Source organism: Roseixanthobacter finlandensis, assembly GCF_043195105.2.
Lineage (GTDB): Bacteria > Pseudomonadota > Alphaproteobacteria > Rhizobiales > Xanthobacteraceae > NCEH01.
Map to the genome: position 1 here is coordinate 3520675 of NZ_CM195536.1, position 456514 is coordinate 3977188.

Annotated in this window: 406 protein-coding genes, 3 tRNA genes, 9 pseudogenes and 1 riboswitch (1 of these 419 cut by a window edge); of the genes and pseudogenes, 213 read left to right on the forward strand and 205 right to left on the reverse strand. The window is 66.5% G+C overall.

The window, feature by feature from the left end; all coding sequences use genetic code 11:
* The first annotated feature begins 117 nt into the window (after window positions 1-117).
* The 3 genes from V5G24_RS16675 to V5G24_RS16685 all read left to right on the forward strand — a co-directional run bounded on the left by V5G24_RS16675 (window position 118) and on the right by V5G24_RS16685 (window position 1226).
* Window positions 118-312 carry a CsbD family protein gene (locus V5G24_RS16675; RefSeq protein ID WP_394080980.1) on the forward strand — a complete coding sequence of 65 codons (195 nt, stop codon included), beginning with the start codon at window positions 118-120 and terminating at the stop codon, window positions 310-312.
* A 303-nt stretch (window positions 313-615) separates the two neighbouring features.
* The gene (locus tag V5G24_RS16680) at window positions 616-906 is read left to right on the forward strand and encodes a YggT family protein (protein ID WP_394080978.1); all 291 of its coding nucleotides are present in this window, start codon (window positions 616-618) and stop codon (window positions 904-906) included.
* A 5-nt stretch (window positions 907-911) separates the two neighbouring features.
* On the forward strand, window positions 912-1226 hold the full coding sequence (locus V5G24_RS16685; RefSeq protein ID WP_394080976.1) for a DUF167 family protein: 315 nt from the start codon (window positions 912-914) through the stop codon (window positions 1224-1226).
* Window positions 1227-1235: 9 nt separating this feature from the next.
* Here the strand turns inward: V5G24_RS16685 and V5G24_RS16690 are convergent, their stop codons facing one another.
* The 10 genes from V5G24_RS16690 to V5G24_RS16735 all read right to left on the reverse strand — a co-directional run bounded on the left by V5G24_RS16690 (window position 1236) and on the right by V5G24_RS16735 (window position 15750).
* Window positions 1236-2444 (reverse strand): polysaccharide pyruvyl transferase family protein, encoded by a 1209-nt coding sequence (locus V5G24_RS16690; RefSeq protein WP_394080974.1) that lies wholly within the window; start codon window positions 2442-2444, stop codon window positions 1236-1238.
* A 34-nt stretch (window positions 2445-2478) separates the two neighbouring features.
* Window positions 2479-3825, reverse strand: a complete 1347-nt coding sequence (locus V5G24_RS16695) for a glycosyltransferase family 4 protein (protein WP_394080972.1) — start codon at window positions 3823-3825, stop codon at window positions 2479-2481.
* Between the two features lie 16 nt (window positions 3826-3841).
* Window positions 3842-6061: a hypothetical protein gene (locus tag V5G24_RS16700; protein ID WP_394080970.1), complete on the reverse strand. Its 2220-nt coding sequence runs from the start codon at window positions 6059-6061 to the stop codon at window positions 3842-3844.
* Between the two features lie 11 nt (window positions 6062-6072).
* The gene (locus V5G24_RS16705; protein ID WP_394080968.1) at window positions 6073-6996 is read right to left on the reverse strand and encodes a hypothetical protein; all 924 of its coding nucleotides are present in this window, start codon (window positions 6994-6996) and stop codon (window positions 6073-6075) included.
* A gap of 9 nt (window positions 6997-7005) precedes the next feature.
* Window positions 7006-8277, reverse strand: coding sequence for a glycosyltransferase family 4 protein (locus tag V5G24_RS16710; RefSeq protein WP_394080966.1), 1272 nt, complete (start codon window positions 8275-8277; stop codon window positions 7006-7008).
* On the reverse strand, window positions 8274-9140 hold the full coding sequence (locus V5G24_RS16715; protein WP_394080964.1) for a class I SAM-dependent methyltransferase: 867 nt from the start codon (window positions 9138-9140) through the stop codon (window positions 8274-8276). The genes V5G24_RS16710 and V5G24_RS16715 overlap by 4 nt, the downstream gene beginning before the upstream one ends.
* Window positions 9137-11386 carry a glycosyltransferase gene (locus tag V5G24_RS16720; protein WP_394080962.1) on the reverse strand — a complete coding sequence of 750 codons (2250 nt, stop codon included), beginning with the start codon at window positions 11384-11386 and terminating at the stop codon, window positions 9137-9139. The genes V5G24_RS16715 and V5G24_RS16720 overlap by 4 nt, the downstream gene beginning before the upstream one ends.
* A gap of 166 nt (window positions 11387-11552) precedes the next feature.
* Window positions 11553-12212 (reverse strand): calcium-binding protein, encoded by a 660-nt coding sequence (locus V5G24_RS16725; RefSeq protein ID WP_394080960.1) that lies wholly within the window; start codon window positions 12210-12212, stop codon window positions 11553-11555.
* A 296-nt stretch (window positions 12213-12508) separates the two neighbouring features.
* A complete protein-coding gene (locus tag V5G24_RS16730; protein ID WP_394080958.1) occupies window positions 12509-14014 on the reverse strand; it encodes an HlyD family type I secretion periplasmic adaptor subunit in 1506 nt (501 codons plus the stop codon).
* Window positions 14011-15750 carry a type I secretion system permease/ATPase gene (locus V5G24_RS16735; RefSeq protein ID WP_394080956.1) on the reverse strand — a complete coding sequence of 580 codons (1740 nt, stop codon included), beginning with the start codon at window positions 15748-15750 and terminating at the stop codon, window positions 14011-14013. The genes V5G24_RS16730 and V5G24_RS16735 overlap by 4 nt, the downstream gene beginning before the upstream one ends.
* 277 nt (window positions 15751-16027) lie before the next feature.
* Between V5G24_RS16735 and V5G24_RS16740 the strand changes: the two genes are divergently transcribed.
* From V5G24_RS16740 to V5G24_RS16755, 4 genes are all read left to right on the forward strand, one after another.
* Window positions 16028-16642 (forward strand): MarR family transcriptional regulator, encoded by a 615-nt coding sequence (locus V5G24_RS16740; RefSeq protein ID WP_394080954.1) that lies wholly within the window; start codon window positions 16028-16030, stop codon window positions 16640-16642.
* Between the two features lie 77 nt (window positions 16643-16719).
* Window positions 16720-17961 carry a glycosyltransferase family 4 protein gene (locus tag V5G24_RS16745; protein ID WP_394080952.1) on the forward strand — a complete coding sequence of 414 codons (1242 nt, stop codon included), beginning with the start codon at window positions 16720-16722 and terminating at the stop codon, window positions 17959-17961.
* 188 nt (window positions 17962-18149) lie between these two features.
* The gene (locus V5G24_RS16750; RefSeq protein ID WP_394080950.1) at window positions 18150-19358 is read left to right on the forward strand and encodes a polysaccharide pyruvyl transferase family protein; all 1209 of its coding nucleotides are present in this window, start codon (window positions 18150-18152) and stop codon (window positions 19356-19358) included.
* Window positions 19359-19446: 88 nt separating this feature from the next.
* A complete protein-coding gene (locus tag V5G24_RS16755) occupies window positions 19447-20568 on the forward strand; it encodes a hypothetical protein (protein WP_394080948.1) in 1122 nt (373 codons plus the stop codon).
* A 12-nt stretch (window positions 20569-20580) separates the two neighbouring features.
* Here the strand turns inward: V5G24_RS16755 and V5G24_RS16760 are convergent, their stop codons facing one another.
* Window positions 20581-20931, reverse strand: coding sequence for a cupin domain-containing protein (locus tag V5G24_RS16760; RefSeq protein ID WP_394080946.1), 351 nt, complete (start codon window positions 20929-20931; stop codon window positions 20581-20583).
* 442 nt (window positions 20932-21373) lie between these two features.
* Between V5G24_RS16760 and V5G24_RS16765 the strand changes: the two genes are divergently transcribed.
* Window positions 21374-22165, forward strand: coding sequence for a GntR family transcriptional regulator (locus V5G24_RS16765; RefSeq protein ID WP_394080944.1), 792 nt, complete (start codon window positions 21374-21376; stop codon window positions 22163-22165).
* Between the two features lie 99 nt (window positions 22166-22264).
* Entirely contained in the window at window positions 22265-23059 is a 795-nt protein-coding gene (locus tag V5G24_RS16770) for an SDR family NAD(P)-dependent oxidoreductase (protein WP_394080942.1), read from the forward strand.
* Between the two features lie 23 nt (window positions 23060-23082).
* On the opposite strand, the gene fni is transcribed toward V5G24_RS16770, so the two are convergent.
* Window positions 23083-24117, reverse strand: coding sequence for a type 2 isopentenyl-diphosphate Delta-isomerase (gene fni / locus V5G24_RS16775; protein ID WP_394080940.1), 1035 nt, complete (start codon window positions 24115-24117; stop codon window positions 23083-23085).
* A gap of 139 nt (window positions 24118-24256) precedes the next feature.
* On the opposite strand from fni, the gene V5G24_RS16780 reads away from it, so the two are divergent.
* From V5G24_RS16780 to V5G24_RS16800, 5 genes are all read left to right on the forward strand, one after another.
* Complete coding sequence (locus tag V5G24_RS16780; RefSeq protein WP_394080938.1) at window positions 24257-25225, forward strand: polyprenyl synthetase family protein; 969 nt, start codon at window positions 24257-24259, stop codon at window positions 25223-25225.
* The gene (locus tag V5G24_RS16785) at window positions 25222-26208 is read left to right on the forward strand and encodes an ABC transporter ATP-binding protein (RefSeq protein WP_394080936.1); all 987 of its coding nucleotides are present in this window, start codon (window positions 25222-25224) and stop codon (window positions 26206-26208) included. Before V5G24_RS16780 ends, V5G24_RS16785 begins: the two co-directional genes overlap by 4 nt.
* The gene (locus V5G24_RS16790; protein ID WP_394080934.1) at window positions 26205-27410 is read left to right on the forward strand and encodes an ABC transporter permease; all 1206 of its coding nucleotides are present in this window, start codon (window positions 26205-26207) and stop codon (window positions 27408-27410) included. Before V5G24_RS16785 ends, V5G24_RS16790 begins: the two co-directional genes overlap by 4 nt.
* A 202-nt stretch (window positions 27411-27612) precedes the next feature.
* Window positions 27613-28110 carry a sterol desaturase family protein gene (locus V5G24_RS16795; protein WP_394041373.1) on the forward strand — a complete coding sequence of 166 codons (498 nt, stop codon included), beginning with the start codon at window positions 27613-27615 and terminating at the stop codon, window positions 28108-28110.
* Window positions 28107-28919: a fatty acid desaturase gene (locus tag V5G24_RS16800; RefSeq protein WP_394080932.1), complete on the forward strand. Its 813-nt coding sequence runs from the start codon at window positions 28107-28109 to the stop codon at window positions 28917-28919. The genes V5G24_RS16795 and V5G24_RS16800 overlap by 4 nt, the downstream gene beginning before the upstream one ends.
* A 21-nt stretch (window positions 28920-28940) precedes the next feature.
* Here the strand turns inward: V5G24_RS16800 and V5G24_RS16805 are convergent, their stop codons facing one another.
* From V5G24_RS16805 to crtY, 4 genes are all read right to left on the reverse strand, one after another.
* Entirely contained in the window at window positions 28941-30194 is a 1254-nt protein-coding gene (locus V5G24_RS16805) for a glycosyltransferase (RefSeq protein ID WP_394080930.1), read from the reverse strand.
* A complete protein-coding gene (locus V5G24_RS16810; RefSeq protein ID WP_394080928.1) occupies window positions 30191-31114 on the reverse strand; it encodes a phytoene/squalene synthase family protein in 924 nt (307 codons plus the stop codon). The genes V5G24_RS16805 and V5G24_RS16810 overlap by 4 nt, the downstream gene beginning before the upstream one ends.
* Window positions 31111-32664: a phytoene desaturase gene (locus V5G24_RS16815; protein ID WP_394080926.1), complete on the reverse strand. Its 1554-nt coding sequence runs from the start codon at window positions 32662-32664 to the stop codon at window positions 31111-31113. Before V5G24_RS16815 ends, V5G24_RS16810 begins: the two co-directional genes overlap by 4 nt.
* A 157-nt stretch (window positions 32665-32821) precedes the next feature.
* Window positions 32822-33961, reverse strand: coding sequence for a lycopene beta-cyclase CrtY (gene crtY / locus V5G24_RS16820; protein ID WP_394080924.1), 1140 nt, complete (start codon window positions 33959-33961; stop codon window positions 32822-32824).
* Window positions 33962-34137: 176 nt separating this feature from the next.
* On the opposite strand from crtY, the gene V5G24_RS16825 reads away from it, so the two are divergent.
* On the forward strand, window positions 34138-34599 hold the full coding sequence (locus V5G24_RS16825; protein WP_394080922.1) for a VOC family protein: 462 nt from the start codon (window positions 34138-34140) through the stop codon (window positions 34597-34599).
* A 43-nt stretch (window positions 34600-34642) separates the two neighbouring features.
* Here V5G24_RS16825 and V5G24_RS16830 read toward each other — a convergent pair whose 3' ends face one another.
* The 10 genes from V5G24_RS16830 to V5G24_RS16875 form a co-directional block, all read right to left on the reverse strand.
* A complete protein-coding gene (locus tag V5G24_RS16830) occupies window positions 34643-35482 on the reverse strand; it encodes an ABC transporter permease (protein ID WP_394080920.1) in 840 nt (279 codons plus the stop codon).
* Between the two features lie 254 nt (window positions 35483-35736).
* Window positions 35737-36927, reverse strand: coding sequence for an ABC transporter substrate-binding protein (locus tag V5G24_RS16835; protein ID WP_394080918.1), 1191 nt, complete (start codon window positions 36925-36927; stop codon window positions 35737-35739).
* On the reverse strand, window positions 36914-37714 hold the full coding sequence (locus tag V5G24_RS16840; RefSeq protein WP_394080916.1) for an ABC transporter ATP-binding protein: 801 nt from the start codon (window positions 37712-37714) through the stop codon (window positions 36914-36916). Before V5G24_RS16840 ends, V5G24_RS16835 begins: the two co-directional genes overlap by 14 nt.
* The gene (locus V5G24_RS16845; RefSeq protein WP_394080914.1) at window positions 37711-38820 is read right to left on the reverse strand and encodes an acyl-CoA dehydrogenase family protein; all 1110 of its coding nucleotides are present in this window, start codon (window positions 38818-38820) and stop codon (window positions 37711-37713) included. The genes V5G24_RS16840 and V5G24_RS16845 overlap by 4 nt, the downstream gene beginning before the upstream one ends.
* A gap of 283 nt (window positions 38821-39103) precedes the next feature.
* The gene (locus tag V5G24_RS16850) at window positions 39104-39382 is read right to left on the reverse strand and encodes a con-10 family general stress protein (protein ID WP_394080912.1); all 279 of its coding nucleotides are present in this window, start codon (window positions 39380-39382) and stop codon (window positions 39104-39106) included.
* A gap of 129 nt (window positions 39383-39511) precedes the next feature.
* Entirely contained in the window at window positions 39512-40759 is a 1248-nt protein-coding gene (locus tag V5G24_RS16855; protein ID WP_394080910.1) for an ABC transporter permease, read from the reverse strand.
* Complete coding sequence (locus V5G24_RS16860; protein ID WP_394080908.1) at window positions 40756-41466, reverse strand: ABC transporter ATP-binding protein; 711 nt, start codon at window positions 41464-41466, stop codon at window positions 40756-40758. The genes V5G24_RS16855 and V5G24_RS16860 overlap by 4 nt, the downstream gene beginning before the upstream one ends.
* A gap of 2 nt (window positions 41467-41468) precedes the next feature.
* The gene (locus V5G24_RS16865) at window positions 41469-41960 is read right to left on the reverse strand and encodes a hypothetical protein (protein WP_394080906.1); all 492 of its coding nucleotides are present in this window, start codon (window positions 41958-41960) and stop codon (window positions 41469-41471) included.
* Window positions 41961-42073: 113 nt separating this feature from the next.
* Complete coding sequence (locus V5G24_RS16870) at window positions 42074-43900, reverse strand: alkaline phosphatase (RefSeq protein ID WP_394080904.1); 1827 nt, start codon at window positions 43898-43900, stop codon at window positions 42074-42076.
* Window positions 43901-44080: 180 nt separating this feature from the next.
* Window positions 44081-45070 (reverse strand): AraC family transcriptional regulator, encoded by a 990-nt coding sequence (locus V5G24_RS16875; protein WP_394082071.1) that lies wholly within the window; start codon window positions 45068-45070, stop codon window positions 44081-44083.
* 176 nt (window positions 45071-45246) lie between these two features.
* Here V5G24_RS16875 and V5G24_RS16880 point away from each other — a divergent pair, with 176 nt between their 5' ends.
* The gene (locus V5G24_RS16880; protein ID WP_394080902.1) at window positions 45247-46014 is read left to right on the forward strand and encodes a 3-hydroxyacyl-CoA dehydrogenase; all 768 of its coding nucleotides are present in this window, start codon (window positions 45247-45249) and stop codon (window positions 46012-46014) included.
* Window positions 46015-46028: 14 nt separating this feature from the next.
* Entirely contained in the window at window positions 46029-47219 is a 1191-nt protein-coding gene (locus V5G24_RS16885; protein ID WP_394080900.1) for an acetyl-CoA C-acetyltransferase, read from the forward strand.
* Between the two features lie 335 nt (window positions 47220-47554).
* Here the strand turns inward: V5G24_RS16885 and V5G24_RS16890 are convergent, their stop codons facing one another.
* From V5G24_RS16890 to V5G24_RS16905, 4 genes are all read right to left on the reverse strand, one after another.
* Complete coding sequence (locus tag V5G24_RS16890) at window positions 47555-48343, reverse strand: DUF1217 domain-containing protein (RefSeq protein WP_394080898.1); 789 nt, start codon at window positions 48341-48343, stop codon at window positions 47555-47557.
* Between the two features lie 66 nt (window positions 48344-48409).
* Window positions 48410-48700 (reverse strand): hypothetical protein, encoded by a 291-nt coding sequence (locus tag V5G24_RS16895; RefSeq protein ID WP_394080896.1) that lies wholly within the window; start codon window positions 48698-48700, stop codon window positions 48410-48412.
* Window positions 48701-48859: 159 nt separating this feature from the next.
* Window positions 48860-50152: an ATP-dependent DNA helicase gene (locus tag V5G24_RS16900; protein WP_394080894.1), complete on the reverse strand. Its 1293-nt coding sequence runs from the start codon at window positions 50150-50152 to the stop codon at window positions 48860-48862.
* Window positions 50149-51150: an adenosine kinase gene (locus V5G24_RS16905; RefSeq protein ID WP_394080892.1), complete on the reverse strand. Its 1002-nt coding sequence runs from the start codon at window positions 51148-51150 to the stop codon at window positions 50149-50151. The genes V5G24_RS16900 and V5G24_RS16905 overlap by 4 nt, the downstream gene beginning before the upstream one ends.
* Before the next feature lie 320 nt (window positions 51151-51470).
* Between V5G24_RS16905 and glmM the strand changes: the two genes are divergently transcribed.
* A complete protein-coding gene (gene glmM, locus V5G24_RS16910) occupies window positions 51471-52814 on the forward strand; it encodes a phosphoglucosamine mutase (RefSeq protein ID WP_394080890.1) in 1344 nt (447 codons plus the stop codon).
* A 135-nt stretch (window positions 52815-52949) separates the two neighbouring features.
* Entirely contained in the window at window positions 52950-53663 is a 714-nt protein-coding gene (locus tag V5G24_RS16915) for an outer membrane protein (protein ID WP_394080888.1), read from the forward strand.
* A gap of 96 nt (window positions 53664-53759) precedes the next feature.
* Here the strand turns inward: V5G24_RS16915 and V5G24_RS16920 are convergent, their stop codons facing one another.
* The 3 genes from V5G24_RS16920 to V5G24_RS16930 form a co-directional block, all read right to left on the reverse strand.
* Window positions 53760-54170, reverse strand: coding sequence for a response regulator (locus V5G24_RS16920; RefSeq protein ID WP_394080886.1), 411 nt, complete (start codon window positions 54168-54170; stop codon window positions 53760-53762).
* An 8-nt stretch (window positions 54171-54178) separates the two neighbouring features.
* The gene (locus V5G24_RS16925) at window positions 54179-54568 is read right to left on the reverse strand and encodes a response regulator (RefSeq protein ID WP_394082069.1); all 390 of its coding nucleotides are present in this window, start codon (window positions 54566-54568) and stop codon (window positions 54179-54181) included.
* 104 nt (window positions 54569-54672) lie between these two features.
* Entirely contained in the window at window positions 54673-55035 is a 363-nt protein-coding gene (locus V5G24_RS16930; RefSeq protein WP_394080884.1) for a hypothetical protein, read from the reverse strand.
* A gap of 227 nt (window positions 55036-55262) precedes the next feature.
* Between V5G24_RS16930 and V5G24_RS16935 the strand changes: the two genes are divergently transcribed.
* The gene (locus tag V5G24_RS16935; RefSeq protein ID WP_394080883.1) at window positions 55263-55481 is read left to right on the forward strand and encodes a hypothetical protein; all 219 of its coding nucleotides are present in this window, start codon (window positions 55263-55265) and stop codon (window positions 55479-55481) included.
* 17 nt (window positions 55482-55498) lie between these two features.
* On the opposite strand, the gene V5G24_RS16940 is transcribed toward V5G24_RS16935, so the two are convergent.
* Window positions 55499-56323 (reverse strand): IclR family transcriptional regulator, encoded by an 825-nt coding sequence (locus V5G24_RS16940; RefSeq protein WP_394080881.1) that lies wholly within the window; start codon window positions 56321-56323, stop codon window positions 55499-55501.
* A 215-nt stretch (window positions 56324-56538) separates the two neighbouring features.
* Here V5G24_RS16940 and V5G24_RS16945 point away from each other — a divergent pair, with 215 nt between their 5' ends.
* The 4 genes from V5G24_RS16945 to pta all read left to right on the forward strand — a co-directional run bounded on the left by V5G24_RS16945 (window position 56539) and on the right by pta (window position 62898).
* On the forward strand, window positions 56539-58245 hold the full coding sequence (locus V5G24_RS16945) for a GMC family oxidoreductase (protein WP_394080880.1): 1707 nt from the start codon (window positions 56539-56541) through the stop codon (window positions 58243-58245).
* The gene (locus V5G24_RS16950; protein ID WP_394080879.1) at window positions 58209-59537 is read left to right on the forward strand and encodes an MFS transporter; all 1329 of its coding nucleotides are present in this window, start codon (window positions 58209-58211) and stop codon (window positions 59535-59537) included. Before V5G24_RS16945 ends, V5G24_RS16950 begins: the two co-directional genes overlap by 37 nt.
* Window positions 59538-59632: 95 nt before the next feature.
* Window positions 59633-61408 carry a sulfoacetaldehyde acetyltransferase gene (gene xsc / locus V5G24_RS16955; protein ID WP_394080877.1) on the forward strand — a complete coding sequence of 592 codons (1776 nt, stop codon included), beginning with the start codon at window positions 59633-59635 and terminating at the stop codon, window positions 61406-61408.
* Between the two features lie 419 nt (window positions 61409-61827).
* On the forward strand, window positions 61828-62898 hold the full coding sequence (pta, locus tag V5G24_RS16960; protein WP_394080875.1) for a phosphate acetyltransferase: 1071 nt from the start codon (window positions 61828-61830) through the stop codon (window positions 62896-62898).
* 215 nt (window positions 62899-63113) lie between these two features.
* Here pta and V5G24_RS16965 read toward each other — a convergent pair.
* A tRNA-Gln gene (locus tag V5G24_RS16965) sits at window positions 63114-63187 on the reverse strand.
* 249 nt (window positions 63188-63436) lie between these two features.
* Here V5G24_RS16965 and V5G24_RS16970 point away from each other — a divergent pair.
* Complete coding sequence (locus V5G24_RS16970) at window positions 63437-63643, forward strand: DUF1127 domain-containing protein (protein WP_394080873.1); 207 nt, start codon at window positions 63437-63439, stop codon at window positions 63641-63643.
* A 62-nt stretch (window positions 63644-63705) separates the two neighbouring features.
* Here the strand turns inward: V5G24_RS16970 and V5G24_RS16975 are convergent, their stop codons facing one another.
* Window positions 63706-64311 (reverse strand): glycosyltransferase, encoded by a 606-nt coding sequence (locus tag V5G24_RS16975; RefSeq protein WP_394080871.1) that lies wholly within the window; start codon window positions 64309-64311, stop codon window positions 63706-63708.
* Window positions 64312-64570: 259 nt separating this feature from the next.
* Here V5G24_RS16975 and V5G24_RS16980 point away from each other — a divergent pair, with 259 nt between their 5' ends.
* Window positions 64571-64816, forward strand: coding sequence for a hypothetical protein (locus V5G24_RS16980; protein ID WP_394080869.1), 246 nt, complete (start codon window positions 64571-64573; stop codon window positions 64814-64816).
* Between the two features lie 34 nt (window positions 64817-64850).
* The gene (locus tag V5G24_RS16985) at window positions 64851-65321 is read left to right on the forward strand and encodes a UCP034077 family protein (protein WP_394080867.1); all 471 of its coding nucleotides are present in this window, start codon (window positions 64851-64853) and stop codon (window positions 65319-65321) included.
* Window positions 65322-65327: 6 nt separating this feature from the next.
* Here V5G24_RS16985 and V5G24_RS16990 read toward each other — a convergent pair whose 3' ends face one another.
* A complete protein-coding gene (locus V5G24_RS16990; protein WP_394080865.1) occupies window positions 65328-65594 on the reverse strand; it encodes a hypothetical protein in 267 nt (88 codons plus the stop codon).
* Window positions 65595-65843: 249 nt separating this feature from the next.
* On the opposite strand from V5G24_RS16990, the gene V5G24_RS16995 reads away from it, so the two are divergent.
* The 3 genes from V5G24_RS16995 (at window position 65844) to V5G24_RS17005 (ending at window position 68023) form a co-directional block, all read left to right on the forward strand.
* Window positions 65844-67004 carry a glycosyltransferase family protein gene (locus tag V5G24_RS16995; RefSeq protein ID WP_394080863.1) on the forward strand — a complete coding sequence of 387 codons (1161 nt, stop codon included), beginning with the start codon at window positions 65844-65846 and terminating at the stop codon, window positions 67002-67004.
* Window positions 67005-67107: 103 nt separating this feature from the next.
* Window positions 67108-67800 (forward strand): AAA family ATPase, encoded by a 693-nt coding sequence (locus V5G24_RS17000; protein WP_394080861.1) that lies wholly within the window; start codon window positions 67108-67110, stop codon window positions 67798-67800.
* Between the two features lie 147 nt (window positions 67801-67947).
* Window positions 67948-68023, forward strand: a tRNA-Ala gene (locus V5G24_RS17005).
* Between the two features lie 200 nt (window positions 68024-68223).
* Here V5G24_RS17005 and V5G24_RS17010 read toward each other — a convergent pair.
* Window positions 68224-69378, reverse strand: a complete 1155-nt coding sequence (locus V5G24_RS17010) for a fumarylacetoacetate hydrolase family protein (RefSeq protein WP_394080859.1) — start codon at window positions 69376-69378, stop codon at window positions 68224-68226.
* A gap of 159 nt (window positions 69379-69537) precedes the next feature.
* On the opposite strand from V5G24_RS17010, the gene V5G24_RS17015 reads away from it, so the two are divergent.
* Complete coding sequence (locus tag V5G24_RS17015; RefSeq protein WP_394080857.1) at window positions 69538-70314, forward strand: FadR/GntR family transcriptional regulator; 777 nt, start codon at window positions 69538-69540, stop codon at window positions 70312-70314.
* 132 nt (window positions 70315-70446) lie between these two features.
* Here V5G24_RS17015 and V5G24_RS17020 read toward each other — a convergent pair whose 3' ends face one another.
* Window positions 70447-71214 carry an SDR family NAD(P)-dependent oxidoreductase gene (locus V5G24_RS17020; RefSeq protein WP_394080855.1) on the reverse strand — a complete coding sequence of 256 codons (768 nt, stop codon included), beginning with the start codon at window positions 71212-71214 and terminating at the stop codon, window positions 70447-70449.
* Between the two features lie 62 nt (window positions 71215-71276).
* Window positions 71277-72470 (reverse strand): mannonate dehydratase, encoded by a 1194-nt coding sequence (gene uxuA, locus V5G24_RS17025; protein ID WP_394082067.1) that lies wholly within the window; start codon window positions 72468-72470, stop codon window positions 71277-71279.
* Between the two features lie 214 nt (window positions 72471-72684).
* On the opposite strand from uxuA, the gene V5G24_RS17030 reads away from it, so the two are divergent.
* From V5G24_RS17030 to V5G24_RS17080, 11 genes and pseudogenes are all read left to right on the forward strand, one after another.
* Window positions 72685-73656 (forward strand): DUF6282 family protein, encoded by a 972-nt coding sequence (locus V5G24_RS17030; protein WP_509292251.1) that lies wholly within the window; start codon window positions 72685-72687, stop codon window positions 73654-73656.
* 82 nt (window positions 73657-73738) lie between these two features.
* A complete protein-coding gene (locus tag V5G24_RS17035; RefSeq protein ID WP_509292252.1) occupies window positions 73739-74653 on the forward strand; it encodes an ABC transporter permease subunit in 915 nt (304 codons plus the stop codon).
* Window positions 74650-75477, forward strand: a complete 828-nt coding sequence (locus V5G24_RS17040; RefSeq protein WP_394080849.1) for a carbohydrate ABC transporter permease — start codon at window positions 74650-74652, stop codon at window positions 75475-75477. The genes V5G24_RS17035 and V5G24_RS17040 overlap by 4 nt, the downstream gene beginning before the upstream one ends.
* 23 nt (window positions 75478-75500) lie before the next feature.
* Window positions 75501-76802, forward strand: coding sequence for an ABC transporter substrate-binding protein (locus tag V5G24_RS17045; RefSeq protein WP_394080847.1), 1302 nt, complete (start codon window positions 75501-75503; stop codon window positions 76800-76802).
* Window positions 76803-76896: 94 nt separating this feature from the next.
* Window positions 76897-77733 carry an amidohydrolase family protein gene (locus V5G24_RS17050; RefSeq protein WP_394080845.1) on the forward strand — a complete coding sequence of 279 codons (837 nt, stop codon included), beginning with the start codon at window positions 76897-76899 and terminating at the stop codon, window positions 77731-77733.
* A 35-nt stretch (window positions 77734-77768) separates the two neighbouring features.
* Window positions 77769-78857, forward strand: a complete 1089-nt coding sequence (locus tag V5G24_RS17055) for a mandelate racemase/muconate lactonizing enzyme family protein (RefSeq protein ID WP_394080843.1) — start codon at window positions 77769-77771, stop codon at window positions 78855-78857.
* A complete protein-coding gene (locus V5G24_RS17060) occupies window positions 78850-79284 on the forward strand; it encodes a hypothetical protein (protein WP_394080841.1) in 435 nt (144 codons plus the stop codon). The genes V5G24_RS17055 and V5G24_RS17060 overlap by 8 nt, the downstream gene beginning before the upstream one ends.
* Entirely contained in the window at window positions 79277-80083 is an 807-nt protein-coding gene (locus tag V5G24_RS17065; protein ID WP_394080839.1) for an alpha/beta fold hydrolase, read from the forward strand. Before V5G24_RS17060 ends, V5G24_RS17065 begins: the two co-directional genes overlap by 8 nt.
* Before the next feature lie 50 nt (window positions 80084-80133).
* A pseudogene (locus tag V5G24_RS17070) lies at window positions 80134-80918 on the forward strand (ABC transporter ATP-binding protein); the annotation flags it as partial.
* A gap of 18 nt (window positions 80919-80936) precedes the next feature.
* Window positions 80937-81194, forward strand: a complete 258-nt coding sequence (locus tag V5G24_RS17075) for a TOBE domain-containing protein (protein WP_509292326.1) — start codon at window positions 80937-80939, stop codon at window positions 81192-81194.
* Window positions 81139-82023 (forward strand): GntR family transcriptional regulator, encoded by an 885-nt coding sequence (locus V5G24_RS17080; protein WP_394080837.1) that lies wholly within the window; start codon window positions 81139-81141, stop codon window positions 82021-82023. Before V5G24_RS17075 ends, V5G24_RS17080 begins: the two co-directional genes overlap by 56 nt.
* 194 nt (window positions 82024-82217) lie before the next feature.
* Here the strand turns inward: V5G24_RS17080 and cuyB are convergent, their stop codons facing one another.
* The 7 genes from cuyB to V5G24_RS17115 all read right to left on the reverse strand — a co-directional run bounded on the left by cuyB (window position 82218) and on the right by V5G24_RS17115 (window position 88792).
* Window positions 82218-82925 carry a cysteate racemase gene (gene cuyB / locus V5G24_RS17085; RefSeq protein ID WP_394080835.1) on the reverse strand — a complete coding sequence of 236 codons (708 nt, stop codon included), beginning with the start codon at window positions 82923-82925 and terminating at the stop codon, window positions 82218-82220.
* Window positions 82913-83950, reverse strand: coding sequence for a D-cysteate sulfo-lyase (cuyA, locus tag V5G24_RS17090; protein WP_394080833.1), 1038 nt, complete (start codon window positions 83948-83950; stop codon window positions 82913-82915). Before cuyA ends, cuyB begins: the two co-directional genes overlap by 13 nt.
* Before the next feature lie 88 nt (window positions 83951-84038).
* Window positions 84039-84812, reverse strand: coding sequence for an alpha/beta fold hydrolase (locus tag V5G24_RS17095; protein WP_394080831.1), 774 nt, complete (start codon window positions 84810-84812; stop codon window positions 84039-84041).
* Between the two features lie 32 nt (window positions 84813-84844).
* On the reverse strand, window positions 84845-85921 hold the full coding sequence (locus tag V5G24_RS17100; protein ID WP_394080829.1) for an ABC transporter substrate-binding protein: 1077 nt from the start codon (window positions 85919-85921) through the stop codon (window positions 84845-84847).
* A gap of 20 nt (window positions 85922-85941) precedes the next feature.
* Entirely contained in the window at window positions 85942-86769 is an 828-nt protein-coding gene (locus V5G24_RS17105; RefSeq protein ID WP_394080827.1) for an ABC transporter permease, read from the reverse strand.
* Between the two features lie 23 nt (window positions 86770-86792).
* Window positions 86793-87578 carry an ABC transporter ATP-binding protein gene (locus tag V5G24_RS17110; RefSeq protein ID WP_394080825.1) on the reverse strand — a complete coding sequence of 262 codons (786 nt, stop codon included), beginning with the start codon at window positions 87576-87578 and terminating at the stop codon, window positions 86793-86795.
* A 23-nt stretch (window positions 87579-87601) separates the two neighbouring features.
* On the reverse strand, window positions 87602-88792 hold the full coding sequence (locus V5G24_RS17115; RefSeq protein ID WP_394080823.1) for a mandelate racemase/muconate lactonizing enzyme family protein: 1191 nt from the start codon (window positions 88790-88792) through the stop codon (window positions 87602-87604).
* Between the two features lie 154 nt (window positions 88793-88946).
* Between V5G24_RS17115 and V5G24_RS17120 the strand changes: the two genes are divergently transcribed.
* The 3 genes from V5G24_RS17120 (at window position 88947) to V5G24_RS17130 (ending at window position 91981) form a co-directional block, all read left to right on the forward strand.
* A complete protein-coding gene (locus V5G24_RS17120; RefSeq protein WP_394080821.1) occupies window positions 88947-89663 on the forward strand; it encodes a GntR family transcriptional regulator in 717 nt (238 codons plus the stop codon).
* Window positions 89664-89735: 72 nt separating this feature from the next.
* A complete protein-coding gene (locus V5G24_RS17125) occupies window positions 89736-90572 on the forward strand; it encodes an enoyl-CoA hydratase/isomerase family protein (RefSeq protein ID WP_394080819.1) in 837 nt (278 codons plus the stop codon).
* On the forward strand, window positions 90569-91981 hold the full coding sequence (locus V5G24_RS17130) for a class I adenylate-forming enzyme family protein (RefSeq protein ID WP_394080817.1): 1413 nt from the start codon (window positions 90569-90571) through the stop codon (window positions 91979-91981). Before V5G24_RS17125 ends, V5G24_RS17130 begins: the two co-directional genes overlap by 4 nt.
* Here the strand turns inward: V5G24_RS17130 and ydiK are convergent.
* From ydiK to V5G24_RS17145, 3 genes are all read right to left on the reverse strand, one after another.
* A complete protein-coding gene (ydiK, locus tag V5G24_RS17135) occupies window positions 91925-93088 on the reverse strand; it encodes an AI-2E family transporter YdiK (protein ID WP_394080815.1) in 1164 nt (387 codons plus the stop codon). The two genes, V5G24_RS17130 and ydiK, sit on opposite strands and share 57 nt — an antisense overlap.
* Window positions 93089-93243: 155 nt before the next feature.
* Window positions 93244-94257 carry a GntR family transcriptional regulator gene (locus V5G24_RS17140; RefSeq protein ID WP_394080812.1) on the reverse strand — a complete coding sequence of 338 codons (1014 nt, stop codon included), beginning with the start codon at window positions 94255-94257 and terminating at the stop codon, window positions 93244-93246.
* Entirely contained in the window at window positions 94233-95777 is a 1545-nt protein-coding gene (locus V5G24_RS17145) for a D-arabinonate dehydratase (RefSeq protein WP_394080810.1), read from the reverse strand. The genes V5G24_RS17140 and V5G24_RS17145 overlap by 25 nt, the downstream gene beginning before the upstream one ends.
* Window positions 95778-96014: 237 nt before the next feature.
* Between V5G24_RS17145 and V5G24_RS17150 the strand changes: the two genes are divergently transcribed.
* The 12 genes from V5G24_RS17150 to V5G24_RS17205 all read left to right on the forward strand — a co-directional run bounded on the left by V5G24_RS17150 (window position 96015) and on the right by V5G24_RS17205 (window position 107712).
* Window positions 96015-96698, forward strand: a complete 684-nt coding sequence (locus V5G24_RS17150; protein ID WP_394080808.1) for an amino acid ABC transporter permease — start codon at window positions 96015-96017, stop codon at window positions 96696-96698.
* Between the two features lie 7 nt (window positions 96699-96705).
* Window positions 96706-97350, forward strand: coding sequence for an amino acid ABC transporter permease (locus tag V5G24_RS17155; protein WP_394080806.1), 645 nt, complete (start codon window positions 96706-96708; stop codon window positions 97348-97350).
* Window positions 97351-97416: 66 nt separating this feature from the next.
* Window positions 97417-98157 carry an amino acid ABC transporter ATP-binding protein gene (locus V5G24_RS17160; protein WP_394080804.1) on the forward strand — a complete coding sequence of 247 codons (741 nt, stop codon included), beginning with the start codon at window positions 97417-97419 and terminating at the stop codon, window positions 98155-98157.
* 50 nt (window positions 98158-98207) lie between these two features.
* Complete coding sequence (locus V5G24_RS17165; protein WP_394080802.1) at window positions 98208-99011, forward strand: transporter substrate-binding domain-containing protein; 804 nt, start codon at window positions 98208-98210, stop codon at window positions 99009-99011.
* A 69-nt stretch (window positions 99012-99080) separates the two neighbouring features.
* Window positions 99081-100007 (forward strand): dihydrodipicolinate synthase family protein, encoded by a 927-nt coding sequence (locus V5G24_RS17170; RefSeq protein ID WP_394080800.1) that lies wholly within the window; start codon window positions 99081-99083, stop codon window positions 100005-100007.
* An 80-nt stretch (window positions 100008-100087) separates the two neighbouring features.
* Window positions 100088-101662 (forward strand): aldehyde dehydrogenase (NADP(+)), encoded by a 1575-nt coding sequence (locus V5G24_RS17175; RefSeq protein ID WP_394080798.1) that lies wholly within the window; start codon window positions 100088-100090, stop codon window positions 101660-101662.
* Window positions 101659-102465, forward strand: a complete 807-nt coding sequence (locus tag V5G24_RS17180) for a shikimate dehydrogenase family protein (RefSeq protein ID WP_394080796.1) — start codon at window positions 101659-101661, stop codon at window positions 102463-102465. Before V5G24_RS17175 ends, V5G24_RS17180 begins: the two co-directional genes overlap by 4 nt.
* A gap of 208 nt (window positions 102466-102673) precedes the next feature.
* On the forward strand, window positions 102674-103456 hold the full coding sequence (locus V5G24_RS17185) for a DeoR/GlpR family DNA-binding transcription regulator (protein WP_394080794.1): 783 nt from the start codon (window positions 102674-102676) through the stop codon (window positions 103454-103456).
* Entirely contained in the window at window positions 103453-104574 is a 1122-nt protein-coding gene (locus V5G24_RS17190) for an ABC transporter ATP-binding protein (RefSeq protein ID WP_394080792.1), read from the forward strand. The genes V5G24_RS17185 and V5G24_RS17190 overlap by 4 nt, the downstream gene beginning before the upstream one ends.
* Window positions 104575-104626: 52 nt before the next feature.
* Window positions 104627-105895: an ABC transporter substrate-binding protein gene (locus V5G24_RS17195; protein WP_394080790.1), complete on the forward strand. Its 1269-nt coding sequence runs from the start codon at window positions 104627-104629 to the stop codon at window positions 105893-105895.
* Window positions 105896-105958: 63 nt separating this feature from the next.
* Window positions 105959-106882 carry a carbohydrate ABC transporter permease gene (locus V5G24_RS17200; protein WP_394080788.1) on the forward strand — a complete coding sequence of 308 codons (924 nt, stop codon included), beginning with the start codon at window positions 105959-105961 and terminating at the stop codon, window positions 106880-106882.
* Window positions 106879-107712, forward strand: coding sequence for a carbohydrate ABC transporter permease (locus V5G24_RS17205; RefSeq protein WP_394080786.1), 834 nt, complete (start codon window positions 106879-106881; stop codon window positions 107710-107712). Before V5G24_RS17200 ends, V5G24_RS17205 begins: the two co-directional genes overlap by 4 nt.
* A gap of 132 nt (window positions 107713-107844) precedes the next feature.
* On the opposite strand, the gene V5G24_RS17210 is transcribed toward V5G24_RS17205, so the two are convergent.
* The gene (locus V5G24_RS17210) at window positions 107845-108738 is read right to left on the reverse strand and encodes an amidohydrolase family protein (protein WP_394080784.1); all 894 of its coding nucleotides are present in this window, start codon (window positions 108736-108738) and stop codon (window positions 107845-107847) included.
* A complete protein-coding gene (locus V5G24_RS17215) occupies window positions 108731-110023 on the reverse strand; it encodes an MFS transporter (protein WP_394080782.1) in 1293 nt (430 codons plus the stop codon). Before V5G24_RS17215 ends, V5G24_RS17210 begins: the two co-directional genes overlap by 8 nt.
* A 258-nt stretch (window positions 110024-110281) precedes the next feature.
* On the opposite strand from V5G24_RS17215, the gene V5G24_RS17220 reads away from it, so the two are divergent.
* Both V5G24_RS17220 and V5G24_RS17225 read left to right on the forward strand, forming a co-directional pair.
* Window positions 110282-111004 (forward strand): GntR family transcriptional regulator, encoded by a 723-nt coding sequence (locus tag V5G24_RS17220; RefSeq protein WP_394080780.1) that lies wholly within the window; start codon window positions 110282-110284, stop codon window positions 111002-111004.
* A gap of 17 nt (window positions 111005-111021) precedes the next feature.
* Complete coding sequence (locus V5G24_RS17225) at window positions 111022-112737, forward strand: dihydroxy-acid dehydratase (RefSeq protein ID WP_394082065.1); 1716 nt, start codon at window positions 111022-111024, stop codon at window positions 112735-112737.
* Window positions 112738-112846: 109 nt separating this feature from the next.
* Here the strand turns inward: V5G24_RS17225 and V5G24_RS17230 are convergent, their stop codons facing one another.
* Entirely contained in the window at window positions 112847-113068 is a 222-nt protein-coding gene (locus tag V5G24_RS17230) for a type 2 periplasmic-binding domain-containing protein (RefSeq protein WP_394080778.1), read from the reverse strand.
* A 34-nt stretch (window positions 113069-113102) separates the two neighbouring features.
* On the opposite strand from V5G24_RS17230, the gene V5G24_RS17235 reads away from it, so the two are divergent.
* Window positions 113103-113426 carry an SDR family oxidoreductase gene (locus V5G24_RS17235; protein WP_394080776.1) on the forward strand — a complete coding sequence of 108 codons (324 nt, stop codon included), beginning with the start codon at window positions 113103-113105 and terminating at the stop codon, window positions 113424-113426.
* Window positions 113427-113809: 383 nt separating this feature from the next.
* Here V5G24_RS17235 and V5G24_RS17240 read toward each other — a convergent pair whose 3' ends face one another.
* Window positions 113810-114736 (reverse strand): hydrogen peroxide-inducible genes activator, encoded by a 927-nt coding sequence (locus tag V5G24_RS17240; RefSeq protein WP_394080774.1) that lies wholly within the window; start codon window positions 114734-114736, stop codon window positions 113810-113812.
* A gap of 130 nt (window positions 114737-114866) precedes the next feature.
* Between V5G24_RS17240 and katG the strand changes: the two genes are divergently transcribed.
* The 4 genes from katG (at window position 114867) to V5G24_RS17260 (ending at window position 122618) form a co-directional block, all read left to right on the forward strand.
* Complete coding sequence (gene katG, locus V5G24_RS17245; RefSeq protein ID WP_394080772.1) at window positions 114867-117038, forward strand: catalase/peroxidase HPI; 2172 nt, start codon at window positions 114867-114869, stop codon at window positions 117036-117038.
* A 178-nt stretch (window positions 117039-117216) separates the two neighbouring features.
* Window positions 117217-118641 carry a sigma-54-dependent transcriptional regulator gene (locus tag V5G24_RS17250; protein WP_394080770.1) on the forward strand — a complete coding sequence of 475 codons (1425 nt, stop codon included), beginning with the start codon at window positions 117217-117219 and terminating at the stop codon, window positions 118639-118641.
* Window positions 118642-118643: 2 nt separating this feature from the next.
* Window positions 118644-120668, forward strand: coding sequence for a sensor histidine kinase (locus tag V5G24_RS17255; protein ID WP_394080768.1), 2025 nt, complete (start codon window positions 118644-118646; stop codon window positions 120666-120668).
* A 297-nt stretch (window positions 120669-120965) separates the two neighbouring features.
* The gene (locus V5G24_RS17260; protein WP_394080765.1) at window positions 120966-122618 is read left to right on the forward strand and encodes an OFA family MFS transporter; all 1653 of its coding nucleotides are present in this window, start codon (window positions 120966-120968) and stop codon (window positions 122616-122618) included.
* A gap of 125 nt (window positions 122619-122743) precedes the next feature.
* Here the strand turns inward: V5G24_RS17260 and V5G24_RS17265 are convergent, their stop codons facing one another.
* The 8 genes from V5G24_RS17265 to kce all read right to left on the reverse strand — a co-directional run bounded on the left by V5G24_RS17265 (window position 122744) and on the right by kce (window position 131181).
* Entirely contained in the window at window positions 122744-123322 is a 579-nt protein-coding gene (locus V5G24_RS17265) for a DUF302 domain-containing protein (RefSeq protein ID WP_394080763.1), read from the reverse strand.
* A 34-nt stretch (window positions 123323-123356) separates the two neighbouring features.
* Window positions 123357-124091: an ABC transporter ATP-binding protein gene (locus tag V5G24_RS17270; RefSeq protein WP_394080761.1), complete on the reverse strand. Its 735-nt coding sequence runs from the start codon at window positions 124089-124091 to the stop codon at window positions 123357-123359.
* Window positions 124088-125875, reverse strand: coding sequence for a branched-chain amino acid ABC transporter ATP-binding protein/permease (locus V5G24_RS17275; RefSeq protein WP_394080759.1), 1788 nt, complete (start codon window positions 125873-125875; stop codon window positions 124088-124090). The genes V5G24_RS17270 and V5G24_RS17275 overlap by 4 nt, the downstream gene beginning before the upstream one ends.
* Complete coding sequence (locus tag V5G24_RS17280) at window positions 125875-126912, reverse strand: branched-chain amino acid ABC transporter permease (RefSeq protein WP_394080757.1); 1038 nt, start codon at window positions 126910-126912, stop codon at window positions 125875-125877. Before V5G24_RS17280 ends, V5G24_RS17275 begins: the two co-directional genes overlap by 1 nt.
* A 68-nt stretch (window positions 126913-126980) precedes the next feature.
* Entirely contained in the window at window positions 126981-128162 is a 1182-nt protein-coding gene (locus V5G24_RS17285; RefSeq protein WP_394080755.1) for an ABC transporter substrate-binding protein, read from the reverse strand.
* A gap of 69 nt (window positions 128163-128231) precedes the next feature.
* Complete coding sequence (locus V5G24_RS17290) at window positions 128232-129455, reverse strand: CaiB/BaiF CoA transferase family protein (protein ID WP_394080753.1); 1224 nt, start codon at window positions 129453-129455, stop codon at window positions 128232-128234.
* Between the two features lie 11 nt (window positions 129456-129466).
* Window positions 129467-130201 carry an enoyl-CoA hydratase/isomerase family protein gene (locus V5G24_RS17295; protein ID WP_394080751.1) on the reverse strand — a complete coding sequence of 245 codons (735 nt, stop codon included), beginning with the start codon at window positions 130199-130201 and terminating at the stop codon, window positions 129467-129469.
* 107 nt (window positions 130202-130308) lie between these two features.
* Complete coding sequence (gene kce / locus V5G24_RS17300) at window positions 130309-131181, reverse strand: 3,5-dioxohexanoate:acetyl-CoA acetone transferase (protein ID WP_509292327.1); 873 nt, start codon at window positions 131179-131181, stop codon at window positions 130309-130311.
* Between the two features lie 679 nt (window positions 131182-131860).
* Between kce and V5G24_RS17305 the strand changes: the two genes are divergently transcribed.
* The gene (locus tag V5G24_RS17305) at window positions 131861-132613 is read left to right on the forward strand and encodes a GntR family transcriptional regulator (RefSeq protein ID WP_394080747.1); all 753 of its coding nucleotides are present in this window, start codon (window positions 131861-131863) and stop codon (window positions 132611-132613) included.
* Window positions 132614-132825: 212 nt separating this feature from the next.
* Here the strand turns inward: V5G24_RS17305 and V5G24_RS17310 are convergent, their stop codons facing one another.
* A complete protein-coding gene (locus V5G24_RS17310) occupies window positions 132826-134190 on the reverse strand; it encodes a dicarboxylate/amino acid:cation symporter (protein WP_394080746.1) in 1365 nt (454 codons plus the stop codon).
* 271 nt (window positions 134191-134461) lie between these two features.
* Between V5G24_RS17310 and V5G24_RS17315 the strand changes: the two genes are divergently transcribed.
* The 4 genes from V5G24_RS17315 to V5G24_RS17330 all read left to right on the forward strand — a co-directional run bounded on the left by V5G24_RS17315 (window position 134462) and on the right by V5G24_RS17330 (window position 139080).
* Window positions 134462-136303: a sensor histidine kinase gene (locus V5G24_RS17315; protein ID WP_394080744.1), complete on the forward strand. Its 1842-nt coding sequence runs from the start codon at window positions 134462-134464 to the stop codon at window positions 136301-136303.
* The gene (locus V5G24_RS17320) at window positions 136303-137646 is read left to right on the forward strand and encodes a sigma-54-dependent transcriptional regulator (protein ID WP_394080742.1); all 1344 of its coding nucleotides are present in this window, start codon (window positions 136303-136305) and stop codon (window positions 137644-137646) included. The genes V5G24_RS17315 and V5G24_RS17320 overlap by 1 nt, the downstream gene beginning before the upstream one ends.
* Before the next feature lie 95 nt (window positions 137647-137741).
* Window positions 137742-138206 carry a carboxymuconolactone decarboxylase family protein gene (locus tag V5G24_RS17325; RefSeq protein WP_394080740.1) on the forward strand — a complete coding sequence of 155 codons (465 nt, stop codon included), beginning with the start codon at window positions 137742-137744 and terminating at the stop codon, window positions 138204-138206.
* Entirely contained in the window at window positions 138193-139080 is an 888-nt protein-coding gene (locus tag V5G24_RS17330; protein WP_394080738.1) for a sigma-70 family RNA polymerase sigma factor, read from the forward strand. Before V5G24_RS17325 ends, V5G24_RS17330 begins: the two co-directional genes overlap by 14 nt.
* Before the next feature lie 7 nt (window positions 139081-139087).
* On the opposite strand, the gene V5G24_RS17335 is transcribed toward V5G24_RS17330, so the two are convergent.
* From V5G24_RS17335 to thiO, 4 genes are all read right to left on the reverse strand, one after another.
* Window positions 139088-139723 (reverse strand): thiamine phosphate synthase, encoded by a 636-nt coding sequence (locus V5G24_RS17335; RefSeq protein WP_394080736.1) that lies wholly within the window; start codon window positions 139721-139723, stop codon window positions 139088-139090.
* A gap of 22 nt (window positions 139724-139745) precedes the next feature.
* Window positions 139746-140549 (reverse strand): thiazole synthase, encoded by an 804-nt coding sequence (locus V5G24_RS17340; RefSeq protein WP_394080734.1) that lies wholly within the window; start codon window positions 140547-140549, stop codon window positions 139746-139748.
* 94 nt (window positions 140550-140643) lie between these two features.
* A complete protein-coding gene (thiS, locus tag V5G24_RS17345; protein ID WP_394080732.1) occupies window positions 140644-140868 on the reverse strand; it encodes a sulfur carrier protein ThiS in 225 nt (74 codons plus the stop codon).
* A gap of 2 nt (window positions 140869-140870) precedes the next feature.
* Window positions 140871-142082, reverse strand: a complete 1212-nt coding sequence (gene thiO, locus V5G24_RS17350; protein ID WP_394080730.1) for a glycine oxidase ThiO — start codon at window positions 142080-142082, stop codon at window positions 140871-140873.
* Window positions 142071-142170: riboswitch (TPP riboswitch) on the reverse strand. It overlaps the preceding gene by 12 nt.
* Before the next feature lie 237 nt (window positions 142171-142407).
* Here thiO and V5G24_RS17355 point away from each other — a divergent pair.
* From V5G24_RS17355 to V5G24_RS17380, 6 genes are all read left to right on the forward strand, one after another.
* On the forward strand, window positions 142408-143013 hold the full coding sequence (locus tag V5G24_RS17355) for a glutathione S-transferase family protein (RefSeq protein ID WP_394082063.1): 606 nt from the start codon (window positions 142408-142410) through the stop codon (window positions 143011-143013).
* Between the two features lie 74 nt (window positions 143014-143087).
* Window positions 143088-143531: an NUDIX domain-containing protein gene (locus tag V5G24_RS17360; RefSeq protein ID WP_394080728.1), complete on the forward strand. Its 444-nt coding sequence runs from the start codon at window positions 143088-143090 to the stop codon at window positions 143529-143531.
* 141 nt (window positions 143532-143672) lie between these two features.
* A complete protein-coding gene (gene amaB / locus V5G24_RS17365) occupies window positions 143673-145199 on the forward strand; it encodes an L-piperidine-6-carboxylate dehydrogenase (RefSeq protein ID WP_394080726.1) in 1527 nt (508 codons plus the stop codon).
* Between the two features lie 91 nt (window positions 145200-145290).
* A complete protein-coding gene (locus V5G24_RS17370; protein WP_394080724.1) occupies window positions 145291-146679 on the forward strand; it encodes an ethanolamine ammonia-lyase subunit EutB in 1389 nt (462 codons plus the stop codon).
* Window positions 146676-147461: an ethanolamine ammonia-lyase subunit EutC gene (gene eutC, locus V5G24_RS17375; protein WP_394080722.1), complete on the forward strand. Its 786-nt coding sequence runs from the start codon at window positions 146676-146678 to the stop codon at window positions 147459-147461. Before V5G24_RS17370 ends, eutC begins: the two co-directional genes overlap by 4 nt.
* A gap of 81 nt (window positions 147462-147542) precedes the next feature.
* Window positions 147543-149045 carry an amino acid permease gene (locus tag V5G24_RS17380; RefSeq protein WP_394080720.1) on the forward strand — a complete coding sequence of 501 codons (1503 nt, stop codon included), beginning with the start codon at window positions 147543-147545 and terminating at the stop codon, window positions 149043-149045.
* Window positions 149046-149130: 85 nt separating this feature from the next.
* On the opposite strand, the gene V5G24_RS17385 is transcribed toward V5G24_RS17380, so the two are convergent.
* Window positions 149131-149511: a hypothetical protein gene (locus V5G24_RS17385; RefSeq protein WP_394080715.1), complete on the reverse strand. Its 381-nt coding sequence runs from the start codon at window positions 149509-149511 to the stop codon at window positions 149131-149133.
* A 197-nt stretch (window positions 149512-149708) separates the two neighbouring features.
* On the opposite strand from V5G24_RS17385, the gene V5G24_RS17390 reads away from it, so the two are divergent.
* Window positions 149709-150077 (forward strand): hypothetical protein, encoded by a 369-nt coding sequence (locus tag V5G24_RS17390; RefSeq protein WP_394080713.1) that lies wholly within the window; start codon window positions 149709-149711, stop codon window positions 150075-150077.
* Between the two features lie 103 nt (window positions 150078-150180).
* Here V5G24_RS17390 and V5G24_RS17395 read toward each other — a convergent pair whose 3' ends face one another.
* On the reverse strand, window positions 150181-151206 hold the full coding sequence (locus V5G24_RS17395) for a zinc-binding alcohol dehydrogenase family protein (protein ID WP_394080711.1): 1026 nt from the start codon (window positions 151204-151206) through the stop codon (window positions 150181-150183).
* A 100-nt stretch (window positions 151207-151306) separates the two neighbouring features.
* On the opposite strand from V5G24_RS17395, the gene V5G24_RS17400 reads away from it, so the two are divergent.
* Window positions 151307-151684 carry a winged helix-turn-helix transcriptional regulator gene (locus V5G24_RS17400; RefSeq protein WP_394080709.1) on the forward strand — a complete coding sequence of 126 codons (378 nt, stop codon included), beginning with the start codon at window positions 151307-151309 and terminating at the stop codon, window positions 151682-151684.
* Window positions 151685-151713: 29 nt separating this feature from the next.
* On the opposite strand, the gene V5G24_RS17405 is transcribed toward V5G24_RS17400, so the two are convergent.
* The 6 genes from V5G24_RS17405 to V5G24_RS17430 are packed head-to-tail and all read right to left on the reverse strand — an operon-like array spanning window position 151714 to window position 157595.
* Window positions 151714-152085 carry a Na+/H+ antiporter subunit G gene (locus V5G24_RS17405; protein ID WP_394080707.1) on the reverse strand — a complete coding sequence of 124 codons (372 nt, stop codon included), beginning with the start codon at window positions 152083-152085 and terminating at the stop codon, window positions 151714-151716.
* 9 nt (window positions 152086-152094) lie between these two features.
* Entirely contained in the window at window positions 152095-152364 is a 270-nt protein-coding gene (locus V5G24_RS17410) for a K+/H+ antiporter subunit F (RefSeq protein WP_394080705.1), read from the reverse strand.
* Window positions 152361-152852: a Na+/H+ antiporter subunit E gene (locus tag V5G24_RS17415; protein ID WP_394080703.1), complete on the reverse strand. Its 492-nt coding sequence runs from the start codon at window positions 152850-152852 to the stop codon at window positions 152361-152363. Before V5G24_RS17415 ends, V5G24_RS17410 begins: the two co-directional genes overlap by 4 nt.
* Before the next feature lies 1 nt (window position 152853).
* Window positions 152854-154386, reverse strand: a complete 1533-nt coding sequence (locus V5G24_RS17420; RefSeq protein ID WP_394080701.1) for a monovalent cation/H+ antiporter subunit D — start codon at window positions 154384-154386, stop codon at window positions 152854-152856.
* Entirely contained in the window at window positions 154383-154736 is a 354-nt protein-coding gene (locus tag V5G24_RS17425) for a Na+/H+ antiporter subunit C (protein WP_394080699.1), read from the reverse strand. The genes V5G24_RS17420 and V5G24_RS17425 overlap by 4 nt, the downstream gene beginning before the upstream one ends.
* Window positions 154737-154739: 3 nt before the next feature.
* Window positions 154740-157595 carry a monovalent cation/H+ antiporter subunit A gene (locus V5G24_RS17430; RefSeq protein ID WP_394080697.1) on the reverse strand — a complete coding sequence of 952 codons (2856 nt, stop codon included), beginning with the start codon at window positions 157593-157595 and terminating at the stop codon, window positions 154740-154742.
* Window positions 157596-158155: 560 nt separating this feature from the next.
* On the opposite strand from V5G24_RS17430, the gene V5G24_RS17435 reads away from it, so the two are divergent.
* The 13 genes and pseudogenes from V5G24_RS17435 to V5G24_RS17495 all read left to right on the forward strand — a co-directional run bounded on the left by V5G24_RS17435 (window position 158156) and on the right by V5G24_RS17495 (window position 171739).
* A complete protein-coding gene (locus V5G24_RS17435) occupies window positions 158156-159481 on the forward strand; it encodes a DUF2254 domain-containing protein (protein ID WP_394080695.1) in 1326 nt (441 codons plus the stop codon).
* A gap of 325 nt (window positions 159482-159806) precedes the next feature.
* Entirely contained in the window at window positions 159807-160475 is a 669-nt protein-coding gene (locus tag V5G24_RS17440; RefSeq protein ID WP_394080693.1) for a cytochrome c3 family protein, read from the forward strand.
* A 3-nt stretch (window positions 160476-160478) separates the two neighbouring features.
* Entirely contained in the window at window positions 160479-163448 is a 2970-nt protein-coding gene (locus tag V5G24_RS17445; RefSeq protein WP_394080691.1) for a TAT-variant-translocated molybdopterin oxidoreductase, read from the forward strand.
* Window positions 163445-164815 (forward strand): NrfD/PsrC family molybdoenzyme membrane anchor subunit, encoded by a 1371-nt coding sequence (nrfD, locus tag V5G24_RS17450; RefSeq protein ID WP_394080689.1) that lies wholly within the window; start codon window positions 163445-163447, stop codon window positions 164813-164815. The genes V5G24_RS17445 and nrfD overlap by 4 nt, the downstream gene beginning before the upstream one ends.
* Complete coding sequence (locus V5G24_RS17455; RefSeq protein WP_394080688.1) at window positions 164808-165368, forward strand: DUF3341 domain-containing protein; 561 nt, start codon at window positions 164808-164810, stop codon at window positions 165366-165368. Before nrfD ends, V5G24_RS17455 begins: the two co-directional genes overlap by 8 nt.
* Window positions 165365-165913, forward strand: coding sequence for a c-type cytochrome (locus tag V5G24_RS17460; RefSeq protein ID WP_394080687.1), 549 nt, complete (start codon window positions 165365-165367; stop codon window positions 165911-165913). The genes V5G24_RS17455 and V5G24_RS17460 overlap by 4 nt, the downstream gene beginning before the upstream one ends.
* A complete protein-coding gene (locus V5G24_RS17465; protein ID WP_394080686.1) occupies window positions 165910-166971 on the forward strand; it encodes a hypothetical protein in 1062 nt (353 codons plus the stop codon). Before V5G24_RS17460 ends, V5G24_RS17465 begins: the two co-directional genes overlap by 4 nt.
* A complete protein-coding gene (locus tag V5G24_RS17470) occupies window positions 166968-167414 on the forward strand; it encodes a hypothetical protein (protein ID WP_394080684.1) in 447 nt (148 codons plus the stop codon). Before V5G24_RS17465 ends, V5G24_RS17470 begins: the two co-directional genes overlap by 4 nt.
* A complete protein-coding gene (locus tag V5G24_RS17475; RefSeq protein ID WP_394080682.1) occupies window positions 167411-168205 on the forward strand; it encodes an SCO family protein in 795 nt (264 codons plus the stop codon). Before V5G24_RS17470 ends, V5G24_RS17475 begins: the two co-directional genes overlap by 4 nt.
* On the forward strand, window positions 168202-169155 hold the full coding sequence (gene coxB / locus V5G24_RS17480; RefSeq protein ID WP_394080680.1) for a cytochrome c oxidase subunit II: 954 nt from the start codon (window positions 168202-168204) through the stop codon (window positions 169153-169155). The genes V5G24_RS17475 and coxB overlap by 4 nt, the downstream gene beginning before the upstream one ends.
* A 38-nt stretch (window positions 169156-169193) precedes the next feature.
* Window positions 169194-170804: pseudogene (locus V5G24_RS17485) on the forward strand (cytochrome c oxidase subunit I); the annotation flags it as partial.
* A 114-nt stretch (window positions 170805-170918) separates the two neighbouring features.
* Window positions 170919-171455, forward strand: coding sequence for a cytochrome c oxidase subunit 3 (locus V5G24_RS17490; RefSeq protein ID WP_509292328.1), 537 nt, complete (start codon window positions 170919-170921; stop codon window positions 171453-171455).
* Between the two features lie 5 nt (window positions 171456-171460).
* The gene (locus V5G24_RS17495; protein WP_394080678.1) at window positions 171461-171739 is read left to right on the forward strand and encodes a cytochrome C oxidase subunit IV family protein; all 279 of its coding nucleotides are present in this window, start codon (window positions 171461-171463) and stop codon (window positions 171737-171739) included.
* Between the two features lie 68 nt (window positions 171740-171807).
* Here V5G24_RS17495 and V5G24_RS17500 read toward each other — a convergent pair whose 3' ends face one another.
* Together V5G24_RS17500 and V5G24_RS17505 are read right to left on the reverse strand one after the other, a co-directional pair.
* The gene (locus V5G24_RS17500; RefSeq protein WP_394080676.1) at window positions 171808-172842 is read right to left on the reverse strand and encodes an SDR family oxidoreductase; all 1035 of its coding nucleotides are present in this window, start codon (window positions 172840-172842) and stop codon (window positions 171808-171810) included.
* A gap of 3 nt (window positions 172843-172845) precedes the next feature.
* A complete protein-coding gene (locus V5G24_RS17505) occupies window positions 172846-173289 on the reverse strand; it encodes a PPC domain-containing DNA-binding protein (protein ID WP_394080674.1) in 444 nt (147 codons plus the stop codon).
* A 256-nt stretch (window positions 173290-173545) separates the two neighbouring features.
* Here V5G24_RS17505 and V5G24_RS17510 point away from each other — a divergent pair, with 256 nt between their 5' ends.
* Entirely contained in the window at window positions 173546-175303 is a 1758-nt protein-coding gene (locus V5G24_RS17510) for a thiamine pyrophosphate-dependent enzyme (RefSeq protein ID WP_394080672.1), read from the forward strand.
* Between the two features lie 138 nt (window positions 175304-175441).
* On the opposite strand, the gene V5G24_RS17515 is transcribed toward V5G24_RS17510, so the two are convergent.
* From V5G24_RS17515 to V5G24_RS17540, 6 genes are all read right to left on the reverse strand, one after another.
* A complete protein-coding gene (locus V5G24_RS17515; protein WP_394080670.1) occupies window positions 175442-175771 on the reverse strand; it encodes a hypothetical protein in 330 nt (109 codons plus the stop codon).
* Window positions 175771-178305, reverse strand: a complete 2535-nt coding sequence (gene ctaD, locus V5G24_RS17520; protein WP_394080668.1) for a cytochrome c oxidase subunit I — start codon at window positions 178303-178305, stop codon at window positions 175771-175773. The genes V5G24_RS17515 and ctaD overlap by 1 nt, the downstream gene beginning before the upstream one ends.
* The gene (locus V5G24_RS17525; protein WP_394080666.1) at window positions 178302-179267 is read right to left on the reverse strand and encodes a cytochrome c oxidase subunit II; all 966 of its coding nucleotides are present in this window, start codon (window positions 179265-179267) and stop codon (window positions 178302-178304) included. The genes ctaD and V5G24_RS17525 overlap by 4 nt, the downstream gene beginning before the upstream one ends.
* Complete coding sequence (locus V5G24_RS17530) at window positions 179264-180388, reverse strand: c-type cytochrome (RefSeq protein WP_394080664.1); 1125 nt, start codon at window positions 180386-180388, stop codon at window positions 179264-179266. The genes V5G24_RS17525 and V5G24_RS17530 overlap by 4 nt, the downstream gene beginning before the upstream one ends.
* Window position 180389: 1 nt before the next feature.
* Complete coding sequence (locus tag V5G24_RS17535) at window positions 180390-181055, reverse strand: cytochrome c oxidase assembly protein (protein WP_394080662.1); 666 nt, start codon at window positions 181053-181055, stop codon at window positions 180390-180392.
* A gap of 88 nt (window positions 181056-181143) precedes the next feature.
* Complete coding sequence (locus tag V5G24_RS17540; protein WP_394080660.1) at window positions 181144-182160, reverse strand: YihY/virulence factor BrkB family protein; 1017 nt, start codon at window positions 182158-182160, stop codon at window positions 181144-181146.
* A 528-nt stretch (window positions 182161-182688) separates the two neighbouring features.
* On the opposite strand from V5G24_RS17540, the gene V5G24_RS17545 reads away from it, so the two are divergent.
* The 4 genes from V5G24_RS17545 to V5G24_RS17560 all read left to right on the forward strand — a co-directional run bounded on the left by V5G24_RS17545 (window position 182689) and on the right by V5G24_RS17560 (window position 186814).
* On the forward strand, window positions 182689-183138 hold the full coding sequence (locus V5G24_RS17545; protein WP_394080658.1) for a DUF2231 domain-containing protein: 450 nt from the start codon (window positions 182689-182691) through the stop codon (window positions 183136-183138).
* The gene (locus tag V5G24_RS17550; protein ID WP_394080656.1) at window positions 183135-184487 is read left to right on the forward strand and encodes a PQQ-dependent sugar dehydrogenase; all 1353 of its coding nucleotides are present in this window, start codon (window positions 183135-183137) and stop codon (window positions 184485-184487) included. Before V5G24_RS17545 ends, V5G24_RS17550 begins: the two co-directional genes overlap by 4 nt.
* A gap of 141 nt (window positions 184488-184628) precedes the next feature.
* Window positions 184629-185909: a cation:proton antiporter gene (locus tag V5G24_RS17555; RefSeq protein ID WP_394080654.1), complete on the forward strand. Its 1281-nt coding sequence runs from the start codon at window positions 184629-184631 to the stop codon at window positions 185907-185909.
* Window positions 185910-186091: 182 nt separating this feature from the next.
* Window positions 186092-186814, forward strand: a complete 723-nt coding sequence (locus V5G24_RS17560) for a DUF4396 domain-containing protein (RefSeq protein ID WP_394080652.1) — start codon at window positions 186092-186094, stop codon at window positions 186812-186814.
* Between the two features lie 20 nt (window positions 186815-186834).
* Here the strand turns inward: V5G24_RS17560 and pqqE are convergent, their stop codons facing one another.
* The 16 genes and pseudogenes from pqqE to V5G24_RS17640 all read right to left on the reverse strand — a co-directional run bounded on the left by pqqE (window position 186835) and on the right by V5G24_RS17640 (window position 200592).
* The gene (gene pqqE / locus V5G24_RS17565) at window positions 186835-187914 is read right to left on the reverse strand and encodes a pyrroloquinoline quinone biosynthesis protein PqqE (RefSeq protein WP_394080650.1); all 1080 of its coding nucleotides are present in this window, start codon (window positions 187912-187914) and stop codon (window positions 186835-186837) included.
* Window positions 187911-188189 (reverse strand): pyrroloquinoline quinone biosynthesis peptide chaperone PqqD, encoded by a 279-nt coding sequence (gene pqqD, locus V5G24_RS17570; RefSeq protein WP_394080648.1) that lies wholly within the window; start codon window positions 188187-188189, stop codon window positions 187911-187913. Before pqqD ends, pqqE begins: the two co-directional genes overlap by 4 nt.
* Window positions 188186-188896: a pyrroloquinoline-quinone synthase PqqC gene (pqqC, locus tag V5G24_RS17575; RefSeq protein ID WP_394080646.1), complete on the reverse strand. Its 711-nt coding sequence runs from the start codon at window positions 188894-188896 to the stop codon at window positions 188186-188188. The genes pqqD and pqqC overlap by 4 nt, the downstream gene beginning before the upstream one ends.
* Window positions 188893-189777: a pyrroloquinoline quinone biosynthesis protein PqqB gene (gene pqqB, locus V5G24_RS17580; protein ID WP_394080644.1), complete on the reverse strand. Its 885-nt coding sequence runs from the start codon at window positions 189775-189777 to the stop codon at window positions 188893-188895. The genes pqqC and pqqB overlap by 4 nt, the downstream gene beginning before the upstream one ends.
* A gap of 10 nt (window positions 189778-189787) precedes the next feature.
* A complete protein-coding gene (gene pqqA / locus V5G24_RS17585) occupies window positions 189788-189892 on the reverse strand; it encodes a pyrroloquinoline quinone precursor peptide PqqA (protein WP_394080642.1) in 105 nt (34 codons plus the stop codon).
* Window positions 189893-190192: 300 nt separating this feature from the next.
* On the reverse strand, window positions 190193-191476 hold the full coding sequence (locus V5G24_RS17590; RefSeq protein ID WP_394080640.1) for a TRAP transporter large permease: 1284 nt from the start codon (window positions 191474-191476) through the stop codon (window positions 190193-190195).
* On the reverse strand, window positions 191473-192042 hold the full coding sequence (locus V5G24_RS17595) for a TRAP transporter small permease (protein ID WP_394080638.1): 570 nt from the start codon (window positions 192040-192042) through the stop codon (window positions 191473-191475). The genes V5G24_RS17590 and V5G24_RS17595 overlap by 4 nt, the downstream gene beginning before the upstream one ends.
* A gap of 11 nt (window positions 192043-192053) precedes the next feature.
* On the reverse strand, window positions 192054-193070 hold the full coding sequence (gene dctP, locus V5G24_RS17600) for a TRAP transporter substrate-binding protein DctP (RefSeq protein ID WP_394080636.1): 1017 nt from the start codon (window positions 193068-193070) through the stop codon (window positions 192054-192056).
* Window positions 193071-193109: 39 nt separating this feature from the next.
* Entirely contained in the window at window positions 193110-194030 is a 921-nt protein-coding gene (locus tag V5G24_RS17605; RefSeq protein ID WP_394080634.1) for an ArgK/MeaB family GTPase, read from the reverse strand.
* Complete coding sequence (locus V5G24_RS17610) at window positions 194027-195154, reverse strand: CaiB/BaiF CoA transferase family protein (RefSeq protein WP_394080632.1); 1128 nt, start codon at window positions 195152-195154, stop codon at window positions 194027-194029. The genes V5G24_RS17605 and V5G24_RS17610 overlap by 4 nt, the downstream gene beginning before the upstream one ends.
* On the reverse strand, window positions 195151-195594 hold the full coding sequence (locus V5G24_RS17615) for a cobalamin B12-binding domain-containing protein (RefSeq protein WP_394080630.1): 444 nt from the start codon (window positions 195592-195594) through the stop codon (window positions 195151-195153). The genes V5G24_RS17610 and V5G24_RS17615 overlap by 4 nt, the downstream gene beginning before the upstream one ends.
* The gene (locus V5G24_RS17620) at window positions 195591-197219 is read right to left on the reverse strand and encodes an acyl-CoA mutase large subunit family protein (RefSeq protein WP_394080628.1); all 1629 of its coding nucleotides are present in this window, start codon (window positions 197217-197219) and stop codon (window positions 195591-195593) included. Before V5G24_RS17620 ends, V5G24_RS17615 begins: the two co-directional genes overlap by 4 nt.
* Window positions 197220-197226: 7 nt before the next feature.
* A complete protein-coding gene (locus V5G24_RS17625) occupies window positions 197227-198054 on the reverse strand; it encodes an enoyl-CoA hydratase/isomerase family protein (RefSeq protein ID WP_394080626.1) in 828 nt (275 codons plus the stop codon).
* On the reverse strand, window positions 198051-198722 hold the full coding sequence (locus tag V5G24_RS17630; RefSeq protein ID WP_509292253.1) for an IclR family transcriptional regulator domain-containing protein: 672 nt from the start codon (window positions 198720-198722) through the stop codon (window positions 198051-198053). Before V5G24_RS17630 ends, V5G24_RS17625 begins: the two co-directional genes overlap by 4 nt.
* Before the next feature lie 353 nt (window positions 198723-199075).
* Window positions 199076-199648 (reverse strand): annotated as a pseudogene (locus V5G24_RS17635) (UdgX family uracil-DNA binding protein); the annotation flags it as partial.
* Between the two features lie 38 nt (window positions 199649-199686).
* On the reverse strand, window positions 199687-200592 hold the full coding sequence (locus V5G24_RS17640; protein WP_394080622.1) for a DUF72 domain-containing protein: 906 nt from the start codon (window positions 200590-200592) through the stop codon (window positions 199687-199689).
* A 323-nt stretch (window positions 200593-200915) separates the two neighbouring features.
* On the opposite strand from V5G24_RS17640, the gene V5G24_RS17645 reads away from it, so the two are divergent.
* From V5G24_RS17645 to V5G24_RS17655, 3 genes are all read left to right on the forward strand, one after another.
* Complete coding sequence (locus V5G24_RS17645) at window positions 200916-201422, forward strand: YciE/YciF ferroxidase family protein (RefSeq protein WP_394080620.1); 507 nt, start codon at window positions 200916-200918, stop codon at window positions 201420-201422.
* A gap of 62 nt (window positions 201423-201484) precedes the next feature.
* Window positions 201485-203602, forward strand: a complete 2118-nt coding sequence (gene katE, locus V5G24_RS17650) for a catalase (protein WP_394080618.1) — start codon at window positions 201485-201487, stop codon at window positions 203600-203602.
* 423 nt (window positions 203603-204025) lie between these two features.
* On the forward strand, window positions 204026-204556 hold the full coding sequence (locus V5G24_RS17655; RefSeq protein ID WP_394082060.1) for a flavin reductase family protein: 531 nt from the start codon (window positions 204026-204028) through the stop codon (window positions 204554-204556).
* Window positions 204557-204583: 27 nt separating this feature from the next.
* Here V5G24_RS17655 and V5G24_RS17660 read toward each other — a convergent pair whose 3' ends face one another.
* From V5G24_RS17660 to V5G24_RS17680, 5 genes are all read right to left on the reverse strand, one after another.
* Complete coding sequence (locus V5G24_RS17660; RefSeq protein WP_394080616.1) at window positions 204584-206236, reverse strand: MBL fold metallo-hydrolase; 1653 nt, start codon at window positions 206234-206236, stop codon at window positions 204584-204586.
* A 2-nt stretch (window positions 206237-206238) separates the two neighbouring features.
* Window positions 206239-208197 carry a gluzincin family metallopeptidase gene (locus tag V5G24_RS17665; RefSeq protein ID WP_394080614.1) on the reverse strand — a complete coding sequence of 653 codons (1959 nt, stop codon included), beginning with the start codon at window positions 208195-208197 and terminating at the stop codon, window positions 206239-206241.
* 156 nt (window positions 208198-208353) lie between these two features.
* On the reverse strand, window positions 208354-209475 hold the full coding sequence (locus V5G24_RS17670; RefSeq protein ID WP_394080612.1) for a patatin-like phospholipase family protein: 1122 nt from the start codon (window positions 209473-209475) through the stop codon (window positions 208354-208356).
* Window positions 209476-209510: 35 nt separating this feature from the next.
* Complete coding sequence (locus V5G24_RS17675; RefSeq protein WP_394080610.1) at window positions 209511-210293, reverse strand: hypothetical protein; 783 nt, start codon at window positions 210291-210293, stop codon at window positions 209511-209513.
* 64 nt (window positions 210294-210357) lie between these two features.
* Window positions 210358-212091 (reverse strand): peptidoglycan-binding domain-containing protein, encoded by a 1734-nt coding sequence (locus tag V5G24_RS17680; RefSeq protein ID WP_394080608.1) that lies wholly within the window; start codon window positions 212089-212091, stop codon window positions 210358-210360.
* A 398-nt stretch (window positions 212092-212489) separates the two neighbouring features.
* On the opposite strand from V5G24_RS17680, the gene V5G24_RS17685 reads away from it, so the two are divergent.
* Window positions 212490-212612: a hypothetical protein gene (locus V5G24_RS17685; RefSeq protein ID WP_394080606.1), complete on the forward strand. Its 123-nt coding sequence runs from the start codon at window positions 212490-212492 to the stop codon at window positions 212610-212612.
* A gap of 33 nt (window positions 212613-212645) precedes the next feature.
* Here the strand turns inward: V5G24_RS17685 and V5G24_RS17690 are convergent, their stop codons facing one another.
* Window positions 212646-213515, reverse strand: a complete 870-nt coding sequence (locus V5G24_RS17690; protein WP_394080604.1) for a LysR family transcriptional regulator — start codon at window positions 213513-213515, stop codon at window positions 212646-212648.
* A 154-nt stretch (window positions 213516-213669) separates the two neighbouring features.
* On the opposite strand from V5G24_RS17690, the gene V5G24_RS17695 reads away from it, so the two are divergent.
* On the forward strand, window positions 213670-214746 hold the full coding sequence (locus V5G24_RS17695) for an NAD(P)H-dependent flavin oxidoreductase (RefSeq protein WP_394080602.1): 1077 nt from the start codon (window positions 213670-213672) through the stop codon (window positions 214744-214746).
* A gap of 77 nt (window positions 214747-214823) precedes the next feature.
* Here V5G24_RS17695 and V5G24_RS17700 read toward each other — a convergent pair whose 3' ends face one another.
* Window positions 214824-215837: an alpha/beta fold hydrolase gene (locus V5G24_RS17700; RefSeq protein WP_394080600.1), complete on the reverse strand. Its 1014-nt coding sequence runs from the start codon at window positions 215835-215837 to the stop codon at window positions 214824-214826.
* Window positions 215838-216020: 183 nt separating this feature from the next.
* A complete protein-coding gene (locus tag V5G24_RS17705) occupies window positions 216021-216554 on the reverse strand; it encodes a GlcG/HbpS family heme-binding protein (RefSeq protein ID WP_394080598.1) in 534 nt (177 codons plus the stop codon).
* Window positions 216555-216732: 178 nt separating this feature from the next.
* Here V5G24_RS17705 and V5G24_RS17710 point away from each other — a divergent pair, with 178 nt between their 5' ends.
* Entirely contained in the window at window positions 216733-217299 is a 567-nt protein-coding gene (locus V5G24_RS17710; protein ID WP_394080596.1) for a CGNR zinc finger domain-containing protein, read from the forward strand.
* A gap of 13 nt (window positions 217300-217312) precedes the next feature.
* Here V5G24_RS17710 and V5G24_RS17715 read toward each other — a convergent pair whose 3' ends face one another.
* The 5 genes from V5G24_RS17715 to V5G24_RS17735 form a co-directional block, all read right to left on the reverse strand.
* Window positions 217313-218020, reverse strand: coding sequence for a DUF1223 domain-containing protein (locus tag V5G24_RS17715; RefSeq protein WP_394082058.1), 708 nt, complete (start codon window positions 218018-218020; stop codon window positions 217313-217315).
* A gap of 213 nt (window positions 218021-218233) precedes the next feature.
* Window positions 218234-218941: a glutathione S-transferase family protein gene (locus tag V5G24_RS17720; protein ID WP_394080594.1), complete on the reverse strand. Its 708-nt coding sequence runs from the start codon at window positions 218939-218941 to the stop codon at window positions 218234-218236.
* Window positions 218942-218985: 44 nt separating this feature from the next.
* Entirely contained in the window at window positions 218986-219795 is an 810-nt protein-coding gene (locus V5G24_RS17725) for an SDR family NAD(P)-dependent oxidoreductase (RefSeq protein WP_394080592.1), read from the reverse strand.
* Window positions 219785-220525: a glutathione S-transferase N-terminal domain-containing protein gene (locus tag V5G24_RS17730; RefSeq protein ID WP_394080590.1), complete on the reverse strand. Its 741-nt coding sequence runs from the start codon at window positions 220523-220525 to the stop codon at window positions 219785-219787. The genes V5G24_RS17725 and V5G24_RS17730 overlap by 11 nt, the downstream gene beginning before the upstream one ends.
* On the reverse strand, window positions 220522-221220 hold the full coding sequence (locus V5G24_RS17735) for a peroxiredoxin-like family protein (RefSeq protein WP_394080588.1): 699 nt from the start codon (window positions 221218-221220) through the stop codon (window positions 220522-220524). The genes V5G24_RS17730 and V5G24_RS17735 overlap by 4 nt, the downstream gene beginning before the upstream one ends.
* 213 nt (window positions 221221-221433) lie before the next feature.
* Here V5G24_RS17735 and V5G24_RS17740 point away from each other — a divergent pair, with 213 nt between their 5' ends.
* From V5G24_RS17740 to V5G24_RS17755, 4 genes are all read left to right on the forward strand, one after another.
* A complete protein-coding gene (locus tag V5G24_RS17740) occupies window positions 221434-222339 on the forward strand; it encodes a LysR family transcriptional regulator (protein WP_394080586.1) in 906 nt (301 codons plus the stop codon).
* Window positions 222340-222469: 130 nt separating this feature from the next.
* Window positions 222470-223036 (forward strand): carboxymuconolactone decarboxylase family protein, encoded by a 567-nt coding sequence (locus V5G24_RS17745; protein ID WP_394080584.1) that lies wholly within the window; start codon window positions 222470-222472, stop codon window positions 223034-223036.
* Window positions 223037-223111: 75 nt separating this feature from the next.
* On the forward strand, window positions 223112-223750 hold the full coding sequence (locus V5G24_RS17750) for a pyridoxamine 5'-phosphate oxidase family protein (protein ID WP_394080582.1): 639 nt from the start codon (window positions 223112-223114) through the stop codon (window positions 223748-223750).
* A 289-nt stretch (window positions 223751-224039) separates the two neighbouring features.
* Window positions 224040-225047 (forward strand): ABC transporter substrate-binding protein, encoded by a 1008-nt coding sequence (locus tag V5G24_RS17755; RefSeq protein ID WP_394080580.1) that lies wholly within the window; start codon window positions 224040-224042, stop codon window positions 225045-225047.
* 61 nt (window positions 225048-225108) lie between these two features.
* Here V5G24_RS17755 and V5G24_RS17760 read toward each other — a convergent pair whose 3' ends face one another.
* Window positions 225109-225939, reverse strand: a complete 831-nt coding sequence (locus V5G24_RS17760; protein ID WP_394080578.1) for an IclR family transcriptional regulator — start codon at window positions 225937-225939, stop codon at window positions 225109-225111.
* Window positions 225940-226105: 166 nt separating this feature from the next.
* Here V5G24_RS17760 and V5G24_RS17765 point away from each other — a divergent pair, with 166 nt between their 5' ends.
* From V5G24_RS17765 to V5G24_RS17815, 11 genes are all read left to right on the forward strand, one after another.
* Complete coding sequence (locus V5G24_RS17765) at window positions 226106-227257, forward strand: acyl-CoA dehydrogenase family protein (RefSeq protein ID WP_394080576.1); 1152 nt, start codon at window positions 226106-226108, stop codon at window positions 227255-227257.
* Between the two features lie 8 nt (window positions 227258-227265).
* Window positions 227266-228384 carry an acyl-CoA dehydrogenase family protein gene (locus V5G24_RS17770; protein ID WP_394080574.1) on the forward strand — a complete coding sequence of 373 codons (1119 nt, stop codon included), beginning with the start codon at window positions 227266-227268 and terminating at the stop codon, window positions 228382-228384.
* A gap of 14 nt (window positions 228385-228398) precedes the next feature.
* Window positions 228399-229622 carry a CaiB/BaiF CoA transferase family protein gene (locus V5G24_RS17775; RefSeq protein WP_394080572.1) on the forward strand — a complete coding sequence of 408 codons (1224 nt, stop codon included), beginning with the start codon at window positions 228399-228401 and terminating at the stop codon, window positions 229620-229622.
* Window positions 229619-230395, forward strand: a complete 777-nt coding sequence (locus V5G24_RS17780) for an enoyl-CoA hydratase/isomerase family protein (RefSeq protein WP_394080570.1) — start codon at window positions 229619-229621, stop codon at window positions 230393-230395. The genes V5G24_RS17775 and V5G24_RS17780 overlap by 4 nt, the downstream gene beginning before the upstream one ends.
* A 73-nt stretch (window positions 230396-230468) precedes the next feature.
* Window positions 230469-231275, forward strand: coding sequence for an ABC transporter ATP-binding protein (locus V5G24_RS17785; protein ID WP_394080568.1), 807 nt, complete (start codon window positions 230469-230471; stop codon window positions 231273-231275).
* Between the two features lie 37 nt (window positions 231276-231312).
* Window positions 231313-232197 carry an ABC transporter permease gene (locus V5G24_RS17790; protein WP_394080566.1) on the forward strand — a complete coding sequence of 295 codons (885 nt, stop codon included), beginning with the start codon at window positions 231313-231315 and terminating at the stop codon, window positions 232195-232197.
* Between the two features lie 29 nt (window positions 232198-232226).
* On the forward strand, window positions 232227-232991 hold the full coding sequence (locus V5G24_RS17795; RefSeq protein WP_394080564.1) for an SDR family NAD(P)-dependent oxidoreductase: 765 nt from the start codon (window positions 232227-232229) through the stop codon (window positions 232989-232991).
* Window positions 232992-233008: 17 nt separating this feature from the next.
* Window positions 233009-234220 (forward strand): acyl-CoA dehydrogenase family protein, encoded by a 1212-nt coding sequence (locus tag V5G24_RS17800; protein WP_394080562.1) that lies wholly within the window; start codon window positions 233009-233011, stop codon window positions 234218-234220.
* Window positions 234210-235262, forward strand: a complete 1053-nt coding sequence (locus V5G24_RS17805) for a phosphotransferase family protein (protein WP_394080560.1) — start codon at window positions 234210-234212, stop codon at window positions 235260-235262. Before V5G24_RS17800 ends, V5G24_RS17805 begins: the two co-directional genes overlap by 11 nt.
* Window positions 235259-235681, forward strand: a complete 423-nt coding sequence (locus V5G24_RS17810; protein ID WP_394080558.1) for a DUF6285 domain-containing protein — start codon at window positions 235259-235261, stop codon at window positions 235679-235681. The genes V5G24_RS17805 and V5G24_RS17810 overlap by 4 nt, the downstream gene beginning before the upstream one ends.
* The gene (locus V5G24_RS17815; protein WP_394080556.1) at window positions 235678-236784 is read left to right on the forward strand and encodes a 3-hydroxyacyl-CoA dehydrogenase family protein; all 1107 of its coding nucleotides are present in this window, start codon (window positions 235678-235680) and stop codon (window positions 236782-236784) included. Before V5G24_RS17810 ends, V5G24_RS17815 begins: the two co-directional genes overlap by 4 nt.
* 198 nt (window positions 236785-236982) lie before the next feature.
* Here the strand turns inward: V5G24_RS17815 and bktB are convergent, their stop codons facing one another.
* Together bktB and V5G24_RS17825 are read right to left on the reverse strand one after the other, a co-directional pair.
* The gene (gene bktB, locus V5G24_RS17820; RefSeq protein WP_394080554.1) at window positions 236983-238161 is read right to left on the reverse strand and encodes a beta-ketothiolase BktB; all 1179 of its coding nucleotides are present in this window, start codon (window positions 238159-238161) and stop codon (window positions 236983-236985) included.
* Window positions 238162-238366: 205 nt separating this feature from the next.
* Window positions 238367-239824, reverse strand: a complete 1458-nt coding sequence (locus V5G24_RS17825; protein WP_394080552.1) for an MFS transporter — start codon at window positions 239822-239824, stop codon at window positions 238367-238369.
* 242 nt (window positions 239825-240066) lie between these two features.
* Between V5G24_RS17825 and V5G24_RS17830 the strand changes: the two genes are divergently transcribed.
* Together V5G24_RS17830 and V5G24_RS17835 are read left to right on the forward strand one after the other, a co-directional pair.
* Window positions 240067-240609, forward strand: a complete 543-nt coding sequence (locus V5G24_RS17830) for a hypothetical protein (protein WP_394080550.1) — start codon at window positions 240067-240069, stop codon at window positions 240607-240609.
* Window positions 240610-240723: 114 nt separating this feature from the next.
* Window positions 240724-240972 carry a hypothetical protein gene (locus tag V5G24_RS17835; protein ID WP_394041742.1) on the forward strand — a complete coding sequence of 83 codons (249 nt, stop codon included), beginning with the start codon at window positions 240724-240726 and terminating at the stop codon, window positions 240970-240972.
* A 49-nt stretch (window positions 240973-241021) separates the two neighbouring features.
* Here V5G24_RS17835 and V5G24_RS17840 read toward each other — a convergent pair whose 3' ends face one another.
* The gene (locus V5G24_RS17840; RefSeq protein ID WP_394080548.1) at window positions 241022-241954 is read right to left on the reverse strand and encodes a response regulator; all 933 of its coding nucleotides are present in this window, start codon (window positions 241952-241954) and stop codon (window positions 241022-241024) included.
* On the reverse strand, window positions 241944-245315 hold the full coding sequence (locus V5G24_RS17845; protein WP_394080546.1) for a hybrid sensor histidine kinase/response regulator: 3372 nt from the start codon (window positions 245313-245315) through the stop codon (window positions 241944-241946). Before V5G24_RS17845 ends, V5G24_RS17840 begins: the two co-directional genes overlap by 11 nt.
* A 544-nt stretch (window positions 245316-245859) precedes the next feature.
* On the opposite strand from V5G24_RS17845, the gene urtA reads away from it, so the two are divergent.
* From urtA to V5G24_RS17880, 7 genes are all read left to right on the forward strand, one after another.
* The gene (gene urtA / locus V5G24_RS17850; protein ID WP_394080544.1) at window positions 245860-247110 is read left to right on the forward strand and encodes an urea ABC transporter substrate-binding protein; all 1251 of its coding nucleotides are present in this window, start codon (window positions 245860-245862) and stop codon (window positions 247108-247110) included.
* 148 nt (window positions 247111-247258) lie between these two features.
* Window positions 247259-248182 carry an urea ABC transporter permease subunit UrtB gene (gene urtB, locus V5G24_RS17855; protein ID WP_394080542.1) on the forward strand — a complete coding sequence of 308 codons (924 nt, stop codon included), beginning with the start codon at window positions 247259-247261 and terminating at the stop codon, window positions 248180-248182.
* Between the two features lie 11 nt (window positions 248183-248193).
* Entirely contained in the window at window positions 248194-249333 is a 1140-nt protein-coding gene (urtC, locus tag V5G24_RS17860) for an urea ABC transporter permease subunit UrtC (RefSeq protein ID WP_394080540.1), read from the forward strand.
* 12 nt (window positions 249334-249345) lie between these two features.
* Window positions 249346-250113 (forward strand): urea ABC transporter ATP-binding protein UrtD, encoded by a 768-nt coding sequence (urtD, locus tag V5G24_RS17865; protein WP_394080538.1) that lies wholly within the window; start codon window positions 249346-249348, stop codon window positions 250111-250113.
* 11 nt (window positions 250114-250124) lie between these two features.
* The gene (gene urtE, locus V5G24_RS17870; protein WP_394080536.1) at window positions 250125-250814 is read left to right on the forward strand and encodes an urea ABC transporter ATP-binding subunit UrtE; all 690 of its coding nucleotides are present in this window, start codon (window positions 250125-250127) and stop codon (window positions 250812-250814) included.
* 78 nt (window positions 250815-250892) lie between these two features.
* Window positions 250893-252122: a formamidase gene (gene fmdA / locus V5G24_RS17875; protein WP_394080534.1), complete on the forward strand. Its 1230-nt coding sequence runs from the start codon at window positions 250893-250895 to the stop codon at window positions 252120-252122.
* A 53-nt stretch (window positions 252123-252175) separates the two neighbouring features.
* Window positions 252176-252529 (forward strand): FmdB family zinc ribbon protein, encoded by a 354-nt coding sequence (locus V5G24_RS17880; RefSeq protein WP_394080532.1) that lies wholly within the window; start codon window positions 252176-252178, stop codon window positions 252527-252529.
* A 21-nt stretch (window positions 252530-252550) separates the two neighbouring features.
* Here V5G24_RS17880 and V5G24_RS17885 read toward each other — a convergent pair whose 3' ends face one another.
* The 4 genes from V5G24_RS17885 to V5G24_RS17900 all read right to left on the reverse strand — a co-directional run bounded on the left by V5G24_RS17885 (window position 252551) and on the right by V5G24_RS17900 (window position 256774).
* Complete coding sequence (locus V5G24_RS17885; protein ID WP_394080530.1) at window positions 252551-253294, reverse strand: RlmE family RNA methyltransferase; 744 nt, start codon at window positions 253292-253294, stop codon at window positions 252551-252553.
* A 9-nt stretch (window positions 253295-253303) separates the two neighbouring features.
* Window positions 253304-254515 carry a Ppx/GppA phosphatase family protein gene (locus V5G24_RS17890; protein WP_394080528.1) on the reverse strand — a complete coding sequence of 404 codons (1212 nt, stop codon included), beginning with the start codon at window positions 254513-254515 and terminating at the stop codon, window positions 253304-253306.
* Between the two features lie 405 nt (window positions 254516-254920).
* Window positions 254921-255670, reverse strand: a complete 750-nt coding sequence (locus tag V5G24_RS17895; protein WP_394080526.1) for a transaldolase family protein — start codon at window positions 255668-255670, stop codon at window positions 254921-254923.
* A 303-nt stretch (window positions 255671-255973) separates the two neighbouring features.
* A complete protein-coding gene (locus tag V5G24_RS17900) occupies window positions 255974-256774 on the reverse strand; it encodes a chorismate mutase (protein ID WP_394080524.1) in 801 nt (266 codons plus the stop codon).
* Window positions 256775-256960: 186 nt separating this feature from the next.
* Between V5G24_RS17900 and V5G24_RS17905 the strand changes: the two genes are divergently transcribed.
* The gene (locus V5G24_RS17905; RefSeq protein ID WP_394080522.1) at window positions 256961-257320 is read left to right on the forward strand and encodes a hypothetical protein; all 360 of its coding nucleotides are present in this window, start codon (window positions 256961-256963) and stop codon (window positions 257318-257320) included.
* Between the two features lie 254 nt (window positions 257321-257574).
* Here V5G24_RS17905 and V5G24_RS17910 read toward each other — a convergent pair whose 3' ends face one another.
* The 3 genes from V5G24_RS17910 to pncB all read right to left on the reverse strand — a co-directional run bounded on the left by V5G24_RS17910 (window position 257575) and on the right by pncB (window position 260717).
* The gene (locus V5G24_RS17910) at window positions 257575-257835 is read right to left on the reverse strand and encodes a hypothetical protein (protein WP_394080520.1); all 261 of its coding nucleotides are present in this window, start codon (window positions 257833-257835) and stop codon (window positions 257575-257577) included.
* 318 nt (window positions 257836-258153) lie between these two features.
* Entirely contained in the window at window positions 258154-259245 is a 1092-nt protein-coding gene (locus tag V5G24_RS17915; protein WP_394080518.1) for a BON domain-containing protein, read from the reverse strand.
* Between the two features lie 179 nt (window positions 259246-259424).
* A complete protein-coding gene (pncB, locus tag V5G24_RS17920) occupies window positions 259425-260717 on the reverse strand; it encodes a nicotinate phosphoribosyltransferase (RefSeq protein ID WP_394080516.1) in 1293 nt (430 codons plus the stop codon).
* Between the two features lie 328 nt (window positions 260718-261045).
* On the opposite strand from pncB, the gene V5G24_RS17925 reads away from it, so the two are divergent.
* On the forward strand, window positions 261046-262455 hold the full coding sequence (locus V5G24_RS17925) for a sensor domain-containing diguanylate cyclase (protein WP_394080514.1): 1410 nt from the start codon (window positions 261046-261048) through the stop codon (window positions 262453-262455).
* Window positions 262456-262523: 68 nt separating this feature from the next.
* Here V5G24_RS17925 and V5G24_RS17930 read toward each other — a convergent pair whose 3' ends face one another.
* The 9 genes from V5G24_RS17930 to V5G24_RS17970 all read right to left on the reverse strand — a co-directional run bounded on the left by V5G24_RS17930 (window position 262524) and on the right by V5G24_RS17970 (window position 272878).
* Window positions 262524-263366 (reverse strand): HTD2 family dehydratase, encoded by an 843-nt coding sequence (locus V5G24_RS17930; protein ID WP_394080512.1) that lies wholly within the window; start codon window positions 263364-263366, stop codon window positions 262524-262526.
* Window positions 263367-263373: 7 nt separating this feature from the next.
* On the reverse strand, window positions 263374-264537 hold the full coding sequence (locus tag V5G24_RS17935; protein WP_394066549.1) for an acyl-CoA dehydrogenase family protein: 1164 nt from the start codon (window positions 264535-264537) through the stop codon (window positions 263374-263376).
* Window positions 264538-264629: 92 nt separating this feature from the next.
* Window positions 264630-266147, reverse strand: coding sequence for a fumarate hydratase (locus tag V5G24_RS17940; RefSeq protein WP_394080510.1), 1518 nt, complete (start codon window positions 266145-266147; stop codon window positions 264630-264632).
* A gap of 9 nt (window positions 266148-266156) precedes the next feature.
* Complete coding sequence (locus tag V5G24_RS17945; RefSeq protein WP_394080508.1) at window positions 266157-267479, reverse strand: TRAP transporter large permease; 1323 nt, start codon at window positions 267477-267479, stop codon at window positions 266157-266159.
* On the reverse strand, window positions 267476-268093 hold the full coding sequence (locus tag V5G24_RS17950) for a TRAP transporter small permease (RefSeq protein WP_394082056.1): 618 nt from the start codon (window positions 268091-268093) through the stop codon (window positions 267476-267478). Before V5G24_RS17950 ends, V5G24_RS17945 begins: the two co-directional genes overlap by 4 nt.
* Before the next feature lie 350 nt (window positions 268094-268443).
* Window positions 268444-269436 carry a TRAP transporter substrate-binding protein gene (locus V5G24_RS17955; RefSeq protein WP_394080506.1) on the reverse strand — a complete coding sequence of 331 codons (993 nt, stop codon included), beginning with the start codon at window positions 269434-269436 and terminating at the stop codon, window positions 268444-268446.
* A gap of 567 nt (window positions 269437-270003) precedes the next feature.
* Window positions 270004-270960: a LysR family transcriptional regulator gene (locus V5G24_RS17960; RefSeq protein WP_394080504.1), complete on the reverse strand. Its 957-nt coding sequence runs from the start codon at window positions 270958-270960 to the stop codon at window positions 270004-270006.
* 65 nt (window positions 270961-271025) lie between these two features.
* Window positions 271026-271712, reverse strand: coding sequence for a class I SAM-dependent methyltransferase (locus tag V5G24_RS17965; protein ID WP_394080502.1), 687 nt, complete (start codon window positions 271710-271712; stop codon window positions 271026-271028).
* A gap of 26 nt (window positions 271713-271738) precedes the next feature.
* Window positions 271739-272878, reverse strand: coding sequence for a CaiB/BaiF CoA transferase family protein (locus tag V5G24_RS17970; protein WP_394080500.1), 1140 nt, complete (start codon window positions 272876-272878; stop codon window positions 271739-271741).
* A gap of 538 nt (window positions 272879-273416) precedes the next feature.
* Here V5G24_RS17970 and V5G24_RS17975 point away from each other — a divergent pair.
* The 7 genes from V5G24_RS17975 (at window position 273417) to V5G24_RS18005 (ending at window position 282144) form a co-directional block, all read left to right on the forward strand.
* Window positions 273417-274247 (forward strand): HpcH/HpaI aldolase/citrate lyase family protein, encoded by an 831-nt coding sequence (locus tag V5G24_RS17975; protein ID WP_394080498.1) that lies wholly within the window; start codon window positions 273417-273419, stop codon window positions 274245-274247.
* Entirely contained in the window at window positions 274244-275614 is a 1371-nt protein-coding gene (locus V5G24_RS17980) for an MmgE/PrpD family protein (protein WP_394080496.1), read from the forward strand. Before V5G24_RS17975 ends, V5G24_RS17980 begins: the two co-directional genes overlap by 4 nt.
* Before the next feature lie 317 nt (window positions 275615-275931).
* A complete protein-coding gene (gene gcl, locus V5G24_RS17985) occupies window positions 275932-277707 on the forward strand; it encodes a glyoxylate carboligase (RefSeq protein ID WP_394080494.1) in 1776 nt (591 codons plus the stop codon).
* A 302-nt stretch (window positions 277708-278009) separates the two neighbouring features.
* The gene (gene hyi / locus V5G24_RS17990) at window positions 278010-278786 is read left to right on the forward strand and encodes a hydroxypyruvate isomerase (RefSeq protein WP_394080492.1); all 777 of its coding nucleotides are present in this window, start codon (window positions 278010-278012) and stop codon (window positions 278784-278786) included.
* Window positions 278787-278879: 93 nt separating this feature from the next.
* Window positions 278880-279758, forward strand: a complete 879-nt coding sequence (gene glxR, locus V5G24_RS17995) for a 2-hydroxy-3-oxopropionate reductase (RefSeq protein ID WP_394080490.1) — start codon at window positions 278880-278882, stop codon at window positions 279756-279758.
* 204 nt (window positions 279759-279962) lie between these two features.
* Window positions 279963-281432, forward strand: a complete 1470-nt coding sequence (pyk, locus tag V5G24_RS18000) for a pyruvate kinase (protein ID WP_394080488.1) — start codon at window positions 279963-279965, stop codon at window positions 281430-281432.
* Between the two features lie 229 nt (window positions 281433-281661).
* Complete coding sequence (locus tag V5G24_RS18005) at window positions 281662-282144, forward strand: CYTH domain-containing protein (protein ID WP_394080486.1); 483 nt, start codon at window positions 281662-281664, stop codon at window positions 282142-282144.
* A gap of 52 nt (window positions 282145-282196) precedes the next feature.
* Here the strand turns inward: V5G24_RS18005 and V5G24_RS18010 are convergent, their stop codons facing one another.
* Window positions 282197-283198: a uracil-DNA glycosylase gene (locus tag V5G24_RS18010; protein ID WP_394080484.1), complete on the reverse strand. Its 1002-nt coding sequence runs from the start codon at window positions 283196-283198 to the stop codon at window positions 282197-282199.
* A gap of 217 nt (window positions 283199-283415) precedes the next feature.
* Here V5G24_RS18010 and V5G24_RS18015 point away from each other — a divergent pair, with 217 nt between their 5' ends.
* Window positions 283416-285089, forward strand: a complete 1674-nt coding sequence (locus V5G24_RS18015) for an electron transfer flavoprotein-ubiquinone oxidoreductase (protein ID WP_394080482.1) — start codon at window positions 283416-283418, stop codon at window positions 285087-285089.
* 87 nt (window positions 285090-285176) lie between these two features.
* On the opposite strand, the gene V5G24_RS18020 is transcribed toward V5G24_RS18015, so the two are convergent.
* Together V5G24_RS18020 and V5G24_RS18025 are read right to left on the reverse strand one after the other, a co-directional pair.
* Window positions 285177-285980 (reverse strand): bestrophin-like domain, encoded by an 804-nt coding sequence (locus V5G24_RS18020; protein WP_394080480.1) that lies wholly within the window; start codon window positions 285978-285980, stop codon window positions 285177-285179.
* 41 nt (window positions 285981-286021) lie between these two features.
* On the reverse strand, window positions 286022-286708 hold the full coding sequence (locus V5G24_RS18025; RefSeq protein WP_394082054.1) for a TetR/AcrR family transcriptional regulator: 687 nt from the start codon (window positions 286706-286708) through the stop codon (window positions 286022-286024).
* Window positions 286709-286994: 286 nt separating this feature from the next.
* Between V5G24_RS18025 and V5G24_RS18030 the strand changes: the two genes are divergently transcribed.
* From V5G24_RS18030 to V5G24_RS18070, 9 genes are all read left to right on the forward strand, one after another.
* Entirely contained in the window at window positions 286995-287855 is an 861-nt protein-coding gene (locus tag V5G24_RS18030; RefSeq protein WP_394080478.1) for an FAD binding domain-containing protein, read from the forward strand.
* Window positions 287852-288340 (forward strand): (2Fe-2S)-binding protein, encoded by a 489-nt coding sequence (locus tag V5G24_RS18035; RefSeq protein WP_394080476.1) that lies wholly within the window; start codon window positions 287852-287854, stop codon window positions 288338-288340. The genes V5G24_RS18030 and V5G24_RS18035 overlap by 4 nt, the downstream gene beginning before the upstream one ends.
* Window positions 288337-290709, forward strand: a complete 2373-nt coding sequence (locus tag V5G24_RS18040; protein ID WP_394080474.1) for a xanthine dehydrogenase family protein molybdopterin-binding subunit — start codon at window positions 288337-288339, stop codon at window positions 290707-290709. The genes V5G24_RS18035 and V5G24_RS18040 overlap by 4 nt, the downstream gene beginning before the upstream one ends.
* Window positions 290710-290740: 31 nt before the next feature.
* Window positions 290741-291988, forward strand: a complete 1248-nt coding sequence (locus tag V5G24_RS18045) for an ABC transporter substrate-binding protein (protein ID WP_394080472.1) — start codon at window positions 290741-290743, stop codon at window positions 291986-291988.
* Window positions 291989-292478: 490 nt separating this feature from the next.
* Entirely contained in the window at window positions 292479-293351 is an 873-nt protein-coding gene (locus V5G24_RS18050; RefSeq protein WP_394080470.1) for a branched-chain amino acid ABC transporter permease, read from the forward strand.
* Window positions 293352-293365: 14 nt separating this feature from the next.
* Entirely contained in the window at window positions 293366-294373 is a 1008-nt protein-coding gene (locus V5G24_RS18055; RefSeq protein WP_394080468.1) for a branched-chain amino acid ABC transporter permease, read from the forward strand.
* The gene (locus V5G24_RS18060; protein WP_394080466.1) at window positions 294370-295125 is read left to right on the forward strand and encodes an ABC transporter ATP-binding protein; all 756 of its coding nucleotides are present in this window, start codon (window positions 294370-294372) and stop codon (window positions 295123-295125) included. The genes V5G24_RS18055 and V5G24_RS18060 overlap by 4 nt, the downstream gene beginning before the upstream one ends.
* Complete coding sequence (locus tag V5G24_RS18065) at window positions 295118-295822, forward strand: ABC transporter ATP-binding protein (protein WP_394082052.1); 705 nt, start codon at window positions 295118-295120, stop codon at window positions 295820-295822. The genes V5G24_RS18060 and V5G24_RS18065 overlap by 8 nt, the downstream gene beginning before the upstream one ends.
* 21 nt (window positions 295823-295843) lie before the next feature.
* On the forward strand, window positions 295844-296311 hold the full coding sequence (locus V5G24_RS18070) for an SRPBCC family protein (RefSeq protein ID WP_394080464.1): 468 nt from the start codon (window positions 295844-295846) through the stop codon (window positions 296309-296311).
* 35 nt (window positions 296312-296346) lie between these two features.
* Here the strand turns inward: V5G24_RS18070 and V5G24_RS18075 are convergent, their stop codons facing one another.
* The gene (locus tag V5G24_RS18075) at window positions 296347-297084 is read right to left on the reverse strand and encodes an ArsR/SmtB family transcription factor (RefSeq protein ID WP_394080462.1); all 738 of its coding nucleotides are present in this window, start codon (window positions 297082-297084) and stop codon (window positions 296347-296349) included.
* A 132-nt stretch (window positions 297085-297216) separates the two neighbouring features.
* Between V5G24_RS18075 and V5G24_RS18080 the strand changes: the two genes are divergently transcribed.
* Window positions 297217-298122 (forward strand): DMT family transporter, encoded by a 906-nt coding sequence (locus V5G24_RS18080; RefSeq protein WP_394080460.1) that lies wholly within the window; start codon window positions 297217-297219, stop codon window positions 298120-298122.
* Window positions 298123-298142: 20 nt separating this feature from the next.
* Here V5G24_RS18080 and V5G24_RS18085 read toward each other — a convergent pair whose 3' ends face one another.
* Window positions 298143-299030 carry a LysR family transcriptional regulator gene (locus V5G24_RS18085; protein ID WP_394080458.1) on the reverse strand — a complete coding sequence of 296 codons (888 nt, stop codon included), beginning with the start codon at window positions 299028-299030 and terminating at the stop codon, window positions 298143-298145.
* A 117-nt stretch (window positions 299031-299147) separates the two neighbouring features.
* On the opposite strand from V5G24_RS18085, the gene V5G24_RS18090 reads away from it, so the two are divergent.
* The 3 genes from V5G24_RS18090 to V5G24_RS18100 all read left to right on the forward strand — a co-directional run bounded on the left by V5G24_RS18090 (window position 299148) and on the right by V5G24_RS18100 (window position 303650).
* Window positions 299148-300638: a CoA-acylating methylmalonate-semialdehyde dehydrogenase gene (locus V5G24_RS18090; RefSeq protein WP_394080456.1), complete on the forward strand. Its 1491-nt coding sequence runs from the start codon at window positions 299148-299150 to the stop codon at window positions 300636-300638.
* Window positions 300639-300909: 271 nt separating this feature from the next.
* Window positions 300910-302139 (forward strand): hypothetical protein, encoded by a 1230-nt coding sequence (locus tag V5G24_RS18095; RefSeq protein ID WP_394080454.1) that lies wholly within the window; start codon window positions 300910-300912, stop codon window positions 302137-302139.
* A 275-nt stretch (window positions 302140-302414) separates the two neighbouring features.
* A complete protein-coding gene (locus V5G24_RS18100) occupies window positions 302415-303650 on the forward strand; it encodes an MFS transporter (RefSeq protein WP_394080452.1) in 1236 nt (411 codons plus the stop codon).
* 19 nt (window positions 303651-303669) lie between these two features.
* On the opposite strand, the gene V5G24_RS18105 is transcribed toward V5G24_RS18100, so the two are convergent.
* A complete protein-coding gene (locus V5G24_RS18105) occupies window positions 303670-304242 on the reverse strand; it encodes an adenine phosphoribosyltransferase (protein ID WP_394080450.1) in 573 nt (190 codons plus the stop codon).
* A 143-nt stretch (window positions 304243-304385) separates the two neighbouring features.
* Entirely contained in the window at window positions 304386-305108 is a 723-nt protein-coding gene (locus tag V5G24_RS18110) for a hypothetical protein (RefSeq protein WP_394080448.1), read from the reverse strand.
* A gap of 235 nt (window positions 305109-305343) precedes the next feature.
* On the opposite strand from V5G24_RS18110, the gene V5G24_RS18115 reads away from it, so the two are divergent.
* On the forward strand, window positions 305344-305601 hold the full coding sequence (locus V5G24_RS18115) for a hypothetical protein (RefSeq protein ID WP_394080446.1): 258 nt from the start codon (window positions 305344-305346) through the stop codon (window positions 305599-305601).
* A 34-nt stretch (window positions 305602-305635) separates the two neighbouring features.
* On the opposite strand, the gene ftsY is transcribed toward V5G24_RS18115, so the two are convergent.
* Genes ftsY through dapF form a run of 3 tightly spaced genes read right to left on the reverse strand, consistent with a single transcriptional unit; the run spans window position 305636 to window position 309214 of the window.
* Complete coding sequence (ftsY, locus tag V5G24_RS18120) at window positions 305636-307069, reverse strand: signal recognition particle-docking protein FtsY (protein WP_394080444.1); 1434 nt, start codon at window positions 307067-307069, stop codon at window positions 305636-305638.
* 4 nt (window positions 307070-307073) lie between these two features.
* The gene (gene mtaB / locus V5G24_RS18125; protein WP_394082050.1) at window positions 307074-308324 is read right to left on the reverse strand and encodes a tRNA (N(6)-L-threonylcarbamoyladenosine(37)-C(2))-methylthiotransferase MtaB; all 1251 of its coding nucleotides are present in this window, start codon (window positions 308322-308324) and stop codon (window positions 307074-307076) included.
* A gap of 32 nt (window positions 308325-308356) precedes the next feature.
* Complete coding sequence (gene dapF / locus V5G24_RS18130) at window positions 308357-309214, reverse strand: diaminopimelate epimerase (protein WP_394080442.1); 858 nt, start codon at window positions 309212-309214, stop codon at window positions 308357-308359.
* A gap of 363 nt (window positions 309215-309577) precedes the next feature.
* Here dapF and V5G24_RS18135 point away from each other — a divergent pair, with 363 nt between their 5' ends.
* From V5G24_RS18135 to V5G24_RS18145, 3 genes are all read left to right on the forward strand, one after another.
* The gene (locus tag V5G24_RS18135; protein ID WP_394080440.1) at window positions 309578-310330 is read left to right on the forward strand and encodes a GyrI-like domain-containing protein; all 753 of its coding nucleotides are present in this window, start codon (window positions 309578-309580) and stop codon (window positions 310328-310330) included.
* Between the two features lie 110 nt (window positions 310331-310440).
* Window positions 310441-311025, forward strand: coding sequence for an RNA 2',3'-cyclic phosphodiesterase (thpR, locus tag V5G24_RS18140; protein WP_394080438.1), 585 nt, complete (start codon window positions 310441-310443; stop codon window positions 311023-311025).
* Window positions 311022-311474 carry a YkvA family protein gene (locus V5G24_RS18145; protein WP_394080436.1) on the forward strand — a complete coding sequence of 151 codons (453 nt, stop codon included), beginning with the start codon at window positions 311022-311024 and terminating at the stop codon, window positions 311472-311474. The genes thpR and V5G24_RS18145 overlap by 4 nt, the downstream gene beginning before the upstream one ends.
* 154 nt (window positions 311475-311628) lie before the next feature.
* Here the strand turns inward: V5G24_RS18145 and V5G24_RS18150 are convergent, their stop codons facing one another.
* From V5G24_RS18150 to V5G24_RS18170, 5 genes are all read right to left on the reverse strand, one after another.
* Window positions 311629-315597, reverse strand: a complete 3969-nt coding sequence (locus V5G24_RS18150) for a serine hydrolase (protein ID WP_394080434.1) — start codon at window positions 315595-315597, stop codon at window positions 311629-311631.
* 97 nt (window positions 315598-315694) lie between these two features.
* Window positions 315695-317341, reverse strand: coding sequence for a cyclic peptide export ABC transporter (locus tag V5G24_RS18155; RefSeq protein ID WP_394080432.1), 1647 nt, complete (start codon window positions 317339-317341; stop codon window positions 315695-315697).
* A gap of 62 nt (window positions 317342-317403) precedes the next feature.
* Complete coding sequence (locus V5G24_RS18160; protein ID WP_394080430.1) at window positions 317404-324792, reverse strand: non-ribosomal peptide synthetase; 7389 nt, start codon at window positions 324790-324792, stop codon at window positions 317404-317406.
* Window positions 324793-324805: 13 nt separating this feature from the next.
* On the reverse strand, window positions 324806-326674 hold the full coding sequence (gene asnB / locus V5G24_RS18165) for an asparagine synthase (glutamine-hydrolyzing) (protein WP_394080428.1): 1869 nt from the start codon (window positions 326672-326674) through the stop codon (window positions 324806-324808).
* A 3-nt stretch (window positions 326675-326677) separates the two neighbouring features.
* A complete protein-coding gene (locus V5G24_RS18170; RefSeq protein ID WP_394080426.1) occupies window positions 326678-341410 on the reverse strand; it encodes a non-ribosomal peptide synthetase in 14733 nt (4910 codons plus the stop codon).
* 151 nt (window positions 341411-341561) lie between these two features.
* Between V5G24_RS18170 and V5G24_RS18175 the strand changes: the two genes are divergently transcribed.
* A complete protein-coding gene (locus V5G24_RS18175) occupies window positions 341562-342680 on the forward strand; it encodes a DmpA family aminopeptidase (protein WP_394080424.1) in 1119 nt (372 codons plus the stop codon).
* A 27-nt stretch (window positions 342681-342707) separates the two neighbouring features.
* Here V5G24_RS18175 and V5G24_RS18180 read toward each other — a convergent pair whose 3' ends face one another.
* A complete protein-coding gene (locus V5G24_RS18180) occupies window positions 342708-343265 on the reverse strand; it encodes a TY-Chap domain-containing protein (RefSeq protein WP_394080422.1) in 558 nt (185 codons plus the stop codon).
* 114 nt (window positions 343266-343379) lie between these two features.
* Window positions 343380-344996 (reverse strand): serine hydrolase domain-containing protein, encoded by a 1617-nt coding sequence (locus V5G24_RS18185; RefSeq protein WP_394080420.1) that lies wholly within the window; start codon window positions 344994-344996, stop codon window positions 343380-343382.
* 83 nt (window positions 344997-345079) lie between these two features.
* On the opposite strand from V5G24_RS18185, the gene V5G24_RS18190 reads away from it, so the two are divergent.
* Window positions 345080-345859, forward strand: coding sequence for a 4'-phosphopantetheinyl transferase family protein (locus V5G24_RS18190; protein WP_394080418.1), 780 nt, complete (start codon window positions 345080-345082; stop codon window positions 345857-345859).
* On the opposite strand, the gene V5G24_RS18195 is transcribed toward V5G24_RS18190, so the two are convergent.
* The 5 genes from V5G24_RS18195 to V5G24_RS18215 form a co-directional block, all read right to left on the reverse strand.
* Window positions 345745-349752, reverse strand: coding sequence for a non-ribosomal peptide synthetase (locus tag V5G24_RS18195; protein WP_394080416.1), 4008 nt, complete (start codon window positions 349750-349752; stop codon window positions 345745-345747). The genes V5G24_RS18190 and V5G24_RS18195 overlap by 115 nt on opposite strands.
* Window positions 349753-349772: 20 nt before the next feature.
* Window positions 349773-351053: an outer membrane beta-barrel protein gene (locus V5G24_RS18200; RefSeq protein WP_394080414.1), complete on the reverse strand. Its 1281-nt coding sequence runs from the start codon at window positions 351051-351053 to the stop codon at window positions 349773-349775.
* A 35-nt stretch (window positions 351054-351088) separates the two neighbouring features.
* The gene (locus V5G24_RS18205) at window positions 351089-352654 is read right to left on the reverse strand and encodes a prohibitin family protein (RefSeq protein ID WP_394080412.1); all 1566 of its coding nucleotides are present in this window, start codon (window positions 352652-352654) and stop codon (window positions 351089-351091) included.
* A 102-nt stretch (window positions 352655-352756) separates the two neighbouring features.
* A complete protein-coding gene (locus V5G24_RS18210; RefSeq protein WP_394041549.1) occupies window positions 352757-352942 on the reverse strand; it encodes a hypothetical protein in 186 nt (61 codons plus the stop codon).
* A gap of 201 nt (window positions 352943-353143) precedes the next feature.
* Window positions 353144-353776 (reverse strand): YcjF family protein, encoded by a 633-nt coding sequence (locus V5G24_RS18215; protein WP_394080410.1) that lies wholly within the window; start codon window positions 353774-353776, stop codon window positions 353144-353146.
* Window positions 353777-354558: 782 nt separating this feature from the next.
* On the opposite strand from V5G24_RS18215, the gene V5G24_RS18220 reads away from it, so the two are divergent.
* Entirely contained in the window at window positions 354559-355428 is an 870-nt protein-coding gene (locus tag V5G24_RS18220; protein WP_394080408.1) for a thioesterase II family protein, read from the forward strand.
* Window positions 355429-355487: 59 nt separating this feature from the next.
* On the opposite strand, the gene V5G24_RS18225 is transcribed toward V5G24_RS18220, so the two are convergent.
* Together V5G24_RS18225 and V5G24_RS18230 are read right to left on the reverse strand one after the other, a co-directional pair.
* Window positions 355488-356447 (reverse strand): alpha/beta fold hydrolase, encoded by a 960-nt coding sequence (locus V5G24_RS18225; RefSeq protein ID WP_394080406.1) that lies wholly within the window; start codon window positions 356445-356447, stop codon window positions 355488-355490.
* Between the two features lie 262 nt (window positions 356448-356709).
* Window positions 356710-357696, reverse strand: a complete 987-nt coding sequence (locus tag V5G24_RS18230) for an NADPH:quinone oxidoreductase family protein (protein ID WP_394080404.1) — start codon at window positions 357694-357696, stop codon at window positions 356710-356712.
* Window positions 357697-357966: 270 nt separating this feature from the next.
* Between V5G24_RS18230 and V5G24_RS18235 the strand changes: the two genes are divergently transcribed.
* The 3 genes from V5G24_RS18235 to V5G24_RS18245 all read left to right on the forward strand — a co-directional run bounded on the left by V5G24_RS18235 (window position 357967) and on the right by V5G24_RS18245 (window position 360412).
* Window positions 357967-358488: an invasion associated locus B family protein gene (locus V5G24_RS18235; protein WP_394080402.1), complete on the forward strand. Its 522-nt coding sequence runs from the start codon at window positions 357967-357969 to the stop codon at window positions 358486-358488.
* A gap of 148 nt (window positions 358489-358636) precedes the next feature.
* Window positions 358637-359863: a dual-specificity RNA methyltransferase RlmN gene (gene rlmN, locus V5G24_RS18240; RefSeq protein WP_509292254.1), complete on the forward strand. Its 1227-nt coding sequence runs from the start codon at window positions 358637-358639 to the stop codon at window positions 359861-359863.
* A 33-nt stretch (window positions 359864-359896) separates the two neighbouring features.
* Entirely contained in the window at window positions 359897-360412 is a 516-nt protein-coding gene (locus V5G24_RS18245) for a hypothetical protein (RefSeq protein ID WP_394080398.1), read from the forward strand.
* A gap of 12 nt (window positions 360413-360424) precedes the next feature.
* Here the strand turns inward: V5G24_RS18245 and V5G24_RS18250 are convergent, their stop codons facing one another.
* Window positions 360425-361054 (reverse strand): 2-hydroxychromene-2-carboxylate isomerase, encoded by a 630-nt coding sequence (locus V5G24_RS18250; RefSeq protein WP_394080396.1) that lies wholly within the window; start codon window positions 361052-361054, stop codon window positions 360425-360427.
* Window positions 361055-361199: 145 nt separating this feature from the next.
* Here V5G24_RS18250 and V5G24_RS18255 point away from each other — a divergent pair, with 145 nt between their 5' ends.
* The 3 genes from V5G24_RS18255 to V5G24_RS18265 all read left to right on the forward strand — a co-directional run bounded on the left by V5G24_RS18255 (window position 361200) and on the right by V5G24_RS18265 (window position 363990).
* Window positions 361200-362021: a phosphatase PAP2 family protein gene (locus V5G24_RS18255; protein WP_394082048.1), complete on the forward strand. Its 822-nt coding sequence runs from the start codon at window positions 361200-361202 to the stop codon at window positions 362019-362021.
* 39 nt (window positions 362022-362060) lie between these two features.
* Window positions 362061-363287 (forward strand): argininosuccinate synthase, encoded by a 1227-nt coding sequence (locus V5G24_RS18260; RefSeq protein WP_394080394.1) that lies wholly within the window; start codon window positions 362061-362063, stop codon window positions 363285-363287.
* A 64-nt stretch (window positions 363288-363351) separates the two neighbouring features.
* Entirely contained in the window at window positions 363352-363990 is a 639-nt protein-coding gene (locus V5G24_RS18265; protein ID WP_394080392.1) for an MBL fold metallo-hydrolase, read from the forward strand.
* A gap of 22 nt (window positions 363991-364012) precedes the next feature.
* Here the strand turns inward: V5G24_RS18265 and V5G24_RS18270 are convergent, their stop codons facing one another.
* Window positions 364013-365722: a sensor domain-containing diguanylate cyclase gene (locus V5G24_RS18270; protein ID WP_394080390.1), complete on the reverse strand. Its 1710-nt coding sequence runs from the start codon at window positions 365720-365722 to the stop codon at window positions 364013-364015.
* Between the two features lie 195 nt (window positions 365723-365917).
* Between V5G24_RS18270 and V5G24_RS18275 the strand changes: the two genes are divergently transcribed.
* Window positions 365918-366364 carry a MarR family winged helix-turn-helix transcriptional regulator gene (locus V5G24_RS18275; protein ID WP_394080388.1) on the forward strand — a complete coding sequence of 149 codons (447 nt, stop codon included), beginning with the start codon at window positions 365918-365920 and terminating at the stop codon, window positions 366362-366364.
* Window positions 366361-367671, forward strand: coding sequence for a multidrug effflux MFS transporter (locus tag V5G24_RS18280; RefSeq protein ID WP_394080386.1), 1311 nt, complete (start codon window positions 366361-366363; stop codon window positions 367669-367671). Before V5G24_RS18275 ends, V5G24_RS18280 begins: the two co-directional genes overlap by 4 nt.
* Before the next feature lie 28 nt (window positions 367672-367699).
* Here V5G24_RS18280 and V5G24_RS18285 read toward each other — a convergent pair whose 3' ends face one another.
* Entirely contained in the window at window positions 367700-369034 is a 1335-nt protein-coding gene (locus V5G24_RS18285) for a DUF3422 family protein (protein ID WP_394080384.1), read from the reverse strand.
* Between the two features lie 173 nt (window positions 369035-369207).
* Window positions 369208-369831, reverse strand: coding sequence for a histidine phosphatase family protein (locus tag V5G24_RS18290; RefSeq protein WP_394080382.1), 624 nt, complete (start codon window positions 369829-369831; stop codon window positions 369208-369210).
* Window positions 369832-370081: 250 nt separating this feature from the next.
* On the opposite strand from V5G24_RS18290, the gene V5G24_RS18295 reads away from it, so the two are divergent.
* Window positions 370082-370441, forward strand: a complete 360-nt coding sequence (locus tag V5G24_RS18295; RefSeq protein ID WP_394080380.1) for an RcnB family protein — start codon at window positions 370082-370084, stop codon at window positions 370439-370441.
* A gap of 212 nt (window positions 370442-370653) precedes the next feature.
* Here V5G24_RS18295 and V5G24_RS18300 read toward each other — a convergent pair whose 3' ends face one another.
* From V5G24_RS18300 to V5G24_RS18310, 3 genes and pseudogenes are all read right to left on the reverse strand, one after another.
* Entirely contained in the window at window positions 370654-371199 is a 546-nt protein-coding gene (locus V5G24_RS18300) for a hypothetical protein (RefSeq protein ID WP_394080378.1), read from the reverse strand.
* A 329-nt stretch (window positions 371200-371528) separates the two neighbouring features.
* Entirely contained in the window at window positions 371529-371834 is a 306-nt protein-coding gene (locus tag V5G24_RS18305; RefSeq protein WP_509292255.1) for a DUF2019 domain-containing protein, read from the reverse strand.
* 23 nt (window positions 371835-371857) lie between these two features.
* Window positions 371858-372639: pseudogene (locus V5G24_RS18310) on the reverse strand (IS5 family transposase).
* A 135-nt stretch (window positions 372640-372774) separates the two neighbouring features.
* Here V5G24_RS18310 and V5G24_RS18315 point away from each other — a divergent pair.
* Window positions 372775-372987, forward strand: coding sequence for an Imm27 family immunity protein (locus tag V5G24_RS18315; protein ID WP_394086234.1), 213 nt, complete (start codon window positions 372775-372777; stop codon window positions 372985-372987).
* Window positions 372988-373045: 58 nt separating this feature from the next.
* Here the strand turns inward: V5G24_RS18315 and V5G24_RS18320 are convergent, their stop codons facing one another.
* The 7 genes from V5G24_RS18320 to V5G24_RS18350 all read right to left on the reverse strand — a co-directional run bounded on the left by V5G24_RS18320 (window position 373046) and on the right by V5G24_RS18350 (window position 378783).
* Window positions 373046-373300 carry a hypothetical protein gene (locus tag V5G24_RS18320; RefSeq protein ID WP_394085724.1) on the reverse strand — a complete coding sequence of 85 codons (255 nt, stop codon included), beginning with the start codon at window positions 373298-373300 and terminating at the stop codon, window positions 373046-373048.
* Window positions 373301-373309: 9 nt separating this feature from the next.
* Entirely contained in the window at window positions 373310-373612 is a 303-nt protein-coding gene (locus V5G24_RS18325; protein WP_509292256.1) for a DUF2019 domain-containing protein, read from the reverse strand.
* Between the two features lie 323 nt (window positions 373613-373935).
* Window positions 373936-374187, reverse strand: a complete 252-nt coding sequence (locus V5G24_RS18330; protein WP_509292257.1) for a DUF2019 domain-containing protein — start codon at window positions 374185-374187, stop codon at window positions 373936-373938.
* Window positions 374135-374284, reverse strand: coding sequence for a hypothetical protein (locus tag V5G24_RS18335; RefSeq protein WP_394085722.1), 150 nt, complete (start codon window positions 374282-374284; stop codon window positions 374135-374137). The genes V5G24_RS18330 and V5G24_RS18335 overlap by 53 nt, the downstream gene beginning before the upstream one ends.
* Before the next feature lie 20 nt (window positions 374285-374304).
* On the reverse strand, window positions 374305-374748 hold the full coding sequence (locus V5G24_RS18340) for a hypothetical protein (protein WP_394085721.1): 444 nt from the start codon (window positions 374746-374748) through the stop codon (window positions 374305-374307).
* A gap of 763 nt (window positions 374749-375511) precedes the next feature.
* Entirely contained in the window at window positions 375512-378073 is a 2562-nt protein-coding gene (locus V5G24_RS18345) for an ABC transporter permease (protein WP_394085720.1), read from the reverse strand.
* Window positions 378070-378783: an ABC transporter ATP-binding protein gene (locus tag V5G24_RS18350; RefSeq protein WP_394085719.1), complete on the reverse strand. Its 714-nt coding sequence runs from the start codon at window positions 378781-378783 to the stop codon at window positions 378070-378072. Before V5G24_RS18350 ends, V5G24_RS18345 begins: the two co-directional genes overlap by 4 nt.
* 148 nt (window positions 378784-378931) lie before the next feature.
* Here V5G24_RS18350 and V5G24_RS18355 point away from each other — a divergent pair, with 148 nt between their 5' ends.
* The gene (locus V5G24_RS18355; RefSeq protein WP_394085717.1) at window positions 378932-379579 is read left to right on the forward strand and encodes an arylesterase; all 648 of its coding nucleotides are present in this window, start codon (window positions 378932-378934) and stop codon (window positions 379577-379579) included.
* Here V5G24_RS18355 and V5G24_RS18360 read toward each other — a convergent pair.
* Complete coding sequence (locus V5G24_RS18360; RefSeq protein ID WP_394085716.1) at window positions 379573-380400, reverse strand: hypothetical protein; 828 nt, start codon at window positions 380398-380400, stop codon at window positions 379573-379575. The two genes, V5G24_RS18355 and V5G24_RS18360, sit on opposite strands and share 7 nt — an antisense overlap.
* A 224-nt stretch (window positions 380401-380624) precedes the next feature.
* Between V5G24_RS18360 and V5G24_RS18365 the strand changes: the two genes are divergently transcribed.
* Complete coding sequence (locus V5G24_RS18365; protein WP_394085715.1) at window positions 380625-381413, forward strand: Bax inhibitor-1/YccA family protein; 789 nt, start codon at window positions 380625-380627, stop codon at window positions 381411-381413.
* A gap of 136 nt (window positions 381414-381549) precedes the next feature.
* Window positions 381550-382074: a GNAT family N-acetyltransferase gene (locus V5G24_RS18370; protein WP_394085714.1), complete on the forward strand. Its 525-nt coding sequence runs from the start codon at window positions 381550-381552 to the stop codon at window positions 382072-382074.
* A gap of 282 nt (window positions 382075-382356) precedes the next feature.
* On the opposite strand, the gene V5G24_RS18375 is transcribed toward V5G24_RS18370, so the two are convergent.
* The 3 genes from V5G24_RS18375 to V5G24_RS18385 are packed head-to-tail and all read right to left on the reverse strand — an operon-like array spanning window position 382357 to window position 383871.
* Window positions 382357-382761, reverse strand: a complete 405-nt coding sequence (locus V5G24_RS18375; protein ID WP_394085712.1) for a lysozyme inhibitor LprI family protein — start codon at window positions 382759-382761, stop codon at window positions 382357-382359.
* 13 nt (window positions 382762-382774) lie between these two features.
* A complete protein-coding gene (queC, locus tag V5G24_RS18380) occupies window positions 382775-383497 on the reverse strand; it encodes a 7-cyano-7-deazaguanine synthase QueC (RefSeq protein WP_394085728.1) in 723 nt (240 codons plus the stop codon).
* 35 nt (window positions 383498-383532) lie between these two features.
* Entirely contained in the window at window positions 383533-383871 is a 339-nt protein-coding gene (locus tag V5G24_RS18385) for a BolA family protein (protein WP_394085711.1), read from the reverse strand.
* A gap of 232 nt (window positions 383872-384103) precedes the next feature.
* Here V5G24_RS18385 and V5G24_RS18390 point away from each other — a divergent pair, with 232 nt between their 5' ends.
* From V5G24_RS18390 to V5G24_RS18405, 4 genes are all read left to right on the forward strand, one after another.
* Window positions 384104-384697 carry a J domain-containing protein gene (locus V5G24_RS18390; RefSeq protein WP_394085710.1) on the forward strand — a complete coding sequence of 198 codons (594 nt, stop codon included), beginning with the start codon at window positions 384104-384106 and terminating at the stop codon, window positions 384695-384697.
* 133 nt (window positions 384698-384830) lie between these two features.
* Window positions 384831-385814, forward strand: a complete 984-nt coding sequence (gene cobS, locus V5G24_RS18395; protein ID WP_348847127.1) for a cobaltochelatase subunit CobS — start codon at window positions 384831-384833, stop codon at window positions 385812-385814.
* Between the two features lie 159 nt (window positions 385815-385973).
* Complete coding sequence (gene cobT / locus V5G24_RS18400; RefSeq protein ID WP_394085709.1) at window positions 385974-387872, forward strand: cobaltochelatase subunit CobT; 1899 nt, start codon at window positions 385974-385976, stop codon at window positions 387870-387872.
* A 29-nt stretch (window positions 387873-387901) separates the two neighbouring features.
* A complete protein-coding gene (locus V5G24_RS18405; protein WP_394085708.1) occupies window positions 387902-389035 on the forward strand; it encodes an esterase-like activity of phytase family protein in 1134 nt (377 codons plus the stop codon).
* Between the two features lie 443 nt (window positions 389036-389478).
* Here V5G24_RS18405 and V5G24_RS18410 read toward each other — a convergent pair whose 3' ends face one another.
* Together V5G24_RS18410 and V5G24_RS18415 are read right to left on the reverse strand one after the other, a co-directional pair.
* Window positions 389479-390372 carry a methylated-DNA--[protein]-cysteine S-methyltransferase gene (locus tag V5G24_RS18410; RefSeq protein ID WP_394085727.1) on the reverse strand — a complete coding sequence of 298 codons (894 nt, stop codon included), beginning with the start codon at window positions 390370-390372 and terminating at the stop codon, window positions 389479-389481.
* 104 nt (window positions 390373-390476) lie between these two features.
* Window positions 390477-390950: a DUF2244 domain-containing protein gene (locus tag V5G24_RS18415; RefSeq protein WP_394085707.1), complete on the reverse strand. Its 474-nt coding sequence runs from the start codon at window positions 390948-390950 to the stop codon at window positions 390477-390479.
* Between the two features lie 201 nt (window positions 390951-391151).
* Between V5G24_RS18415 and nth the strand changes: the two genes are divergently transcribed.
* Window positions 391152-391976, forward strand: a complete 825-nt coding sequence (gene nth / locus V5G24_RS18420) for an endonuclease III (protein ID WP_394085706.1) — start codon at window positions 391152-391154, stop codon at window positions 391974-391976.
* Window positions 391977-391980: 4 nt separating this feature from the next.
* Here the strand turns inward: nth and V5G24_RS18425 are convergent, their stop codons facing one another.
* Together V5G24_RS18425 and V5G24_RS18430 are read right to left on the reverse strand one after the other, a co-directional pair.
* Window positions 391981-392664, reverse strand: a complete 684-nt coding sequence (locus V5G24_RS18425; protein WP_394085705.1) for a sulfate transporter family protein — start codon at window positions 392662-392664, stop codon at window positions 391981-391983.
* Window positions 392665-392884: 220 nt separating this feature from the next.
* Window positions 392885-393595 carry a DUF3574 domain-containing protein gene (locus V5G24_RS18430; RefSeq protein ID WP_394085704.1) on the reverse strand — a complete coding sequence of 237 codons (711 nt, stop codon included), beginning with the start codon at window positions 393593-393595 and terminating at the stop codon, window positions 392885-392887.
* A 429-nt stretch (window positions 393596-394024) separates the two neighbouring features.
* On the opposite strand from V5G24_RS18430, the gene V5G24_RS18435 reads away from it, so the two are divergent.
* From V5G24_RS18435 to V5G24_RS18445, 3 genes are all read left to right on the forward strand, one after another.
* The gene (locus V5G24_RS18435) at window positions 394025-394651 is read left to right on the forward strand and encodes a TetR/AcrR family transcriptional regulator (RefSeq protein ID WP_394085703.1); all 627 of its coding nucleotides are present in this window, start codon (window positions 394025-394027) and stop codon (window positions 394649-394651) included.
* Between the two features lie 98 nt (window positions 394652-394749).
* Window positions 394750-395991, forward strand: a complete 1242-nt coding sequence (locus V5G24_RS18440; RefSeq protein WP_394085701.1) for an efflux RND transporter periplasmic adaptor subunit — start codon at window positions 394750-394752, stop codon at window positions 395989-395991.
* 5 nt (window positions 395992-395996) lie between these two features.
* Window positions 395997-399179, forward strand: a complete 3183-nt coding sequence (locus tag V5G24_RS18445) for an efflux RND transporter permease subunit (RefSeq protein ID WP_394085700.1) — start codon at window positions 395997-395999, stop codon at window positions 399177-399179.
* A gap of 63 nt (window positions 399180-399242) precedes the next feature.
* Here the strand turns inward: V5G24_RS18445 and V5G24_RS18450 are convergent, their stop codons facing one another.
* Window positions 399243-399992: a glucose 1-dehydrogenase gene (locus V5G24_RS18450; protein ID WP_394085699.1), complete on the reverse strand. Its 750-nt coding sequence runs from the start codon at window positions 399990-399992 to the stop codon at window positions 399243-399245.
* 167 nt (window positions 399993-400159) lie between these two features.
* Window positions 400160-400453 (reverse strand): ArsR/SmtB family transcription factor, encoded by a 294-nt coding sequence (locus V5G24_RS18455; protein WP_394085698.1) that lies wholly within the window; start codon window positions 400451-400453, stop codon window positions 400160-400162.
* 476 nt (window positions 400454-400929) lie between these two features.
* On the opposite strand from V5G24_RS18455, the gene V5G24_RS18460 reads away from it, so the two are divergent.
* From V5G24_RS18460 to V5G24_RS18470, 3 genes are read left to right on the forward strand one after another with little or no spacing between them, the layout of a single operon-like run.
* Entirely contained in the window at window positions 400930-402009 is a 1080-nt protein-coding gene (locus V5G24_RS18460; RefSeq protein WP_394085697.1) for a methionine ABC transporter ATP-binding protein, read from the forward strand.
* Window positions 401999-402679 carry a methionine ABC transporter permease gene (locus V5G24_RS18465; protein ID WP_394085696.1) on the forward strand — a complete coding sequence of 227 codons (681 nt, stop codon included), beginning with the start codon at window positions 401999-402001 and terminating at the stop codon, window positions 402677-402679. Before V5G24_RS18460 ends, V5G24_RS18465 begins: the two co-directional genes overlap by 11 nt.
* Before the next feature lie 26 nt (window positions 402680-402705).
* Entirely contained in the window at window positions 402706-403497 is a 792-nt protein-coding gene (locus V5G24_RS18470; RefSeq protein ID WP_394085695.1) for a MetQ/NlpA family ABC transporter substrate-binding protein, read from the forward strand.
* Window positions 403498-403812: 315 nt separating this feature from the next.
* On the opposite strand, the gene V5G24_RS18475 is transcribed toward V5G24_RS18470, so the two are convergent.
* From V5G24_RS18475 to ettA, 4 genes are all read right to left on the reverse strand, one after another.
* A complete protein-coding gene (locus tag V5G24_RS18475) occupies window positions 403813-404130 on the reverse strand; it encodes a hypothetical protein (RefSeq protein WP_394085694.1) in 318 nt (105 codons plus the stop codon).
* 68 nt (window positions 404131-404198) lie between these two features.
* Window positions 404199-404972, reverse strand: coding sequence for a trans-aconitate 2-methyltransferase (tam, locus tag V5G24_RS18480; protein WP_394085693.1), 774 nt, complete (start codon window positions 404970-404972; stop codon window positions 404199-404201).
* Between the two features lie 46 nt (window positions 404973-405018).
* Window positions 405019-405240, reverse strand: coding sequence for a hypothetical protein (locus tag V5G24_RS18485; RefSeq protein ID WP_394085692.1), 222 nt, complete (start codon window positions 405238-405240; stop codon window positions 405019-405021).
* A gap of 178 nt (window positions 405241-405418) precedes the next feature.
* Window positions 405419-407074 (reverse strand): energy-dependent translational throttle protein EttA, encoded by a 1656-nt coding sequence (gene ettA, locus V5G24_RS18490; RefSeq protein WP_394085691.1) that lies wholly within the window; start codon window positions 407072-407074, stop codon window positions 405419-405421.
* 102 nt (window positions 407075-407176) lie between these two features.
* Here ettA and V5G24_RS18495 point away from each other — a divergent pair, with 102 nt between their 5' ends.
* The 3 genes from V5G24_RS18495 (at window position 407177) to V5G24_RS18505 (ending at window position 409871) form a co-directional block, all read left to right on the forward strand.
* Window positions 407177-407713, forward strand: coding sequence for a cupin domain-containing protein (locus V5G24_RS18495; protein WP_394085690.1), 537 nt, complete (start codon window positions 407177-407179; stop codon window positions 407711-407713).
* A gap of 176 nt (window positions 407714-407889) precedes the next feature.
* A tRNA-Gly gene (locus V5G24_RS18500) sits at window positions 407890-407964 on the forward strand.
* 554 nt (window positions 407965-408518) lie between these two features.
* Window positions 408519-409871 carry a ferredoxin reductase family protein gene (locus V5G24_RS18505; protein WP_394085689.1) on the forward strand — a complete coding sequence of 451 codons (1353 nt, stop codon included), beginning with the start codon at window positions 408519-408521 and terminating at the stop codon, window positions 409869-409871.
* 312 nt (window positions 409872-410183) lie between these two features.
* On the opposite strand, the gene V5G24_RS18510 is transcribed toward V5G24_RS18505, so the two are convergent.
* Entirely contained in the window at window positions 410184-410750 is a 567-nt protein-coding gene (locus V5G24_RS18510; RefSeq protein ID WP_394085688.1) for a Spy/CpxP family protein refolding chaperone, read from the reverse strand.
* A gap of 286 nt (window positions 410751-411036) precedes the next feature.
* Between V5G24_RS18510 and V5G24_RS18515 the strand changes: the two genes are divergently transcribed.
* From V5G24_RS18515 to V5G24_RS18580, 14 genes and pseudogenes are all read left to right on the forward strand, one after another.
* Window positions 411037-411336 carry an ArsR/SmtB family transcription factor gene (locus V5G24_RS18515; protein WP_394085687.1) on the forward strand — a complete coding sequence of 100 codons (300 nt, stop codon included), beginning with the start codon at window positions 411037-411039 and terminating at the stop codon, window positions 411334-411336.
* Window positions 411333-412397, forward strand: a complete 1065-nt coding sequence (locus V5G24_RS18520; RefSeq protein WP_394085686.1) for a permease — start codon at window positions 411333-411335, stop codon at window positions 412395-412397. The genes V5G24_RS18515 and V5G24_RS18520 overlap by 4 nt, the downstream gene beginning before the upstream one ends.
* A gap of 19 nt (window positions 412398-412416) precedes the next feature.
* Complete coding sequence (locus V5G24_RS18525; protein WP_394085685.1) at window positions 412417-412653, forward strand: thioredoxin family protein; 237 nt, start codon at window positions 412417-412419, stop codon at window positions 412651-412653.
* An 8-nt stretch (window positions 412654-412661) separates the two neighbouring features.
* Entirely contained in the window at window positions 412662-413066 is a 405-nt protein-coding gene (locus V5G24_RS18530; protein WP_394085726.1) for an OsmC family protein, read from the forward strand.
* A 423-nt stretch (window positions 413067-413489) separates the two neighbouring features.
* Window positions 413490-413666: pseudogene (locus tag V5G24_RS18535) on the forward strand (DUF932 domain-containing protein); the annotation flags it as partial.
* Window positions 413588-414177, forward strand: a pseudogene (locus tag V5G24_RS18540) (DUF7146 domain-containing protein); the annotation flags it as partial. The pseudogenes V5G24_RS18535 and V5G24_RS18540, both read left to right, overlap by 79 nt.
* Before the next feature lie 347 nt (window positions 414178-414524).
* Window positions 414525-414827, forward strand: coding sequence for a DUF736 domain-containing protein (locus V5G24_RS18545; RefSeq protein ID WP_394085684.1), 303 nt, complete (start codon window positions 414525-414527; stop codon window positions 414825-414827).
* Window positions 414828-415056: 229 nt separating this feature from the next.
* The gene (locus tag V5G24_RS18550; RefSeq protein ID WP_509292258.1) at window positions 415057-415782 is read left to right on the forward strand and encodes a response regulator; all 726 of its coding nucleotides are present in this window, start codon (window positions 415057-415059) and stop codon (window positions 415780-415782) included.
* Window positions 415779-417101 (forward strand): ATP-binding protein, encoded by a 1323-nt coding sequence (locus V5G24_RS18555; RefSeq protein WP_394085682.1) that lies wholly within the window; start codon window positions 415779-415781, stop codon window positions 417099-417101. Before V5G24_RS18550 ends, V5G24_RS18555 begins: the two co-directional genes overlap by 4 nt.
* 78 nt (window positions 417102-417179) lie before the next feature.
* Window positions 417180-418820: an efflux RND transporter periplasmic adaptor subunit gene (locus V5G24_RS18560; protein WP_394085681.1), complete on the forward strand. Its 1641-nt coding sequence runs from the start codon at window positions 417180-417182 to the stop codon at window positions 418818-418820.
* An 8-nt stretch (window positions 418821-418828) separates the two neighbouring features.
* Complete coding sequence (locus V5G24_RS18565; RefSeq protein WP_394085680.1) at window positions 418829-421960, forward strand: efflux RND transporter permease subunit; 3132 nt, start codon at window positions 418829-418831, stop codon at window positions 421958-421960.
* 12 nt (window positions 421961-421972) lie between these two features.
* Window positions 421973-422347, forward strand: coding sequence for a hypothetical protein (locus V5G24_RS18570; RefSeq protein WP_394085679.1), 375 nt, complete (start codon window positions 421973-421975; stop codon window positions 422345-422347).
* Window positions 422348-422399: 52 nt separating this feature from the next.
* The gene (locus tag V5G24_RS18575) at window positions 422400-423941 is read left to right on the forward strand and encodes a multicopper oxidase family protein (RefSeq protein WP_394085678.1); all 1542 of its coding nucleotides are present in this window, start codon (window positions 422400-422402) and stop codon (window positions 423939-423941) included.
* 175 nt (window positions 423942-424116) lie between these two features.
* Window positions 424117-425169 (forward strand): DMT family transporter, encoded by a 1053-nt coding sequence (locus V5G24_RS18580; RefSeq protein WP_394085677.1) that lies wholly within the window; start codon window positions 424117-424119, stop codon window positions 425167-425169.
* Between the two features lie 119 nt (window positions 425170-425288).
* Here the strand turns inward: V5G24_RS18580 and V5G24_RS18585 are convergent, their stop codons facing one another.
* Window positions 425289-425507, reverse strand: coding sequence for a helix-turn-helix domain-containing protein (locus V5G24_RS18585; protein ID WP_394085676.1), 219 nt, complete (start codon window positions 425505-425507; stop codon window positions 425289-425291).
* Between the two features lie 182 nt (window positions 425508-425689).
* On the opposite strand from V5G24_RS18585, the gene V5G24_RS18590 reads away from it, so the two are divergent.
* Together V5G24_RS18590 and V5G24_RS18595 are read left to right on the forward strand one after the other, a co-directional pair.
* Window positions 425690-425959, forward strand: a complete 270-nt coding sequence (locus tag V5G24_RS18590; RefSeq protein ID WP_394085675.1) for a DUF2285 domain-containing protein — start codon at window positions 425690-425692, stop codon at window positions 425957-425959.
* Window positions 425916-426344: a hypothetical protein gene (locus tag V5G24_RS18595; RefSeq protein ID WP_394085674.1), complete on the forward strand. Its 429-nt coding sequence runs from the start codon at window positions 425916-425918 to the stop codon at window positions 426342-426344. Before V5G24_RS18590 ends, V5G24_RS18595 begins: the two co-directional genes overlap by 44 nt.
* 390 nt (window positions 426345-426734) lie before the next feature.
* Here V5G24_RS18595 and V5G24_RS18600 read toward each other — a convergent pair whose 3' ends face one another.
* Window positions 426735-427016, reverse strand: a complete 282-nt coding sequence (locus V5G24_RS18600) for a PepSY domain-containing protein (RefSeq protein WP_394085673.1) — start codon at window positions 427014-427016, stop codon at window positions 426735-426737.
* Window positions 427017-427149: 133 nt separating this feature from the next.
* Between V5G24_RS18600 and V5G24_RS18605 the strand changes: the two genes are divergently transcribed.
* The 6 genes from V5G24_RS18605 to V5G24_RS18630 all read left to right on the forward strand — a co-directional run bounded on the left by V5G24_RS18605 (window position 427150) and on the right by V5G24_RS18630 (window position 433327).
* Window positions 427150-427821, forward strand: a complete 672-nt coding sequence (locus tag V5G24_RS18605; protein WP_394085672.1) for a response regulator — start codon at window positions 427150-427152, stop codon at window positions 427819-427821.
* Complete coding sequence (locus V5G24_RS18610; protein WP_394085671.1) at window positions 427818-429158, forward strand: sensor histidine kinase; 1341 nt, start codon at window positions 427818-427820, stop codon at window positions 429156-429158. The genes V5G24_RS18605 and V5G24_RS18610 overlap by 4 nt, the downstream gene beginning before the upstream one ends.
* Window positions 429159-429261: 103 nt before the next feature.
* Window positions 429262-429618, forward strand: a complete 357-nt coding sequence (locus V5G24_RS18615; RefSeq protein WP_394085670.1) for a hypothetical protein — start codon at window positions 429262-429264, stop codon at window positions 429616-429618.
* A gap of 40 nt (window positions 429619-429658) precedes the next feature.
* Complete coding sequence (locus V5G24_RS18620; protein WP_394085669.1) at window positions 429659-430129, forward strand: DUF2271 domain-containing protein; 471 nt, start codon at window positions 429659-429661, stop codon at window positions 430127-430129.
* 17 nt (window positions 430130-430146) lie between these two features.
* Window positions 430147-432339: a PepSY domain-containing protein gene (locus V5G24_RS18625; protein ID WP_394085668.1), complete on the forward strand. Its 2193-nt coding sequence runs from the start codon at window positions 430147-430149 to the stop codon at window positions 432337-432339.
* On the forward strand, window positions 432320-433327 hold the full coding sequence (locus V5G24_RS18630; protein ID WP_394085667.1) for an FAD:protein FMN transferase: 1008 nt from the start codon (window positions 432320-432322) through the stop codon (window positions 433325-433327). The genes V5G24_RS18625 and V5G24_RS18630 overlap by 20 nt, the downstream gene beginning before the upstream one ends.
* Here V5G24_RS18630 and V5G24_RS18635 read toward each other — a convergent pair.
* Window positions 433318-433471, reverse strand: a pseudogene (locus V5G24_RS18635) (VIT1/CCC1 transporter family protein); the annotation flags it as partial. The gene V5G24_RS18630 and the pseudogene V5G24_RS18635 overlap by 10 nt on opposite strands.
* Here V5G24_RS18635 and V5G24_RS18640 point away from each other — a divergent pair.
* A pseudogene (locus V5G24_RS18640) lies at window positions 433468-433753 on the forward strand (integrase core domain-containing protein); the annotation flags it as partial. The pseudogenes V5G24_RS18635 and V5G24_RS18640 sit on opposite strands and share 4 nt — an antisense overlap.
* Before the next feature lie 56 nt (window positions 433754-433809).
* Window positions 433810-434908: pseudogene (locus tag V5G24_RS18645) on the forward strand (ABC transporter substrate-binding protein).
* Between the two features lie 178 nt (window positions 434909-435086).
* Here V5G24_RS18645 and V5G24_RS18650 read toward each other — a convergent pair.
* From V5G24_RS18650 to V5G24_RS18680, 7 genes are all read right to left on the reverse strand, one after another.
* Window positions 435087-435800: a GntR family transcriptional regulator gene (locus V5G24_RS18650; RefSeq protein WP_394085666.1), complete on the reverse strand. Its 714-nt coding sequence runs from the start codon at window positions 435798-435800 to the stop codon at window positions 435087-435089.
* 37 nt (window positions 435801-435837) lie between these two features.
* Window positions 435838-436776, reverse strand: coding sequence for an ABC transporter substrate-binding protein (locus tag V5G24_RS18655; protein ID WP_394085665.1), 939 nt, complete (start codon window positions 436774-436776; stop codon window positions 435838-435840).
* A gap of 12 nt (window positions 436777-436788) precedes the next feature.
* Complete coding sequence (locus tag V5G24_RS18660) at window positions 436789-437640, reverse strand: ABC transporter permease (RefSeq protein ID WP_394085664.1); 852 nt, start codon at window positions 437638-437640, stop codon at window positions 436789-436791.
* A complete protein-coding gene (locus V5G24_RS18665) occupies window positions 437624-438427 on the reverse strand; it encodes an ABC transporter ATP-binding protein (protein ID WP_394085663.1) in 804 nt (267 codons plus the stop codon). The genes V5G24_RS18660 and V5G24_RS18665 overlap by 17 nt, the downstream gene beginning before the upstream one ends.
* 61 nt (window positions 438428-438488) lie before the next feature.
* A complete protein-coding gene (locus V5G24_RS18670; RefSeq protein WP_394085662.1) occupies window positions 438489-438866 on the reverse strand; it encodes a RidA family protein in 378 nt (125 codons plus the stop codon).
* Between the two features lie 11 nt (window positions 438867-438877).
* Window positions 438878-440032 carry an alanine racemase gene (locus V5G24_RS18675; protein WP_394085661.1) on the reverse strand — a complete coding sequence of 385 codons (1155 nt, stop codon included), beginning with the start codon at window positions 440030-440032 and terminating at the stop codon, window positions 438878-438880.
* Window position 440033: 1 nt separating this feature from the next.
* Window positions 440034-440675 carry an HAD family hydrolase gene (locus V5G24_RS18680; protein WP_394085660.1) on the reverse strand — a complete coding sequence of 214 codons (642 nt, stop codon included), beginning with the start codon at window positions 440673-440675 and terminating at the stop codon, window positions 440034-440036.
* A 430-nt stretch (window positions 440676-441105) separates the two neighbouring features.
* On the opposite strand from V5G24_RS18680, the gene ilvA reads away from it, so the two are divergent.
* Window positions 441106-442737, forward strand: a complete 1632-nt coding sequence (ilvA, locus tag V5G24_RS18685) for a threonine ammonia-lyase, biosynthetic (protein ID WP_394085659.1) — start codon at window positions 441106-441108, stop codon at window positions 442735-442737.
* Window positions 442738-443009: 272 nt separating this feature from the next.
* Here ilvA and V5G24_RS18690 read toward each other — a convergent pair whose 3' ends face one another.
* On the reverse strand, window positions 443010-443720 hold the full coding sequence (locus V5G24_RS18690; protein ID WP_394085658.1) for a L,D-transpeptidase: 711 nt from the start codon (window positions 443718-443720) through the stop codon (window positions 443010-443012).
* A gap of 298 nt (window positions 443721-444018) precedes the next feature.
* On the reverse strand, window positions 444019-445614 hold the full coding sequence (locus V5G24_RS18695) for a gamma-glutamyltransferase family protein (RefSeq protein WP_394085657.1): 1596 nt from the start codon (window positions 445612-445614) through the stop codon (window positions 444019-444021).
* Window positions 445615-445824: 210 nt separating this feature from the next.
* Between V5G24_RS18695 and V5G24_RS18700 the strand changes: the two genes are divergently transcribed.
* Entirely contained in the window at window positions 445825-446064 is a 240-nt protein-coding gene (locus V5G24_RS18700) for a hypothetical protein (RefSeq protein WP_394085656.1), read from the forward strand.
* 79 nt (window positions 446065-446143) lie between these two features.
* Here V5G24_RS18700 and V5G24_RS18705 read toward each other — a convergent pair whose 3' ends face one another.
* Complete coding sequence (locus V5G24_RS18705) at window positions 446144-447004, reverse strand: DUF2189 domain-containing protein (protein WP_394085655.1); 861 nt, start codon at window positions 447002-447004, stop codon at window positions 446144-446146.
* A gap of 231 nt (window positions 447005-447235) precedes the next feature.
* On the opposite strand from V5G24_RS18705, the gene V5G24_RS18710 reads away from it, so the two are divergent.
* A complete protein-coding gene (locus V5G24_RS18710; protein ID WP_394085654.1) occupies window positions 447236-447436 on the forward strand; it encodes a hypothetical protein in 201 nt (66 codons plus the stop codon).
* An 88-nt stretch (window positions 447437-447524) separates the two neighbouring features.
* Here the strand turns inward: V5G24_RS18710 and V5G24_RS18715 are convergent, their stop codons facing one another.
* Window positions 447525-447794: a DUF2934 domain-containing protein gene (locus V5G24_RS18715; RefSeq protein ID WP_394085653.1), complete on the reverse strand. Its 270-nt coding sequence runs from the start codon at window positions 447792-447794 to the stop codon at window positions 447525-447527.
* A gap of 250 nt (window positions 447795-448044) precedes the next feature.
* Here V5G24_RS18715 and V5G24_RS18720 point away from each other — a divergent pair, with 250 nt between their 5' ends.
* Window positions 448045-448551 carry a YciE/YciF ferroxidase family protein gene (locus V5G24_RS18720; RefSeq protein ID WP_394085652.1) on the forward strand — a complete coding sequence of 169 codons (507 nt, stop codon included), beginning with the start codon at window positions 448045-448047 and terminating at the stop codon, window positions 448549-448551.
* Window positions 448552-448650: 99 nt separating this feature from the next.
* The gene (locus V5G24_RS18725) at window positions 448651-449643 is read left to right on the forward strand and encodes an SDR family oxidoreductase (protein ID WP_394085651.1); all 993 of its coding nucleotides are present in this window, start codon (window positions 448651-448653) and stop codon (window positions 449641-449643) included.
* Between the two features lie 8 nt (window positions 449644-449651).
* Here V5G24_RS18725 and V5G24_RS18730 read toward each other — a convergent pair whose 3' ends face one another.
* From V5G24_RS18730 to V5G24_RS18750, 5 genes are all read right to left on the reverse strand, one after another.
* Window positions 449652-450572, reverse strand: coding sequence for an alpha/beta fold hydrolase (locus V5G24_RS18730; RefSeq protein WP_394085650.1), 921 nt, complete (start codon window positions 450570-450572; stop codon window positions 449652-449654).
* The gene (gene leuD, locus V5G24_RS18735; protein ID WP_394085649.1) at window positions 450560-451168 is read right to left on the reverse strand and encodes a 3-isopropylmalate dehydratase small subunit; all 609 of its coding nucleotides are present in this window, start codon (window positions 451166-451168) and stop codon (window positions 450560-450562) included. The genes V5G24_RS18730 and leuD overlap by 13 nt, the downstream gene beginning before the upstream one ends.
* Window positions 451165-452622, reverse strand: coding sequence for a 3-isopropylmalate dehydratase large subunit (gene leuC / locus V5G24_RS18740; protein WP_394085648.1), 1458 nt, complete (start codon window positions 452620-452622; stop codon window positions 451165-451167). The genes leuD and leuC overlap by 4 nt, the downstream gene beginning before the upstream one ends.
* Before the next feature lie 100 nt (window positions 452623-452722).
* Entirely contained in the window at window positions 452723-453499 is a 777-nt protein-coding gene (locus V5G24_RS18745; protein WP_394085647.1) for an SDR family oxidoreductase, read from the reverse strand.
* Window positions 453500-453553: 54 nt separating this feature from the next.
* Window positions 453554-454291: a GntR family transcriptional regulator gene (locus V5G24_RS18750; RefSeq protein ID WP_394085646.1), complete on the reverse strand. Its 738-nt coding sequence runs from the start codon at window positions 454289-454291 to the stop codon at window positions 453554-453556.
* 146 nt (window positions 454292-454437) lie between these two features.
* On the opposite strand from V5G24_RS18750, the gene V5G24_RS18755 reads away from it, so the two are divergent.
* Both V5G24_RS18755 and V5G24_RS18760 read left to right on the forward strand, forming a co-directional pair.
* Window positions 454438-455715, forward strand: a complete 1278-nt coding sequence (locus tag V5G24_RS18755) for an ABC transporter substrate-binding protein (protein WP_394085645.1) — start codon at window positions 454438-454440, stop codon at window positions 455713-455715.
* A gap of 262 nt (window positions 455716-455977) precedes the next feature.
* Window positions 455978-456514, forward strand: the 5' portion of a protein-coding gene (locus tag V5G24_RS18760; RefSeq protein WP_394085644.1) for a branched-chain amino acid ABC transporter permease. It continues 345 nt past the right edge of the window; only the first 537 of its 882 coding nucleotides appear in the window; the start codon lies at window positions 455978-455980; the stop codon falls past the right edge of the window.

Genomic DNA, 456514 nt, shown 5'->3' on the forward strand with positions numbered 1-456514 from the left:
CTGCCCACTCGGCCATGCGTTCAGGGCATCGGTGCCGCTTAATTCGCCTGGGCGGGGGAACGCTTGCCGCCGCCAGGGGTTGTTTATGCAAGTTCACCAAGTCGAAAGGAATACCCCATGGGCAGCACCAGCGACAAGATCAAGGGCACCACCAACGAAGCCGTCGGCAATGCCAAGCAGGGCATCGGCAAGGCGGTCGGCAACGATCGCCTCCAGGCCGAAGGCAAGGTGCAGGAAATCAAGGGCGAAGGCCAGCAGGCCATGGGCAAGGCCAAGGATGCGGTGAAGGACACCGTCAACCGCAACCTGTGATTCTCCCCGATTGGTGACGTGCGGCCGGGCGATTCCGTATCGCCCGGCCGCACGCCGTTTGGGCCATCCGGGTCGTTGGAGCCGTTGCGCCGCCAGGGCTTTTGCAGCATTTCCTTTTTTCAATATTTGTCGAAGAGCGCCCGTCCCGGCGTCAGGATGAAATCTTGTCTCCCCTCTGGTGCCACCGCGCGATGCGCCACAAACGCGCTATTGACCGTTCGGCACACGGAACGCCCTGTTCAAGTGGCGCCGGCTTGGCTATTTCTCCCCCTGAACCCTGCCGCCGCGAGGAATTGTCCCAAGATGCGCGCCCTTCTCGACGTGATCCTGATTGTCCTGCAACTCTACACCTGGGTGCTCATCATCGCCGCGGTGCTGTCCTGGCTGCTCGCCTTCAATGTGGTGAACGCCTACAACCCCGTGGTCCGCACCATCGGCGAGTTTATCTTCCGCATCACCGAGCCGGTGCTGGCGCCGCTGCGCAGCATCCTGCCGTCGCTGGGCGGGCTCGACCTTTCGCCCATGGTGCTCATCCTCATCATCTTCTTCATCGAGCGGGTGATCGGGCTCTATATCTATCCCTACGTCTTCTGACGGCCGTGGCCTTCTTCCAGGCCCATGCCGGCGGGCTGGACGTAAGTGTGCGCGCGACGCCAAAGGGCGGCCGCGATGCGCTGGATGGGATCGTGACCCTGTCCGACGGGCGCGAGGTGCTGAAAATCCGCGTGCGCGCCGCTCCCGAGGATGGGGCAGCGACCGAAGCCGTGGCGCGGGTGCTGGCGAAGGCGGCTGGAGTCTCCGCCTCGCGGGTCGCGCTGGTGTCGGGCGCCACGGCGCGGCTCAAGGTGTTTCGCATCACCGGCGATGCGGAACTCCTTCAGGCCGTGCTGGAACGCGCCATCGCGAAGACCTGATGGGCCGGATCAGGCCACCTTGCGGGCGGCTGCGGCAGCCCGCGCAGGCACCGGCACCGGCTTGTGGCCGACATCGGCCATCTTGTTGGCCACGCCATTCTCGTCCAGGAAGGCTTTCATCTCGCGATAGGTCATGAACCAGGCGCGATTGAACTTGTCGAACAGGCCCTGGTCCCAATACTTCTCCAGCTTGAACGGCTTGGTGGAGAATACGTCGTAGCTGGGGATCTGGTAGGTCTCGGCGAACTCCACCGTGCGGCTGTCATAGGTGAAATAGATCGACGGCACGCCGTTGGAGAGCGCCATCAGATTGCCGTGCAAGCGATAGCCGAGCACCAAGTCCTTCTGCTGCACCAGCGCCTCATAGTCCGCCACAACGTCGGAATAGAACAGGCGTTCGCGATACAGCCTCTCGATCTCGTCATCGAGGAACCAGTCGCCGACCCATTTGTTGGCCTTGAGCGCCGTGATGGCCTCTTCGCGCTGTTCGGCGGTGCCGAACACGATCTTCTTCTCCTCCACCTCGCCCTGCGCCATCAGCACCACGTCGAAGCGGCGGGCGCATTCCTTCACGAGGTCGCGGTGGAAGGTGAGGTAGCGCTTGATGTCCTGCGCATAGGCAGGCGACACCTCGCGCCGGCAGGTGATGCCCACATGGTGGACGTCCTCGAGCTTGGGTAAGGTGATGGCGAGGTTGGGATCGTTCTTCCGGAAAGCCGTGGGGCAGCCGACGATGCGGATGTTGCGGATGCCGATGTCCCAGAGCACCTGGGCGGAATAGGCGCCCCGCACGCCGATGGAGGCGGAACTGTCCGCCATCATGTGGAGGACGGTCTTGGTCTCCTCGGAGAGTTCGAGCCGGCCCTTCACCGGGGCCTGCGCGCCGATGCCGAGCGCGATCACCGGCAGCTTCAGCCGCTTGAGCACCTCGATGGTGTGCTGCCATTTCATGGAATTGTGGACATAGTTCGAGCCGCGCAGGAACACGTAGTCGTAGTCCTCCCGCAGCCGGTCGATGTCCTCCATCTTCGGATTGGCGATGGGCAGCACGCCGAGCTTGTCGAACTCCATCAGCTTGAGCGAGGAATCGAAGACGAAGGCGTCGCCAATATTGTGGTAATGGTCGATGCTGCGCTGGACATCCTTGTAATTATACCAGCGCACGCAATCGTGGTCGTAGACCTCTCCCGAGGGGATCATCACCAGGACACGGGCCATTTTTCTCTCCCTCTGATATTTCGGGTGGTCGCCCTCAGGCGGTGCAGGCCACGGCCGGCACGGCCGGGACATCGGGATCGGCGCGGCGCCGGCCGTGCAGGCGTCGGTAGAGTTCGAGCTGGGTGCGGGCAAAGCCGAGATGGCTGTCCGGTGCCTCGATATTGGCGCGCAGGCGCCCCCACAGATCGGGTTCGGTCAGCGCCTCGATCAGCCGGTCGGCGAGATCCTCCGCACTGCCCACGCGGAAATGCAGGCCGTCCACGCCGTCGCGGATCTTCTCGGCCATGCCGCCGATGTTGCTGGCGATGATCGGGCGGCCGTGGAAGAACGCCTCCTGGATCACCACCGGTGAATTCTCCCACCACACCGAAGGCATGATCATCCAGTCCACCGAGCGCATCAGGCGCGGCATCTCGGCATTCTGGTAGGAGCCGTAGAAACGCACCCGGTCGCCGGCTTTTTCCACCAGCGCCGCGATCTTTTTCTGGAAGGCTTCCGGCTGGCGCTCCAGATTGCCGCCGAAGATCATCATGCGGGCGTCCTCCCCCCACACGCTCTCCGGCACGCGGCCCACCGCATCCAGCAGCACGTCGGCGCCCTTGTAGGGGGTCATCTGGCCGAAATAGGCGAAGCTGCCACGCCGCTTGCTGGGTCCGGTGAGGCCGCGCGGCGGTGCCGCCTCAGCGATGTCCACGCCGTTGCCGATCACCGAGATGCGTGCGCCGTCGAGGCCCCAGTCCACGAAGCGCTCGGCCAGGAAACGGCTCGGCGAGACGTAATGATCGGCGATCTCCAGCATCGACTGGATGAAGCGCTCGCGCTGCAGGAACCGGGCCGGGGAAATCTCGGGAAAGCAGGAATGGCATTCCACCGGGGAGGCCCGCTGGCACAGCTTCATGCCGCCGGTCTTCACCATCTGCCCGTGATGGTGGCAGATGGAAAGGAACTCGTGGAAGGTGACGACGATCACCGCGTCGGGCAGCGTGTCGCGCACCGCGAACAGGGTTTCGAGCCCAAGGCCGAGGATATGGTGGAAATGCACCACGTCCGGCCGATATTCGCGCAGAAATCGCACGAAATCGCGCCGAAGATCCTCGGTATTGCGGTTCGATAGCAGGAAATGGTCGTATTCGTCCGCGTGATAAAGGATCTCGTCGTCCTTCTGGCGCAGGCTCATGAGGGCGGAAGCAGCATGGCGCGGCACCGGGCTCGAGACGCGCGCCAGATAGCGCGAAGTCGCCCCGCCAATGGCTTTCAGTCCCTTATGAAGATTATGGGCGGCAAGCTCCGCCCCGCCGAGCGAATAACTCGGATGGGCATGCGCGACCACCAGAACCCGCATGCCGGGCTCGGACGGGCGAATGTCTGCGGGCGTTTTCATGAGTGCGTCCATGGTGTTAGCTCCGCATATTCGCCACGGCGAGCGACCATCGTCGGTCGAAAGCCCACCGATCCACCCGCCGCACCAAGGAGTGCCAGGCTTGCGCGGCGGCGCCCCCCCCGCCAATGGTCTCGTCGGCGCACACCATCTCAACCTCCGGCACCCATACGGAGGGCGTGCCGGCAAGCCGCAATTTCAAAGCGAAGTCGAGCCGCTTCTCGGCAATGCCGAGATAGCCCCGGCTGAAACCTTCCACCGCAATAAAGGCGGCGCGCGGCAGGATGCAGCACTCGGTGGTGCCAGCCGTCACCTCGACCGGCTCGGCGCCGATCGCGGCCGCGCGCGGATAGCCAACGAGGCGATCGGTAAGGCCACGTGCGGCCCCCTCCCCCTCCAGGGTCGTGCCGGCCCAGCGGATGGAATCATCCTCGAACAGCAAGGTGGGCGACACGAGGCATTTGCTGCCCCGCGTCCGATAGGCCCGCTCCAGGCGTGGCAACCAGCCGGCCGTTCGCGGCAGGATATGGGAGCAGAGCAGAATAATATGCTCTGCCGCGCTGGCGCGAATGCCCACTTCCAACGCGTCGCAGACATCCTCCGCCCCTTCCGCCCGCACGAGGCGCAGATGCAGGCGATAGAAATCCGCAAGTCGGCGCACCTGTGCCGCCACGGCGTCGAAGCCGTGCTCCGGCACCGCCATGACGATGGGCAGCGCGCGCGTGGCCGGGTCGAGAGCGAGCAGCGACAGCAATACGCCCGCCTGCTCCGCCCCTTCATTCACCCCGAGCACCAGGGCGAGCGGCGCTGCATCGTCGAAGCCGCCCACTTCGCTGACCACCCGCCCGGCCGCGGCACGGCGTTCCAGCTGCTGCACCATGGGGCCGAGGTGACGTTCCACCAAATGCTCCGCCGCCGTCGCGCGCGGCTCCACGGCCGAGGCGAGGCGCGCCAGCACCTGCCGGGGCGCAGCGCGCGCCAGGGGCAGCGGGCGATAGGCCGAGGCGTCGTCGAGCGACAGTTCGAGATGGGCGAGGTCGCGCGAGCCGGCGGCGAGCCGCGGCACGAAGGCCAGGAAGCCGTGGGAATGGCGCTCGGCATCAAGCGCCATGAACAGTGGATCGGCCAGGAAAGCATTGGTCACATCCGGCCGTGGCTGGCGGGTCCAATTCTCGTCGATGCGCACGCCCTCGCGCCCGACCTTCAGCGACACCGCCCGCACATGCTGCTCGCAATCCAGCAGCCAGCCGGAAACGAGGATGCCTCCGCCCTCCATCGCCAGGGCGAAATCGATGCCCAGCCGCACCGGCAACTTCAGTTCGCTCACGGTGTCGCGCCCGTCGAAGCGGTTGCCGGCCGCCTTCACCTTGGCGAGCACGTCGGTGGGCGCGGTGAGGCGCGGCAGAACGGCGCGCACATGGGCGGGCACGTCGCGCGGGTCCAGATGCACCCGCCGCTCGTAGACCGAGATGGCCCGCCAACCGTCGCGGGCGCGGAATAGGATCTTCTGCAGGCGACCGACGTCGCAGGTCTCGGGCGCGGCCATGAGCCCGGCGAAGCCGCGGCTGCGGCCGGCGAGATCCTCGCGGGGGAAGGAGGCGCTATCAAGTTCCGCCAGCGCCACGTCGGCGCCGATGGCGATCACCCGCGCGCGGCCGGGCACAAGATCGGCGGTCCAGCCCTGGAGAAAGATGACACCGTCTTCGCCAGGCCCCATCACTTCCACGAAGCCGTCCGCCCGTGCGACAGCCTGCGCCATCGCCGCCACGGCCAGAAGCCGCCGCGTGGTGGGCTTGCCGGCCAGGAGCGCTTCCACGATGCCGTCCACCACCCCCGCCGCAGAGGGACCCGCATCCTCGGCGACCGCCTGGAGCACCGCTTCCAGCGGCAGCGGCCGGCGCGCCAAGGCATAGCGGGCGGGTTGCCCCGGCCGGCGGAACAGGATCGAGCTGAGCCGCCCGCGCCCGAGCGCCGCCAACGGTACCAGAGCGACGAATCCACTGCGGACGTCCCCCGGCGCATCGGGCCTGCGCCAACCAACGGTCGCCGCTTGGGTGGAGGTGCTCGGGTCGCCGTTTAGCAAGGCCTGGACGCTGGCCGGCAATTCGCCCGTGCCGGCGATGAGCGCAAGGCCCTCGTCCACGGCTGCAACCAGCGCGGTCTCGCCGTCCAGCGGTACCTTGGGGGCTTCGGCGGGACGCTCGTTCGCGGGGTGGTCGGGAGGAGCTTGGTCACGCATCGAATGCCCTTTCAGATCTTCAGGCCCAGAGCGAGGGCCAGCCCGAGCCCCATGCCGATCAGCACCGCGAGCGCGAAGAATTGCGGCCGGATTTCGCTGCGCGAGGATTCGGCGAAGGCTTCGATGCGCGCGTCGAAGCCGGCGAGCGACGTGTCGAACCGGGTGAGGAAGATTTCCATCTGGTCGAGCCGCACGGCGAGCTCGCCCTGCCCGGAGCCCACGCTTTCCAGCGCCTCCTGCAGCCGCGCCTCGCTGTCCGACATGGCATCGAGCCGCTGGGTCGTCTCGCTCAGGGCACGCCCGGTGTCGCGCTGGCCGAGCTGGAGCGCACGCTGCGCCTGCACCAGCAGGTCAAGACGGTCCATCACCCGCGTCAGCGGCGCGGCTATGGCCGCCTCGACCGCCCGCTCATCGGCCGACGGCCGGCGCAAAGTGAGCTCACAACTTGTTTCCTCGCAATGCGCGATCACCGTCAGCCGTTCGGGGGCAGCGAGCGCAGCCGGCGGCAAATCGAGCGAAAAAGCGTGGGCGCCGTCGCCGATGCCGTTGCGGCGCAGATCCACGCGCGGCTTGTCCGCGAGGCCCTTGGCGACCTCCGCGCCATCCAGAACGATACGCACGAGGAGGCGGGCGGCCGGGTGGTCGCGATCCCAGACCCAGCCGAACAGACGACCATTGTCGATGGCGTCCACGCGGCCATCGAGCGCGGCAGAGCCATCCCCATTGCCGACCGCGTCCACGCTCGGCGCATCGCCCGCTGGTGCCGATGTGTCCTTTTTCTGCGCGGATCTTGCTGTGGCGGGCTTGTCCGCTGCGGGGCGGACGGGCTCCTGCGGCTTTGGTGCCGCATCGTTGGCGGCGACCTTGCGCGGGCCGGCGGCGACCGCCGTGTCCTCCGGAACAAGCGCGCGATGTGTGACTTCCGCGACGGGCATGAGTCCTCCTCAGGCTGCGGCGGTGGAAGGGGTCGCGGGCGTCGCCGACAAGCCCGAAAGGCGCAGGTAACGCGCGGCGACGTCGTCGATGGAGGGCGGCGGCGCGGTGCCCGCGCTCAGGCGGCGCCAGAGGCCCGGATCCTCGGCGCAGCGCTGCATGGTGCCAGCAAGGTCCGCCGCATCGCCCGGCAGAACGTGAAGGCCGTCCACGCCGTCGCGCACCGCCTCCGCCATGCCGCCAATGCCGCTCGTGATGACGGGGCGGCGATGCATATGCGCCTCCTGGATCACCAGCGGCGCGTTCTCCCACCAAACCGAGGGCATCACCACCCAGTCCACCTCCGCCATCAGCGCGCCGATGTCGCCCCGGTCGTAGGAACCGAGGCGCAGAACGTGGGAATCGGTCTCGGCGAACAGGCGCTCGATCTCGGCGGCGAACTGATCGCTCTGATAGAGCGCGGCGCCATGGACCCGCAGCTCGAACGCGACGCCGACGCCGATCAGCCGACGGGCGGCATCCAACAGCACCTTCAGTCCCTTCCAGGGATTGATGTTGCCGAAATAGCCGAACGAGATTCGCCGCCCGTCGCGGGCCGAACGGAAGGGAGCCGAGGCTGTCAACGGCCGGCCGTTGGCCACCACCTCGATCCGCCCGGCATCAAGCCCCCATTGGACATAACGCTCCTTGAGGAACGCGCTCGGCGACACGAACTGGTCCACATAGGTGAAATGGGTCTTGAGATGCTGCGCGCGCAGCAGGAAGCGATCAGGCGCGATCTCAGGAAAGCAGCGGTGGCAGGCATCATTGCCACCGGAGAGGCAGCGCTGGCCATCGTGCACGCGCACCATCAGCCCATCGTGCGCGCAGATCGAATAATAATCGTGCAGCGTCATGATGATGCGCGCGCGCGGCAGGATGCGCCGGACCAAAGCGGGGAATTCCGCGCCCACCAGCAGCAGATGATGCAAATGGACGATATCGGGGCGAAAATCCTCCAGCAGCGCCACGAGATCCGGCACGACCCCATAGAGGTCGATCTGGCTCATGTTGAAGCGGTCGAAATGCCCGGCCCAAAACAGGAGCTCGTCGTTCGCCGTTCCCACGGTCTGGAACGAGGTGCCGGGCCTGGCGTCGCGGTGCAACTGGTTGGTGGCGCCGAGGAACAACGCTTCCACGCCGGAGCGCTGGTAGGCCTTGAACAGATCGTGGGCGAAGATCTCGGTTCCGCCGGGATGCAGATCGGGATGATTGTGCGCGACGACGAGGATGCGCGGGCTCATGGGCGGTCCCCCCTCTTCATGGCGACAAATATGTCCTGATAATGGGGGGCCGGGCGGCCGCGCCAATGGCCGAGACTCTTCAACGCGATGTCGAAGCCGGCCTCGCGCAGCAGGGCATCAATGAACCCGTCATCGAAGGCGACAGCCGCAAGCGGCGCCTCAGCATTGGCGAACCAGGAAGGCCCGTCCGCCTCGCGCACGAAGCCGAGGCGGGCATCGCGCCCCTCAGTCTCCACGGCTCCGCTATCCACTATGAAAGCCGTGAGGAACAGCTTGCCTCCGGGCGCCAGCACCCGCGCGATCTCGCGGAGATAAATGGCGAGTTCGTCCGGCGGCAGATGGGTGGCGACCGACACCATCAGCGCGAAGTCGAAGCTCCTGTTCGCAAAGGGCAAGACGAGTTCGGCGCCGGAGACGACCCCTTGCGGATTATAGAGCGCGTGCGCCACATCCAGCCGCTGGAAACGGAAGCGTGGATAGGCGGGCGTGATCGTGGTGGTGCACCACATCACCCCTTCGAGCACCGGATCGAACCCTTCGTAGCTGCCGCGCTCGGGATGCAGGAACTGGGTGAGTGGAACCGCCATGCGGCCGATGCCGCAGCCCACGTCCAGCACCCGATGGCTACGGCGCAGGCCGCCCAACGTCACGAAATGGCGCAGGAATTCCGCGCCGATCGCAAGGAAGTCGCCGTCGCCCACATAGATGCTGCCGGCGGGCGGCTGGGGAAGGAAGCGATTGTGCGCCACATGCTCCAGCAGCCATTCGGTCTCGGCGGGCAATGCCGCTGTGAGTGTTTCGCGAGCGGGGGTCTCGGAAGCGGGAATTTTGGGAGCGGGAATTTTGGGAGCATGCACGTTCATGCCGCGCACTCCGCTTCGAGCTGACCGGATGCGGACAGCGCCGCATCCGGCGTCATCAACGCGGCCATGACATCGCCCCAGCGCTGGGCATGCAGCCAGGCATTGTAGGCGGAGGCTGCACCACGCGCATGGTCCGCGTTCACCGACATGGAGCGCCGCTCCAGGTGATAGAGTTCCGCCTGCGGGACGTAGCCCACCTCGAAGCCCTTTGCCCGCACCTTCAGGCACAGGTCGCTGTCTTCATAATCGCCGATGACGTAATCCTCGGTGAAGCCGCCCACCTCCTCAAAAAGGGTGCGGCGCATGAGCAGGCAGGCGCCGGTGACGGCCGGCACGTTGCGTGCCACCGTGGCCGGCGGATAATGGCGCGGCATGCCCTTGTGAAAATGGTGGTTCAGCCATTGCCCGCGCGGCCCCGGCGCGAAATACATGCCGGCGTGCTGGAGCGAGCCGTCGTCGAACAGCAGTTTTGGCCCGACCGCCCCGAATTCCTCACCCTCAAGCGCCGCCAGAAGGGGGGAAAGCCAGCCCGCCGCAGTGGGGATAACGTCGGAATTCACCTGCGCCACGACGTCGCCGCGCGCCTCCCGCGCGCCGGCATTGCTGGCCGCCGCGAACCCAGCGTTGCGCGCCATCACCACCAAGACAAGCGGCAAATCGTACAGCAGATGTAGGCCGCGCAGCAGATGCTCGAGCCCGTCCGCCTGCTCCGGGGAATCGAGCACATAGATGATCTCGCACGCCTCGCGCACGAACCCGTCGGCGGCGAAGGCGCCGACCTGTACCCGCAGGAAATCCAGCACCCGGTAAAGCGGCACGACGATTGAAACGCGCGGCGCCTTTAGCCGCGTTCCCAAGGTGACGACGCGGGGGGCGCCCTGGGTCGCCATCAGTTCGCCATGTATCGCCGCGAGCGCCGGGGCAAGGCAGCGCGCGATGGCGTCGCCAGTGAGGAATTGCGGCGGGATCGCCTTCAGCGCCCGCGAGCGCCGCTCCGCCACGTCCACGGGCTGGGGCGGAGGAACGAGAACATGCCGCTCGCCCGATTTGAGCGCCACGCCGAAGCGCGGCTGGAGCATCGGCACGGCGACATCCGCCGCCACCAGCGCGCAGAAGCCCGTCACCGCCGTCGCATCATCGCCCTTTCCCACGATGCCGGAGAACGTGTGCTGCACAGCCCCGAGCGGCAAGGCGGCGTCGCCCGCCAGGAGATCAATGCCGGTCACCATGCCGAGCGGATCCCGCAGCCAGCCCCCCACCAGCATCCCGCGATCAGTCGCGAGGGCGAGGTCGATATCGGCCGAAGGCAAGTGGGGCCCGCCCGAAAGAGCCCGCGGCGGCAGCGGGCACTGCAACTGCATCTCGACCGCCGCGGCCTGGGCGGCCGGCGCACCGGAGCTCGCCAGCGCCACCGCGTGCTCGCGCAGCACGGGATCGGGCTTGCCAAGGCTGCGCCACCAGCGCGTGAGTGACGCAAGATCTCCCGGCATCTCGATGCGCCGCACGGCGAACCAATTGGGACCCGTCAACACAATGAACGTATCGGCGCCGATGCCGGCGGTCTCCAACGCAAGATAAAAACGCCGCAGGCCGCGCGCGCCGGGGGCGCCATAGCGCGGCGCGCCGGAAATCCGCCGCATCCCATCAGGCGACACGCAATAGAGCGTGCCGATGTCGTCGCATCCCATGGGCAGGCCGCCTTCGATCAGCGCCGTCGCCGCATCGAGCCGAGCGACGGCGCGCACCAAAGGCGGCTCGACCGGCGCCGATGCGCGGACCAGGCGGTGAAGGAGCGCCACGAACCTGCGGCTCGTGCGCATGCGAAAGATGGAGGGCCAGGTTTCCAGGAAGGTGGTCATCAGCGACACCTGCGCTGCCGGCGTAAGGCCGGCGAGCAGGCGTTCGGGTTCGGTAGGTGAAAAATCGTCCACCGGATCGAGCGCGACCTCGACGCTCTGGCCGACGCGGCCGGCGAAGAGCGACAAGGTCTGCATCTGGGCCGGCCTGCGGAAAGCAAACAGGAGGCGGGTTCCGCCATCCTCGCGCTGGAGGCGCAATGCGGCGAGCGGGGCCAGGGCGGGCCCGCAGGCGGGTTCGAGGCGGCCCGCGCTCCACACCCGCGTATCCACGTCGAACATAAGCAGCATGACGGAGCCGGCCAGCAACGATATCTGCGGGCCCGCCTCGGGGCTGGCGACCCGCTCGATGGGCAGGGACACAAGGGTCTGCGGGACAGATTGGAGCATGGGCCGCCACCTGCTTCTGGATGGCCCGCAAAGCAGGGCCAGTCGGAGGGTGCCGCTGACGCCCGCGACGCAAATCGCGGGCGCAGGACGGCGTCGCCCGGGCCTGTCCGGCCAGGGCTGAACCGAAAAGCAATCGCCGAGGACGCGCGGCATCCTCGGGTTGCGATCAGTGGACCAGGAAGTAATTGCTCGGATGATCCTGGATATCGTCCACGCTCACATTGTGGAGCGTGACCGTATCGCCATTGCCGAGATCGATGATCGTGTGGCCGCCAACCTCGGTCGCGCGCGCCGCCACATCCTCGGCGGTGGAGATATCGGTGCCGTTGATGCCTTTGCTGATTTCCAGCAGGTCGCTGCCCGCCTTGAAATCCAGCACCACGTCATTGCCACCGCCGCCGGTGAAGACGAACGTATCGCTTCCGCTGCCGCCGATGAGCACATCGTTGCCCGCGCCGCCGGCGAGGAAATCATCCCCCGAGCCAGCGGAGAGGAAATCGTCTCCACCGCCGCCGAGGAGGGCATCCTCGCCAGCACCGCCGAAGACATGGTCGGCGCCCGCGCCGCCGTCGAGATAATCGCTTCCGGCCTGACCGAACAGGAAATCACTGCCGGCATTGCCGAAGAGCTGATCTTCCCCGGCGCCGCCGAAGAGGGTATCGCCGCCGCCTTCGCCAAACAGGGTGTCACCCCCACCTTGGCCGAAAACCAGATCCTGCCCCTCGCCGGCGAATACGGTGTCATCGCCGCCGTGGGCAAGGATCGCATCGTGGAACCGGCTGCCGAGAAGCGCATCGTCGTAAGCGCTGCCTTCAATGGTCGCCATGGGTTTCTCCGTCGTTCGTTGCATGCGGGCAAGTCTCTTGCGACACCCGCCGAGAGCGCAACTGCGATATGGAACATCGCAGCTTCGACGCACTGCATCATACGCAGCGTAATCAGAATCCGAAAGAATAAAAATAAGGTAATTTATTGTCAGATCAAATATTTGAAAATGGATGAAAGTAATTTTGCATGTTTTTCACGATCTGAATCGAGATAAAATACTTCAGTTCTCGAACTAAATTCTCGCATTTGCGAACGAATTTGGGAGGTGGACGGGCGACGGCCCGGCGCGCGGTATCAGTTCTCGCGGAACGCGCGGTTGAAGCTCTCGGTCACTGGCTCCAGCAGATAGTCGATCGCCCGGCGCGGGCGCTTCAGCACCATCACTTCCGCGGGCATGCCAGGATAGAGGCCGACGCTCGGGTGATGCTTCAGCGCCTCCGGCGCGATTTCCGCACGCACGACAAAATAGGCGTTCTGGGTCGCCGGGTCGATGGTCTGGTCCGCCGCCACATAGGTGAGCTTGCCTTCCAAGGGCGCCAGGGTGCGATGGTCGTAAGCGGTCAGGCGCACCTGCACCTTCGAGCCGGTGTGCACGGAAACAATATCACGCGTGCCGAGCTTGGCCTCCACCACCATCGGCTCCTTCTCTGGCACGATGTCGAGGATCGGCTGGCCCGCCGGCAAGGCGCTGCCGGGGGTGCGCATCTGGATATTCACCACCGCCCCTTCCTGTGGCGCACGAACCGTGAGGCGGCCCAGCGTGTCCTTGAAGGTGGTGATCTGGTTCTCCACCTCGTTGAGCTGCAACTGGGCGTCCTGAAGCTGGTTCGCCACGTCGCTCTGCCAATCATAATCGATACCGGCCAGAGCCACTTCGGCACCCGCCTTGGCCTGCTCGGACTTGGCCTTCTGCGCCGTGTAATCGCCGAGTCGGCCGGCGAAATCCGAGATGCGAGCCTCCTGCTCCAGCAATTGCGCCTTGGCGACGAAACCCTTTGCCGCCAACTCCCGAAGGCCCGTGATGCGCTCGTTGATGAGGTCGCGCTGACGCTTCACGGAATCTATCAAGGCCGACAGGGACTGCGCCTCCGCCACCCGCTGCTCGATTTCCTTGCGCTGGACCTCAATCTTGCCGACATAGGATTCATGTCGGCGCGCGAACAGGCGGCGCTCGGCGTTCAGCACGTCGACGGCGATGGGATTGCCGGGGTCCAGCACCGGTTCGGGAAAGGTGACCTCCTGCGCCCCGCTCTGCTCGGCCCGCAGCCGCGCGAGCTTCGCCAGCAGCCCGATGCGACGCCCCTGCGCCTGTTCCAGATCCGCCCGCGCCCGCGTATCGTCCATCTGCAGCAGGGGTTGGCCGACGCGCACCAGATCCCCCTCATGCACCAGGAGGCGTTTCAAGGTGCCGCCTTCGAAATGGCTCACTGTCTTGCGCTTGGAATCGACGATCACCGTGCCGCTGGCAACCGCCGCCGCATCCAGATTGGCCGACATGGCCCAGCCGAAGAACCCGCCGAAGCCAAGAAAGATGGCGGCAAGTCCTGCGATCACCGGTCCGCGCAGACCCGATCCCGCCTCCTTTGGCTCTTCGGATGCCAGAACTTGATACCAGGTCTGCCCGCCCGCCCCTGGCGGCAGTACATCCGCGGACCGCAAGGCCGGCTCCTTGGTCTGCGCCCGCAGCCGCGCCGAGACCTGCCCCGCCTGCCGGCCCACGGGCACCTTGCGGATTGTCGCCGCGCCGCTGCTCGCGGTCTTGGCGGGCCCGGCCGGGCCGGTGGGTTCGGTCTCGCTCATGCTGCATCCCCCGCCTTGGCGAGCGCCGCCTTGCGCACTGCGCCCTGCCCGCGCGCGGGCGTGATGGCCGCAACCACCGAGGTGCGCTCGCCGAACTGCGCGATCCGCCCTTCCTGCAAAACCAGGAGCTTGTCGGCACATTCCATGATGGCGGGGCGGTGGGCGATCAGGATGACAATGGCACCGTCATCGCGCGCCGCGCGCATGGCCGCCATCAATGCGGCTTCGCCTTCCGCATCCAGATTGGCGTTCGGCTCGTCGAGCACCAGCAGCCGCGGCCGGCCATAGAGCGCACGCGCCAGGGCGATACGCTGTTTTTGCCCGCCCGAAAGGGTGAACCGCCCATCACCCACCGGCGTGTCGTAGCCGAGCGGCAGACGACCAATCATCTCATGCACGCCGGCTTGGCGGGCCGCCTCGATGACGCGGCGCGGGTCCGGCTCGCGCATGCGGGCGATATTATCGCGAATCGTGCCATCGAGCAGAGAGACCGCCTGCGGCAGGTAGCCCACGATGTCGCCGAAGGAACCGCGTTCCCAGAGATAGACATTGTGCCCGTCGAGATAGATCCCGCCGGCGGTAGGCCGCGCCGCGCCGACCATGAGCCGCGCCAATGTGGATTTACCCGCGGCGGACGGCCCCACAACGCCGAGGATCTGGCCCGGCTCAACCCTGAAGCCGATGCCCTTGAGCACCGGCAGGTCCTGCCCTTGCGGCATGAAGATCAAATTGTCCACCTCCAGATCCCCCTGGCAATGGGGGGTGGGCACGCTGTCGCGGGCGGAACGGTGGTTCTCGAGCAATTCGCGGATACGCTGCCAGCCAGACATGGCAGTGATCCAGGAGCGCCAATGGTCGGTAAGGCTGTCGAACGGCGCCAGCAGCCGATTCATGATGATGGTCGCGCCGATCATCGAGCCCGGCGAGGCGCTGCCCTCGATCACCAGCGAGGCGCCGAGCGAAAGGGCCCCGATCTGCATGGTCAGGCGCAGTACACGCGTCACCGCATGAACGCCACGCCCGCGCCTGTTGCTGAGGTTGGAGAGTTCCGCGGCATGGATCTGCGCGGTGCGCCAGCGGCGGGCCAGCGCCGGCAGCATCCCCATGGCCTCGATCGCCTCGGAATGGCGCAACGCGCTGGCGATTCGCGCGTGGTTCTCAAGATGCGCCTGATTGGCCTCCCGGGTCACTTGGCGGGTGAAGAGGTCGGAAACCAAGCCGAGTGCCACCAGGATTCCGGCGGACACGATGGCCAACAGCCCATAATAAGGGTGCAAGGCAAACAGCACGACGAGGAAGATCGGGCACCACATACCCTCCAGCGGCGCGAACGCCGCGCTGGAGGTGATGAAGGTCCGCAAATCGCTCAGATCGCGTAACGCCTGCGAGGCCTTCGTGGTTCCGCTCTCCACCGAGGCGGCGAGGGTTGCCTCCAGCGTCGGCAGGTTGAGGCGCCTGACCAGGGAACTTGCCATAGCCTGAAAGGTTAAGGCACGTATATACTCCAAAATCCCGTATAGGAGGAGGCAGCCGACGGCGATGATCACGAGCATCATCAACGTGTCGTAGCTGCGGGAGTTCACGACGCGATCGTGCACTTGGATCATGAATAGCGGCACCGTGAGCTGCAGCATGGTTATGAAGGCGCTGATCGCCGCCGCATAAACGAGGCCGGCCACGAAGGTGCGCCGGCCCGTCTTGATGAGTGCTTGCGTATCGAATGGCTTCGCGGGCATCAGAGAGCACCTTGTTACCGACTTTCATTCAAAAAGTAACCAGAAAGTCGAAATATCTTTAAAATCGCAGAAGATTTCCCTATCATCGCCTCATTATATAGGAGGATACTTCCCTCGTATTGCCTCTTCGTGGCGAGATTTTGAAAGTCATTCCACAAAGTATGAAGCACGATATAGTCTCAGAAGGCGTAACAAAAAAGTCGGCAGAATCGCTGATACATATGGCTGAGGAGGAATAGTTCGAAATTCGAGATAAAGTCGAACGAAAGGTGAGTTCATGACTCAGAAGCTTGACCGGACCGCGCTTCCGGAATCCGATGATGAGACCCCCTCGCGCTGGAGCGATCTGGTACCTGGCAGCATCCCCTACACTTCCGTCGCCTCTCGAGGAGTGGATTTCACCGACGGACTTTCGGACATGTCATCCCTGCCACCTGAAGGCATCACCCATCTCGAACTGGTCCGTGTCATCGAGCGAATCCACAGGCGCTATTGCGACCTGCTGCGCGTGGAATTGCTGCGCCTCGGCATCGACGACATCAGCCCGCCCCAGGTCATGCTGCTGTTCACGATTGGCGAGGACGAACTCTCGGTTCGCGATCTTCTGGAGCGCGGGCACTATATTGGCTCCAATGCTTCCTACAACCTTAGGCAATTGGTAGATGCGGGCTACATCCACCGCACAGCTTCCGCCCGCGACAAGCGCTCGGCCAGAATCAGGCTGGACGTCAAAGGGCGGCATCTGTGCGAGCAGATCCGCGGCCTGGACGAGGTCTATCACCGGCTCGTCGCCCGCGACGCGGAGGAGGAACGCCAGATGAGCGTCGCCTACGGCACCTTGCGTCGCATGGAACTCGCATGGACCAATGCCATGCGTTACGGCGACGCCTGAACCTGCCCTCTGCCCGCCCCGCTCGGGGGCGGGTGGCCGTGCGCGGCCTTGCCCCTCCCTGCAAACGAAGGAGCAACATGCGGATCGTCTTTGTCCATCGCCGGGGTCCCGGCCAGTTCCTGCACCTTGCGCCCTACCTCGCCGGCGAGGGCTGGGAGGTAACCTTGGTCTGCGAGACCTCCGATCGCGCTCTGGCGGGTGTGCGCACCGTCCGCCATCGGGCTGAGGCAGCGCCCCACGGCCGCATGGATGCCACGCCCCATCTTGCAACCCCCGAGCAACACGTGCGGATCGGCTATCGGGTGGCCGAAACACTGGCGGCCCTGGCGCGCATCGATGGTCCACCCGACCTGATCTTCGGCCACATGGGATGGGGCGGCCTGATCTTCGCGAAGGACGTCCTGCCCCACACACCCCTGCTGGGCTATTGCGAATATTTCCACCGCCCGGCTGGAGGTGATGCCGGCTTCGACCCGGATGATCCGGTCACCAACGACGACCGCCAGCGGCTGCGGCTGCGCAACAGTGCCCAATTGCTGACGTTGGAAGCGATGGATGGAGGCATCAGCCCGACCCGCTGGCAGAAGGCGCGTTATCCCGCGCCCTTCCTGGGCCGGATCGCGCAATGCCATGACGGCATCGATACGCAGGTTTTCCGGCCCGATTCGCAGGCCCGGCTGCGTTTGCCCGACGGGCGGGAACTGGCCCCTGGCGACCCAGTCGTGACCTATGCCGCGCGGGATCTCGAACCCTACCGCGGCTTTCCCCAATTCATCCGCGCCGCCGCACGCGTCGCCCGTGCCCGGCCCGATGCGCTGTTCGTCGTGGCGGGAGGTGATGGTGTCAGCTATGGCCGCCCGCCTGCGGATGGGCGAAACTGGCGCGAGACCGCGATGGAGCAAAGCGGGCTCGATCCCGCTCGCGTCGTTTTTCTCGGCAGCGTCCCGCACGCCACGTTGCGACGGCTGTTCCAGATTTCGGCGGCCCATGTCTATCTCACCTACCCGTTCGTGCTGTCCTGGTCGGTGCTGGAAGCTATGGCTTGCGGCGCGCTGGTGATCGGCTCAGCCACTGCCCCAGTGGAGGAGGTGATTGCGGACCGCATCAACGGACTTCTCGTACCCTTTTTCGATGAGGAGGCGCTTGCAGCCCGCATCGGCGAAGCGCTGGACGAGGCGGCGCGATATGCTCCCCTGCGGGCGCAGGCGCGCCGCACTGTGCTGGAACGCTACGACCTCGAGCGCTGCCTGGCTCGCCAGACCGCACTGATCACGAGCCTGCTGCAAAGACGACCGGCACCGGCGCGCCGCTTCGCCTGACGAAGGTCCATCCGATTAAATATTAGAAGTAAAATTGAAGTATATTTTAACTGTTGCGCAATGTACCTAATGCGAACATCATGCATCAAGGCACTTTATTCAGGCCCTCAGGTCCGCCGCGCCGCGCGGGTCGGACCGCCCCCGGGCGGGCCCGCCCCTCCAAGCCTCCTGTACAGAGGAACCCGAGAATGAATGCACCTCTCGCCAACGGCGCCACGCCCCGTCGCCCGCGCATCGGCGTCCTGATGCCTGCCGGCCGGGTGGTCGAGCACGACCGCGTGCGCACCCACACGCATGGCAATCCGCAGAAGGCGACGACCCTGTTCACCAATATAGGCGATTGCTTTGTCTTCGAATCCTCGCTGCGGATTCTGGATTACGTTGAAGTCCAGCCCATCTATGCCAGCGAGACGACGGTACCGAGCGAGGCCTATATTGAGAAGCTGAACGAGCTCGACTTCATTTTTCTGCGCGGCTCAAACTACATCAACACCAATGGCAAATGGGATGCCATCACCGCCTTGCTGGAGCGCACCAAGGTTCCGGTGATGGCCTTCGGTATCGGTGTCCAGACCCCGGACAATTCGGAAGACTATGTGAATGAATCCACCAAGCGCTTCCTGCAACTGGTGGCGGACCGCTCACGCTCCATCGCCATCCGCGGCACGCTCTCGCAGAAGGCGCTGAAGTCGATCGGCATCGGCAAAGTGCGGATCATCGGCTGTCCCACGGCTTTCCGCCACCGCAAGCCGACCATCGCCGTCGGTCGCGTTTCGAGCGGCGAGATTGCCGATCTCGGCTTCACCCTGCGCCGCAAGACCCACGGCAGCACGACGATCCAGCGCTACATGCTGCGCACCCTCGCCGAGCAATATCGCACCCGCATCTTCTGCGCGGGGGAATTGGAGGAGAAGCAGATCTTTTATGCGCAGCGTGGCGCACTTGAGAATTCGCCCCTCGCCCTGGCCGGCGCCATCGATACGCTGATCGCGGAGGACTGGTTCCATGGCCCCGCCGACCCGCTGATCGACCTCTACAAATCGTCCCTGGCGGTGTTCGAGGCGGTGGAGGATTTCGAAACCGGCCTCCGGCAGATGGATGCGGTCACAGGGTTCCGCCTGCACGGCAACCTGCTGGCACTGGCAAACTCCGTCCCCGCGCTCTACGTAACCTACGATACGCGCACACGGGAATTCGTGCAGACGCTCGGCATTCCAAGCATCGACGTTCGGCAGATGGATCGCTTCTCGTTCCGCAAGGCATGGGACAACGCCGACTTTTCCACCTTCGAGCGCGCCTATGCCGCTCGCTTCCAGGATCTCAAGGCATTCCTGGAGGAGAACAACATGGCCCACCGGCTGGAAGCCGAAGCGCCTGCGCTGGTCGCGGCGGAGTAAGGCACTGCGGTCCTCCCTGCTCCGGCTATTTCCGGACTCCGCGTCGGCGGTTCGCGCGGCATGGCGGACGGCGGTTCTCGCCTTGTGCATGCCGACGTTTGCGCCGGCAGCCCTGGCGCTCGATCTCGTTGTGGCGGGGCCGGAGCGGCTCATCTTCGACCAGCGCACGCAGGCGTGCGATGCATCCGACCTGCCGGACGCGCCGGCACGGGCATTTCGCGATGCGCAGGGCCAGATGGTTCTGTTCGCACCCAATTTCCGCAATCGCGCGTTCGTGGGACCGGACATCGACCACCTCGCGCGCGACTGCGCCGTGCGCTTCGCGGCGAAGGGGAAGGCCAATCCGCAATTGCTGGATGATCGCACCTGGCTGCATGCCTTCCACACGCGCGACGGCGTCAATGTCTTCGCCCTCGCCAGCGCCAGTTTCATCCCCTATCGCCACGGCACGGTCTGCGCCGCCGGACCGGCGCGCACGGACTGCTGGCGCAACGGCCTCGTGGCTCTCGTCTCGCACGACGGCGGACGTAGCTTCACCAACAGCGCCCCGCCGCCGAAGCATGCCTTGATGCCGCCGCCGGAGGCCTATTCGGCACAAGTGAAAAACCCGGCAGGCTTCATCTCCGCAACCAATATCGTGCCCTTCAAGGGCGACCTCTATTCCATCGTCTGGCGACGCGACGCCAATGCCCGCCAATCGCGCAATTGCCTCGTGCGTGCCAGGGGCGGTAACATCGACCATTGGGAGGTTCTCACGAACGGAGGCTTCGCCGCCCTCGCGGATCGCATGGCGGATGGCTGGCACGTTCGCACCACGGACTGCGATCGCATCGGCCCCCGGGGGCTTCCCGCGATTCGCGGTTTGGTCCTGCACCCCGCCACCGGCACCTTCGTCGCGGTGTTCCAGCATCGACGGCGCGGACCGGATGGCACGGCCGAAGCAGGCTTCTTCACCGTCCAGTCGCAGGATCTGATCTCATGGTCGCAACCGCGCTTGCTGCTGCCTGTGGCGCTGCGCGGCGACCGCGAGGCGGAAGGTGCCCGCGCCGGCTACCCCTCGCTCATCGACGACACCAGCGCCGACCGCGATTTCGGCACGGTGGGAGAAACCGCCGACCTGCTGTTCGTTCGGTTTCTCACCCAGACGAACGGCGGGCGCGTGCGAACCTTGCGCGCGCTCGTGGCGGTGCCACTCAAGCTCGTGCCCTGATCCGCGGCCGCCTCAGGCGCCGACGAAATCCCCGCGCATGGGCGTAAACACGTCGATCAATACGCCGGGCTCGATGCAGACGGCGCAATGATGCACGTCCGATGGCACGTAGAAGCTGTCTCCGGCCGAGAGCCGCGCGGTGCGGCCGTCGATGGTGATCTCGAACACGCCGCTTTCCACGCTCGTCACCTGCACATGGGGATGGCTGTGCGGCGCCCCGCCAGGGCCGGGCCGGGTGAAGATCACCCGCACCACCATGATCTCGTCATTATAGGTGAGGATCTGGCGCTGGACGATGTCATCCACCACCTCGACCGGAACCTGTGCGGCGAAGGCGAACACCGCCCCCTTTTCCTGCGACATGACATGCTCCTTCCGAACCGCAACCACGGACCACGCGGCTCCATTCACGATCCGTCAATGGTTTAAAACGGTTTAGCGCGCCCGCCGGCCGCCATCCACCGGCCGCGCGACGTCGTGCACATAATTGGCGACAGCGGGGGCGAGGAGCGCCGCACGGAGCACGGAGCGCGGGCGAAATAGCGCGGCACCACCGTGGGCCCACGCCAGGGCGCAAGGCACGCGCTACGTCCTCCTTGCGGCCGTCTCGCCGGCTCAGAACGCCATGCCGCCCTACGGAGTGGCGGTGTTGACAGGATGATATGCTAATATATTAGGGAAGAAAAACGGCCCCCGGATGCCTCCAGGAAAGCCGATGCACTGTCTCGGAGAGGAAGTGAAAGTGGCGACGGCGCGCCGAGCGAGGCGGCAGAAGGGCGTGAAAATCGCCGGCCCAGGCAGAAGCGTGCGAGCGATTCCCGCCTCCGCGCGCATCCATGGCGTGCTGCGCGAGCAGATCGTCGGCATGGACATTCCCCCCGGCGCGCTGCTCCAGGAAAAGCAGATCGCGCTTGCCTGCGGGGTCAGCCGCACGCCGGTGCGCGAGGCGCTGCTGAAGCTGGCAGACGAGCGGTTGGTTGATATCTTTCCGCAGTACGGCACCTTCGTCTCGCGCATCTCCGTTCCCGCCATGCGCGACGCCATGATGATCCGCGAGGCGCTGGAGCGCGCCGCCGTGCGGGCGGCCGCGGCATGCGCCGGCGCAGACGAAATCGCCGTCCTGCGTGGCCTGCTGGTGGAGCAGCATGCGCTGCACGAAGCCGGCCGCCTCGCCGCCTTCCACGCCGCCGACGAAAGCTTCCACCAGACGATTTCGGAAATCGCGGGCCATCCCAATCTGTGGCGCGTGGTGCGGCAGGAAAAGGCCCATGTGGACCGCTGCCGTATCCTCTCCCTGCCCCAGCCGGGGCGCCGGGCCATGGTCTTGTCCGACCACGCCGCCATCATAGACGCCATTGCCTCCGGCGATCCCGACGCGGCGGAGAAGGCGATGCTCGTCCATCTCGGCAAGGTGCTGCCGTCGGTGGCGGCGCTGGTGCAAGCCTATCCCACCTATTTCGAGGAATCGCCGCTTGCCCCGGAGCCGCCGCCCCAGTCGAGCGAACCCGAACCGCAGTTGCATTGCGACCTTCACCCGCCGGAGCCTGCGCCGCGCCGGAGCAAGGCAGCGGCCGCTGCCAGGAAAAGGGCCTCATAGCCCATAAAGTACGCTCCGCTTCACCCAGACCGCGGGTTTCAGAGGTCGTCTTAAGTCCCCGCGCCAGCCTCCGCCGGCCCCTTTCCTCAGGAGCTTTTCATGACAGCGACCCAGCTTGCCCTTCCCGTCTTCCCCGATCTCAAGGGCAAGGCGGTGCTCATCACCGGCGCCAGCACCGGGCTCGGCGCCGCCGCCGCCGAGGGCTTCGGCCGCAGCGGCGCGCGCGTCGCGGTCCATTACAACGCCAGCCGTGATAAGGCCGAACAGGTGGCGGAGCGTGTGCGCGCGGCCGGCGGCGAAGCTGTGCTGGTGGGCGGCGACGTCACCCGCCGCGAGGCGCCCGCCGCCATCCTCGCCGCCACGCTGGAGGCGTTCGGCGGCCTCGACGTGCTGGTGAACAATGCCGGCGGGCTCGTGAAGCGCGTGCCGATCGGCGAATATAGCGATGAGCTTTATGATGCCGTGCTCGATCTCAACGTGCGGCATGTGGTGGCGTTCATGCACCAGGCGGTGCCGCTGATGCTCGCCCAGGGGCGCGGCGGGGCGATCATCAATGTGTCTTCCATCGCCGCGCGCCACGGCGGGGCGGGCGGATCGGTGCTCTATGCGGCGGCCAAAGGCTTCATCTCCACCGCCACCCACGGCTGGGCCAAGGAATTGGCGCAGACCGGCATCCGCGTGAATGCCGTGTCCCCCGGTGTCATCGAGACCCCGTTCCACGACCGCTATTCCACACCGGCGCAGATGAGCGCCATGCAGGCCACCATCCCCATGGGCCGGCTGGGCGTACCGGACGAATGCGTCGGCACCTTCCTCTATCTCGCCTCGGCGGCGGCGAGCGGCTATGTGACCGGGCAGGTGGTGGAGGTGAACGGCGGCCAATACATGCCGTGACGCAGATGGCTGCCGCCCGCGTCCTAACCGGCCGGCAGCAGCCGCGCGGTGCGCAGGGCGGCAAGGTCGCGTGATCCGGTGCAGAAGCAGGCGATGCGCAATTGCGCGATGATCACCTCGAAATGCGCCACCACCGCCTCGCTCGACAATACGGCGGAGGAGAGAACCCCCGCCGCCTGCCCCGCGAGATCCGCGCCAAGGCGGATCGCTTTCGCCACGTCGACGCCGTCCTTCAGCCCGCCCGAGGCGATCAAAGGCACCTGCGGACACGCCGCGCGCACCTCGGCGAGCGCGCGCGCGGTGGGGATGCCCCAGCCGGCGAAGGCGGCAGCCACGGCGCGCTGGGTGCCGGTGCCGCGTTCGCCTTCCACGAGCGCCCAGTTCGTGCCGCCGGCACCCGCGACATCGATCGCGGCCACCCCGTTATCCACAAGCCGGCGGGCGAGATCGGCGGAGATTCCGAAGCCTACTTCCTTCACAATCACGGGAGCCGGCAGGGCACGCGCCAGCACGCCGATCCGCTCCAGCAGCCCGCGCCAATCGCGATCGCCTCCGGTCTGGATCGCCTCCTGCAACGGGTTGAGGTGCAGGATCAGCGCATCCGCCTCGACCATGTCCACAGCCCGTCGCGCCTCGTCGAGCCCGTAGCCGCACGCGAGCTGGGCCGCGCCCAGATTGGCAAACAGGGGAATGTCCGGTGCGATCCGGCGTAGCCCGGAATCGAGCCCGGCCGCCGCCCCGCCCTCCAGCACCACGCGCTGGGAGCCGACGCCGAGGGCGATGCGCAGATGCTGCGCCGCCTCCGCCAGATGGCGATTGATCAGCCCCGCCGCCGCCGGCCCGCCGGTCATCGAAGAAATAAGCAGAGGCGCCGCGAGCGGACGCGAAAGGAACGTCGTTGCGAGATCCACATCGTCCAGATGCAGTTCAGGCAGCGCGCAGTGCTCGAAAACCAGGCTTTCGAAACCGGTTTTTGCACTGGATAAGGCACGCCCGTTCGCCATCACGATGTCTATGTGGTCTTGTTTGCGGCGCTGGATCTCGCTTTCCGCGTTCATCGCGTCAATCTCTTCTGCTTGACAGCAAGCCACCTTCAAGGGTTCTAGGGTCTGATCTAACATCATGCAAGCGCATGGAATCTGCCGAGCCCGCCCCGCAGGGGCCACGCGGGCGGAAGAGCGAGGAAGGGCCGGCCTGATGACCCACGGCAAATCCCGGGACGGCGAAGTGCTGCATGCCGTCGAGGGCGGGTCCGCGACGGCGCTCGCTACCGAGCGTACGCCGGATCTGAGCTATCTGCGTTCGGTGGTGGACCGGCGCCTGGGCTTGCTGCTGCCGACCACGGCCTCCAATCCCGCGACGCTGCACGCCGCCATGCGCCACATCCTGCTGGCGCCGGGCAAGCGGCTGCGTCCGCTGCTCGCCATGTCGGCGGCGCTGCGGCTCGGCGCCGACGAGCATGCGGTCCTCGATTGCGGCTGCGCGCTGGAGATGATCCATGCCGCGTCCCTCATCATCGACGATCTGCCCTGCATGGACGACGCGAAGCTGCGGCGGAACCAGCCGGCGACCCATGTGCAATTCGGCGAGGACGTGGCGGTGCTGGCCGCGATCTCCCTGCTGACCCGCGCCTATGGCGTGGTCGCCGCCTCTACCGCCGTGCCCGCGCCGGCACGGGTGGAGATCCTCGCCATCTACACCAATGCGGTCGGCTCCCTCGGCCTGTGCGGCGGGCAGTTCGACGATCTGCGCCCGGTGCCGGGGCGCAGCCTTGCCGCCACCGAGGATGTCAACCGCCGCAAGACCGGCCTGCTGTTCACCTCCGCCGTGGAGGCCGCCAGCCTTGTGCATGAGGCGAGCGCGGACGACCGGGAAGCACTGCGCGATTTCGCCAATCACGTGGGCCGCGCGTACCAGATCCTCGACGATCTGCTGGATGTGCAATCCACCGCCGCCGCGCTCGGCAAGGATGTCGGCAAGGACGAAGGCAAGGCCACCGTCGTCGCCTCGCTCGGCGCCTCGCGCGCGGTAGGTCTGCTGGACAGCCATCTGCGCGGCGCGGCGGACGCCTCCGACCGCATGTCCCGCCGCAGCGAGGGCGCCGACCCGCTGCGCGACTTCCTGCGCCATGCCTTCGGCGGCCTGCCCGGCGTCACTTTGCCGTGACCTTCCCCGCCCTGTCACGGCTGGCCGCCCGCCCCGCCCCGGCGGCCGCGCACAGGACACCGGTGCTGGAGATGGCCCATGTGAGTGCCAGCTATGGCACCCGCGCGGTATTGCACGACGCCTCGCTCGCGGTTTCGGCGGGCGAGATCACGGTTCTGCTCGGACCCAACGGTGCCGGCAAGACGACCCTGATCCGCGCCGTCTGCGGGCGCCTGCGGCCCGATCACGGAACCGTCCGCGTGAAGGGACATGCCGCCCATCTGAGCGAGGCGCGCCGGCGCATCGGCCTGGTGCCACAGGAACTGGCGCTTTATCCGAGCCTCACGGTGCGGGAAAATCTCGACATCTTCGCGCGCCTCGCCGGCATGCCGCGCGCCGAGATCGCCGGGCGGGTCGGCGCCGTGATGGAAGCCGCCGGCGTCGCCGCGCGGGCGAACGAGCGCATCGACCGCCTGTCCGGAGGCTGGAAGCGCCGAGCCAATATCGCCGCAGCTTTGGTGGGCGAACCGGCCCTGCTGGTGCTGGACGAGCCGACGGTGGGCGTCGACCGCGCAGCGCTCGCGGGCTTCGCCGATCTTCTGCGCGCGCTCGCGGCCGGCGGCCTCGCGGTGCTGATCGTGACACACGACCTGGAGCAGGCGGCGGCGGTGGCGGACCGTGTCGCGATTCTCGTCAACGGCCATGTGGCGCTGGAGGGGCCGATGCACGAGCTCGTGGCGCGGCGCTTCGGCGGGGCGCGGCGGGTGGAACTGCGCTGGTCGCACCCGCCCGACGGCGACACCCGCGCCCATCTCGTGTCCCTCGCCCTCCAGAGCGATCCGACCGGCACCACCTACACCGGCGGCCTTGCGGCGGGCACGGGGGCGCTCGCTGATCTTCTGCTCACCCTCGAGCAGCGCCATGTGATGCCGCGCGAAGTCTCCGTGCGCGAGCCCGACCTTGCCGCGCTTTATGCCGACGTGCTGGCCGAGGCGGCGCGATGATCGGCGCGATCATGAAGGCCATGGGCCTCACCTTGTTGCGCGACAAGGGCGCGCTGGTGATGACCTTCCTCCTGCCACCGCTGATGTTCCTGGTGTTCGCGGCGGTTTTCACCGGGGTGAGCGGCGATGACGCGCCGGTGAAGGCCGCGCTCGCCGATGCCTCCGGCAGCAAAGGCGGCCATGCGCTGTTTTTGGCCCTGCACAATGCCCCGCTGGTGCAGGCGGTCCCGGTCAGGGACGAGGCCGCCGTGCGCGACGCGGTGCGCTCCGGCGCCGCCGATGCCGGGCTGGTGATCGCCTCCGATCCGTCGGCGGGCGGCAATGCGGCGCCGCTCCTGATCCTCGCCGATCCCGGCCGGGCGGCGGCGGCGGGATTGCTGATGGCCCATGTGCAGGAAGTGATTTCCGAGCGCCTGCCGCAGATTGGGCTGCAGCGGCTCGGGGCGCAGATGCAGTCCATCGTCGGCAGCTTCACCCCCGAGCAGACCGAACAATTCGATCTTGCCCTGCAAGCAAGCGCGGAAAGCGTGGCCAAGGGCGAAAAGCCGCGCGGCGGCGACTTTTTCGCCCGCCAGACGGTGGATTCGCTGAAAGCCCTGCCCACCGTCACCTATTATGCCGGCGCCATCGCCGTGCTGTTCCTGCTCTTCTCCTCGGTACAGGGGGCGGCCTCCCTGGTGGAAGAGCGGCGTTCCGGCATCTTCGACCGCATCATCATGATGCCCGGCGGAACATGCGTGATGGTGCTCGGCAAGTTCGCCTTCATCACCCTGCAAGGGGTGGTGCAGGTGGCGCTTCTGTTCGCCGTCGCTGGACTGGTCTATGGGGTGGCGGTGCTGCCGCATTTCGGCACCTGGCTCGCCACCACGGTCGCCGCGGCGGCGGCCACCGCCAGCCTCGCCCTGGCCTTGGCCTCGGCGGCGCGCACGCGTCAGCAGGCACAGACTCTCTCCACTTTCGCGGTGCTGATGCTCTCCGCCATCGGGGGCAGCATGGTGCCGCGCTTCCTCATGCCCGCATGGCTGCAAAACGTCGGCTGGATCACCCCCAATGCCTGGGTGATCGAGGCCTATCAGGCCAGCCTTTGGCGGGGCGCCGCATTCGGCGAACTGGCGCCTGCGCTTTTCGTTCTTATTTGTTATGCTGGCGTCGGGCTTCTGGCCAGCATGGTGCTTGCGCGGCGCGATGTGCGGCTTGGCTGAAGCATCGTGCGCGGCGGCCGCGCGGCAAGGCGAGCCCAAAGGCCGGGCTTGAGAGTGAACCTTGAGGCAGAACAAGGCACGCGGGTCCGCATTTTGCTCGCATGCATGGGGCATTTTTTGCGCCCGCAGTTCCGGAATCCTGCTGGAGCCGGAAACCGGCCTCCAGCATCCGGGGCGGGCGTCCTGAACCTGAGTTTGAACCATGACCATTGCCTTGAATACGCTGATCGTCCTCGTCACCGTCGCCATCATGGAAGGTGTCGCCTGGGCGGCGCACAAATACATCATGCACGGCTGGGGCTGGGGCTGGCATCGCTCCCACCACGAGCCGCACGAGGATGTGTTCGAGCGCAATGACCTCTATGCCGTCGTGTTCGCTTTGCTCGCCATCGGCCTGATCATCTATGGATCGAACGGGTTCGGCCCACTCTATTGGGTGGGCGTGGGCATGACGGTCTACGGCTTCCTGTATTTCTTCGTGCATGACGGACTGACCCACCAGCGCTGGCCGTTCCGCTATGTGCCGCGCAACGGCTATCTCAAGCGCCTCGTGCAGGCGCATCGGCTGCACCATGCGGTGGACGGCAAGGAGGGCTGCGTTTCCTTCGGCTTCCTCTATGCCCAGCCGGTGCAGAAGCTGCGCGACCAATTGCGCGAAACCCATGGCGGTTCGCTCAAAAACCTGGACACCCGTTCGTGAGTCTCGCGCGTTCGGGGCAGGCGGGCGAAAAATCACGCCGTCCGCGCGCGCCCAGCGCGGCGGCGGTGGAGATGAAGCGCGCCTATGCCCGCCAGGGCGCCATCGGCCTTGGCCTCGCCGCGCTGGTCATGGGCGGCTGGCTGGCCGGGCACATCTTCGGGGTGTTTTTCCTGCGCCTCGCGCCGCCGGACATCTTCGCCGCGCCGGTGGTGATCGCGCTCCAGACCTGGCTTGACGTGGGCCTGTTCATCATCGCGCACGATTGCATGCACGGTTCGCTGGCGCCGTTCCGGCCGAAGATCAACCTCTGGGTGGGGCGGATCGCGCTCGGCCTCTATGCGGCCTTCAGCTATGATCGCCTCCTGCCGAAGCACCATGACCACCACCGGCATTCCGGCACGCCAGACGATCCCGATTTCGACGCCGACCATCCCGACCATTTCTGGCCCTGGTTCGCGCGCTTCATGCGCACCTATTTCGGCTGGCGCGAATTCGCCATCCTCACCGTGGTGCTGGCGGTCTATATCCTGATCATCGGCGCGCCGGTTGTGAACGTGCTGCTGTTCTGGGCGCTGCCGGCACTGCTCTCGGCGCTGCAATTGTTCTATTTCGGCACCTATCTGCCGCATCGCCACGGCGAGCCGGGCTTCGCCGACACCCACAATGCCCGCAGCAATGAATTCGGCTATGCGCTGTCGCTGCTGACCTGCTTCCATTTCGGCTATCACCACGAGCACCATGAGGCGCCCTACGTGCCGTGGTGGCGGCTGCCGAAATATCGGCGGGAGAATACAGCGGGACGCGGCTGAGCGTTTCGCCCGGCGCTCTCCCTATCTCCGGCCCACCGCCGACACGATCAGCTCCGCCGCCTCGCTCACCCCGCCGCTGGCGGTGATCTCGCTTTGGATGCGCCGTGCGGCGATGGCATAGGCGGGGTCGGACAGCACGAGGCCGAGCGCCTCTTCCACCCGCCGCGCCGATGCCTTCTTCGCCGGGAAAATGCGCGCGACGCCGCTATAGAGCAGGCGCGCGGAGATGCCCGGCTGCTCGAACGCGATGGGCATGGCCACCAGGGGCACGCCCAGGCTCAGCGCATCCATCACCGTGTTAAAGCCGGCATGGATCACCGCCGCTTTGCAATGGGCGAGCACCTGGCGCTGCGGCACGAAGGCCCGCACGACGGGATCGCCCGGCAGCGCCCGCGCCGCCTCTTCGCTCAAGAGCCCGCCATGGGCGAGCACAAGCCGCACGTTCAGCTTCTGCGCCGCCCGCGCCACCGCCTGGAACAGATCCGCCCGCGCGCCCTGCAAGGTGCCGAGCGAGCAGAACACCAGCGGGCGCCCGTCGCCATGCACGTCGAAATCGAGCGTCGCCTCGGCTTCCGGCGTGCGGAACGGGCCACAATAATGGAACGCGGCCGGCAGTTCGCTGCGCGGGAAATCCAGCCCCGCCACGCATTGCGCCGCTTGCAGGAGGGGCGAAAAGCCCTGGTCCGCCAGCGGATCCAGTCCGAAGGCTTTGGCGTGCCGCGCCACCACCTTGGCCATGGGCTTCATGAGGAAATCGGTGACGCGCCAGCCGCCCTCGTTCCACCAGCGGCCCTTCTCGGTGGGATCGTACGGCCAGTCCACGAATGGCGGCGGAACGCCAATCTCGCGATTGAGCGGCAGCGCGGTGGCGGTCGAGACGAACGGCAGCTTGAGATGCCGCGCCACCAGGGCGCCGGCGGCCTCCGTCTGATCGGCGATCACCGCATCTATGCGCTCGGCGCGAAACGCGTCCGGAAGGTCGCGGCAAAGCATGTCGGTGATTTCAGCCGTGTCGCGGATCACGGCCAGGAGGCCGAGCGGCCCGGTGGGATTGGCGAGCTTGTGAAGATGGGCCTTCAGCGCGCCTGCGGGATGGCTGGAAAGCCCCACGGCGCGGAACCCGACCGGCGCGCCGCGCACCATCTCCGCCGCATCCGCCATATGGAAGAATGTGACGCGATGGCCACGCGCCACCAGATCGCGCGACAGCGCCATCAGCGGGTTGAAATGCCCGGAGAGCGGCGGGGCGACGACGGCGAAATGCAGGGAGGTCATGCCGGGCGGGTCCACAGCGTCTTCGGGCGGGAAACCTCGGCGGAGGCGAGGCGCGAGAACGCCGCCTGCACCGCGCCCGCAGCGGCAAAGCCGATTTTCTCGCCCTTGGTGGTGGAGCGCCGCTCATCCCAGGCATAAGGACCTGCCGCGCGCACCTTGGTGCCGATGGCGCGATATACCGCCCGTGCGGTCGTGATCGCGCAGGCCGAGCGGAACGGCAGCGCCCGCACGCCGATCAGGGCGGACTCATAATAAGGCTCGGCGAGATCCAGCAGCCGCGCCACCACGTCCGCCACCTTCTGCCGGTTCTCAGGCAAGGCGACTTCGCCCGGCTCCACGCCGCCGGCGCGCAGCCAGTCGGCCGGCAGATAGACCCGGCCGATGCCGGCATCCTCCACCACATCGCGGGAAATATTGGTGAGCTGGAAGGCGAGGCCGAGATCGCAGGCCCGGTGGAGCACCTCGTCGTCGCGTGCGCCCATGATCAGCGCCATCATCACGCCGACCACGCCCGCCACATGGTAGCAATAGGAGAGCGTGTCCTCGATCGTCTCATATTTGCGGTCCTCCACATCCATGCGGAAGCCCTCCAGCAAATCGAGGGGATAGCGCTCGGGAATATCGTTGCGGCGGATCACCTCGGCGAAGGCGGCGAAGGCGGGATGCGCGCTCGGCAGGCCGCGATAGGCGCGGTGGGTCTCTTCATAGAGCCCGTCCAGGCGCGCCTGTGCGCTCTCGCTCGGAGCGACCCGGCCGTGGCCCAGCTCCTGCCCGTCCACCACATCGTCGCAATGGCGGCACCAGGCGTAAAGCATCACGGCGTCCGCCCGGGTGCGCGGATCGAACAGCTTGGCCGCCGCCGCGAAGCTCTTCGAGCCCTTGGCGATGGCCGCTTCGCTCGCGGTGAGAACCTCGCTCACGCCCGGCCCTCCTTCGCGGAACCGGTCCGTTCCACGGCGATGGCGGGAAAGTCGGCGATGATCAGGCCGGCTGTAGCCTTGGCCGAGCCGACCACGCCCGGCACCCCCGCCCCCGGATGGGTTCCGGCGCCGACGATGTAGAGATTGGGGATCTTGTCGTCGCGATTGTGCGGCCGGAACCAGGCCGATTGCGTCAACAACGGTTCCACCGAGAAGGCAGAACCCATGTGCGCGTTCAACTCGTCGCGAAAACCGAAGGGGGTGAGGATGCGGCTCGTCACCAGATCCGCCTTCAGTCCCGGCAGCAGGCGGGCTTCCAGATAATCGAGGATGCGGTCGCGATATTTCGGCCCTTCCACATCCCAGTCGATATCCGCCTTGCCGAGATGGGGCACGGGAGAGAGCACATAGAAGCCGGTGCAGCCCTCCGGCGCGAGGCTCGGATCGGTGACGGTGGGGGCGTGCAGATAAAGCGAGAAATCCTCCGGCAACGCGGGGCCGGCGAAAATCTCGTCGATCAGTTCGCGATAGCGCGGCCCGAACAGCACGGTGTGATGCTGGAGATGGTCATAGGTGCGCTTCGTGCCGAAATAGATCACGAACAGCGACATGGAATGGCGCATCTTGCCAAGCCGCTTGCCCTCGGCCTTGCCGCGCGGGGTATTGCGCAGCAGCTTGGCATAGGTGTGCACCACGTCCGCATTGGAGGCGACGAGGTCGAATTTCGTCACGCTGCCGTCGGCCATGCGCACGCCGGTGGCGCGGCCATTCTCCACCACGATTTCGTCCACCGGCGCGGAGAGCTTCACCGTGCCGCCGAGATCCTCGAACAGGCGCACCAGGCCGCCCACCAGCGCGCCGGTGCCGCCGCGCGGGAAGAAAACGCCCCATTTGCGCTCCAGCGCATGGATCAGCGCATAGATCGAGGAGGTGGCGAACGGATTGCCGCCCACCAGCAGCGAATGGAACGAGAACGCCTCGCGCAGGTGCTCGTCCTTGATGAAGCGCGCCACCATGGCATAGACGCTCTTCCACGCCTCAAGCCGCATGAGCTGGGGCGCGGCGCGGATCATGTCCTTGAACGAGAGGAAGGGCACGGCGCCGAGCTTGATGTAGCCCTCTTCAAACACCGCCTTGGAATAGGCGAGGAAGCGCCGGTAGCCCTCCACGTCCACGGGTGAGCGGGCGGCGATCTGCCGGTCGAGCCCTTCCTGGTCGTTCACATAGTCGAACTGGGTGCCGTCGTTCCACAGCAGGCGGTAGAAGGGCGAGATGGAGATCAGCTCCACATAGTCGGAGAGCTTGCGTCCCGCGATCGCGAACAGCTCCTCGAGTGCGCTCGGGTCGGTGATAACGGTCGGCCCGCCATCGAAGGTAAAGCCCTGGTCCTCGTAGACGTAGGCGCGGCCGCCGGGCTTGTCGCGCTTCTCATAGACCGTGACGTCGAAGCCCGCCGCCTGAAGACGGATCGCCAGCGAGAGGCCGCCGAAGCCGGAGCCGATCACCGCTGCCTTACGGTGGCCGTTGGGGTGCGTCTTCGTCAGCATCATGGCATGCGGGACCCGTGTTTCACGTCGCCGATCTCATTCGGCCGGCATTCCGGCTGCTGCGATACAGCATCTTGTTGGTAAATGCATATTGCCCCTTGGGGGATGACATTTCGGCGAGCGGCAGCGTCACAAGGTCCCGCCGCCGCGCGCCGCCCGATCAGGCGCGTTCCGGCAGGCAGCGCAGCGCCGCGCCTATGGGCACGGGCGGGCGCCCGGTGAGGATGCGGGCCTTGTCCGCCAGCCTCGGGCGCCCGGCATAAAAACGCGCGATGAGGGGTTCCGGAAGGCCATAGAAACGCTGAAGAATGGTGTAGCGCTGGTCGGGTGCGGCGGCGCGGAACAGCATGCGGTTGAGCAGGCGAAAGAAGCCGCGCCGGTCCCACGTGGCGAGCGCGTGCCGCTTGACCAGATCCGCCAGCGCCGCCCCCGACAGGTCGCGGCTGCCGGCGACGAGGTCCGCAAGCGCCATGGCATCCGGCAGCGAATAGCCGGTGGTGGGGTGAAACAGGGCCGCGCGCAGGCCGGAGCGCACCACCCCTGCCGGCCCCGCACGCCAGAAGGCCTCAAGATCGCCGCCGAGCGCGATGGGAAGGACGCCCTCCTCCGCGCGCAAAACCTCTTCCACCTGCCATCCCTGGGCGCGCGCATAAGCCAGGATGCGCGCGCGCAGCGCGCCGCCGTCGAGCGCCGGCCCATCGGCATAATAGGTGTCCTCGATCAGCACCGTATCGGCGGTGAAGGGCAGCAGATAGACGAAGCGATAGCCGTCGAGCTGGGATACGGTGGCATCCATGATCACCGGCCCGCTCAGCCCGTGCGGCGCGGCGAGCCGCACTTCCAGGCCGAGAAACTTCTGATAGCCGAGCATCAGGCCCGGACTTTCGCCCGGCCCGCGCCCGTCCACCACCGTGAGGGCGGCGATCGTCTCGCCGCCCTCCAGCACCACGCGGTCGGCATGGAGTTCGACGACCCGCGTATTCGTGCGCAAGGCCGGACCAAGTCTCTCCCGCGCCACTTCGGCCAGGCGGTGGGAGGCGATGGAGGCATAGCCGCCCTCAAGCACCCGGCGTCGCGCGGGAAAGCGCACGCTATGCCCCTGCCAGCGCGCAATGATCATGGGATCGAGAAAATCCAGCTGCGCGGGCGTCACGTCGGACGGGTGGAACGACCAGGTGTGATTGCCGCCAATGTCCGGTCCCGCCTCCAATACGGCCAGCTCCAGATCCGGCCGCGCCTGCTTCAGCCGCAGGGCGAGCAGCACATTGGCGAGCCCGCCGCCCACCAGCACCATATCCATCGCCGGCCTATCTCCCGCGTCTTGCACCGGACCATGGCTCTCACGCCCGCGTGGCGGATACAAGACCGCACGCGCCGAACGCAACGAAGCGCGGTGCCCCGACAGATTGACCCCGGTCATTCCGGAACCCGGCGGCCCGCCATACATTGGTTCTCGGGGCAGGCAGGAGAGCGGCCATGGTTCAGGTTGTGGGCATCGACCATCTGGTGGTCCGCGTCAGCGATTACGAAAAATCGAAGGCCTTCTACGGCCGCCTGTTCGCATTTCTCGGCTTCGAGGTGCTGGGCGATTATGGCGACATGATCGGCTGGACCAACGGCAAGACCCGCTATTGGATCGGGCCGTGCGATGAAGAAGGCCGAAAGCACAAATATCGCATCGGCGACGTGGGCTTCCACCATTATGCGTTCGAACTGCGCAGCCGCCAGGATGTGGATGATCTCCAAGCCTTCCTGAAGCAGGAGAAGGTGGAAATCGTCGATCCCGCGAGCGAATATTACGAGGATTATTACGCCGTCTTCTTCCTCGACCCCGACGGCATGAAGCTAGAGGGGATGAAATACGGCGAGAAGACCGCCGAAAAAGCGAAGAAGTCGAAAAAGAAGAGCGAGAAGAAAACCGAGGGCAAAGCGAAATAGCGCCCTCAGCCGTGCTCATCCCGCCGAACTGGGCGCGACGGCCTCAGCCTCCCGGCGCCCAGATCCTATAGAGCGACCGCGCGAGGCTATCGAGGGCGAAGCCGAGGATGCCGATCAGCAGCACGGTCGCCATCAGTTCGGAATAGGCGAGCCGGTCGCGCGTATCGAGGATGAAATAGCCGAGCCCGGCCGAAACCCCGAGCATCTCGCACGGCACAAGCACGATCCACAAAATGCCGATGGCAAGCCGCACCCCGGTCAGCACATGGCCGAGCACGCCCGGCACCACCACCCGCCACAAGGTCTCCAGTGGCGTCGCGGCAAGGCTGCGCGAAAGCTGAAGCCAGCGCGGATCAAGCGCGCGCACGCCCGCGGCAGTGCTCAGCAGGATCGGCCACACGGCGGCGAAGGTGAGCAGGAAATAGATCGGCTTGTCGCCCACCCCGAACACCATCACCGCGATCGGCATCCAGGATAGCGGCGAGATCATGCGCAGGAATTGGAACGCCGGGCTGGTCGCCGCCTCCACCACCTGGAAACTGCCCACCGCCAACCCCAGCGGCACGCCGATCAGCAGGGCAAAGCCGAGGCCGACGAAGATGCGTTGCAAGCTCATCACCACGTGCAGCGGCAAATCGGAATGCAGCAGCAGGTCGAACAGCGCCGGCACGGCGGTGAGCGGCGAGAAGCGGGCCAGGAACGAGCCCTTCTGCGCCAGCACGTCGGTGCCGATCCACCACAGGATGAACACCAGCGCCAACCCGCCGAGGCCGAGTGCCAGCCGCACCGCGAACGCGCGCCCGACCGTGGCTCGACCGGATGTAGACACGACCGCGGCGGCAGGCCCAAGCGCAACGGTTGGTGTGGTCTGCTGGTGCGTCATGCTCGGCTTATACCCTAGGAAAAATCATCGACGAAGGTTTCAACACCCCGCTCGCGCCCCTCACCCCAGCCCTCTCCCCGACGGGGAGAGGGGGAACTTTTGCTCCTCACCCAATCAGGGCATCGGCCGGCAAGTTCGCCACCCCGCCCCACCTCTCCCCCACGGGGAGAGGTCGACCGCGCAGCGGGCGGGTGAGGGGTGAGACCACTCACGCCCCCCTCACCCCAGCCCTCTCCCCGACGGGGAGAGGGGGATCAAACCACGATCACTTCCTGGCGCTCAAAGCTGTCGGGCACACCGAAGGCCTTCAGCCCGCCGGCGGCCAGCACCGCCTTCTTCACGAACCGGTCGTCCACTAGGTCCTTGGCCGCGAAGGCGGGATCCAGCGTATCGAGGAAGGCATGGTCGCCTTCGATCAGCGTGCCCTTCAGGCGCCGCACCAGCTCTTCCGTGTAGCTGGCATAGGGATAGGGCTGGAAATCGATGCGATTCTCGCGCCAGTCGGGATGTCGGATGGCCCCCGATGCCACATAGGCCGCCACATCCTCCGGCGCGGGGGCGAGCACCTTGTTCAGCACGGCCTGGGTGTGGGGCGTATATTTGTTCGGCCCGTCCTTGGAGAGCAGGAAGGCGGTCTCGGCCCGGTGCTCGCGGGTCCACACCTGCGCCTTCACCATGGCGTTCACCACCTTCTGCGACCATTCGGGCCGCTCGGTCAGGTCGCGCTCATGCATGAACACCACGCAGCAGGCATGGTCCTTCCACACGTCGCCGGTGAAGCGCAGCACCTTGCCGATGCCCTGCAATTCCGCCGCCGCATTGAACGGCTCGGCGACGATATAGCCGGCCACCTGCTTGGTGGCGAGCGCAGGCACCATGTCGGACGGCGCCATGATGACGAGATTCACCTCATTGGCGGCGGGCGTACCGGTGCGCTTGCGAACCGGGGTAAGCCCGTTTTCCTTCAGCAGGGCCTGGAGCACCACATTGTGGATCGAATACCAGAACGGGATCGCCACCGTCTTGCCGCCGAGCTCCTTCACGGAATTGATCTCGGGCAGCACGGTGAGGCCGGAGCCGGCCATGTGGTTCCACGCCACCACCTTGGCCGGCGCCTTGGAGCCGAAGCGCGCCCACACGGTGATGGGCGAGAGCAGGTGCACCACGTTGACCTGGCCGGAGATGAAGGCCTCCACGATCTGCGCCCAGGAGCGCAACAGCACCGGCTTTTCCGCCTTAATGCCTTCGGCTTCGAAATAGCCGTTCGCGTGCGCCACCAGCAGCGGCGTGGCGTCGGTGATGGGCAGGTAGCCGATGCGCACCGGGGCGTCCGGCTCCTGGGCGCGGGCCTGATAGGCGTTCAGCAGCGGCAGCGCGCCCGAGGCGGTGAGCAGCGCCGAGAGCTTCATGATGTCGCGACGGGAGAAGAAATCATGCGTGGGCATGGCTGACGTCCGAATTCTGGCGGCGAACCGCGTTGCGGAGGGTCGTGAGGATTTCGATGCGCAAAGTGCCGAGTTCCTCCACCGCATCGTCGCGGGGGAACGGCAGGGCAATCGTCCATTGGCCGATCTGCCGCGCCGGTGCGCCGCCGAGCAGCACGATGCGATCGGAGAGCAACAGGGCCTCGTCGATGTCGTGGGTGATGAGCACGGCGGCGGTGCCGGTATCCGCCACCACCTTCAGAAGCAAGGTCTGCATCTCGGCGCGGGTCACCTCGTCGAGCGCGCCGAACGGCTCGTCGAGCAGCAGCACCTTGGGCCTGCGGGCGAGGCAGCGGGCGAGGGCCGCGCGCTGCGCCATGCCGCCGGAGAGCGCGGCGGGATGCTGGCGCCGGGCATGGGAAAGTCCCACCTCGGCGATGGCGTCGTTGACCCGCGCCTCCCGCTCGGCACGGGATAAGTGCGGCTGGTGCTTGAAGTCGAGGCCGAAGGCGACGTTCTTTTCCAGCGTCAGCCAGGGCAGCAGGCTCGGGTCCTGGAACGCCACGGCAACGCGCGGATGCACGCCACGCAGGGGCGCCCCGTCCATCAGCACGGTACCGGACGTCGGCGCCTGGAGCCCGCCCAACACGCGCAGAAGGCTGGATTTGCCGACCCCGCTCGGGCCGAGAATGGTCACCACCTCGCCGGGCGCGAGCGCGAGATCGAAGCCGGACAGCACGTTCTGCGCGGCGCCGGGATAGCGCAGGACAATACCGCGTGCCTGGAGGACGGGCGCGAGCGTGCTCATACCGCCTGCCCGCTCCCCGGCGTGGCCTGCGCAGCGTGATCGGCCAGCGCCGCCTTGAGCTGCACGAGGCTCGGCGTGATGACTGGCAGGAAGGCGGCCTCGCGCCAGCGTCGGGCAAAGTCGCGCCCCGACGCGGCGAGATAGGCCCGCCCGCCGCTGGCCTGCAATTCCAGTCCAACCGCGGCATTGGCCAGTTCCGCCAGGGCGATGCGGATCTTGAACAAGGGCGCGGCCGTGTCCGCGAAAGTGCCGCTGGCGAGCCCCTCGAACAGGGCGTTCTCCTGGGCGTCGACGGCGGCGGAGAGCTCGGCGATGGACCCGCTCAGAACGTGGCGGCCGGCATCGGCGATATGGCCGCCAGCCTCCTTCAGCGCCCGCCGCGCAAGGCCGATGGACATGCCGATCTGCAGTCCGAGAAAAGCGGGGCGCACCCGCGGCAGCCAGGCGCGGGCGTCGGGATGAAGGATGTCCGCCTCGGTGATAGCCACGTTCGACAGCGTCACGGCGGCGGTATTTGTACCGCGCAGCGCGATCAGATCGAGATCGGCCGAGCGCTCCAGCCCTGCCGCATCCGCGCAAAGGCTGGCGACGAACGGCGCGCCGCCCTCTTCGGAGGCGACGGCGGCGGCGACGTGAAATCCCTCTGGCCGCAGGTTCGTGACCCAGGGCAGCTTGCCGTCAAGCAAAAGACCCGCGCCAGCCTTGCGGGCGCTCACCTGGAGGCCCTCCAGGCCGGCGAGGAACTTCATGGCATTGGAAAGACCGGTGGCACCCGCCACCTCGCCAGCCAGCAGCGGGCCAATCAGCCGTTCGCGCAGGGCCGCGTTGGGGCTCTGGAGCAGATATTCGATATAGGTGCGATGGCCCCAGAGCACGAATCCGGCGGCCAGCGAACGGGCCGAAACCTCGGCAATGGCGCGCACGCCGTCCACCACCGATCCGCCGCCGCCACCCAGAGCCTGCGGTACCCCCGCGCCGGCGACGCCCGAGACGGCAAGGGCTGGAAGCAGCAGCGCCTCGTCGGCATATCCCGTGTCCAGATCCTCGGCCGCTGCATCCAGCCAGGACAAGAAAGAGGCTGCATGCGTGGCTGTACCGTATGACATGGCAGAAATCTTCTCGCTTCGTTCAAGCTGTCCGCGCCCCATCATGCCGGAGGCGGGGCGGCCCGCGAAGGCCCATCGCACCATAGGAGATCGGCACGCGCGGTACGACAGGGATATGCCGGAAGTCGATATCACGCAAGATGACTGGATTGTTGCGTATTGCACGTCACTAAATGTGTTTTAAACGAAACATTAACTCTTTTTCAAAACCGATTGAAAATGCGCGAGAAAATAAAAAAACCCGCCCTCTTGGGGCGGGTTCCATGTCTAGTTCAAATCCGGGTCAGCGCTGACCACCCTTGTGTCCAGTCTCGGACGCGCGCTTGGGATCATCGGCGAAATTGCCGCCGCGTTGATGATCGCCCTGCTGGCGACCGTCAGAGCCGCCGCCGGACTGGCTCTGCTGGCGGTGCTCGCCGCCCTTATGTCCGGCTTCGGCCGCGCGCTGCGGATCATTGGCGAAGTTGCCGGGACTGTTCTGCCCGCCCTTCTTGCCTGCTTCCGAAGCCTTTTGAGGATCATTGGCGAAGTTTCCCGAACCGCCACGCATATCGTTGGCCATGGTTCTCTCCTGTTGCTATGCCAATTTTCAGCCCCCGGATTTCAACGCCTCACCAGGACGGCTGTTCCCGGCTAAAGTTCGCTCCGGCCCAAACGCTCCCATCCCGGCCGCAAAAGCGACCCGCCCAGTTCAGGCGGAAAGGCCAATGGTCGCCGGCTGGCGATAGGCCATCACGGCCGGCACCATGGCGGCGAGGGCCGCGACCCCCAGCATCAGGGCGAGGAACGCCAGATCCTCGGGCGCAAACGCAACCGGCAGAACGATTCCGCTCTGCCGCGTGAGCTGGGCCGCCACCATCCGCGCGACAAGGAAGCCGAGTCCTGCCCCGAGCATCGCCCCCACGCCCACCAGGGCCATAACCTCGCTCCAGACCAGGGCGAAAATGGCCCGCCGTGGCGCGCCGAGCGCTCGCAGTGCCGCGATCTGCGCGCGCCGTTGCGCAAGATGGACCGCGCTGACCAACATCACCGCGACGATCACCAGCGCCTGCGCGCCGAGCGCGATGCCGCCTAGCAGCAGCCGCGCGTCCCCGAGGGTTCCGTAAAGTCGTACCAGCACTTCGGCGGGAAAGACGGCGAGCGTCGGCGGCTTGCGATATTGCGCGCGCAGCCGATAGGCATCGGCAATGGTCCGCGCCTTCACGATCACCGCCGGCACCCCGGGCGTCGCCTGCGGCCAAGGTGAACCGAGATGGTCAGAACCGCCCTCAAGGCCATGGGCGTGCTCCCCTTCTCCCTCCACGCGGCGCGGCCAGGCATGCGCATCGCCCATGCCGTGCAGGCGCCAGACCGCCTCGATGGGCACCAGGATCGCGCGATCCCATGGCGTGCCGGTCGGCCCCATGCGGCCCACCACCCGGTAGGCGATTTCCGAATGGGTGTGCCCGCCCTCCCCCGGCAGGCCGTGCATGGGCTTTATGATGCCGCCGAGCGCCAACGGCACGCGCGCGCCGACCACCGCCTCGTCCAGCGCGTCGAACACCCGCCCCTCGCTTAGGGCTCCGCCGCCGGCTTCCCGCGCGAAGGCGGCGATGGTGCCGACGATGGGCAGGCCCTCGAAACTGTCGCCGAACCCGACCGGAGCTGCATAAGCGACGCGCGGATCCTCGGCGAGCGCCTTCAGCACGCTCCCGTCCATGAGCGGCAAGGGTGCGGCTTGCAGGAACACGGAAGACAGAACCAGCTGCGTCTCGCTGCCCGCCGCGCCGACCACGATGTCGAACCGGTCGGCGGCGCGCGCCGAACCGAGGCGGAGCGCGCGCTCCTGCAATTGCACGGCGATGCCCAAGGCGGTGGCGAGCGCGATCAGCAGCACGATGGCGAGCGCGCCCAGCCACAAGCGACGCAGATCGGCGAGGAGGAAACCGAGCGGGATCATTCCGCCGCCTCCGCCGGACCATCCGCGCGAACCACGGGCTCGTCGGCGACGATGCGGCCGTCCACCAAGGTGAGGTGTCGCGCCATGCGCGCCACCAGGCGGGCATCGTGCGTCACCACGATCAAGGTCGCCTGCTGCTCCTGCGCCAGCGCGCAGAGCAGGCCCGCCACCGCATCTCCCGCTTCGGCATCGAGGCTGGCCGTGGGCTCGTCCGCCACCAGCACGTCGGGGCGCATGAGCACCGCCCGTGCCACCGCCACCCGCTGCATTTCCCCGCGCGACAGCGTTTCCACCTTCTGACGGGGCCGGCGCACGCCAACCCGCTCCAGCAAAGCGAGCGCGCGCGCCTTCAGCTCCGGATCCAGCCGCAGGCTCCAGAAGCGGGCCGGCAGAAGCACGTTGTCCAAAGCGCTGAGGCCCGCGAACAAATGAAAATTCTGCATGACCAGGCCCACATGGGCGGCGCGGAAACGGTCCCGCCGGCCCTCGCCGAGGCTGGCGAGATCAGTCTCGCCCCATGCGATGCGGCCGCTGTCGGGACGGGTGAGGCCGACGATGAGATGGATCAGCGTGGTTTTCCCCGCGCCCGAGGGTCCGGTGACCGCCAGGCGGGTGCCCGCGGCAACGTGCAAGGCCGGAATGTCCAGCGCGGGTGCCGCAAGGCCGGGAAAGGAGACGCGGACCGCCTCCAAGGAAAGGTCGGGCATGGTCATACCGGCCGGAAGCGCGCGTCGTTCAGGCGCAACTGGCTGACGAACCCGGTCTCGGGATCGATCCAGGACCCGACGTCCAGCGTGCCGGAAACCTCGATCGGCGCGTTATACTGAACGAAGGCCTGCCGGTCGCGCAGATAGATCACGACGATATCGTCCGGCCAGTCGGAATCGGACGAGCAGAAGGGGCAGATGGACATGGGGATCTTGGTGAGGACGAAGAATTTCGCCTCGGCCTTCAGCGGCGGCGCCATATAGCCCCGCATGGTCACCACCTTGCCCTTGGCCTGCTTCACCTTTTCGGAGAATTCGAGCCCCAGCACCGTGATCTTGGCGTAAAGCTCGTCGAAATCCAGCACCTCGCCTGCGAGCGCCCGCGCGCCGGCAAAGAGCACTCCGCCGCTGAGACCCACGCAGCCCGCGGCGCCCGCGAGCAACCGCAGCAGGCGGCGCCTTGCGAGCGTGGGGGGCAAAATATGCTCGGTCATGCCTATGCGTCCTGCGATGCCGAAGGCCGGAAGGGGGATCCCTCCCGGCCTCGACCGGAGCGGCGGGCGCGCCGCGTCTGCGGGCGGCCGCGGTCTTGGGCGCCGTGCCCGCGCTATTTAGCGGCGTCGGCGCGCTGCTGGGCTTCACCGAGCGCCATGGCTTCCGCGATCACGCGGAAGATCTCGGTATTTTCCATGTAGCCATGGATGTTTTCCGAGCCCGGCCCCTGCGCCTGAAGCACAACATCGTCCACGGCATGGACGGCGGTGTCTTCGCTCTTGGGAATATTGCCGATGCGCAGCACGGCGCCGGGCACGTTCTTATAGCCTTCATTGGCCACATACTCGCCCTTCTCGTTCTTCACCGCCGGCACGTTCTGGCCGTCGAGCTTCGGGCGGAAGGTCTCGTAATAGTCCGGGAAATTATTGGCGAAGATGGCGAGGCGGCGGGACACATCGACCCGGTCCGGATATCCGTCGCCGTCCTTGTCCTCATAATTGGGGAAGCCGGCGTCGCGATAGGTCCCGACCTTCTCCCGCATTTCGGTGCCGGGCTTTTCGTCATCGATGGTGCCGATCAGCGAGGCGCCGTGGGTGTGGTCGGCGGTCACGATGATGAGCGTGTCGGGATGGGTCTTGGCGAAGTCGCGCGCGATTCCCACCGCCTTGTCGAAGGTGATGGTCTCGAACACGGCGCGCTCCCAATCGAGCGGGTGCTCGTTCTTGTCGATCTCGGCGCCTTCCACCATCAGGAAGAAGCCTTCCGGATTCTTCGACAGCACGTCCAGTGCCGCGCGCATCATGTCCGGCACGTCGGGCTGGTTGGGGAATTTGTCGACGGTGCCCTTCTTGAGGAACTTCTGGTCCAGCGTGCCGTCCATGTTGCCGGTATGGAACAGGCCGAGCAGCTTGCCGGAATTGTTGCCCGAGGCAGCGGCCGCCAGCTCTTCCTTGGTGGAGACGAAGCCGTAGCCGGCGTCACGGAACTTGGCGATATAGTCGATATCGTCCTTGCGCTTGGAACCGGGCGTGGTCTTCGGCAGGAAATAGGCCGAGCCGCCACCCAGGATGACGTCAGGCTTCACATCGAAGAGCATGCCGACGATTTCCGCCTTGTCGGCGCGGCGGCGGGTGTGGGAGACCACGGCGGCCGGGGTGGCATCCTCGATCTCGGCATTGGAGACAACGCCGATCGCCTTGCCCGGCGCCTTGCGGCGGATCACCTCGGCGATGGTTTCCTGGCGCGGCTGATCGAGCGAGCCCTTGGCGCGGCTGGCATAGACGCCGAGCGCGTTCACCGCGCTCTTCTGGCCGGTCATGTAGGCGGACATGGTGTTGGCGCTGTCGGCGGCGATGGAATCTGTCGAGGAGGTGCCGATGAAGGCCATGACCGGCAGATGGTCCATGTTCAGCTTGCCGTTGGCCTTGCCCTGGGTATTGCCCAGCGACATGATCCGCGCGGCGGTGCGCATGGAAACGGCCATGCCGTCGCCCAGCAGGAAGATGACGTTCTTCGCCTTGGCGGTGGCGGGGGTGCCGAACACCTCCCAGGTCACGCTCTCGCGGAAATCGCCCACCGAGGCTTCCACTTTATAGGTTCCGGGGTTTTTCAAGGACACGCCCTTGATGACGACCGAGGAGGCGCCGTCGCCATTTTCCTTCTCGATGAAGCTCGGCGCCTTGCCGAACACGCTCTTGTAATCCTCGCCATTGACGAGAATTTTCACGTCCTCGAGCTTGGTCACCATGGGAAGTTCGACCTTGAAGTCGAACACCCCGCCGGAGAGCAGCGCCGCGCGATCGATGGGATAGATCTGCGCGTTGTCCTTGCTGACGTCCTTGTAACGGGTTTCGCCGCTCTGCGCCCAGGCGGCGGCGGGCAGCACGGCGACGCTCGGGGCGACCGCCAGCGCAAGAATTGCAAGCCAATTCGGTTTCATGTGATGGATCGCCCCCGCCATGTGGATGCGCACGAATGATACTTCGTATCAGGCGCAGAATTCCGATGCCGTTTCCGGCGGGCGGATTATTGGCGCTTCAGCATGTCACGCGGATGAATGTGCCGCGAACACTTGCACGACATGTCGCAGCACCACTGAATTGAGAAATATACTGCCGGATCAAGAGCCAGCGCCGCCCGCCCGACTTCTGCGGAAGGCGGCGGGGCTCAGCGCGGTCCATTTGCGGAACGCGCGGTGAAAGGCGCTCGGCTCGGCAAAGCCCAGCGCCTCGGCGATCTCCGCCACCGGGCGCCTCCCATCCGCGAGCAGGGCCATGGCGCTGTCGCGGCGGATTTCGTCCTTGATGGACTGATAGCTCTGCCCCTCCTCCCGCAGGCGGCGGCGCAGGGTGGAGGCGGGCAGCCGCATCTGCCGGGCCATGTCCTCGAAGCGCGGCCAAAGGGCGGGCGCGACAGCGCGCAGGCGGCGGCGCACCCCGGCCGCGAGCCCGGCATCATGGCGATAGCGCACCAGGATGTTGGCCGGCGCGCGCTGGAGAAACTCCTTCAGCGCCTTCTCCTCGCGGATCACCGGGAGGCGCAGGAATTCCGCGTCGAAGGCGAGCCGGCTGACGCTTTGGCCGAAGGCGACCGGGGCGCCGAAGAACTGGCGATATTCCGCGCCACGGTCCGGCTCGCCGCAGCGGAAATCCACCAGCCGCAAGGAAATCCGCCGCCCCACCAGCCAGCAGGCGATGCCGTGCAGGATGATCCAATAGGTGCGATAGGCGAAGGCGGAGCGGGCCGGCCCGTGCTCGCGCAGCACGATCTGCGCCTGCCCCTCATGAACGCCCAATTCTCCCGCCGGCTCCTCCAGCATCACATTGAGGAAGCGCAGCGTGCGCCGCAGGGCCCGTTCCAGGGTTCCGGTATGCAGCACGCACTGGCACAGCAAGGCGAAGCTGCCCGGCCGCAGGGGGCGCTGGCCGAGGCCGAGGAATTCATCGTCCAGCGCCAGCGCGATCGCGCGCCACAGCACGCCATATTGCTCGGCGGAGACCGGCTCGCGCACCGTTTCGGGCAAGTCGGCGGCGGCGAGCAGCGGCGCGGCGGACAGGCCCCGCGCCCGAACGCACGCCAGCGCATCCTCCACAAAGCCCGGCGAGATCATCCGCCGGCCCGCGTCATTTTCGGAAACCGACCCCGGCACAGGCGCCCTCGTTGCAAAACCGATCAGCATTTTATGCCGAGGCGGGCATGGATTGCCATATCATCCCGGCGTTAAGTCGCACCATCGAAACGCCGTGCGGATCACCAAGGACGCGGCGCCGGGAGGAAGAAAAATCTATGCAGATCAGGGACAAAGTCTTTCTCATCACCGGCGCCGGCTCCGGCCTCGGCGCCGCCGTGGCGGGCCATCTGGTCTCAGCCGGGGCCAAGGTCGTGATCGCCGACATCAATGCGGCGGCGGGCGAGGCGGTGGCGCGGGAGCTGGGCGAAAGCGCCCGCTTCGCCCGCACCGACGTGACCCAGGAGGCCGACGCGCAGGCGGCGGTGGCCCTGGCGCTGGAGGCGTTCGGCCATCTCCACGGGCTGGTGAACTGCGCCGGCATCGCGCCGGGCGAGAAGGTGGTGGGGCGCGAGGGCCCGCACCGGCTGGAAAGCTTCGCCCGCGCCGTGAACATCAACCTCATCGGCACCTTCAACATGATCCGCCTTGCCGCCGACGCCATCGCCAAGGAGGCGCCGCAGGCCGATGGCGAGCGCGGGGTGATCGTCAACACCGCCTCCATCGCCGCCTATGACGGGCAGATCGGCCAGGCGGCGTATGCCGCCTCCAAGGCCGGGGTGATCGGGCTGACCTTGCCCATCGCCCGCGAACTGGCGCGGCTCGGCATCCGGGTCGTGACCATCGCGCCGGGCATTTTCGAGACGCCGATGATGGCGGGGATGTCGCAGGAGATCCAGGACGCGCTGGGCAAGAGCGTGCCCTTCCCCTCCCGCCTCGGCCGGCCGCCGGAATATGCGGCGCTGGTCCAGCACATTTGCGAAAACACCATGCTGAACGGCGAAGTCATTCGCCTGGACGGCGCCTTGCGGATGCCGCCGCGCTGAGGGAGCACGACACCATGAGCACCCACGATCCCATCGTCATCGTTTCCGCCGCCCGCACGCCCATGGGCGGTTTCCAGGGCGATCTCAAGGACATGACCGCGCCGCAGCTGGGCGCGGCCGCCATCGGTGCCGCTCTCGAGCGCGCGGGCCTTTCGCCCGAGGCGGTCGAGGAAGTGGTGTTCGGCTGCGTGCTGCCGGCCGGCCAGGGCCAGGCCCCGGCGCGGCAAGCCGCCATCGGCGCCGGGCTGCCGCTCTCGGCCGGGGCCACCACAATCAACAAGATGTGCGGCTCCGGCATGAAGGCCGCCATGTTCGCCCATGATCTGCTCTATGCCGGCAGCGCCGACGTGGCGGTGGCGGGCGGCATGGAGAGCATGACCAATGCCCCCTATCTGCTGGATCGCGCCCGTTCCGGCTATCGCATGGGCCACGGCAAGGTGCTGGACCATATGTTCCTCGACGGGCTGGAGGATGCCTATGACAAGGGCCGCCTCATGGGCACCTTCGCCGAGGATTGCGCGGAGGCGTTCCAATTCACCCGCAAGGCGCAGGACGATTTCGCCATCGCCTCCCTGGAGCGGGCGCAGAAGGCGATCACAAACGGCAGCTTCGTCAAGGAGATCGTGCCGGTCACCGTCAAGGCGGGCAAGACCGAGCGGGTGGTGAGCGAGGACGAGCAGCCCCCCAAGGCCAAGATGGACAAGATCCCGACCCTGAAGCCCGCCTTCCGCGAGGGTGGCACGGTGACGGCGGCCAATTCCTCTTCCATCTCGGATGGTGCCGCGGCACTGGTGATGATGCGCCTTTCGCAGGCGGAAAAGCGCGGCCTCACCCCGCTTGCGGCCATTCGCGGCCATGCCACCCATGCCCAGGCGCCGAACCTGTTTCCCACCGCCCCCATCGGCGCCATCCGCACCTTGAGCGCGCGCACCGGCTGGGACCTGGAGGATGTGGACCTGTTCGAGGTGAACGAGGCGTTCGCGGTGGTGGCGATGGCGGCCATGCATGATCTTGGCCTGCCCCATGAAAAGGTGAACGTGCACGGCGGCGCCTGCGCGCTCGGCCATCCCATCGGCGCTTCCGGGGCGCGGGTGCTGGTGACTTTGCTGGCGGCGCTGGAGAAATACGACCTCAAGCGCGGCATCGCCTCGCTGTGCATCGGCGGCGGGGAAGCGACCGCCATGGCGGTGGAACGCCTGTCCTGAACCAAGGCGGAGACCGTGCGGCTTGTCTCCGCACGGTTTTCCGCGGCAGGGCGTATGGAACCGCCGGGGTTTTCATCCCGGCGATTTCCCGGAAAACGCCCGCTGCGAAGCAAAATGTTTCACGTGAAACAATGGCTTAGCGCGGACGAATAGGGGTTTCGTGAGGCTTCTCCGCCGCTTGGCGGCGCACGAAACCGGCTTTTCGGGCGAACGTTCGCGCGCAATTTCGGCATGCGCCCGAAAGACCCGACACCGGGGTGGCGATCCGGCTCACCGCATTCGTTAGAGAACGCGTTATCCGGTCGGCTTACGATTCAAGCTGACCGGCGCGTTCTCTAGCCGCCGTATTTCAGGTTCAGCAGGCCGGCGCTGGTGCCGCTGCTGACCGATTGATTGATGCCGGACTCGAACAGCACCAGCACCGGGTTGGATTGGCTGTTATTGGTCACGTCCCACGTCACGGCGAAGCGCTGGAGCAGCTTGTCTACCTTCGCGGGGTCCTTCAGGTCGGCGATGTTGAGGCGCGACTTGACCACCGCCGCCTGCTTGGCGATGTCCGCATTTGCCATGGCATCGGGGAAGCCGAAGACGGTCTTGCACACCTGCCACAGCGCGGTATCCCCAAGCAGCCCGTAGGCCGAGGTTATGGTCGGTGCCACGCGCTTGAAATAGAGCGCGAGCTTCACCCCCTGGTCGCTCTGCCCGGCGGTGTCCTCCAGGGATTGCTGGGCATATTTCGCCATCACCGTCTGCTTGAGCGCCTGGGTGGAGGTGGTCGTGTCGCCGGAGGTCCTGAAGGTGAATATCTTGGCGAACTGGGTGAAGCGCTGGTCGTTCAATTTGTTGGCGAAGCTGTTCTTGTCGGAAAGGTCGCTCGCCAGAACCTTGCGCATGAAGCCCTTGGCATAGGTCATGTCGGAGAGGCCATAGGCGGTCATGGCGTAATTGAAGAGCCGATAATTGGCGATCAGATCGTCGGCGGTCTTCATCTTGCCGATATTGGCCTCGAAATACGCGGTCTCCCGCGCCACCTGCGGGTCTTTCGCCTGTGCCTTCAGCGTATTGGCCATGTCCTTCGAGAGATAGCGATAGGTCGCATAGGTGGAACCGAGGTCGATGGTCATGGCGAAGTCCTGAAGGGCGGCGAGGGTCCTGAAGGGCGGCGAGGCGGAGACGGCGCGGGCGGGGCGCTATTTTCCGCTGGCGGAATGGGTGGTCGTGCCGACCTCGGACAGGTCCGCCTTCATCACCGGCCGGTAGGGATTGGCATCGGCCGGGGAAGCTGTGGCCGGCGGCGCGACACGCGGCGCGCTGGAGGCGGTGCGCATCTCCTCCGCCATCCGGGCGAGAATGCGCTGGGCATCGGGAATATTGCCGGCGATCACCGAAGCCTCAAGGGCCTGAAGCGCCACGCGCCGTACCTTCGCGACCTCCTGGAGCGCGCCGCCGTGTTCGGATCCCAGGCTGGAAATCGTGGTCATGGCATCACCTCGCCGCTGCCGGCCGGTCCGCGCGCCGCTTTCAATCGGGGAGCACGCCGGTTTTGGAACGGTAAGCCGAGCCTTGCGCATGAAGCTTGCGTGGGGCTTGCACGGGCGTTGCCTCGGCCCGCGCGCTGGGGCGGGGCTGGGGCGGGGTGGCTACATCTCGCCGGCTTCGAACGCCGCCATGAAGGCGGCCACGCGCCGGTCCACCCGGATGTCCGAGGGGCGGATCTCCCGAACCAGCGACATGCCCTCCAGCGACCGCGCGCGAGAGAGCGCCACATAGGCCTGCCCGGCGGCGAAGGCGCCATTGTCGAAATCGATGCGCACGTCTTCCAGGGTCAGGCCCTGCGCCTTGTGCATGGTCATGGCCCAGGCCGGCACAAGCGGAAGCTGGGTGTAGGCGCCCACCACCTGCACGTCGATGCGCCCGGAGGGCTCGTCCCAGCCATAGCGGATGCGCTCCCAGGTGAAGCTCTCGATCTCCACCGTGGACCCGCTGTCGAGCCGCACCATGGCGCTGTGCGCGCCGATACCGACCACCGTGCCCACCGAGCCGTTCACCCAGCGCCGGGCGGGATCGTTGCGCAGGGTCATGACGCGCGCGCCGGGCTTGAGAACGAGGCGTTCCGGCACCGGCAGGCGGTCGCCCTCCAGGCCGAACTCGCCCTTCAGCACGCCGCCGAATTCGCGCGCCTCCCCCGCCAGATTGGCGAGGCCGCGCTGGTTATAGGCGTCCGCCCGCGCATTGGTGGGGGTGAGAAGCACCGGCTGCGGGCCCGGCCGGTGGGGCCGCACGCAGGCGGCGTTGATGGCTTCCAGCGTCTCGCGCATGCGCTCGCCCCGGCGCAGGTTCGCGAGATGGGCGATGAAGGCGCGGTCGCTCTGCCGGTGCACGGTGAGAAACGGCGCGCGGGCCAGTTCCTGTTCCGCCAGCGCCTTGGCGTGAAAGGCGAACGGCCCCTCGTAGCCCATGCGGGAGAGCATGTCCTGTTCGGCCAGCGGCACCACGGGGGGCAATTGCAGGAAATCGCCCACCAGAACCATCTGCACGCCGCCGAACGGCTCGGAATTATCGCGCGAGATGCGCAGCGCCCGGTCCACCGTGTCCAGCAGATCGGCCCGCACCATGGAGATTTCGTCGATGATGACGCGGTCGAGCTTCTTCAGCAGGCGGCGCACCTGCACGCGCGGCTTCACCTCGTCGGGATTGAGGATGCGCGGGGGAATGCCGAAGAAGGAATGAATGGTCTGCCCGCCCAATTGCAGGGCGGCGACCCCGGTGGGCGCCAGGAACACCTGGCGCCCCCGGGGCATCTTGCGCAATTCGTGCAGGAAGGTGGTCTTGCCCGTGCCGGCGCCGCCGAGCACCAGCAAGGTGCGCGCCCCGCCGTCGATCTGGCGCAGCGCGCGCGTGGCGCCGTCTTCCTGCGCGACGAGTTCGCTCACTTCAGCAGGCCGCCCTCTTGCGCCAAGGCGATCAGATCCTTCTGCGGCCGCGCGCCGAGATGGGAGATGACCTCGCTCGCCGCCAGCGCGCCGAGGCGCAGCGATGTCGCGGGATCGCGCCCGGTGGCATGGCCGAACAGGAAGCCGGCGGCGAACAGGTCGCCCGCGCCGGTGGTGTCCACCACCTCGGCCACGGGATGGGCCGGAACCGTGACGGTGGCATCGGCGGTGAGGAACACCGCGCCCTTCTCGCTGCGCGTCACCACCGCCTGGCGGGCATCGCGGCGCAATTGCACCAGCGCCGCATCCACATCGGCGGTCTCATACAGCGACTTCACCTCGGCCTCATTGCAGAACACGAGGTCCACAACGCCGGTGCGCAGCAGATCGAGGAATTCGGCGCGATAGCGATCCACACAAAAGGCATCCGACAGGCTCAGCGCCACCTGGCGGCCGGCGCCATGGGCGATCTCGGCGGCCTTCAGGAACGCCTGCTTGGCGGCCGGCGGGTCCCACAGATAGCCTTCCAGATAGGTGATGCCGGCGCTCGCGACCACGGTCGCGTCGATCTGGGCGGGGGTGAGGTTCTGCGCCGCGCCGAGATAGGTGTTCATGGTGCGCTCGCCGTCCGGCGTCACCAGGATCAGGCAGCGCGCGGTGGCCGGGCCTTCGCCGGCGGCGGGGGTGGCATAAGCGACGCCGGCGGCGCGGATGTCATGGGCGAACACGGTGCCGAGCCCGTCCTGGCGCACCAGCCCGACGAAGCCGGCGCGCGCGCCGAACGAGGCGACGCCCGCCGCCGTATTGGCCGCCGAGCCGCCGGACACCTCTACGCCCGGCCCCATCGCGCCATAGAGCGATTCGGCACGGGCCTCGTCGATCAGCGTCATGGAGCCCTTGGGCATCGCCTGGGCCAGGAGGAAATCCTCCTGCGCGCGGGCGATCACGTCGACGATCGCATTGCCGATGGTGAGCACATCGAGGGTCGGTGAAGGCACGGGCGGGACACTCCGGAGAAGACGATGGTCCAGCGGTAGCACCCGCGCCCCGGCTCGGGCAATCGCAAGTCGCGCGTTTGGCCCGCGCGGCGGCGTTTCGTGCACCTGAGCCGGGAGTCCCGCGCGCCTGAGGCGGGGATTGTCACCTGCGCTCATAAAAATTGACCCGCCGTAAGGCTCGGCCATGCTACATGGCGGCGATTGCTGCGCGAATTGGTTTGATGCCTGGCTTTGGAACGGACGAAGCGCGGACCCCCGCCGTTTCTCCTTCGCCTCCAGGCGGCACACCGTCACAGCTTCAGGGTGCGGGGGTCCGATAGATGGCACGCAAGTATTTCGGCACGGACGGGGTGCGCGGTCGCGCCAATGCGAACCTGACGGCGGATCTCGCCCTGCGGGTCGGCATGGCGGCGGGGCTGACCTTCCGCCGCGGCGAGCATCGCCACCGGGTGGTGATCGGCAAGGACACCCGTTTGTCCGGCTATATGATCGAGAATGCGCTGGTGGCGGGCTTCACCTCGGTCGGGCTCGACGTGCTGCTGCTGGGTCCCATGCCGACGCCGGCGGTGGGCATGCTGACGCGCTCCATGCGCGCCGACCTCGGGGTGATGATCTCGGCCTCGCACAATCTGTTCGACGATAACGGCATCAAGTTGTTCGGCCCGGACGGCTTCAAGCTCTCCGACGGCATCGAGCTGGACATCGAGGAGCTGATCGACGGCGACATGTCGCGCAAGCTCGCCAAGCCGACCGAGATCGGCCGCGCCAAGCGGCTCGAGGGCGTGCACGCCCGCTATATCGAATATGCCAAGCGCACGCTGCCGCGCGGCCAGTCGTTCGAGGGGCTGCGCGTGGTGGTGGACTGCGCCAACGGCGCCGCCTATCGCGTCGCGCCCGAGGCGCTGTGGGAATTGGGCGCGGACGTGATCGCCATCGGCGCCGAGCCGGACGGCATGAACATCAACCGCGACGTGGGCTCCACCTCGCCCGCCGCCCTCTCGGCCAAGGTGCGCGAAGTGCGCGCCGACATCGGCATCGCCCTCGACGGGGATGCCGACCGCGTGCTGATGGTGGACGAGAAGGGCCATATCATCGACGGCGACCAGATCATGGCCGTGGTGGCCGAGAGCTTCAAGGCCGACGGCCGCCTCTCGCGCAACGGCATCGTGGCGACCGTGATGTCCAATCTCGGGCTTGAGCGGCACCTCATGGATATCGGCCTCAGCCTCGCCCGCACCTCGGTGGGCGACCGTTACGTGCTCGAACGCATGCTGTCGGACGGCTATAATGTTGGCGGCGAGCAGTCCGGCCACATCATCCTGTCGGATTATTCCACCACCGGCGACGGCCTGGTGGCGGCGCTCCAAGTGCTGGCGGTGGTCGCCGGCAAGGAACGGCCGGCCTCGGAAATCTGCCACCGCTTCGAGCCCCTGCCGCAGATTCTCAAGAATGTGCGCTATCAGTCGGGCGCGCCGCTGGAGAATGAGAAGGTGCAGGTTGCCATCGCCGATGCCGAGCGGCGGCTTGCCAATCGCGGCCGGCTGCTGATTCGCCCCTCGGGCACAGAGCCGGTGATCCGCGTCATGGGCGAAGGCGACGACCGCGAGTTGGTGGAAACCGTGGTGGACGATGTGATCGACGCCCTGAAGCGCGTCGCCGCCTGAGGCCGCGCGCCGCCTGGGCCTGCGGGTTCCCCCGGCGGTGAAAGCGATTTGTTAGGGTTAACGGGCATTTAAGCATCTGCTGAGAAGGTCTGGCGGCGCGGGGCGGAAACCTCCCGCCCCGTTCGGATGCTCGCCATGATGCCCCTGCCCTCCCCCCGTTCCGCTTTTCTCGCCCTCGCGATGGGCCTGCTGACCTGCGCGAGCCTGGCCACCGCGAGCCGCGCGGCCGACCTGCCGCCCGGCTTCCTCGGCAAGGCCGGCGATTTCACGCTGAACGCCCCCGAGGTGGAGGACGATGCCCCGTCCGGCTGGTATTTCCGCGCCGACACGGGCACGTCTTCCGCCTCCGCCGCCACCCGGGCCGGCGCCCTGGCGTTTCCGGTGAGCAGCGAGGGCGAGGCCTGGACCCTCGGCGGCGGCATCGGCTATCGCCTGCTGCCCTTCCTGCGCGCCGATTTCACCATGGATTACATGGCGCCGTTCAATGCCGCCGCGAGCGGAGGCGCGGTGCGCGTCGCCGCCACCACGGCGCTGGCCAGCGCCTATTGGGACATCGCCACCTGGAACGGCCTGACGCCTTATGTGGGCGGCGGCCTCGGCTTCGGCATCGTGTCGCTGGAGCGCGATCCGTTCCTGGCAGTGGGCGGAATCCATACACAGGACTGGCGGTTCACCTGGGAACTCGCCGCCGGCGTCAGCTGGGCCATCACGCCCGGCCTGAGCCTCGATTTCGGCTATCGCTATCTCGCCATCGACATGCCGGGCGTCGTCGCGCAGCCCAGCACGCCGGTGGTGCAGGAGATCGACGCCCACCAGTTCCGCATCGGCGTGCGATATGCACTGAAATGATCGTCGGCGCCCCGGCCGCGTCGCATGACGCGTCACGCGACGCGGGAGTCAGAAATCGCGGGAGTCAGAAATCGCGGGACTTAACGATTGCAGGGCTTAGCGATTGCGGGCGCGCGCCGCCATCAGCTGCTTGATGCGCTCGATCACCGACTGCGGCTCATAGGGGCGCGCCAGATGGGGGCCCTCGTCGCACAGTTCGGCGGCTTCGTTCGCGGCCTTGGCCGGCGTGCCGGCGAGGATGACCTCCACCGCCGGATGATGTTCCCGCACGAAGGCGGCCAGGGCGAAACCCGCAAGGCGGCCGGGCACGGCGAAATCCGCCAGCATCACGTCGAACGGCGGGCGCGCATCAGCGAGCAGGTCGAGCGCCTCATCCGCGCTCGCCGCCTCCGCGACCTGATAGCCGCAGGTGCGCAAATATTCGGCCAGCACGTGGCGCACCACGATATCGGCGTCCAGGACCAGGATACGCGGCCGCTCTTCCACCAAAGATCCCGCGTCGCTCATGCGCTCTCCTATTTGTCGGAATCCAGCATCGCCGAAATGCGCGCCACCGCGTCGCTAAGGGCATAGGGCTTGGAGATGAAGGCCGTCGTCTCCCCGCTCTCCAATCGATCGAGATGGCCGGAGGTGATCAGCACCGGCAGGGCCGGCCGCTCGCGCTTCAGGCGATTGGCGAAGGCCAGGCCGTCGAGCGCGCCGGGCATGCGGACGTCCGTGAACACCAGGTCCACCGCGAGGCCCGAGGCGAGCGCGAGGACCGCCTCTTCGGCGGAGGCCGCCTCCACCACGCGGAAGCGCTGATCGCGCAAGGCTTCCGCGATCACCAGCCGAACCAGGGGTTCGTCCTCGACGACAAGGATTGTGCGGGGCACGTCATCCAATTGCGGCAGGTGCTCCATCATGGCGCTCAATGGCCGGTACCCCCTGAGACCTGTGGGGAAAGAACGGGCGCCTCGCCAAATGGTTCCGTCTCAGGTGGAAAAATCCCGCGGCCGGTGGCGCGGGGCTAATTCGCCGCATCCGAGAAGGACGCGCCGCCCGCCTCGCGGAACTTTCGCACCGCCGCCGCGCGGCGCACCCGCTCCGCGAGATCCGCCAGGAAAGCGCGGGCGATGGCGGCGTCGAATCCCTCGATGAAGCTCATGGCCGAGACGTTTTCGAACGGCGGGGAAATCACCTCCGCCCGCTTGCCGTCCTCATCGAGGAAGGTGGCGCCGAACCATACGGTGGCCCCCTGCTCTTCCTCGTGCGCGCCGAACACGCGGAACTTGTCGGCGCCGAGCTCCTTCGCCGCGCGCTCCACCTGATCCCAGCTCATCACCCGATGCGCGGGCTCATCCTGGCTTTGGTCCATCCGGCGATCGCTCATCGCGCCCTCCACGGTGCCGAGGGTCGGCGGACGGGCACAAATGTCAAGGGGAGCCATCGCGCGGCATGACTGCGCGGCAAGGGAGGTATCGCGCGGAATGCCCGGGCCGTTCGGGAGCGAATCGCATTGCTGCTATGCAGCATTCGCGGGAGTGTGATTTTGCAGTGCGGGAGATGCCGTGCTATTTTCATCTGCCATTGGTCTGCCGCGAACCGTTTTCCTCTGCCATGAACCATCTTCAGCGCCTTCATAACGCCGTGCTGCTCGCGGCCACCCTCTGCTTCGTCATGGGCGTGGCGCAGACCCAGACGGCCCTGTCCGCGTCCCACTCGGCCCCTCAATTCGAGCAGGCCGTCGCGCGCGCGATCACGAATATGTCCTGGCACCTGGTGCAGGCCTCCCGCATGGAAAGCGCGGACCCGCTGGCCACCATGTTCGTCAACTGACTGCGTAAGCGGGCCAGTTAGTCCGGCAGCGTCGCGGCAAGCTGGGCGGCCGCGCGCATCAGCGGCGGCAGGAGCGCTTCAGCCTTTTCGAGGGAAAAGCGCGGCACCGGCCCGTGGCATGCCACCGCCCCCACGATCTCGCCGCGCGCATCCTTCACCGGCACCGCGATGGCGCACAGGCCCTCCAGGAATTCCTGGTCGTCGGTGCTGTAGCCGCGCTGGGCGATCCGCTCCAACTCCTCTTCCAGCGCCGCGACGCTGGTGAAGGTGTTGGGCGTGTGCGCCTTCAGGTGCAGGGTCTGCAAGATCCGCCGACGCTGGCTGGGCCGCATGGCCGAGAGGAACAGCTTGCCGCTGGCGGTGCAATGCATCGGCACGCGCGAACCCACCTCCAGATGCATGCGCAGCGGCCAACTGGCCTCCACGCGATCGAGATAGACCGCTTCATTGCCGACCCGCGTGACGAAATTGCAGGTCTCGCCCGCGACTTCCACCAATTGTTCGAGAATGCCGCGCCGCTCCGAGCTGACGGAATTGCGCAGCATGTCGAAGCCCATGCGCAGGAACCGCGGACCGGCCGCGAAGCGACGCCCGTCGGGGTCGCGCAGCAGATAGGATTCGGCTTCCAGCTTCTGGCACAGGCGGTGCACCGTGGGCTTGGGCAAGGCCAGGCGCACGCACAATTCCGGCACGCCGAGCGGCACCGGGGAGCGGGCGACCTCGCCCAGCAGATGGAGCGCCCTCAGCATCGCCGATGCCGCGTCGCGTTCGTCCGCCTTGTCCGGCTTGTCCGCCTCGTCCGCTTTTTTCGGCTTGCCCGACTTGCCGCTGACTTCCGCCATTCCGCTTGTCTCGTCCGCTGCGCTGCGCGCCACCCTTAAAGGCTTGCGCGGCCAAATCAAAGGGGCGCACGCGCGGGCGGTGCACCGGAAAATGCAGATGATCTTTCGCACCGCACAACAAAAATCTCATTAAATGAGACGTTTCGTTTCATTAATTGGATTGACTCCTCTCCGACCTTCGTCGCATCGTAGGTCCCGCAGAGAGGAAACTGCCAATGCAAGCCGAGGAATACTTCGACTTCGTCGTCGTCGGCGCGGGGTCGTCAGGATGTGTGCTGGCCAATCGCCTCAGCGAAGACGGCAAAAGCCGCGTGGCGCTGGTAGAGGCTGGCCCGAGGGACACGAACCCTTGGATTCATGTACCGATCGGCTATGGGAAGACCATGTGGAACGACCGCCTCAACTGGCGCTTCCACACGGAACCTGAGCCGAACATGGGCGGGCGCAGCATTTACTGGCCGCGTGGGCGCGTGCTCGGCGGGTGCTCGTCCATCAACGGGCTCGTGGTGGTTCGCGGGCAGCGCGAAGATTATGACGGCTGGGCCGCGCGCGGGGCGGAAGGCTGGAGCTGGCAGGATGTGCTGCCCTATTTCAAGAAGCTCGAGGACAACCAGCCGTTCGCCGCCGATCCGCTGCACGGCACGGGCGGTCCGGTCACCATCAGCTCCATTCCCCGCAAGCATGAATTGATCGAGGCGGTAAAGGCCGCCGGGCGTGCGCTCGGGGTGCCGGAAACCGACGATTTCAACGGCGCCAGCCAGGAGGGCGTCGGCTATTTCCAGCTCACCACCCGCAACGGCATGCGCGTGAGCGCGGCCAAGGCCTATCTCGCCCCGGCGCGGGCCCGCCCCAACCTCACCATCTTCACCGAGGCGCAGGCGCGCCGCGTGCTGTTCGAGGGCATGCGGGCAAGCGGCGTCGAGCTGAGCATCGGCGGCGGCATCAAGACGCTCAAGGCGCGGCGCGGGGTCATTCTCTCGGCGGGCGCGGTCCAGTCGCCGCAATTGCTGATGCTCTCCGGCATCGGCCCGGCGGCGCACCTCCAGGAGCACGGCATCGCGGTGAAGCTGGACAGCCCCGGCGTCGGTGGCAATTTGCAGGATCATCTGCAATTGCGCCTGCTCTATCGCTGCACCAAGCCCATCACCACCAATGATGCGCTGAACTCGCTCGCCGGGCGGCTGCGCATGGGGCTGGAATATCTGCTGTTCCGCGGCGGACCTTTGGCCATCGGCATCAACCAGGGCGGCTTGTTCACGCGCGTCCTGCCGGAATCCCAGACGCCCGACATCCAGTTCCACATCGGCACGCTCTCCGCCGACATGGCCGGCGGCAAGGTGCACGCGCATTCCGGCTTCACCCTCTCGGTGTGCCAGCTGCGGCCGGAGAGCACCGGCACCGTGCGCCTCGGCTCGGCCGATCCGCTCGCGCCGCCGAAGATCACCGCCAATTATCTCGCCACCGAAACCGACCGGCGCTGCGCCGTGGCGAGCCTGAAATTCGCCCGCGCGCTCGCCGCCACCGAACCGCTGCGCCGCTATGTGGCCGAGGAGAAGCTTCCCGGCCCCGGCGTCACCGACGATGAAGGCCTGCTCGCCTTCGCCCGGGAATATGGCGCCACTATCTTCCACCCTGCCGGCACCTGCCGCATGGGCGCCGACGACGACCGGGACGCGGTGCTCGATGCGCGCCTTAGGGTGCGCGGCGTCGAGGGCCTGTGGGTGGCGGACTGTTCCGTGATGCCGGCGGTCACCTCCGGCAACACCAATATTCCCGCGATCATGATCGGAGAAAAAGCCGCCGACATGATCCGCGAGGACACGCTGAACAACAGCACAGGGCGAGACAACGCCCCAAAACAAACCAAGGACGGGAGGAAAACACCATGGCAGGACACGCAGGAGCTTCAAGCCGCGAGTTAAGGCGGGTTGTCGGCGCCAGCCTTATCGGCGCAACCATCGAATGGTATGATTTCTTTCTCTACGGCATCGCCGCGGGCATCGTCTTCAACAAGCTGTTCTTTCCCGGCGACGATCCGGTGATCTCGATCCTGCTGGCCTATACCACGTTCGCCGTCGGCTTCGTGGCGCGGCCCATCGGTGGCCTGATCTTCGGCCATTTCGGCGACAAGCTCGGCCGCAAGACCATGCTCATCATGACCTTGATGATCATGGGCGTCGCCACGGTGGCGATCGGCCTTCTGCCCACCTATGCGCAGATCGGCGTCGCCGCGCCCATCCTGCTGCTGCTTCTGCGGGTCGCGCAGGGCATCGGCATCGGCGGCGAATGGGGCGGCGCGGTTTTGATGGCGTATGAATACGCGCCGGAGAACAAGCGCGGCCTCTATGCCTCGATCCCGCAGATCGGGCTTGCACTGGGCCTGTGCCTCGCCTCGGGCGTCACCGCGCTCATGTCCATGCTGCCGGACGAGCAATTCATGTCCTGGGGCTGGCGCATCGGCTTCGTCGGCTCCGTCGTGCTCATCGTGGTCGGCATGTATATCCGCCTCAAGGTGCACGAGACGCCCGAATTCGAACAGGTGAAGGCCAACAACCAGGAAGCCTCGATCCCGTTCTTCACCCTGCTGCGCGAGTATCCTCGCAATGTGCTCCTGGGCATGGGCGTGCGCTATATCGACGGCGTGTTCTTCAACGTCTTCGCGGTGTTCTCCATCGTCTATCTGGCGAACTATGTGAAGGTGCCGCGCACGTCGACCCTGTGGCTGGTCACGGTGGCCGCATTCGTCATGGTGTTCACCATTCCCATGTTCGGCAAGCTCTCCGACCGCTGGGGGCGCCCGCGCACCTATGCCATCGGCTCGCTGCTGCTGGCGCTCTCGGTCTATCCCGCCTTCTGGCTGATGTCCTCGGGCTCCATGCCGCTGATCGCGCTCGGCATCATCTTCCCGTTCGGGGTGCTCTACGCCATGTGCTACGGGCCGGAAGCCGCCTTGTTCTCGGACCTGTTCGACGCCCGGGTGCGCTATACTGGCATCTCGTTCGTCTACCAATTCTCCGGAATCGTCGCGAGCGGCATCACCCCGATCATTGCCACTTACTTGCTCGCCCAGGGCAACGGCCTGCCGTGGCACGTGTGCGCCTATGTGGTGTTCGCCGCCATCGTCAGCATGGTCTCCGCCATGGCGATCCGCGTGCCGGTGCCCGGCGCGCAATCATCCGCCCTCGCGCAACGCTCGCCCCAAGGTGCGCGCTGACGGGCGCGCGCTGAAGGGCGCGTGCTGAACGACCGGACCCGAAGGCGGCGCGGCCGCCGCCTTCCTTCCCTTTCCATCAGAGGATTGATCTTCCCATGAAGATGACCACCGAAGAGGCGTTCATCAAGGTCGTGCAGGCGCACGGAATCGACGAAGCCTTCGGCATCATCGGCTCGGCCATGATGCCGGTGTCCGACCTGTTCCCCACGGCGGGCATCCGCTTCTGGGACTGCGCCCACGAGACCAATGCCGGCCTGATCTGCGACGGCTACACCCGCGCCACCGGCCGCATGGCCATGGCGATCGCCCAGAACGGGCCGGGCGTCACCGGCTTCGTCACCGCCATGAAGACCGCCTATTGGAACCACACCCCCATGCTGCTGGTGACGCCGCAGGCGGCCAACCGCACCATCGGCCAGGGCGGGTTCCAGGAAGTCTCGCAGATGGCCATGTTCTCCGACATGGTCTGCTACCAGGAAGAGGTGCGCGACCCGGTGCGCGTCGCCGAGGTGCTGAACCGCGTGATCGAAAAGGCCTGGCGCGCCTCCGCCCCGGCGCAGATCAACATTCCGCGCGATTTCTGGACCCAGGTGGTCGACATCGAGCTGCCGCAGATCGTGCGCCTGGAACGCCCGACCGGCGGCAAGAATGCCATCGCCGAGGCCGCCAAGCTGCTGTCGGAAGCCAAATTCCCGGTGGTGCTCAACGGCGCCGGCGTGGTCATCGGCAATGCCATTCCCGAGGCCATGGCGCTGGCCGAAAAACTCGGCGCGCCGGTGTGCGCCGGCTACCAGCACAATGACGCCGCCCCCGGCAGCCACGCCCTCACCGTCGGCCCGCTCGGCTACAATGGCTCGAAGGCGGCCATGGAACTGATCGCGCAGGCCGACGTGGTGCTGGCGCTCGGCACACGGCTCAATCCCTTCTCCACCTTGCCCGGCTACGGCATGGATTATTGGCCGCGCGAGGCCAAGATCATCCAGGTGGACATCAATGCGGACCGCATCGGCCTCACCAAGAAGATCACGGTCGGCATCTGCGGCGATGCGCGGGAAGTGGCGAGCCAATTGCTCGCCCAGCTCTCCCCCGGCGCCGGCGATGCCGGGCGCGAGGAGCGCGCCGCGCTGATCCACCAGACCCGTTCGCGCTGGCTCCAGCAGCTCGCCTCCATGGACCATGAGGACGACGATCCCGGCACCTCCTGGAACGAGGACGCGCGCACCCGCGATGCGGACCGCATGTCGCCCCGCCAGGCGTGGCGCGCCATCCAGGCCGCCTTGCCGAAGGAGGTGATCGTCTCCACCGACATCGGCAATAATTGCGCCATCGGCAATGCCTATCCCACCTTCGAGATGGGCCGCAAATATCTCGCGCCCGGCATGTTCGGACCCTGCGGCTATGCCTTCCCCGCCATCATCGGCGCGAAGATCGGCTGCCCCGAGGTGCCGGTGTTCGGCTTTGCCGGCGATGGCGCATTCGGCATCTCGATCAATGAGATGACCTCCATCGGCCGCGAGGAATGGCCGGCGGTGACCATGGTGGTGTTCCGCAATTTCCAGTGGGGCGCTGAAAAGCGCAACACAACGCTCTGGTACGACAATAATTTCGTCGGCACCGAGCTGGATCCCAAGCTCTCCTACGCCAAGATCGCGGAGGGCTGCGGCTTCAAGGGCGTGCGCGTGGACAATCCGGCCGCGCTCACCGAGGCCATCGCCACCGCGGCCGCCGAGCAGAAGGCCGGCATCACCACCTTCATCGAAGTGGTGCTGAACCAGGAACTCGGCGAACCCTTCCGCCGCGACGCCATGAAGAAGCCCGTCCAGGTGGCCGGCATCGCGCGGGCCGACATGCGCGCGCAGATGGCCCGCTGACGAGAGGGCGATGAATCGCCCTCTAACTTATTGAATAGAGGCGGATTCACCAGATCCGGCTCGAAGGCCGATCGCCATTCATGGCTTGACGCCGTTCAGGAGAGAAACGTCATGCACGGGCTTGTCCCGTGCATCCACGCGGCACCGCTGGCGCTGGCTTTCCAAGGCCGGTCCGGTCGGCGCCGCGTGGATGGCCGGGACAGGCCCGGCCATGACGACCGGTGAAAGAAAAGACAATCGCACGCACCCGGCGTCAGGCGCATCGTCGATGCGCCACGCCGCTGAATGTCGATCGCCCTCTAACTTATTGAATAGAGACGGATTCACCAAATCCGGCTCTAGCGGTGGGAGGCGTTCCCTGACCCGCCTCCCGCCGCCCTTCCCTCGCCGTGCCATTCGCCCCCGCCATGAGGCCCGACATGCTCGCCCTCGACCGGATCATCGACGCCGCGCGCGCCGCGCCCCGCCGCATCGTGCTGCCGGAGGGCGAAGACCCACGCATCGCCAGCGCCGCCCGCCGGGCGGTGCGCGAAGGCATTGCCCGTCCGATCCTCCTCGGTTCGCCGCCGCAGGTTCTGGCCGCCCTCGATGGGGATGCGCGGGGCATCCTGATCGAGGATCCGGCCGCCTCCGCGCATCGCGCGGCCTATGCGGGGGACTTGCATGCGCTGCGCCGGGCCAAGGGCATGGACCTTGCCGCCGCCCAGCGCCGCATGCTGGAGCCGCTCGCATTCGCCGCCATGATGGTGCGGATGGGGGATGCCGACGGCACGGTGGGCGGGGCGGTCGCCACCACCGCCGAGACCGTGCGCGCCGCGCTCCAGATCATCGGCCTCGCGCCGGGCGCCAAGCTGGTGTCGAGCTTCTTCCTGATGATCCTGTGCGAGGATTACCACGCCCAGAAAGGCGCCTATGTGTTCGCCGATTGCGGGCTGGTGATCGATCCCGACGCGGCGGAGCTCGCCGACATCGCCATCGCCTCCGCGCGCTCCTACACCGCCATGACCGGGGAACCGGCGAAGGTGGCGATGCTCTCCTTCTCCACCGCCGGCAGCGCACGGCATGAACGGGTGGACAAGGTGGTGGAGGCGGTGCGCATCGCCCGCGCCCTGGAGCCCGGCCTGATCATCGCCGGCGAATTGCAGTTCGACGCGGCGTTCGTCGCCGCCGTGGGGGCCACCAAGGCGCCCGGCTCGGCCATCCGCGGCGATGCCAATGTGTTCGTCTTCCCCAATCTCGACGCCGCCAACATCGGCTACAAGATCGCCCAGCGCATCGGCGGGGCAAAGGCCATCGGCCCGGTCCTGCAAGGACTGGCCCGGCCGGCCAATGATCTGTCGCGCGGCTGCTCGGAAGACGACGTGTTCCACATGATCGCCCTCACCTGCGCCCAGGCGGGCCCGGACCCGGAGCGCCCGCGCCCGCCCGCCCTCGCACCGGCCTGGCAAGGTGCCAGCCCGCAGGGCCTCGGCGTTTCCCAGGCCCGATAGCCGAAGGCGCGATCGAGCAAGCCGGGAGGTCCAGGGGCGAGAGGGTTTGCGCCGGCCGGCGGCTGGCCGAGCGTCCTCACGCGCCGATGTGTGTGCTGAAGACGGTGTTCCGGCCATCGCGCGCAAGCTCAACGCAGCAACGATCCGATAAAACGAGGTCGAACTGCGCCCGTCGTGGCGTCGCGTTCACATATCACTATCGAGCATTTGAAATTTGGCTGGGGGACTAGGATTCGAACCTAGATTGACGGAGTCAGAGTCCGCAGTTCTACCGTTGAACTATCCCCCAATCGCCGCGCCGGTGACAGGGTCGACCAGCGGAGATTGACGCCGCCGAACATCGGCGTTCGAGCGAGCGGTGAGCCCGTCGGGCGAGGGCGCTCTATACGCAATTCGCCGCCCGGGGTCCAGAGGCTTGCCGGCGAAAATAACTTCTCCACAGGCTGGTATACATAATGCGCAATGGTGCCATGCACAAAGCCCTATGTTGCAATGCGGGATATTCCCTTATGTAAGGGGTCATTGATGGAGAACGATCATGACCACGATCACTGCCCACCCGTTTCGCGAGACCACCCTGTTCGGCCGTTTCACCGCCCAGGTGTCCGAATTCTTCGCGGCCGTGCGTGAGGCCCGCGTGATGGCGGATCGCTACGAGCGCCTGCGCCGCATGTCCGACAGCGAACTCGCCCAGCAGGGCCTGACCCGCGAAACCATTCCCCAGGCGGTCGCCAACGGCTTCTGAACCGCACCCTGCGGTTCTGAGCGAGGCACGTCCGGCCGCACGTCGCGGCCGGCGGGAATAAGTTAGTCCAAGACGCCGCCCTGCGCCTTCTCCGGCAGCAGGACATGGGCGCGCAGCACATGGATGCGGCGCCGCCCGATGCGGGAGAACAGGCGTTTCTGCGGCGCCACGCCCGACGGGTGCCCGCCGAGCCGTTCATAATGCCTGCGCGAGATCAGCAGCCCCTGCCCGGCCTGAGGAAGGCCGAGCAGCGCCAGCCGCGCCGCCGCCACCGCCTCGCCGAAACGCGGCTTGAAGCCGTAGCCATCCACCGACAGGCGGAAGGTCGCCACAGTGCGGTCGCCGAGCCCGCGCCGCTCGACCGTCTCCAGGAAGGTCGCGATCTCGCGCGGCCAGCCCTCCTCCAAAATCGAATTGGGCTGCAGGAACAGCAGCCAGCGTCCGCGCGCCATCGCCGCGCCCTGCCGCAGCCGCATGCCCATGTCGTGCATGGAGGAAAACAACGTGCATCCGGCGGCATCCGCGATGGCTGCCGTATCGTCCGTTGAATCGGCGTCCGCGAGGATCACATCGCGCAGGACACCGGCCGTCACGCCCTGAACCAGCGCCGCGAGCACAAGCACAAGCTGGCGTTCGGAATTCTTGGTGGGAATGATAACGGAAATCAATCTGGCGCGGCTCCCGTTCCCTCAGCACAGCTATACCTTCGCCATTCAATCCAGTCGATGGCGGATCTTGCTTAAACTAAGTGCAGCACACCTTGAAGGCGGGCCTCGCCGGCCCTCTCGCCCACCGAGGCCGGGAGTTCACCTCGCGCGCCCCATGCTCTAGAACGGCGCAGGTCCATCGCTTCAGGCGGTGCGCGTGCAACCCGCCGGATCGCCTCGCGACCGGCCCGCAAGAGCGAAAAGCGCCATGAATTCCGTCATGACATTCGAAGACTGGGACAAGGACGCCGCCGGACGGCTGAAGGTGTGGCCGCTGCAGGCCTTCACCACGGCGATCTTCGACGGGCGCGCCGGCGGCCTGCGGCTGGAAGTGGGCGTGCCCCGCGCGCCGGACCAGCCTTTGCCCGCGGTCCAGATCTCGCTCGATGCGGCCCAGCTGCGCGCGCTCGCCGATGCCTTGCTCGAGGTCGCCAACCATATCGAGAACAAGACCCGGCCCGACTGAGCTTCCCCATCCCATCCCAGGCAAGGCATCGGCCATGGATACCATCCGCCGTGAACACGCCGCCGCTTCACGCCCCATCCGCCAGCCGGCCGCGTCGACGCGCAGCGTCGCGCGACTGGTCGCGTGCGTATTCGCCGTGCTTGCCTTGGCGGCTGGCGACGGCCGCGCCGAAGACGTGGAGCGGCAGCCGGTGAATGCGGTGCCGGTGGAAACCATGGCGGAGCTGTCCCAGGTTCTTTATGCCTGCTGGGCGCCGCCGCCGGGCACCGCCGGATCGGAGATCACCTTGCGCTTCGGCCTCACCGCCAAGGGGGAAGTGCGCGGCAAGCCGCTCGCCACCTATTCCGTGCTCACCGGCGACGCGGAAACCCAGCGCGCCTTCGTCGCCGCCGCGATCCTGGCGCTCAGCCGGTGCACGCCGGTCCGCATGAGCGAGCAATTGGGCCGGGTGGTCGCATCGCGCGTCCTCACCTTGCGGTTCGCCTCCGGGGAGGCGCGCACCTGACGGCGCTCACTCCTCGCTCGTCCCGTCCTTTTCGCCCGGTTCCACCGGAACCCGGATCGGCGCGCCCTTCTGCTGCGGGCCGGCTTTCTGCACCCGCTGCAAATTCGCCATCCGGATCAAGGCAAGCTCGGTGCGGATGATCGACGTCTCGTCGGCGAGAACCTCGAGGGCGGTGGCGATCCGCTCGACGGGATTTTGATCCTGCCGCGTGGCCTTGCGCTTTTCCAGCACCTCGCGGATGCCTTCAAATACGTCCTTTACTCCAGTGGCCATGGCTGGTGCCTCCTCATTCGATGCGCGGCGCCCGATACCACCGCCGCGCTGCCGGCTGCGGCGGCGGCCTCCATAATAGGGGCCCGCGTGCAACGCACAACGCGTCATTGCCCCTTCAGCCCCAAGGTCTGGAGGCTCCCGCACGAGGCGTGTGCGATCCGCGCCCTTTTGGCGTCTCCGCGCTTTCCGCACAAGACCTTGCCCCGGTTCTCCCGTATGGAGGGGCGGCATCAATACGGGGAAGACTGAATGGGCCGGGTGCTATTTGCTTGGGAGCTCGGGGAAGGCCTCGGCCACGTCTCGCGCCTGCTGCCGGTCGCCCAGGACCTCACGACGCGCGGGCATGAGTGCATCTTCGCGGTGCGCGACCTCGGACTTGCGGCCATGCGCCTTGTCGATCATGGCTTCCCGCTGATCCAGGCGCCCTATGCCATGCTGCCGCAGGGGCGGCTGCCGTTCAGCGTCGGTGCCTATGGCGACATTCTCGGCTTGGTGGGGTTCAACGAGCCGACGCGCCTGGAAGCGCTATTGCGCGGCTGGGACCAGGTGCTGGACACGATTCACCCCGATCTGGTGATCGGCGATTATTGCCCGCTGCTGTGCCTTGCGGTCTCCGGCGCGATCCCGGTGATCGTCCTCGGCGACGGCTTCACCTTGCCGCCGGCGGACCGGCCCACATTCGACCCGCTCGCCAATCGCCAGCCCAGCCTGGACGAAGAGGAGCTTCTTTCCCATGTGCGCAGCGTGCAACTGCGGCGCGGACGTCCCGCGCCGGAGACGCTGCCCGGCATTCTGCGCCACGCCCAGCCCTTCATCATCACCCTGCCGGAACTGGACAGCTATGCCGGGCGCCGGGCGCCGGGTGTCGGCATCGGCCCGCTTGCGCCCCTGCCCGCCCCGGCCGAGGCACCCCCGACCTGCGGCTGGTTCGCCTATCTGAGCCTCTCCCACCCGAGCACGCCGGCCCTGCTCGCCACCCTTACCAAGCTGGACCCGACCGGCAGCGCCTATTTGCGCGACGCCTCGTCCCAGGAGCGCGCGGCCCTCGCGCGCCAGAACATCCGCATTCACGACACCCCGCAGGACCTGCCCACCGCGATCGGCGCGGCGGGGGTGCTGGTGCATCACGGCGGGCTCGGCACGCTCGAGGTCGGCCTCGCGGTGGGACGCCCGCAATTGATCGTGCCGCGCCAGCTGGAACAGCGGATCAATTGCGGCCTGATCGGCGGCTGGGGCGGCGCGGTCTCCATGGCGGTCAATTTCACCGCCAAGAATGTGCAGGATGCCTTCCTGCGCCTGAAGGAGCCCTCGTTTCCGCAGGCGGCGCACGAAAAGGCCGCCGAACTCCAGCGGCGCGGCCCGTTCGGAAGCCTTCCGGAGATCGTCCGGGCGAGCGAGATTCACCTGTGATGCGGGCGCGCTTGCGTTTGCCCGCCCGGCCCGATACGCGGACAAGGAACGGTCGAGATCCGCGGCCGGGCGGATGCGGCAGCGCGGGATATTCGGGCTCAAGATGCAGATAATTTCGGTCGTCCAGCGCAAGGGCGGCGTCGGCAAGACCACAACGGCGATCAACCTCGCGGGGGAATTCGTGCGTTTGGGCCGCGCCGTGACGCTCATCGATGCCGATCCGCAGGGGTCCGCCTATGCCTGGGCGCTGCCGCGGCGGCTGCGCTTCACCGTGCGCAACGATGTGCTGACCCGGGCCAACATGGTGTCCTGGATCAAGGGCGTGTTTCGCAGCGGCGGTGAATTCGCCATCATCGACTGTCCCGGCGAGCTCGGCCTCACCTTCGAGGCGTGCGTAGAATTGTCGGACCTGCTGGTCCTGCCGTGCGGCCCCTCGAGCCTGGACATCAGCTCGCTGAAGCAGACCCTGGGCCGCCTCGGCGAGGTGCGGGCGGCCATCCGCGGACCCGGCCCCAAGGCGGTGGTGGTGCCCACCAAGGTCGATCCCGGCACCCTGGAAGGCCAGCAGATCGGCCCTGAACTGGCCGGGTTCGGCCTGCCGGTCAGTTCTCCGCTGTCCTATGACGTGAATTTCGTGCGCTCCTTCACCGCCGGCGAGGCGGTCTCCACCTATGCGCCGGGCTCGGTGGCGGACCGCGACATGCGTGTGCTGGCGGATCAGATTCTGCGGGTGCTCGGCCCGATTCGCATGGCGCGCGGCCCCGAGCGCCCCCGTTCCGGGCCCGGCGGACGCTGACACACAGGCCTTCGACCGTCCGATCCACCGTTCGCCATCAAGCGAACCGGCGCGTTGCGCGGCCCTTGACGTTTTCCCCGTTGGATTGCCGGGCAACCTGCTTGACAGGCCATGCCCCCCGACTCTAAATGGCGCCTCCCAACGACCGGGGCCGTAGCTCAGATGGGAGAGCGCTGCAATCGCACTGCAGAGGTCAGGGGTTCGATTCCCCTCGGCTCCACCACTTCGATCCATGTCGCGGATTTTTCTTAAAAATCATTAGCTTATCGCCCTGCGATTTGCAGGTGCGTACCCGGTTTCGTACCAGAGGCGCGCGGCCTTTGGCAGCCCTGCGCCTTCTTGCATCGGGATCGTGAAGCCGGGACGCGGGGCATCCCTTTTAGCCTTCGGGAAAACGCGATCAAAGGACGGGCTGCGCGCCGCTCACGGGAGGAGATGGCGCGCGGAGAGGTTTTGCATCAGCTTGCGGGTTCCGAAGTCCCAGGGCGGACACGCATCCGCGGGGCGAACCGTATTTCTGAGCTCACCCAGCAGCGGATCGGAGATGATGACCACGTCACCCCAATGGTGCGTGAAGCCCTGCCCGGCCTCGCCCCTGTCCTGGACCGGCGTGAAGAGGGTGCCGAGGAACAGGATGAAGCCATCCGGATACTGATGATTGGGTCCGATGGCCTGAGCCACCAGATCGACGGGGTCGCGACTGATCTCCGACATGGAGCTGCCGTCTTCGAGGACAAAGCCGTCCTCGCCTTCCACCCGCAGCTTCACGTGGGACCGGCGGATATGGTCGAGCCCGTACCCGTCGTCGAGGAGGCGGACGAAGGGGCCCACCGCGCATGAGGCGTTGTTGTCCTTGGCCTTGCCGAGCAGCAGCGCCGAGCGTCCCTCCACATCCCTGAGATTGACGTCGTTTCCGAGGCTCACGCCCTTGATCTCGCCGCGGCTGTTGACGAACAGCACGATCTCCGGCTCGGGATTGTTCCAGTGCGACATGGCGTGAACGCCGACCGCTGCGCCCCAGCCGACGCAGGACATGGGCTGGGCCTTGGTGAAGATTTCCGCGTCCGGCCCGATCCCCACTTCAAGATACTGGGACCACAGCCCCTCTTCGATCAGCGTGCGCTTCAACGCGTCCGCCTCGGGCGAGCCGGGGACGAGCTTCTTCAGGCTGCCGCCGATGCTCGCCTCGATCTTCTGGCGGAACACCAAAGCGCGCGATGGGTCGCCCGCCACCTTCTCCTCGATCACCCGTTCCAGAATGGACTGGGCGAAGGTCACGCCGCTCGCCTTCACCGCTTGGAGATCACACGGGGCGAGCAGATGGATCTGCGTCGGGTCGGCGGCCTGGGAGGAGGCCGCGATCGCCGCGAGCGACCCGATGTGGCGCTTGTCCACCGCCCGAAGGAACCCGACGCAATCCTCCAGTTCGAGGAGGTCCGTCATGGTGGGGGCGGCGGGGGAGGTTATGTCGTAGACTTCTCCATCGCGCACGAGGACCACGGCGGGCCCGGCGACGTCCGGAAGCCAGACGCGACCAAGGAAGGTTCCTTCGGGCGGAAGAGACGGGGTAAAGCTCAAGGCATGCCTCCTGTGCCACCGGCAATGTCCGGTCGGCGCTCGCATTCGGGCGCGTGGACTCATTGGGTCCGGCTGACGAAAAGCCGATTTTGTTGGACATCAATGCCGGTCTAGGGGTTAAGGGTATTTAGGGCGGTGTCAATCTGAAATGTTGGACAAATGGATCAAGCTGGAGCGAAGGCCGTGAGCGGCGCAAACAAGGGAAAGCTGGCAGGCCAAGCCGAGAGCGAGGTGGCGTCCGGCTCTGCCGTAGACCAGATCATCGACGCGATCCAGCGGCTCATCGATGAGCGGGGCCTGACGGTGGGAGACGCGCTGCCCGGCGAGATCGAACTCGCGAAGCTGTTCGGCTCCAGCCGCAACACGGTCCGCGAGGCGATGCGGACCTTGCGCGCCTATGGCATTGTTGAAGCCCGTCAAAAGAGCGGCGCGATCTTGATCGACGACCGGCATGCGGCGGCCATGCGGCTGTTCTCCTTCGGCTTCCGCCTGTCCGCCGACATCTTCACCGACATCCAGGAGTTTCGGCGGCTGGTGGAGGAAGGGATTCGCGAGCGCGTCTTCTCAAATGTGACGCCGCAGGATCTCGAAACCCTGGAGGCCCTCACCTGGAAGATGGAAGAGGCCACTTCCGTCGCGGACGCTGCGAAATTCGACTATGCTTTTCACAGTCATATTGTGAGAATGTCCAACAATAAAACGACCGAAGATGTCTATCTGATCATGCGCCCCGTCATCGAGAAACTCATGGAGAACGGCAAGAGAGAGCGCACGCAGCGACGGGACATCGCCGCCGAGCACCGGGCCATCATCGATGCCATCCGGCAGAAGGACGGCGCGGCCTATACCTATTGGCTGGGCCTCCATCTGAAGTCCGGCCTGAAGTTCATCCCCGAGGCCGGCACCAAGGCGAAGGAGTCGCTGCCCGAAAGGTGAGGAGGGCATTCCGCCGCCTTAGAGCACGCGCCGATCAGCGCGCACCGCAAGCTGATCGGACAACGCGTTCTCTTTCATCGATTTACAGGGCGATTCACCGATCAAATTGATTCAATTTGATCGGATCGCGCTCTAAGGCATGAACTGCCCGCCATTCACATCGATGATCTGGCCGGTGATGTAACCCGACATTTCCTGCGAGGCGAGGAAGGCGAAGATCCAGGCGCAATCCTCCGCGGTGCCGAGGCGACCCAGGGGGATGGTCTTGCGCACCGCCTCCTGCGTGTCGAGGGGGGTCGTCGCGTGAAAGGGCGTTGTGATGAAGCCGGGCGCCACGGCGTTCACGCGGATTCCGTCCTTGGCGAATTCCTTGGCCATGGAGCGCGTCAGGCTGTGGACCGCAGCCTTCGCGGCGGCATAGAGGCCAGAGCCGGGAGCGCCGCCGTTGCGGCCCGCGATGGAGCCCACATTGATGATCACCCCATGCGCGCTGCGGCTGAGCGTGGGATGGGCCGCCCGGGCCGTCCCCAGCACCGCGCGCACGTTGAGCCGCGTTACCCTGTCCCAGATGTCGTCGTCGAAGGCTTCCAGCGGCGTGCGTCCCACCAGGGAGCCGGCGTTGTTCACGAGCACGTCGAGGCCGCCCAGCTTTTCCACCGCGCTGGAGACGATGCCGGGAATTGCGCCCGGCACCAGGAGGTCTCCGCCCACGATTTCGGCCGCGCCGCCCGCGCGGGCGATCTCCTCGGCGAGCGTCTCCGCGCCCTGCCGGTTGGCGTTGTAGTGCAGGCAGACGCGGGCGCCACAGGCGGTGAGGACGCGGGCAGCCGCCGCGCCAATGCCGGAGCTCGAGCCGAGCAGCAGGACGCGGTGGTCGGTCAAATCGATATGCGAGGTCAAGGCGGATCTCCTCTTCCGGCCGGCGGCGCAAGCTGGCCCGCGCCGCCGGCCTCAGACGGGCCTCAGATGGGGGGAAGGGCAGGATCTTGATGGGCGAGGGCGACCATGACGCCGCGCAATTCGGCGAGGCCCTTCAGGCGGCCGATGCAGCTGTAGCCGGGGTTCACTTTCTTCCCGATCTCATCCACCAGCACATGGCCGTGGTCGGGACGCATGGCGATCTGCCAGTCCGCCCGCCCCGCCGCTTTGCGCTTCGCTTCCTCTTCCAGAAGGGCGCGGATGACGGCCACCATATCCACGCTGCCGTCGAGATGGTCGGCTTCGTGGAATGATCCGTGCTCCTCGCGGCGGACATTGCGCAGATGGACGAAATTGATGCGCGGCCCGAACTCGCGGATCATGGAGACGATGTCGTTGTCGGCCCGCACGCCATAGGAGCCGGTGCAGATGACGATACCGTTCGCGGGACTGTCGACCGCGCTCAGGATGTGCCGCAGATCCTCTGCCGTCGAGACCACGCGGGGCAGGCCGAACAGGGAGAAGGGCGGGTCGTCCGGGTGGATGACCAGCTTGACGCCGACCTCCTCGGCCACCGGAACCACTTCCTTGAGGAAGTGTACGAGGTTCGCTCGCAGCTTGTCCGGCGTCACGTCGCGGTTGAGGTCGAGCTCGCGCAGGATGCCCGCGCGGTCGTATCGCCCTTCCCCACCGGGCAGTCCGCAGATGATGTTGTCTTCCACCTGGCGGATGTCATCCGGCGTCCAGGCGGCATGGCGCTGCCGGGCCTCCGCGACGACGGCGGGATCGTAGAAGCCGGCGGCGCCGTCGCCACGAAGCACACACACGTCGTAGGCGACGAAGTCGATCATGTCGAAGCGGAGCGCGAGGCCCGTGCTCGGCATCTCATATTCGAGGTCGGTGCGGGTCCAATCCACCACCGGCATGAAGTTGAAGCAGACCACCGGGATGCCCGCCCCGGCGAGGCTGCGCAGGCTGGTTTTCCAGTTCTCGATGGCGCGCTGGGCGCCCGGCGCGCCGATCTTCACATCGGTCAGCACCGGAATGCTCTCGCAGACCGACCAGACCAGTCCTTCCTTCTCGATGAGCGCCTTGTGCGCGCGCACATCGTCCAGGGACCAGGGCTCGCCATTGTACTTGTGGTGCAGGGCCGTCACGACGCCCCTGGCGCCCGCCTGGCGGATATGTCGGAGCGTGACCGGATCATTCGGGCCGTACCAGCGCCAAGCCTGCTGCATAGCCATCGCCTCATTGTTGGACATTTCAATCTCTTTTCAGGGTAATTACGGAGATAAGCCCTAGCCGTCAATTAAAATGTTGGACAAATGAAGTGCCGTCGGATTAATTGAGATCGGCCGACAACGAGACGGCTATAAATTATCGATTTTCGATTTTTTGACTGGCGATTGAGCCGCCGAACTTTAGGATCGAGAAAAAAGAGAGGAAACGCCGATGAGCACGCCGCGGACGGACATTGGTTTGCGTTTTCCCTCACGGGAGCAGATGGCGCGCGGCCTCCATGCGGGTGATGTGCGAGACCTCATGGTCGGCGGCATCGATGTGCACATTCACACCAATCCGCACGTCTTCCCGCTGAGCCATTCCCAGGACGTCATTGCTTTGGCGCAGGATGCCCATGCTGCGGGCATGCGCGCGCTGGTCATCAAGGACATCGGGCCTTCGACCACCGGAACCGCCTATGTGGCGAGCCGCCTCGGGCCGGGCATCCCGATCTACGGGGCGCATGTGATGAATCTCGCCAGCGGCGGCGTGAACCCGCGCGCCGTCTGGGTGGCGCTAACCCATGGCGACGGCGCACGGGTCGTGCATTTCCCCACCGGAGACAGCCTCAATCATTACGAATACCGCAAGCGTTACTATGCGGGCGTGAACCTGCCCCTCGGCGAAGAGGAGGCGATCACCGTGCTTCGCGACGGGAAGCTCATTCCCGAAGTTCGCGAAGTCATCAGTCTCGTCAAGGAATACGATGCCTGTCTCGCCACCTGCCACCTCTCGGCGGAGGAGAGCCACCACGTGGTGCGCGAGGCCAAGGACCAGGGCCTGAAGCGGATCATCGTCAGCCATTCCCAGTGGGCCATGACGCGCCTGACGCACGCCGACCTGAAGGAATTCGCGGCACTGGGTTGCCTGATCGAGTTTGATTTCGGCCTGATGATGCCGTTCATGCACTTTGTCCACGGCGAGCCCACCAAGAATCCGCAGGATGTTGCCGCTGCCATGAAGGACATCGGCATCGAGCATTGCTTCATGAGCTCCGATCTGGGCCAGCTCTATTCGCCCGTCCCGGTGGAAGGCATGCGCACCTACATCGCCATCCTTCTGAAAGTCGGGATTTCGCCGGAGGAGATCCGCACGATGTTCCACCGCAACCCCGCCCGCATCATCGGGCTGGAAGCGTGGTGACTGCGCCGCGGCCGATTGAATTTCACTGGCAGAGGACTTCCGGGACGCCATGAAACCTTCGACATCGCCCCTGGGCCAGCAAATGATCCTTCAAAGCCACACGCCCAGGGGGCGCAGGCGCATATTTCGCAATGAGAATTACAAGGGTTATCTGTTCGTCGCCCCGGCGGTGCTTCTGCTCCTCCTCTTTGCGGCCTATCCGCTGGTCTCTTCCTTGTGGTTGAGCCTGAACAGCGTCGAGGTCCTCAGCACCGAGCGCGCGTTCGTCGGGCTGGAGAATTACCGCGAGTTATTCTCAACCGCGGATTTCTGGGATGGGCTCTGGAACGGCCTCGTCTTCAGTTTTTTCACCGTCGTGCTACAGCTTCTGGCCGGCATCGCCACGGCGCTGCTGCTCAACAACGCCTTTCGTGGCCGGGCGCTGGTGCGCGGCCTCATCCTGTTTCCCTTCGTTGCGCCGACCATCGTGGCCGTGCTCGTGTGGAAATGGATCCTCAATGACCTCTACGGCGTCGCCAATCTGGCGCTGATGGATCTCGGCATCATCAGCGAAGGCATCGCCTGGCTCGGCTCTCCCGAATTCGCCATGCCGAGCGTTATCCTCATCAATGTCTGGATGTTCTTCCCCTTCATCACCATCCAGGTCCTGGCGCGCCTGCAGGTCATTCCGAGCGAGCTCTATGAGGCCGCGCGGGTGGATGGCGCAGGGGCGTTCCAGCGCTTCTGGTACGTCACGCTGCCCGAGCTGCGCTCGACCATCCTGCTGGTGGTGTTCATCCGCGGCCTCTGGATGTTCAACAAGTTCGACACGGTGTGGCTGCTGACCCAGGGCGGCCCCGTGGGCAAGACCAAAACCCTGCCGATCCTGGCCTATATACAGGCCTTCCAGGAATACCAGCTCGGCGCCGGGGCCACGACCTCGGCTTGCATCTTCATGCTGCTGGCGTTGTTCGGCTTCTGGTACGCGCGCAAGCTCAAAACGGAGAACGGCCGATGATCACGGCATCGCGCATCCTGCTCTGGGCGTTCATCATTCTCACCGTCTGCATCGTGGGCTTCCCGCTCTATTGGATGCTGATCTCCTCGGTGAAGCCGTTCTCGGATCTCTTCAGCCGCACCCTGTCGCTGCTGCCCAGCGAGCACTTCACGCTGGCGAACTACGGCCGGCTGCTGCGCGAGACCATGTTCCCGCAGTATTTCCTCAACAGCCTGATCGTCTCGACGCTGGCCACCGGGGGCTGCATGGTGGTGGCGGTGTTCGCGGCCTATGGCATCACGCGCTTCAAGTTCTTCGGCCGCGACTTCATCGCCAGCAGCGTCCTGTTCACCTACATGTTCCCGCCGATCCTGCTGTCGATCCCGCTGTTCGTCATGCTGAAGAATATCGGGCTCATCAACAGCCTCATCGGCCTCTCCCTGGCGCACGTCGCCTTCACGCTGCCGCTCGTGATGTGGCTAGCCATCATCTTCTTCGAGGCCATCCCGCTGGACCTGGACGAGGCCGCCATGATCGACGGCGCCAGCCGCCTGAATACCCTCTGGCTGGTGGTGCTGCCGGTCGCCCTTCCGGGCCTGGTCGCCATGGGCGTGTTCGCCTTCATCATCTCCTGGAACGACTACCTCTTCGCCCTGGTGCTCATCGTCGACGAGAGCAAGAAGACCTTGCCGGTTGGGGTCGCGGGCTTCGTTGAGGCGACCAGCGTCGAATGGGGGCTGCTGATGGCGGGCGGGGTGCTCATCACCCTGCCCGTGCTGGTCGGATTCGCCTTCGTTCAGAAATGGCTCATCCAAGGCCTCGCGGCCGGCGCCGTGAAGGGATGAAAGACTTCGAGAGGGAGGACAATATGAAGAAAAGATTGAACGTCCTTTACGCCGCAGCAATCTCGCTATCGTCACTGGTCGTGGGTACCGCCGCCTGGGCCGGAACGGTCCGGATCATGACCACGGAGACCAATCCGGACACCAAAAAGGTGCTGGAATCGGTCATCGCCGACTATGAGAAGACCAATCCAAGCACCAAGATCGAAGTTCAATATGTCGGCTTCCAGGATATGACCCAGAAGCTCATGGCGGCGGTGGCTGCCGGCGACCCGCCGGAGGTGTTCAACGTCCAGAACCAATACGAGACTTTCGAACTGGCCCGGAAAGGCATCATTCGCCCGGGCGACCCGATCATCGATCACGTGGGCCGCAAGGACTATTTCGACCGTGTGCTGAAGGCGATGACGCTGGATGGCAAAGTCTGGGCCGTCCCCTTCAGCATCGGCGTCAATGTGCTGTGGTATCGCAAGGACCTCTACGACAAATACGGCCTCAAGGAACCCAAGAGCTGGGATGAGTACCTCAATAACCTCGAGGTCCTCACCAAATCGGAAGGGCAAGGCGGCGGCGGCAAGTTCTACGGCACCGCCATGTCGGTCGGAGACACCTGGCTGACCAATGACATCGTCCAGAACTGGATGTGGTCCAACGGCGCGACCGTATTCGACAAGGACGGCGCGGTGACGCTCGACAAGCCCAATGCGGTGGACACCTTCGCCTTCCTGGCCAAGGTCACCTCCTTCGCACCGCCCGGCGTGAACAACTATTCCAACAATGAGATGATGAACGCCTTCGCGACCGGGGCGGTCGGGCACACCGACTATCCCTTCCGCCTGCTGAGCTACCTCCAGCAGTTCAACCCCCAGCTCCTCGATGTCGCGGTGCCCATGCTCCATCCGCCTGGAAACGGGCCGGGCGCGCATCCCGCGGCGCTGCTCTACATCAAGAGCTGGGCCTTTTCGAAAGGCGCGAAGAACCAGAAGGAGGCGGAAGACTTCATCTCTTATCTGGAGACCGGCGACCGGAAGATCCGGATGATGAAGACGGTGCCGGTGCATTACTGGCCGCCGCTGAAGAGCGTCTCGGAGAACCCGTCTTTCCTTGATCAGCCGCTCTTCAAGACGCCGGCCGGCGAGAAGTCGCTGGCGGTTCTGAAGCAAGCCCTCGATGTCGGGCAGTTCCCGCTGAATGAGGCCGGCGAGCCGCAGCTTAAGCTGGGCCCCGTCCTCCAGAGCCGTTCGCTTGCGAAGATCCTGGAACAGGTGGTGATCCGCAAGACGCCCGCGGAGACGGCGGTGGACGCCGTCGCGAAGAAGCTGAAATAGGCCGCTCACCCGGCGCCGCTCTTGTGGGCGGCGCCGGACATGCTTCCCCGGCGCGCGCGGTGCGCCTGTGCTTCCTGGCGAAGAGAGAGTTGAGATGCGTGTAATCGATTTCCGCTCCCGCCCCAATACCAAGGAATATCTGGTCGCACTGGACTCGCCCGTCCAGCAGACCGTGATGCGCAAGCTCGGCTCTCCCGTGCCACCGCCGGTCACGCTGGAGCAGTGGATCGAGAATTTCGAGGCGGATGGCGTCGAGCGCGTGGTGTTCACCGGCCGCCAGTCCGAAGGCACCACCGGGCACGACGTCACCAACGAATATGTGGCGAAGACCGCGCAGCGCTTCCCGGGCAAGGTGGTCGGATTTGCCGGCATCAACCCCCTCCAGGGCATGCATTCGGTCCGCGCCGTTGAACATGCCATCAAGGTCTTGGGTCTGAAGGGCGTTTCGGTCGATCCCTATGGCGGGCTGGTCGCGGCCAACGACCGCAGGCTCTATCCGGTCTATGCAAAATGCGCGGAACTGGACGTGCCCGTGGTGATCACCTGCGGGCCGCTGCCCTTCCCCGGCCCGCGCCTTGCCCATGGTGACGTGCGCGCCATCGACGATGTGGCCTGTGATTTCCCGGAACTGACCATCATCGTCGATCATTCCGGCTGGCCCTGGGTGACAGAGACCATCGCCATCGCGTTCCGGCACGAGAATGTCTTCATCGACACCTCGCTCTACTCCCACCTGCCAGGCGCGAACCTCTTCGCCGAGGCGGCGAACACCATCATCCCCGACCGCATCCTGTTCGCGAGCTGCTTCCCCGTGGTGCCGGTGAAGACCGCCATCGCGCGTGTCTCGGCCCTGCCGTTCACGCCGGAGGCGCTTGAGCGGGTGCTGCACACGAACGCGGAAAACCTCCTGCGCAAGTGCGGCTGCATCTGAGCCGGCCGGACCGCGAAAGGACCTGGACAATCCCAATGGTCACCATCGACAAGATCGTCACCCACCATGTCTCGATCCCGTTCGAGCGTCCCCTCCAGACGGGCAACCATATCTATCAGGACCTGGAGAACGTGTTGATCGAGATCCATGCCGGCGGGCGTGTCGGCATCGGATATGCGTTTAATTTCGCCTTCCGTCAGGCGGCGGCCATCCGGTTGATCGTGGAGGATCTCGCGCAGCCCCTCGTCGGCAAGACGATCGCGGACCGGCGCGCTCACGCGCTCGCCATGTGGCGGCAGCTTAACTTTATCGGCCAGACGGGTCCTTCCGCCATGGCGATGAGCGTCGTCGATACCGCGCTGTGGGACCTGTTCGCCCAATCCCTGGCGACGCCGCTCCACCGGCTGCTCGGCAGCGTGCGCGCGCAGATCGAGCTCTATCCCACCGGTGGCTTCCTGGCCGATCCCATCGAGGCGGTGATCGAGGAGGTGGAGCAGCATCGCGCGGCGGGCTTCCGGCGCTGCAAGATCAAGGTGGGCCGTCCCGATTGGCAAATCGACGTGGCGCGCGTCGGAAAACTGCGTGCGGCGGTTGGCGACGACTTCGGCATCATGATCGACGCCAATCAGGCGTGGAGCGTGGCGGACGCCATCGCCGCCGGGCGCCGCTTCCAGGACCTTGGCGTGTGCTGGTACGAGGAGCCGGTCTCGGTCTACCACGTTGCGGGCACCGCGCGGGTGGCGGACGCGCTGGACATGCCGGTGGCCGCCGGGGAATCCGTCTTCACGCGCTACGGCCACTTGGAACTGCTCGACGGCAAGGCCTGCGACGTGCTGATGCCCAATCTGATGCGGTGCGGCGGGCCGACCGAATTCATGGAGGTGGGAGCCCTCGCCGCTGCCCGGCAGGTGCCCGTCTCCTCCCACACCTTCACGGAGATTTCCGCGCATCTCGTCGCCGCGATGCCCAACGCCACCTTCTGCGAATATCTGCCCGGCTGGTGGGAAAAGCTCTTCAACGAGGAGCCGAAGATCGTCGGCGGCATGTTCCACTTGCCGGAGCGGCCCGGGCTCGGTCTCTCCTTCTCCCGCGAGATCATCGAAAGGTACGGCAGCCATGGGTGACGCTCACGCACACGCCGGCGCGGCGGCATTCGAGGGCCGCATGGACATCTCGGGCAGCGGCTTCTGGGACCTGCTCGTCGCGGCGGCGGCGGATGATGCGGACCTGTGCGGCAAGGCGGCCCACGCCCGCGCCTGCGCCTTCGCTGTCAGGATCGACGACGCGCAGCACCTCCTGGAATTCCACCGGGGCGTCCTGGCGCGTCTGGAGGGGAAGGACCTGACCGGAATTCGCTTCTCCATCAGCGGGCCAAGGAGCGAGTGGGAGAAGGTGATCACCGGCGCCATCCCCTATGCCCGGGCCATCAACGTGTTCCACGGGCGGCTGCGGGTCGAGGGCGACGCGCTCTCCGTCCTGTGGATGACGCCGGCGCTGTGGCAGCTCTGGCGTGTGTCGGCCCGGCTCTCGGGAGGCATCGGACATGACTGAGATCGTCGGGCGTTATGTCGAGGTGCGCGGGCGCCAGGCCTATTACGAGGCGTGCGGCGAAGGCCCGGCGATCGTCGCCATTCACACGGCGGGGCGGGAGGGGCGCCAGTGGCACGGCGTCATGCAGGCACTTGCCGGCCGCTACCACATGTTCGTTCCCGACCTGCCCGGCCATGGCAAGAGCTGGCCGCTCGCCGGCAATGCCTGCCTCCAGGACGCGCACGAGATCGCGCAATGGCTGCGGGAGTTCGCGGCCGTCGTGGTTGGCGACAGCTTCATCATCACGGGCTGCTCGCTCGGCGGGAACCTGTCGCTGCTTCTGGCGGCTGTCGCGCCCGAGGTGCGGGCGGCGGTGGCGCTGCAAGGGTGCGACCACACGCCGACCTTCACCGAGACCGCGCTCGACCTGATGACCCATCCCCAGGTGAGCCTGATGCACGCGAACATGGATTTCTCCATGAGCCTTGTCGGATCCGAGGCGACGCCCGAAGGGCGGGCGTTCTCGGAATGGGGCGTCCTGTCCATCATCCCCGTGGCCCAGCAGGGCGATTTGCGCGCCTATGGCCGGTGCGGCATCCGCCCCCTGATGGACAAGGTGAAGGTTCCGGTGCTCCTCGCCCATGGGTCGGAGGACTGGCTGGCATCCCGCGAGATGGTGGAGGCGACCCGGGGCCGCCTCGTCAACGCGCCGCTAGTGCGCATGGTGCCGCTGCCTGGGCTCGGCCATTTCCCGCACCTCGAAGCCCCAGGTCGCGTGGCCGACATGATGCTCACTTTCTTTGACGAGGCGGGGCTGTGATGCCGCAGAGCCTCGAAACCCCTCCCATCGCATAACGAACAGGTCGCTCCATGGCACCCGTGCTGATCGATAAAGTGAAGAAGGCCTATGGCTCGGTCGCTGTGCTTCACGGCGTCTCCATCGACATCGCCGATGGCGAGTTCGTGGTGCTGGTGGGACCGTCCGGCTGTGGAAAGTCCACGCTGCTGCGCATGATCGCCGGGCTGGAGAACATCACCGGCGGGCGGATGATGATCGGCAATCGCGTCATCAACGATGTCCCCCCAAGGAGCGGGACATCGCCATGGTGTTTCAGAATTACGCGCTCTATCCCCACATGACGGTCGGGGCCAACATGGGCTTCTCGCTGAAGCTGCGGAAGGCGCCGAAGAGCGAGATTGAGATGCGGGTGAAGCAGGCGGCCGATATCCTCAGCCTCTCGCACCTGCTGGATCGGTTCCCGCGCCAATTGTCCGGCGGCCAGCGCCAGCGCGTCGCCATGGGCCGCGCCATCGTGCGCGATCCGCAGGTGTTCCTGTTCGACGAGCCGCTGTCCAATCTCGACGCCAAGCTGCGCGTGCAGATGCGCACCGAGATCAAGGAATTGCACCAGCGCCTGAAGACCACCACGGTCTATGTGACCCACGACCAGATCGAGGCCATGACCATGGCCGACAAGATCGTGGTGATGCATGACGGCGTGGTGGAGCAGATCGGCGCGCCGCTCGACCTTTACGACAAGCCCGCCAACCAGTTCGTCGCCGGCTTCATCGGCTCGCCTTCGATGAATTTCATCAAGGGGCGGATCGAGAAGAACCGGTTTCGTACCGACACCGGGATTGTCCTGCCGATGACCGACGCGCCGGAGAGCGATATGGGCCGACCTGCGGTCTACGGCATCCGCCCCGAGCATTTCCGCGTTTGTGAGGGTGCCTTGCCCATGGAAGTGGCTGTGGTAGAGCCCACGGGATCCGAGACGCTGGTCGTCATGCGCGCTTCGGGACAGGAAATGACCTGTCTGTTCCGGGAGCGCATCCTGCCCAAGCCGGGCCAGATGATCCAAGTGCAACCGGATATTGATCTGGTGCATCTGTTTGACACCGACAGCGGCCAAAGGTTGCATTATTCATGAACGCGACCTCTCGTTCGCATCAGGGTACGCCATGATATCAAACGCCCCGTCCGATACGGACGTCTATGCCGGACAGGATCTATTTGATGGGCGGCGGCCACGATCGCTGACGTCGGCGATTTTCGACCGGCTGCGGACGGATATCCTCACCTGCCGGCTGAAGCCCGGCGAGAAGCTTCCCATTTCCGCCCTCGCCCAGGCGTTCGACGTGAGCCTCGCGGCGGTTCGCGAGGCGCTCTCCCGCCTCGTGGCGGACGGCCTCGTGCTGGCCGAGGACCAGCGAGGCTTCCGCGTCAGCCCCATATCGGAGTTCGACCTTGAGGACCTGACCCGCACCCGTATCGAGATCGAGGTCCTCGCCCTGCGCCGCTCCATGGAAGAGGGGGGCGAAGCCTGGATCGCGAACGTGCGCCAAGCCTGGGACGATCTGCGCAACGCGCCTTATATGAACCCCTCGGATCCGAGCCAGCACAATGAGGGCTGGAACATGCTGCATGACCGGTTCCACCGCACCCTGACCCAGGCGTGCAGGATGGTGTGGCTGCTGCGCTTCCGCGACTCCCTGCACGAGCAGAGCGAGCGCTACCGGCGTCTCGCGCGTCCAGCGGGCCTCTTCACCCGCGATCCCTTCACCGAGCACGCCAACATCGCCGAGGCGGTGTTCGCCCGGGATGCCGACGCGGCGGCGCTTCTCTTGAAACAGCATTTCACCAAAACAATGGAACTGGTCCGTGCTGCCGGAAAGGCCGAGAATTCACCTTTTCATCTTCCCGAAAAGGTCGATGTTTCAGATGGCAGGCGGCGCAAATCGATGCGCCCATTAACATGAGATCAAATCTCTATCGCTCTTCATTTCAGAATGCCGCGATCGAGTCTGACCAGAGAGCGTTAGCGGCGGTAGCTTTCGTCAGACCGCCGAAGAACCTCACAATGCCCCGCCGCCGCATGGGATTGGCGCTCCGCGCCTTCGGGCGCGCCCTCTCCGCATCAAGGATGTTCGCTCCCGGAGCGCGGAGGGGACAATCATCCGTGCAACGCGAAAGTCTTGATCGCGTCCACGAGCGCATCGAGCGTATCAAAGGCGAGGCTCCCCACGGCGCATTCGGACATGATCAGAGACAGCTCCGTGCATGCGACCATCTGCACCTGAACGCCGTGGGCGAGCAACTGGCTAGAGGTGCGATGCATGGCGCTGCGGGCCTGCGCGTCCACTCCCGACGCCTTGATGCGCCGGATGGCGTCGAGCACCGCCGCCTCGTCGGCGGGATATACCGGCGTCAGGCCACAAGCGCGCAGCGGCCCGTCGAACAGAGCGGTCATCCGCACCGCGGGCGAGGCGATGATGCCGATCCTGCCGTCGCTCGCCGCCGACAGGGCCAGCGCCCGCCCGACCGAGACCTCCACGAGGCTCAGCATGGGAATGCGCACGGAAGCGGCGATGGCGCCCGCATAATGGTGGGTGGTGTTGCACGGCATGGCGAGCGCCTCGGCGCCGGCCTGCTCCAGGCGGCGCGCCATCTCCACCAGCACGGGTTCGGGGTCGTCGCCCGTGCCCTCGATCAGCCGCCGGATGCGCGACGGCACCTGCGTATTCTGGTCGACGATGAGCGGGATGTGGTCGCGGTCGTCAGCGGCGGGCACGGCGGCAATGAGCTTGTCCATCAGCAGCACGGTGGCCTGCGGCCCCATGCCGCCCAATATGCCGATGCGCCGCGGCGTCACGATGGGCATGGCGAAATCCTCTCTGGAATGGCGGCGCGCGGATCGAAGCACGCAGCATAGCCGAACAGCGCCGCCGTGCCGCCGGTATGAAGAAAGCAGACCGCCTCGTTCTTGCCGAAGCGGCCCTTGCGCACGTGGTCGAGCAATCCCGCCGCGGCCTTGCCGGTGTAGACGGGATCGAGCAGCACGCCCTCCAAAGCGGCAAACGTCCTGATGGCGGCGAGGGCCTCCGGCGTCGGAATGCCGTAGCCCGCGCCAACCTGGCTCGCATCCACCGCCACGTCGGCGCGCGGCACGAGTCCGGGGCGGCCGATCCGGGTCGCCGTGTCTGCGGCGAGGGCGTGCACTTTCTGCTCCTGCTCGGCCTGCCCCGCCTTCACGCTGAAACCGAGCACGCGCGTGCCCGCCCCCGCCGCGCGCAGGCCCACCAGAAGGCCCGCCTGGGTGCCGGCGCTGCCGGTTGCGGTGACGATATGGTCGAAGGCGATCCTCGCCGCGCCCGCCTGCGCCCCAAGCTCCGCCGCGCAGGTCACGTAGCCCAGCGCGCCGGTGGTGTCGGAGCCGCCCACCGGGATCAGGCGGACCCTGCGACCCTCGGCCCGCAGCCGCTCGGCGCAAGCCGCAAGCTCGCGCGCCATGTCGGCGCCGTGCGGGCGCAATTCCAGGCTGGCGCCGTGCAGGCGATCGAGCAGCACGTTGCCGTTGTCGGCATAAGCGGGATCGGAGTGGAAGGCGCCTGCCTCCAGCAGCAGGTGGCACGAGAGCCCGAGCCGGGCCGCCGCCGCCGCGGTCTGGCGGGCGTGGTTGGATTGGACGGCGCCCGCGGTCACCACCGTGTCGGCGCCGGCCGCGCAGGCTTCGGCCATGATGAATTCGAGTTTGCGGGCCTTGTTGCCGCCGGTGGCGAGGCCCGTGCAGTCATCGCGCTTGATCCAGATTTCCGGTCCGCCGAGCGCCCGGGTCAGCCGGTCGAGCCGCTCCAGCGGTGTCGGCAGATGGGCGAGGCGCAGGCGGGGAAGGCCGGCGAGGTCCATGTCGGCGCCCTCCGGAACGCTGTGGGGCTGCGGTCGTCCGCCGGCGGGAACGCCCCGCCGGCGGCGCATGGTCGGGCACGCGGCAGGGTCAGGCCGCATGCTTATTCATGAAGTCCTCGCACAGGGTGGTGAGATAGATGGGGGTTTCCTGCATGGGGCAGTGACCGCAATTCTCGATGATCGCCATCTCCGAATTGGGATGCCAGGCGAGGAAGGTCGAAGCCAGTTCGTCGGGCAGGAAGCCCGCCTGGTCCCACACGCCGGCCACCACGAGCAGCGGCGGCGTGGGGCGGGCGGCCTTCACCTCGTCGGAGAAGTCCTCCACCGTCCACATGTCCAGATAGCGCCGCACCGCCACGTTGTTGCGGGTATTGCGTGCGAGCCAGAGCTTGTGCTCGGACCATTGCTTGGTGAGCTTGTGGTTGGTGATGCGGGCCGCAAGCTCGCGCACCGCGTCGTCGTCCACCAGCGTGCGCTCGAAGAAGGCCCGGCGCTCCGGGTCCATCTTGATCGCCGCGGCGGAGACCGGCCCCACCGCGACCTCGCTCTTGATGCGCTCCGGGTACATCAGGACCATGCGCTCCACCACCATGCCGGTCATGGAGAAGCCGATGATGTGGAAGCGCTCCCAGCCGAGGCTGTCGGCGGTGTCGAAGGCGTCCGACGCCGCTTCCTGGGCGCTGTATTCCCCCTCGAGCTTAATCGACCGCCCATAGCCGCGGATATCCACGAAGGCATAGGTGAAGCGTTCCGTGTCCAGGTAGAGGTGCATCGGCTTCCAGCTGGTGCAGTCCGCGAGCCAGTCGTTGAAGACGATCACGCCTTCCTTGCCGGTGCCGACGAGTTCGTATCCAAGAACCATCTCAAGTCTCCGTAGCCATTCGCGGCGTGCTGTCAGGGGGTGATGACCTTGATGTCGGTCACGGCAGGAAGCTTGCCCGCAACGATCTCGCCGTGGGCCTGCTTCAGGGGTTCCATGTCGTAGAAAGGCTTCACGTCGAGCTTGGTGTTGAGGAGCTTGTTGTCGAACAGGAAGTCCATCACGCCTTGGGCGCCGGCGATGTCGGCCTCAGAGACCATGAGGTCCACGTCGGCCGGGCTCTTGATGGGCTTGGCGAGATTGCGGTCGAAATCGGTGGCGATCTTCAGCAGGCGCGGGTCGAGGCGCGAGGTCTTGGCGAACCATCCGTGGGCCTGCTCGATATTGTTGGAAGCCCACCAAGTGGCCATGATCCAAGCCTTGAGGAACTTCACTTCGCCGTCCCGGCCGTTGGCTTCGATCCACTTGCCGGAAAGGCCCTGGAGGCCGATGTTCTCGCCCTTCGGGGCCACCCAGAGGGGCTTGGCGATCTTGGCCTCGATCAGACGCTCCATGGTCGGGTCCCAGGTGATGACGGCATCCACGAGCCCGCCCTGCATTGCCGCGGTCTGCTCGGCGATGTCCTGGTTGACGATGGTCATCTCCTTGAAGGGGTCCTTGACGCCGGCCGCCACGATGGCCTTCACCGAGCGCGGGAAGGTGGTGGTGGCAAAAGGTGCGCTCACCTTCTTGCCCCTCAGGTCGGCAAGGCCGCCCTGGAAATCGGGGCGCACCAGGATGCCGAAGCGGGCATCATGGGTGCGCATCAGCACCTTGGAGCCGGGCATGCGGGCCATGGCCCGCAGCACCGGGGCATCGGCGGCGAACACGTTGTCGATGTCGCCGGCCACCGCCGCCTCGGCCAGCGGGCCGCCGAAGGTGAAGGTCTTGAAGTCGGCCTTGATGCCGTTGAGCTCGAAGATGTTGGTGTGGCGCAGCACCTCCACCACCTCGCCGCCGGCGGCCCAGAGCGACTGGTAGCCGACCGTGACCTTGATCGGGTCTGCGGCCTTCGCCTGTCCCGCGAGGGCGCAGGCGAAGGCGGTGGCGGCGAGGACGCGGGCCACCGTGCCGCGGCGCCGAAGGGGTCGGACTCCCATGGTATCGGACATCTTGCTTTCTCCTCTGGTTATCAGTTGGGTGCCTTCCAGCCGACGAGCGCATGCTCGAGCCAGAGCATCAGGCTGTTCATCAGGAAGCCGACTGCGCCGATCACGATCATCCCGGACATGACCTTCTCGGTCTCGATCATGGAGCGGGCGAGCTGGATCATGTATCCAAGGCCCGAGGTGGCGGCGATCAGCTCGGCGGCGATCACGCAGGTCCAGGCGACGCCGAGCCCGACGCGCAGGCCGGTGACGATGTAGGGCACCGCCGTCGGCAGCATGACCCGCGTCAGGAACAGCCACCGCCCGGCGCCGAAGCACTGCGACACCTGCACATGGATCGGCGCCACCGCGCAGGCGCCGGTGTAAGCATTGGTGAAGATCGGAAAGAAACCGCCGATGAAGATGATGAACCATGCGGAGTGATCGCCGAGGCCGAACCACAGGATGGCGAGCGGAATCCAGGCGATGACCGAGATCGGCCGCAGGATTTCCACCAAGGGCAGCAGATAGGCCGCCACCTTGCGGTTCATGGCCAGCAGCAGGCCGAGCGAGATGCCCGTTACCGCGGCGAGGCCGAAGCCCACGGCGACGCGCAGCACGCTGGCGCGGATGTCCTCCCACAGCAGCCCGGCCTCGGCGAGGTCGATCGTCGCCTTGAACACGGCCGTCGGCGGCGGAAAGATGTTCGGGTTCGCAAGCCCGCTGCGCACGGCGCCTTCCCAGGCCAGCAGCAGGATCGGGATGAGCACCAGATGGCGCAGTTGCGCGGCAGCGCTCTTCAGCAGGCGGAACGCGCGGGTGCGCGCCGGGGTGCCGGTGGAGCGGACGGCTCGCGTGTCGGGCGCGGCCATGGCGCCGTCTCCTTGCGTTGCCATCACGCGGCCGCCGCACGCACGACTTCGGCGCGCAGGAGATGGGACAGTTCGTTCTTGATCTCCAGGAAGCGCAGATCGTGCGCCCGGATGGAGGGATCGCGCGGGCGCGGCAGGTCGACGTCCACCACCGCCTTCACCCGGCCGGGGCGCGCCGTCATCACCAACACCCGGTCGCCGAGGAACACCGCTTCCTCGATATTGTGGGTGATGAGCACGAAGGTTTTTCCGGTGCGTTCCCAGATCCTCAATATCTCCTCCTGCAGCAGGTCACGGGTGAGGGAATCGAGCGCGGCGAACGGCTCGTCCATGAGCACCACGTCGGGGTCGGGGGCGAGGGCGCGGGCGATGCTCACCCGCTGCTTCATTCCGCCGGAGATTTCGTGCGGATAGCGGCCCGCGAAGCGGGTGAGGCTCACGAGATCGATGAAGCCATCGACGATCTCCTTGCGCTCGGCCTTGCCGACCCCCTTCGCCCGCAAGCCGAACTCCACGTTCTGGTGCACGGTCATCCAGGGAAACAGGCCGTACTCCTGGAAGATCACGGTGCGGTCCGGGCCGGGGCCGCTGATCGGCGTGCCGTTGCGCAGCGCCGCGCCCAGGGTGGGCTTGGAGAAGCCGGCGATGGTGTGCAGCAAGGTGCTCTTGCCGCAGCCCGACGGGCCGATGATGCAGAAGAACTCGCCCGCATTGATCTCGCACGACACGTCGTCGAGGGCGATCACCGCCTCCGCCTCGTCGGGCGCGCTGAAGGACTTGGTGATGTTGCGAATACTGATGGGGCCCATGTTCGGTTCCTCCGGCTCAGGCATCACGCGACGCGATAGCGCTCGATCACATCGAGGTCGGGTTCGAGGCCGAGGCCCGGGGCGGTGGGCACCGGCAGGTATCCGCCGACGGGAAGCGTGGCACCGCCGTAGATCTCGGCCTCGAAATCGCAGAACAGGCGCTCCAGCAGCGGCGTCCCGCGCTGAGCGGCGTTGATGTGGAGCGTCGCCACCTGGCCGGGTCCGAACAGCGCACAGTGCGGCACGAACTCCACGCCCTCCGCCTCGCAGAGGGCGGCGATCTTCATCAGCTCGGTGACGCCGCCGGTCTTGGCCACGTCCGGCTGGGCGATGTCGATGGCGCCGGCGTCGATCATGGCGACGAAGTCGTGCAGGGAGCCGGCATTCTCGCCCGCGGCGATGCGGTGGCGTCCGGTTGCGCGCACGATGGCAAGGCCGCGAAAGTCCTCCGGCGGCCAGATCGGCTCCTCGAGCCACAACAGGTCGAGGGGGGCGAGCTCGCGGTCATAGCGCAGGGCCTCGGTCACCGACCACGGGCAGTTGGTGTCGAGCATCACCACCGCGTCGGTGCCCGCCGCCTCCACTGCCGCGCGGATCTCGGGGACGGTGACCTCGTGGAGCTTCACGTGGCGGTAGCCGAGGTCCACCGCGCGGCGCGTCGCTTTCTCCACGTCGGGGCAATTGCCGTAGCGCATGAGACTCGCATAGACGCCGATGCGGTCCGCGAAGGGGCCGCCCAGCAGGTCCACCAGCGGCAGGCCCGCGGACTTGGCGGCGAGGTCCCACAAAGCGACATCGACGGCGGAGATGCCGTACATGATCGGCCCCACGCGGCCGAAATTCTGGAGCTGGAATTCGAGATCAAACTTGATCTTGGCGATTTCGCACGCGCGGCGGCCCACGATCAGCGGCAGCACCCGCGTCTCGATCAGCATCTTCAGCCCGCGATCCTCGCCGCGGGAGAAGGCCTCTCCCCAGCCGACCATGCCGGCATCGGTCTCGAGGCGCACGAACAGGGTGTCGAATTGCGTGCGCGGCGCACCGCCGAAGCTCCAGGGCGGGACGCCGCCGGATTCGAACGGAACAGAGATGAGGATCGCCTCCGCCCTGACGATGCGCTGGCCCGGCAACGCTACGGAACGTAGCGCGCCGGGTTCGCCGGCGGCCATGGTGGAAATCGTGGAAGGAGCGGTCGTTGCAACCGAGACTGACATTTTGTGCCTTTTTTCGTCTTCCGCTCGGCCCTATGGTGGGCGAACGTCTCGCGCTGATTGTTGACAATTATCTGATAACGTCCGATTTAGTTGGTCAATGGATGGATTGACTAAAGTTCGGGCTCGAATTGATTAAAGAGGGAGCAAGCAACCGATGACTGCTCTGAAAATGGTCTCGGCGGTCGCCAAGCGCAGTCTCGATAGGGCGGCCGCCGATGCGCTCCGGCAGGCGATTGTCTCCGGCGAGGTTCTGCCGGGCACGCGCCTCACGGAGATGGAGATCGCCGCACAATTCGAGCTTTCGCGCGGCACCATCCGCGCCGCGCTCCAGCGCCTCATGGGCGAGGGGCTGATCATCCAGCGCCCTTATGCGGGCTGGGAGGTTGTCACCCTCAACTCCCACGACGTGTGGGAGCTTTATACCCTGCGCGCCAGCCTGGAAGGGCTTGCCGCGCGCCTCGCCGCCCGCCACCCGGACCGGCGCGCGCGCATGGAGATCGCGTTCGATGTGCTGAAGGCAGCGGCCGCTTCCGGCGACGGCCGCGAGATCACCGAGGCCGACCTATCCCTGCACAAGACCATCGTCAGCCTGGCCGGCCATCAGCGCCTCGCCAGCCAGTATGAGGTGGTGGGGCAGCAGGTGCGGATGTTCATGGCCTCGTCCAACGCCATCCTGCCCCGCTCGGCGATGCTGATCGAGAATCACATTCCCCTGGTGACGGCGGTGGCCGAAGGCGATCCCGATCTCGCGGAGCGCTGCGCCAGCGCCCACAGCACCAGCTCCGGCGAAATCCTGATGCGTCACCTGGAGGCGCAGAAGCATACGCACGCGGAGGAGGCATCCGAGCCCCCAAAGTCCGGCTCGCGCTGAGCCACAGCGGCGCCCCGACCGCCCGATCCCGCGCCGCCCGCCGGCCGCACCCTCACCCGCAGCGAGGAGCAGATGGAGTTCACCACCCTGATCTATGAGCGGCTCGACGGGGTCGCGCGCATCACGCTCAATCGCCCGCAGCGCACCAACGCCCTGTCCCAGGCGATGCTGGGCGAGATCTGCACCGCCATGGACGCCGCCGAGGTGGACCCCGAGGTGCGCGCCGTGATCGTGCGCGGTGCGGGCAAGGCTTTCTCCTCCGGTTTCGACCTGAAGGAGCAGATGGAGCGTCGCCCATCCGGCGTCGCCGACTGGCGCCCGCTGCTGCGCAAGGACTTCGACACGGTGATGCGGTTCTGGCATTGCCCGAAGCCGACCATCGCCGCCGTGCGCGGACCCTGCCTTGCCGGCGCGTGCGAGCTGGCCCTCGCCTGCGACATGACCATCGCCGGCGAGGACGCCTTCTTCGGCGAACCGGAGCTGAAGTTCGGCGCGGGCATCGTGGTGATGATCCTGCCCTGGCTGGTGGGACCCAAGATCGCCAAGGAGATCATCCTCACCGGCGCCGACCGGATCAATGCGGCGCGGGCGCGGGAGATCGGCATGGTGAACCGCGTGGTGCCCGACGCGGAGGTGGACGCGGAGGCGCTGCGCATCGCGGCGCACCTTGCCGTCATCGATCCCGGGCTGGTCAAGCAGACCAAGCGGGCACTCAATCGCGCCATCGAGGCCCAGGGCCTGCTGCAGAGCCTGGAAAGCGCCCTCGAGATGGACCTCGCCATCGAGGGCGAGGGATCGCCGGACAAGACGCGGTTCATGGACATTGCGCGGGCGGAGGGGCTGAAGGCCGCGCTCGCCTGGCGCGACGCCCGCTTCTCGGCGGCCGGCACCGCCCCGGTGCGCCCATGAGCCCCGCCCTCGCCCGCCTGACGAGCGACGCCCTCGCCGCCTATCCTTTCCTCATCGAGAGCACGGAGGGCGCCGCCCTTACGCCGGGCGCCATCCTCGACCGGGCGCGGGCTCTCGCTGCTGCCTTGGGTGCGGCCGGGCTCGGGCGCGACGAGCCCGTGCTCGTGCGCGTGGCGAACCGGCCGGAAGACCTCGTGGCGTTCCTTGGCGTGTGGCAGGCCGGCGCGGTCGCCGTCCCGCTCCATGCCAACGCTGCGCCGGCCACGGTCGAGGCCGTCACCATGCAATCGGGGGCGCGCTTCCTGGTGGGCGGCGGCGCGCTTTCGACCATCGCCATGGCCCCGCCGCCGGAACGCCCGCTGCTGCGCGGGGCGGCGCTGATTGTCTTCACCTCGGGCTCCACCGGCAGACCGAAGGGCGTGGTGCTCGGCCACGATGGCTTCGCGGGCAAGATCGGAGTGTTGGCGCGCCGCGTCGGCATCGGCCCGGGCGACACGGTGCTGCTGCCGCTCCAGCTCATCTTCATCTTCGGCCTATGGGTGCTGCTGGTCGCCCTGGCGCGCGCCGCCCGCATCGTGCTGATGGGCAAGTTCTCCGCCGAGACCGTGCTGGAGCTGATGCCGCGAACCACGGTGCTCGGCTGCGTGCCGTCCATGCTGCGCACGGTCTTCGCCCATCCGCCCCAGAGTGGCGACCGGCTGCGCATGGTGCTCACTGGCGGCGAGGGACTCGATCGCGCGCTTACCGAAACCCTGAGCGCGCGCCATCCCGGCGCCGGCGTCTACGACCTCTACGGCCTGACCGAGACCGGCGCCGCGGACTTCTGCCTGGGCCCCGCAGACGCCGCGGGTACCGGCACCATCGGGCGCCCGACCGAGAATGTGATTGCCCGCCTCGGGCCGGCGGAGCAGGCGGTGGACGCCGACAGCGGCGAACTGCTCATTCGCTCCCCCTATGGGATGCTCGGCTATCTCGACAATCCCGAGCTCACGCAGGCCTCGTTCACGGACGGCTTCTTCCGCACCGGCGATCTCGCGCGCATGCGGGCGGACGGCTATGTCGAGATCGTTGGCCGGATCAAGGAGATCATCTCGCGCGGCGGCAATAAGATCGCCCCGGCGGAGATCGACCTCGTCCTCTCGCACCACCCGGCCGTGGCCGCCGCACTATGCGCCGGCGTGCCCGACCCGCGGCTGGGCGAGAGCGTCCACGCCGCGGTGGTGCTCAAGCCGGGCGCGCACACGGACGCGGCGGAGCTGAAGGCATGGGCCGCGAGCCGGCTCGAACGGTTCAAGGTCCCCGAGGCCATCCACATCGTCCCCGCCTTGCCCCAGGGACCCACCGGAAAAGCATTACGCAGCGGTGTCGCCGCCCTCGCGCGCGCCACGATCGCGGGTGACCGGACATAAGCCAGGCACGGCTTCACCTGTCTCGCTTTGCTCACCCGGATCTGCCATCGGTGTGAGTTCGCGGCCGGCCGAGATCCATATGTTGAGCAAAGTATATGCAACCGCGAGGATCGTCGGACCAAGAAATATCCCCAGCATCCCAAAGGCGATGAGGCCGCCGACGACCCCGCCGAATATCAGAAGGATCGGCAAATCCGCGCCTTTCTTGATGAGAAAGGGGCGAAGGAAATTGTCCATCGTCACGGTGATGACCGCCATGACCAGGAGGACGGAGGCCCAGACGGTATCCCCGCTGTAATACATCCAGAATGCTGCGGGGAAAAGCACAAGGCCGGGGCCGATCTGGACCAGGCACAACATGAACATCAGGGCCGTCAGCACGGGTGCGAACGGCACCCCCACCGCCAGCAGCGCGATGCCGCCGAGCGCGCTTTGCGCCAGCGCCGTCACCACCACGCCGAGCGCAACGCCCCGCACCGCGCGGCCGATCAGCAGGATCACCATTTCCCCGCGACCTCCGCCCAGGCGCCGGCCAAAGCCGAGCGCGATTTCCGCGCCCTTTTCGCCCTGGGCGTAAATGCATGCGGCCAGCACCGTGGTCAGCAGGAACTGGACGAACATCCCGGCCAAGCCGCCGGCCGCGGATGCGAACCATTGCGTGAAGGCGCCGGCATAGGGCGTCAAGCGCGGCGTGAGATCGTCGAGCCCCGCAGATGTCACTTGCCCCCACATCTCGGCGGCGGTTGCTCCGAACAGCGGCACCTCGGCAAGCCAGCTCGGAGGGGCCGGAACCCGTATGGACAATGCGGCCCGCGCCAGTTCGGTGAGTTGGTCCCGATTGGCGACAATGGTGCCGACCGCCAGCCAGAACGGGATAATCAGCACCAGCAGAAGGGCGACGGTCATGATCAGGACCGCCAGCGCGCGGCGGTTTCCCGTGTGCTCCTGCACCCACAACATCAACGGCCATGTGGCAATGACCAGCGTCGTCGACCAGACGATGGCCGGCAGGAACGGTTGCAGAATCAGAAAGCTGGTGACGATCAGCCCGACGATGAACAGGACGGCGAGGGTCGCGCGGGGGAGATCCAGCTGTTGCGGGAACATGGGGTCGAGCCTCTTGCCTTGCGCGCATCCGAAACGGTTCACGTGTTTACGCTGCGCGTAAGGTCACGTCCACGCACCTGCCTGCTCCGGGTTTCGAGATGGTCCGCGCCGGAATCCGAGCCCGTTCGGCACCGAAGTGCCCGGCAATATGCGCCTCAGGCGATATACGGCAGATGCGGCACGCTCTGGGAGGCGCGGAAGGCGGCGAGGCGTTCGGCGGCCTTCTGGCTGGACGCGCGCAGATGCGCCACCAGCGCCTTCTTCGCCACAGCCCCGCTGCCGCGTCGCACGGCCCGCACGATATCCAGATGCTCGTCCATGAAGGGATCCACCAGGGTCGCACGATTCAGCGCCACCTGGATGTGCTTGCCCGAGACCAGGATGCAGCGCGTGCGCCGCAGCGCCTCGATGAGTTCCGGATTGCGGCCGTGGCCGACGCAGTCGATGTGCAGATCGGCTTCCAGCACGTCGAGGTCGGAAATATCCACCTGCGGGAAGCGTGCGATCACGTCCTTCAGCCGGGCTTCGACACTGTCGAGCTGCGCCGTCGGGATCCGGCCTATGGCGCTTTCCAGCGCCACCGGCTCCAGCAGGATGCGCAGCTCATAGAGGTCGTGGAAGCGGGCTTCGTCCAGCGGCACGATCCACCAATGGGATTTCTCGCCCTTGGAGACGATGCCCACCTCGCGCGCATGGATGAGCAGGTCGCGCGCCACCGTGCGCCCCACGTCGAAATGGCGCGCCAGGGCCAGTTCGTTCACGCGGAAACGGCCAAACACCGAGCGCAGGATGATCTCGCGCTCGAAATCATAATAAAGCGACTGCCAGGCGAAGGATTTGGCGGCGGCCGGGGGCTCGGCCTGCATCTGGAGCATGGCCGAGGTGATCTTGACGCGCTGCGGCGTCTCGGTGCGCCCGACCAGCAGGCCACGCCCCTCAAACCGGCTGAGCAGCCCCTCGCTTTCAAGTTCCGACAAAGCCTGCTTCACCGGCGAGCGGCTGGAGCCGAACAGGGCCGCGAGCGGCCCTTCCAGCAACACCGCGCCCTGCGGCAGGGAGCCACCGCAGATCGAGCGGCGCAGTTGCTCCGCGATCAAAGCATAGGCGGGCGTCCGGTCGACGACCGGCGCCTCCTTGCCGCGGCTCAGGTGACCGCGCCGATTTGCCATGGCACGAATTCATTGTCGCCGAAGCCGAAATCCTCGCTCAGCGTATGCGCGCCCGAGGCGATGGCGATGATGGTCTCGAAAATCCGCTCCCCGGCCGCCTCGATGGTATCCTCCCCGGTGACGATACCACCGCAATTGACGTCCATGTCCTCCTGCATGTGCTGGTACATCTCGTTGTTGGTCGCGACCTTGATGCAGGGAGCAGGCTTGAAGCCGGAGACCGAGCCCCGGCCGGTCGTGAAGACGATGACGTTGCAGCCCCCCGCCACCTGGCCGGTGACGGCGACCGGATCGTAGCCGGGCGTGTCCATGAACACAAAGCCCGTGCGGTCGATGATCTCGGCATATTCATAGACCGCCTCCAGCGGCATGGTGCCGCCCTTGGCCACCGCCCCCAGCGATTTTTCCAGGATGGTGGTAAGCCCGCCCGCCTTGTTGCCGTGGGAGGGATTGTTGTTCAGCTCCGCCTCGTTGCGCTCGGTGTAGCGGCGCCACCAATCGATGCGGTCCACCAGCTTCTGCGCCACGGCGGGGGTGACCGCCCGGCGCGTCAGCAGGTGCTCGGCGCCGTAGATTTCCGGCGTCTCGCTCAGCACCGCCGTCCCGCCGTGCTGCACCACGAGGTCGGCCGCATGGCCCAGCGCCGGATTGGCGGAAATGCCCGAATAGCCGTCCGAACCGCCACACTGCAGCGCCACCTTGAGGCCGGAGAGCGGCACGGTAGTGCGCTTTGCGGCGTTCACGGCAGGCAGCATCTCGCGGATGATGGCGGAGGCCACTTCGACGGTCTTTCGAGTGCCGCCCAGGTGCTGGATCGTCATGGTGCGCAGGAACGGGCCTTCCTCAAGCCCGAACTTCTTCACGATGGGGTCGATCTGGTTGGTCTCGCAGCCGAGGCCGATCATCAGGATGCCGGCGAAATTGGGGTTCTTCGCATAGCCGCTCAGCACGCGGGTGAGATAGGCATAGCCTTCGGTCTTGGTGTTGATGGCGCAGCCGGTGCCATGGGTGAGCGCGACCACGCCGTCCACGTTCTCGAACCCGTCAAGGCCGCCGCCGCGATTGAACCCGTCGGCGATGGCGCGCGCCACCGTGGCCGAGCAGTTCACCGAGCTGACGATGCCGATATAATTGCGTGTGCCCACCTGCCCGTCGGCGCGCACATAGCCTTCGAAAGTGCGGCGCTCGCCCTCAGGCAGCAGCGGGGTGGGGCGGGCATCCTGCGCGAAATGGTGATCGACGCCGCTCTCCTGCATGGCGAGATTGTGCAGGTGCACGTGCGCGCCGGGGGCGATGTCGGTGCTGGCGATGCCGATCACCTGGCCATATTTCAGCACCGGCTCCCCCGCCGCGATGGCGCGAATCGCCATCTTGTGGCCGCTCGGAATTTGGGCCAGCGCGACGATGGCGGCCGCCTCCATCTGCACCGGCGTGCCTGCGGGAATGGCGGATCGGGCCACGGCCACATTGTCCCGCGCGTTCAGTTGGATCACCGGGGAGGCCGTGCGCGTCGTCAGCATGGAATTATCCGCTAAAATGATTATTGCGTGCATCAATCAATCATGTTAGATGTCCTCCAGTCAATAGAAAAATGATAATAATATAGGCAGGAAAGAACGCCTATGCCCCTGATATGACACCATAAAATTCCATCTCCCGAGCACAGATCGGAGATGGAAGCGTTACGTATCGTCACGCTAGGTTTATATATTTATCGAATGCGATGAATTTCGCTTCTGAAGACGCGGATTTTTGCCTTGTCCTACGAATTCGATTTCTCATTCCTGGATGAATATTTGCCAGACCTGTGGCATGGCATCTGGCTGACTCTGGGAATGACGACCGCGTCCATCCTGCCAGGCTTCGCGCTCGGCACGCTCTGCGCGGTCGGCCGCCTGTATGGCCCACCCTGGGCGCGGCGGGCGGTGGTGATCTATGTGGAAGGCATCCGCAACACGCCGCTCATCATCCAGGTGTTCTGGCTGTTCTTCGGTCTCGCCGTGCTCCAGGTGCGGATCGGTCCGTTCGCGGCGGCGGTGATCGCGCTCGTGATCAATGTCGGAGCCTATACTGCCGAGATCATGCGCGCCGGTTTCCTGAGCATCCCCAAGGGCCAGATCGAGGCCGCCTCCTGCCTCGCGCTGAAGCCGAGCCAGGCCTTGTGGTCGGTGCAGCTGCCCCAGGCGGTGGAGCGGGTCTATCCCGCCCTCGTCAGCCAGTTCGTGCTGATGATGCTGGCCACCTCGATCATGTCACAGATCTCGGCGGAGGAGCTGACCGGGGTTGCCTACATGATCCAGTCCTTCACCTTCCGCGGCTTCGAAGTCTATCTCGTGATCGCCGTCATCTATCTCGTGACGGCCTCGCTCCTGCGCCTCACGCTGCTCGGCGTGGCCCAGGTCTCCTTCCCCCGCCGGCGCCGGCTCGGCACCCCGCTGTGAGGCTCTGATGCTGGGACTGACCATCGAGCAGATCGCCTATCTCTTTCGCGGCGCGGGCTGGACCATCGTGCTCTCGCTGCTCGGCTTCGTCGGCGGCACGCTGCTCGGGCTTCCGGTCGCGCTCGCGCGTTCCGCAAAGAGCCGGCTTGCGCGCGCGCTGTCCGGCGTGCTGGTACAGGTGGTGCAGGGCATTCCCCTGCCGGTCATCATGTTCGTGGTCTATTTCGGCATCAGCATCGGCGGCTTCGACGTGCCGGCGCTGGTGGCGGCAGGCGTCGCCATGACGCTCTATGCGGGCGCCTATCTCGGCGAAATCTGGAAGGGCTGCATCCTCGCCGTGCCGCGCACCCAGTGGGAAGCGGGCGAGTGCCTCGCGCTCACCTCCACCCAACGCTTCGTGTTCGTGATCCTGCCCCAGGCCCTGCGCATCGCGGTGCCGCCCACCGTGGGCTTCCTGGTGCAGATCGTGAAGAACACCTCCTATTCGGTGGTCATCAATTTCTTCGACCTCACCTATTCGGCCAAGGTGATCAACAATTCCACCTTCCGGCCGTTCACGGTCTTCACCATCGCCGCGGTGATCTATTTCGCCATCTGCTTTCCCATGTCGCTGCTGGCGAGCCGGTTCGAGCGGCGGCTGCACCGCGGCTGAGGAGACGGCATGACCCTGCATTTGAAAGCCCCCGCCCCTTCCGCCGCTTCGCATGAGAGCCCTCCCATGACCAGCCCCGCCGCGCCCCTCGTGCGCTTCCGCGACGTGCGCAAGAATTTCGGCGCGCTGGCCGTGCTGAAGGGCATCGACCTCGACGTGGCACCGGGAGAGGTGGTGGCCCTGATCGGCCGCAGCGGCTCCGGCAAGAGCACGGCGTTGCGCTGCGTCAACGGCCTGGAGAAGGTGGACGGCGGTGAATTGACCGTGTGCGGGCGCGCCCTGCACAGCGGCACCGTCGACCTGCGCGAGCTGCGCCAGGACGTGGGCATCGTATTCCAGAGCTACAATCTGTTCCCCCATCTGACCGTCGAGCAGAACGTGACGCTGGCGCCCCGCAAGGTGAAGCGCATCGGTAAAGGCGAGGCGCGCGACCTCGCCGCCGAGGTGCTGGCGCAGGTGGGGCTGGCCGACAAGGCGCAGAGCTATCCCGAGCAGCTCTCCGGCGGCCAGCAGCAGCGGGTCGCCATCGCCCGCTCGCTGGCCATGCATCCCAAGCTGATCCTGTTCGACGAGGTCACCTCGGCGCTCGACCCCGAGCTGACCGGCGAGGTGCTGAAAGTCATCGAGCGGCTCGCCAAGGGCGGCATGACCATGATGCTCGTCACCCATGAAATGGCCTTCGCCCGCTCGGTCGCCCACGCCGTGGTGTTCATGCACCAGGGCAAGGTGTGGGAGAGCGGCAAGGGCGAGATGCTGGCCAATCCCCAGACCGTCGAACTGCGCCAGTTCGTCGGCAACGGCCTGTGACACCCACCTGCAACGCCAACAGAAAACAAGATTCGGAGGAGTTTTCGACCATGACCATGACCCGCATCGCCGGCACGCTTGCGCTCGCCGTCGCCCTGGTGGCCGGCCCGCTGGCCGCCAACGCCGAGACCCCCGCCGGCATCAAGCAGCGCGGCAAGCTGCTGGTGGCCATCGATGTCAGCCATCCGCCCTACGGCATGCTGGACGCGCAGGCCAAGGAGACCGGCTCGGACGTCGAGACCGCCAAGCTCCTGGCGCAGGACCTCGGCGTGCCGCTGGAAGTGGTGCCGGTCTCGGGCGCGAACCGCGTGCCCACGCTGCTGGCCGGCAAGGTGGACCTGGTGATCGCCTCCTTTTCCATCACGCCGGAGCGCAAGAAGGTGGTGGATTATTCCATCCCCTACGGCGTGATCCCGGTGGTGGTATCCGCCCCCAAGTCCACGGTCATCAAGGGCGCGGCCGACCTGGCCGGAAAGTCCATCGCGGTTGCCCGCGGCACCACCGCCGACATCGAGCTGACACGCACCATCAAGGAGGCCAAGGTCGCCGCCAACATCGTGCGCTATGAGGACGAGGCCACCGCCAACACCGCAGTCGCCACCGGGCAGCAGGACATTCTGGCCGCAGCCCTCTCCACCGCCAATGCGGTGGCCGAGCAGAACCCCGGCAAGCAGCTCGAGGTGAAGATCGAGATGGCCGCCTATCCCATGGCCGTCGGCCTGCGCAAGACCGATCCCGAGCTGAAGACGTTCGTGAACGAGTGGGTGACGGCCAACCTGAAGAACGGCAAGCTGAACGGCATCTATAAGAAGTATTTCGGCCAGTCCCTGCCCGAGAACCTCCCGGCCGAGTGAAACTTCGCCAATGATGGAGGGGGCGCGACGTGCGCCCCTTCGAGTTCGCACCGTGCCTCAGGAGCCGCCATGACTGCCGCCGCCCTGCCCTATCGCGGGCTGTTTCCCGTTGCGCCCACCCCGTTCCTCGCCAATGGCGACCTTGATCCCGAAGGCCAGCGCCGCGTGCTGGACTGCATGATCGACCAGGGCGTGGACGGCATCTGCATCCTCGCCAATTATTCCGAACAGTTCCTCCTGACCGACGAGGAGCGCCGCATCCTCACCGAACTGTCGCTCGCCCATGTGGCGGGGCGCGTGCCGGTGATGGTGACCTGCTCCCATTTCTCCACCCGCGTCGCCGCCGAGCGCGCCGCCCATGCGCGGGCCGCGGGCGCCAGCCTCATCATGCTCATGCCGCCCTATCACGGCGCCGGCATCCGCCTCGACGAGCAGGCCATCTTCGACCATTTCGCCCGCGTGGCGGACGCTGCCGGCATCCCGGTGATGCTCCAGGACGCGCCGCTGAGCGGCGTGTCGCTCTCCGTGCCCTTCATGGTCCGGCTTGCGCGTGAGCTGCCGCTGGTGCGTTATTTCAAGATCGAGGTGGCGGGCACCGCCGCCAAGCTGCGCGCGCTCATCGCCGCCGGCGGCGATGCCGTCGAGGGCCCGTTCGACGGTGAGGAGGCCATCACGCTGATGGCCGATCTCGACGCCGGCGCCACCGGCGTGATGTCGAGCGCGCTGCTGCCCGATCTGCTGCGCCCGGTGCTCGACCACCACGCGGCCGGGCGTCGTGCGGAGGCGGCGCAGGCCTATGCCCGCGTGCTGCCGCTGATCAATTACGAGAACCGCCAGTGCGGCCTGCGCGCGGCAAAGATCGCCATGATGGAAGGTGGCGTGATCTCCTCCGACGCGGTCCGCCATCCGCTGGAGCCGGTGCATCCCGCCACCCGCGAAGGCTTGCTGGAGATCGCGCGGGAGCTCGATCCCCTGGCCCTGCGCTGGGGCAAATGACGGTAGGACACCGTCATATTTGACTCGACCAAGGCCGATCCGTGGGCGACAGCTGCCCGCCTCGATGAAGGATGACCGACATGACCATCACGACTGATCTGCTGATCGGCGCTGACTCGCGGCCCGGCACGCTCGGCGAGGTCCGGGCGGTGGAAGCCGCGAGCGGCCTGCCGCTCGCCCCCGCCTTCGGTGGCGCGACGCTGGACGATTTGGAGCGCGCCTGCGCCCTGGCGGAAGCCGCGTTCGACACCTATCGCGCCGTATCCCTGGAAGAACGCGCCCTGTTTCTTGAGGCGGTCGCGCAGAACATCCTCGATATCGGCGATGGGTTGATCGAGCGGGCCATGCAGGAGACCGGCTTGCCGCGTCCGCGCCTGGAAGGCGAGCGCGGCCGCACGGTCGGCCAGTTGCGCCTGTTCGCGCAGGTGGTGCGTGACGGCGGCTTCCTCGATCTGCGCATCGATCCAGCCCTACCCGAGCGCAAGCCCCTGCCCCGCCCGGACCTGCGCCTGCGCAATGTGCCGCTCGGCCCCGTCGCGGTCTTCGGCGCGAGCAATTTTCCGCTCGCCTTCTCGGTGGCCGGCGGCGACACCGCCTCGGCGCTCGCGGCCGGTTGCCCGGTGATCGTGAAGGCCCATTCCGCCCATCCCGGCACCTCCCAGCTCGTCGGGAAAGCGGTGCAGAAGGCGGTGGCGGACCGCGGCCTGCCGGAGGGCGTGTTCTCCCTCCTCTATGACAGCGGCCGCAAGGTGGGCCAGGGACTGGTTGCAGACCGGCGCATCAAGGCGGTCGGCTTCACCGGCTCGCGGGCCGGCGGCACCGCTTTCATGAAGATCGCGGCGGAACGCGCCGAGCCCATCCCGGTCTATGCGGAGATGAGCAGCATCAATCCCGTGATCCTGTTTCCGGCAGCGCTCGCCGCGCGCGGCGCGCAGATCGGCACGGCGTTTTCGGCGGCGCTGAGCCTGGGCGCGGGGCAATTCTGCACCAATCCGGGGCTGGTGCTGGCGCTCGAAGGCGCGGGGCTCGATGCCTTCCTCGCCGCCGCCGCGACCGCGATCACCGGACTGCCCTCCGCCACCATGCTCACGCCCGGCATCCTCGCCGCCTATAATTCCGGCGTGGAGACCCTTGCCGGCCACGGCGCGGTGCAAGAGGTGGCCCGCGGGCAGGCCGATGGCGCGCTGAAGGGCCGGCCGGCCCTGTTCGCCACCAGCGCGGCGGAATTCCTCACCCATCCCGACCTCCACGAAGAGGTGTTCGGCGCCGCCTCCCTGGTCGTGCGCTGCGCGGACGTCGAAGAGTTGACGCGCGTGCTGGAGAGCCTGGAAGGCCAGCTCACCGCCGCCCTGCACATCGACGAGGCGGATTATCCGGCAGCGCGGGAGCTCGTGCCCATGCTGGAGCGCAAGGTGGGGCGCATCCTCGTCAATGGCTTCGGCACCGGCGTCGAGGTGGCGCATGCCATGGTTCATGGCGGCCCGTTCCCGGCCACGGCCGATGGCCGCTCCACCTCGGTCGGAACCCTGGCCATTGCCCGCTTCCTGCGGCCTGTGAGCTATCAGGATCTGCCCGATGCGCTGCTGCCGCCGGAGCTGAAGGGTGCGGGTGCTCCCGGCCTGCCCAAGCGCCTGGATGGGAAGCTCCAGGCATGAGCGCACGCAGCATCACGCAGATCACCGGCCACACGCGGGTGCTCGGCATCCTCGCCGACCCCATCGCCCATGTGAAGGCGCCGCCCGGCATCAACGCTATCTGCGAGCGGCGCGGCCGCGATGCCGTCATGGTGCCGTTCCAGGTCGCGCCGGAAAATCTCGCCGCCTTCGCGAACAGCCTGCGCACGCTCAAGAGCTTCGACGGCGCCATCATCACCGTGCCCCACAAGGCGGCGATGCTGGCCCATTGCGATGAGGTGAGCGCGCGGGCACAGGCCATGGGCGCGGTGAACGTCATCCACCGCACTTCCGACAATCGCCTGCACGGCGACATGCTGGACGGGGCGGGCTTCGTCGCCGGGCTTCTCGGCGCGGGCGTGACTCTGGCGGGCCGGCGGATCTATCTCGCCGGCGCGGGTGGCGCGGCGAGTGCCATCGCCTTCGCCCTTGCGGCGTCGGGCATTTCCCACCTCACCATCGCCAACCGCACCCGCGCCAAGGCGCAGGACCTGTGCGACCGGATCGCCGCCGCGCATCCCGGCGTGTCGATCTCCGCCGGCGGCGAAGACCCGTCTGGACACGATATCGTCGTCAACGGCACCTCGCTCGGCATGAAGCCGGACGATCCCCTGCCGCTCGACGCCGCGCGGCTCGACGCGTCCATGGTGGTGGCGGAAATCATCATGGAGCCGGAAATCACACCGCTTCTGGCCCGTGCGCGCGACGCCGGCTGCCGCATCCATCTCGGCCGGCCCATGCTGGAGCACCAGCTCGAACTGATGGCCGATTTCTTCGGCATCTAAGCCTCTTGCATACGCTGCCACCCGTCCCGCCGCGCGCGGGATGGGCGGCGGTGGCATGGATCACCAATCCAACATCGCAAGCGCTGGCGCGGGTCCTCCGGCCCACGATGCCGCGCGTTCATTCGAACGTCATCTAACCGACACCCTGCGTTCAATGAACAAGCTTACCGTCCGCTCCATGTTCAAATGAACATGCAGACGGGCGAGCATGAACATCACGTTTCGGCAACAGGATATCGTCGATCTCGCCCGCCAGGGGGGATTCCTGAGCGTGGAGACGCTCGCGGAGCATTTCTGCGTCACCCCGCAGACCATCCGGCGCGACATCAACATCCTGTGCGACGCCAATCTGCTGCGCCGGCGGCGCGGCGGCGCCGAATATGTGGAGGCACCCCGCCTCAACCTCGCCTATGATTCACGCCGCATCGTCCATCCCACGGCCAAGCAGACCATCGGCGCCCTCGTCGCCGGCCTCATCCCCAACGGCGCCTCGCTCTCGTTCGGCATCGGCACGACGCCCGAATTCGTCGCCCTCGCCATGCAGGGCCATGAAGACCTGACCGTCATCACCAACAATCTCAACGTCGCCATGGCGCTGAGCGTCACCGCCTCCAACCGCATCATCATCCCCGGCGGGGCGATGCGCCTGCCTGATCGCGACGTGCTCGGCCCGCACGTGGAGGAGATGTATCGCAATTACCGTGTCGATTTCGGCGTGTTCGGCGTGGGCGGCATCGAGCCGGACGGCACATTGGTGGATTTCGACCGCGCCGAGGTCCTGGCCCGCTCCGCCATGCGCGAAAGCTGCCGCCGCTCGGTTCTGGTGGCCGACGTCAGCAAGTTCGGCCGGCCGGCGCCGGCGCGCGGCGGACATCTGTCCGACATTGACCTGCTGGTGCTCGACGCGCCGCCGCCACCGGCCTTCGCCGCGCTGTTCGACCCGGACGGCCTCGGCGCGCGGGTCCGCATCGCCGCCGGGGAGGCCCCATGAGCGCGCTCTCAACCAATGGGGACTTCGTCCGCCTTCACGGCGTGACCCGCCTGTTCGAGGGCGGCGGCGGCGTCGACGACCTCTCCCTCGCCATTCCGCGCGGCGGGTTCACCGTTTTGCTCGGCCCCTCCGGCTGCGGCAAGTCCACCACGCTGCGCCTCATCGCCGGGCTGGAGACGCCGGACCGTGGACGCGTCGAGATCGACGGCCGCGACGTCACCGCGCTGCCGCCGTCCGCGCGCGGCTTGTCCATCGTGTTTCAATCCTACGCGCTGTTTCCCCATCTGACGGTGGCGGAGAACATCGTGTTCGGCCTCAGGGTGCGCCATGTGCCGCGGGCGGAGCGGGACCGCAAGCTGAAGGACGCGCTCGCGCTCACCGGCCTGGAGGGCCTGGACGCGCGCAAGCCCGCGCACCTTTCCGGCGGCCAGCGCCAGCGCGTGGCGCTGGCCCGCGCCATCGTCGCCGACCATCCCTTGTGCCTGATGGACGAGCCGCTCTCCAACCTCGACGCCAAGCTGCGCCATTCCGTGCGCCAGGAGATCCGCGCGCTGCAACGCCGGCTCGGTATGACCGTGGTCTATGTCACCCACGACCAGACCGAGGCGATGGGCATGGCGGACCATATCATCCTCATGCGCCAGGGCCGGATCGAGCAGGAGGGCGCGCCCGCCGCGCTCTATCAGGCGCCTGCCTCCGCTTTCGCCGCAAGTTTCATCGGCTCGCCGCCCATGACTTTGATCCCGGCGGAGCTTGCGGGCGTGCCGGAGCCCCCGCAGGGCCATGCCCGCACGCGGCTGATGGCGGGCGTGCGCGCTGAGGCGCTTCGCCTTCAGCCGGCTGGCACCGGGTGGCTGGAGGCGACGGTGGTGGCCAGCGAATTCCTCGGCGCGGAGACCTTCGTCTATCTCCAGATCGAGGGCGGCCCCCAGCTCATCGCCCGCGTCCCCGGCCGGATCGACCCGGCCCCCGGTACGGCCCATTCCTTGTCCTGGGCCGAGCACGCCACCCATTGGTTCGACCGCGACAGCGGCCGGAGCATCTGCGCAGGCGCCGGGCCGCGAACCAACGCCGAACCCCAGCCCGCACAACAGACGGCCGCGCCCCCGGCGGCCTGACCCTTCCCATTCACCTTGTATGCGTTCCCCCAAGGCCAGAAGGACACTGACCATGAGACGTTTCTTCACCGCCGCCGCCACGGCGGCGAGCCTGCTCGTTGCCGCAACGATGCCGGCCTTCGCGAAGACCGAGCTGACGATGTATTATCCGATCGCCGTCGGCGGGCCGCTGACCAAGGTCATCGACGACATGATCTCCGGGTTCGAGAAGGAGAACCCCGACGTCCACGTCAATGCCGTCTATGCCGGCAATTATGACGATACCCGCGTGCGCGCTTTGGCGGCACTCAAGAGCGGCCAGCCGGCCCAGCTCTCGGTGCTGTTCTCCATTGATGCCTACGACCTCGTGGAACAGGACCTCATCGTTCCGTTCGAGGACGTGGTGAAGACCGACGAAGAGAAGGCCTGGCTCGCCGGCTTCTATCCCGCGCTGATGGCCAATAGCCGCGTCGAGGGCAAGACCTGGGGCATTCCCTTCCAGCGCTCCACCATCGTCATGTTCTACAACAAGGACATGTTCCGCGAGGCCGGGCTCGACCCCGAGAAGCCGCCGCGGACCTGGGACGAGCTGGTGGCGGCGGGCAAGAAGCTCACCAAGGACGGCCGCTACGGCCTCATGGTGCCGGGCACCGGCTATCCCTATTGGATGTTCCAGTGCTTCGCCATCCAGAACGGCAAGGAACTGATGAGCAAGGACGGCGCCAGCGTCTCTTTCGATGATCCGGCGGTCATCGAGGCGCTCGCCTTCTGGCGCTCGCTCACCACCGACGCCAAGATCTCGCCCGCCGGCCTCGTGGAATGGGGCACGCTGCGCCAGGCCTTCGTGCAGGGCCAGACGGCCATGATGTGGCACACCACCGGCAACCTCACCGCCGTGAAGAAAGAAGCGAAGTTCGATTTCGGCGTCGCCGAGCTTCCGGCCCACAAGCAGCCCGGCTCGCCCACCGGCGGCGGCAATTTCTACCTGTTCAAGAACGCCTCCGAGGCTGAGCGCGCCGCGTCCCTCAAGCTCATCCGCTACATGACCGCGCCCGAGCGCGCCGCCGACTGGTCGATCGCCACCGGCTATGTGGGCGTGAGCCCGGCCGCCTACGAGACCGAGAAGCTGAAAGCCTACGGCAAGGATTTCCCCCAGGCGCTCGTCGCCCGCGACCAGCTCAAGGTCGCCATCGCCGAATTCTCCACCTGGGAGACCGCCCGGGTGCGCGAGGCGCTGAACAACGCCGTGCAGGCGGCGCTCACCGGCACCAAGAGCCCCGCCGAGGCGCTCAAGGCCGCCCAGGCCACCGCCGACCAGTTGCTCAAGCCCTACAAGCACTGATCGCCTTCGTGAACCAGCGGGGGGCGGAAAGTTCGCCCCCCGCATTGCCAAAAAAAGCCGCCCATGCCCGAGACAGGTGCCCCGACACGCGTGCTGGATCCGATCGCGCGACTGCAGCGCCGCCGCCATGCCCTGTATGGCTGGATGCTGCTCGCGCCGGCGCTGACCCTTCTGACGCTGTTCGCTTTCCTGCCCACCGCCGCGACCTTCTGGGCGAGCCTGCATTCGCGCGGCACCGCGCGCCGGCCGTCCGTGTTCAACGGCGTCGAGAATTATTTAGACCTCATCCATGACCCCAATTTCTGGACTGTGGTGGGCAATAATCTTCTCTATGCCGGGGTGACGATCCCGCTCTCCATCGCGCTGGCGCTGGTGATGGCGCTGTGGGCGGACGCCCGCCTGCCGCTACGCGGCTTCGTGCGCGGCGCCTATTTCACCCCGACCATCCTGCCCATGATCGCGGCGGCCAACCTCTGGCTGTTCTTCTATACGCCGGGCCTTGGGGTGATCGACAGCTTCACCGGCCTGTTCGGCCTGCCGCCGGTCAATTGGCTCGGCCAACCACAGACTGCGCTCTGGGCGATCATCGTCGTGACGGTGTGGAAGGAGGCGGGCTTCTTCATGATCTTCTATCTGGCGGCGCTGCAGACCATTCCGACCGACCTCAAGGAGGCGGCGCAGGTGGAGGGCGCCGGGCGCTTCACCTATCTGCGCCGCGTGCTGCTGCCGCTGCTGATGCCCACCACGGCCTTCATCTTCATCAATGCGCTCATCAATTCGGTGAAGCTCATCGACCATTTGTTCATCCTGACCAAGGGCGGCCCGGACAATGCGACCAAGCTCGTCCTCTACTGGATATGGGAGATGGCTTTTTCCTATTTCGACCCGGCCCGTGCCACGGCCCTGACCGTGCTGGTGCTGCTGGTGCTCGGGGGCGTCGCCGTGTTCCAGTTCACCATCGTCGAGAAGCGGATCCACTACCGATGACGGCGCCCGCCTCCCGCCATCCCATCCGCTGGGGCGAAGCGCTGGACGCCGTGGGCGCCTGGCTGCTCGCGCTGGTCTGGATCGCGCCCCTGCTGTTCGCCGCCTGGGCCTCGCTCCATCCGCCCGGCCAGGCGCTCGACTTCTCGCTCTCGTCCCCGCTCACCTTTGAGAATTACCGCACCGCCTGGGCCGCCGCGCCCTGGCTCACTTACGCGCTCAACACGCTGCTGCTGGTGACCTTTACCCTCGCGGGCCAGCTCGTTCTGTGCACGCTGGCCGGCTATGCCTTCGCCCGCTTCCGCTTTCCCGGACGCGAGGCGCTGTTCGTGCTGGTCCTGCTTCAGCTGTTCATCCTGCCGGAGGTCTTGATCGTCGAGAATTACGCCATGGTCTCGCGCCTCGCTTTGCTGGATTCCATCGCCGGCATGGGCCTGCCTTATGTCGCGAGCGCCTTCGGCATTTTCCTCTTGCGGCAGGCGTTCAAGTCCGTGCCGCTGGAGCTGGAAGAGGCGGCGCGCGTGGAAGGCTGCTCCTGGCTGGGTGTGCTCTGGCGGGTCTATGTGCCCGCGAGCCGGCCGGTCTATCTCGCCTATGCGCTGGTCTCGGTCGCGACCCACTGGAACAACTTCCTCTGGCCGCTGATCGTGACCAATTCCGCGGACACCCGGCCGCTCACCGTGGGCCTCTCGCTGTTCGGGGCGCCGGAAAGCGGGGTGAACATCTCCATCATCAGCGCCGCGACGCTCATGGTGGTGGCGCCGCTGATGATCGCCTTCCTCATCTTCCAGCGGCAATTCATCCAGGCCTTCTTGCGCGTCGGCATCCGCTAGATGTAAGCGCGCCGACTGGCGTTTCGAACCGGTGACCTGAAGGATCGGCCCGCCAACCCGCCGCTTCCCAGCGGGCGCTACCGCCAGCCTGAGGCGTCGGCCGATCCCCGAGGGACCGGCCAGACGGACGTTTTAGGATTTGAAGCCGTAGAGGCGGTGTGCGTTGTCCGAGAGGATGCGATTGCGCGTGGCTTCGTCGGGAACCCAGTCGGCCAGCAGGTCGAGCAGGTCGCCGACATTGGGCATGGGTGTCCAGGTGGACACATGCGGCCAGTCCGAACCCCAGACGCACCGCTCTGGCGCGACCTCGACCAGCGCGCGCGCCAGCGGGGTCGTGTCCCGATAGGGTGCGCCCTCGACCGAAAGGCGGTAGGCGCCGGAGAGCTTGACCCAGCCACCCTCCGCCACCAGCCGCAGGAGTTCCTGGAAACCGGGGTGCTCGATGCCTTCCGATGCCGGGAAATGGCCCATGTGGTCCACCACCGCGGGCGCGCGCAGCTTGCGGATGCGCGGCCCGAGTTCGCCCAGGTCCCGCGCATCCAGGAGGAACTGGAGGTGCCAGCCCATCTCGGCGCACAAGTCCCCGTAGCGCTCCATGAGATCGAGGCTGACGCCGCCGCCGAACAGCGCGTTGATGCGCAACCCGGCGACCCCCGCCTCCTTCAGCTCCGCATAAACGGCGTCCGACAGGCCGAGGTCCGCCACGGCCACGCCCCGCAGGCGGGCCGGGTTGGCCCGCAGCGTCTCCAGCATCAGCCGATTGTCGGTGCCATGGACGCTGACCTGGACCAGCACGCCGTAGGTCATGCCGGTGGCATCCAGCATGCCGAGATAATCGGCGGCCGTGGCGACCGGAGCGGTGTAGCTCCGGTTCGGCATCAGGGGATAGTCCGGTGGCGCACCGATCACATGGGCATGGGTGTCCACCGCCCCCACCGGCACCTTGAAGCGCGTCGCACCACGCGGATGGGGATCCGGCCCCGGACAGGCCGGCGGTTCCCCGTTTTGGATTATGGGATCACTCATCGGGGTGCAGCACCTTTCCACGAGTCTCCGGCAGAGCCAGCGCCCCCACAAGCAGCAATCCGTAAGCGAGCACGGCGAAGATCGCAATGGCACTGGAAAGCGCCATCTGAGACGAGAGGAAACCCACCAATGCCGGGAACAAAGCACCGATGCCGCGCCCGAAATTATAGGCGAAGCCCTGGCCGGAGCCGCGCAGGCGGGTCGGGAAAAGCTCGGTGAGGAAGGCGCCGAGGCCGGAGAAATAGCCCGAGGCGCAGATGCCCAGCGGGAAGCCCAGATACAGCATGACCTGATTGGACAAGGGGAGCTGCGTATAGGCGATCACCAGGATCGAGGCGAGGATCGAGAACAGGATGAACAGGCGGCGCCGGCCGATGCGATCCGCGAGATAGGCGCCCCAGACATAGCCGATGAAGCTGCCGACGATGAGCAGCGCCAGATAGCCGGTGGAGCCAACCACCGTCAGCCCGCGCTCGACGCGCAGATAGGTGGGCAGCCAGGTGGTCACCGCGTAGTAACCGCCCTGCGCGCCGGTGCAGAGCAGGGACGTGAGCAACGTGATCTTCAGGACGCCGGGTGAGAAGATCTCCCACAGCGAGGGGCGATCCTTGGTCTTGCTTTCCAACTGGCGGGAGACCGCCGAAACCTCCGGCTCTTCCACGTAGCGGCGCAGGAAGAAGATCAGCAAAGCGGGAATCGCGCCAAGGCCGAACATCCAGCGCCACGCCACCTCGGGCGGCAACATGGTGTAGCAGACCGCCTGCAGCAGCACGGCGGCGCCCCAGCCGACGGCCCAGCCCGATTGGACCGTGCCCACGGCACGGCCGCGATACTGCGCCCGGATGGTCTCGCCGATCAGCACGGCACCTGCGGCCCATTCGCCGCCGAAACCAAGCCCGAGCAGGGCGCGGATGATCATCAACTGCTCGAAATTCTGAGCGAAGGCGCAGAGCAGGGTGAAGACGGAGAACCACAGAATGGTGATCTGAAGGGTCCGCACCCGCCCGATCCGGTCGGACAGGAAGCCCGCGAGCCAGCCGCCGAGCGCGGAGACGATGAGGGTCCCGGTGACCGCAAGGCCCGCCATGCCGCGATCCACCTGCCACATCGCGATGATCGTGCCGATCACCAGCGGGTAGATCATGAAATCCATGGCATCAAGGGCCCAGCCCATGAAGCAGGCCCAGAATGTACGCTGCTCCGGCGGCGTCATACTCCGGAAAAATCCACTCAGGCTCAGGTCCTCTGCGGGCATAGACCTGTCAGTTGCAGGCGTAATACTCATTTTCGTCTCCCTCAAACGCATCTGGACCGCCTTCAGCGGTTCTCAGGAGTGCGCACCCCTATTTTTATTTTGGTTCGAATGAAGCGCCGTTCGGACGAGCTGGCGCCGCATCGCGATGGGACGACACCGTAGGAGAGGCAAATTTTCGCGTCAATAAGATTGTCAATAATCTCGGCGATAACTATCTTGACGGTCGTGGCGCCTTGACGTTGGTGTATGAAGATGCGCTGAGAGCGTTCCAGCGACAGGAGCTTTGGGTTGACGAGAACCGTTCGCGCTGCCACCGCCGACCCTTCCGGCAGCGATGGCCGCACCGCCGAAAAGCCGGAGCCGGCCTCCCTTGAGGCCATGGTGGCCGCACTGGAGGAAGACATCGTGCTGGGCCGCCTGCACCCACGTGAACGCCTGATCGAGGAGGATCTGATCGCCCGTTTCGGCGCGACGCGGCATCTCGCCCGGCAGGCGCTGATCGAACTCGATCGGATGGGCCTGATCGAGCGTATCCCGAACCGTGGCGCCCAGGTGCGCAGCTACACCGTCGAGGAGGTCGAACAACTCTATGTGCTGCGCGGCTTGCTGGAGGCCGAGGCGGCGCGCCTGATCGCGCTTCCCATGCCGGCGGACGACCTAGCCGAGCTGAAGGCCCTCCAGGTGACCCATGATACGGCGATCGCCGCCGGCGAGGTCGCCGCGATCTTCCGCGCCAATCTCGCCTTCCACCGCAAGCTGTTCAGCTGCTGCCGCAACGTTTTCCTGTCCGACGCCATCACCGCCGCGGCCCAGCGCGCCCACGGCATCCGTTTCCTGGTGCTCACCGCCCCGCACGAACGCGAAGCCGCGCGCCAGGAACACCATGCCATGATCGCGGCGATCGAAGCGCTGGACAGCGATCTCCTGGTGCAATTGTGCCGCAACCACCTCCCCGCCTCCAAGGCGGCGTATCTGCGCGCATTCGGCCAGGTTCCCCGCGACTCCCTCTAGATTCGAGCTTGACCGAGATGAGTGAAGACCCCTCCCCCGTCGGCCTGGCCCGCGGGCTCACAAATTACGGCGATCGGGATTTCGCCCGTTACCTCAGGCTCTCCATGGCCAGGTCGATGGGCTATTCCGAGGCGTTGCTGAACAAGCCCGTGGTTGGCATCGCCTCGACTTACAGTGAGTTCAACAATTGCCACCGCAACGTTCCTGAACTCGTGGCGGCGGTGAAGCGCGGCGTGCTCGCGGCCGGCGGCCTGCCCCTGGAATTCCCCACCATCTCGCTGGGCGAGGTGTTCCTCAATCCCACCAGCCTGTTCTTCCGCAACCTCATGTCGATGGACACCGAGGAGATGATCCGTGGCCAGCCCATGGATGCGGTGGTGCTGGTCGGAGGCTGCGACAAGACCGTGCCGGCCCAGCTGATGGGCGCAGTCTCGGCGGGCCTGCCGACGGTGCAATTGGTGACCGGGCCTATGATGACCGGCCGGTGGCGCGGCGAGCGGCTCGGTGCCTGCACGGACTGCCGCCGGTTCTGGGCGAAATACCGCTCCGGCGAGATCGATGACGCGACCATCGGCGAGGTGGAAGGCAATCTCGCCACCACCACCGGCACCTGCGCGGTGATGGGCACCGCCAGCACCATGGCTTCGATCGCCGAGGCCCTGGGCATCATGCTGCCCGGCACCGCCGCAATTCCTGCGGTGCATGCCGACCGCCTCCGCGCCGCCGAGGCCTCGGGCGCCGCCGCGCTGTCACTGGCGCGGGCCGGCATCACCATCCGCGACATCATCACCGCGAAGTCGATTGAAAACGCCATCCGGGTGCTGCTCGCCATCGGCGGGTCCACCAACGGCATCGTTCATCTCACCGCCATCGCCGGGCGCGCCGGGGTAGACATCGACCTCAAGCGTCTGAACGAACTCTCCGACACCACCCCGGTCCTGGTGGATCTGAAGCCCACCGGCCCGTATTACATGGAGGACCTGCACGCCGCCGGTGGCATCGGCGCGGTGTTGCGCGAACTGAAGCCGCTCCTGCACCTCGATTGCATGACCGTGGCGGGCGAGACCCTCGGCGAACGCCTTGCGCCTGCTCCCGCCTTCGTCGACCGCACGGTGGTCAAGGCCCTGGATGCGCCGCTCCAGCCCCAGGGAGGACTGGTGGCGCTGTTCGGCAGCCTCGCCCCGCGCGGTGCGATCCTGAAGCGCGCCGCGGCCGACCCCGCCCTGTTCGAACGGGAGGGACGCGCGGTGGTGTTCACCTCGCTGGAGGATCTCGCCGGACGGATCGACGACCCGGACCTCGACGTCGCGCCCGACGATTTCCTGGTGCTGCAGAATGCCGGGCCGCGCAGTGCATCCGGCATGCCGGAATCCGGCTATCTCCCGATCCCGCAGAAGCTCGCGCGGCTGGGGGTCAAGGACATGGTGCGGATTTCAGATGCGCGCATGAGCGGAACCGCCTACGGCACCATCGTGCTGCATGTCGCCCCCGACGCGGCATCCGGTGGTCCGCTGGGCCTGGTGCGCAACGGCGACCGCATCCGCCTGTCCGTCAAAGCCGGTACCATCGACCTGCTGGTGGATGAGGACGAACTAACGCGCCGCAGGCACGATCACCCCCCCGCACGCCCCGCGCCCCAGCGTGGCTATGCGCGGCTTTACTACCGCGAGGTGCTCCAGGCGGACCAGGGCTGCGACTTCGACTTTCTGCGTCCGGTCCCCGTGGGGGAATAGAACGGCGCCCAAGATCGCGCAGTGCGGCCGAACCTCGTAAAGTCTCAACGCCAAGGCTCCATTTTCGCCTGGGCGATGTGTATTGGCATCGGCCAGGGCATCGCCCTGGTCATGGAGCGGAGGAGCGGAGGAACGGTTCGGCTGGCTGAAGCGTGATGCCGAGACAGGGCTGGATGACGATTCCCAACCCCTTGCGCACGAACCCAGCCGCGATGGCGACCTGCTCGAAGACAAACTTTGGCTGATAGACCAACCCCTTCTGCAGGAAGACCGCACTGACGTATTCGGTCGCGGTGCTGGCGCTTGACCCGCATATGAGGGGGAGGTTCACAAGATCCTGCATCCTGACGGACCCGCTCGGGAGGATGTCGCAGCCGCTCGGGGCCAAGGCCGGGCTGATCCAGTTCACGCGCGCGATCGCGGTCATTTATGTCGCCGAGGGCATCCGCCTGAACTGCGTCGTGCCGGGGCTCATGCAGACGCCCTTGCTGGACAATCTCGTGCAGAAATACGCGAAGGATGATCCGGAAGCGTTTCTGCCCCGCCGCAACAATCAGATTCCCATGAAGTACATGGGCAGCGGCTGGGACACCGCGCATGCGGTCCTGTTCCTTGCCAATGACGAGAGCTGCTACGTCACCGGAACGGAAAGCATCGTCGATAGCGGGCTGATCGCCGCCACACCCTAGCGCGTTTTCAGCAAAAGTGGAGTCCGGTTTCGCGTTAAGAAAACGCGTCAGAACAAAAGCCTAGAGCACGTTCAGCGAATCGGTATTCGCCGAATGTGCACTAGGCTCCAGCCGTGTTCCAAATGGTTGCTGGAGGGGCCAAGCTTTGAAAATGAGCCTGCTTTACTGCGTCAATGTCCAGAACGCGCGCATCGTCCGCGTCTCCTCCGACGGCACATGTGAGGCAGTGGCCCGTTACCATGGCTGGCCCAACGACCTCAAGTTCGGGCGGGGCGGGCCGGACCTATATCGCCGACTATATGCACGGCGTGATGGTGCTCGACCTCGAAACGCGGAAGGTCACGCCACTCATCGAGCGCTATCACGCCGAGCGGTTCCAAGCGCTAATTGGCCTCGCATGCCTCCCACTGCTCACGCATGAAATCGGTGGAGCTGCGGACCACGTCAGAAATCTGCACAAGCTGCTTCGTGAGCGGGCTTGTCTTGCGCCAGACCATGCCGATGGTTCGCGAAGGCTCGGGACTTGCGAAGCGCGCCACGGACACCGATGCCGAGCGCGTCTCCACCGCCACCGCCATTTCCGGTATCAGCGTGATGCCGATGCCGGCGTCCACCATCTGGACCAGGGTGGACAGGGAACTCGCCTCCAGAAAATCGCGCGGCGTCGCGCGTATATCCACATTGCAGAACGACAGGGCCTGATCGCGAAAGCAGTGCCCCTCCTCCAGCAGAAGCAAGCGCATCTCGCGCAGCGCATCGGGGGCGGGCACCGGCTTTCCCTCATCCGCGCCGGGCCGGACCAGGACGAAATTCTCGGTGAACAGGGGGATTTCGACCAGGGCCGGCTCGGAGACGGGCAAGGCGACGATGGCCGTGTCGAGCCGGCCGTCTTCCAGCTCCTGGAGGAGCCTTGGCGTCTGCGTCTCGCGCACATGGATGTCGAGACCTTCGTGCTGGCGGCTCAGCCTGCCGAGGAGGGTTGGAAGCAGATAGGGCGCGACCGTCGGGATCACGCCGATGCGCAGCCGCCCCATCAGCCGGTCGCGGGAGGCGCGCGCCAGATCTCCCAATTCGTCGATGGAGCGCAAAATGTCGCGGATGCGCGGGGCGAACTCCTCCCCGAAGCTGGTCAGCCGAACTTGGCGGGCGCTGCGCTCGAACAGCTCGGTGCCGACCTCCCGCTCCAATTCCTTGATCTGCATCGACAAGGCAGGCTGGGAGATGCCGCAGGCCTCGGCAGCCCGTCGGAAATGGCCATGCCGCGCCAACGCCTCGAAATAGCGGAGCTGCTTGAATGTCAGATTTTTCATAAGCTGAACTTATCACAGCAATCAGTAAATCAGAATTAATCTAATGACAGAGATTTGGTAAGAGGCGTTCGTGTGAAGCTCGGACCGGTCGATTGTCTCGCTTGGCCCGCAGCCTGGATCGGAGGGAAGCATGAACGCGACGACTGAGGAGAGCACGGGCAAATGCCCGGTCGCCCACGGCACCGGCGGGACCCAGAATCGCGACTGGTGGCCGAGCCAGCTGCGTGTGGATCTGCTGAACCAGCACTCCGCCAAGTCCGACCCGCTGGACCCGGCATTCAACTATCGCGAAGAGTTCAAGAAGCTCGATTTTGAGGCGCTGAAGAACGACCTGCGCAAGCTGATGACCGATTCGCAGGATTGGTGGCCGGCGGACTTCGGCAATTATGGCCCGCAGTTCGTTCGCATGTCCTGGCACAGCGCCGGCACCTATCGCCTCGCGGACGGCCGCGGCGGCGGCGGCCGCGGCCAGCAGCGCTTCGCCCCGCTGAACAGCTGGCCGGACAATGTCAATATCGACAAGTCGCGCCGCCTGCTCTGGCCGATCAAGAAGAAGTATGGCCAGAAGATCTCCTGGGCCGACCTGATCATCCTCACCGGCAATGTGGCGCTGGAGACCATGGGCTTCCGCACCTTCGGCTTTGCCGCCGGGCGCGAAGACACCTGGGAGCCGGACCAGGACGTGTTCTGGGGCTCGGAGACCGCCTGGCTCACCCATCGCGCCCTCGACAAATTCGACGCGCCGCTGAGCGCCACCGAGATGGGCCTGATCTACGTCAATCCGGAAGGCCCGAACCGCGACGGTGATCCCCTCTCCGCCGCCGCCTTCATCCGCGAGACCTTCGCCCGCATGGCGATGAACGACGAAGAGACCGTCGCGCTCATCGGCGGCGGCCACACCTTCGGCAAGACCCATGGCGCGGCCCCCGAATCCCACAAGGGACCGGACCCGGAAGCCGCCGAGCTGGAGGCCCAGGGCCTCGGCTGGGCCAGCAATTTCGGCACCGGCTTCGGCTCCGACGCCATCGGCAGCGGCCTTGAGGTCACCTGGACCCAGACGCCCGCCCAGTGGAGCAACCACTTCTTCGAGAACCTGTTCAAATATGAATGGGAGCAGACCCGCAGCCCGGCCGGCGCGATCCAATGGGAGGCGAAGGACGCGCCGGACGTCATCCCGGATGCGCACGATCCGTCGAAGAAGCATAAGCCGACCATGCTGACCACCGACCTGTCGCTGCGCTTCGACCCGGTCTATGAGAAGATCTCCCGCCGCTTCCTGGAGAACCCGCAGGCCTTCGCCGAAGCGTTCGCCCGGGCATGGTTCAAGCTGACCCATCGCGATCTCGGTCCGCGCTCGCGCTACCTGGGTCCGGAAGTGCCCCGGGAAGTGCTGATCTGGCAGGATCCGGTGCCGGCGGTGGATCATCCCCTGATCGACGCGGCGGACGCGGCGGAGCTCAAGGCGAAGGTGCTGGCCTCCGGCCTCACCGTTTCCGAACTGGTGGGCACCGCCTGGGCCTCAGCCTCCACCTTCCGTGGCGGCGACAAGCGCGGCGGCGCCAATGGCGCGCGCATCCGCCTCGCCCCGCAGAAGGACTGGCAGGTCAACCAGCCCGAGCAGCTCGACAAGGTGCTGACGATCCTCCAGCGCATCCAGGGCGAATTCAACCTCAACGCCACCGGCGGCAAGAAGGTGTCGCTGGCCGACCTGATCGTTCTGGCCGGCAATGCCGGCGTCGAACAAGCGGCGAAGGCGGCCGGCCATGACGTGGCTGTCCCGTTCTCGCCAGGCCGCACCGACGCCTCGCAGGCGGAGACGGATGCCGACTCCTTCCAATGGCTGGAGCCGAAGGCGGACGGCTTCCGCAACTTCCACAAGTCGGGCTATGCGGTGCCCGGCGAAGTGGCGCTGATCGACAAGGCCCAGCTCCTGACGCTGACCGCGCCGGAGATGACCGTGCTGGTCGGAGGCCTGCGCGCCATCAACATCAATGTGGGCGGAGCCGCCGTCCTCACCGAGGCCCCCGGCGTGCTGACGAACGATTTCTTCGTCAATCTGCTGGACATGGACACCAAGTGGACGGCCGCGCCCGACACCACGGACGTATACGAAGGACATGATCGCAAGACCGGCGAGCTCAAATGGACCGGCAGCCGCGTCGACCTCGTGTTCGGCTCGAACTCCATCCTACGTGCCTTGGCTGAGGTCTATGCTTCGGCGGACGCGAAGGAGAAGTTCGTGAAGGATTTCGTGGCGGCCTGGACCAAGGTGATGAACCTCGACCGCTTCGATCTGGCCTGAGCTCCCTGGCCTGAGCTCCCCCAAAATCCCCAACCGCCGCCGCGCCCGGGCCGCGGTTGGGGCACGGCCTTCGATCATCGCTCATCACGCTGAAGGGTGAACCGGCGGTTGTGTTCCGCACCACAGAAAGGCGGGCGTGGTCTTTGCATTGGCGTGCTTGCTCGCCCATAGTAAACTCATGACGGAAGAATATTCGGGCGCGGAAAAGCTACAATCGGGCCCCCGTGCGCGCACGGGGACGGCGGACGCCGAATTTGGCCCCTGGCTCGCCCAGGCCTCCGTCCTCGTTGTCGATGATGAGCCGGGCATCCGCAATTTCCTGGTGCGCACCCTGCGGCCGCGCTGCAAACAGGTGGATGAGGCCGCAGATACCGCGGAGGCGTCCCGCAAACTCGACGTGCAGCACTTCGACGTCATCATCATCGACAACATCATGCCCGGGAAGACCGGCCTGGAATGGCTGGCCGAGCAGCGCACCGTGGGCCTGTTCGCCGATGCCATCCTCATCACCGCTTATGCCGATCTCGAGACGGCGATCCAGGCGCTTCGGGCGGGGGCGGCGGATTTCGTCCTGAAGCCGTTCCGTTCGAACCAGATCATCAATGCCGTCGCCCGTTGCCTCGAACGGATCCGCCTTCAGCGCGAGAATTTCGTGCTTCAGCACGAGCTGCGCTCAAGCGCCGACCGTGGCATTCTGCGCGACAAGCTGATCGGCACGTCGGCGGTGATTCAGAAGGTGCGCGAAACCATCTCGCGGGTCGCGCCCCTGCCCACATCCGTACTTCTCACCGGCGAATCCGGGACCGGAAAGGAAGTGGCCGCGCGCTCGCTGCATCTTCTGTCCGACCGCGCCGACAAGCCCTTCGTGCCGGTGAATTGCGCCGCCATTCCGCAGGACATGATTGAGAGCGAACTGTTCGGGCATCTGAAGGGCGCGTTTTCCGGCGCGGTCTCGGCGCGCGACGGGCTGTTCATCCACGCCCATGGCGGAACGCTGTTCCTCGACGAGATCGGCGAATTGCCGCCGGCCATGCAGAGCAAGCTGCTGCGCGTCATCGAGGATCGCCGGGTGCGTCCGGTGGGAGCCGAACGCGAGGTGCCGGTGGATCTGCGCTTCGTCTTCGCCACCAATCGGGAGCTGGAGAAGGAAGTCCAGCAGGGGCGCTTCCGGGCCGATCTGTTTTACCGCATCAATGTGCTGCAACTGCATCTTCCCCCGTTGCGCGACCGGGGCGAGGACGTGCAGGAGCTCGCTGGCCTGTTCATGCGCACGCTGTCGCGGCAGCTCGGCATGCCGCCGGTGATGCTGGATGGAGCGGCGCGCATCGCCCTTGGCCGCTATCCCTGGCCTGGCAATATCCGCGAGCTGCGCAACCTCATCGAGCGGACCCTCATTCTTGGACGCTTCCCCGACGATTTCCCCGGCTTGCGCGGGGGCGCTCCGGCCGTGCTCGGAAACAGTCTGGAAGAGGTGGAGAAGCGCCACATCCTCACTGTGCTTGAGGCCACCGGCCACGACCGCGCCGAGACCGCCCGCCGCCTCGGCGTCTCGCGCAAGACGATCGACCGCAAATGCGCGCAGTGGAATGTCCGGGACCGCTGACAATGTCCAGGACTCCTGACCGGGCCGCCGCCCGGCGCCCGGAACGCTCGGTCCGCTTCCGACTGCTCGCCATCGCGCTTCTGCCGACCCTGGTCGTGGTGCCGCTGCTGCTCGGCGTCACCATGGTGCGCTGGAACGCCAAGTTCGACGCCTTGCTGGTCTCGAAGGTCGATGGCGACCTGACCATCGCGCACCAATATCTGGCGCGGATGCTGGAATATAACCGCGACCAGATCGAGGCGCTCGGCCTCTCGGCGCTGTTCCGGGACGTGGCCGGCGGCAGCGAGGACACCGGCCTTTCCGAACTCCTTGAGACGCGCCGCCGGGCGCTCGGACTCGACTTCCTCTATGTGCTCGACGCGGACCGCGCGATCCTCGCCGCCTCCCCGCGGTTCGCGAGGGCCGACGTACGCGACGACTGGCCGGTGATCGACGCAGGCCTGCGCGGCGATCGGCGGGCCGCGATCGATGTCTTTTCCAATGCCGAGCTTGCCGCCATCTCCCCCGCCCTCGCCGAACGGGCGCTGCTGGAGCTCGTGCCGACCACGAATGCGGTTGCGAGCGATCGGCGCGAGGAGACGCGGGGCATGGTGGTCCATACTGCCGCCGGGGTTCAGCTGCCGGGCGGACGCAGGGGCGTGCTCGTGGGCGGCATCCTGCTCAACCGCAATCTCGTGTTCATCGATACGATCAACGATCTCGTCTACCAGGCCGCCAGCCTGCCGGAGGGCAGCCAGGGCACGGCCACCCTGTTCCTGGGCGATGTGAGGATCAGCACCAATGTCCGCCTGTTCGAAGGGCGCCGGGCGCTGGGCACGCGGGTGTCCCATGCGGTGCGCGAGGCGGTGCTCGGCAAGGGCCGGATCTGGCTCGGCAGCGCGTTCGTGGTCAACGACTGGTACATGTCCGCCTATGAGCCCATCGTCGACAGCTACGACAAGCGGGTGGGCATGCTCTATGTGGGGTTCCTGGAGCGACCGTTCACCGACGCGAAATACACCACCCTCCTGGCGGTCATCCTCGCATTCGTGACCGTCTCGGCCGCGAGCGTGCCGATTTTCCTGCGATGGGCGCGCGGCATCTTCAAGCCGCTGGAACAGGTGAACGACACCATCGTGTCGGTTGAGGGCGGCAATCGGGACGCCCGCACCGGCCTCTTGCGCGCGGACGACGAGATTGGCCGCGTCGCCATGCATCTCGACCATCTTCTGGACCAGCTCGCCGCACGCGAACGCGAACTGGTGCAATGGAACGAAGACCTCAACCGAAGGGTCGACGAACGCACCCGAGAGCTCCAGCTTGCCAACCGGCAGATCGAGGCGACGACCAAGCAGCTCATCATGTCGGAGAAGCTGGCGGCGATCGGCGAGATCACCGCCGGCGTCGCCCATGAGATCAACAATCCCATCGCGGTCATCCAGGGCAATCTGGACGTGCTGCGCGACGTGCTCGGCCGGCAGGTGGATTCGGGCCGTACCGAGTTCCGCTTGATCGACGAGCAGATCGACCGCATCAGCCAGATCGTCAACAAGCTGCTGCAATTTGCAAAGCCGGAGGAATATGCCGGCTTCATCGAGCGGCACGCGCCGGCGGACATCATCACCGATTGCCTTCCCCTGGTGCAGCATCTGATGAACCGCAGCGGCATCGCCGTGGTGCGGGAGGACCGGGCGACACGCCAGGTGCTGATGAACCGCACAGAGCTTCAGCAGGTGCTCGTCAACCTCATCGTCAATGCGATCCACGCCATGCCCGATGGCGGGGTCCTGACGCTGCGCAGTCGCGATGGCACGCAGGAGGAGCGGCCCGGCATTCTGATCGAGGTGGCCGACACCGGGGTGGGCATGGCCGCCGAGGTGCTGGAGAAGATCTTCGACCCCTTCTTCACCACCAAGCGCAGCACCGGGACCGGCCTTGGCCTGTCCATCACGCAGAAGCTGGTGGCGCGCCAGGGCGGGGCGATCCAGGTGGAGAGCACGCCGGGCGTGGGAACGACCTTTACGGTGTTCCTCCCCCAAGCAGATTGATGCACTGCAAGAGACATTCTGTCTAACGGCGGGACTTTTTGTCCTCAAAACAAAAATGTGTCGGCCGAAAGAGCGTTGCAATACCTCGGCCGGCCATGTGGCATGCGAATTGCGACCTTTCCTTCCCAAAAGAAAAACAAGTGAAGGACCAGGAAACGCAGACCCTCAGGGCTCGCATCATTACGGCAGTGCAGCAATTATTCTCAACGCGACCCGCCACCGGTCGCGATGCGTGCGCCTGTCCCCCGTGCAGCCCTTTCGCAGCTCTCAAAGCAACAAAAGCACTGGGGAAGACTCATGACAGCAAGCGTGAATACATTCGACGGTCCCGCCAGCGGGATCGGCATTCTGGACCGCGAGCGGATCGTCGCCCGGCCCGGCTTCAATCGCTGGCTGGTGCCGCCGGCGGCGCTGGCGATCCATCTGTGCATCGGCATGGCTTACGGCTTCAGCGTGTTCTGGCTTCCGCTCTCACGCGCGATCGGCGTCAACCAGCCGGTTGCCTGCCCGAACATGAGCCTCGCCACCGCGCTGTTCACCACCACCTGCGATTGGCGCGTCGCCGATCTTGGATGGATGTACACGCTGTTCTTCGTGCTTCTGGGCTCCTCGGCCGCCCTGTGGGGTGGTTGGTTGGAGCGTGCCGGCCCGCGCAAGGCGGGCGTCGTCTCGGCCTGCTGCTGGTGCGGCGGCATCGCGCTGGCCGCGCTCGGCGTCCTGACACACCAATTATGGCTGATGTGGATCGGCGCGGGTGTGATCGGCGGCATCGGCCTCGGGCTCGGCTATATCTCGCCGGTCTCGACGCTGATCAAATGGTTTCCCGACCGCCGCGGCATGGCCACCGGCATGGCGATCATGGGGTTCGGCGGCGGCGCGATGATCGGCGCCCCGCTGGCCAACATGCTCATGAATGCCTTCAAGACCACCACCTCCGTGGGCGTGTGGCAGACCTTCCTGGTGATGGCCGCCATCTATTTCGTATTCATGATGGCCGGCGCCTTCGGCTATCGCATTCCCCCGGCGGGCTGGCGCCCCGAGGGCTGGACCCCGCCGGCGACCAAGTCCTCCATGATCACCCATCGCAACGTTCATCTGCGCGATGCGCACAAGACTCCGCAATTCTGGCTGATCTGGGCGGTGCTCTGCCTGAACGTCTCGGCGGGCATCGGCGTCATCGGCATGGCCTCGCCCATGCTTCAGGAAATCTTCGGCGGCCGCCTCCTCGGCCATCCGGAACTGTCGTTCACGCAGCTTGATGGAGGGCAGAAAGCCGCCATCGCGGCGATTGCCGCGGGCTTCGCCGGCCTGCTGTCGCTGTTCAACATCGGCGGCCGGTTCTTCTGGGCCTCGATGTCGGACAAGATCGGACGCAAGAACACCTATTACACCTTCTTCATCCTCGGCATCGCCCTCTATGCGCTCGCGCCCTCGGCCGCGCACATGGGAAGCCAGGCGCTGTTCGTGGCGATCCTGTGCGTGATCGTGTCCATGTATGGCGGCGGCTTCGCCACCGTGCCGGCCTATCTCGCGGATGTCTTCGGCACCCAGTTCGTGGGGGCGATCCACGGCCGCCTGCTCACCGCCTGGGCGACGGCCGGCATCATCGGCCCCGTGGTGGTGAATTATATCCGCGAATTCCAGATCAATGCCGGCATTCCGCGCGACCAAGTCTATGACTTCACCATGTATATCCTGGCGGGGATGCTGGTCCTGGGCCTGATCGCCAACGCGCTGGTGCGCCCGCTACCCGAGCGCTGGTTCATGAGCGATGCCGAGGTGGCCGCGCTCCAGGCGAAGGCGGTGTCGAAGGATGCCGGCCCAAGCGGCGCGTTCGGCATCGGCAAAGGCGGCCTGGATGGCAAGGCCGCCCTGGCCTGGGCGGCGGTCGGCATCCCGATGGTCTGGGGCATCTGGCTGACGCTCAAGAGCGCAGCCGCCATCTTTTGAGCGGTGCGGCGGCGGAGGAGCCCCAAACTGGGCACCCTCCGTCGGCCGCGCCTTGAGGTCCCCGCCGGACGCCTGCGGGAAGAAGATTGCCCACGCGACCATGGCCGCGTGGGCTTTTTTGAAGATCAGTTGCTTGATGTTCCCGGTGCGCGGCTCACCTTGAGCAGGAGCCGTTGCATCCGGTCGTCAAGCGAGCGCGCAATTGCATCGATTTCAGGGCGCTTGAACTGGCCGAACAGGGTGCTCGGCTTGTCGTATTCCATGGTCGTTCCGCCATTCTTGTTGGCGTAGACCACCACGCGGAGCGGCGCATACAAGCCGGCGGCCGGATCGACGTTGGTCATCTCGGTCGCGGAAAGGATGTTGCCGATGTAGTAGGCGACGAGCTCGCGCTTCTGGCCCTTGAGTGCCAAGAGGTCGCCATGCAGGGCGATGTAGTGGATCGCAAGCCCATCCTCTCCGGCGATCCGCTTGGCCCCCGCCCGGAGCGCCTCGACGTCGTTGCTCCTGATGAGCGGGCGCAGTTCGTCGAGGCGACCGAGTTTCTCGATATCCGCCTTCACATCCTTGTAGCCCCGCGGGGTGGTCACCGTGATGTGCTCCACCGGCAGGGGGGTCGAAATCACCTGCACATCGTCGTTCGCGCGGGCGGGTGCGGCGAACGCAAGACTTGCAAGGATCAACGCGGTAATTGGCGCTTTCATTGTTTCCTCCTCCTTGGTTAAACGCGTTATCGGATCAGCGCGCGGCCATGGACGCTCCGCCGTGAGTGCCGATGTAGATCGCCGCGACCCGCGGGTCGCAGGCGAGGTCCTGCGCCCCGCCTTCCAGCGTGATGCGCCCGGACTCGATGACGTACCCGCGGTCGGCGATGGCGAGTGCCGCCCGCGCGTTCTGCTCCACGAGCACGATTGACGTGCCTTCATCACGAAGCTGACGGATCACCTGCATCGTCTGCGCGATGATCCTTGGTGCGAGGCCGAGGCTCGGTTCGTCGAGCAACAGCAGGCGAGGCCCGCACATGAGCGCCCGACCGAGGGCGAGCATCTGTCGCTCTCCACCAGAGAGCGTGCCGGCGAGCTGCCGGCGCCGCTCCTTCAGACGGGGGAACAGGGCATAGATGCGCTCGCATGCGCGCACAGCCCCGGCCCGGCCGCGCAGATAGGCCCCAAGGCCGAGATTGTCCTCGACCGCCATATCGGCGAACAGCTCGCGTTTCTCCGGCACCAAAGCAATGCCCGCGGCGAGGCGGTCTTCGATCGGCAGCCGGGTGATGTCGTGACCATCGAAGCGGATGCGCCCGGCAATGAGGGCGTTGAGGCCGGCCGTCGCCGCAAGGAGCGTGGTCTTGCCGGCACCGTTGGGACCGATGACGGTCGTGATCTGACCTTCTTCGGCCTTCAGATCGATGCCGAAGATGGCCTCGGCGCGGCCGTAGCCGACGCGAATTCCCTTGATCTCCAGCAGGCTCATGCGACGCCTCCCAGATAGGCTTCGAGCACCCGAGGGTCGCTTTGCACAAGGGAGGGCACGCCCTCGGCGATCTTCACGCCGTATTCCATCACCACGATGCGATCCGCGAGGTTCATGACAAATTCCATGTCGTGCTCGACAAGCAGCACGCTCACGCCGCGCGCCCTCAGCGTGCGGAGCAAGTCCGCAAGCCGTTGCTTCTCGGCGAACCGCAGTCCCGCCGCTGGTTCGTCCAGCAGAAGGATCGAGGGTTCGAGCACCAACGCACGGGCGATCTCGACGATGCGCTGCTGGCCGAGCGAGAGCTGGCCCGCTGGCCTGTCGCGCTCGGCGAGGAGTCCCGTTTCTGCGAGCGCGCGCTCGGCCCGCGCGCGGAGCGTCGCTTCCTCTCCCCGGTCCAGGTGGAGCGCGTTGCGCACGAAGCCGCAGGAGGCGGACCGATGCGCTCCCAACATCACGTTCTCTATCACCGGGCGGTCGGCCAGCAGCTTCACATGCTGGAACGTCCGCGCCACGCCCTTGGATGCGATGGTGCGGGCCGGCTTGCGATCGATCCGTGCTCCATGCAGGCAGATCGAGCCGGAAGTGGGAAGCAGAACCCCCGTGATGAGGTTGAACATGGTGCTCTTTCCCGCACCGTTGGGTCCGATGAGCGCGACGATCTCCTGCGCGTTCACTTCGAATCCCACATCCTGCACGGCCGCGAGGCCGCCGAACTCCTTGCGCGCCCCCTCAATGGAAAGGAGCGTGCTCAAGGCTGGCTCGCGCCCGCCCTCTCGCACCGCAAGCGTGGGCCCGGCGGCGGTCGCGCCAGACGAAACCGAGGTCGCCGGCGCCGTTCTGAAGCGGGCCGCCAGCGCGGCGAAACGCGGCCACAACCCGTCGGGCATGAAACGCATCAGTGCGATGACCACGAGGCTGAAGGCGATCACCTCGAACTGCGCGCCGTCGCCGATGAGCGCTGGCAGCAGATCCTGAAGCCATTGCTTCAGCATGATCACGACGGCGGAGCCGAGCACTGCCCCCGCGATGGAGGACATGCCGCCGATGACAATCATGAACAGATATTCGATACCCATGTTGAGCCCGAACGGCGTCGGATTCACGAATCTCTGGAAATGGGCGTAGAGCCATCCGGACAGGCCCGCGAGCAACGCGGCATAGACGAACACCTTCATCCGATAGCGCGCGGTGTCGACCCCCATGGCTTCGGCCATGATCGCCTGACCGTTGATGGCCCGCAGCACACGCCCGGCGCGGGAATTGAGAAGGTTCGCCGAGGTCCAGCAGGCGACCCCCAGCACGCCCAGCACCAGCGGCAGCATGTCCCGTGCGCTGGCAAGAGGATAGGTGCCCACCGTGATCGGCGGGATGCCGGAGAGGCCGGTGAAGCGGCCGGTGATCTCGAGATTGCCGAATACGATATAGAAGCCCACCGCCCAGGCGATGGTGCCGAGCGGGAGATAATGGCCCGACAGGCGCAGCGTCACGAGCGCGATAACGAAAGCCGCAAGCCCCGTGATCGCGAGGGCGAAGATAAGGCCGATCCAGGGGGAGAGGCCGAAAGCGGTCGTCGCGATCGCCGTCGCATAGGCCCCGAGACCCACGAAGGTCGCCTGGCCGAAAGAGGTGGCGCCGGTTACACCCGTGAGCATCACCAGGCCGACACAGACGAGCGCGGCAAGGCCGATATAGATCAGCAGCGTCGCGTAATATTCGGGTAGGACGCGCGAGAGCGCGATGGCGAGCACAAGCCCCACCAGGAAAAGAGCGGTCGCTTTCATCACTCCTCCGAATAATTATGTTGGAGCGACAACCAGAGCAGCACTGGCAGCACGAGGAAGAACACGATGGCTTCCTTGAAGGCACTGGCGAAAAAGGAGGCGTAGCTTTCCGTGAGGCCGACGAAGAGAGCACCGGCCACCGCCAGGGGGAAACTCGTGAGATTGCCGATGATGGCCGCCACGAACCCCTTGAGCGCTATGAAGAATCCGGTGTCGTAATAGAGCGTGGTGACCGGGCCGATGAGGAGCCCGCTCACGACGCCCAGCAGCGCGGCAAGCGTAAAGGCCATGCTGCCGCCGCGCTCCGGGCGGATCCCCACGATGCGCGCCCCGATGCGGTTCGAAGCCATGGCGCGCAGGGCCTTGCCGAAGGTCGTCAGCGCGAAGAGGAGCGCCAAGGCCACCATGACAAGCGCGGTCACAGCGAAGATCGAGGCTTCCGACCCGGTAAAGCTCAGCCCCGCGAAAGACACGTCGAACGGGATCAACGGAGGCGTGCGGAAACCTTCCGCCCCGAAGAAGGAAAGGCCAAAGCCGACCATTGCAAGATGGACCGCGACCGAGACGATCAGCAGCAGCAGCACGGAATAGTGAGCGATGGGCGCATAAATGGTCCGGTAAAGCAGCGGTCCCAGCGGCACCACCACGAATAAGGTCGTGAGCACCTGCACCGCGAAGCCCGCACGCGGGGCATCCACGACAAACAGCAGGATGGCCGCCACACCCGTCGGAGCGGTGAGAATGGCGAGCTGGGAGAGAAATCCCGCTATGGTCCGGGCCGGCGTCGCCATCCAGGCGGCGACCATGGCAGCGGCGGCCCATCCCGTCATCGCGAGCAGCAGCCAGAAGGTCGCGGGCACCCGCCCGGTCTGGAGCAGGGCGAGCGTCAAGGCGCCATAAGTTACAAACTCACCCTGGGGCACGAAGATGACCCGGGTCACACTGAAGGTCAGCACCAGCGCCAGGGCGATGAGAGCATAGATGGCGCCGTTCACCGCTCCGTCCTGAGCGAGGATGGAGGCAATCTGGAAATCCATGTGCTTTCTCCCGAAAGCCGTCTGTGTTCGGGGCTGCCGGCGCCGTGCGGGCCGGCAGCGCTGGACCATCAGTCGGTGGCGAGCAGGTCGATCAGCTTCCAGGAGCCGTCCTTGACCTGCACAATCACCCGCGCGCGATTGTCGAGCCCCACATGGTCGGCGGGTGTGATGTTGAACACGCCGTGCACGCCGGGGACATTCTTGCTTGATTCAATGGCATCGCGCAGGGCCTGGCGGAATTCCGGAGTGCCGGGTTTCGCCACCTTCAGAGCCTTCGGCAAGGCCGCGGCAAGCAGGGCATAGGCGTCATATGCATGGCCGCCGAAGCCGGCGCGGCTGCCCGCGCCGTATTTTTCCTCATAGGTGCGCACATAGTTCAGCGCGACCGCCTTCACGGGGTCAGAATCGGGCAGTTGCTCGGCCACGAGCATGGGCCCGGCGGCGAGGATAGTGCCCTCCACTGCCTTGCCGCCGACCCGCAGGAAGTCCGCATTCAGCACGGCATGGGTCTGGTACTGCTTGCCCTGATAGCCACGGTCCCGGAGCGCAGCGGCCGGCAGAGCGGCGGGCGTCCCGACCGCGGCGATGAACACCGCGTCGGGCTTGGCGGAGACGATCTTCAGCACCTGCCCGGTCACGCTGGTATCGGTCCGAGAATAACGCTCGGATGCGACCACCTTGAGGCCCGCTTCCTGCGCGGCCTTCTGGAATTCATCCCAGAAGCTGTCGCCGAACGCATCGTTGAAGCCCATGAAGGCGACGCTCTTCACACCCGATTTCTTCATATGGGCCACGATGGCATGCACCATCATGCTGTCGGCCTGCGATTGCTTGAACACCCAATAGCGCTTGTCGTCCATCGGCAGGACCATGCGCGCGGTTGCCGCCTGGACCAAGAACGGCGTCTTGCCTTCCGCGACCACGTCGATATTGGCAACCCCGATGGGCGAAGTATTCGCACCCACGATGGCGTCCACATTGTATTCGCTGATGAGCTTCTTCACGTTCTTGACGGCGGTGGTAGGATCTGACCCATCATCAAGGATGATCCAGTCGATCTTCTCACCGGCGATCTCCTTGGGCAGAAGTTCGAGCGTATTCTTGTAGGGAATGCCCAGAGACGCCGCCGGACCGGTCACCGAAACCGTGGCGCCGATCTTCACATCGGCAAGCCCGGTACCGGCGGCGCCGAGCCAGATGGCGGCGGCGACCGTGGCCGCGGGCAGATGTTTGAAGGCTGATTTCATCATGTCTTTCCTCCCTCTGGCGCCGCCCATTCCGTGTGCGGTCGCTCTTTTTTTGACTGGTCTCAAGCGGCGTCAGGCGCAGCCAGGGACATGCGAGGTAAGCACGCCCTTTGCCTCCAATGCCGCGATCTCGTCCGGCCCGTAGCCGAGCTCTCTCACTACGTCCCTGTTGTGTTCGCCGCGGAAGGCGGGGAGTCCGGGATGTTCGAGCTGATCCCTGGAAAACCGCCAGGGGCGGCCGGGAATACGCGCGGTGCCGCCGTGGCGATCATCGACGTAATCGACCGCGCCCCACCATTCGGCCCACTCGGAGCCTACGAATTCCTCCACCGATCGCACCACGCCAAACGCGAGCTTGGCCTCATCGAGCTGGGCATCCAGCATTTCCAACGTCGGGAACGTGAGGATCCAGCGCTGGAAGATCTCGTGAAAGGCGGCCGCATTGCGCATCCGCGCTTCCGCGGTCGCGAACCGAGGATCGTTCATCAGATCGCCACGACGCATGGCGCCGACGTAGAAGGGAAAGGTCAGGCTGCTGACGATGCTAGTGGCGATCGTGATCTCCTCACCCGAGGCCGTGCGGTAAAAGGGCGACCAGGCGGGACCCAGCGCGGCAGGTTCCGCCCCGAGATCGACTCCCGACAGGTCTGCATGAACCCGTTCGTTCACGGCCAGGATCGTGGCCGCCATCGCCACATCCACATACTGGCCTAAGCCGGTCTCGTCGCGCCGATGGAGGGCGGCGAGAATGCCGATCACCGCTTCAAGGCCGGTATAAACGTCAGCATGGGAATAAGCGTCGTGGCGTTGTACGCGCAGATCCTCCCCAAGATGGGCGTGCAGGCCCTGCACGAACCCAGCTTCCGCGTGCACGGTCGGGGCGTAGGCCGCGCGATGCGAGAGCGGCCCGCCCTGCCCGTAGCCGCTGATGGACGCATAGATCACACCGGGATTACGGGCCGCGACGGTCTCATAGTCGAGCCCGAAGAACGCCAGCGTGCCCGCCCTGAAATTCTCGACGATGATATCCGCCTTGTCGCAGAGTTGCATGGCGATCTCACGGGCCTCGGAATGGTTCAGATCGAGGCTGAGATTGCGCTTTCCCGCATTCTGCTGGATGTAATAATGGGAGATTCCCTCCCTGTTAGGAACGGCCGCGCGGGAAATATCCGGCCGCGGCGGTTCGATCTTGATGATGTCGGCACCAAGATCATGCAGGGTCTTCGTGCAGTGCGGACCCGCAAGGACACGGGAGAAATCGACGACGCGAATGCCGTCCAGGGGGCCTTTTGCCATCTTTATCTCCTTCAGCGACCGACGAACACCGCCTGGCCCGGGCCCTTCTCCTCGAAGGCCGACAGGCCGATCGACAGGTCCTCGCTGGACCAGATGGGGAGCTGGACTTCGGTCATGGCTTCATCCGCGGCACGCATGCCATCCTGCTGATAGATGCGCACGAGGCGCTTCGTGCAGCCGTGCGCGGCGGTGGGGCCGAACGACAGCTCCGTCGCGAGCGCCAAAGAGAGCTCGTCGAGCTGCGCATCCGGAACGACGCGGTTGACAATGCCCCAGCGCTCCAGCGTCGATGCGTCGTGACGGCGGGCCAGCATGACGATTTCGTTTGCGCGTGCGACGCCGGCGCGCGCGATCACCCGCTGGATGCCGCCCATCAACGGATGCAATCCTAAGCTTGCCTCCACGAGGCCGAATTTCGAGGATGCTGCCGCGACGATGAAGTCGCAGAGCAGCGCCAGCTCGAAACCGCCACCAAGCGCCACGCCATGGACCGCAGCGACGGTCGGAACCGGGCATGCCTCGAGAGCGCGCATCACGCCGAGGGCGTCAAACTGTTCGCGGAACTGGGCGCCCTGCGCCTTGAAGAGCGCAAGGTCGGCGCCGGCCGAAAAATGGCGCAGGGCGCTTTTCAGGACGATGGCCCGGGCACCCGATTGAAGCGCACGATCGATGGCGTCGATGAGCGCCGGTCCAAGGTCGCATCCCACGAGATTATGCGGTGCGAACCGCATGGTGAGGATGGCCACATCGCCCTGCTTCTCGACGGCGACGACATCTGTTTTCTCGAGCATCTCAGCCCTCCCTTCGGCTCCTGGCCGGTTCTGTCCATTGATGATCTGTGATCCGCGCCGGTTCAGAACGCGACACGATCCGCACCTTTGAGGCCGAGCACTGCCCGCGCTTCGTCCGGCGTTGCGATCTCGTGGCCCAGCTCCTCCAGGATGCGGCGGATCTTCGCGACCTGCGCGGCATTGCTCGTGGCGAGCTTGCCGCGGCCGAGGAAGAGGCTGTCTTCGAGCCCCACCCGCACATTGCCGCCCAGCATGGCGGCCTGCGTCGCGAAGGGCATCTGATGCCGCCCGGCTGCCAGCACCGACCAGTGGTAGTCATTGCCAAAAAGCTTGTCGGCGGTGCGTTTCATGAACAGGAGATTGTCCATGTCCGCGCCAATGCCGCCGAGAATGCCAAAGATGAGCTGCAAAAAAACAGGCGGCTTGAACCACCCCTGATCGAGGCAATGGGCCAGATTATACAGGTGGCCGACGTCGTAGCACTCGTGTTCAAACTTCGTGCCGTGACCCTCGCCGAGCAGCTTGTAAATACGCTCGATGTCGCCAAACGTATTGCGGAAGATAAAATCCTTGGTTCCGGTGAGGTACGGCTCCTCCCAAGGATGCTTCCAATCCGAATAGCGCGCGACAAGGGGATGCAGCGCGAAGTTCATGGATCCCATGTTGAGGGAGCACATCTCCGGCGCCGCCTTCAGGGGCGCAGCGAGGCGGTCCTCCACCGTCATGTTGAGGCCGCCGCCGGTGGTGATGTTGATGACCGCATCCGTGCTCTGCTTGATCCGCGGCAGGAATTGCATGAAGACGGCGGGGTCGGGCGTCGGCCGCCCATCCTTCGGATCACGGGCATGAAGGTGGAGTATTGATGCACCCGCCTGCGCCGCCTCGACAGACTGCGTGACAATTTCGTCAGGTGTAATCGGCAGATACGGGGACATCGTCGGCGTATGAATGCCGCCGGTGATTGCACACGTGATGATGACTTTGGTTTTCACGACCGGCCCTCGACAACAGCAGACCTCTAGTCCTTCGGCGACGGGCGTCGGCCGAGACATTGAGCTGCGAGCGTTTCCAATCCAGCGATTTTTCGCTGTTGTTACCTTGACGATGCCAATCCATAAAATCCATGTCAACAACAATTATGGACTTTTTTCGAATAAGTCGTCATTCTTGGTGCCGCGATGCCCCGGGCCGTCGAGGGCAGGGGCGCCGTGTATGGCGAAGAGCGTGGGTCAGCCACGCCGACATGAACGGTGAAAAGAATGTGGGAGGACGACAATGTGTACATGTGCAGCCCATATGTATGCCCATCTGCTGCTGATCAGTTGTCGGGAGCAGGATGCCGAGGGCGCGCCGGATGCAGCCCGGACGCAACCTGCTCCAGACCAGATCCTGCATGCCGTTCCGGCCATCCGCCGAGCCGGCGGGCTTCGCGGCTTGCTCCGCCGCCTGCTTGCTGGCCGGAACCGGACGAACGGCCCGGCCCTTGGCTGAAATGGATGCTGGCTTCGCGCGGCGAACCAGAAACACGCCGATGGGCAACGTGCCTTCAAGTGCGAAAAATGGACTTTTTTCGCTCTCCATGGTATCGGCGTCAAAAAGGGATTATCGCTCGATATGCTGAGCAGACAGACGCCTCCATCCAGCCGGACCCAGTTCGCTTATGAGCAGATCCGAGCCCAATTGCTCAATGGCCGACTGGCTCCGGGCAAAAAGCTGGTGATTTCGGAGTTGTGCGAGCAATTTTCAGCCAATCAGAGCGCCGTGCGGGAGGCCCTCTCCCGCCTGACCTCTGACGGCCTGGTGGAATCTCAGCCGCAGCGCGGCTTTCGGGTCGCCCCCATTGCTCCGGAAGAACTTCACCATCTTACGCAGGTGCGGCTCCTCATCGAGGAGCCCTGCATCCGGTCTGCCATCGCCCATGCGACCATCGCGTGGGAACAAGCAATCGTATCGGCGCTCCACGGGTTGCTTCGCACGCCGCGGCACGATTCATCCGGCAACGTCACTCAGGACTGGGCTGACGCGCACCATCACTTCCATCATGCACTTGTCGCGACCTGCGATAACCCATGGCTCTTGCGAATGCGCGAGATGCTCATGCTCCAGAGCGAGCGTTATCGTTGGTTCTCCATCGCAACTCCCGAGATGCGGCGTGATCTGAGCAAGGAATATACCCGCGTCGCCGACGCGTTCCTGGCCCATGATGTGGATCTTGCGATCGAGCTGATGCGCGACCATTATTTGCAGACGGCGAAGATCGTGCTTGCCGACGGAAAAGAGCCAAGTCGCAAGAAGCAGACCCGGAGCGCCGGAGAGGCGCAGACACTGCCGCCCACCGCCGGACACGTTCGACCCTCGTCCGAATAAATCTGGCGGCCAAGGCGCGAAGGCAGATCGGGGCCCAATGGGTTCCCGTTCTAACTGAGCGGCGGCTTCGGCGCGTCAGACTGAAGTCAACGGGAAGTTGCGGTGAGTACACCGCGCCTGTTTGCCGGCCGCGATCTTTCATGGACTCCCACTTCTCCCGGAGCTGCCAGCCCGCCTTGACCGGCCGGATGCAGGCATCCGGCCGTCCGTGTTCAGGCGGCGTTGCGGACCGTCGCCGTGTCCCCGTCCAGCACCACCGGGCGATCGAGCAGGGTATCGGGGTCCACCTGCCCGGCGAGGGCGCGGGCGAGTTGGTCCGCGTTCAGTTCACCTTCCCAGCGCGCCACCACGATGGTCGCCACCGCATTGCCGATGAAATTGGTGATGGCGCGGCACTCCGACATGAAGCGGTCAATGCCGAGAATGAGCGCCATGCCCGCCACAGGCACCGCCGGGACCACGGAGAGGGTCGCCGCCAGGGTGATGAAGCCCGCGCCCGTGATGCCGGCCGCGCCCTTCGAGCTGAGCATCGCCACCAGCAGCAGGACCACCTGGTCGGTCAGGCTGAGGTCGATGCCGGTGGCCTGAGCGATGAACAGCGCCGCCAGCGTCATGTAGATATTGGTGCCGTCCAGGTTGAACGAATAACCGGTGGGGATCACGAGCCCCACCACCGACTTGGCGCAGCCGGCCCGCTCCATCTTCTCCATCAGGCTGGGAAGCGCCGCCTCGGAAGAAGAGGTGCCGAGGACCAGCAGCAATTCTTCCTTGATGTAGCGCAGCAGCGCGAAAATAGAGAAACCATTATAGCGCGCCACGGCGCCCAGCACGATGAACACGAACAAACCGGCCGTCAGATAGAAGGTGCCGACCAGCATGGCGAGGCTCGCCACCGAGCCGATGCCGTATTTGCCGATGGTGAAGGCCATGGCACCGAACGCGCCGATGGGGGCGGTCTTCATCAGGATCGCCACCAGGCGGAACATGGCCTGCGAGAGCGAGTTCAGCACGTTCATCACCGGCTCGCCGCGATCGCCGATGGCGGCGAGGGCAATGCCGAACAGCACTGCGAAGAACAGCACCTGAAGAATGTCGCCCGAGGCCAGCGCGCTCACCGGCGTGTTGGGAATGATGGCCATCAGGAAGCCGACGATGCTCTGGTCGTGGGCCTTGCTGGTGTAGTTCGCGACCGCCTTGGGATCGAGGCTCGCGGGATCAATATGCAACCCCGCCCCCGGCTGGACCACATTGCCCACGATGAGGCCGATGACCAGCGCCAGGGTGGAGAAGGTGAGGAAATAGATCATCGCCTTGCCGGCCACGCGGCCCACCTTGCCGAGGTCGCGCATGCCGGCGATGCCGGTGACCACGGTGAGGAAGATCACCGGTGCGATGATCATCTTCACCAGCTTGATGAAGGCGTCGCCCAGCGGCTTCAGGTCGGTGGCGAGGGTCGGATAGAAATGGCCGAGCAGGATGCCGGCGGCGATCGCCAGGAGCACCTGAAAATAAAGGTGGCGATAGAATTTGCGATGCACGGCCGGAGCCGGCGTGGCGGGGACGGTGGCGGGTTTCATGGTGTTTCCTCTCGCATTGACCATCGGCGCCTCATTCCGCGGGCGGCGTTCTGGAACCTTGATGGTGGTGTCAGGACCCGGCGCTGCTCCACGCCGCCCGAAGCCCCGCGCAAGACGCATGCCAGCCCCATCAGCCGCAGGGGACTGGGGCAACACATTGAACTCAAACGCATTTGATTCCGCCTTGCGCGGCCGCGCTCGACTTCGCGTGCGGTTTGATGCACAGTAAGCGTCACAAAAGTGCGAAAATCCGCACACAGAAGGAGACGACATGGCGGCGTTCGCGTGGCGCGCGGCAGGATGGTCGGCGACCAGGAAGCGCACCATGCGGCGGCTCGCGGGGGCGGCGCTGGTGCTCCTCGCCCTGGTCGCCGTGGATCGCCTGGCGGCCTATGTGGGCGCCCATTGGGCGCTGTCCCAATTGCGCACGGATGCTGATGCGGCGGCGCTTTTGCGGGTTGCGGTGATCCGCAGTGAGATCGAGAAGCAACGTACCTTGCCGGTGGTGCTCGCCCAAGATCCGGACGTGCGGGCGACGCTGGAACATCCTGATCCCGCACGCCTTTCCGCGCTCGACGCCAAATTCGCGGGGCTCGCGGCCGGCACGCGGACCGGCGCGATCTATTTGCTCGACGTCACTGGCCTGACCATCGCCGCCAGCAATGCGGGAACTTCGGCAAGTTTCGTGGGCTCTAATTATGCTTTTCGGCCCTATTTCCGCACGGCGATGGCGGATGGCAGCGCCGAACATTTCGCCTTCGGCACCGTGAGCCGACAACCCGGCCTCTATCTCACCCGGCGCATCGACGGGCCCTCCGGTCCCCTTGGCGTGCTGGTGGTCAAGGCCGAGTTCGAGGCCATCGAGGACCAGTGGCGCCAGTTCGCCGAGCCGACCTTCGTCACCGACGCCCGGGCGATCGTTCTGGTCAGCAGCGTGCCGGATTGGCGCTTCCGGGCGATCGCGCCCATCGCGCCGGAGCGGAGGGAGGAATTGCGGGCGAGCCTCCAGTTCGGCGATGCCACGCTCGCCCCTCTGCCGATCATCCCCGATCCCGCCATGGCGGGGCTGGTGCGGGCCACACTTCCCGGCCAGCGCAAACAGCGCCTGTTCGTGGAAGCCTCCGCCGAGGTGCCGACCACCGGCTGGACGCTGGACGTGCTCGCCCCCGCCGATGCCGCCATGAACCTTGCGACCGGCGCCGCGCGGGTGCTGGCGGTGCTCGTAACATTGCTCGGGCTCGGCCTCGGCGCCCTCGCCGTCTCCCGCCGCGCCCGGCACCTGGAGGATACGGCGCGGCAGGCGGCGGCGCGGCGCCAGCTGGAGGAGCGGGTGGCCGAACGCACCACCGAATTAAGCCGCGCCAACGCCCGCCTTCAGGACGAGATGGAGGAGCGGCGGCGCACCCAGAACGCCCTCGACGGGCTGAAGGACGATCTTGTCCAGGCGAGCAAGCTCGCGGTGCTCGGCCAGATCGCCGCCTCGGTGGCCCATGAGGTCAACCAGCCGGTGGCCGCGATCCGCACCTTCGCGGAGAATTCCGAACTCTTCCTGGACCGGGGCGATACGCAGGCGGCGCGGGCCAACCTCACCACCATCGCCGCCCTCACCGACCGCATCGGCGCCATCACCGGGGAATTGCGCGCCTTCGCCCGCAAGGCGGAAGGCCGGCTGGAGAGCGTGCCGCTGCGCGCCGCCATCGACGGGGCGCTGCTGCTGGTGGGCCATCGCCTGACCCAGCAGGCGGTCGGCATCGAGATCGCGATCGCGGACGAAAATGTGCGCGTGACCGCCGAGCGGGTGCGCTTGGAGCAGGTGTTCGTCAATCTGCTGCAAAATGCCCTTGAAGCCTTGGCCGGGCAAGCGGACGGGAAGATCCGCATCCAGGCCGAGGCCGCCGCCGAACAGGTGCGCATCGAAGTCGCGGACAACGGCCCCGGCCTGCCACCCAACGTGATGGAGGCGCTGTTCATGCCGTTCACCACCACCAAGGCGCAGGGTCTCGGGCTCGGCCTTGTGATCTCACATGACATCGTCGCCGGATTCGGCGGCACCCTCGCCGCCGAGAACCGCGACGGCGCGCGCTTCACCCTCACCTTGCCAAGGGCGCCCTGATGGACGTGGCCTTCATCGACGACGACGACATCCTGCGCGCCGCCAATGTCCAGGCGCTGATGCTGGCCGGCCTTACCGTCGCGCCATTCGCCTCCGGCGCCGCGGCGCTGGAGGCCATCGACGCCGGCTTTCCCGGCGTCGTGGTGAGCGACGTGCGCATGCCGGGCATGGATGGCCTGGAGCTGTTCCGCCGCCTGCGCAAGATCGACCCGGACCTGCCGGTGATCCTGATTACCGGGCACGGCGACATCGCCATGGCGGTGGATGCCATGCGCGAGGGCGCCTATGATTTTCTCGCCAAACCCTATCCCGGCGAGCGCCTGCTCGGCGCGGTGCGGCACGCCCGCGAGAAGCGTCGCCTGGTCCTGGAGAACCGCGAGCTGCGGCGGCGCGCGGAAGCGGCGAGCGAGGACCTGCCCTTGCTCGGCGAGACCGCAGAAATGGCGCGCCTGCGCCAGACGTTGCGCCAGCTTGCCGACGCCGATGTCGACGTGCTGGTGGAGGGCGAAACCGGCAGCGGCAAGGAAGTGGTGGCCAATGCCCTGCACCGGCTGAGCCGGCGGGCCGCCCGCCCGTTCGTGGCGGTGAATTGCGGCGCCCTGCCGGAAAGCGTGATCGAGAGCGAACTTTTCGGCCACGAGGCCGGCGCCTTCACCGGCGCCATGAAGAAGCGCGTGGGGCGCATCGAGCATGCCCATGGCGGCACGCTGTTCCTGGACGAGATCGAGGCCATGTCGCCGGCGCTCCAGGTCAAGCTGCTGCGGGTGCTGGAGGCGCGCGAGATCACCCCGCTCGGCACCAATGAAGTGCGCCGCGTGGACATCCGCGTGGTGGCCGCCGCCAAGATCAATCTCCAGGCCCTGGTGCGGCAGGGCTCGTTCCGGGAAGACCTCTATTATCGCCTGCATGTGGCGACCCTGCACCTTCCGCCGCTGCGCGAGCGGCGCGCCGACGTGGCGCTGCTGTTCGGCCATTTCCTCGCGCTCGCCTGCACCAGATTCCAGCGCGAGCCGGTGCAGATCGGCGAAAGCGTGCGCCGCCATCTCGATACCCATGACTGGCCGGGCAATGTGCGCGAGCTGGTGCATTATGCCGAGCGCGTCGCCCTCGGCCTGGTCGCAAACCCTGTTCCGCCGACGGGCTCGGGCGACCGGGCGCCCCTGCCCGAGCGCATGGAGGCGTTCGAGGCCGGTGAAATCCGCGCGGCGCTGGCGGAAAGCTGTGGCGATGTGCAGGCGGCGGTGAAGGCGCTCGGCATTCCCCGCAAGACCTTCTACGACAAGCTGCGCCGCCATGGCATCGATCAGGCAGCCTATCGAACCGGCCGGCCGGGGGCGCAATAATTTCCGGCAGGCCACATTTTTCTCGCCGGTCATGTCACACGCGGCGGCGCCATCTCGTCTTTGGGGCGTGCAGGGTGCACCATGGAGAGAAGACGATGACCACACGCCTGAAAACCCCGTTCAAGTCCGCCCCCGAGGGCATCAAGGCCTTGATGGCGCTGGAGGCCAGCTTCAAGGCCAGCGGCCTGGAACCCAATCTCATGGAGCTGGTGAAGCTGCGCGCCTCGCAGATCAACGGCTGCGCCTTCTGCATCCACATGCACGCCACCGACGCGCGCGCGCAGGGCGAAAGCGAAATGCGGCTCTACATGCTGAACGCATGGCGCGAATCCTCGCTCTACAGCGATCGCGAGCGGGCCGCCCTCGCCTGGACCGAGGCGCTGACGCTGCTCGCCCAGACCAGCGCGCCGGACGCGGATTACGCGCAGATCAAGGCCGTCTTCAGCGAGGCCGAACAAGTCCAGCTCAGCTTGCTGATCGGCGCCATCAACCTGTGGAACCGGCTGCAGGTCGGCTTCCGCGCCGCGCATCCCGTGGAGCCGGCGCGTGACGCCGCCTGACGAGGCGACCATCTTGTTCGAGGCGCACCGGCCGCGGCTGGTGCGCCTCGCCTATCGCATGCTCGGCTCGATGGCGGAGGCGGAGGACATCGTCCAGGAAGGCTGGCTACGCTGGCAGCGGGTGGACCTGGACGAGGTGCTGGAACCCTCGGCGTTCCTGAGGCGCATCATCACCCGCCTGTGCCTCGATGCCATGAAATCCGCCCGTGCCCGGCGCGAGACCTATGTTGGAAGCTGGCTTCCCGAACCGGTCGTCGAGCCGCAGGACGATGCCACGCGGCCCGATGAACTGACCCTCACCCTGATGCTCGTGCTGGAACGTCTCTCGCCCTTGGAGCGGGCGGCGTTCCTGCTGCACGACGTGTTCGGCGACCCGCTCGATGAAATCGCCACGGCGCTCGATCGGGATGCCGCGGCGGTGCGCCAGCTCGCCGTGCGTGCCCGCCGGCACGTGCGCGCCGCGCGGCTGCGCTATCCGGTGGCGCGCGAGGAGGGCGACCGCATCGCGCATGCCTTCTTCACGGCATCGAACAGCGGCGACCTCGCCGCCCTGCGCAGCCTGCTGGCGCAGACCGTGGTGCTGACAGCGGACGGCGGCGGCAAGGTGCATGCCTTCCTCAATCCGATCTTCGGCCTGGACCGGGTGCTGCGGCTATACCACGGCCTCCATCGCAAGCCGGCGGGAGAGCCGGCCTCATTCATCAAGCCGCTCTGGATCGACGGTCTGCCGGGCTATGCCAGCCGGGAACGGGACGGGGTTCTGCAAACCACCGCCTTCGAGATCGACAACGGACGCATCGTCGCCATCTACATCACCCGCAATCCGGAAAAGCTCACGGACGTGACGCGGCGGGTGCTGAAGGCGGGCTCCTGAGGCCGACCTACCGGGTTTCGCCCCCGCCTTCCGCCCAGGCGCGGCACAAGGCGCGCATCTCCCCCGCCGGGTCGGCGGCGCGCATCACGGCGCCCATGACGGCGATGCCCGCCACACCCGCCGCCTGGCACGGGCCGAGCGTATCCGGTTCGATTCCGCCGAGGGCGAGAACGGGGATGGAGGTCGCGGCAACGCGCGCCCGCAGGCCCGCTTCGCCGAGCGCCGGCCCATATCCGGGCTTGGAGCGGGTCTCGAAGGCCGGGCTGGCGATGAAATAATTGAGATGCCGGGCATCGGCCGCCGCCACCTCCGCCAGATCATGGGTGGACAGGCCGATGAGCGCATCGGCCCCGAGCCGCGTCCGCGCCTGCGCCACATCCGCGCCCGCCGGCAGATGGACGCCGTCGACGCCCGCCTCGGCCGCAAGCTCCATCGCCCCATGCAGCGTGACGCGCGCGCCGAAGGGAAAGGCGAGCGTCAGCAGGGTGCGGGCGAGCGCGATCTGTTCCGCTTCCGGCAAATCCTTCTCGCGCACGCTGATCCAGCGGCACCCGCCGTCCAGCGCCGCCGCCACCACGTGCGGCAGCGGCGCGCGCGCCTGCGTGCGGTCGGTGATCAGCAGGATGGGCGGCTGCGGCAGCATGAATCCAGCCTAGCTCAGCCCCTCAGCTGCCGACGAGGCCGAATTCCGGGCTGGAGGCTTCCGCATGCAGCTTCTTGGGGATACGCCCCGACAGCCGGGCGAGCCGCCCGCCGTCCACCGCGTACCGGAATGCGGCGGCCATGCGCACCGGATCGTGCGCCTTGGACACCGCCGTATTCAGCAGCACCGCCGCGCACCCAAGCTCCATCGCCAGCGCCGCGTCCGAGGCGGTGCCGATGCCGGCATCCAGCACCACCGGAACCGGGGACCGGGCGCAGATCAGCTCGATCATGTGCGGATTGGCGATGCCGAGCCCGGTGCCGATCATGGAGCCGAGCGGCATCACGGTGGCGGCGCCGAGATCGGCCAGCTTCTGGCAGGTGACGGGATCATCATTGCAATAAGGCAGCACGACGAAGCCACGATTGACCAGATCCTCGGTCGCCTTCAGCAGCTCTTCCACATTGGGATAGAGCAGTTCGCGATCGCCGATCACCTCCAGCTTCACCCAATTGGTCTCCAGCGCCTCGCGCGCCAATTCGGCGGTGAGCACCGCGTCCTTCGCGGTCTGGCAGCCGGCCGTGTTGGGCAGGATGTGGACCCGGCCGGACAGTAGGTCGGTCAGGCTCTCCTCATAGCTCGCGAGGCTGATGCGGCGGATCGAGGCGGTGGCCATTTCCGCACCCGAGGCGGCGAGCGCATCGAGAAACACCTTCTGGTTCGGATAGCCCGCCGTGCCCAGGAACAGGCGCGACGTGAAGCTGCGCCCGGCGATCACCAGCGGGTCGGCATTGGGGGCAGCGGCGGCGTTCAGGGAAGCATTCATGGTCATTCTCTTTGCCCGCGCGATGCGGCGGGCGCTCGTCTGTGTCTGGCAGGGCGGATCAGCCGCCCTGCTTGGCCTCTGTTTCGCGGGCGGATCAGCCGCCCTGCTTGGCCTGGATGATTTCCACCGCGTCGCCCGCGGCGAGCTTGTGCTCGGCCCAGCGGGCGCGCGGCAGGACGGCGCCGTTCAGCGCCACCGCGATGCCCTTGCGGGCCGCATCCACGCCCTTGCGGTCCAGAAGATCGGCGATGGTGGCAACCGCGAGGGTTTCGCGCGCGCCATTCACCTGGAGATCGAGCAGGGTTCCGGTTTCCATCATCCTCACTCCGCCGCCACGCGCGCCGCGAACCGCTCGGCCCCGAACGGCGCGATGAGCGGGTCGGTCCGGCCGTCCAGCACCAGGGCGCAGATGGTGGAGGTGGTCACCGGCAGCAGCAGGATGCCGTTGCGGTGATGGCCGGTGGCATGGATCAGCCCCTCCACCTCGCTCGCGCCCAGGATCGGGGCATCATCGCGGCTGCCGGGGCGGAAGCCGACCCATTGCTCGATGATGGTCAGCTCCTCGATGGTCGGCACGCAGCGCCAGGCATGGGTGAGCAGCGCCAGCTGGCCGCCGGCGGTGATGTCGGTGTCGAAGCCCTTCTCCTCCACCGTCGCGCCGATGATGAGGCGCCCGTCCTTGCGCGGCACCATATAGGTGCCCGGCCCCCACAGCACATGGGTCAGCAGGGGCGCGGCCGGATCCATGCGCAGCGCCAGCATCTGCCCCTTGATGGGGCGCACCGGAAGCGGCACGGCCGGGGCGATGGTGACCCCGCGCGACCATGCGCCCGCCGCCAGGACCACGGTATCGGCGGGATGGAACACGCCGGCGACCACGACGCCGCGCGCCTTGCCGTCGCGGGTTTCCACCCGCTCCACCTTGGCATGCTCGTGCAACACCGCGCCGGCCTTGAGCGCCGCCACCTTCAGCGCCGTAGCCGTTTGCCGGTTGTCGGCCTGATGATCCTGCGGACACCACAGCGCGCCGGCCAGTTTCGGGGCGAGATGGGGTTCCTTGCGGCGCGCCTCGGCGGCGGTCAGCCATTCCACCGGCAGGCCGAGGCTCTTTTGAAAAGCGTGCTGGTGGCGCAGCTTGGCGGCGTCATCGGCGGTGAGCGCGACGACAAGCGTGCCCTCCTCGCGCAGGCCCACATCCATGCCGCTGGCCGCTTCCAGATCCGCCGCGAAGGCAGGCCAAAGGGTCTGGCTGGCGCGGTTGAGGGCGAGCAGCCCTTCCTCTCCCGGCTCGGCTTCCGCGCAGGCGGCGAGCATGCCGGCGGCGGCATGGCTGGCGCCGGAACCGGCAAGACCGGCGTCGAACAGCTCGACCTTGCATCCCGCCTGGGCGAGACGCCAGCCGATGGCGAGGCCGATGACGCCGGCGCCGATGATGGCGACGCGTTTTCCCGCGGCATCGCTGCGGGCCGGCTCAATTTGCGAAGACACATTATTCTGGGACGATAAATTCTGGGACGATAAGCGGGTGCTCATCGGCTCCTCCCTACGCTGGAATGACCCAGACAGGTTCGATGGGTATGATCTCAGCCGCACGTGACGCGCGGCACCCCAGGCCGTCTGATACTATCACCGCTCTGCGCCCCAGCGGCAAGGAAAACTCAAAAATTCGCATCGAACCGTCACGAAGCGATGCAAGGCGTTTCGTCCCATAGCTTTTTCGCAAGCGTGCCGCAATTGCGGCACGGCGCGCACCGGCGCGGGGCCTGTGGACGGCCTGAATCATGTCGCGACCGGGCCTCGACTCGCTAAAATGTTCTTGTTATGTTCCTATCATCAAGAGGCGATTGGGAACATGGCGATGAAACTCTATTGGGCACCCCAGACCCGCGCGTTCCGCGCCTTGTGGCTGCTGGAGGAGGCCGGATTGCCCTATGAGCGCCAGTTGGTGCCGCTCGACGGGCCGTTCATCGCCTCGGCGGAGTTTCGCGCCATCAATCCCATGATGAAGGTGCCGGCGCTGGAGGATGGCGACGCGCGGATCGCCGAGAGCGGCGCCATCTGCCTCTATGTCGCGGAGAAGGCACCGGAGGCCCATCTTGCCCCCGCGATCGGCGACCCGCGCCGGGGCCGCTATCTGCAATGGCTGTTCTGGGACGCCGCCTGCATGGAAGCCGCCTTCACCCAGAAGCTCGCCGGGGTGAACCTGCCGAGCCGGGCCGCCGGCTGGGGCAGTTTCGAGCGCGTCATGGACGTGCTGGAAGCGGCGCTGGCGCCGGGACCCTATCTGCTGGGGGAACAGTTCACCGCCGCCGACGTGATGGTGGGCAGCAATGTCTGGTACGGGCTGACGCTTCTCAAGGTGATCGAGCCCCGGCCGGTGTTCACCGCCTATGTGGCACGCTGCGAGGCGCGCCCGGCGTTCCAGCGCGCCAACGCCATCGAGGCGGAGGCGCTCGCCGCGTGAGGCCGCGCGCCGGCCCTGTGCGTGGGAGGAAGGCTCCCGCTGTCAGGCGCGCGCGGACGCGCTATAAGGCGGCCATGCTGCCTCTGCTTCCGCTCATCCGGCGCGTGCGCCACGGCCTCACCCTCGGTGTGCGCACCATCGTCATGGACGACGCGCGGCGCGTCCTGCTGGTGCGCCATTCCTATACGCCCGGCTGGCATTTTCCCGGCGGCGGCGTGGATGTGGGCGAAACCACGGAAGAGGCGGCCCGGCGCGAGCTGATGGAAGAAGCGGCCGTCACCGCCGAGGGCCCGCTGGTGCTGCAGGGGCTCTATTTCAATCCGCGCGTCGGCGGACGCGATCATGTGGCCTGCTATATCGTGCCGCGCTTCTCCTTCGAAGCGCTGCCCGGCCCCAATCTGGAGATTCGCGAGGTGCGCTTCTTCCCACGCGACGCTTTGCCCGAGGATGTCACCGCCGGCACCCTGCGCCGTCTCGCCGAGATCGAAGGTGACCAGCCGCCAGATCCGCGCTGGTAGATCCGCGGGGGCAGGTCCGCGGGGGCAGGTCCGCGCCGGTCGGCCGGCCCGCGCGGACGCACCGGCCGCCCCTCCCTGCCCCGACCTCTCCTCAGTCCCCCTGTCCGCGACCCGTCGCCTTTCTCATTCGCGAGCTTTCCGATGGAAGTGACCTCCGCCCCCTCCCCCGCCGTGGAAATCGCCGCCCTGCTCGGCCGCCTCGGGATTGCGCCCGAAACCCTGCGCGGCGGCACGCTCTTGGCGCGATCGCCGATCACCGGCGAACAGGTCGCCGCCCTGCAGGAAACGCCCGATGTTGCGGCGGCGATCGGCGCGGCGCATGCGGCCTTTCTCGCCTGGCGCGCCGTGCCCGCCCCGCGCCGGGGAGAACTGGTGCGCCTGCTGGGCGAAGAATTGCGCGCCGCCAAGGCCGATCTCGGCCGCCTGGTGACGCTGGAGGCGGGCAAGATCCTCTCCGAGGGATTGGGCGAAGTGCAGGAGATGATCGACATCTGCGACTTCGCCACCGGCCTGTCGCGCCAGCTGCACGGCCTCACCATCACCACCGAGCGCCCCGACCATCGCATGATGGAGACTTGGCATCCCGTCGGCGTGGTCGGCGTGATCTCGGCGTTCAATTTTCCGGTCGCGGTCTGGTCCTGGAACGCGGCGCTGGCGCTGGTGTGCGGCAATGCCGTGGTGTGGAAGCCCTCGGAAAAGACGCCGCTGAGCGCGCTCGCCGTCCAGGCCATCTTCGCGCGCGCGGCCGCCCGCTTCGGCGATGCGCCGGCCGGCCTCTCCACTTTGCTGGTCGGCGGGCGCGAGATGGGGGAAGCGCTGGTGGAGGATGCGCGCGTGCCGGTGGTCTCCGCCACCGGCTCCACCGCCATGGGCCGCGCGGTCGGGCCGCGCCTTGCCGCACGGTTCGCCAAGGCGATCCTGGAGCTGGGCGGCAACAATGCCGCCATCGTCTGCCCCTCCGCCGACCTTGACCTCACGGTGCGCGCGGTGGCCTTCGCCGCCATGGGCACCGCCGGCCAGCGCTGCACCAGCCTGCGACGGCTGATCGTGCACGAAAGCGTTTACGAGGCGCTGCTCGCCCGCCTCAAGGCCGCCTATGGCTCGGTGCGCGTGGGCGATCCGCGCGCCCCGGAAACGCTCGTCGGCCCCCTGATCGATGAGGCAGCCGCGCAAGCCATGGCGCACGCGCTCGCGGCGGCGCGTGCCGAAGGCGGCGCGGTGAACGGCGGGGAGCAGGTCCAGCCGGCCGGCCTTTCGGGCGGCGCCTATGTGCGTCCCGCCTTGGTGGAAATGCCGTCCCAGAGTGCCATCGTGCGGGCCGAGACCTTCGCGCCCCTCCTCTACGTGCTGCGCTATAAGACCCTGGAGGAGGCCATCGCGCTTCAGAACGACGTGCCGCAGGGCCTTGCCTCCTCCATCTTCACCACCGATCTGCGCGAGGCGGAGCGCTTCCTTTCCACCGCCGGATCGGACTGCGGCATCGCCAATGTGAACATCGGCCCCTCGGGCGCCGAGATCGGTGGGGCGTTCGGCGGCGAGAAGGAAACCGGCGGCGGGCGCGAGGCCGGATCGGACAGTTGGAAGGCCTATATGCGCCGCGCCACCAACACCATCAATTACGGCGCGACCTTGCCGCTCGCCCAGGGGGTGAGCTTCGATCTGGACTGAGGCCGCGCGCTGACGACAGGCGGAAGGGATTTCTTGTAAGGCATAAATATTGCTTCATAATCGACACGTTCAGCGTGCGGGAGCCTTGTGAATGCCCTTCATCCACCGCATCGGTCCGCGCAGCTACGTGTTCGCCGACCTCAAGGATCTGATGGCGAAGGCCACGCCCCTGCGCTCCGGCGACATGCTCGCCGGCATCGCCGCGACCAGCGCGGAGGAGAATGTCGCCGCCAAGATGTGCCTCGCCGAAGTGCCGCTGAAGACCTTCCTCTCCACGGCGCTGGTCCCCTATGAGGACGACGAGGTCACGCGCCTCATCCTCGACGGGCACGATGATTCCGCCTTCGCCCCCGTCGCGAGCCTCACCGTGGGCGATTTCCGCGATTATCTGCTCTCGGATCAGGCGACGCCGGAAACCCTCGCGCGCCTTGCCACCGGCCTGACGCCGGAGATGGTGGCGGCGGTCTCCAAGATCATGCGCAACCAGGATCTGATCCTGGTGGCGAAGAAATGCCGGGTGGTCACGCGCTTCCGCAACACCATCGGCCTGCCCGGCACCATGGCCGTGCGCCTCCAGCCCAACCATCCCACCGACGATGCCGCCGGCGTTTCCGCCGCCATCCTGGACGGCCTGCTCTATGGCTGCGGCGATGCGGTGATCGGCATCAATCCCGCCTCCGACAGCCTGCCGGTGCTCGACCGGCTGCTGAAGCTGATGGATGCGGTCATCACGCGCTTCGCCATCCCCACCCAGAGCTGCGTGCTGACCCATGTGACCACCTCCATCGAGCTGATGAACCGGGGGGCGCCGGTGGACCTGGTGTTCCAGTCCGTCGCCGGGACGCAGGCCGCCAACCGCTCGTTCGGCATTGATCTTGCGGTGTTGCGCGAAGGCTATGACGCCGCCCGGTCGCTGAAGCGCGGCACGCTCGGCGCCAATGCCATGTATTTCGAGACCGGCCAGGGCGCCGCGCTCTCCGCCAATGCGCATCATGGCGTGGACCAGCAGACCTGCGAGGCGCGCGCCTATGCGGTCGCCCGCGCGTTCGAGCCGCTGCTGGTGAATACGGTGGTGGGCTTCATCGGCCCGGAATATCTCTATGACGGCAAGCAGATCATCCGCGCCGGGCTGGAAGATCATTTCTGCGGCAAGCTGCTCGGCGTGCCGCTGGGCGTGGACGTCTGCTACACCAACCATGCCGAAGCCGACCAGGACGACATGGACACCCTGCTCACGCTGCTGGCGGCGGCGGGCGTGACTTACATCATGGGCATTCCCGGCGCCGACGATGTGATGCTCAATTATCAGTCGACCTCGTTCCACGATGCCCTTTATGTGCGCGAAGTGTTCGGGCTGAAGCGGGCGCCGGAATTCGAAGCATGGCTCCAATCCATGCACATCACCGGCGCGGACGGGCGCCTTCTGCCCGCCGATGGGGGCCATCCCCTGCTGGGCTTCGTGGCGGAGCGGGCGGCATGATCGAGCGCGACCCCTGGCTCGCCTTCGCCCGACATACGCCGGCCCGCATCGCGCTCGGCCGCACCGGCGCGAGCCTGCCGACGCAGGAGGTGCTGTGCTTCGCCCTCGCCCATGCCCAGGCGCGCGATGCGGTCCACACGCCGTTCGACGCCGCCGCCGTGGAGGCGCAGGTGCGCGCGCTCGGCTTTGAGACCATGCAAATCGCCAGCGCCGCGCCGGCGCGCGACATCTATCTGCGCCGGCCCGATCTCGGCCGCCGCCTCGCCGAAGCGAGCCGTGCCGCGCTTGAAACGTCCGCCCACAACCCCGTCGATCTCGCGCTGGTGGTGGCGGACGGGCTCTCGTCCGCCGCCGTGCACGCGCAGGCCGTGCCCTTCCTCGCAGCGCTCAAGCCGTGGATCGAAAAAGAGAAATGGCGCGTCTCCCCGGTCTGCATCGCATCCCAGGCGCGGGTGGCGCTGGGGGATGAGGTGGGCGCGGCGCTCAACGCGCGGGCGGTGCTGGTGATGATCGGCGAGCGGCCCGGCCTCTCCTCGCCGGACAGTCTTGGCCTCTATCTCACCTTCGCCCCCCGCCCCGGCCGCACGGATGCGGAGCGCAATTGCATCTCGAACGTGCGAGCCGAGGGGATTTCCCACGATGCCGCCGCCTTCAAGCTGGCGTGGCTGCTGAAGGAGGCGTTGCGCCGGGAAATAACCGGCGTCGATCTGAAGGACGAGAGCGATGCGCTGCTGGAGCACGGGCGCCCGCCGCTCGCGCTTTCGGCCGCCGGCGGCGGCTGACGTTCAGGCACGGTCCTTGCTTTAAGAAATCATAGGCCGGCAACCGGCTTTCCGGTGGCCGCTGGGCAGAGGGCACGATTCATGAGCGCTCAAAAATCTTCCGGCGTCAGCTACACCACGGTCGATGTTAAATATTTCGAGCAACGCGCATTGAAGCGCCATGCCCGCGTCTGGTCGCTGTGGGCGCTGGGCGTCGGCGCGGTCATTTCCGGCCATTTTTCCGGCTGGAATCTCGGCCTCGCCTCCGGCGGTTGGGGCGGCATGTTCATCGCCGCCATCATCATCGCGATCATGTATCTCGGCCTCACCTTCTGCATCGCCGAGATGTCGCCCGCTTTGCCCCATACGGGCGCGGCCTATTCCTTCGCCCGCACCACCATGGGGCCGTGGGGCGGCTTCGTGACCGGGCTGTGCGAGAACGTGGAATATGTCATCACGCCGGCCGTGGTGGTGTCCTTCATCGGCTCCTACATGGGGTCGATCTTCGGCACGCCGCCGGAATTCCAGCCGGTCTATTGGATCTTCGGCTACATCATCTTCGTCGGCCTCAACGTGGTCGGCGTGGAACTCTCGTTCAAGGTGACGCTGGTGGTCACGCTCGCGGCGCTCGCCTGCCTGGTGGCGTTCTGGGTCAGCGCGATCCCGGTCATGGACTTCTCGCGCTGGGCGCTGAACATGGGCGTCGGGCCCGACGGCACGGCGGTGGAACTGCCCAATGGCGGCGGCCCGTTCCTGCCGTTCGGCATCGGCGGCGCGCTCGCCGCCATGCCGTTCGCGGTCTGGCTGTTCCTCGCCATCGAGCAATTGCCGCTGGCGGCGGAAGAATCCGTCGATCCCAAGACCGACATGCCCAAGGGCATCATCGCCGGCATGGCGACGCTGATCGTCTCCGCCTTCATGATCCTGTGGCTGAATTCCTCGGTGGCGAACGGCGCGTTCGGCCTGTCCACCTCGCTGGAACCCCTGCTCGACGGCTTCAAGGCCATTTACGGCACGGGCATCGCCAGCCTGCTGGCGCTGGTCGCGGTGGTGGGGCTGATCGCCTCTTTCCACACCATCATCTACGCCCAGGGCCGGCAGATCTATTCGCTCTCGCGCGCCGGCTATTTTCCCCGCAGCCTGTCCATCACCCACGGCAGCCGCAAGACGCCGCACGTGGCCATGATCGCCGGGGCGGTGGTGGGGCTCGTGATCATGCTGGCGATCTGGTTCACGCTCGGCGTGGAAGCAGGTGCGGCCGTGATCGGCGGCACGCTGCTGAACATGGCGGTGTTCGGCGCCATGCTCTCCTATGTGATGCAGGCGCTGTCGTTCATCCTCATGCGGAAGAACATGCCGCAGATCGCCCGGCCCTATGTGAGCCCCTTCGGCATTCCCGGAGCGGTGGCCACCATCGTGATCGCGCTGGTGACCATCTATTTCCAGCTGTCCGACCCCATCTATCGCGCCGGCGTCATCGGCGTGGCGATCTGGTTCGCCATCGGCATGGCCTATTTCGCCGTCTACGGGCGCCACAAGCTGGTGCTCTCGCCCGAGGAGGAATTCGCCCTCTCCAAGGGCACGGCCGAATATAAGAGCTATTGAGGCCGAGCGTCGCGAGACCATTCGCGCAAAAACACTCCCGCGGGCACGCCAAGCGGCCGCGGGAGGACGTCACGACCAAACGGGGTCAGACGTGCTCGACGGACACTACGCGATAGGTGTGCATCTCGTCATCCTCGCGGATCGAGACATATTCGCCGGGCGCGAAGGCTTCATCGCCGAAGCGGTAGCCGGACTCGTCATCCTCGTCGCCGGACACATCATAGCGGAACGCCCAGCTTCCGCCGGGCCGGCGCACCAGATGGCCGATATCGTCCGCCTCGCCGGGCCGGAAGCGCACCACCCGGCACGCGGCGCGATTGGCGTGCCACAGATCGGCGTCGATGCGGCCGTTCTCATCCAGCGGCGCGACGAAGGAATAGCCGAAATTGCGGGACCCCTCGGGGTGATCCTTTTCGCGCGCGAGTTCGAGACGGATCTCGCGGAAGGAATGAGGCAGTTGGCTCATAAAATGTCTCCTCGGGCGTTGCCCGTCGCCGATTCCGGTCTGGGCTCCTTTCATGCCGCAGGAATAAAAGTGACGCCAGTTACGGACATTCACTTAGGCAAAAGCCCGCGCAAAATATTTACTTTCCTTGATCCAGGCCAATGCGCCCGTTGCCGCTCGTGGCATGTTAAACTCTTATGCCAGTGCGGAGACGGACCATGAGCGACGCTTCGACTTTTCCCGACTTCACCAAAGCCTTCGCCGAGATGTGGCCCGGCAAAACCCCGGCGCTCGGCTGGCCGATGGCCGCGGCCCGCGTCTATTGGATCGAGCTGCCGGTGGCTATCAACGCCCATCTGCAACGCTTCGCCACCGCCCAGCTCCAGGAGCAGATGCGCCTGATGAGCGAAATGGCGAAGCCCGACGCGGCGACCTCGGTGTTCACCAAGGAAGCCGCCTTCCTTCAGCAATCCGCGTTCGCCTGGGGCACGGAAGTGCTCGAGATCGTGGAATTGTGCAAGGAGAAACTGCTGGACCCCACCGCTCCGGCCGAGGATCCGGATACGAGTTATCGTCACGCCGCCTGAGCCGCGTGATGCATATGAAAGGCTGCGGCGTCGCTCATGCCGCGGCAGCCGGGGTGTTCGCCTGGAGCGCGGCTCCAGGCAAGCCGCCGGTGCGGCGCCCGGCTCACGCCGTAGGGCCGAACCCTTCCAGCACGATCTTGCCCCGCGCCCGGCCGCTTTCGAGCAGGCTGTGGGCGCGCCGCAGATTGGCGGCGTTGATCGGGCCATAGGTTTCCGTGAGCGTGGTGCGAATTTCGCCCGCATCCACGAGGCCGCTGACCTCGTTCAGGATGGCGTGCTGCGCCTCCATGTCCGCCGTCTCGAACATCGAGCGGGTGAACATGAGTTCCCAATGCGCCGACACGCTCTTGCGCTTGAAGCCGTTGATGTCCAGCGTGGCAGGATCGTCGATCAGGGCAAAACGGCCCTGAGGGGCGATCAGCTCCGCGATCGCGCTCAGATGCTGGTCGGTGTTGGTGGTGGAAAAGACGAACGCGGGTTCCCCAAGGCCCAGCGCCTTGACCTGTTCCGCCAGCGGCTTGGAATGATCCACCACATGATGCGCGCCGAGATCGCGCACCCATTGCTGCGTCTCCGCCCGCGAGGCGGTGGCGATCACGGTCAGGTCGGTGAGCTTGCGGGCCAGTTGCACGGCGATGGAGCCGACCCCACCCGCGCCGCCGATGATCAGAAGCACGGGCGCAACGCCCACGACCGGCTGCGCCACCTGAAGGCGATCGAACAGCGTCTCCCAGGCGGTGAGAGCCGTCAGGGGCAGAGCGGCCGCCTCCGCCCAATTGAGCGTGGCGGGTTTCTTGCCGACGATCCGCTCATCCACCAGGTGGAACTCGGCGTTCGTGCCCTGCCGGCCCAGCGCGCCGGCGTAAAAAACTGCGTCGCCCGGCTTGAAGAAGGTGGCGTCCGGCCCGGCCTCGACCACGACACCCGCCGCATCCCAGCCGAGCACCTTCCATTCCCCCGCCTCGGCGGCGGCGCGGCGGCGCACCTTGGTGTCCACAGGATTGACCGATACGGCGCGCACCTCAACCAGCAGGTCCCGGCCCGTGGCGACCGGACGGGGCAGATCGATATCGCTCAGGGCCAGGGCATCATCGATGGGAAGGGAATGCTGATAGCCGACGGCACGCATGGAAATCTCCAGTTCTGGACTGGCGCGAAAATGCCGGGTACGCTCCCTTTACGCAAGAACGCACATAAATCGCACATAGTATCAAAAAGGATACCGTGACATGCCCCGGGTGCGCCACAAGAGCCTGGATTGCAGCCCCGGGTGCGCCGTCGAAGGAACGCTCAGCCTGATCGACGGCAAATGGAAGGGCGTCATCCTCTATCATTTGTTTGAAGGCACGCTGCGGTTCAACGAATTGCGCAGGCGCCTGCCGAACGTGACCCAGCGCATGCTCACCAACCAATTGCGCGAGCTGGAAGCGGAGCAGTTGATCGTGCGCACGGTCTTTGCCGTCGTGCCGCCAAAGGTCGAATATTGCCTTTCGCCGCGCGGCCGCAGCCTGGAACCGGTGATCATGGCGCTGAAAGCCTGGGGCGATGCCAATCTCGATCTGACCCGGCCGACCGAAGCCGAGAGCGAGGCCGCGACAGCCGCCTGACGGCGGGTTCCTGCTGCTCCGGCGCCCCGTCACTCCCCCTCTGGATGTCCGCTATCGAGGGTCGCCCACCCGGTGGCGGTGCCGGTCGCGGGAAGACGGTCGCGCTCGGCTTGCGCGCGCAGGATGTGGGCCTTGGCCAGCATGTGCGCGCTCACCGGCGCGGTCAGGAACAGAAACAGCGTGATGAGCAGTTCGTGAATGGAGAAGCTGTCGCGAAGCGCCGCGAAATAGACCATGGAGGCGATCAGCAGGGCGCCGATGCCGAGCGTGGTCGCCTTGGTGGGTCCGTGCAGGCGCCGCATCATGTCCGGCAGGCGGGCGAGCCCGAGCGCACCCACCAGCAGGAAGAAGGCGCCGATCAGGATCAGCGCGGCGACCAGGGCCTCGAGAAAGGGATGCATCGGCCGCTCCTATTCGATCACATTGCCGCGCAGGAGGAATTTGCAGAACGCAACGGTGGTGACGAAACCCACCATGGCGAACAGCAAAGCCGCCTCAAAATACATGGCCGTGCCATAGGCGATGCCGCCCAGCACGATGAGGGCGATGGTCTCGATCACCAAGGTGTCGAGCGCCAGCACGCGATCGGTGGCGTCGGGCCCGACCGCGAGGCGGTAGAGCGTGAGCGCGATGGCGAGGCAGATGGCGCCTCCCGCGATGGCGACGGCGGCAGCGATCATTCGAAGATCCTCTTCAGCCGGCTTTCGTAGCGCGCCTTGATGGCGGCGACCGTCGCCTCCGCGTCCCCGGTGTCGAGGCAGTGCACCAGAAGCGCCTTGCCATCGGCGGAAAGGTCCGCGCTCACCGTGCCCGGTGTCATGGTGATGGTGCCGGCGAGCAGCGCGATGGCCTCGGGGGTGTGAAGTTCAAGCGGCACGCAGACATAGCGCGTGCGCAGGCTGTCGCCCCGCCGGAACAGGATCAGCTTGGCCACCTCAATGTTGGAGACCACGATGTCCCACGTCACCAGGAGCGCGTATGCGGCGATGGTCAGTGGCGCCTTCAGCCGCGGCCGGCCGGGCCAGAAGGGCGCGGTGAGCAGGGGGATTCCAAGGCCGAGGATCAGGCCGAGCACCACCACGCCCGGCGTCACCTCGTTCATGAGCAGCACAAAAACAAAAGCAATCAGCAGGGTGAGCAGGGGATGAGGGAGGAGGCGCGCGCGCATATCAGTCTCCTGCCGCAAGGCGCGCATCCGGCCCCAGCACCGCGCCGATATAAGCGGAGCGGTCGAGCGCCTGTTGCGCGGTCAGCCCGAGCGCATCGCTCGCGGGACCGGCCGCCAGCGTCCATGCGAGGGTGAGGGCCAGCAGGGTGACAACCGCGACCAGCGGCACGACCGGCAGCGGCGTCCGTTCGCCCGAAACCGGGCCGCTGGCCCAGAACAGCACCGAGCCCGCGCGCGCGAAGCCGAAGGTCATCACCAGGCTCGCGGCCAGGATGAGGGCCCAGATCCAGGGCCAGATGACGGACGCCCGCGCGGCCTCCAGGATCATCACCTTTCCGAGGAAGCCGGAGAGCGGCGGCAGCCCCACGAGCGCGATCGCCGCGAGGAAGAACAGGCCGCCCAGCAGCGTCTCGCCGGGCATGGCGGGCGCCGGCACCAGCCGGTCGCGCCCCACGCCGCGAAGCTCCTGCACTAATCCCGCAATCAAAAAGAGGGCGGCGCCGGCGAGGGTCGAATGAACCAGATAATAGAGCCCCGCCGAGAGCCCGGCCACATCGAACAGGCCGATGGCGACCAGCAGCGTGCCCATGGAGGCGATCACCGCGAAGGCGGAAAGATCGCGCAAGGTGCGGCTTCCCACCAGGCCGATCGCGCCGACCGCCAGCGTCACGAGGGCGGCCGGCAGGACGAACGGCGCCGCCGCCAGCGCCAGCGGCCCGGCGCCGGCCCCGAAGACGAGGCCGTAGACGCGGATAATGGCGTAGGCGCCGACCTTGGTCATGATCATGAACAGAGCGGCGGCGGGCGCCGAGGTGCCGGCATAGGTGGCGGGAAGCCACCAGTGCAGCGGCACCAACGCCGCCTTGGTGGCGAACACCAGGAACAGCAGCAGCGCGCCCGCCTTCAGCAGCGCCGCGTCGCCCGCCGCCACCTGCGGCACCTTCACGGCAAGGTCGGCCATGTTGAGGGTGCCGGTGACGGCATAGATCAGCCCTACGCCGACCAGGAAGACCACAGAGGCGAGCAGGTTGATGGCCACATATTGAAACCCCGCCTTGAGCCGGCCCGCGCCCCCGCCGTGCAGCATGAGCCCGTAGGAGGCGATCAGCATCACCTCGAAGAACACGAACAGGTTGAACACGTCGCCGGTAAGGAAGGCGCCGTTGATGCCCATGAGCTGGAACTGGAACAAAGGATGGAAGTGCCGCCCCCGCCCGTCCACGCCGCCGGCGGCATAGACCACCACGCACAAAGCAAGGAGCGAGGTGAGCAGCAGCAAGGTGGCGGACAGGCGGTCCAGCACCAGCGTAATGCCAAAGGGCGCCGGCCAGTCGCCCAGCCGGTAGGCACGGACCGTGCCATCCGACGCCTGCGCGAACAGAAGGGCGGCGAGGCCCACCAGGAGCACCGTGACAATGAGGGAGACGATGCGCTGCCGGCGCAAATGATGGCGCAGCAAAAGCACCAGGAAGGCCGCCGCCATGGCCGGCAGGATCACCGGCAGGATCAGGAGATGGTCGAGCGGCGCGGTCATGCCTCGCCTCGTCCATCAGGCCGGCGCGGGGCGTCGAGCGCGCTATGGTCGGAGCCGGTTTCCAGATAGCCGCGCAAGGCCAGCACCACGATCAGAGCCGTCATGCCGAAGGAAATGACGATGGCGGTGAGCACCAGGGCCTGCGGCAGGGGATCGGCATAGCCTGCGGCCTCCGGGGAAATCACCGGCGGCCGGTCGATGACCAGCCGGCCCATGGCGAACAGGAACAGGTTCACCGCATAGGACAGGAAGGTCAGCCCGAGAATCACCGGAAAGGTGTGGGCGCGCAGGATCAGATAAATGCCCACCATGGTCAGGATGCCGATGGCGGCGGCGACGAGCAGTTCCACGGCTCAGCCCTCCTTGCCGGCGGCGCCGGAGGCCGCGCTTTCCAGCGGCACATCCATGGGCTCATGGCTTTCCGGCGCCGGATCGACCCGATGCACGACGCGGGAGAGCTGCGCCAGCGACAGCACCATCACACCCACCACGGTGAGGAACACGCCGAGGTCGAAGGCCATGGCGGACGCCAGTTCGAACTCTCCCACCACCGGCCAGTGCAGATAGCCGAAGGTCGAGGTGAGGAACGGCCGGCCGAAGGCGAAGGCGGCAAGGCCCGTGAGGCCGGCGATGGCCACGCCCGCGCCGATCATGGATTGGGCATCGAGCTTCATGCGCTCCGCCGCCCAGCCATAGCCGGAGGCGATGTATTGCATGATCAGGGCGATGGCGACCACGAGCCCGGCCACGAAGCCGCCGCCCGGTTCGTTATGCCCGCGCAGGAAGATATAGGCGCCCACCACCAGCGACAGAGGCAGCAGCACCCGGGTCGCCACCACCAGGATCAGCGGATGGGCGTCCTTGGCCTCGTCCCGGGGCAGCATCGCCTTGATGCGGCGCACGGCGGCGCCCTTCAGCGCCGGATCGAGCAGCGCGTAGATGGCGAGCGCGGCGATGCCGAGGACGATGATCTCGGCGAAGGTGTCGTAGCCGCGGAAATCCACCAGGATCACATTCACCACATTGGTGCCGCCCCCGCCCGGCTTGGACTGGGCGAGGTAGAAATCGGCAATCGACGTACCGTCGCGCGTCATCACGCCATAGGCGAGGCCCGCCACGCCGAGGCCGGCGAGGCCGGCGACGATGCCGTCGCGCCAGCGCACGGCGCGGCTCCCCTCGCGCGGCGTCGTCTTGGGCAACAGGTTGAGAGCGAGCAGCATGAGGATGGTGGTCACCACGTCCACCGCGATCTGCGTTAAGGCAAGGTCCGGCGCCGAGAATTGCAGGAAGGCGAGCGCCACGACCACGCCCACGACGCCGGTGAGAATTAGCGCGGTCAGCCGTTCGCCATGGAACAGCAGGACCCCGCCGCTCGCCAGCACCAGGGCGAGGAAGGCGGTGAGGGCCGGCCCGGTCACGGACAGCAGAGACCGGGCGCCGGGCGCATGCGTCGCGCTCCAGAAGCCATAGCCGCCGACCGCCACCAGCGTCGCCACCGTCACGCCCATGTAGCGCGACAGCGCGCCGTCGTGCAGGGCGGCCACGATCCGCCGGCAGGCGACCACGAGGCCGCCGCTCGCGGCCTCGAACATGGCCTTGGCATCGAGGCGCGGCAGGCGTGCGCGCGCGCCGTCCGCCTGGCGGAAGGCACAGATGAGCGCCGCCCCGCCAGCGAAGGCAAGAAGGCTCATGAAAAGCGCCGGCGTGAGGCCGTGCCACAAGGCAAGGTGATAATCCGGCAGCGGCCCGCCGATGACCGCCGAAGCCGTCAGCGCCACCAGCGGGCCGGCCACGGCGGCGGGGAAAAGGCCAATGGCGATCACCGGCACCACCAGCACCGCCACGGGCAGCCACAGGCCGAGCGGCGGATCGTGGGGCTGGTGGGGATAATCGTGCCGCGCCGGGCCGAGGAAAGTGCCGATGGCGAAGCGCGCCGAATAGGCCACCGAGAACACCGCCGCCACCGTCGCCAGCACCGGGAACAGGAAATCGAGCCCGAGATAGGCCGTGTGGGCCGCCTCCTCCAGCATCATCTCCTTGGAGAGGAAGCCGTTGAAAAAAGGCACGCCGGCCATGGAGGCGGCGGCCAGCAGCGCGAGCGTGCCGGTGATGGGCATCAGCGCCATGAGGCCGCCCAGGCGGCGAATGTCCCGCGTGCCCGCCTCATGGTCGACGATGCCGGCGCTCATGAACAGCGCGGCCTTGAAGGTGGCGTGGTTGATGATGTGGAACACCGCCGCCACCGCCGCCAGGGGCGTGCCGAACCCCAGCAGCATGGTCATGAGGCCGAGATGGCTCACGGTGGAATAGGCGAGCACCGCTTTGAGATCATCCTTGAACAAGGCGATGGCGGCGCCGATCAGCATCGTGGCGAGGCCCACCGGGGCGACGATCAGGAACCAGGCGTCGGTGCCGGCGAGCACGGGCCACAGCCGCGCCAGCAGGAAAACGCCCGCCTTCACCATGGTGGCGGAATGCAGATAGGCCGAAACCGGGGTCGGCGCCGCCATGGCGTGGGGCAGCCAGAAGTGAAACGGAAATTGGGCGGACTTGGTGAAGGCGCCCACCAGCACCAGCAGCAGCGCCGGCAGATACAGCGGCGAGGCGCGCACCATCTCGCCCCGCAGGAGAATGTCCGAAAGCTGATAGGAGCCCCCCGCCTGCGCCACCAGCAGCAGGCCGGCGATGAGCGCGAGCCCCCCGCCGCCCGTGACCACCAGCGCCATGCGCGCGCCCTGTCGGGCATCGGCGCGCTTGGTCCAAAAACCGATGAGCAGGAACGAGGAAAGGCTCGTCAGCTCCCAGAACACCAGCAGCGCGATGATATTGTCGGACAGCACCACGCCCACCATCGCGCCCTGGAACAGCAGCAGGTAAGCGAAGAAGCGGCCCATGGGATCCTCGCGCGACAGATAGAAACGCGCATAGACGATCACCAGCAGGCCGATGGCGAGGATCATGGCCGCGAAGAAGAAGCCGAGCCCGTCCGCGAACACCGAGAGCGACAGGCCCATGGCCGGAACCCAGGCCACGCCGAACGTTGGGACCGCGCCCGAGAACACCGCCGGTGCATGGGAGAGGAGCAAGGCGAGGGCGAGCAGCGTCACGCCACCGGTCGCCGCGGCGCAGGCATTGCGCCCGGAGCGGATCACCAGAGGCGGAATGAGGGCGCCGAGAAAGGGGATGAGGATTACAAGAAGCAAAGTCACGGTCGGACGCCTCGTCACGCCTGGCTTGGGTCAGGTGGATGAGGCTCCTTGAGCCCCGACGGCTTGAACTCCGATGGCCTGAACTCCGATGGCCTGAACTCCGATGGCCTGAACTCCGATGGCCTGAACTCCGATGGCTTGAACTCCGATGGAACGTGGCGACCTAATACTACGCTCGCAGCGCTCCCGATCATTCCTCCGCGCCAAAACCCGCACCCGGGCAGCCGCATCGCTAATGATAGACGAAGATGCAGGATCTCGGCGCGCCCTCGAACCCCCGGCGTCGATCCTTCAGAAGAATTTCTCGTGCCCGCGATGCCCGTGGGCGCCACGACCGGCAGGTGTTCGAGCTTTCTAACATGAAACGTGGCGTCACACAGATGCGTGCGCCACTTCGATGTGGAAAATCGCTGGCCCCCGCACCCGCGGTCGCTCAGCCATTCCTTTATCGGGTACCCGCCGGCACCCATGCGGCGGCGCTCCTTGTGTTGTCGATGCCAGCCATTGATGCGTGCTGACGCAGGGGCTACTGAAGCGGGGGGCAAAAGGACGCAGGAATCGTGAAAGCACGCCTCAAAAGAGCAATCGAAGTCTTGAGCGGGACGTTCTGGGTGCTCCCCGGGCTGATGACTCTGGCGGGAACTATCCTTGCGCTGGTCCTGGTCTATGTGGATGGCAAAGGAACGCTTCCCCATTGGCTGCTCGCGAGTGCATGGCTCTATAACGGAGGCAGCACCGGCGCGCGGACGCTGCTCGGCGCCGTCGCCTCCTCCACCATCGGGGTGGCCGGCACGGTGTTTTCCATCACCATCGCGGCGCTTTCCCTGGCGGCGGGCCAGATGGGGCCGAGACTGCTGCGGAATTTCACCAAGGATCGCGGCAATCAATTCACCCTGGGCGCCTTCCTCGGAACATTCTCCTATTCGCTCATGGTTCTGCGAGCGGTTCGATCGGAAGAAGAAGGAGCATTTGTCCCTCATCTTTCCCTTACGTTCGCAATTTTCCTGGCGTTCGTATGTGTGGGCACGCTGATCTATTTCGTCGACCACATCGCCAGTCGCATCAACGTAGATACGGTCATCGACCTGGTCAGCGACGACATGCGGCGCGCGCTGCAGCGGCTGACGGTGGAGGAACAACAGCCGAGCCCGCCTCCCTTGAGCTTCTGGGATACGGCAGCGCCCATTGCCGACGACAGGCGCGGCTATCTTCAGCAGCTCGATGCGCACGGCCTCGCTCAATGGGCGGCAGAAAAGAACGCCAGCCTGTTGTTGCTGGTGCGGCCCGGCGACTATGTTTTTCCCGGCGCGCCCATCGCCTTCGTGCGGCCGCAGGTGGAGGGCGCATGCGACGCGGTACGCAACGCCACCGCTCTGGGGCCGCAGCGGGACAGCTCGGCGGACATCGAATTTGCCGTCAGGCAGCTGGTCGAAGTTGCCGTGCGTGCGTTGTCGCCAGGTATCAACGACCCTCTCACGGCAATCAGCGTCGTTGATCGCCTCGGTGCGGCGCTCTGCGATCTTGAGCCCTTGTATTTGCCCACGGGCGTCACCGTCGCGGAGGGCCGGCCGGTGCTCGTCGTTCCGAGCGCAGATTATGATGGACTTGTGGACGCGATGTTTCACATGATCCGGCAAAACGGAACGCGCAGCACCGCGGTGCTGATGCGGATCTTGGATGTGCTTACGGCCGTGGTCAGTCTCGAACGCCGGCCTGCGCGTGTCGCCACGCTCCAGCGACACGCCAACCTCGTGCTCGACGACGCCAGCCGGAACATCACGACGCCGGCCGATCTGAACGACATCCGCGAACGGCATCGCGGCTTCGTCGCCATGAAAGAGCACGGCCCCCTTGCCGCGATGGCTTCGTGGTCCAAGGCGAACTAACGTCCCTTGCGGCACTTCGGGCTTAATCGCCCCTCCCCTGACGCGGCTATACATTTTGTGCGCAGCATAACGCGCTCTTTCAATTCAGAAATCATACTTTTATTCAATTTTATAAATCTGAATACAAAATTCACGACTTTGAATACACGTAATTTATTTCCACTCCGCCACGCCACCAATGTGCGGGGCCGCGGCCGAGACACGTGCCTTCAGCGAGAGAGATCGCCCGACAGGCCGCGCCTGAATTTTCACCGAGACCGTGAAACCAATCCTGAAATTGATCGTTGAACCGAGCGTTGCAGTTCGATCACACGGCCTTTGACCCATGCCGCAGATCTTCACCGCATCGGCGGACACGCGTCTGCGAGCCGGACTCTTTCTCCTCTTGCTGGCCGCACTTGGTGCCGGCCTCTTTATTGGAGGATACATGGATTCAAGCTACGCGACGCTTGTGGGATGGCCGAGGGACCAGCCGGTTCCGTTCAGTCATCAGCATCATGTCGGCGGCCTCGGCATCGACTGCCGCTACTGCCATAGCGGGGTCGAGACCAGCGCCGAGGCGGGGCTTCCCGCCACCCATGTGTGCATGACCTGCCATTCGCAGATCTGGACCGGTGCCCCCATGCTCGCGCCCGTTCGCAATAGCTTGGCGAGCGGAAAGCCGCTGGCCTGGCACCGCGTCGCACGCGTGCCCGACTATGTTTACTTCAACCATTCCATCCACATCGCGCGCGGCGTGCCTTGCGTCACCTGTCATGGCCGAGTGGATGAGATGCCGCTGATGAAGCGGGCGAAACCCTTCCAGATGGGCTGGTGCCTCGACTGCCATCGCAACCCAGCCCCGCATCTGCGCCCGCCGGCAGAAGTGACGCGCATGGACTGGAGCGATTGGGACCGCGATCCCCAGGGACACAAGCTCTACGGCCAGTTGATGATGAAGGCCTATGGCCTTGAACCGAACAAACTCGACGATTGCAACATGTGCCACAGGTGAGCCATGGGCGAACATTCCGATACGTCCGGCGTCCTCCGGGCTCGCCTTTCGGCCCACACCGGGCGCGCCTTCTGGCGCAGCCTCGATGAACTTGCCGGCACGGAGGAATTCGCCGCCGCGCTGCGCGAGGAAATGCCGGCAGCGACCCGTCTCGCCGGCGCGTTCAACCGACGCTCCCTCCTTCAGGCCATGGCGGCTTCGCTGGCGCTCGCGGGCCTGACCGGCGGGGCGGCGCAAGCCGATGAAACCGCGCTGCCCTATGTCGAGCAGCCCGATGGCGAGGTTGAGGGCGTGGCGCGCTGGTACGCCACCGCCGTGACGCTCGGTGGCTATGCCGCGCCGGTGCTCGCAAAGACCTACGCCGGCAGGCCGGTCAAGCTCGAAGGCAATCCCGACCATCCGGCGACCGGCGGTGCCACCGATCCCTTCCTGCAGGCGGCGCTGCTCGACCTCTATGATCCCGAGCGCTCCGGGGCGCCGCGCCGGCTGGGGCGGCCGGTGGCCTGGGATGCCTTCGATGCCGCGCTAGCGGCGCAGGCAAATGCGCTGGACCAAACGCAGGGGGAGGGGCTGCGCCTCCTCACCGGCACCATCACCTCGCCCACCCTCGTGCGTCAGATCGCGGCGCTGCTGGGCCGCTGGCCGAAAGCCCGATGGCATGTGTTCGAGCCGCTGGAAGAGGAGCGCCACGGCGCCACCGTTCAAATCTTCGGCCGGCCGCTGGACATCCATCTTCGCCTGGATCGGGCCGAGGCGGTGGTGAGCCTCGACGCCGATATTCTCGGACCCGGCCCTTGGCAGACAAGTCACGGCCGGCGTTGGTCCGAGCGCCGGCGCGGGTTTCAGAACGGCGATGGCGCGTCCCGGTTGCTGGTTGCCGAAGCGGTGCCCTCGCTGACCGGCCTGATGGCGCAGGACCGCCTCATCGTCGCAGAGGCGCGCATGGGCGCCCTGCTCCACGCCATTGCCGCGCGCCTGGGGGTGGATGGCGCCACGCCGGCGCCGCTGAGCGAACAGGAAAGCCAATGGGTGAAACGCGCCCTCACGGCACTGCGCGAACATGCTGGCCGGTCCCTGCTCACGCTCGGAGCCACCCATCCCGCCGCCCTGCAGGGCCTCGCATTGCTCGTCAACGAACGGCTCGGCGCCTTTGGCACCACTTTGTCCTTCACCGATCCCGTCGCCGCACGCCCTCCGGACGGGCAGCTCTCCCTGGACCGGCTGGTGGAAGACATGGCGGCCTCCCAGGTGAGCACGCTGGTGCTGCTCGGGGTCGATCCCGCCTATGCCGCGCCCGCCGATCTCGATTTCCGCGTGGCGCTGGAGAAAGTGCCGTTCCGGCTTCATGCCGGGCTGCATTTTGATGAAACAGCGGCGCTCTGCCATTGGCATGCGCCTCTGGCCCACGATCTGGAATCCTGGAGCGATGCGCGGGCGCCCGACGGCACCGCGAGCCTCATCCAGCCATTGATCCGGCCGTTTCGGTCGGTGCGCTCCGCTCACAGCCTGCTGGCCAATTTGACCGGCTCTTTTGGAAGAGCCGACCGCGACCTCGTGAAGGAGACGTGGCGCGCGCAATGGGGCACCGCGTTCGAAACCCGCTGGCGCGGCGCACTGTTGCGAGGCTTCATCGAGCAAAGCGCTCCAGCGGCCGTGCTTCCCCCGGTGACGACGCGCGAGGTATCGCCGCTTGCGCAGGTGCCTCCGCCGGAGGGATCGGCGGAGGCGCTTTGCGTCGCGTTCCGCGCGGATCCCACCATCTGGGACGGACGCTTCGCGAACAATGCCTGGCTCCAGGAAACCCCCAAGCCGTTCAGCAAGATGACCTGGGGCAATGTGATTGCGGTTTCCCCGCAGATCGCGGCGCGGCAGGGCCTTTCCAACGGTGATGAAGTAACGCTCAGCCTCGGCGGGCGCAGCATCACCGGGGCAGCTTGGGTCATGCCGGGGCAGCAGGCCGACACGATCGCGCTCACCTTCGGCTATGGGCAGAGCCGCGGGATCAGCGAGGGCCTCGGCTATAATGCCTTTGCGCTGCGGACACGGGCGCAGCCCTGGCGCGGGACCGGCGCCGCACTGGCCAAGACTGGCGCCCGCCGGACCCTCTCCACCACCCAGGCCCATCAGGCCATGGACAGCTTCGATTTCGTGCGCACCGTGGCGGCGGCGGATGCAGCGGTTTCGGGCCGCACGCGCGAGCCGGCTCCCGGCGAGCCCCGCGCACCGAGCTTCTATCCCGCCCGCCGCTGGGACAGCCCGTCCTGGGGCATGGCGATCGACCTCGATACGTGTATCGGCTGCAATGCCTGCGTCGTCGCCTGCGTCTCCGAGAACAACGTCCCCATGGTGGGACAGGAACTGGTGGCGCAGGGCCGCGAGATGCACTGGCTGCGCGTCGATCATTATTACGAGGGCGATCCGGCCGCACCGAAAGTCCATGTCCAGCCGGTGCCCTGCATGCATTGCGAGCAGGCACCCTGCGAGATGGGATGCCCAGTCAACGCCGCCGTCCATTCCTCCGACGGGCTGAACCTGCAAGTCTACAACCGGTGCATCGGCACGCGCACCTGCTCTTCCTTCTGTCCCTATAAGGTGCGTCGCTTCAACTGGTTCGACTTCACCAGCAACAACCCGCCGGAACTGCAGGCGTCACGCAATCCCGATGTGACGGTCCGCAGCCGCGGCGTCATGGAAAAATGCACCTATTGCGTCCAACGCATCAGCGAAGCCCGCATCACCGCCAAGAAGGAGGGCCGGCCAATCCGCGACGGGGAGGTGGTGACCGCCTGCCAGCAGGCGTGCCCGACCCGTGCGATCAGCTTCGGCGACATCACCGATGCCGCAAGCCAGGTGAGCCGGCAGAAAGCGAGCCCACGCAATTACAGTCTTCTGGAGGAGGCGAATACCTGGCCGCGCACCACCTATCTCGCCCGGATCGACGGCGGCGGCGCTGAGGGAGGCGGTTCGGGATGAGCGATTTCGCCGGCGGCACTCCCGACCGCTACGCGGCGGTCACCCAGGAGATCACCTCCATCCCGCTGCGCTTTCCCGCGCCGCGCGGCTGGTGGATCCTGTTCGGCTTCGCGCTGACGCTTCTGCTGACCTTCTTCGTCGCGGCCGGGGTGCTGTTCCGCTATGGCGTCGGGGTGTGGGGCAACAACATCCCGGTCAATTGGGGCCTCGCGATCTCGAACTACATCTGGTTCCTCGGCATTGGCCACGCTGGGACCCTCATCTCGGCGATGCTGCTGCTGCTCGGCGCGCACTGGCGCAACGCGCTCAATCGCTTCGCCGAGGCGATGACGCTGTTTGCGGTGATCTGTGCCGGTCTGTATCCGATCCTGCACCTGGGGCGCCCCTGGCTGTTCTATTGGATGGCGCCCTATCCCAATACGATGACGGTATGGCCGCAGTTCAAGAGTCCGCTGGCCTGGGACTTCTTCGCGGTGCTCACCTATCTCACCGTTTCGGTGCTGTTCTGGTTCATCGGCATCGTGCCCGATCTGGCGGCGACGCGCGATCGCGCCCGCACGCGGGGCCAGCAGGTGTTCTACAGCCTGCTTGCGCTCGGCTGGCGCGGCTCGGCGCGACACTGGGCGCGGTGGCAGCAGGCCTATCGCCTCACCGCCGCCATCGCCGTGCCTCTCGTGGTCTCGGTCCATTCTGAGATTTCGCTGTTGTTCGCAGCCGGCCCGATCCCCGGCTGGGCATCGACGGTATTTCCTCCCTATTTCGTGCTCGGCGCGGCGTTTTCCGGCTTCGCCGTGGTGGCGATGATCGCCGTGGTTCTGCGCCACGCGCTGGGGCTTCAAGACCTCGTGCGCGAGCGCCATCTTGACCTGCTCGGCATCTTCCTGCTCGCGACCGGACTGATGACCGCCTACGGCTACTGGGCCGAGGTGTTCGATGTACTCTATTCCGGCGAGCCGCAGGAGCTCGGCACATTGCAAGACCGGATTTCGGGCGCCTATGCCTGGAGCTATTGGGGCGCGGTAATCGCCAATTTCCTTCCCCTGCAATTGCTCTGGTTTCGTTCGATCCGTGTCAGCCCGATCCCCCTGTTCCTGATCGCGCTGAGCGTGACCATTGGCATGTGGCTGGAACGCTACATGCTGCTCGTCACCTCGCTCTATCGCGACTGGCTGGTGTCCTCATGGGGCGAGTATCATGCGAGTTTCTGGGAATGGGCTTTGTTCGCCGGGATGATTGGCGTCTTCCTGGCGCCGTTTCTGCTGTTCGTGCGTTTCCTGCCGGTTGTTTCCGCGTTCGAGATCAAGGAGACGCTGGCGCAGGAGGAGCGGCAACAAGAGGCGGACGAAAGGGAGGCATCCCGTGCGTGAGCCCTCGCCCCACGCGCCGCTCTTCGGCCTGATGGCTGAGTTCGATCAGCCGGAGCGGCTGGTCGAAAGCATCGGCCGGGCGCGCGACGCGGGCTTTCTGCGAATGGACGCCTATTCGCCCTTCCCGGTGGAAGGCGCGGCCGAGGCCCTGGGATTTCACGAGAATTACGTGCCCTGGCTCACGCTCGCCGGCGGCATCTTCGGTGCAGCGCTCGGTTACGGCATGCAGGTCTACACCAACCTTGCCTACCCGATCGACATCGGCGGACGACCTCTGCTCGCAATACCCCCCTTCATGCTCATCACCTTCGAGCTGATGGTCTTGTTCGCCGTGCTGTTCGCCATCGTCGGCATGCTGGACCTCAACCATTTGCCGCGCCTCCATCATCCTCTGTTCGACGTCGAAACGTTCCATCTCGCCAGCTCCGACAAGTTTTTCCTCGTCATCTTCGGCGACGACCCGCGCTTCGAGGAAGCCGAAACGCGGCGCTTCCTCGAAACCCTCGCGCCGGTGCGCATCGATGCGGTGGGCCATACGGAGCAGCCGGAATGAGCCGGGCACGCGCACGCCTCGCGCTTCCCCTCCTGCTTGGAGCGCTGCTCGGCGGATGCGACGACGAGATGAGCCACCAGCCGCGCTATGACAGCTACGAGCCGAGCCCGCTGTTTGCGGATGGAAGTTCCCTCCAGGCCCCGCCCGAAGGCACGTTGGCGCGCGACGCGCCGGCCAGGGAAGCCGCGCTCCACGAGCGGCCGCCCCTGACCGCCGACCTCCTCGCCCGGGGACGGGAACGCTTCGGCATCTATTGCACGCCGTGCCACGGCTTTGCCGGCTATGGCGCTGGCACAGTGGTCGCGCGCGGCTTTCCCCGGCCGCCGAGCCTGCACGATCCGCGCCTGCGGGCGGCTCCGTCGTCCTATTTCGTCGATGTCATCACCCACGGCCATGGCGTCATGTATTCCTACGCCGACCGGGTGACGCCGGCCGACCGCTGGGCGATCACCGCCTATGTCCGCGCGCTGCAGTTCAGCCAGGACGCGCCGGCGGCCGTCCTCACGCCCGAAGAGCGCACACGGCTGGCGGGAGGCGGATCGTGATCGCGCCGGCAGCGGCACGCCGCATCCGCCGGCTCGGCCTCGCCGGGCTCCTGCTGTGCGCGGCCGCACTCGGCGTGGCCGCGGCAACCCCTTCCGCGCTCGCCGGCTGGCTCGCGGCATTCGTCTTCTGGGCCGGGCTGCCGATCGGCGCGCTATGCCTTTCCTTGATGATGCGCCTGATACCGGGTGCGTGGCGCGACGAGCTCGAAAGCCGCGCCAATGCCGCGATGCTTCTGCTGCCGCTTTCCGCCGCCGCAGCCGTTCCGGTGCTGGTGGCCCTGCCCGCGCTCTATCCCTGGGCCGCAACGGGCGGCGGGGAAGAGCACCGCCTCTATCTCACGCCCTGGTTCTTCATCCTGCGCACCATCGCCTTTTTTGCCTGCACGCTGGTGCTGGCGCTGCTTCTGACCCGGCGCGGGCGGACGGCGGGCCTCGCAGCGGGCGGGCTGATCCTTTTCGTCCTGATCGATACCACCATCGCGGTGGACTGGCTGATGTCGCTCGATCCGGAATTTCATTCCTCTGGCTTCGGTCTGTACATCCTCTCGATTCAGGCCGCGACCGCGCTTGCCGTGCTGCTGTTGGGGCGCCTCGTTGCGGGCGCGCCGAGCGAGAAGACGGGCATACTGGGCGGCCTGCTGCTCACCGCCCTGTTGCTGTGGGCGTATCTGGCCTTCATGCAATATTTCATCATCTGGTCAGACAACCTTCCCGCCAGCGTGGCGTGGTATGCCCGCCGCGGCGACGGCCCCTGGTGGGGCGTGGAACTCGCGATCGGCGCGCTCGGCGTCGGGCCAATCCTGCTGTTGCTGTTTCCACCGGTGCGGCAAAGCCGTGGCTGGCTGATCGCGCTCGCCGGAGCAACGCTCGTTGGAAAAACACTGGAGACCGCCTGGCTGGTCCTGCCGGGCAGCACGGGGGGCGTTCCAGCGCTGGCCGTCGCGGCGCTCGCGCTGGCGGGTCTTGGCCTGCTGAACCTCTCGGGACTGGCGCGCATCGCAGCAGCGCCGGGCGCGGCGGAAATGCGCCGCCTTTTCATCGGGGAGGGCCGGCCATGACCGCGTCGCACCCGCAGACTCCCGATGGCGCCCTCGCCCAGGCCGAACGCGAAGAGGCCGCGCTTGGGGATGCCGTGCGCAGAGGCTTCGAGCCGCGCGATGCGCCGCCGCGCGCGGCGATGTTTGCCATGCTCGGCGTGTTCACTTTGATCGCGGTGGCCGTTGGGTCGGTCGCGGGACTGTTCTCGCTGTTTGCCGCATGGCGCGCGCCTGACGAAGCGACGGCGCTGGAACGCATGCCGATAACTCCTTCGGCGCCGCGTCTTCAGATCGACCCGCCGGCGGATCGGCGCGCAATCGAGGCGGCCGCGCGGGCGAAGCTCGACGGCTATGCCTGGGTCGACCCGCCGGCGGGCCGCGTCCGCATCCCCATCGACCGCGCGATGGAACTTCTCGCCCACCAGGGCTGGCCCGATGAGCCGAAGAGGGGCGCCGCACCATGACCCGTCTCGTGCTTTGCCTTTTGCTGGTCTTAACCGGCGCCGCCGAGGCCGCCGACGCGTTCGATCCCTTCGACGAAGCCGGCATCGACAAGCGGCCGGGCGCGCAGGTGCCCCTGGATCTCACGTTCCAGCAGGCGAATGGTGCGCGCGCGACGCTGCGCCAGCTCGGCGCCGGCAAGCCGATCGTGCTCGCACCGGTCCTGCACCATTGCCCCAATATCTGTGGCGTGACGCTCGGCGGCCTCGCCCAGGCAATCCGCGCGCAAGGCTTCAAAGCCGGCCGGGATTTCACTGTCGTCGCCTTCGGCATCGACCCGAAGGAAGGGCCGGATGCGGCGCAGAATTCGCTGGATGAGCTTCGCGCCGGCTTTCCCGATCTCCCAACGCAGGGCGTGCATGCGGTGACCGGCTCCGCTGACGACGTCGCTGCGGTCACCCGCGCGCTCGGCTATCGCTACGCCTTCGATGCGCGCATCGCACAATATGCCCACGTCGCCGCGGTGGCCGTTCTGACCCCGGACGGGCGCTCGGCCCGCTGGCTCTATGGCCTCGCCCCAGAGCCGACCGACCTCAAGCTCGCTTTGACCGAAGCGGGCGAAGGCCGGCTCGGGGATTGGGGCGACCAGCTTCTGCTGCTCTGTTACCACTATGATCCAAAGACCGGCCGCTACGGTTCGCTGATCTCCTGGCTGCTCCAGCTCGGCGGCGGCGCCACGGTGGTGTTCATGGCCGGCTTCATCGGCCTTTCGGCGCTGCGCGAGCGGCGCTTGAAGGCGGGAGGGCGCTCGTGACCGGCGGGCTCGCCGGATGGGCGAGCCAAGCCTCGGCCCACGCCGCCAGCGTCGACCGCTTGATGGGCGGATTTTCCATCATGGTCCTGCTCCTGTCGGCACCCGTATTCGTGCTGATGGCCTGGTTCGCAGTCAAATACCGGCGCGGACGGGCCGCAGACCGGGCCCATCCGGTGAACAGCAGCACCTGGATGGAAGTCTCCTGGGCGATCATTCCCTTCCTGCTCACCCTCGCTTTTTTCGTGTGGGCGACCAAGCTCTATGCGGATCTCTACACGCCCCCGGCCTCAGCGCTCGAAATCGACGTCGTCGCCAAGCAATGGATGTGGAAATTTCAGCACCCCGGCGGCCAGCGCGAGATTGACGAGCTTCATGTCCCTGCAAACCAGCCGGTAAAGCTTACCATGGCGTCGGAAGACGTGATCCACAGCCTCTACATTCCAGCATTGCGGGTGAAGCAGGATGTCGTGCCGGGCCGCTACACCTCTCTTTGGTTCCAGGCCAACAAGCCCGGCATCTACCATCTGGCCTGCGCCGAATTCTGCGGCACCGACCATTCCGTGATGGGCGGGCGTTTCATCGTGCTGTCTGCGGCCGATTATGCCGCATGGCTTGCCCGCTCCAACGTGGATGAGACCCTCGCCGTCGCCGGTGCCGTGCTGTTTCGCACACGCGGCTGCAGCGGCTGCCATGGCCCGGCATCCACCGTGCACGCTCCTCCGCTCGCCGGGCTCTACGGCGCGCCCGTGCCGCTCGAAGACGGCAGCATCGTCACCGCCGACGACCAGTACATCCGCGACAGCATTCTCCTGCCGCAGTCGCAGATCGCGGCCGGCTATCCACACATCATGCCGACCTTTCAGAACATCCTCAGCGAGGAGGAGGTGTTGAAGCTGGTCGCCTACATCAAATCGCTGCGCGGCGGATCCGTGACGGAGGAGCGGCCATGAGCCTTGGCGACACGCTGTCCCGCCAGCCGGAGCGAGATATGCTGGAGGGTCCCGGCCTCTCCGAGACGCCGGCGGAACGTGTGAGCTATCTGCGCGCGGGCCATACGCTGCGCTCGTGGCTGCTGACCACCGACCACAAGCGCATCGCCATTCTCTATCTCATCTCCGTCACGATTTTCTTCTTCATCGGCGGCGCGGCGGCGGCCCTGGTGCGCGCCGATCTGCTGACCCCGCAAGCCGACCTCCTGACCAATGAAGGCTACAACCGCGCCTTCACCCTGCATGGGGTGATCATGGTGTGGTTCTTCCTCATTCCCTCGATCCCCAACACGTTCGGCAATTTTCTCCTGCCGCTGATGATCGGCGCGCGAGACCTCGCCTTCCCGCGCCTCAATCTGCTGAGCTGGTACATCTTCATGTTCGGCGGCCTGTTCACGGTCTACGTGCTGATCTCCGGCGGCGTCGATACCGGCTGGACCTTCTACACCCCGCTATCCTCGATGTTCTCAAACGGCCACGTGGTATTGGTCGCGGTGGCGGTGTTCGTGGTCGGTTTTTCGTCGATCTTCACCGGGCTCAACTTCATTGTGACCGTTCACAAGCTGCGCGCACCCGGCATGACCTGGGGCCGGCTGCGGCTGTTCGTGTGGTCGCATTACGCCACCTCGCTCATCCTGGTGCTGGCGACCCCGGTGCTGTCCATGGCGCTTCTGCTGATCGCGGCGGAACGCCTGTTCGGGCTCGGCATCTTCGACCCGAAGCTTGGCGGGGACCCGCTCCTGTTCCAACATCTGTTCTGGTTCTACAGCCATCCGGCGGTCTACATCATGGTTCTGCCGGCCATGGGCGTGGTGAGTGAACTGGTGGCGGCATCCGCGCGCAAGCCGGTTTTCGGCTATTGGTTCGTCGCCGGCTCTTCGCTGGCCATCGCCATCATCGGCTTCCTGGTCTGGTGCCATCACATGTTCGTGGCCGGCCAGTCGATGTATGCCAGCGCGGTCTTTTCATTCCTGAGCCTGGCGGTCTCGGTGCCCTCCGCCATCAAGGTCTACAATTGGACGGCTACCCTCTACAAAGGCCACATCGCGCTCGATCCGCCGTTTTTCTTCGCCGCTGCATTCATCGGCCTGTTCGTGGTGGGTGGCTTGACCGGCCTCATCCTCGCGATGCTCGCGGTCGATGTTCATGTCCACGATACTTATTTTGTCGTCGCACATTTTCATTACATCATGGTAGGCGGAACAGTGTCCGCCTATTTTGGCGCGCTGCATTTCTGGTGGCCGAAGATGACCGGGCGTATCTATGCGCGCGTGTGGGGGCGGCTCGCCGCGATCTTCATCTTCCTCGGCTTCAACCTCACCTTCTTCCCGCAATTCATCCTCGGTTATCTCGGGATGCCGCGGCGCTACCACGTCTATGACCCCTCGTTCCAGGTGTTGCACGTGCTGTCCTCGGCCGGAGCTTCCATTCTCGGCGTCGCCTATCTGATGCCCTTCGCCTATCTGTTCTGGTCGCTGCGCTACGGCGCTCCCGCCGGGCCCAACCCATGGGACGTCGCCGGGCTCGAATGGACCGTCCCATCGCCGCCACCGAAGCATAATTTCTCGCAGATCCCGGTCGTGACCGGCCCGCCCTATGACTACCCGTTGAAAGGAGGGAGGATCATGGCTGAGCGGATTGAACTGCACGAGCCGTTCCGCGATGCGGTGCAGCAGCGCGAGGCGAGCCTCATGGGGATGTACATCTTCCTCGCAACCGAGATCATGCTGTTCGGCGGGCTCATCGCCGCGATCCTCGTCGTGCGCGCGCTTCATCCCGAGGAGTTCATCGAGGCCTCGCGGCAAACCCACGTCGCCATAGGCGCGATAAACACCGCCGTGCTCCTCACGTCGAGCTTCGCCGTGGCGGTTGCGGTCGAGGCGGGACGCGCCGGACGGAGGCGACTGGCGGCCTTACTCCTTCTTGGCGCCGCCGCCCTCGGCCTCGTCTTTCTTGCGCTGAAGGGATTGGAATACAGCGAGGAGACTGCGGAAGGACTGATGCCGATTTTCAGCCACCCGCCTCGCTTCCCAGACCCTGTCGCGCATTTGTTCATGGATCTCTATCTGGTCGCGACCGGCCTCCATGCGGTTCATGTGACGATCGGCATCATGTTGCTCGTTGGCATGGCGGCACAGCTATGGCGCGGCGCTCTGGTTGCGCCGGAGCGGGCAATCGTACTGGAGAATACTGGCCTCTACTGGCATTTCGTGGATGCCGTCTGGGTGTTTCTGTTCCCGCTTCTCTATCTCGCACGATGACCCGCATGAGCTCACTGCCCGCTTCAGCCTTACGTCTTGGCCTTGTCTGGCTGGTTTTACTGATGCTGCTTGCCCTCACCGTGGGTGCCAGCCTCGTGCTGACCGGCCCGGAGAGCCTCGCCGCCGGGCTCGGCATCGCCTGCGCCAAGGCGGTGCTCATCTATTGGTTCTTCATGGGGCTGCGCCGGGAGAATGGGCTTCTGCGCCTCTTCGCAGTCGGCGCGGGCGCCTGGCTGCTGATCCTTGGCCTCCTTACCGCCACCGACTACGCGACCCGATTCTGAGGGGATGCAAGCCACGCGATCGCCGGAGAGCCGGCCGAAAATCGAAGAGGGAAACTCGCATTTTCGGCCTACCTCCGGCGACGGGCACCAGCGCGGCCATTTGCTGCCGCCAGACAGCTGCCCAATGCGATCAGCCCCGCCGCGAAGGCGACGATGCCGAGCCTGACGCTCTGGCCGGAAATCACCGGGGCGGAATCGGAAGCCTCGGCGCCGAAGGATCCCCGCGTGCGATGCAGGTCTCTGACGGAGGTTTCAAGATTGTCCCGGCGGCCGGGGCGGACGCGGCGGCCCGTCTCCTGGGCGGCATATCCGCTCCAGGCCAGATAATGATCAAGGAAGCCTGGAACGGCCATGCTGCCGAGAATGACCTTCGCGGTACTGAGGCCCACCCACAGCTCGCGCCGCGGCCTACGCGCGCCGGCGAAGATTGCCTCTGCGGCGACCTCGGGTTGGATGACCGGCGGCACCGGGCGCGGCGCGTGACCGAGGCGGGTTCGCGCCCAATCGAATTGGGGGGTGTTGACCGCCGGCAATTGCACCATCACCAAGGCGATGTCGCTCTTTTCATGGAGCAATTCGGCGCGAAGCGAATCCGTAAATCCGCGAATGGCGTGCTTCGCGCCGCAATAGGCGGCCTGGAGCGGAATGCCGCGATAGGCGAGCGAGGAGCCGACCTGCACGACGACGCCGCGATTACGGGGCCGCATGCACGCCACGGCAGCCATCGTGCCATGGACATAACCGAGGTAGGTGACCTCGGTGACGCGCCGGAATTCGTGCGCCGTCATATCGCGGACCGGTGCGAACACCGTCGCCATGGCATTGTTGACCCAGACGTCGATGGGCCCGAGCTTCTCCTCCACCTCGCGTGCGGCGGCGAGAACGGCTTCGGCATCGGCGACGTCGGCCGCGATCGCGAGGGCGCGCGCGCCGCTCGCTTCCATCTCGGCCCTGGCTTCCTCAAGCGAGGACGCATCCCGCGCGATCAGTGCGACGGACGCCCCAGCGCGCGCGAAACGCCGCGCCGTCGCCCGCCCCACCCCGGCTGAGGCCCCGGTAACGACGACCACCCGGGCGGCTTCTGAACGGCTTTTATGTCTCATGCTTCAGCCCTCCGGCCGGATCAGGGCCAATCCTGTTTCGGGGTCGTAGCGCTTGTGCAAATGGGCGGGCTGCTCGGTCGCCACGATTTCGAGCGTGGGCCGCACCCGGCCTTGTGTGAGATGCCCGGCGCGGGCGCTGCCGTCCCGCCGTCCGAGGACGGCATGAATATGGATCGCCGGTTTGCCGTCGGGCCCGAGGGCGATGTCGCCGGTAAGGGCTGCGACCTCCACCTGTTCATCCACGCGATTGTGAAGATAGCTCTTCGTTTCCCAATCGAAATAGCTCACGACCGCTTTGCTGAAGGCCCCGATCGCCGAGAATTGCGCGGCCGAAAGGCGCTGCTGCGCGGCAAAGGCGGAGAGGCATTCAATCACCTCCTCCCCGGTTTCGAGCACGAGCGCGAACGTGCGCTGGCCACCGTTCTCGGCAAGAAGCTTGCTCTGCAAGATTGTCTCCTCGGGTGCGGGTGTGGATCGCCGGCGGCCGTCGACCGCCGCGAGGCTCTCTCGGGGAACACGGGGCTGTCGCCTTGGTTCCAAACGGCGGCCCGGCCGAAGCTGCCCGCTGTGCCGCCCCTTGCCGCTGCGGCATCGATGGAACGCATGCGCGGGGACGGGATTGGTTCAGCGAGCCGGTGAGGCGTGCGCCCCTGGCGGCAGTCCGTATCCCGGGCTTCAGACCCACATCTGCCGGAGAAGAGCCATGGCCAAGCCAACCGCCGCCGACATTCTCGTCGACACCCTCATCGCCTGGAAGGTGGACACCATTTTCGGCATCCCCGGCGACGGCATCAATGGCATCATCGAGGCGCTTCGGGTCCGCCAGGACAAGATCCGGTTCATCCAGGTGCGCCATGAAGAGGCTGCGGCCTTCGCCGCCTGCGCATATGCCAAATGGACCGGAAAGCTCGGCGTCTGCCTCGCCACCTCGGGACCCGGCGGCATTCATCTGCTGAACGGCCTTTACGACGCCAAGCTCGATCACCAGCCGGTGCTCGCCATCACCGGCCTCCAATTCCACGACCTGCTGCACACGTTCACGCAGCAGGACGTCGAACTCGATAAGTTGTTTATGGATGTCGCCGTCTATAACGCGCGCATCATGGGTCCAAATCACGTCCAGAATACTGTCGAACTCGCCTGCCGCACGGCCCTGTCATCCCGTGGCGTCGCCCATGTCACGGTGCCGGTGGACGTGCAGTCGCAACCGGTCGATGCCGGCACGCGCTCCGAGCGCAACGTCCCCGATCATGTTTCCGACCTGATGGCGGTCTCCGCGCAATTGCCCGGCGAGGAGCAGCTTGCCCGCGCGGCCTCACTGCTCAACGCCGGCACGAAGACCGCGATCCTCGCCGGCCAAGGCGCACTCAAGGCCGGCCCGCAGCTTGCAGCGCTGGCCGAGCGGCTCGGAGCGCCGATCATCAAGCCGCTTCTGGGCAAGGGCGCCCTGCCGGACGACAGCCCCTATACCACCGGCGGCATCGGCCTGCTCGGAACAAAGCCGTCGCAGGAGGCGCTTGAGGAATGCGACACGCTTCTCATCGCCGGCAGCAGCTTTCCCTACATCGAATATTATCCAAAGCCTGGGCAGGCGCGCGCCGTTCAGATCGAGCTCGACCCCCAGCGCATCGGCCTGCGGTACCCGGTCGAGGCCGGGCTGGTCGGCGACACCACCAAGGTGATCGATGCGTTGCTGCCGAGGCTCAATTATCGCGAGGATCGCTCCTTCCTCGAACAGGCCCAGGCCGGCATGCGCGACTGGAACGCGCTCATGGAGGAACGCGGCACCCGCAGGGACATGCCGATGAAGCCGCAGGTGGTCGCCCATGAACTCAACGCGCTGTTGCGGGACGACGCCATTATCGCGACGGATTCCGGCACCATCACCACTTGGGCCGCCCGCCATCTGATGATGCGCGGGGACATGAAATTTTCCTGCTCGGGCAATCTCGCAACGATGGCCTGCGGCTTGCCCTATGCGATCGCGGCGGCAACGGCCTATCCCGATCGGCAGGTGGTCTGCTTCATCGGCGACGGCGGGCTGACCATGCTGATGGGCGAACTCGCGACCTGCGTGAAGTACGGCCTCGACGTCAAGATCATCGTCATCAAGAATAATGCGCTCGGCCAGATCAAATGGGAGCAGATGGTCTTTCTCGGCAACCCCGAATATGTCTGCGATCTTCAGCCGATCGACTTTGCAACCGTGGCCAAGGGCTTCGGAATGAAGGGCTTCGTCATCGAGGATCCGGCCAGATGCGCCGAGACGCTGCGGGAGGCGATGGCAACACCCGGTCCGGTATTGATCGAGGCCGTCGTCGATCCGCACGAGCCGCCGATGCCGCCCAAGACGACCCTGAAACAGGCGGCGCATCTGGCGGAATCGCTCGCCCGTGGCACGCCGGCCCGGGGCCGGATCGCCCTCACCCTGGCCTCCGACGTGGTCCGCGAAGTCATTTAGCGAAAGGCGTCCCGACGCCGTTCGCTAGCCGAATAGCCAGCGGCCGCACAGCGGGGACAGCAGACGGCGCGGGACAAAACGCTAACGCCGCAAAACCGGATGGCGGGCCTTTGTAAGCACGGGCACCGCCGCCGGTGGTTAAACCGGCAAGGTACAGGATGCGAGCAGAAGCGCGGGACTTCCCGTCCAGACGACGGCGAGAAGGGCCAGAAGGTCGAGCCCCGTGCCCACATCCCGGAGGAAGTCACTCGTTGTGCCGGAAGATCGCCGCGCGCGATATCGCAGGATCAGGCGCACCACCAGCAGCGCCGCCGCGATTCCAGTTGTCACGAGGACCAGCACGTGATGCGCGTCCGCACCGCCGCCGCGGCTGCAGAAGAGGGATTCCGTCGCATAGACGATCAGGAATTGTGCGGCCCAGATCGCAGGGCCCGCCACCAATTGCACCATGGCGGAACTCTCGCGCATCACCCGCCTCCCACGAGACGCGGAAAGCCGTGGGTGAGCAGCAGGCCGATCAGCCCCTGGGCGATGGCGTAGACCCAAAGCAGGCTTAAGTTGTCGAGCACCACCCGCCGCGCCGCATCGAGTCGCCCCGCGATCAACCGCGCGCAGGCAAAGAGGCTGATCACGACCACGCCGGCGACGATCTGCAATTGCAGCAAGGATGCGGTGACGGTGAGCGCGCCGAAGGCGTTGGCGTCCGGGCGAAATCCCCTCTGCCAGAATGGCAGCCCGCCCATCAGCAGCGCACCCGACAAGGCGGCGCACCCCAGCAGCAGCCCCGCTGCCACAACCATCCGTCCGCCCCGGCCCGAGCGCAGCGCGGCATGGGCCGCTGCGAGCAGGAGACCGCTCGCGATCAGCAGGCCGGCCGCCAGCCACGGGGGAGCGGGCATCTGGGTTGCGGACGGCCAGCCCTGGGGAGCGACGGTCCAGATGAAGAGATAGGCGAAGATGTAGGACAGATAGAGCGCCCCCGCGACCAGCATCACCACCACCATCGCCCACCAGGAAGGCGAGAGGGCGCCGGTCGCGTAAGTGGGAACGCGCAGTCCGCCCCCGATGTCCTTGTCGCCCGCCGGCGCGGGATCGGCATCCCACATCCAGGCCACCATCATGACCACCGCGAGCACGCCGCAGATGAGCGCGATGGTCACCAGCTTGGCGGTGAGCAGCAGGAAAAAGGCGGCGGTGAAGGCGGCGGCGAGCAGATGCGCCCATCCGGGGCCGGGCAGTCGCATCAGGAATTGCGGGCGGGCCTCCACAGGGGATGTCACGAGGGTTTCCCGTCGCCCTGTGGCGGTGCCCGGAAGGTAATGCCGCCCCTCCTCCACCGCAACGGCAAGTCCCGGCTGCTCCCAGAGCGGATATCGGCTCGAGACCAAAGGCACGCTGCGAGCGGAATAGACGCCGTTCGGAAGCCATTCGAGCGTCCCAGCATTCCAGATGTTTCCGGCGGGAGTACCATTCGTCAATCGCATGTTGCGGATGAGATCGAGCAGGAACACGGCAACGCCGGACGCCAGCAGGAACGCGCCGATGGTGGATGCGAGATTGTAGCCATCCCATCCCAGCCCCGCCGGATAGGTATAGACGCGTCGCGGCATGCCGAGCAGGCCGGCAAGGTGCATCGGAAAGAAGGTCGTGTTGAATCCAATGAACATCAGCCAGAACGCCCACTTGCCCAGTCGTTCCGACAACGGTTTGCGGCTGAAGGCGGGCGTCCAGTAATAAAAGCCCGCGAACATGGGAAATACCATACCGCCCACCAGCACATAGTGAAAGTGCGCCACCACGAAATAGGTATCGTGCACCTGCCAGTCAAACGGCACCATGGCCACCATGACGCCGGTCAACCCGCCTAAAGTGAAGATGGCGAGGAAGCCCAGCACGAACAGCGAAGCCGCCGTTACTTTCAACCGTCCCGCCGCAAACGTCGCGATCCAGGCGAAGACCTGGATGCCACTTGGGATCGAGACCGCCATGCTCGCCGCCGAAAAGAAGCCAAGCGACATGGTGGGGATGCCAGTGGTGAACATGTGATGCACCCACAGCCCGAAAGAAAAGAAGCCGGTGGCGATCAGCGCCACCACGATCATGCGATGGGCGATCAGCGGTGTTCCGGCCATGGTCGGCACGATCATCGACAGCATGCCGGCGGCGGGCAGGAAGATGATATAGACTTCCGGGTGGCCGAAGAACCAGAACAAATGCTGCCATAACAAGGGATCGCCGCCCTTCGCGGCGATGAAGAAAGGCCAGCCGAACGCACGTTCAAGTTCCAGCAAGAACGTGGCAAGTATGACGGCGGGGAAGGCGAAGACGATCATCCCGGCGAAGATCAGCATGGTCCAGGCGAATACCGGCATCTTGTCCAGCGTCATGCCCGGTGCCCGGGTGCGCAGCACGCCGACGATGATCTCGATCGCGCCCGCGATCGCGGAAATCTCGATGAAGCCGATGCCCAGCAGCCAGAAATCGGCGCCTATGCCGGGCGAATAGGCGGTGCTGGTGAGCGGCGGATACATGAACCAGCCGCCGCTCGGCGCAAGATCGAAAAACAACGTCGAGAAGAATACCAGTCCGCCGATGAAATAGGCCCAGAATGCGAACGCGCCGAGCCGCGGAAAGGGCAGATCCCGGGCACCCAGCATCTGGGGCAGCAGGAGAACTCCGAGGGCCTCCACCACCGGCACGGCGAACAGGAACATCATCACCGTGCCGTGCATGGTGAAGACCTGGTTATAGGTCTCCTGGCTCAGGAAGGTGTTCTGCGGCACCGCGAGCTGGGTGCGCATGAGCAAGCCGAGGATGCCGGCCAAGAGGAAGAACAGGAACGCGGTGCCGATGTAGAAATAGCCGATGACCGTGTTGTTCACCGCGCTCAAGATCCGCCAGCCACCGGGCGTGGCCCATATGCGCTTGAGCTGCGGCAATTCCTCGGCCGGGCGAGGCAGGGCGTTGGGAAGCGGCCCGGAGGGCAAGCTGGCGTCGGTCATCGCAACCCCGAGAGATAGGCCGAGAGCGCCGCAAGATCGGCGTCGGCGAGAAAGCCAAAGGGCGGCATGCCGGCGCCGGGCTTGAAATGCTGGGCATCGGCGATGAAGCGGGAGAGGTTTTCGGGCGTCTGGGGCAACATGGCCGCGCCAATGAAGCGGCGCGCGCCGACGCGGGTCAGATCGGGGCCGATGGTGCCGGTCGCGGCGGTCCCGGCGATGCGGTGGCAGGCACCGCATCCCGTGGCCTGGAACAGGGCGGCGCCCCGCCCCGCGGTGGCCGGCGCGGGCATCGCGGCCGCCGCGAGCCAGGCTGCAAATTCGGCTCCCGGCATCGCGATCACCTCGAACGCCATCCAGGCGTGCGCGCCGCCGCAATATTCCGCGCACTGGCCGCGATAAATGCCCGGCCGCGCCGCCGAGAGCCGAAGGCGATGGGTTCGGCCCGGGATCATGTCGAGCTTGCCCGCCAACGCCGGCACCCAGAACGAATGGATCACGTCGCCGGAATGCAGTTCCAGCTCCACCTCCCGCCCCACCGGGATGCGGATCTCGTTGGCGGATTCTACGGCCGCGCCATCCGCGCGCGCATAGCTGACGCGCCACCACCATTGCTCCGCCGTGACCACGATGCGTGCCGCCGGCGCACCGCCTGGCGCGCTGGACTTGGCCATCACCCAGAGGCCATAGGTGAGCAGCGCACTCAGCGTCACCACCGGAACCGCGATGCCGGCGAGGACCACCATGCGCGGCGCACGCAGCACCGTCCTTGCGCCCTCCGGGCCGCGAATGGCGAGCCACGCGGTCAGAGCGACCAGCAGCAGGATAATCGCGGCCCCGGCGAATAAGGTGAGCGACAGCAGATGGATACGCGCCGCTTCCTCACCAGCCGGATGGAGCGCGGATTGGGATTGCCCGCACGCCGCGAGCAGAAGCAGGAGGCAGAATGCGAACCGCGCCTTCATGGCCCGTCCGCCCGGGCTTGGGCCGCATGCGGCGCCTGTTGCGCGAAAAAGGCGGCGAGCGCCCTTGCCTGTTCCTCGCTCAACCGCCGGGCGATGGGCGCCATGACGCGGTCCAGCGCATCCCCGCGCGCCTGCGCGCCGTGCCGCCAGCCGTCAAGTCGCCCCTCGATATAGCGGGCACTCTGCCCGGCCAGACGCGGATAGAGCGGGAGCGCTTGCGGGCCGTGGCAGGAAAGGCACGCGGGAATGCGCGCGGCCGCATCACCGTGCTCGGCCAGCACGCGGCCGGCTTCGACGAGGGGCATCTGATCCGGCGTCGGCGGTTGCGGCACGGGCGGTGCAATGGCCGCGTAATAAGCAGCCAATTGGTCCAATTGGCGAGGCGAGAGCCCGTCCACCGCGACTTGCATCACGCCGCTCGGGCGGGTTCGCTGGGCATAGGAGCGGAGCGCCGCACGCAGCATCGCCTCCGGCTGGCCGTACAGGATCGGCACCAGCGCGCTTGAAGGCACCTGTCCTTGCGCGCCGTGACAGCGGGCGCAAGCCGCCACGCCGTCCGGGAGATTGCGTCCCGAGCCGGAGGCCGTTCCGTCGGCGGCGGACATGGTTGCGCCTCCACGGGCAAGCGCCTGGTAGGCGGCTGCGTCGAGGCGATGCATGTGCCGCACGAAGGCGGTGACCGCCCATATTTCCCGCTCGGTGCCACGGCTCGGCCATGCCGGCATCCCGGTATATTTGATGCCGTGCCGGATGATCCGGAACAGCTCCGCATCGCTCCACGCATCGACGCGCGTGCGCAGGTCCGGCGGGGTTGGCAGCATGCCTCCGACAAAGGCGGGCACCGGCGTTCCGGGCGCCCCGTGGCACGGCGCGCAAGCGGCATAAAAATGCCCCGCACCGAGGCGGATCAGGTCGGGATCGTCAAGGCGCGGCGGCGTTTCGTTGGCGCGCACGGAAACGGAGCGTTCCAGACCGAAGCGCAGGAGGATTTCTGTGATCCGCCAATGCCCTTCACTGGCGGCGATGTTGTAGGCTCCCGTGACCGCGACGAGCAGAAGCCCCGAACCGAGCAGGGCACCGGCCAAGGCGACGGCGATGAGGGAGCGCCTGGCCTCACCCATATCAACCGTGCCGCACCGGCGCGGCGGCGCGCGGAGCGGCGGCGTCTTCGAGCGCGGCGGCGGCGAGAACGACCGCCGCCGTGACATAGCTGAGGGGGCACGCGGTGATCATAAGAAGGCCGGCGAGCTGCTGGTCTTCCAATGTGGATGGCCCCGCAGTGCAGAAGGCAAACGCAAAGCCGGGCAGGCCGTAGAGATCGCGGGTGGCGAAGATGAGGAGACCGCCCAGCAGGCAGGCGAGCTTGCCCGTCACCAGCAGACCGGCAATCGCGCCCCAGCGCCTTTCCCGCGAGGCGGAGAGCACAGCGGACCAAAACAAAAAGGCGACCGCCGCCAGCGCCAGGGTCGCGCCAAGCTGGAGACCCGGCTGCTGGGAGATCGCGCGCGCGACGGGAGGCGCATGGTTGGTCCAGAGCAGCGCCATCTGCGCGCCGCCGAACAGCCAGAGCGACAGCGGCGGAAAAGCGAGCGATGCAAGCGCCGGCGTGAGCGCCACCGCCAGCAGCGGCGCCGCCACGTTCATGAGGCCGATGTGATGGACCATCTGCAGGGAGATGGGACCGACCTCAACGGGCGTGAGCGCGACAATCCCCGCGAGGACCACGCCGGCGGCGCTCAGGAAGGCGGCCAGGACCGCGGGCGGGGAGTGGCGCAGGGCAAGGGGCATCTGGACCTTGCGAAATGGCTAAGGACCGAGGGCCAATGCTCCAGAGGCCAGGATGTTCCCTAGCGGCAATCAAAATTATCGCGGATACCTATTGCGCGGCGCCCAAGGTGTCGGCCATCCGCGCGCCTCTGGCGCCCATGGGCAAAGGCGGGCCGGTGGTCGTATCGACGGCGGTCTGGTGCTCGATCTCGGCATTGAGCTCGGCCCCGAAGAGGACCATGCTGATGGAGAGCCACATCCAGGTCATGAAGCCCACCACGGCGCCCAGGGATCCGTAGGTTTCGTTGTAAGTGCCGAAGCGGCTGACGTACCAGGAGAAGCCTGCCGACAGCATCAGCCAGAGAACCGCCGCGACGAGGCTGCCCAGGCTGACCCATTTCCAACGCGCCCGAGACCGGCACGGACCGTATCGATAGATGACCGTGATCACCGCGGCGACAAGGACGGCGAGCGCCGGCCAGCGCAGGAGTGAAATCAGCCACTCGGTTCCCGTTTCGAGATACACCACCTTCAGCAGCATCGGCAGCGCCACCACCGTGGCCGTCGCAATACCCGCGAAGACGATGGCAGTGCAGGTAAAGCCAAGGGTGAGGAGCGTGAGCATGACGAAAGATCTGCGCTCCTCTTCCTGATAGGCCACGTTCAGCGCTTCGATCATCGCCTTGGTGCCGGCGTTTGCGCTCCAGAGCGCGATCAGAAGGCTGAAGGCGAAGCCGAAGCTCAGCGTGGAGGATCCCTGCGCGATCACCCGCAACGCTTGGTTCCGCATCACTTCTATGGCCCCAGATGGCAGCACCCAGGATGCCGCTTGCAGTTGCTCCTGAAGCCCGGATGGGTCCAGCACCAATCCATAAAGCGAGATCAAGGCGCTTATCGAAGGGAAGACGGCCAGCAGCGCATAAAAGGTCACGCCGGCGGCCACGCTGAGCACCCGGTCGGCGAAGAACGCCTTCAACACGCGCAGACAGATATCGCGCCACCCGCGCAAGGGAATCTGCGTCGGGAACGCTGCGTCGCGCCCACGGTCGGGTTCGAACCTCACGGCCCGCATTTCAGCATCACCGTTCATTGCCCTATCAATGAAATCCCGACGTCCCTGGCTCATCCGGCCGCTTCCCCGCCTTGGCGCCAACATGACGGCTCCGGCGATCGCTCCCCAGAACAACAGATTCCCAGCCATTCGCGCCCAGTGCGTCCGCTCCATCCCGACCTCCCTCTGGTGCCGTCACACAACATGGGCGGCGGGATAACGGTTTCGCATCTTGCTTGGGACGAGACGATTTCTTGGCGCCGACATGGCTCCCCGTTTGACGCGGAAAGCCGTGTACCGAGGTCGCATTCTGCCGCTGCGCCCACGGTCATTTTTCGAGGTTGGCCCGGAGCGGGAACGCTCCGCCGGGCCAACCCAGGCACAAGATAAAGTTACTCGCGGCGCATGAACATTTTGTCCTCTCTCGGATTGGGTTCGCACGAGGGTCGTCCAGCAAGACGGGCACAGACGATGCGGCAGGTTCTTCCGGTCTAGCAATGCCGCTAATCGCCAAGACGAGCCGGCTCGCCCCGGGCGGAAAAGCCCTCGCAGGATCGCAACAAGCGGCAACAAGGAGCTTCCTCTATGCCCGGAGTTACCTCCATGCCGATGGAACATGCTCGCGCATGGCCCATCTCCTCCCCGCCCATCCATCCCTTCCTCGCCTGCATCCTGGCGACATGCTTCACCGGCGCGTTCCTCACCGATCTCGCCTATTGGCGCACGGCCGTGATGATATGGGCAGATTTTTCGGCCTGGATGATCACCGCCGGCGTGATCCTCGCGTGGCTCTTCGCCATCGCGGGCGTGGCCGAGTTGATCATGCGCCCGTCCGTGCGACAGCGACCATGGATAACGCCTTATGCCCTGGGTAGCTTGATCGTGTTGCTCATTGCGACCTTCAACATGCTGATCCATTCGCGCGACACCTGGGTCTCCGTCGTGCCGACCGGCGTCGCGCTGTCGGGCCTGACCGTGCTGGCCCTGATCGTCACCGCATGGTTTGCGGCCCTGATCATCTTTCCCCCTCGCCCGGGAGTAACCTACCAATGACCAGAAAATTCATTTCCAATGGCGCATGGGCAGGTCTCGCACTTCTGTCCGCGGTCACCCTCGCCGGGGCGGGATACGCTCAGGAAAATGCCGACGCCCAGGCGCAGATTGGCCCCAATCCTCACCTTCCAGAGCCGCGCCAGGCCCTGTTTCCAACCATGCACCTTGCAGAGGTGATCGGCTGGAAGGATGGTGAGACTCCGACCGCGGCGGCGGGGCTCAGGGTTGCGGCGCTGGCCACCGGACTTCAACATCCCCGTTCGCTCTACGTGCTGCCAAACGGGGATATTCTCGTCGTGGAATCCAAGGCGCCGGGGGGCGAGCCGATCAAGCGCCCCAAGGATCTGGTGATGGGCTGGGTCGAAAACTGGGTCACCTCTGGTGGCGACACCGGGGAAAGTAATCGCATCACCCTGCTGCGGGACACTGACGGTGATGGCAAGCCGGATATGCGTACGGTCTTTCTCGACCATCTCCACTCCCCCTTTGGTGTCGCATTGGTCGGCAATGACCTCTATGTCGCCAATACTGACGCGATCGTGCGCTATCCTTACACACCGGGCGACACCAAGATTACCGCCCCCGGCACGGTGCTGACCCAATTGCCCGGCGGCCCCATCGACCATCATTGGACCAAGAGCCTCGTTGCCAGCGCTGACGGCACGCGGCTCTATGTGGGCGTCGGCTCCAACAGCAACATCACGGAAAACGGAATGGAGGCAGAGAAGAACCGCGCCGCGATCCTTGAGGTTGACCGGGCAAGCGGCCGGTGGCGCATTTTCGCAAGCGGCCTGCGCAATCCCAACGGCTTGAGCTGGGAGCCGGAAACCGGTGCCCTCTGGGCGGTGGTGAACGAGCGCGACGAACTCGGGCCCGACCTGGTGCCGGATTATCTGACCTCGGTGAAGGACGGCGCTTTCTATGGCTGGCCCTACAGCTATTGGGGTCAGCACCTCGATCCGCGGGTCAAGCCGCAGCGCCCAGACCTGGTGGAAAAGGCCATCATGCCCGACTATTCCCTCGGCTCCCACGTGGCGCCCTTAGGGCTTGCTTTCTATACCGGCGATGCACTGCCGCAGAAATACCTTGGAGGCGCGTTCGTCGGTGAGCACGGGAGCTGGAACCGGGAGAACTTCCATGGCTACAAGGTCGTGTTCGTGCCGTTTGCCGGTGGGATGCCCAACGGCAAGGCCGAAGATGTCGTCACCGGCTTTCTCACCGATGATGGAAAAGCTCGCGGGCGGCCGGTGGGCCTCGCCATCGACAAAACCGGCGCCCTGCTGATTGCCGACGATGTGGGCAACACCGTGTGGCGCGTCAGCGCCAGCGCAGCGGCCGCCGGTCTCTGACGGATCCCGCCGAACCTGCTGTCCAAAGAGCACATTCACGCGTCCCAGCAGGATGCGTGAATGTGTTTAAACTGCCTGTAGCTAAATAGCTGAGAGACGCAGGGGGTCTCCTGTCCAGGCAGTGGTTTGACGAGAGAACCCATGCTCTCATTATTCGAACTCCTGGCTGGCCTGCTCACGGTGACTGCCGCCTTTGCGTGGCTCAATCACCAGGTGCTTCGGCTGCCGGAGAATATTGGCTTGTTGGTGATGGGGCTTGGCGCATCGCTGTTGCTGATCGCCATCGAGGTCCTGTTTCCCGACACACACCTCTACGCCACCCTTGCCGGAAACCTGCAGCAGATCGATTTCTACGAGGCCGTCATGCACGGCATGCTGGCCTTCCTGCTATTTGCGGGCGCGCTGCACGTGGATTTCGCGCGATTGCGGCGGCGTGCCCTGGTGGTGGGAGCCCTCGCGACGCTTGGCGTCGCACTGTCCACCCTCATCATCGCGACGGGGCTATGGCTCGCCACCGAAGCGCTCGGCGCTCCGGTTAGCTTCGCCTGGTCGCTTGTGTTCGGCGCATTGATCGCACCGACCGATCCCGTCGCGGTACTCTCGACGCTGCGCTCCGTCGATGTTCCCGAGAAGCTCGAGACCGACATGAGCGGCGAAGCCCTTTTCAACGACGGCATCGCGGTCGTGGTCTTCACCATCACACTCCAGATGGCCACCGGCAGCGAGAACGCTTCCAGTATCTCCCATATTCTGCAATTGCTTGTCCTGGAAGCTGGCGGTGGTGCCCTCCTTGGCCTGGCGACGGGCTTTGTCGCCTACCGGGCCATGAGGGCCATCGACGACTATTCGATCGAGGTGATGATCTCGCTGGCGCTGGTCACCTCCACTTACGCGCTGGCCGACGCGTTCCACATGAGCGGACCCATTTCTGTCGTGGTCGCCGGCGTCCTCATCGGAAATCGTGGCGCCGCCTATGCGATGAGTGACCGCACGAAGCGCTATGTCTTCGGCTTCTGGACACTGGTGGACGATATTCTCAATGCCGTGCTGTTTTTGCTGATCGGGCTCGAGGTGCTGGTGCTGGGCTTCAATGCGGCGCTGATCTGGGTGGGCATTATCGCGGTCCCTCTGGTGGTGGCGGCCCGCTTCGTCTCCGTGGCGGTTTCCATCTCGCTCCTCGCCCGCTGGCAGAGCTTCGCGCGGGGCACGCTCGCCGTACTCACCTGGGGTGGCGTTCGCGGGGGCATCTCGGTGGCGCTCGCCCTCTCGCTGACGGGCACGCCCGCCCGATCACCTCTGCTCGCCGCCACTTACGCCGTGGTCCTGTTCACCATCCTGGTACAGGGCCTCACCCTCGGGTGGGTGGTGCGCAAGACCGTTTTGGACGAAAAGGAAACGCGCGGCGGTCAATCGGCGGAATAAACCCTTCCGCTCCAGCGCGTCAGCAGCAAATGCCTTAAATGGCCGAATGGCACGGAACCGACCCGCTGAGCCCCGGTTGCTTTCAAAGATCGCCGATCATGTGAACGGCGCGCGTTCCCATTGGGAACGGACCGGCACAGGAACGCGCGCTATCCTCTGACCTTTTGACCATGAGGCCCGACATGGTTCCACCCTGGCTTCATATACTCGCCTGGGCTTCTCTCGTCTTGGCAATCGGCACCTCAGCCTGGATCATCCTGGACGAGTGGCGGAACCCGCAGCCCATGTGGATCATGAATGTGGTGTGGCCCGTGACGGCCTTGTTCGGAAGCGTGATCACGCTGGTGGGATATCTGCGATACGGTCGTGTTGCGACCCGCTCCAGCACTGAGGGCGAGGAGAGACCGCCATCGAAGACCGAAACGCCCTTTCCGGTCATGGTTGCGAAAGGCGCGAGCCATTGCGGAAGCGGCTGCATGCTGGGCGACATTCTCGCTGAATGGCTGGCCTTCCTGGTCCCTGCCGTCGCGGTCTGGCTGGGCTGGCAGACCCTCTTCTCGGAAAAGATCTTTGCCGTTTGGATACTTGATTTTATCTTCGCCTACATCCTCGGAGTCGCCTTTCAATATTTCACCATCAAGCCCATGCGCCAGTTGAGTGTGGGTGCGGGGCTCGTTCAGGCGGTGAAGGCGGACACCCTGTCGCTGACGTCTTGGCAGATCGGCATGTACGGTTTTATGGCTTTCGCGCAATTCGTTATTTTTCGCAGGCTCCTCGGCACGCGGCTGGAGGTGCCTACGGCAGAGTTCTGGTTTATGATGCAGATCGCCATGATCTGCGGTTTCATCACCAGCTATCCGGTGAATTGGTGGCTTCTGCGGCATGGAATAAAAGAGAAGATGTGAGAATTCACCGCCCATCTGGATCATCTGCGGAAGTGGTATTCTCCCGAATTTCCGCCGACCTCGCGCGCGAGGGCTTGATCAACTTTCGGACGATCGGGTGAGTAACGGCAGACCGGGTCCGTGGCCTGCGGGCGACCGGCGATTGCCATGGACTGGCACCTGCAGCCGCCGAAGTCCACCTCCTGCCTCGGGCAGGAACGACACGGCTCTTCCATCCATGACGTGCCGCGGAAGGCATTGAAGGCGGGAGAGTGGTGCCAGATGTCGGACAGGGAATGATCGGCGACCGACCAGAACTCCAAGCCCGGCAGCGTTTCGGCCGCGTGGCACGGCAGGGCCTTGCCGGACGGTGTGATGTTCAGGGTGCGCCGGCCCCAGCCGCCCATGCACGCCTTGGGATAGCTGGCATGATAATCGGGCAGCACATGGTCCACGGCGATGATCCCGGCGAAGCGTTCGCGCAGCGCCTCGGCGGCGGCTATGGCGTCCCGCGCCGCGCTGGCGTCAGCTTGTAACATGGGCCGGTTGAGAAGAGCCCAGCCATAATATTGTGCGTGCGCCAGTTCCACCCTGCGCGCACCCATCTCCACCGCCAGCGTAATCAGCCCCTCCACTTGGTCGAGATTGGCCCGGTGCAGCACGACATTGACCGTGAGCGGCAGCCCCGCCGCCACCACATGCCCGGCGATTTCGCGCTTGCGGGCAAAGGCGCCATCATATCCGGCAATCGCGTCCGCGCGGGCCGCATCCGCCGCCTGCACAGAGAGCTGTACATGGTCCAGCCCGGCATCGGACAATTGAGAAACTCGTGCAACCGTAAGGCCAACTGCAGAGGTAATGAGATTGGAATAGAGGCCGAGGCGCGTGCAGTGGGCAACCAATGTCACGAGGTCGGAACGGGCCGCAGGTTCTCCGCCCGAAAGGTGGATGTGAACCACGCCCAGGTCCGCCGCCTCGGAGAGGACCCGGCACCAGGCTTGCGTATCGAGCTCGGCTGCCTTTGGTGTGAGCGATTGGGGGTTCGAGCAATAAGGGCACCCGAGCGGGCAGCGGTGGGTCAGCTCGGCCAGAAGTCCGAGGGGCGGCGCAATATCGCTCATAGATCCAACAGCCGCTTGTCGCGCAAAGCCCTGAGAAGACCTCCCGCCTCGCCGGTGATGCGGGCGCGGTCACCACCATGACGGGTCGCAAGGACATCCACCATCTCGGCAAAGGTAAGCCCGCCATCGCACAGCTTCAGGATCTCGGCGGCGCTGCCATTTGCCTCAAAGACCGTTTCCGGCGCCAGGAGCAGCCATCCCCGATGGGGATCCTCTCGCAGGCGTACGCCGCGCGGCAGCCGGGGCCGGGCATCCGATGCAAGGGGCATCTTCATGGCTGCCACGCTCCCGGCGGCGGCCGGTCCTCCACATAGGCGAGCCAGAGCGCATCCAGCTGCGCCCAAAGGACGTCCGTCTTGAAACGCAGGGCGGCGAGCGCTGCCTGCTGCGTGGTTTCGCAGGAGGCGTGCTCAAGCACATAGCCCAGCGCGAATTCGGAATCGCGGCTCGCCTGCGGTGGACGTGACGTGAAATAGGCCAGCGCGCGCCCATCGACGAAATCATAATGGCGCAGCATGCCCGCCATGCGCTCTTCGATAATGGCGGGAGAGAACAGCTCCGTCAGGGAAGAAGCGATGGCCTCCAGAAGGGAGCGCGTGCGGCAGAAGGAGACATAGGCGTCCACCGCGAAACGCGTCATCGGCAGGACGGCACGGGTGGAGACGACGAGGCCGCGGTCGAGGCCGAGGGCGTCCGTTAGCGCAAGCCAGCGGGAAATGCCGCCCGCATCCTCGTCCGTCCCATCATGGTCGCAGATGCGCCGGCGCCATTCCCGGCGCAGGGCGGGATCATTCATTTGGCCGAAGACGGCCGCATCCTTGATGGGGATCATGGATTGATAGAAATAACGATTAAGTGCCCACGCCTGCACCTGCGCCTTGGTGCATTCGCCAGCATGCAGCCGCCGGTGAAAGGGATGGAGGTGATGATAGCGCTCCGCCCCCACCGCGCGCAGAGCCGCTTCGAATTCCGCGAGGGTCACGTGACGAACTCCATGCCGTCATGCGCGATCTCCCAGCCGGCTGCCAGCGCTTGTTCGTGCTCAGAGCTGCCTTCGATCAGAACATGATTGCTGTTGTTGATGTGGACATAGATGCGCCGTCCTATTTTCAGCCCGTGAAAGGCATTCAGCGATCCGTGCGGACCGGTCATTGGAACGTGCCCCATCCGTCCTGCGCTCTTCTGAGACAGCCCCAGACGGATCATCTCGTCATCGGTGAAGGTGGTGCCGTCGAAGAATAGAAAGTCGACGCCTTCGCATATGGCGCGTAACTTATCGGTAATGGTGGCGCAGTTGGGAACGATCAGGCAGGTTTTCAACCCATGACGCACGTGAAGACCGATTGTGGTCGCTTCCGTATCGCACTGGCCCTCAAGATACAGAGGTTCTTTGCCGGGGACTTTCAGTGGAATGACCTTCAGACCGCATATTTCCACCTCGGCTTCCGGTGACAGAACGATGCGATTCACCACATCCCTGGCGAGGGCGTCGAAGACTGGATTGTCGTCAAGAGCGGCATGGGTTTCCGCCGTTGCATACAGCGCGAACCGCTGGCTCTCCCTCATCGATAACAAACCGGCGACGTGATCCAATTCACCATTGGTCAGGACGACGGCCCGGACCGGCGATGAGCGGTTGCCGCTCCGGGGCGCCAAGTGCGGTGTGGACAAAAGCTGCTGCCGCAGATCCGGTGATGCATTCACGAGCACCCAGTCTGCGCCATCCGCACTCGCGGCAAAGCCACACTGCGTGCGTGCGCGAACCCTCGTATCCCCGGCGCGGGCAAGTGCGCACACGGCGCACCGGCAATTCCATTGCGGCACGCCACCGCCCGCGGCCGTTCCCAGTAATAGAATCCGCACCTCGCGGACCTTACTCGTCGCGATCGATCTCCGCGGATTCGTAGCTTGTAACTTCCATTCCGACCGAGGTTTCGAGCAGAACGGGCGTTTCCCAGATGCGTGTATCTGCTTCCATGTTGGGTCTCCTGACGCTGAACCATGAGTTCAACACGAACGTGCCGGCGGGTTTGAATCCGTACGTCCGCTTCCAGAGGCAACGCGCCACGGGAGGGAGGGTTCCTGATCCGATAGGGTTTCTTGTGGCAGAGTTTCTTGTGGCCTCTCTCTCGGCCTGCGAGGTCGGCCTCTTGCTCACGCGCCTCGCATAGCGCGTAAAGCGCTATGCGTTGCGATGCACCTCGCGCCCACTTTGTCGCGGCGCGCTGGCGGAAGTCGAGACGAGCGCACCGAAGCAAGCGACGTGGAAGGGGAGGCGTCAGACGATCAGCCCCGGAATGAGCGCCACCAGCATCAACGCCATGGCCATGATCAGGACGTAGGGCAAGGTTCCGATGATGATCTGCCCCAGCGAAACATCCGGCACCACGCTCTTGACCACGAAAAGGTTGAGTCCCACCGGCGGCGTGATGAGGGCCATCTCCATGTTGATCATCAGGATCACACCGAACCACACCTTGTCCCAGCCAAAATTCTCGATGATCGGGATGATGATGGGTGTGGTGATCACGATGATGGACAGGGTCTCCAGGAAGCAGCCGAGAAAGAGCAGCAGGAGGTTGATAGCGATGAATACCAGCCACGGCGAAATGTCGGCGCCCGCCACCAACCGCGACAGCGTCGGCGCGACGTCGGTGGTGGTCAAGGCGTAGCCAAACAGCATGGCACCGGCGATGATGGTTAGAACCATGATGCTGGCGTGCCCGGTCTCGATCAGAATCTGCCGGCATTTGGCCCAGGTCAACTCGCGATAGAGGACCCCAGCAAGCAAGAAGCTCGCGGCGACCCCGATGGCCGCTGTCTCGGTCGGCGTCGCGATGCCGGTGTAGATGGAGCCAAGAATGATGGCGATGAGCGCTCCGGTCGGCAGAATGTCGACCAGGGCCCGCACCCGATCGGAAGCGGTGACCCGCACCACCACCTGCGGGGACGCCCCTGATCGCGACCGTGCGAGCCACATCTGATAGATGGCGAACATCACCGCAAGGATGAGGCCGGGCAGTATACCGGCCATGAATAGCCTGCCAATGGACGCCTGGGCGATGACACCGTAGACGATCATCGGGATGGAGGGAGGGATGAGTATCCCCAATGTGCCCCCGGCGGCAACGGCTCCGCAGGCGTCGGATTCGCGGTAGCCGAAACGGCGCATCTCGCTTACTGAAAAGCGACCAACGGCGGCGACCGTTGCCACGCTGGATCCGGAGATGGCCGCCATAACCGCGCAGGCGATGGTGGTCGCGATGGCGAGGCCGCCCCACAGGCCAGAGGTCAGGGTGGCGACGGCCGCATAAAGTCGGGATCCCATGCCGGAAGCCGAAATGATGGCCCCCATCAGGATGTAGAGAGGCACCGCCGTCAGCGTGAAATTGGTCACGGAATCCCACACCGTGCTCGACACGAGGCCGAGCGCCGACCAGCCTCCACCACCGGCCAGAAGCAGCGTGACGATGGCGGACGCGAACAACGCGAAGGCGACGGGAACACCCATCAGCATCAAGATGAGCAAGCCCCCGAACATGAAGATCGCGGTCGCGGTCATGGAGAGGCCTCGCTGTTTGGACTGCCGTACTCGGACCGAACCAACTGGGCCAGAACGAGAAGGCGCAGCACCGCGAACACCAGGAGCAGCACGCTGCCGGCGAAAAAGGCGAGATAGGGAATCCACAGCGGAACCGAGAGCATGCTGATCGAGCGCTCGCCACTCACCCAAGTATCAAGCCAGAATTCCCAGCTCAGCCACACCATCGTTCCCGACAGTAGCAACAGCACGAGATTGCTGCCGAGGCGTAGCAGCATCGCCGCGCGCCGCCCAAGGAGGGCGAGGACGAAATCGACCTCCACATGGGCGCTCTGGTAGAGCGCTGCGCCCATGCCGATGAACACGATGTAGCCAATGAGATAGGCCGAGATTTCCTCGACCCAGATCACGGATCGGCCGAGCACCGATCGCATGAAAACCTCATAGCAGACCGCCAGCGCGATCAGGACCGCCGCAAGGCCTGCACTGACGATGATGACCTCAGCCAAAAGCCCTACAGGGGACGAGACATCTCCATTAAGGGGAGCCTCGGCGGAAGCCCCCTCCGCCGCCGGAGGGTCGCTCATAGCCGTATCTTTCACGGGTTCTTGGCCAGCATCTGGCTGAGGATCGACGCCGCCTGCGGGACGTCGACTTTGAATTGCTCGTGGCTGCGCCGGAACAGAGGCTGCCAGCTGTTCCATTCATCCAGAGTCATCTTGGTAACTTTGACACCGTGCTCGGCAAATTCCCGGGCGATCCGCGCGTCCTCCGCCTTGGCTCCGGCAAGGCTTTCCATCTCCAGGCTCGCGCCCACCTCGGACAGGATTTTCTGCTGTTCCGGCGTCAGCTTTTCCCACGTCTTCATGCTGATCGCGATGGGCTCGATGGTGAAATAGACGGAATAGTCCTCGGGCGAAGTATAGGCCTTAGAGACCTCATAGAGACGAAACGCACCGAACGAGGACGAGGAGGTCCACATGGCGTCCAGCAGGCCGAGCTGCATGGCGTTGTAGTTGTCGGAGGATGGCATGGACACGGGCGTCGCACCCGCATCGTGCAACGCGGCTTCCATGTATTTGCCCGCCGCCCGCACTTTCTTACCGTTCACGTCCTTCGGCCCGTGTACCGGCGCTCCGGACGAGGCCACGCCGCCCGAAATCTGGATCCAGGACAGGGTCTTGAACCCGTAAGCCTGCGCCTTGGCCTCAATGTGCTGCCAGGCCGGGGACTTGCGGAATGCGAAAACTTCGTCGTGTGTCTTCCAGATGCCCGGCATCAGGATGAGGTTCATCTCCGGAATAGCACCGGCAGCATAAATGTAGGGATAGACTGAGAGATCCACCGTTCCGGTCTTCAAGGCGATATGGGTGTTGGAGGCCTTCGCGAGGGACTGAGCGGGATAAAAAGTGATCTTGATCTCACCTTTTGAACGCGCCTCCACTTCCCTGGCGAACTTGATCGCGGCCGCCACCACATAATCTTTCTCATCCTGCGGCCATTGATGCGCGAATTTGAGCGTAATCGGCTCGGCCTGCGCCGGAATGGGAACGGCGACGGGAACGGCCATGATCAGCGCCGTGACCACGGCGCTGGCGAGCAATGTCTTCGACATTCTGATCCTCCCACTTGCTAACGCCTGTTTTCGGCGCTTTTACGTGATCGTTCTGCCTCGTCCCGTCGCCGCCTTCTTGAGATCAGTCAGTACGGTTGCGTAGAGTTCTGGCAGTGACTGGTCGAACGCCGCCTGGGGCAGATCCTCGATGGTCTGCGCGAGGCGTCGCCAAAAGATGCCCTTGATGCGCTGGCGGGCGCGCCGGCGCCGCTGCGACTCGGGGTCTCCGGCTATGCGCATGGTGGCGGCCTCAATGGCCGCGTCGAGTGCGGCGATGTTTTCGCCTGCGTCCGCGCGCACCAGCACCACCGGCGGCACAGGGCCTGCCCCCGCCGTCAGGGTCAGAGTCGCCTTCAGCTCCGCCTCGACGCGGCGCGCCTCCGGCTGATCGGCCTTGTTGACCACATAGATATCCGCGGTTTCCAGAATGCCCGCCTTCATGGCCTGAATCTGGTCACCAGCGCCGGGCGTCAGCACCAGCAGCTCGACGTCCACCAGTTCGCGCACGGCGAACTCGGACTGTCCGACGCCCACCGTCTCCAGGATGATCTCGTCGAAGCCATAATCGTCGAACACGGAAAGGATTTCCGGCAGGTTGTCGGCGAGGCCGTCGGTGGCGCCGCGGCTCGCCAGCGAGCGGATGAACACCCGCGGATCGTCCACCAGCCCGTCCATCCGGATGCGGTCGCCGAGGATGGAGCCACTGGTCTTCGGGCTTGTCGGATCGATGGCCACGATAGCCACGCGGCTAGCGCGCGACAGCCGGAAACGCGCGAGAGCCGCGATCAGCGTGCTTTTGCCGGCTCCCGGCGGTCCGGTCACTCCGATGCGGCGGGCAACGTGCCGCTCCTCGCGGGGGGGTGCGCTCAAGATGTCCGCGAGGCCGGCATCGGCGGCGCGCGAAAGCGCCCGACCCAGAGCTCTGCGATCGAGGGCCGCTGGGCGGAGGGCTGCGTTCATGCCGCCTGCCCTCCGTCCGCGAGATCATCGTGTTCGCCGAGCCGCGGCGGCGGCGCGAACCGCTCCACGGCGCCCAGCACCTTGATGGGATTGCCGACCACGCGGATGACCGTGCCGCCCCCATCCACCTGCACCACCATGTTCCTGGCGGCCGCCTGTTCGCTGGCGAGCGCCTGCTCCAGGGTCTCGACCCCGGCCGCGACGACGCCGAGCTTGGAGAGGCGCCGCACCAGATCGTCCGTCCCTTCGTCGTGCAGCACCGCTGCGATCTCACCCAGCACCAGCTCGCGGTTGGAACGCCGCGCCGCCATGGTGGCGAAACGCGCATCGGTGAGCCAATGGGCCTGCCCCACCTCCTCGGCGAAGCGGCGCCAGAAATCGTCATGGGTGATGAACAGCGCGATCCAGCCATCGCGGGTCGGAAAGATCTGGGCCGGGACGATATAGGGATGCGCCGAGTGATCCATACGCCGCGCCGGCTCGCCGGCATTGAGCCATGCGCCGGCGATGTAATTCAATTGGGACAGCATGACGTCGTACATGGCGATGTCGACCTGCCCGCCGGTGCCCTCCACCAGCTTGGCGACCAGGCCGAGGGCCCCCATAATGCCGGCGGAATTGTCCACCGCCGAATAGCCTGTCTTCACCGGAGGGCCGTCGGGCGCGCCGGTGAGGGCCATGATGCCGGTGAGCGCCTGGATGACGTAGTCATAGGCAGGACGTTCCGCATAGGGGCTGTCGAGCCCATATCCCGTGAGGGCCACGCAGACGATCTTCGGATTCCAGCGCTTGAGATGCGCATAGGTCAGGCCCAGCTTGCGGATCGCCGCCGGTCGCAGATTGGTGAGCAGCGCGTGGGAGCCCTGGACCAGCGCGCCGAGCTTCGCTTGGCCCTCGCCGCTGGCGAGGTCGAGCACGACGCTCTTCTTGTTGCGGTTGAGGCTGGCGAAATAGGCGTTGTGGGCGCCGATGCTGTGCGGGCTGACGCGCCGGCCGATGTCGCCTTCCGGCGGCTCCACCTTGATCACCTCGGCTCCGAGATCGGCCAGCAGCATGGTGCTGTAGGGGCCCATCAGCATGTGCCCGACCTCGATGACGCGGATGCCGCTGAGGGGGCCGCTCATGCCTGTCGCTCCGCCAGCCGGCCCGCCACCGCGGCGACCACGTCATCGAGCTTCATGTCGGCGGTGAACACCGCCGTCACGCCGAGCGCCAGCAGCATCGCCACGTCTTCTTCCGGGATGGTGCCGCCCACGAACACGGGGATGTTGGAGGCGCCCTGATCCGCCAAAGCGGCGATGGCGTCGGCCACCAGTTCCTTGTGGCTGCCGGAGAGAATGGACAGGCCCACCGCGTCCACGTCCTCGTCCACCGCGACGCGGGCGATGAAACCGGGGCTCTTGCGCAGGCCGGTATAGATCACCTCCGCCCCGGCATCGCGCAGCGCCAAAGCGATCACCTTCGCGCCGATGTCGTGGCCGTCGAGCCCTGGCTTGGCGACCAGGATGCGCTTGCCACGCAGCGGCGGGGCGGAAATGACGGGGGTTTCGATGGTGTCGCTCATAGCCGGATGGGCTCCTGGAATTCGCCCCAGCAGCCCTTGAGCCGCGCCACCATCTCCCCGACGGTGGCGTAGGCGTGGCAGCATTCGACGAGATAAGGCATGAGGTTTTCCGCGTCCTGCGCGGCGGCCGCACCCAGGCGGTCGAGGGCGCGGGCCACCGCGGCGGCGTCGCGCCGGTCCATCACCGCCTCGTATTTCTCGACGATGCGGCGGCTCGCCTTGGGATCGATGCGGAACACCTCCACCGCGCCCCGCGTCTCCTCCGCCTTGCGGAACACGTTGAGGCCGACCACCGGGAACGCGCCGGAATCGATCTGGCGCTTGCGCTCGTGCGCCCGCTGGGCGAGCCGCATCTGCAGCCAGCCGTCCTCGATGGCCTTCACGGCGCCGCCATAGGCTTCCACCTCGTCCATCTGGGCGCGGATGCGGCGCTCGGTCTCGTCGGTGAGCCATTCGAGATAGTGCGAGCCGCCGAGCGCATCGACGGTGCGGGCGACGCCGCTTTCCAGCGCCACGATCTGCTGAGTGCGCAGGGCGATCTCGGCGGAGCTCTCGGTGGGGATCTGGAACGCCTCGTCATAGGCGCAGGTGAAGATGGACTGGGCCCCGGCGAGCACCGCGGCGAGGGTCTCGATGGCCACGCGCACGATGTTGTTCTGCGGCTGCGGCGCCACCAAAGAGGAGCCGCCGCACACCACGCCGAAGCGGAACATCTGCGCCTTCGGATCGCTGACGCCATAGCGCGCCTGCATCAGCTCGGCCCAGATGCGCCGGCCGGCGCGGAACTTCGCCACCTCCTCGAACAGGTCCATGTGCACGTAGAAGAAGAAGGACAGGCGCTTGGCGAACTTCTCCACATCGCCGCCGCGGCGCAGCAGCTCGTCCACATAGGCGATGCCGTTGGAGAGGGTGTAGGCCATCTCCTCCACTGCGTTGCAGCCGGCGTCGCGCATGTGCGCCCCCGCGATGGAGATGGGGTTGAAGCGCGGTGTGGTGCGGTTGGCGTAGAGGATGGAATCCGCTGTCAGCCGCATGGAGGGGCGCACCGGGAAGATCCAGGTGCCGCGCGCCACGTATTCCTTCAGGATATCGTTCTGGATGGTGCCGGTGAGCAGGCCCGGATCAATGCCGCGCCGCTCGGCGCAGGCGACATACATGGCATAGATCAGCGCCGCCGTGCCGTTGATGGTGAAGGAGGTGGAGATCTTGGTAAGGTCGATGCCGTCGAACAGGATCTCCATCTCCGAGAGATTGGAGAGCGAGACCCCCACCTTGCCGATCTCGGAGAGCGCCATGGGATCGGTGGGGTCATAGCCGCACTGGGTCGGCAGGTCGAGGGCGACGGAGAGGCCGGTCTGGCCCTCGCGCAGCAGGAATTGGTAGCGCTCGTTGGATTCCTCGGCCGTGCCGAAGCCGGAATACTGGCGCATGGTCCAGGCGCGGCCGCGGAAGCCGTCGGGAAAGATGCCACGAGTAAAGGGAAATTCGCCCGGCTGCTCGGGCGCGCCGCGCGCGACCATGCCGGCGGTCACCACCCGCGGCACCTCGATGCCCGAGGGCGTCATCGGCGAGATGCCCTTCGGCTCCTCGGTGTCCCTGGCTGGTTTCTGCTTGAGGGCGGTCATGGCGGTCTCAGCTCCTGCGGGCGAGCATGCGCTCGGCGGCGACCCAGTGTTCCTGGCTCGTCCAGGCTCGGATGAAGCGGGCGCGTTCCTCGGCGGAGAGGGCGGCGCGCCGCGCCGGGTCCATGCCGGCCAGCGCCATCGCCTTCAGGTCGCGCGCTAGCGCGGGCGGGCGGGCGAGGATCGGCGCGACGAAGCGGTCCACCAGCGCGTCCAGGCTCTCGCCCTCTCCCGCCACGGCATCGAGAAGGCCCAGCCGCTCCGCCTCGGCCGGCTTGAGGAGCTGCGCGGCGAGCATCAACCCCATCGCCTTGCGCGGGCCGACGACCGCCTGCAGGTCGGCGCAGCCGCCGAAGCCGGTGGTCAGCGCCAGCTGCGCCTGCACGAAGCCGATGCCGGCATGGGCGGCGGCGAGGCGGAAATCGCACGCCATGGACAATTCGGCGCCGCCGCCGAGGGCGACGCCGTTCAGGGCGGCCACCACCGGCGCGGGAAACCGCCGCACCGCATCGAGCGCCGCCCGGCCAGTATCGAACAGCGCGCCGGCCTGCGCCGCGCTGCGATGCGCGTCGAGCTCCTTGAGGTCGCCACCGGCGGCGAAGGCACGGTCGCCGGCACCAGTGAGGACCACGACGCAGATGTCCGGCACCGCGGCGAAGCGGGTGAACACCATCTCCAGTTCCCGCAGGGTGTCGAGGCTCAGCGCGTTGCGCGCCTGCGGGCGATCGAGGGTGACGTCGAGCCGGCCTCCAGCCACCGCCACGCGAAGCTGCCGCGTCGCGACGCTCGCCGCGATCGCCGTGGCGGAGGTCGCCGCTGAAGTCACGGTGGCGGTCATCGCGCGGCTGCCTTGATGTCGCCGGCCGTGGCCAGCAGGCGCGCAGCAAGCGCGTCCATGGCGCCTTCCATGCGGTAGCTCGGCCCGGCGATGGCGATGCCGATCATCATGCCGTCCACCTCCAGGGCGGTGGAGAGCGCCGTTACGTCAGCCACGTTTTCGCCGTGGGTGGTGAAATAGCCGCGCGCCCGCCCGGCCTCCAGATCCGCTTCGAGGCGCTGGGGATCGGTGATCGTATGCGCCGTGATGGGGACGATGGACTTCTTGCGTATCAGCGTTTGGATGCCGTCGCGCGGACCGGCCGCCAGCAGCGCCTTGCCGATGGAGCTGGAGTGCAGCGGCTTGAAGTCGCCGGGCCGTGCCGAATAACGGATGGTCTGCGCGCCTTCCAAAACGTCCAGATAAAGCACCTGGTCGCCCTGGCGGGTGCCGATGATTACTGTTTCCCCGCTGATATCGCGCAGAGCTTCAAGATGCGGGACGAGGCGCTGGAGGTAGGCGTCCTTCGCCGCGATGGCGGTCGTGAGAAGGTGCAGCTTGCGGGTGGGATAGAAGCCACGGCGGCGGCTCACGGCATAGAGATAGCCGCGCTCAAGCAAGGTCTGGATCAGCCCGTAGCAGCTCGAAAGCGGCACGTCGATCAACGGCGCGATCTCTGTGAGGAGCATCGGGCGCCCCTCGGCGCCAAACACCTCGAAAATCTGGAAAGCCCGGGATGCAGATCGCACAGCGCTCATTTTAATTTCATATATCCGAAGTTAATTTCATATATTCAAATTTATTTTTCACCCCTCGTCAAGCGCCGTAATGCATTCAGGTGAACCGCAATCTCCAAAGCCGCATCCGCTCCGGTCTCGCCCGGAGCAAAATTCGGGAAATGGAATGCGTTTCTCAGGCGAGGGAAGCCACGCGCCGCCTCGCATCTGCGGGGGCACGGCGGGACTTGGCCTTGCCGCCCTTGCCGCCCATTGAAACGCGGGCCGATTCAAGGGGCTCGGCAAATCCGTGTCTCTTCAAAGAGTTAGAGCGCCATCTCTCGGATGGCCTTGAGATCCGCAACAAAGGCCTCATAGGCCGCATGCCTGGACGCTTCGTCCGGCAGGCGCAGCAGATAGGACGGGTGCACGGTGAGATAGCCGCACCTCTTGCCGAACGTGAGCGGCCCGCGCTCGCGTGTGACCGCAACCCGTCGACCGGCGAGCGCCAGCCCCGCCGTGGCACCGAGTGCGACCACGACGCGCGGATGGACGAGATCGAGTTCGCGGTCGAGCCACCAGCGCGCATGCGACACCTCGCCCGCCGTCGGCTTCTGGTGGATGCGCCGCTTGCCGCGCTGGACGAACTTGAAAGACTTCACCGCATTCGTCACATAGCTACGCGCGCGGGCGATCCCAGCCTGCGCCAGCGCGCGGTCCAACAATTGCCCCGCCGGGCCGACGAACGGGCGCCCCTGCCGGTCTTCCTCGTCGCCGGGCTGCTCGCCGACAAAGGCGATGCCGGCTCCGACAGGTCCCTCGCCCGGCACCGGACGGAGAGCGCCCACCACCGGCGGCGGCTCCGCCGCGAGCGCCGCGTTGAGCGCGTCCAAAGTCTCGAACGTGCGCGCCTCCGGCCGCGCGTCGTCCCGCACGCTCATGCCGCCCTCACCGCATCGGGTCGCCAATGGATGTCGAGCCGCCGCATCAATTGTGCCGCATCTTCTGGCGCGTGCAACTTATCCGTATTGTCGAAAAACACGAATACGTCCCGCGCCTTGGCGTGCGCCTCGGGCGTGCCGGCGAACGTGCCGTCCCGCATCGGCCGCCCCTCGGCCCAGGCCTTTGCGCGCCTGGCCCACACATCCAGCGCCGCCGGCTCGTAGCGCGAACGATAGAGTTCGGTCGAACCGTGCAGGCGGCAATAGACGAAGTCCGCCGTCAGATCCATCAGGCGCGGCCAGTCGCGCGTGTCGGCGCACACCAGGGCGACGCCATGCTCGCGCAGCAGATCGACAAAGGCGGGATCGCGAAAACTGTCATGGCGGATTTCCATGGCATGGCGCATGGGCCCCTTCGCCTCTGTTTCGGTCGCGGCGCGCCCGTCGAGGCGCGCATCGTGCCGACGGGCGAGACAGGCGGCGGCCGCCGGAGTCCGGGGCAGCAAGGCTAGGAAATCGCGGATCAGTTCCGCGTCGAAGCGGAAACTCGGCGGGAATTGCCACAGCAGCGGGCCAAGTTTGGGCCCAAGCCGCAGCAGGCCCGAAGCGAGAAAATTGGCCAGCGGGGTCTCGATGTCGCGCAACCGCTTGGTATGGGTGATGAAGCGCGAGCCTTTCACGGCGAAGACGAAGTCGTCCGGCGTCTCGTCCGCCCAACGGGCGAATACTTCCGGGCGTTGCAGGCCGTAAAAGGTCCCGTTGATCTCAAGCGCGGGAAAGCGCTGGGCCGCAAAGGCAAGTTCGCGCTTCTGTACGAGGCCGTCGGGGTAGAAATTGCCGCGCCAGGGCGCGTAGGTCCATCCCGAGACGCCGATGCGGATGGTGCCATGCCGGCTGGTCATGACGCCTCCCGCAGATGGCCTATCAATGGTGTGCGCAAGTACATCGGCATCGGACCTGAAGTCAGCAGTCGGCATTTTCCAGCCCCAACCCCTTTCCAGCCCCAACCCCTGCCCTCCATCTACGGTTCCGACCGATCAGGCAGCGGCAGCAGATGCGTAGAGGCCCATGCAACCGCAAAGGTCACGATGCAAAACCTCACTGCCGCCACGTCCTTTCGCGTTTCGGACCAAGACGAGCGGGAACGCCAATCGTGATGGCGCGTTGTGGACCGTCGGGCTGCGCGACAGCCCGGTCGAATCTTCAATAAAACAAAGGTGATGCCATGGCGCAGGAAAAGACTCTGGACGATCTGTTTCACGATACGCTCAAGGATATATATTACGCCGAGCGCAAGATCCTCAAGGCTCTGCCGAAGATGCAGCGGGCGGCCGAGTCTCCCGAGCTCAAGGCGGCGTTCGAGAAGCATCGGCAGGAAACCGAAGGCCAGATCGAACGCCTGCAGCAGGTCTTCGAGCTGATCGGCAAGCGCGCCCAGGGCAAGACCTGCGACGCCATCGAGGGGATCCTCGCCGAAGGCGAAGAAATCATGGATGAGTTCAAGGGCGTGCCGGCACTGGATGCGGGCCTCGTCGCCTCAGCCCAGGCCGTGGAGCATTATGAGATCACCCGCTACGGCACCCTGAAGCGCTGGGCGACCGAGCTCGGCCTGTCCGAAGCCGCGACCCTGCTCGACGCCACGCTGAAGGAGGAATCGAAGACCGACGCCGACCTGACGAAGCTCGCGGACGCCGGCGCCAACGATCGCGCGAAGGCCCGCAAGGCCGCGTGATCCATGCGCCCTGCCCCACCGGGCGGGGGCGCCTTCGTCAGCATAGCGAGAAGGGAAAGAAAATGGCAGGACAGCCCAAGCGCGCCAAAGGTGTCGCTGACAGCGTGACGATCCACGATCAGCCCCTCCTACGTGGCCAGGGAGGCGAGCTCCACCAGATCGCGGACGGCGACACGCAAACGCTGACGACCGCGCAGGGCGGGCCGGTCGCCGATGACCAGAACACGCTCAAGATCGGCCCGCGCGGCCCCAGCCTGATCGAGGATTTCCATTTCCGGGAGAAAATCTTCCATTTCGACCACGAGCGCATTCCCGAACGCGTCGTGCATGCCCGTGGCTATGGCGCCCACGGCTATTTCGAGACGTACCAGTCGCTCGCCCAATACACCCGCGCCGACCTGTTCCAGCGCCCTGGAGAGAAGACGCCCGCTTTCGTCCGCTTTTCCACCGTTGCCGGCTCCAAGGGATCGTTTGACCTCGCGCGCGATGTGCGCGGTTTTGCGGTGAAGATTTATACGCAGGAAGGCAATTGGGATCTCGTCGGCAATAATATCCCGGTATTCTTCATCCAGGATGCGATCAAGTTTCCGGACGTAATCCATTCGGTGAAGCCCGAGCCGGACCGCGCCTTCCCGCAAGCCCAGTCCGCCCACGACAATTTCTGGGACTTCATCTCGCTGACGCCGGAATCCATGCACATGATCATGTGGATCATGTCGGACCGTGCGATCCCACGCTCCTTCCGCTTCATGGAAGGCTTCGGCGTCCACACCTTCCGCTTCCTCAATGCCAGGGATGAATCCACTTTCGTCAAATTCATCTGGAAGCCGAAGCTCGGATTGCAATCGGTGGTGTGGAACGAGGCGGTGAAGATCAATGGCGCCGACCCCGACTTCCACCGCCGCGATCTGTGGGACGCCATCCAGTCCGGCAATTTCCCGGAATGGGAGCTGTGCGTTCAGCTGTTCGACCAGGCATTCGCCGACAGTTTCGATTTCGACGTGCTCGACCCGACCAAGCTCATTCCTGAGGAGGTCATCAAGCCGGTCCCGGTCGGCCGGCTGGTGCTCGACCGCATGCCGGACAATTTCTTTGCGGAGACCGAGCAAGTCGCGTTCATGACGCAGAATGTGCCCCCCGGCATCGACTTCTCCAACGATCCCCTGCTTCAGGGCCGCAACTTCTCCTATCTCGACACCCAGCTGAAGCGCCTCGGCAGTCCGAACTTCACGCATATCCCGGTCAATGCGCCGAAATGCCCGTTCGCGCATTTCCAGCAGGACGGGCACATGACGATGCGCAACCCGGTCGGCCGGGCGAATTACCAGCCGAATTCATGGGGCGCCGGTCCGCGGGAAGATCCCGTGCGCGGGTTCCGCTCGTTCCGCGAGGAGATCGACGCGCCGAAAGTGCGGCTGCGCCCGGAGAGCTTCGCCGACCATTACAGCCAGGCGCGGCAATTCTTCAACAGCCAGACCGCGACCGAGCAGAAGCATATCGCGATGGCGCTGACCTTCGAGCTCAGCAAATGCGAGAATCCGGTCCTGCGTGAGCGAATGGTGGCGCATCTGCTCAATATAGATGAGGCTCTCGGCGCGACCGTGGCCGACAAGCTCGGGATCGAGGAGCTGCCCGAGCCGGCGGATGCGGCCATCACCCCACGCGACGACCTGCCGGCCTCGCCCGCCCTCAGCATCGTCCAAAATGGCCCGCCGAGCTTTGCCGGTCGCAAGGTGGGCGTGCTCGTCAGCGACAGCTGCGACGGGGCTCTCCTGAAGCGCCTGCGGGCAGCCATTGAGACGGAGGGCGCGACCATGGAGGTGATCGCCCCGAAGGTGGCCGGGGTGGAAGCGGCAGACGGCACCCGCGTCGTGGCCAAGCACATGATCGACGGTGGTCCGTCGGTGCTGTTCGATGCCGTGGCATTGCTCCTGTCGGAGGAAGGGGCGGAGCGGCTCGCCGGCGAGGCGGCGGCGCGTGATTTCGTCGCCGATGCCTTCGCCCATTGCAAATTCATCGGCTTCACAGCTGCCGCCGCGCCGCTTTTGTCCAAGGCCGGCGTCGCGGCCGACGCGGACGAGGGCCTGATCCCGCTCGAGAGTGCCGCCTCGGCGTCGCACTTCGTCTCAAGCTGCCGCAAGCTGCGCCTCTGGGCCCGCGAAACCAGCGTCAAGCTCTGACGAGGATGGAAAGTGGTGTTGCAGCCGATCGAGCCGCGCAGGCGAGGCAATTCGGCAACGGGCGGAAGAAGCAGGGCGTCTCGGCGCACGCGCCTTGCCGGCCGTCTTGGTTCGGCCGCGCTCATGGACGTCGCGCGCGCATTTCTTGACACAACGCAAGGCGCAGCCACGGCGAACTGCCGGATGCTACAAAGGCAGGTGAAATTCCGCCCGCGCAAATCCAGCTTTCTGCCGTAGCGGCACGTGGGCTGCGCGAGGAGATGCGAGCATGATCACGGCCTTTCGTCCCCCGTTCGCAAGCCTCGCGATGGTGCCCCTTCCGGTTCTCACGCCGCCGAAGCGCGGCTGTGCGACACGCTGCGTGCCGGTTTGCATCGCCCGGGGCCTCGCCTGATGCCGCATGCAATGAATACCCCTCATGCAATGCAAATCCTGCCGCTTTCGCAAGTCTATCGGCTGATCGAGCCGGGGCCGGTGGTTCTGCTCACGACCAGTCATCAGGGGCATGCGAATGTCATGACCATGTCGTGGCACATGATGGTGGACTTTAATCCACCCCTGATCGCCTGCATCGTCAGCAGCGGCGATTTCAGCTTCACCGCACTGCGCGCCACCAAAGCCTGTGTCATCGCCATTCCGGCGGTGGAACTTGCCTCCAAGGTGGTTGCAGTCGGCAATTGTTCGGGGCGCGACATGGACAAGTTCGCCGCCTGTGGCCTCACGGCCGTGCCCGCAACGCAAGTGCAGGCGCCGCTCGTGGGGGAATGCTTCGCGAACCTTGAGTGCGTCGTGAAAGATACCCGGCTCGTGAACGCTTATAATCTTTTCGTATTGGAGGTGGTGAAAGCTTGGCATGACCCGGCGCAAGTGGCTCCCAAAACCATTCATCATCAGGGCTACGGCATGTTCCAAGTGGATGGCGAAACGATCACCCTTCCCTCCAGAATGCCGTAACAGGCGCCTCGGGCGCCTGCCCGAATATCAGCTTCGCGCGAAAGCACTCCGGGATTTCGCTTTGCTGTCCGCTTCGATGGGGAAGGTCAATTCCACCCACAACCCCCCGTCCTCGCTCTGGTGCTGAACCTGCACCGGATGCTTCGGATGCGTCGGGTTTTCCTTGAAGGCTTTAGCCTCGGCGGCGGGATCCCCGTCGCCCTGCACGATGCGCCCTTCGGTCCGCTCGACGAGGTCGGCATGTAGCGGGGGGTGCGGCATGCGCCATCCCGCACCCGGCACCTTGCTGCCGGCGCCCTGCACCGCTGCCACCGCTTCGACAACGGGAATCGCCGCCGTGAGCCGGCCGCCGACCATTTTACGAAGGCCGAGCTCCTTCAGCGTCGCATTGTCGCTGCCGTGATGGCCCACCTTATAGAACACGACCCGGCGCAGCAGGTCGTCGATGGTCACCACGCTTTCGCCGGGCCGCGCCGGGCTTGGATAATCCTGCGAACGCCAGGACAGCCAATTGCCGACCTGCGCATCGCCGGGAAACAGCAGCACCTGCCCGCCCGGCAATTCCATGGCCAGGGCGAGGCTCGTATTGTTGGTGTCGGAATCCATCTTCAACGCCAAGGCTTCCGCCGCCCCCACCCAGGCGTGATCGATCTTCCGATAGGCCTCCTCGCGCTCTTGATACAACTCAACGAGCTTGGCGCGTGGATCATCCGGGCCGGGCGCCTTCCCATCGCCCCAGCGGTGCGGCCGGGCGAACGGCTGGTCGGGCGCCTCCGCCCGGACCGCCGAGGCGACCTTAAGACGCCGGGCGCTTGCGGCGACGGCGCTCGACAGGGCGACCGCATCGTCGGTATGCGTCAGATACACTTCCTTGGCACCGCCCGCGGACGGCGCATCCTTTTGCAACAAGGCTTCGTCGCGCGGGGGGCCGAGGACATAGGTCGTCAGGCCCACGCCCTCGGCCCCGGCAACCACTTGCCCCGGCGCGAGATAAAAGGTGGACGCGGCCCCAACTTTCAGCTGCATCTGCTCGATCATGCCGCGCGTCGAATTGCTGCGCGGCTGGCCTGTCGCCGCCGCCGAACGCTTCGATCCGGGCTTTGGCGCGACCTCTTCGGCGAGCCCCACGAAGGCCGCCAGACCCTCGGCGATGGCCAGCGGATGGCCACCGACGGCGGCGAGCTCCGGCGCCATGGCGAGGGCATTCGCCACCGCCGTACGCCCTATCGCAAAGCGCGCCCGCAGGCGCTGCGCCTGCGGGTCGGCCGGGTCCTCGGTCCATGCCATCCAGAGCCGGTCGATCACCACGCTCTTATCCAGGAACATTTCCTTGGCATAATGGAAGCCGCACAGATGATCGAAATGTTCATGGGTCAGGATCAGCAGATGAAGATGATGCTTGGTGGTGTCAATAATGTTCGCCACGATGCGCTTGATCTGTTCTGGTCCCGCCTGTACCGCCTTCAGCCGAGCCTCCCCAACCTTTTTCCGCACCTCGGGGGGCAATTTCTTCAACAGCGCGTCGCCGGCGGGCACGTGCTGCAGAACCCCGCAGTCGATCAGCGCATATCTGGTTTCGCCGGCGATGCAGGTGGTCAGCAGAAAGCAATCGCCCAATATTCCGCGATACATGCGCACCTTGACGAAATCCGCCGCCGCATCGTCGATCGGATCGTTCATGGCTAGACCCCCCGATGAAGCATGGCGAACGGCTCTTCGAGAAAGGCGCCGCTGCCATAGGTGGCGCCCAGCAGCCCGCCGCGCCGGTGGGCGGCGAGGAAAGCGCGATGGGCGGCCAGCCGTGCCTCGTCGTCGATCCGCTTTCGGATGACATACCGAAGCTTCTTGCTGCGCAGATCGAAGATCATGGTGGCGCCGCCGCGGAAGATGAAATCGCCGGGAAGGTAGGGCTTACGCCCCAGATCCTGGTCTTTCTGAACAACCGGATCGAAAAAGCCACGGCGCTCCTGCGTCACCTCGATGATCAACTGGCGGATGTCCTGGCCATCGGGACCTGCGCGGCGGGTCGTGCGCACCTGCTGGATTTCCGCCGGCGGCAGCTTGCGGATCAGCCTGCCGCTCTTATCGCAATTGAACAGAATGGACTTCAACGGCCCCTTTTCCGGCATCAGATCTTCGCGAAAAATGACACCGCAGGCCTTTTGCCAGCATAGATCCTTGCTGTCCTCGCCTTTACCTTCGGTTTCACCGTCGTCGTCGTCATAATCATCCTTGCCTTGATCCTCGCTTTGGAAAAACCACTTCTCGACCGCTTCCACATTCTCCGCCGCGCGCTGCGCCGCGCCCACCCGATCGAAGACCGGGTCGAGCTGAAGTCCGGGAATCGCATCGAGCTTCAGGACGTCCTCGGGCCGCTCCCACAACAGGCTGTCCACGGCCAGCGAGAGGCAGTTTTCCGGCACGATGCCGCGGCTGCGGAACGCTTCCACCATAGCGAGGCGATAGCCGAAGGGATCGTCAGGTACGAGGTCGGCATCGGCGGTGACGAGGGCGCGGAGAAACTCGCCGAAGCGCACATCCACCGGGGGCAGATAATCCAGCGCGCGGATGCACATGCGCAGCACATGGTCGGCCGCCTTCACCGCCTCGCGCGTCAGCCGGGCCGTCAGGTCCGGGTGCAGTTCGCGGCGCGCGCCCTTGTCGATGCTGATATTGGCAATCCGCAACAGGTCCGCCGTACGGCGGCGATAAATGGTGAGAAACGCGTCGAACACCGCCGACACGAGCACCGCGCCGCGCGCGTGCGGCTCGGTGATGCGATCGAGCGCGGTCGGGTCCGGCGTGCCGCCCATGTCCACGTCGATCGCCTCGCGCAGTGCGCCCGGACGGCCGATCGCGGCGCCGAACTGCCGCGCGAGCCCGCTCATCAAGGTGCGCTCGTCGAGATTGCCGCCATGGACGGAAATCGCGTCATGGACCGCTTCGCTGAGGGTGAAATGGGACATCAGCGCGACGATGTCGGCGAATGCCTCATGGAACGCGAGGCTGTCCTCGCTGGTCGGCTCGATATAATGACGGTGCATCCCATCGACGATGGCATGGGTGGTTTCGTGCGCAATCACATCATGGGACAGGGCGGTGAATACCCAGCTTGCCCCGGCATGCAAGGTCGAACTCTTGAAATAACCGAACAGCAGCGCCTTCTGAGTCGGGCTGTAATAGGCATTTGCTTCCCGCAGCGCATGCGGATAAACACGCAGCCGGTCAACACGCTCGAAAATCCCGGTTTCGGGATTACGGCGCGGCGACCAGAAAACTGTGCGACCCAGCGCCCGCTCGAAGGCCTTGATGGTTTTCATGGCCACGGCGAACACCATCTGCTGGTGAAACCTTGGATCGCCTTCCGACGGCGCGAGCCCGTCCTGCGCCAGAAGAAACGAGTTATTCAAATCGACCGGCTCATAGAATTGCTCGCTGACCGGATCAAAATCGACCACTTCAAGATAGGTATTGACCGGGCCGGGCTCCAGATATTCGCCGAGCTCATCCTCCGCTTCCCACGGCAGGGAAATGATCGCGACATTGACTCGCGCCGTCTCCACGCGGGTCGAGGCTTGCGGATCGAAGGCGTAGACGCGCAGCCGCCGCAAAGCTGGAATCGGATAGGTGGCGCGTGTCATAGGCCCATCTCGGCGACCCGTCCTGCTTGATGTTCCGTGCGTGTTACTCGTTCAAAACATACACGCATTTGGTGCGCTGCCGAGTCTATTTTACGGAACGGAAGGTCCGCGCCGCGACGTGCGAAGATCCGCGGAAGATCTACCTGCGCCCGCGGGTTAGGCGAGCGGATATTGCGGCATGGGCAGGGCGGCCGGCGCGGGGGCACCGGTCGTAACGAAGGAGCGCAAGGCCACGTCCATCATCAGCCAACCCCAATTGATCAGGCGCCCCTGCTCCTGCTCTGAGAATGGGTTGAGGCGCGTGCGCAGGCGCGCCAGGGTCGCGGTCAGGACCGGGTCGGCCCGCAAAATCTGCGCCGCCGGATAGGCGGCGGGCGTGCCGTCGATGCCGCAAAACGCCACCGCGCGATGCTCGGCCTCGCAGCGGGCGAACAGCAGGCGCTTGCGCAGGCCGCGGGCCTGGTCCGTGGCGATATCGAGCGCGCGCATGAGTTGCGCCGCCCAGAGCGTGTTCGCCGCTGCCTCCAGCCCGAACGGCGCCCCGGCATCGCTCACGATGACCGGGTTGAACTCGTCGATCGTCTCCAGGCCGAGATTATCGTAGGCGCCGCCGTCGGTGAGATTCAGCGTCTTGCCATAGGCCAGATCACCATGATGGACCGCCCCGGGAAGCGCCTCCCACGCCTGCGGATCGACGATGATCTCGACCGGCGAGAGGACGGGCGGAAACGCGCTCGAAGCGGCCACCGCCACCGCCAGCCGGATGGTGGGATTGGCGATCTGGCCGATGGTATAGTCGGCAAGCCGCAGCTTCTGCATGCGCACGAGGCGTCCGGTCTGCAAATTCGTGGCGTTGAACACGAATTGCGGCAGATCCGGCAAGTCTTGCAAGGTGATGCCGCCGAACATCTCGTCATAGCTGTCCGCCAGAACATCGCCGACCGACTTGCCCGGCAGCAGCGCGCCCCATCCGAGCGCCATGGTATCTATGGAGCGGCGGCAAAAGCTGCGCAACGGGGCGATGACTTCGCGGTCCAGATTGATGAACACACCGTCCTTCACCTCCAGGCGCGGCCAGGCCGCCGCCAGCATGCCATTGGCGATGGCGCCACCGGAAACGCTGGAGATTCGGGTGATGCGGGTAAGCACGCCGAGTTCATTGAGGCGCATGAGCGCGCCGCAATGAAACAGAACCGCGCGAAATCCCCCGCCCGACAAAGCCAGCGCGGGCGTCGCCCGATCCAGGCTCTGCGCCGCCGTGCCCGCGCGGTTCGTCATGATGCGTTCCCCGCTTTGAAAATCCCCGCCACGGATCACACCGTGCAGACGAAATCGATGATCGCGCGGCCCCCGAAGCGGCCCGTATAGATGGTCTGCGAAACCGGCACCGGTGGCGCGTCGGCATCTTCCGCCGGCAGCATGTAGCTGAGCGAAACGCGATAGACGCGCGCGCCGGCCTCCACCGTGCGGCCGCCATACATGGGCACGCGCGCGGGATCGGCGAAGAACAGGCTTCTCAGGCGCTGCCATAGGGATCGCCGGTCGCCGATCACCCCCACCAGGGCCGGCGCGGCGCTCACGGCCAAGGCTGGATCGGCGAGCGTGTCGAAATGCACCGTCACCTCCCCGACCGCCCGCTTGCGGACGATCCGCACCGACACCCTGGCCTTGTCCTCCGGCGGCTTGCGCGCCGCCTCCGGCTCGACCGGCGGGCGCAGGCCCAGCGCCTTGAACACTTCATAGACCGCCGCGCTGCCGCCAGCGAGCACCAGCGCCGACAGGAGCCGGGACACCCCGTCACCTGCGCCCACGCCGCCGGAAAGCACCACGATCTGCTGGAAGATGTCGTAATTGAACGTCACCACCACGGCATAGCCGACCACTGCCATCACCAGGGTCTTGACCGCGCGGCCGTTAAAGAATTCGCGGTAAAGGCGCCAGTTGAAAATGGCGGCGAGGGCGGATTCCATCAAGGTGGCGACGACAAACAGGCCGACCAGCTTGGTGCCCAAGGTCGGAAGTACATCCGGCACGGCGCCCTGCGCGAACGCGGGTTGCGCGCCGGACACGAGCGCGGCGCCCAAGATGGCGCCCAAGATCAGGATGCTTGCGATGCCGTTCGATATAGTTTTGCCCGGCCACCTCATGACGCTCCCCCGCTCAAACCGTGAACCCGCTCATCACGCCGCTCGCCTTCAGTTTCGCCACGCCGGCATCCACGGTGTCGATACGCGAGGCGTAGTCGCGCCGGCCGATGTCCTTCAGCCGCTCCTCCGGGTTTCCCGATGCCAGGGCGGCGCTCATCTCGCGATAGGTGCCGCGCCCCTGGTGCAACATGTCGGCAATCCAAAGCGCGCAGACCCAGTCATTTCCGGTAAAACCTTTTATCTCTTTCTTTGCGAGCGCGATATTTTTCTTGCACTGATCGACGAACACGCCGATCTGGATCTCCTTGGTCGTGGGATCGAGGCGCAGCCAGTTGATCAGGCGCGCCGACGCCGAGAGCTCCGCCGCATCGATCTGGGTCGCGGAGGGATTGAGATAGGCCATGAGATGGACGAGCTGCACATCCGTCTTGCCGTTCGGCCGCACCACCGACACTTCTTCTTCAAGATCCTTGAAGCCGTTGCCGGTATCGAGATGAACACGGGCCTTTCCAGCGTTGTTCTGGCGCAACGACAATTCCGGAAAATGCTTCGCGGCATCGGAAAGCGCCAGCAGTCGGCGCAAATAGAGGATGAAGTTCTTGCCCGGGGTGTGAGCCGCGAATTGCGGCGCACCGAAGGTGAACGCGGCCCGGTCATACGTATTCAATGTCGCGAAGCGGGCGCCGCCCTCGGCGGATAGCGTCGGCTCGATGAAATGGGCCCATTGGCCGAAGCCGGGAAAGTCATCCGCCGCAAATGTCCCGAACTGTTTTGTATCGCGGATCGCGGTCTTGCCCTGAAACAGGCCCAGCCGCCACATATCGTCGGTATAATCATCGATCGATGCGAAATTGAACGTGAATCCCGAAGCGGTGGTCGCCTTGAACGTCGTGCCGATCTGGGCAATGCCCACGACGCCGTCGAACGCCGCGGGCGGCACGGGCAGCGGGACAGTGTCCGGCCCGCGCGGAGATTGGGCCTGCCTGAAGGCGCGATCGTCCGACGCTTCGGGTGCGATCGGATAGGAAAGGCCAAGCGCCTTTGCCGTATTGGGGCCGACCACACCGTCGACTTCCAGCCCCTTCATCACCTGAAACGACAGCACGGCCGTGCTCGTCAGCGGGCCGAATTCGCCGTCGATCGGCCCCGGATCCACGCCATTACGGGCCAAAGCACGCTGCACCGCGACCACCGCCCCGCCCTTGAAAAGGGGACGGCGAAGCCAGAAATAGCCGGCGGGCAGGGTTGTCGCCGCCGGGGTGGCGACCGCCTTCGGCAGGTGGTCGCCGGCCAGATATTCGACGCCGGGAAGCAGCCAGCCGATACCCCAGGGGCGCATGGTGGCCTTGCCGAAGATGCCGACGCCATCGGCGGCGCCGCGCGCTTCCAGCGTATGATCATTGTCGCCCATCGCGAACGCCACATGGCCGATCTTGCCCGGCCCCGGTGCGCGAATGAGGGCCGCGCCGGGAATCTTCAGGGCATCCAGCCAGGAAATGGCGGTGCCGGATTTGCGCGCCTCCGAATACCAGTATCCGGAATAGGGATCGGCCTTGGATAAATCCCGGGTCGATCCACCGCCGAAGATCTGCCCATAGGCCTGATACGCGCACCAGGATGTAAATTCCGCGCAATCCCAGGGGCCGGCCCAATTTGGATTATTGAGGGGAACGTGCGCGCCCCAGACATATTCCTGGCCGACGCGGGTCTTGCCGATATCGATTACATCCTGGCCAAGCTTTACCATCTGCGCCCCCGGATTCAACTTTCAGAACCTTGGCTCAGTGTCGAAAGTCCGCGCCTGGCGAAGGAAAATATCCGCCTGGCGGCAGCGGTCGCGCCCCAAGCCCCGCCTCGAAAGAAAGCACAACCTTTGGTTATGATAAATGAAAATTTCTGCCCAATTTTCCGTTCCGGGGTTTATTTCTTTTTGACGGCTTAATATCTATAGATTCCCGAGCGCATGGGCAGCACACTCCTTATACGATTGAATTCGTTTTTATTTCTATTGCGCTCGAATCGAACAGGCACTGAGGGATGAGCCCTCACAAAACATTTATCTATAGTTGTATATATTGCGGAAACGCACCACACTGAGAACAGCTTCGGGCTCGGCCGGCTCATCCTCAGACGGCGGGCAAGGATGTGGCCGCCATTCCGAAATATTGGGACTTTGAGGACCAGGATATCGACGCGCCGCAGCCGCAGCGCACGGACCTGGAACGGATTCCCGGCAGCGGCTTCATCGACGTCGTCATCACCCCATAGGGGTGCAGGCGCGCCCCCTGAATTTGCCGCGCTTCACCCAAATGCCGCAAGGAAGGTGTCACAGGCCGCGGATTGGAAGCCGCGCCGGCGAATAAAGACCGTCTCCGTCCCGGCCAGGGTCTGGCAGGCCACGCCCGGCACGCTGGGGTGGAGATCGAGCACGGAGCGCGGAACCACGCCGAAACAGCCGCCGGCCGCGATGCAGGCGAGGATCGCGTGATAGGAGCGCAGATCCAGCGGCCGAAGCGCGTGCTCCCGCGCGCCGGATCGGGCGAGCCAGGTCTCAACCACCCGGCGATAGGTGCACCCCGCCTCCAGCGCCGCGAGCCGCTTCACCTCCAGGTCATCCGCCGTGCGCACGGGCGGGTGGCTGGCGGGAAGCACCAGCATCAGCTCTTCCTCGAACACCGCTCGGCTTTCCAGGTCCGGGATAAGGAAGGGGTCGTAGCCCTCCTCCCCCGGCAGGCGCGCCACCAGGGCGCAGTCGAGCTCATGCCCGAGCACATCCGCCATGAGGGCGCGGCTGGTGCCGGTCTTCAGTTCAAGATCCACGTCCGGCCATGCGCGATGGAAGGCGGCGAGCGGGGCCGGCAGGCGGCTTGCCGCCGTGCTCTCCATGGCGCCGATCCGCAGCCGACCCGTGGGAAGACCGGGGTGCAGGGCGCCGCGCGCCTCGGCGCCGAGCGAGAGGATGCGGCGCGCGAAAACCAGATAGGTCCGGCCCTCGGCGGTCAGGTCCATGCGCTTGCCCTCGCGCAGGAACAAGGCGACGCCGAGATCCTCTTCAAGCTGCCGCAAACGGGTGGTGACATTGGACGGCACGCGGCCAAGGCGCTCCGCCGCGCGGGTCACGCTGCGCGTCTCGGCCACGGACAGGAAAATTTCAAGGGTCGAGAAATCCAAGGCTGCCGCCCGCTTGAACTGATTTTGAGAATGATTTATGAATTATATTCTCATTTGAAGAACGTTCCGTCAACGCGATACCCTCAGCCCCACGATCTGATTGCGGACCCGGCGCCGCCCGCACCGCTCCGCCAGCCCTCAAGAGGCAAATGCCATGACTCAATGGCCCGACCGCCGCATCCTCGACCTTTTCGGCATCGACATCCCGATCCTGCTCGCGCCCATGGCCGGCCCCGGCTCCCCCGAGCTGGCTGTCGCGGTGGGCACGGCGGGAGGCCTCGCCTCCCTGCCCTGCGCCCTCCTCACCCCGGACCAGCTGCGCGCCAATCTCGACGCGATGCGTCCCGGCCTTGCGGGGCGCCCGCTCAACCTGAACTTCTTTTGCCACACCCCGCCGCAGCCGGACCCCCAGGGCGCGCTGCGCTGGCGGGCGCGCCTTGCGCCTTATTATCTGGAACGCGGCCTTGATCCCGAGGTACCGATTCCCGCCGGTGGCCGCGCACCGTTCGATGACGCCTTCTGCTCCATCGTCGAGGCCGAGCGGCCCAAGGTGGTGAGCTTCCATTTCGGCCTGCCCGAAGCCGATCTGCTGGCGCGCGTGAAGGCCACCGGCGCGAAGGTCATCTCCTCCGCCACCTGCGTCGCCGAGGCGGTCTGGCTGGAACAGCACGGATGCGACGCCATCATCGCCATGGGGCTGGAGGCCGGGGGCCATCGCGGGCATTTCTTGAGCGACGACCTGACCCGCCAATCCGGCACCTTCGCCTTGGTGCCGCAGGTGGTGGACGCGGTTTCCGTGCCCGTGATCGCCGCCGGCGCCATCGCCGACGCGCGCGGCATCCTCGCGGCCCTGGCGCTGGGCGCGTCGGCGGTGCAGATCGGCACGGCCTATCTGTTCAGCCCCGAGGCAAACGTGTCGGCGCTGCATCGCGCGGCGCTGGACGCCGCCGACGATCAGAGCACCGCCCTGACCAACCTGTTCACCGGCCGGCCCGCGCGCGGCGTCATGAACAGGATCATGCGGGAAATCGGCCCACTCAGCCCCGATGCGCCAAGCTTTCCGCTGGCCGGCGGCGCGCTCGCGCCGCTGCGCGCGGAGGCCGAGGCGGAAGGGTCGGACGCATTCTCCAATCTGTGGTCCGGCCAGGCCGCGCGCCTCGCCCGGCACCTGCCGGCGGGCGAGCTCACCCGCCGGCTTGCGGCGGAGACCCTGGAAAAGCTCACACGCTGAAGCCGCCACGGGATCGCGCAATCCCGTGGCCCGTCATAACGCGCACGGCCACGCATCGGCCGTGCGGCAGACCCTGTTCAGCGCGCCTTGGGCAGCCGACCGAGGAAGTCGAGGGTCGTCGCGGCGATCTCCTCGCCATAGGTTTCCAGCGCGAAATGGCCCGCATCATAAAGATGCACTTCCGCCTTCGGCAGGATGCTCTTGAAGTATTCGACGCCCTTCATGGTGAAATAGGGATCGTTCTTTCCCCAGACGATCAGCACCGGCGGCTGCGCGGCTTTCAGGAACGCGCCCCAGGCCGGGTATGATGCGACATTGTTCTGATAATCAGTGAAATACTGAAGCTGGATGTCCACATTGCCAGGACGATCCAAACCCGCCTGATCTGACGTCCAGGCGTCCGGCGACAGGCGCTCGGGCCGGGTCGTGCCGTGGGTGTATTCGAACTTGACGCCGTCCGGCGTCAGCAGATCGCGGATCGGCTTTTCGGTCTCGGCCGAGCGGCTCTTCCAGAACGGCGCGAGCTGGGCGACCACATCGGGATTCCAGCCTTCCGCATTGGCGACCGCGTTCTGGATGATCAGCCCGCGCAGGCGGTCCGGGTGCTTGACTGCGAGGCGGATGCCCACCGGGCCGCCGTAATCCTGCACGAACAGGACGTAGGATTGCGCCCCCACTGCGACCGTAAACTTGTCGATGAGATCGGCCACCGCCGCGAACGTGTAAGGGAACACGCCAGTACCCAGCGCCGGGGCAGCGCTATAGCCGAAGCCCGGATAGTCGGGCGCGATCACGCGATACTTAGCGGAAAGCGTGGGAATGAGGTCGCGATACATGTGCGACGAAGAGGGAAAGCCATGCAACAGCAGAAGAACCGGCGCATCCTTCGGCCCGGACTCGCGATAGAAAATCTCGAGCCCGTCAATGGTCACCGTGTTGGACAGGACCGGCTGTCCCGCCTCGGCACGGGCGGCCGTCGGCGCGGCGGCGGCAGGCAAAATCGACATGGCGTTGAGCAAGGTGGAGGCGAGCAGGCCACCGCGCCAGAAGCGAGCGAGGGCCGACGAATGGGAAAGGCGGATAGACGGCATGGGAAAGGTCCGTAACTGTTTATTTACGGTTTTAACGGTGTCGCATAAATTGAAACCTGTCAATTATGTTTTTAACAGTTACATCTTTTTTCCGAATGGCGACGCGCGGACATGCGAGAGCGCGCCCGGCGGATTTCCCCGAGCGCGCAAAGGCTCAACCCGCTGAGGGGTGCGACGCGCCGTTCAGTGCGGCAGGCGATCCTTGATCTTGGCGAGGCCGGCGGCCGCGCAGGCTTCGTCCTTTTCGCCCCCCGGCGCGCCGCCGACGCCAATCGCCGCCACGCTCTCCCCATTGGCCATCACGGCCACGCCACCCGCCAGCAAAAGGATATTCGGCAGGCTCGCGAACGCATTGGCATTGGGATTGCCGCGCATTTTCTCGACGAACGCCCCGAGCGTTTCGAACTTGAAGATCGGCCCGAGCGTCGCCACCGTGTAAGCCTTGCGAAAGCTGGTATCCTTCGTGTGCACGGTGCTGTGATCACCCTTGGCGAAGGCGAGTGTTTCACCCGAGGCGTCGACCAATGCGGCCGAGACATCGTAGCCGCTGGCCTCGCAGGCGCGCACGGCCTCTCCCACCGCTTCCAGGGCCAGCGTTAGCGGCACGCGATAGCCGCTCAAATGGACCTGGGCCGTGGCCGGCGAAAGGCTTGCAAAGCCGCACATCAGTGTCAGGGCGCGCACGGCGAAACGCCGGGCCCGAAGGGTCTTCAACATGAAAATCTCCGCGAAAATGAGAGCGACCGGATCCGCGCACGGCACCCGGCGAAGCTTAGATGCCACAGGGGACCGAGCCGGAACGCCATAGGGCGCTTGCGCGAAACCACTTTGCGACTAAATTAATGGTTACAAACGACAGACGTAACCTGTCAAGGCATTTAGAAGGGTTTCTTCGGTGAACGAAATCGAGTCCGGCGATCTGCGGGACGGCATGCCCTTTCTGGGCGGGCGGCTTTGGATTGACTTCGTCAATTCCGCACCCGCCGCTTTCGGCGATTTTCTCGCGACGGAGGAGGGCTGGGCGCGGTGGCGCAGGGCAGCGGGCTTAAGCGCGGATGGCCCGGCGGAATGCGCGCGCGCCTTTCGCGCCCATCTCGGCGCACTGTTTGAAGCCATGCTGGCGCAAAAGGCGCCGCCGGCGGAAGCCCTCGCCGCCGTCAATCGCGAACTGGCGGAGATCGCCTCCCACCGCCAGCTTGAACAGGTCGACGGGGCCCTCAGGATCCGCGACACCCCCGGCGGTCCGATCGGGCCGCTCGGGACCATTGCCCTCGACTTCGCCGATTTCGTCGGCGCGTTCGAGCCCCATCGCATGCGCCATTGCAGCGGGCCGGAATGCACGTTGGTATTTTATGACACCGCCCGCAATGCCACGCGCCGGTGGTGTTCCATGGCGCTGTGCGGCAACCGCCACAAGGTGCGCAATCACCGGGCGCGCCAATCCGGCCTGCGTTGCGACTGAAGCAAACGGGCGGTTATTTTTCCCCCCGCTCGTTCGTCGCGGCGGCAAGGATGGGGCCACCATTGCGCTCCTGAACCAGCACGGCGGAATTCAGGCCTGCATCCGGATCCGGCAGGGGAAAGCTCGCGGCGCGGCCCTCCCAAGCGCCGAGACGCACCAGCTCCTGGACCACATGGGCATGGGCCAGCGTGTGCCCGCCATTCTCGCCGCGCCGAACCGGCACTTCGCGCGTAAGCGGATCATAAAGCACCAGCCAGACGTCCGCCCCGTCGCCACGCACCTGCCCTGGCCCGATGACAGCCCGCCCACCGCGCAAGGTGAGCGACGGCGCGCCGCTCGGCCGCCGCATACGGGCAATCAGGGCATTCACCTCCGCAAGGTCATAGCCCACCGTGCTCGCCTGTCCGTTGATCACCATCTGGGGGGTGAACGGGCCGGGCTGGCCGAGCTTCGGCTCATAGATTTCCTGGCGGCGGGTGAATTGCGGTTTGCCGAACACATCCTTCCAGCCGAGATAGTCCCAATAGGTCACGCTGAAACTCAGCGCGAGGACATCGGGGCGGCGGGTCAGTTCAATCAGGTTGGCATTGGCTGGCGGGCAGGAAGAACAGCCCTGGCTGGTGAACAGCTCGACGACCACCGGCTGCTCCGCGGCGCGTGCGACAACCGGCACGGCGGCCGTCGCGAAGGTGAGCAGGAGACCGGTGGAGAAGAGGAAAATCGGCTTCACGGGGCACCCTCTGCGGATCGCCTCCGCCGACGGCGGAGAACGGACGTCCGAGAGGATTTCGCCGCAGCGGCGGGCATCGTTACCCGCTCTCACGCCTTTGTGTCGGCGGCGGCGCGCGGCAAGAAGCGCGGTAGCGAGGAGCGCGGCGGGAAAGAAGCCTGATCTTTCCGCCGCTCTCCTTGAGCGCCGCTGGCCGAACAACGCTCAGGCGGGCGTGGCCGGATAATTCTGCGGGTACAGGGCGCGCAGGGCGACTTCGTCCATCTCCTGCTTGAACGTCAAGGTGCTGCCCACCGCGCGCGCCCGCGCCGCCGCCGGACGTGCCTCCACCATCTCGAACCAGCGCTTGAGATGGGGGAAGGCGCCGAGGGGATCCTCGTCCACGCCCAGCGCGAACGAGGCCCGGGTCAGCCAACCCCAGGCCGACATGTCCACGATGCTGATCTCGTCGCCCACAAAGAACGTCCGCCCGGACGCGAGGCGCTCGTCCAGCAGGCGGTAATGGCGCTCCACTTCGCGGCGATAGCGGTTGATCGCATAGGGCAGCTTTTCCGGCGCGGCGCGCTGGAAATGCACCGACTGGCCGGAATAGGGACCGACCCCCGTCGCGACGAACATAAGCCAGGACAACAGGTCGCCACGGTCATGCGGGCGGCCGAGGAAGCGGTCGGTCTTCTGCGCGAGATAAAGCAGGATCGCGGTGGAATCGAACACCGCCGTCGGCCCGCCCACTCCATCGGTATCGACGATCGCCGGCAGCTTGGCGTTGGGGTTGATGGCGCGGAAGGCGGGAAGGTGCTGCTCGCCCTTGCGGGTGTCCACCGGGACCACCTCATAAGCGAGCCCGGCTTCCTCGAGGAACAGCGCCACCTTGTAGGGATTGGGCGTGGGGTGGAAATAGAATTTGATCATCTAGGCTCCGTGGGCGGGGGAGGAAACAGGAAACGCATACGCCTTCAGAAGGCGCGATGGGTGGAAACCGCAGCTTCCAGATCCGCCTTGATGGTGCGGAAACGCTCGTCGACCGCTTCCGGCTCCTCGCGGTTCTTGGTCATCATGGCAAGGCGCGCCGCACCGCCGCGGATCACTTCGCGGGCATTGGTCTCCAGCCCCTCGATCAGCCCATCGGCCACCGCTTCAGGGGTTTCGCGCACGAAGCCGAGATCCGGGCCGGCCTTGTTGGTGGCCAGCATCGGGGTATCGGTGGCGGTGGGATAGAGCGTCATCACATGCACGCCCTCGCCGAGCAGCTCGCGGCGCAGCGCCTCGCCGAACCGGCCGAGCCCCGCCTTGGCGGCGGCATAGGTGCCATAGAACGGCCCGCCCACCAGTCCGAAGCCGGAAGACACATTGACGATGGCGGCATCCCCGCTCGCCCGCAGCAAGGGCAGCGCGGCGCGCGACAGCAGGATCGGCGCCAGAAGATTGAGGTCGATCATGGCCTCGATCTCCGCTTCCGGGATCTGCTCCAGACGCCCGGCGCGCACGTTGCCGGCATTGTTCACGAGAATGTCGAGCCGGCCGCCGAACGCGGCGGAGGCGGCGGCGATCAGGGCTGCCCGGTCGGCGGCAACCGTCACGTCGCAGACCTGAACCTGCGCCGAGCCGCCGGCCGCGCGCACCAGAGCCGCGGTTTCCTCAAGCGGCGCAACGCGCCGTCCGGCAAGCAGCAGGCGCGCGCCCTTGCGGGCAAAGGCAAGCGCGGCCGCGCGACCGATGCCGCTGCCCGCGCCGGTGAGCAAGACTGTCTTTTCCTCAAGCTTCATTGTTCTTCTCCTTGGATAGGGGCGCCGAACTCGCGGCGATGCTTGCGGCGGTCTGCCCGAACAGGAGGCTCTTGCCGGCCTCGGTCACGGCCGGACGGCTCGAAAACGGCACGCCCTTCGCATAGGCAGCCACCGTCGCCGGGCGCGCCGCGACGTCCGCGAACCAGCGCTTCAGATGGGGAAAGGCATCGAGGTCCTGCTGCTGGCGGCGCCAGGGCACGACCCAGGGATAGATCGCCATGTCGGCGATGGAATACTCCGCCCCGGCAACGAACGGCACGAGCGCCAGGCGGCGGTCGAGCACGCCATAGAGGCGGTTGGTTTCCTTGACGTAGCGCTCCATCGCATAGGCGATGCGCTCGGGTGCATATTGCACGAAATGATGGTTCTGCCCGGCCATAGGGCCGAGCCCGCCGACCTGCCAGAACAGCCATTCCAGCACCGTCTTGCGGCCGCGCACGTCCGAGGGCAGGAAGCGCCCGGCCTTCTCGGCGAGATAGAGCAGGATGGCGCCGGATTCGAACACGCTGATGGGCTCCCCGCCGTCGGCGGGGTCGGCATCGGTGATCGCCGGCATGCGGTTGTTCGGGGAGATGGCGAGAAAATCCGGCTTGAACTGATCGCCGGCGCTGATGTCGATGGGATGGATGACGTAATCGAGCCCCAATTCCTCCAGCAGCATCGTCACCTTGTGGCCGTTGGGGGTGGGCCAGTAGAACAGGTCGATCATGCGCGTTCTCCCTGCGCGGCACCGGGCCGTGGCGTCGGCGCCCGTTCGTCGCTGAGATCCTTCAGCACGTTCAATATTTCCTCGGGATCGAGGCGATTGCGGTAATCGGCATCCACATAGGACATCAGCACCCGCCCGTCGGGGGCGACCACGAAGGTGCCGGGAACAGGCAGGCGCCAGCGGGTCTCGCCATTGATCTGCGGCAGCTCGATGCCGTTGCGCGCATAGGCTTCGCGCAATTGCGGCGGCAGCTCGAACACCAGCCCATAGGCGGCGGCGACCACATTGCCGACATCGCTCAGCACCGGAAAGGCGAGGCCGCCCGCGGCAACCGTATCCTTTGAGCGGTCGGGCAATTGCGGCGATATGGCGAGCAATTCCCCGCCAAGATCGCGGATGCGCGGCAGCGCCTGCTGATAGGCGCGCAGCTGGAGATTGCAGTAGGGGCACCATCCGCCCCGGTAGAAGGTGACGACGACTGGCCCCTTCGCGAGCATATCGGCGAACCGGACATTATCCCCTTGCGCATCCGGCAAGGTGAAATCCGGTGCCGCCTGGCCGGCGCTCAGCGCCACGTCGAGCAGCCCCGAGCGGCGCAGGTCCTCGATCGCTCCCTCATAGAGCGAGACCCGGTCGCGCGGCGCCTCGCGCTCGAAGGCGGCCCGGCGGGCGGCAAGATCCTGGAGCAGGCTCACGCGACGCCCTCCCCAGCGACCGGCGCCTGTCTGAAAGTCGCAAGGGCCGGCGCCGTGGTTGCGCGGCGGGAGCGCCACGCATTGAGTTGCAGGTGTAAGGACATGGGGCGGTTCCATCACAGCGGTCGATTCTTATTTGATCTCATCCTTCGATTTTAAAAATCCCGCTGGATCGCATATGATTCATTCGTCAGAGGAATGAATGGTGCGGCCTTGGATCGATTTGCCTCCCTCAGCCTGTTCGTGCGAGTGGTTGAAACCGGCAGCTTTTCAGCCGCTTCGCGTGCGGCCGGCATCTCCCAGCCCACGGCGAGCAAGCAGATCGTGGAGCTCGAGCGCCACCTCGGCGCCCGCCTGCTCCAGCGCACCACGCGCAAGCTCAGCCTCACCGAAGCCGGGACGCGCTTCTACGATCATGCCAAGCGGCTGCTGGCGGATCTGGCGGAGGCCGAATCCAGCGTCTCGCGCCTCCAGGGCGCGGCGGTCGGCACCTTGCGGGTGGGCGCGCCAGTGGCTTTCGGGCGCCTGCACATCATGCCCGAGCTGCCGGATTTCCTGCGCCAATATCCCGGCCTCGCGGTGGACCTTTCGCTCAACGACAGGTTCGTCGACCTGATCGAGGAACGGGTGGACGTGGCGATCCGCATCGGCCGCCTGTCCGATATGAGCCTGATCGTGCGGCACCTCGGCGAAAGCCGGCGCGTGCTTGCCGCAAGCCCGGCCTATCTCGCCGCACGCGGGGAACCGCGCACGCTCGACGATCTGCTCAACCACGATTGCATCGTCTATCGCTATCTCGCCACCGGAAACGAATGGCCCTTCACCGGCCCCGCCGGACCGGTCTCGGTGCGCGTCAACGGCAGCTTTTCCACCAATAGTTCCGAGGCCGTCCGCGCCGCCGTGCTCTCCGGCATGGGCATCGCGATGGCGCCGTTCTGGATGGTCGGCGACGCGCTTGCGAGCGGTGCGCTCAAGGCCATCCTCACCGAATATTTGGCGCCGGCAACCGACATCAGCGCGCTCTATCCGCCCACACCGCACCTCGCCCCCAAGGTACGGGTGTTCATCGATTTCCTGCGCAGGGCCCTGCGGCGCAGCGCGGCCCAATGGACCGCCTGAGAGGCCGGCCCATCATTCCGCGCACAGGAACAATCAATTGCAAAATTGCGGGATTATCGTTTTATTCGGACAGGATCATCTTCCGTCCATGGATGCCGGTGACCGGCGCCCCCAACAGGAGGATGATCCCATGTCTCACGTTTCCGCTTCCCGCATTCCGACCCCCGCGACCATCGAGGACGCCCCCGCCGCCGCCCAGCCGCTGCTGAATGCCGTGAAGACCCAGCTCGGCAGCGTGCCGAACCTGTTCCGCCTCGTGGCCAACAGCCCCGCCGCGCTGGAAGGCTATCTCGGGCTCAATGCCGCCCTCGGCAAGGGGCGGCTGCCGGCGGCGACACGCGAGCGCATCGCCATCGCCATCGCCGAGATCAACGGCTGCGATTATTGCCTCTCGGCCCACACCTATCTCGGCCATGCGCTCGCCAAGCTGGATGCGGCCGAGATCGCCGCCAACCGCGACGGCACCTCGAACGATCCGAAAGCCGATGCGGCGGTGCGCTTCGCCGCCAGCGTCGCGCGCCAGCGCGGCCATGTGGAGGCGCGCGAAGTCGCGGCGGTGAAGGCGGCCGGCTATGACGACGGCCAGGTGATCGAGATCGTGCTTCACGTCGCCCTCAACACCTGGACCAATTACATCAACGAAGTCGCCAAGACCGAGATCGACTTCCCGCTGGTCACCACGCGCAAGGCGGCCTGAACTCGCTCCCCACCTTCCGCCGGCCACACAACCGGCTGGCGGAAGGCGGGCGACGGCCACGCACAGGAGGTACCGATGACCTCACCCTTATCCGTTCCGAGCGACATCGCCTTCTCCCCGGCGGTGAAGGCGATCCAGGCCCGAAAGGGCTCGCGCGCCGGCTATCGCCGCATGGAGGAGACCGGCGGTTGGCGCGACGTCATCACGCCCGATCTCGCCGCCTTCCTCGCGGCGCAGACGAGCGTGTTCCTCGCCACCGCCAGCGCCGCCGGCCAGCCCTATATCCAGCACCGGGGCGGCCCGCCCGGTTTTCTGCGGGTGCTGGATGCGCACACGATCGCGTTTGCCGATTTCAAGGGCAACCGGCAATACATCACGCTCGGAAACCTCAGCGAGAACCCGGCCGCGCACATCTTCCTGATGGATTACGCGAACCGCCGGCGCATCAAGATGTGGGGCACGGCGCGCGCGGTGGAGGATGATCCGGCCCTGCTGGAGGCCCTGCGCGTCGAGGGCTACAAGGGCGCTCCGGAACAAGCGCTGGTGTTCACGCTCAAGGCCTGGGACATGAACTGCCCGCAGCATATTCCCCAGCGCTTCGAGGCCGCCGATGTCGCCGCCGCGCTGGAGGCGCGCGACCGGCGCATCACCGAACTGGAAGCGCAGCTGGCGCGTCTTGGCGAGACCCCCACTCCGGACACGACGCAGGCGTAGACCGCGCCGCCCCTATCCGCGCCGCCGACCTGCGGTGCGGGCGGGTGGAGAAGGCAGGTGGCGCGCGCATGAAGCGCACGGCGCCCCCGCGAGGCCACGCCCGTACCGCATCGCAATGGTTCAACACATCCGTGATATTCTCTTCCAAGCACGCGATGCGCGTTGCATGACCCGCGTGCCGGATGATTTGATCCGCCCGGTGTTTGCGCCACGGTCGTCCGCCTGGGCCGGCCGGAAGAAGCGGAAAGTATCCGCCACGCCTGCGCGCCGGAAACTCAAGGGAGAGAACATGATTACGAACGCCCCCAAAAGGGCCATTGCCTGCTTTGTCGCGGCCTTCTGCATCGCCTTTTCAACCGCGCCGCGCGCGGAAACCTCCACTGTGCGGCTCGGGCTGCAATATGGCCTCGTCTATCTCCCCATCGTGGTGGCGGCTCAGGAAAAGCTCTTCGACACGCAGGCCAAGGCGCTGGGGCTTCCCGGCCTTGAGGTGACGCTGCACCGCTTTTCCGGGTCCGCAGCCATGAACGATGCCCTGTTCTCCAACAGCGTGGATTTCGGCGCCTTAGGCACCGCCGGCGCCCTCATCGCCTGGGAAAAATCCCGCGGGCGCCAACAGGTCAAAAGTCTTGGCGGACTTTCCATCGTCGCCTTAACGCTTTTCACCAATCGGGCGGACATCAAATCCTTCAAGGACTTCACGCCGGACGCCAAAATCGCGGTGCCGGCCTTCAACTCGCCCCAGGCGATCCTGCTGCGCGTCGCCGCCCAGCGCGACCTTGGCGACAAGAGCAAAGCGGACGCGCTCATGGCGAGCCTGCCGCATCCCGACGCGACGGCAGCCCTGCTCGCCGGGCAGGCCATCGGCGGCTATTTTGCCACCCCGCCCTTCTCCCAGATCCTGGCGCGCGACCCCAAGATCCACAAGATCCTGGTTTCCGCCGACCTGTTCGGCGGCAAGGAGGCCACCGCCGCCACGCTCGCCGGCATGCAATCCTTCGTCGATGCCAATCCCAAGGCGACCCAGGCGCTGCTCGCGGGGCTGGACGAAGCCTGCAAGCTGATCCGCGCCGACCCGAAGAAGGCAGCGGAAATCTACCTGAAATCGGAGTCCGTCCAGCTCGCCCAGGCGGAAGCGGAAAAGATCATCACCGACGGCTCGATCATCTACCAGACCGAGCCGCAGGGCGTGATGAGCTATGCGAAATACATGGTCGACCAGGGGATGATGAAGAAGATGCCGGAGAAATGGCAGGATGTCTTCTTCCCCTATATCGCCGAAAGAAAGGGCGACTGAACACCACGGCGGACGCCGCGCGGACAGAAAGAGGGCGCCTTCGGGCGCCCTCTTGATGCGTTCAATCCGAGACCAGATAGCGTTCGATGGTATCGCGCAGGAGCGCGATAATCTCATGCTCGCGCCGCTCGATGTCCTCCAGCACGCCGGACACCGCGATCACCATGGGGCGGTTGCGGCACTCGATGCCATCGGGCAGCGGCATGGCGAGCGCGCCAGCGCCGGGCGAGACCAGGGCGCGGGACAAGAAATAGCCGACGCGCCGCGCTTCGTGCACATGGCCGAGCGCGGCGCGATAATCGATGCGCGGCCGATCGCTCGGTGCTTCCGCGTTGGTACGGGCGACAAGGGCGCGGACCTCCTCGTCCGGCGCGCGCATTAGCAAAGCAAAGCCGGTGCCGGACCACGCCACCAGGCGGCGCGAGCCCTGGGGCACGTGGTAGCGGATCGGCGTCGTCGCCTGCACCACGTGAATATATTGAGAATAAATGCCGTTGCGCACGGCGAGGATGATGGTGTCGCGGCTTTCCCGCGAGACTTCCTCCATCAGGCGCAGCAGACGCCCGTTATGGACCGGCCCCTCGTTCAGCCAAGTGCCCAGCAGCGCCACGCGGGCGGTGGGCAGGAAGGTGCGGCGCACCCGGTCATAATCGAGATAGCCGAGCTGGGCCAAGCTCTTGAGCAGCGCCGACGTGGACGATTGGGGAAACTGGAGGTGCGCCGCAATCTCGGTGACGCGCGCGTCACGCTGGATCTCGTCGAAATATTCCAGGATCCGCAGCACCCGTTCGGCGGATTTCACCACCGGGCTGTCCGCCATGTCGCCGACCGCCGCAACCGAGCGAACCCCATCGTCTTCTTCGAAGATCTTTGATTTTGCAGGCTTCCGCATGGTCGCTCCCTTACGCGCCGGCCAGTTGATCACATATCTGATGATTTTTCCATATATGTGTAAAGCACTTGCCGCCGGCCCCACGCGGATGCTTTTCTGCCCGCAACAACACCGCACCCCGCAACGCCACCGGGGAAAAGCAGAGTGACCAGGGAGCGCCGCCCATATGCAAAGCTTTCGATTCGGCTTCGACCATCTTCCGGCGGAAGCCGAGCTGATCCGGCAGGATGTTCGCGCCTTTCTGCAAGCAGAGCGCGACGCCGGCCTGTTCGTTCCGCATCGCTGTTCCTGGAGCACGTTCGACCCGGCCTTTTCCAGGCGCGCGGCGGCCGCCGGATTTGTCGGTGTCACCTTGCCGAAAGCCTATGGCGGGCAGGAGCGCTCAAGCCTCGTGCGCTTCGTCGTCACGGAAGAGATGCTGGCCGCCGGCGCCCCTTGCGGCGCCCATTGGATCGCGGATCGGCAATCCGCCCCGCAGATCCTGCGCCATGGCACCGAATACGCGAAAAATCTCATCGTGCCGCGCATCTGCGCCGGTGAATGCTATTTCGGCATCGGCATGAGCGAGCCGGATTCCGGCTCCGATCTTGCCGCCGTGCGCACCCGCGCCACCCGCACCGAGGGCGGCTTCGTGCTGAACGGCTCGAAGATCTGGACCACCAACGCCCACCGCGCCCACTATCTCCTCGCCCTCGTGCGCACCGGCGATGCCGGCCCGGACCGCCACGGCGGACTGACCCAGTTCATCATCGACATGGCGGCCCCCGGCATCGTGGTGCGGCCGATCTATGATCTCTCGGGCAATCACGAATTCAACGAAGTCTTCTTCACCGATCATCTGGTGCCCGACACGCTCATGGTGGGCGAGGAGGGTCAGGGCTGGGACATGGTCACCCAGGAACTCGCCTTCGAACGCTCCGGGCCGGACCGCTTCATGTCCGATTACCGCCTGCTGGTGGAATTGGTGGACCGTATCGGCCAAGAGCCCGACCGCCAGCAGGCGGTGGAAACCGGGCGCCTCGTCGCCCATATGGCCGCGCTCATGAACATGTCGGCCTCCGTCGCGGCCCTGCTCGGCCGCAACGAAATGCCGAACGTGGAAGCAGCCCTGGTGAAGGATGTCGGCACCGCCTTCGAGCGCGACATTCCTGAAGTGGCCCGCCGCCTGATGCCGGTGGAATCCAGCCTCGACGCGCAGGACGATCCGTTCGCCGAGACCCTCGCGGACGTGATGCTGCGGGCTCCCTCCTTCACGCTGCGCGGCGGCACGCGGGAAATCCTGCGCAGCGTCACCGCGCGCGGCCTCGGACTGCGCTGAGACATCCCATGCTCGATATCCACACCGCCCCCGCCGCGTCCGAAGAGGACGATTTCGCCGCCATCCTGCTGGAGCAGACCGACCGTCTGCTGGCCCATCACGTCACGCCCGCCGCCCTGAAGGCGGCGGACGAAGGCGTCTTTCCGCACGCCGCCTGGGAGGCGGTGAGCGAAGCCGGGCTGCCCCTCGCTTTGGTGCCGGAAGACGCCGGCGGCGCCGGGCTTTCCGCCGTCACCGCCGGCCAGATCATCCGCCGCTCGGCCTATCACGCTTTGCCCGCGCCGCTCGCCGAAACGCTGGTTGCTCAAGCGCTCTGGACCCGCGCCGGCGGGGACGCGGTGGACGGTATCGTCACGCTCGCCACCGGCGCGGGCCTTGCGCTTTCGTCCACGGCACAAGGCGCCATGCTCAGCGGAACGCTGGCCTCCGTCCCCTGGGGCGCGCACGCAAGCTTCATCCTGCTGATCGCCCATGACAGCGACGGCGGCGCCTTTCTGGTCCTGCTACCCCGCGCCGACCGTCCCGTCCGCGCCCGGCGGAACGTGGCGAACGAGCCGCGCGACAGCCTCACGCTCGAAGATGTGGCGGTGAGCGCTGACAGCATCCGCCCCCTGCCCGCGACGCTGGCGAATGTGGACGGGCTGATGGTGTTCGGCGCCTTCATGCGCGCCCAGCAGATGGTCGGCGCAATGGAGCGCTGCCTCGATCTCGCACTGACTTATGCCAATGAGCGCAAGCAGTTCGGCAAACCCATCGGCCGCTTCCAGGCGGTGCAGCACATGCTGGCGGAAGCCGCCGGCCAGTGCGCGGCGGCGGGCGCGGCGGCGCAATTGGCGGCCTCCGCCTGGGGCGGCGCGCATTTCCCCTTCGCGGTGGCGGTGGCGAAGGCGAGGTGCGGGGAAGCCGCCGGCAAGGTGGCGGAAATCTGCCACCAGGTGCACGGCGCCATGGGCTTCACCCACGAACATCCGCTGCATTTCTTCACGCGCCGCCTGTGGGCCTGGCGCGATGAATTCGGCCGCGAAGCCCATTGGCAGGAACGCATCGGCCGCGCGGTGTGCGGCCAGGGCGGGGATGCCCTGTGGCCCATGCTGGTGGCCCTGCGCCCGTCCGGCGCGCAGGATTGAGGAGAGCAAGTCTCGTGTCTTCATTTGAGAAAAGCGGCCCGCTCGCCGGCGTGCGCATCATCGATCTGACCAACGTCATCATGGGGCCCTTCGCCACCCATATCCTCGCCGATCTCGGCGCGGACGTGGTGAAGGTGGAATCCCCGGAAGGCGACACCTTCCGCAGCTACAAACCCTCGCGCACGCCCGGGATGGCGGGGAATTTCCTGCACCTCAACCGCAACAAGCGCTCGCTCGTCCTCGACCTAAAGCGGCCCGAGGCGCGGCACGCGCTCGGCCGGCTGATCGCGGGGGCGGACGTGTTCGTCCATTCCATGCGGCCGAAGGCCATCGCCCGCCTCGGCTATGAATATTCGGCGGTAAAGGCGCTCAACCCCAACATCGTCTATTGCGGCGCCTATGGGTTCAGCGCCAAGGGCCGCTATGCCGACAAGGCGGCCTATGACGATCTGATCCAGGCCGGCTCCGGCCTCTCGGCTCTCCAGGCGGCGATGCACGGCACGCCGGGTTATCTGCCCACCGTGCTGTGCGACAAGATCGCCGGCCAGGCCATCGCCTCGTCCATCATGGCGGCCCTGCTCCAGCGTGCGAACGGCGGCGGCGGGCAGGCGATCGAGGTGCCCATGTTCGAGACCATGGTGGAATTCAACCTGGTGGAGCACATGGTGGGCGCGGCCTTCGAGCCGCCGCTCGGCCCGCCCGGCTTCAACCGGGTGATCTCCCCGCGCCGCAAGCCCTACGCCACCAGCGACGGCTATGCCTGCATCCTGCCCTATTCCGATCGCAACTGGCGCGACTTCTTCGACTTCACCGGCCGCACCGAGTTCAAGGACGATCCGCGCTTCGCCACCCTGGGCGAGCGGGTGCAGAATATCGACGTGCTCTATGCCGCCGTGGAGCAGGAAGCGGTGCGCTTCACCACAGCGGAATGGGAAGCCTTCTGCGACCGCGTTTCCATCCCCTGCATGCCGGTGAACGGGCTCGATGATTTGCTGGAGGATTCCTATCTCCAGGAGGTGGGCTTCTTCACCATCGAGGAGCATCCGAGCGAGGGCGCTTATCGCTCCATGCGCCAGCCGGTATCGTTCAGCGCGGCGCCGTTCCGCATCCGCCACCATGCCCCCCGCCTCGGCGAGAACGGCGCGGAAATCCTCGCGGAAGCCGGCCTCACGGACACGGAAATCCGCGCCCTGACCACACCCGCCGATGCCCCCGAGGAAATGGAGCGGATGTCGTGAGCGACCATCTTAAATTCACCGTCTGCGACGGCGTCGGGACGATCCTGCTGAACCGCCCGGAGCGGATGAACGCCTTCACCTTCGACATGATCGCCGCCTGGACCGACGCGCTCCAGCAGTGCCGCAAGGACCCGGCCGTGAAGGTGGTGCTGGTGACCGGCGCCGGCAGCGCTTTTTGCTCCGGCGGCGATATCGTGGAAATGGGCGACCGGCTCCAGCAGGAACCGGCGCAGCGCAAGGACGAATTGTTCGAGAAGATCCAGCGCATTCCCCTCACCCTGGAGGACCTGGACAAGCCGGTAATCGCGGCTGTGAACGGGGTTGCCACCGGGGCGGGCATGGACCTCGCCCTCATGTGCGACCTGCGCTATGCGGCGAAAAGCGCGCGCTTCGCGGAAACCTATGTGAAGGTCGGCCTCGTGCCCGGCGCCGGCGGCGCGCATTTCCTGCCCCGCCTGGTCGGGACCGCGAAAGCGCTGGAACTGTTCTTCACCGGCGATTTCATCGACGCGGAGGAAGCGATGCGCATCGGCATCGTCAACAAGGTGTTCGACGACGCGATGCTGGTGAGCGAGGTGGAGAAGATCGCCCGCCGCATCGCCCGCGCCCCGCAACTGACCCTGCGCATGATCAAGCGCGCGGTCTACCAGGGCATGCGCAACGATCTGCGCACCAATCTCGATATGATTTCCTCCCATTATGCGGTGATCACCTCCACCGACGATCATAAGAAGGCGGTGGAAAGCTTCATCGCCGCCAAAGCCAAGGCCTGATCCGCGCCGGCCCGCAAGCCGCCTTTCCAAGACATTGAAAAGCAATAAGAAGATCGACCCTCAGGGGAGCCAGATGAAACACATGCCCACGCCGCAATATCCCGACGCCAAGGTCAAGCCGCTGCTCGAAGTGGATGGCGTGACGCTGCAATACAAGACCCGCGACCATCTGGTGACGGCGACGTCCGAGGTGAGCTTCGAGATCTTCCCAGGCGACCGTTTCGTGCTGCTCGGGCCGTCGGGTTGCGGAAAATCCACTTTGCTGAAGGCCATCGCCGGCTTCATCCGCCCCACCCAGGGCGCGATCCTCCTGAAGGGCCACGAGGTCACGCGCCCGGGCCCGGACCGCATGATGGTGTTCCAGGAATTCGACCAGCTCATGCCGTGGAAGACGGTGCGGCAGAACGTGGCGTTTCCGCTGCGCGCCAACGGCATGTCGGCGGGCGAGGCCGATGCCCGCGCCGTGGACGTGCTGGAAAAGGTAAATCTCACCAAGTTCGTGGATGCCTATCCCCACATGCTCTCGGGCGGCATGAAGCAGCGCGTGGCCATCGCCCGCGCCATGGGCATGCGGCCCGACATGCTGCTGATGGACGAGCCCTATGCCGCGCTCGACGCCCTGACCCGCCGCAAGATGCAGCAGGAATTGCTGGATCTGTGGGACGACATTCGCTTCACCGTGGTGTTCGTCACCCATTCCATCGAGGAGGCGGTGTTGATCGGCAACCGCATCCTGGTGCTCTCGCCCCATCCCGGACAGGTGAAGGCGGAGCTGAACTCCCATCATTTCGACGCCAGCCACCAGGGCGGCGCCGAGTTCCAGACCCTCTGCGGGCGCATCCACACCATGCTGTTCGACGAGACCCAGCCGGCCCACTGAGCCCGCGATCGCCGAACCCACCCCGAGGAGGAACCCCATGTCGCAGACCGCGATGAAGCTGGAGCCGGTGATCCGGCCCGAATATGTCCGCAACACCTTGCCGCCGGTGAAGACCGGCGCGGTGGAAGCGCCCTTGCCATTCTTCCAGCGCATGTTCACCCACGCCATCGTGCGGCGCGCCCTGGTCCTGGTCGCGCTCGCCATCGTGTGGGAAATCTATGGCCGCTGGCTCGACAATCCGCTGATCTTCCCGAGCTTCACCGAAACCTTGCAGGCCCTGTGGGACAACGTCATCAACGGGCGCATCCCGGACCGCCTCATGGTGAGCATGCGCATCCTGGTGATGGGCTATGCGCTGGGCATCGCGCTCGCCGCCATCTTCACGACGCTTGCGGTCTCCACCCGCATCGGCACCGATCTGCTGTCCACCTTGACCGCCATGTTCAATCCCATGCCGGCCATCGCGCTGCTGCCGCTGGCGCTGCTGTGGTTCGGCCTCGGCGTGCCGAGCCTGATTTTCGTGATCGTGCATTCGGTGCTGTGGGCGGTGGCGCTGAACGCCCATGCGGGGTTCTTGGCGGTGTCTGAAACCCAGCGCATGGCGGGGCAGACCTTCGGCCTGCGCGGCCTGCGCTTCGTGGTGCAGATCCTGATCCCGGCCGCCTTCCCCTCGATCCTCTCGGGCCTGAAGATCGGCTGGGCGTTCGCCTGGCGCACCCTGATCGCAGCCGAACTGGTGTTCGGCGTTTCCGCCGGCCAGGGCGGGCTCGGCTGGTTCATTTTCGAGAACCGCAATTTGCTGGAGACGCCCGGCGTGTTCGCGGGCTTGATGACCGTGATGATTGTCGGCCTGTTCATCGAGGGGGTCATCTTCCAGACCATCGAGCGCTACACTGTGCGCCGCTGGGGCATGCAGCGCTGAGTCTGGCCGAACGACGCGGAGTTGAGAGTATGGATCTGGCGCATCACGTCGCCGGCAAGGGCATCGTCGTTACCGGCGCCTCCTCGGGCCTCGGCGCGCATTTCGCCCGGCTGCTGGCCGGGGCCGGGGCGCGCGTCATCGCCGCCGCCCGGCGCACCGACCGGCTGGCGGCGCTCGCCGAGGAAGCCAAGGCCAAGGGCTGGCACATCACACCGCTCGCCCTCGACGTGACCGACGATGACGCCATCGCGCCGTTCTTCGGTCAGGTGCGGGAGACGCTCGGCCGGCTGGACGTGCTGATCAACAATGCCGGCGTCGCCGACACCACCCCGGCGCTGGACCTGACGCCGGACGCCTTCGACACCGTGATGGACACGAACCTGCGCGGCGCTTTTTTCGTCGCCCAGGGCGCGGCCCGCGCCATGAAGGAGAGCGGCGGCGGCAGCATCGTCAATATCGCCTCCATCCTGGCGCTGCGGGTGGCGGGGAACGTCGCGCCCTACACCATCGCCAAGGCGGGCCTCGCGCAGATGACGCAGGCCCTGGCGCTGGAATGGGCGCGCTACAACATCCGCGTCAACGCGCTCGCGCCCGGCTATCTGGAAACCGAGCTGAACGCGGATTTCTTCGCCTCCCCCGCCGGCCAGGCGCTGATCAAGCGCATCCCCCAGCGCCGGCTCTCTCGCCTCACCGACCTTGACGCGCCGCTGCTGCTGCTCGCGGGCGACGCCGCGCCGACGCTGACCGGCGTGGTCCTGCCGGTGGACGGCGGGCATCTCGTTTCCTCCCTCTAATCTGTTTCGGATGCCCGATGGACTTCACCCTCCCCCCGCATATCGAGGCCGTCCGCGCCCGCACGCGCGCCTTCGTGGCCGACCACATCCTGCCCCTGGAGGCGGACCGGGCGAATTACGACGCCCATGACAACATCGCCGAACCGGTGCTCGAACGGGTGCGCGCCAAGGCCCGCGCCGAGGGGCTCTGGGCGCCGCAGGTGCCGCAGGCGCTGGGCGGCATGGGCATCGGCATGGTGGGGCAGGCCGCCATGTATGAGGAGGCGAACCGCTCCATCTTCGGGCCCGCCTGCTTCAACGCCGCCGCGCCCGACGACGGCAATATGATGCTCATGTCCAAGGTCGCGACGCCCCCGCAGCAGGACTGGTGGCTGAAGCCCGTGATCGCCGGCGAGATGCGCTCCGCCTTCGCCATGACCGAGCCCCATCCCGGCGGCGGGTCCGACCCCGGCATGATGCTGACGCGCGCGGAAAAGCGCGGCGAGCGCTATGTGATCACCGGTCGCAAATGGTTCATCACCGGGGCCGAGGCGGCGGGCCGCTTCATCGTCATGGCGCGCACCTCGGATGATCCGCGCAATGGCCTCACGGCCTTCCTGTTCGACGCCAAGGCACCCGGCTGGCGCATCGAACGGCGCATCGAGATCATGGGGCCGGAAGAGCATGGCGGCCATTGCGAGCTGATCTTCGACGGCCTGGAGATCCCGGTCGAGAACGTCTTGATGAAGGAAGGCGACGGCCTGCGCGTGACCCAGATCCGCCTTGGACCTGCGCGTCTCACCCATTGCATGCGCTGGCTCGGACTGTCCAAGCGCGCGCTGGAGATCGGCCATGCCTATGCCAGCGAGCGCACCGGCTTCGGCATCCGCCTCGCCGACCGCGAGAGCGTGCAGATCAAGCTCGGCCGCGCCGCCTCGGCCATCGAGGTGGGCCGCCTCCTGGTGATGAAGGCGGCCTGGCTGCTCGATGCCGGGGACAAGGCCCGCAAGGGAATCTCCATGGCCAAGAACCACGTGGCAGAGACCCTGCACCTGTGCGCCGACACGGCGCTCCAGCTCTGCGGCGCCAAGGGCTATTCCAAGGACACGCCGCTGGAATGGATCTATCGCTATGCCCGCCAGGCCAAGCTGGTGGATGGAGCGAGCGAGGTGCACGACATGGTGCTGGCCGGCAATTATGCGCGGGAAGGCCAGGATTTCTGGCGCTGGGGCGTGCCCGATGGCAAATGAAGGGCCGCCCGATGAAGGCCTCCCCCTCGACGCCCTCGCCGCTTTTCTCGCGCGCGAACTCGGTGCCCGCGCCGTGGTGCCGCGCGCCGCGCGCCTGCTGAAGGGCGGCGCGATCCAGCAGAACTGGCGGCTCGACCTCACCATCGAGGGCGGCGCGGAAGCGGGCGAGCGCTCCTATGTGCTGCGCAAGGATGCACCCAGCGTGGTGGGCTCCAGCCACGGCCGGGTGGCGGAATTCGAGATCATCAAGGTCGCCCATGCGACGGGCGTGACCGTGCCCCGCCCCATCCTCTCTTGCGCCGACACGACCTTGCTGGGCACGCCCTTCGCCCTGATGGAGCGTGTAGAAGGCGTCGCGCTCGGCCCGCGCGTGGTGAAGGACACCGCGCTCGGCGGCGATCGGGCGGCGCTGCTGCGCCGGCTCGGGGCGGAGATGGCGAAGCTGCACCGCGTGCGCCCGCCCCACCCCGCCCTCGCCTTCCTGCCTGCCCCGCCAGACGATTTCGCCCGCACCGACATCGCCGATTTGCGCGCCGCGCTCGACGCGCTGGGCGAGCCACGCCCGGCGTTGGACTGGGGTCTGCGCTGGGGCGAGGTTGCCGCCCCACCGCCGGGAGACATCTGCCTCATCCATCGCGATTTTCGCACCGGAAATTACATGCTGGACGCGACGGGCGTGACGGCGGTGCTGGATTGGGAATTCGCCGGCTGGGGCGATCCCATGTCCGACCTCGGCTGGTTCTGCGCCGAATGCTGGCGCTTCGGCCGGCCGGATCTCGAAGCCGGCGGCATGGGCGCGCGTGCCGATCTCTATGCCGGCTACGCGGCCGAAAGCGGCCAACCGGTGGACGATGCCCGCGTGCGCTATTTCGAGGTGATGGCCCATATCCGCTGGGCCATCATCGCGCTTCAGCAGGGCGCGCGGCATGCGAGCGGGCAGGAAAGCTCGCTGGAACTCGCGCTCACCGGTCGCATCGCCGACGAATTGGAACTCGCCATCCTGCGCGCCACCGCGCCGGCCACTTGGGAGCTTCGCCCATGACCGGCGAGACCTCACGTACCCAGCCCCCGCGCACGCAGACCCCACGCACGCAGACCTTCGGTGCGGACCTGCTCGCCATCGCGCGCCAGACCTTGCAGGGGGAGATTGCGCCCCATCTCTCCGGCGACCACCGCTATCAGGCGGCCATGGTGGCCAATGCCTGCGCCATCGCAGCCCGCGAGATGGAAACCACGCCGGCCGCGCGTCTGGCGGAAGCGGCCTGTCTTGAAGCCGCGCAGGCGCCCTCCCCGGCCGCGCTGTGCGCTGCAATCCGCGCCGGCGCGCACGATGCCGATCCCCGTCTTCATGCGGCTCTGCTGCGGCTCAGCCTGATCGCGACCTATCGCACCCGTCCCGGCGCCCTGCGGCCCGCCGAGCGGCAAGAGGTCGATGCCCTCATCAAGGACCAGACGAAATGACCAAGCCAAATCTCGGCGTGCTCGGCGCCGGCCTGATGGGCGGCGGCATCGCCCTCGACGCGGCCCGCCACGGCATCGACGTGCTCCTGTATGACGCGCGCCCGGACGCGGTGGAAAGGCTCAAGGCCCGTGCCGCGAAGACCTATGAGCGCTGGGTTTCCGCCAACCGCATGAGCGCGGACGATGCGCAAGCGGCGCTCGCCCGCATCCATGGCGCGCGCGATCTCGCCGCACTCGGCGCGCGCGACCTCATCATCGAAGCGGTGTTCGAGGATCTGGCGGTGAAGCGCGCCTTGTTCGCGCAGCTCGCCCCGCATCTCGCGCCCAGCGGCATTATCGCCACCAATACCAGCGCGCTGAAGGTGGGCGACATCGCCGACGTGCTGCCCGATCCGGCGCGCTTCCTCGGCCTGCATTATTTCAGCCCGGCCGAGGTGAGCCCGCTGGTGGAGGTGGTGCGGGCGGCGAAGACCTCCGCTGAAACGGTGGCGCGCGCCCTCGCCTTCCTGGAGCAGACGCGCCGCGTGCCGCTGCGCTGCGCGGATACGCCGGGCTTCGTGGTGAACCGCTTCTTCTGCCCCTATTACAATGAGGCGGCCCACATCGTTCAGGACCTGCGGGCGACCCCTTCCGAGGTGGATGCCGTGGCCCGCGCGCGGCTCGGCGTCGCCGCCGGACCGTTCAAGGTGATGAACCTCATCGGCCCGGCCGTGGCCGCCCATGCGATGGAAAATCTTTTCCCCCTCGGCCCGTTCTATGGCGCCTGCGCCGCCTTGGTGCGGCAGGGCGAAAGCGGCGTGGCCTGGGAGGTTTCCGAGGATGCCGCGCCGTCCCCCGAGGTCGCGGACGAGATCGAACAGCGCCTGCTTGGCGCGCTGTTCGTGCCGGCGCTGGAACTGCTGAATGCCGGCGGCGCCATACCGGCCGACATGGACAAGGGCGCGCAGCTCGCCCTGCGCTTCACGCTCGGCCCCTGCGCCCTCATGGAGCGCGCGGATCCCGCCGCCGTGGAAGCGACGATAATCCGCCTCTGCGCCCGCGACGGGCATTCCAAGCCGGCGCTGTTCGACCTTCAGCCGAGCCGCGCCGGCCGCGCCTCCTGAGTCCCTTTCCCGGCGGGGAGCCGCGCGTTCCCGCCACGGGCGCGGAACGCAGAGCCGGGACCCAGCGCAAAAATCCGCCGCAGGCGCTTTCATCGCAAGCGCGCGGCGCGGGTGCCGGCTGCGCCGTCTTCTCCCCTGGGTCCCGGCTCGGCGCTCCGGCAAAGCCGTCGCTGGGCCGGGATCCGGGGGGTTAAATCCTCACACCCGCTCGATGGCCAAGGCGATGCCCTGCCCGCCGCCGATGCACATGGTGATGAGGCCGTAGCGCCCGCCGATGCGCTGCAGCTCGTTCAGCGCCTTCACCACCAGGATCGCGCCGGAGGCGCCCACCGGATGGCCGAGCGCGATGGCCCCACCGTTGGGATTGAGCTTGGCGGGGTCGAAATCCAGCTCCCGCGCCACCGCACAGGCCTGGGCGGCGAACGCCTCGTTGGATTCGATCACGTCGAAATCGGCCACCTTGAGGCCGGTGCGTTCGCACAATTTGCGCACCGCCGGCACCGGGCCGATGCCCATCTCGCCCGGCTCCACCCCCGCATGGGCATAGCCGACGATGCGCGCGAGCGGCGTCTTGCCGGAGCGCGCGGCCCGGTCCTCCGCCATCAGCACCAGGCTCGCCGCGCCGTCATTGATGCCGGACGAATTGCCGGCGGTGACCGAGCCGCCCTTCTTGAAGGCGGCGCGCAGGCCGGCGAGGATCTCGGCCGTGGTCGCCTTGGGATGCTCGTCGGTGTCGAACACCGCTTCCTTACGCCCGACCGTAACCGTCACCGGCAGGATCTGATCGCGGAAGCGGCCTTCGTCGATGGCCGCGCGGGCGCGCTGCTGGCTGGTGAGGGCGAGTTCATCCTGTGCCGCGCGGGTGATGTTCCATTTCTCGGCGACATTCTCGCCCGTGATGCCCATGCCGCCATGGCCGAACGGGTCGGTGAGCACGCCGACCATCAGATCGGACGCCGCCATGTCGCCCATGCGCTGGCCGAAGCGCGAGGTGGACAGAAGATGGGGCGAGCGGCTCATGCATTCCGCGCCGCCGGCCACCGCCACATCGCAATCGCCCAGAAGAATCGCCTGCGCCGCCGAGACCACCGCCTGGGCGCCGCTGCCGCAGAGGCGGTTCACGTTCATGGCCGGCACTTCCTTGGGGATGCCGCCTTCCATCGCCGCGACCCGGCTGAGATAGGCATCGCGCGGTTCGGTGACGATCACATGGCCGAACACCACGGTGCCCACCTCCGCGCCGTCCACCTGGGCGCGCTTCAGCGCCTCGGCCACCACCAAGCTGCCGAGCCTTGTCGGCGGAACCGAGGCGAGCGCGCCGCCGAAGGTGCCAATGGCGGTGCGCACGCCGGACATGATCATGACGGATTGAGACATGTTGTTCTTAAGCCTCCCAGAGCATTTTCGAGCGAAGTGGACACCGGTTCGCGTGAAGAAAATGCAACAACGCAATTGGTCAGAGGGCGGGCGGACCGCCGATCTGGCTCCGGCCTAAACCCGGGACGGCCCCCCGCGCAATGGGCACGGTGCCGACGCGGACATTCATCATGTCCATGATCAACCGCAGCGGCAGCCGCCGCGGTCACGGATTCGGCTGCACCTCGCCGCGCGGGTCCGGCAGGCTGTCCTTTTCGGCGGGCGAGACCTTGCGTCCCGCCATTTCCGCCCCCGCATCCTTGGGCAGGCGCAGGAAGCTGATGACCGATGAGGCGCTGATCAGCGCGACAATGAGGAAGGCGGGCGTGAAATCCGCCAGCACCAGATCGGTCTCCCCCCGCAGGTCGCGCATCACTTCAAGGATGATGCCGGCGGTCGCGACGCCGAGCGAAATCGACACCTGCTGTCCGACGCTGGCAAACGAGGTCGCCCGGCTCATGGCCGCCGGCTCGACATCTGCATAGGCGATCGCGTTCAGGGCGGTGAATTCCAGCGAGCGGAAAAAGCCGCCGACGAGCAGAACCGCCATGATGACCAATGTCGGCGTATCTGGCGTGAATAGCGCGTTAGAGGCGATGAAAGCCGCGGAAATCAGGCTGTTCACCACAAGAACCCGGCGAAATCCGAAGCGGCGGATGATCGGCGCGGCGGTGGTCTTCATGATCAGCGCCCCCGCCGAGGCGGCAAAGGTCATGAGGCCGGAGGCGAACGGCGAGAGGCCGAATGTGAGCTGAAGCATCAGCGGCAGCAGGAACGGCAAGGCGCCGATGCCGATGCGGAACAGCGATGCACCGATCACCCCGGCGCGGAACGTGGGCAGGCGCAGCAGATTGAGATCGAGCACCGCATGCGGTGTCACCCGCGCATGGCGCACGTAAAATATCAACGCGATCAAGCCGATGGCCGTTACGCCCCCGGCTACCCAGAGCGGCACCAGCTCCTGCCCGAAGACCGCGAAGCCGAACACCAGGCCGGAAAGTCCGATGCCCGAGAGCACGAGCCCCCGCAGATCGAGTGGCGGCACATCCTGCTCGCGCACGTTCTCAATGAAACGGGTCGCCAGGACGATGCCCAATATCCCAATGGGAACATTGATGTAGAAGATCAGGCGCCAATCGAAATAAGTGGTGATGAAGCCGCCCAGCGGCGGCCCGAGCACCGGCCCCAGCAGCGCAGGCACGGTGAGCCACGCCAGCGCGGACACCAGCTGCGCCTTGGGAATGGAGCGCAGAATCACGAGCCGCCCCACTGGCACCATCATCGCCCCGCCCATGCCCTGGATGATGCGGTACAGTACGAAATCCGACAGGCTGGTGGACATGCCGCACAGGATCGAGCCGATGGTGAAGATCACGATGGCGGCGCGGAACACTGTGCGCGCGCCATAACGATCGGCCGCCCATCCGCTGGCGGGAATGAAGACCGCAAGGCTGAGCAGGTAGGAAGTCAGCGCCAGTTTCAGAGCAACAGGGTCCTCGCCCAGCGACTTGGCGATGGCCGGCAGCGAGGTGGAGATGACGGTCGAATCCACCTGTTCCATGAACAGCGCGCAGGCGACGATCAGGGGGATGAGGATTTCGCGGGGAATCTGGCGGGAAAGCATGGGCGCAGGCAATCTTGCTCCGCTTGGAGCACCCTCTTAGACCATCTTTTTCGATCCCGCCACGGCCGGTTTTCGAACCTGCCTGCCCTCCTCAGGTACGGCATATGGCAAGACTTCCGCCTGTTTACGGGGCATTTATGCACTGGCCCGATCTTCCGGATGGAGCGCTTATGGGGGCTGCTGCATCTTCATTGCCGCAGCGTCGGGTTCGCCCCGCGCTAGTGTCATTGAAGGAGGGCGCAATGCCCCGGACCAACACCGCCGCCGTGCGGCACCGCCAAGCCGATCCCGAAATCGAACCGGAGCCGTTCAGTCCGAAACGGCACCCGCGCGCCGGCCTCAAGGCTGTGGACGCGCCGAAGCAGAATTTGGCGATCGAGGAAATTGCCGCCTTCGCCCATCTTCGTCCCTGCGATCACGTTGTCGTGCTCGGCAAGGAGAGCCTCGACCTTGCCCTCCGTCTGTGGCGGTCCGGCTTCACGAACGTCGGCTGTGCACCGCGCAATCTCGACAAGGTCGCCCACGGCGGCGCGGACGCGCTGATCATCGACCACCTTGCCTCGGGCGAGGATTTCGCCGCCGCGATCGCGCGCAACCGCAGCTTCGTGCGGCGCGGCGGGTGGATGCTGGTGCATGTGGCGCGCGCGGCCGGGCGCGGCGCGCTGCCGGCGTTGCGGGGCCTGCTCGCCACGGCCGGCTTTTCCGCCGGACCCGGGATCGTGGACAGTGCCGGCGTGTGGATCGCCGCCCGGCGCGAGGATGAGGCGCCGCAGCTCGCCTCGTAACTAGAACCCGGACGAAACCGCCGCCTTTCCGCAGCGACATGGGCCCGCAATCTTGAAGCGCGCAGGATCTCCCCCATATGGAGGCATGGTTCCTCGGAGCGCCGGTCAACGCCCATGATCTATATTGTCGCCGCCCTGCTTCCGCCGCTCGGCCTGCTGCTGAATGCGCAGCCCGTGTCGGCGATCGTCAATCTGGTGTTGATCGTGCCGTGCGTGCTGCTCGGCCTGATCTTTCCTTTGTTCTTTGCGATTCCTTCCGCCCATGCGGTGATCGCCGTGCACATGAAGCGGTCCGACCGGCGCCAGCGGGAAATCGTCGATGCGATCTCGCGCCATGGCGTTCCACCGGGCTGGGGCCGCTGATCGCCGCACGCGCTCAAACACTCGAAAAGGCGCCTCTTCGGGCGCCTTTTCACTGGCCGGAGAGGGCTCGAACCGCCAGTGCAGTAGCGGAGGCGCGGTTTTCCACGCCGATCTTGGCGTAAATCTGCTCCAGATGCTTGTTCACCGTGCGCGGGCTGAGGCCGAGGATCTGGGCGATGTCGCGATTGGCCTTGCCGCGCGCGATCCACACTAGAACCTGCGCCTCGCGCTGGGTGATGGAGAGCGCCCGCCGCAAGATTTCCTCGTCCCTGGCCGGCGCCTCCTCGATCACCCGCAGGAGGAATTCGCGCCCGCCGATCTGGCCCACATAGGCGAGCTTGAGCGTGCGCGGCGCATCCGCGAGGCGCGACAGGTCGATGCCGTCGCGCTGCGCTACATCCGAGGTCTGGCAGGCCTCAAGCCATTGGCGCACCGCATCGGGCAGCACGAAGCCTTCGCCGGGCTGGGCGGGGGCGATCTGCGCCATCAGGCGGGTCGCCTGCGGGGTGCTCCAGAGCACGCGCCCGTCGAGATTGGCGGCCAGCAGGAAGCGGCCGGCGGCATCAAGCGCCACCTGGGCGCCCTGGGTCTGGCGCGCATTGGCCAGATGCACCTTCATGCGGGCGATGATCTCGCTCGGCACGATGGGCTTGGTGACATAATCCACCCCGCCCGCCTCCAGCCCCTGGACGATATGCTCGGTCTCCGACAGGCCGGTCATGAAGATCACCGGCACATGGGCGAGGGCCTTGTTGGTCTTCAGCGCCCGGCAGGTCTCAAAGCCGGTCATGCCGGGCATGATGGCATCCATGAGGATGATGTCGGGGGTGATCTGCTCCACCAGGGCGAGGGCATTGGCGCCCTCCACCGCCACCAGCACGGTGATGCCCGCCTCCTCCAGCGCATCGGTGAGCAGGCTCAGGGTTTCCGGGCTATCGTCCACCACCAGGACGATGTCGCGACGCTTGGCGCTATGCATCATCGCTGCGCAGACCCTCCAGAACGGTCATGTAACGGTTGAGATCGAAGCTGCGGACGATGTCGCTCATCTGCGCGACAAATTCCGCGTGATCGGGGGATTCTTCGTTAAGCGCCTGGAGCTTGGCCTGGATGCCGCGCACATAGCCGATGCGGCCGAGCTTCAGCAATTCGTCGATATGGCGATTGGCGGGCGCGATGATCTCACCCGGCGGCGGTGCGGGCGCGGCGGGCGGATCGCCGTCATAGATCCAGTCGAGGGTCAGCAGGCCGCGCAAATGTTCCAGGAGATGACGCAGGTCCACCGGCTTGGCGATCTGCTGATCATGATGGCGCCCTTCCACCTCGGGCCGGCCGGTGTCGCCGGCATTGGCGGAAATCATGATGATGCGCGCGCCCGGCGCCACCTTGGCGCGCAGGCGGCGGGCGGCCTGCCATCCGTTCAGGCCCGGCATGGCGATATCCAGCAGGACCAGATCCGGCTGGATCTGCGCGGCCAGTTCCAGGCACGCGGCGCCGTCCGGCGCGGTGAAGACGACGAAGCCGAGCGGCCGCAGCAATTCGCACATCAGCTCGCGGTGGGCGGCATCATCGTCCGCCACCAGCACCGTGCGCGGTTCGCCGCGATAGCCGGTGATGCGGCGTTCGGCCGGGGCGGCGTCGTCCGGGGTCGAGACCTCCGACAGCAGCAGGCGCACGGCAAAGATCGAGCCGCCCTGCGGCCCGTTCTTCAGCACGATCTCGCCGCCCATAATTTCCGTGAGAAGCTTGGTGATGGTGAGCCCGAGGCCGATGCCCGCGGTATTGTAGGTGCCGGCGCGCCCGCCCCGCTCGAACGGCTCGAAGATGCGCGCGCGGTCCTCCTCCGCCACCCCGAGCCCGGTGTCCTCTACCTCGAATTCGGCCACCTGATTGCGGAACGAGACCCGCAGCGCGACATGGCCGGCGACGGTGAATTTGATGGCGTTGGAGAGCAGGTTGATGAGGATCTGCCGCAGCCGCTTTTCGTCCGTGAACACCAAAGGCGGAAGCCGCTCCGAGCGGGTGTGGCGAAAATCGATATCCTTCGCCTGCGCCTGCAAGCGGAACATGTCCACGATCTGATCCAGCAATTCGTGGATGCGGACCTTGTCCCGGTTGAGATGCAGGCGGCCGGCCTCGATCTTGGAAATATCCAGCAGCCCGTCGATCAGGCCGGACAGGTGCTCGGCGCTACGGCGGACCACGCGGATCGCATCGCGCCGGCCGGCGGGAATGGTGGTGTCGCGCTCCAGCAGCTGGGCATAGCCGAGGATGGCGTTCAGCGGCGTGCGCAATTCGTGGCTGATGCCCACCACATAGCGGCTTTTCGCGAGATTGGCGGCCTCCGCCACCTCTTTGGCGCGCTGAAGCTTGGCATCGGTACGCTTGTGGGCCTCGATCTCGCGCATGAGCAGGGTCGTCTGGCGCTGGCTCTCCTCCTGCGCCACGTTGCGGCTTTCCTGGGCCAGCACGAACAGCCAAGCCACCACCCCGACGACGATGATCAGGACGAAATAGACCGTCCACAGCGTGGTGCGGATCGCCTCCCCATAGGCGGGCGATTCAAATGTGGCGTGGAAATAGATGATGGCGAGGATCGCCGCGATGAGGGACGCCAGCGTCGCCAGGATCGCGATGTAGTGCCCGACGCGTGAATTCAGCCGCTTCACCGCCCAGCGCGGCAAGGTGGCGGCGAGGAAGGCGAGAATCTGGTCGGCGGCGCGCGCATCCTCCTTGCAGCGGTCGCGGCAGCGGGCATCGAGCGAACAGCAGAGCGAACAGATGGGCCCGGCATAGAGCGGGCACTGGGCCATGTCCTCATGCTCGAACTTGTGCTCGCACACGCAGCAGCGGATCGTGCCCTTGCCGCGCCATTGCACCTTGGGCTGGCGGGCGATGTAATAGCGCCCCTTGGTGGCGAGCGCGATCGCGGGCGCGGCCAGGAACGAGACCGCGAGCGCCACGAACGGCGCGAACGCCTGGAGCATGCGGCCGAACTGCCCCGAATAGGCCAGCACCGCCACCGCCGTGCCCAACGCCACCGAACCGACGCCCACCGGGTTGATGTCATAGAGATGGGCGCGCTTGAACTCGATGTTCGGCGGGGAAAGGCCGAGCGGCTTGTTCACCACGAGGTCCGACACCAGCGCCGCCACCCAGGCGATGGCGACGATGGCATAAAGCCCGAGGATCTCGTCCAGCGCCTTGTAGATGCCAAGTTCCATCAGCATCAGGGCGATGGCGACGTTGAATACCAGCCACACCACGCGGCCGGGATGGGAATGGGTGAGGCGGGAGAAGAAGTTCGACCAGGCGATCGAGCCCGCATAGGCATTCGTCACATTGATCTTGAGCTGGGAGATGATGACGAAAACGCCCGTGAAGGCGAGCGCCGCCTGTTGCGAGGGCAGCATCGAGCCGAAGGCGACGAGATACATCTGTGTCGGCTCGGCGGCATGGTCCGGGCTGACGCCGTGCTGAAGCGCCAGATAGGCGAGAAACGAGCCGATCATCATCTTCAACGCGCCGGGCACGATCCAACCCGGCCCAGCGGCCAGAAGGCTGGCCCACCAATTGAACCGATTACCGGGCTCCCGGCGCGGCAGGAAGCGCAGGAAGTCCACCTGTTCGCCGATCTGCGCCACCAAAGCGAACACCACCGTGGATGCCCCGCCGAACGCGAGCCATGAAAAGCTTCCATCCACCGGGCCGAGCCGCCCGGTGAAATCGGTCCAGGCGGCAAGATCCTCGTCGTGGGTGAAGGCGATATAAGCCAGCGGGATGATGTGCAGCGCCAGCCACACCGGCTGGGTCCACATCTGGAATCGGGAGATGAGCGTGATGCCGTGCGTGACCAGGGGTATCACCACCAAAGCGCTGATGATGTAGCCGAGCGCCAGCGGGATGCCGAAGCACATCTCCAGCGCCAGCGACATGATCGCCGCCTCGATGGCGAAGAACAGGAAGGTGAAGGAAGCATAGATCAGCGAGGTAAAGGTGGATCCGATATAGCCGAACCCGGCGCCGCGGGTGAGCAGGTCGATATCGACGCCGAATTTCGCGGCATAGAAGCAGATCGGGAAGCCAGCGGCGAAGATGATCGCGCTCACCACCAGGATCGCGGCAACCGCGTTGGTGAAGCCGAACGAGAGCGTGATCGCCCCGCCGATAGCCTCCAGCGCCAGGAAGGAGATGGCGCCGAGCGCGGTATTGGCGACGCGGAACGACGACCAGCGCCGCGCGCTCTTGGCGGTGAAGCGCAGGGCATAGTCTTCCAGGGTCTCGTTGACGACCCATTTGTTGTACTGGCGTCGAACCCGAACGATCCGCTGTTCCCCGGCCATATGTTCCCCGGCCCTTTTCAATCCCCTGCCGTCATGCCCGGCCCCCGTGCCGGGCATCCACGCCTCACCGCCTGGCTCGCCCGGCGTAACCGCCCCGGAGACGCCGCGTGGAGGAGGTGGACGCGCGCCCGCCATGACGAAGCGGAACGGCATCCCCAAGATAATTCATTATGTCACAGCCTATTTTCCCATGGGTGACTGAATTTATCGCGCTTTTTCCGGCCCTCTGACCAATCTCCAAGCATTATTCTCGCCCATCTGTCGGTCTGCTCAATATTCCCGGAACTCAAGCGGAAACGCCCGCAGCGCCTGCACGCTATAGGCGCGCGCCCGCGCGCGCGAATTAAAACGCATGCGGGAAAGCTCCCCACAAAACCGATGATACGGGTTTCCTCGCGGCACCATATACGTCAATCACCGTATTGCTGCGCCGCATCATTCCCGAAACCATGGAACCCAAGCAGGAGCCTGTTCGGCCCTGTCTTCGCTTCGTATTGCGCTGGAGGGGACCTTTATGTCGGGTGGCGATGATCGCAATAGCAAGATGAGCACAACGCGCCGGGATGTCTTGAAGGGCGCAGCGGCACTGCCTCTTGCTTCCCTTATTCCTGCAACGACATTGTTTTCCGGCGCCGCTTATGCCCAGGCGCCGGCGACATCAGCGGTGAATACCACCGGGCTCGCCGTGACCGATACGGAAGTCACGGTGGGCATCCTGCATTCCGTCACCGGCACCATGGCTATTTCCGAGACCGGCTCGGTCCAGGCGGAAAAGCTCGCAATCGACCAGATCAACGCGGCCGGCGGCATTCTTGGCCGCAAGATCAAATATATCCAGGAGGATGGCGCGAGCGACTGGCCGACCTTCGCCGAGAAGGCCAAGAAGCTGCTGGTGCAGGACAAGTGCGCCTCGGTGTTCGGCTGCTGGACCTCCGCCTCCCGCAAAGCGGTTCTGCCGGTGTTCGAGCAATATAACGGCATGCTCTATTATCCGACTTTCTATGAAGGACTCGAGCAGTCCAAGAACGTCATCTATACCGGGCAGGAAGCGACCCAGCAGATCATCGCCGGCCTCAATTGGGTGGTGAAGGAGCGTGGCGCGCAGACCTTCTATCTGCTCGGCTCCGACTATATCTGGCCGCGCACCTCCAACAAGATCGCCCGCAAGCATATCGAGAACTTCCTCAAGCTCAAGGTGGTGGGCGAGGAATATTTCCCGCTCGGGCATACGCAATTTAATTCGGCCATCAACAAGATCAAGCTCACCAAGCCCGACGTGATCTATGCCATCATCGTCGGCGGCTCCAACGTCGCCTTCTACAAACAGCTCAAGGCAGCGGGCATCGACCTTTCCAAGCAGACCCTGCTGACCATTTCGGTCACCGAGGACGAGATCCTGGGCATCGGCGGTGAAAATATCGCGGGCGCCTTCGCCTGCATGAAATACTTCCAATCGCTCGACAATCCCAACAACAAGGCGTTCGTCGAGGCATTCAAGAAGACCTACGGCGACAAGATCGTCATCGGCGACGTGACGCAGGCGGCTTATCTGGGCCCCTGGCTGTGGAAACTCACGGCGGAGAAGGCGGGCTCGTTCGACATCGACAAGATCGCCGCCGCTTCCCCGGGCGTTGCCTTCGACAAGGCGCCGGAAGGCTATGTCCGCATCCACGAAAATCACCATCTGTGGAGCAAGACCCGCGTCGGCAAGGCCCGCCCCGACGGCCAGTACGATGTCGTCTTCGAAACTGCCGAACTGGTCGAGCCGAACCCCTTCCCCAAGGGATACCAATGAGTTGAGGCTTTAACCTCTCCCCGAGGGGGAGAGGTCGACGCCGCAGGCGGCGGGTGAGGGGCTCGCGACTCTCCGGTGAGGTCGCAGCCCCTCACCCACCCCTTTCCCCTCGGGGAGAGGGGCAGGAAATCACCACGGGGGTGTTTTGATGCTGGGATATTCGCTCGGAGAGCTTGGCTCCATCTTCGCCATGCAGGCATTTGCGGGCCTGATCCTGTTTTCGGTCTTCGTGCTGATGTCGCTGGGGCTGGCCATCATCTTCGGCCAGATGGGCGTCATCAACATGGCGCACGGCGAATTCATGATCCTCGGCGCCTATATGACCTATCTGACGTCTCAGATATTTCAGACCTATCTGCCTGGCCTTTATCCCATCTACTTCTTCGTTGCCATGGTGATTGCCTTCCTGGCTTCCGGAGCGCTCGGCATGCTGGTGGAGTGGAGCATGATCCGCTTTCTCTACAAGCGCCCGCTCGACACGCTGCTCGCCACCTGGGGGCTGTCGCTCATCATGCAGCAGGCCTTCCGCTCCATCTTCGGCGCGCGCGAAGTGGGTGTCGAACTGCCCGATTGGATGATGGGCTCGCTCCCCGTCACCGACACCATCGACGTGCAGATCAACGGCCTGTTCGTCATGGGCCTCACCACGCTGATCGCCGGCGCGGTCTATCTGCTGATGTATCGCTCGCGCTGGGGGTTGCAGGTGCGCTCGGTGATGCAGAACCGCACCATGGCGGGGGCGGTGGGCATCAATACCGAGCGGGTGGACCGCACCACCTTCGGGCTCGGCTGCGGCATCGCCGGCATCGCGGGGAGCGCCTTCACCATGATCGGCTCGACCGGGCCCACGGCGGGCCAGCTCTATATTGTCGACACCTTCCTGGTGGTGGTGTTCGGCGGCGCCGCGAGCCTGCTCGGCACCATCGCTTCGGCCTTCACCATCTCCCAGGCCCAGTCGACCATGGAATTCTTCATGTCCGGCTCCATGGCCAAAGTGCTGACGCTGATGGTGGTCGTCGGAATCCTGATGGTGCGCCCCGAAGGCCTCTTCGTCCTCAAAGTCCGCCGCTGAGGAGCGCACACATGCAAAGCGAATCTTTCACCCTGCGCTCCAAGGACCTCGTCGGCGTTCTGATTCTGGCCGCCCTGCTGTTCGTGATCCTGCCGGCGATCCTCGACCCCTTCCGCCTCAACATGGTGGGCAAATATCTCACCTATGCCTTCGTCGCCGTGGGCCTGGTGCTGTGCTGGGGCAATGCCGGCATTCTCTCGCTGGGCCAGGGCGTGTTCTTCGGCCTCGGCGGCTATTGCATGGCCATGTATCTGAAGCTGGAATCCTCCAGCATCGAAGCAACCAAGATCCAGTCCACGCCTGGCATTCCGGACTTCATGGACTGGAACCAGATCACCGAGCTGCCCTTCTTCTGGGTGCCGTTCAAGTCGCTCGGCTTTTCGCTCGCGGCGGTGGTGCTGGTGCCGGCGATCCTGGCGCTGATCATCGCCTTCGCCCTGTTCAAACGGCGCGTGGGCGGCGTGTATTTCGCCATCATCACCCAGGCCATGGCGGCGATCGTGACGATCCTCATCGTCGGCCAGCAGGGCTATACCGGCGGCATCAACGGCATCACCGATCTGCGCACCCTGCACGGCTGGGACATCCGCACAGACGGCGCGAAGACCATCCTCTACTTCGTCAACGGCGGGCTGCTGATCGGCTGCATCCTGCTGTGCCAGTTCATCCGCCGCTCGAAGCTCGGCCGCATCCTCGTCGCCATGCGGGACAAGGAGGACCGGGTCCGCTTCTCCGGTTACGATGTGGCCAGCTACAAGATCTTCGTGTTCTGCTTCGCGGCCGCGCTCGCGGGGGTCGGCGGGGCCATGTTTACCTTGCAGGTGGGCTTCATGTCGCCCTCCTTCGTGGGCATCGTGCCCTCCATCGAGATGGTCATCTATGCGGCGGTGGGCGGGCGGCTTTCCCTGCTCGGCGCGGTCTATGGCACGCTGCTCGTAAACTGGGCCAAGACCTCGTTCTCCGAAAGCTTTCCCGAACTCTGGCTGTTCGGCCTCGGCGGCCTGTTCATCGCCGTGGTGCTGCTGTTCCCGAACGGCCTCGCCGGCCTCTATCGCACCTATGTGGAGCCGCACATCGACGCCCTATTCGCCCGCAAGCGCAGCCCGGGTGCCGATGCCGCGCCCGGCACCGCCCCGACCCTGGCCGAGTGAGGAGCAAGACCCATGAACGCCACGCCCATCACCGACCAGATGGCCCCCGACTTCCTCCTCGCCGTGGAAGGGCTCACCGTCTCCTTCGACGGCTTCAAGGCGGTGGACGACCTCTCTTTCTATGTCGATGAAAACGAGATCCGCGTCATCATCGGCCCCAACGGCGCCGGCAAGACCACGGTGCTGGATCTGATCTGCGGGCGCACCAAGGCGACCTCGGGCTCGGTAAAGTTCAAGAGCACGGAGCTCACCAAGCTGAAGGAATATGAGATCGTCCGCAAAGGGGTGGGGCGCAAGTTCCAGAACCCTTCGATCTATGATGACCTGACCGTATTCGAGAACCTGGAAATCTCCTTCCCGCGCGGACGCGGCGTGCTGGGCGCGCTCGCTTTCAAACGCGACGCCGAGGTGCGCGAGCGGGTGCAGCACGTGGCGGAGACCATCTTTCTCGCCGATCAGCTTCACCGCAAGGCCGAGTTCCTCAGCCATGGGCAGAAGCAATGGCTGGAGATCGGCATGCTGCTGATCCAGGACCCGGAACTGCTGATGCTCGACGAGCCGGTGGCGGGCATGAGCGTCGCCGAGCGCAAGAAGACCGCCGAACTGCTCAACACCATCATCAAGGACCGCTCGGTGATCGTGATCGAGCACGACATGAAGTTCGTCGAGGACATCGCTCACAAGGTCACAGTCCTGCACCAGGGAAAGATCCTCTCCGAAGGATCCATGGCCAAGGTGAAGGCCGATCCGAAGGTGATCGAAGTCTATCTCGGCCATTGAGAGGGCGAAAAATGCTCGACGTTTCCAATCTCGTCGTCTCCTACGGGCAGAGCGAGGTCCTGCACGGCCTGAATTTCACCGTCGCGCCCAATGAGATCGTGGCCATCATGGGCCGCAACGGCATGGGCAAGACCACGCTGATGAAATCGCTCATGGGCGTGGTGCCGACCCGGTCCGGGAAGGTTTCCATCGGCCAAAGCGAGATCACCGCACTCAAAAGCTATGAGCGGGTGGCGAAAGGCGTCGCCTATGTGCCGCAGGGCCGCATGATCTTCTCCGCCATGACGGTGGAGGAGAATATCGAGACCGGCCTCGTTTGCTCCGGCGCCAGCAAGGTGCCCGGCGATATCTACGAATTGTTTCCGGTGCTTCTGGACATGAAGCACCGGCGCGGCGGCAATCTGTCCGGCGGCCAACAGCAGCAATTGGCCATCGCCCGTGCGCTCGCCACCAAGCCCAAAGTGCTGCTGCTGGACGAGCCGACGGAGGGCATCCAGCCCTCCATCATCCGCGAGATGGCGCGCACGCTGAAGCGCATCCGCGATGAGAAAGGCCTTTCCATCGTGGTGTCCGAGCAGGTGCTCTCCTTCGCCCTCGACATCGCCGACCGGGTGCTGGTGCTGGAGAACGGCGCCATCGTCCACGAGGACCTGCGGGCCGACATCGACGAGGCCAAGGTCGCCAAATTCCTTTCGGTGTGAGGCGCGCGCCTCGCCCCTTTCCCTTCGCCCAAAATTCTCCTTTTCGCCCAAGAGACTCAAGCAAGCTGGGAGCTGTCCATGGCCGATACTTTGATTAAGGTCGATCTCAACCAGTCCGCCTATGACAATGACATGGTGCACAATCGCTGGCACCCCGACATTCCCATGGTAGCCTGGGTGAAGCCCGGCGACGATTTCATCGTCGAGACCTATGACTGGACCGGCGGCTTCATCCAGAACAACGACAGCGCCGACGATGTGCGCGATATCGACCTGTCGATCGTGCATTTCCTCTCCGGCCCGATCGGGGTGAAGGGGGCCGAGCCGGGCGACCTGCTGGTGGTGGACCTGCTGGATATCGGCGCCATGCCGAGCAGCCAATGGGGCTTCAACGGCTTCTTCTCCAAGACCAATGGCGGCGGCTTCCTCACCGAACATTTCCCCTCGGCGCAGAAATCCATCTGGGATTTCAAAGGCATGTTCACCTCGTCCCGGCATATTCCGGGAGTGAATTTCGCCGGCCTCATCCATCCTGGCCTGATCGGCTGCCTGCCTGATCCGAAGCTCCTGGAGACCTGGAACAAGCGCGAGGTGGATTTCATCGCCACCAACCCGACCCGCGTGCCCCCGCTCGCCAATCCGCCGTTCGGCCCCACCGCGCACATGGGCCGGCTCACCGGCGAGGCGAAGGCCAAGGCGGCGGCCGAAGGCGCGCGCACGGTTCCGCCGCGCGAGCATGGCGGCAATTGCGACATCAAGGACCTCTCGCGCGGCTCGAAGATCTATTTCCCGGTCTATGTGGATGGCGGCGGCCTCTCCATGGGCGACCTGCATTTCTCCCAGGGCGACGGCGAGATCACCTTCTGCGGCGCCATCGAAATGGCCGGCTGGGTGCATCTGAAGGTGGACGTGCTCAAGGGCGGCATGGCGAAATACGGGATCAAGAATCCCATCTTCAAGCCCTCGCCCATCACCCCCAATTACAAGGATTATCTGATCTTCGAAGGCATTTCGGTGGATGAGGATGGCGCCCAGCATTATCTCGATGTGCATGTCGCCTATCGTCAGGCCTGCCTCAACGCCATCGAATACCTGAAGAAATTCGGATATTCCGGCGCCCAGGCCTATTCCATCCTCGGCACGGCGCCGGTGCAGGGGCATATTTCCGGCGTCGTGGATATTCCCAACGCCTGCGCCACGCTCTGGCTGCCCACCGAAATCTTCGATTTCGACATCAATCCCACCTCCGCGGGGCCAACCAAATTCCTCGACGGCTCCATCGACATGCCGCTTTCGCCCGATTTGTGAGCGCCGTCCGGGCCGGGGCGATGTCCCCGGCCCTCCCTTCTCGGAGAGAGCTTATGCCGGTCTATGATTATATGTGCGACGCCTGCGGCCCCTTCACAAAGATCCGGCCCATGAGCGAATACAACCACCCGCAGGAGTGCCCGGAATGCGCGGCCTCTTCGCCCCGCGCCATCCTCAGCGCGCCGCGCCTCGCCACGATGGATGCCGGCCGCCGCACCGCGCTTTCCACCAATGAACGCAGCGCAAACGCGCCGATGAGCGTCGGCCAGTTCGCGGCGACGCAGGCTTCAGCCAAGCACGGCCCCGGCTGCGGCTGCTGTTCGGGCAAGATGAAGAGCCGCACCAGGACCGCGCAGAACGGCGCCAAGAGCTTCCCCTCGGCCCGCCCCTGGATGATCAGCCATTAGGCCGGCGCAGAACGATAAACCTCAATCGGCGGATTGCCCGATGGGGGCATAGCCCTCCTCGCCCGGCAGCGGATCGGCCTTGCCGCGAAAACCGGTCGCCAGAACATAGAGTTCCGCCGAATCCGCGCGGCTCGCGGCGGGCTTGAGGTGCTTCACGGAGGTGAAATCCCGCTTGAGGTCCGCCAATAGCACGCCTTCGGTGCCGCCCTGGATCACTTTGGCCAGAAACGTGCCACCGGGCGCGAGCACCTGCCGGGCGAATTCCACCGCCAGTTCGACCAGGGCGACGATCTTGATATGGTCGGTCTTCTTGTGCCCGGTGGCGTTGGCGGCCATGTCGGACATGACGATATCCGCCCGCCCGTCCAGCAATTCCAGCAATCGCGCTGGCGCTTTCTCGTCCAGGAAATCCAGCTGCTCGAAGATGACGCCGGTCACCGGCTCCATCTCCAGCAAATCGATGGCGACGATCTTGCCGCGGCCCTCCTCCAGGCCGATCTTCTTGGCCGCCACCTGGCTCCAGCCGCCGGGGGCAGCACCGAGATCGACGATGCGCATGCCTTTTTTCAGCAGATACGCCTTTTCGTCCATCTCGATCAGCTTGTAGGCCGCGCGCGAGCGATAGCCCTCCCGCCTGGCGCGGGCGACATAGGGGTCGTTGAGCTGCCGTTGCAGCCATTTCTGCGAGGAGGTGGTGCGGCTGCGGGCGTTTTTCACGCGCACTTTCAGCGGCCGCCCATCCGGGCCCCGGGTTGGATTGGTCACGCGATGCTCCTATTGGGACCGATGGCGACGCCAGGCCCCGTCCGCCCGCATCAACTGCACCAGCATGCCTTCGCGCAAGCCCCGATCGGCGACGCGCAGCCGATCCGTGGGAAAAGCCTCCCGCACGGCTTCCATGATGGCGCAGCCGGCGAGCACCAGATCCGCCCGCTGCGCACCGATGCAGGGGTTGGAAACCCGTTCCTCGAACGACATGCCCACGAGCCGGTCCACCACCTCATTGATGTCGCGAGCGTGGAGCCAGGCGCCGTCCACGCGCGCGCGATCATAGCGCTCAAGCCCGAGATGGATGCCGGCGACCGTCGTCACGGTGCCCGACGTGCCGAGCAAATGGATGCGCCCCGGTGGGCGAACACCCCAACTCTGGCGCACGCCCTCCAGCATATCAAGGACTTCGTCCACCATCTTGAGGAACAGTTCGCGCGAAACCTTGACCCCGCCATGGCGCTCGGCCAGGGAAACCACGCCCACCGGCATGGAGGCCCAGGAGCGGATGCGGGCGCGCGGCGGTCCGTCATCCCCCGCTGCGCGGCGGCCGAGCCAGACCACTTCGGTGGAGCCGCCGCCGATATCGAACAGAATGGCACCGTCGCAAGAGGGGTCCACCAGCGGGGCGCAGCCGGAGGCGGCAAGGCCGGCTTCCGTGCGGCGGTCCACCACTTCCAGCACGAGGCCGGTGCGGCGCTCCACCTCGGCGCAGAAGTCGGCACCATTCTCGGCCGCCCGGCAGGCTTCGGTCGCGATGATGCGGGCGCGGGAGACGCCGCGCGCGGCGATCTTTCCGGCGCACACTTCCAGCGCCGCGATGGCGCGCCCCATGGCCGGCGCGCCGAGGCGCCCACTGCCCGAGAGCCCTTCGCCCAGGCGCACGATGCGGGAGAATGCATCCACCACGCGGAAATTGCGGGCGGTGGGACGGGCGATCAACAGGCGGCAATTATTAGTGCCGAGATCCAGCGCCGCATAGATGCGATCGCAGGAGGGCACGGCCTGCTGGCCCTCCCCCGCATGGGCATGGGAGGATGCGGGATCGGCCACCGCCGGGCCGCGCGGGTCCTCGCTTTCCTCGGTGCCGCAGGCATCGTCGGCGCGCGCGGGCCCACGGCTGCCGGCGCTTCTCGGCTCCGCCGGGCGCTGATCCGACGCCTGACCCCGGATCGCCGAGACGGGGCCGCAGGCCGCGGCTTCATCGCGCCAACCCAAGGCCTGTGGTGGAAAAGTCTGTGCCGGAAAATCTTGTGCAGGAACGGTTTGCGCCCGATAGGCCGGCGCTGAATATGTACTCGCGCCTTCGGCGCAGGGCGCGGCGCACGGGTCCGCCTGCGGGCTTGGATCAAGCACCGCCTCTTCCGCCACATCCCCGCCAAAGGCGGTGCGGATCGAAGGAAAGCAAGGCTCGACCTCACTCTCCTGGCAAGAGCGCTCCGGGTCCCGATCGGACCCGTGCGTCTCGTCCCTCATCTCAAACCCCTCGCCGCCCTGTGCCCGTGCCGGTTTTCAGCTTCGTGCGCCTGCGGTCAAAATGTCGCTTCGACACGAAGTGTAACACCGGGTGAGGAAGGCGCAATGCGCCTGCCCTCCTGCGGCGGGAGAAAGCCGGGCCGCGCCCTATTCGGCGGCGCGGCGACCGGAGAGGTCGAGCGTCAGGCCGGTGGCCAGCGCATCCGCCCGGAACGCCTTGACGGCATCGAGGGACAATTCGTCGGCGGTCCGGCTGCCGAGCGCGGGCAGTTTCTTCAGCACGTCGGCCGGGGCGGTGATGATCTGGCAGCCGAGACGGTCGGCCTCGATCACGTTCCACACCTCGCGGGTGGAGGCCCAGATGACTTCCACGTTCGGCGTGGCGCGGGACAATTCCACCGCTTTCGAGATGGCGGGCACATAGTCGATGCCGAGATCCGCGAGGCGGCCGGCGAATACGGAGATGATGGAGGGCGCCCCGCCCGCCAGCGCCGCGACGCCCAATTCCACCTGCGGCACGGCGAAGATGGCGGTGAGGTTCACCTTCACCCCGTCCTGCACCAGGTCGCGCACCATGTCATACAGGGTCTCGCCGCGGGTGGTGGAGACCGGAAGTTTCACGTGCACATGCGCGCCCCAGGTGGCGATGACGCGAGCCTGGGCACGGATTTCGTCGATCTCGTCGGAGAACACTTCAAAGGAAATATGCCGGTCGGGCACGGCTTCGACGAGGTCGCGGGCATAGGCCTCGTAGTCGGAAACGCCGGCCTTGCGCAGCAGGGAGGGATTGGTGGTGAAACCGGCGATATGGGCCTGCTTCGCCATCTCGACGATCTGCGCCTTGTCGGCACCGTCAGTGAACAGCTTCACCTTGAGATCAGCAAGCGTCACGGCCATGGCTTCTTCTCCCGTCGCGTTTTGCGGCATCCTATAGCGCGCGGATGGGGCCGCGTCACTGAAGAAGGCGAGCCCGATCCCAGCGCGGGCGCATGCTTTTTTCGAACCGCAACGGGGCTTGCCAGGCCGCGCGCCCGGGAAAATGTTTCACGTGAAACAATGGCTTAGCGCGGACGAAGAGTGGTTTCGTGGGGCTTGGCGGCGGCTTTTCGGGCGATGACACCGCCTATTCGGGCGAATGTTCGCGCAAGATGAATCCGCCGCCCGAATTTCCGCCGCGCCGGCTCGGGGCGAAAGCCGCCCTCAAGGCTTCGGCGACAGCGGCGCCGCCATGAGGCCGAGCCGGGTCGCGCCGGGGGGAAGTGCGCGCGCCGCCGGCAGGGCTATGAGGCTGTCCGCGCCCGCACGCGCCAGCACCGTCCCACCCGCTGGCGGGGTGCCGGACAGGCGCACCAGCATGAGGTCCGCGCCGGACGGATCGGCTTCCGTGCGGGTGAGGATCAGCGCCTCCGGAGGCGCATCCGCCCCGCGCAGCAGCGGCGCGCCGGCGACGATGCGCAGGCCCTGCGGCACATCCAGCCACCAGGACCCGCCGGCCGGCAGGACGGCGGCATCGGCCTGCCCCGCCACCAAGGCGTCCAGCGCTTCAGCGGGCTGGGCGAAGCGCGATTGGGGAATGGCGGCGCCGAAAAAGGATTGGGCGAGGCCCGCCTGGTCCGCATCCCCGGCCACGGCCACCCGGAAATCAGGCTTTTGCTGGAGAATCGAGCCGGCGATGATGGCGGTCCACACCTGCACCAATGTCTGCGCCGTCTGGGTCTGGGCCGTCTGCGGCCCGGCATTGCGCTCCACCAGGCGGCGCAGCAAGGCGGCCTGGCGTCCGGGCCGGAACACCGGGCCGCCGCTCGTGGCCTTGCCGGCGCCCACTTCCGCGACAAGGACCGCCCGCGCATTGAGCAGGGCCAGCACTTCGCCGTCCACCCGGTCGATCTCCGCGCGCAGGACTTCGAGAGGACGCGGCGCGGGCGCGCCCTGCGCCCTGGCGCCGTTGATTGCGGTCAGAGAAAAACACGCAATCAAAACAATGAGATAATGCGCACGCATGACTGCCGATCCCGCTCCGCGCCGCACCGGCGCTAACCTTTCATTGACCAAGCCACAGGATCGGCCGGCCGGGCAAGTCGCAATGCCCCGGCTGGAAAGAGTCCGGAAACCCCCATGCCGCATCGTGCGGGGGTGCCTGTGGGGCAGGGACACGCGGGCAAAGGCATGCGGCGCGAAGAGGGTGCGATGGTTTCTGCGGATCTGGTGCAGCGGATGGCGAAGAAGGCTCACGCGGCCGCGCGGGCCCGCTATCCCTTGCTCGAACCGTGGGATCGCCTCTCCCCCGAGCGCCGCGCCTATCAATCCCGCCTCATGAGCCAGGCGCTCTCGGCGCTGACCGCGCGCGACCTGCTCGATCTTCTGGATGCGGTGCCCGAGGTGATCGCCCTGCCCGCCGAGCCGAGCCCGTTCGCGCTCGCCGAATTGCAGGAAGCCGCGATCGGCGACAATGGTACGGTCAGCGATGCGCGACGCCGCTATCGCTCGCTTCTGGCCATCGCCGCGCGGCCGCTGCGGCTGCGGCGCGCCGGCCAGCCCAATTCCTAGGACCGATCGAGCTTCATAGCTTGACGCCGTTGCGGGAAACATCGTCATGCACGGGCTCGTCCCGTGCATCCACGCGGCACCGCTGGCACCGGCTTTTCAAGGCCAAGTGGGCGACCCGGCGTAGATGGCCGGGACGAGCCCGGCCATGACAGCGGGTCGATGAAAGACAATCGCGCGCACCGCCCGTCAGGCGCCTCGACGATAAACCAAGGCCATGAACGTCGATCCGGCCTTGAGCGCGGGCGCCCGCCCCCTCAGCCGTCCCATTCCTGCCTTGCCACGAGCCGGGCCTTCAGACATGCCAGCCCGCCGATCATGCCATAGCCGCCGACACTGCCCGCATAGGCATAGGTCACATTATGATCCTTGTGCAGGAAGGTCCCGGCAAGCCCGACCAGTTCGCCGGCGCGGGCGGCCTCCAGCAGGCGCTCCAGCTCCGCGACCACGGTGGGGTTCGGCGTCGACGCGGCGGGCGGCAAGGCTGTTCCGCGCAGGCTGATGACTTTCTCGGACATGGCCGGTCTCCTCGTTCCACGCCGAAACAAGCAAGGGCCGTGCCGAAAAAAAAGGGCGACCCGAGGGGCCGCCCTTTGTTTTTGCAGAAAGCGAGTCCTTTCACCGTTCGTCATGGCCGGGCCTGTCCCGGCCATCCACGCCGGGCCGCCTGCGCCGGCCTGGAAAAGCTGGAGCTAGCGGGGCCGCGTGGATGCACGGGACAAGCCCGTGCATGACGATGTTCTGCTGCAAGGGCGTCAAGCCATGAATGCCGATCGGCCTAAGCCCGTGCCTGGCGGCGGCGCCTCAGGGGCGTCATGCCCCTGAGGACGGCAGTCTCAGCGCTTGACGGTACCGGGCACGCTGGACTGGGTCCCGCTGGCCTGAGCGCCGCCAGCCTGCGACACGGTGGTTTGGAGGGGCGAGCTTGAGCCCGCGCCCTGCGCAGCATTGCCCTGGCCGAGGCCGGAAGAGACATCGCGCACCCGCAGATTGTTCTGCACGTGGCGGACGCCGGAAACCTGCTCCGCCACATCCTCCGCGCGGCGCCGCTGGGCGCGGTCGGAAACGGTGCCGGTCAAGGTCACCTCCCCGCCGCTGGCATTCACCTCGATTTCGGAGGCATCCACCTGCCAGTCGTCGGTCAGGCGGTCGCTCACATCCTCGCGGACACGATCGTCCGAGCGGCTGTAATTCTTGGGGCCACGGCCGCGAAACTGATCCTCGCGGCGGCGCCGCTCGGCACCCTCGTCGCCGAACCAGGACGACACCTCGTCGCTCGCCCGGTCCCAGAGGCCGCGGTCCTGGTCGCGCCCTTCGCCGCCATAATAGCCCTCGCGACCATAATAGCCGTCGCGACCATAGCCGCCGCGCCCGGTCTGCTGGGGTCCGGATAGGCCCCATTCCTCGCGTCCCCAGTCCGGCCGGCGGGCCTGCCGGTCGCGGGAGAAGCGATAGGGATCATCGTCGCGCGCATGGCCATAGGAGAATTCCGAGCGGGGATAGGTGCCGCCGCCGAAATAATGTGTCTCGCGCGCTTCCGGGCCGCGCGTGTCGTGACCGCGCGTGTCGTGCCTGCGCGAATCCTGCCCGCGCATATCCTGCCCACGCCCGGCGCCGTAATCCTCATACGGGCCGCGCCCGTAATCGCGGTTCGGGCCGTTGCCATAATCCTGGTAGCGCCCCTGCTCGCGGGCGCCGGACGGGTCGCGCCAGCCGGGGCGGTTGCCATAGCTGGATTCGGACGAGAAATAGCGCTCGCCGCCGCGTCCATGATCGTCGCGATAGCCCTGGTCCCGGCCGCGGGCATAGGCCTCGCGATCATTGCCGCCGCGCGGGCCGCTGCGGAAGCTGTCCTCGTTGCGCCAATCGGACCCGGACCGATCGTCGTTGCGGTAGCGGTCGTCCTCGGTGCGCCAATTCTGAGGCATGCATTCCTCCTGCTGTGGATTTTTCCCCTCGCAGAAAAAACCGCGCCCGCACCAAGAGGTTCCGGTCAACAACGCCAGCATTGCTCAAATGAAATGCAATTGCCTCGAGTTCTTGCACGCCCTGTGAAAGGCAAGCACGAGCGCGGCCGATAGTCCCGGCCGCGCTTCATCGCGCCGCATCACACCATCGCCGGCCGCGCGACCTGGTGGCCGACCTCGAACAGGCGCCGATAGCGCTCGATTTCGGCCGGCGGCCCCATGGCCTTGGTGGGATTGTCGGAGAGCTTCACCGCCGGAAGGCCGTTGGCCGAGATCACCTTGCAGACGATGGAGATGGGATCGAGCGCGCCGTTCGGGGCAAGGCCGCGGAAATCATTGGTCAGCAGCGTGCCCCAGCCGAAGCCGAGGCGCATGCGGCCGGTGAAGCGGGCATGGATGCGCGCCACCTCGTCCACGTCCAGCCCGTCGGAGAAGATGGCGAGCTTCTCGCGCGGGTCCTGGCCGCGCGATTTCCACCAGGCGATCACCTCCTCGCCGCCCTCGATAGGATCCTTGCTGTCGATGCGGATGCCGGTCCAGGCGGTCAGCCAATCGGGGGCGTGGGCCAGGAAGCCGGACGTGCCATAGGTATCTGGCAGCATGATGCGCAGATTGCCTTCGTAATCCTCCTGCCAGTCCGCCAGCACCTGATACGGCGCGCGCAGCAATTCCGCGTCGGTGCGGGCGAGGGCGGAATAGACCATCGGCAATTCGTGCGCATTGGTGCCGGTGGCCTCCACCTCGCGCCGCATGGCGATCAGGCAATTGGAGGTGCCGAGGAAGGTCTCGCCCAGTCCCTCCATGAGCGCTTGCACGCACCAATCCTGCCAGAGATAGCCATGGCGGCGGCGGGTGCCGAAATCGGCGACATTCACCGGGCCGAGCGCCTTGATGGCCTCGATCTTCTCCCACACCCGCGTCATGGCGCGGGCATAAAGGATCTGCAGTTCGAACTTGCCGAGATCCTTCAGCACCGCGCGCGAGCGCAGCTCGTTGATGATGGCGAGCGCCGGGATCTCCCACATGGTGGTCTCGACCCACGGTCCCTCGAACACCAGCTCATATTGCCCGTCCCACTTCTCCAGGTGGTAGGCGGGGAAGCGGAAGCCCTCCAGCCAGGCCACGTAATCGGGCGAGAACATCTGCCGCTTGCCGTAGAACATGTTGCCGCGCAGCCACGTGGACTCGCCGCGTGTCAGGCTCAGCGAGCGGACATGATCCAATTGCTCGCGCAAGGCGCCGATGTCGATGATATCGCCGAGCCGCACCCGGCTGGTGCGGTTGTGGATGCCGAAGGTGACCTTCACATCCCGGTGCCGGCGAAAAATCGTCTGCCCCATCAGCAGTTTATAAAAGTCCGTATCGAGCACCGAGCGGACGATGGGGTCGATTTTCCAAGTATGATTGTAGACGCGCGTGGCTATGTCGGTCATGGGAATCCCGAGGCGGCGGATGACTGCTATACCACCACGCCGAAGCTGTACATCCACTTTGCCTTATTTGGATGCCACTTATCGGCTGGATCGGCCGCATTCATCACATTCTGGATTGAATGGCACCTGTTGGGACCGTGGAATTCATGCTAAGACGCAAATATAAAGTGGCCAAACTCAAAAATGGTTGTGCCGCACACGAAACAAGTACTTTTGCGATTATTTCATCGCGAGACTTGTATAATCCTGCACATATCTGGGGGTACATTTGAGCGAGGCGCTTTGCGGCGAGGTCATGGGCGGAGATCGGGCAAAAGCATTGGATGCCGTGAGGCAGCTTCTCGGCCTCTCCAACTGCACGATCACCGAAACTTATGACCATTACCTGGCCTCCGCGCGCAAGATCTTCGGCATGGATGTCGCGATCATCGCCTCGGTGAAGGACGGCACGTTCACGCCCTTGCGGATGCTGTCCTCCCGGCCGCTGCCGATCCAAGCGGGGCGGGCCCTTGCCCTTGAAACCACGTTCTCGGTGGAGGCGATCCGCACCGGGCATGCCATCTCCTGCCCGCACGTGGCCCACGACCCGGTTTTGCGCCTTCATCCGATCTATACCGACACCAAGCTCGAATCCTACATGGGCGCGCCGATCAGGATCGGCGAAGAGATCATCGGCACATTCAGCCTGCTGGACCCCGCGCCGCGCGATTATCCCTTCGCCCCGGAATCCATGGCCCTGCTTGAACTGCTGGCGGAAACCCTCGGCCGCGCGATCGAGCGCGACCGGCTGGAAGCCGAGCGCCGGGAGGCGGACAAGGAGCGCACGGCCGCCATCGCCTTTTTCCAGACCGCCTTCGCCAATGCCCCCATCGGCATCACCCTGGTGGACCTAGACGGCAAGTTCCTGCGCGCCAACCCGGCGGCGTGCCGCCTGTTCGGCTATTCGGAAGAAGAATTGCAGGCGCGGGACTTCCAGTCCCTGACATATCCCGACGATTTGAGCCTGGATCTGGAGCATCTGGCGAAGATGAAAGCCGGGCTCATATCCGAATACGAGATGGATAAGCGCTATGTGCGTCCGGACGGGACCATCGTCTGGGCGCAGCTGAATGTCGCCCTGGTACGCAACGAGGACGGCTCGCCGCGCTGCTTCATTTCGCAGATCCATGACATCACCGCAGAGCGCACTATGATCCAGGAGCTCGACCATAAGCGCACGCAGCTGGAAGAGGCCAATCAGAAGCTCACTCAGCTCGCCTCGCTGGACCCGCTGACCGGCACGCTGAACCGCCGCGCGCTGCGCCAGCGGCTCGACCAGGAAATGGCGCGCGCCAATGCCGAGGGCACGCCGCTCGCCTTCATCATGGTCGATGTGGACGATTTCAAGCCCTATAACGACCGCTACGGCCATCTGGCGGGCGATGTCGCCCTGAAGGAAGTGGCGCAATGCATGCGGGCCGCCTCGCGGGCGGATGACGCGGTCTGCCGGTTCGGCGGCGAGGAATTCCTGTTGCTGCTGCCCCAGACCCCCCAGGCCGAAGCCAGGAAAGTGGCCGAGCGCGTGCGCGAATCCATCGCCACCAGCACCGCTTTGCCCGAGCGCGTCACGGTGAGCGCGGGCGTCCACGTCTATACGCCCTCGGAAAAGGGCCTGCCCATCGACCGACTCATCGCCCAGGCCGACGCGGCGCTTTATGAAGCCAAGCGCAACGGCAAGAACCGCGTCGAAATGATGTGAGCGCGCCGGGCGCGCTTGCCGGGCGCCCCGTCGCGTTCAGCCAGCTTCAGGGCTCAACCCACTTGCCCTCACACGGCCTGCGCGATCATGCAGGGCCGGCCATCGACGCCGGATGTCCACAGCTCCAGCCCCTCGGCGCCTTCGGCGGCATTGAGGCGCATGGGCGGGCCGTCGAAGATCGGCCGCACGCTGCGGAACGAGAAGTGCTTCAGCGGCCGCCCCAGCAGGCGCGCGGCGAATTCCACCAGCAAGGTCGCCTGCAACGGGCCGTGCACGACGAGGCCGGGATAGCCCTCTTCCTGTTGGCAATAGGTGCGGTCGTAATGGATGCGGTGGCCGTTGAAAGTGACGGCGGAATAGCGGAACAGCAGCACCGGCGAGGTGTCCACCTCCTCCTGCCAGGTGGCGGCCGGCGGCGGCTCGCTCTTGCCCACCCCGCCCGCCGGCGCATCCACGCCGCGATAGACAATGTCCTGCCGCTCGGCGATGGCAAGGCCCCGCGGCGTATAGATATTGTGCGCGACGGTGACGAAGCAGAGCGTGCCCGTGCGCCCTTCCTTCACCACCACATCCTCGATGCGCGACAGGCGCCGGGCCTCGTCGCCCACCCGCAGCGCATCGTGGAATGCGAGCGCCCCGCCGGCCCACATGCGGCGCGGCAGCGGAACCGGAGGCAGGAACCCGCCGCGCGCGGGATGCCCGTCCGGCCCCAGGCGGTCCATCTCCACCGTTATCGGCGAGAGGCACCAATGGGCGGTCAGCGTCGCCTCCTCGCCGGGCGCCGGGTCGCCGGGATCGCGGTTCAGCGTGGCGCGCATCTCGCGCACCGCGCGGGCGGTCACGAGGTCGCTCACCTCGTTGGTGCGGCCGATCCAGCCGCGCAGGGTTTCAACGTCCAGGGGCTCGCTCATGTCGACCTCAATAGGAGCGCGGCAGGCCGAGCACATGCTCGGCAATATAGCTCAGGATGAGATTGGTGGAGATCGGCGCCACCTGATACAGGCGGGTCTCGCGGAACTTGCGCTCCACGTCGTATTCCTCGGCAAATCCGAAGCCGCCATGGGTCTGCACGCAAGCTTCCGCCGCCGCCCAGGAGGCATCCGCCGCCAGCATCTTGGCCATATTGGCCTGCTCGCCGCAGTCAAGGCCGGCCTCGAAGCGCTCGGCCGCCTTGTGCACCATCAATTCCGCCGCGCGCATCTGGGCATAGGCCTTGGCGATGGGAAACTGGATGCCCTGGTTCTGGCCGATGGGCCGGCCGAACACCACCCGCTCCTTGGCATAGGCGGTGGCCTTCTCGATGAACCATTTGGCGTCGCCCACGCATTCCGAGCCGATCAGGATGCGCTCGGCATTCATGCCGGAAAGAATATAGCGGAAGCCCTTGCCCTCCTCGCCGATGAGGTTTTCGGCGGGAATGCGCACATTGTCGAAGAACACTTCGGTGGTGGAATGGTTCATCATGGCCCGGATCGGGCGGATGGTGAGGCCGGCATTGCGGGCTTCCCGCATATCCAGGATGAACACCGAGAGGCCGTCGGTGCGCTTCTTCACCTGGTCTTTCGGCGTGGTGCGCGCGAGCAGCAGCATCAAATCGGAATATTCCGCCCGCGAGGTCCACACCTTCTGCCCGTTGACCACATAATGGTCGCCGCGCTTTTCCGCGAAGGTCTTGATGGAGGAGGTATCGGTGCCCGAGGTCGGCTCGGTCACGCCGAACGCCTGGAGGCGCAGTTCGCCGGAGGCGATCTTGGGCAGATAGGCCTGTTTCTGCGCTTCGTTGCCGTGCCGCAGCAGGGCGCCCATGATGTACATCTGGGCATGGCAGGCGCCCCCGTTGCACCCTGCCCGCTGCACTTCCTCCAGAATGGCGGCTGCGGCGGACAGGGGCAGGCCGGCTCCGCCATAGGCTTCCGGTATCAGGGCGGACAGGAAGCCCGACTGAGTCAGCGCAGCCACGAACTCGGACGGATAGGCCGCCTCGCGGTCAAGGCGCCGCCAATATTCGCCCGGAAAGCCTGCGCAGAGCTTGCGCACCGCATCGCGGATATCGGCGAATGTTTCCTCGTCCTGCCCCTGCATGAAAAAACTCCAAAGCAAACCACCCCCCTCCCTAGCAAGGGATGGGGTCATCGTGGAAAGTGATAAAAGTGATCGCCCCGTGAGGGTAAAAGCTATACCCGCTCCGCGATCCGCGCGCGCCACAGCGCCGGCCCCAGCGTGTGCACCGATTGCCCGGCGCTATCCACCGCCACCGTCACCGGCATGTCCTCCACCAGAAATTCGTGGATCGCCTCCATGCCGAGGTCCTCGAACGCCAGCACCCGCGCGCTCTTGATGGCCTTCGACACCAGATAGGCCGCCCCGCCGATGGCGATCAGATAGGCCGCCTTGTGGCGCGCGATGGCTTCAATCGCGACCGGCCCGCGCTCGGCCTTGCCGATCATGGCGATCAGCCCGGTGCCGGCGAGGATCTCGTCGGTGAAGCCGTCCATGCGGGTGGAGGTGGTGGGACCGGCGGGGCCGACCGCCTCCTCGCGCACCGCATCCACGGGGCCGACATAATAGATCACCCGGTCCTTCAGGCTCACCGGCAAGGGTTCGCCAGCGCGCAGCATCTGCGACAGGCGCGCGTGGGCGGCATCGCGCCCGGTGAGCATGCGCCCGTTCAACAGCAGCTTCTCGCCGATGCGCCAGGAGGCGACCTCGTCCCGCGTCAACGTATCGAGATCCACCCGCCGCGCGACCGCGCTGGTCTGGTCCAGCACGATCTTGGGCCAGGCGGAGAGATCCGGCGGGTCGAGCTTCACCGGGCCGGAGCCGTCGAGCACGATGGTGGCATGGCGGTTTGCGGCGCATTGGGGGATCAGCGCCACGGGCTTGGAGGCCGCATGGGTGGGGAAGGTCGCGATCTTCACGTCCACCACTGTGGTAAGCCCGCCCAGACCCTGCGCGCCGATGCCGAGCGCATTCACCTTCTCATACAGCTCGATGCGCAATTCCTCTTCCCGGCTCGCCGGGCCGCGCGCGAGGAGCTGCGTCATGTCGATGGGTTCGAGCAGGGATTCCTTGGCCAGCAGCATGGCCTTTTCCGCGCTGCCGCCGATGCCGATGCCGAGCATGCCCGGCGGACACCAGCCGGCGCCTAGCTCCGGCACCGTCTTCAGCACCCAATCCACCACCGAGGCGGAGGGATTGAGGGTGGCGAAGCGCGCCTTGTTCTCCGAGCCGCCGCCCTTGGCCGCCAGCGAGATTTCCACCGTGCCGCCCGGCACCAGCTCCACATGCACCACGGCGGGGGCATTGTCGCGGGTGTTGCGACGGGCGAACAGCGGATCCTCCACCATGGAGGCGCGCAGCGGATTGTCCGCGTCGCGATAGGCCCGGCGCACGCCTTCGTTGACGAGGTCGGCCAGCGAGCGCGCGGTATCGAACCGCACGTCCATGCCCACCTTGATGAACGCCACCACGAGCCCGGTATCCTGGCAGATCGGCCGATGACCGAGCGCCGCCATGCGCGAATTCACCAGGATCTGCGCGATGGCATCCTTCGCCGCCGGGGATTCCTCGCGCTCATAGGCTTGCGCGAGGTGGACGATGTAATCGGCGGGGTGAAAATAGGAGATGTATTGCAAGGCGTCCGCGACGCTCGCGATCACATCTTCCTCGGCGATGACGACGTTCGGTTTCATGTCTCCCCCTCAGCGGCCCAGCAGATGCGGGACGAACAGGGTGATGGCCGGGATATAGGTGATGACCAGCAGGAAGGCGATCATCGCCAGCAGCCAGGGCATTACCGCCACGGTGAGTTCGCTGATGCCCATGCGCGTGATGCCCGACGCCACGTAGAGATTGAGGCCCACCGGGGGATGGCACATGCCGACCTCCATGTTCACCACGATCATGATGCCGAAATGCAGCGGATCAATGCCCAGCCGCACCGCCACCGGGGTGAGGATCGGCGCCATGATCAGCACGATCGAGGTCGGCTCCATCACATTGCCGGCCAGCAGCAGCAGGATGTTGACCATGAGCAGGAAGCCGATGGCGCCAAATCCGAGATCCACCATCCATTGCGTCATGGCCTGGGGAATATTCTCATTGGTCATGAGGAAGGAGAACAGCGCCGCGTTGGAGATGATGTAGAGCAGCATCGCCGACATGTTGGCGCTCGACAGCAGCACCCGCGGCACGTCCTTCAGGCTCATGTCGCGATACACGAACACCGCGATGACGAAGGCATAGACCGCCGCCACCGCCGCCGCCTCCGTGGGGGTGAAGACGCCGCTATAGATGCCGCCCATCACGATGACGATCAGCGCGAGGCCCCAGATGCTCTCGCGGAACGCCCGCCAGCGCTGGATCATCGACGCGCGCGGCATGCGCGGATAATCATTCTTCCACGCGCGATACCAGGTGGTGACGCCGAGCAGCACGGCCAGCAAAAGCCCCGGCACCACGCCGGCGATGAACAGATCGCCGATGGAGGCGGAGGTGACGCGCTCCCCATTCGGCCCGGTCATCTGCAGGCCGGTGGTGGCGACTGAATACATCACCATCACGATCGACGGCGGAATGAGGATACCGAGCGCGCCCGAGGTGGTGACCACGCCGGCGCCGAATTTCGGCGGAAAGCCCTGCGCCTGCATGGCGGGAAGGATGATCGAGCCGATCGCCACCACGGTCGCCGGCGAGGAGCCGGACACCGCCGCGAACAGCGCGCAGGCGAGCACGCCGGCCAGCCCGAGGCCGCCCGGCCAATGGCCGATCAGCGAGGTAGCGAAATTGATCAGCCGCCGCGCCACTCCGCCGTGGGTGAGGAAATTTCCCGCCAGGATGAAGAACGGGATCGCCATGATCTCGAACTTCTCGATGCCGGTGAACAGCTTCTGCGCGACGATGTCGACCGGGATGGTCGTCAGCGTATAGACGAAGGTCAAAACCGTCATGCCGAGCGCGATGGAAATCGGCATCCCGGTCATCATCAGGAGCAGGAACAGGCCGAAGATGATGAGGGCGCTCACCGGCGGATCTCCTTCGGAAACAGATCGGAGGAATCGGCGCCGGGCAGGTCTTCATCCAGCCCGTCCACATGGCCATGGTCGTGCACCGGCAGGTGACCCGTGCGCCAGAACGACAGCGCCACCTGGAGAAAGCGGAAACACATGAGATAGGAGCCGATGGGGATCGCCAGATAGACGATCCAGGACGGCAGCTCCATTTCCGCCGTCATGTCGCCGAAGCTATAGCGCGCCATCACGAATTTCACGCCGAACGTGCCGACCACCGCCGTGAACAGGGCGCCGCACAGCAGCCCGAACAGGATCAGCCCGGCGCGCGAGCGGTCCGGCAGGCGGTTCACCAGCACGTCGACGCCCACATGGATGCCGGTGCGCACGCCATAGGCGGCGCCGATCTTGGCCATCCACACGAACATCAGGATGCACGCTTCCTGTGCCCAGCCAAGATTGATGTGGCCCACATAGGGATAGAGCAGCCTGGTGGCGGCGGCGTAGCGCTGGAGGACGGCCACGAAGATCAGCAAGGTGGCCGTGCCGATCAGCACCGCGATCAGCGTTTCCTCCAGATGATCGAGGACATGGAACAGTGCGGTGCGCGCGCCGTCGGTGCGGATCATGATCGCCATGTAGATGACGAACACCACCGCCGTGAACGCGAGCATCGTGTAGAGCTTGTACAGCGGATCTTCCATGGCCTCCCCTCTCGGGCGCGTTTCGGCGGCCCGGTGACCGGGCGCCTGAACGATGCTCTTGTTTTAAAATGTTTTCGAATGCGGTGGGTCGAAAGCGTTCGGCACGGCTCTCGCGGGGCGCCGAAGGCCGCGGATATCTCGCCGCACCCCGCCCGGGCGGCGCGGCACGCGCTCGCACCCCGCCCGCTGGATCCCGGCCGTCGCGCGCCCCCGGCGGGGCCGCACGAGACCTGAAGGCCGCGCCGCGCGGGGCGGGCGGCCTTCAGGTCAGGCGATCAGTTGGCCTTGGTCTCTTTCAGCACAGCGTTGATGGTTTCCTTGCCGATGCGGCTCGCCATCTCGGTATAGACGACGTCCATCGCCTTGCGGAACGCGGCGGTGGCTTCCGGGGTCGGGGTCGAGATCTGGATCTTGCCGGACTTCTTCATCGCCTCCAGCGCCTGGTCATTCTCGACCTGCGAGATGGAATTGGTATAGATGGTGGCCTCCGCCATCGCATTTTCAAGATTGGTGCGCACGTCGGCGGGCAGCCCGTCCCAGAACCGCTTGTTCACGATCACCGCATAGCCGATATAGCCGTGATTGGTGACCAGCGCATATTTCTGCACTTCATAATGCTTCTGGGTATACATGTTGGAAGGCGTATTCTCCGAGCCGTCCACCACGCCGGTCTGCATCGCCTGATAGACTTCCGAGAAGGCCATCACCTGCGGCAGCGCGCCGATGGCGCGGAATTGCGCGTCCAGAACCTTGGACGACTGGATGCGCATCTTCAGGCCCTGGAAGTCCGTGGGCTTGGCGATCGGCTTATTGGCGCTCATGATCTTGAAGCCGTTGTCCCAATAGGCAAGGCCCTTGATGCCCTTGGGCTCGAGCTTGGCGAACAGCGCCTTGCCCACCTTGCCGTCGGTGACCCGGCGCAGCGCGTCCTTGTTCGGGAAGATATAGGGCAGGTCGAACACCTCGAACTCCCGCACGCCGAGCGGGCCGAACTTGGCGAGCGAGGGCGCGAGCATCTGCACGGCGCCGAGCTGAAGCGCCTCCATCTCCTCCTTGTCCTTGTAGAGCTGGGAGTTGGGGTAGATTTCGACTTTCACCTTGCCGTTGGTGAATTTCTCGGCCAGTGCCTTGAACCTCTCGGCGCCCATGCCCTTGGGGGTGTCGGGGGTGGTGACATGGCTGAACTTGATCACGATCTGCTGGGCGAAGGCGGCCGGCGCCCCCACCAGCGCAGCCGCCATCACGGCACCGAATACGAACCTCTTCATCGCGTCTCTCTCCCTCTCGTGCCGCCAACGCAGCCCCTCTTGAGCGCGGCGGATTCGCCCGCGACATTGGGGACCTTCGCGAGCCATAATGGACCCGCCACCGTCATCTGCGCCGGCGCATCTTGAAAATGCACGACGCCAGAAGCAAAGACTATTTAAAGCTGCTTGTGATCGCAATTTATTATAGCGCGGCCGAAACCTGTATTCCGTAAGGTAAAGATGCGCGTGAAAATGGTGTTCCGGCATTTTGCGCCTCAACGGCAGGGCTGCGCACGTGGATTAAAGAGGTGGGGTTCGGCCGCCTGCGACAGATGAGTCCCTCTGTCGCGCTCTAGGACGGATCGACATTCAGCGGCGAGGTACCGCGTCGAGGCGCCTGACGTTGGGTGCGCGCGATTGTCTTTCTTTCACCGGTCGTCATGGCCGGGCGCGTCCCGGCCATCCACGCCGGGCCGAACGTGCAGGCCTTGAAGAGCCGGTGCCAGCGGTGCCGCGTGGATGCACGGGACAAGCCCGTGCATGACGTTTCTCTCCTGAACAGCGTCAAGCCATGAATGTCGATTGGCTTTAGCGCGCCTCCTCCATATCCTCGGCCAGGGAGGCGCTCCAGGCGCCTTCGCGCACCAGGCGAATCAAGGTGGCGTGCGCCAGCGCGTCGATGGCGCGCACGGCATTGGACAGCGGCCGGTCGCAGGGCCGCACGATATGCAGGTCGCGGGTCAGCACCGGCACGCCCAGCGGCCAGGCGAGGAGCCGCCCCTCCTCCACCTCGCGCCGCACCGCCGCCGCCGGCAGGATGGCATAGCCAAGGCCGCCTTCCACCAGCAGCTTGATCTGGCCATAGGTGTCGATGTCGATGACGGTGCTCAGCAATGCCCCCTCGGACATGGCCCGCTCCTCGATCAGCTCGCGCAGGCCGTGGCCCGGGCTCGGAAGAATCAGCGTGAGCTGCGCCACCCGCCCCAGCGGCACCGGCCCGCCCGAGGGGTGGCTCTCCCCTTCCGGCGGCACCTTGGGGCCGATCAGGCACAATTCCTCGGACAGCACGCGATGAGCGGTCAGGCCGCGATCATTGACCGTGCGATAGAGCACGCCGAGATCAATCTTGCCGTCGCGCAGCCAGTCCAGCACGAAGCCGCTCATGGCCTCGGCGACCCGCAGCTTGACCTTGGGATAGCGCCGCCGCGCCTCGCTCAGCAAGGGCACGCATAGCATCTGGCTGATGGTGCCGGGCATGCCGAATCGCACTTCGCCAGCGGGTTCCGCCTGCCCGCCCTTCACCGCCTCGCGCGCCACCTCCATCTGGCCGATGATCAGGCGGGCATGGCGCAGCAGGGTTTCCCCCGCCTCCGTCGGGCGCACGCCCTGCGGACTGCGGAACAGCAATTCCACCCCGAGATCCATCTCCATATTACGCACATGCTGGCTCAGCGCCGGCTGGGCCACGCGCAGGCGATGGGCGGCCTTGGAGAAGGAGCCCATCTCCACGATGGTGGTGAAATAACGAAGCTGGCGCAGGTCCACAATCGGCGTCTTCCCTAAGGGTCAGAAGCCGGGATTATACGCAAAGGGCCGCGAAGAAGGGAAATCTATGGGGCGGCGATGCCCAGACGGTGCGCCCGGTGCGGCTGGACGAGGCGGAAGCCTTCGCCCTCCGGCACCGCATTGGCGTTGAACAGCTCTTGCAGCACGCCGCGCTTCTCGATGGTGGTCGGGCCGCGGGCGGGGTCCACGGACACGAGCTTGGCGATGAAGGCGTCGAGCCCGGAGAATGTGCGCAGATCGTCATATTCCACGCATTCGACAATGCGCAGGCCGTCGCGCTCGACGGCGGCAAGCGCCGCCTGCGCCTGCGCGCGAATCTCGGTCTCGTCTTCCACCGGCAGCATGGAGGCGAAGAAGGTGCCCTCCGCCAGCGGCTCGATCACCACCACATTGCCGCCGCTCACCCGCGCCGCTTCGCGCAGTGCCGCCGCCATCAGCGGCTGCGGCACGTGGTGCAGGCTGTTGAGGAACACCGCCGCGCCGAATTCCCCATCGGCGAACGGCATATCCTGCGCACCCGCCTGCTCGAAGCGGGCACCGGGCACCGCCTGGCGGGCCGCGGCGATCGCGTCCGCCTGGGGATCGATGCCGGTCACATCCGCGCCGCGCGTGCCGAGGGCACGGGCGAGCGCGCCCGTGCCGCAGCCCACATCCAGCACATTCAGCGCCGCGAAGGGCGCGAGCCAACGCTCCAGGAGGCCGAGCGCGGTGCCGGCGGGCCGAACAGTCATGGTGATTTCTTCCCTGCTTTATTGCCTCAGGCGGACGCCGGCACAGGGGCGAAAGCGGCCCGCACCGCTTCGGTGTGGGCGCCGAGCCCCGGCACCGCGCGGAATTCCGCCGGCTTGCCATCCACCACCGCCCCGGGCGCGAGGCAGCGCACGGGGCCGGTGGGGGTTTCAACTTCCACATAGCGGTTTTGTGGATGGGCCGCGACATCTTCCAGCGTGCTCACCCGGCCATAGGCGACGCGGGCGCGCTCCAGCCGCTCCACCGCCTGCGCGCGGGTCAGCGTGGAGAACACCGCGTTGATCGCCTCATCCAGCGCCGGGCGGGCGGCGACGCGATGATTGTTGCTGTCGAAGCGCGGATCCACGGCGATCGCGGCATCGCCCAGCACCTCGGTGCAGAACATCAGCCATTCCCGCTCGTTCTGGATCGAGAACAGCACCGCCTTGCCGTCGGCGCAGCTATAGGCGCCATAAGGCGCGATGGTAGGATGGTTGAGCCCCGCCCGCTCCGGCACCTTGCCGCCATAGACATATTGCAGGTACGGCACATTCATCCAGTCGGACAGCGCATGATAGAGCGACACCGCGATGTGCCGCCCGACGCCGGTGCGCTCGCGGGCATAGAGCGCCTGCATCACCGCCTGGAGCGCCGTCATGCCGGCGGCGATATCGCACACCGAGACGCCCACCCGCGCCGAGCCGTGTTCGTTGCCGGTGATGGAGGACAGCCCGCTCTCCGCCTGCACCAGCAGGTCATAGGCTTTGAGATCGCGATACGGGCCCTCGTCGCCATAGCCGGAGATGGAGCAGGTGATCAGGCGCGGATTTTCCGCCCGCAGCTTTTCCGGCGCAAAGCCCAGCCGGTCGATGGCGCCGGGGGCGAGATTCTGGATGAAGATGTCCGCCTGCGCGACCATCGCCCGCAGAACCGCGAGATCTTCCGGGGCCTTGAGATCCAGGCAGATGGATTCCTTGCCCCGGTTCAGCCAGACGAAATAAGCGCTCTCGCCATGCACCAGGGAATCGTAATTGCGGGCGAAATCCCCCTCCGGCCGCTCGATCTTGATGACCCGCGCGCCGGCATCCGCGAGGCGGGACGACAGATAGGGAGCGGCGACCGCCTGCTCCACGGAGACCACAAGGATGCCTTCAAGATCGTTCTGCATCGGGACCAGAAAAGTTCGAGGAGCCGTCGCGGCCGGCGCGCACGCGCCGTGCGGGCCGCATTCGGATGACACTCGCCCTAAAGCTGGCCAGAGCACAAATACGCATCTGGCCTAGGCGTTATATGCAAATCATATAGCGCGGTTTCGCGCCGCCCGACGCTGCCGACCAAGACTAGAAAACTTAGGGCAGAACTTGGTTGCGGAGGGCCGGGCTCGAACCGACCGATCTCCGATCCTAATGTTACTCCGGATCGGCGAGGGCCACTCCTCGTCACCGCACCGATTTCCTTGCGCGGATCGCCGATCTGGTCAAGCTTCCGAGCATTAGGTCAGAGCTTCTGCGGCTTCGTTTTCCGCATCGGAGCAACGTTGGCACTGTCGTTGCCGAGCGCCAGATTCGGAAAGCCGGGGCGGGGCCATCTCGCCTCCGGCGAGGGGGCCATAGGTCTTTGCTATGAGCGGGCAAGCAATTCCCTATTTGCGCCCGCCCGGCCGCGCGGCACTGTGCGCGCTCATTGGTTCTGATCCAGGGGCGTTCATGTCCTCCTCGCTGTTCGATGCGCGTCTCGTGGTCCTGTTTGTTCCCGGCGACCGGCCGGAACGGTTCGCCAAGGCGCTGGCCGCCGGTGCCGATGCCATCATCCTCGATTTGGAGGATGCGGTGGCGGTGGCCGAGAAACCCCATGCGCGCGACGCCATCGCGGCCGGCTTCCCGGCGGGCGGCGGGCCGATCTTCCTGCGCGTCAATCCCGTCGGCACGCCCTGGCATGGCGAAGACCTCGCCCTGGCGCGGCGCCTGCCGCTCGCCGGACTGGTGCTGCCCAAGGCCGAAAATGTCGCCGACATTCCCGATATCGACGGCCTGCCGGTGATGGCGCTGGTGGAGACCGCGCGCGGCATCGCCAATGCCCGCGCCATCGCGGCCGCGCCCCAGGTGCGGCGCCTCGCCTTCGGCTCCATCGATTTCGCCGCCGACATCGGCTGCGCCCATACCAGCGACGCCCTGCTCGCGGCGCGCAGCGAACTGGTGCTGGCCTCGCGCCTCGCCGGGCTTGCCGGCCCGCTCGACGGGGTCACCGCCGCTTTCGACGATGCCGCCCTGTGCGAGCGGGAAGCGGCCTATGCCGCAAGCCTCGGCTGCGCCGGCAAACTGTGCATCCATCCCCGCCAGATCGCCCCCGTGATCAAGGGATTTGCCCCCTCGGACGCGGAACTCGCCTGGGCGACGCGCGTCCTGGCGGCATCGTCCGCCGGCGGCGCGGCCGTGAAGGTGGACGGCGCCATGGTGGATACGCCCGTGCGCCTGCGCGCCGAGGGCATTCTGGCGCGCGCGCAGGGCATGCCGGCGCTTCAGGGAGACGCCAAATGAGCGATGAAACCAATATCCTCGCCCGCTATGTCGCGGACCTTTCCTTCGCCGACCTCCCGCCCGAGGTGGTGGCGCGGGCGGAACGGCTGGTGCTCGACTTCTTCGGCAATATCGCGCGCGGGGGAGCGGATGCGGAATCCAGCGCCAGCGTGCGCGCCATGCTCGCCCGGCTCGGCCTCGACGGCCCCGGCGCCTGCACCGTGGTGGGCGCCACGCGCACCTATGCGCCAGCCATCGCTGCGCTGCTGAACGGCGTCTATGGCCATTCGCTGGATTTCGACGACACCCATGCGGAATCCTCGCTCCACCCGAGCGCGCCGGTGGTCTGCGCCGCCTTCGCCGCGGCCGAGATGACGGGGGCCAGCGGGCGCGATTTCATCACCGCCGTGATCGCCGGCTATGAAGTGTGCTGCCGGCTCGGCGTCGCGCTTGATCCCACGGTGCATTATGCGCGCGGCTTTCATCCCACCGCCACCGCCGGCACGTTCGGCGCGGCGGCGGCGGCCGGCAAGCTGCTGGGGCTCGATGCCGCGCGCATCGCCTGCGCCTTCGGGGTGGCGGCGAGCCAGGCGGCGGGGTCGCTGCAATTCCTGGTCAACGGCGCCTGGAACAAGCGCTATCAGGTGGGCGCGGCGGCCATGAACGGGCTGATCGCCGCCACCCTTTCGGCCGAGGGCTTCAAGGGCGCGTCCGACGCCATCGAGGGCAAGCATGGGTTCCTGCACGGCTATAGCGACGGCGCGGATCCCGCCAAGGCGGTGCGCGACCTCGGCACCGTGTACGAGACCATGAAGATCGGGCTGAAGCCCTATCCCAGCTGCCGCTATACCCATGCCGCCCTCGACGGGCTGCTGTCGCTGCGGGCCGAACACCATCTCACCGCCGCCGACATCGTGAAGGTGCGCGTGGGCCTGCATCCCAACGGCATCACGCTCACCGGCGCGCCGCTTGCGGAGAAGCGCCGGGCCCGCACGGTGGTGGACGGGCAATTCTCCATGCCCTTCACCGCCGCCGTCGCGCTCGACCAGGGCGCGTTCGGCTGGGACGATTACGACCGGCTCGGCGATCCCGTGCTCGACGCGCTTTGCGACCGCATCGACGTGGAGGCGGACCCGGCGCTGGAAGGCCGCGCCCATCCCTTCGGCGCGCGCCTCACCGTGACCACCACCGGCGCCATTTTCGAGCTGGACATTCCCGACCCCTCGGGCGAGCCGGACCTGTTTCCTGCCGACGCGGCGCTGGCCGCGAAATTCACCACGCTGGTGAAGCCGGTGCTCGGGGAGAAGACCCCAGACCTCGCGCGCAGCCTGCTCCAGAGCGCGGACATCGCCAACATGGCGCAAGTGGCGGCCCTCGCCCGCGGCTGAGGCGGGATCATCTGCGCCCGCAAGCTCCGAGAGACGGCACGCGGCGGGCACATCGGAACGGCGGCGGACGAACGGTCCGGCCGCCGTTTTGCGTTACGGAGCAACGCTCTCGCCCGCCCTCGCCGGCTCCCTCCCGCGCGGCGCCAAGCCCACACAAACCCGTTTCGCAGCGCACATGCTGCAGCGCCAAACTATTCAGCCGACACGGCTTTTTTGCCATCTTTGCCTTTTCGGCATCAATGTCGTTCCATATCTTCGATAGTGGAACGAAAGGCACAGGAGTATCCAGGGGACAATTCAGAAACAGGGAGGTCACCATGCCCCGCATGCGTGCCATAGACGCTGCCGTCCGCGTTCTCGAGAAGGAAGGCATCACCTGCGCCTTCGGTGTTCCCGGCGCGGCGATCAATCCGCTCTATTCTGCCATGAAGCTGCGCGGCTCCATCCGCCACGTGCTGGCGCGCCATGTGGAAGGCGCCTCCCACATGGCCGAGGGCTATACCCGCGCGGTCGCCGGCAATATCGGCGTGTGCATCGGCACCTCCGGCCCCGCCGGCACCGACATGATCACCGGCCTCTATTCCGCCTCGGCGGATTCGATTCCGATCCTGTGCATCACCGGCCAGGCGCCCCGCGCTCGCCTCTACAAGGAAGACTTCCAGGCGGTGGATATCGAATCCATCGCCAAGCCGGTCACCAAATGGGCCGTGACCGTGCGCGAGCCGGCGCTGGTGCCCATGGTGTTCCAGCAGGCCTTCCACGTCATGCGCTCGGGCCGCCCCGGCCCGGTGCTGATCGATCTGCCCATCGACGTGCAGCTCGCCGAGATCGAGTTCGACGAGAGCACCTATGAGCCCCTGCCCGTCTACAAGCCCAAGGCGACCCGCGCCCAGGCCGAGAAGGGCCTTGAATTCCTGCTCTCGTCCGAGCGCCCGCTGATCGTCGCCGGCGGCGGCATCATCAATGCGGACGCCTCCGACCTGCTGGTGGAACTGGCCGAAGTGACCGGCGTGCCGGTCATCCCCACCCTCATGGGCTGGGGCACCATTCCCGACGATCACCCGCTGATGGCCGGCATGTGCGGCCTGCAGACAGCGCACCGCTACGGCAATGCGAACATGCTGGCCTCCGACTTCGTGCTCGGCATCGGCAACCGCTGGGCCAACCGCCACACCGGCTCGGTCGAGGTCTACACCAAGGGCCGCAAGTTCGTGCATGTGGACATCGAGCCGACCCAGATCGGCCGCGTGTTCGGCCCGGATTTCGGCATCGTCTCGGACGCCAAGGCGGCGCTGGAGCTGTTCGTCGAAATCGCCAAGGAATGGAAGGCCGCCGGCAAGCTGCCCGACTATTCCAAGTGGGCGGACGAATGCCTGATGCGCAAGCAGACCATGCTGCGCAAGTCGCACTACGACAACGTGCCGCTGAAGCCGCAGCGGGTCTATGAGGAGATGAACGAGGCGCTCGGCCGCGACGTCACCTATGTGACCACCATCGGCCTCTCGCAGATCGCCGGCGCGCAGTTCCTGAACGTCTACAACCCGCGCCACTGGATCAATTGCGGCCAGGCCGGCCCGCTCGGCTGGACCCTGCCCGCCGCCCTCGGCGTGCGCGCGGCCCGGCCGGACGCCAAGATCGTCGCGCTCTCCGGCGATTACGATTTCCAGTTCCTGATCGAGGAACTCGCCGTCGGCGCCCAGCACAAGCTGCCCTATCTGCACGTGGTGGTGAACAATTCCTACCTCGGGCTGATCCGCCAGGCGCAGCGCGGCTTCGAGATGGATTTCGAAGTCTCGCTCTCGTTCGACAACATCAATTCCGAAGAAATCGGCGCTTATGGCGTGGATCATGTGGCGGTGGCCGAGGGCCTCGGCTGCAAGGCGATCCGCGTGCGCACGCCGAACGAGTTCAAGGATGCCTTCATCAATGCCGAGAAACTGATGCAGGAACATCAGGTGCCGGTGGTGCTGGAATTCATCCTGGAGCGCGTCACCAACATCGCCATGGGCGTCGAGATCGACAAGGTCAACGAGTTCGAGGACATCCTCGACGTGCCCCTGGAACAGGTGCGGCAGGTTGAGCCGGCCGAGTGATCTGCTAAAGCTTTGCTCCGCCCTGCCGTAGCCGGCTCCCTCCGGCTGCGTGCGGTGGCGGGCGATGTCGTCGGCGCCGGGTCCCATTCCGGCGCCGCGGACATCGCTCCGGAGACCGACGACAAAACCGACCGACGAGACCACCGGAAAAAAGCCCGCCGCCCTGCCCACCCCCGCGACGGGACCGGTGCGCGGTGCGGCTAGGCCCGCCCACCCAAAGACCAACCCGACGCGGATCTTGCCTTCCGCCGGGGAGTTGAGCGCAAACGTCCAAAAGGCAGGCTAAGCCAGCGGAGAGGTGAATGCCCAAACTCGCAGCTAATCTCACAATGCTCTGGAACGAGCTTGATTTCACCGAACGCTTCGCCAAGGCGGCGTCGGTGGGCTTCAAGGGCGTCGAGTATCTGTTTCCCTATGCCTATCCCGCCGAGCAGCTCGCCGAGAAGCTCAAGGAGAACGGCCTGACCCAGGCGCTCCACAACCTGCCCGCCGGTGATTGGGCCAAGGGCGAGCGCGGCATCGCCGTGCTGCCGGACCGGGTCGGCGAATTCCAGGACAGCGTCGGCAAGGGCATCGAATATGCCAAGGTGCTGGGCACGCAGACGCTGAACGTGCTGGTGGGCCTCACCCCCAAGGACGTTTCGGCCGAGAAGGTGCACGAGACCCTGGTGTCGAACCTCAAGTTCGCCGCGGCGGAACTGAAGAAGGCGGGCATCCCGTTCGTGGCGGAAGCCATCAACACCCGCGACATCCCCGGCTTTTATCTCACCAACACCAAGCAGTCGCTTGCGCTGTTCGACGAGGTGGGCGCGGACGACATCTTCTTCCAGTACGACATCTATCACATGCAGATCATGGAAGGGGATCTCGTCCCCACGATCCGCGCCAACCTTGCCCGCATCAAGCATATCCAGCTCGCGGACAATCCCGGACGCGGCGAGCCCGGCACCGGCGAGATCAATTATCCGTTCGTGCTGAAAGCCATCGACGAGGCCGGCTATACCGGTTGGGTCGGCTGCGAATACAAGCCCAAGACCACGACCGATGAGGGCATCGGCTGGATCAAGGATTACCAGTAAGCCGTCCGCGGGCCGGACACCCTCGGCTCCGGCCGCAAATCAAACACCCCTGCCCCGCCCGGCGGGGGTGAAACCAATCCAGGAGATACGCACATGAACGTGGGTTTCATCGGTCTCGGCATCATGGGCACCCCCATGGCCGGCCACCTCATCGACGCCGGGCACACGCTGTTCGTCTATGACGTGTTCAAGATCCCCGCCGAAGTGACCGACAAGGGCGCGACCGCCGTCGCCTCCTCGGCCGAAGTGGCGAAGAATTCCGACATCATCATCCTCATGGTGCCCGATACGCCGCACGTGGACGAAGCCCTGTTCGGCAAGGGCGGCGTCGCCGAGGGCCTGACCGCCGGCAAGATCGTGGTGGACATGAGCTCCATCTCGCCGGTGGAGACCAAGAAATTCGCCGCGAAGATCAATGCGCTCGGCTGCGATTATCTCGACGCCCCGGTCTCCGGCGGCGACGTGGGCGCGAAAGCCGCCTCCCTCACCATCATGGTCGGCGGCCCCGATGCCGCCTTCGAAAAGGTGAAGCCCCTGTTCGAGAAGATGGGCAAGAATATCACCCTCGTCGGCGGCAATGGCGACGGGCAGACCACCAAGGTCGCGAACCAGATCATCGTCGCCCTCACCATCGAAGCGGTGAGCGAGGCGCTGCTGTTCGCCTCCAAGGCCGGCGCCGATCCGGCGAAGGTGCGCCAGGCGCTGATGGGCGGGTTCGCCAATTCGCGCATCCTGGAAGTGCACGGCGAGCGCATCGTGAAGCGCAATTTCGCCCCCGGCTTCCGCATCGAGCTGCACCAGAAGGACCTCAATCTGGCGCTCTCCTCGGCCCGCGCGCTGCAGATCGCGCTGCCCAACACCGCCACCGCGCAGGAATTGTTCAATGCGGTCGCGGCCCGTGGCGGCGGCAAGCTGGACCATTCCGCCATGGTGCAGGCGCTGGAATTGCTGGCCAATCACGACGTCGCGTGAAAACGACCAAGCTTAGCCGAAAGTCATAGAACTTTCGGCTAAGACCTTTATGTAAATGCGATACCCCCGGCCAAGCCGGGGCGGGTGGGCAGGGACAGCCGCCGCACGGCGCCGGCCCCTGCCCAAGCCTCAAGAAGCCGCAACCATCGGCCGGATACAGATCAGCGGGCGGCCAACCGAACGCATCAACGGGAGGAGACGAGAATGTCGACGAAGCGCGCGCGTGCCACCAAGATCGTGGCGACCGTCGGGCCCGCCTCCAACAGCCCGGAAAAGCTGAAGGAATTGTTCCTGGCGGGGGTGGACGTGTTCCGCCTCAACTTCAGCCACGGCACCCAGGAAAACCACGGCGAGGTGCTCGCCCGCATCCGCGCGCTGGAGCAGGACGTCGGCCGCCCCATCGGCGTCATCGCCGATCTTCAGGGCCCGAAGCTGCGCCTCGGCAAGTTCGCCGACAATGCCATCACCTTCGCGCCCGGCAAGGTGCTGCGGTTCGATGCCGATGTCGCAACGCTGGGCGATGAAAACCGCGTGCCGATCCCCCATCCCGACATCATCGAGGCGCTGAACATCGGCTCCACCGTGCTGTGCGACGACGGCAAGGTGCGCCTCAAAGTGGTGGCCAAGGGCCCCGGCTGGCTGGATGCCCAGGTCATCAGCGGCACGAAGCTGTCCAACAACAAGGGCTTCAATATTCCCGACGTGGTCCTGCCGCTCTCCCCGCTGACGGAGAAGGACCGCAAGGATCTCGATTTCGCCTGCAATCTCGGCGTCGAGTGGATCGCGCTCTCGTTCGTGCAGCGCCCCGACGACATCCATGAGGCGCGCGCGCTGATCGGCGATCGCGGCGCGGCCATCATGCTGAAGATGGAAAAGCCGGCGGCGGTGGAGCATCTCACCGAGTTGGTGAAGCTCTCCGATTCGATCATGGTGGCGCGCGGCGACCTCGGCGTCGAACTCTCGCTGCCCGAGATCCCGGCGATCCAGAAGCGCATGATCGCGGAATCGCGCCGCTACGGAAAGCCGGTGATCGTGGCGACCCAGATGCTGGAAAGCATGATCACCGCGCCCGTCCCCACCCGCGCGGAAGTCTCCGACGTCGCCACCGCCGTCTATGAGGGCGCGGATTGCGTGATGCTCTCGGCCGAGAGCGCGGCCGGGCAATATCCGGTGGAAGCGGTCTCCTTCATGGACGACATCATCCGCCATGTGGAGCGCGACCCCGGCTATCGCCAGACGCTCGACGCCACCCAGGCCGAATGGGGCAAGACCATCGGCGACGCGGTGACCAAGGCCACGTATCAGACCGCCATCGCGGTGGATGCCTCCGCCCTCGTCGCCTACACCCTCTCCGGCACCACGGCCCTGCGAGCGGCGCGCGAGCGCCCGCCCATGCCGATCCTCGGCATCACCACGAGCCTGGAAACCGCCCGCCGCCTCGCGCTGTCCTACGGCGTGCACGCGGTGCACGTGGAAGAAGACATCCACTCGTTCGGCGAGATGGTGGACACGGCCGTACGCATTGCGGTGGAAGAGGATCTCGGCAAGTCGGGCGACCGCCTCGCCATCACTGCCGGCGTGCCGTTCGCCAAGCCCGGCACCACCAACATCATGCGCGTCACCACCATCGGCGACACCAATCCGCCGAGCAAATTCGACGGCGTTCAGAGCTGATCGCGTTCGGCCGGGCGGCGCACGGCGCCTCCCGGCCTGCAATCCGCGCGCGCTTTGGAAGAAATAAAAACCTGAGCGCGCAGCGGGACAAGGGATTTTGTCGCATAAAATAGTCAAAGCGCGCCATTTTGGATGCAGTCATCCTTTTGCGCGCGGGCTGGAATGCTTTTGAGATAGCGTCTTCGATTGAGATGCGGGAAAATTCGCCGGTCGGCACTCAGGATCGCGCATGCCCGTCGAAGTCGAACGGAAGTTTTTGGTGATATCCGACGCCTGGCGGGAGGATGCGCGCGGCGCGCGCTTCTCGCAGGGGTATTTGTGCATCGGTGCCGAATGCACCGTGCGTATCCGCCGCGCGGGAGACAAGGCCTTCATTACGGTAAAAGGCCGTACGGAAGGCATGTCCCGGCCGGAATTCGAATATGAAATCCCCCTCGACCATGCCGAGCTGATGCTCGCCGAGCAATGCATGAAGCCGCTCATCGAGAAGACCCGCTACGAGGTGGATTTCGCCGGCAAGGTCTGGACCGTCGATGTGTTCGAGGCCGAGAACAAGGGCCTCGTGGTGGCCGAGATCGAACTGGCCGACCCAGCGGAAACGGTCGTGCTGCCGCCCTGGATCGGCGAGGAAGTGACCGACGACCCGCGCTATCGCAATTCCTCGCTGGTCAGCGCGCCGATTACCGGCTCCTACGAATCCGCCGATCTGTGACCCTCGGCCGGTCGCCGACCCGCTGACGGTGCAAAGTGAGGCGCACTGTACCTCAGCCGGATTTTCCGCCGCCCTGCGCCGACCCGCCCTGCGCCAATAAGGCTTCCACCGCCAGCAGGTCGCGCCACACCAGCCGCTTGCCCAGTGGCGTGCGCAGGAGATAGGCGGGGTGAAAGGTCGGCAGCGCGCGAATCACCCGTGTGCCGGTATCATAATCCACCAATTTCCCGCGCATCCTGGTGATGCCCTCGCTCACCGCCAGCAGCGCCTGGGCGGAGGGGCCGCCGAGGCACACCAGGATATCGGGGTCCGCGAGCTGGATCTGGCGGCGGATGAACGGCAGGCAGATGGCGGTTTCCTGCGGGGTCGGCGTGCGGTTTCCCGGCGGCCGCCAGGGAATCACATTGGCGATATAGGCGCTGGTGCGGTCGAGCCCGATGGCGCCGAGCATCAAATCCAGCAGCCGGCCGGAGCGGCCGACGAAGGGAAGGCCCTGCTCGTCCTCGTCGCGGCCCGGCGCCTCGCCCACGAACATGATGCGCGCCTCGGGATTGCCGTCGGCGAACACCATGCGGGTCGCGGTGCGCTTCAAGGGGCAGCCGTCGAACACCTCCATGATGGCGCGCAGATCCTCCAGGCTCGCCGCCGCATGCGCCATGTCCCGCGCGGCCATTTCCGCCATGTCGGGCGGTGCGGCCGAGAGCGTCGGCACGGCCGGCGAATGGCTTGCGGCCCCGCCTAAGGCGCGCGCGGCGCCGGCTTGCGCGGCATGTCCTTGCGCGGCGTGTCCTGGGGCGGCGTTTCCTGCGGCCGCTTGGGCGGGCGCGGCTTGGCGGGCCGCTGCGGGTGGCTGAGCTGCCGGACGGGCGGAGCCGGCGCTTCCCGACGTGCCACGGGCCGGCGTGCCCTGCGCCCGGGCGGCGGCCGCCGCCGCCTGGGCCGCCGCGCTTTCGGCGAAGCGATCCACCGGCGTTTCTCCGACGGCCACATCCACGCCCGCCTCCAGATGGAAGGCCAGGATGTCGCGCCAGTCGTCGAGGGAGGAGGAAGCCATGGGCACCGGATGAAACAAGGGACGCCCAGGATAAAGCGGAACGGGCGCGGAGGGAACGCACGGATCACGCCCCACGGATTCCCCGCCCCTCCCAACGCTGATAAAACGCGCGAATTCTCCCCTGCGTGAAGCTGCCGCGCACAGGGGCGAATTGTCAGATGGCTTCAACCGTGGAAGAACTCCAAGGATAAAAGATTGACGTATGCGGGAGCAATCGATGACCGAGGCGGAACTGCCGGAACGCGAAGGCATGGACTACGACGTGGTCGTCGTGGGGGCAGGTCCTGCCGGTCTTGCCACGGCCATTCGCCTGAAGCAGCTCTCCGCCGAGCGCGGCGAGGAGATTTCCGTCGTGGTGGTGGAGAAGGGCTCGGAAGTCGGCGCCCACATCCTCTCCGGCGCGGTGGTGGATCCGATCGGCCTCGACCTGCTGTTTCCCGACTGGCGCACGGAAGCCGACGCGCCCCTGGTGACGCAGGTGAGCGAGGATCATTTCTATTTGCTCGGCCCGGCGGGCGGCGTGAAGCTGCCCAATTTCACCATGCCGCCGCTGATGAACAACCACGGCAATTATGTCGGCTCGCTCGGCAACATGTGCCGCTGGCTGGCGCAGAAGGCGGAGGCGCTCGGCGTCGAGATCTATCCCGGCTTCGCCGCCGACGAGATCCTCTATGACGACAAGGGCGCGGTGGTCGGCATCGCCACCGGCGACATGGGCGTGGACAAGCACGGCAAGCCGAAGGGCGAATTCACCCGCGGCATGGAATTGCGCGGCCGCTACACGGTGTTCGCGGAAGGCGCGCGCGGCCATCTCACCAAGCAATTGATCGCCAAATACGCGCTCGATGCGGGCAAGGAGCCGGGCAAGTACGGCATCGGCCTGAAAGAATTGTGGAAGGTGAAGAAGGAAAAGCACCATCCCGGCCTGGTGCAGCACGCCTTCGGCTGGCCGCTGGGCAATTCCACCGGCGGCGGCGCGTTCCTCTATCATATGGAGGACGAGCAGGTGATGGTGGGCTTCGTGGTCCACCTCAATTACCAGAACCCCTATCTCTCCCCGTTCGACGAATTCCAGCGCTTCAAGACCCACCCCACCTTCCGCGACACGTTCGAGGGCGGAAAGCGCATCTCCTATGGCGCGCGCGCCATCACCGAGGGCGGGTATCAGAGCGTGCCCAAGCTCTCCTTCCCCGGCGGTGTGCTGGTGGGCTGCGCGGCCGGCTTCGTGAACGTGCCGCGCATCAAGGGCAGCCACAATGCGGTGCTCTCCGGCATCCTGGCGGCGGACCATCTCGCCCCGGTGTTGGCCGAAGGGCGCAGCCATGACGAGCTGATCAGCTATGAGAATGCCTGGCGCTCCTCGGCCATCGGCGCCGACCTGAAGAAGGTGCGCAATGTGAAGCCGCTGTGGTCGCGGTTCGGCACCTTCATCGGCATCGGCCTCGGCGCGCTGGACATGTGGACCAACACGTTCGGCTTCTCGTTGTTCGGCACGCTGAAGCACGGCAAGACCGACGCGGCGAGCCTGAAGCCGGCGGCGCAGTGCAAGAAGATCGCCTATCCCAAGCCGGACGGCGTGCTGACCTTCGACAAATTGTCCTCGGTGTTCATCTCCAACACCAATCACGAGGAGGACCAGCAGGTCCATCTGGTGGTGAAGGACATGGCGCTGCAGAAATCCTCCGAGCACGACATCTATGCCGGCCCGTCCAACCGCTATTGCCCGGCCGGCGTCTATGAATGGATCGAGGAGGGGGCGGACGCCCCGCGCTTCCAGATCAACGCGCAGAACTGCGTCCACTGCAAGACCTGCGACATCAAGGACCCGAACCAGAACATCACCTGGACCGCACCCGAGGGCGGCGGCGGGCCGAATTATCCCAATATGTGAGCGAAGGCCGCAGCGGCACGGGTCGTCCTGCGCCGCGCCTGCGGGGCGCTGAACAAGCACCAAGGCGCGCCACTTCGGTGGAGCGCCTCAGCCCGGTTGCGCCGCCGGGTTGAGCGGGGCCGGGCACGGTTCGGCCTCCATGCGATGGAGCAGCCGCACCAAGGGCGCGGGGGACACCTGAATTAAGCCGTCGAACGGCTCGCCCATCTCGATCACCAGGAAGATGGCGGCGGAAATCGCGATCATCGCCAGCACATGCCCCACGGCAACCAGCGGATTGCGCGGCGCGAACACGCCGAGATACAGGAAGAGAAGCGTGAACCAGCTGATCACCACAATGATGAAAATCGCCGGCGTCGCGGTGCGCGCCAGGCCGGAGACCTTCCACCGATATTCGACCAGCTGATGGGCAAAAGCGAGCAGCGAAAGGCGCGCCTGCTTCTCGCTTTCGGTGCTGGGCTCGAGCGCGCGCACCTGCGAATCAAGCCGCAGGATCATCTTCAACGTGGACCCGTCCGTGCGCGCCTGGGAGAAATCAACATTATTCTGCCAGGTTTCGGCAAGCAGCTGCTGGCCATAATCCTGCAATGTGTGGCGCAGGCCACAGGCGGCCGCGCCATAATTCAGCAATTCCAGGTCCGTCAACTGGATGCTCGCGGCGTATTTCTGCACGTCCGAATAGGCTTCGCTGAAATTATAGCGGGCGGAATTGACCATCAGGCCCAGCAACAGGGCGGACATGGTGGAAACCATGGCCATGCTCGCCTTCAGGCTCATGATGGAGCCTTCCCCAAGCCAGGCCTCGGGCAGCCGGCGCGCCAACAGGCTGCCCGCGCCCGCCGCGACAAGCATCAGCGCGAATGTGGCGACGATCGAGGTCCAGATATCCATAGCCTCAGCTTCCCACCCTCATCGTCGCGCACGGCAAAGCTTTAGTACTGCTCTCCCTTTGCCCCGCCAAGGCCCGCACCGCGATCACGTTCGTCCGAGCCGCCTTGCGTCTCGCCTTCCACGATGCCCCGCATGGTGAAGCTGGCGCCGTGCAGAAAGCTCTTCACGGCGTCGCGCACCACGTCGTCGAGGTTTTCCGGGGTCGGCGTGCCGTACACGAAGCGGCGGATGGCGAGATAGAAGATGCGCCCGTGCAGGCCCCAGAACATCTCCGCCTCCCGCTCGCCGATGGGGGCGTCCTGCGGCGACGGCAGGCCGAGATCGTGCCGCAGCTCCGCACAGGCCGGCAGGATGATCAGGTCCCGCACGATGGTGAGATAGCGATTCGTAATGTCGAACGACTTCAGGCCGGAAAAGACGAAGATCCGCACCCACTGATAATCGAAGACCTTCTCGACATATTGCTTGTAGAAGGCGGTCAGCCTCGCTTCGAGCGAGAGGCTCCGGTCGGTCACCAGCCGCTCCCAATCCGGGCTCCAGCGGCTGAGATAGACCTGTTCGTACACGCGCTCGATCAGCGCTTCCTTGCTGGGAAAATGGCGATAAATGGCGGAATGGGTGATGCCCATGCGCTTGGCCAGTTCGCGCGTCTGCCCCTCGAAACCGTGCTCGGCGAAAAAGCGTGCCGCTTCCTCGACGATGGCCAGCTCGCGGTCGGCGGCCCGCATGTTGCGGCGCTTCGGCCGTTCCGGCGCGGCGGCGGGCGGCGCGGCGCTGGAAGCCGGTTCGGCGGATTGAGCCCGGTCCTTAACCTTGCGGCGCGGCGAATCCCCCTTTTCCAACAGCACGCTCTCCTGCCCACGGCCGCTGCGACGAACGGCATATCCTCGATAGCCCAACTGGAGAAAGTGACCAAATGGTCATTTTCTATTGACAACAGATCCAGGCCCGGGCCAATTTTGTGACCAAGCGGTTACAAAAGCCGCAAGAGGAAATCGCCACGGGAGTTTGCGCGTGAAAGCTCGCGCCTTCAGCTATGTCCGCGCCGAGACTTTGGCCGACGCTTATGCGGCGTTCGCGCAAGGGGGAGACGCGAGTTATATTTCCGGTGGGCAGAGCCTCGTGCCGGCGCTGGCGCTGCGGCTCCAGGCGCCCGAAATCCTGGTGGATCTCGCCGGCATCCCGGACATGCGCGGGGTTACGCTGGACGGTGACATGCTGCGCATCGGCGGCCTCACCCGGCACGCGCAGATGCTCACCGAGCCGCTGATCGCCCGCCACGCGCCCTTGCTGGCGCAGGCCGCTCCCCATGTGGCGCATCCGGCGATCCGCAATCGCGGCACCCTCGGCGGCAGCGTGGCGCTGGCCGATCCGGCTTCCGAATTTCCCGCCATGATGCTGGCCATGGACGCGCAGATGGAGATTTACGGCGCCGCGGGCACCCGCCTCGTGCCGGCGGACGCTTATTTCCAGGATCTGTACCAGACCGCGCTCGAACCCGGCGAGATCCTCGTCGCGCTCCATGTTCCGAGCGTCGGCCCGCGCCATCGCTGGGCGTTCGACGAATTGACGCGGCGCCGGGGCGACTATGCCATGGTCGGCGCCGGGCTTCAGGGCCTGTTCGAAGAAGATGGGCGCGTCGCGTCCATGCGCATCGCCTTCTTCTCCGTCGCCGCGACCCCGGTCCGCGTGAAAAGCGTGGAGGCCGCGCTCGCCGGCCGGAAGATCGACGCGGCGCTGATCGCCCATGTCCAGGGCCTGATCGAAGCCGAGCTGGACCCCGCCGAGGACGAGCACCTGCCCCCCGCCATGCGGCGCCATCTGGCGCGCGTGCTGCTGGGCCGGCTGCTGCAAACCGTGAGTTCCCCGACATGAGCGCCCCCGTTCCCCTCGCCCTCACCGTCAATGGCGTGGAGGTGGCGCGCGCCGTCGTGCCGCGCACCACGCTCGCCGATTTCCTGCGGCTCGACCTCGAACTCACCGGCACCCACACAGGCTGCGAAATGGGCGCCTGCGGCGCCTGCCTAGTGATGATGGACGGTGTTCCCGTCCATTCCTGCCTCGTCCTCGCCGTGCAGGCCGAGGGCGCGGTGATCGAGACGGTGGAAGGCCTTTCCGAGCGCGGCGCCATTGCCGAGCTGCAACAGGCCTTCCACCAGCGCAACGCCCTGCAATGCGGCTTCTGCACCCCCGGCGTGCTGGTGAATGCCCATGCGCTGCTGGAACAAGGCGGCATCCCCACGCGCGAGGATATCCGCGACGCGCTCTCCGGCAATTATTGCCGCTGCACCGGCTATGAGGCGATCGTCGACGCCATCGAGACCACGGCGCGGCTGCGCGCCGGCGAGGTGCGCTCATGAATGCCCCCGCGACCCCCTTCGACCGCCCCGGCCATGTGGGCCAGCCGCTGTCGCGCCCCAATGCCAAGCGCCTGCTGGCGGGGCGTGGGCGCTATGTCACCGACATCACCTTGCCGCGCATGCTGCATGCCGCCTTCGTGCGCAGCCCCTATGCCCATGCCCGGATCGCGGATGTGGACATAGCGGCGGCACAGGCCATGCCGGGCGTGCGCCTTGTCGCCACCGGGGCGGACCTCGCGCGCCTCTGCACGCCGTGGGTTGGCACGCTCGACCATTTCAAGGGCATGAAATCCCCGCCCCAATTGCCGCTGCCTCTGGAGCGCGCGGTGTGGGCCGGACAGGCCGTGGTCGCCGTAGTCGCGGATACCCGCGCGCTCGCCGAGGATGCGGCGGAAATGGTCGCGATCAGCTTCGAGGAATTGCCGCCGGTCACCGACCTCGACATGGCCCAGGCCGAGGGCGCGCCGCGCGTCTCCCCCGAGCTTGCCGACAACATGTGCTTTCGCGCCGGCCTCGACACCGGCGGCGTGGACGCCATCTTCGCCAGCGCCGCCCACATTGTGGAAGGCGAATTCCGCTTCGGCCGCCATACCGGCGTGACGCTGGAGCCGCGCGCCATCATCGCCGATTACGACCCGAGCGAGGAGCGCCTCACCGTCCATCACGCGACCCAGACGCCCTATCAATTCCAGGACATCTACGCCCGCCATTACGGCATCGCCGAATCCAGCGTGCGGGTGATCGCGCCGGATGTGGGCGGCTCGTTCGGCGTGAAGCTGCATGTCTATCACGAGGACATGGCGGTGATCGGGCTGTCCATGCTGCTCGGGCGGCCGGTGAAATTCGTCGCCGACCGAACGGAAGCCTTCGTCTCCGACATCCACGCCCGCGACCATCGCGTGAAGGCGCGCGCGGCCGTGGCGGCGGACGGCACCATCCTCGCCATGGACGTGGAGGACGAGACCGCCGTCGGCGCTTTCTCCACCTATCCCCGCACCAGCGCGGTGGAGGGCAACCAAGTGATCCGCCTGATCGGCGCGCCCTATGCGCTCGCCAGCTATCGCGCGGACCTGAAGGTGGTGTTCCAGAACAAGGTGCAGACCAGCCAGTATCGTGCGGTGGGCCATCCCATCGCCTGCGCGGTCACCGAGCGGCTGGTGGATCTGGCCGGACAGAAGGCGGGGCTCGACCCGTTCGCGGTCCGCGCGAAAAACCTGATCGCCGACGATGCCTATCCCTGCGCCTCCGCCACCGGCTACAAGTTCGAGGCGCTCTCCCATCAGGCCTGCCTCGCCAAGCTGCACACGCTGATGGATTACGACCGCCTGCGCGCCGATCAGGCCGAGGCCCGCGCGCGCGGCATTCATCGCGGCATCGGCATCGCCGCCTTCGTGGAAATCACCAATCCTACCCCCGCCTTCTACGGCGTCGGCGGCGCGCGCATCTCGGCGCAGGACGGCGCCATCCTCAAGATCACGCCCTCCGGCGAAGTGCGCTGCCTGATTTCGGTGACCGAGCAGGGCCAGGGCACCGAGACCATCATGGGCCAGATCGTCGCCGATTATCTCGGCGTCTCGCGCGACATCGTGCGGGTGATCACCGGCGATACCGAGGTGACGCCCCATGGCGGGGCCACCTGGGCCTGCCGGGGCGCCGGCATCGGCGGGGAGACCGCGCTTCAGGCGGCGCGCAAGCTGAAGGGCAACGTGCTCGCCGTCGCCGCCGCCATCCTCCAGGCGACGCCCGACGCGCTGGACCTCGTCAACGGCGAAATCGTCGAGCGCACCACGGGGCAGGCGCGCATCAGCCTTTCGGAGGTGGCGCGCATCGCCTATTTCCGCTCCGATACGCTGCCGGCCGGCACCAATGCCCAGCTCTCGGCGGTGCATCATTACGCGCCGCAGGGCTATCCCTTCGCCTTCACCAACGGCATCCACGGCTGCCATGTGGAAGTGGATGTGGAGACCGGCCTCGTGAAGATCCTCAAGCATTTCGTGGTGGAGGATTGCGGCCGCATCATTAATCCCCTGCTGGTGGAAGAACAGGTGCGCGGCGGCGTGGTGCAGGGGCTGGGCGCGGCCTTCTTCGAGGAATGCCTGTACGATGAAAGCGGCCAGCTCACCAATGGCTCGCTGGCCGATTATCTGGTGCCCATGGCGTGCGAGATGCCCGACATCCTGATCGACCACATGGAAACACCCACCAAGGACACCGAGCTCGGCGCCAAGGGCTGCGGTGAAGCCGGCACGGCGGCCGCCTCCGCCGCGGCGCTGAACGCGGTGAACGACGCCATCGCCCCGTTCAATGCCACGATCTCGCAGATTCCCATGACCCCCGCGCGCCTGCTGAAGGCGCTCGGAACCTTCTGACCCATAAAAAAACGACCCCTGGGAGGGACTTATGGCCAATTTTCTGAAGCCGCCGATATCCAGCGTATCGCGCCGCGCCGTTCTCGCAGGCATGGGGGCCGGCATCGGCCTCATGGCCGCGCCGGCGATCCTGCGGGCGCAGACCGACACCATCCGCATCGGCTTTCCCACCCCGCTCACCGGCCCGTTCGGCGCCGAGGCGAAGGACCAGGTGAAGAGCGCCGAGCTGGCGGTGAAGCTGGTCAACGACAAGGGCGGCATCGGCGGCCGCAAGGTCGAATTGCTGGTGCGCGACGACAAGCTGAACGCCGGCGAGGCCGCCACCCGCACCCTCGAACTGATCGAGAAGGACAAGGTGCACGCGATCGTCGGCGCGCTCTCCAGCGCGGTGCAGCTCGCGGTCAACGAAGTCACCCGCGCGCGCGGCGTGCTCTATGTCTCGATCAGCCAGTCCGACACCATCAACGAGGTGAAGGATTTCTCGCGCTTCACCTTCCACGAGGCGCTGAACCCGCATATGACGACCGCGGCGGTCGCGCGGAAGACCTTCAAGAAGGGCTCGAAGATCGCCTATCTGGTGGCGGACTACGCTTATGGCCATGAGATGCTGCGCGGCTTCAAGCGCGCCGCCGCCGCCATCGGCGCGGAGAGCGTGGGCGAGATCCTCCACCCGTTCGGGGCCGCCGATTATTCGACCCTCATGCCGCGCATCCGCTCGATGAAGCCGGACATCCTGGCGATCTGCAATTTCGGCCGCGACCAGGCCAATTCCATCAAGCAGGCCAATGATTTCGGCCTGAAGCAGCAGATGCAGATCGTGGTCCCGGTGATCCTGCACAACCAGCGCCTCGCGGTCGGCCCGGACGTGTTCGCGGGCGTGATCGGCGGCGCCAATTATTATTGGGGCCTGGAGAGCACCGTGCCCACGGCGAAGACCTTCAACGATGCCTTCAAGGCGGCCAATAACGGGGCCTATCCCACCGATTATGGCGCCTATGGCTTCACCGGCGTCGCCTCGCTCCTGTTGGCCATCGAGAAGGCCGGCAGCACCGATACCGACAAGATGGTCGAGGCGCTGCAGAACCTGAAATACGATGTAGCCAAGGGCCCGCAGCATTATCGCGCCTGCGACCACCAGTCGGTGCAGGCGGTGCTGGTACTGGAATCCAAGAAGAAGGCCGACATGGCGAACGAGCAGGATTTGTTCGCCATCATCGCCAATGATCCGGGCTCGGAAGACATGCTGCGCTCCTGCGCGGAGCTTGGTTTCCCGACCTGAGCCCCCCTCACCCCAACCCTCTCCCCGGCGGGGAGAGGGGGAGTTCCTGACTTCTCCCCTCCGGGGGAAGAGGGAAAGCCAAAGTTCACCTCTCCCCGAGGGGGAGAGGTCGGCCGCGTAGCGGACGGGTGAGGGGGAAGTGCCTTCCGGCGGGATCAAGCCGCGCGGGAGCGGGAGCGCCCCTCACCCCAACCCTCTCCCCGGCGGGGAGAGGGGGAATTCCCGGTTTCGCCCCTCGGGGGAGAGAGGGAAAGTGCGAAGTTCACCTCTCCCCAACGAGGAGAGGTCGGCCACGCAGCGGACGGGTGAGGGGACAGAGCCTTCCGGCGGGATCAAGCCGCGCCGGGCGCGCCTCTCACCCCGGCCCTTTCCCCTTGAGGGAGAGGGGGGCGCTCCCGGATTTCTCCCTCAAGGGGAGAGGGAAAGCCAAAGTTCACCCCTCCCCGTCGGGGAGAGGAGACGACACAGAAAGCCGGAGCCGGACACCGACATGGATCTCGAACTCATCCTCATGCAGCTGTTTTCCGGCGTCGCGCTGGGCGCGGTGCTGATCATGGCGGCGCTCGGCCTTACCATCATCTTCGGCATGCTGGGCATCGTGAACTTCGCCCATGGCGCCCTGTTCATGGTGGGTGCCTATGCCGGCGTGTGGGTGGCCGAGCAGACCGGCAATTTCTGGTGGGCGCTGCTGCTCGCGCCCCTGGCGGTGGGCGTGTTCGGCATGCTGATCGAGCGCTTCCTCATCCGCCCGCTCTATAAGCGCTCGGTGGATGATCCCCTGCTGCTCACCTTCGGCCTCGGCTATGTGCTGGTGGAAATGGTGCGCATCGTGTTCGGCACCGATGGCGTCCCGTTCGCTACCCCCGAGGCGCTGAGCGGGGTTGTGGATCTCGGCATCGGCTATTTCCCGCTCTATCGGCTGTTCGTGGTGGCGCTCGTGGCGGTGGTGCTGCTGGCCCTGTGGTTCGCGCTGGAGAAGACCAAGTTCGGCCTGATCGTGCGGGCCGGTGCCAAGGATCCGCTGATGATGCGGGTGCTCGGGGTGGATATCAGCGCCCTGTGGCTGGTCGTCTTCGGCCTCGGCGTGGCGCTCACCGCACTCGGCGGCGTGCTCGCCGCGCCCATGCGCAACGTGACGCCGGAAATGGGCACGCTGGTACTCGCCGAAGCCTTCGTCGTCACCGTCATCGGCGGCATGGGATCCCTGCTCGGCGCGGTGATCGCCGGGCTGGTGGTGGGCGTCGCGGTCTCCATGACCGCGCTGTTCGCGCCGGAAATGGCCACCATCGTCATGTTCGCGCTGATGGCGCTCGTCCTTCTGTTCCGTCCGCAGGGCCTGTTCGGCCAGAGCGTGCGCGCATGAGCGGAGATCCTTCCATGCCCCCTTCCCCGGCCTCCGCCGCCGCGCCGCCGCTGGCCGCACAGACCGGCGTGAAAGCCACCGGCTTCGGCGCGATGCTGCAGCGCTGGCGCGTGCCGCTCTCGGTGCTCGCCTTGTGTCTCCTGCCGTGGGTCCTGCCCTCGCAGGCGCTGGCGGTGAACGTGCTGGTCTTCGGCCTGTTCGCGGTCGGCTACAATCTGCTGTTCGGCTATACCGGGCTGCTCTCGTTCGGCCATGCGGCCTTCTTCGGCGGCGGGGCCTATCTCACCGGCATCGCCATCGCCCATTTCGGCCTCGGCTGGTTTCCCGCCATGCTGGTGGGCGTGCTGGGCGCGGGCGTGCTCGCCGCGATCATGGGCGCGCTGTCGATCCGCACCCGCGGCATCTATTTCTCCATGGTGACGCTGGCGCTCTCGCAGCTGGTCTATTACGTGGCGCTCCAGGCCAGCGCCTGGACCGGCGGCGAGAACGGCCTGCGCGGCTTTACCGTCTCCACCATCAATCTGTTCGGCTTCACGGTGGATTTCTTGAACCCGGTGAATAAATACTATGTTCTGATGGTCTTCGCGGCGCTGGCGCTGTGGTTCGTCTCGCGGCTGCTGAATTCGCCCTTCGGCGCGGTGATCGAGGCGATCCGCGAGAACGAGACCCGGGCGCGCGCCTGCGGCTATGATGTGGAGCGCACCAAGCTCATCGTCTTCATCCTGTCGGGCCTCATCTGCGGGCTCGCGGGCGCGCTCTCGGCCCTGCATCTCGCCATCGTGCCGCTGGATACGCTGCATTACCAGACCTCGGGCCTGGTGGTGATGATGACGCTGCTCGGCGGCGCCGGCAGCTTCTTCGGCCCGTTCGTGGGCGCCCTGGTGTTCCTGCTGATCGAGGATGTCGCCTCGCTCTGGACCTCCCATTGGCAGCTCATCGTGGGTCTGATCTTCATCGCCTTCGTGCTGTTCCTGCCCAAGGGCATCTGGGGCACCCTGATTTCCCGGAGGACGCAGGGATGACCACGCCGCTTCTCTCCGTCGAGAATATCGGCCGCAGCTTCGGCGGGTTCGTCGCGCTGGCGGATATCAGCGCCAGCTTCGCGCCGCGCAAGGTGACCGCCATCATCGGCCCGAACGGCGCCGGCAAGAGCACGTTCTTCAATGTGCTGTCCGGCGTGCTGCCGCCCTCCACCGGCGCGATCCGCTTCAAGGGCAAGGATTTGACCGGGCTGCGCCAGCACAAATTCGTGCATCTCGGCATCGCCCGCTCCTACCAGATCACGAACATTTTCCCCGAACTGACGGTGCATGAAAACGTGCGCGTGGCGGCCCAAGCCTTCGTCGCCCGCTACGACGTGTTCTCCAACCGCATGCGCTATGGCGAGCTCGACGAGAAGGCGCACGCGGCGCTCGCCGCAGTCGGGCTTCACGCCAAGGGCCACCGCACGGCCAAGGCGCTCGCCCATGGCGAACAGCGGGCGCTGGAAATCGCGATCGCCCTGGTGGCCGATCCCGAACTGCTGCTGCTGGACGAGCCCACCGCCGGCATGGGGCCGGAGGAAACCAAGGAGATGGTCGCCCTCATCGAGCGGCTTGCCGCCGAGCGCACCATCCTCCTCGTCGAGCACAAGATGAAGATGATTCTCGGCTTGAGCGATCGCATCCTGGTGCTGCATCACGGCCGGCTGATCGCCGACGGCACACCCCAATCCATCCAGACGGACAAGGAAGTCCGTCGCGTCTATCTGGGTCAGAACGATGGCTATGCTTGAGATCGAGGGCCTGGATGCCTGGTACGGCGCGAGCCATATTCTCCACAAGGTGAGCCTGAAGGTGGAGAAGGGCGAGATTGTCGCCCTGGTCGGCCGCAACGGCGCGGGCAAGACCTCCACCTTGCGCGCGGTGATGGGCCTGATGCCCCGCGCCACCGGGCGCGTGCGGTTCGACGGCATCGAGCTTCTGCCGCGCGCCGCGCACGAGCGCTTCAAGCTCGGCCTCGCCTATGTGCCGGAGGAGCGGCGCATCGTGCAGGGGCTGACCGTGCGGGAAAACCTGCAGCTCGGCCTCGTCGCCTCGGGCAAGAAGATCGACGAGCGCGCGGCCATCGACGAGATCGCCGAGAGCTTTCCCCGCCTGAAAGAGCGTCTGCACCAGCAGGGCACCACCATGTCGGGCGGCGAGCAGCAGATGCTGGCCATCGCCCGCGCCATGATCGCGAAACCCTCCATGATCCTCTTGGACGAACCCTCAGAAGGCATCATGCCGGTGCTGGTGGAGGAGATGGGCGTGCTGTTCCGCCGGATGCGCGACCAGGGCATGACCCTGGTGCTGGTGGAACAGAACGTGGAATGGGCATTGAAGCTGGCCGACCGGGCGGTCATCATCGACCAGGGTGAAATCGTCCATGAAAGCAGCGCCGCCGCGCTTCTGGCCGACAAGGACATTCAGGATCGCTATTGCGCCGTGTGAGCGCTCGAAAGGACTTTCGTCATGGAAATCGTCGGCGAATATCGCATCGCCGCGCCGCGCGAGACGGTGTGGAAGGCCATCCTCGATCCCGAAATGCTGCGCGCCTGCATCCCCGGCTGCCAGGAACTGACGGAGACCGGCCCCAACGCCTTCTCCGCCAAGGTGCAGATCAAGGTCGGCCCGGTCTCCGCCAATTTCGCCGGCACGGTGGAATTGCAGGACATCACCGCGCCGGAGAGCTGCCGCATCGTCGGCCAGGGCAGCGGCGGGGTGGCCGGCTTCGCCAAGGGCGATGCCGTGGTGACGCTGGCCGAGGACGGGGAAGAAACCCTGCTCACCTACAAGGCCGACGCGCAGATCGGCGGCAAGCTCGCCTCCCTCGGCGGACGGCTGATCCAGGCCACGGCCCGCAAGCTGGCGGACCAATTCTTCTCCACCTTCACCAAGGCGCTGAACGGCGAGGGCGAGGCGGAGAAGGCGGCGTCCTAAAACGCTTCCCTGTTTCATGGAAACGGGGAAATGCTCTATGGGGCGGTGCCGGGCACGGCGTCTCGCGGCAGGGCCGGGACGCGCCAATCCGAGACAAGCCCGAACGTCGCCGCGAAACCCATCTCGCCGGCCCGGGTGATGCGGAGCGCCCGGCTCTGCGGCATGCGTGCCACCCAGCCGAGATCCAGCGCCTTGTCGAGCAGCGCGGCGCCGAGGCGGCCCGCAAGGTGCGGGCGGCGCTCGCTCCAATCAAGGCAGGTCCGGCATAAGGGACGCCTGGAATGAAGCGGCGGCCCGGTGTCGAGGCCGAAATCGCAGAAGAAGCGCCGCCCCTCCTGCGTGACGAGGCCTGCTCCATCCGAAAGCCGGAGGTAATCGCGATCGCACAACGAGTCCGCAATGGCGACAGCGAGCCGGCCAGCCATATGGTCGTAACAGGTCCGGGCGAGCCGCAAAGCCGCATCGCGGGGACCGGCCGGCCGGTGACGCTTTGGCCCGGACGCCGCAACGGTCATCAGCGCGTGGATGGCTTGGGCGACCTCCGGCGAGGCGAGCCGATAATAGCGGTGCCGGCCCTGCTTCTCCACGGCGAGCAGCCGGGCGTCCAACAGCTTGGCCAGATGACCGCTGGTGGTCTGCGCCGTGACCCCGGCGTGGTGCGCCAGTTCGCCCGCCGTCAGCGCCTGACCGCCCATCAGGGCTGAAAGCATGTTGGCCCGGGCCGCGTCGCCGATCAGGCTTGCGACCTCCGCAATCGTATTTCCGGACGCCATGTTCAGCATGCGGAAAAACTAGCAGCGAAACCGCCGCCCGTCAGCGTCCGATGGTTCGGCGCACGCCGAAGCATCCAAGCCCACGCAATCGCTAGAAAAGCGCTCATTTCCAGCCGCGCGGAGCGCAAGAGCATGAGTGAACAGTCACACAAGGCGAAGGACATTATCCTTCTTCTCATACTCTCCACCTTGTGGGGCGCGTCCTACAGCTTCATCAAGGTCGGCGTCGAAACCATTCCCCCGGTCACCCTGATTGCCGCGCGCACCGTCATCGCCGGTCTGATCCTGATGGGCATCGTCCGCTGGCGCGGGTTGAAATTTCCCGGCGATGGGCGGACCTGGGCGAAATTCCTGTTTCAAGCCTGCCTGAACAGCGTCGTTCCCTTCACCTTGATCGCCTGGGCTGAACAAACGACGGATGCCGGCCTGGCGACGATCCTCAACTCGACATCTCCCATATTCGCCTTTCTGCTGACCCTGCTCGTCACGCGCCACGAGGCTGTGACCGGGCGCAAGCTGTTCGGAGTCGCGGCCGGGCTGCTCGGAACATGCCTGGTGGTCGGGATGCAGGCGCTGGGCGGCCTCGGGCATCAGGTGTGGGCGCAGATCGCCATCCTCGCGGCCACCGTCTGCTATGCTGGCGCCGCGATCTTCGGCAGGAATTTCAAAGGGCTTGACCCCATGCTGCCAGCGGCCGGCTCGCTCATATGTGGTGCTGCGATCCTGGTTCCGGTCAGCCTCGCGCTCGATCATCCCTGGGCCCTCGTTCCGGCCACGCGCTCCGTGCTCGCGCTCCTCGCCCTCTCGGTCTTTTCGACCGCCCTCGCCTTCGTGATCTATTTCCGTCTCGTCCAAACGCTCGGGTCGATCGGCACCACGGCGCAGGCCTATCTCAGGGTGCCGATCGGCGTTGCCATCGGCATCCTGTTCCTGGGTGAAACGCTGGCTCCGACCGCCTGGCTCGGCTTGGGCTGCATCGTCGCCGGCGTCATCGCCATGACCCTGCCGGCAGCCCGACCGGCGCCGCGACCCGCTTGAGCGCGTCCCGCGCCAGGCCCCTACCCCACCACGAACGCCCCCCGGCTGGCGCGCACCTCGTCCACGATGAAGCGCTCGGTCTCGGCGATGCGGCGCAGGTCACGCAAATCGGCGTGGACCACCAGCCAATAGGTGCGCGAGAAGGTGACGGCGGGCAGGATGCGCACCAGCTCCGGGCAGGCGGCGGCGGCATAATCATGCAGGATGCCGAGCCCCGCACCGGCGCGGATCGCCTCCAACTGGCCCACAACGCTGGCGCATTCGAAGCGGCGGGCGGTCAGCTCGATCAGGGCACCCATGTAATCGAGCCCTGAACTATAGGTGAGATCCTGCACATAGGTCACGAGCGTGCGGTCGGCGAGATCCGCCTCATGCTCCACCGGCCCGGTCTGGTCGAGATAGGACCGCGCGGCATAGACGCCGAGCGAATAATCCGTGAGCTTGCGCCCGAACAACCGCCCCTCCTGCGGCCGCTCCAGGATGATGGCGATATCCGCCTCGCGCTTGGAGAGCGAGAAGGTGCGCGGCAGCGGCACCAATTGCACCACAAGGTCGGGATGCATGCCGGCGAAGCGGGCGAGGCGCGCGGCCAGGAAATAGGTGCCGAACCCGTCCGGCGCGCCGATGCGCACCGTGCCTTCCAGCTTGAGATCGGCATTGCCCAGCAGGGAGCGGGCGCGCAGCATCTCGCTTTCCACCCGCTCGGCCATGGGCAAGAATTGCTCGCCGATGGCTGTGAGCGTGCAGCCGCTCGGCCGCCGCTCGAACACTTTCGCCCCAAGATCCGCCTCCAGCGCGCTGAGCCGCCGCGTGACCGTGGCGTGATCCAGCCCGAGCTTGCGGGCGGCGGAGAGCATCTGCCCCGCCCGCGCGACGGCGAGGAAAACGCGGGCATGATCCCAATTCATCGCGGAGGATTCCCGATAGACGCCTAAAAACGCGGAATGAGTCCGAAATCTTAGGCCTTGCTCCGCGCAGATACCAGAGATCAAGTGCGGCAGGATTTTCGCGCGGGAGCAGACATCATGCAGACCATCGGCCATTACATCCAGGGGCGCCATATCACAGGCGAGGACCGCTCGGCCCCGACCTTCGAGCCCGCCACGGGCGAGCAGATCGGCACTGTGCTGCTGGCCTCCGCCGCGCGCGTGGACGAAGCCGTGCAGGCCGCCGCGGCCGCCCTGCCCGCCTGGGCGACCCAGCCCGCGCCGGCCCGAGCCCGCGTGATGTTCCGCTTCAAGGACCTTCTGGAGCGCAACATCGACGATCTCGCCGCCCTGATCAGCCGCGAGCACGGCAAGACCGTGGAAGACGCCAAGGGCGAACTGGTGCGCGGCATCGAAGTGGTGGAATTCGCCTGCGGCATCCCGCATCTGCTGAAGGGCGAATTCTCCGACCAGGTCGGGCGCGGCATCGACACCTTCTCCCAGCGCCACCCGGTGGGCGTGTGCGCGGGCATCACGCCGTTCAACTTCCCGGCCATGGTGCCGCTGTGGATGTTCCCGGTCGCCCTCGCCTGCGGCAACACCTTCGTCCTGAAGCCCTCCGAAAAGGACCCGAGCCTCTCCCTGCGCCTCGCCGACCTCCTCGCCGAATCCGGCCTGCCCGCCGGCGTGTTCAACGTCGTCAACGGCGACAAGGAGGCGGTGGACTCGCTTCTGACCCATCCCAAGGTGGCGGCGGTGAGCTTCGTCGGCTCCACGGCGGTGGGCGAATATGTCTATAAGACCGCCGCCGCGCATGGAAAGCGCGCCCAGGCCCTGTGCGGCGCCAAGAACCATCTTGTCGTGATGCCCGACGCCGACCTCGACAAGACCGTCGATGCCCTGATGGGCGCCGGCTATGGCTCGGCCGGCGAGCGCTGCATGGCGGTCTCGGTGGCGGTGGCCGTGGGCGGCATCGGCGATGCGCTCATGGAGCGGCTGGAACCGCGCGTGCGGGCGCTGAAGGTCGGTCCCGGCAATGATCCGGCGAGCGAGATGGGGCCCCTCGTCACCAAGGAGCATCTCGCCAAGGTGCGCGGCTATGTGGACCTCGGCGTTTCCGAGGGCGCGAAGCTGACGGTGGACGGGCGCGGCCTCAAGCTGCAAGGCTATGAGGACGGCTATTATATCGGCGGCTGCCTGTTCGACGACGTGACCCCCGACATGCGGATCTACAAGGAAGAGATCTTCGGACCGGTGCTGTCCGTGGTGCGCGTGCCGAGCTTCGACGAGGCGCTTCAGCTGGTGAACGACCACGAATACGGCAATGGCGCCGCCATCTTCACCCGCGACGGCGATGCCGCCCGTGCGTTCGATTATGGCGTGCTGGCCGGCATGGTGGGCATCAACGTGCCGATCCCGGTGCCGATCGCCTATCATTCGTTCGGCGGCTGGAAGCGGTCGATTTTCGGCGATCGCAATGTCTATGGCCTGGAGGGCGTGGGCTTCTACACCCGCCTGAAGACCACCACCTCGCGCTGGCCGGCGGGCATCCGCACGGGAGCCGAATTCGTCATGCCCGTGCTCGCCTGAGCCTCGGCCTCACCGGCCCCGCATCGATCGGGATCGGCTCGCCACCTTGTACGCCCACACGCGGACAAGGCGGGGTCGATCCCGGCCGCAAAACCCACTCTTGCCAATCGTCGCGGCGGCATTTGCTCTGGGAGACCTGGTCCCGGAAGACGATAAACCCTTGAATGAATAATATTGGACCATATTGCGCAGGTTGCATGACTGCATGCCGTAATAAATTCATGACAAAAGACGCTATATGGTCAAGCTCCCGTTTGAATGGAGCCGCCCCATGCCAGAACTCCCCCAAGGTTGGGAATCCGACGCGAGATTTAGATATCGCGCCGTCGACGGGACCCTGGACCTTCCGCAGATGTCGGATGCGGAATGCACGGTTCTGATCTGGAATACGGGGCGCAACCCGCTCAGCCATCCCGGTCATGCGGCCATATTGATGCGGCGCCAACGGGCGGAAAATTACACGACTGCCGTATGGGAGAACCCGGACCTGACGCGCTATTTGAGCTTCTGGCCTGGGGTGACCGCTTCCAAGGAAACCAAAGATTCCAACGGCATGGTCGCCGGGAATTTCATGAACAATTTCACCCACGATCTGATCGCTGAAACGCCGAGTTCGACCAACGACCGTCTTGCCAATAATCCCGGCCTGGCTCGATCCAACCAGAAAATGATTATGTTGAACCGCCTTCAGGCGGTGGAAAAACCACAGTCCAGCGACCCGTCCCGTAAATCTTACGACCTCAAAGAAATTCCGAATGCCGGGCGCTGGTCGAATTTTCCGGAAGACTGCTATCATATTCCAGCCCTTCGGCACGATAACCCAAAGCGTCTTGGCCTTGACCTGGAGCGCATCGCTCATTGGACCGAGACAATAACGAAAGATCAAAATTTCAAATACAAATTGATTACGAAGAAAAGCAATTGCGCCGGCGCCGCCATGCGGGCCATTGACGAAGGCGGCGCGAAAGCGTTCGCAAAAGCACTGAACGATACCTACGACATTTATTCTCCGAACGCGCAAATCGCCTACCTGACGCCGAGCGATTGCAAGGCCTATGTCGACATGGTGTGTTCGGGCGTTTTCATAGCAAACAACATGCTTCAGGAAATCGAACATTACGTGACACGGCAAAACGCGGAAGCTCTTCTAAGAGACCGCATGACAGCCGACATTTTCACCTTGGCGGATTGGAACACCATAAGCCGTCGACAAGGATTCTTCAGCGGCATTCGCGGCTTCACATTGCGCGCGCTCGACAAGCAGATCGAGCGGTATCACAAATATGATTGGGGCATGAACTACAACAACAAGCTGGCGGCCTTCATCGGCATCCTCAAGGCCACCCACACCCACAATATGAAGAGCACCAGCGGACAGCGGGACATGGCCTTTACACTGCTCAGTGTCCAGATTTTGCGCGTGTGCGAGCATCTGGCGAGCGGGCAGAATGTGTTCAGGGTCGCGAGCTCGACCGCCCTCGACGCACCTTTCTATGTCTGACCACAACCCATAGGCGCGTCCGGCCTTCGGTGGGAGGAGGCAAGCTGCTCTGCAACTTCTGCATGGCCGCGTCGGCAGCTCTGCCGTCGCGGCCTTGACGCCCCATGGGAACATCCTTCTCCTTGGCGCGCCGGCGCCACGAGCGAAGGTGTCCTGGATTCGCTGATGGTCATGTTCTGCCCCTGTGTCCCGCGCGTTGCGCGGCACCCTCTCTCTTCCCTTGCGCCTTGCGATGTCCTCTCACTCGGCGCGTCCGGCGCGCGGCGGGGGATGCCGTGAACGCTGAACCCGGCATGCAGCCGGCCACGACGCACGCGCCGGAACCGCACATCGGCCTCTTGCCCCTGCTCGCCGAGACGATCTCGGTTCAGGCGCTGGGCACCATGGCGGTGCTGATGGTGCCGGCCCTGGCACCGGCCATCGCGCGCGACCTCGGTGTCCCGACCGCGAGCGTGGGCTATCAGATTTCCCTGGTCTATTTCGCGGCCATGACGGCATCGCTGGTCGCCGGCACCCTCGTCGCCTGGTACGGCCCCTGCCGCACCGGGCAGAGCGCGATGCTGTTCCATGCCGGCGGATGCCTGCTGGCGAGCATCCCCACCATCCCCACCATGGCCCTCGGCGCGTTCGTGACCGGGCTCGGCTACGGCCTCATCAATCCGGCCGCATCCGAACTGCTGATGCGCCACGCGCCGGCGAACCGCCGCAACCTGATTTTCTCCCTGAAACAGACGGGCGTGCCGCTGGGCGGCATGGCGGCCGGCCTGTTCGGGCCGCAGATCGCGCTGACGCTCGGCTGGCACGCGGCGCTGATCTGCGTCGCCGTCCCGTGCGTGCTGGTCGCGGCGCTCTCCCAGCTCGGCCGTGCGGAACTGGACCGGCATCGCAGCCGCGCCGGCAGCAGCCGGCTGCTGTCCTTCACGGCCATCAAGCTGGTGCTATCGCACGCCCGCCTGCGCTGGCTGGCGCTCTCCTCCTTCTGCTTCTCGGCGGTGCAGCTGTGCGTCATCACCTTCCTGGTGGCGCTGCTGGTGGAGGATCTCGGCTTCTCCCTGGTGCAGGCGGGGGCGATCCTTGCGGCGGTGCAGGTGTCGGGCGCGGTGGGCCGCGTGCTGTGGGGCCAGGTGGCCGACATGGCGCATGACGGCCTCAGCGTGCTGGTGTTTCTCGCGCTGCTCATGGGCGGCGCCGCGCTGGCGATCATGTTGGCCGCACCCGGCTGGCCGCTGCCGGTCATCGTGGCGCTGCTGCTGGTGCTCGGCCTTTCGGGCGTGGGCTGGAACGGGGTCTATCTCTCGGAAGTGGCCCGCAACAGCCCGCCACGCGCGGTGGGCTCCACCACCGGGGCGGCCATGTTCTTCACCTTCACCGGCGTGGTGTTCGGCCCCGTGATCTTCTCGCAAATCCACGACCGGGTGGGCAGCTATATGGGCAGCTACGGCCTGCTGGTCGGCCTTTCGGCGGTCGGCGGCGCGATGATCCTCGCCGCCCGCCTGCGGGGCGCCCGCTGAAGCTTGCGGCCGGCGCCGCTCAATGCCCGTCGAAGGCCATGAGCGTGCGCACCGGCACGCCCATGGCGCGCAGCTTGGCGGCGCCCCCGAGGTCCGGCAGATCGATGATGAAGCAGGCGGCCTCCACCTGCACGCCCATGTTGCGCAGCAGCTTCACCGCGCCCTCGGCGGTGCCGCCGGTGGCGATCAGATCGTCCACCAGCACCACCTTTTCGCCGGCGGAGACCGCATCCACATGCATCTCCATCTCGTCCTGGCCATATTCCAGGGCATAGGCCATGCGCACGGTCTGATGGGGCAGCTTGCCCTTCTTGCGGATCGGCACGAAACCCGCGCACAGCTGATGCGCCACCGCCCCGCCGATGATGAAGCCGCGCGCCTCGATGCCCGCCACCTTGTCGATCTTCGCCCCGGCCCAAGGCTGCACCAGCTCGTCCACCGCGCGGCGGAAGGCACGGGCATTTCCGAGCAGTGTGGTGATGTCGCGGAACAGGATGCCGGGCTTGGGATAATCCACGATGGTGCGGATCGCGGCGCGCAAATCGGTCGCCTCGGCGGGCACGGACGGCAGGGGAGAAGAAATGATGGTCATGGAGCACCCTGGTTCGGCCGGCGGGGCACACGGCCGCCCCGATCCGCGCTTGAAGATTTTGCCGGGCTTAACATTCTTGCCGGGCCATTGTCTGCCCGCAAGCGGCGCGAACACCGTCCTGTGAAACGGCCCCCGCGCGCCGCTCAGTCGGCGCCCTCGCACTCCAGCTTCTGGCGCGGAAAGGCTTCGGCGAGGGATTGGATCAGCACGGCGCGCGCCGCCTCGCCGGCGGGGTCGTTCACCTTGAGGGCGGGCACGGCGCAATTGTTCCAGGCGTGGGTGATGAGATAGAGCCGCATCCAGCCCGCAGACTCCGGCACCGAGGCGTGGCGCAGCTCGCGCGCGGCGCAGGCCTGGGGATTGGCGTTGTTGGTGCAGCCTGCGGCGACGGCGGCGCGCCAGACGGCGGGAAGATCGCCCTTGCCTTCCAGTGCGTCCACATAGCTGGCGCAAGCTGCCGGCGCTGGGGTGAAATCGCGCAGCGCGGCGGGGGTGGCGAAGGCCTTCAGCTTGGCGATATTGAAGGTGCAGAAATCGGCGACGGCATCCTTCACCTTGGCGTGGAATTCCTGCGCGCCCGGCAGATCCAGCGGCTTCAGCGCGGCGGCGGCGGCCTCGATGCGCGCGCATTTGGCCGCATAGGCAGCCGCGTTCACGCGCCCCATGTCCGCCGGCTTGTTCGGAAAGCTCGGCGAGGGGGCAGCGGAGAGGGTATAGTCATAGATGAGGGCCAAGGTGTCGCGCAGGCTCTTTTCGTCGGTCTTGGCGGGATCGAACCACACCCGCCCGGAACAGGCGCCGTCGGCGAAGGACACCGATTTCTGCGCCGCGACGGCCACCCCGCTCCACAGGCAGGCCAACAGCATTATCCACACCCGCGACGCCATCGCACGCCCCCCAAGCGGCCTCATCCGGCCGCTATGGAAAAGCATAGCCATGCGCGGTGCAAGAATCTGCATCAGAAATGGCGATCCCGGCACATGCGCCTTAGGCGCTTCAGCCCGTCCTCCAAAGCGGTTGGTTCACACAGCGGAGTATGGTCTGTGTGCGTGCGGAAGCAGGATTCGCTTCACGGAGTCGATCTCGCACAGGAAATCAAAGATGAATTCTTACTGGATTCTCATAATTGTAGGCATTATTAATTTTGAAGTCGGCACACCGGCAACATTTCCCGGCTGGTCCTATACGTCTCAAAAAGAATGCAATTCCGCAAAAAAGAAAATTGAAAATGATTATATTAAAAAAATAAAATCATCTGCAGGAAAAACGGCGGACGTACAGACAAACGCGTGGTGCGTTCCAATTAAGTTTCGCGATGACACCATGGAGGGCGAAGGCGAGTGCGACGGTTGCCGCTAAGGCGCGCCACTCTCTTGGCGGGCACCGCCCCCCTCTAATCCTCGATTCCGGCGATGGCGCGGGCGAAATCGGCGGCGGCGAAGGGCTGGAGATCCTCCGCCCCCTCCCCAACCCCGATCAGATGCACCGGCAGGCCGAATTTCGCGGCGATGGCGACCAGGATGCCGCCGCGCGCGGTGCCGTCCAGCTTGGTCATGACAAGCCCGGTCACGCCGGCGATCTTGGTGAACACCTCCACCTGGGAGAGCGCGTTCTGGCCGACGGTCGCGTCGAGCACCAGCAGCACCGCGTGCGGCGCGCCGGGCTCCAGCTTCTTCACCACGCGCACCACCTTTTCCAGCTCGGCCATCAGCTCGGTGCGGTTCTGCAACCGTCCGGCGGTGTCGATGAGCAGGATGTCGGCGCCCTCCGCGCGCGCTTCGGTGATGGCGTCATGGGCGACGCCCGCCGCATCCGCCCCCGGCGCGCGGGCGACGACGCGGGCGCCGGTGCGCGCGCCCCACACCTTCAATTGCTCGATGGCGGCGGCGCGGAAGGTATCGCCCGCCGCCAGCACCACCTTGCGGCCCTCGCTCTTCCACTGGGCGGCGAGCTTGCCGATGGTGGTGGTCTTGCCCGAGCCGTTCACCCCGACCATGAGGATGATGAAGGGTTTTTGCGCGTCCTCGATCACCAGGGGCTTCGCCACCGGGGCGAGGATGGATTCCACCTCGGCGGCGATCAGGCCCTTCACTTCGTCGGCGCCGATCATCTTGTCGTGCCGGCCGCGCCCCACCGCTTCGACGATCCGCGCGGCGGTGGCGGTGCCGAGATCGGCGCGGATCAGGATGTCTTCCAGCTCTTCCAGCGTCTCGGCATCGAGCTTGCGCTTAGAGACGAGGTCGGTGATGCCCTGGGTGAGACTGGAGGCGGTGCGCGCCAGTCCACTGGTGAGGCGGCGCCAGAAACTGGTCTTGGCGGGCTCCGGCTCCTCGGCGGAGGAGGTTTCGGCAAAGGAGGCTTCGGTCTGTTCCGCCTCGGAAGGCACGTCTGCGGGAACAGGCTGCTCCTCAACCGGCACCGTCGGCGCGAGGGCCATGCGGGCAGGATCCTCTTGTGGGGCGGGAGCCTCGGCAACGGGAACCTCAGCGAGGGAATGCTCTGCAAGCGGGTCCGCGACCGCTGCCTCTTCCGCCCGGTCCTCTTTCGCCTGCTCTTCTTCGGCCGGCACATCGCCCATGGCCGGTGCATCGCTCTCCGGCCGCGCTTCCGCCGCGAGGTCCGGGACCGGCCGTGCTTCGTCAACCGACGCCTCGGGGGCTGCGGGTTCACTGCCCTCGGACGTGTCGGACTGGACAGAAGCCGGCGCATCGTCGACCGGGGCAGTCGGCGCGGGCGCCTCGGCCTCGCTGCCCCAGCCGCCGGTCAGGCGGCTCCAGAGGCCTTTCTTCTTGGGGGCCGGCGGGGGGCCGTTCTCGGTGTCGCTCATCACATCAGGCCGCGATTAGCCGCGCGCCGTCGTGACCGGCGATGCGCAGGGGGAGGATGGTGCCGCGTGGCGCGGGATGGGGAACGCGTACCGGCGTGAAATGCTCCGTGCGGCCGAGGCCGCCGCTCTCCATCAGCACGCTGCGATGGGCGCCCACGCACAAAGAGAGATGGCGATGCAAGGCCATGTCGCCCTTTTCGCGCAGGCGCTGCGCCCGGGCCTTCACCACTTCGTGCGCCACCTGCGGCATGCGGGCGGCGGGGGTGCCGGGGCGCGGCGAATAGGGAAACACGTGCAGGAAGGAGAGGCCGCAAGCGTCCACGATATCCAGCGTATTGCGGAACTGCGCCTCGCTCTCGGTGGGAAAACCGGCAATGAGATCGGCGCCGAACACCAGATCCGGCCGCAAGCGCCGCATCTCGCCGACGAGGCGGATCGCCTCGGCGCGCGAATGCCGACGCTTCATGCGCTTCAAGATAAGGTCGTCGCCCGATTGCAGCGAGAGATGCAGATGCGGCATCAGCCGCTCTTCTTCCGCCAGCGCGCGCAGCAAGTCGGCGTCGGCTTCCACCGTATCGATGGAGGAGAGGCGCAGCCGCTTCAGCTCCGGCACGTGCTTGAGGATGGCGCGCACCAGCTTGCCGAGCGTCGGCGCGCCGGGAAGGCCGGCGCCGTAGGAGGTGAGATCCACCCCGGTGAGCACCACTTCGCCATGGCCGGTCTCGACCAGGGTGCGCACCTGCGCCACCACCTCGCCCATCGCCACGGAGCGCGAATTGCCCCGGCCGAACGGGATGATGCAGAAGGTGCAGCGATGATCGCAGCCGTTCTGCACCTGCACGAAGGCGCGGGTGTGCCGGTCCAGCCCGTCCACCATGTGGAGCGCGGTTTCGCGCACCGACATGATGTCGTCCACCACCACCTTTTCCTCGGCGCCGAGGCCGAAATCCAGCGCGGCGCGGGCCGCCGTCCAGGTTTCCGGTGCGCCCTTGGCGCCATTGCCGATCACCCGGTCCACCTCCGCCATGGCGGCGAAGGTTTCCGGCTCGGTCTGCGCCGCGCAGCCGGTGACGACCACGCGCATGCCGGGATGCGCACGCTTCAGGCGGCGAATGGTCTGGCGCGCCTGGCGCACGGCCTCGCCCGTGACGGCGCAGGAATTGACGATGAACGTGCGCTCCAGCCCGGCGGCCAGCGCGGCGCGGCGCATCTGCTCGGACTCCAGGGTATTCAGCCGGCAGCCGAACGTGACCATTTCGACGCCCGGCGCACCGGCGGGCCCGGCGCTCACGCCGCCTCCGCCAACATGGCCGGGGTGAGCACGCCGGAAAACTCATAAGCCACCGGACCGGTCATCAGCACATGGCCGTCCGCCTGCCGCCAGGAGATGGAGAGGTCCCCGCCCGGCAGCGTCGCGCGCACGTCGCGGCCCGACCGGCCGGTGCGAACGGCCGCGACCGCGGTGGCGCAGGCGGCGGTGCCGCAGGCGCGCGTGCGCCCGGCGCCGCGCTCCCACACGTGCAGCAGGATGTGTTCAGGCGACAGCATCTGCGCGAACGAGATGTTGGCGCGCGCGGGAAACAGCGGATCATGCTCCAGCGCGAACCCCAGCGTCTCCACCGCCACCGCGTCCGCGTCGGGCACGAAGAACACCGCATGGGGATTGCCCATGGAGACGAAATTCGCCGGCCCCAGCGCCTCGTATCCCGCCAGGACATGGGCGGAGGTGTCGGCAACCGCGTGGGCGAGGGGAATATGCTTCCAGTCGAGATGCGGAGCGCCCATGTCCACGGTCACGCTGCCGTCGGGCAGGATCTCGCAATTCAGCAGGCCGGCGGCGCTGTCGAACAGCACATGGCGCGCCCCGGTGCGGCGGGCCTCCAGCGCGGCGATGCAGCGCGTGCCGTTGCCGCAGGCGCCGGATTCCGAGCCGTCGGAATTGAGGATGCGCACGAAACCCATGGAGCCGGAGGCGCGGGGCGGATAAAGCACCATCGCCTGGTCGAACGGCAGCGCATCGGCACGGGCGAGCGCACGCGCGGCGGCGGGCGACACCTCCACCGGATTGGCCCGCAGATCCAGCACGAGAATCTCGTTGCCGAGGCCGTTCATCTTCACAAAGGGGCGATTGGCGAGGCTCGTCATGGGTCCACACACGCATCCGGGAGATGCAGGTCTTATATGGCCTCAGGCGGGGGATGCGCCACCCCGTTGCGGAGCACGACGGCTTTTGTGGGGCGCACATGGGCAGAAAGTCACCCGGCGCAGCCGGCCGCGCCTGCCGCTGCGGCCGGCTAGAGCCTGATCCGATCAGCTTGAAACAACCCGATCGGATCAGGCTCTAAACATTTGTGAGAGAACGCGTTATCCGATCAGCTTGCATCGCAAGCGGATCGGCGCGTGCTCTAGGCGCCCCGCGCGAACATGATAAAAGAGGGCCGGCGGCATCCGCCTTTAGCCCGAATCGGGTGGTAGAGGCTGCGCATGTCGGCAAGGAGATTTCAGGCGATGGGCGGTGTGAACGTGGTTCGTGGAACACGGGCGGCGTTGCTGGCCATGGGCGTGGCGAGCGGCCTTTTCGCGCTGGGCGCGCCCATCCTGGGCGGTGCCGCGCTGGCGCAGGGCGCGGCGCCTTCAGGACAGACGGGAAGCCCCGCCCAGGCCCCCAATCCCGCGCCGGAGGGCGGCGCACCGTCCACCACCCAGGCGCTGCCGGGTCCGGCCTCCCCTCTGTCGCCGCCCGCCGGTGTCGATCCCCGTTCGGTACAGACCCAGCCGCTGACCGCGCCTTCGGTTCAGGCCTTCACCGGCGAGGAAACCCAGCTCGCGACCATTCCCGTCCTGACCAAGAGCGGCAGTGCGAGCTGGGATGCCGGCTTCGATACCATCGTGGCGACGCTCAAGGACATCACGGCGGAAATGAACCGCATGGGGCTGAAACGCACCGGCGACGTGTTCATCGTCTATAATTCCAGCGACGACGCCGGCTTCGAGTTCGAAGCCCAGGTGCCGTTCACCGGCGCCACCACGCAAAAGCCACAGGGCGATGTGAAGCTCGGTGCCTCATTCGCCGGCAAGGCCTTCAAATTCACCCACAAGGGCTCGTTCGCCGATATGGACGACACCTATGAGGCCATCGCCAATTTTCTCGACGACAAAAACATCGCCGCGCAGGATCTCTATATCGAGCAATACCGCACCGACCCGCAGGTGACGGCGCCGGATTCGCTGGTTGTGGACATCTTCGTACCGGTTCGCTGAACCAGACACTTCCCAGCGGGCCGCGAATCCTTTTCACTAGAGGACGTTGTGTTGTCTTTCGGTGAACCGCCGATCGCGGCGTCGCCGAAGTGACGATGAGGAGGCGCCCCATGCCCCGGCTCTTCACCGCGCTCGAGATTCCGAGCCAGATTGGAGATGGCCTGTCCCTCATGCGGGGGGGCCTCTCCGGCGCCCGATGGATGGACCCCGAAAACTACCACGTCACCCTGCGCTTCATCGGCGATGTGGACGATGCCAAGGCCCGCGACATCGCCTTGATGCTCGGGCAGGTGCGCCGCCGCGCGTTCGAGATGAGCCTCGGCGGGCTCGACCAGTTCGGCGGCCATAAGCCACGGGTGATCTATGCCAGCGTGCGGCCCAACCCCGCCCTGCTGGAGCTTCAGGCAGAGCATGAGCGCATCATGCAGCGCCTCGGCCTGCCGGCGGAACGCAATTACAAGCCGCATGTCACGCTGGCCCGACTGCGCGATACATCCAGCCGCCAAGTGGCCGATTATCTCGCCACGCGCGGTTTCTTCCGCAGCGAAAGCTTTCTCGCGAGCCGGTTCGTGCTGTTCTCCTCGCGCGATTCGGTCGGCGGCGGCCCCTATGTGGAAGAGGCGGCCTATCCGCTCTCGGGCGGCGCGGCGCTGCGTCTTGCGATGCCCGAGGGACATCCCATATCCTTTGCATGAGTGATACCGAACGCGCCCGCTTCCGCTTCGATTGGAGCGCGCTGCCCTTCGCGGAACGGCTGAAGGCGGCGAAGGACGAGGCTCTCGTCCAGAAAAGCTTCTGGCAGAAGCTGAAACGCACTGCCGCGCACGTGCCGTTCGCGGAAGACGCGGTGGCGGCCTATTATGCTGCCTTCGACCATGACACCCCGGTGCGCGTGCGCGCGACCCTGCTGGGCGCCCTCGCCTATTTCGTCCTGCCGCTGGATGCCATTCCCGACATTCTGCCGGTGATCGGCTTTTCCGATGATGCGGCGGTGATGTTCCTGGCGTTCCAGGCACTGACCTCCAATATCACGCCCGCCCACCAGGCGGCGGCGAAGGAGATCATCGCGCGGCTGCGCACGCAGGGCGAGCACGAACCCGAAGCGCCGCCCCCGTCCGGCGCACCCGGCCCAGCAGGCGCCTGAAGGCCCGGTTTGGGCAAGGGCTGGCCTGAAGGGGTGGCCTGCGGCGCAGGTTTTCTGAAGACGTTCCAACGCAAAGAAGACGTTCCAACGCAAAAACGCCGCTGCCCGGGCAGCGGCGTTTTCTTGTCTGGCGATCGTGGGGGCGCAGTGCGCCTCAGAACCGAACCTGAAGTCCGCCGCGCAGCGACTGGTCGGTGCCGACGGTGGAGAAATTGCCGTTATAGGCCGCGAACAGGGACATCTTGTCGGTGGCCGAGAGCGAGAGCCGCGCGCCCACCGGCAGCACCCAGGCATCCTGGTTGAAGCCCTGCACCTGGATCGGCGTATAGCCGGGCAGCTGAACCATGGGATTGGCGCTGTCCACCACCACGTCGCGGGCGATGCCGGTCTCGATTTCGCCCGTCAGCCAGCCCGCCCAGCCGAATTGGCGCAGATCCACCTTCTGCTGCATGGTCACGGTGAATTCCGGCCGCAGCAAGGTGTAGTCGCTGCCGCTCCAGGCGGCATTGAGGCTGGGATAGAAGCTGCTCTCGGTATAGCTGTCCACATTGACGTTCAGCAGCGTCAGGGCGGCGCGGGGAATGAAGCTCATCGTCCCCATCTCGACGCTGGTGGAGGCGGCGAGCCGGCCGGCGATACGCAGGTCGTTGAAATTGGCGTTGGTGGCCGCAAGGCCGCCGCCGACCCAATAGGTCTGGTTCGCCTCGTCATCGCCGCGCCCGACCAGCACCGAGCCGTTCAGCACCACCCGGCCGATTTCGTAGGACGCATAGGCACCGAGCGAATAGGCGTTGGAGGTATAATTCGGGCTCGCGGTGCCGGAGGCGTCGGCATTGTTCTGGCTGTAGGTGCCCATGAGGCCGACCACCAGGTTTTTCGCCACTTCCCCGTCCACGCCCAGCATCACGCCGCCGCCGTCCGCCTGGATGGTGGGGACGCCGCCGTCGGCATAAAGGCGGGTGCGCGAGCCATAGGCATTGGCCCACAGGGCCATGCCGTCGGCGCGCGAGCCCTGGCTGATGGGGCCGATACCGGTGAGGAAGCCGGTCACATTCTGCCCGCCGTCGGTATTGGCCGCGACCGCCGGTCCGGCAAGGCTGGGCTTGGCGCCCGACGCGCTCGGCGCGGCATCCTGGAACTGGGCCGCCCGCCGCTCCAGCACATCCAGGCTGCGCACGGTATCGGCGGCGGCAAGGCGGGTGGTGGCATCCACCTGGAACGGGCTGATGGTGGCGACATTCACCCCACTGGCCGAATATTGCGCGCCGACGCCCATGCGGGTGTCGCCGGCGCTGATGGACCCGAACGTGCCCTGCACGGTGGAGGCGGCGAGGATGTTGTAGATGCCGTTCGCGCCGCCGGTGGAGGGCTGGATGGTGACGCTGCCGCCTGTGATATTGGCGATATTGGTCACGATCAGCTGATCGCTCAGCCCGGCTCCGTTGGTCTCGATCTGGAGCACGCCGCCATTGGCGACATAATTGCCGACCATCAAGGTGCCGACGCTGTTGCCCGGCGCGATCACGCCGCCCGCGCCGCCAACCGTGCCGTTGACGAAGCCGGTGCCCTGGAGCACCGACCCGCCGCCGAGGCTGACCGCACCGACCAGGGTTCCGTTCACGCGCACCGTGTTGAAGCCGGTCACGGAAACGTTGCCCAGCATCTGCCCCGAGGATTGCAGGGTGAAGCTGTTGCCATAGCCCGAGGCGAGCAAGGCGAAGAGCGAGACGCTGGTGTCCGCTGCAAGGCTGCCGCCCACGGTGGCGCTGTTGCCGGAACCGGCAAGGCTGATCTGCCCGGCCATGCCACCGTTCATCGCGAAGCTGTTGGAGGCGCCGGAAATCTGCACCTGGCCGGAGACCGTGCCGCCGGAATTCACCTGCGCCTGGTTCTGCGTGCCGGCCATTTCGAGCGCCACATTGGTGGCCTGGGGAATGGTGAAGGTGGGCGTCTTGGTGCCGGCGGCATTCTGCTGGGCGATATAATTCTGGAGATAGGCGTTCGCGGACGTGACCGTGCCGGAGATGACGAGGCCGTTGCCGGAGCCGGAGACCGAGATGCGGCCGTCGACCTCGCCGGTGGCGCCGATCTGCGCCATGCCGCCGGTTCCGCTCAGGGCCAGCGCCTGATCGCTCGCCGTATTGGCGATGAAGGGCGCGACGCCGTTCTGGTAGCCGAACGCCGCGGACGGCACCATCGAGACCGCGGGCGAGGTGATGGTCCCGGCGATGGAGGCCCGGTTGCCCTGGCCGGCCAGGGACACAAGGCCGGTGACGCCGCCGTCGAGGGTCAGCGTGTTGCTCGATCCGTTGAGGGCAATGGTGCCGAGCACCGCGCCGGTGGATTGAACATGGGTGGCGTTCTGCGTGCCGTTCACCAGCACCGCGTAGGAATCGCCGCCATAGGTGTTGATGGTGCCGCCGATGTTGGCCTTATTGTTCGAGCCGGCCATGGAGATGGCGGCGGAATTATCGCCCCACAATTCCAGGATGGCGCCGGAGGTCAGGTTCAGCGTCGCATCGCCCTGGAGCGCGACACCGGAAATATTGCTGCCGAACACCGCAAGGCTCGGGCGCGGCACCGTGATCGCGCTGACGGAGCCGGTGGGATTGGCCTGGTTCTGATAATAGATCGTCGGATCGACGTACCAGGACCCGATCGTGCTGCCGGACGGGCCGAGGGTGAGCGTCTGGCCCTTCACGTCGAGCGAGGAGGTGCGCACATTGTCGCCGGTACACACCGTGCTGGTGGCGGAGACCTTGGTCGGGCTGGCGCCGAAGCTGCAGCTGCCTTGCGTGGTGGTGGCGAGCACCACATTGCGATCCAGCGCCCACACCAGCGGCACCGAGGTATAGTCGCCGATCTGGTAGCCATAGGGCGCGAACCAGTCCTGCGCGCCGAAGAAGGGGAACCAATAGGCGGCGTTCGACTGATAGCCGAGGAAGTTGATGGCATAAGCGAAGTCGGTCGCCGTATTGTAGAACAGCGATGACGTATAGCCCGCGATCAGGCCGCTATGGCCAATCAATTCGCCGCCGGTGCCGAAGCTCGGCATCTGGTAGAGGGCGAGGCCGTAATAAGACGGGATCGAGCCCACCGAGCCGGGATAGATGAAATCGGTGCGCTGTTCCTGCATGCTGGCGCTCAGCAGGCCATTGTCGTTGGTGGCGATCTCGCGCACCCATTTCAGCTCGTCCGAGGGCGTGGAGAGCATCGCCCCCGCGGCCCAGGGAACCTGCGGATCGACGAAGCTCATGTTGTAGACGCTGCCGGCCGGCACCGTATAAGGCGCCTGGGTCACCAGATATTGGTTCGAGCCGGCGTAATTGGCGGTGGTGAACTGGTCGGTATAGGGGAAGGCGGAATCCTTCATCCCCATGGGGGTGAAGACCAGATCCTGCGCCAGCTTCTCCATCGCGGTGCCGGTCACGCTCTGGGCGATGATGCCGAGCAGGACGAAATTGGTGTTCGCATAGGCCATCTGGCCGACCGCGCCGGGGGTTTGGGTGCCGGCGTTGATGCTCTGCACGACCGCCTGGATCAGCTGTTCGGGGGTATAATTGGCGCTGCCATAGGGGCCGTTCGGGCTGTTGAAATTGGCCCATTCCTGAAGGATCGTCTGCCCCGGAACATGCAGCGAGGGCGAGATCAGATATTCCGGCAGGCCGCTGGTCATGCTCATCACATTGCGCACGGTGATGACGTTGCCGTTGGGAATATTCAGGCCAGCAACATAAGTATTGATCGGCGCATCGAGGTTGATCAACCCCTGGTCGGCAAGGCGCATCACCACGGTGCCGGTGATGGTCTTGGAGGCGCTGCCGATGCGGAACTGGGTATCGGCGGTGATCGGCCGCGTGTGCTGCACGTCGGCATAGCCGGCGGTGCCGACCCAGGACTTGCTGCCGCCGTTCCAGCTCACCGCGATCGAGATGCCCTCGATATTGTTCTGAGAATAAACCGAATCAAGAAAGCCCTGGAGCACCGGCGCGAGCTGCGCCGACTGAAGGTCGGTCTGCCCCGCGAAGGCCGGCGAGACGACCAGCGCTCCGCACGCGACACCCGCCGCCAGGCGGCGCAATTGCCGCGACACATACCCAGTTCCCGCGCACTGAATCCTCATGGCCCCGCCTCCATGGTGAACAATGGATAGAAATTTCTCAGTCAGCAATTACAGGTTGTATCGCGACATTGACATGACAAGAATCTGAAAGGGCGCGTCATTCGGGCGCCATTTCCAACGCTTTTTCTTCGCCTCGGACAATCTTTAGCCGGCCCGTATCCATATGCACATGTAGATCGGCCACGTCGAAATAAGCATCGTCATGCGTAATGGCGATGACGGTGACGCCCTTTTCCTTCAGCAAAGGGAGGATGACGCGATAAAACTTCTCGCGAAAATAGGGATCTTGGTCGGCTGCCCATTCATCGAAGATGCATATGGGCCGCGCTTCGAGAATGGCGGCGATCATCGCAAGGCGCTTGCGTTGCCCGCCGGAGAGCTTGGTGGTGCTGAAGCGGTTGTTCTCCAGCCGCGACTTGTGCTGCATCTCCAGCAGTTCAAACAGGTCCGACACCAGCACCGGGTCCGGCGCGGGCTGCCCGTAGAGTTCGGCGAACAGGTGATTGTCGGAAAAGATCACCGAGAACAGGTTGCGATAATCCTGGATGTTAAACGGGCCGATGGTCGCGCGGTCCACCCGGATCGTCCCGCCCTGGTTGGGATAGAGCCCGATCAGCATGCGCACGAAGGTGGTCTTTCCAGAGCCGTTGCCGCCGGTGATGAAAATGGTCTGCCCGCGCCGGATGGTCAGGTCGATCGGACCCACCGTGAACGGCCGGTCGCCGCCCGCCGGAGCATGGGCGAAGCTCGCCCCGTCGAGCACGATGGTCTTGAAATCCACCAGGCTGGTGGCCCCGCCGTTCTTGTGCCCGTTGATGCGCCCGAGCCGCTCCTGAAGCCGCATGATATTTTCGGCGGCGGAATTGGCATTGGTGAAGATGGGAATGGAGCCCACCACGTTAGACACCGGGCCGATCATGAACAGGCTGGCCGTGGTGGTCATCACCACCACCTGTGTATAGGCCTCGCTCACCGCCGGCACCACGAACACCATCACGCCGGTCAGGAGGAAGAAGGTGACCTGCGAGAACACGAAGTCGGTGGCATAGGTGGTCTGCGTGCGGATGCGCAGGCGCGTCACCCGGTGCGAGATCGCCTCGATGCGCTGGGCGATGGCATGGGCCCGCGCATCGCTCATCTTCACTTCCTTGAAGCCCTCCAGCATGTCGCTCATGCTTTCGATCAGGAGGTTTTCCTGTTCGAAGGATTCGCGCAGCTCCGCCTTCACCTGGGTGTTGCGCGAGATGTGTACCAGCGCCCCGATGATGGTGCAGGCGGCCGAGAGGATGAACGCGGTCCACGACAGGAATGCCATGTAGATCATGGTGAAAATCACCAGGATCGCGCTCTGGATGCCGATCACCAGATTGGGCGCGGCCTGCGAGAGAATCAGGGTTTCGCGCGTGAGGCAGGAATAGATTTCCGCCCGGCCCACATCCTCCAGTTCGAGGAATTCGGCGCGGCGCGCGCGGGCGATCAGGCGCACGCGCATGCGGTCCACCAATTGCTCCACCCGGTGGCACACCTCCACCATCAGGCTGCGCTGGGTGTAGACGAACACCAGGATGGTGATGCCGAACAGCAGCAGATTGACGAGATTGCCTTCCTTGTCCTGCACATGGCTGGCGGCAAGGTTGATGATGGCGAGGATGCCGGCATTGGACAGGCCGGATAGGGCCGCGAGGATCAGGAAGCGCGCGCTCCCCACCCCCGCCTCCTTCTGGAACAGCCGCAGAACCTTCATGACCCGCCTTCCCGCACCCGCGTTTGTCTGCTCCGGCGGTGCTCACCGCCGGCGCACTCCCTTCATTGCGCCAGCAGCAGGCGGTCGAGATCGTCCAGGCTGAGGTCGCCATAGGTGAAGTCGGACGGAGTTGCCTCCGAACCGCCGCGACCGAGGCAATGGGCGAGCACGGCGCGCACCTGCGCCAGGAAGCGCGCGGACAGCGCCTGCGCGTCGGCGGCCGAGAAAGCACCGCCGTCCATCTCCATGTTCACGCTGAGTTTCCCGTCCTCCACCGCGGTGAGGATTTCGATCGCATGGGGCCGCAGGGTCTGCGGTGCCAGCGCCTGGCCGGGCGTGTTCCAATCGATGGTGAACACCCCCGCCCCGCCGCCGCCGGACAGCACGCCGAGATAATTGAAGCCCACCTGCGGCTTCAGGATCGCAAGGCCGACGTCCCCGGCGAACTGGCGCAGCAGGGGATAGCTCCAGCCCTGGTCCGGGGTGCGGCGGGCGCTTTCCTTCACCCCCCGGATGGTGGACGCGAGATCGCCGCCCACATGCACTTTCAAGGGATGGAACACCGTGAACCAGCCGACCGTGCGGCTCACATCCGGCAGGTCCTCGCCGAACAAATCGGCGAAGGGATAGTCGCGGCCGTGGCCTTCCACGCTCACCAGCGCGCTGCGCCGGCCGAATTGCTGCTCCAGCGCCAGGGCCAGGGCCGCGAGCAGCAGGTCCTGCACATTGGTGGTATAGGCGCCGTTCGCGCCCTCCAGCAGGCGCGTAGTCTCTTCCGCGTCGAGATGCCCTTCTGCGCGGACCATGTCGCAGAGGCGCGCGGGGCCGCTCCATTCGGGCAGGAGCGCCGGTTCTTCCTCCAGCGCCCGCCAGAAATTCAGGCGGTGCGCCCAATCCACCTTGGCGCGGATTTTCTCCAGCGCCAGCGCATGGTCGCGATAGGAGGCGGTCTTCTGCGGCAGGCGCGGGTGCGCCCCGGCGCGCGCGGCCTGGTACGCGGTCTCGAAATCCTCCAGCAGGATCGACCAGGAGACCGCATCAACCACCAGATGGTGCGCCACCAGCAGCAGCCGGTCGCCATCGGCCCCATGGGCCAGCAGGGCCGCCAGCAAGGGGGTCTCGTCGAGGGCGAAGCCGGCCTGAAGCGCGTCGGCGGCCACCTCGAAAGCGTGGGCGTCCGCCTCGGCTTCGGCCGGAAGGTCGATCTCCGCGAGGGTGGGCGGGCGCTCGGGGGCGTTGAACACCTGCGCCCGACCCTCCGCCCCGCCGAAGGCGGCGCGCAGCGCGTCGTGCTGCGTCCACAAGGCAGAGAGCGCCGCCCGCGCCGCGTCGCCATGAATGCGCGGCGCGCGCAGCAGCACGCTTTGGTTGAAATGATGCGGCGCCTCGGCGGTTTCCAGGAACCAATGCTGGATCGGCGTCAGCGGCACGGCGCCGGTGACCGGGCCCTGGTCCGCCGCCACGCGCAGCGGCTTCACCACCCGCGCCAGATCCTTCACCGTGGGGTTCTGGAACACGTCGCGGATTTCCGCCTTCCAGCCCGCCTGGCGCAGCCGCGAGACGATCTGGATGGCGCGGATGGAATCCCCGCCCAGCGAGAAGAAATCGTCGCCCGTGCCGATCGCCTCGCGCCCCATCACCGCCTGCCAGATGGCCAGGATGTCGGCCTCCAGCGGAGTTGCCGGCGCGCTCGCCTGCGCGGCCGGCGCGCGCAGCGCCGGGAGCGGCAGGGCGGTTTTGTCCACCTTGCCGTTCAGCGTCACCGGCATCTGGTCCAGCTTCACGAAGAAGGCCGGCACCGCATAGGCCGGCACGCTTTTCAGCAGATGCTGGCGCAGCACGGCGGGCGTCGGCACCTCCTGGCGCGGCACCTGCCCGTCAGCGAACAGGCGGCCGTAGAACGGGGTGCGGCGGAAGCCGTCGCCGAAATGGGCGCTGAAATAGGAGAAGGGCACCTCTTCGCCCAAGGTCCGGCGCACGGCGCCGTCGAGGATGAAATCGGGATTGAGCCCGTTGGCGCACAGGCGGCGGGAAATATGCAGGGCGATCACGTCGCCGGCCTTCACCGCCACCGGCTGGTCGAACACCGGCAGATAGACCGGCAGCCAGGAACCGGGATTGTCCAGGATGTCCACCACCGAGCGCTCGTCCACGCCGAGGCGCAGCCACACCAGGAAGCCGGTCACCTCGCAATCACGCGCGATGGTCAGCGCCACGTCCTCGTCCGCCTCGAGCGGGGCATCGCTGGTATAGTCGAGATATTCGAACGGCGCGTCGTCGGAGACGATGGCCTCGCGCGGGCAATTCTTCAGGCACAGCCGCAAGTCGAAGGGATGGCCGACCTCGGCGAAGATCTTCTCCACATAATGGCCGGCAATGTCGGAAAAGCCCGACGCGAGCTGGTCCGCCGGCAGCGACAAGGCGGCGATGCGGGTGTCCGAGAACATGGGATACATGGCGGCGGGATCGGCCAGCAGATGGCGCGCGCCGTTGATGATCTTGGCCGAGCCTTCCGCCCCGCCGATGGCGCCGACGATCTCGGAGATGCAGGCGTCCACCTTCTCCGGCAAGTGCACGGTCATGGCATCGCCGTGGATCACGGTGATGCGGTCGGAAAGGCCGAGCTTCTCCACCGTCTCGCGGGCCTTGCGGGCGGTGGCTTCCAGCCGGTCCACCGCATAGACTTTGCGCGCGCCGGCTTCCACCGCGAGGCGGGCGAGGATGGCGAGCGGGCCGGTGCCGATGTCCACCACGCTCTTGCCCGGCAGATGGCGGGCGAAGGCATCGCGATAGCGCGCGTTGCGGCCCTCGTCGGCGGCCATGGCGCCATAGGCGACATCGTCATAGACGAAGAATTCGGCCACCGAGGGCCACAGCTCCACCTTCTCCTCGGCGCAATAATAGGCCGCGAGCGCAACCGAGCCATCGTCGCGTTCCAGGCTTGCCACATGCACGTCGCGCAGGCCCTCCACCTGGCGCAAAGCGGCTTCCACCTCGCCCAATTCCACGCGTTGACCGGCGACCTTCACCTGGTCGTCCAGGCGGCCGAGACAATCCACCGAACCGTCCGCGCGCCAGGCGCCGAAATCGCCGGTGCGATAGAGCCGCGCGCCGGTGTGCGGATGGGTGATGAAGGCGCGCGCCGTGCGCCCCTCGTCGCCCTGATAGCCGCGCGCGAGCCCGAGCCCGCCGAGATAGATCTCGCCGGGCACGCCGATGGGCGCGGGCTCCAGGTTTTCATCGAGAATGTGCAGGCTGGTGTTGGGCAGCGGCCGGCCGATGGGCAGGCGCGCGCCCTGCGCGTCTTCCGCCCGCACCCGGTGCACCGTGGCACAAACCGAGAATTCGGTCGGGCCATAGGCGTTATAGGCGCGCAGCTGGCCGACATAGGCGCAGAGTTCCTCCACCGGCGCAGCCTCGCCGGCGGTGATCAGCACTTTCAGGCCGGCCAGCTGAGCCCCGTCGAGCGCGCGCAGATAGGTGGGCGGCAAGGTGACGACGCTGGTGCCGGTGCGGGCGATCGCATCCAGGAACAGGCCGGTGTTCTCCAGCGTGGCGCGCGACGGCAGCACCACGCACGCGCCGGCGAACAGCGCCATGAACAGATTGGCCAGCGAGGCATCGAACGAGGGCGAGGCGAACTGCATCACCTTGTCGTTGGGTGCGATCTCGAACGCTGCCACCTGCGCCAACGACATGTTCACGAAGCCGGCATGCTCCACCATCACCGCCTTGGGCTCGCCCGTGGAGCCGGAGGTGAAGATCACATAAGCAACCTCCCCCGGCGCGCTGCGGTCGAGCGGGGATGCGACGTCTTGCGCCGCAAGGGCCGGCGCCACGCAGACCTGCGGCAGCACGGTATCGGCGATGCGATCGGCATCGGTATCGGCAAGGATCAGCCGGCATTCGGCGCGCGCCAGCATGAAATCGATGCGGGCGCGGGGCAATTCCCCGTCCACCGGCACATAGACCGCGCCGGCCTTCAGGATGGCGAGCAGCGCCACCAGGGATTCGATGGAGCGATGAGCGCGCACCGCCACCCGGTCGCCCGCCGCGATGGCATGATCCGCCACCAGCAACCGGGCGAGACGATCGCTCGCGGCATCGAGCGCGGCATAGGTCAGCACGCGCCCGTCTTCGTCCTCCACCGCGGGGCGATCGTCATGGGCCGCCGCCATGGCGCGGAAGGCGCCGACCAGGGTGGCGGGGGCGCGATCCGCGCGGGGACCCTGCACGAATTCGGCGATCCGCGCGGCTTCCTGCGGCGGCACCAGCGGCAGGCGCGCCACCGGCACGCTGGTATCTTCAAGCGCCGCTTCGGCCAGATGCGCAAACTGGGCGCCGGCCCGTTCGATCCGGTCGGCGTCGAACAGGTCGCTGTTGTAATTGAGGTCGAGGATCAGCGCGCCGTCTTCCTCCTGGAAGTGGAAGACCATGTCGTAGCGCGAGAAATTCCAGGCATTGCGATCGCCGAACGGGGCGATGGAGACGCCTTCCAGGGTCAGGTCCACGCCGGCGAAATTCTGCAGCACGATCATGGCGTCGAACAAGGGCGAGCGGCTCATGTCGCGCTCGATCTGCAGCTCGTTCACCAAGGTGTCGAACGGGTAATCCTGGTGCGCAAGTGCGGCATTCGTCGTTGCGCCCACGCGCGCCAGGAAGGCGGCGAAGCTCTCCCCGTCCGCGAGCGCATCGCGCAGGGCGAGGGTGTTCACATAATAGCCGATCTGATGCTCCAGGGCGGCATCGGCGCGGCCGGCGACCGGGCAGCCGAGCACCAACTCGGTCTGGCCGGAATAGCGGTGCAGGAACGCCTTGGTGAGCGCGGTGAGAACCACGAACAGGGTCGTTCCGGTACGCTGGGCCAGCGCTTCCACCGCGCCCATGGCCGTCGCCCCGAGGTCGAAGCGGGCGGTGCGGCCGGTCAGGGTCTGCACCGGCGGGCGGGCCCGGTCGCGCGGCAGATCGAGCGGCGGCACGGGGGTCGCGAACTGGTCGAGCCAGAACGCCCGGTCGGCGGTAAGCGCGCCGCTTTCCGCGCGCTCCGCCTGCCACACGGCGACATCGCGCATCTGCACGTCGAGCGCGGGCAACACCGGCTGGCGATGCTGGCGCAGCGCCGCGTAGCATTCGGCCAGCTCGCGCACCAGCACGCTGAGCGACCAGACGTCGGCGACGATGTGGTGGATGTTGAACAGCAGCAGATGAGCCGCCACGCCGCCTTCGTCCGGCAGGCGCACCAGCACCACGCGCATCAGCGGGCCGGCCACGAGATCGAAGCGATGGGCGCCATTGGCGGCGGCGAGCCGCGCGGCTTCGCCGGTCGGATCAGCATGGCGGCGCAGGTCCACCTGCTCCAGGTGCCAGGGCAGTTCGGCATGCACCACCTGCGCGCCGGCGCCGTCCGGGCCTTCGCGGAAGGTGGTGCGCAAGGTGTCGTGACGCGCGATCAGCAGCGCAAACGCCCGCTCCAGCGCCTCTTCGTCCAGCGCGCCGTGGAGTTCATAGGTCTCGAACAGATTATAGGCGGTGGGCGCGACGCCCAGCCGGTCGAGCCGCCACAGGCGGTTCTGCGCGGGGTTCGCGGGATAGAATTCGGCCGGCGCCGCGCGGGGAATGGAAACCTGCGGGGCGGCCTGCGGGCGGGCCGCATCCACCAGCGCCGCGAGCGCGCGGATGTGGGGGGCGGCGAAGAAATCCTTCAGGCTCACCTCGACGGCCAGCGCCTGATAAATCTTCTGCACGGCGCGGATGGCCTTGAGCGAATCCCCGCCGAAATCGTGGAAGCGGGTTTCCACGCTCACTTTCCCGAGGCCGAACAGCTCGGCCCAGATCTCCGCAAGCGCCGCCTCGGTTGCGCTCTGCGCCGGCACGAAGCCGTGCTGGGCGTAGAACAATTCCTCCGGCCGCGGCAGCGCCTTGCGGTTCAGCTTGCCGGAGATGGTGGTGGGCAAAGCCTCCAGCGGCAGGAACACGCGCGGCTGCATGGCGGGCGGCAGGGATTTGCCGAGCGCGCCCTTCAGCAGGTCCACCGAAAGCGGCGCTGTCTCGCCGTCGGCGCGCACATAATAGCCCACCAGCACGGGCATCTGCCCTTCGCCCTCCTGGAGCGCGGCGGCGGCAGCGGCGATGCCGGGAACGGCGCGCAGGGCGGCTTCGATCTCGCCCAATTCGATGCGCACGCCGTTGATCTTCACCTGATTGTCCTGCCGGCCGAGGCATTCCACCGTACCGTCAGGCAGCAGGCGGCCAAGATCGCCGGTCTTGTACAGGCGCGGCGCGCCCTCTGCCTCCAGCGGATTGGCGATGAAGGCGGCGGCCGTCAGCTCGGGATCATTGAGATAGCCGAGCGAGGGATAGGCGGTCTCGATATGGATCTCGCCGATCTGGTTCACCGCGCAGGCGCGCCCGTTGGTGAGCACCAGCACCCGCGTATCCGGCAGCGGCCGGCCGATGGGCAGAACGCGCCGCAGGTCCGCCGGCAGGTCGCCGACGCGGTGGAACACCTTGGCGAGCGTGGTCTCGGACGGGCCGTAGAGATTGGCGACCTGCGCCCCTTCCCCCGCCGCCGCGCGCCAGGCGGCGACATCGGCGCCGAGCAGCGGCTCGCCCGCCACCAGCAGATGCTTCAATGCGGGCAGAGGATCCGCCTCGCCCCGCCGCTCCAGCTCGCGGGTGAGGAGGCGCAGCACGGTCGGCACGCAATGCACCAGCGTGACGCCCGCCGCCTTCAGGGCCTCGACCAGATGGCGCGGCGAGAGGCGAGTGTCCTCGTCGACCGTGCAGAGCGTGCCGCCGACCATCAGCGGCACCAGCATGTCGCGCAGGCTGACGTCGAACGTGACCGGCGCGAGCCAGGAGCCGCGCGTCTCCTCGGTGAGGGCGAATTCGCCGATCTCCCAGCGCAGGAAGTGGGAGAGGCTGCGATGTGGGCCGAGAATGGCCTTGGGCGCGCCGGTGGAGCCCGAGGTGAACATGACATAGGCCGCGTCCGTCGGCCCGATGCGCCGTTCCGGGGCCGCGGCAACGGCATCGGCGCACTCTTCCAGCGCGATAATATCCACCGGCCCTTCGGCCTGCGCCTGCGTCGCCGCGAGGCGCGCGCGCAGGTCATCCGCCAGCGCGGCGTGCGTGAGGATGACGCGGCTGCGCGCCTTGTTCAGATAGGCACGCAACCGCTGTTCCGGCAGGTCCGGCGGCAGCGGCAGGAAGGCGCCGCCGGCCTTTCCGGTGGCGAGCAGCGCCGCCACATAATCGCTGCCCGCCGGCAGGAACAGGCCGACGATGGCATTGCGCGCCACGCCCGCCTGCGCGAGCCGCGCCGCGATGGCATTCGCGCGCGCGTCGAGCGCGGCATAGGTGACGGGGCCGTCGCGCCGCAGCACGGCAACGGCGTCGGGCCGGGCCGCCGCCTGAAGCTCGAACTGGTCGACATAGGAAGCGCGTTGCATGGGTCTTGTCCCGTCAGGAGAGCTGCGGCAAGGCAAAGTGTTCGCGAAGCAGGCCGAAGGTGAGAACGACCATCAGAAAGTCGTCCTCGAAGGTCTGGTTCAGCTCGGTCTTCGGATCGAGGTATCGGGTTTTGAGATGGGCGATGGCGGCGGGGTTGAAATAGCCGTCGGCGCGGATGCGCTCTTCGTCCAGCAGGTCGAGCACCTGCGGTTCGCGGGCACGCAGCAGGCGGGCGCTGGAATGGGCGACGAAGGAGAATTTCTTGCGGTCCACGATCTCGGCCGGCAGATAGCGCCGCGCCACCTGCTTGAGGACGTATTTCTCCTCCCCGCCATGCACCATCAGAGCGGGCGGAATGCGCCGCGCCACGTCGATGACGCCGATGTCGAGGAAGGGATAGCGCGCCTCCACCGAATTGGCGAAGCTCACCCGGTCGCCATGGTCGGCCAGCAGATGGTCCGCCATGCGCAGCTTGAAATCGAGATAAGAGCGGATGTGGAAGGGATGGCGGCCGGCGATCTGGCTGCGGTCCACCACCTCGCCGGCGAGGCAATCGAAGCTGTCGAAGCGCGCGGCGACCGCATCGGCATAGAGGCCCTGGCGGTTCTCGCGGCTGGCGGCGTAATTCTTCTCATAGAAGAAGCCGGGATCACCCCACAGGCGCTCGCGCCATTCCGCCTCGATCATCTCGTCGAGGTCGAGGCTTTCCGGTGCCGCACCGCGTTCCATGTCGAGCCGATAGCCCACATAGCCGCCGAACAGCTCGTCCGCGCCCTCGCCGGTGAGCACCACTTTCAGGCCCGCGTCGCGCACCATGCCGGAGAGCAGGAGCGAGCAGACATTGTAGGATTCCCGCAACGGCGCCTCGGCGCAGCGCACGATATCGGCGAGCCGGCGCGAGAGGACGGAAGGGTCCACCTCCGCCTCGTGATGCACGGTGCCGAGCAGCTTCGCCATCAGCCGCTGGGGGCCGCGCTCGTCCATGGCGCGATCGGGGAAGGTGATGGAGAAGGTGTGGCGCGTGGATGCGCCCGCCACATCGGCCACGATGGCGGCGATGAGCGAGGAATCCAGCCCGCCGGAAAGATAGCCGCCCACCGGAACGTCGGCCTGGAGACGATAGCGCACCGCCTGCCGCAGCGCCGCGTCCAGTTCCTCGACACACTCCTCCAGCCGGCGCGGGGCGATGTCCTGCGCGAGCGGATAGTCGAGATCCCAGTATTTCTGGACCCGGAGCGGCTTGTCCGGGTCCGCCACCAGCACATGGCCGGGCGGCAGGCTCTTCACCGCGGCGAAAATGGTGCGGGGCGAGACGAGGCCGGGAAAGGTGAAGATCTGATCGAGCGCGGTCAGGTCCACCGTGCGTTCCAGGCTGTTGTGGGACAGCAACGCGCGGATTTCCGAGCCGAACATCAAGAGCCCGTCGCGCTCGGCATAGAAGAGCGGGGCGATGCCCACCTGGTCGCGGCCGAGCACAAGCCGGCGGGTCGCCCGGTCGAACACCGCGAAGGCGAATTGTCCGTTGATGCGGCGGGCGAAGTCGACGCCATATTCGGCGAACAGCGCCGGCACCAGCTCGGTGTCGCAGCGGGTGGCGAAGCGGTGGCCCCGGCTTTCCAGATCGGAGCGCAACTCGGCGTAATTATAGATTTCGCCGTTGCAGATGCCCACCACGCGCCCCTCGGCCGCGAACATGGGCTGGCGGCCGGCAGCGAGGTCGACGATGGAGAGCCGGCGGAAGCCCAGGCTCACCGCATCGTCGGCGAAAAAGCCCTCATCGTCCGGCCCGCGATGGCGCAGCGTATCGGCCATGCGGACGATGAGATCGTCCGGAACCGCGGGGCCGGGGTGGCGCCTGAGATGTCCGACAATTCCGCACATGGCTCACCACGCATCCGGCTGGTCGAGCAGGCCCGCGGCAGGGGCGGCGGGCTCGGAGATTTCAGGCTGCGGCTCGGGTGGCGCCAGCACCGCCCGCAGATCGCCGAGCAGCGCCTGGGGCGCGGCAACCACCGTGCGCGCGAGGCGCACGAAATCCCCCGCCAAACCCTCAATCGTCCCCGCATCGAACAGATCGCTGGAATATTCCAGAAGTAATTCGAGGTGCGGCTTCTCCTCGAACATGAAGTTGAGATCGTATTTCGCGCTCACGCTGGCATCGCGCAGGGCAATTCCGGTGGCGCTGCCGAGATCGAGCCGCACGGGATCGTTGTTCTGGAGGATCACCACCACGTCGAACAGCGGCGCGCGCCCCTCTTCCTCGGCGGGGCCGACCGCCTCCACCAAAGCGTCGAACGGGAAGGCCTGATGGGCGAAGGCGTCGAGAACGAGCGCGCGCTCGGCGGCGAGCAGATCGGCGAAGGCGGCGCCCTCGCGCACCTGGCCGCGCAGGGCGAGCATGTTGAGATAGAAGCCCACCTGCGGCTCCAGCTCCAACCGGTCGCGGCCGGCAACCGGGGTGCCGATGACGATGTCTTCGTCCCCCGACAGGAGGGCGAGATGCAGCCGCACCAAAGCGGTGAGCAGCACGAACAGGCTGGTGTCGGCGCGCCGGGCGAGCGCGTTCAGGCCGGCGGTCAGCGCATCGTCCATGATCGCCGGCACGATGCGCCCGGCGCCGCTCGGGCGGGCGGGCCGCGCATGGTCGGTGGGCAGATGCAGCACCGGCGCGCCTTCCTCGAAGCGGCCGAGCCAATAGGCCCGCGCCGCCGCCGTCGGCTCCTGCCCCATCTGCCAGACCGCGTAATCCTTATATTGCAGGTCCAGCGGCGCCAGATCCGACAGGCGCGGCAGGTCGATCGCGGCGGCGCGGGGGCTGTGGAGCGCGGCCCGGTACAGCGCTTCGAGATCGCGCAGCATCACATTCACCGACCAGCCGTCGCAGGCGATGTGATGGATGTTGATGAGGATCGCCCCGCCGGCGCGCCCCGGGTCCGCCAGCAGATGCACCCGCAGCAGCGGGCCGGCGGCGAGGTCGAACACATGATGGAATTCGTCCTGAAGGCGGCGCTCGATCTCATCCTCACCGCCCGTGCCGCGCGCGAGGAAGAGTTCGTCGGGGCCTGCGGCGCACACCTGCTGGCGCGGGCTGCCGCCCCGGGTCAAAAAGCGCGTGCGCAGGATTTCGTGCCGCGCCACCAGCGCCCCGAAGGCGCGGGCAAGCGCATCGAAATCCACCACGCCGTCGAGGTGGATCGCGCCCACCATGTTGTAGGTGACGGTGGACGGGTCCAGCGCCTGCACCATGAACAGGCGGCGCTGGGCGAAGGAGAGCGGATAATCCGCCGCCTCGGGCGCCGGCCGCAAAGCGCGCGGCTGCACCTGCGTCGCGGCACCGGCGCGCCCGGCGATCAGCTCGGCGAGCACCCCGAGGGTCTGGGAAGAAAAGAAATCGCGCAGATCGAGGCTTGCCCCAAGCCGCTGGCGCAGGCGCACCACCGCCTGGTTGGCTTTCAGGCTATGGCCGCCGAGCTCAAAGAAATTATCCTCCAGCGCCACCGCCGGCAGGTCGAGCACCTCGCACCAGATATCCGCCACCGCCTGCTGGAACGGCGTGAGCGCGGCCGCGCTTTGCCCTTGCGCGCCGCCCTGGGCGCCGAGCGGCGCGCCGCCTTGCGCCCGCAGCGCCCGGCGGTCCGCCTTGCCATTGGCGGTGAGGGGGATCGTGGCGACGCGGATGAAGCGCGCGGGGATCATATAATCCGGCAGCTTGTCGGCGAGATGGTGGAACAGCGCCTCGCGCCCGAGCGCCTCGCCCTCGGTATTGGCCTGCGGCACGATATAGGCGGTGAGGCTCTCGCCCCTGCTGTCCGCGCCGTCCGCGCCCTCGGGCAGGACGGCGGCATCGCGGATGCCGGGATGGGCGATCAGCTGGCGCTCGATCTCGCCCAGCTCGATGCGGAAGCCCCGGATCTTTACCTGATCGTCCATGCGGCCGAGATAGAGCAGTTCCCCGTCCGCCCCGATGCGTCCGAGATCGCCCGAGCGATAGAGCCGCTGCCCGGGCAGATCGGAATGGGAGATGAAACGTTCGGCGGTCAAATCCGGCCGGTTGAGATAGCCGCGCGCGACGCCGTGCCCGCTGACCAATATCTCCCCGGTCAGCCCGCGCGGTCGAAGCGAAAGGTCCGGCCCCACCAGCACCACGCCATAGGAAGGAAGCGGGGCGCCGATGACGCTGCGCCCGTCGGCGATCTCGTCCGCGCCGATCTCCTTGAAGGTGACGTGTACGGTGGTCTCGGTGATGCCGTACATATTGACCAGCCGCGCCTTGGGATAGCGCGCCCGCCATGGCGCAAGCCGCGCCGGCAGCAGGGCTTCCCCGCCGAACACGATCTCGCGCAGGCGCAGCGGCAGCGCTTCGCGGGCGCATGCGGCATCCGTGAGGGCGTAGAAGGCGGTGGGCGTCTGGCTCAGCACGCTCACGCCCTCGCGCGCCAGCAGGTCCAGGAATGCGCCGGGCTCGCGGGTGAGTTCGTGCGGCACCACCACCACCCGGCCGCCGAACAGCAGCGCGCCGTAGAGTTCCCAGGTGGAGAAATCGAAGCAGGCGGAATGGAACAGCGTCCACACGTCCCGCGGGCCGAAATCGAACGAACGGCCGCGATGGAAGAACAATTGAATGACGTTGCGGTGCTCGATCATGCAGCCCTTGGGCCGTCCGGTTGAGCCCGAGGTGTAGATCACATAGGCCAGATCCTGCGGCCGCGCGCGCGGCGCGGGATTGGCGGACACCGCCGCGCCGCCGGCCAGCGCCACATCCTCGATCACCAGCACCTGAGCCCCGAGCGAGCGGGCCAGCGCCGCGTGCGCCGCATCCGTGACGATCAGGCGCAGACCGCTGTCGCCGGTCATGAAGCGGATGCGATCCTCGGGATAGGCGGGATCGATGGGCAGATAGGCGCCGCCGGCCTTGAGGATGCCGAGGATGCCGGTCGGAATGGCGAGCGTGCGGCCCACCAGCAGGCCCACTAGTTCGTCCGCCGCGACGCCCTGCGCGATCAGGGCATGGGCGATGCGGTTGGCGCGGGCGTTCAGCGCTTCGTAGGTCAGGACCCCGGCCGCGTCGCTCGCGGCGATGCGCCCGGCATGGGCGGCGGCCATTGCCTCGAAGGCCGAGACCAAAGTGAGGTCGGCGGGATAATCCGCCACATCCGCCGCGCGGGCGAGCAGAGCCGTGCGCTCGCCCGGCAGCATGATGTCGAGGGTCGAAAGCGCGCTGCCGGGCGCGGCCATGGCGGCGGAGACGAGGCGCACGAAGCGTTCGCTCATGTCCGCGCCGGTCGCGGCATCGAACAGGTCGCGGTTGAAGACGAGGCTGGTCGCCACGCCGTCCGCATCGGCGGTGAGCGACAGCACGAGGTCATACTTGCCCCAGCCGAGCCCGGTATCGACCCCGTGCCAGGCGGGCGCGGGGGCGCCGTGGGCGGCGTCATAATGGAACAGCACGTCGAACAAAGCGGTGCGGCTCATGTCGTTCTTTGGCTTCACCGCGAGCACGGCAAGGTCGAACGGCATGGCACCGTGGGCGGCATCCTCGGCCGCTCGGGCGGCGGAACGGCGGGCGAAGGCGGCGAAGCTCTCGCCGGGATCGAGGCTCACCCGCAGCGGAAGAAGATTGGTGCGCGGGCCGAGCGCGGCGATCGCGCCGGCCGGCTCCAGCGGCTCGCCGATGATGATGTCGGCCTGATCGCTGAGCCGGTGAAGCAGGGCCTGATAGCAGGCGCGCAGCACGTCGCGGCGCGAGAGCCCCTCGCCGGCGGCGAAGGCATCGAGCCGAGCCAGCGTCGCGCCATCCACCCATCCGGCCGCGCGGTCGGCGATATAGGTGTGGATCGCCGGGCGCGGCCGGTCGGTGGGCAGGACGAGGGCCGCGAGCCCCTCCATGCGGGCACGCCAATGGGCGGCGGCCGCGCCATGGCTGGCTTCGGCGGCGCGCTCGGGGGCGGCGACTTCACCGCTGAACGCGCCGCTCGCCGGCATGGCGCCATCGGGGGCGGCATAGAGATCGGCGAGTTCGCCCATCAGCTTGTGCAGGCTCGCCTTGTCGGCGATGCCGTGATGGGCGGTCAGCGCCAGCCATGTGGCGGTGAAATTGGTGCCGCCATTGCGCTCGCGGCACAGGGTGAGCCGCGCGAGCGGCGCGGCATCGAGCGTGAAGGACTGGCGGGAGGCCGCCTCCAGCGCGGTGAGCCCGGCGCCGGGGGAGACCTCGATTTCCGTGATGGGAAGGCGCGCCTCGGCCCGGATATCGAGCGCGGGCCGCTCCTCGCGGGTGGCGAGCGCCATGCGCAGAATTTCGTGGCGCGCCACGAGGCGCTGCGCCGCCCGCTCCAGGCGCGCGGTCTCCAGCCCGCCGTCGATGCGGGCGATCACCGGCATGTTGTAATAGGTCGGCCCAGCCGGATAGAGGACACCGCGCTCGAACCGGTCCACGAACCAGAGCCGTTCCTGGTGGAAGCTCGGCAGCGCGAAGCGCGTCCCGTCGCTGCTCGTCCCGGCTTCAGCCAGCAGCCCGGAGAGCGGCGCGCGCGCATCGGCGCAGACCGCGCGCACCAGATCCGCGAGACGCGCCATCCAGCCGGCGATGCGGGCGCGGGCGAACAGGCGGGTGTTGTAGGTGGCCTTGATGCGCAAGCCCTCGGCGCCGTCGGTCACATAAAGGGTGAGGTCGAACTGGGCGGCGGGAATATCCACCTCGTCGAGGCGCATCCCGGTGCCGCGCAGCTGGCGGGAAATCTCGTCCCGGTCGTCCATCACCAGGACCACTTCGAACAGCGGATTGCGCGCGGCATCGCGGGGCGCGCCGAGCGCCTCCACCACGCGGTCGAACGGCACCGTGCCATGCTCGGCGGCAGCCAGCAGGGCGTCGCGCGTGGTCTCCAGCAGCGCGGCGAAGCCCTGGTCCGGGTCGATGCGGCCGCGCAGCGCGAGCGTATTCACGAAGAAGCCGATCTGGTCGGCGGTGGCGGGATGATCGCGCCCGGCGGTGACCGTGCCGATGACGAGATCGCGCGCACCCGTGATGCCGGAAAGCAGGGCCTGGAAGGCCGCCGCCACGGCGGTGAACGCGCTCGCCCCCCGCGCCGCCGCCAGCGCCTTCAGCGCGGCCGCCTCGGCGGCGGGAATGAGCTGAACCACATGGTCGCCGTCATGGGTCTTACGCGGCGGACGCGGCGCATCGGCCGGCAGGTCCAGCACCGGGGCGCCGGAAAGCTGCGCGCGCCAATAAGCGAGATGCGCCTCGGCATCAGGGCGCGGGGCGGCGATGCAATCCTTGTACTGCACGTCGAGCGCGGGCAGCGCAGCCGGCGCGCCGCCGCTCTCCTCGGCCAGCAGCGCCAGCAGATCGCGCGTGAACACGCCCACCGACCAGACATCGGAAATGATGTGGTGGAGCGTGAAGGCGCAAGAGTCCCCGCCTTCGCCCACGTCGCCCGTCCCGCCGCGCAGCAGCAGCGCGCGCCACAGCGGCGCCCGGTCGAGCGCGAACGGCGCGCTGGCGAAGTCTTGCAGCACGGCATCCCGCGCTTCGGCGGACAGATGCGCCGCCGCCTCACCCCGCAGATCGAGGCACGGTTCCGGGGAAATCACTTGGCGCGGCAGGCCGTCCACCTCCACCAGCGCGGTGCGCAGGCTCTCATGGCGGGCGGCGAGGCGGGTCAGCGCGCGGGTGAGCGCCGCTTCGTCGAAGGCACGATCGGCGTGCAGAACGAAGCCGATATTATAGGCGATCAGGCCGGGGTCCATCTGCTCCAGCATCCACAGGCCGGCCTGGACCTTGGCGGGGGCATGATCGGCGGCCGGCGGCAGCGGCGCGATCGGCGCATGGGCCGCGCCGGTGGAGAGATTGGCGGCGAGCCCGGCCACGGTCGGCTGCTCGAAGAAGGCGCGCAGCGGCACCGCGCGGCCGAGCGCGGCTTCCACGCGGGCGAGGATGGCAAGCGCCTTCAGGCTGTGGCCGCCGAGATCGAAGAAGCTTTCCGTGACGCCAACCTGCTTCAGGCCCAGCACGGTGGCCCAGATGCCGGCGATCACCTGTTCCTCGCTCGTGCGCGGCGTAACCATCAGGCGGGCGGGCACGCGCACGCCGGGCAAGGCGGAGAGCGCGGCGCGGTCAAGCGTGCCGTCGGCGCGGAGGGGCAGCGCGGCGCAGGCCAGGAAGGCGGCGGGCCGGCTTTCCACCGGCAGGCGCAGCGCGCAATAAGCGGCGAGCGCGGCGAAATCCGGCGCGGCGCCCGCATGCCCGACGATGAAGGCGGTGAAGCCCTCACCCTCGCGCGTCCCGCCCTCGTACACCAGCGCCGCATCGGCAAGCGCGGGATGTTCCCGCAGCACCTGCGCGACGGGGCGCAGATCCACGAGGCCGGTGGAGGTCGCGGCGAAATCCTCTTCCCGGCCGAGGATGGCGAGCCGCCCGTCCGGCGCGAGAACGCCCAGTTCGCCGGTGCGCACCCAGTCGCCCGCGGCATCGCCACCGAAGTCACGTGCCGTGTCGCGTGCGGCGAGCGGCGCCGGAATGCCGATGGCGGCTGCGCGGCCGAACACGTCGAACGCCGCGCGGCCATCGCGTTCGGCGGCGCCCTGTGCCGCACGGTCGGCGGGCGAGAGCGGCAGGTCCGCAAGAAGGGTCTGCGGCGCGCGCACGCCTTCCGCGAGCAGGGACAGGAAGCTGTCGAGCCAGCGGCGGGCGGTGGGCGCATCGGCCACCGTGCCGGCATGGTCGAAATCGATCAGCGTTTCCCCGTTCAATTCCAGCAGGTTCAGGAACAGGTCCTTCTTGGCGTGGCGCACCGGCGGGGAGATCCAGTCGAGCGCAAGGCCGGGCAGGCTCAGTTCGAACCCGCGATCGAGGTTGAACAGCACGTTGACGCTGACGCCCTCGGCCGGCACCTCCTCGCCGAGGAGCTGCGTGGCCTCGCGCTGGGCAAGGTTCAGCGCCGCGCGCACCTGCCCCACCAGGGCATCGAACGGGGCGGCGGCATCGAGGTCTAGCGTCACCGGCAGGATGGCGGAGGCGGCGCCCACCATCACCGGCAGGCCGGCGGCGGTGTGGCCCGCGAGCGGCACGCCGATGGTGAGGCGGCGCTGGTTGCCGAGCCGGCCGAGCAGCAGCGCGTAGGCCGCCAGCATCACCATGAAGGGGCTCACGCCCTTCCGGCGGGCATAGGCCTTGGCATCCTCGAAAATATCGGCGCCGCGCGCGCGGTCCGCCTTCAGATGCACCCGCCCGTCATCTCCTGCGCCCATGCGCGGCAGCGCCACCGGCACGGCGGGGGGCAGTTGCCCCGACGCGGGAGGAAGGTCGCGCGTCCAGGCGATGAAATCGCCGAACGACCGTGCCGGCGCCAGCGATGCGGGGGCGCCGGTAATGTGCGCGCCATAGAGCGCGGCCAGTTCGCTCGCCATCAGGCCCAGCGACCAGCCGTCGGCGATAATGTGATGGGCGGTGAAGGCGAACACGTGGCGCGCGCCCGACAGGCGCAGCAGCAGCGCCCGCACGAGCGGCCCGCGCGACAGATCGAAGGCGGTGGCGAGATCGCGTTCCAGCCGCGCGCGCACGTCCGACGCGGCGGCCATATCCTCGCACGCGAGGACCGCCTCGGCGGTGCTGGACAGATGGCAGCCGGCCTCGTCCAGCCGCACGATGCGCAGGGCGTCGTGGCGGGCGACCAGCGCCGCGAACGCACGCTCCAGCGCCGCCGCGTCCAGCGGGCCCGAGAGGTCGAGCGCGACCATCTCGTTATAGGCAAGGCTCGCCTGCGGATCCGCCGCGATCAGCGCGCGCATCTCGCGCTGGCCCCGGCCGAGCGGGAAGGCGCCCGGCTGCGGGCCTGTGGGCGGCGTTGCGGGATCGCGCGGCGGCAGCCAGCCGCCCGCGCGCATCTCGGCAATGCCCAGCTTCACCGCATCGATGAGGAAGCGCACCTCGGCGTCCCCGTGGGCGGTGGAGAGGAAGCAATTGCGCCCCTCCCACACGAAGATGCCGTTCTTCAACAGATGATAGTTCAAGATCTCCGTGTCGCCGCCATAGTCGAAGCGGAACAGCGAGGAGAAGTGCACCATGCGGATGGGCAGTTGCTCGGCCGCGAACCAGCCGTTCAGCTCCTCGCACATGGCCTTTGTGCGCGCGTTCAGCGCGTCTTGCAGCCCCTCGCCCTGCGCCGCCAGATAATCCAAGGTCGCCTCGGCGGCGGCCATGGAGAGGGGATGGTTGTTGAACGTGCCGGCGACGAAGGCGGTGCGCGCCGTGGGCACGCTGTCGTCGCCATAGAGCCAATTGCCGCCGTCCACCGCGTCGAGATAATGCGCCGTGCCGGTGACGACGCCGATCGGCAGCCCGCCGCCCACCACCTTGCCATAGGTGACGATATCCGCCTTCACGCCGAAATGGTGCTGGGCGCCGGCCGGGTGCACGCGGAAGCCGGTGATGGTTTCGTCGAAGATCAGCGCGATGCCGTGCGCCGCCGTGAGATCGCGCAGGCGATGCAGGAATTCGCGCGGCTGCACTGCGGGGTCGCGGCTCTGCACCGGCTCCACCAGCACGGCGGCGAGGCTGTCCGCATGGCGGGCGAGGATGTCGAGCGCGTCGGCATCGCCGTAGCGCAGCACGATCACGTCTTCCACCATGCCTTCCGGCGTGCCGTCGCTGACCGGCATGGTGTTGACCTTCTCGCCGTCCGCCCAGCCCACGGCCAGCACGCCGTCGAACGTGCCGTGATAGGAATTCACGAAGGTCACGATCTTGCGGCGGCCGGTCTTGGCGCGGGCGAGGCGCAGCGCCACCATCACCGCCTCGGTGCCGGTGGTGAAGAAGGCGACGCGCTCGGCGCCCGTCATGTCCTGGATCTTGCGGGCGACACGCCCGGCGCGCGGGGTCTGCGGGCCGATGGGATAGCCGGCGGCGATCTCGGCCAGCAACGCTTCGCGCACGAACGGCGGATTGTGCCCGAACAGGGTCACGCCGAAGCCCATGGTGATGTCGACATAGCGATGGCCGTCCATGTCGAACACGAACGGCCCTTCGGCGCGCTCCACATGGAGCGGATAATTCAGCTCCTTCCATTCCGGGCGGAAGCCGATGACCGCGCGCGGATTGGCATAGACGTCGCGATGCGCCGCCGTATGGGCCTTGGAGCCGCGGGTCCGCGCATTATAGGCCTGCGCCAGGCGGTGCACATGGGCGGCGTGGACGGCGCCCAATTCCTTGCGCTGGCTGCGGTCGGCCTTGAACAGGCCTTTCACTTCCTGCTTTGCGTTGGGTGCGGGAGACGGCGCGGCCGGGACTGAGGCAACAGCACTGGCGACAGGGCGGGCAGCGGCGGCGGCCAGCGGCGGCAAGGGTGCGGCGACCGGTGCGGCGACCGGTGCGGCGGCAGGGGCCGCGCCAGCGCCGAGCGCTGCCAGTTGCTGGGTGAAGAGCCGGCTCATGGCCTCGATCTGCAACGCCATCAGCCCATTCGCCCCCTCACCGACAACCAGCGGTGCGAGGGCCGGGGCGGACATGGCGCGAGACTGCGGCGCGAGGGCCGCCACGGCGAGAAGAGATTCGCCGGGCAAGGGTTCGCTGGCGGGGGCCGGCGCGGGCTCCATGGGCGGCGCGGCGCGGTCGAGCACGAGGTCGGTGAGCTTGTCGAGCGTGTCGCCGCGTTCCATCACCTCGGCCAGCGGCAGGTCGATGGCATATTCCCGCGCCAGCGCCTGCTGGAGCTGCACCACCAGCAGCGAATCCAGCCCCAGGCTGAACCAGGAGGTGCCACCCTCCACATCCTGTGGCGCAAGGCCGGCGATGCCGCGCAATATGGTGCGGATGGTGCCGGCGACAGCCGCGCGCGGCAGGGTGCGGACGGCGGGCGCAAGCGGGACGTGCGACGCGCTCGCGGGCGAAGCGGTTGCGTGCGAAGCGGTTTCGGGCGCGCGGCCCGCCTCGATCTGCGCCATGGGCACCATGTCGTGACGTGTGGGCAGCACGCGGGTGCGGCCGGTGAAGGGGGAAGTGGGCGCATCCGCGATGCGGCCCGCGCGGCCGGCGAACACCGCCGGCCAGGCGATCGGCTGCCCGAGCTCGAACAAAGTGCCGACGAGGCGCAGCAGCGCGCCTTCGCCCTGGCGCGCATCGAAGCAGGAGAGCACCCGCGCCGAGGGCAGTGCCGCCGCCGCGAGCGGCGCCAGGACCGGCCGCACGCCGAGGTCCAGCAGGATCGTCCCACCTTCGCCGGCAGCGGATTCGGCGGCGGTGGACAAAGCGGCGGCGAACGCCACCGGTTGGCGGGCATGGCGCACCCAATGGGCGCCGTCCGCCAGATCGCCGGGGCGCAGCACCGCGCCCGTGAGCGAGGAGATGACCCGGCAGGCGGGCGTGCCGGGCGCGAGGGTCACGGCGGCGGCACGGATCGCCTCCAGCGCCCCGTCCATCATGGGCGAATGGAAGGCGTGGGACACGCTGAGCGGGGTCACCCGGCAGCCGCGCGCCTTGAACCGCGCGCCGGCAAAGGCAACACCTTCATGCGTACCGGAAAGAGTGGCGCGCGCCGCCCCGTTCCAGGCGGCGACGCAGACGCGCTCCGACAGGTCGGCGAGGATTTCCGCGATCAGCGCCGGCTCGGCCTCCACCGCCGCCATGGCTCCACCGGGTAAGGCGTCCATGGCCGCGCCGCGCGCGGCGGCGAAGCGCAGGGCAGCGTCCGGCGCGATCAGCCCGCCGATGGTAGCGGCGGCGATTTCGCCCGCCGAATGGCCCAACACCGCGTCAGGCTCAAGCCCGAAGCTGCGCAGCAGCGCGGCGCCGGCCAAAGCGAGCGCGACCGCGCCGGGCTGGTTGTAGCGGGTCTGGGCAAGCAGATGCGCATCCTCGCCCAGCAGGATCTCGCTCAAGGGGCGGTCGAGCACGCCGGCGAGCGCCGCGTCCGCCTCCAGAAGCGCGGCCCGGAAGGCGGGTTCTGCGGCGAACAGATGGCGCACGGTTTCCGGCGCATGCGCCCCCTGCCCTGGCAGCAGGAACACCAGGGCCGGCGCCTTTGCGCCCTCGCCCCGGCGCGAGGTGGCGGCGCGCAGCGCATCGACGAACTCTTCCGTGCTTGCTCCCGAAACCGCGAAGCGATGCTCGAATTGCGCGCGGGCGCAGGCGGCGGTGCGGGCGAGATCGTGCAGGCGGGCGGCGTCCGCCCCCTCCAGCGCATCGGCATAGCGCGCTGCGAGGATCGCGAGATCCTCCGCCGTGCGGGCGGACAGCGGCAGGATGGTGGGACGCGCATTCACCGGCGCGGCCTGTTCCGGGGCGTCGTTCGACGCGTCCTCGGCCTGTTCGATCACCACATGGGCATTGGTGCCACTCATGCCGAAGGAGGAGAGGCCGGCCCGCAACGGCGCGCCGGTGGCGCTGTGCCAGGGAGTCGCGGCGGTGACCGGCGCGAGCGGCAGCTCGGCCCAGGGAATGAGCGGATTGGGCGTGTTGAGATGCAGCGAAGCCGGCAGGGTACGGGCTTGCATCGCCACCAGCAGCTTGGCCAGGCCGGCGAGGCCGGCGGCGGCTTCCAGATGGCCGATATTGGTCTTCACCGAGCCGATCTTCAGCGGCGCCGCGCGTCCCCGCCCATAGGCTTCCGCGAGCGCCATGGCCTCGATGGGATCGCCGAGCGGCGTGCCGGTGCCGTGGGCTTCCACATAATCCACATCCGCCGGGGCAAGGCCGGCATCGGCCAGCGCATCGGCGATCACCGCACGCTGGGCGGCGCCGTTGGGTGCCGTCAGCCCGTTCGAGGCGCCATCGTGATTGATCGCGCTGCCCCGCACATAAGCCAGCACCCGCGCCGGCCGCGCACGCCCCGCCTCCAGCACCAGAGCGACGCAGCCCTCGCCGCGCCCATAGCCGTCGGCGGCCGCATCGAAGCTCTTGCAGCGTCCGTCCGGGGACAGCGCGTTCATGCGCGTGAGCCCCACCTGAAGGTCCGGGCTGAGGATGAGATTGACCCCGGCCACGATGGCGCGCGTGCATTCGCCCGAGCGCAGGGCGCGCACCGCCAGATGCAGCGCCGCGAGCGAGGACGAGCAGGCCGTATCCACGGACAGGACCGGCCCCTGGAGCCCCAGCACATAAGCGAGGCGCCCGGCGGCGACGCTCGGGATGGTGCCGGTGAAGGCATAGGGGCCGATGGCGTCGAGCCGGCCGGTGCGGGCCTGCGCCTGCACATAATCGCCCGCGCTCACGCCCACGAACACGCCGGTGCGCGAGCCCTTGAGGGCGGTCGGATCGAGGCCGGCGCGCTCCAGCGCTTCCCAGGCGGTCATCAGCAGCAGGCGCTGCTGGGGATCGATCGCTTCCGCCTCGGCGGGGGTGAGATTGAAGAAGCGCGCCGGGAAGGTCTCGATATCGGTCAGATAGCCGCCGCGCTCGGTGATGCAGAGCCCGGCGGGCAGCTCGCCCCAGCGCCCGGCCGGCTTGGCGCTCGTGGCATCGCGCCCGGCCAGCAGCAGATCGAGAAAGGCGTCCGGCGTCTCCACCCCGCCGGGCAGGCGCAGCGCGAGGCCGCTGACGGCGATGCGCGAGGCCGACGCGGGCAAAAGGGACGGCGGCGCGGCGGGCGCCGTATCATCGGCGGGTGCATCCCCGCCCGCGTCAGCACACGGCAGAGCCAGAAGCGCTGATGCAATGGCGGAAAGGGTCGCGTGCTCGAACAGGAAGGTCACCTGCACCCGCAGGCCCAATGCGAGGGCGAGGCGGCGGGCGAATTCCACCAGGCGCAGCGAGGTGAAGCCGCTTTCCATCAACGGCCGGTCGAGGCCGATTTCGCCGCCCTCCACGATCCGCCGCGCGAGGGCGCGCAGGTGGCCCGCGAACGCGGCCTCATCGCCGGCCGCGAATGCCGCGGCAAGCTCGGCGGCGTCCGCCGCCTCGCGCGCTTCCAGATCGGCGCGCACCTCCTGGAACTCGCCGACGACAAAGCGCTGCACCAGCTGATAGCGCTGCACCTTGCCGCTGGTGGTCTTGGGAATGCGCGCCACCGGCAGCACATAATCCACCGGAATGCCGATTTCGCGCAGCACCGCGTCGCGCACGCCGGCGGCGATGCGGGCGAAGCTCTCCGCATCGCGGCGGTGGAGCACGAACAGCGCCACGTGCTCGCGGTCGTCGCCGGTCACCTCGCGGCCGATGGCGCAGGCCACCACCATGTTGAGGTCCAGCCCCTCCACCGCGCTCGCCACCCGCTCGATGTCCTGCGGATAGAAATTCGCGCCGTTCAGAATGATCACATCCTTGCGCCGGCCGGTGACAACGAGCCGATGATTGCGCAAAAACCCGAGGTCTCCGGTATCGAGCCAGCCGTCGGCAGTGAAGGCCGCGTGGGTGGCGGCCGCGTTATTGTAATAGCCGCGTGTCACGCTGGCGCCGCGGATCTGGATGCGCCCGACCACGCCCTGCGCGAGCGCGGCGCCGTCATCGTCGGCGATGCGCACCGCCACATCGGCGATGGGCCGCCCGATATCGGCGAAATCCACCGGCGAGACGCCGGCCTCGGTGCCCTCGATCTCGCGCACCGGCTGGCCGGGGCTCACCTGCGCGCGGTCCACCACGACGCTGAACATCTCTTCGTCCGGCGGCGCCATGGAGACCACCAGCGTGCCTTCCGCGAGCCCATAAGCCGGGGTCAGCGCGGTCTGCGGCAGCTTGAACGGCGCGAGCGCGCGGGAAAATTCCATCCCGAGCGCGCAGGCGATGGGCTCGGCCCCGTTGGCGATCACCCGCAGATTCGAAAGGTCCCAGTCGCGCGGCGCGTCGGGATCGAAATATTTGAGGAAATGGCGATAGGAGAAGTTCGGCCCGCCGGTGACATTGGCCTTAAGATCAGAGGCCGCCTGCATCCACACCAGGGGATTGCGCACGAACAGCTTGGTCGGGATCAGCCCATGGTCGAGCCCAAACACGGTGGGCAGGATGTGGAACCAGATGATGCCGAAATCATGGGTCAGCGGCATCCAGCTGACGAAGCGCGGCGGCGCGCCCGGATGGTCGATGGCGCCGAGGATGGCGGCGCAATTGGTCAGCAGATTGGCGTGCGTCACCATCACGCCCTTGGGCGCGCCGGTGGAGCCGGAGGAGAATTGCACGAAGGCGATATCGTCCGGCTCGACCTCGGCCTGCGGCGCTTCCGGGCCCTCTATCTGCGCGCTGTCGACCACCAGGGTGCGCGCCTCGATGCGCGCGAGCGCGGCGGCGGTCGCCGCCTCGAGTTGATCCGCCACGGCGCGCACGCGACCGGCGACACGGGCATCACCCACCAGCCAGGGCCGGTGCAGCACGCCCCAGATATGGCCGATCTTCAGCGCCCCCTCGTCGCCGGTGGGCGTGGAGACCGGCACGGCGATGATGCGGCCGAGAATGCAGGCCCAGAACAAAGCGGTGAACAGCTCGATGTCGTCGGTGGCGATCAGCACCTCGTCGCCGGGCTGCACGCCGGCTTCGCGGAGCCGGTGCAGCCACCGCAGCGCGCGGGCGCGCAGGCCCGCATAGGACAGGAAGCTGGAACCCCTGCTGGCTCCGAAATAGGTGATGCCCCCGGCTGTCCCCGCACTCGATGCCAAGGCATGGCTCAGCGTCATCGCGTCTTGTTGCGATTTCATGATGCCCCGAAAGTTTCTACCGCGAGCGAAGCCCCAATGATCCCGAAACTGCGACACGCCTATGACAGGCAGCGGAATTGCAATGTCTTATGAAGGACGCACTTATTCTGTAGTTTCATTGCGCGAAGGCTGGTAGGCGTGGGCGGAGACCATGGCTGATACGACATATATCCCGTCCGGGCGCGATCAGAACGTGAGCCGGCAACGCGCCCGCGCAGCCGGATTGCGCTTACCCGGCCAACCGGGGCCGCTGAACGCCATAACGGACGTATCAGGGGTTGAAGTCGGATTTAATACAATCGTTCGTGGCGATGACCTTCCGGTGCGCACGGGCGTCACCGCGGTGCTGCCGCGCCCGATCGCGCAGGTGGTGGACCCGGTGTGGGCGGGCTTCTTCTCGCAGAACGGCAGCGGCGAGATGACCGGCACCCATTGGATTCGCGAGGCCGGCTGGCTCTCCGGCCCGATCACCATCACCAACACTTTTTCGGTCGGCCTCGCCCACCACGCCACCGTGCGCTGGATGTGCCGCCGCTTCCGCGACAAATTGGAGCATGAAAGCTGGGTGATGCCGGTGGCGGCGGAAACCTTCGACGGCTATCTGAACGACATCGTCGGCCAGCACGTCACCGAGGACGACGTGATCGCGGCCATCGAATCGGCCCGCTCCGGCCCGCTCGAGGAGGGCAATGTGGGCGGCGGCACGGGCATGATCTGCTACGGCTTCAAGGGCGGCACCGGCACCGCGTCCCGTGTCGTGCGCACACCCGCCGGCACCTTCACCGTGGGCGTGCTGGTGCAGGCGAATCACGGCATCCGCCCGTGGCTCCAGGTGCTCGGCCTGCCGGTCGGCGCTCATCTGCCGGACCCGCGCGGCATCAATCGCGAGAGCGGCTCCATCATCGGCATCATCGCCACCGACGCGCCGCTCTACCCGACCCAGCTGGAGCGCCTCGCACGGCGTGGCGGGCTCGGCATCGCGCGCGGCGGCACCCCCTCGGGCAATGCCTCGGGCGACATGTTCGTCGCCTTCTCCACCGCCGGCGGGCCGGGGCCGCTGCCGGAAAAGCCCCTCTCCACCCTGGAATGGCACGCCAATGAGAGCCTCGATCCGCTGCTGCTGGCGGTGGTGGAGGGCATCGAGGAAGCGGTGTTGAACGCGATGCTCATGGCGCAGACCATGACCGGCCGCGTCGGCACCATCGCCGCCCTCGACCCGTCAGACCTCTTCGCCGCCATGGACAAGGCTGCCGGCGACTGGCGGGCGTGAGGGGGCTGCGGGCCTGAGGCGTTGCGGTCACGGCGTTTTGGGCACCGCCGGACATTTGTATCCGTCGAAAAGCTCCATGGCCATCGGGGCCACATAGGTCAGCCGATCGCCGCGACGCGCGCCGTAAATATCATACAAGAGCCCGAGCATGAGATCGGCGACGCGGTCAAAGTCCCCAGTGGGTTGCGAAATGACCAGAAGCTTCTGAAAATTTCCCTCTGAACTGTCGGTGTCGAACCCCGCCGCCTCGAGGATCGCAAGGTTGCTCATCCGCACCTCGTCCCGCGCCTCGCCTTTCTTCACGCCGTAGAATCCGGATGCCGCCTCGCACAGCATCTGCTTGTTATCCTCCAGCAGCAGGCATTGCACATATTGCTGGTTCCCGCCCTTCACCGATGCGACGACAAATCGGTCCAGCTTTTGCCGCTGGAGGTAGGTCATGAAGAGGCGGTGCGTGATCTGACAGTGGTTCTCGGCGATGAATTTCGCCCGCCCGTCCGCCGCCATGGCCGACGGCACAAGAAAGGCCAGCCAGACGCAGGCCGCCACAAGCCGCACCAGAGTCTTCGCCACATTCGCACGCATGATCAGCCCCCGCCGCATCGCCGCAGAAGCTTAAGCTGCGCGCGAAAGTTGCGTAAGGGGAAGCGAGCCAGCACGGCTGCAACCAAAGAGCACAGGCCGACCGGCGCTGCCGCGTCACATGCGGTCGAACATGAGATTCGCGCTCTGGTCCGAATTCAGCACGAAGCCGCCCGGCCGCACCCACAGGCTGAACAGCCAGGCGGAATTCCACGGCGAAATGAGCCACCGCCCGTGCAGATCCCCGGCATCCGGCACCGCGCGGAACAGATCGCCGTCGCAGGCGACGAGGCGCGCCCGGCAGACGCCATAAGGCGAAGCGAGCGCGATGCGCAAGGCGCCCGCGTCTCCCGTCACCTCCGCGTCGAGCGCCACGTCGCGCGCCCGGTAGCGGCCGCGCGGATCGGCGACGTGTGCATCCGGGCGGGCGGGCACGAAGCGCGCGGCGCGGCCCCAGCGCGCGGCGTGCAGCCCCTCGCCCGCCTGCGCCAGCAAGGCGAGCGGCGGCAGCGCCATCTGCGGCGCGGCCCAATCTCCGTCGCCCGGTACCTGTTCCGCCAGCACCAGCGGCGCCGGTCCCATGCTGGTGGTGAGCGTCGCGCCCTCGGCGTCGGCCGCAAGCTCCAGCACCCGCCCGCCACCCTCTTCCCGCCACAGCCCGCCCATGGCGCGCAGCGGCGCCAGCGCTTCCTCGGGCAGGCGCGCGGCGGACGGGCGGCGCAGCAGGATGTCGAGCACCTGCCGCACCAAAGCGAACACCGGCAGATCCTCGCGATTGGCGATCAGCACGACGCCGAGATCGGCCGCGGGAAAGCGCACGGATTCCGAGCGCGCCCCCACCACCGAGCCGCCATGGCCGATGCCCATCATGCCGCCATGCAGCGTGCGCACGAGGCCGAGCCCATAGGGCGATGGCGCGCCCGTGGAGAGCCGTGCGCCGCGCTCCATTTCGGCGATGATCGGATCGCCCGCCAGATGCCCGGCGCGCAAATGCTTCTGCCAGCGCACCATGTCGGCGAGGGTGGAGACGAGCCCGCCTTCCCCGCCCAGGGCCGCGAGCGAGGTGCCGCGCAGAAAGCCGCCCGCTCCGTCCCGGCGATAATGGCTGGCGAGACGCGGTGTCCATTCATCATCCCGCCGCAGCAAACGGGTGTCGGCCATGCCGAGCGGGCCGGTGACATATTGCGCCAGCAGCTCCTCGAACGGCGCACCGGAGGCCGCCTCCACCACGTCGGTGAGCAGGAGGAAATTGCTGTTGGAATAGAGCAGGTCCGCGTCCTCTTCGGCCGCGACGCCGGGGCTCATGGCGATCACCTGCCGTTCCAGTTGGCGCGAGACCGGGCCGAGGGCGTTCACGCCGCCCAGCACCATCAGGTCCAGCAGATCGCGCAGGCCGCTGGTGTTGGCGGCGAGGCTGCGCAGGCGCAATTGGCGCCAGGCGGACGGCACCCAGGTGACATGATCGCCCACCGCATCGTCGAGCGAAAGCTTGCCCGCGCGTGCCAATTGGAGCGCGAGATAGACCGCGAACTGCTTGCTCTGGGAGCCCACGCGCAGCACGCTCGCGCCATGAAGCGGCACGTTCTGGGCCAGATCCGCGCGGCCATAGGCCTCCTCAAGCACGCTCTCCCCGCCACTCAACACCGCTAGCACGGCACCCGGCGCATCGTCTTGAATGCGGTCGCGAAACAGGCGATGGATCTGCGCCATCTGGTCCATATCGGGGGGGCTCATCGGCGGTCCGTCCCTGCGCGCGCACCCGCGCCGGAGCGGCAGCGCGTGGCCCTCCCGGCGGCAATGAAAAGGAAGGCGGGGCGGTGATCGAACTTTACCTGCTCGCCCTCGACCGGCTTGGCCCGCAGGAGGACGCGCGCTTCGCCGCCGTGCTGGACGCGGAGGAATGCGCCCGGGCGGCGCGCCTGCGCTTTGCGCGCGACCGCACCGCCTTTATCGCCGCCCACGCGCTTGCGCGCTTCGCCCTCAGCCGCCGCCGCCCCGCCGTCGCGCCGGCCGCATGGCGCTTTCATGCGCCGCCGCTCGGCAAGCCCGTCGCCCATGCCGAAGGCGGCGCGGGCGTCAGCTTCAGCCTCTCCCACACCGCCGGGCTGGTGGCGGTGGTGGTGGGCGAAGCGGCCCCGCTGGGTGTCGATGTGGAAGCCATCGTGCCGGCCACCGCGACGCTGGATCTCGCCACCGCCTTCTGCGCGCCGGCCGAGCATGCGGCCCTCGCCGCGCTCGCGGACGAAGAGGCCCGCACCCAACGCTTCTTCACCTTGTGGACCCTGAAGGAAAGCCTGCTCAAAGCGGCCGGCCTCGGCCTGTCTCAGGCGCCACAGACGGTGGAGTTTGCGTTCGATCCCTTGGCGGTGACGCAGCTTTCCGGCGCCGCGTCGGGCGACTGGCATGTGTGGAGCGGCCGCGCCCCGCCCGGCCATTGCCTGGCGGTCTGCGCAGGCGGCGAAGCGCGGCCGCATCTCGCCGCCTATACGGTCGGCGACGGCGCGGCGCTGGCGGCGGACGCCACTTTGCCGGATGCCGCGCTGGCGGACGCATCGCTGGCGCTCAGCACCTGCCGCAGCAGGGCCAGCACCGTGTGAACATGGGGCGGGTGGAACATGGAATAATGATCCCCGCCCACCTCGTGCAGCACGAAAGCTCCCCGCGTCGCCGCCCGGAACCCCGCCCCGCCCGCGCGCGGCACCGCCTCCGCCGCCTCGATGCACAGGATCGGCGCCGAGAGCGGCGCGCCCGGCCGATGGGCGCGGGCGATCATCTGATTATGGGCCGCGAGGCGCTCGATGCGGGCGAAATCCTGAGCCGGCAATTGCTCCATGATGGCGAGCACCCGTCCCCAATAGGGCTTGGTGCGCAATTGCGCGAAGGTGAAGGCGGCGGGCGGCGTCGCGCCCTTCTCCGGGGCTCTCTCCTCCGGCGCCGCATCGAGCAGGACCAGGGTGACCGCCCGCCCGCGCGCTTCCAGCAGCCGCGCGGTCTCAAGCGCGAAATGCGCGCCCAGCGACCAGCCCACGAGCCGAAGCGGATGGGCGCTTTCCACGGGCAATATCTGCGCCGCGAACAGCGCCGCCGCCGCCGTAAGGCTCGGCGCGAACGGCATGTCGGCGTCAAAGCCCGGCGCTTGCAGGCCGTAGCAGGCGACATCGCAATCGAGCGGCTCGGTGAGGTCGCGATAGAGGGTGGATGTGCCAAGCGCGGGTGGGAAGAAGAAGGCCACGGGCGCGCCCGGCGTGCCCGCGCTCAGCTTCAGCAGCGGCATCGGCGCCCCATCGCCCTGCGGGCACTCCAGATAAGCTGCGAGCGCGCGGATGGTGGGATGGTCGAACAGGCTGCGCAAGGTGAGCTGGCGCCCGAGCGCCGCCTTGGCCTTCGAGACCAGGGCGATGGCTTTCAGGCTATGGCCGCCGAGGGCGAAGAAGTCCTCCTCCAGCCCCACCGCATCCAGGAACAGTACCTCTTTCCAGATCTTGCGCAAGCCCTCCTCCAGGGCGCTGCCCGGCACATCCGCGCGGGCCGCGGTGGCGGGAGCGCGCCAATGGTCCTCCAGCGCCTTGCGGTCGAGCTTGCCATTGGCGGTCATGGGAAAGCGCGAGACGGGAAAGAAGCGGCTCGGCACCATGGCCGGCGGCAGGCGGGTGGCGAGCGCGGCGCGCAACGCCCCGGCATCGCCACCGGCGCCCTCGGCGAGGATCACATAAGCGAACAATTCCGCCGTCCCGCTGCGCGCATCCACCACCGCCGCCGCATCGGCGATCTGCGGCAGCGCGCGCAAGGCGGCCTCCACTTCCTTCAGCGAGACGCGATAGCCGCGGATCTTCACCTGGTCGTCCATGCGGCCGAGGAATTCCAGCTGCCCATCGGGGAGCCAGCGCACCTTGTCGCCGGTGCGGTAGACCGGGAGGTCGCCGGAGGCCGGTTCACCCATGACGGACAGGCGGGTGAAGCGCGCGGCATCCGGGGGCGAGGCGTTCACATAGCCTTGCGCGAGCCCGGTGCCGCCCACCAGCAATTCGCCCGCCACCCCTTGGGGCACCGGCCGCAGGCTGTGGTCGCACACGAACGCGCGGGCGCCCGCGATCGGCCGGCCGATGCGCTGCGGGCCCTCCCCCGCGCAGGCGAGATCGTCCAGCGGTCCGCTGACGCAGCCGATGGTGGTCTCGGTCGGCCCATAATGATTGGCCAGCGACACGTGCGGCGCGAGGCGCTGAAGCTGCTGGAGATCGGCGAAATTCTGCGCCTCCCCGCCCAGCAGGATGAGCCGCAGGTCCCGCGCGCCGACGAAGGCCTCGGCGCTGCCCGGCGTCGCCATCAGCATGGCGAGATAGGAGGGGGTGAGCTTCAGCAGCGTGAGCCGATGGGCGCCGAGCAGCGCCAGCACCTGTTCGGGATCGCGCCGCGCGTCCTCGTCGAGCAGCGAGAGGCAGCAGCCGCCCAGCAGCGCGCCGAAGACGGCGGTATAGCCGAGATCGAACGCCGGAGAGGTGAGCAGCGCCGTGCGGAGGGGAAACTGCGGCCCGCAACGCTGCACCAGCCAGGACACATAGGCCAAAAGCGCCCCATGGCCGATCCGCACGCCCTTGGGCTGGCCGGTGGTGCCCGAGGTGTAGATGACATAAGCCGTGGGATCGACCGGCAGCGGCGGCAGGTCGGCGCATCCGACCTCCCCTTCCGCGCCCCGCGCCTGCGCCAGCTCTTCCTCCAGCGACAGCAGCGCGACGCCGTCCGGCAGATTCGGCAGGCGCTCCGGCGCCGTGCTCAGGACGAGGCGCGCGTCGCAATCGGCGAGAATATGGGCGAGCCGCGCCGGCGGGCTCGGCAGGTCGAGAGGCACATAGGGCACGCCCAGCAGCAGGCAGGCCAGCATGGCCGTCGCCAACCCCTCCCCCGCATCGGCATGCAGCGCGACCGGCGTGGACGCAATGGCGCCAAGGCCCGCGAGCCGCAGGGCGAGGTGGCGCGCCTGACGCTCCAGCGCGGCGTGGGAAATGATTCTGTCGCCGATCCGCAAGGCCGGCGCCGCGCCCTCCCGCGCGACAAGGGCAGCCCGCGCCGCGCGCAGCGTTTCCGCCGGGGCCGGCAAGGCTCCGCCATCGCCCCACGCCATCACCCGGGCGTGCTCGGCAGCGTCGAGCAAGGTCAAATCCTCCACCGCCCGCTGCGGCGCATCCGCCACCTGCTGCGCCAGCACCTCCAGCCACGCGGCAAGGCGCGCCACTTGGTCCGGATTCACAACGTCGGCATTGAAGGTGAAGGCGATCTTCAGTTCCGCGCCCGGCAGGGCGACCACGCCGAAATCATAATTGGAGGTCTGGTAGACGCTGACATCCTCGATGGCGACGCCCGGCGCCAGCTCCTGCGCCGCGCCCTGGAATCGGTCCTCCAGCGGATAATTCTCGAACACGAAATAATGGCCGATCAGCCCCTGGCGCAGGGGGCTCGCGGCCTGGATGTCGGCCAGCGCGCAATGCACGTTTTCCAGCCAGTCCATGCGCTCGGCCTGGGCGCGGCGCAGGAAGGCGGAAACGCTCTCGCCCGCCTTCAGGCGCACCCGCAGCGGCAGCATGCCGATGCACGGGCCGAGGATCGCGTCCGCGCCCTCCATGTCCGGCGGACGGGTGGAGGCCATGGCGCCGAACACCACGTCGGCGCGATCCTCCACCTTGGCGAGCAGCAGGCCCCAGAGCGCCTGGATCAGCGAATTGAAGGTGGCCCCGCTCGCCTGCGCCCGCGCAGTGAGGCGGCGCGTGAGGTCGGCGGAAAAGCCCGCCGTGTGGGTGCGCATGTCGCGCCCGGTGCCGAGCGCCCGCGCCCGCGCGGCCGGCAGCGGCAAGGCGGTGTCGGCGCCGGCGAGATAATCGCGCCAATAGCCGAGCCCGGCCCGCTCGCGCCGCGCCAGCGAGGCTTTCACGAAGGCGCTGAACGGCACCGGGCGCGGCAGCTCCGGTTCCGCGCCGCGCGCATACGCCTGATAGGCCCGCGTCAGCTCGTCTTGCAGAATGCCGATGCACCAGCCGTCCATCAGGATGTGATGGAAGGAGAACACCACGCGGGCGGTGTCGCGCGTCTCCACCAGCACGCCGACGCGCAGCAGCACGTCGCGCTGAAGATCGAACGGCGTCTCGCGCTGCGCCTTGGCATAGGCCTCCACCCGCGCCGCGCGGTCCTGCGGCGGCAAGGCGGAGAGATCGACGATGTCGCAGGCAAACGGCCGCGCCTTCAGCACGATCTGCAGCGCGCGATCGCCCCCCGTGAGGCGGAACACGGTGCGCAGCATGTCGTGCCGCGCCACCACCACAGCGAAGGCACGATCGAAGGCGGCGACATCCAGCGGGCCGCGTATGGAAAAGCGCATCTGCTGGAAATAGCTGCGCTGCCCGTCGCCGCCGGCCTCGCGCTCCAGCAGATCATGAAAGGCGATGCCCTCCTGGAACGCGGTCAGCGGATAGATATCCTTGATATTGTCGCGGCTGATCATGAGCGATCCCGATTGCGCCTTCAGAATTTATAGGTGATCCCGCCACCAATGATGTGTTCGTCGAAATTCTGCGAATTGTCCGACGTGATCTGGTGGTTGAACTTGTAACCGTATTCGACGGTGGTGTGATCGTTCCACACATATTGGCAGCCGATTGAATAGACCCACTCGTCATATTCGATCGGAAGCTGGATCGCTTCCTGGACGATATATTGAACCCGCGCCTCGATCAGGGTCTTGGGATCATATTGTTTGCGTAAAGCAACGTCATAGGTATTGATGAAGATGCCGGGCGTGCCGGGATAGACCAGTTCAGATGCAAGCCGGCTCCAATTGAGCTCGGTGCTCCAGCTGGCGTCCATCTGCCATTTCAGCTTGGCATAGCCCACCAGGGTGCTGACGATGGCGAAGCGCGGATCGGCATAATCCTGCATCAGATAGCCGAGCTGGCCTGAAATGTTCAGCGCGGGAGTGAAGGCATAGGCAAAGCCCAGCGCCGCCAGATAGCCCAGCGAATTGCGATCATACAGATCGGTCATGGTGTAAATGGTGCGGTCGAGCGCCACCAGCGCGTAGAGCTTGTCGGTCTTGTTGAAATTATAGCCGATTTTGCTGATCTGGTTGAAATCGGCCAGTTCATAGAGGCTGTTCGTGGCGCTTGATCCTATGCTCTGGGAATAGAACTGGCTGTCCTTCATCGAGACCGCAATCTCGCCGAACCAGGGGCCCTGGTCGTAATCCAGCCCGGTCTTATATTGCTGCTTGGTGATGGTGTTGAGCGCTTTGGGAACGGCGCCCAGCGCGGCATTGGAGACCGCCTGCTGTGTCGCCTTATAGCTGGAATTGGAGGTCCAATATTCGTTGATCTTGCCGAAAGCGGAAGGGTTGAACAGATATTCCTTCTTCACCAGCGTGTCGTGCAGGACATAATTCGTATAGCGATAGGAAGCCGCCAGCGCCCCGCCGTAATTGCCCGCGTCATATTTGATATTGATCGCGGGCGCCGCCACGAGGCCAAGATCGCCGTTGGACGGCGGCGGCAGCTCCAGCACATTGGTGGAATACAGGCTGTCGAAGGAGATCTGCGGCGCCACCACCAGCGCCCCGCCGAGATAGCGAAAGCCGGTGGTGGGCGTCACTTCGGGCACCTTCAGCGCCCGCACCGGCGTCGTGGTGCCGGTGTCCTGGTTGTTCTCCTGCGGCGCATTGGTGGGCAGATTGTCCGCCGCGACGCTCGACGCAATGCCGGCAAACAAAAACAGCAATGCGAGGGCCGCAATCAGGATCGGGCGGAAGGACATCGGGCGCAGGTCCCGACGTCTGGACCGCCCCGCGCTCACGGTGCGCGACCCTGGCCGGCCGGCGGCGGCTCCTTCGGCGAAAACCAGGCCGCCCAGGTGGCGAACAGATCGCGCGCGCCGCCGAGGCCGAGCGGACTGTTGACCAATTGCGCCGCGTGCGGCTGCACCACGGGGTCAGGCCGCTCACCGCTGGTGAGCGAGGGTGTGCCGGGCGGAACCGCGCCGGGCAACACCGCCCCGGGCCGCAATTGCGGCGGTCCGCCCTGCTGGCCGGTCGGCGGCGGCGCGGCGGGCACCGGCCTTCCGGTGGCGAGCGCCGCGTCGGTCGCCTCCTGACGCACCAGGGGGGCGATGGATTGCGGCAGAAGGCCGTTCTCATACGCCCTGGTATAAGCGGAAAGGTCGCTGGACCACGCGCCCTGCGGCAGGATCGCACCGCTGCCGCCCGGCGGGCGCTGGCCGAGATCCGGCCGCGAGACATCCAGCGATCCGGACAGCGCCGCCGAGGGTGCGGGGCGATTGTAGTCCGCCGTGGCCGCGGCGGAATGGCGCGCGCCTACCGCGCCGATGGCGCCCAATCCCAGCCCCGGCGCCTGCCCCTGCGTCTGCTGCTGCGGCGGCGGGGACGGGGTCGCCGAATCGCCGGTATTGAGGATCAGCGGCAGCCCGTTATTGCCGCCCACCACCACGGTCTTGGCGTTGGGCGAGGTGGCGAGCAGGACGGTGGCCTCGATACCGCGCCATTTCAGATAATTCTCCGAAATGCCGGACTGCACCGTCTCCTGGAATTTCCGGATGCCTTCCGCCTCGATATATTTGCGGTCGGATTCAAAATGCTCACGCTCGACGCGATATTGCATTTCCTGCACCAATTGTTCCTGCTCGATCTTGCTCTGGATGGCGGCGACGATGCGCGGCGGCAGGGCCACGTCACGCACCAGCACGTCGGTCAGGATGATCAGGCAATCCTGCCAATTTCCATTGGCATTCTCGACCGCAACATCCTGCTGGGAGCAGATATAATTCCTCACCCCCGGATCGACCACCGCGCGATACACCCGCTGCATCATGTTTTCGCGCGTCGGCCCGTAATAATCGCGCACGGCGAACATGGCGAATTCCCGTCGGGTCGCGGCATTCACCTCGGGCAGAAGCAGCGTCTCGGCATAGCTCGGGCCGAGCACGGAATTGAGATGCGGCAGGAATTTCTGGTTCAGGAACCAGCGATAGGTGATCGAAATGGAGATGTTCAGCCCGTCGGAGGTGATCGCCACGATGTCCACGTTGCGGGCCTGAAGGCGCAGGTCATAGATATAGACGATGTCCCACGGCCATTTGATGGTGACGCCGCTGGGAATGGAGAAACGCAGCTCCGTGCCGCCGAACCGGCGCCATAACACGCCGCCCGAGCCCACCGGCACGTTGACGATCATGTAGGGCGCCAGGAACACCACGAACACGAGCGCGACCAGCAGAATAAGGGCGATGCGCCGCCGCAGCCGCCCCCAGCGGCCCGGCCCGTCCCGGCCGGCCCCCTCTTCGACATCGCCCCGCAAGGGCGCGCCGTATCCGATCGGGGGCTCTCCCAGCCTGTCGCTCATGGATTTACGCACTCATGCTTGGAACTTGGCCGACTTGAAATTGGCCGCCTTGGAACTTGGCCGCCTTGGAACTTGGCCGAGCGACGATGCCGCCGCATGCGCCTAATAGCGCGGCAATTTGACGGTGGTGTTGCGGTCGCCGTTCGATCCGACGATCACGAGGATCATCAGCCCGACCAGCGGGGAGAGCGCGATCGACAAGATGAAATAGAGAAAGAAGCCGCCGCGCAGGCCGATGCCGAGAAAGCCCACCAGCAGGCTCAGCAACAAATAGATCATGATGGCCATGGCACTCGCCCCTCACGAACAAGCATCAAGAACAATGCGCGACGGCAGGGCATGGCCGCTGCGCGGCCTTCCGGTCGCGCGACCGGAACCCGCGCCGCCGGACCCGCGCCGGAACGCAGCACGGCCCCGCCCCTCGCGGTGCGCGGGGCGGGCCGAATCGCAGCGACGCGGCGCGTAGGCGCGCCGCGTCGGCCGCGCGTCTCACATGACCGGGGCGACCGGGGTGCCGGCGGGCACTTCGGCGGCCGGCTCGGCGACCACAACGTCCTTCTTGCGGCCGCGCATGGCATCGCCCGCGTTGGACAGCAGGGTGGAGGTGTCGGCGCGGGCCTTTTCAAACTCCTGCACGAAATAGGCGCGCATCTTTTCCGGCTCGAAGTCGAGCAGCGTGCCGCCGGCCTCGAAATGCTGGGTGAACACGCGGCCGAGCGCGATGGTGGCGGCGGCGGAGAGCGCCGGCATCACGGCGGCGCCGAGCAGGGTGCCGATGAAGGGCACGGACTTGGCGATGCTGCCGAGGCCGCCCGTGGTCATCACGGCCGGGATGCCGCCGCCGAGCACGGACGCCGCAACGGCGCGGATACGCTCGCGGGAGAACGGCAGGTCATAGACCTTCGCAAGCTCGCCGATCATGGTGTACTGGATGCCCGCCACGCCGGCCACATCCACCACCGGGAGCGGGATCAGGCCCATGCCGGCCGCCCAGAGCGCGTGCGACCGCACGATCTTCTCGGCCTTGTCCTGGTTGGAGACGAGCGGGTTGGAGGCGAGCGGGGCGGACGCCACGGGGCTGTCCACATGCGATTCGTGGTCGTTCTGCACATCGGAAACCATGGGTCATCCTCACGCGGTTGGATAACGAACATTTCGCGACCGGACCTGCGCACCCCCGACGCAGCTTGGTGCCCCGCGGACAGCGCGACGCGACCAACCTTGCTGCGACCGGGCTCGGCCTGCCCGACACGGTTACAACCCTGATTATGCGTTCCGATTTTCAACAATCGGAATTTCGTATTGAAGCTTTGCCTGCGGCTTGCCGCCGGCTTTCGCAAAGCCGCGCACCCGCAGGACCCATCCCGGACACCCTCACGCCTGAAGCCACATATGGCGGCCCGGCGCGCGATGCGGCGGGAAACTGACATAAGCGGTTCGGGAAGTCCACATGCTTCACGTATTTGGTTCTCTGCATTAATATACACATGCCCTTGTCGCTCGAATATGTAAGCAAAAGTGCATGTTTTTGTCATACCACTGACATCGAGCTACGACACTTCTTCCGCGCTGAAGGATGATTAATCTACGTGGCGGGGGTCTAGAGGGTTTGTAAAGCCACGGGTTCACGCTTTACGGGCGGGAACCGGACGCGCGAGCAGCACGCGGGCCCGCGAATCCACCCGCGAGCGACAGCCCCCCTGGGACGGCTGCGTCTGGGGAAACGGCAAATATGTCCCGGCCGGCGTCGGGGGCTTGGCCGGCCGCAGCCCGAAGGTCGGCTGGGAAGTATTTTCCTCACGAGACATTACTACTTTTAGTTGTTTAAATTCCGATGCTCTCGCGACCATGCAGGTGCCGGCCTTTGCGCACGGGCCCCGGTCGCCTTGATGAGGAACAGCGTCATGAACGGCCTTGGTCACGCCACGCCGTCCTACGGCCCCGCCGCCCGTTCCGCCGGCTACGCCGCCCGTCCCCCCGGCTGCGCCTCCTGGCCGGAGGCCCGCGACGCCCAAAGCCGCAAATGGCTGCCTTATGCGGAAACCGGCACCGCGCAGTCCCATCGCCTGTTCTGCCTGCCCTTCGCCGGCGGCGGAGCAAGCAGCTTCATGGGGTTGCGGCGCAATGCCCCAGCCTGGCTCGATGTGCAGCCGGTTCAATTGCCGGGGCGCGAGAGCCGCACGGCGGAACCCCCGCTGCGCAGCGTCGAGGATGTGGTGACCGCCCTTGTGGAGGCGCTGCGTCCCTGGCTCGACCGGCCGTTCGCCCTGCTCGGCTATTCGCTCGGCGCGCGAATTGCCCGCGCCCTGATCTTGCGGTTGCGGCGCGAGGACCTGCCGCTGCCGCACATCCTGTTCCTCGCCGCCCATCGCGCGCCCAACGCGCCGAGCCGCCGGCCGCCGCTGCACATGCTGCCCTCGGACGCCTTCTGGGCACGCCTCGCCGCCTATAACGGAACGCCCTCCGAGGTGCTGGCGAATCAGGAATTGCGCGATCTGCTGGAACCCATGCTGCGGGCTGATTTCGAGATGGCCGAGGGCGCCATGCCGGCGGCCACGCCCCTGCCCTGCCCGGTGGTGGCCTTCGCCGGCACCGAGGACCCCTTCGCCGGGCCACAGGACATGGCCGGTTGGGCCCTGGAAACGCGTGGCGATTTCGAGCTTGTCACGGTGGAAGGCGCGCATTTCTTCCTGCGCACCAACGCCCGCTGCTTCATGGACCACGTCTTCTCCCGCGCCGCCCGCCGCCTGCTGCCCCAACCCGTGGCAGCCTGAACCGTCCCAGCCTGAGCCGAGCGGGACGCCCGAGGGGCGCCCCCTTGTCCGCAGCGCGCCTATTTGCGCGCCGCCGCCAGGACTTCCGTGATGGCGGCGATCACCGCCTTGGGATCGTCGTCCTGAATATAATGTCCCGATTTGGGGATCAGGCGGTTCACGCCCACCGTGGAATTCGCCGCCAGCCGATCATGCAGCTGCATCCACAAGGCATTGGCCGGCCCACGCTCGGCCTCGGGCATGTTGGGCATGGCGTTGCCGGCGGTCAGCACGATCAGCGGCAGGGCCTTGAAGCTGCCCTTGGCGGCATCCAGCTCGCGGTCGTCGCGGGTGGGGTTGGCGGCATTCATCGAGAACATGTTCTCGTGCTCGGACAGCATGGCCTGCCAATAAGAGACGGTCATGCTCCAGCCATTCTCCACCGCCGCCAGCGCGGCATCGGCACCGGCGGTCACATTGCCGCAATCGGCGAGGATCTGGCTGCCCGGCTTGATGTCGCCGACCTTCGCGGCGGCAAGGCACTTCACAAGCAGCGCCCGCTGGCTGGCATTGGCCTGGTAATAGGATTGGGTCACCGGGGCCATCAGCTTTTCCTGATTCGCGACCGCCGGATCCACCAGCATCATGCCCGCCAGATCGTCGAGATGGCGATCGGCGAAATAGACCGCGTTCATCCCGCCCATGGAATGGGCCACCAGCACGATCGGCCGCTCGATCTGCGCCGCCAGCAGCATCTTGTGCAGGTCGCGCGTCATCACCGCCAGGTTCTGCGGCTCGGGGGTGGGATCGCTGAAGCCGAGGCCGGCGCGATCATAGGCGCAGGCGCGGGTGAGCTTGGCGATCTCCCCCTGCACATAGCGCCAGGTCACCGAGGTCTCGCCGAAGCCGGCCTCAAAGATCACCGTCGGGCTGCCGCTGCCCTGGCACACCAGGTTCAGCCGCCGCCCCTCGTCGATATCCACCAATTGGCCGGGCTTGCCATAAAGCGCCTGGTCAAACGGCTGGCCCGTCTGCGCCATGCAAGGAACGGCCGCCATCATGCTCGCGACGGCCACAAGACCTAAGTTTAGCCAGGACATAATCCACCCCCCATGCTGCGAGGTGGCCTTAGCGGCAAGATGTTTCAGCGTGACGACGAATCGAGGAGGACATCGGATTCATCTCGATTTCGGCGAGATTTCCGGGAATGAACTCAATGTCGGGCGAACATTCGGGCGAACAGCGCCGAAATCCTGCGGTCATGTGCCGGGATCCGGCACGAAACCGATTCTAAGCTCCAGCTTATCGCGCGGATTGCGTGGTCAACACCACTTTCCCCTTCACCCGCCGGCCGGCAATCTCTCCGAGCGCGTCGGCGCAGTTCTCCAAAGGGAAGGTGGTATCCACATGGGCCGAGATGCGGCCCGCCCGGGCATGGCCGATCAGTTCCTCCGCCGCCGCCCGCAGCCAGGGCACATCGCGCCGCGCCTGCGCCCCGAATGCCACGCCGCGGGCGTCACAATTCTTCAGCAGCAACAGGTTGAGCGGCAATTTCGGGATCTCTCCGGCGGCGAATCCGATCACCAGAAGCCGCCCGCACCAGCCCAGCGCCCGCACCGCCTGTTCGGATTGCGCCCCGCCCACGGGGTCGAACACCACATCGATGCCCCGCTCCCCGGCAAGCGTCTTCAGCGCGAGCTTAAGGTCTTGCTGCGTATAGTCTATTCCCTCGTCGGCGCCATGCGCGCGGGCAAAAGCGAGCTTGTCCGGCGCGGAGGCGCAGGCGATGACGCGGGCGCCCAGGATCTTGCCAAGCTCCACCGCCGCCAGTCCTACCCCGCCCGCCGCGCCGAGCACCGCAAGTGTTTCTCCCGCCTTCAATTCTCCGCGATCCCGCAGAGCATAGAGGGCCGTGCCATAGGTGACGATGAGACCCGCCGCGCGCACCAGGTCGAGATCGTCCGGCACCGGGGCAAGGGTCTGCGCCTTCACCACCACCTTCTCCCGCGCGGCACCGCTGGTCATGTAGCCGGCCACCCGGTCGCCGATCCGAAGACTGTCCACGCCCTTGCCCAAGGCACTGACATATCCGGAGAATTCCGCACCGGGCGAGAATGGCAGGGGCGGCTTGTGCTGGTAGAGGTCGCGGATGATCAGCGTATCGAAGAAGTTGAGGCCGACCGCCGCCACATCTACCACCACCTCGCCAGGACCCGGCACCGGGTCCGGCAGATCCTGGACCACCAATTGCTCCGCCGGCCCGTGGCGCACGCACATGACAGCCTTCATGCCCCCATCCCCATCATCCTCGCCCCATGGCGCAGAACGGCCCGCCGCAGCCTTGCCGAAACCGGCGGAACCGCGCGATCCTTCCCTCGAAACCGGGGATGGCGCCCATGGCGTCTTGTCAACTCACGGCCCTGGCCGCAAAGGATGCCAGAGCGTTAAGAAAGCAAAAGCAGTCTGTGTGCCATTTTTTTGTCGGCGTCCACATTTAGGGGCATTGAAGCAGCCCGCTGCGCTGCCTTTCCTGCACCGCGTTCAGATCTAGGAGAAGTCATGGCTCCGTTCCGCACACGCCTTGCCGTCCTCGGCGGCCTCGTCGCCGCTTTGGTCGCAGGTCCCGCGTTCGCCCAGCAGGCGCAGCCCAAGCCGGTCGCGCAGTTCGGCGATTGGAGCGTCTACGTCAGCGCCACCCCCAACGCCAAGGTCTGCTACACCATTTCCCAGCCCAAGGACCGCCTGCCCGCCGGGCTGAAGCGCGATCCGGCTTACTTCTTCATCTCCACCCGCCCAGCCGAGAATGTGAAGAATGAGATCAGCCTGACCATGGGCTTCGGGCTCAAGGAGGCGAGCGAAGCCAAGCTGACCGTCGGCACGCAGACCTTCGCGCTTTATACGAAGTCGGAAGGCGCTTGGGTCCGCAATGTCGCGGACGAGGGCAAGATGGTGGAGGCGCTGCGCAAGGGCAGGGATGTGACGGTGGTGAGCATCTCCGCGCGGGGCAATACCACCACCGACAAATACGGCCTCGCGGGCATCGCCCAGGCGCTCGACCGCGTTGCGCAGGAATGCAAATAGCCGCGCGCGGCGGCCCCGGCGCGTAGCCGCGCGCGGCGGCCCCGGCGCGGGCGCTTTGCCCGAACCGCGCCGCAATCCTTGCATCTAAAGGGCCTGAAGGATCGGATCGCGTCCGTCGTGCGGCTGGCATGGCGGGCGCGAAACCATTATGTGTGACCCAATGACGCTCGTGATCGACACCCTCCCCGCCGCTTCGCCGGCCGCGCCGCCCGTTTCCCTGCCCTCGCTCGTGGGGCTGGACCGGGAGAAGCTGGGCCGCGCACTCGCCGCAGTGGGCGTCGCCGAACGCGACCTGCGCATGCGCGTCAACCAGCTCTGGCATTGGATCTATCTGCGCGGCGCCCTCGATTTCGACGAGATGACCAACGTCTCCAAGCATCTGCGGGCGACGCTGGCGCAGGCCTATTCGCTGGAGCGGCCGCAGATCGTGGTGGAGCAGGTGTCGCAGGACGGCACCCGTAAGTGGCTGCTGCGCCTGCCGGCGGACACGCCCGGCGAGAAGCCGCACGAGGTCGAGTGTGTCTATATCCCGGAGAGCGACCGCGGCACCTTGTGCGTCTCCAGCCAGGTGGGCTGCACGCTCAATTGCTCGTTCTGCCACACTGGCACCCAGCGCCTGGTGCGCAATCTTTCCGCCGCCGAGATCGTGGCCCAGGTGATGGTGGCGCGCGACCGGCTCGGCGATTATCCCGGCCGCGACCGCGCGATCGGCCCCGGCCTGCCGACGGAGGGGGATCGCCTCGTCACCAACATCGTCTTCATGGGCATGGGCGAACCGCTCTATGCCTATGATTCGGTCGCTGAATCCATCGAGATCCTGTCGGATGGCGATGGCCTCGGTCTCGGCAAGCGGCGCATCACCGTCTCCACCTCCGGCGTGGTGCCGGAGATCGAGCGGCTCGGCCGTGAGGTCGCGCCCATGCTCGCCATCTCGCTGCACGCGGTGCGCGACGATTTGCGCGACGTTCTGGTGCCGATCAACAAGAAATACCCGCTGGCGCAATTGCTTGAGGCGTGCCGCACCTATCCGGCCGCCTCCAATGCCAAGCGCATCACGTTCGAATATGTGATGCTGAAGGGCGTCAACGACAGCCCGGCGGACGCCAAGGCCCTGGTGCGGCTGCTGGACGGCATTCCAGCCAAGATCAACCTCATCCCGTTCAACCCCTGGCCCGGCACCCAATATGAGTGCTCCGACTGGGAGACGATCGAGAAATTTTCCGACATCGTGTTTCGCGCCGGCTATGCAAGCCCGGTGCGCACCCCGCGCGGACGCGACATTCTCGCCGCCTGCGGTCAGCTCAAGAGCGAGACGGAAAAGCTTTCCGCCCGCGAGCGCCTGGCCCTGCGCGCCATGGCGGCGGCAGCCGAATAATCGTTCCGCATCAGGCTTAAGGCCCCGCGCCCCATGGATTCCGTCTTCCGTCTCCTGTTGCGGCTCATCCTCATTCCCGCCGGATATGTGGTGGCCATCTGTGCCGGCACGGCGGTGATCCTGTTCGGCCAATGGCGCATCGGCACCCTCTTCGCCACGGCGCCAGAAAGCCCGGATACCGTGGTGATGCTGGTGGACGCGCTGTTTACCGCCGGCTTCCTGGTGGTGTTCCTGGTCTCCACCATGTGGCTGGTTGCGGCCATCGGCGTGCTGTTTTCGGAAATGTTCGCCGTGCGCTCCTGGATGTTCCATGTGGCGAACGGCGCGGCTTCCGCTTTTGTCGGCGCCCAACTCTTCCCCACCCTCAGTGGCGAGCGCATGCCCGTGGCGGACCCGTTCTACATCCTCGCGGCGGGGTTGGCGGGAGGACTTGCCTATTGGCTGGTGGCGGGATGGAGCGCAGGCTTCTGGAAGCCCATGCTGCTCTCCTCCGGCCAGGGGCGGCTTCCTCCACCCCCGCCGCCCGCCGAAACACCGCCGGCGGGCTGACTAGGCAGCGGGCTATTGGGCAACTGCCCGCGGCACGCCCGCGATCTGCAGTGCATGGTCCAGCGCCATTTCCAGCCGGTCATTGCCCCAGAACAACTCCTTGTCTGCCGTGACGAAGGTGGGCGCGCCGAATATGCCGAGCGCCCGCGCCTCCTCCACCGTCGCGCGCAGCTTGTCCTTGTTGGCCTGCGTCTCCGCCTGGTCGATCACTTCGTCGCAGAAATGGCCGAGGCCGGCGAGCACCTGCCGCACCACCGTGCGGTCGGAGATATCGCGCCCCTCGGCGAAGGCGGCGCGGAACAGGGCGCGCGTGAAGGCCGGCCGGGACGCATCGTTGAGCCGCGTCGCCACGCGCGCGCCGAGCAGGCCGTTGACCGGAAAATTCTCCGGCCGGGTCACGGGCGGCAAGCCATAACGCGCGGCAAGCCGCTCCAGGTCGCGCCACATATGCGCGCCCTTCAGTGGGTAAACGTTAAACGGCGAGGTCGTATAGCCCTGGGCGGCGAAGATCGGCCCCAGCAGGAACGGCTTCCATTCCACACCCACGCCCGCTGCTTCCGCCAGCGGCGCGAGGCGACTCGCGGCGAGATAGGAATAAGGCGAGGCGAACTCATAGTAGAAATCCAGCGTGGCCCTGGTCATCGGCCCCTCCTCGGGCTAAATCGGCCGGAGTTTGCTGCCGGTCCGCGCATCCCCGCAAGGGGTTGGATCAAACCGTACCGGGAAACGGGCGGATACGCACCGCGCAGGGGCACTGAGGGGAAACACAGGTGATCCGTTGAAGCTCGTGCTCTTCTTCGCCCTCGTGACCGGCGCGGCCGTCGCGATCCTCTTCACGGTGTTTCCGCAATGGGATCTCGCGATCACCGGGCTGTTCTGGGACGCGGGCTCGCGCAGTTTCCAGATCGCCGCCTCGCCCCTCGGCAAGATGCTGCGCAGTGCCGGCAATATCATTCCCTGGCTGTTCGCGGGGCCCGCCTTTGCGGCGATCATTCTCAAGCTGCTGTTTCCCAAGGCGCCCATGTTCATGAGCGCGCGCGCGGCGTTGTTGCTGGCCTTGTCCATGGCGCTCGCGCCCGGCCTGCTGGTGAACGGGGTGCTGAAGGAATATTGGGGCCGCCCCCGCCCGGTGCATGTGGAAACCTTCGGCGGCAAGGACGTCTTCAGCCCCTGGTATTCCACCGACGGCACCTGCCCCGGCAATTGCTCCTTCGTGTCCGGCGAGGGCTCGCTCGGCTTCTGGATGCTGGCGCCCGCGAGCCTGGCCCCGGCGCCTTTGCGGCCCGTCGCGGTCGGGGCGGCGCTGGCGTTCGGCATGGCGGCGGGCGGCCTGCGTATCGCCTTCGGCGGACATTTCTTCACCGATACGGTGTTCTCTGCGCTGCTGACCATCCTCGTCATCGTCGCGCTGCGCTGGCTCCTCTACGACCGCAAGGGCGCGCTCTCCAGCGCGACGCTGGAGGACGGCATCGGCAAGCTCGGCCTCGCGCTGAACACGCTCTTGCTCGCCCTGATGCGCGCGCTCTGGTGGGTTTCGCGCACCGCCATGCGCAAGATCGCCCATGCCCTGCGCGCCCTCCCCTTGCCATGGCGACGCTCCGGCCTATAGTCCGCGCGCTCTTCAAGGCCCTGTATTTCGAGAGATGAGATGGCGCGCGACGTGAAGAAGGTGGTCCTGGCTTATTCCGGCGGCCTGGATACCTCGGTGATCCTGAAATGGCTCCAGACCACCTATGGCTGCGAGGTGGTGACCTTCACCGCCGACCTCGGCCAGGGCGAGGAGCTTGCCCCCGCGCGCGAAAAGGCCCTGCTGCTGGGCATCAAGCCCGAGCACATCTTCATCGAGGACGTGCGCGAGGAATTCGTGCGCGACTATGTGTTCCCCATGTTCCGCGCCAATGCGGTCTATGAGGGGCAATATCTGCTCGGCACCTCCATCGCGCGCCCGCTGATCGCCAAGAAGCAGATCGAGATCGCCCGCAAGGTCGGCGCCGACGCAGTGTCCCATGGCGCCACCGGCAAGGGCAACGACCAAGTGCGGTTCGAGCTCGCCTATTACGCGCTGGAGCCGGAAATCACCGTCATCGCGCCGTGGCGCGAATGGGACCTCACCTCCCGCACCCGCCTGCTGGAATTCGCCGAGAGCCACCAGATCCCGATCTCCAAGGACAAGCGCGGAGAAGCCCCGTTCTCGGTGGACGCGAACCTGCTGCACTCCTCCTCCGAGGGCAAGGTGCTGGAAGACCCCGCCGACGACGCGCCGGAATATGTCTACCAGCGCACCATTTCGCCGGAAGACGCGCCCGACAAGGCGACGCTCATCACGGTTGATTTCGAGAAGGGCGACCCGGTTGCCATCGACGGCGAAAAGCTCTCGCCCGCGAGCCTGCTGGCCAAGCTGAACGAGCTCGGCAAGGCCAACGGCATCGGCCGCCTGGACCTGGTGGAGAATCGCTTCGTCGGCATGAAGTCGCGCGGCGTCTATGAGACCCCCGGCGGCACCATCCTGCTGGTGGCCCATCGCGGCATCGAAAGCATCACGCTCGACCGCGGCGCGGCGCATCTCAAGGATGAGCTGATGCCCCGCTATGCGGAGTTGATCTACAACGGCTTCTGGTTCGCCCCCGAGCGGGAAATGCTCCAGGCGGCCATCGACCATTCCCAGGCCTATGTCACCGGCCGCGTCACGCTGAAGCTCTACAAGGGCAATGTCAGCGTGGTCGGCCGCGAGAGCCCCTATTCGCTCTACAACCAGGATCTCGTGACCTTCGAGGAAGGCGCGGTGGCCTATGACCATCGCGACGCGGCCGGCTTCATCAAGCTAAACGCCCTGCGCCTGCGCACCCTCGGCAGCCGGGCGCGCAAGACCTCCTGATCCCTTCAGCGGGCATCGGCCAGCAAAGCCGGTGCCCGCGACAGTTTCAAGTCCGGGAGCCTTCATGCAGCCAATCCAGATCGCGGTGGTGCCGGTCACCCCGTTCCAGCAGAATTGCTCGATCCTGTGGTGCACGGCCACCAACAAGGCGGCAGTGGTCGATCCCGGCGGCGACCTGCCGCGCATCCGCGCCGCGCTGGCGGAGACTGGGGTGGAGGTGGAGAAGATCCTCCTCACCCACGGCCATTTCGACCATGCGGCGGGCGCTGCGGAGCTGGCGGAGAGCCTCGGCGTGCCGATCGAGGGCCCAAACGCAGCGGACCAGTTCCTTCTGGACGCGGTGCCCGAGACCGCGGCGAAATATGATTTCGAGGGCCGCGCCGTAACCCCGGACCGATATCTCAGCGAAGGCGAGACAGTGCGGATCGGCGATCTTACCCTGGATGTATTGCAGGTGCCGGGGCATACGCCGGGCCATGTGGTGTTCGTCCACGCCCCCTCGAACGTCGCCATCGTGGGCGATACGCTGTTCAAGGGCTCGGTGGGCCGCACGGATTTTTCCTATGGCAATGCCGAGCAGCTGATCGAGGGCATCATCTCCAAGCTGCTGCCGCTGGGCGATGCCATGGTATGCCTGCCCGGCCACGGCGCCGTCACCAGCATCGGCGACGAGCGCGCGACCAATCCCTTCCTGCCGCGCTGATCGCCCGCCGGGGCGCTCGCGCTCAGGCGGCGCGGGGATTGGACTTGCGATCCGCCACCGCAACGCAATTGCGGCCGGAATTCTTGGCTGAATACAGCGCGAAGTCGGCGCGTTCGATCACCTCGTCCACGTCCCGGTCCCCGGGCTGCGCCAGCGCCGCCCCGAAGCTGACCGTCACCGCGATCTCCCGCCCCTCGAAGAGAACCCGGCTCGAACCAATGGCGCTGCGCATGCGCTCGGCGAGCGCCATCATGCCGGCGCGATCCACATTCAGCAGCAGGACGACGAATTCCTCGCCGCCGAAGCGCGCAACACGGTCATGCTGGCGCAGCGCTGCGCCGATGGAGGCCGCGACGCTGCGGATCACCGCGTCGCCGGCGGGATGCCCATAGACGTCGTTGACGCTTTTGAAATGATCGATATCGGCCATCAGAATGCCCAGCCCGTCGCTGGTGCGCGAGCCGTTCAGGGCCGCATCGGCAACGGTGAGGAAAGAGCGGCGGTTGAGCAGGCCCGTGAGCGGATCGGTATCGGCAAGCTGGCGCAATTGTTCCATATCCTGCTGATATTGCTCGGCCGTGCGCACGAACTGCGCCTCCACCGAGCCGAGCCGGCGCAACAGGGCACGCAGGGAGCCGGACAATTGCATCACCTCCAGGCTGCCGCGCTGGTGCGGGAGGTTGGTGGCGTCGGGGTCGCGGCCGATCTGGGCGGCGGCCCGCGTCAGCGTCACCAATGGGCGGGCAATCTTCCGCGCGAACCAATAGGCCCCCAGAAAGGTCACCGGCAGGGCCAGGAGGCCGATGCCGAGAATGGTCAGGGCAAGGCGGGTCGCGTCGGCGAAGGCAACGGCCGCATCCTGCCGCGTGACCACGATCCAGCCGAGGCCCGGATAATCGCCATTGCGTCCCGTGACGGCAAAGCCGGTGAGCATGCGGTGTCCCTCGCTCGTGTCGACGAACGCGCCGCTGCGCTGGTCCATCATGGAGGCGATGACCTCGTCCGAGAACGGCTGCGGGTTCGGCGATTTGCCGAACAGCAACCGCCCGTCGCGCCCGATCAGCCACACCTGGGTCGCCCCCTCCTTTGGCGCGATGTCGTTGAGCAGCTCGGCCCATTTCACGCTCAGATGCGCGCCGATGGTCCCAAGGATGCGATTTTCCGGGGAATAGACGGGCAGGGATATGTCGACGAAGCGCGTCGCCTCGTCTGAGTTGGGCAAGGCCAGCAGGTGAACGAGCAGTTCCGCCTCTTCCGCATTGCCCAAGGTGGGAACGTTCAGCCCGTTGCGGAACCAGTCGCGCGGCAGGACGGACGTGCCTTCGAGCACGCGGCCGGTGGCGGCCAGGACCAAGCCGTCGGGACCGGCAAAGCCGATCCAGACGTAGCGCGGGCGCGACACCTTCAATTGTTCGATCACATCGCGCACCTCGTCCGAGCTGTCTTGCCAGATCCGGCTCAGAGGGCGCATTTCCGCAAGCTGAAGGATATCGCGATAACGCTCCGACAGATCCAGGTCGAGACGCTCCGCAAGGGAAGCGGCCTTCGCCGCCATCTCGGTCTTCAAATGCGCGATCAGCCCGCGCCGGCTCACGCCCGCGCTGGTGAGCGCAACGGCCGTCAAGGTAACAAGGCCGATCATCGCCATGGCGAATGCCATCTGCTGGCCCACCGTCAGGCGATCCTGCAAATGGTGCAATCGCAGGCGCAACCGGTGAAACACGCCGCTCATCCTTCATTCGTCCCGCGCAACGCCGCCGCGCGGGGCGCACGACAGCGGAACCACGCACATACCTGCGTGGCCTGCTTCCGAATAACGCACAAGGCTTTCGCGAGGCTCGCCCCAGGGCGACCCGCCGCAAAAGGCGGGCGGGCGGTATGAGAGGTCCTAGATTGTAAGCCTGACTTATATTAAGTAATCCATATCATGACTGAAACGCCCCTCGGCTTCTTGCTCGTGGACGCCGCCCGCCTCTATCGCGCCGCCATTGACCGCGCGTTTGAACAGACCGGCCTCGGTCTCACCGCCGGTGAAGCGCGCACCTTGGTCTATGCCAATCTGCATCCGGGCCTGCGCCAGACCGCGCTGGCGGTGCGCATGAATGTGGAGCCCATGACCCTCGTGGGATTCCTCGACAAGCTGGAAGCCCAGGGGCTGATCTCACGCACCCCGGATCCGAGCGATCGGCGGGCCAAGACGGTCAATCTCACGCCGGCGGCGGACGCCATTCTCACGTCCGTGCTCGCCGCCGCCGCCCGGGTGCGCGTCGGCGCGCTCGACGGCCTGTCGGAAGGCGAGAAGGACACCTTCCGCAAGGCGCTCGAACAAATCCGCTCCAATCTCTGCCTTTCCGCCAAGGATGACGCGCAATGACCCCCGTCATGTCGCAGAACCGCACCGCCATCATCGGCGCGCTGATCGTCGTGATCGGCCCGCTGTCGATGTCGCTCTATACGCCCGCTTTGCCGGCGCTGGTGCATGCGTTCGATTCGACGCCGTCCGCCATGAAGCTGACCTTGAGCGTCTATTTCTGCGGCTTCGCCTTTTCCCAATTGCTGTGCGGCCCGCTTTCCGACGCCTTCGGCCGGCGGCCCGCCGCGCTCGGCTTCTTCGCAATCTATGTGGCGGGAAGCCTGGTCGCGGCCTTTGCGCCGGACATGGTGTGGCTGGTCGTGGGACGCGGGCTCCAGGGGATCGGGGTGGCCGCGGGCCCGGCCATATCGCGCGCCATCGTGCGCGACCAGTTCACTGGCCAGGCCTCGGCGCGCATCCTCAATCTCATCGGCACCATGCTGGCCATCGGCCCGGCGCTGGCGCCGACCGTGGGCGGCGCGATCCTGGTGACGTTCGGCTGGCACCCGATCTTTTTCGTGATGGTGGCCTACGGCCTCCTCGTGGTGCTGCTGCTGGCTTTCGCCGTGCCGGAGACCAATCACCGGCCCGATCCCGCCCAGGCGCGGCCGGCGCGCGTGTTCGCCAATTACAGGACCTTGCTCCTCGATCGCGGCTTCATGCGCATGAGCCTGCTGATCGGCTTCACGCTCGGCGGCATCTATACGCTCGCCGCCATCCTGCCATTCGTGCTGATCGAGAAGATCGGCCTGTCGCCGACCCAGTTCGGCTTCGCGATGATCTGCCAGACCGGCTCCTACATGCTGGGCACCATCGTGGCCGGGCGCCTGATGAAGAAGATCGATGCCGTGCACCTGATTCCGGTCGGGCTCGGCTGCGCGCTGGTGGCGGCGGCCGGGCTCGTGGTGGTGCCGCCGCTTTTCCCCCATGCCTTTCTCGGCGTCATGGGGCCGGTGGCCTTGTGGGCGTTCGGCGTGGCGATGCTGCTGCCCGGCTCGACGACGATCGGGCTCGCCGGCTTTCCCACCATGGCCGGCTCGGCCGCCGCGCTGATGGGCTTCATGCAAATCGGCGGCGGGTTCGTCGGCTCGCTGGTGGCGAGCACCTTCGGCGATCCCGGCGCAGCGCTGATGCTCGTGGTGCCGGGCATGGCGAGCATCGCTTTGCTCGGCTTCGTGCTGCTGCGCCCACGCCATGGCGCGGCGGAACCGGCGGTCGCGCCGGGCTTGGTGGATGAGGCCGACCTTGAGATCGCGACCGATCCCGCCGGCCTGGTCGGCGCGGCCGGTGACGAGATCGAAACCCACATCTTCCGCAAATCGGCCTGATCACCCGGCTACTCGTCCCCCGGCGTCCTCAGTCGTGATCGCCGTGGGACAGGCGGATGCGACGCACCAGCGACCATACCGCCAGCACCGCCACCGGCACGGCGAGCGCGGTGACGAGGCCCGGCTCCAACTCCAGCCCGACCGCCGCGTCGAGATGCCCTTCATGCAGGCCCTCCGCCAGCAGATGGACGAGGCTCACCACATAATAAGAAATCGCCGCTACGGAGAGCCCTTCCACCGTACGCTGCAGGCGCAATTGCAGGCGGGTGCGCTCGTTCATAGAGGTGAGTAGGTCGCGGTTCTGCTGCTCCAGTTCCACGTCGACGCGGGTGCGCAGTAGGTCGGCGGCGCGGGCGAGCTTGGCGGAAATGTTGGACTGGCGCTCTTCCACCGACAGACAGGTGCGCATGGCCGGCGCCATCCGCCGCTCCAGGAATTGTTGCCAGGTGGGAAAGCCGGCGACCTGTTCCTCGCGGATGGTGGCGAGGCGCAGGCGCACGATCTCCGAATAGGCCCGGCTGGCGCCGAAGCGGAACAACGAGGCGGTGGCCCCGGCCTCCAGTTCGGCGGCGAGCGCGACCAGTTCGTCGAGCAAAGCGTTATTGGCCGCCAGCCCCTCGGACTGGCGCATCTCGTTGGTGGCCTGGGCGAGGCGCGCCTCGATCTTGCCGATCTGCGGCGCGAGACGCTGGGCTTCCGGCAGGCCGAGCAGGGCGAGCAGGCGATAGGTCTCGATCTCCAAGACCCGCTGCACCAGCGCGCCCGCGCCCTCCGCCCCGAGCCCCCGGTCGCGCACCAGGATGCGCACGAAGCCCGACGGGTCCGGCTTGAAATCGGTGACGATCTCGGCCGCATTGTTCACCACGTCCGAGCGGGCGAGGCTCGCGCGGTCAAACACCGCATCGAGTTGCAGGTCTTCCGCCGTATCGGTGGCGAGATGCAGGTCCACCGCCACCAGCAGCGGCCCGGGCGCGGGGATCTGCGTCAGCGGTCCCGAGAGCGCCAGCGCCGGCGGGTGGAAGGGCAGCACGCCCAGGCCCAGCTCGGTGGAGGGAAAATCCCAGGTATAGGTGGAGAATTCCGCATGGCTCTCCCAGCGCAGCGTCGCGCCGCCGAACGAGACGCGGTGATGCTTGGCGCCGGGCGCCGGCCCCTGCACGCCGCGCGCGACGCACAGATCGTTCACTGCCGCACGCGCCGCCTGGGCGTTCGCGGGATCGGTGAGGAAGGCCACGTGCAGGAACCGGCGCGGGGTTTCCACCGGGAAGAAGGGGCGGGCATGCAATTCCCCCAGCACCGCCGCGCGCAGGGGATGCGCCTCCAGGATTTTCCCTTCGCCGATGCCGAGATCCGCCGTGCCCATTCTCTTCCCATCTCCGCTCGAAGCCGCGCGACCGGCGGGCGGGCCGGTGCGATTGCAGGCGCCCACGCGGTGCTTGCACGGCGCCGCCCCGGTTTCAAGCGCGGACGATGATGCAGCGCGGCAGGGCCGACGGGGTGCGCCGGCCCCTGACCCGCGCCGATCCTGCCATTGCCTCAGCCCGCCGTCAGCCCCGACAGGTGGGATGTGTCGTTGAGGCGCAGCAGCTTGGCAGCCGTGCCGTTCCATTCGATCACGTTCAGGTTGCATGGCTCCTGGGCGAACCGCCAATAAGCGGAGAGCGGCAGGTCCAGCAGATGGGTCAGCAGGACCCGGTTGACGCTGTCATGGCCCACGAGCACCACCGTTTCGCCCATGTGGGCCGCGCCGATCCGGCGCACCAGATCGGCGGCGCGGACCGCCAGATCCTGCAGCGATTCCCCGCCGGGAAACCGCATGAGCTGCGGCGCCGTGTGCCAGAGCGCATAGAGATCAGGAGCAGCGGCCTGCGCCTCCTCATGGGTCTCCCATTGCCATTGGCCGTAATCGATGTCGCACAGCGCATCATGGGCTTCGCTCGATATGCCGCAGGCGGCGGCGATGGCGGCGCCCGTGGCGATGCAGCGGCCGAGCGTGCTGGTATAGACCTTCACCGGCTTCCAGGTGGCGGCGATGCGCTGTGCCACCGCCTGCGCCTCCTGCTCGCCGAGCGGCGACAGGGCCACCTCGATGCGGCCGCGAAAGCGTTCCGGCTTGATGCCCGGCACATGGCCGTGGCGGGTGAGGATGAGGGTGGTCAAGGGGGCTCCCGCGTTCAGATTCGCCCAGAAGCTTAGCATTGGCATGCGGGCGACGGCGTGACAGCGGAACGGCCCGTGCTCGATGCCCTCGTCTTCGCCGCCGGTGCGGGCTTGTCAGACCTTCCGCGCGACTGATCCCGCCCGCCTCGCGGCCCGCCCCGGCCTGAGCGAAAAACGGAACCGTCCGGCCGCCGGAGACTTGTCCTACCGAGCCGCCACGCATGCGTCGGCGCCCCCCATCGAAAGGTTCATGATGCGGAAAGTCGCTATTTTCGCTGCCTTTATGGTAGCTGCCTCCCCCGCCGCACTGATCTCCAGCGCCCAGGCGCAGGCCCCCGGACAGCCGGGCTATCATCATCCCACGCCGCCGCCCGGTCCCCACGGCCAGCCGGGGTATCACAGGCCGCCGCATGCGCAGGCCAACCCCTACGCATGGCGCAAAAAAGGTGGGCACATTCCGCGCGGCCATGGTCAAGTCGTCACGGATTACCGACGCCACGGCCTGCGCCAGCCGCCGCGTGGCTATCATTGGGTGCGGGACGGAGACAATTACATCCTCGCAGGCGTCACCAGCGGGATTATTTCCAGCATCCTGAACGCCACACGATGATGATAGATGGCCGGGCCGGATTGGCCCGGCCATTTTCAGCAGCTCTTCTGCTCTGACAACACGGCTAATTCTCGTCGTCGTCTGGAGGAAGCCGGTTCACTTCCTTCGGAAAATGTGTTGCCGCAACGCCTAAACCTACCCCGCCGCCCATTCCGCCGCCCGCGCCCATTCCTCCGCTGCCTCCCTTTCCCCCGCCGCCACGACGGGACCCATCATCCCCCCCGCTCGGCCTTTCCCTTTCCGCTCGCACCGGCTGGGCGCGTCGGGCCTTGCATGGGAAGCTCGAGGCCCGGCGGGATGGGATCGAGATCGAGGGCGTCACGCACGAAGTCGCGCAGCGAAATGACCAGTTCGTGCGTATGGACCGGCCGCCCGGCAACGAGTTCGCGCACCGCTTGAGCCGCGAGGCGGACCTGCTGGTCGGTACCGAGCAAAATGATGTCCGACAAGGCCGCTTCCACCGCGTCCCGAACCCGCCGCCCGCGCTCGGAGCCGGAAGGAAGATCCAACACCTCCGCAGACACGGCCTCCGCGCCGAGCTCCCCGCTGCGCTGGCGCAGATCGCGCAGGTGCGTGGGATCGACGGTCAGATCCCCGGTGAACGACCCGCCGAGCGTCTTGTAGGCCGCGATCAGCGTGCGCAGGCGCTCATTGATCTGGCGGTTCATGCGCTCGCGGCGTTGCTGGATGGTAAACATCACCACAAGGCGAATGCCGACACCGATGAGCGTGACCAAAGCCAGGCCGATCAGCGTCACCAGCAGGCTCTCCCAGGAGCTGAAATCGATGTTTCGCAGCGGTGCCTCCACGATTGGGCGGGAAAAAGGGCGCGGTTTGGAAATAAGCCCTGAACCTTCAGCTGGAAGATCATAGGCAAAACGGGGAGCCTCTTCGCGAAAATTACAATTCTCTTTCGCCGTGCCTCAAGAAAACGCTCTGAAGCGCCAATCGGATCCATCGGCTCGGCCGGCCAGTCCCACCCTCAGAGATGCATCAGCGCGCGCACCCCGGCCCTTCGCTCTGCGCCGTGGAAAGCCCGCTTCGCCACCGCCGTCTGCTCAACCAGGTCGGCGCTACCCTGCCCGGACTATTTCGGCTTAAAAGTTCCATCATCGAGGCGTCTCAATCGCATCCCCGCAGCTCCGGCTTGCGGCGGCCAGCCTGAGGCATAGATTTCTTCTAATAATCGACGCGCGGCTTGCGGCTCAACTGCGAGCGTTGCGGTGGCCGCGTTCAAGCGCACCTGCATGTTTGGGTAGCCATAGAGAACCATGAGAGCACGCCTCTCATCTCCTGGACGCAACTTCATTTCATCCTCTATTGCTACTTTTTCGTCGTAAAGGCGATTATATTTACTTATTTTGCCATCATCCAAAGCTGAATATTGCAACATGCCGATCTGCGCATAGGCATCGACTAGGTTCTGTTGACAAAGGCCGGTAGCCAGATTTTGGCGGCGGCGAGATTGAGGAAGGCGAGGAAGGATTTCGCAGTTTTGTCGTATCGAGTGGCGATGCGCCGGAACTGCTTCATCCGATTGAACATGCGCTCGATACGGTTGCGGTCCTTGTAGCTCTGGAAGTCACAGGCGACCGGCTCTCGCCGGTTTGATCTGGGCGGGATGACAGGCAAGATGCCGTGGACGAGCAGGCTTTGCCGAACTTCATCGCCATCATAGCCCTTGTCCGCGAGCATCAGCCTGGGCTTGGCAACATCGAAGTCGAACAGGTCCGGCACGGCCTCGTAGTCCGACGTCTCGCCGCCGGTCAGAACGAAACCCAGAGGGCGTCCTTGACCGTCCGCGCGGGCGTGGATCTTGCTCGTAAAGCCGCCGCGGCTTCGACCAAAACCCTCCTTATGAGTCCCCCTTTTGCGCCGGCGGCCTGACTGTGGCCCCGGACGGTGGTGCTGTCGATCATATGCTGCCAGTCGTCGGTCAGCCCGAGATCGACCAAGGTCTGGAGCAAGGCGTCCCACACGCCCTGCTCGGCCCAGCGCCGGAACCGGACATAGACCGAGTTCCATTTACCGTAGCGCTCGTGCATGTCTCGCCACGGGCACCCAACGCGCAGCACGTGAAGCATGCCATTCAAGAAAGTGCGATTGTCGTAGGACGGACGGCAACCCCGACCACGCTCGGCAGGCAGCAACGCGCCGATGATCGTCCACTCTTCGTCCGTCACATCACCGCGATTCATGATTGCCTCCTTCGGGGGAGGAGGGTTGAATCATGGGAAATGCGAACTTGGAATCCTTTGATGATGGTCGGATCCGAAATCGTTCCTCCCGATCGCGCAGACCTGGCAGATCAATGGATTATGCGAGGCACGCGAATGAGCATTGAGGGGGATGCAGCCGAAATCGATGCTCTCCTGTCAACAGAGCTGATCCATCTCGCAGCAACGGAGGGGGGCTGGCGCAAGCTCTATCGACATCGCGCGACCGGCAGCTTTTGGGAACTATCCTATCCCCAGAGCGAGATGCACGGCGGAGGGCCAAGACGCCTTCGCGAACTATCCCTGACAGCGCCCGAGCAGTGGCGATGAGCCACTTTGTCAACAGAACCTAGCTCATTCGTCTGTATTTCGTTTAATATCCGCTTCTTCATGGTTTTAGAACCCCATGATCAACGAGAGCTTCGAGGCCAACCCTCTGTCGCTCAGCCCAACTTTTATCCTTCAGGAATCCGCGCGGTGAAAGGCCGTCATATTCCGCATTTTTACTTTGATACCACGCCGTTATCTCCCAACGCTTCAGCCTGGAGATCCGCACCAGATTTTCCGGCCCCTCGATCATCTCGCGCGGAATCCGAGTAATTTTGCTGCCTGCTTGACAAACTGGGCGCACATCGGACTGCATCTGTTTGGCCTATGTCGGTTTAAAAACTCCATTGTCTAGATTTCTCAGTCGCATTCCCGCATCAAGGGCTTGGGGAGGCCATTGCGACGCCTGGATCTCCTCGAGCAACTGCCGCGCAGCTTCAGGAGCGACAGCCAACGTTGCCGTTGCGGCATTCAAGCGAACTTGCATGTTAGGATAGCCATAGAGCACTTTGAGAGCACGCCGCTCATCACCTGGGCGCGACTTCAATTCATCTTCCATTTTTGTTCTTTCTTTAAAGAGCCGATTATATTTTTCAAGATGACCTAAATCCAACGCATTATATTGCAATATCCCGATGCCAGCGAAGACATCGACAAGTTAATTTGTCTGCATCTCGCTCAGTTTCGGCTTTTTCACGGCTTTAGCACTCCGCCTTTAATCAAAGCATCGAGACCAAATATTTTCCTCTCACCCCAACTCTTGTCCTTTAGAAATGTTCGTGGGGAAACCCCTCCAATATCTGAATTAGATGTTTGATACCACGCCGTAATTTCCCAATGCTTCAGCCTGGAGATCCGCACCAGATTTTCCGGCCCCTCGATCATCTCCTTTGGAAAGCCCGCTTCGGCCGCCGCCGTCTGCTCAAGCAGGTCGGCGCTACCCTGCCCGGACTATTTCGGCTTAAAAGTTCCATCATCGAGGCGTCTCAATCGCATTCCCGCATCGTAAGCTTGTGGCGGCCAGCCAGATGCATAGATTTCCTCTAATAATCGACGTGCCGCTTGCGGCTCAACTGCGAGCGTTGCGGTGGCCGCGTTCAAGCGCACCTGCATGTTTGGGTAACCGTAGAGAACCATGAGAGCGCGCCTCTCATCTCCTGGACGCGACTTCATCTCCTCCTCTATTTCTCCTTTTTTCGTCATAATGGCGATTATATTTACTTATCTTGCCATCATCCAAAGCTGAATATTGCAACATGCCGATCTGAGCATAGGCATCGACAAGCTCATTCGTCTGCATTTCGTTTAGTATCCGCTTCTTCATGGCTTTAGAATCCCATGTTTGACGAGAGCTTTAAAGCCAACCCTCTGAGGCTCAGCCCAACTTTTATCCTTCAGGAATCCGCGCGGTGAAAGGCCTTCATATTCATCATTTGCCCTTTGATACCACCCGCTGATCTCCCAATGCTTCAGCCTTGAAATCCGCACCAGATTTTCCGGCCCCTCAATCATCTCCGGTGGAAAGCCAGCTTCGGCCGCCGCCGTCTGCTCGACAATATGATGCACGTCGGTTCCCGCTGCGGGTGTTTTCACAGCCGCCTGAAGTTCCGCCAAGGTCTTTGGCGGCTCAAGATAGGCCATGATGTAGGGACTGTAGACGTCAATGACCCATCTCGCCCCTTCCAGCACGCCTATAAAGAGCTTGGCGTGCAGGTTGGCGCCGGCACGAACCGCACGCAGCAGCCAGCCCGCAGCCCGCTTCACCGCTTAGAGCCGGATCTGCCCATGTTGATTTGCCCACGGCAATTCAACATGGGCAGTGAATCCGCCTCTATTCAATAAGTTAGAGGGCGATTCACCGCCCATAGGGAACCACTAAGTGGTTCCCTATGGGCGGATCGCACTCTGCGTGCGGTCCTGCGCGGTGGGCGGCCCGCGCGGGGAACCGGCGGCGGCTCCTCAAGAGGTGGGCCGCCGTTGTCTCCGATTTCCGGGACACGCGGCGTGATAGTGATGCGGGGCGGGTCGCCCTCCTGCCATGGCGGCAGCTGCGGGCTGCCGCGCCGGCGCGTCCGGGGCTTGAACGCCACCGGCAGAATTGCGATGCCGCCCGGCCCGCCCCACTGCCCGCCATCGGGATGATTGCGTGGAACGCGCGGCTGGTAGGGATTGAAATTCGCTTTGCGGACCGCCTCGCGCAGCCGCAGGGTCTTGACGAGAAAACTCAGCTCCGCCAAAGCCGCGCGTATCTCCAAAAGCTCTCGCAGATCTGGATCGAACACAGGATCGTTTGATCGCCACCGATACATGGTTCAGCCCCTCTCCTTTCCTTAAGGATAAGGCCGCCCCGAACGATAGGAATAAATTCCTTATTGAAATTGCGCCATTTCAGGCGCTTTTCATAAGCTCATGGATGAAATTTAGGATTATATTCCATACGCTTGCGTCGGGCGACGGAGGGCAAAAATAAATTTGCCCAAAGCGCAAATCGCGAAAATCTTTCCCCACCCGCGCAGCCGGTCACCGCTTACAGATGCCGCAACACCCGCACCGGCTTTTCGCTCAGCGCCCGCCAGGTGCCGAGCAGGCCGAAGCCGAGGGTGAACACCAGCGCCAGAGCCATCGCGCCGGCCGCCGCGCCGGGGGCGAAGGAGAAGCCGATTTCCATCACCCGCGTCACCACCCCATGGGCGGCGAGCGAGCCGGCGGCGATGGCGAACAGGGCCGTCACCAAACCGAGCCCGGCATATTCCAGCCCATAGGCGAGGATCAGCCGGCCGCGCGTGGCGCCGAGCGTCTTCAGGATTACCGCGTCATACACCCGGTGCTGATGCCCCGCCGCCAAGGCACCGGCCAGCACCAGCACCGAGGTGAGCAGCGTCACCAGCGAGGCGATGCGGATGCCGAAGGCGAGGTCGCCGACCATCTTATTGGCCTGCTCCAGCGCCTCTTTCACACGAATGGTGGTGATGGCGGGATAGGCGCGCGCCATGTCCCGCAACAAGGGAATTTCGCGCGCGGCGTCGGCGCCGTCGGGAAAGGTCAGGGTGGCGAGCAAGGTGTGGGGCGCGCCGGCGAAGGTCGCGGGCGAGAACACCATGACGAAATTGATGCCCAGCCGCTCCCATTTGATCTCCCGCAGATTGGAGATGCGGGCACTGATCGCCCGGCCGAGCACGCTCACCGTCACCGTGTCGCCGAGCTTCAGCCCCAGCCCCTGCGCCAGCTTCTTGTCGAACGAGACCAGCGGCTCTGTTTCGTTCGGCCCCCACCATTGGCCCTCCACCACCTTGGAGCCTTCCGGCACCTCGGCTGCGGTGGAAATGCCCCGGTCGCTCTGCAGCACCCAGGCGGCATCGGCGGAGGGCTTCACCTGCTCGGCGGGCACGTCGTTCAGGGCGAGGATGCGCCCGCGCAGCATGGGCACGGCGCGATAGGCGGCGCCCGGCGCGTGCGCGGCGATGAAGCCGGCGAATTCCTGCGCGTCGGCGCTCGGCACGTCCACGAAGAAGAAGCTCGGCGCCTTCTCCGACAGCGCCCCGGAAATCTCCTGCGTCAGGCTGCGGTCGATCAGGGCGATGGCGGTGAGCAGGGAGAGGCCAAGGCCGAGCGACAGCACCACGGTGGGGGTGAGCGCGCCGGGCCGGTGGATATTGGCGAGCGCGAGCCGCGCCATGGTGTTGCGCGGGCGCGGCAAGCGTGCGGCCAGCACCATAATGCCCATCGCCACCAGCCGCAGCAGGCCGAACACGCAGGCTGCCGCGCCGAGGAAGATCACGGCCGCGCGCTTGTCCTCCGCTGTCAGAACGGCAAGGGCGGCGAGCGCGACCATGGCCAGCGCACACAGGCCGGCATAGAGCCATTGCGGGCGGCGGCGCTCCTGCCCCAGCGCATCGCGGAACAGGGTGGAGACCGGCGCCTCCTGCGCCCGCGCCAACGGCCACAAGGTGAAGGCGAGCGTGACCAAGGCGCCATAGAGTGCCGCCATCACCAGCGCGAGCGGATCGAGATGCGGCGCCAGCGGAAAGGGAATGAGTGTGGATATGGCGGCAGTGGCGACGAACGGCAGCGCGGCGCCCAGCACGAGGCCGATGGCGATGCCGATTGCCGCGAGGATCGCCACCTCGAAGAAATAAGTGCCGAAGATGGTGGCGCGGGTGGCGCCGAGCGCCTTCAAGGTCGCGATCACGGTGCGCTTGGTGGCGAGGTGGCTTGCGACCGCATTGGCCACGCCCACCCCGCCCACCAGCAAAGCGGTGAGGCCCACCAAAGTGAGATATTGGCTGATGCGCCGGACGTTTCGCTCCAGTTGGGGAGAGGCGGAATCGCGGGTGCGCACTTCGAACCCGGCCTCGGGCGCGCCCTCGTGCACGCTCTTTGTGAAGGCCTCAAGGGCGGCGGCGGAGGGATCGTCCAGCAGCACCCGATAGCTCCAGCGCACCAGGCTGCCGGGCTGAATCAGCTGGGTCGCCGGCAGGGCTGCGGCCGAGACCAGCAGGCGCGGGCCAAAGCCGATACCGGCGGAAAGTCGGTCCGGCTCGGTGTCGAGCACCGCGCGGATCTGAAAACGCGCCTCGCCGACACTCAGAATATCGCCGATCTTGAGCGAAAGGCGGGACATGAGCGTCTCGTCCGCCAGCGCGCCGAATGCGTTATCACGCTCCGCCAGGAGATCCGCCAAAGGCGCGGCGGGCGTGGTTTCCACCGCGCCGACCATGGGATAGGTGGCATCCACCGCCTTCAGCTCCACCAGGGTGGCGTCGCCCTCCCCGGTGCGGGCCATGGCGCGCAGGAACGCCACCTGCCCCACTTTGCCGCCGGCCTCCAGCAAGGCCTGTTCCTGCGGGCTCGCCGCGCGCTGGATCAAGGTGAAGCCGGCATCCCCGCCCAGGATCGCCCGCCCCTCGCGGGCCAGCCCGTCGGTCAAGGCGCCCGCGAACGAGCCGATGCCGGCGATCGCCATGACGCCCAAAGCGAGGCAGGCGAGGAAGATGCCGAAGCCGCGCCGCGCACCGCGCAATTCGCGCAGCGCCAGCCGCAGGCTGACGGGCAGGCGGGACGCCGCATGCGCCGGCGTGGCGGTGCTCATGCCGTCACCTTGGACTGAGCGCTGTCGGCCTCGATCCGCCCCGAACGCAGGCGCACGGTGCGCCCGCAGCGCGCGGCCAGTGCCGCATCGTGGGTCACGAGGACGAGCGTGGTCCCACGCGCCAGATGGGCGGCGAATAGCAGGTCCATGATCTGCCGCCCCGTCGCCTCGTCGAGATTTCCGGTCGGCTCGTCCGCCACCAGGATCGAGGGATGGGGCGCGAGCGCGCGGGCGACCGCCACGCGCTGCTGCTCGCCACCCGACAATTGCGAGGGATAATGGGAGAGCCGCCCGCCAAGACCCACCGCCTCCAATTCCGCCGTCGCGCGGGCAAACGCATCGGCACGTCCGGCGAGTTCCAGCGGAATGGCGACATTTTCCAGCGCCGTCATGGTGGGGATGAGGTGGAAGGATTGGAACACGATCCCCACATGGGCACCACGGAAGCGCGCGAGCGCATCCTCGCCACGCCCCGTCAGCACCTCGCAGGCCACCCGCACTTCCCCGCCGTCCACCCGTTCGAGGCCCGCCATCACCATGAGCAAAGTCGATTTGCCAGAGCCTGACGGCCCGACCAGTCCCACGGTCTCGCCCGCGCCGATGGCAAGCGATACGCTCTTCAGCACATGCACCCGTGCCGCCCCGCTGCCGAGCGAGAGATCCACATCGGTCAGCGTGATGGCGGGCGCGGGAGAGGAGTGAGTATCCATGCGGTCTCAGATCGGTTCGCACGTCGCGCGGCATCAGGCGGAGCGCGTCTCTTGGCTCCGCATGGCGCGCGCGGCGGCGCTAGGATGGGCGCGTCGGGGACGCGCGGCCGGACGGCGTCCGGCGCTTGGGGCATATGGAACGTCATTCATGTCGCGGAAAGGGCTGATCGCGCTTATGGTCGCATTCACGTTTGCGTCAGCACCCGCCGCCGCCAAGACGGTGAAGCTGGTGGCCTTGGGCGACAGCCTGACCGCCGGCTACAACCTGCCCCGCGCCGACAGCTTCGCCGCCCAGCTCGAAACCGCCCTGCGCGCAAAGGGCTATGACGTCAGCGTGGCCAATGCCGGCGTCTCGGGCGACACGGCGAGCGGCGGGCTCGCCCGGCTCGACTGGAGCGTGCCGGCGGGCACCGACGGCGTGATCCTGGAGCTCGGTGCCAACGACATGCTGCGCGGCCTCAACCCGGACATTCCGCGCCAGGCCCTGGGCGAGATCATCGTCCGCCTGAAGGCGCGCAACATTCCGGTCTTGCTGGCGGGCATGCGGGCCTCGACCAATATGGATGTGGCGTATCGGCGCGAATTCGATTCCATCTATCCGGACTTAGCCGCCCAATACGGGCTGCCGCTTTATCCGTTTTTCCTCGACGGCATCGTGGGAGACCGCAGCCTGAACCTGCCCGACGGGCTGCACCCGACCGCGCAAGGGGTGGCGCGGATCGTCTCCGGCATGCTGCCGCAGGTGGAGGCGTTCATCGCCAAGATCGGCGGGCAAAAGCCGGCGGGGGTTCAGTAGCGATACTGGGCGGCGAGGACGAGCCCGTTCTCCTGCAAGGCGTTGCGAGCGAAATAGGTGGTCACCAGACTCGCCTGGACCGCGAAGCTCTCGGACACGTCGTACATCACGCCCATCTGCACTTTGTAATATTCATAGGAGGCGTCGAAATAGGGCGCCTCCCCCGCGCCTTCCGACATCACGTTGAAGGATTGGGCCAGCACCAGCCAGCGCGGCGCGATGCGCACCCCGAGGGTGGCATCCAGCCGCCATTCGTCGGGCGGCGCGCCGAAGCGCAGGCGCTGGGCCAGTTCGAGATCGAGGAACGACGGCAGGCCCCACAGGACGAAGTTCCAGCCGGCCAGCCCCCGCAGGTCCAGCTCGCCATTCACATAGCCGATGACCGCCGGCCCCTCGCTCGGCTTGGCGCCGGGAAAGCGCGCAACCGCCTGGAGCGAGGCCACGAAACCATCGCCCTCCGCGATCTTCACCCGCCCGCCGAGATCGGTATAGCCGGGCCCGAAATAGGAGGTGTCCGCCGGGCTTGCGAGCGAGATGGAGAGCAGTTCCGGCGCGACGATCAAGGTCAGGCTGTCGGTGGCGCCGACCTCCATGAACAATTGGGTGGAAACCTTGTCGTAGGTCTGCGCCGCATAAAGGTTCGACGACCCGTCGAAGGCGTGGTCGGCCCGCGTCATGGTGGACTGGAGATAGGCCTGGACACCGGATTCCTTGAGCGTCCATGCGCCCGCGCAGGCGCGCTGCGCCGATGCGGCGAGCCCGCAGGCGACCAGCGCTGCGCCCGCAAGCGCGCGAATGGAAAGACGCCCCCCAGCGCCCATGAATTTGCCCCCCGCCAGCGGGCAATTATGCCCCGGCCCGTTCCGCCCATGCTATCATGCAAAAGGTCCGGGCGCGGGATGGCGGGCGCAGGTGACGTTGCGGAAATTTCACGAAACGGTCTCTTGCCGCCACATTTCGAACCCACCATATTGACCGTGAACCGCTGGGGCGGCTCGGCCGGAAGGCCGCGCCCATGATCCCGCGGTCGAAGTGGAGAATGACGATGTCCGATTATGATCGCAACGTCGCCGGGCGTTACGGAACGACGGTGACGCGCTCGGAGGCCGCGATCGACCAGGGCCTCCGCAGCTATATGCTGAGTGTCTACAATTACATGACCCTCGGCCTCGCCATCACCGGCCTGGCCGCGCTGGGCGTGTTCATGCTGTCCGTGACCACCGATCCCAGCCAGGCGGCGGGTCAGGTGGCCGGTGGCATCATGCTGACCAAGTTCGGCTATGCCCTGTTCGTGAGCCCGCTGAAGTGGGTGGTGATGCTCGCCCCGCTCGCGGCGGTGTTCTTCCTCAGCTTCCGCATCCAGAACATGAGCGTGGGCGCGGCCCAGGCCACCTTCTGGGTCTATGCGGGCCTGGTGGGCGTTTCGCTCGCGACGATCTTCCTCGTGTACACCCATGAGAGCGTCGTCCGGGTGTTCTTCATCACCGCGGCCACGTTTGGCGCGTTGAGCCTTTATGGCTACTCCACCAAGCGCGACCTGTCGGCGATGGGCTCGTTCCTGATCATGGGCCTGTTCGGCATCATCATCGCCTCGGTGGTCAACATCTTCCTCGGCTCCACGATGCTGCAGTTCATCGTGTCCGTGGTGGGCGTGCTGGTGTTCGCGGGCCTCACCGCCTACGACACCCAGCGCATCAAGGAGATGTATTTCCAGGGCGACGACAGCGCCACCATGGGCAAGAAGGCCATCATGGGCGCGCTGGCGCTGTACCTGGACTTCATCAACATGTTCATGATGCTGCTCCAGCTGTTCGGCAACCGCAACAGCAACTGATCCGCCCCGCGCCACGCGCGACGGTAAAGACACGGAAGGCCCCGGTGCAAGCCGGGGCCTTTTCATTTTGCGGCCTGCGCGTTCTCTTCACACAAACCGGTTTCCACTGCGCGCCAAAACGCTTTATGACGCCGCCATGCTGATCCGCCTCGCGACCCATTCCGACCTTCCCGGCATCCACGTCATCTATGAAGCGGCCGTGCGCACCGGCACCGCCTCGTTCGAGCTGGAGCCGCCGGACCTCTCCGAAATGACCCGCCGCTTCGAAGCCCTGGTCGCCGACGGCTATCCTTATTTCACCGCGCTCGATCCCGACGGCACGGTGCTCGGCTATGCCTATGCCGGCGTCTTCCGCCCGCGCGTGGCCTATCGCTGGACGGTGGAGAATTCGGTCTATGTCGCCCCGTTCGCGCAGCAGCGCGGCATCGGGCGGGCGCTCATGAACATGCTGATCGCCGAGAGCGAGGCGCGCGGCTATCGGCAGATGGTGGCGGTGATCGGGGATAGCGCCAATTCCGGCTCCATCGCGCTGCATCGCGCCTGCGGGTTCGCGGATATCGGGGTGCTGCAAAATACCGGGCTCAAGTTCGGCCGCTGGCTGGATACCGTGCTGATGCAACGGCCGCTGGGCGATGCGGAAAGTAATGTGCCGTTCGCCTGAGCCCTGATCTCATCAAAATGTTTCACGTGAAACAATGGCTTAGCGCGGACGAAGAGCGGTTTCCTGGCGCTTGACCGCGCCTTTTCGGCCCATGACACCGCGATTTCGGGCGAAGGTTCGCCACAGATGAATCCGCGCCGCGCGACAGGCGCGGCAAACCTGCCTAAGCGTGGCCACCGCGCGCCTCCGACCGGAGGCGGTGTGGCGCCGCGCGCCGGTCCTGAATCCACCGCGCGGCAAACCTGTCCCGCCCCCACCGCGCGCCGAGGCCTCGGAGACGCCTCAGAACGGCCCGAGCGACACCACCCCGTCCAGCACGCCCTCGAACACCGCGATCCGGTCCTGATAGGCCTTGGCGATGCAAGCGACGTTGCTGCCGCAGGCGGCGCGCTGCTTGAGAAAGGCGCGCTGCTGGTCCTGGAGGTCGCCGCGCCGGCCCATGCCGACCAGGCGGGTAACGATGGCGTATTGGGTCGCCATCTTCACATCGAGATCATTGAGGCTGCGGGTGGCGCAGACGGCCTTTTCATCCGGCGCCTTGGCGGCGGCGCAATCGAAGCTCGCCGCAGCGGCGGGCCGGGGCAGCGCGGCAAGGCCGAGCGCCAGAAAGCCGAGCGCCAGAAGGCCGAGCACCAGAAGGCCGCACGCGAGCGCGCCGGCCGTGGCGCGGGATGCCGAGCGTTTCATTCTCGCCTCTCCTTCAGCTGCGCGTGGCGGCGAAGCGGCGATAGCCCTCCGCCCGCAGATGGCAGGCCGGGCACGTGCCGCAGCCATGGCCCCAGTCGTGGCGCGCCCCGCGTTCGCCGAGATAGCAGGTGTGGGTCTCTTCCACGATCAGATCCACCAGCGCCGTCCCGCCCAATTGGGCGGCGAGGTCCCAGGTCTGCGCCTTGTCGATCCACATCAGCGGCGTGTGCAGCACGAAGCGGCTATCCATGCCGAGATTAAGCGCCACCTGGACCGCCTTGATGGTGTCGTCGCGGCAATCGGGATAGCCGGAGAAATCGGTCTCGCACATGCCGCCGACGATGTGGCGCAGGCCGCGCCGATAGGCGAGCGCGGCGGCGAAGGTGAGGAAGAGGATGTTGCGGCCCGGCACGAAGGTGTTGGGCAGGCCGTTCGCACCCATGGAAATCTCCACGTCGCGCGTCAAGGCGGTGTCGGAGACGGCGGCGAGCGCGTCGAGGGAGAGCGTGTGGTCTTCGCCCAGCCGCGCGGCCCAGCGCGGATCGAGCGCGGAAAGCGCCGGCCGCAGCTTCTGCCGCGCGTCGAGTTCCACCCGGTGGCGCTGGCCATAATCGAAGCCGAGGGTTTCCACCCGCGCGAAGCGTTCCAGCGCCCAGGCAAGGCAGGTGGTGGAATCCTGGCCGCCGGAAAACAGCACCAACGCGCCGTCGGCGACGATCCCCTCCTCTGCGGTCATCGGGGACGCGGCGGAACCGGCGGGCGCGTCCATGGCTATGCGCCCCGTGCCCCTTCGCCCCGTGCCCTTTCGCCCGGCGCCGTCTCGCCCGGTGCTTTGGCGTCGATGGCGATGGCGTGGAGCCCTTCCGCGATCTCCTGGGCGAGCAGGGTGTTCACAAGCCGGTGACGTTCCACCCGGCTCTTGCCGGTGAAGGCCTGCGCCACCACACGGACCCGCAGATGGGTGATGCCGCCATCGGCCCGGCGGGTGGCCCCGCCATGGCCCGCGTGCAGGGCGCTTTCGTCCTCCACCTCCAGGCCGGCCGGCGTCAACCCCGCCTGAAGCGTGGAGCGGATGCGCGCAAGATGCGTCGTCGTGGATGAAGGTTCCATGGGCGAAGAGGTAACGCCGCCATCGCCGCGCCGTCAATGCGGCCGAAGGCGCGGGCGCGATGCACAGGATTGGATCAATGCGCCATGGCGCAAAAGCGCGGGCAATCCTATATCTGCGAAGATGCCCGACGCACCATCGGGCCGCGCCTGCCCTTTCGGCACCGCCTCAGGCGGCCTTCCTGTTTTCATCCCCTTGCTTGCCGCACTGCGGCGCGACGGCCATAATCGAATTATGAAGAACGACTCCCCCTTCTTCGACAGCATTCGGGTGAAGCCCAGTGCCGATCGCCTGCGCAGGCCCACCTGCGCCACCTGCGACTGGCCCGGCTGCACGCGCGACGGCACGCACCGCGCCCCCAAGGGGCGAGCGGCGGAAGGGGAATATTGGAATTACTGCATCGACCATGTGAAGCAGTACAACCAATCGTACAATTATTTCGCCGGCATGAGCGATGATGCCGTGTTCGCCTATCAGAAGGACGCCGTCACCGGCCATCGCCCCACCTGGAAAATGGGAACGCGCGGCGCGGACCCCGCAACCGCGGGTGCCCATCGCGACCCGTTCGGCTTCACCCAGGAGATGGGCGGCACCGCCGGCTTCGAGGCGCCCCAGCCGGAAGGCCGCATCGTCCGCACCCTGGAGCGGCAGGCGCTGGAAGTGCTCGGCCTGGAAATCTCCGCCACCGGGGTGGAGATCAAGGCGCGCTTCAAGGAATTGGTGAAGCGCCACCATCCCGACGTGAATGGCGGCGACCGTTCCGCCGAAGACCGGTTGCGCAGTGTCATCCAGGCCTACAACACCCTGAAACAGGCCGGTTTTTGTTGAATACGCGGATGGCGGCCGCGACGAGACGCCCCGCCGAGAGAATTTTTGCAGCAGCGGAAAAACCTTTAAGGTGCCGCACGGATCAACAAGCAAGACGACGCGCGCGAACCCAGCAAGCGCATACGGAGGCGTTATGAGCGGCACCGAGACCATTGCCCCGACCCCGGATATGAAGGTGTCGGTGCGCCAGGTGTTCGGCATCGACATCGACATGGAAGTGCCGGCCTTTTCCGAGGCCGAAAGTCATGTTCCGGATCTCGACCCTGACTATCTGTTCGACCGTCCCACCACCCTCGCCATCCTCGCCGGCTTCGCGCACAACCGGCGCGTGATGGTGACCGGCTATCACGGCACCGGCAAATCCACCCATATCGAGCAGGTGGCGGCGCGCCTCAACTGGCCCTGCATCCGCATCAATCTCGACAGCCATATCAGCCGTATCGACCTGATCGGCAAGGATGCGATCGTCGTGAAGGATGGCCTGCAGGTCACCGAATTCCGCGACGGCATCCTGCCCTGGGCGCTGCAGAACAACATCGCTTTGGTGTTCGACGAATATGACGCCGGCCGCCCGGACGTGATGTTCGTGATCCAGCGCGTGCTGGAAGTCTCCGGCCGCCTGACCCTGCTGGATCAGAACCGGGTCATTCGCCCGCATCCCTCGTTCCGCCTGTTCGCCACCGCCAATACGGTCGGCCTCGGCGACACGACCGGGCTCTATCACGGCACGCAGCAGATCAACCAGGGCCAGATGGACCGCTGGTCCATCGTCACCACCCTGAACTATCTCGCCCACGACAAGGAAGTCGAGATCGTGCTCGCCAAGGCGAAGCATTATCAGACCCCAGAGGGGCGCGACATCGTCAACCGCATGGTGCGCCTCGCGGATCTGACCCGCAGCGCGTTCATCAACGGTGATCTTTCCACCGTCATGAGCCCGCGCACGGTCATCACCTGGGCCGAGAATGCGGACATCTTCAAGGATCTCGCCTTCGCTTTGCGCGTGACCTTCCTCAACAAGTGCGACGAGCTGGAGCGCGCGCTGGTGGCGGAACTGTACCAGCGCTGCTTCGGCGTGGAATTGACCGAAAGCACGGTCAACGTCGCCCTCGCCTGAGGCGCCGCGGCGGCGCGTCCCCCGGACGCGTGCCGCTCCTCCTCCTCTCGGAGGATGATGGAGGGAGAGGACCCGCGTGGGCCGCCCCCTCCCCGCCGCCCCGGTGGCGGCACCATGTCGTGACCGGCGCGCAGCGCGCCAAACACAGGGCCAGCGGCGATGCCTCCCTCCAACAAGACTGTGAAGACCGCCCCCAAGGAAGCGCCCGCCGAACCCTTCAAGCGCGCCATTACCGGCTGCTTCAAGGCGATCGCCGGGGTGGGCGAATTCGACGTCACCTTCGCCAATGAGCGCCCCTCCCTGAGCCCCGACCGCGTGCGCCTGCCCGAACCGCCGCGCCGCTTCTCCACCCAGGACGCCGCCGTGGTGCGCGGCCATGCGGATTCCCTCGCTTTGCGCCTCGCCTGCCACGACCAGAGCGTGCATCGAAAGATGCTGCCCACCGGCGATACCGCCCGCGCCGTGTTCGAGGCGGTGGAGCAGGCGCGCGTGGAGGCGCTGGGCGGCAATCGCATGACCGGCGTCCAGCGCAATATCAGCGCCATGCTGAACGACCGCTACCATCGCGGTCCCTATGCCGACATCACCGAGCGCGCCGACGCGCCGATCGAGGAAGCGGTCGCCTTGATGGTGCGCGAGCGCCTCACCGGGCAGGCCCCGCCCCCCGCCGCCCGCAAGATCGTCGATCTGTGGCGCGACTATATCGAGAGCCGGGCGGAGGGCGACCTCGCCCGCTTCGCCGAGAGCATCGAGGACCAGAAGAAGTTCGGCGAGATCACGCGCGAACTGCTCTCCTCGCTCGAAATGGGCGAGGAAAGCGGGCTGGAGAGCGACAAGGACAGCGAAGAGGACGACAATCCCGCCGGCCGCGAGGAACAGGGCGGCGAGGAGGGCGATGCCAGCGAGGACGACAGCCAGCAGGGCGCCACCGAGGTGGAAGCCGAGCTCGCGCAGGAGGAATTGCCCGACAGCGCGGTGGAGAGCGAGGCCGGCCCGCCCGCCGAGAGCCCCGACGATGGCGACATGGGCGACAGCGAGGAGGCCGCCGAGCCCTGGCAGCCCCGCACGCCCCAGGCGGCCGACACCAAGGGCCCGGAATATCACGCCTTCACCACCAAGTTCGACGAGGAGGTGCACGCCGAGGAGCTGTGCGACACCGAGGAGCTGACGCGCCTGCGCTCCTATCTCGACAAGCAATTGAGCAATCTCCAGGGCGTCGTCTCGCGCCTCGCGAACCGTCTGCAGCGCCGCCTGCTGGCGCAGCAGAACCGCGCCTGGGAATTCGATCTGGAGGAAGGCATCCTCGATCCCGCGCGCCTGTCCCGCGTGGTCACCGATCCCGGCGCCGCGCTCTCGTTCAAGCGCGAGCGCGACACCGAGTTCCGCGACACGGTGGTGACGCTGCTGATCGATAATTCCGGCTCCATGCGCGGGCGGCCCATCACGGTGGCCGCCACCTGCGCGGATATTCTCGCCCGCACGCTGGAGCGCTGCGGCGTGAAGGTGGAGGTGCTCGGCTTCACCACCCGCGCCTGGAAGGGCGGGCAATCGCGCGAGGCGTGGCTCGCCGGCGGCAAGCCGGCCAATCCCGGCCGTCTCAACGATCTCAGGCACATCGTCTATAAATCCGCCGATGCGCCCTGGCGGCGGGCGCGGCGCAATCTCGGGCTGATGATGCGCGAGGGGCTGCTGAAGGAGAATATCGACGGCGAGGCGCTCGACTGGGCGCACCAGCGCCTGCTCGGCCGGCCCGAGGCGCGCAAGATCCTGATGATGATCTCCGACGGCGCGCCGGTGGACGATTCCACCCTCTCCGTGAATGCCGGCAATTATCTCGAACGCCACCTGCGCCACATCATCTGGCAGGTGGAGAACCGCTCGCCGGTGGAGCTGATCGCCATCGGCATCGGCCATGACGTGACGCGCTATTACAAACGCGCCGTGACCATCGTGGACGCCGAGGAACTGGGCGGCGTGATGACCGAGAAGCTGGCGGAATTGTTCTCCGAAACCCCGCCCGCCCCCGCCAAGACCAGCGGACGCAAGCGGCTGCACTGATGGGTCCGGACCGGACGGGAAACACGGCGATGGCGCGCGACACCGCGGCGCGCGGCGGGGACGCGCGCGAAAGCCTTCGCGATATTGGCGCCCGCGATGCCGGCGCTCGCGAGGACGCTCGCGACGTTCGCGCGCCCAAGGGCAGCCCCCGCGCGCGCTGGCTGGCGGGCCTCGCTCTCGCCGCCCTCATCGCGACGGGGCTTGCGGGCCACGCGCTGTCCGAGCCGCCCAGCCTGCCGGTGGAGCCGGTGGCGATCGAGGTGCAGGCGACGCCGCTCCCCACCTTCCATCCGCGTAAGGACGACACCCGCTTCGGCGCCCTGCTCTATCGCGGCGGGCTGCGGCTCACCTCGCCCTTTCCCGGCTTCGGCGGCCTATCGGCCTTTCATCTCGATGCCGACGGCGCGCATTTCCTCGCCGTCACCGATGCCGGCCTGTTCCTGCGCGGCCGGCTCGTCACCGAGGGCGACCGGCCCATCGGTCTCGCGGATGTGACCGCCGCCGCGATTCTCGACCAGACGGGCGCGCCGCTCGCGGATAACAACCGAGGGGACGCGGAATCCCTCGCCTTCGGGCCCAAGGACGTGTTCGTCGGCCTGGAGGATGTGAACGAAATCTGGTCCTACCCTGGCGCCGATCCGCTGGAGCAGAAGGGCAAGCCGATCCCGGTGCCGCCGGGCGTGAAGGCGCTGCGCGACAATCTGGGGCTGGAAAGCCTGGTCTATGTGCCCTCCGGCCCGCTCGCCGGCGCGCTGCTGGGCATCGGCGAAGTGGGCGCCACCAATGGGGCCGACCTGCCGGGCTTCATCATCGGCGGGCCGAAGCCCGGCACCTTCACCATTCCCAAGAGTGGCGTGTTCAGCGCCACCGACGTCGCGCTCGGGCCGGATGGCGAATTGTTCCTGCTGGAGCGCCATTATGCCGTGAGCACCGGCGTTTCCATGCAGATCCGCCGGTTCCAGCTGAAGGATGTGGCGCCCGGCGCGGTGCTGAAGGGCGACATTCTGTTCACCGCCGACATGGGCTATGAGATCGACAATATGGAGGGCCTCGCCGTGACCGTGAACGCGGCGGGCGAGACGTTGCTGACGCTCATTTCCGACGATAATTTCAGCCCGATCCAGCGCACCATCCTGCTGCGCTTCGCGCTCGCGAAGGACTGAGGTCGCGCCCAGCGTTCTCCTCTCCTCCCCGCGGCGTTCCCCTTCCCCCAGTGTCCCCCCCAAGCGGAGAGGGAGCTTATGACACGGGGAAGGAAGCTTTTGGCTCCGGTTTCGACAAGCAGATTCCCACCTCGACGCCCCCGTTCCCTCTCCCGCTTGCGGGGGAGGGTTAGGGAGGGGGTACTCGGTAGAGAGGGGGCACTCGCAGCGGCCGGAAAAGCCGGAGCGCGGACCGGATCGCCCTCGCGCTACCCCTTCACCCTTCCCCCTCCCCAGCCCTCCCCCGCAAGCGGGAGAGGGAGCTGATGGCTCGGCTTCGAAAACTCAGATTCCCAATCTCGACCAGCCTGTTCCCTCTCCCGCTTGCGGGGGAGGGTTAGGGAGGGGGAATGCGGGAGCGGGAGGGAGAACGGGAAGGGTCAGAGACCGCAGCGTAAGTCCCCCTACCCCACCACCCTGCCCGCTTCCCAGCCCAATATGGCGCGCTTGCGCGTCAGGCCCCAATGATAGCCGGTGAGATCGCCATTCTTGCCCAGCACACGATGGCACGGCACCACGAAGCTGATGGGATTCTTGCCCACCGCCGCGCCCACCGCCCGCGCCGCCTTGGGGCTGCCCACGCGGTCGGCGATGGTGGAATAGGTGGTGGCCCGGCCCATGGGAATGCGCAGCAGGGTTTCCCACACCCGCACCTCGAAATCCGTGCCGATGAAGACGATGCGCAGCGGCTGGTCCTCGCGGCAGGCGGCGGGGTCGAATATGCAGCGCACCAAAGGCGCGGTCGCCGCAGGCTCCTCCACGAAGCGGGCATTGGGCCAGCGGGCCGCCATGTCGGCGAAGGCCGAGCGCTCCTCGCCCGCATCGGCGAAGGCGAGCCCGCACAGGCCGCGCGGCGTCGCCATGGCGAGCGCGAGGCCGAACGGGGAGGGATGAAAGCCGTAGCGGATCACGAGCCCGGCCCCGCCGGTCTTCCATTCGCCCGGCGACATGGCCTCGTGCACCACGAACAGATCATGCAGCCGGCCCGGACCGGAAAGACCCAGCTCCAGCGCCGCGTCGAGCACATTGCCGCTCTCCGCCAGTACCTGCCGGGCGCGATCGAGGGTCACGGCCTGCAGAAACGCCTTGGGGGTGAGGCCGCACCAGCGGCGGAACACATCGGTAAGCGCGCGGCTGGTGACGCCGGCGGCGCGGGCGATCTCCTCCACCTCCGGCTGCTGGCGCATGTGGGTGGTGACATAGGCGACCGCGCGGCGCACCACGTCATAATCGGCGGCGGCGATGTCCAGCTCGGTGGCGGGGGTCAAGGGAGCAAAGCCAGCCACCGGGGGCAGCATCAGGGTCGGGGAATCGTGCAGCAGCACGGGCGTAGCTCCTTTTAGGGATCGTTGCGCCATCTCACCAGCTTTCGCCACGGCCGCCCACCCGATTTCCCCGCCGGTCAGAACACCGTGCGGGTCACGCCGCGCTTCACTTCCAGCAAGGCGGCATTGAGATCATCAGCCAGCTCTCCCTTCTGCACCGGGCCGAGATGGATGCCCACGGGCGTGTGGTGCCCACGCGAGACCAGCGCCATGTCGATGGTGCCGAACTCCTCCACCTCGCGCCGCCAGAGCCGGGTGAAAAACGGATTCATCTGGAAATCGCGGGCCTTGCCCCGTGCCGGCACGTGGCGCACCTGGATCAGGCTCGGTGTCACACGAATATATTCGCGCGCCGCCGCCGAGCGGAAATTGGCGCGGAAGGCGAAATAGATCAGCGCCACGTCGAGACCGAAAAAGCCGAACACCGGCCAGGCGCCCATGGCCAGGAACATGCTGCCGCACGCGAAGCTGATGGCGCCAACGCCCAGCATCAGCAGCAGAAAGCCGCGCTGCGACAGCGAGCGGTGCGGCGCCATGGTGGCAGCGAACACCGTCGGTTCCCCGTCCTCGGGAAAAGGCAGGTCATTAAAAGGCAGATCACTAAAAGGCGGGTCATTGGCCTTCGTCATGGCTGGGATTATAGGGACAAAATGGCGCGAAAAACCACAACTCCCCCAGCCGGCTCTCAACTTGCCGCGACGCCCGCCGGCGCCGCGAAGGCCACCCCCCTCGCCAAGGCCGCGAAGCCAGCGATGCCTGCCAAGCCAGCGACGCCCAAGACGACCGTGACGCCCACGAGGACCGCGAAGGCCGGCGCCAAGCCCGTTCTTCCCGCGCCCCCCGCCGGACGCTTGAAGGGCGAGGCGGCGGCGGGCGTCGTTCCCGTACGCCGTCGCGCGGTGGCCAATGCTGCCGCCGCCGCGCACGGCCGCTCGGTTGCGCCCTGGAGCGATGCCGAGATCGTCGAAGCCTTCACCCGGTTCGAATTGCGCGATCCCGAGCCCAAGGGCGAATTGGATTATGTCGATCCCTTCACCTTGCTGGTGGCGGTGGTGCTCTCCGCCCAGGCGACCGACGTCGGCGTGAACAAGGCCACCAAGGGCCTGTTCGCCGCCGCCCCGACGCCCGCCGCCATGGTGGCCCTCGGGGAAGAGCGCATCGCCGGCTTCATCCGCACCCTCGGCCTGTTCCGTGGCAAGGCGAAGAATGTGGCCGAGCTCTCCCGCCTCCTGCTGGAGCGCCATGGCGGGGCGGTGCCGGTGGATCGCGCGGCGCTCGAAGCCTTGCCCGGCGTCGGCCGCAAGACCGCGAACGTGGTGCTGAACATCGCCTTCGGCGTGCCGACCATCGCGGTGGACACGCATTTGTTCCGCGTCGCCAACCGCACCGGCCTTGCCCCCGGCGCCAATCCGCTGGAAGTGGAATTGGGCCTGGAGGCGCGCATTCCCGACCGCTTCAAGCGCCACGCCCACCATTGGCTGATCCTGCACGGACGCTACATCTGCAAGGCGCGCCTGCCCGATTGCCCGATCTGCCCGATCAATGATCTGTGCCGCTGGCCGGACAAGCCGATCTAGCGCCTCAGGCCTCGATCAGCTTATGCGTCGGCACCATCTTCAGCCGCTTGTGGAGGTGCACCATGAAGGCGGTGCCGAACACCGGCATGATCAGGTTGAGGATCGGCACCATCAGCAGCGGCGTCATCAGCAGGCCGGCGATGAAGATGCTGGTGGCGTTCGCCTGCCGCAGCGCGCGGGCCTGGGCGGGCGAGGAAAAGCGCATGGCCGCCATCTCGAAATATTCCCGGCTGAGCAGATAGGCATTGGCCAGGAAGAAGGCGATGAGATTGACCCCCGGCACCAGCAGCAGCAGCAGCGCCAGCATGTTCACCGCCAGCACCAGCACGAAGAAGCGCGCCGAATAATAAAGCGAGGTCGCGAGCGGCTGGGGCGTGCCCAGGGGATCGTCGGGATAGCTCGCCCGCTCCACCTTCTCCGCCACCTCGTCCACGAACAGGCCGGCGACCAGCGAGGACGCGGCCGGCACGAGATAGACGATGCCGAACACGAGGCCGAGGCCGGTGATGATCGCGAGCGTGGTGTCGAGCCAGGGATAGGGCAGCTGGGCGAGATATTCCACCGCCGCGAACAAAGCGATGCCCATCACCGCCAGCACCCCCAGCGCCAACAGCACCGACCTGAACAGAACGCCGCGCAGGAGCGGCGAGAACACCTGCCCGAATGCGGTGAAGGCGGCGGCGAACATGAAGGGCCTCGCTGGGGAAAAGGAACGTCGCCTCTCACGTAGGGTGCGCCGCCGCGCGCCTCAAGGGTGTTTCAAGCGCGAACTCGAGCGCGATCTGCCCATATGGAACCACTCGGTGGTTCCATATGGGCAGTGAATCGCCCTCTAACTTATTGAATAGAGGCGGATTCACTGCCCATCTTGAATCGCCTTGGGCGATTCAAGATGGGCAGATCCGGCTCTATGGATTGACCCGCACCGGGAAATCCACGTGGAACACGCGCCGCTGCCCGAACCGCTGGATATAGGCGGCCTTGATCTCGCCGAGCTTTGCGCTGGCATCGGGCGTGTTGGGATGGACGATCAGCAGCAGGCGCGTGCCGGGCCGCGAGAGCGCCAGCGCGGCGGCGGCGGACAGGGCGCCGGGCGCCGGATCCGGCGCGGCCGAAGCGGTCGAAGCCGTGCCGGCGGCCGGGCCATTGCTCGTGGATGCGCCATTGCTTGCGGACGTGCCATTGCCGGCCGGCGTGCCCTTGCCCGTCTGGGGTGCGGGCGAGGCGGGGGACGTGGACGCGCGGGACGTGGACGCGGAAGCCGGGGCGGCCGAGGTCGAGGCTCCGCCCGAGGCGGCCGGTGTCGCTGCCGGCGCGGGCGATGGCGCGGGCACGGGCGCGGGCACGGGCGCGGCGGCGAGGCCCTGTGCCTCCAGCACCGTCAGCCCGCCGGGAAAGCGCGGCGCGACCACTTCGGCGACGAACTGCACCCATTGCTGCTCGCTCACCCCACGTCCGTCCGGCGTGTTGAGGTTGAAGAACAATTGGCTTTCCAGGAACACGCTGTCGGCCCAGGGCGTGGGCTGCCAGCCGGGCGCGGAGACCGCATTGTCCTGCGCGCGCGCCGGGCCGGCGAGCAGGCTCGCCAGCAGCAAGGAAAGCACTATCGGCGCGCGCATCTTCACTCCCCCAATTGTTTTCCGATCCGGGACCTACCCGGTTTCACGCGGCGGTGCGCGGGGTCGGCCTGATCGCGGCCGACGGCTCACCCCCAAGGTTCGCACGCCTCCACGGTCAGCACATGACATCCCGGATCTGACCGCGAATCCGCCGCGCGTGGATCGCATAAGATCCGTTCCCGACCAGCCGGGCAACCTGCGCTGGGCGGGTCGCCGCATACAAGCCCCGCGTGCGCACATGCGCGACCCGCCCCGCGCCCGCCTTCTGCCTGCACACAGCCTTCCCGGTTCCGCTTCGCACGCACCGTCCGGCGCGGACCTGCCGCGGATTTTCTCACTGGAATAATGAGAACGAACATTCGCTCTTGACCTGAGGCGGGGTTCTCGCCATGCTGAGAGCGAATATTCATTCTCATCCCCTGAGGTTCCATGGCCCTGGGTGCCCCCGATGTTTCCGTGCTCGATCATCGCTCCGAGCAGCAAAAACGTATCCTCACCGCCGCCGTGCAATGCTTTGCCCGCGACGGTTTCCACGGCACCTCCATGCAGAAAATCTGCGCCGAGGCGGGCATGAGTCCCGGCGCGCTCTATCGCTATTTTCCCTCCAAGGAATCCATCATCGGCGCCATCGTCGAGGGCGAGAGCGCGGAGCGGGCCAAGCTGTTCGAATTCCTCGACCAGGCGCCGAGCCTGATCGACGGGCTGACCGAATGCATCGCCGCTTTGCTCTCCAAGGACAGCTTGGATTGCGCCAAGCTCGGCCCGGAAATCATGGCCGAGGCGATCCGCAACGAGAAGCTGCGCGAGGCGCTGGAGCCGGTGGAAGAAGAGAGCCACGTGCTGCTGCGCGCGGCGTTGGTGTCTGGCATGGCGCGGGGCGAAATCGATCCGGAGATCGATGCCGACACGCTGGTGATGCTGCTGAAGGTGATGGGCGACGGGATGATCCTGCACAATCAATTGCATCCGCAATGGAATCTGTCGGATCGCCTGCCCGCCTTCGCCACCCTGGTGCGGCGCATGCTGTCGCCGGAAACGAAATCCCCCCCGCCATGAGCATCAGCTTGCCGCATTTTCCCTATCGTCATGCGCCGGCGCGGATGCCCCGACTCACCGACGCGCCCGTGCCTGGACACAGAAAGACCGACCACCCCATGCCCCGCCTCGCCCGCAGTGCCCCGCTGAACACTTCCAGGCGCCCAGCGCTGCCGCATCGCCTGCTCGTGGGCGCGCTGTTCGCCGGCGCACTCGTGGCACCCCAGTTCATCCCCCCGGCGCTGGCCGAGGCGCCGGCCGCCGAGGCCGTGAAGGGCCTGACCGTCAGCGTCACCCATCCCGAGAAGCGGGAGATGGTGGAAACCCTGCTGGTCACCGGCTCCCTGATCGCCCGCGAGGAGATCCAGGTGGGCCCGGAGATCGAGGGCTATCGCCTCACCGAGATCCTCGCCGAGGTGGGCGACCGGGTGAAGCAGGGCCAGGTGCTGGCGCGGCTCAACCGCGAGGTGCTGGAAACCCAGCTCGCCCAGAACACCGCCAACCGCGCCAAGGCCAAGGCCGCCATCGCGCAGCAGCGGGCCAATCTCGACCAGATGCTGGCGCAGGAAGCGGAAGCGACCTCCGCCGTGGAACGCTCGCGCCAGCTGCGCAAGACCGGCGTGGTCTCGCAGGAGACCCTGGACGAGCGCGAGCGCGCCGTGAAGGTGGCGAGCGCCCAGGTCGCGGCCACCCGCGAAGCCCTCGCCGCGAGCGAGGCCGATGCCGGCCTGGTGGAAGCGCAGCGCTCCGAGATCGCGCTGAAGCTCACCCGCACCGAGGTAAAGGCCCCCGCCGCCGGCGTGGTGCTGGCGCGCGACGCCCGCATCGGCGCCATCGTCTTGTCCACCAAGTCGGAGCCGCTGTTCCGCATCGCCCGCGACGGCGCCATCGATCTTGATGCCGAAGTGCCGGAATCCGCCATGCCGCGCATGCAGGTGGGGCAGAGCGTCGCCGTCACGCCCGCCGGCTTTTCCGCGCCGCTGAGCGGCAAGGTGCGCCTCATCTCCGCCCAGATCGACAAGTCGACCCGGCTCGGCAAGGTGGAGATCGCGCTCGCCCATGATGATCGCCTGCGTCCTGGCACCTATGGGCGGGGCCTGATCGAGATCGCCCGCCGCGAGGGGCTCGCCGTGCCGCAGTCGGCCGTCATGTTCGACGCCAAGGGCGCCTATGTGCTGGTGGTGAAGGATGGGATCGTGGCCGAGCGTCGCGTCGAGCCGGGCCTGAAGGGCGAGGGCCGCATCGAACTCGTCTCCGGCGTCGGCGCCGAGGATCTGGTGGTCGTGCGCGCGGGCGGCTTCCTGCGCGAGGGCGATCGCGTCACCGCCGTCGAAGCGGACCGCACCGCGGGAGCCAAGTAAGCACCATGGCCCTCAATATCTCCGCCTGGGCGATCCGCAAGCCCATCCCCTCCCTCGTCCTGTTTGTGGTGCTCACCGCGCTCGGCATCGTGCATTTCCGCTCGCTGCCGGTGACGCAGATGCCGAACATCGACGTGCCCATCGTCATGGTCTCCATCTCCCAGCCCGGCGCTGCGCCGAGCGAATTGGAAACCCAGATCACCAAGAAGGTGGAGAATGCGGTCGCCGGCGTTTCGGGGGTGAAGCACATCACCTCCTCGCTGTCGGAAGGCTCCTCCGTCACCACCATCGAATTCCATCTGGAAACGGCGGTGGACCGGGCGGTGAACGACACCCGCGACGCCGTCACCAAGATCCGCACCGAACTGCCCCAGGCGATCGAGGAGCCGCTGATCCAGCGGGTGGACATCGAGGGCCTGCCCATCGTCACTTATGCGGTCGCCTCGCCCACCATGAATGCGGAGGAACTCTCCTGGTTCGTGGATGATACCGTCGCCCGCACGCTCCAGGGCATTCGCGGCGTCGCGCAAGTGAAGCGCGAAGGCGGAGTGGACCGTGAAATCCGCGTCGCGCTCGATCCCGACCGGCTGATGTCGCTCGGCATCACGGCGGCGGAGGTCTCGCGCCAGTTGCGCGCCACCAATCTCGACGTCTCGGGCGGGCGCGGGGAAGTCGGCACGCAGGAGCAATCCATCCGCACGCTCGCCGGCGCCGCCAGCGTGGACGATCTCGCCGAGACCCGCATCGTGCTCTCCAACGGGCGCTATGTGCGGCTGAAGGATCTCGGCACCGTGACCGACGGGGCGGCGGAGCAGCGCGTGTTCGCGCGCCTCGACGGGCGGCCGGTGGTGGCTTTCGGCGTCTATCGCGCCAAGGGCTTCTCCGACGTGGTGGTCTATGACCGCACCGAGGCGGAGGTGAAGAAGCTGCTCGCGGCGCATCCCGACGTGTCCATCACCATGATCGACACCACGGTGCGCTACACCAAGGCGGATTATGAATCCGCCATGCACACGCTGATCGAAGGCGCGATCCTGGCGGTGATCGTGGTGTTCTTGTTCCTGCGCGACTGGCGCGCGACGCTCATCACCACGCTCGCCATCCCGCTGTCCATCCTGCCAACCTTCTGGGTGATGGACGCGCTCGGCTTTTCGCTGAACGCGGTGAGCCTGCTCGCCATCACGCTGGTCACCGGCATCCTGGTGGACGACGCCATCGTCGAGATCGAAAACATCGTGCGCCACATGCGACAGGGGAAATCCCCCTATCGCGCGGCCATCGAGGCGGCGGACGAAATCGGCCTCGCGGTGGTGGCGACCACCCTCACCATCGCCGCCGTGTTCGTGCCGGTGTCCTTCATGGGCGGCATTGCCGGGCAATATTTCAAGCAGTTCGGCATCACTGTGGCGGTGGCGGTGCTGTTCTCGCTCGCGGTGGCGCGGCTGATCACGCCGCTGATGGCGGCCTATTTCCTGCGTGACCACGGCCACCGGGAAACCGGCGACGGCTTCATCATGCGCCATTACGTGCGCCTGCTGGGCTGGTCGGTGCGCCACCGCTTCGTCACCATCGCCATGGGCTTCGGCGTGTTCGCCGGGACCATTTTCCTGTCCACCCTGCTGCCCTCGGGCTTCCTGCCGACCAACGACATCTCGCGCTCCATGCTCTCCATCGAGATGCCGCCGGGCACCACGATCGCCGAAACCCAGGCGGTCTCCGACCGGATCACGGCCGACCTGCTGAAGCAGCCGGAGGTGGCGAGCGTCTATGCCACCGCCGGCACCGGCGGACAGGGCGGCATGGCGATGATGGCGAGCGAGGTGCGCAAGGCGACGATCGTGGTCAATCTCAAGCCGCGCCATGAGCGCAGCGTCGACCAGAAGACCTTCGAAACCCGCCTGCACGACGATCTGGCGGCGTTGCCTGACATGCGCTTCACCTGGAGCCCCAACGGGCAGGCGGCACAGCGCGGCTTCTCCATGATCCTTTCCGGCAATGACGGCGAGGCGGTGGAACAGGCGGCGCTGAAGCTCGAAAAAGAAGTGCGCGACCACGTGCCGACCCTCGCCAACGTGGTCTCCAGCGCTGCGCTCGACCGGCCGGAAATCCGCATCGTGCCGAAGCTGGACCAGGCGGCGCAGCTCGGCGTCTCGGTGGATACCATCGCCGAGACGGTGCGCATCGCCACCATCGGCGACATCGCCGCGAACCTCGCGAAATTCTCCGCAAAGGACCGCCAGATCGACATCCGCGTGCAGATGGACGAGAGGGCGCGCGCCAAGCTCGCCACCTTCGACGCGCTCAAGGTGCCGACCTCCAAGCCCGGCGTCTCGGTGCCGCTCTCCTCCGTGGCGGACGTGAGCTTCGGCAAGGGCCCGACCTCGCTCGACCGCTACGACCGCGCGCGCCGAGTGGCCGTGGAAGCGGATCTGGTGGGGGAAACCCCGCTCGGCGCCGCCATCGAGGCGGTGCGCGCGCTGCCGGCCGCGAAGAACCTGCCGCAGGGCGTCGCCCTGATGGAATCCGGCGATGCCGAGATCATGGGTGAGGTGTTCTCCGGCTTCGCCCTCGCCATCGCCGCCGGCGTGATGCTGGTGCTCGCGGTGCTGGTGCTGCTGTTCCAGGACGTGCTTCAGCCCATCACCATCCTGGTGGCGCTGCCGCTCTCCGTCGGTGGAGCGTTCATCGCTCTGCTGCTGACGGGCAATTCCATCTCGCTGCCGGTGGTGATCGGTTTCCTGATGCTGATGGGCATCGTGACCAAGAACGCCATCCTGCTGGTGGATTTCGCCATCGAATCCATCGCCAAGGGCATGGACCGCACCACCGCGCTGATTGAATCCGGGCGCAAGCGCGCCCAGCCCATCGTCATGACCACCATCGCCATGGCGGCGGGCATGCTGCCGTCCGCGCTGGCGCTCGGCGAAGGCGGATCGTTCCGCGCGCCCATGGCGATCGCGGTGATCGGCGGGCTGATCGCCTCCACCGTGCTGTCGCTGGTGTTCGTGCCGGCGGTGTTCTCGGTGATGGACGATTTCAGCCACATCCTGGGCCGCCTGTTCGGCCGGTTCGTCGGCAAGCGGGACGAGCATCCCGGGCATGATCAGGACGCGCAGGGACCGGACGCGGAAGGATCGGACGCGCAGGGCGGGCAGAAGCGCCTGCCCTTCCCCCGCGCGGCCGAATGACACCGCGCGCCCCGGCCGGAAGGGGAAAACGGCCGGAGCGCGCCTGCGCCGGGACGTCTGCGCTCAGCGCAGGCCGCCCGAGGCGAAGATGATCTCGCCGGTGAGCCAGCCGGCATCGGCGGAGGCGAGGAACGTCGCCACGCGCGCGATATCCTCCGGCTGGCCGCCGCGCCCGAGCGGGGTCTTGGCGATCAGCTGCTTTTCCATGTCGCTGCCATTAATCCCAATGGCCCGCGTGCCTTCCGTATCCACCCCGCCGGGGCTGATGGTGTTGACACGGATCTGGCGCGGGCCGAGTTCGTTGGCGAGCACGCGCGTAATGGCGTCCACGGCCGCCTTGGTGGCGGTATAGACCGACGAGGTCGGCAGCGAGACCGCGGTCGCCGCCGAGGAAATATTGATGATGCTGCCGCCCTCGGCGGGGAAGTGCTTGACCGCCTCCCGGGTCGCCAGCAGCAGGCCGAGCACATTGGTATCGAACTGGCGATGGAAGTGCTCCTCGTTCACCTCCTCGATCGGCGCGAAAGTGTAGATCCCGGCATTGTTCACGAGAATATCCAGCCCGCCGAACGCGGCCTTGGTTTCAGCGAACAGGCGCGCCACGTTGGCGGCCTTCGCCACATCGCCCTGAACCGCGATCGCCTTGCCGCCGGCGGCGGTGATCTCCGCGACCACGCGCTCCGCGCCGTCCTTGCTGGAAGCATAGTTCACCGCCACAGCGGCCCCTTCGCCCGCAAGGCTTTTCGCGATGGCGGCGCCGATACCCTTGGAGGCCCCGGTGACCACCGCGACCTTGCCTGAAAGCTTGCCCATCTCATCTCTCCCAACGGAACATAGTTCGATAATTAGATAAATATCTAATTGATGTGGGGCGTAGATGGGTAGCCCAGCCGGCGTTGCAAGGGGGGCTTGCCAGGGGGGCTTGCCAGGGGGACTTGTGAGGGGGCGCACGAAGGCACGCGATGCCTTCGCGGGCGGTCTCAGATCCGGGAAAGCTGCTCGAGATAGGCGCCCAGCACATCACGGCGCAGCACGAGCTTGGCGAACTTGCCTTCACGCACGATGTCCACGAGGCCGGCGGTCTCAAGCTCTTTCACATGGTGGGAAATGGTCGCGGCGCTCACCGCATGGCACTCCGCCAGGGCACTGCACGCGAGATGCGCGCCTGCGGCGCCGATCTCCTTGAGGATCTGGTAGCGGCGCGGCTCCGCCAGGGCGCGGGCGATCTGAGCAAACTGCTTCTCGCTCAGATGAATGGGTTCCGCTGCCGACATGATCTCAAAACTCATATGCGCGATGGACCCTCACATGGCCGCCGCGAGGCTCAATATGTGGTCGGCACCGCGCTTTGACAACGCCGCGCGCCTCGCCCTTGCGGCATGCGCCCGGCCATCCGGCGCATGATACCTCCGAAACAGGGCGTCGAAAATCTAATTCACATTCATTTCAGGCGCCTTGACTTGTTCGCCAAAACGAACGATGTTGCGGCCAGGGAAACACCAACGATGGGTGCGGCCATGATGCGCTGCCTGTGTATGCGAATGTGACTGCGGCCCGATTTGAGCGCCGCGCCTTTTGCCGCCCGAAATTCCCTTCCAGCCGTCGGTTGCCTGCGCCCTGAAATGGACCGCCAGGACGAACGCGCCTTTGCGTTCACCGCCGACGAAAGCCGGAGATGATCGTGACCGCCATCCTGCCTATTCTTGCCGCATCGGCACAGCAAGCCGACCCTTCGGGAAGGCCCGCGCCCGTGCAACACCCCTTCATACCAGACCCCGCTCGCCGCGCCGTCATCGGCTTCGCGCATGTGGGAAAAACCTATGCCGCCCGCGCGGGCACGCCGCTGGTGGCGGCGCTGGAGGATGTGACTCTTTCCGTCCCCGAGGGTGCGATCGTCGGCGTCATCGGCCGCTCGGGTGCCGGCAAGTCCACCCTCATCCGCCTGGTGAACGGGCTGGAGCGGCCGACCTCCGGGCGCGTCGTGGTGGACGGCACCGACATCACCGCCCTGACCGAAAAGTGCCTGCGCGATGCGCGCCGCTCCATCGGCATGATCTTCCAGCATTTCAACCTGCTGGCCCGCCGCACGGCCTATGAGAACGTGGCCCTGCCGCTGGAAATCGCCGGCGTCTCGCGCCGCGAGATCAAGGCGCGGGTGGAACCCTTGCTCGATCTGGTGGGCCTCGCCGACAAGCGCGACCGCTATCCCGCCGAACTCTCCGGCGGGCAGAAGCAGCGCGTCGGCATCGCCCGCGCGCTCGCCACCCGCCCGCGCGTTCTGCTCTCGGACGAAGCCACCTCCGCCCTCGATCCGGAAACCACGAACCAGATCCTCGCTTTGCTACGCAAGGTGAATGCCGAACTCAAGCTCACGGTATTGCTGATCACCCACGAAATGGCGGTCATCAAGGCGGTGGCAAACCGGGTGGCGGTGCTGGACGGCGGGCGCATCGTGGAAGAAGGCCGCACGTTCGAAATCTTCTCCCATCCCCGCCATGCGACCACCAAGGCCTTCATTTCCGCCATCACCGGCGCCGCCCTGCCGGCCCAGGTGGCGGACCGGCTGAAACCCGTCCGCGTCGGGGAGGCGCAAGCGGTGCTGCGCCTCGTGTTCACCGGCACCCATGCGACCGACCCCGTGCTGTCGCGCGTCTCGCGCCTGCTCGGCGTCGATGTGAACATCATCCAGGCCCAGGTGGACGACATCGCGGGCGAACCGTTCGGCGTCATCGTGGTGTCGGTGCCGGGCGATATCGCGACCGTGGCGGCGGTGCAGGCCGCCGTCACCGGGCTCGGCCTCGGCGTGGAGGTGCTTGGCTATGTTTCCTGAAATCCTGCCCCCCGCCATCGTCGATCTGCTGATCGATGCCACCCGCCAGACCCTCTACATGGTCGCCGTCGCCGGCCTCATCGGCACCGCCATCGGTCTGCCGCTGGGCGTGTTCCTGGCCACCAGCCGCAGCGGCGAATTATTCGCCGCGCCGGTGCTGAACCACGCGCTCGGGCTGGTGGTGAATGCCGCGCGCTCCACGCCCTTCATCATATTGGTGGTGGCGATCATCCCCTTCACCCGGCTGATCGCCGGCACCTCCATCGGCACCAATGCGGCCATCGTGCCGCTGACGGTGGCGGCGGCGCCGTTCATCGCCCGGCTGATCGAGGCCGCGATCCGCGAGGTGGACCAGGGCCTGGTGGAGGCCGCCCGCGCCATGGGGGCAAGCCCGCTCCAGATCGTGGGCAAGGTGCTTCTGCCGGAAGCTTTGCCCGCCATCACCCTCGCCCTCACCCTCGCGGTGGTGAGCCTGCTCGGCTATTCCGCCATGGTGGGCGCGGTGGGCGGCGGCGGCCTCGGCGATCTCGGCATCCGCTTCGGCTACCAGCGCTTCATGCCCGACGTGATGGCCGCCGTGGTGATCGTCCTGATCCTCCTGGTGCAGGCGGTGCAGAGCTTCGGCGACCTGCTCGCCCGCCGCCTCGACAAGCGCAACCGGCGCGACTGATCCCATCCTTCAAGGAGACCCCGACAATGAAAGTTCGCTTCCGCGCGTTCACGACCGCGCTCACCCTTTCGTTCGTCCTGACGAACACTGCCGCCTTTGCCGAGACCATTTCGGTGGGCGTCACCCCCGGTCCCCATGCCCAGATCCTGGAAGCAGTGAAGCCCATCGCCGCCAAGCAGGGCCTGGATATCAAAATCGTCGAATTCTCCGACTATGTGGTGCCGAACACGGCGCTGGATGCCGGCGAAATCCAGGCGAATTCGTTCCAGCACCAGCCCTATCTCGACAATCAGGTGACGGATCGCGGCTATAAGATCGTCTCGGTGGCCCAGACCGTGAATTTCCCGATCGGCATTTATTCCAAGAAATTCAAGAGTCTGGACGACCTGCCCGTGGGCGCGACCATCGCCATTCCCAATGATCCGACCAATGGCGGGCGGGTGCTGCTGCTGCTGGCGGACAAGGGATACATCAAGCTGCGCGCGGACGTCGGCTTTAAGCCGAGCGTGGCGGATATCATTGAAAACAAAAAGAAATTCAAGATCGTCGAAATCGACGCCGCCCAGCTCCCGCGCTCCCTGCCGGATGTCGACGCGGCCGGCATCAATACCAATTATGCCAAGGAAGCCGGCCTCGACCCGGTGAAGGATCCGATCCTGCGCGAAGACCCCAAGGGGCCTTATGTCAATGTCATCGCCGTGCGCACGCAGGACAAGGACAAGCCGTTCGTGAAGATCCTGGTGGAAAGCTATCGCTCGCCCGAGGTGAAGGACTTCATCCTCACCACCTTCAAGGGCGCCGTGCTGCCGAGTTGGTGAACTTCTAAGAGCCTGGATCGATACGCCCCCTCTCCCCGTCGGGGAGAGGGCCGGGGTGAGGGGCAAGAGCGGTTTCCCGACGCCGCCCCCTCACCCGCCCGCTGCGCGGTCGACCTCTCCCCGGCGGGGAGAGGTGGGGAATGAGAGGGGTGGGAAGAAGAAGACTTTCGCAGTCTTTCCGCAATATCCCGCACGTACCCCCCTCTCCCCGCCGGGGAGAGGGCTGGGGTGAGGGACAAGAGCGGTTTCCCGACGCCGCCCCCTCTCCCGTCCGCTGTGCGGCCGACCTCTCCCCGTAGGGGGAGAGGGGCCTCCTTAGGCGTTGGCTTCGAGGCGCGTGAGCACGGCGGTGCGCGCTTGGTCGATCTGCTGCTCGTAATTGTCCGCAAGCGGCTCGCCCAAGGCATTTTCCAGCACGCCACGCACCGCATAAAGCGCGGCCAGTTCGGCGGGATGCTCCAGATCGTCCCGCGCGTCCTGTTCCGCCGGATCGGACGTGATGCGGGAGATCAGATCCAGCAGAACCACCGCCACCGAACGGTCCAGCGTCATCACCACATCGCCGCTGGGCAAGGTGACGGAATCGGTGAGCGGCTCGTTCTGGGGCGCAGACATGTTCTGAGGCGCGGACATGGCGTTTTCCATTCAAGGATCAATGAGCAAAGCCTATAGGGCGTTTGCGGCAAGGGCGCGACCTTGCGTCAGCGCCGGGCGATGAGAAACAGGCGCGGGAAGGCGAGCAATGCCTTGCCGTCCGCCCGCAGCGGATAGGCGGCCGCGAGGCGCGCCTGATAGGCGGCGAGAAATTCCACCCGCTCCGCCGCGTCCAGCGGGTCGAGGAACGGGCGCAGGCCGGTGGATTTCAGCCATTCCACGATCGCGCCACGCCCGTCGAGCGGGTGATAATAAGTGGTGCGCCAGATATCGACCTGCACGGTATCTGCGATCAGCAGGTTGTAATACGCGCCCGCCGATGGCAGCTCGGTGCGCGCGCCCACCGCCTCCGCGAGCTTTCCCGCCCATGGCCCATCCAGAGCCGTCTCGCGCATGGCAACATGGGACGGCTGGTCGAGATTGTCCGGCATCTGCACCGCCAGCACGCCGCCGGGCGCGAGCAGGGAGAGGAGGCGCGGAAACAGGCGCGCGTGGTGCGGCACCCATTGCAGCACCGCATTGGCGAAGATCAGATCCGCCGGCCGATCGAGCGTGAACGTGGATGCATCGCCCGCCGCAAAGCGCGCGCCGGGCAGGCGCTGGCGGGCAGCCTCCAGCATGGCGGGCGAGGTATCGATGCCGAGCACATCGGCGCCAGGAAAGCGCTGCGCCACCAATTCGGTGGAATTGCCCGGCCCGCAGCCGAGATCCACGGCGAAGGCGGCCTCGGCGAGCGGCACATGGGACAGCAGATCCCGCGCCGGGCGGGTGCGCTCATCCTCGAACTTGAGATATTGGCGGGCGTTCCAATCCTCGGCCATGGCAGCACTCCGCGCCTCAAAGAAAAGCCGCCCGGAGGCGGCGCGTTCACCCAAACCCGCCACGCCAATTCTTGGGCGGCTTGGATGCTCTGGTCTGCCGCGGCAACCAGTCCGGCCGGGGTGCCCGGCGCTCGGCCTCGGTCACGCGGTCCTCTTCCGGGAGCATCTCGTCCTGCCCGTCATAGGCATCGGCCGGCGCCTGGCCAGGGCTGCCTTCGCAGATCATGAGCTGGCCGGCATTCTTCGTCCGCTTGCGCGTGCCGGGCATCGAAATCCTGCTTTCAACCTCGGACGAGGTTATTGCTGTACCGTCGGATTTCTACCATGCCGTGCCGCACCCGCCAAGAACACCGGCAAAGAACACCGGCAAAGAACACCCGCCGCAGTGGCGGGCCGGCCCTCGCGCCGAAAGAGTAAAAGCGGGCAGCGCACCGCCCGCCCTCCGATCAGCGGCCGAACTTCTTGTAGTGGATGCGCTTGGGGATGATGGAATCGATGCCGAGGCGCCGCTTCTTGTCTTCCTCATAATCCGCGAAATTGCCCTCGAACCATTCCACATGGCTGTCGCCCTCGAAGGCCAGCATGTGGGTGGCGATGCGATCCAGGAAGAAGCGATCATGCGAGATGATGACGGCGCAGCCGGCATAATCTTCCAGCGCCTCTTCCAGGGCTCGCAGGGTTTCCACGTCGAGATCGTTGGTCGGCTCGTCGAGCAGCAGCACATTGCCGCCGCGCTGGAGCGTGCGGGCGAGATGCACGCGGTTGCGCTCGCCGCCCGAAAGCATGCCGACCTTCTTCTGCTGGTCGCCGCCCTTGAAATTGAAGGCCGCGCAATAAGCGCGCGAAGGAATTTCCTTCTTGCCGACATAGATGACCTCGTTGCCGCCGGAGATTTCCTCCCAGACGGTCTTCTTGTCGTCCAGCGCGTCGCGGCTCTGGTCCACATAGCCGAGCTTCACCGACTCGCCGATGGAGATCGACCCGCCGTCCGGCTGCTCCTGGCCGGTGATCATGCGGAACAGCGTGGTCTTGCCCGCGCCGTTGGGCCCGATGACGCCGACGATGCCGCCCGGCGGCAGCTTGAAGGACAGATCGTCGATCAGCAGGCGATCGCCGAACGCCTTGTTGAGATGGTCGAAGGCGATGACGTTCTGTCCCAGCCGCTCGGCCACGGGGATGACGATCTGGGTCGCCGAGGGCATGCGATCGGAGGCCTTCTCCAGCAATTCCTCATAACGCTGGATACGCGCCTTGCTCTTGGCCTGGCGGGCGCGGGGCGAGGTGCCCATCCATTCCTGCTCGCGGGCGAGCGCGCGCTGGCGCGCCTCGTCCTCGCGGCCTTCCTGGGTCAGGCGCTTCTGCTTCTGCCCGAGCCAGGAGGAATAATTGCCCTCGTAGGGAATGCCGCGGCCGCGATCCAGCTCCAGGATCCAGCCGGTAACATTGTCGAGGAAGTAGCGATCATGGGTGACGATCAGGATCGCGCCCGGATAGGACCGCAGATGGCCTTCGAGCCACGCGGTGGTTTCCGCGTCCAGATGGTTGGTCGGTTCGTCGAGCAGGAGCAGTTCCGGCTGTTCCAGCAGCAGGCGGCACAGCGCCACGCGGCGCCGCTCGCCGCCCGAGAGGCTGGCGACTTCCGCATCGTCCGAGGGGACGCGCAGCGCGTCCATCGCCTGGTCCACCTTGCTGTCGAGATCCCATAGGCCCTGGCCTTCGATCTCGTCCTGAAGGCGGGTCATCTCGTCCGCCGTCTCGTCGGAATAATTCATGGCGAGCTCGTTATAGCGATCGAGGATCGCCTTCTGCTTCGCCACGCCGTCCATGACGTTTTCGCGCACGCTCTTGGTGGGATCGAGCTGCGGCTCCTGGGCGAGATAGCCCACGCGCACGCCTTCCGCGGGGCGCGCCTCGCCGGAAAAGTCCTTGTCCATCCCGGCCATGATCTTCAGCAGGGTGGACTTACCGGCACCGTTCGCGCCCAGCACGCCGATCTTGGCGTCCGGGTAGAAAGACAGGTGCACATTGTCGAGCACCTTCTTGCCGCCTGGATAGGCCTTGGTGAGGCCATGCATGTGATAGGCATATTGATAGGACGCCATGCGCCACCGGCTCCGGAAAAGGGATGCAGGAAAGTTGCCGTCGTTCTAGCCTCCTGTGAAGACGCGGGCAACAAGCCCGTCGCAGATCCCAGGGAGACGCACATGGGCGGACCGCACGACCATCCCCACCCGCACGGCGACCACACCCACGACGAGAAGGCCGGCGACACGCCCATCCCCTCCCCCGGGATCGACTGGCGCACAAAGGGCGTGAAGGTGATTCCAGGCGACAATCTCGATCCCAATACCGCCCAGACGCCCGGCATGAACCGCGCCACCGCCATCAATCGCGCGCGCGCCGGGGCCGAGAAGCTCTGGGCCGGCACGGTGCATATCCATCCCGACGCCAAGACCGGGGCGCATCACCATGGCGATCTGGAAAGCGTGATCTTCGTGGTCAAGGGCAAGGCGCGCATGCGCTGGGGCGACCATCTGGAATTCACCGCCGAAGCCGGCCCCGGCGATTTCATCTATGTGCCGCCCTATGTGCCGCACCAGGAAATCAACGCCTCGCCCGACGAAACGCTGGAATGCGTGCTGGTGCGCTCGGGCCAGGAGCCGGTGGTGGTGAACCTCGATATCGAGCCTGTGGAAAAACCTACCGCCGTCAAATGGATCGACTCGATCCACAAGGAATGAGCCGGCGAAAGGGTTTGCTGGCTATTCGCTGGCGGTGTGGTGTGGCGCTCCAGAGCGCCGCCCCGCGGTTTTTTCCCCAGGCCGGCCAGAAACGCCGCGAAAGCCTGTTGCAATCCCGATTTCGTTTTGGCATAGACACGCACCTGCCCGGCGGCACACCGCCACGGCAGATGGATGCGGGTGTAGCTCAGGGGTAGAGCACAACCTTGCCAAGGTTGGGGTCGTGGGTTCGAATCCCATCGCCCGCTCCAAATTTTCCCAATAAAATCAGACAGCGAGCAAACGCCCTTCGGGGCGTTTTCTGCTTCCGTTACACTCGGCTGTGCGGCGTGGAAGCGGAATGGAAGCATCGGGACGAAAGTCGCCGGCTGTCCTGGCGGGCGTTCGGCGGCTCTCCGTCGCCGCGGGCAAGCGAGAGCCTGACCTATTCTGCGGTCAAAATGCCCGCTCCCGACTTCGGAACAGAAGCTTGAACAAAACAGAAGCGGGTTGAGGCCGATGCGGTCCCATCCGTCGCCATCTCGCAAGGGGCTGGCGGGGCTAAACTTCAGCCTATGTCATCACTGCGGAGTGAGCCGCTCGCACAGACATCAAGCCCGCATTACACATTGCCTGATTCGACGTGGCCATAAGCGACCATTTGGTGTCGGCGGGCGGTGCGGTGCGGTGCGGTGCGGTGCGGGCGCAAAACCTGCCTCTTGAGTTCTCTCAATGCGGCATCCGCCACTTTCGGGTGTTCTTCGCCATGGAGATACCCGTTCAAGGTCGATGGCGCCTCGTCGCGGCGTGAGAGAGAAACGTAGACATGCGACACATCAAGCTGGCGCTTTTCGGCATCCTCGCTTTCATGTCCGTCCTGTGGATCGCAGCGGAGCCAGGGCTGTTCCAACTGAACGGCTTCTTCGCGGTGCGGGCGGCAGCGGCGCAATATACCGGCGTCCTTGCCATCGCCGTCATGAGCGTGGCGATGATGCTGGCCCTGCGCCCGCGCTGGCCCGAGCGCTGGATGGGCGGGCTCGACAAGATGTATCGCCTCCACAAATGGCTCGGCATCACGGCGCTTGTCACTGCCGTCATCCATTGGCTGTGGGCGCAGGGGCCGAAATGGGCTGTGGGCTGGGGCCTGCTGGAGCGACCCGCCCGCGGCCCACGGCCTCCCATCGCGAACCCGGTGGAGGCCTTCCTTTCGAGCCTGCGCGGCACCGCCGAGGGCATCGGCGAATGGGCCTTCTACGCGGCCGTGGCGCTGATCGCGCTGGCCCTGATCCGCATCTTTCCCTACCGCTGGTTCTACAAGACCCACCGCCTGCTGGCTGTTGCCTATCTGGTGCTGGTGTTCCACACGGCGGTGCTCCTGAACTTCGCCGACTGGATGACGCCGCTCGGGGGTGTGATGGCGGTGCTGCTGGCCGGCGGCACCTTCGCCGCAGGCGTGGTGCTGGCGCGCCGGGTCGGCGCCGCGCGCCAGGTGAAGGGGCGGATTGCCGAGCTGAATTATTTCCCGGGGGTGAAGGTGCTCGAAACCATCATTGATGTGCCCGCCGGCTGGCCGGGGCATCGGGCGGGCCAGTTCGCCTTCGCCCTGTCAGATGCCTCCGAAGGCGCGCATCCCTACACCATTGCTTCGGGGTGGCATCCGGACCATCCACAGATCACGTTCATTACCAAGGAGTTGGGCGACCACACCAGCCGCCTGAAGGAGCGGCTCAAGGTCGGCCAGGAGGTGCGGGTCGAGGGGCCATACGGCTGCTTCACCTTCGACGACGACTGCCGCCGCCAGATCTGGATCGGCGGCGGCATCGGCATCACCCCGTTCATCGCGCGCATGAAGCACATGGCCCTGCGCGGCGAGGCACCCGACTGGCAGGAAGGACAGACGGTGGACCTTTTCCACGCCACCTCCGATGTGGACGAAGGGGCGCTCGCCAAACTCGGGGAAGACGCAAGATCCGCCAACGTGCGCCTACACCTGCTGGTCAGCGCGCGCGACAGCCGGTTGACCGGCGCCCGCATCCGCGAGGCGGTGCCGAACTGGCGCGAGGCCAGCATCTGGTTCTGCGGTCCCGCCGGCTTCGGGGCGACGTTGCTGCGGGATTTTGCCACCGTGGGATTTCCCGTGGAGCAGAGGCTCCATCAGGAGCTCTTCGACATGCGGTGAGGCTGGCTCAACCTGTTGTGTCCAAATCGGAGGCGGGAGCCCGGACGGGGCGCAGAACCGCTGACCGCGGCTCCGCCCGCAGCGGCAACGGCTCACCGCCTGCAGACATGCTTCCGGCTGCGGTTGGGGAGGGTCCCGCGCATCTGCCGCGCTTCGTCAACGGCGCGACTGTGGCGGGACCATTAGTCGGACGCCACTCCCGGCAACATCCGCCTAGCCGAGCGGGCTCGACGAGACAGGCCGGTCGCGACAAAGCACGTCGGAGGCGGCGGGCATACGTCCGGGCCGCCGGCGAACCCTAACCCGTCACGCTCACATCATGCATCCCATGCCGGTGAGCAGCTCGTTGGCCTTCTTCTTCTGGCCATCGCTAAGCGCGGCGTAGAGGTCGCTTAGCGGCTGCTTCATGTCCTTGAGAGCGGCGGCGCGGGCTTCCATCACCGCGATACGGGACTCCAGACGCTCCAGCGGCGTATCGGCGTCAAAGCTGGCGCGCATGGCCTGGCGCAGGCCCTGCATGCTGACGAAATTGTTCTTCATCGCCACCACATAGGCGTCCCATGCCTTGGCCTGCGCATCGGTGACGCCGAGCTCGGCCTTCAGGAAGGCAACTCGCCCCTCGATGAAGGCGGGTAGCTGGCCGTCGGCATCACCCGTCATCCCGCCACCGCAGCCGCCCATCATGCTCCGGGCCGAGCGCTGGAAGCCAGGGCCCCAGCTCCTCTGGCCCGGGCCCATATAACCCTCACCCTGACCCATCATGCCCGGACCATAGCCGGGCCCACCGCCCATCTGGGCGCTCGCCGGCACAACGGACAATACCGCCGCGACCAGCGCAAACGCTGCGACGCGCGTACCAGAGACAGACTTGATCTTCATGACGCTCTTCCTTCCTGCGGGCGGACACGTCCACCCCTCCGAACTTAACCGGGGTTGAGCCCGGATATTTTAGGCCGCGCCTGCGCCCCCTGCCGCATCGATCCACGCGATGCCCCAATCGTGATGCATGGCGGACGGCTTCCGCGGCCCCGCCGCGCGAACCACAGCGGTGGGCGGGCACACCCTCATCCGTCGTCACCGATGGCCGAAATCACTGCGTTCCCGGCGATAGGCTTCGAACAAAAATGCGCTTGCACGCATATGCGCATGAGCGTAAATAACCTCCATGCAGCCCGCGCTCACCCTTCTGTCGGCCCTGGCCGAACCCACCCGCCTCGCGGCGGTCCGCCTTCTGTGGGACGGGCGCGAGCATTGCGTCTGCGAACTCGTGCGCGTCCTTGGTGTCACCCAGTCCCGCATGTCGCGCCATATGGCGGTGCTCAAGCAGGCTTGCGTGGTGGTGGATCGGCGGGACGCCCAATGGGTGCGCTACCGCCGCAATCCCGAATTGCCGGCCGAGCAGGCGGCCATCGTCGATGCTGTCCTCTCAAGCCTGAACGCTTCATCAAGCAGGAGAGCGGCATGAGCGCCGACATGTCATTGACCGAGCGCAAACCGCCACGAGACGCGTCGCCTCTAGCCTGGGGGTTGGCAACGCTCGCGGCGATCGCCCTCTGGTTCGTGATCTATGCCCAGCTCTCGCCGTTCTCCCAATGGCTGGTGGCCCGCCTGACGGTGGAGCCCGGCAGCCATCTGGCCGAAGCTGTCACGTTCTTCATCTACGACACGCCCAAGGTGCTGATGCTGCTGACGCTGGTGGTGTTCGCCATGGGCGTGGTGCGCAGCTTCTTCTCCGCCGAGCGCACCCGTGCGCTGCTCGCCGGAAAGCGCGAGGGGCTCGGGAATGTGGCAGCCGCCGGCCTCGGCATCGTCACGCCTTTCTGCTCCTGCTCGGCGGTGCCATTGTTCGTCGGCTTCGTCTCCGCAGGCGTCCCCCTCGGTGTCACCTTCTCCTTTCTCATCGCCGCGCCCATGGTCAACGAAGTGGCGCTGGGCCTGCTGTTCGCGCTAGTCGGCTGGAAGGTGGCGCTGACCTATCTCGGCTTCGGCCTTGCGGTGGCCATCGTCGCCGGCTGGGTCATCGGGCGGCTGCATCTGGAAGGCTGGTTGGAAGACTGGGTGCGCAACGTGCGCGCCAGCCCGGTCGAGCTGCCGCCAAACGGCATGACGCTGGTGGACCGCATCAGGGCCGGCCTCGAGGCGGTGCGCGACATTGTCGGCAAGGTGTGGATGTGGATCATCGCCGGCATCGCGGCGGGCGCCTTCATCCACGGCTACGTGCCGGAGGACCTGCTCGCCTCCATCATGGGGCGGGATGCGTGGTGGTCGGTTCCGGCCGCGGTCCTGCTGGGCATTCCCATGTATTCCAATGCCGCGGGCATCATCCCGGTGGTGGAGGCCCTTCTGGCCAAGGGGGCGGCGCTGGGCACCGTGCTCGCCTTCATGATGGCGGTGATCGCTTTGTCGCTGCCGGAAATGATCATCCTGCGCAAAGTGCTGAGCCTGAAGCTGATCGCCGTGTTCGTGGGCGTGGTCGCAAGCGGCATCCTCGCCGTGGGCTTCCTGTTCAACGCACTGTTTTCTTAAAACAAGAAAGGCAGAAGCCATGAAAGATGTGAAGGTGCTCGGCCCCGGCTGCTCCCGCTGCGAGGCAACGGCGCAGATGGTGCGGGATGAGGCGGCCAAGCTCGGGCTCGACGTCACGGTGGAAAAGGTCACCGACTATGCGCTGATTGCCGGTTATGGTATCGCCTCGACCCCCGGCATCGTCATCGACGGCAAGGTCGTGCACGCCGGCGGTCTGCCCAAGCCGGATGATGTCGCCCGCTGGCTCGCGACGTGAGCGCCGCCATGCTGGAATACAAGGTTTGCGCGGCGCGCATTGACGCGCACGGCAGCCTCGCCCGCACCAAGGAGGCCGAGATCACCCTCGACACCGACATTGGCGGGCGCGCCGATGCATTCAACCCGGCGGAACTGTTTCTCGCCGCCATCGCCGCATGCATGATCAAGGGCATCGAGCGGGTGATCCCGATGCTGAATTTCGAGCTGCGCGGGGTGGAAGTGACGCTCCACGCGGTTCGGCAGGACGCGCCGCCGAAGATCGTCTCGGTGGATTACGAGCTGATCATCGATACGGACGAGACGGAGCAGCGCCTGGCTTTGCTGCACACCAACGTCCGCAAATACGGCACGATTTCGAACACCGTGGCGGCAGCGGCCCGACTGGACGGGACCATCCGAAGGAAGGCGTGAGCGTCGTCGGCGCGCCGGCGCCGCCAGCGCATGCGATCAGTCGTGATCCATGAAAGGCCAATCCACGACGAAACGAGACGTGGTCATCTGCGCGCCGGTGGGCACGGCGACCGGCGTACCCTTTCTGCGGTCATGCTCTGTTGGGTATCCACAAGCAGACCTTCAGGTCCACAAAGGGTCACAGCCCGTCAGCGCACCAGAGGGAGAGATCCCCGCAGTCCTGAGCCGAGCCGCATAGCCATCGCCCCCTTTGCGCCCGTTCGGATTTACGGCTCTGCCCCCTACCACCACGCTCCGGGTCTCCGGCGACTGGTCTGCGGGTTGTCCTACAACGCGTCGAGAGTGAGAGGTTGGTCGGTTCGACCATGACGGGTTGAGGGCTGGGAGAGAGGCTCCCGGCATCCGTCATGGAGAAGACAACCCATGACCCAGGTGGAGATTCTGGACGCGGTGCGCGACGGTGCTGGCGGCTACAAGGTGGATGTGAGCCGGGGCGTGCGGATCGGCCGCGTGTCCTCGGAATGGTTCTCCCGGCCCGACGACGAGCGGTACCTGTCCCTGTCGGACCTGTCCGCCGCCATATCGGGCAGGCGGAGGCGGTGTGCCGCCACTATCTCTCCGCCGGCCGGCGGCAGGGGCACTATTGGCAGGTGGGCGATGTCCGCATGCGCCCGGCCGATCGATGTTTGTGCGGCCGCGGGACAGTGCGAAAGGCCCCGCCGGCAAATGGGCCGACGCGGCGACGGGAGAACATGACGACCTCCTCGACGTGATCCGGGAAAGCCGCGGACTATCCATCTTCGCCGATGTCGTCGCCGAGGCTGAGACCTTTCTCCGTCTGCCGCAGTCGTGGCGTGAGTCCGCAGGGGCGAACTGAAGGAGAGTCCCGCCCTCCATCAATCCTGCCATTACCGCCCGACGGCTCTTCACCGCCTCTCGGCCGCTTCCGGGCACAATCGTGGAAACGTACCTGCGCAACCGTGGCATTGCGGCTTTGCATGAAACCGGGAGCCTCCGCTTTCACCCCCCCTGCTTCTATCGTTCGGATCCGCACACCCCCATCCAGCTCTTGCCGGCCATGGTCGCGGCCGTCACCGATCAAAGCGCGCGGGAATGGCCCGAAAATGGGGAGGTCAAGGCCGGTGGACACCGGGCGGGCTTCCTGCAGGGCGCGTGAGAGGTCGCTATCATCTCCTTCCCCCGACCGTTGATCGCGCGCACCAGCAGGCCTCTTCCATGGCCTGATCTGGCCGAAGGCCGGCCGTACCTCGATCGCCCATGCCGCAATGGCGGTGTCGGACTCTCTTCCCCTGGGCGTTCCGCCCTTTCCTCGCGCGACAAGAAAGTCCTCCTTGGCCATCAGGCCCCTTCGGGGTGCGCCGTCGCTCGCCTCCGGCCAACCGATCGCCATCAAGGCCGCAATCGTGCGGGCTCGGGAACGGAAGACAGAGACTTACAATGGCGACCATCAGCACCTTCAAGAAGACCGGCTCGAACGAGTTCACCGGCGAAATCGTCACCCTCAGCGTCCAGGCCAAGAATGTGCGCATCGTCCCCGACCGGCGCGCCACCGGGAGAATGCTCCCAGCCGAGATCCGCGCCGCCTGGTCCAAGCGCTCCAACGAAGGCCGCAACTACCTGGGTCTCAAGCTCGACGATCCCAGCTTCACCGCTCCGATCTACGCCAACCTCTTCGACGACGAGGACGCCGACACCTTCTCGCTAATCTGGTCCCGCCCCAGCGGGCGATGCGGCGCGTGAGCCGCCCAAGGCCCCGGCCGGATCCGGCGGAGGCCTTGATACCCAAGCGGGCCGACCAACACTGCCGCCCAATTCCCCGGCCGGGGAGATCGCGACATATTGCAAGGATCAAGGGCTTTAGCGCCATGCAGGGCTGGCTTTTCGAGCATCTAATCTGTCGCGGGACTTGGGCCGCAGTGAAGCGAAATGATCTATAAGACCACGAACAGCCATTGGATGCTGCTCAGGAATGCATCACGCCGTGTCCCCCGAAGGCCACATCCTCATCGTTGACGACGACGCCGAGATCCGGCGCCTCGCCGGCAAGTTCCTGCGCGAGCATGGGCACAAGGTCACGGCTGCGCAGGATGCCCGCGAGATGCGGGAGGCGATGGCAAGTGGCACGGTTGACCTCGTCATTCTCGACGTGATGCTGCCGGGGACGAGCGGGCTCGATCTGTGCCGGGACATCCGCCGCACGTCGAACGTGCCCATCATCATGCTGACCGCCCGCGGCAGCGACGTGGACCGGATCGTCGGGCTGGAGCTCGGCGCCGACGATTATCTGGCGAAGCCCTTCAACCCGCGCGAGCTGCTTGCCCGCATCCACGCCGTGCTTCGGCGGACGCGGCTGTCCGACCCCGCCGCAGTCAATGGCGGCACCTGCCTGACATTTTCCGGCTGGACACTCGACACCCGGCGGCGGGAGCTGACCAATCCGGAAGGCGCCATCGTCGATCTCTCCACCGGCGAATACGACCTGCTGCTGACCTTCCTTGAGCATCCCCAGCGCGTGCTGACGCGCGACCAGCTGATGGATGCCGCGAAGAACCGCATCGCCACCGGCTTCGACCGGGCGATCGACATCCAGGTGAGCCGGCTGCGCAGGAAGCTCGAATCCCACGGCGGGCCGGAGATGGTGAAGACCGTGCGCGGGACCGGCTATTTCTTCGTCCCGGAGGTGGCGCGCTCATGATCCGCGCCCTCGACAGCCTCGCCCTGCGAACGGCCGTGGTGGCGGTGGTGGGCATCGTCGTGGTCCATGTGCTGAGCCTGTGGACCTACGAACATGCCATGGAGCGCGAGCGCCATGCGGCACATGCCGTCCGCCTCGCGGACCAGATCGTGGCGCTGCGCAGGTCGCTCGCCGCGACGCCGCCGGACCAGCGCGAGGACGTCGCCCATGCGCTTTCCGGCGGCGCCATCGATGCCCATTGGGGCCGCGATGCCATGGCCGCGACGGGGCCCCACGCCGACGAGTCCGCCAAACGCCTCGCCGCCGAGGTGCGCGCGCTCGCACCGGACCTTGCGGCAGCGGACATTCTGGTTGGCGCCGGGCCCGATCCACACCTTAGCCTCGTGGCCGTGCGCCTGCCCGACGGGAGCTGGCTGAATGTGCGCCTGTTTGCCTCCGTTCCGCAGACCGCCGGGGGGCACGGCTCCCTGCTCTCCACCACGCTGATGGCGGCGGGGGTGCTGCTCCTGTCCCTCGCCATCGCCGCATGGCTCACACGGCCTTTGCGGGCCATGGCGCGCACCGTCGCGGCGCTGCCGCCGGATGCGGCGCGCATTCACCTGCCCGAGACGGGGCCGAAGGAGGTGCGGGAACTGGCCCACGCCTTCAACGGTATGCAGGCGCGCATCGCGGGACTGGTCGAGCGGCGCACCCAGGCTCTCGCGGCCGTCTCCCACGATCTACGCACGCCCATGACGCGCCTGCGCTTCCGCCTTGAGGATGTGAGCGACCCGACGCTGCGCGACGCCATCGCCGGGGATGTCGCGGAGATGGAACAGATGGTCGAGGCCACGCTCTCCTACCTGCGCGGCGAGGCGAGCGAGGAGCCCGTGCGTCCGCTCGATCTGGTGGCGCTGGTGGACACTATCGTGGACGACGCACGGGACCGGGGCCTGCGGGCCGATCTTTCGGCGCCGCCGCGCCTCGTCGTCGCGGGGCGGCTCGTCAGCCTGAAGCGGATGGTGGGCAATCTGGTGGAAAACGCGCTTGCCTATGGCGGCTCCGCGCAAGTGTCCGTCCAGGACGAGGAGACGGACGCCGTCCTGACGGTGCGGGACGAGGGACCGGGGATTCCAGAGGACCAGCTCGCGGCCGTGCTTGAGCCCTTCGTGCGGCTTGAGGCCTCGCGCAGCCGCGCCACCGGCGGCGTGGGCCTCGGCCTCACCATCGCCCACAGCGTGGCCGAGGCGCATGGGGGAACGCTGACCCTCGCCAACGCCACCGGCGGCGGCCTCATCGCCACTGTGCGCCTGCCCAAGGTCCAAGCTGAAACAAACTGATACAGAAGCGAAACGCGGCGTGACGCGCCGCGCGCTATCGCTCTCCCGTACCGGATTAGCCAGCGGACGGGTTGAGGCATGGGGCGCCATTTTTTGCGGAAAGCCGTCTTCGGCCTGTGCGGGCTTCTCGCCGGCGCGGCACTGTCCGGCCCCGCTTCGGCCCACGAAGGCCACGACCACGGTGCGCCCCCGCCGCCCCCGGTGACGACGCTCGCCCCCCGCGCTGAGGCGGCCTCGGCTGATTTCGAGCTGGTGGCGGTGCTGCGCGACGGCACCCTTACCATCCACCTCGACCGCTTCGCCGACAACGCCCCGGTGGAAGGCGCCACCATCGAGGTGGACACGCCCGAGGGCTCGCAAGCCGCGAAGCCCGCCGGGCCGGGTACCTATGCGCTGCCGGCTCCCTTCGCCGCCAGGCCGGGCGCGCACGACCTCGCCTTCACCGTTACGGCCGGCGACGCAGTGGACGTTCTTGCCGCCACCTTGACCATACCCGCCGCTCCAACATCGTCCGAGACGCAAGCCCCGGCGGTGCTGGCGCAGCTCGGCGGTCCGCGAACCGATCTCCTTGCGGGCATTCTGGCGGGCCTCCTCATCGGTTTCCTGGCCGGGGCGCTGGTCATGTCCCGGCGGCGGGCGGGCGCGCTCCTCGTCCTCGGATCGCTCGGCGTCGCTCTGATCGGCGTCCCTCAGGGTGCATGGGCGGCGGGCATGCAGCCACCCGCCAGAGATGCTGCCCAGCGCCTCCCCGACGGCTCGGTGATCGTGCCCAAGCCGACCCAGCGCATCCTCGGCGTGCGCACCCTGGTGACCGCTGCCGGCACCTTTGCCGGCACGGTGGAACTGCCTGGCCGCGTGGTGCCGGACGCCAATGCGAGCGGCCTCGTCCAGACCGCCGTGGGCGGACGCCTCGCGCCGCCGGAGGGTGGCTTCAAGCCGCTCGGCACGAAGGTCGCGGCCGGCGAGATCCTCGCTTATGTGCATCCGCCCATCGGCGCCTCCGATCTCAAGGACCTGGAGCAGCAGGGCTACGAGCTGGACCAGCAGATCGCCATCGTGAAACGGCGCTACGAGCGGCTCTCGGCCATCCCGAACGCCGTCACCCGCCGCGAGGTGGAGGAAGCGGAAATCGAGCTGAAGGGTCTTCAGACCCGCCGCGCCAGGCTGGAACGGGTGCAGCGCGAGCCGGAGGCCCTGCGCGCGCCGGTGTCCGGCGTCATCGCCACCGCCGATGCGGTTGCGGGGCAGATGGCGGACCCGAATACGGTGGTGTTCCGCATCGTCGATCCCGGCCGGCTGTGGGTGGAGGCGCTCGGCTTCTCGCCGGATGCCGGGCTGTCCGGTGCCACAGGACGCCTGCCCGACGGGCGGACCGTGGCGCTCGCCTTCGTGGGTGCGGGGATATCCGACCGGGCCCAGGCACTTCCCCTCCTGTTTTCTGTCGCCTCGAATACCGGGGAGCTGCGCCCCGGCCAGTTCCTGACAGTCTTCGCGGAGGCCGGCGCCCCGCGCACGGGCATCGCCATCCCTCGCTCGGCGGTGGTGCGCGGGGCGAACGGCCAGCCCATCGTCTATGAGCACGTCAGCGCCGAGCGCTTCATGCCGCGCGAGGTGAAGACGGCGCCCCTCGACGCGTCCCGCGTGCTGGTGCTGGCGGGTCTCGCGCCCGGACGCCGCATCGTGACCGATGGCGCCGAACTCCTCGACCAGATCCGCTGAGGCCGGCGATGTTCACGGTCCTCGTCACCCAGTCCCTGCGCAACCGATTGCTGGTGCTCGCGCTCGCGCTCGTGCTGGTGGTCTACGGCGCCTATGCGGTCACGCGGCTGCCGGTGGACGTGCTGCCGGACCTCAACCGGCCCACCGTCACCATCATGACGGAGGCGGAAGGCCTCGCCCCCGCCGAAGTGGAGCAACTCGTCACCTTCCCGTTGGAAACGGCCATGAACGGCCTGCCCGGCCTCGTCCGCCTGCGCTCGGTCTCAGGGGTGGGGCTCTCGGTCATCTATGTGGAATTCGACTTCGGCACCGACATCTTCCGTAACCGCCAGCAGATCGCGGAACGCCTCGCTCTGGTGCGGGACCGGCTCCCGGCGAACGTCGCCCCGCAGATGGGCCCCATCAGCTCCATCATGGGCCAGGTCCTGATGTTCGCCGTCACCAGCGACACCGCCACGCCCATGGCCGTGCGGGAGGCGGCGGACTTCGTCATCCGCCCGCGCCTGCTCGCCATTCCCGGCATCGCGCAGGTCATTCCCATGGGCGGGGAGGTGCGGCAGTTCCGCGTCGCGCCGGACGTTTCCGCCATGCGTGCCTACGGCATCACGCTCGATGTGCTGGAAAAGGCGCTCTCCCAGTTCGGCACCAATTCCGGCGGCGGCTTCGCCGATCAGGGCGGCCGGGAATTCCTCATCCGCAACATCGCCCGCACCCTCAGCCTCGACGACCTGAAAAACCTCGTCCTGCCGCGTCCCGCCGGCGGCAGCGTCTTCCTCCACCAGATCGCGCAGGTGGACTTCGCGGCGCGGCTGAAGCGCGGCGAAGCCGGCTATATGGGCGAGGCCGCCGTCATCTTCTCGGTGGAGAAGCAGCCGGAGGCGGACACCCTCGCCCTCACCGGTGCAGTGGAAGAGGCGGTGGCCGACCTCAACCGCACGCTGCCCGACGGCATCCGCATCTCACCGCCGGTGTTCCGGCAGGCGGACTTCATCGCCGCCTCCATCGGCAATGTGGAGAAGGTGCTGCTGGAAGCCATGGCGGTGGTGGCGGTGGTGCTGTTCCTGTTCCTTCTCAACTGGCGCACCACCGTCATCTCGCTCACCGCCATCCCGGTGTCGATCCTGGCCACCGCCATCGTGTTCCATGCGTTCGGCCTCTCCATCAACACCATGACGCTGGGCGGCCTCGCCATCGCCATCGGCGAACTGGTGGACGATGCGGTGGTGGACGTGGAGAACATCTTTCGGCGGCTGCGCGAGAATGCCGCCGCGGCGGCGCCCCGTCCCGTATTCGACGTGGTGGTGGCGGCGAGCCGGGAGGTGCGCTCCGGCATCGTCTACGCCACCCTCATCATCGTGCTGGTGTTCGTGCCCCTGTTCGCCCTGCCGGGCATCGAGGGGCGGCTGTTCGCGCCGCTGGGGCAGGCCTATATCGTCTCCATCCTCGCGAGCCTTCTGACCTCCATCACGCTCACGCCGGTGCTCGCCTTCTACCTGCTGCCCGCCCTCAGCAGCCATGCGGACAGGGACGGCGCGCTGGTGCGGATGCTGAAAGGTGGCTACGCGGCGTTGCTCTCCACCGCCTTCCGCCACCAACGCTTGGTGATGGCGGGAACCGCCCTCCTGTTCGTCGCCGCGCTGGCCGCCACCGCGGGCCTGCCGCGCGCCTTTCTGCCGCCATTCAACGAAGGCTCGCTCACCATTTCCATGTCGTTCCGGCCCGGCCTTTCGCTGGCCGAGAGCCACCGCATGGGCCTGCTGGCCGAGAAGCTCATCCTGGAGGTGCCGGAGGTGAAGGCCGTTGGCCGGCGCACCGGGAGGGCGGAGCTGGACGAACATGCGGAGGGCGTGCATGCCTCCGAGATCGAGGTGGACCTTTCCCCCTCCGATCGCAGCCGGGCCGAGATCACCGCCGATATCCGCGACCGCCTCGCCGTCCTGCCGGCGTCCTTCAACCTGGGCCAGCCTATCTCCCACCGGCTGGACCACATGCTCTCCGGCGTGCGGGCCGAGATCGCCCTGAAGCTGTTCGGCGACGACATCGACACCCTGCGCGCCACGGCTGAAAGCCTGCGCCAGCGCCTCGCCGCCATTCCCGGCCTCGTCGACCTGCAGGTGGAGCGGCAGGTGCGGGTGCCGGAGGTGACGGTGCGCGTGGATTACGGCCGCGCCGCCCTCCACGGCCTTCAGCCCGCCCAGGTGACCGACGCGCTGGCGCGGCTCTCCAACGGGCGCGTGGTCTCGACCCTCGTGGACGGCAACCGGCGCTTCGACCTGATCGTCCGTCTGCCGGATGCAACGCGCAGTGCCGAGGGGCTGGCCCGCCTCCTTATCGAGACGCCATCCGGTTGGGTGCCCCTTTCCGAAGTGGCGGACGTGAAGGAGACGGACGGCCCGAACCAGATCCTGCGCGAGGGCGGGCGCCGGCGCATCGTCGTGCTCGCCAACACCTCCGGCGGGCGCGACACGGCGGCCATCATCGCCGACATGCGCGGCGTGATCGCTGCGACGGCGCTGCCGGCCGGCATGTCCACGAGCCTGGAGGGGACCTTCGCGGCGCAGGAGGAGTCCATGCGCATCATCGGCGCGCTCGCGGCGGTGTCGCTGCTCCTGGTCTTCGCCCTCCTCTACAGCCGCTACCGCTCGGCACTGTTCGCGCTGGTCATCATGGGCAGCGTGCCGCTCGCCCTCATCGGCGCGGTGGTGGCCCTGTGGCTGGCCGGGCAGCCACTCTCGGTGGCGAGCATGATCGGCTTCGTCACGCTCACCGGCATCGCCGCGCGCAACGGCATCCTGAAGATCAGCCACATCATCAACCTCGCCATCGCCGAAGGCCTGCCGTTCGGCCCGGCCCTCGTGGCGCGCGGGAGCCTGGAGCGGCTGACCCCGGTGCTGATGACGGCCGCCTCCGCCGGCATCGCCTTGTTGCCGCTCATGAGCGGGGCCGAAGTGCCGGGCAAGGAGATCCTCCACCCGGTGGCCGTCACCATTTTCGGCGGCCTCGTCAGCGCCACGCTGCTCGATGCCGTGCTCACCCCCGTCCTCGTCCTTGCTTACGGCCGCCGCCCCCTCGAGCGGCTCGTGGCGTCGGCGGGCGAAACCGGCCCCACCCCAGCCGCCGCCCGCGCGGATGCCTTTTGATCGGAGCCCGACATGATCTTCCGCCCTCTTGCGCCAGCCCTTCTCGTCCTCCCCCTGCTCGCGACGCCGCTCCTCGCCCACGAGCCCAGCACCGGCCCCAACGGCGGCGTGCGCGTGGATGCCGGGCATTATCACGCCGAACTGGTGGCCGATGGGACACCTGCCGTCTCGCTCTATCTCAGCGACGGCTCCGACAAGCCGGTTCCGGCCGACGGTTTCAAGGCCAATGCCATCCTGGTGGTGGACGGCAAGGCCCAGCGCTTCTCCCTGACGCCCGTCGGCGGCAGCCGGCTGGCCGGGACTGCCCCGGTCGCCGTGCCCAAGGGTGTGAAGGGCGCCGTCCAGCTCACCGCACCGGATGGCGCCACGGCCCAGGCGAAATACTGAACTCAATCCCTGCCTCGCCTCGTCTCCCGGCGACGCACCCAGGAAGCCGACCATGACCGAACCTAAGCACCTGTCCTCCGTGTCCCGCCGCACCGTCCTCGCGGGTGGCGCCGCTGCCGGCGCGCTCGCCCTCTCCGGCGGATGGAGTCGCGTCCTCGCCGCCCCGCTCATCACCGTGGAGAGCCTCACAATCGACGTGAACGGCAAGGCGGCCAAGGTCTTCGCCGTCAAGGGCCCGACCGGCGAAGGCATCTTCGCGAAGGCGGGCGAGCGCCTCGCCGGCGCGGTGCTCAATGCCTCGCAGGCACCGGCGGTGATGCACTGGCACGGTCAGATCTTCGCCCCGACGGACCAGGATCGCGCCCGCCCCGACGGCGGCGAACTCGCGCCCGGCGGGACGGACCAAGTGGACTTTCTGCTCACGCCCGGCACCCACTGGATGCATTCCCATACGCTGAACGAGCAGCAATTGCTCGCCGCCCCCCTCGTCACCCGCGAGGCGGATGCGGGCGAGGCGCAGGACGTGGTGGTGATGCTGCACGATTTCTCATTCCGCAGCCCGGAGGAGATCCTTGCCAGCCTCGGCGGAGCGAACGCCCATGGCGGCCACGGGGCTCACGGAGCGCCCCAGCCCACGCCGGGCATGGCAGGGATGGCGATGCCGGGAATGACCCATGCCGGCCACGGCATGGGCGCGATGGATGGCGTGGGCGGCGGGATGATGGCGACGGGCCAGAACGCCGGCCACATGGGTCACGGAATGGGCGCGGGAATGGGTGGCGGCATGATGGCCCACGCCAACGACGTCGACTATGACGCCTTCCTCGCCAACCGCCGCACCCTTGCCGATCCCGAGGTGGTGAAGGTGGAGACGGGCGGAAAGGTGCGGCTGCGCATCATCAACGGCGGCACCGCCACGGCCTTCTTCATCAGCGTGCCCGGCCTGAAGCCGCGCTGCGTCGCGGTGGACGGCTCTCCCTGCGTCCCCGTCGAGGCGGAGGCCTTTCCGTTGGCCCAGGGGCAGCGCATCGACCTGCTCGTGGATATTCCGGCGGGCGGAGGAGCCTTCCCCGTACTGGCGCAGGTAGAGGCCTCACCCCGGCGGACCGGCTTGGTCCTGGCCACGGCCGGGGCTTCTGTCGCGCGCGTTGCCGAGACCGCGGACCGCCCGCAGGTCCTGCTCGACCTCGCGTTCGAAGGGCGCCTTTCCGCCGGGAAGCCGATTGCGCAGCGCAAGGCGGACAAGGTCTTCCCCATCATGCTCGGCGAGGAGGCGGGCTATCGCTGGACCATCAACGGCCGCACCTATGGTGAGGCAAGCCCCTTCGCCGTCAGCCCTGGCGAGCGGGTGGAGATGACCTTCATGAACCCCACCACCATGAGCCATCCCATGCACCTGCACGGCCACCATTTCCAGGTGGTGGGCATCGGCGGGCGCCGGATCGCAGGCGCGGTGCGCGACACGGTGATGGTGCCGCCGCACATGCCCGTCACCATTGCCTTCGACGCGGGGCCGAAGGGCGAATGGTTCCTGCACTGCCACCACCTCTACCACATGGCCACGGGCATGATGGCGGTGGTGAAGATAGCTTGATCCCGCAGAGGAGAGACCGTCATGTACTACGATCAAATGATGGGCGGCGGCATGTGGGGGATGTGGCTCTTCGGCGTCCTCGTCCTGGCGCTGGTCGTGCTCGGCATCGCGGCGTTCATCAAGTATCTCGGGCGCTGACGGCGGAGCACCGCCCGGACAGGATGAGGCTTGCGCAATGAAGACCGGCATCGCCTTCGGCCTGCTCTCCGCCGGACTGTTCGGCGCGAGCACGCCGCTCGCCAAGCAACTCCTGGGCGCCGTCGATCCCTGGATGATGGCCGGGCTGCTTTATCTCGGGGCCGGCGCTGGCCTCGCCGCCGCCCATCTCTTCCGGGTGGCGCTCCGGCTTCCCGCCGTGGAGGCGCCGCTGCGACGGGCGGACATGCCATGGCTCGCGCTGGTGATCCTCGCCGGCGGCGTCCTCGGCCCGCTGCTGCTCATGTTCGGGCTTGCCCGGACCGACGCTACGAGCGCTTCCCTTCTGCTCAATCTGGAAGGTGTGGCGACCATGGCCATCGCCTGGATCGCCTTCCGGGAGAATGTAGACAGGCGTCTCCTATTCGGGGCATTTGCCATCCTGCTCGGCGCGATGGTTCTGTCCTGGCAGGGGCGGGCGACGGTCGATCTCGGCGCCGTACTGATCGCGGCCGCGTGCCTGTGCTGGGGTCTCGACAACAATCTGACCCGTAAGCTGTCGTCTGCCGATCCCGTGCAGATCGCCATGCTGAAGGGCCTGATCGCCGGAACCATCAACCTGCTCATTGCCCTTGGCCACGGCGCGGCATTCCCGTCAGCGGGGGACGTGACCGCAGCCGCAGTGGTGGGCTTCTTCGGCTACGGCGTCAGCCTCGCCTTGTTCGTGCTCGCGCTGCGCCATCTCGGCACGGCGCGGACCGGCGCCTATTTCTCGCTGGCGCCGTTCGTGGGGGCTATTCTGGCCATCGTCTTGCTCGGCGAGGCCTTCACGCTCCAACTCTTGATCGCGGGCCTCCTCATGGGGCTTGGCCTGTGGCTGCACCTCTCCGAGCGGCACGACCACGAGCATACGCACGAAGGGTTGGAGCACGAGCACAGCCACCGTCACGACGCGCACCACCAGCACGACCATCATCCCGGCGCACCGGCCGGCGAGCCGCACGCCCACTGGCACCGGCATGCGCCCATGGTGCATCGGCACCCGCACTACCCGGACATCCACCACCGCCACGGGCACGCTCCCCGTGGATGACGCGCGACACACCTGAAAATTCTTGCGGATCGACGGTTTGTCTTGCGGGTTTCATGTGGAATGCCCGCAATGGTGACGACGGTGACACTTCTCGCGAATCCGATCCCGCCGCCCGTGATTTAGTCCTTGCCATCCGGACGCACCAGCTCTTCGTGGCTTTCGCCCAGCGCCTGGGCCAGCTCGTAAAGGGTGATGACGGTGGGGTTGCGCCGACCGCGTTCCAGACCGCTGATGAATTGCTGGCTGAAGCCGGAGCGCGCCTCGACATCCTCCTGCGTCGGGCCTTTCTCCTGACGCAGGCGCGCGAAGTTCCGGCCGACCAGCTTGCGCATATCCATGCGCAGACGGATCGCAATTTATACACTTTGAACTTATCAACCTAGCGGGTTAGCGGGCGGCAATGCCGATGCCAATCGATCATCGAGCGGCACCGGGAATGCTCCGAGCTCGCGGGCTCGCTTCACCATCCGCCGTGGTCTAGAGGGGACGAAAGCTGCGCCAGGCATGGAAACGGAGGGACATGACCGACGCGTTTGCAGACACCGTCCCAATCGCTCCCGAGCTCACCGACTACGACCGGGCGCACATCAAGCTCTACGCGCGCCTGCTCGATGCAACGGCGGATGGCGCCGGCTGGGAGGAGGTCGTCTCGGTGCTGTTCGGCATCGAGGTGGCGCATGAGCCCGAACGCGCCCGTCATGTCCATGACAGCCATTTGGCGCGGACCCGATGGGCTTGGCGAGTTGATGGGCCGGGCTCGGACCTCGGCCGGCCGCAAGTCCGCCCATAGAGGGATAGTCGAGGCGCTCGAAGGCAGCAATGCGCTGGTGCCGTACCTCAAACTGGTCGACCTGACCCTCTCCGTCCGAGGCGACTTCACCGCTAAAGGCTGGGAGGACGACACTCTGCCTCACGTCTCTGAAGTCGTGGATCACTTCGCCGACGGCGAGGAGATCGGCGATCTGGCCGTCGCGTTTCTGACATGGCCGGAAGAAGTCGAGCTGATCGCCGCCGACGTCGCCTATGCGCCTCGCACCGACAATGTCTTTAGCTTCCCGCAAGCTGAACCGAAGGTTCACATCCGACTCGGCTCGATCCATTCGGTCAAAGGCGAGACCACGCCGCGACGCTGGTGTTCGATACCTTCTTTCACGCGCACCACCTCGATGAGCTGAAGCCGTTGCTGCTCGGATCCCGGGTCGGGCGGCTTCAAGAACAAGAAGAAGGGACGCCGCTGCTGGAGGGTCCCCGTCTCCTCGGCAGGCTGAAGCTGCACTACGTCGCCATGACCCGGCCCTCGCATCTCCTATGCGTGGCGATGCGGAAAGACGCTTTCGTGTTGGAAGAGCTCGCAGTCCTCCAGGCCATGGGGTGGGCTATTATCGACTGTTGCACCGCGTATGCGGGTTCAACACCAGACCTTCCCAACGTCGCCGGCGGGTCAGCAACGGACAAACAGCGTTTGCGACCACAGGAGGAGACGCGATGATTCGCGGCCCTCTGGGAGCAGCAAGCGGAGATTCCTGACCCCTTCGATCTGCAGTGCAGGAATCGCTGCGGCCCGATCAATCGTCATCGTCCCGGTCGGGAACCCGCTCAAGACGTGCGGGGTCGAACTTCGCCTTCAGGCGCGCGCCCTGCGCGTTGGTGGCGCGGACCTTGTAGCAGCCGTCGTCGGAACGGATGGAGAGCACCGTCCAGCCCTCCGCCTCCAGCTTCTTCTGCAGTGCCTCGCGCGGCTGCCACTCGGCCAGCGGCACGTTGCAGTCACGGTCAGCCGCAGCCGGCGTCGCGGCCAGAGCGAGGCAGGCCGCAGCGAGCCACAATGCGTACCCTGGGCATCTCACCGCGCATCCTCCTTTCGCCCCGCCCCCATGAGACGCACGCCAAGCTGACAACCAGCTGAACGCAGCGGTAGATTCCCTCGCCCCTTCCGCCTCCGGCCACGCTAGATTGGCACGCAGCGCGCCGAGGTGACAGATGCGTATCCTCCTCATCGAAGACGATCCCGTCCTGGGCATGGCCGTGCGCGACCAGATCCTCGCGGACGGGCACGGCGCCGACTGGGTGACGCGCCTCGCCGATGCCGCCGATGCCGTCCATGCCGCCGCCTTCGACCTGATCCTCCTCGATTTGATGCTGCCCGACGGGCGCGGCTCCGATTTCCTCAGGAAGCTGCGCAGCGCCGGCAACGCGACGCCGGTCATGGTGCTCACCGCGCGCGACCAGATCTCCGACCGCATCGCCGCCCTGGACGTTGGGGCCGACGATTATCTGGTGAAGCCGTTCGACCTGTTCGAGCTGTCCGCGCGTATCCGCGCGGTAGGCCGGCGCTATGCCGGCAATCCCAACCCGCTGGTCACGCTCGGCGACATCGAGGTGGACCTTGCCGCCCGCTCGGTGCGGCGCGCCGGGCAAACGATTGCCCTAACGGCGCGGGAATGGGCGCTGTTCGACGCCTTCGTGCAGCGGCCGCACCAGCTCATGTCGAAGCCGCAGCTGGAGGAGCGGCTCTATTCCTTCGATGCGGAAGTGGAGAGCAATACCATCGAGGTCTATGTGGGCCGCCTGCGCAAGAAGCTGGGGGCCGACGTGATCGAGACCGTGCGCGGCATGGGCTATCGCCTCGGCACGCCGGGAGGCGGCGCATGAGCGGACGCTGGAGCCTGCGCCGGCGCCTCGGCCTGTGGCTCGCCGCGTCGGTGGCGACGCTATGGCTTGCCGCGGCCACCGTGGCGGGGCTGGTTCTGCGGCACGAGATCGACGAGGTGTTCGACAGCGCCCTCCAGGAGGTGGCCCAGCGGGTGCTGCCGCTCGCCTATTCCGAACTGCTGGCCCGCGAGGACGGCGCCAGCGCCCAGCACATGCCGCCCGTGGGCCCGCATCGGGAATACATCACCTATATGGTGCGCGATGGCGAAGGCCGCGTGCTGCTCCAGTCCAGCGACGCGGAGCAGATGGCGATTCCCGCCGGCCTCGCCCCCGGCTTTCACACTACCGCCCGCCTGCGCACCTACACGGAAGCGGCGGTGCGGGGCACCATCATCGTCACCACGGCCGAGGAACTGGACCATCGCGCCGCCGCGGTGCGGCGGGCGGGGATGGCGCTGATCTGGCCGCTCGTGGCGCTGGTGCCCATCGCCCTCGCAGGGGTCTGGCTCACCCTTCGCCTCACCCTCAGGCCGGTGCTCGCCTTCCGCCAGGCCATCGCGGAACGCGGGCGGGGCAACCTTGCGCCGGTGCCCGAACAGGGACTGCCCGAGGAGATGGCGCCCGTCGCTGGCGCGGTGAATGCGCTCATGGACCGGCTGCGCGGTGCGCTGGAGGCGGAGCGCGGCTTTGCCGCCAACAGCGCCCATGAGCTGCGCACCCCCATCGCCGCGGCCCTGGCGCAAACCCAACGCCTCATGGCCGAGCTGCCCGAAGGACCGGCGCAGGAGCGGGCACGCACCATTGCGGGGGCGCTGCGCCGCCTCTCGCGCCTGTCCGAGAAGCTGTTGCAGCTCGCCAAGGCAGAAGGCGCCGGCCTCCTCGCCGAGGCGCCGGCCCCGCTCGCCCCGGTGCTGCGCCATGTCATTGACGACCTCGACCGCCAGAGCGCGCGGGCCGGCGACATTGCCTTGACCATCGCGGCGGACGGTGGCCCCGTTAGCGACCTTGACCCCGACGCCTTCGCCGTGCTCGCGCGCAACCTCATCGAGAATGCGCTGAAGCACGGAACGCCCGACACGCCCGTCCATGTCCGCCTGGATGCGGACCGGCTCGAAATCTCCAACCACGGCGCCGCCGTGCCCGCCGAACGGCTCGCCATGCTGTTGCGCCCGTTTGAGCGCGGGCCGACCGGGGCGGACGGCTCCGGCCTCGGCCTCGCCATCGCCGCCGCCATCTGCCGCGGCGCGGGGCTCACTTTGGAGATTGCCTCGCCGATCCCGGGCGCGGCGGACGGCTTCAGCGCCATCGTGCGCTTTCCAAAGGCATTCCGATCCTGACGGGAAGCTGAACGCGAACCCGCGTCCGCTTCAGGGAGCTGTCAGGTTCAGGCGCGAGGGTGCCGGCGTCATCGCTTGCCTGATGACGTGCCGGGAGGCTCCCATGAAGACGCGCACCCTGATCGGAACGGCCCTTCTCCTGTCCACCGCGGGCCTCGGCGTCGCGCTTGCGGCCACGCAGGTGGATCACCTCGACCAGACCTTCCTCGGCCGGGATGAAGCGACGCGCGCCGACACCCCGCCCCTCCAGCTCGCGGACAGCGACCGCCAGCGCGAACAGGGGGATCGCCATAGCGACCGCCACGACGACGACGACGATGATGATGACGACGACGATGACGACCGTGCCGGCGGGCGGCCCGGCGCGGTTCCGCAGAATGGCCCGGCCGATCCCGCTGCCCCGATCCCGGACAACGGCCTGTTCCAGGGCAAGGCCCGGCCCAAGGTCGAGGTGCAGTGACCTCCGGCCGAACGTCCCGCTCTTTCAAAGGAATAGTCAGATGAAGCTCGTTCTTCCCGCCGTGGCGGCCACCACCACCCTGCTTTCGCCCGTCCTCGCCGAGGCGCGGCAGGTCACATTCGAGACCACGCTGAAAAACTACGGCGGCAACGGCGCCTATGTGGTGCTCTACGTCACCGATGCTTCCGGCGCCTACAAGGGCACGCTGTGGATGGCGGGTGGCAAGGCGAAATACTATCGCCATTTGTCCGACTGGCAGCGCGCCTCCGGTGGACGGGCCACCGAGATCGACGGCATCACCGGCGCCAGCGTCGGCTCCGGCAAGACGCTGAAGATCACCCTCGATCTCGCCGACGCCATGATTGATGCCGGTTACAAGGTCCATGTGGACACGGCGGTCGAGGACGGCATGGACAATCCCTCCGAGGTGGTGGCGCCGCTCGCCGCAAGCGCGTCCGGCAAGCCCGTCGCCGGCAAGGGCTATGTAAAATCCTTCACCGTCACCTTCTGAAACCTCCGGACACCCCCATGCTTCGCCGCCTCCATGGCCTGCCCGGCATCGTGCTGGCGCTCGCCCTCACCGTGACCGCCCTCACTGGAGCCGTTCTGTCCGTACAGCCGGCGCTTGACCGCCTTGTCGCACCAGCGATCTCGGCTGAGGTGAGCGTCGCGGACCTCGCCGCGCTGGTCGCGGCCCGCCATCCCGGCGTCAGCGCCATCCGGCTGCGGGCGGACGGCAGCCTCACCGCGGCCTTCGACGATGGCGACACGCGCGGCGTGGAGCGCATCGACCCCGCCACCGGCGCGGGGCTCGGACCTTACGCGGTGTCCGAAACGACCCGCTTCCTCACCAATCTCCACCGCTCCTTCCTCGCGGGCGATGCGGGCCGCGTGGCGGCGGCCATCGGCGCGCTGGCCATGCTGGGCCTGAGCGTCTCCGGCCTCGCTCTGCTCGCCCGCCGCCTGGGCGGCGCGGGCGCTCTGCTGCGGCCCATCCGCGGCACCCCGGCGCAACGCTGGCACGGCGAACTCGGTCGCCTCGCCGCCGTGGGCCTCCTGCTGTCGTCGCTCACCGGCCTGTGGATGTCCGCCGGCACCTTCGGCCTCATACCCGAGGCGCAGGGCACCAGCCCCGCCGTCATCGCGAGCGGTGGCGCGCCGGCTCCGGTGGGCACGCTTGCCGGGCTGAAGGCCGTGACGCTTCAGGACCTGCGCGCGCTCTCCTTCCCCGATCCCGCCGACCCGACCGATGTCTTCACCCTCGTCACCGCCGACGGCGAGAGGGTTATCGATGCCGCCACAGGCGCCACGCTTGCCCTCACCCCGGCGACGGCGCTGGAGCGGGTCAATGACCTTATCAGCATGCTGCATACCGGGCGTGGCGCCTGGGTGCTCGGGCTCTTGCTGGGCCTGGCCTCGGCGGCGGTTCCGGTGCTTGGGGTGACCGGCCTCATCCTGTGGCTGCGCCGGCGTACGGCGCGGCCACGGATCACCCCCAACGTGCCGGCGCGGATGGCCGACACGGTGATCCTGGTGGGGAGCGAAGGCAATTCCAGCTGGGGTTTTGCGGGCACGCTGCACGCGGCCCTCACCGCTGCCGGGCACAAGGTCCACACCGCCGCAATGAACGACGTGACCGCGACCCATCTCGCCGCCCCGCGCCTGCTGATCCTCGCCGCCACCTATGGCGAGGGTGCCGCACCTCAATCGGCCAAGCACTTCCTCCCCCGCCTCGCGCGCCTGCAGGGAAGGCCGGCGGTGGCGGTGCTGGGCTTCGGCGATCGTAGCTTCCCGCATTTCTGCCGGTTCGCCCGCGAGGTCGCCGATGCGCTCGACGCGCGGGGGTGCCCGCAGCTTCTGCCCATGAAACGGGTGGACCGTCGCTCGGCGCAGGAATTCGCCCAGTGGGGCCACGATCTCGGGGACGTGCTGGGGCACGACCTCGTGCTCACCCATGTGGCCGAGCCGCCGAAGACAGCGCCCCTCGTGCTCGCCGGGCGGGAGCTTTACGGTGAGGCGGTGGGCGCGCCGGTGGCGATCCTGCGCTTTCAGGCGCCGTCTGATCCCCGCACCGGCGCGCCCGGCCGGCTGCCGGCGTTCGAGGCCGGCGACCTCGTGGGCATCGTGCCGCCGGGGGATGGGATGCCGCGCTTCTATTCGCTCGCCTCCTCCACCCACGACGGCGTGCTGGAGATCTGCGTGCGGCTGCGCGAGGGCGGCCTGTGCTCCACCTTCCTGCACGGGCTCGCGCCCGGCGCCACCATCGACGCCTTCATCCGCGAGAATCCGACCTTCCGTCCGGCGAAGGGGCGGGCGCCGCTCATCCTCATCGGCGCGGGGGCCGGAATCGGGCCGCTCGCCGGCTTCGTGCGGGCCAATGCGGCGGGCCGGCCGGTGCACCTCTACTGGGGCGGGCGGAGCGCCGCCTCCGACTTCCTTTATGAGCACGAGCTGGCACAGCATCTGGCCGAGCGGCGCCTGACGACGCTGCGCACCGCCTTCTCGCGCGATCCCGACGGCAGCGCCTATGTGCAGGACCGCATCGCCGCCGATGCCCCGCGCCTGCGCGAGCTGGTGAGGCAAGGCGCACAGATCCTGGTCTGCGGCGGCCGCGACATGGCCGAGGCCGTGACCCGCGCGCTGGAGCCGGTGGTGCGCCCGCTGGGCCTCGACCTTCCCACCCTCAAGTCGAGCGGACGCTATGTCGAAGATGTCTATTGATCCGGCGTCGGGGGCGAAGGCGCTCCGGCGCCATGCCCTGAGCGGTCCCGCCATGGGGGCGCGCTGGTCGGCCGTCTTCTTTGCAGGCAGCGACGTGCACGAAGCGTCGTTGACCCGCCGGCTTCAGGGCGCCGTCGACCGGGTGGAGCAGCAGATGTCCACCTTCCGGCCCGATTCCGATCTGGAACGGCTGAACGCCGCGGCCATCGGGGCGTGGATCGATATTCCCCGCGCGCTGATGCACGTCCTCGCCACCGCCCTTGAGATCGGCCGCCTGTCGGGCGGCGCCTTCGACATCGGCGTCGGCGATCTGGTCAAGGCGTGGGGCTTCGGCGCGGCACGCGAGCCCGATGGCGGGCGCATCGCCGCCCTCGCCGGCCGCCCGTCCTTCGAGCCGCCGAAGACCCTGCAACTCGATCCGGCCGGCTGCCGCGCCCGCCGGCTGGCGCCCCTGCGGCTCGACCTTGCCGGCATCGCCAAGGGCTTCGGCGTGGACGAACTGGCCCGCGAGATGCGCGAGGCCGGGCTTTCCTCCTGGCTGGTGGGCATCGACGGCGAGATGCGCGCCGAAGGCCTGAAGCTGGATGGACGGCCGTGGACGGTCGCCCATGAGCGGCCGTCTGAGGGCACGCGGGACATCCTCGGGGTGCTGGAACTCTCCGGCGCCGCCGTCGCCACCTCGGGGAATTATCGCCGCCGGGTGGAGGTTGCGGGCCGCATCCTCTCCCATACGATGGACCCGTCCCGGGGCGCGCCGCTGGACAATGATCTTTCCGCCGTCACCGTGCTCGGCGAGACTTGCATGGCCGCGGATGCCTGGGCGACCGCGCTGCTGGTGCGCGGGGCGAGCGAGGGGCCGGCCCTCGCTCGCTGCCTGGGCCTCGCGGCGCTATTCGTGCGTGCGGACGGTGCGGTTGAGGCGACGTGGCCTCCGGCTCCGCCGCCCGGCGTGACGAGAGAGCCAATCGGCTGTTCCGAGACGGCGTGACCGACCAGCGTCCCGATGGCCGCGGTCGCGGCCATGGCGATCGCGCCCCAGAAGGTGACGCGGATGGTCGGCTTCCAGATGTCCGCGCCACCCGCCCGCGCCCAGTGCGCCCAGTGCGCCGAGGGCCGCCAGGCAGACAAGCGACTGAAGCCTACCGGGCGGCCCTCGCTGCCACGGGCATCACCCCATCCATGAGCCGAATGGGGGACTGCTGGGACACTGCGTCCATGGAGAGCTTCTTCCCCCCGGAGAACCGAGCGGATCCATCATCGCATCTATGCCACCAGGGCAGAGGCACGACGAGACCTGGCCAGATACATAGAGGGCTCTACAATCCGCCGCTTGCACTTAGCTCTGGGCTATATCAGCCCCGCCGAGATGGAACGCAGCTGCCTGACCCCGTCCCTTTTGCCACCATCTGCCTGATGAGCGGCCCAGCAAACGCTGCAGGTTTCGAGGTGAAAATTGGCATTCTCACCGACATGAGCAGCGTATTTGCGGACCTCGTCGGTCCTGGGTCGGTGCTTGCCGCGCAGATGGCCATCGATGATTTCATCGCAACTGAGCAGCCTGACTTCAAGATCACGCTGGTCAGCGCTGATCACCAGAGCAAGGCCGATGTCGCGACGGCGACCGCCCGGCGCTGGATGGAATGGGAAGGCGTCGACATGGTGACGGACATTGCCGGCGCCTCTGTCTCGCTCGCCGTCTCGAAGCTGGCACCGGCAATGAACAAGTTGGTCATCGCCACGGCATCCGGTCAAAACAGCCTGTCTCAAGAGAATTGCCAGGTTAACCTGATCCAGTGGACCTATAATACATACGCGACATCCCGAATTACCGCCGATACCGTGACACGGCAGGGACATAAATCATGGTATTTCGTCACGGCGGACTATGCGGGTGGTCGCTCGGTGCGGGATGATGCCAAGATCGGCATCGTCGACGCGGGAGGCAAGCTGCTCAGCGATTCGCTGCATCCCTTCGGAACCAACGATTTTTCATCCTTTTTGCTGAAGGCGCAGGGCTCAGGCGCCGACGTCATCGCATTCGCCAGCGCCGGAGCGGACACGGTCAACTCAATCAAGCAGGCCGTCGAATTCGGGCTCAACACGTCAATGGTAATGGTGGGCGCTCTTGCATTCATCGGCGACATCAACGCCCTGGGCCTTCAGACCGCCCGGGGCATGTATCTGACGAATGCTTTCTACTGGGATCGCACCGACGCAACGCGCGCATGGTCCAAGCGCTTCTTCGACAAGCGTAAAATGATGCCGACCATGGCGCATGCGGGTCTCTACTCCGCGGTCCGCCACTATCTGCGCGGTCAGGGCCGCTGACACTGACGACACCGCGGCGGTGCTCGCCAAGATGCGGGAGCTGCCAGTCCACGACATGTTCGCCGAAAACGGCAAGCTGCGCGAAGATGGCATGATGACACACGACATGTATGTTTGGCAGGTGAAGTCGCCAGCCGAGTCCAAGTATCCTTGGGATTATTTGAAACTCGTCAAGGTCGTTCCTGGCAACGCGGCCTTCCGTCCGCTTTCGGAAAGCAAATGTCCGCTCGTCGCGAGATAGGTCCGTGTCCGGGGTGAAGGGAACCCCCTCCACTGGAGGGCAACAGCTCCCGTGGCGAGCTTGATGCAGCCGCGCGGCTCCGGCCCGCGGCCGAACCACCTCGCCAGGACAACCGGCAAATGCCTTCTTTCATTGCCTCGGACCGGGAATGGTCCAGAGCTTTCGGCAGAGCTTCTATCTATCTATACTTTTCCGGAATTTTCAGAGCAGCGCCGGGAGCGGGTATGCGCTTGGACGTCAGCGAAGCTTCGAGCTGCAGCTTGGTGGCGGAGATATGGCGTCGCATGAGGGCCTCCGCGGCATCCGGCTTGCGCTGGGCAATGGCCTCGAGGATTTCCCGGTGCTCGTTGAGCGCGCGGCGACGCTGCTCCACGTCGCCGGACACCCGCTTCAGGCCAACGCGCATCTGCCCCTCCAGCGTCTGGAGCAGGTCATAGAGACGCCGGTTTCCGGCCTGCCTCCCGATCAGTTCGTGGAACTGGGCATTGGAGCTGAAATAGGCGTCCGCGTCGTTCTGCTCGACGCTTTCCGCCTGCTGGTCCAGAATCTGACGGAGGAGCGCGACATGCGCGTCGTCGATGCGCTCGGCGCACAGGCGGGCGGACAGGGCCTCCGCGAACTCCCGCACCTGGTGGATCTCCAGGAGTTCGCTCGCCTCGATGGTCACCACCACCACGCCCTTGCGAGGCTGCTCCACCGCAAGGCCGTTGGCGACAAGGTTGAGGACCGCCTCGCGCACCGGGCTGCGGGAGACATCCAATTGGCGGGAAAGCTCGGGCACGCTCAATTGCTGCCCAGGCTTCAACGCTCCCTCGAATATGGCTTCCTTCAATGTTTCACTGACAGCATCCACCAGCCGCACAGCCGGCCTCAGTTTCGGCAGCTTGCCCATTCTTGTCCCCGGGTCCCTGGTCGGTTCAATTCAATCATCAGAAGCGAAATGTCACTTCGCCGATGCCGCTCACTGCGGTGCGCAGGAAGCCGGTCTGCTTCATGAAGGCAGCAAGCGCCTCGATTCCCGCCGTGCTGTCGGTGAAGTCAGTGTCGGGATCCTGCAATAACCTCGCGGCCTCCTCCGGTGTCATCCGCCCGCCGAAATCCCCGGCGATAAGACGCCCCGCCGCTCCTGGGTCCTTGCGTGCCAGCTCGATGGACTGGGCGATGGCACCTTGGAGCGCCTTTACCACGTCCGGCCGCGCCTCACCGAACTTTTCGGTGGCGAAGGAGATGGCGAAGGGCAAGTCCCCGAACGCCGTCTTGCTGTCGGCGATCTTACGCGCGCCCCGCGCGACCGCCTGAGACTGGAAGGGGGGCGACGACACATAACCGGCAATCTGGTTGGTGATAATCGCCTGGAGCGCGTCTGGATGCGGCATGGCCAGCATGTTGGCATCAAGCGCACGGGCATTGCCGAACGCCTGCTCCGCCAGCTTGCGCAGCACGAAGGCCTGGTTGGTGTCGGGCGCCGGCACGGCGATCTTCTGCTCGGGCTTGAAGTCCTTCACCGAGGTGATGGCCGGGTCGTTGGTGACGAGCCATAGATTGGTGCGGTTCAGCACCGACACTGCTTTCACCTTGAATCCCCGGTCGCGGCCGATCAGGAAAGGGGCGACCGAGCCCGCTCCCACCTGCACGTCGCCCGCCAGCATGGCCTCGCGGATGGCGGCCGAGGAGGAGATGGTCTTCCATTCCACCTCTACATTGCCTGTCGCAGCTTCCAGGAGCCGGCGGTTCTTGGCAATCAGCAGTGGAGCGTAGGACAGACCCGGCAGCATGGCGATGGTCACCTTCGCCGCCTGTGCCCGGACGAGAGCGGGTGCGCATAGGAGGCCGGCGGCACCGAGAAAGAGCGATCGACGCGAAATCATGGGCTTGCTCCCTTATTTGGCGGTCTCTGTGGAAGATTGTTGCTTCATGCCCCAGCGCACGATGGTGCGGCGCTCGACAGCGGCGAGCGCGATCTCCAGGACGATGCCGATGAGCGCCACCGATATGATCCCGGCGAAGACCTCGTCGGTACGCAGGAAATAGCGGGCATCGTTCAGGAAGTTACCAAGCCCGCTCTTCGCGCCCGAAACCCCGAACACGAGCTCGGCGGCGATGATGGTGCGCCAGCCGTAGCCGAGCCCGGTCTTGATGCCGGTCATGGTATGAGGCAGCGCTGCCGGGAACAGGACGTCCGTGATCATCCGCCACCAGTTCAGCCCGATATTGCGACCCACATTGACCAGCGTCTGGTTCACGGTCCGGAAGCCGGTGGAAAGGGCGAGTGTCACAGGCCACAGCACCGCGTTCACCACCACGAAGATGAGGGCATTCACATTGAGCCCAAACCAGATCAGCGCGATCGGCAGCATGGCCACGGAGGGCAGCGGGTTGAGCATGGAGGTGAGCAGTTCCACCGCATCGTCCGCGAAGGTGGAGACCCGCGCGAGCACCGTGAAGACCACGGCGAGCGTCATGCCGATGCCGAGCGAGATGGCGAGCAGCTCCAACGTGGTGAGCGTCGCCTGGGCGAGGCGCCCCGAGCTCCAGCCCTCCACCAGCGCTTCCGCGACTTGAGCGGGCGGGGGAAACACCAGCGGGTCGACGCCGGAATAGCGGGTGTAGATCTCCCATGCCGCGATGATCATGAGGAATTGCAACGCCCGGCGCAGGCCGACGGGCAAGATGGCCCAGCGCAGCCCGGCGAAGGGCCCGCGGGAGGGTGTGGCATCAGTCGCCATGGACATGGCTTGCTCCTTCTCCCATCACGCCCGCCACATGGCGGCCGATTTCCAGCGCCAGCGGAGAGGAAGGCTCCCGCGCCGCGCGTGCATCGACGATTTCCCGGATTCCGGAGGGCTGGCCTTCCAGGATGATGATGTCGTCTCCCAGCAGCACCGCCTCGGCGATGGAATGGGTGACGAACAGGACCGTGGCCTTGGAGCGCTGGACGATCTCCATCAACTCCAGCTGCAGGCGCAGCCTGGTCTGGGGATCGAGGGCGCCGAACGGCTCGTCCATGAGCAGCATCGCCGGGTCGAGGGCGAGGGCGCGGGCGATGGCGACCCGCTGCTTCATCCCGCCGGACAGCTGGTGGGGGAAGCGATCCGCAGCATGCTCCAGCTTCATGAGCTTGAGCAGGTCGCGGGCCCGGGCGTCCGCCGCCGCTCGGCTGCGTCCGATGCGGCGCTGGGGATAGGCGATGTTGTCGAGCACCGTGCGCCAGGGAAAGAGCTGGTCAAATTCCTGGAACACGACGGCCCGGTCGGGACCGGGCTTGGAGACGCTTCGGTCCGCCACCGTGAAGGTGCCCTGGAGCGGCTTCAGGAAGCCGGCCACCGCCTTCAGTATTGTGGACTTGCCGCAGCCCGAGGGGCCGAGAAGGATCGCCGTCTCGCCCCGCCCGACGGTGAAGTCCACGTCTTTTACCGCCGTGACCGTGACGGCCCCGGTTCGATAGCCCAGATGCAGCCCCTGCACGGACAGCATGGGCTCCGCCGCGGCCGGGAGGGCCCGCGCCTGAAGCTGTTTCATATGCTCATTCCCGTTCTGGTTTTTACTGTTTCCCGAATTCTGGGATCCGGTTCCGTCTTGTTCAGATGACCGCGATGGCCTCGATCTCCAGCTTTGCGCCGAAATGCAGGAGACCTGCGGGCACCACGGAGCGCGCCGGCCTGTGGTGGCCGAAGAAATCGGCATAGGCGGCATTCACTTCGTCCCAATCGGCGATGTCCGAGACATAGACCGTGGTCTTCACGACGCGGCTGCGGTCGCAGCCGGAAGCGATCAGCACCGCCTCCATGTTGGCGAGCGCGAACAGGGTCTGCGCGCGGAGCGGGCGGGTTGGGTCCTCGCCGCGCAGCACACCGAGCTGGCCAGAGACAAAGACCGTGTTTCCGGCGACGATCGCTTGCTCGTAATGGCCGCCGGGGCGCGGGGCGGCGAGGGTCATCACCCGTGTCAGCGTCTGCATTGGTCGTCCTCTCACCAGCCGCTGATGCGCGGCCAACGGCCCGTGACAATTCCCTGCTCGACCACCTCGTAACGGTCGTAGGCCGCACAGGTCAGGCAAGCGTGATTGGGCAGGATCCTTACCGTCGCGCCGACGGGGAGTCGGTCGAACCAGGCCGGGTCCTCCACCGGCACATGGCCGTGCTCCTGGTGCACCGAAGCGACACTGAGCGCGCCGAGGCGCTGACCGGTCGCGGCATCGCAGACATAGCCGTAGCGAACATCCGGCAGGAACGTGTTGGCGCCGAGATCCTTGCTGAGAGCGAGCGCGCCGGCATCGAGGATCAGCGCTCGCGCGGCACGGTTATGGCCGATCACGGTGGCGAGCACCGAAACCGCGATGTCGTCGAGACCGCATATGTGCCGCGAGACCTGGGCGAGATCCCAGAACATGTAGATGCCGCACCGCACCTCGGTGACACCATGGAGATGGTCCGCATGGAGCACCGTTGGCGTCGAGCCGACGCTAACGATCTCCACCGGAATGCCCGCGGCGCGGATCGCCTCCGCCGCTTTCACCGCGGCGTCGCGTTCGGCGGCGGCGGTGCGAACAACGTCCGCGATCTTATCGCTGGCATAGGAATGGCCCGCATGGGTCATCACGCCCCGGAACCTCAGATGCGGCGCGTCAGCGATGGCACGTGCAAGCTCCACCACCTCCGGCTGATCGGGCAGGAGGCCGCTGCGGTGCTCGCCGCAGTCGATCTCCACCAAGAAGGAGAGGATCGTGCCGGACCGGGCACAGAAGCCCTCCGCAGCTTCGACCACGGCCAAGCTGTCGGCCACCAGAAGGAGATCCGCGCCGCCCGCCTGGATGCGCGCCGCGTGGGCGAGCTTCTGAGGCGCGATCGCGGTGGCGTAGAGGATATCGGCATAGCCGGCGGCCGCGAGATATTCCGCCTCCTTCAGGGTCGAGACGGTGAGGCAGGGCGCGCCGTCGGCGAGCGCCACGCACGCCACATTGATCGACTTGGCGGTTTTCAGGTGTGGGCGCAGGCGCACGCCGAGCGCCGCGCAGCGCGTCCGCATGCGGGCCGCATTGGCTTCCAGCCGGGCCCGGTCCAGAAGGAGCGCCGGGGTTTCGATCTCGCTCAGAAGAAGCGGAAGAGGGACGTCGCGGGTATCCATCTCACACCAGCCGCAGGAGAGGCTCGAGGGAATCGGCGACATATTCCGGGCGGACGCCGTCCACGGGCCTCAAGCCGATGCGGTTGTGCCAGTAGACTGTCATCCCAACGCCCTTGGCGCCCGGCACGTCGGAGGCCGAGCCTGCCACGAACAGCGTCTTCTTCGGATCGGTGCCGAGCTTCTCCAGCACAGCTCGGTAGGGCTCAGGTCGAGGCTTGTAATAGCCCGCATCCTCGGCGGTCACGACGGCGGCAAAATCAATGCCGGTACGGGACACTGCGACGGCGCCGAGAGCGCGCGAACAGTTTGTAGCGATGCCGAGCGGCACTTTCTGGCCGAGGGCGGCGAGGACACCCTGCGCCTCGGGCCAAGGCTTCAGTTCGCCCTGGCGGGCTGCCAGGTCATCGGCCCAATGGCCGGGGAAGCCGGCGGCAAGGGCCGCGTCGCGGACGATGTCCTCATAGGCCCGGTAGATCCCGCAGCCATAGGTCAGCTCGAGATATTTGCGGCGCCAGGCAAGGCCGTCCTCGGGAGAGGCGGCGATGTCGTTCCACAACGACCAGGAATCGATGAGAGCAGTCAACAGGTCGAACACGACCGCCTCGTAACGGGTGGCGTGCGCCGCCTCAGCAAAATCCGTCATGGGCATCTCCTACGTGTTACATGTAACATGAGATTTTCCTGTGTCAATTTCCGCTGCTGCCGATGCCGATAGCGACCGACATGGAGCGGCGCTGTATCGAGGCTCAGGACCTATTATCGGGCTCGATCTGCGATTAACAGCCTCCGGCGACGAGGCTGGCATAAGCGATTTGTTCCTGCGGAGCGAACCGCAGATGGCGCGCATCTCGCCGTTCTTTCCCCTGTCCCACGCCGTGCCGCGGGTCGATGACCGGCGGGTGGCGGCGGGATCGTCTCTGTGTTCCGCGATGGCTTGCAATGGAAGGATGCGTCGAAGGATTACGGCCCGCACAAGACATCGTGCAACGCTTCATCCGCCGGAGCCGGCTCGGCGGCGTCGCATGTCGGATTGTCTGCCACCTCGCCTGCCGCGCGGCTTTCCTGGAGATGTTATGAAGGTCACCCACGGGGAGGCGCCAAGCTGGCCAAGATGGCTGCCAATGCCTATAAGGCCCGCGCGTGTGGCGCACGCTGTGCTGCCTGCGATGGAGCCTTCCGCAGTGTCCATGAATGATTACGTCCAGCGTATCCTGTCCGCCCGCGTCTATGACGTCGCCATAGAAAGCCCGCTCGATCTGATGCCGCGCCTGTCCGAGCGGCTGGGCGCGCAGGTGCATCTCAAGCGCGAGGATCTGCAGCCGGTCTTCTCGTTCAAATTGCGCGGCGCCTACAACAAGCTGGTGCGATTGCCGCGCGCGGTGCTCGACCGGGGCGTAATTTGCGCTTCGGCCGGCAATCATGCGCAGGGCGTCGCGCTGGCGGCGAAAAAGCTCGGCGTCGATGCGATCATCGTGATGCCGCGCACGACGCCGAGCATCAAGATCGAAGCGGTGAAGCGGCTCGGCGGAACCGTCGTGCTGCACGGCGACGCGTTCGACGAGGCGCAGCTCAAGGCCAAGGAAATCCAGGCCGAGCGGGACCTGACCTTCATCCATCCGTTCGACGATCCGGACGTGATCGCCGGCCAGGGCACCCTGGGCATGGAGATCCTGCGCCAGCACCCCGATCCCATCGAGGCGATCTTCGTGCCGATCGGCGGCGGCGGGCTGGCTGCTGGCGTTGCCGCCTTCGTGAAGTTCCTCAGCCCGTCCACCAAGGTCATCGGCGTCGAGCCGACGGATGCGGCCAGCATGAAAGCGGCGCTCGCCGCCGGCGAACTGGTCATGCTCGACCAGGTGGGCCTGTTCGCCGATGGCGTGGCGGTGCGCCAGGTCGGCCGGGAGACGTTCCGCCTCTGCCGGGAATTCCTCGACGAAGTCATCACCGCCGACACCGACGCCATCTGCGCCGCCATCAAGGACATATTCGACGATACGCGGATGATCGCGGAGCCCTCGGGCGCGCTCAGCCTCGCCGGCCTGAAGGCTTATGTGGAGCGCGGCGGGGCGCGCACCGGCAGCCTCATCGCCATCAACAGCGGCGCCAATCTCAATTTCGACCGCCTGCGCACCATCGCCGAGCGGGCGGAAGTGGGCGAGCATCGGGAAGCCTTGCTGGCCGTGACCATCCCCGAGACCCCCGGCAGCTATCGCCAGTTCATCCGCACCCTCGGCACGCGCTCCATCACCGAGTTCAATTATCGCTTCGCCGGCCCGGATTCACCGGCGCGCATCTTCGTCGGCATCGGGCTTGCGCGCGGCGAGAAGGAGAAGCAGGAGGTCATCGCCCTGCTGCGCGGCGCCGGCTATGAGGTGATGGACCTCAGCGACAACGAGATGGCGAAGGTGCATGTGCGCTACATGGTGGGCGGCCGCGTGCCAGGGCTGGACAACGAGCTCATCTATCGCTTCGAATTCCCCGAGCGGCCGGGTGCCCTGTCGCGCTTCCTGGAGAGCCTTGCACCGGAATGGAACATCTCGCTGTTCCATTATCGCAATCACGGCGCCGACCACGGCCGCGTTCTCGCGGGAATCCAGGTGGCGCCGGACACGCTGACGCGGTTCACCCAATGGCTGGAGAGCCTCGGCTATCCCTATTGGGACGAAACCTCCAATCCCGCCTATCGCCAGTTCCTGGCCGGATAGGCGGTTTCGCGCGAAACCGTTTATGTCGGCATGGCGCTAGGCGGATCGACATTCAGCGGCGTGGCGGATCGTCGAGGCGCCGGGCGGCAGGTGCCGCAAATGTCTTTCTGTCACCGGTCGTCGTGGCCGGGCCTGTCCCGGCCATCCACGCCGGGCCGACCGCGCGGGCCTTGAAAATCTGATGCCGGCAGTGCCGCGTGGATGCACGGGACGAGCCCGTGCATGACGATATTCTGCTGCAACGGCGTCAAGCCATGAAAGGCCATCGGCCCTCAGGCCGGCAGCACGACCACCTTGGTCTTGACCGGCGTGCGGTCATACAATTCGATCATGTCCTGGCTGAGCAGGCCGACGCAGCCGCTCGTGACGCCGGAGCCGATCGACTCCGGATCGCTGGACGCATAGATCGTGTACAGCGTGTAGACGCCGTTCTGATAGAGATGAAGCGTGCGGGCGCCGAGCGGGTTGTCGAGGCCGCCCGGCATGCCGTTGGCCCATTTGGCCGCTTCCGGCTGGCGCTTGATCATCTCCTTGGGCGGCGTCCAGGTCGCCCATTCGCTCTTGCGCCCGACATAGGCGTCGCCGTTCCACAGGAAGCCGGCGCGGCCGACATTGGCGCCATAGCGGGTGGCCTTCCCGTCGTCCTCGACACGATAGACGTAGTAATTGCTGGGGTCGACGATGATCGTGCCGACCGCTTCCTTGGTCTCGTAGGGAACGGTCTTGCGGAAATATTTCGGATTGACCTTGGCGACATCGACCGCCGGGATCGGAAATTTCTCATTGGGCAGCGGCCCGTAGACCTTCTGCGCCTCGGCGACGCTCATATAGTCGGTGGTCGAGCAACCGGCCAGCGCCAGCGCGCCGAGGCTGACGGCAGAGCCGGCGAGAAACGACCGACGGGTAAGAAGCCCCGCCCCGCGCCCGAGCGCAGCGCGCGCGTTCCCCGTGCCGACATCGGCGTTCCGAGCGTCCATCATCATCCTGAAACTTCCCGTGTCTTGCTGCCTGGTGAGATGATACCCCATCCTACATCCGCCGGGCGTCTTCCGGGCAGACATTGCCGCCACTCGGCCCGGCTGGCAAGCTCGGCTTTTGGTGCGAAAATAAGCGCAGGCCCCAGCGTGACTTATGCGGACGGCCGTTGGTTCGCCCCCGCCCCACCTCGCAAATCCGCGCTCCATCTCGCGCCGAAGGCGTGGCGGCAGGGGTCGCAGCAGGGGCGCCCGCGATCCGGCACGCCCTCCCCGCCGGGTGGATCGAGATCGCGCCGCAAGCGCCTCAGATACCCGCCGCGCCGCCGTCGGCGCGCGGATCGTGGGCGCCTTCCAGATGGCCGCGCGGATGGAGGATCACCGCGCCGGCATGGCCCATGGTGTCGCTATAGGCCTCCGGCAGCACCTCCAGCACATGGCCGGCCCGCTCCAGGTCGCGCACCAGATCGGGATCGAAGCGCGATTCCAGCCGCAGGCTGGTGGTGACCGAGCCCCAGGTGCGGCCCAGCAGCCAGCGCGGCGCCGCGATCGCATCGCCCAGCCCTTCGCCGAACAGCACATGGCGGGTGAACACCGCCGCCTGGGTCTGCGGCTGGCCCTCCCCGCCCATGGTGCCATAGGCCATGATGCGCCCGTCGCGCAGCACCGCCAGCGCGGGATTGAGCGTGTGGAACGGCCGGCGGCCGGGCTGGAGCGGGTTCACCGTCTTGGGGTTCAGTGAGAAGCTGGCGCCGCGATTCTGCATCAGCACGCCGGTCGCCGGCAGCACGCAGCCGGAGCCGAACTCGAAGAAGATCGACTGGATATAGGACACCACGAGGCCCGAGCTGTCCGCCGCGCCGAGCCAGATGGTATCGCCCGGCTGGGCCGGCTGCGGCCAGGGCAAGGCGCGATGCATGTCGATCTTCGCCGCGTCCGCATCGAGCGCGGCGGGCGAAAGCAAAGCGGAAAGATCGTGTTTGAGCTGGTCGAAGTCGCACACCACCTTGTCGCGCACCAGGAACGCCCGCTTGGTGGCCTCCACCAGGCCATGCACATGGGCGAAGCCCTCGCCCCGCGTCACGCCGAGCCGCTCGAACAGGCCGAGAATCAGCAGCGAGGCCAGCCCCTGGGTGGGCGGCGGCGCATTATAAAGCGTACCGCAGACAAGTTGCAGCGACAGCGGGGCGCGCACCACCGCGCCATAGGCGAGGAGATCCGCCCGCGTCACCGGCGCGCCGATGCGCTCCAGGTCGGAGGCGATCTCGCGCCCCACGTCGCCGCGATAGAAATCGTCCAGCCCGGCGCGCGCCAGATGCTCCAGCGTATCGCCGAGCGTGCGTTGGGCCAGCACCTGCCCCAGTTCCGGCACCTTGCCGCCGGGCATGAAGGTCTCGGCGAAGCCGGGGGATGCGCCCATCTCCCCCGCCTTCTCGGCGGTCAGGCGCACTTGCGATGACGTCACCGGCACGCCGTTGCGGGCATGCAGGATCGCCGGTTCCAGCAGGCGGGCGAGGCTGAGCTTGCCGCCGAAGCTGCGCGCCGCCTCCAAGGCCAGGTCCCAGCCGCCGACCGCCCCCGGCACGGTGAGCGCGGCGAGCGGCCCGCGCTGCGGAATCGTCTCGCACTCCCGCTCGCGATAGAAAGCCTGCGTCGCCTTCGCCCCGGCAAAGCCGCACGCCTCGATATAGCGCACGCGGCCCGAGGGCTCGCGGATCAGCCAGAAGCCGTCGCCGCCGAGGTGATTCATGTGGGGATAGACCACGGCGATGGCGGCGGCGGTGGCGATCGCCGCCTCGATGGCGTTTCCGCCTTCCCGCAGGATTTCGCGGCCGGCTTCCACCGCCAAAGCGTGCGGGGCGGCCACCATGCCGCGGCCGGCATGCGTGCTCTCGTGGATCATTTCATCCTCCAGCCGGCAGGTCCTGCGGGCGCCGGTGCCGGCGCCGTGACGTCGCCGACGTTGCGTCTTGCGGCTGCGGGCAATAAAGCATGGGGGGACGGAGGCAACCGACATTTTCGCCGGCCGCCGGCGCTTCGGGGAAAGCGACCGGGCAGCGCGCGGCGGACGCCTCACCGAAACAAGCCCGCGCCCCGGCGCGGATGGCAGGAGATGAGTATGCAGGAGCGGGCAAAAAGCCGGCACATGCTGACGGTCGCGAGTGCGACTTTGTTCGTGGCGTGCCAGACCGTCGCGACGGCGATCGCCGCCGGCTGGGCGCTCGGCGGGCTCTTCAACCTTGGCAATATCGGCGAATACGTGCTGATGGCCCTGTTCACGGTCCCGGCGCTGTATCTCACGCTGATCTATGCCCGCAAGGCCGCCCAGGCCGAGGCCGTCGCGCCTTATTGAACCCGTGCGGGCGCCCCGTCCTTAGCGCGGGAAAGCCGAAGCGTGCGCGGGTGACGTCACCGGCCGCCCGCCCCGCCCGTCAGCGCACGGCCTTGCGATAGAGATGCCATGTGGCGTGGCCGAGCACCGGCATCACCACGATCAGCCCGATCAGCCCCGGCAGCGCGCCGAGCAGCAGCGCGCCGGCGACGATCAGGCCCCAGGCGAGCATCGGCATGGGATTGAGCAGCACCACGTCCATCGAGGCGCGCACCGCCGTGCCCATCGACACCCGCCGGTCGATCAGCAGCGGAAACGACACCACGGAGATGGTGAGCACCACCACCGCGAACACCGCCCCCACCGAGACGCCGAACACGATCAGCGCCCAGCCGGCCGGGGTGGTGAAGACGTCGTCCGCGAAGGCCGCGAGCGAGGCCGGCATCTGCGGCCCGAGCGTGGCGGCATAGATCGCCATGGCGGCCACCAGCCACAGGCCGAAGATGAGCGTGAGAACCAGGCCGAGTTCCACCATCGGGGCGAGCGAGGGCGAGGCGAACACCTTGAAGCCGTCGCGCCAGGAGAGCGGTAGCCCCTGTTCGCGCCGCCGGCTCATCTCATAGAGCCCGGCCGCCGCGAACGGGCCGATGAGGGCAAAGCCCGACACCAGCGGAAACAGCAGCGGCCACATGCCGTAGCCGAGCGCGATCCGCGCCAGCACCAGGCCGGCCAGCGGATAGACCACGCAGATGAACACGATATCGCTGCGGCAGGCGCCGAAATCGCCCATGCCGCGCCGCAGGCTGTCCCAAAGGTCGCCATAGGTGATGCGGCGCGCGCGCGGCATGGGGGCGCTGATCGCCTCCCGCGCGGGGACGAACGCCGCCCCCGCCGCCCGCGCGGCATTGAACGTCAGCCGCACCTGCTCGGCACTCCACTCGACTGGATTGCGGATGGTCATGGCGCTTCCTCCCGATGATCGATCGGGACGTCGCGGAGCCGGGGGAAAGCGCACGCTGCGCAAGGCCACGAACCACGCCGCGACACCCTTGCGACGAGTGTACGCGTCCTGCGACATCTTGTCAGCCCCGCCATGAGGCGCGCCTTGAGGCCCGCCGTGACGAATGGGAAACGCCGGGGAACGGCCTCTTGCCCGCGCGCGTTCAAAAAGCACAGAGAGACGGAGGCAAAGATGCTGTTCCCGAAGGAATTCGATGACCAGAGCGCCCGCGCGCACGGTATTCAACGCGGCTGGTGGGCGGTGTCGTCCGATGACACGCCCGTCTCGGGCCCCTATCCCAACCGCGAAGCCGCGCTGATCGGCATCGCCAAGCGCGGCGAGGACCAGCCCAGCGGGCGGCCGGGGGAAGATCCCGTCCCGCCGCCCGAATGAGCGCGCCGCATGCTTGGAAAAGCGGGCCGCGCCGGGTGCCGGCCCGCATGATCGCACCGGTTCGATCGCACCGGTTCGATCGCACCTGCTACCGCCGCGGGCGTACCTTGCGTGGCGCTTCCATTTCCCCCTGGTCCGTGAGGGTGGGAAAATCCCCCTGATTGTCGAGCGCGATGGTGGATTCCTCCGCCCCGCCCTCGGCGTCGCCCACCGGCTTGGTGGTGGACAGATAATTTTCCTGCTGCGCCACCAATTCGCGCGCCATGTCCCAATGCACATCGCTGCGCCCTTCCGGGCACCCCTCTTCCTGCCAGATCTGGTAAGCCTTCTGGCGGATCTTGTCCTGCTCTTCGTCCATGCACGTAACCTCCTGTGGGTTTCGGCAGCAGAACTTGCGGGTGGCACGCCGTGTTCCCGACATAACGCAGAGGTCAAGATCAATAATAGCGAGAAACATGACTGCCACGCTTAAAATAAATACCACTCTATTGCGTGGTCACAGCTTGCGAATTCATCAAATTTCGGAACAACGCGGACGAGGTGGGGTTTAAGGGGTCAGCGGGCGCAGGAGCGTCCGGCTACAAATCCCCACCAGCGAGGACCGCACCATGGGCTTCTTCTCCAAAGACATTCAGACCATGGATGATCTGTTCGTCCACACCCTGCGCGACATCTATTATGCCGAGAAGCGCATCCTCAAGGCGCTGCCGGAGATGATCGACAAGGCCAGCGATCCCCAGCTCAAGGCCGCCTTCCAGGCGCACCTCAAGGAGACCGAGGGCCATGTGAAACGCGTGGAGGAAGTGTTCTCCATGCATGGCGCGGCGGCCAAGACCGTCACCTGCCCGGCGATCGACGGCATCATCAAGGAAGCCGAGGAAGTCGCCGGTGACATCGAGGACAAGGAAGTGCTCGACGCCGCGCTCGCCGCCGCCGCGCAGGCGGTGGAGCATTATGAGATGACCCGCTACGGCACGCTCATCGCCTGGGCCAAGCGCCTCGGCCGCGCCGATTGCGCGAGCGTGCTCCAGCGCAATCTCGACGAGGAAAAGGCGGCCGACAAGAAGCTGACCTCCATCGCCGAGTCCAAGCTCAACATCCGCGCGGCGGAATAAGCCGCGCCCGGTGCCGGCGGCCTGCCCGCCGGCACCGCACCGCTCGTGAAACCCCACCTGCTCGCGAAACCATTGCGCATGAACCACATGGAGCACGCCATGAGCGCCAGCGCCTCGAAGGTCGAAGCCTCGCGGACCAGCGCGGACTATCGTCAGATCCAGAAGAGTGCCGAACACAAGGAGGCGGTGCGGCCGGACGAAAAGTCGGACCCCGCGCAGACCGGCGCCCCGCAGACCGGCGCGCGCGCCTATCCCGTCCCGCCCCTGCCCCGCCAGCATCAGCCCAAGCCGGGCGCGGAAGCCGCGCTCGATCCCGCGCCCTTCTATGACGCGCCTTTCTACCAGGGGTCGGACAAGCTGAAGGGCATGGCCGCGCTGATCACCGGCGCGGATTCCGGCATCGGCCGCGCGGTCGCGCTCCTGTTCGCGCGGGAAGGCGCGGACGTCGCCATTCTCTATCTGGACGAGCACGCCGATGCGCAGGAGACCAAGCGCGCGGTGGACCAGGAAGGCGCGCGGTGCCTGCTCATCAGCGGCGATGTCGCCGACGCCGGCTTCTGCCGCAAGGCGGTGGAGAGCGTGGTCGAAAGCTTCGGTAAGCTCGATATCCTGGTGAACAATGCCGCCTTCCAGCAGCATGGCGAGATGCTGGAGGATCTCGACGAGGCGCAGTTCGACCGCACCCTGAAGACCAATCTCTACGGCTATTTCAACATGGCCAAGGCGGCGGCGCCGCATATCGGGCCCGGCGGATCGATCATCAATACCGGCTCCGTCACGGGCATCATGGGCAGCGCCAACCTGCTGGATTATTCCATGACCAAGGGCGGCATCCACGCCTTCACGCGCGCGCTCGCCGGCCAGCTCCTGCCGCGCAGCATCCGCGTCAATGCGGTGGCGCCCGGTCCGGTCTGGACCCCGCTCAACCCGGCCGACCGGGATGCGCAGGATGTGAGCCAGTTCGGCGCGGAAACCAAGATGAAGCGACCCGCGCAACCGGAGGAGATCGCGCCCGCCTATGTCTTCCTCGCCTCGCCGCAATGCTCAAGCTTCATCACGGGGGAGATCCTGCCCATCATCGGCGGCTATTGAGCCGTCGTTCAGGCCAGGAAGGCGTGTAATTCCGCCAGCGTCTCGCGCGGACATTCTTCCTGGGGCGTGTGGCCGCAGGGCAGCGCGCGACCGCGCACGTCGTCCGCCTTCTCGTGCCAGGTCTCCAGCACGTCATAAAGCGCGCCCACCGTGCCGAGGCCGCCCCACAAGGCGAGCAGCGGGACGGTGATGCGCGTGTCCGCGTCAGCGGCATCGTGTTCGAGATCGATGGTGGCGGCGGCGCGATAATCCTCGCAGATGGCGTGGATGGTCTCCGGCGTATAACAGCGCAAATATTCGGCGAAAGCGGCCGGCTCCGTGGCGCCGGAAATCTTGATCTGCGCGGCGATATGCTCGTTCAGGAAGTATTCGCGATCATTCCCAATCATCCGCTCCGGCAAGGGAAAGCGCTGGATCAGGAAGAACCACCAGAAATAGCGCGTGGCAAAGGCCTTGTCGGTGCGCGCATACATGGTGGCGGTGGGGGCGATGTCGAACAGGGCGAGCCGCTCCACGGCGTGCGGAAAATCCAGCGCCATGCGGTGCGCCACCCGCGCGCCGCGATCATGCGCCACCAAGGCGAAGCGATCGAAGCCGAAGCGGCGCATGAGCGCGATCTGGTCCTTCGCCATCTCGCGCTTGGAATAGGCCTTGTGGTTTTCCCCGCCCTCGGGCTTGGAACTGTCGCCATAGCCGCGCAGGTCGGCGGCGATCACGGTGTGGGTCTGCGCCAGCACCGGAGCGATCTTGCGCCAGGTGACATGGGTCTGGGGATGGCCGTGCAGCAGCAGTAGCGGCGGCCCCTCCCCCGCCTTGGCGGCACGAATGATGATGCCGCCGCCCACATCCACGTCCAGCAGCTCGAACCCCTCCATGAGGGGCGCCGGGCCCAGCGAAACGGTACCGGGGGTCTCGCTCAGGCCAGCCATGGATTCCCCTTGAGATAGGCGGTTTCGAAAGCGGCGATGTCGTCGCGCGCCTGCAAGGTGGTGCCGATGGCGTCGAGCCCGCGCACCAGCGCGTCCTTGCGCGTCGGCTCGATCTCGAAGCGAAGCAAAAGCCCCGCGGCGGTGATGGTCTGGTGCGGCAGGTCGATGACGATCCGGCAGGTTTCGGGATCGCCCACGCGCGCCAGGAGCCGCGCCACGTCCTCCTGCGGCAGGGTGATCGCGAGCAGGCCGTTGCGCGCGCAATTGTCGAAGAAGATGCCGGCGAACGAGGTGCCGATCAGCGCGCGGATGCCGTTCTGCGAGAGCCCCCACACCGCATGCTCGCGGCTCGATCCGCAGCCGAAATTCTCGCCCACCACCAGGAAGGACGCCGCCCGCCAGGGATCGCGATTGAGCACGAAATCGGCGCGCGGCGTGCCGTCCGGCCCATAGCGCAGCGCGGCGAAGGCGCCTTCCTTCAGGCCGGAGCGGTCGACGCCTTTCAGGAATTGCTTGGGCATGATGACGTCGGTATCGACATTGGCCGCCGGCAGCGGCGCGGCGATGCCTTCGATCAGGGTGAACGGCTGCATCATCCTTCTCCAAGATAAGGGCGCGGATCGCAGATACGGCCGGCGAGCGCGGCCGCCGCGACCATGGCCGGGCTCATGAGATGGGTGCGGCCGCCCGCGCCCTGGCGCCCCTCGAAATTGCGGTTGGTGCTGGAGGCGCAGCGCTCGCCCGCGCCCAGCACGTCATCATTCATGGCGAGGCACATGGAGCAGCCGGACTGGCGCCATTCGAAGCCCGCGTCCGCGAAGATCCGGTCGAGCCCTTCTTCTTCCGCCTGCCGCTTCACCGCGCTCGATCCCGGCACCACCATGGCCCGCACGCCCGGCGCCACCGTGCGGCCACGCACCACGCTCGCGGCGTCGCGCAGATCCTCGATGCGGGCATTGGTGCACGAACCGATGAAGGCGCGCTGGATGGCGATCTCCTCCAGCCGGGTTCCGGGCGCAAGGCCCATATAAGCGAGCGCCCGTTCCATGTCGCGCCGCCGGTCGGGATCGGCTTCGCGCGCCGGGTCCGGCACCTGCCCGCCGACGGGCGCGGCCTGGTCCGGGCTCGTGCCCCAGGTCACCATGGGGGCGATGGCGGCGGCATTGATCGCCACTTCGCGGTCGAACACCGCATCCGCATCGCTGGCAAGCTGCCGCCAGCGGGAAACGGCCAGCTCCCACAGCGCGCCCTTGGGGGCGCGCGGGCGATCCTTCAGATAGGCGAAGACGGTCTCGTCCGGGGCGATCAGCGCACCGCGCGCGCCGCATTCCACCGCCATGTTGCAGAGGGTCATGCGGCCTTCCATGCTGAGCGCGGAAATGGCTTCGCCAGCAAATTCCACCGCCGAGCCCGTCGCCCCCGACGCGCCGATGTCGCGGATCAGCGCCATCACGATGTCCTTCGCCCGCACCCCCGGCCCGAGGCGGCCGGAGACGGTCACGCGCAGGGATTTCAGGCGCTGATACACCAATGTCTGGGTGGCGAGATAATGCTCGATGTCGGAGGTGCCGATGCCGAAGCCGAGCGTGCCGAAGGCGCCATAGGTGGTGGTGTGGCTGTCGCCGGCGGCGATCACCAGGCCCGGCAGAACGAGGCCGATCTCAGGCATCACCACATGCTCGATCCCCTGCTGGGGGTGCAGCACGTCGAACAATTCGATGCCGAAATCCCGGCAATTCTCGGCGAAATAGACCGCCTGGCGCTGCGCGTCGTCATCCGGCATGCGGGCCGTGCGGGCGCTGGCGGTGGAATTCACATGATCCACCGTGCCGAGCGCCGCCTTGGCCCGCCACAAGGGCCGCCCCGCCTCGCGCAGGCCGGTGAAGGCCTGGGGGCTGGTGTATTCGTTGAGCACGGTGCGGTCGATATAAAGCAGCACCTGCCGCCCGTCCGCATCGAGGCGGCGGACGGTGTGGGCGTCCACCAGCTTGTCATAAAGGGTTTTCGCCACGGTCCCGCTCTCTGCTCGTCCGGCTTCGGCGGCGATCATGCACCGGATCGCCGCTAAGGGGTGATGCAAGCTGCGCATGAATGCGTGCGCGAACCGGCATGAAGGCTCGGCATACAAAGCCCGGCATTGACGCCCGGCGCTACACCAGCATCTGCATGTCGCCGTCGATCGCGATCGCCTGGCCGGAAATGGTCGCGCCGAGCGGAGAGGCGAGGAACACCGCCATGTTGGCGAGATGCTGGGGCGGGATCAGGCATTTCAGCGAGGTGGCGGAAAGCGCCATGGCCTGCACCTCGGCCATGGACATGTTCCGCTCGCGCGCCTTGTTCTCGAACACCGAGCGGATGCGCGGCCCATCCACCGAGCCGGGCAGGATCGCATTGGCGCGAATGCCGAATTCGCCCAGCTCCATGGCCAGCGACTTGATGAAGCCGATCACCCCCCATTTCGCCGCCGCATAAGGCGAGCGCAAGGGAAAGCCGAACCGCCCGGCGGCCGAGGACAGACCGATGATGGAGGGATTGGAACTCGCCTTCAGCGCGGGCACGGCGAGGCGCGTCACGTTGAAATGGCCGGTGATGTCCACGGCGAGCGTGCGGTCCCAATCGGCGGGGTCGATCTGGTCCACCCGGCCCGTGGGTCCGGCGATGCCGGCATTGTTCACCAGCACGTCGAGCCCGCCGAGGCGCGACAGGGCGCCATCCATGAACGCCTGCACGCCGGCGCGGTCGGCGACGTCGCAGAAACTGCCGGTGATCGTCGGGTCGCTCTGCGGCAGAGCGGCGAGCGCGGCTTCGTCCACATCGCACACTTCCACCCGCGCGCCCTCGCGGGCGAAGGCGCGGGCGATCTCCAGGCCGATGCCTCCGGCCCCGGCCGTCACGATGGTGCGCAGGCCGGCAATTCCCATGTCCATGGCGTCTCTCCCTCGGCGTTTCGCCGTTTTTGATTGGGTCCGCGCGGCGCCGGTTCAGTCCGGCAGGATGCCGCGCGAGAGGATGAAGTCTCCGGCGCTCCAGATGTCCGCCAGCAGCGCCTCGCGCGCGGCGGTGCCGTCGCGCCGGCGCATGGCCTCCACCAGGGCGGCGTGATGGATGTGCGCCTCGCCTTCGCGCACCCGCTCCGGCCCGGCCTGGAAGTCGAGATTGAGCACCGGGCCGATTTGCAGCCACAGGCTCTCGATCATGGTGAACAGGGTGGGCAGGCGGGCGGCGCGATAGAGCGCGAAATGCAAATCCTTGTTGAAATGCATGGCGGCGGCGCCGTCGGGCCGGGGCTTGTCGCGCTCGGCGGCGAACAAGCGCTCGCAGCGGAAGATTTCCTCAAGGTCGGTTTCGTCAGCATTCGCCGCCGCCGTCTCGGCCGCGAGGCCCTCCAGGCTGGAGCGGATGAGGCGCAATTCCTCGAACCGCGCCCGCGACATGAGCGGCACCCGCACGGCGCGATTGGGCAGCACCTCCAGCGCATTTTCGGCGGCGAGGCGCGAGACCGCCTCGCGCACCGGCATGGCGCTGGTGCCGATGGCGCCCGCGAGCCCGCGCAGCGTGAAGCGCTCGCCCGGCGCGGCGCGCCCCGCCAGCAGCAATTCCTTGAGGTCGCGATAGACCGTGTCGGCCAGCGTGACGCGCACGATGCGGCCCATGCGGGTGCCGAGCGTCTCGTCGCTTGCGGGAGCGGGTTCGTCTGCGGGGAGAGGCTTGTGTTCCATCACCATCGTCTGCTAAGTGTGATCACAGATAACAGATTGCCGCGCCAATCGGCAACATTTCCGTCGTCGGATGCAAGGAGGACCCGCCCGCCCGGCGTCAACCTCCTGCGGTTCCCGGCGCGGAACCACAGGGAAGAAACAACGCCATGACCGAAAAGCCCCATCCCGCCACGATTCTGTCTGCGCCTCTCCCCCGCCGCCGGGTCCTCCAGGGCCTCGGGGCCGCCGCCCTCGTGGGCGGCATCGGCATGCCCGCCATCGTGAAGGCGCAGGCCGACACCATCACCTTCGGCCATCTCACCCCGCTCACCGGATTTCTCGGCCCGCTCGGCGCCTATGGCCAGATGGGCGCGCAGCTCGCCGTGGAAGAGATCAACGGCGCTGGCGGCGTGAACGGCCGCAAGATCAACCTGATCATGGAAGACAGCGTCAATCCCGCCACCGCCTCCTCCAAGGCCGAGCGCTATATCGAGCGCGACAAGGCGGCGGTGATCATCGGCGAGATTTCCTCCGCCTCCTGCCTGGCGATTTCCCAGGTGGCGGCGCGCAACAAGATCGTATTCGTCAATACCGGTGGCAATTCGGATGCTTTGCGCGGCAAGGATTGCAACCGTTACATGTTCCATGTGGAAGGCGCGAATACCCAATATGTGAAGGCGGTGGGCGCGGCGATGCTGCGCGACGGCCTGATCAAGGGCAAGAAGCTGTTCTTCCTCACCGCCGATTACGCCTTCGGCCATGATCTCTCGCGCGTTGCCAAGCTGTTTATCGCGGCGAACGGCGGCGAGGTGATCGCCGACGAACTGGTGCCCACGGACGCCTCGGATTTCTCGGCCTATATGCTGAAGATCCGCCAGATGAAGCCGGACGTGGTGATCTCCAATCTTGCGGGCAACCAGATCACCAATTTCATCAAGCAATATGCCGAATTCGGCCTGCCCTTCCCGTTCGGCGGGTTCGGCTTCGATACCGCCGTGGCCTGGGGCGCCGGCAAGGGCAATTTCGGCGGCGTCTGGCCGTGCATCTGGCATCACGACGTGGACACGGCTGCCTCCAAGGCCTTCGTCGCCGCCTTCGTGAAGAAATACGGCAAGCCGCCGGAGAACCAGGCCTGGGGCGATTACGTCGCCACCAAGACGGTCGCCCGCGCCATGAACGAGACCAAGAGCACCGATAGCGCGCAGATCATCGGCTTCTTCGAAAAAGAGCCCAAGCTCGACATTCTCAAGGGCCGCGAAGGCTATTACCGCGCCTGGGATCACCAGCTGATCCAGGAGATGTACACCATCACCGCCAAGCCGGTGGCCCAGGTGAAGGACCAGTGGGACCTGATGGTGCTCGGCAAGGCGGTGCCCGGCCCGAACGACGCGCTCGACGTGATCGCCCCGACCCCGGCGGAGAACGCCTGCTCGTTCCCGGTCTGAACGCGGCGCGCCGCTTGCCCAATGACTCCCCTCTCCCGCTTGCGGGGGAGGGTTAGGGAGGGGGCGAGGGCGGTCTCCCCTCGCGCTGCCTCCCTCGCTTCGCTCGGCCCCCTCCCCAGCCCTCCCCCGCACGCGGGAGAGGGAGCCTGCTGGAGGATATCGGAACCGCGGCCCTTCCTCGCGACCGCCCATCCCTCTCCCGCGTGCGGGGGAGGATGCCCATCGCCTCGGCGCCCATTCCGCCCTCAGGACGAAGACCGCCATGCCCCTCGAACTCGTCTTCCTCATCGAGCAATTGCTCAACGGCCTTCTGGTGGGCGTCGCCTATCTGCTGATCGCGCTCGGCCTGTCGCTGATCTTTTCGCTCGGCGGCATCGTCAATCTCGCCCATGGCGGCTTTTATGCCATCGGCGCCTATATCGCGGTGGAAGTGGGCAATCGCTTCGGCTTTCCCGCCGCCTTCGTGGCCGCGCCGCTTTCGGTGGCGCTGATCGGCGTGGTGATCGAGCGGGTGCTGTTCTCGCGCTTCTACCGCGCCGATCCCATCCTCTCTTTGCTGCTCACCTTCGGCCTCGCCATGGTGATCGAACAGGCGCTGCGCATGGCCTTCGGCGCCACGCCAATCCCGTTCGCGATCCCGCAATTCCTGCGCGGGCAAGTGTTCATCGGCGATTTCATCTATTCGCGCTATCGCATCGCCATCCTGCTGGTGGCCATGGCCGCCGTGCTCGGCCTGTGGCTGCTGCTCCAGCGCACCGCCTTCGGCCGGGTGGTGCGGGCCGGAGTGCAGAACCCGGAC

Coding starts and splice junctions, on each gene's coding strand:
- V5G24_RS16675 (WP_394080980.1), top strand. CDS start 118: ATGGGCAGCACCAGCGACAAGATCAAGGGCACCACCAACGAAGCCGTC.
- V5G24_RS16680 (WP_394080978.1), top strand. CDS start 616: ATGCGCGCCCTTCTCGACGTGATCCTGATTGTCCTGCAACTCTACACC.
- V5G24_RS16690 (WP_394080974.1), bottom strand. CDS start 2,444: ATGGCCCGTGTCCTGGTGATGATCCCCTCGGGAGAGGTCTACGACCAC.
- V5G24_RS16695 (WP_394080972.1), bottom strand. CDS start 3,825: ATGAAAACGCCCGCAGACATTCGCCCGTCCGAGCCCGGCATGCGGGTT.
- V5G24_RS16700 (WP_394080970.1), bottom strand. CDS start 6,061: ATGCGTGACCAAGCTCCTCCCGACCACCCCGCGAACGAGCGTCCCGCC.
- V5G24_RS16705 (WP_394080968.1), bottom strand. CDS start 6,996: ATGCCCGTCGCGGAAGTCACACATCGCGCGCTTGTTCCGGAGGACACG.
- V5G24_RS16710 (WP_394080966.1), bottom strand. CDS start 8,277: ATGAGCCCGCGCATCCTCGTCGTCGCGCACAATCATCCCGATCTGCAT.
- V5G24_RS16715 (WP_394080964.1), bottom strand. CDS start 9,140: ATGAACGTGCATGCTCCCAAAATTCCCGCTCCCAAAATTCCCGCTTCC.
- V5G24_RS16720 (WP_394080962.1), bottom strand. CDS start 11,386: ATGCTCCAATCTGTCCCGCAGACCCTTGTGTCCCTGCCCATCGAGCGG.
- V5G24_RS16725 (WP_394080960.1), bottom strand. CDS start 12,212: ATGGCGACCATTGAAGGCAGCGCTTACGACGATGCGCTTCTCGGCAGC.
- V5G24_RS16730 (WP_394080958.1), bottom strand. CDS start 14,014: ATGAGCGAGACCGAACCCACCGGCCCGGCCGGGCCCGCCAAGACCGCG.
- V5G24_RS16735 (WP_394080956.1), bottom strand. CDS start 15,750: ATGCCCGCGAAGCCATTCGATACGCAAGCACTCATCAAGACGGGCCGG.
- V5G24_RS16740 (WP_394080954.1), top strand. CDS start 16,028: ATGACTCAGAAGCTTGACCGGACCGCGCTTCCGGAATCCGATGATGAG.
- V5G24_RS16745 (WP_394080952.1), top strand. CDS start 16,720: ATGCGGATCGTCTTTGTCCATCGCCGGGGTCCCGGCCAGTTCCTGCAC.
- V5G24_RS16750 (WP_394080950.1), top strand. CDS start 18,150: ATGAATGCACCTCTCGCCAACGGCGCCACGCCCCGTCGCCCGCGCATC.
- V5G24_RS16755 (WP_394080948.1), top strand. CDS start 19,447: ATGCCGACGTTTGCGCCGGCAGCCCTGGCGCTCGATCTCGTTGTGGCG.
- V5G24_RS16760 (WP_394080946.1), bottom strand. CDS start 20,931: ATGTCGCAGGAAAAGGGGGCGGTGTTCGCCTTCGCCGCACAGGTTCCG.
- V5G24_RS16770 (WP_394080942.1), top strand. CDS start 22,265: ATGACAGCGACCCAGCTTGCCCTTCCCGTCTTCCCCGATCTCAAGGGC.
- fni (WP_394080940.1), bottom strand. CDS start 24,117: ATGAACGCGGAAAGCGAGATCCAGCGCCGCAAACAAGACCACATAGAC.
- V5G24_RS16780 (WP_394080938.1), top strand. CDS start 24,257: ATGACCCACGGCAAATCCCGGGACGGCGAAGTGCTGCATGCCGTCGAG.
- V5G24_RS16790 (WP_394080934.1), top strand. CDS start 26,205: ATGATCGGCGCGATCATGAAGGCCATGGGCCTCACCTTGTTGCGCGAC.
- V5G24_RS16795 (WP_394041373.1), top strand. CDS start 27,613: ATGACCATTGCCTTGAATACGCTGATCGTCCTCGTCACCGTCGCCATC.
- V5G24_RS16805 (WP_394080930.1), bottom strand. CDS start 30,194: ATGACCTCCCTGCATTTCGCCGTCGTCGCCCCGCCGCTCTCCGGGCAT.
- V5G24_RS16815 (WP_394080926.1), bottom strand. CDS start 32,664: ATGATGCTGACGAAGACGCACCCCAACGGCCACCGTAAGGCAGCGGTG.
- crtY (WP_394080924.1), bottom strand. CDS start 33,961: ATGGATATGGTGCTGGTGGGCGGCGGGCTCGCCAATGTGCTGCTCGCC.
- V5G24_RS16825 (WP_394080922.1), top strand. CDS start 34,138: ATGGTTCAGGTTGTGGGCATCGACCATCTGGTGGTCCGCGTCAGCGAT.
- V5G24_RS16830 (WP_394080920.1), bottom strand. CDS start 35,482: ATGACGCACCAGCAGACCACACCAACCGTTGCGCTTGGGCCTGCCGCC.
- V5G24_RS16835 (WP_394080918.1), bottom strand. CDS start 36,927: ATGCCCACGCATGATTTCTTCTCCCGTCGCGACATCATGAAGCTCTCG.
- V5G24_RS16840 (WP_394080916.1), bottom strand. CDS start 37,714: ATGAGCACGCTCGCGCCCGTCCTCCAGGCACGCGGTATTGTCCTGCGC.
- V5G24_RS16845 (WP_394080914.1), bottom strand. CDS start 38,820: ATGTCATACGGTACAGCCACGCATGCAGCCTCTTTCTTGTCCTGGCTG.
- V5G24_RS16850 (WP_394080912.1), bottom strand. CDS start 39,382: ATGGCCAACGATATGCGTGGCGGTTCGGGAAACTTCGCCAATGATCCT.
- V5G24_RS16855 (WP_394080910.1), bottom strand. CDS start 40,759: ATGATCCCGCTCGGTTTCCTCCTCGCCGATCTGCGTCGCTTGTGGCTG.
- V5G24_RS16860 (WP_394080908.1), bottom strand. CDS start 41,466: ATGCCCGACCTTTCCTTGGAGGCGGTCCGCGTCTCCTTTCCCGGCCTT.
- V5G24_RS16865 (WP_394080906.1), bottom strand. CDS start 41,960: ATGACCGAGCATATTTTGCCCCCCACGCTCGCAAGGCGCCGCCTGCTG.
- V5G24_RS16870 (WP_394080904.1), bottom strand. CDS start 43,900: ATGAAACCGAATTGGCTTGCAATTCTTGCGCTGGCGGTCGCCCCGAGC.
- V5G24_RS16875 (WP_394082071.1), bottom strand. CDS start 45,070: ATGATCTCGCCGGGCTTTGTGGAGGATGCGCTGGCGTGCGTTCGGGCG.
- V5G24_RS16880 (WP_394080902.1), top strand. CDS start 45,247: ATGCAGATCAGGGACAAAGTCTTTCTCATCACCGGCGCCGGCTCCGGC.
- V5G24_RS16885 (WP_394080900.1), top strand. CDS start 46,029: ATGAGCACCCACGATCCCATCGTCATCGTTTCCGCCGCCCGCACGCCC.
- V5G24_RS16890 (WP_394080898.1), bottom strand. CDS start 48,343: ATGACCATCGACCTCGGTTCCACCTATGCGACCTATCGCTATCTCTCG.
- V5G24_RS16895 (WP_394080896.1), bottom strand. CDS start 48,700: ATGACCACGATTTCCAGCCTGGGATCCGAACACGGCGGCGCGCTCCAG.
- glmM (WP_394080890.1), top strand. CDS start 51,471: ATGGCACGCAAGTATTTCGGCACGGACGGGGTGCGCGGTCGCGCCAAT.
- V5G24_RS16915 (WP_394080888.1), top strand. CDS start 52,950: ATGATGCCCCTGCCCTCCCCCCGTTCCGCTTTTCTCGCCCTCGCGATG.
- V5G24_RS16920 (WP_394080886.1), bottom strand. CDS start 54,170: ATGAGCGACGCGGGATCTTTGGTGGAAGAGCGGCCGCGTATCCTGGTC.
- V5G24_RS16925 (WP_394082069.1), bottom strand. CDS start 54,568: ATGATGGAGCACCTGCCGCAATTGGATGACGTGCCCCGCACAATCCTT.
- V5G24_RS16930 (WP_394080884.1), bottom strand. CDS start 55,035: ATGAGCGATCGCCGGATGGACCAAAGCCAGGATGAGCCCGCGCATCGG.
- V5G24_RS16935 (WP_394080883.1), top strand. CDS start 55,263: ATGAACCATCTTCAGCGCCTTCATAACGCCGTGCTGCTCGCGGCCACC.
- V5G24_RS16940 (WP_394080881.1), bottom strand. CDS start 56,323: ATGGCGGAAGTCAGCGGCAAGTCGGGCAAGCCGAAAAAAGCGGACGAG.
- V5G24_RS16945 (WP_394080880.1), top strand. CDS start 56,539: ATGCAAGCCGAGGAATACTTCGACTTCGTCGTCGTCGGCGCGGGGTCG.
- V5G24_RS16950 (WP_394080879.1), top strand. CDS start 58,209: ATGGCAGGACACGCAGGAGCTTCAAGCCGCGAGTTAAGGCGGGTTGTC.
- xsc (WP_394080877.1), top strand. CDS start 59,633: ATGAAGATGACCACCGAAGAGGCGTTCATCAAGGTCGTGCAGGCGCAC.
- pta (WP_394080875.1), top strand. CDS start 61,828: ATGCTCGCCCTCGACCGGATCATCGACGCCGCGCGCGCCGCGCCCCGC.
- V5G24_RS16970 (WP_394080873.1), top strand. CDS start 63,437: ATGACCACGATCACTGCCCACCCGTTTCGCGAGACCACCCTGTTCGGC.
- V5G24_RS16980 (WP_394080869.1), top strand. CDS start 64,571: ATGACATTCGAAGACTGGGACAAGGACGCCGCCGGACGGCTGAAGGTG.
- V5G24_RS16985 (WP_394080867.1), top strand. CDS start 64,851: ATGGATACCATCCGCCGTGAACACGCCGCCGCTTCACGCCCCATCCGC.
- V5G24_RS16990 (WP_394080865.1), bottom strand. CDS start 65,594: ATGGCCACTGGAGTAAAGGACGTATTTGAAGGCATCCGCGAGGTGCTG.
- V5G24_RS16995 (WP_394080863.1), top strand. CDS start 65,844: ATGGGCCGGGTGCTATTTGCTTGGGAGCTCGGGGAAGGCCTCGGCCAC.
- V5G24_RS17000 (WP_394080861.1), top strand. CDS start 67,108: ATGCAGATAATTTCGGTCGTCCAGCGCAAGGGCGGCGTCGGCAAGACC.
- V5G24_RS17015 (WP_394080857.1), top strand. CDS start 69,538: ATGGATCAAGCTGGAGCGAAGGCCGTGAGCGGCGCAAACAAGGGAAAG.
- uxuA (WP_394082067.1), bottom strand. CDS start 72,470: ATGCAGCAGGCTTGGCGCTGGTACGGCCCGAATGATCCGGTCACGCTC.
- V5G24_RS17030 (WP_509292251.1), top strand. CDS start 72,685: ATGAGCACGCCGCGGACGGACATTGGTTTGCGTTTTCCCTCACGGGAG.
- V5G24_RS17035 (WP_509292252.1), top strand. CDS start 73,739: ATGATCCTTCAAAGCCACACGCCCAGGGGGCGCAGGCGCATATTTCGC.
- V5G24_RS17040 (WP_394080849.1), top strand. CDS start 74,650: ATGATCACGGCATCGCGCATCCTGCTCTGGGCGTTCATCATTCTCACC.
- V5G24_RS17045 (WP_394080847.1), top strand. CDS start 75,501: ATGAAGAAAAGATTGAACGTCCTTTACGCCGCAGCAATCTCGCTATCG.
- V5G24_RS17050 (WP_394080845.1), top strand. CDS start 76,897: ATGCGTGTAATCGATTTCCGCTCCCGCCCCAATACCAAGGAATATCTG.
- V5G24_RS17055 (WP_394080843.1), top strand. CDS start 77,769: ATGGTCACCATCGACAAGATCGTCACCCACCATGTCTCGATCCCGTTC.
- V5G24_RS17060 (WP_394080841.1), top strand. CDS start 78,850: ATGGGTGACGCTCACGCACACGCCGGCGCGGCGGCATTCGAGGGCCGC.
- V5G24_RS17065 (WP_394080839.1), top strand. CDS start 79,277: ATGACTGAGATCGTCGGGCGTTATGTCGAGGTGCGCGGGCGCCAGGCC.
- V5G24_RS17075 (WP_509292326.1), top strand. CDS start 80,937: ATGGGCCGACCTGCGGTCTACGGCATCCGCCCCGAGCATTTCCGCGTT.
- cuyB (WP_394080835.1), bottom strand. CDS start 82,925: ATGCCCATCGTGACGCCGCGGCGCATCGGCATATTGGGCGGCATGGGG.
- cuyA (WP_394080833.1), bottom strand. CDS start 83,950: ATGGACCTCGCCGGCCTTCCCCGCCTGCGCCTCGCCCATCTGCCGACA.
- V5G24_RS17095 (WP_394080831.1), bottom strand. CDS start 84,812: ATGGTTCTTGGATACGAACTCGTCGGCACCGGCAAGGAAGGCGTGATC.
- V5G24_RS17100 (WP_394080829.1), bottom strand. CDS start 85,921: ATGTCCGATACCATGGGAGTCCGACCCCTTCGGCGCCGCGGCACGGTG.
- V5G24_RS17105 (WP_394080827.1), bottom strand. CDS start 86,769: ATGGCCGCGCCCGACACGCGAGCCGTCCGCTCCACCGGCACCCCGGCG.
- V5G24_RS17110 (WP_394080825.1), bottom strand. CDS start 87,578: ATGGGCCCCATCAGTATTCGCAACATCACCAAGTCCTTCAGCGCGCCC.
- V5G24_RS17115 (WP_394080823.1), bottom strand. CDS start 88,792: ATGTCAGTCTCGGTTGCAACGACCGCTCCTTCCACGATTTCCACCATG.
- V5G24_RS17120 (WP_394080821.1), top strand. CDS start 88,947: ATGACTGCTCTGAAAATGGTCTCGGCGGTCGCCAAGCGCAGTCTCGAT.
- V5G24_RS17125 (WP_394080819.1), top strand. CDS start 89,736: ATGGAGTTCACCACCCTGATCTATGAGCGGCTCGACGGGGTCGCGCGC.
- V5G24_RS17130 (WP_394080817.1), top strand. CDS start 90,569: ATGAGCCCCGCCCTCGCCCGCCTGACGAGCGACGCCCTCGCCGCCTAT.
- ydiK (WP_394080815.1), bottom strand. CDS start 93,088: ATGTTCCCGCAACAGCTGGATCTCCCCCGCGCGACCCTCGCCGTCCTG.
- V5G24_RS17140 (WP_394080812.1), bottom strand. CDS start 94,257: ATGGCAAATCGGCGCGGTCACCTGAGCCGCGGCAAGGAGGCGCCGGTC.
- V5G24_RS17145 (WP_394080810.1), bottom strand. CDS start 95,777: ATGCTGACGACGCGCACGGCCTCCCCGGTGATCCAACTGAACGCGCGG.
- V5G24_RS17155 (WP_394080806.1), top strand. CDS start 96,706: ATGCTGGGACTGACCATCGAGCAGATCGCCTATCTCTTTCGCGGCGCG.
- V5G24_RS17160 (WP_394080804.1), top strand. CDS start 97,417: ATGACCAGCCCCGCCGCGCCCCTCGTGCGCTTCCGCGACGTGCGCAAG.
- V5G24_RS17165 (WP_394080802.1), top strand. CDS start 98,208: ATGACCATGACCCGCATCGCCGGCACGCTTGCGCTCGCCGTCGCCCTG.
- V5G24_RS17170 (WP_394080800.1), top strand. CDS start 99,081: ATGACTGCCGCCGCCCTGCCCTATCGCGGGCTGTTTCCCGTTGCGCCC.
- V5G24_RS17175 (WP_394080798.1), top strand. CDS start 100,088: ATGACCATCACGACTGATCTGCTGATCGGCGCTGACTCGCGGCCCGGC.
- V5G24_RS17180 (WP_394080796.1), top strand. CDS start 101,659: ATGAGCGCACGCAGCATCACGCAGATCACCGGCCACACGCGGGTGCTC.
- V5G24_RS17185 (WP_394080794.1), top strand. CDS start 102,674: ATGAACATCACGTTTCGGCAACAGGATATCGTCGATCTCGCCCGCCAG.
- V5G24_RS17190 (WP_394080792.1), top strand. CDS start 103,453: ATGAGCGCGCTCTCAACCAATGGGGACTTCGTCCGCCTTCACGGCGTG.
- V5G24_RS17195 (WP_394080790.1), top strand. CDS start 104,627: ATGAGACGTTTCTTCACCGCCGCCGCCACGGCGGCGAGCCTGCTCGTT.
- V5G24_RS17200 (WP_394080788.1), top strand. CDS start 105,959: ATGCCCGAGACAGGTGCCCCGACACGCGTGCTGGATCCGATCGCGCGA.
- V5G24_RS17205 (WP_394080786.1), top strand. CDS start 106,879: ATGACGGCGCCCGCCTCCCGCCATCCCATCCGCTGGGGCGAAGCGCTG.
- V5G24_RS17210 (WP_394080784.1), bottom strand. CDS start 108,738: ATGAGTGATCCCATAATCCAAAACGGGGAACCGCCGGCCTGTCCGGGG.
- V5G24_RS17215 (WP_394080782.1), bottom strand. CDS start 110,023: ATGAGTATTACGCCTGCAACTGACAGGTCTATGCCCGCAGAGGACCTG.
- V5G24_RS17225 (WP_394082065.1), top strand. CDS start 111,022: ATGAGTGAAGACCCCTCCCCCGTCGGCCTGGCCCGCGGGCTCACAAAT.
- V5G24_RS17235 (WP_394080776.1), top strand. CDS start 113,103: ATGTCGCAGCCGCTCGGGGCCAAGGCCGGGCTGATCCAGTTCACGCGC.
- V5G24_RS17240 (WP_394080774.1), bottom strand. CDS start 114,736: ATGAAAAATCTGACATTCAAGCAGCTCCGCTATTTCGAGGCGTTGGCG.
- katG (WP_394080772.1), top strand. CDS start 114,867: ATGAACGCGACGACTGAGGAGAGCACGGGCAAATGCCCGGTCGCCCAC.
- V5G24_RS17250 (WP_394080770.1), top strand. CDS start 117,217: ATGACGGAAGAATATTCGGGCGCGGAAAAGCTACAATCGGGCCCCCGT.
- V5G24_RS17255 (WP_394080768.1), top strand. CDS start 118,644: ATGTCCAGGACTCCTGACCGGGCCGCCGCCCGGCGCCCGGAACGCTCG.
- V5G24_RS17260 (WP_394080765.1), top strand. CDS start 120,966: ATGACAGCAAGCGTGAATACATTCGACGGTCCCGCCAGCGGGATCGGC.
- V5G24_RS17265 (WP_394080763.1), bottom strand. CDS start 123,322: ATGAAAGCGCCAATTACCGCGTTGATCCTTGCAAGTCTTGCGTTCGCC.
- V5G24_RS17270 (WP_394080761.1), bottom strand. CDS start 124,091: ATGAGCCTGCTGGAGATCAAGGGAATTCGCGTCGGCTACGGCCGCGCC.
- V5G24_RS17275 (WP_394080759.1), bottom strand. CDS start 125,875: ATGAAAGCGACCGCTCTTTTCCTGGTGGGGCTTGTGCTCGCCATCGCG.
- V5G24_RS17280 (WP_394080757.1), bottom strand. CDS start 126,912: ATGGATTTCCAGATTGCCTCCATCCTCGCTCAGGACGGAGCGGTGAAC.
- V5G24_RS17285 (WP_394080755.1), bottom strand. CDS start 128,162: ATGATGAAATCAGCCTTCAAACATCTGCCCGCGGCCACGGTCGCCGCC.
- V5G24_RS17290 (WP_394080753.1), bottom strand. CDS start 129,455: ATGGCAAAAGGCCCCCTGGACGGCATTCGCGTCGTCGATTTCTCCCGT.
- kce (WP_509292327.1), bottom strand. CDS start 131,181: ATGTCCCCGTATCTGCCGATTACACCTGACGAAATTGTCACGCAGTCT.
- V5G24_RS17305 (WP_394080747.1), top strand. CDS start 131,861: ATGCTGAGCAGACAGACGCCTCCATCCAGCCGGACCCAGTTCGCTTAT.
- V5G24_RS17310 (WP_394080746.1), bottom strand. CDS start 134,190: ATGAAACCCGCCACCGTCCCCGCCACGCCGGCTCCGGCCGTGCATCGC.
- V5G24_RS17315 (WP_394080744.1), top strand. CDS start 134,462: ATGGCGGCGTTCGCGTGGCGCGCGGCAGGATGGTCGGCGACCAGGAAG.
- V5G24_RS17320 (WP_394080742.1), top strand. CDS start 136,303: ATGGACGTGGCCTTCATCGACGACGACGACATCCTGCGCGCCGCCAAT.
- V5G24_RS17325 (WP_394080740.1), top strand. CDS start 137,742: ATGACCACACGCCTGAAAACCCCGTTCAAGTCCGCCCCCGAGGGCATC.
- V5G24_RS17335 (WP_394080736.1), bottom strand. CDS start 139,723: ATGCTGCCGCAGCCGCCCATCCTGCTGATCACCGACCGCACGCAGGCG.
- V5G24_RS17340 (WP_394080734.1), bottom strand. CDS start 140,549: ATGAATGCTTCCCTGAACGCCGCCGCTGCCCCCAATGCCGACCCGCTG.
- thiS (WP_394080732.1), bottom strand. CDS start 140,868: ATGATGGAAACCGGAACCCTGCTCGATCTCCAGGTGAATGGCGCGCGC.
- thiO (WP_394080730.1), bottom strand. CDS start 142,082: ATGAGCACCCGCTTATCGTCCCAGAATTTATCGTCCCAGAATAATGTG.
- V5G24_RS17355 (WP_394082063.1), top strand. CDS start 142,408: ATGAAACTCTATTGGGCACCCCAGACCCGCGCGTTCCGCGCCTTGTGG.
- V5G24_RS17360 (WP_394080728.1), top strand. CDS start 143,088: ATGCTGCCTCTGCTTCCGCTCATCCGGCGCGTGCGCCACGGCCTCACC.
- amaB (WP_394080726.1), top strand. CDS start 143,673: ATGGAAGTGACCTCCGCCCCCTCCCCCGCCGTGGAAATCGCCGCCCTG.
- V5G24_RS17370 (WP_394080724.1), top strand. CDS start 145,291: ATGCCCTTCATCCACCGCATCGGTCCGCGCAGCTACGTGTTCGCCGAC.
- eutC (WP_394080722.1), top strand. CDS start 146,676: ATGATCGAGCGCGACCCCTGGCTCGCCTTCGCCCGACATACGCCGGCC.
- V5G24_RS17380 (WP_394080720.1), top strand. CDS start 147,543: ATGAGCGCTCAAAAATCTTCCGGCGTCAGCTACACCACGGTCGATGTT.
- V5G24_RS17385 (WP_394080715.1), bottom strand. CDS start 149,511: ATGAGCCAACTGCCTCATTCCTTCCGCGAGATCCGTCTCGAACTCGCG.
- V5G24_RS17390 (WP_394080713.1), top strand. CDS start 149,709: ATGAGCGACGCTTCGACTTTTCCCGACTTCACCAAAGCCTTCGCCGAG.
- V5G24_RS17395 (WP_394080711.1), bottom strand. CDS start 151,206: ATGCGTGCCGTCGGCTATCAGCATTCCCTTCCCATCGATGATGCCCTG.
- V5G24_RS17400 (WP_394080709.1), top strand. CDS start 151,307: ATGCCCCGGGTGCGCCACAAGAGCCTGGATTGCAGCCCCGGGTGCGCC.
- V5G24_RS17405 (WP_394080707.1), bottom strand. CDS start 152,085: ATGCATCCCTTTCTCGAGGCCCTGGTCGCCGCGCTGATCCTGATCGGC.
- V5G24_RS17410 (WP_394080705.1), bottom strand. CDS start 152,364: ATGATCGCTGCCGCCGTCGCCATCGCGGGAGGCGCCATCTGCCTCGCC.
- V5G24_RS17415 (WP_394080703.1), bottom strand. CDS start 152,852: ATGCGCGCGCGCCTCCTCCCTCATCCCCTGCTCACCCTGCTGATTGCT.
- V5G24_RS17420 (WP_394080701.1), bottom strand. CDS start 154,386: ATGACCGCGCCGCTCGACCATCTCCTGATCCTGCCGGTGATCCTGCCG.
- V5G24_RS17440 (WP_394080693.1), top strand. CDS start 159,807: ATGCCGCAGATCTTCACCGCATCGGCGGACACGCGTCTGCGAGCCGGA.
- V5G24_RS17445 (WP_394080691.1), top strand. CDS start 160,479: ATGGGCGAACATTCCGATACGTCCGGCGTCCTCCGGGCTCGCCTTTCG.
- nrfD (WP_394080689.1), top strand. CDS start 163,445: ATGAGCGATTTCGCCGGCGGCACTCCCGACCGCTACGCGGCGGTCACC.
- V5G24_RS17460 (WP_394080687.1), top strand. CDS start 165,365: ATGAGCCGGGCACGCGCACGCCTCGCGCTTCCCCTCCTGCTTGGAGCG.
- V5G24_RS17470 (WP_394080684.1), top strand. CDS start 166,968: ATGACCGCGTCGCACCCGCAGACTCCCGATGGCGCCCTCGCCCAGGCC.
- V5G24_RS17475 (WP_394080682.1), top strand. CDS start 167,411: ATGACCCGTCTCGTGCTTTGCCTTTTGCTGGTCTTAACCGGCGCCGCC.
- V5G24_RS17490 (WP_509292328.1), top strand. CDS start 170,919: ATGCTGTTCGGCGGGCTCATCGCCGCGATCCTCGTCGTGCGCGCGCTT.
- V5G24_RS17495 (WP_394080678.1), top strand. CDS start 171,461: ATGAGCTCACTGCCCGCTTCAGCCTTACGTCTTGGCCTTGTCTGGCTG.
- V5G24_RS17500 (WP_394080676.1), bottom strand. CDS start 172,842: ATGAGACATAAAAGCCGTTCAGAAGCCGCCCGGGTGGTCGTCGTTACC.
- V5G24_RS17510 (WP_394080672.1), top strand. CDS start 173,546: ATGGCCAAGCCAACCGCCGCCGACATTCTCGTCGACACCCTCATCGCC.
- V5G24_RS17515 (WP_394080670.1), bottom strand. CDS start 175,771: ATGCGCGAGAGTTCCGCCATGGTGCAATTGGTGGCGGGCCCTGCGATC.
- ctaD (WP_394080668.1), bottom strand. CDS start 178,305: ATGACCGACGCCAGCTTGCCCTCCGGGCCGCTTCCCAACGCCCTGCCT.
- V5G24_RS17525 (WP_394080666.1), bottom strand. CDS start 179,267: ATGAAGGCGCGGTTCGCATTCTGCCTCCTGCTTCTGCTCGCGGCGTGC.
- V5G24_RS17530 (WP_394080664.1), bottom strand. CDS start 180,388: ATGGGTGAGGCCAGGCGCTCCCTCATCGCCGTCGCCTTGGCCGGTGCC.
- V5G24_RS17535 (WP_394080662.1), bottom strand. CDS start 181,055: ATGCCCCTTGCCCTGCGCCACTCCCCGCCCGCGGTCCTGGCCGCCTTC.
- V5G24_RS17540 (WP_394080660.1), bottom strand. CDS start 182,160: ATGAGCCAGGGACGTCGGGATTTCATTGATAGGGCAATGAACGGTGAT.
- V5G24_RS17545 (WP_394080658.1), top strand. CDS start 182,689: ATGCCGATGGAACATGCTCGCGCATGGCCCATCTCCTCCCCGCCCATC.
- V5G24_RS17550 (WP_394080656.1), top strand. CDS start 183,135: ATGACCAGAAAATTCATTTCCAATGGCGCATGGGCAGGTCTCGCACTT.
- V5G24_RS17555 (WP_394080654.1), top strand. CDS start 184,629: ATGCTCTCATTATTCGAACTCCTGGCTGGCCTGCTCACGGTGACTGCC.
- V5G24_RS17560 (WP_394080652.1), top strand. CDS start 186,092: ATGGTTCCACCCTGGCTTCATATACTCGCCTGGGCTTCTCTCGTCTTG.
- pqqE (WP_394080650.1), bottom strand. CDS start 187,914: ATGAGCGATATTGCGCCGCCCCTCGGACTTCTGGCCGAGCTGACCCAC.
- pqqD (WP_394080648.1), bottom strand. CDS start 188,189: ATGAAGATGCCCCTTGCATCGGATGCCCGGCCCCGGCTGCCGCGCGGC.
- pqqA (WP_394080642.1), bottom strand. CDS start 189,892: ATGGAAGCAGATACACGCATCTGGGAAACGCCCGTTCTGCTCGAAACC.
- V5G24_RS17590 (WP_394080640.1), bottom strand. CDS start 191,476: ATGACCGCGACCGCGATCTTCATGTTCGGGGGCTTGCTCATCTTGATG.
- V5G24_RS17595 (WP_394080638.1), bottom strand. CDS start 192,042: ATGAGCGACCCTCCGGCGGCGGAGGGGGCTTCCGCCGAGGCTCCCCTT.
- dctP (WP_394080636.1), bottom strand. CDS start 193,070: ATGTCGAAGACATTGCTCGCCAGCGCCGTGGTCACGGCGCTGATCATG.
- V5G24_RS17605 (WP_394080634.1), bottom strand. CDS start 194,030: ATGAACGCAGCCCTCCGCCCAGCGGCCCTCGATCGCAGAGCTCTGGGT.
- V5G24_RS17610 (WP_394080632.1), bottom strand. CDS start 195,154: ATGAGCGGCCCCCTCAGCGGCATCCGCGTCATCGAGGTCGGGCACATG.
- V5G24_RS17615 (WP_394080630.1), bottom strand. CDS start 195,594: ATGAGCGACACCATCGAAACCCCCGTCATTTCCGCCCCGCCGCTGCGT.
- V5G24_RS17620 (WP_394080628.1), bottom strand. CDS start 197,219: ATGACCGCCCTCAAGCAGAAACCAGCCAGGGACACCGAGGAGCCGAAG.
- V5G24_RS17625 (WP_394080626.1), bottom strand. CDS start 198,054: ATGACCGCCACCGTGACTTCAGCGGCGACCTCCGCCACGGCGATCGCG.
- V5G24_RS17630 (WP_509292253.1), bottom strand. CDS start 198,722: ATGCTCCTCACAGAGATCGCGCCGTTGATCGACGTGCCGCTTTCGAGC.
- V5G24_RS17640 (WP_394080622.1), bottom strand. CDS start 200,592: ATGACCAGCCGGCATGGCACCATCCGCATCGGCGTCTCGGGATGGACC.
- V5G24_RS17645 (WP_394080620.1), top strand. CDS start 200,916: ATGGCGCAGGAAAAGACTCTGGACGATCTGTTTCACGATACGCTCAAG.
- katE (WP_394080618.1), top strand. CDS start 201,485: ATGGCAGGACAGCCCAAGCGCGCCAAAGGTGTCGCTGACAGCGTGACG.
- V5G24_RS17655 (WP_394082060.1), top strand. CDS start 204,026: ATGCAAATCCTGCCGCTTTCGCAAGTCTATCGGCTGATCGAGCCGGGG.
- V5G24_RS17660 (WP_394080616.1), bottom strand. CDS start 206,236: ATGAACGATCCGATCGACGATGCGGCGGCGGATTTCGTCAAGGTGCGC.
- V5G24_RS17665 (WP_394080614.1), bottom strand. CDS start 208,197: ATGACACGCGCCACCTATCCGATTCCAGCTTTGCGGCGGCTGCGCGTC.
- V5G24_RS17670 (WP_394080612.1), bottom strand. CDS start 209,475: ATGACGAACCGCGCGGGCACGGCGGCGCAGAGCCTGGATCGGGCGACG.
- V5G24_RS17680 (WP_394080608.1), bottom strand. CDS start 212,091: ATGGTAAAGCTTGGCCAGGATGTAATCGATATCGGCAAGACCCGCGTC.
- V5G24_RS17695 (WP_394080602.1), top strand. CDS start 213,670: ATGACTCAATGGCCCGACCGCCGCATCCTCGACCTTTTCGGCATCGAC.
- V5G24_RS17700 (WP_394080600.1), bottom strand. CDS start 215,837: ATGCCGTCTATCCGCCTTTCCCATTCGTCGGCCCTCGCTCGCTTCTGG.
- V5G24_RS17705 (WP_394080598.1), bottom strand. CDS start 216,554: ATGTTGAAGACCCTTCGGGCCCGGCGTTTCGCCGTGCGCGCCCTGACA.
- V5G24_RS17720 (WP_394080594.1), bottom strand. CDS start 218,941: ATGATCAAATTCTATTTCCACCCCACGCCCAATCCCTACAAGGTGGCG.
- V5G24_RS17725 (WP_394080592.1), bottom strand. CDS start 219,795: ATGAAGCTTGAGGAAAAGACAGTCTTGCTCACCGGCGCGGGCAGCGGC.
- V5G24_RS17730 (WP_394080590.1), bottom strand. CDS start 220,525: ATGATCGACCTGTTCTACTGGCCCACCCCCAACGGCCACAAGGTGACG.
- V5G24_RS17745 (WP_394080584.1), top strand. CDS start 222,470: ATGTCTCACGTTTCCGCTTCCCGCATTCCGACCCCCGCGACCATCGAG.
- V5G24_RS17750 (WP_394080582.1), top strand. CDS start 223,112: ATGACCTCACCCTTATCCGTTCCGAGCGACATCGCCTTCTCCCCGGCG.
- V5G24_RS17755 (WP_394080580.1), top strand. CDS start 224,040: ATGATTACGAACGCCCCCAAAAGGGCCATTGCCTGCTTTGTCGCGGCC.
- V5G24_RS17760 (WP_394080578.1), bottom strand. CDS start 225,939: ATGCGGAAGCCTGCAAAATCAAAGATCTTCGAAGAAGACGATGGGGTT.
- V5G24_RS17765 (WP_394080576.1), top strand. CDS start 226,106: ATGCAAAGCTTTCGATTCGGCTTCGACCATCTTCCGGCGGAAGCCGAG.
- V5G24_RS17770 (WP_394080574.1), top strand. CDS start 227,266: ATGCTCGATATCCACACCGCCCCCGCCGCGTCCGAAGAGGACGATTTC.
- V5G24_RS17785 (WP_394080568.1), top strand. CDS start 230,469: ATGAAACACATGCCCACGCCGCAATATCCCGACGCCAAGGTCAAGCCG.
- V5G24_RS17790 (WP_394080566.1), top strand. CDS start 231,313: ATGTCGCAGACCGCGATGAAGCTGGAGCCGGTGATCCGGCCCGAATAT.
- V5G24_RS17795 (WP_394080564.1), top strand. CDS start 232,227: ATGGATCTGGCGCATCACGTCGCCGGCAAGGGCATCGTCGTTACCGGC.
- V5G24_RS17800 (WP_394080562.1), top strand. CDS start 233,009: ATGGACTTCACCCTCCCCCCGCATATCGAGGCCGTCCGCGCCCGCACG.
- V5G24_RS17805 (WP_394080560.1), top strand. CDS start 234,210: ATGGCAAATGAAGGGCCGCCCGATGAAGGCCTCCCCCTCGACGCCCTC.
- V5G24_RS17810 (WP_394080558.1), top strand. CDS start 235,259: ATGACCGGCGAGACCTCACGTACCCAGCCCCCGCGCACGCAGACCCCA.
- V5G24_RS17815 (WP_394080556.1), top strand. CDS start 235,678: ATGACCAAGCCAAATCTCGGCGTGCTCGGCGCCGGCCTGATGGGCGGC.
- bktB (WP_394080554.1), bottom strand. CDS start 238,161: ATGTCTCAATCCGTCATGATCATGTCCGGCGTGCGCACCGCCATTGGC.
- V5G24_RS17825 (WP_394080552.1), bottom strand. CDS start 239,824: ATGCTTTCCCGCCAGATTCCCCGCGAAATCCTCATCCCCCTGATCGTC.
- V5G24_RS17830 (WP_394080550.1), top strand. CDS start 240,067: ATGCCCCGGACCAACACCGCCGCCGTGCGGCACCGCCAAGCCGATCCC.
- V5G24_RS17835 (WP_394041742.1), top strand. CDS start 240,724: ATGATCTATATTGTCGCCGCCCTGCTTCCGCCGCTCGGCCTGCTGCTG.
- V5G24_RS17840 (WP_394080548.1), bottom strand. CDS start 241,954: ATGATGCATAGCGCCAAGCGTCGCGACATCGTCCTGGTGGTGGACGAT.
- V5G24_RS17845 (WP_394080546.1), bottom strand. CDS start 245,315: ATGGCCGGGGAACAGCGGATCGTTCGGGTTCGACGCCAGTACAACAAA.
- urtA (WP_394080544.1), top strand. CDS start 245,860: ATGAGCACAACGCGCCGGGATGTCTTGAAGGGCGCAGCGGCACTGCCT.
- urtB (WP_394080542.1), top strand. CDS start 247,259: ATGCTGGGATATTCGCTCGGAGAGCTTGGCTCCATCTTCGCCATGCAG.
- urtC (WP_394080540.1), top strand. CDS start 248,194: ATGCAAAGCGAATCTTTCACCCTGCGCTCCAAGGACCTCGTCGGCGTT.
- urtD (WP_394080538.1), top strand. CDS start 249,346: ATGAACGCCACGCCCATCACCGACCAGATGGCCCCCGACTTCCTCCTC.
- urtE (WP_394080536.1), top strand. CDS start 250,125: ATGCTCGACGTTTCCAATCTCGTCGTCTCCTACGGGCAGAGCGAGGTC.
- fmdA (WP_394080534.1), top strand. CDS start 250,893: ATGGCCGATACTTTGATTAAGGTCGATCTCAACCAGTCCGCCTATGAC.
- V5G24_RS17880 (WP_394080532.1), top strand. CDS start 252,176: ATGCCGGTCTATGATTATATGTGCGACGCCTGCGGCCCCTTCACAAAG.
- V5G24_RS17895 (WP_394080526.1), bottom strand. CDS start 255,670: ATGGCCGTGACGCTTGCTGATCTCAAGGTGAAGCTGTTCACTGACGGT.
- V5G24_RS17900 (WP_394080524.1), bottom strand. CDS start 256,774: ATGCGTGCGCATTATCTCATTGTTTTGATTGCGTGTTTTTCTCTGACC.
- V5G24_RS17905 (WP_394080522.1), top strand. CDS start 256,961: ATGGTTTCTGCGGATCTGGTGCAGCGGATGGCGAAGAAGGCTCACGCG.
- V5G24_RS17910 (WP_394080520.1), bottom strand. CDS start 257,835: ATGTCCGAGAAAGTCATCAGCCTGCGCGGAACAGCCTTGCCGCCCGCC.
- V5G24_RS17915 (WP_394080518.1), bottom strand. CDS start 259,245: ATGCCTCAGAATTGGCGCACCGAGGACGACCGCTACCGCAACGACGAT.
- pncB (WP_394080516.1), bottom strand. CDS start 260,717: ATGACCGACATAGCCACGCGCGTCTACAATCATACTTGGAAAATCGAC.
- V5G24_RS17930 (WP_394080512.1), bottom strand. CDS start 263,366: ATGAGCGAGCCCCTGGACGTTGAAACCCTGCGCGGCTGGATCGGCCGC.
- V5G24_RS17935 (WP_394066549.1), bottom strand. CDS start 264,537: ATGCAGGGGCAGGACGAGGAAACATTCGCCGATATCCGCGATGCGGTG.
- V5G24_RS17940 (WP_394080510.1), bottom strand. CDS start 266,147: ATGAAACCGAACGTCGTCATCGCCGAGGAAGATGTGATCGCGAGCGTC.
- V5G24_RS17950 (WP_394082056.1), bottom strand. CDS start 268,093: ATGATCCGCACCGACGGCGCGCGCACCGCACTGTTCCATGTCCTCGAT.
- V5G24_RS17955 (WP_394080506.1), bottom strand. CDS start 269,436: ATGAAGAGGTTCGTATTCGGTGCCGTGATGGCGGCTGCGCTGGTGGGG.
- V5G24_RS17965 (WP_394080502.1), bottom strand. CDS start 271,712: ATGACTGTTCGGCCCGCCGGCACCGCGCTCGGCCTCCTGGAGCGTTGG.
- V5G24_RS17970 (WP_394080500.1), bottom strand. CDS start 272,878: ATGCAGAACGATCTTGAAGGCATCCTTGTGGTCTCCGTGGAGCAGGCG.
- V5G24_RS17975 (WP_394080498.1), top strand. CDS start 273,417: ATGTCCTCCTCGCTGTTCGATGCGCGTCTCGTGGTCCTGTTTGTTCCC.
- V5G24_RS17980 (WP_394080496.1), top strand. CDS start 274,244: ATGAGCGATGAAACCAATATCCTCGCCCGCTATGTCGCGGACCTTTCC.
- gcl (WP_394080494.1), top strand. CDS start 275,932: ATGCCCCGCATGCGTGCCATAGACGCTGCCGTCCGCGTTCTCGAGAAG.
- hyi (WP_394080492.1), top strand. CDS start 278,010: ATGCCCAAACTCGCAGCTAATCTCACAATGCTCTGGAACGAGCTTGAT.
- glxR (WP_394080490.1), top strand. CDS start 278,880: ATGAACGTGGGTTTCATCGGTCTCGGCATCATGGGCACCCCCATGGCC.
- pyk (WP_394080488.1), top strand. CDS start 279,963: ATGTCGACGAAGCGCGCGCGTGCCACCAAGATCGTGGCGACCGTCGGG.
- V5G24_RS18005 (WP_394080486.1), top strand. CDS start 281,662: ATGCCCGTCGAAGTCGAACGGAAGTTTTTGGTGATATCCGACGCCTGG.
- V5G24_RS18010 (WP_394080484.1), bottom strand. CDS start 283,198: ATGGCTTCCTCCTCCCTCGACGACTGGCGCGACATCCTGGCCTTCCAT.
- V5G24_RS18015 (WP_394080482.1), top strand. CDS start 283,416: ATGACCGAGGCGGAACTGCCGGAACGCGAAGGCATGGACTACGACGTG.
- V5G24_RS18020 (WP_394080480.1), bottom strand. CDS start 285,980: ATGGATATCTGGACCTCGATCGTCGCCACATTCGCGCTGATGCTTGTC.
- V5G24_RS18025 (WP_394082054.1), bottom strand. CDS start 286,708: ATGCGGGCCGCCGACCGCGAGCTGGCCATCGTCGAGGAAGCGGCACGC.
- V5G24_RS18035 (WP_394080476.1), top strand. CDS start 287,852: ATGAGCGCCCCCGTTCCCCTCGCCCTCACCGTCAATGGCGTGGAGGTG.
- V5G24_RS18040 (WP_394080474.1), top strand. CDS start 288,337: ATGAATGCCCCCGCGACCCCCTTCGACCGCCCCGGCCATGTGGGCCAG.
- V5G24_RS18045 (WP_394080472.1), top strand. CDS start 290,741: ATGGCCAATTTTCTGAAGCCGCCGATATCCAGCGTATCGCGCCGCGCC.
- V5G24_RS18050 (WP_394080470.1), top strand. CDS start 292,479: ATGGATCTCGAACTCATCCTCATGCAGCTGTTTTCCGGCGTCGCGCTG.
- V5G24_RS18055 (WP_394080468.1), top strand. CDS start 293,366: ATGCCCCCTTCCCCGGCCTCCGCCGCCGCGCCGCCGCTGGCCGCACAG.
- V5G24_RS18060 (WP_394080466.1), top strand. CDS start 294,370: ATGACCACGCCGCTTCTCTCCGTCGAGAATATCGGCCGCAGCTTCGGC.
- V5G24_RS18065 (WP_394082052.1), top strand. CDS start 295,118: ATGCTTGAGATCGAGGGCCTGGATGCCTGGTACGGCGCGAGCCATATT.
- V5G24_RS18070 (WP_394080464.1), top strand. CDS start 295,844: ATGGAAATCGTCGGCGAATATCGCATCGCCGCGCCGCGCGAGACGGTG.
- V5G24_RS18075 (WP_394080462.1), bottom strand. CDS start 297,084: ATGGCGTCCGGAAATACGATTGCGGAGGTCGCAAGCCTGATCGGCGAC.
- V5G24_RS18080 (WP_394080460.1), top strand. CDS start 297,217: ATGAGTGAACAGTCACACAAGGCGAAGGACATTATCCTTCTTCTCATA.
- V5G24_RS18085 (WP_394080458.1), bottom strand. CDS start 299,030: ATGAATTGGGATCATGCCCGCGTTTTCCTCGCCGTCGCGCGGGCGGGG.
- V5G24_RS18090 (WP_394080456.1), top strand. CDS start 299,148: ATGCAGACCATCGGCCATTACATCCAGGGGCGCCATATCACAGGCGAG.
- V5G24_RS18095 (WP_394080454.1), top strand. CDS start 300,910: ATGCCAGAACTCCCCCAAGGTTGGGAATCCGACGCGAGATTTAGATAT.
- V5G24_RS18105 (WP_394080450.1), bottom strand. CDS start 304,242: ATGACCATCATTTCTTCTCCCCTGCCGTCCGTGCCCGCCGAGGCGACC.
- V5G24_RS18110 (WP_394080448.1), bottom strand. CDS start 305,108: ATGCTGTTGGCCTGCCTGTGGAGCGGGGTGGCCGTCGCGGCGCAGAAA.
- V5G24_RS18115 (WP_394080446.1), top strand. CDS start 305,344: ATGAATTCTTACTGGATTCTCATAATTGTAGGCATTATTAATTTTGAA.
- ftsY (WP_394080444.1), bottom strand. CDS start 307,069: ATGAGCGACACCGAGAACGGCCCCCCGCCGGCCCCCAAGAAGAAAGGC.
- mtaB (WP_394082050.1), bottom strand. CDS start 308,324: ATGGTCACGTTCGGCTGCCGGCTGAATACCCTGGAGTCCGAGCAGATG.
- dapF (WP_394080442.1), bottom strand. CDS start 309,214: ATGACGAGCCTCGCCAATCGCCCCTTTGTGAAGATGAACGGCCTCGGC.
- V5G24_RS18135 (WP_394080440.1), top strand. CDS start 309,578: ATGGGCGGTGTGAACGTGGTTCGTGGAACACGGGCGGCGTTGCTGGCC.
- thpR (WP_394080438.1), top strand. CDS start 310,441: ATGCCCCGGCTCTTCACCGCGCTCGAGATTCCGAGCCAGATTGGAGAT.
- V5G24_RS18145 (WP_394080436.1), top strand. CDS start 311,022: ATGAGTGATACCGAACGCGCCCGCTTCCGCTTCGATTGGAGCGCGCTG.
- V5G24_RS18150 (WP_394080434.1), bottom strand. CDS start 315,597: ATGAGGATTCAGTGCGCGGGAACTGGGTATGTGTCGCGGCAATTGCGC.
- V5G24_RS18155 (WP_394080432.1), bottom strand. CDS start 317,341: ATGAAGGTTCTGCGGCTGTTCCAGAAGGAGGCGGGGGTGGGGAGCGCG.
- V5G24_RS18160 (WP_394080430.1), bottom strand. CDS start 324,792: ATGCAACGCGCTTCCTATGTCGACCAGTTCGAGCTTCAGGCGGCGGCC.
- asnB (WP_394080428.1), bottom strand. CDS start 326,674: ATGTGCGGAATTGTCGGACATCTCAGGCGCCACCCCGGCCCCGCGGTT.
- V5G24_RS18170 (WP_394080426.1), bottom strand. CDS start 341,410: ATGAAATCGCAACAAGACGCGATGACGCTGAGCCATGCCTTGGCATCG.
- V5G24_RS18175 (WP_394080424.1), top strand. CDS start 341,562: ATGGCTGATACGACATATATCCCGTCCGGGCGCGATCAGAACGTGAGC.
- V5G24_RS18180 (WP_394080422.1), bottom strand. CDS start 343,265: ATGCGTGCGAATGTGGCGAAGACTCTGGTGCGGCTTGTGGCGGCCTGC.
- V5G24_RS18185 (WP_394080420.1), bottom strand. CDS start 344,996: ATGAGCCCCCCCGATATGGACCAGATGGCGCAGATCCATCGCCTGTTT.
- V5G24_RS18195 (WP_394080416.1), bottom strand. CDS start 349,752: ATGATCAGCCGCGACAATATCAAGGATATCTATCCGCTGACCGCGTTC.
- V5G24_RS18200 (WP_394080414.1), bottom strand. CDS start 351,053: ATGTCCTTCCGCCCGATCCTGATTGCGGCCCTCGCATTGCTGTTTTTG.
- V5G24_RS18205 (WP_394080412.1), bottom strand. CDS start 352,654: ATGAGCGACAGGCTGGGAGAGCCCCCGATCGGATACGGCGCGCCCTTG.
- V5G24_RS18210 (WP_394041549.1), bottom strand. CDS start 352,942: ATGGCCATCATGATCTATTTGTTGCTGAGCCTGCTGGTGGGCTTTCTC.
- V5G24_RS18215 (WP_394080410.1), bottom strand. CDS start 353,776: ATGGTTTCCGATGTGCAGAACGACCACGAATCGCATGTGGACAGCCCC.
- V5G24_RS18220 (WP_394080408.1), top strand. CDS start 354,559: ATGAACGGCCTTGGTCACGCCACGCCGTCCTACGGCCCCGCCGCCCGT.
- V5G24_RS18225 (WP_394080406.1), bottom strand. CDS start 356,447: ATGGCGCAGACGGGCCAGCCGTTTGACCAGGCGCTTTATGGCAAGCCC.
- V5G24_RS18230 (WP_394080404.1), bottom strand. CDS start 357,696: ATGAAGGCTGTCATGTGCGTGCGCCACGGGCCGGCGGAGCAATTGGTG.
- V5G24_RS18235 (WP_394080402.1), top strand. CDS start 357,967: ATGGCTCCGTTCCGCACACGCCTTGCCGTCCTCGGCGGCCTCGTCGCC.
- rlmN (WP_509292254.1), top strand. CDS start 358,637: ATGTGTGACCCAATGACGCTCGTGATCGACACCCTCCCCGCCGCTTCG.
- V5G24_RS18245 (WP_394080398.1), top strand. CDS start 359,897: ATGGATTCCGTCTTCCGTCTCCTGTTGCGGCTCATCCTCATTCCCGCC.
- V5G24_RS18250 (WP_394080396.1), bottom strand. CDS start 361,054: ATGACCAGGGCCACGCTGGATTTCTACTATGAGTTCGCCTCGCCTTAT.
- V5G24_RS18260 (WP_394080394.1), top strand. CDS start 362,061: ATGGCGCGCGACGTGAAGAAGGTGGTCCTGGCTTATTCCGGCGGCCTG.
- V5G24_RS18265 (WP_394080392.1), top strand. CDS start 363,352: ATGCAGCCAATCCAGATCGCGGTGGTGCCGGTCACCCCGTTCCAGCAG.
- V5G24_RS18270 (WP_394080390.1), bottom strand. CDS start 365,722: ATGAGCGGCGTGTTTCACCGGTTGCGCCTGCGATTGCACCATTTGCAG.
- V5G24_RS18275 (WP_394080388.1), top strand. CDS start 365,918: ATGACTGAAACGCCCCTCGGCTTCTTGCTCGTGGACGCCGCCCGCCTC.
- V5G24_RS18280 (WP_394080386.1), top strand. CDS start 366,361: ATGACCCCCGTCATGTCGCAGAACCGCACCGCCATCATCGGCGCGCTG.
- V5G24_RS18285 (WP_394080384.1), bottom strand. CDS start 369,034: ATGGGCACGGCGGATCTCGGCATCGGCGAAGGGAAAATCCTGGAGGCG.
- V5G24_RS18295 (WP_394080380.1), top strand. CDS start 370,082: ATGATGCGGAAAGTCGCTATTTTCGCTGCCTTTATGGTAGCTGCCTCC.
- V5G24_RS18305 (WP_509292255.1), bottom strand. CDS start 371,834: ATGTTGCAATATTCAGCTTTGGATGATGGCAAAATAAGTAAATATAAT.
- V5G24_RS18315 (WP_394086234.1), top strand. CDS start 372,775: ATGAGCATTGAGGGGGATGCAGCCGAAATCGATGCTCTCCTGTCAACA.
- V5G24_RS18320 (WP_394085724.1), bottom strand. CDS start 373,300: ATGCAGTCCGATGTGCGCCCAGTTTGTCAAGCAGGCAGCAAAATTACT.
- V5G24_RS18330 (WP_509292257.1), bottom strand. CDS start 374,187: ATGACGAAAAAAGGAGAAATAGAGGAGGAGATGAAGTCGCGTCCAGGA.
- V5G24_RS18335 (WP_394085722.1), bottom strand. CDS start 374,284: ATGCAGACGAATGAGCTTGTCGATGCCTATGCTCAGATCGGCATGTTG.
- V5G24_RS18345 (WP_394085720.1), bottom strand. CDS start 378,073: ATGAGCACCGCCACGCCGGCGCATGCGGCGTCCCGCCTGCCCGTCAGC.
- V5G24_RS18350 (WP_394085719.1), bottom strand. CDS start 378,783: ATGGATACTCACTCCTCTCCCGCGCCCGCCATCACGCTGACCGATGTG.
- V5G24_RS18355 (WP_394085717.1), top strand. CDS start 378,932: ATGTCGCGGAAAGGGCTGATCGCGCTTATGGTCGCATTCACGTTTGCG.
- V5G24_RS18360 (WP_394085716.1), bottom strand. CDS start 380,400: ATGGGCGCTGGGGGGCGTCTTTCCATTCGCGCGCTTGCGGGCGCAGCG.
- V5G24_RS18365 (WP_394085715.1), top strand. CDS start 380,625: ATGTCCGATTATGATCGCAACGTCGCCGGGCGTTACGGAACGACGGTG.
- V5G24_RS18370 (WP_394085714.1), top strand. CDS start 381,550: ATGCTGATCCGCCTCGCGACCCATTCCGACCTTCCCGGCATCCACGTC.
- V5G24_RS18375 (WP_394085712.1), bottom strand. CDS start 382,761: ATGAAACGCTCGGCATCCCGCGCCACGGCCGGCGCGCTCGCGTGCGGC.
- queC (WP_394085728.1), bottom strand. CDS start 383,497: ATGACCGCAGAGGAGGGGATCGTCGCCGACGGCGCGTTGGTGCTGTTT.
- V5G24_RS18385 (WP_394085711.1), bottom strand. CDS start 383,871: ATGGAACCTTCATCCACGACGACGCATCTTGCGCGCATCCGCTCCACG.
- V5G24_RS18390 (WP_394085710.1), top strand. CDS start 384,104: ATGAAGAACGACTCCCCCTTCTTCGACAGCATTCGGGTGAAGCCCAGT.
- cobS (WP_348847127.1), top strand. CDS start 384,831: ATGAGCGGCACCGAGACCATTGCCCCGACCCCGGATATGAAGGTGTCG.
- cobT (WP_394085709.1), top strand. CDS start 385,974: ATGCCTCCCTCCAACAAGACTGTGAAGACCGCCCCCAAGGAAGCGCCC.
- V5G24_RS18405 (WP_394085708.1), top strand. CDS start 387,902: ATGGCGCGCGACACCGCGGCGCGCGGCGGGGACGCGCGCGAAAGCCTT.
- V5G24_RS18410 (WP_394085727.1), bottom strand. CDS start 390,372: ATGCTGCCCCCGGTGGCTGGCTTTGCTCCCTTGACCCCCGCCACCGAG.
- nth (WP_394085706.1), top strand. CDS start 391,152: ATGCCTGCCAAGCCAGCGACGCCCAAGACGACCGTGACGCCCACGAGG.
- V5G24_RS18425 (WP_394085705.1), bottom strand. CDS start 392,664: ATGTTCGCCGCCGCCTTCACCGCATTCGGGCAGGTGTTCTCGCCGCTC.
- V5G24_RS18430 (WP_394085704.1), bottom strand. CDS start 393,595: ATGCGCGCGCCGATAGTGCTTTCCTTGCTGCTGGCGAGCCTGCTCGCC.
- V5G24_RS18435 (WP_394085703.1), top strand. CDS start 394,025: ATGGCCCTGGGTGCCCCCGATGTTTCCGTGCTCGATCATCGCTCCGAG.
- V5G24_RS18440 (WP_394085701.1), top strand. CDS start 394,750: ATGCCCCGCCTCGCCCGCAGTGCCCCGCTGAACACTTCCAGGCGCCCA.
- V5G24_RS18445 (WP_394085700.1), top strand. CDS start 395,997: ATGGCCCTCAATATCTCCGCCTGGGCGATCCGCAAGCCCATCCCCTCC.
- V5G24_RS18450 (WP_394085699.1), bottom strand. CDS start 399,992: ATGGGCAAGCTTTCAGGCAAGGTCGCGGTGGTCACCGGGGCCTCCAAG.
- V5G24_RS18455 (WP_394085698.1), bottom strand. CDS start 400,453: ATGTCGGCAGCGGAACCCATTCATCTGAGCGAGAAGCAGTTTGCTCAG.
- V5G24_RS18465 (WP_394085696.1), top strand. CDS start 401,999: ATGTTTCCTGAAATCCTGCCCCCCGCCATCGTCGATCTGCTGATCGAT.
- V5G24_RS18470 (WP_394085695.1), top strand. CDS start 402,706: ATGAAAGTTCGCTTCCGCGCGTTCACGACCGCGCTCACCCTTTCGTTC.
- V5G24_RS18475 (WP_394085694.1), bottom strand. CDS start 404,130: ATGTCCGCGCCTCAGAACATGTCTGCGCCCCAGAACGAGCCGCTCACC.
- tam (WP_394085693.1), bottom strand. CDS start 404,972: ATGGCCGAGGATTGGAACGCCCGCCAATATCTCAAGTTCGAGGATGAG.
- V5G24_RS18485 (WP_394085692.1), bottom strand. CDS start 405,240: ATGCCCGGCACGCGCAAGCGGACGAAGAATGCCGGCCAGCTCATGATC.
- ettA (WP_394085691.1), bottom strand. CDS start 407,074: ATGGCGTCCTATCAATATGCCTATCACATGCATGGCCTCACCAAGGCC.
- V5G24_RS18495 (WP_394085690.1), top strand. CDS start 407,177: ATGGGCGGACCGCACGACCATCCCCACCCGCACGGCGACCACACCCAC.
- V5G24_RS18505 (WP_394085689.1), top strand. CDS start 408,519: ATGCGACACATCAAGCTGGCGCTTTTCGGCATCCTCGCTTTCATGTCC.
- V5G24_RS18510 (WP_394085688.1), bottom strand. CDS start 410,750: ATGAAGATCAAGTCTGTCTCTGGTACGCGCGTCGCAGCGTTTGCGCTG.
- V5G24_RS18515 (WP_394085687.1), top strand. CDS start 411,037: ATGCAGCCCGCGCTCACCCTTCTGTCGGCCCTGGCCGAACCCACCCGC.
- V5G24_RS18520 (WP_394085686.1), top strand. CDS start 411,333: ATGAGCGCCGACATGTCATTGACCGAGCGCAAACCGCCACGAGACGCG.
- V5G24_RS18525 (WP_394085685.1), top strand. CDS start 412,417: ATGAAAGATGTGAAGGTGCTCGGCCCCGGCTGCTCCCGCTGCGAGGCA.
- V5G24_RS18530 (WP_394085726.1), top strand. CDS start 412,662: ATGCTGGAATACAAGGTTTGCGCGGCGCGCATTGACGCGCACGGCAGC.
- V5G24_RS18545 (WP_394085684.1), top strand. CDS start 414,525: ATGGCGACCATCAGCACCTTCAAGAAGACCGGCTCGAACGAGTTCACC.
- V5G24_RS18550 (WP_509292258.1), top strand. CDS start 415,057: ATGCATCACGCCGTGTCCCCCGAAGGCCACATCCTCATCGTTGACGAC.
- V5G24_RS18555 (WP_394085682.1), top strand. CDS start 415,779: ATGATCCGCGCCCTCGACAGCCTCGCCCTGCGAACGGCCGTGGTGGCG.
- V5G24_RS18560 (WP_394085681.1), top strand. CDS start 417,180: ATGGGGCGCCATTTTTTGCGGAAAGCCGTCTTCGGCCTGTGCGGGCTT.
- V5G24_RS18565 (WP_394085680.1), top strand. CDS start 418,829: ATGTTCACGGTCCTCGTCACCCAGTCCCTGCGCAACCGATTGCTGGTG.
- V5G24_RS18570 (WP_394085679.1), top strand. CDS start 421,973: ATGATCTTCCGCCCTCTTGCGCCAGCCCTTCTCGTCCTCCCCCTGCTC.
- V5G24_RS18575 (WP_394085678.1), top strand. CDS start 422,400: ATGACCGAACCTAAGCACCTGTCCTCCGTGTCCCGCCGCACCGTCCTC.
- V5G24_RS18580 (WP_394085677.1), top strand. CDS start 424,117: ATGAAGACCGGCATCGCCTTCGGCCTGCTCTCCGCCGGACTGTTCGGC.
- V5G24_RS18585 (WP_394085676.1), bottom strand. CDS start 425,507: ATGGATATGCGCAAGCTGGTCGGCCGGAACTTCGCGCGCCTGCGTCAG.
- V5G24_RS18590 (WP_394085675.1), top strand. CDS start 425,690: ATGACCGACGCGTTTGCAGACACCGTCCCAATCGCTCCCGAGCTCACC.
- V5G24_RS18595 (WP_394085674.1), top strand. CDS start 425,916: ATGGGCCGGGCTCGGACCTCGGCCGGCCGCAAGTCCGCCCATAGAGGG.
- V5G24_RS18605 (WP_394085672.1), top strand. CDS start 427,150: ATGCGTATCCTCCTCATCGAAGACGATCCCGTCCTGGGCATGGCCGTG.
- V5G24_RS18610 (WP_394085671.1), top strand. CDS start 427,818: ATGAGCGGACGCTGGAGCCTGCGCCGGCGCCTCGGCCTGTGGCTCGCC.
- V5G24_RS18615 (WP_394085670.1), top strand. CDS start 429,262: ATGAAGACGCGCACCCTGATCGGAACGGCCCTTCTCCTGTCCACCGCG.
- V5G24_RS18620 (WP_394085669.1), top strand. CDS start 429,659: ATGAAGCTCGTTCTTCCCGCCGTGGCGGCCACCACCACCCTGCTTTCG.
- V5G24_RS18625 (WP_394085668.1), top strand. CDS start 430,147: ATGCTTCGCCGCCTCCATGGCCTGCCCGGCATCGTGCTGGCGCTCGCC.
- V5G24_RS18630 (WP_394085667.1), top strand. CDS start 432,320: ATGTCGAAGATGTCTATTGATCCGGCGTCGGGGGCGAAGGCGCTCCGG.
- V5G24_RS18650 (WP_394085666.1), bottom strand. CDS start 435,800: ATGGGCAAGCTGCCGAAACTGAGGCCGGCTGTGCGGCTGGTGGATGCT.
- V5G24_RS18655 (WP_394085665.1), bottom strand. CDS start 436,776: ATGATTTCGCGTCGATCGCTCTTTCTCGGTGCCGCCGGCCTCCTATGC.
- V5G24_RS18660 (WP_394085664.1), bottom strand. CDS start 437,640: ATGTCCATGGCGACTGATGCCACACCCTCCCGCGGGCCCTTCGCCGGG.
- V5G24_RS18665 (WP_394085663.1), bottom strand. CDS start 438,427: ATGAAACAGCTTCAGGCGCGGGCCCTCCCGGCCGCGGCGGAGCCCATG.
- V5G24_RS18670 (WP_394085662.1), bottom strand. CDS start 438,866: ATGCAGACGCTGACACGGGTGATGACCCTCGCCGCCCCGCGCCCCGGC.
- V5G24_RS18675 (WP_394085661.1), bottom strand. CDS start 440,032: ATGGATACCCGCGACGTCCCTCTTCCGCTTCTTCTGAGCGAGATCGAA.
- V5G24_RS18680 (WP_394085660.1), bottom strand. CDS start 440,675: ATGACGGATTTTGCTGAGGCGGCGCACGCCACCCGTTACGAGGCGGTC.
- ilvA (WP_394085659.1), top strand. CDS start 441,106: ATGAAGGTCACCCACGGGGAGGCGCCAAGCTGGCCAAGATGGCTGCCA.
- V5G24_RS18690 (WP_394085658.1), bottom strand. CDS start 443,720: ATGATGATGGACGCTCGGAACGCCGATGTCGGCACGGGGAACGCGCGC.
- V5G24_RS18695 (WP_394085657.1), bottom strand. CDS start 445,614: ATGATCCACGAGAGCACGCATGCCGGCCGCGGCATGGTGGCCGCCCCG.
- V5G24_RS18700 (WP_394085656.1), top strand. CDS start 445,825: ATGAGTATGCAGGAGCGGGCAAAAAGCCGGCACATGCTGACGGTCGCG.
- V5G24_RS18705 (WP_394085655.1), bottom strand. CDS start 447,004: ATGACCATCCGCAATCCAGTCGAGTGGAGTGCCGAGCAGGTGCGGCTG.
- V5G24_RS18710 (WP_394085654.1), top strand. CDS start 447,236: ATGCTGTTCCCGAAGGAATTCGATGACCAGAGCGCCCGCGCGCACGGT.
- V5G24_RS18715 (WP_394085653.1), bottom strand. CDS start 447,794: ATGGACGAAGAGCAGGACAAGATCCGCCAGAAGGCTTACCAGATCTGG.
- V5G24_RS18720 (WP_394085652.1), top strand. CDS start 448,045: ATGGGCTTCTTCTCCAAAGACATTCAGACCATGGATGATCTGTTCGTC.
- V5G24_RS18725 (WP_394085651.1), top strand. CDS start 448,651: ATGAGCGCCAGCGCCTCGAAGGTCGAAGCCTCGCGGACCAGCGCGGAC.
- V5G24_RS18730 (WP_394085650.1), bottom strand. CDS start 450,572: ATGGCTGGCCTGAGCGAGACCCCCGGTACCGTTTCGCTGGGCCCGGCG.
- leuD (WP_394085649.1), bottom strand. CDS start 451,168: ATGATGCAGCCGTTCACCCTGATCGAAGGCATCGCCGCGCCGCTGCCG.
- leuC (WP_394085648.1), bottom strand. CDS start 452,622: ATGATCGCCGCCGAAGCCGGACGAGCAGAGAGCGGGACCGTGGCGAAA.
- V5G24_RS18745 (WP_394085647.1), bottom strand. CDS start 453,499: ATGGACATGGGAATTGCCGGCCTGCGCACCATCGTGACGGCCGGGGCC.
- V5G24_RS18750 (WP_394085646.1), bottom strand. CDS start 454,291: ATGGAACACAAGCCTCTCCCCGCAGACGAACCCGCTCCCGCAAGCGAC.
- V5G24_RS18755 (WP_394085645.1), top strand. CDS start 454,438: ATGACCGAAAAGCCCCATCCCGCCACGATTCTGTCTGCGCCTCTCCCC.